Here is a 402,871-nt window from a genome sequence, read left to right as displayed (position 1 = left end):
AGCCCGGAGGAACGACGCACGACCCTACGGGTCGTAAAGACGCTAAAGCCCTACGGGCTTTTAAACAATTCCTCCGGAATTGTTTATGAATTCCTCCGGAATTCATGGGGCTGGTGGGTGGTTGGGCAGGCCCTGCGCTCCGCGCTGGGCCGTGTGGTGACGGGTCGTCGTGTGACGCCCCTTCCGGCTACGCCTACAGGATGAGCCCGCTACGCGGGCAGCTGGCTACAGGAGCTGGCGGGTTCGGGTGGGGGTGACCCAACGGGTCGGCGGGGCAGACCCTCTGACCGTGCATCACTACCTGACGTCGGGTAGAGACTGGGAATATCCACCACCCCCTCCAGGCTCGCTCTCCTCCGTCGTGCATCACGATGAGCCCTGGGTAGAGACTGGGATTTTGCGGCGTCACCGTATAAACCACATGCACCAAAAGGAAAGCACTTCGGGACGGCACTCTGGAGCCCGCTCCATTGCCGCCTCATTCAATCGATGAAGCTTCGGAATCCGCCGGTATAACCCGGCCCATAAAGCTGAAAGGTGGAAGGCGCACCCCCGTAGCGTCACGTGGAGGCGTCACGGTGTGACGCCTCCTGAACGCGAACGCCTCTGGCGATGAGCCCGGGTTCGGGCACCTCGGAGAGCAGTACAAGGCATCCACCCATCGGCAGGGGCTCCGGCGCGGCTCCCCCGCAGGCGCGAGGGCTCCAGGGCGCCCCTGGAGCCCCTGGGGCGCCCTGCTGCGTCGCGGTGGCCCACCGGCCGCCGCGATGCCCTCAGGAGCCAGCGCAGCGCCGCCCCGTCTTCCCCGAGACCGCCCCCACCACCAGCCACCCAACCCACCACCACAGCAGGGCAGACCAGGAGAACAAGGGGAAGTCTGAGCACTCACCACACGAAAACCGGTACCTGACCTGCACTTATGCAAGGGCTGACGATTTTCGGGTGTCGCCAATGTTGTCGCCATTGTTGTCGCGAATATTGTTGCCATTGTTGTCGCCATTGTTGTCGCCGTTATGCGTCCTGGTGCTCTGGGTCTTCCGGAGGGCCGGGAGCACCGGTGGCCGCGCCGCCTCTCCGCCCGGCCACCCATTGCCCGGCCCGGCGCCCCGCGTCGGGCCGCAGAAGAGGGCCAGCGCAGCGCCCCCCGCTTCCCCGCGACCGCCCCACCACCAGCCACCCAACCCACCACAGCAGGGCAGACCGGGAGAACAAGGGGAAGTCTGAGCACTCACCACACGAAATCTGGCGCCTGACCTGCGCTTATGCAGGGGTCGGGCGGAATCGTGCGCGCCTGTAAGTGGTGGGGTTACTGGAGGGGTAAGCGGACGGGTAAGTGGAGGGGTAAGTGCGCCCGCAGTAGGACGTCCCCGCCAGGCACCGGGCGCTGCGGCCGGGGCCCGGCCGCAGCTCGGAGCCGGCGCAGCTGCTCCGGGCCTGTACAGCGGCTGCGCACTGCCCGCGCTGTCGATGTGGTGACGGGGTGCCGCCCCGGACCCAGCGGGACCGGCCCGGCGCCCCGCGTCGGGCCGGAGAAGAAGGCCCAGCGCAGCGCCGCCGCCGCTTCCCCGCGACCGCCCCCACCACCAGCCACCACACCCACCACCACAGCAGGGCAGACCGGGAGAACAAGGGGAAGTCTGAGTACTCACCAGACGAAATCCGGTGCCTGACCTGCACTTATGCAAGGGTCGGGCGAAATCATGCGCGCCGGATAGCGGTACGGATAGCGGTACGGATGGCGCGCCCCTGCCAGGGCCTGCCCGTCGGGCCGGCGCGGCTGCTCCCTCCGGGCCCGTGCGGCGGCTCCGGGGAGTGCTCGCGGTGTCGTGTGGCAGGGTGCCAGGGTCTGGGGCGGGTGGCTGGTGCCCGGTACCGGTGACGGAACACCCGCCCCAGACCCTGCTGGACCAGTGATCTTGGAACGTCCTGGGCCGCCACAGCTTCACCGCCTCCCAGCCGGTCGACGGCCTGCGCCCGCTGCGCGATCCGGAAGCCGTCGATCTCGACGACGATGACGACGGCCAAGACGAGTGAGTCCGGTATGGGGCGGCTTCGGCATCGTGAGGGCCATGGACGTCGTCGAGCTCACCGAGGACCGGAGGCCAGCGGGCTCGACGACGAGAAGGTGAAGCAGGGGCGGGTCAGACGGTCCAAGCGCCCTGTGCGGCAGCGATGCGGGCGTAGTCGGTGAAGTCGCGGGGCGGGCGCCCAGCACCTTTTCCACGTCGCCGGTGAGCGAGTTCAGGGCGCCGGAGCGGATGTCGGCGTACATGCCGATGGCCAGCTGCACCCATTCCTCGGGCACGCCGGAAGCGCGCTGCTCGGCGGCGTACGTCTCGGCGCTCAGCGGGGTGTAGCGAATGTCGTTGCCCGTGGCGCGGGCGATGTCGGACACGGCGTCGGCGAAGGACATCAGCCGCGGTCCGCTGAGCTCGTATGTCTGCCCGGCGTGTCCGTCCTGGGTCAGGGCGGTGACGGCGACGGCGGCAATGTCCTCGGCGTCGATGAACGCCTCCTTGCCCTCTCCGGCCGGCAGCCGCACGTCACCGGAGCGGACCGCGTCGAGCAAAGAAGTCCTCGCTGAAGTTCTGGAAGAACCAGCGCGGCCAGAGCACGGTCGCCTCCAAGCCGGCCTCGCTCAGTACCTGCTCGGCCGCCGGCACATGGTCGATGTCGAGGTTCGGGGTGTCGAGGTGGGGAAGGGAGACCAGCACCGCGCGCCGCGCGCCGCACCCCGGCCGCGGCAGCCTGGCGGGCGAGGGCGGCGATGCTCTCTGTCGCCTGCGCGCTGCCCAGGTCGGGGGCGACCAGGTACATCCCGGTGACGTCCCGCAGGGCGGGTGCCCAGGTGGCCTGGTCCGTCCATGCGCTTCTTCGCCCTGAGAGCTGACTCAGCAACAGGTCGCCGCTATTGCCGATTGATTCGGAGGCGGTTGGCCTGTCGTATTGCTTGTCGTCTCCATGGGGTGGCAGCCACGGCCAACCGGCCGATGATAAGAGCGAATATGGCGAAGCACCATGAGAGCGGATCGGTAGCGGCTGAGGTAGTCCAGTCCCAGGGGTCTGGACTCCACCAGATCAACGGAAAACTTGAGGCCAATGGGAGGACCCAGGCGAGCTGTGGTCCTCCTATAGAGGCGGACACGATCGCGAGCCCCCACCAGATCAGCAGAGAGCGAACGAAGATGAGTCCATTGGCCGGCCCCACCGCCATGGTTTCCGAGAAGAAAAAGATGGTGGAGGCGAGCACTGTGCACGCGCCGATGCAGGCGGCGCGGACACGGAGGTAGCGCGGCCCGGCTATCTCTTCGTGATCACGCATGGAGCTGGCGAGCATAGTGGCCAGGAATACGGCTGGAAGAAGGGGAAGTTGACGCCGGAAGGGGATGCCTGTTGTCGTCCCGTCGGAGCTGGGAGAGGAGATGGGCAACTCCACGCTGCCCAACACTGCCGACACGGCAGCTACAACCGTGACTCCAGCCATGACACGTCCCACGTGATGAACGCGCATGTATCGCAGCAGATCTGTCCAGCGCATCAGGCCGGGCATCCAGCCTTCTCGTACTCAGCGCGGAGGCGGGATGTCCATTGGGTTTGTAGAGCTTCTGACTGGCGCACTGCTTGCGCAGCGGCTTGCTGTGCACCTGAGACCCCCTCCATGCGGAGGCCGTCGTCAGCGGTTGCCGGATCTGTGCCCATGGACCGGTACTCCAGCCACAAGTGCAGCTGATCCCGTGCTTCCCATGCCTGCGCAGCATCCTGCGGCAACATGCAGGATCCGAGAGAATTCTCAAGCACCAGATTGGCCATGGCGAAGGCGGCGGGGCGGACATGCCCCTCTACGACGCTGAACCCGCTATCACCGAGCTTGGTGGGACGCAGGCCTTCTTGGTAGAAGACGTCTGGACTTTTCACCCACTGCTGCGGAACACCGTCCATCCCTTCGGCCATGAGGATCAGCTCGGGGAGGTACTTGCGGTGTTCCGGCCAGACGCACACTCGAGCAGCGGTACTCGTGGCCCGGTCGCAGAGAGGGTTCACTGCAGATGCTTGTCGGTCCTGCTGTACGTCACCGGCCGCCGGAAAAGCAATGAGGGTGACAAGGATGACCGTGGAGACCCCTGCAGCTACGCCTCGGGACCGCCAGGTAACTCGTCGACGCGGCATGCTTTTCCCCACAGCATTCACTGGGGCGACAACCGCTAGAACAGCGAGGGACCCGGCTAGTATCAATCGGACGGTGACTGGAAATGGGAGGACGTTGTGACCCGGGGTTCCAGACAGAACAAACATACCGTAGGACCGCCCTACCGATACCATAAAGACGAATCCGCCGAGCGCACATACCGCTGGCGAGAACGCCGATGAGGGCCATATGCGACCTACCAAGTGCCCCACGGCGGCAAAAAGGGTCAGGGTAGCTGCCCCGAGAAGCAGATAGGACGGCCAGAGAAATCCTGGCCCTGCACTCTTAAAAGATACAGCGGCTGCCGCCAGCCCTCCGATCGCGTAAGCAAGGAACCCGAGTGTAAGGGTGGCCGCCAGTCGTTGCGACTCGACCCAACAGCTATGCCGAGGGGAGGCCAGGAGACTCTCCCCCATTCCCGTGCGCGATGAGCGTCCGGCCTGCCAAGCCGAGACAGCTGCAAGCACCGGGCCGAGGAATAGAGTGACAACCTGGGTCGCGGCGCTCGCCTCGGGCCATACGCCAATCCAATACCGGGACCTCCCGAAAAGGACAGCAAGGTCTACAGCCAGCAATACAGGAAGGGCGATCAGCAGTGGAGAACGTCGCAACTCAATTCGATAGACCGTCAGCATGACACCCCCTGCACCGTCTCGTCCGAATTGAGTACTGTCATGTATCCGCGCTCCAGGGGGCTATCGCCGGGGGCATTGTCACGAGCTGCGCCGGCGAGGTTTGCAGGGGTGCCCCGATACACCAATTCCCCCTCGCGCAAAACGATTACCGTATCGCATGCCGCCCCGACGTCCTCCACCAAATGTGTGCTGAGCAGAACAGCGGTCCCGTCCTGGGCTAGGGAACGGATAAGCCTCCGGAAGTCGAGCCGCTGCGCGGGATCAAGTCCTACGGTAGGCTCGTCCAGTAGGACCAAAGGAGGAGAGCCGACAATAGCGGCGGCAATACCGGCGCGGCGGAGCATCCCACCGGACAGCGCTTTCATACGGTCCCGTGCTCGCTCGGACAACCCAACGGCAGCAATGGCCTGACGGGTGGCCGCCGAAGCTTTCCGGCTTGGCACCTCCCGCAACCAGGCACAATAGTGCACGAAGTCGGATACCGAGAAGGATGGGTAGTAGCCGAAATCTTGCGGCAGGTACCCAATACGGCGACGTGCAAGTCGAGCGGACCGCTCGGCGCTGATTTTTTGCCCAAAAAGCTCCAAGTCGCCGGCGCGAGGAGGACTGATAGTACTGAGCGTCCGCAGCAGGGTGGTTTTCCCTGCACCATTGGGGCCGAGCAGCCCAGTGACACCCGGTGCAATCTCCAGATTCAAGCCCTTAATAATCGTACGGCTTCCGTAACCCTGCATCACAGCGCTAAGTTGCGCTGTCGGGTGAGGCATTAGATTCTCCAAAACTTCGTGGGGCCGCCAATTAGTGGCCCCACGAAGAACTCAGTCGTTATGGAAGATCACCGGCGCATCAATTCACCGTGTCACCGTGGTTTTGTTTATGGAGAAAATGCACTCGTATTCGCTGAATTTCCCGGTGTATCCGTACGACAGCATATCGCCTTGGTTGTGGTTGGCCTCCGCGGCATTGCAGTCGTAATGGGCATTGAACCAGCCGCCATTGGTTACATTGCTGCAGTATCCGTGACCCGATGTGCTGTACCAGTAGCCGCGGCAACCGTACGTCCAGCTCGACTCGTACGAGGCGCTGGCGCTCGGGACTGCAATCCCAAGCGCAGTGAGTGACAGGGTGGCAATTGTGATAGCCTTCCCCGCCTTTCCAGCAAGCAGAGAACGAATGCTTGACTTCCGCTTCATGAGTACCCTCATTTCACGCCCCCCCCATGGGGCTCAGCGGTAAGATACACGTGGCGAGGGAACGTGCGGCCCCGACTGGAATAGGTGTCTCGTTACCTTCCACCGTGGGCTTGAAAGCACCGTTGGCATATGCCAATGGACGGATTCGCCCCCCGCACCTGATCAGCAGCGTCCACAGTCACGCACCCAAACCCGGCGGTCCCTGCCGAACTGCAGGCCCAGCCGACGGCGGTGCCGTCCGAAGCCGGCCGCCTGAGCGAGTTCGCCGGCGGCCGGGTCCTGGGAGCCGACGACGTCCAGGGCAGCCCCGAGGAGCAGCTGGCGTACGTCACCGAGCGTCTGGCCGAGATTGACGGTCTCGGCAGGCGGGCGGAGGACTTCGTTGTCCTGAACAAGGGCGCCCTGCTCGAAGTGGCGCAGCAGCGTGAGCTGCACAAGGTGGCTGGTCAGGAGAATTTCGCGCGGTGGGCGGGCGGGGTGCTCGACATCGAGGAGAAGTACGTCTTCGAGCTTCTTGCGGACGCGGCGCGTATTCGTGCTGTCGGTGCTCTTGGGCCTGACCTGTCCCAGCATCTGACGCGGGCCTCGGCGCGCAAGGTCGTCTCTGAGGTCATCGCGAAGCATGGTCTGGAGGTGGCCCGGGACGTCATGAGCGAGGGTCTTGCCCTGGCTGCTGAGCAGGGGAAGAAACGGCCGACCGCGGCTCTGCTGACGGAAGTGGCGCGGGTTCTGAACTCTCCGGCGATCCCTTCCCAGGAGAGGTCAGAAATTTCTGACCCCCCGGCCGTGCCAGCTTCTCCTGGCGTTCCCGAGGTGGTGGCGCTTCAGCGCGCGGCGACCGTAGTGCGGGATCGGGCCTATGCTCCGCTGGCCCCCACGTCGGTGGCGGCGGCGGTCACGGCTGACCCGGTGGCGGTGGAGGCGCTCCAGAAGGAAGTCACCCGTGTCTCGAAGCGGCTCGCCGCAGCTCAGCGTGCGGTAGATACCGAGCTGGCTGGCCAGGAGGCCGCTACGGACGGGGAGAGCTGACCGCTCTCCTGCGCAAAAACGCCCGGCGCCCCTTTACTGATCGTTTCAGAATGAGTTGAGCCGTGGGTCTTGCGCTCGACGATCTTGGTCGGCAAGGTGTCCGGCGTGCGTGCTGATCTTGTTCCTGACGACCTGTGGGAGCGGGTGGCCCCGTTGCTGCCGCCCGCCCCCGAACGGCGCCATCGCCACCCGGGGCGGCTGCGTGTTCCCGATCGAGTGGCGCTCGCCGGCGTCATGTACGTGCTGCGGACCGGTGTCGCGTGGCGTGACGTCCCCGCGGAGGCGGTGGGCTGTTCCGGGGTGACGGCCTGGCGCCGACTGCGGGACTGGACCGAGGCCGGCGTCTGGCTGCGCCTGCACACCGCCCTGTTGATCGAGCTTCGTCGCGCCAGCCTGCTGGACCTGGACGACTGCTCCGTGGACGGATCGCACGTCCGGGCGCTCAAAGGGGGGACCACGTCGGACCCTCGCCCGTCGATCGGGCCCGCTCTGGCTCGAAGCACCACCTGATCGTCGACCGTAACGGAACCCCGCTCGCCGTCACGCTCACCGGTGGCAACCGGCACGACGTCACCCAGCTCCTGCCCCTGCTCGACGCCGTTCCGTCGATCCGGGGTCTGCGGGGGCGTCCCCGCCGCAAGCCCCGGCGTCTGTATGCCGACCGGGGCTACGACTTCGACAAGTACCGCCGCCTGCTGTGGAAGCGCGGCATCAAGCCGATGATCGCCCGACGCGGCGTCGCTCACGGCTCCGGACTGGGCAAGGTGCGCTGGGTGGTCGAGCGCGCCTTCGCCTGGTTGCACCAGTTCAAACGGCTCCGAACCCGCTACGAGCGCCGCGCCGATCTCCACCAGGGCCTGCTCGAACTGGCCTGCAGCCTCATATGCCTGCGCCGCCTCCGAACTTCATTCTGAAAGATCAGTATGGGGCGACGCATCGAAGTTGGTGGCAGGGTAGCGAAGTCGGGTTCCTGCCCTTGCGAGCTGAACTCAGGTGAGGTCGAAGGTGACACTCGCGGAGCCGTCCCAGTCCGGTGCCTCCACGAGCGTGAGGGTTCCATCCTCGGCCTCGACGACTCGCACCGTGATCCCGCCGCAGTCCTCACCTGGAAACGCAATGGAGAAGTGGGGATCCATCTCCATGAGGAAGTCCCAGCCTTCGCGTTGGGTTGCGTCAAGGGCGTTGGCATGCCGACCGGTCGCCCGCCACTTGCCGACCGCGTCGAGAGTGGCAGTGATGTTGATGTCGTACATCTCAAGGCAAATCGACTGATTAACCCACCATTCGAGGCGGCCCTGACCCACGAATCGATCCATGAGCACACTATGCAACTGTGCAGGCCGACCGGGCGAGCCTGCACAGCTGCCGGCCGTCGTGGGGCAGGCCGCGACACAGAACTGCATGGGGCAGACCGGACGGGGCCTCGCCTCATCCGGCGGGCACCCCACACGCCTTCGCCGCCTTGCGACCTCATTCTGAAACCATCAGTTAGGCACCACCCAATAATACGTCTGTTCGAATTTTGGATGCGCACGCCACACCGGGCCGCCCCTGAAGCGCCCCGTCCCCGGAGCTCCGCTGCCGGGGACGAGCGGGTTCAGCTGTTCCAGGTCAGGCGTTGTGCAGGTACGCGGCTGCGGCGGTGACGAACCGGTCGTGAGCGGTCCGCGCGGACTCGCGGGCCGCGGTCAGGTCCTCGGTGCTCGTCGTGGCATCACGCATCCGGTACGCCGCGCTGACCAACTCGGTGGCCGCGGCCTGCACGTCGGTGTCGGGCATGAGGACCTGCACGGCGACGTGCGGCCGGGTGATCGCGGCACGGGTCACGTGGGAGGCGCGGCGCAGTTCCTGGACCTGCTCCGCGGGTGCGCCGTTGAGTACGGCTTCGCCGCGCATCCACATGGCGCGGCGGTGGTCGGACCCTGCTGCGGCGAGTTCGGTCACGGCGTCGAGCCGGTCTCGGCGTAACTGCGCGGTGGTGGCTGCCCGCTCGGCGCGGCCGGCGGTCTTCTGCTGGAACGCTCCGGCCACGATGGCACCGAGCAGCGTGCCGAGTACGGCGATTGCGGTGGCGAGCATGAGTCCCCCTGCGGTTGTCGTGGCGGTCAGTTGTGGTGGTCAGTGCTGGGAGAGCAGGCGTGCGGCGCGGTCGCGGCGCTGCTGCTCCTTGCCGGCGGCCCGGGCGGTGGCCGACTACCCGTTCTTCGCTGGGCTCAGGCGGCCCAGCCGATGGAGGAGACGTTGCTGTAGGCGTTGTACTCGGATCCGAGGTCTTGAATGATGTCGTCCCAGATGGCATCGAGCTCAGCCACGTCGTCGTCGATCCAGGCGTCGACCGCGCGGTCCCAGACGCCCCGCACGCTGATGCTGCGGCTGGACAGGTCCCGCTGGTGTTTGCCCTCCACGCGGGACTGGTCCACGGGGTTGATCTCGATTCGGGTTCCGCGACCGTTGTTGTTGAGGCGGTGCTTGAGGTCGGCTGCGACGTTGCGGCGGCGCAGGTCCCAGTACGCGGCGTCCAGGCGGGACCGGTTGGCCTTGTTCGGGGTGCGTTCCTCGGCGAGCCAGGCCATCAGGGTGCGGGGGGAGACATGGATGCCGGCGCGGTCCATCGCCTCGTATCCGGCGTCGGTCTTGGTGAGGTAGTTCAGCCGGGCGGCGAGGCCGCGGTCGCTGTCGACGGGTGAGGCGATGCCGGTCACCATCTGCTCGATGGCGATGCCGAGTGCGTCCGCGCCCCTCACGCCCCGGGCGTTGTACATGCCCAGGTCCATCCAGCGTCCGGCCATCAGCGGTCCACCGTGCCGACGGTGTACTCACCGGACGCCTTGGCGTCACTGTTCTTGATCTTCATCTGGGACACGCCCCGGCCCTCGGAGAACACCGTCCGCCAGTCACCCGTCAGGTGGAGTTCGTCGGTGCCCATCATCGCGACGACCTCCAGCCCGGCCTGACTGGCCTTGAACGCCTTGCCCCACAGGTTCGCGTAGGCCTGGGAGTGGATGATGTGCATCCAGTCCGGCCGGACCATCTCCCGGTTGTGGATCGACTCCCCCATGGTGCTGATGAACTTCGAGTACATCGCCTTGACGTACTCCAGCGTCAGCGCGTCGTTGTTCTCGATCGCCTCGTCGCGGGCGGCGGACAGCAGCTTGCGCAGCGCGTCCAGGAAGTTCTCCGTGGCGCCGGACGTCCACGACTCGTGGATCACCGGCGCCTCGGTCAGGGCGTACTTCGGGCCCGAAAGGCGCTGCAGGAGACGGAGGGTCGCGTTGGTGACCCAGAGGGCGCCGGGCTCGTCGCGGTCGCCGATCGGGTCAGGCAGGTGCGGGTGCGTCCACTCGCCCGGGGTGATCAGGTGCACCCCGGAGCGCTTCGGCTCGACACCGTCCGGGCCGGTGCTGTGCTCCAGCTTCCCGATCGGCAGCCAGCACTTCAGGGCCGACAGATAGGCCGCGTTGACGTCCAGGGCGGTGACCTTGATGTCGCCCAGGGCACGCAGGGAGTAGCCGGGGTGGTGGAAGCGGGGGCGGGCCTCCCAGATCTGGTCCGGGTCCTTCTTACTGGGCTTCTTCAGGATGTCGGGCAGGGCGGGGTAGGCGGTGTAGTCGTAACGGGCCGTGGCCCGGGTCTCGTTGAACAGGTGCATCACATCGGGGATCGCGCGCTTGACCAGGGCCTTCAGCGCCGCTTCCTCATCCCCTCCGGCACGCTCCGCCTCTTCCTGGACGGCGCGGCTGATGAGGAGGGTGGTGTCGGCCTGGGCCCGGGCAGCGCTGCGGGCACGGCGCTCCGGCCGACTGGGCACGGGCACCGGAGCCGGTGAGACGGGCACGGGTGTAGCGGCGGCCGGGGCGCCGGACGCGGCCTCGGCGACGGGCGAGGCCGGGGGCGAGGCGGGGCCGGCGGGCTGGCACATGGCTCCGGAGTGCAAGGGGCGGCCGTCGGTCGACTGGTAGGTCGTCTCGACACCGCAGCGGATACAGGGGCCGGGGTCGCCCTCGATGGCGCGCCCGTCCAGGCCGCGCAGCGTCTCCGGCGTGGCAGCGAACGCGGGAGGGACCGGGGCCGGATCCGCGGTGGGTTCCGGGGCTGCGGCGGGTACAGGGGTGGCCGGGTAGATCTCGGCGAGGCCCTTGAGCAGTTGCAGGTACGGCAGCCGTCCGGGCGGGGTCGGCTCCGAGTGGCCCGTCTCCCAGTTGGCGACCGTGGAGCGCCCGACATTGCAGGTGTCGGCTACCTGGGCGCGGGAGAGCTTCGCCGCCTCCCGCAGGCGCTGGCGTTCCGCCGGGGGCGGGATCGCCGCGTTCAGACGTGCTTCCTCCAGCAGCGCTTCCACGCTGTTCACTTCACTCATGCCACGACCCTAGCGCAATTGGACGACTCTTAGCCTCAGATTGGGCATTGATTGCACGTGAGTTAGACGGATGCGTTACGGTCACCATCAGTACAACGAAACGTCCCGTGCTTCGGATGTCAGTGATCGTGGGGAGTGGTGGATATGCAGGGCGCCGTCGCGCTTCGGCCGCATCAGGTCGAGGCCGTGGATTCGATCGTCGAGGGCCTGTCCCTCCCGTCGGACGGCTCCGTGCCCGCATCGGGGCAGCGCGGGCAGGTCCACATGTCGACCGGATCGGGCAAGACGATCACAGCGGCGGTGGCCGCGCTGCGGATGGCCCCGCGTGGCCTGGTCGGCGTGATGGTCCCGACCCTCGACCTCCTGACGCAGAGCGTGGAGGCATGGAGGGCGGTGGGGCACACGGCCCCGGCCGTCGCGGTGTGCAGTCTCGGCACCGATCCGCTGCTGGACGCGCTCGACGTGCGGTGCACGACCAACCCCACCCAACTCGCCCTGTGGACCGGAGCGCAGGCCGGGCCGATGCTCGTGTTCGCGACGTACGCGAGCCTGTCCCCGCAGGGCCTCATCGACGACCAGGACGAGGAGGACGACGGCGCGGCCCCCGGGGTGCTGGAGCAGGCGCTGCGCGGCTCGTACGGACAGCGCATGCGCCCCTTCGACCTTCTGGTCGTCGACGAGGCACACCGCACCTCTGGCGACCTCGGGAAAGCATGGGCGGCCGTGCACGACCAGCACCGGATCCCGGCGGAGCGGCGCCTGTACATGACGGCCACCCCCCGGTTGTGGGAAGCGACGCCCGGCAGTGCTGGCGCGGACGAGACCGGCGGTCGCCTGGTCGCATCGATGGACGACGAGACGCTGTACGGCCCCGTACTCACCGAGTTCGGGCTGATGGAAAGCATCGAGCGCGGAATTCTGGCCCGGTTCGAGATCGACGTCCTGGAGATCCGCGACCCTCACGCCCCCGGGCCGGACGCCTCACCGGAGGAACGGCGGGGCCGGCGCCTCGCCGCGCTGCAAGAGGCGCTGCTCAAGCACGCCGACACCACCGGGGTGCGCTCGTTCATGACGTTCCACGCCCGGACCCTGGACGCGATGTCTTTTGCCCGCGCGCTGCCGGAGACGGCGGCGGAGCTCCACGCGACCGACCCCGTCGCCTACCCGGGGCGGGTCGGGGCGGAGTGGCTGTGCGGTGAACACCCGGCCGCGCACCGCAGGACGGTCCTGGACCGGTTCGCGGACGGCATCGACGCGGACGGATGGGTCACCGACCTCGGAGTCCTCTCCAGCTGCCGGGTCCTCGGTGAGGGCGTCGACATCCGGGGCAGGCGCGGCGTCGGCGCGGTCGTCTTCGCCGACACCCGCAGCTCCCCCGTCGAGATCGTCCAGATCACCGGACGCGGCCTGCGCCAGGACCCCGGGGAAGGCAAGGTGGCGCGGCTGATCGTGCCCGTCTTCCTGGAGCCGGGCGAGGATCCCTCGGACATGATGGCGTCCTCCAGCTACCGGCCTCTGGTGGCGGTCCTCCAAGGGCTGCGGGCGCATGACGAACGGGTCATCCAGCGCATGGCACTGAGCACCACAACCGCCCGGGGACAGGCGACGTCCGTGGTCGCGCTCGATCCGGTCCAGGAGGGCACCGACCACGACGACGTCCAGGAGGACGACGCCGACGACATTGAGGCCGCGGCCAGCACCGAGGACGGCACGGACGAGAAGACGCCAGAGGCCGCCGCAGCGGACGGTACGGACGACGAGGAGAGCGAGGAGGAACAGGCGGGCGCCGGGGTGCCGCTGCTGCGGTTCTCCCTGCCCCGCGATCCGGGGGCGGTCGCGCTGTTCCTGCGGACCCGGGTCCTGCAGCCCGACTCCGAGGTCTGGCTCAGCGGGTACAACGCGCTGCGGCACTGGGTGCGCGAGCACAGTGACGCGCAGGTGCCGCTGGACGCGTCCGTGGAGCTGGGCGAGGACGGGGGCACGTATGCGCTGGGCACCTGGGTCAGTGAGCAGCGCCGGTCGTTCCGGCTCGGCACGCTGAAGGCGTGGCGGGCCGGTCTCCTGAACGAGGTGGGCATGGTGTGGTCGGTCGCGGACGCCGGATTCTGGAAGAACCTCACCGCGGCCCGTACCTACCATTCCGTGCACGGCACCCTCGCCGCCCCGAAGGACGCCGTCGTCCAGGGAGTGGCGGTCGGCCAATGGCTCGCCAACCTCCGCAAGGCCGGCGGGCTCGGCAAAGACGCCGACCGGGCCGCGCCGCGGCGGGCGGCACTGGAAGGCATCGACCCGGACTGGAACCCGCAGTGGTCCGCAGACTGGCAGCGCCACTACGCCGCCGCCCGCACCCTCCTGTCCGAGGAACACGGGCCGGCCGAGGTCCTGCCGGGCGTCCTCGTGCACGGGTGCGACGTCGGCGCGTGGCTCAACCGGCAACGCGAACACGAGGTGTGGCAGCGCCTGCTGCCCGAGCAGCAGCAGCGCCTGGCAGCCCTCGGGCTCACGTCCCTGCCCGCAGCACCGGCCGCCGAGGCGAAAACGTCGAGCGTCGGAGCGTTCGAACGAGGCGTCCTCGCACTGGAGCAGTACAAGAACCGCACCGGAACGCTGACCGTGCCCAGGGCCCACATCGAAAACGTGGTGGTCGACGGCGAGGAACACCCCGTCAAACTGGGGGTATTCCTGACGAACAGCAAGACCCGCAGGGCCAAGCTCCCCGCCGCCAAGCTCGCCGTCCTCGCCGACCTCGGACTGGAGTGGGCGTAGGGCGCGCGCCGCCCCTAACCAGCCCGCTCCGGCCCTCGTCACCCAGACGTGCCCGACACCTGACCCCGTGGGAGGCACGCCCTCCGAACGCCCCGGCATACCCCCAGAGGCGCGGGGCATTCGACGTTGCCGGGCAGGTTTCTGGCTATCTCCACGCGTTCCGGTTGGACAGCACCCGGCGGACCGTCGGTAGGGGTGACGTAGAGCCGTCATACGCGCCGGTATAGGCCGATTCTGTGACGGCTGTACGTCACGCTGCCCGCTGCGCTCGACGCGTCTCCCGGAGTCTCCAGGCTCTTGAGCGACACCGCCCGGAGCAGTACAGGGCGTCCCGGCGCCGGTGCCCGCCGGTGAACGTGAGCTGACCACAGACCGGGCAGGCCAGCAGCCGGATCACCCCCGTGTCACCGCTCCACTCCGCCTCACCGAGCATCAGTCCGCAGGCAAGGATCCGTGCAGCGACCTGCCGGTCCCGGTACACCTGAGCCCGACAGGCGTCGTCGCAGTACCGGCGGAGGGGCGACGCGCCCTCAGGGCGTGTCTTCAAAGGGTCATATCCACATCAGGAGTGACGCGATGGTGAGGGCGGGCCTTGACCCCGGATTTTGAACACGTCTATGCGGCTTGGGCCAGGGTAGTTGCTGCTGGTTGGAGGGCGTTCTCGTAGGCGATCGGAGATCGCTGACCGAGGCGGGAGTGCCGGCGTCGGGTGTTGTATCGGGTCAGCCAGCGGAAGGCGTCGAGCCTGGCCTCGCGCTCGCTCGACCAGCCCTTGCGGCCCTTGAGCGTTTCCCTTTTGAAGGCGGCGTTGAAGGACTCGGCTGCGGCGTTGTCCGCGCTGGACCCGACCGCGCCCATGCTCTGCCGGACCCCTGCTGAACTGCAGATTTCAGCGAAGGCCCTACTCGTATATTGCGAGCCGTGATCGGTGTGCATCACCGCTCCGGCCAGGCTCCCGCGGGTCCGCTGGGCTGCCGCCAGGGCGTCGATGACGAGCTCGGTTCGCATGTGGTCGGCGATCGCCCACCCGGCCAGACGACGTGAGGCGAGGTCGATGACGGTCGCGAGGTAGAGCGGCTTCGCGCCGCTGACCGGCATGTATGTGATGTCGCCGACGTACTTCGTGTTCACCGCGGCCGCGGTGAAATCACGACCGATCAGATCCGGCGCTTTCGGCGCGGCCTGGTCCGCGACGGTGGTCCGGTGACGGCGGCGCAAACGGACACCCTCGACTCCGATGGCCCGCATGATCCTTGCGACCCGTTTGTGGTTGATGCGTTCGCCCTCGTCACGGAGTTCGGCGGTGATCCTGGGGGCTCCGTAGGTGCCGTCGGAGTCCTGATGGACCTTGCGTATCCGGGCCGCGAGCCCGGTCTCGGCGACCTGCCGGGCCACCCATGCTGCCGCGGTGCGGCGCCAGTAGTAGAAGCTCGAGCGGGAGAGGCCGAGGATGTCGCAGAGCCGCTTCACGCCGAAACGGCGCTGGTGGTCATCAACGAACTGGCAGCGGTTCACCAGCGCGTCTCCGTCGCGAAATATCGGGCCGCCTTACGGAGAATGTCGCGTTCTTCCTCCAGCTCGCGAATCCTCTTCCGTGCCGCGACCAGCTCCGCCGCCTGAACGTCGTCACCGCCGGCCCGGACAGCTGCCGGCGGTGCGGAGTGGGCACCGGGGCGCCGCCCATCCGCAGCCCGGATCCAGTTCCGCAGCGTCTCGGTGTTCACCCCGAGACCACCGGCCACCGACTTGACCGTCGCTCCCGGCCTCGACCGGTACAACGCGACCGCGTCCGCCTTGAACTCGGCGGGATAGTGCTTCATCCCCACGGGGACTCCGTTCTCCTGGACCATCAAGATCCAAGTCTCTCCGGTGTCCAAAACCCGGGGTCAAGGCCCCAATCTGAGCTGAACCGGATTTCGTAGCGGCCCTGAAGCCGGGCACGATCGCCTCGGCAGATGGGAAGCACAGGTCTGATGCCTGCACCCCGGAAGTATCCTGACGAGCTCCGCGAGCGAGCCGTCCGTGAAGTACAGAACTCGGGCCGTCCGGTCGCCCAGGTGGCCCGGGATCTCGGTATCCACAGGGAAGCATTGCGGCTGTGGGTCCGCCAGGCCGAGGCCGACCTCGGCAGTCGGCCCGATCTGCTCACCTCCGCCGAGCGAGCGGAGCTCGTACAACTCCGCAAGGAGGCAGCTGAGTTGCGGAGGGCGAACGAGATCCTGAAGGCAGCCAGCGTGTTTTTCGCAAAGGAGCTCGACCAGCCCCGCACGAGGCCGACGCGGTGATCAACCACCTCCGCGATGACTTCGGGGTCGAGCCCGTGTGCCGGGAACTGAACCTGTCGGTCTCCGCCTGCAACGCCCGCCGCAAGCGTCCGAAGTCCGCACGCCGGCTCCGCGACGAACACCTCGTCGCGGACATCCGCCGCATCCACACCGGATCCGGCGAGACCTACAGAGCCCGGCGCATCCACCGACAGCTGCGGCGGGAAGGCGTCACGGCAGCCCGCTGTACCGTCGAGCGGCTGATGCGCGAGGACGGCCTGGAAGGAGTCATCCGCGGGCGGCGACGACGCACGACGATCCCCGAACCGTCCGCCCCAAGGCCACCCGGCCTGGTCAACCGGCACTTCCGTGCCCACCGTCCGAATCAGCTGTGGGTCGCGGACCTGACCTACATCCGTACCTGGTCGGGCTGGGTCTACGTCGCTTTCGTCCTGGACGTGTACTCGCGGGTGACCGTCGGATGGCAGCTCGCCACCCATATGCGCACCGATCTCCCGCTCGAAGCCCTGGAGATGGCCTTGAGCCTTTTCCAACCTGACGGTGCTGGGCGCGTGTTGGACGGATCCACGAAACGACGAAGCTCCTGGTAGACGGGCTCACGACCGAGACCCGCCGTCCGCCAGGAACTTCGTGTGCTTGTCCACCCGTCGTCGATCGACCTGTCCAGTCGCACTCTGCGGCACCCGACCGGACGACTCGCCGTGCGGCGAGGGGAGATCGGGACCCGGTGACGGCGTCTGACTGCCGGTCGTCAGGCTCTCCTCGCTCTGGCCCATCTGCGTTGCGGTGACACATACGCCCAGCTCGCTGCCGGGTTCGGCATCGGCATCGCGACCGCGTACCGCTACATACGCGAGGCCGTCGAGGTTCTGGCCGCTCTCGCGCCCACCCTGACCCAGGCAATGCGCGTCGCGCGGACCAAGCATTCGTGATCCTGGACGGCACCCTGCTGCCGATCGACCGGATCGCTGCAGACACCCCGTACTACTCGGGCAAACACAAGCGCCACGGCATGAACATCCAGGTCCTCACCGACCCGTCCGGCCGCCTGCTGTGGGCCTCACCCGCGCTTCCCGGATCCACCCACGACCTGACCGCCGCCCGCCCCCACGGCATCGTCGACGCACTCACCGACGCCAGCCTCAAGTGCTGGGCCGACAAGGCATACCAGGGCGCCGGCAGCTCCATCCGAGTGCCCTTCCGGGGCCGTCGCCTCAAGCGGTGGCAGCGCCGCCACAACAGCACGCACGCCAAGATCCGCTGCCTCGGCGAGCAGGCCATGGCCGCCCTGAAGGGCTGGCGCCTCCTACGGAAGCTCCGCTGCAGCACCAACCGCATTACAGCGATCGTCCAGGCCATCCTCGTCCTTCACCACGCTTCGGCGTGAGGTTGAAAAAGGCTCCTTGGCTCCCGGAACGGCCAATATCTATCCATGGACGAGTACGCGTTTCCCGCGTGCCATTCCGTCTCAGCGAAACTGGCCGCGGGTTCACCGGCCGCTGAGGGTGGCAGGGGCGTGCACCGACCAGCCCCAGGCCCAACCCGTCGGCCGGTCTCGTGCATGGCAGGATGCCTGATCACGGACGAGCACACGGAGATCCCATGAACGATCACGGCACCCCTGCTTCGGCAGATGGCTTCAGGGTCGTCGCGGTGGATGCCGACTGGCCGGAATCACGGCAGTACACGGGTAGCGGCTACAACCGAATCACCGGCGACATCCATGTGTATCTATGGTTCGGCTCTCCGTACTTCGACCCCCAGGTCGAGCACGTCACTGTCTTCAGCGCCTCCTCCGGCAATGCAAAGGTTAGCGAGGCCCTGGAGGACGCTTTGGAGGACTACTGCCACCCCGGTGAGGGACCTCCGTCCAGCCTGCCGGCCTCCGAACCCGTCACCATCACCGCAGACGGGAAACCCGTGACGTTCGAACTCTGGCGCAACAGCAGCAACCCTTACTGGGTCGCCCGGGGCTGTGTCGAGAGCACCGAAGTGGTCCTGTCCGGCTCCGGGATCGAATCCAGCGAGCTGCGCCTGGTCTGCGTGAACGACCTGGCCGCATACTCGGCCCCGATCGCGTTCCTCCCCGGGCGAGAAGCGATCTCCGCTGCCATGGGAAGCGGTCTCCAGGCGGCGGGGCCCAGCCGACAATTGCAGGTCGAGGAAGCGGACACAGTGCTGCGCGCCCTGCGCGACATCGCCGCCCGGGGCGCCGCTCTCGGGGGACCGAGCCGGGAATTGCACGGCGAGGAGGCGGACACGGTGATGCGCGCGCTGGGCTACCTCGCCCAGGATGTCGGTCCTGCAGGAGAGTGGGGAGCGGAGAACTGACCAGCTCCTGCCGTTGCCCGCCGCCCTGGCCCACCCCGAAGGCCGTTGGAACCTCGTCGCCCGCGCTTCGCTGACCACTGTTGGGCTGCCGGTCCTGGAGTACCTGGAACTCCTCGCGCAGCTCCGCCCCGGCCTGGCGCTCCTCCTCCTCGACCAGGGCCCCGATCCTCCGGGCCGCCCAGCACTGCGGCGAGCACTGCCTCGGCCTTCGCCCACGCCCATCGGGGCGGCCTCGAAGCAGCCCGCCCCCGTTATCCCCGGGGTGGCCGTACCCCGGGGATGGCGAGGTACGGCCACCCCAAGACGAACGGGCTTGGGTCCGGAGCCGCGCGGGTACGTCAGATCTGTCAGATCTGTCAGATCTGAACGACGGCCTCGACGCGCATCCAGCCCCGGCGGTCGGCTGCCGCGTCGGTGGTGACCAGAACGTAGCCGTACTCGTTGTAGCTGGCGCCCTCGCAGGTCGAGGCGCCGACTATGTCACCAGCGTGCTTGGTCTTGACGACCACGCTGTACGGGTTCGGGTCCTCGTACACACCGGCGGTCGGCCACAGGACCTTGTACTGACATCCGAACGAGGCGGAAGCGCCGGCCGCGGGGCCGACGACGAGAACACCGGCGCAGCCGAGCGCGGCGGCCAGGACGATGGTGGTGAGACGGTTCATACGCATGAGCGGCCCTTCAGGATCCGATGATCTGTCAGCGCACAGAATCGCAGAACCGTCGCGGGACTGTCGCTCGCCCCCACACGTCTTCACCGGTTGCGCACCGGCCACTGGGCTGACTTGCTCCGCTCGACGCCGCCCGAGGCCTGGTCCGGGGGCACTGCCCTCGCCGGCTCAGCCCGGCATCGCGGCGACGACGGACCGGGCCCACAAGAGCCACCCCCGCGTCCTCTCCGGGCCGCCCAGCACCGTGGTGAGCGAGGCCCTGGTGAGCATCGCGGACCGGGACTGGGTGCGGCGTGGCGGCCGGTCGCCCGGGGCTGCTGAGCTGGCCGTACATATCGCGGACGTGCGGCAGCGTGAACGGGCCGGCCTGGTGCGACTGGAGAGGTTCGTCCGGGAGATCGTCTGCCGCGCACCTATCCGCACACCACGGTGCGGCGCCGGGCGCTGGAGGCGCTGGGTGAGGCCGGCGGTCTGTGCGCCGCGCGCACGAGGAACAGCGGGGACGTCATCGTCTGCACGCTCGATGCCGATCACTACGACCCGGACGACAAGCCGCCGTTCAAGGACGGAAAGCCCGGCGGCTGACACAAGGCGGATGCGTCGATCTGGAACGACTTGGGCGCGGCCTGCATTCCGCACGCGGCCCTCTGAAACACCACACGAATTCAGCGCTCGGGGAGGCAAGGAAATGTCAGCGATTCGACTCAGGGAACACCAGGTAGATCAGCGGTCCGCGTTTCGGAAATGGGTGGGATTCCCTGCAAGGTCATCTGTGCCCCCTCAGGGTGCCCGGGGCACGATCGTGTCAGCGACCGGATCGGGCAACAAGCTCGCCGCGCTCCGCTCATACCGGCGGGCCATGGGGCACCTCGCGCCGCGTCAGGACGCGGTGTGGGGTGAGGGCGAGGCGATGGTGCCAGCTTTCGTCCACTCGGTGAACCGGCGGTGAGCCGTTGCCCCCGACGGGCCGAACGATGCCGAGGGCACCTGCTGCCACGTGCATCCCGACGTCGCCACGAACACGATCGCGGCCAGCACCTCCCGGTCGCCGTGCCGGCGCCGACCGCCGCCCTGTGGCCGCGACGGCGCCTCCGGCACCACCCGCTGAAACATCTCCCACAGTTCCTCCGGCACCAGCCGCTCAACGGCCCGGGTCCGGCGCTCCCGAGGCCGGATCGGTGGCCACTGTGACAGGGGAGGGTCCTCCAGCACCTGGTCTGCGGCGCTGGAGGGCTCCGTTCCGTCCCCGTACCGCTAGGCGACCGATGCTGTGGTAGCCGAGCGCGCCTTGATGGTCAGGGCGGCCAGGGTCATCATTACCGCGCCGAAGAGTGCGGCGCAGGCGTACATCGTGAAGCTGATGTCGGCGTTTCCCGCCTCGAGCAGCGCGCCGCCGATCCACGGTCCGAAGATGGCGCCGAAGCGGCCCATGCCGGAGACCCAGCCGAGGGCGGTGGGGCGGTCCTCGTCGTTGGTGTGGGTGCCGACGGTCGCGTAGACCATCGTCTGGCCGGAGAAGAGCAGCAGACCGGCGAAGAAGACCACCGCGTACAGGAGGCCGACCGACATCTGGACGCCCATGAGGTAGACGAAGACAGCGGTCAGGGTGAACCAGGCGATGACGACCTTGCGCGGGCCGATCCGGTCGGCGGTGCGGCCGGCGATGAGCATGCCGCAGATGCCGCCGACGTTCAGGAACGTCGAGAAGAGCAGCGAGTGCCCGGTGTCGTAGCCGAGATCGATCATGATCTTGGGCAGCCACTGGCCGACTCCGTAGACCAGCAGCAGACCTGCGAACGACGTCAGCCAGAAGCACAGGGTGGTGGACCACTGACCGCCGCGGAAGAGGTTCTTCAGGGCGTCCAGCTTGTCGGTACTGTTCGCCTTCGGCTCGGGCAGCTCGGTGCCGAAGTCGGCGGCGAGCAGCTCGGCGTCGGCTCGGCGGCCGCGGGTGAGCAGGTTGGTGGGCGACTCGGGCAGCAATTTGAAGGCGAGCGGCAGCAGGATCAGGGCGGGTATCGCGGAGACGATGAACGCCGAGCGCCAGCCGTGGTCGTCGACCAGCCAGAGCGCGATCAACGGGGCCAGGGCGCCGCCGGCCTGGTGCGCGGTCATGATGATGCCGGTGGCCAGCGCCCGGCGGCCGCGCGAGGTGAACTCCATACCGTACGAGATGGCGATCGGCAGCAGGGCGCCGAGGCCGAACCCGCACACGAAGCGGAGGAAGCCGAACTGGCCCGCGGACTGCGACCATCCGGTGCCCAGGGTGGCGACGGTGAAGATCGTGACGCTGGTGAAGACGGTGATGCGGCGACCGATCCAGTTCGACGCCATGCCCGACAGGATCGTTCCGAGCAGCATGCCGAAGTTGGCGTAACTGCCGATCGTGCCTGCGGTGTCGGGGGTGAGTCCGAGGCTGTGGCTGCCGAGCATCTTCGGGAGCACGGAGCCGTAGATGAACGTGTCGATGCCGTCGATGAGGACGAGTCCCCAGCACAGGGCGATGACGGCGTTGCGGCTTCGGCGGGCCGTCGGCCCGGTCGCCCGGTCGTGCGGGGAGGTGGCGGAGGAGGACATCTTTGTTTCCTCTCGTGCGGGATGTCAGGGTCGGGCCCTGGTCCCTGGCTGCAAGGGCGGTGGGGCCTGTGCGGCTCGCGCGGCCGGAGGTGGGGCGGACGAAAGCGCGCTCCCCGGGCTGGTGACCGTGCGGGGAGCTTCGAGCTCGCTGTGGCGTAGACGTTAGAAAGTCGCACACATTTCGTCAACACTTCTGTTAACAATCCATGCAACGATTTGGCCCCGAGGGTGACTGCTCGCCCTCGGGGCCGAAGTCTCCGGTCAGGCTTGGACGGAGGGCGTGCCGTGCGTGTGGAACGACTGGATGGTCTTCAGCCCCCATGCTTGTCCCTTGGCGCGCTCGGCCTCGGTCCAGGTGATCAGGGGCCAGTCGGGGGCGAGCACGAGGCGGGTGAGCGGGTTGCACAGTTCGATGCGGTTGCCGCCGGGCTCGTAGACGTACAGGAAGAACGTCTGCTGGATGGCGTGCTTGTGCGGGCCCGTCTCGATGAACACGCCGGTGTCGATGGCGAGATCGGCAGCGCGCAAAATGTCCTCGCGGGTGTCGGCGGCGAAGGCGATGTGGTGCAGCCGGCCCTCGCTGCCGGTCCAGTCCTCGGTGTAGACGACGTCGTAGGACTTGTTCGTGTACGTCAGCCAGCGCGCCGCGATCTTGCCGGTTTCGAGCCTGATCTGCTCGGTCGGGCGGGCGCCGAGCACCTGCTGCTGGAACTCGGCGTTGGCGAGGACGTCGGCGGCGAGGAAATTGACGTGGTCGAGGCGGCGGACGCCGACGCCGCGGTTGGGCTTGGCCTGCGGCTGGTTCTTGAGGGCCGGTTTCAGGTGGTCGGGCGCCTGGTAGTGCTCGCTCTCCCAGTACAGGGCGTGCTCGTGGCCGTCGGGGTCGGTGGTGACGTAGAGCTTGCCGATCCCGGGTTCGTCCTCGGCCCAGTGGCCGGTGCCGCCCGCGTCTTCGATCGCTTTCACCCGGCGCTGGAGCGCCTCCTCGCTGGAGGTGCGCAGAGCGAGCCGGCCTAGGCCCGGTTGCTCGCGGGCGGTGAGGACGAGGCTGTGGTGTTCGTAGTCGTCGAACGTCCGCAGGTAGACGGTGTCGCCGTCCTGCCCGGCCACCGACAGCCCCAGGAAGTCGGTGAAGAAGGCGAGGGAGGCGTCGAGGTTCGGGGTGAACAGCTGGGCGTGGCCGACGTGGGCGATGTCGCCGAGTGGCGGAGTCATGATCGACCTCCAGTGGGGGGTACGGGGAAGACGGTGCCGTCGAAGATCTTGCGGGCTGTGCGGACCACGGCCGTGCGACGGGCCCGGAACCCGCCGTCTGAGGTGTGGTCGATGCTGCTCTCGATGTCTGTGAATCCGCTGGGGTGCTCGATGCGGAGGCGGTCGCCCTGTTCCGGGAGGACTGCGATGTCGTGCGCGACGCTTCCCTCGATTCGTAGCCCTGCGGCCACACTCGCGGCACCGAGGACGCCGATCGAGGTGTGGCAGCGGACCGGAATGAAGGTGCGGGTGGTGACCGCACCGCCGTGGCGGGGCGGCGCGAGGAGGGTGAGCTTGGGCACGGTGGTGCCCGATACGTCGCCGAGACCCATCAGCTGCCCCGCCGCAAGGCGGATGTCGTGGAGCCGGGCGGCTAGTTCCTGGTCCGCCTCCAGGTCCTTCGGCTCCTCGTACCCGGTTGCCTTCAGGGCCCCGGCAGGGATCAGTACAGTCGGCATGCCGTTGTCGACGAGGGTGGCCCCGACACCCGCGACTGTGTCGCGCGGGTTTCCCGTGGGCAGCAGCCTGCTCTTGCCCGGAGGGAATTCGATGACCACGGCGGCCGCGGTCCCGGGCACGCCCGAGATCTTCGTGACGCCGGTGTAGTCGACGCGACCGCCCGGCGTCGGGAACGTGGCCGTGGCGAAGTCGCCGGAGTTCACCATGCGGATGCGTACCGAGGTCTCGTCGTCGCCGGCGGCGACCAGGCCGCGCTCGACCGCGAACGGGCCGACCCCGGCGAGCAGGTTGCCGCAGTTCTGACGGTCCGTCACCTCCGGCCTGTCGACGGCGACCTGGAGAAAGAGGTAGTCGACGTCGACCTCGGGGTGGGTGGACGGGGAGACCACGGCGACCTTGCTCGTCAGTGGATGCGCCCCGCCGAGCCCGTCGATCTGGCGCGGGTCGGGGCTGCCCATGACGCGCAGCAGCAGGTCGTCGCGGACGGCGGGGCCGGCGGGCAGGCTCTCGGCGAGGAAGTAGGCGCCCTTGGACGTGCCGCCGCGCATCAGCATGCAGCGGACCTCCGCGGGCCCGGTCATGACTCGCCCTCCGCGTGCCCCGTGCACTCCTCGTGCGTCCGGTACTCGACTCCAAGCCGCTGGAGCGTCTCCCTCAGCCCGTAACGGTCCAGGCCGAGTTGGCCCCCCAGGAAGGCGGAACGGGCCGCGGCCTCCTTCCGCTCGCGGGCTTCGGACGCCTCGGCCGTCCGCCGGGCCCGCTCGCGCGGGACGACCACCACGCCGTCGTCGTCGGCGACGATCACATCACCGGGCCGGACCACCTGCCCGCCGATCACGACGGGTACGTTGACGCTGCCGCCGGTCGCCTTGACCGTGCCCTGAGGGCTGACTGCGGCGGACCAGGCGGGGAATCCCATTGCGCGCAGTTCGGCGGTGTCCCGGATGCCGGTGTTCATGACGACGCCGCGCACGCCGCGCCGTGCGAGTGCCGTGGCGAACAATTCGCCGAACAGACCGTCCGCGCAGGGCGAGGTGGTGGTGACGACGAGGACGTCACCCTCCCCGCACTGCTCGACTGCCGCGTGGATCATCAGGTTGTCGCCGGGCCAGCACAGCACCGTGACGGCGGTGCCCGCTACGCGTATGTCCTGCTGGATCGGGCGCAGATGCGTGCCGAGGAAGCCGGTGCGGCCCATCGCCTCGCCGACTGTGGCGGTGCCGTAGCCGGCGAGTGCCTCGACATCCTTCGCCTCGGCCTTGGGTGGACGGGTGACGATGACGCCGGGCATCAGGCGAGCTCCTTCGCGATCTGCGGGTAGGGCCGCATGTACGCCTCGGCCATGGTCCGGTGGGCAAGGCCCAGATTGGGGCCCGCGTTCCGCCTGAGCTGCACGCCGCGGCGCACGGCGAGATCGGTGTAGTACTCCCACAGATGCTGCTGGGCGCCCAGGCACTCCATCGCCCTGCGCTTGGCGTCCCAGACCTCGGTGATGTCGAGGAGGACCTCGGGCTTGAACCCGCTCATCTCGGGCTGGTGCGGCTCGAAGTAGAAGACGGGCGGGGCGCCGATGATCTCTCCGGTCCCCGGGTAGCCGATGGCCTGTGCGAGGACGCGGGCCTCCAGCGCCATGCGGTTGGCGGCCGGGTGGTCGCCGTTGTACGGGTCCTCGACCGGGTGCGTCAGGACGACGTCCGGCTGGGTCTGGCGGAAGACGGTTACCAACTGGTCGGTCAGCTCGGCGGTGGCCACCAGCGGGTAGTCGCCGGCGTCGAAGAAGCGGACCTCCGCGCCGAGTTCGGCGGCCGCGCGTTCCGCCTCGTCGCGGCGTAGCGCCTTGATCTCGTCGAGTTTCCTGCCCTCGCGCCAGGCCTTCGCGGACTCGCCGCGCTCGCCGAACGTGAGGCAGGCGATCGTGACCTTCTCGCCCCGGGAGGCGGCGAGGGCGATGGCTCCGCCGGCCCGCCACACGAAGTCACCGGCGTGCGCGGTGACGACGAGGGTCGATCGTGGCGAGGTGACGGCGGGTGCGCCGTTGCCGTGGGTCATGCTGCATCTCCTTGGTGACAGGTGTGCCCCGCCCCAGGAGCGCCTTCAGTCGGCGCGCAGGGCGTCGATCACGCTGCTGAGGTGGGCGCGAACGGCCTCTTCGGCCGCTTGCGGGTCCCTGGCCCTGATCGCTTCGATCATGGCCAGGTGCTCACTCAGGGACTGCTGCGGGCGGCCTCGACGCAGCGCCAACTGGAAGCGGTGGCGTACCAGTTGGGCGTTGAGACGTTCCAGGAGACCGACGGCCGTGCGCTGGCCGGAGATGTCCCGGATCCGGGCGTGCAGGTCGTGATTGAGCTCGGAGTAGGAGAGCGGATCGCCGTCGGCGACCGCTTTCGACAAAGCCCTGCCGAGGTCGGCCAGCTCGTCGAGCTGTGCGTCGGTCGCGGCCTCGGCGGCCTTGACAGCGCACAGCCCTTCGAGAGCCATCCGGCACTCCGTGATCTCCACGGCCTCCTCGACCGTGACCACCCGCACCCGTGACCCGCGATTGCGGATCCGCTCGACCAGCCCCTCGGAGGCGAGGTCGAGCAGTGCCGCCCGGATGCTCGCGCGGGTGACGTCGTACTGCTCGGCGAGTTCGTTCTCCACCAGGCGCTGCGCCGGTGCCATGTCGCCCTGCAGGATCGCCCGCCGCAACCGCTCCAACGCGTACTGCTTGGCCTGCTCTCCGGAACCTGTACGGGCTTCCTTCGGCATCTGCCCTCCCTGAGTGAGTGCCTGTCGACGCTAACTCTAGGCGAACATTATTGTCAACGATTTTGTTCTCACTTCGTTGTTCGTCACTCAAGACAGCCGCCGTGCCGGGCATCAGTTGCGGCCTCCGCCGCGTCGCTGCGTCCTCGCACAGCGGCAGGGTCGCCGCGATGTGCGGATCTTCGCGGCGCGCGGCGCGAGGACCACGAGCCGCAGTTCCCTCAGGTCGAGGTCGGCGAGGCACAGCAGAGCGAGTACCGGCACGACAGCCCGCTCGTTCCTGCGCACATGGGTCCGGTGGCGGTGCCGGTGGTGGTGCCGCCTGACCCTGCTTCCTGCGACCGGTCCGACACCGTCGATGGCCTCATCGACCAGCCGATTCGCCGGCTTGGCACCGTCACCGAGCCTCCCGGCCGATGGACCGGACTGCCCCGAGCCCGCGACACGGGGAGAAACGGTGGCCCGCACATCGACAGGCCACGGAGCCGACCGCGGAGGGTCACCACCGTGGGCGGGCGCGGTTTGCCGAGTACGGCCCGCCCGACCCCCTGCCACCCTCCGTCTTGCTGTACCCAGAGGCTGCGGACGGGTCGGGCGCGATCCGCCGGCGCCGGAAGTTCTTCGACCTGGAGAAGTGCCATGTCCGACCCCAAGCCGCAGAGCCGGTCATCGGCTTCACGGTGCCTGGCCGGTCTGCCCGTGGCGGCCGAAGAAGGGCTATCCGTGGCGGCCGGGGGTGAGCGGATCTCCGGCCGAGTGGACAACCTGGGCTATCCAGGCCATGGCCTCGGGCACGTCGTAGTTGCCGGCGTGCGGCTGGTTCCAGGCGAGCTGGTAATCGAGGTTGTCGACCTGCTTGTCCGCGGCGAGTGCCCGGTCGAGGTTGACCGAAACGGTGAACGCGGTGTCCCGGTCTCGGGTGCCGTGGCGGACGTACCAGTTGGGGGCGGTGTCTGCGGTGGTGCCGATGAAGTCCATCGGGTTGATCAGGTGGACCTGGTCGTCGACCGTGGTGGTCCTTTTCGCCGTGTACTGGTCCCAGGTCAGGCCGGTGTCGTCGAGGCCGCTGCCGTCGCCGGCGACGTCGTTGTGGTTCCAGCTGTGCTCGGTGTAGTTCATGTACTTCTGGGTCGGAGGGCCGAACAGGTCGGTCTCGGTGCCGCTGGTGGTGTTTCCGTTGACGCCCACGGCGTCGAAGGCGGGGCTCGTCTTGAGCGTGGCCTGGGTGGCGACGAAGACGAGGTACTTCACCATGTCGACGGAGCGCACCTTGCGGGTGGTGGTGTCGACGTCGATCCAGTCGTTGACGTACGACTTGGTGGTGGGCGGCGCCCCGGGGCCGCCGGAGGTGATCTCGAAGGTGCCGCCCAGCGGCGGGATGGTGTGGGCGGGGTCGGCCTTCAGATAGGTCTCCGCGGAGCGGATGACCTCATTCCTGATGGTGTCGAGCATGGTGGCCGCGGTAAGCGGTGTGCCGTCGGGGTTGCGCAGCCCGAGGCTTCTTTCGTAGGCCGCGAACTGTGCCGCGATCGCAGAGGCGTCCTCGGGCGAGGGGTTCGAGCCGGTGCGATTGCGGGTGTCGAGGATGTTGTACAGCCACTCGTACGCCTTGTCGGCGTTGCCGAGGTCGGTGATCGGGCAGTACGCGTTGACGGCGAAGACGTCGTCGCGCACGGTGCTGCGCCCCTTGGCGTCGATGCCAGCGGCGCCGATCGCGGCGAGGTACGGGGTGTACTCGGCACTGTTGCCGGAGGCGCCCAGGATCGACACCAATGCACCGCCGCCGCTGGTGCCGTTGATGACGATCCGCTCCGCACTGCCGGCCATGGCGGCGTCGTTGAGGCGCAGGTAGCGCACAGCGGCCTTCGCGTCGACCACCGCGGCGGGGGCTTTGCCGGGGGCCGCGCCGTCGGCGCCGACCAGGCCGCGGCTGCGGTTGGCGATGTCGACGAAAACGTACCCGGCCTTCAGGGCCGCGCCGACATTGCTGGTCGCACTGTTGTATGAGGTGCCGGCAGTGACACTCGCCCGTAGGTAACTGGCCCTCCAGCCGCTGTTGTTCACCGCGAAGTAGACAGGCGTCCGCTGGTCGCCGAACGCACTCTCGGGGACGAACACGTTCATGCTCTGGTAGCCGCAGGCGGTGTCGGGGACCGTGGTGCCGCCGCCGGGACCGCCGGGCTGCTGGGCCGCCGCAACCGGCTTGGCGACGTAGCAGATCTCCTTGTACCACCGCACGCTCATCGGACGGCCGTCGATGGTGACGGTGATCGTCGTGTACGCGGCGGAGTCGAAGTCCAGCGCCGCGTCCTGGGGATCGGCGGCCTGGAGGCGGTGCCCGGAGGGGGCCGCGCCCGTGGCGGCCACAGCGGCGGAGGCCGGCACCGCAACCGTGGCAAGAACGAGGGAACTCGCGAGCGCCACGCCTCTCATGAAGCGGTTGCGGATCGCGCGGCGTTCCACCCCCGTACCCGCCGGGTGAGTAAGTGCATCACGTCCGTATGACACAGAAAGCCTCTTCATGAGTCTCCCTCATCGAGCACCGAGTGCTTCGCTCAAGGCCCCGGGATCGAGGCGTGACGCACGCTATAGGATTGTTAACAATACGCACAACAATTTCGCAGACATTCTTTTTGCTGTCGCGAGGCTCAGGAGCCGGGTGGCGAGGTCTCCGGCTTCGGCCCTGTCACCGGCACGCTGGTGGGCATTCCCAGGATCCGCTCCCTGCCCACGTGGACGACGCCCCTGAGCGTGGCATCTACACCAAGGACGCCGATGGAGACCGCGAACCGCACGTGCTCGATCGCTGTGCGACGGCCGACGAGGCGAGCGTCGACGCCGGGCTTCAGCCAGGGCGCCCAGTCGGCGAGATGGCCGCCGAGGATGGCCTCACCTGCGTCGGTCACGCTGGCGACGGCCAGCGGGGCGGCGCCCAGGGCGTGTCCGGCGGAGTCCAGGACAGCGCAGGTCCGTTCGTCGCCGGCTCGCAGTCGTCGGGTCGGTTCGGCTCGCGCGGAGGCGGGCCCCCGTCCTCCCGACCCTTCGGGGATCTCCGCGGCCTGGGTCAGGGTCCGGAGGTTGACGTAGGTGTTCAGGCAGCCCCGTGATCCGCATCGGCAGAGCGGGCCGTCGAGCGACACCCGTACATGCCCGACCTCCCCGGCCATGCCGTGACTGCCATGGTGAACACGCCCGCCGATGAGCAGGCAGCCGCCTACTCCGGCGTGGGCAGTCACATGGACGACGGTGTCGGGGTGCGTGACACCCGCGGCGGCGAGGGCGTGGTGCTCCGCCGGCGCCGCCATATCGGCCTCGTTGACCAGCCCGATCGGACAGTCGACGTGCGGCGGATGCGCGGCGACCAGGCCCGCCAGGCCGGTCGCACGCCAGCCCAGGCCGATCGCGTGACCGGCCTTGCCATCGATCGCCGCCCCGGGAGCTTGACGGCCGGGTGGTGCGGGGTGGTGGCAGAACGATGAAGGAGGCATGGGCAAGTCGTGCAAGTCCTGATCGCAGGCCCAGCATTGGCCGCCGGGCGGGGCCGGCCGCCGGGAGGATGGGCGGATGAGGATCTACGGGAGTGAGCCGGGCGAGTCCGACATCGAGGTGCCGGGGCACCGGTACGCGGCGCTGATCGGCGGACCGCTGGACGGACAGCTGATCGACGTCACCGGCTGGTCCAGGCAGCAGCTGGTGGACGGCACGGCGCTCATCACCGAGCGCGGGGCGTTCGGGCCGGGCGGGCGGGCCCTGTACGAAGGGCGGCCCGGCGACCTGGACCGGCTGCACTGGATCGGCGACAGCGCCTGACCCACTGTGGCGCAGCGAGGGGCAAGCCTCGCAAGCCCGGCCGCGATCACCTCGGTCCTTTGCCGAGAGGGCGGTTGCCTCGTGTGCGCGCCCTTCGCGCCCCATCCTTCGGTGGGTCGCGGGCCCGTGAGGGGAGGCCCGTTCCGCCCGCCTCCCGTGTCATCGGGACAGTGAGCAGCGGCCGTCTCTGGGCCCAGGTGTCCAGGAGGCCTCGCGTGGGGTCGCTTGCACGAACCCGATGTGTGAGCAGGAGCCGGCGGGAGGTCTGGCCGGGGGCGGTCACGGCTTCCGCCTCAGCAGGGCGGCGACGAGACCGGGGAGCGCCCGGAGGACCGCGACGGCGTCGCCGCGGCGGGCGCGGCAGATGGCGACGATGCAGACCAGCGTGGCGCAGAGCAGGGCGACGACGAGCGCGACCGGTACGGCGGTGGCGAGCAGGGCGAGGTAGTCCACGGGCATCTCCTTGGTTGAGGGCGTGCGGGGGTAGGGCGGTGGCCGTGCGGGAGAAAAAAGGTCCCCTACCCGGCCAGCGGGCCGGAGGAAAAGTCCCCCCGCCCCGGACAGTCCGGGGTGAGAGAGGAGAGGCGTTCAGACCGACAGGCGGCCCAGTCGGGGTTCAAAGAAATCGGATGCGCGGGCTCCCGAAACCATGGTGCGGCTGGCCGGCCACCGCGAGAACGCGCTGATGTCGGCCGCGGGTGCACCGATCGCGGCGGTGACGGCCGTCAGCCGAACGTCCCGCCCACCAATGGCCTTCCCCGGGTGAGCGGTTATCGGCGGGCGGCCACAAGCACCGCGACGAGGAGGGCGGCCATGCCGACGAGGAAGCCGGCCGTGCTCAGGCCGGCCGTCAACGGGCCCATGGCACCGGGACGGACCCACACCAGGACAGCGACCCCGGCACACAGCGCGACACCCACCACGGCGGCGAGGACGGACAGGGTGGCCACCACCCACGGGGCCGTAGCCGGGGCGGGTGTGCCGGCTGGCGGCGGGTTCTGCGGAACGGTGGTCATGCGTCCGGGGTGTCCCCTTCGTGGCCTTCCGCCCGCGCGATGTATGCGTCCTTCCCCCGGCCCGTCCCGGACGTCCCTTACCGGCTGGCCCGACCTGAACCCTGGAGGTATCCCCACACCCGTTCCGGAGGCTGCCGCCATGGGCGCAGCCGACCCGCCCCGGCAGAGTGTGAGGGCATGAAGGCAACACAGAAGACCTCGCGGGCCCGCCTTGCCACCGCCGCTCTCCTCACTGCCGCCGTTGCGTCCACGGCACTCGCGCCTGGTGCTGCGGCCGCTCCCCACCCGGCGTCTGCGGACACCGCGGCCTCCGCGGACGGCTGGCTCACCTCCCGGCAGCTCCAGCGCGAAACGGCCCGCGTCCTTGCAGAGGGTGGGTTCGTCGGCATCACAGTGCGGGTGCGTGACGGCGCCCGCACAGTACACGCCCGAGCGGGCGAGGCCGAGCTGCACGCCGGCCGCCCTGTGCCGCGCGGGGCGGAGTTCAGGATCGGCAGCGTCACCAAGACGTTCGTGGCCACCGTGGTGCTGCAACTCGTCGCCGAGGGCCGCCTGTCCCTGGACGACACCGTCGAGCGCTGGCTGCCGGGTGTGGTGAGCGGCGACGGCAACAACGGCAGCCTCATCACCGTCAGGAACCTACTGCAGCACACCAGCGGCATCCACAACTACGGCCCCGAAGAAGACACCGGGAACACCGCAGCCGATTTCGAGCGGACAAGATTTGACCACTGGGACCCCGGGCAGCTGGTCGCCGGCGCGGTGCGCCACAGGCCGGACTTCCCACCCGCACCGGCCGATGCCCCCAAGCCCGACTGGAACTACTCCAACACCGGCTATGTCCTCGCCGGGATGATCATCGAGAAGGCCACCGGGCGGCCCTGGGCCGAGGAGGTACGCGACCGCATCATCCGGCCGCTCGGCCTGACCGGCACCTACGCCCCCGGCGACGACCCGTACCTGAAGCCGCCGCATGCCCATACCTACCACCTGTTCCCCGGCTCGGTCACCTGGACCGACACCACGGCCAGGAACACTTCCCAAGCGGACGCGGCCGCTGCCCTCGTCGGCACCGAACGCGACGTGGACCGCTTCTTCACCGCCCTGCTCGGCGGGCGCCTGCTGCCTCCCGCCCAGCTCGCGGAGATGCGCAGGACCGTGTCCGTCAGCGAGAACTTCCACGTGGGGTTCCCCGGCCTGCGGTACGGCCTGGGACTGATGCAGCAGCCGCTGACCTGCGGCGGCGATACCTGGGGCCACGGAGGGGACCTGGAGGGATTCACGGTGCGCACCGGCTTCACCGCAGACGGGCGCCGCTCAGTCGTCGTCGTCGCCAACGGTACCGGCGGCGAGCAGCTGCTCGCCGCCGAGCGGGCCGTCCGCGGGCTTGTGGACCGCACCCTGTGCGCCGGTGCCGAATGACGCGGCCCCAGGCACTCGGTGCCCTGCCACGCCGGCCCAGCCTGCGGGCCCGTTCTACAGCTCCATGCACCTGGCCGGGGTCGCCGTCGGCACCATCGTCTCGATCGGCACCGCCCCGCTGGCCTCGGCCCTGATCGAGCGCGTCGTGGACGGCCGTCGGCTCACACGCCGCTGGACCCTCGCCGCAGCCCTCGGCCTGTTCGGCACCGCCCTGCTGTGCGTCGCCGAGGCCGCCCTCACCACCGACGGCACGGGCCGCACCTCCATGGCCGGCACGCTGCTCGGCATCGGCCTCGGCCTCGTCGCCGCCGCGACGTACGCCCTCTACTCCTGGGCCGCGCACCGGCTCATCACCCGCCAGATCCCCTCCCGGGTGGCGATGGGCGCCGTCTTCGGACTCGGTGGACTGTTCCTCCTGCCCGTCCTCCTCGCCACGGGTGCCCCGCTCGTCGCCTCCTGGCCCAACGCCGCCGTCGGCACCTACATGGCGCTCGTCCCCATGTTCGCCGGCTACGTCCTCTTCGGCTGGGGCCTCGCCCACGTACCCGCCAGCACCGCCACCACCCTGTCCCTGCTCGAACCGGCCGTCGCGGCCGTCCTCGCCGTCCTGGTCGTCGGCGAACGCCTCCTCGCCACCGGCTGGATGGGCATTGCCCTCGTCATCGCCTGCCTCGCCGTCCTCACAACCCCCACTCCTACCCACCGCCGCCCGCGCGAACAGCTGCGGAACCCTGAGCACCACGACAGCGAGACCGGAGCGGCCAGCATTGCGCCACGCTGATTGAGCACGCGGTCAGTCCCACCTGCCACCCTGACCCCCTGCAGCACCCACCGCGTCAGCTACCACCGCCTACCCCCATTGCCGCGGAATGCGTGGGCAGAGCACGGTTGGTACCGGCTCCGGACGTCCGAAAACGTGGTAGCCCACACGGTGACCCCCCGCGCTTCCGATTGACGTCCGGCTCGGCGCGGGCCGGGCCCTCCGAGGCCTCACCTCGCCAACCGGTGCTTCAGCCCCGGGCCGGCTGCCGTCTACGTGCGGTGCCGCGGACGGCCCGAGGCCTTCTTCGCGGGGGTCTTCGCCACAGAGGTCTTCTTGGCGGGGCCGGTCCTTCTCTCCGGAGTCGGGGATTCCGTCGCCGCCTTCCTGCCACGGCTCGCCCTCTTCGCGGGAGCCGTGCGACGGGGCCTGTCCGGCTCGGTGGACGCGTGCTCCGGAGCTCGGCGCCGACGGCGGGCGGCCGGGCGCTCGGATTCCTCCCCCGCGTCGTCCTGCTCCCCTTCGTCCCGCGTGCTCCCGTCGACCGCGCCACCGGCGCCCTCGCCGGCCTCCTGCACCGCGTCCGCAGCGCTCCGGCCCACGTCTTCGACGGCGTCGCCCGCTCCGGCGCCGATGCCTTCCACCGCCCTGCCCGCGCCCCCGCCCACGGACTCGACCGCGGTCCCCGCTCCCCGGCCGACCTCGCTCACGGCCGCGCCGGCGCCCTTGCCCAGTTCTCCCGCGGCCCGGCCGGTGCCGGCCCCGACGTCCTCGACCGCCGCACCCACGCCGCGGGTCAGCTGCTCGAGGATCTGGGGGTTGCGATCCACCGTGGCCAGCAGCCGGGTGACGACGGCGGCGATGTGGTGGAGCCGGACCTTGAGCTGCGCCTGGACGTCCACACCCTCGATGCCCAGCTGGACCCGCCCGAGCCGCACGTCCGCCCCGACGTTCAGCTTGAGGAGGTCCAGCACCTCGGCCTGCAGGGAGACGTGGGCCTCGAGGTCGTCCACCTCCAGGTCCAGCTTGTCCACATGGAGGGCAGGGACGTCCAGGAAGACATCTGACGGCCCCTCATCAGGACCGTCGTCCTCCGGGACCACGATCTCGGCGTCCGGGTCCCGGCCCTCTCGGCCGGCCTTGTCGGAGCTGGGCATGCTGGCGCACATCCTCGATAGGTTCCCCGAGCAGGATCCTCTCGTCCAAGTGTCGGCCGGGCGAAACCATGACGCAATCGCCGGTGCCCCGCGCCGGACGGCCCGCGCGGTCCGCCCCCACCGGCCCGGTACGAGGGGTGGGGGGAGGACCGCGCGGGGATCACGGCCGGGTCCCTAGTCGTAACTGAGGTCCGACGCGGAGTAGCGGCAGTACGTGCCGTCCGGACCGCTGCCCGTCTCCGTCGGCTTGTCGCCGTCGCCGTCGTCGTTTCCGGTGTAGCGGATGCACGGCTTGATCTTCTTGCTGCTGCCGCCGTGGATGCGCACCGAACGCGGTGCGGCCGTGTCCCCGTAGTTGGTGTTGATACCGACCAGGGACTTGCCCGGCGCCGTGATGTCGACGTCGTTCACGATGATGTCGCGCTTGTACTGCTTGGAGCAGTTGGCGCAGGACCGGACGAGCTTGCCGAAGTCCGCGACCTGGAACGGGGGTGGTTGCACGACCGGTCGGGCCGGTACGCACAGTATCTGCAGTGCAGGACCGCGACCGCGGCCGTGCCGTGCCCGCCGGGGCTCAGGCCCCGCTCGCGCAGCTGCCTGCGGGTGACCAGCCCTTCGGGACGATCGTGCCGGTCGAACTCCTCGATCGTCGCGGAGCTGCGCGGCGCCCTTCCGCGCGATGCCGGGCACGCGTGGTGGACTCCGTCGCCCTTGAGGCGACAGTCGCGCAGGATCTTCCAGGTCTTCATTCGGGCGAAGGCGTGCTCGACACGGGCACGGACCTGCCTGTGGGACTTGTTGTGCACTTCCTTCCAAGCGGGCAGGTGTCATCGGCCGCGTGCGGACTGGCGGGCGGGGGGGTGGCCTGTTGGCGGTGAGCGGGATGGCCGCCTCCGCCGGAGCCGGGGCCCGGCCAGTCGTCGGCGCGGCCGCGGCGGTGGAGCGGGCGGCGGTCGCGGAAGGGTGTGGTCGTGCGGGGAGCGGGGGTCCGGGCGGGGTGGTGAGGGTGTGGAGGGTGGCGGCGACGAGGCGGCCGGCCATGTCGGAGGCCGGACCGGTACGCCCAGGTGCGCCGGAGGTGGCGAGGCACTCCAGGTGTGCGGCCAGGGACTCGGCGGCGTTGGTGAGGGTCTGCATGCGGGCGGCCGGGAGCGGCTGCTCGGACGTTCACGAACAGGCCGGCCTCCCTCTCCAGAGGGCGTTCTTCACGAGGGTGACGGCTTGCTGGTTCCCGGCCGGGGCGACACCGAGCTGTTCCCGGGCGGTGAGTGACCCGGTCGGTCAGGTCGGGAACCCGCGTCGGCCCGCCGCTCAGGAGCGGCAGGTTGCCTTCATCTGCGCGGCCGCGTGATGGGCCTTGCCCCAGCCGCTGGACCAGTCGTCACCCCGGTCGAGGAGCTTCACGCCGATGGTGGAGCCCTTCACCGGGAACGTACCGGCGCTGACCCACTGACCGCGCAGACCGGCCTGGTTGACGGTGAAACTGCTGTACTTCGTCGTCCGGTCGTTGGCGTCGACCAGCACGTGATACGTGGAGGGGTGCCCTCCCACGTACAGGGTCGTGTTGCTGTGCGGGATGAACACGGAGATCTGGCAGGTACGCGCTCCGGTGCCAGGCCGCCACCACCACATCACCCTGTTCTTGCCGTCCGTGGCCGTGGAACCGGACATGGGGACCGCAGCGTAACTGCCGTTGCACCCGTCACCCGTCCAGGCTCCAGTCGTCCGCGTGTACCAGCCCGCTGTGCCATCACTGAAGTAGTTGACCTGCTTGTAGCCGCCACCGGACGGGACGGGACAGCCGTGGCCCACGACCCCCGTGTACACGACGGTGGAGGCTGCCTGCGCCTGCGGTGCCTGGGACGAGGTGCCGGATTTCGGGGCGGGAGCCGGCTTGTCTGCGGTGGAGGCGGGAGCGGTACCCGTCCCCGGCTCGCCGGCCCCGCCCTTCGCCTCCTTCTCCGGGGTGTCCCCTCCCGCCGGGGAGCCGGACACCTCCGCGCCGCTGCCCGCGCCGCCGGCCTTGGGCCTCCCGTCCTGCCGGGCATCGGGTGGGGCCGCCGTGAAGGATCCGGGCGCGTCCGTGCCACCACCGCCGAGCACCGTGCCGGGTGCCTCGCTCGCACCGGGCCGGCCACCGTCCCCGTCGTCACCGACGGCGATCAGGAAGGGGATACTGACGAGCAGGACACCGGCGATCGCCGCGGCCGCCAGGAGCGCCTTGCCGGGGCGGCCCACTTCCCTGGGAGCGGGTGCGCCGGTGTCCGCGGCTGTTGCTGTGGGGCCGGGTTCCGCCCCGTCACCCTCGGCGCCGACGGCCGCCGTGGCCGGCCGCTCAACGTTCTTGGAGACCAGGGACGTTCCGACGGACGCGGCCCCGGCAGCAACTCCGGCCCCTCCGGCATCCCCGGCCCCTTCGGACTGCCCTGATTCCACAGGCTCCCCGGCCTTCGCGGTGCCCTCGGCAGCCACCGTGCCCACCCCGGGCTTCTTCGGCTGCCCAAACTCTTCGGTGCTGCCGGTACCGGCAGCCGGGACCTCGGTTCCGGCCGCCTCGCCCCTCGGTTCCGGAGAGGAGGCGGGTAGGGATCCGGCCGCAGGATCCCGCTCGCCGGACTCCGGGACAGGAACTTGTTCCGGATGGCCGGCGCCACACCCCTGCACGGCCCGGTCCTTCTGCTCGGCCGCCGCCTCTTCGTGCTGGGGCATGGTGATGGGCTCCTCTGCGTGACAACTGACGGGGACGGCATCGCGCGGCCGGCAGAGCCACGGAGCGCGGTCCGCGACAGTCCCCGCCCCCCTGAACCTCGCAGCGGGCGCAGCCGAAAACAGCACGCCGGCGGTCTCCCGCCGTCCGCACCCATACCCCCCACGGGCACGGGGGGTGATGCCTTCGAGGCCTGCGGCCGGCGGACACGAGGCAAACCGTATCGTGTGCCTGTTCAAGGGTGATCGATCGGCCTCCCGAAGGCACAACGAGAATGAACAGACCCTGCGGGAGACACGCCTGACGGTGCCTCTGGTAAGAGGCCGCCGGTCAGCCCGGCCGGCATCCTGTTCCTTCCCGAGGGCAGACCAAGGACACGGCCCGAGGAGCAGGGCGCGTACGCACAACGGCCCACCACCCCGCCGCCCGACACCATGCGCGAGGCGGCCCAAGACGCGCGCCCTGTGAGTGGCGCTCCGGGGCGGAGGAGGGAAGCACGTGCGTATTGCATGGACCCCGTCAGGAGCTGTCTTTCAACCTCCCCTCGGCACAGCACCATCACCCTTGTGCGGAGGAACGAACGGCCGGCAGCGGTCATGTCCCTTGTTGTGGTGGGTGATCACTCAGTTGTGCCGGGCGGGAGGTCTGTTGGGCCGCCAGAAGGGTTCCTGATTTTGTTCACGGCTTGTGGTTCTGGCTCAACTTCTGTGATGTGAGCGGTCACGCCGGTCGCTGGACGAAGCCGTGTCCGGCGTTTCCCAGGTCAGGCCGGTGGAGCAGGCTCCTGGAAGAGACACTCGCTCTCCGCACCACAGAAGTTGAGCCGGAACCCGGCTTGTGAAGTCAGTCATTCACCGGTTTGGAAGGCGCCCGGTCGGCGCCGAGGTCGATGTTCACGAGAAACGGTTCTGGCTCAGATTCCGTGATCTGGTTACCGAGCGTTCGGGTGCCCATGAAGTTGAGCTCGGAGCGAGTGGGCTATTTGGTCTGCCCGGTCAGCCGTTACCCGCTCCTGTTCCGGTCGCCGAAGCAGCTCGAAAATGCCCGGTCCACGATGCTCTGGTTGTAGATCTGCCATGCGCGGAACGATATGGAAGTGCACGTGCGCGAAGCCTTCGGCTTCGGCAAATTGGATGACGTAGGTCTTGGCGCAACCAGTCAGGCTCTGGAGAGCCTGGGAAAGCTTGACCTGCCACATTCCAAGGGCAGATGCCTCAGCGTCGGTGAGGTCATGAACCGCGGCAACGTGGCGCCGAGGCAGCAGCACCAGCCAGCCGGGCACTGCGGTGTTGAAGGCGTGGGCCACCCGCCAGTGCTGGTCATGTACCACGCACTCGCGTGGTGGGAGGTTGTCGAAATCTGCTTCTGGCTCGGTCGATGACGAGGAGCAGCGTTTCTCTGGCAGTTCGGGAGGCGTTTCCCGCGTCGAATATCGATGGCTTCGGACAGCAGCTCGGTGTCGACCGGCAAGCCGCCGTCTGCCGCCCCTCCGAGGCCCGGGACAAAAGCGCTGGCTACGGGCGCAGGTGGCGGCCGTCGTCTCGCCGTTGCCGAGTGCCGGTGGGTGCCTCCCGTTCTCGGCGACGTCGAGATCCGGGCTCAGCGAGCGCCTCCCGAGGCCGTCGACAACTGCTGTCGTGTGACGTCGACAAAGCCACTGCTTCCTTGCTGCATGTGTAGCAGTCGGGAGTCGTCATGAACTGAGATCGTAGAACTGCCCCTCTGCGAAACACCTGTCGGCCTCAGTCACCAGTCACGGCGAGCGCCGCTACGACAAGGTCCTCCACCCGCTGGACCTCCGCCGGCAGGGCTGATCACCGCCTTTCATGCGTGCTTCGCGCCGGCCGCCCGCTCCGGCCCCTCACCGCTCGCCCGGGGGCACGCTCATCGCCAGGAGCGCGGTGTCGTCGTCGAGTCCCTCGCCGAACGAGTCCAGCAGTGCGGTGAGCGCCCTGACGGCACAGGGTGCCGAGGTGGGTGCGAGGGACCGCAAGAAGTCCAGGAGTGCTTCGTCGCCGTAGCGTTCACCCCGGTTCCGGGTACGGGCCTCGGTCAGTCCGTCGGTGTAGAGCAGCAGGGTGTCACCGGGACGCAGGTTCAGGGTGGCGGTGGTGAACTGCGCGTCCGGTACGACCCCGACCAGCTGGCCGCCCGGGGTGGGCAGGTAGTCGGCGCTGCCGTCGGCCCGGAGCAGCGCGGCGGGAGGGTGGCCGCCGCCGGCCAGGACGACATGGAATCCGACGTCGTTCTCCTCGGGTGTGAGCAGGCCGAAGATCACGGTGCAGAAGAGCGGTTCGTCCTCCTGGACCTGGTGGTTGAGCGCGGTGTTGAGGTTGGCCAGAACCTTGACCGGTACGGAATCGGAGACCGCCGCGGCTCGCAGGGTGTACCGCGCCAACGACGTCACCACGGCCGCGTCCGCGCCCTTGCCGCGCACGTCCCCCATGAAGAACCCCCAGCCTCCGGCGGTGAGCGGGAACAGATCGTAGAAGTCCCCGCCCACCTCGTCGGAGGATGCGAAGTGGTAGTGCGCGGCGGCCTCCATGCCCGGGACCGGTTCGATGGCCGGCGGGATCAGGGTGCGCTGCAGGGTGGTGGCGAGGCGTTGCAGGCGTTCGCGGTCGTGCTCGGCATCCTGCCGGGCCCGCAGGAGTTCGCGCTCGTAGGTACGCCTGTCCCGGGCGTCGAGGAGGGTGGTGCGGATCAGCAGCGGTTCGCCGTCTTCGTCCTGCTTGACGGTGGAGGTGACCAGGACGGGCAGTTGGGTGCCGTCCGCGGCCTTGAGTTCCAGGGCGACGCCGTTGACCTCGCCCTGCATCCGCAGCAGTGGTGCGAGGTGCGTCTCGTTGTACAGCCTGCCGCCGATGGTCAGCAGGTCGGAGAAGTGCCTGTGGCCCACCAGGTCCTCACGACGGTGGCCGAGCCATTTCAGGAGCGTTCCGTTGACCTTGGCGATCCGCCCGTCCATCAGTGTGGAGAGGTAGCCGCACGGCGCGTTCTCGTACAGGTCCTCCGCACTGTCCTCCAGCAGAGCGGAGAACACCGGGGAATCCTGGTCACGGTCCTCCGTCGGCCACGATCCGTCGGTCCCGTCGCCGGCCGGGTGCACGGTCACGGCCCCTGCACGAAGGCGATGATCGCCTCGGCAGTCTCCTCGGGGGCGCTCAGCTGGGGGCAGTGGCCCGTCGAGTCCAGAGTGACCAGCTCGCTGCCGGGGATCTGCGCGTGGACGAAGGCGCCCACCTCACGTGGGGCGATCGTGTCGCGCGCGCTCTCAGCGATGAGCGTCGGAACGGTCACCTTGGGGAGATCCGCCCGGTTGTCGGACAGGAAGGTGGCTCTCGCGAAGACCCGGGCGATCTCGGGGTCCGTTCGGCAGAAGCTGTTGGTCAGCTCCTCCCCCAGTTCGGGGCGCTCCGGGTTTCCCATGATCACCGGTGCCATGGTCGCCGACCAGCCCAAATAGTTGCTGTCCAGTGACTCGAGCAGTTCGTCGATGTCCTGCTCGCTGAATCCGCCCCGGTAGTTGCCGTCGTCGATGTACGACGGCGAGGGGGTGAGGAGGACCAGTTTCTCGAAGAGGGCGGGCTCCTGCACGGCGGCGAGCACACCGATCATGGAGCTGACCGAATGTCCGACGAAGGTCACGGGCCCGAGGCCGAGCTCCTGGCAGATGCCGATAACGTCCTGCGCATAGCCGTCCAGGGTGGAGTACCGCTCGGGGCTCCAGGCCGACGTATCGGAACGCCCCGCCCCCACATGATCGAACAGGATCACCTGGAAGCGCTCCTCCAGCGCGGGTGCGACGAGACGCCAGAGATTCTGATCGCAGCCGAAACCGTGGGCGAGCATCACCACCGGGCCGCTCTCCCGGCCTGTCACCCGTACCCGGTTTCTCTTGCGCACGTCCACATGGACATCCTGACACCCTTTGCACCTCACGGCCTGGCCTGCCGGGCGGCCGCCGCCCACCAGCGCGGATCTTCGGCACACCGGACGGCCGCGGAGTGTTCTGGTTCGCGGGCGACCTGCGGTTCGGAGGGCTGATGTCCGTCCCGGGCGGAGACCCCCTCTGGTGGGCTCACCCCGTACCGACCCCACCGACGCTCGCATCCACCGGCCGCAGGCAGGAAACTCTTGAAGAAGCCGTTATCCGCCAAGCCGTCGGCTTCGCTTTCGAGGAATGGCTGCAGGAGGTGAAAAGCCTCCACGTACGTCGGCTCCATCCGCAGCACCGGCCAGGACCGGCAGCGGAAGCCTGTCAGTGTGGAGAGCAGAGGCATCCAGTCCATGCGCCGCATGCTGTCTGAACCATCGCTGCGACACCAGTGGCCCTCGTCGGGCCGGGCGGGCCCTTTACGAGGGGCAGTCCGGCGACACGGACCTGCTGCGCTGGTCCGCGACACCTCTGACACCACATCGCGGAGCAACGCCGGTTCTGCCGACGCAAGGGCGGGCGGCTGCCGCCGCAATCACCGGAGCGGCCCTGGACGAACGGTCGCCTTGGCCTGCGTCGGAATTTCTGGGGGCGCCGGTGTCCGCATATGCGGTCATGCAGCGGTATCGAGGCGAGGCTCTCGCCCGTGGCGAGGTCCGTGCCGGCTCCCCGGCTGGACCGACGCTCAGCGCCGAGTACTTCCGGACAGGCAAGCCTCTGCCCGTCACGCAACTGCATGCTCTGGAAAACCCTTCCCACCGAACGAGCCGTACCGGCCGCGCCTCAGGGCTGAACCCCTGCACCGGGAACCTGTGTCTGCGCATCGCATGATGGAGGACGGCACCCCTGGCGAGTGCTGTCCTCCACAGTGCGATGTCTTTCCCCAGGGCCGTTGCCGCGATCCCGATCGGTGGTGGTCGCCTTCGATCGCAGCCGGTCTGGACCTGCTGGCACGGGAGAGTCATTCGCGCCGCTGGCCTGGCGTGCTGGGCAGGCGGCCGGGCAACTCACCACGGCCGCCTGCTCATAGCGGGGGATTCACCGGGGCTGAACCTGGCGGGCCCGCCGTCGGCCGGCCCGCCAGGCAGTCGATGGTGACGTCCTGGGCATCGCGGGTGAGCACCGTTCTGGCCGGTGATCAGCAGGCGTCGTATTTCCAGGCGTCGCCCTCCCATGTCCAGGGCTGTGCCTTCTTGTCGAACTTCGGCAAGCCGGTCACCTTGTACGAGACCCGAGCCGTTTCCCCCGACACGTTCGCGCCGATGTCCTCCGCCTCATGGTCCGGGCCGTAATCCTTCGCGGCCTGGCCGATCACGGCGCGGTACGCCTCAGGCGTGATCTCGGCCCGGCAGCGCTCGGACAGGATGCCGTAGGCGGTATCGGCGTCGCCTTCGAAGTACGCCTTGGTGTAAGCCGTCACAGCCTCGCTCAGTACAGCGGCATCATCGCGGGGCGGCTCGGCACTCCCCTCGGCGGAAGGGCTGCCGGCCGACGAGGAAGGCTTGTCCTCGGCGGTGTCGCCGTCGCGCGAGGCGCAGGCGGTAAGTGTGGCGAGCAGCAGAGCAGCAGTCGTGAGCGTGACGGTGACGCGGGTGTACATGAATCCCCCGGGACGGTGCGGTCAGTGGGGGCATGCTGACACACGGGGCGGCAAGGTCCGCCCGTACGGGGCCTCGCTGACGTCGGCGGTGAAGGCCGCCGTGCGGGTCAGGGTGAGGGGTGGCGGGGGTGGGAATGGCGACGGCTATTCGGGCTGTGTGACGGTCAGCCCCCATCGGATGCTTTCGTCCGATGCGTCGATCCCCACGGTGAAGGATCCTGCCTTCACGACGCCGGCGTCCATGGTCACCGAGCCCACTCCCACACTGCCGGAGGGGCAGTCCACCGTGAAGGCCGCCACGTGCGACTGCTGCCGCATCGTCACCTGCACGCTGCCGCCCCCCTCACAGGCCACCGTGAGAATGGTGGGCAACTTCTCCCACGCACCCCCTGAAGCAACACCACCGTCTCCGGTCATCTCCCCCACCCACACCAGGCCCTCCGGCCCCGGGTGAGGCAGCAGGGCCCCGGTTGCTGCCGCAGCAGGCGCAGCCCCCATCCCTGCCAGTCCACACACCGTCATCATCGCGATGGCAACAGCCCTTTGCACACGCGTCATATCTGCTCCTTGGTCAATGGTCACCGGGACCGGCAGTATCGCGCGGAGGGGAACCTGCGCACACGAGTATGCGTACTCATGACAACCGCTGCTACAGGCGGCAGCTGCGCCCAGGGGCGCCCCTTCGCAGGAGATGAACTCCGGAACCGACACGCGGCACCACATTCTCGGACCACGGTGCGGGAATCGATCCTGGTGCTCCGGACGACGCGCATGGGGACTGACCCGCCCGGCTGCTACGGGCCAACCTGGTTGTGACATGCGCCAGCCTCGGTCGTAGTGCGTCCCGTCCCGTAACGGGGGCCTGTCCCACACGCTCCGTACCGGCACGGGCTGAGACCGGGGCTGGTTCGTCCGGGCAAAGCAAGAGGCTTTCGCTCTCACACGCCGGCGCCGGACGGTCACTGCCGAGGTACCCGGGTTCCTTCTGCCCTCGCTTCTTGGACACAAGGCCGAGTGCCTGTCACCGGAGGGTGAGTCCCCTGTCGAGCTTCGGTGCGGCGTTCTCGTCGCCCCCCTTTCGGTCACCTGCCAGTGGTGCGGCTCGTCACGCCGGCGGGGCAAGTCGGCTGGGAGAGCACCGTCTTCGTAATCTTCTTCGCAAGGTCGGTGTCCCCACATCGAGATCATCACGGCATGGGGTGAGTCACCACCCCGCGTGGATGGCATGGCAGGATCGCGGTCATGTCCCTCAGCGTTCCCCGTCTACGGATCGGTTCGACCGAGATCATCGCCCTCGCCGACGGCGAGGGCCCGTTCTTCTCCCCGCGCGCCGAGGCCTTCCCCGATGCCACGGCCGCACAGTGGGCCGGAGCCGACCGCTACGACCCGGGCGCAGTCGACGCCGAGGGCCGCTGGCGGCTCCAGTTCCGCGCGTACGCGATCCGCGGCGACAAGGGTCTCACCGTCGTGGACGCCGGAATCGGTCCGGCGGACAGCCCGGCCGGCTCGTGGGCGCCCGTGCCCGGTGCGCTCCCCGAGTCGCTCGCCGCCGCAGGCATCGACCCGGCCGAAGTCGACACCGTGGTGCTCACACATCTGCACACCGACCACGTCGGGTGGGCGGTCGTGACCGAGCCGGTCGTCCCGTCAGCGGGCGGCGCGGTGGACGGCAACGCTTCGACCGCCGGCCGCCGCCCCTATTTTCCGAATGCCGAATACCTGCTCCAGCAGGCCGAGTTCGACGCCATCGACACGCTCAACCCGCAGCTTCGTGAGACCCTCACCGACCCGCTCGCGGCCGCCGGCCGGCTCCGGCTCCTCGACGGGGACACACCGCTGCGCGCCGGGCGCGCGGTCGCCACGCCCGGTCACACGCCCGGGCACCAGAGCGTGCTGGTCGCCGACGGGCGCGAGCTGGCGCTCGTCACCGGCGACCTCCTGGTGCACGCACTCCAGTTGCTCCACCCCGAGCTCGCCTACGCGCACGAGGCCAGCCCTGAGGCGGCCAGGCACTCGAGGGAGCGCATGCTCGGCCGCGGAACCGCCACCAGGCTGCACCTGGCGACGCCGCATCTGACGGAGCCGTTCCTCTCTGTGTGATCGCGGCGGTCCGGGGCCTGTCAGGCCGCGAGGGCATGCAGACGCTCCTATTGCTCGGGCCGTCTCGTCGTCGACGGGACTGAAGACCATGAGGCGGCAGCCGCTTCCGGACTGGAACTGCATCCGGTCCGCGTGCAGGCGCAGCACGCCGGCCTCAAGATTGCGGAAGATCCTGACGTCCCTGACCTTGTCGGTGACGTTGCGCCGACCCCATATCCCGGCCTGGACTCCTGTCGCTGACCCAGGTGCAAACCAGCGCTCCGGACTCCGCGACTGCGGCTTTCTGCGGCTGGCGGGGCACGGTCCTGGCATTGTCGAGGTACCCGTACACCGTCGAGCGCGGCACGCCGAGCAGGTCGGCGATCTGCGGACGTTCTTCTCGCGTCCGGGCCGAGGCGCCGTTGCCTGCCGGGGGTGTTCAGTTCGTCCGGGTGAAGGTGAAGGCGCGGGGTGCGGTTCCGTCGGGTGCGGCCATTTCCACGTGCATGCTCCCGTTGTCGGGGCGGGTCATGGTGCGGCTCGGGGTCTGTGTGCAGAAGCCTTCGGGTTCGGACGCGGTGACGGTCTCCGGGCCGAAGGCCAGTGTGTCGCCGGCTGAAGCGAGGACGGAGAAGCCCTCGCAGTGGTGGGCGTCTCCGTCCCACGTGAACTCGGCGCGTGCCGTGCCGGGTCCACCTTGGCGGATGGTCATGCGGACCGAGGAGGTGGGGTCGTTCCCGTCCTGGGCCCACCAGGTGCCCACGTAGGAAGCGGGCACGGCGCTTTGGGTGGAGGCTGCACGGTGCAGGGGGACGGTGATTCCGTCGGACTTCCAGGTCAGGCCTGCGTCACCGTCGCGCCGCAGGGCGATGTCGCCGGCCGGTGTGCAGAGATGGGTGGGGGTACCGGACGTCGGTCTGGGTGTGATGAGAAGGAGTGCGCCGGTGGAACGGAGGGTTCCCTCGGCCTGGCACAGGGAGGTCCGCGACAGGGTGATGACGTCGGCGATCTTCGTGCCTACGGTTCCCTTGCGGACCACGATCCTGCGAAGTGAGGGAGCGTGTTCGCCGGGCTCGGTGAATTCGCCTTCCCAGGTGCCGAAGTAATGGTCGGGAACGGTGGAGGTGCTGCGGGTCCGGACAGGTGAAGGCAAGGAGGAAGGGCCTGCCGAGGGGGTCGGTGAGGGCGTCGCGGTAGCGGTGGGCGAAGGGTTCGGGGCCGGCGACGAGCGGGGTGCCGCAGCTGCAGGGTCGGGGCTCTTCTCCTGGACGGCCTGGGGGGACTCGTGGTTGCGCATGCCGAGGGTGGTGACGACGGCTCCCGAGACCACCGCGGTGAGCGCGACAGCGGCTGCCGTCGCGAGGAGGGCGGTCCGCCACCGCGGTGACCGGTCCCTGGCGTGCGGCCCGCGGAGAGTCTCGGGCGAAACGGTCGGGGGCAGAGCCATCGCGGGGCTGGAGCTTGCCCCGACCCCGTACAGGGCCGTGCCGACGCCCGCGGTCCGGGCGCTGAGGATCCGGGCGGCGGTGTGCTGTTCGGCCAGCGCTGCGCGCGAGACGAGCAGAATCGCGGCAGTGCCGCGTGACGCCGCGGCGTACCGGGCCGGCAGAGCGGAGTCGTCACCACGGCCTCGACTGCCAGGGGTCTGTTGGGTATCCGTGGGATCGGATGCCGGCAGAAGGGCGGCTGCCTCGTCCCGTACGCGGGTCACCGCGTCGTGGACCAGGCGGACCTGGACCAGCCGGTCCTCCGCCTCGCGAAGGTCACCCGCCGCCTGGATGCTCTGCGCAGCGGTCAGTGGCACCGGACCTGTCACGGTGGACGAGCCGGAAGGTGTGACCTGCATCTGAAGACCGGCGATGACGCCGAGAAGGATGTGGATGAGCCGCTCGGCATCCTGCGCACTCGCCGTGGCCTGGCCCACGGCCTGCTCCGGAGTCACCCCCTGACCGGCAGGGTCCCGCTCCGCGGGGGCGGCGGGCTGCTGTGCGGCCACGGCCTCGGCGTGCAGGCGTCGTGCCCTTTCCAGGAGTTCGGTGCGGGAGCGCTCGTCTCTGACCGTGTCGAGCACCAGGCTCTCGAGCAGGTGCAGGTGGACCGTCTTCGTACCCGATCGGTACTCGCCCCAGAGGGTCTTGCCGCCCGCGTAGCGGTCGGCGAGCTCGCGGACCGTGAGGTTCTTCGTCAGATTCCGCAGGAACAGGGCCAGCGCGTTGGCCTGCTCAGACTGCCCCTTGGGCCCGCCCTGCGGACGCCCGGCCTTCACCACTGTGGATCCCCCGTTAGTTGTCCGCGTTGTCCACCGCTTCCACAGCGCCCCATCTGCGCTTACGCATAACGGCAGTTGAGGACAATCAGACCAGGTCACACCGTGAGAGCTCCAGCACTTCCCGGCCAAACCCTGGAGCATCCCGTGACCCGTACGTTCGTGGGGGGCCGCGCCCGGTCCCGCACCGGCAGAACACCGACCGTTTTGCGGCGCGTGGGTGTTGTGCTGGCCGGTGCGCTGACCGCCGGCATCCTCTCCTCGTTCCCCGCCCTGGCCGAAGAAGGCGCTGCGGCAGCCGGTGCCCCGGTCGCGCTGGGCTCGGTAGCCGCGACCGGCGACGACCAGCTCTTCGCTCTCGCCGCGGACCACTCCGCCGTCTACCGGTACAACGGGCAGGGCACCGACTGGACCAAGGTCGGCGGACCCGCCGAGACCCTCCACGCGGGAGGCGCCGGACTCTTCGCCACCGCCCGGGACTCCGGCAAGGTCTTCAAGTACGACGGCTCCCCCGAAGCCTGGTCCCGGATCGGCGAGCCCGGTGCGGACTTCGCCGTCACCGACGACCGCCTCTACGCGCTGAACCCCGACCGCACCGCCGTCTACGAATGGTCCGGCCAGGGCACGCAGTGGGCGAAGGTCGGGGGGCCGGCCAAGGATCTCGACGCGGGCGGCGCCGGGCTCTTCGCGACCGCCCCCGACGACAAGATCTTCAAGTACGACGGCACCCCCGAAGCCTGGTCCCGGATCGGCGAGCCCGGTGCGGACTTCGCCGTCACCGGGAACCGCCTCTACGGCATTGCCGCCGACCGCACGGCCGTCTTCGAGTGGTCCGGGCAGGGCACTGACTGGAGCCGGGTCGGCGGACCCGCCCAGGACCTGTACGCCGGTGGCGCCGGGCTCTTCGCGACCGACCGGACAACCGGGCAGCTCAACAGGTACGACGGGCAGCCCGGCTCCTGGACCAAGACCGGCGAACCTGGTGCCGGGTTCACGGTCAGCGACACCCGCCTCTACGGCCTCTCCCCCAACCGGACCACAGTCCTCCGATGGACGGGCACCGGCACCGACTGGACTCCCCTCGGCGCACCCGCGACCGCCCCGCCCCCGGCACCCCCGGTACAGGAGACTCCCCCGCCCGCGCCGGCTCAGCCGCAGGAGAGCGCACCGGTCGCACCCGAGGCCCAGGAATCCGTCCCCGCACCGCCCCCGGCAGAAGCACCGCCGGACGCGGACGTCCCGGCCCCGGCCGTCCCCGGTACCGAGGGCGAACCACCGCCCCGGGACGAAGCCGGGCAGCGGGAGACGGTTCCGGCTCCGGTCCAGCCCGCGGGAGCGTCCGACACCCTGAACGAGCACACCGCCCGTATCGCCGTCACCGCCCAGGACGACCTCTACACCCTGACAGCGGACAACAGCAGCCTCTGGAAGCGCGGCAGCGACGGCTGGACGTCACTCAGCGGCCCCGCGAACGCGGTCTACGCCGGCCGCGCCGGCGTCTTCATGACCGGGCCCGACAGCAAAGAGATCCGCAAGTACAACGCGGACAACCCCGGCTGGGATCCGGTCGGCGGCTCCGCCGGGCAGTTCGCCGTCACCGGCAAGCACCTCTACCGGCTGGCCACGGACGGCATCGGGGAATGGCACGGCGACACGTGGACCAAGATCGGCGGACCCGCCAAAACCATCTACGCCGGGCGTGCGGGCTTGCCCGCCACCAACCCCGACACCGGCGACCTCTACAAGTACAACGGCAAGCCCGACAAATGGACCCGGGTCGGGGGGCCGGGCGCCCAGTTCGCCGTCGGCCACGACCACGTCTACGGCATCACCCCCGACCACAAGGCCGTCTACGAATGGTCGGGCGAAGGCACCGAGTGGACCCGGATCGGCGGGGCCGCGAAGGACATCTACGCCGGAGGAGCCGGCCTCTTCGCCACCAACCCCGACACCGGGAACATCCACAAATACAACGGGACACCCGACAACTGGACCCAGATCGGCGGGCCCGGCGCGACCTTCGCCGTCAGCGACACCCAGCTCTACGGCCTCTCCCCCGACCTCACCACCACCTACCGCTGGAACAACACCACCAACACCACTGCGGACGCCGGCACCGGTGGTGACTGGACCCGCCTCGGCGGAGCCGCCGACATCGCACAACAACAAAGGGACGAACAACTCCTCGCCGAACAATGCGGCCAGGAATGCGTCGAGGAATACCGCGAAGCGAAGAAGCTCCTCGAGACCAGCATCACCGACTGGCTCAAGGACAACGGGCTCGACATCCTGCTCGACACCTTCGGCATCGACGACATCGTCAAGTGCTCCCAGGGCGACCTGCTCAAGTGCCTCTGGGCAGTGACCGACGCCGGAAGCACCCTGCTCGGAGTCGGCGCCGTCAACAAGACAGGCAAGCTCGCCGGCGCCATCAAGAAGACCGCCAAGGAACTACCCCCGTTCCTGAAGAAGGCAGACGCAGCCAAGCAGAAGTACCGCGACCTCCGCACACTCATCGACACCGCACGCAAGATTAGGGACGACCTACCTGCCCAAGAACGGCCAGAGCAGCAGACGGTTTGCACAACCAATGGCACACCCACCGCAGCAGCGAGATCAGCCTCGTCACCCATCAGTAATGCACACAGCCGTACACCCACGAACTTCACTCCAGTTGTCACACTGGAAAAGACAACGTCCTCTTCGGCAACTTGCGGAGAAGTATTTTTCCGCACGATGAACGAGAGGCACTTCCTCGAACTAAGCACCACCCGTAACATCTCAGCCAGTGCAGAGACATGCATCTCACCCAAGCAGAGTTTCTCAGAGAATTATGATGGGAGGCTGGTGAAGTTCATCGTCAAGCCCGGCACAAGGGCCGCACTGGAGGAAATTGGCGTCCGAGATGTGTCTGCAGCGACGACGCGCATGTATCCAGACATGCCACTAATCTCCAAGCGCTGGGCGCGGAACTTCGCTTTCTTTAAGGGAGAGGAAGCAAATCTGGTCACCGTCTGTCTCGGGAAGGGGAAAGCCCTGGGTATCTTCAACACCAACATCCTGCACTTCGAGGAGATCAAGAGATGACACCCGAGCAAGAGGATCTGATCCTGTCGCTGGTGACGTACCCGGGAAGAGACCCTGAAGGAACTCCCGAGCAGGTGCTCCGTCACTTCAATGCCAAGGACGGTCACACATTGGGTCTGGATCTGCTGCGCGACGCTCTCCATCAGCGGGACAGCGTAGCCGTCGAAATGGCTCTTATCGTGGGCTTTACATTCGGTATCACATCGGACTACCTCGAGGAGCTCGTGGAACTATGTTCGGCGGACTGGCACCACAAGCACGAGGATGTCGTGTCAGCCATAGGAAAGCTGCACACACCTGACGCAGTCGATGCCCTGTATCAGGCAACTCAGTGGGTTCCGGGATACCTGGAATTCGATGACAGCCGGGCTCTCGCAACGAAAGCCGTCTGGGCCCTGGGTAAAACACCGGGCCCCGAGGCGCAGCAGGCACTCGTCCGACTCCTCACGTCCGGTGACGAGATCGTGAGGAGTGCAGCCATGGAACAGATCGCCCGCCGCAAAGAGTGAAGGAGGCCCCGGCCCGAGGCATCGGTGGCACCGAGGTCTCGGGCAGGCGGCCACAGGAATCCCCGCGTGTCCCCGGCCGAACTGCTGCGTGTCGCAGCCAAGAAGCCTCTGGGAGAGTGACCTCCTGTCCGGCGGCCCTACCCGGCCGCCGGACAGCTCACGCAAAGAGGTATCGCGCGGCAGCTGCGCGTGCATGCGGCCGCGCTGAACATCGAAATCGTCGGCGGACCCTCCGTTACGCGCAGCGCCCGTTCGCTGCCCGCCCCCGCGAACACAAGCGCCGAGTCCGTGTCCGGGTGATCCGACAGCCCGCGCAGAAACTCCAGCGCCGGCCCCGCAAGGCGCTGTGCCTCGTCCAGTACCAGCAAGCGTGGCTTGTCGTAGCGCATTGACCAGCGCCCGGTCGGCCTCCCCCGCCCCGCGCGGTAGACGCCGGCCCAGTTCAAGAGCGTCCGTCCGCGAGCACCCGGCGCAGTTCGGGGACCGTCGGGTGCACACCGACATGGACCCGGCGGACCCTGGCCGGGTGCGGCAGCTGGGACAGGGCGTATTGCAACGCGACGGTCTTGCCCTGCCGCGTCCGTCGTAGACCACCGGCTCGGAGGCGTGAAGCAGGCGGACCGGCACCGAGTAGCGGTTTCGTCCGGACACAGATCCGGCTGTAGCGGTCGACCCGCGGGGTGGAGAGCCGGCCTGTCTCGAACGGCTCCTTTGGCAGGGGAACCAGCAGCGGCTGCTCGGCCGCGAAGTACTCACCGATGGTGCGGGGACGGGACCGGATGCGGCGGGCGTCGTCCTCCTGGTCCCAGCGGTCGATCATCGCGTTGAGCTCGGCGAGCGTGTCGACTTCGGGAACCGGGACGAGGTGGTTGCGGCGGAACCAGCCGATCTGGCCTCGACTCCGCCCTTCTCACGGGCGCCGCGGATTCCGGGCCGGCAGTAGAAGGATTCCAGGCCGTAGTGCGAACGGAAGGCAGTCCAGCGTTCGGCTTCCACCCGGCGCCGTGAAAGGCCCAGGACCTGGGCGGCGGCGGCCCTAAGGTTGTCGTAGCGGACTTTCGGCGGTCGGCACCGCGCCCAGCACGTTGAGAGCGTGGACGTGACCCTCGAAAAACGCCTCCTGGCCCGCCGAGGCGAAGATGCGGTGGACGGCCTTGCCCGAGTACGACAGCTGGAACGCGAACAGGTGGCAGGTCACCAGTTCACCGGCCAGCTTCACCGTGACGTCCCCGAAGTCGGCCCCGGCCTCGGTGCCGGGCTTGTGGGTCTGCGGGACGAACGCGTCCACGACCCCCTTGCCAGCCTGTCCGCCTCCGGGCCGGCCAGATTCCCCGGCCCGATGCCTGGAACGGGTACGCGGCCTCCGTCGGCGCTCATGCGGGAGTCCGGGCGCCGGAGAGCGGCGGCCCGATGACCGTCGGCCTCGCTCCACGCCCGGACCGCCACGACTGATCAGCCTTTCGGCCGGGCCCTACCGGGCGCGGCGGGCACGGACTCCGTTGGCCTCGAAGTCGTACACGTACTGATTGATCCGCAGACCGTCGACGGCGCCGGCCCACAGGTAGTCACGGCCCTTGCTCACCGAGACGCTGTAGATGGTCGGCTCGTCACCCTCCACGAACGACTCCTTGAGCTCCGTGAAGCTGCACGGGGTGGCCTGGGTGCAGGTCGTCTCGCCGCCCGTCAGGAACCAGGAACCGGTCTTGGTGGCGTCGAGGTAAGCACTCCAGCGGTTCAGCGAACTGGCCGGGACCTGGGCCGGCTGCCACACCGCGGTGGAGTAACTGTCGGTCGGGTCCGCCCTCACGTCGGGGTCGATCTCGAACCGGATGCCCGGCAGGTTGCTCGTACCGCCGTAGTCGACGTTCTCGGCGGTCTGAAAGACATGGAAGCCGGCCTTTCCAGCTGCAGCAGGCGATCGCCCCGGAAATCGATCTCGTTGCCGAAGTCGACCTTCTCCGCGGGGCTGCTCTGCGAGGTGGACTTGTCCGCCACCTGGATACCGAGGCTGCCCTTGCCGTAGGGCGGGCTGGCGGCACTGTTTCCCTGAACCTGGTACGAGCCGAACGGGCCGTCCCTCAGCGCGGCGACGGGAGAGCCGATGGTGTTGGCGGCGATCACGCCCCAGTGTTCCGACTCCCCCACCCGGGTGGCCGCGGTGGCGGACACCGCTCCCGGGGCGGTGGAGGCGGCTAGCGCGGCCAGCGCCGTGACGGCAAGTGTCTTCCAACGGCTTGCGCCGAAACGAACCTTCACTCTTGTTTCCTTTCAGGAAATCGAGAGCCGGCATGCGTCTGTACCGGCCCACGACAACTACGTCCCATCTGCGGACGGCCTGTCCGATCTCTGCCGAATCCGGGATTCTCGTGATCAACCTCGCATATAGCCATTGACCTCGTATACCGGATGGGTCCGTCCGCAGCGAGGCCGTACCACTCTTCCCCGGTCCACTCGGCAGCGGTCACTTCGACCTGGCACCGCTCGGTAGGACTGAGAGGCTCCCAGCACCACGGAGTTCTTCCGGATGACCAAGGGAGATGCGGGTTGGTCGGACATGTTCCAGGGGTCGGTACTGCAGTGAAGCCGGGCAAGGGTGCACAGGTGCAGCCGGTCCGCCCGCTGGCACCGACACAGCCGAACTGGTCAGCCTCCCCAGCCACGGCCTTGGCCGGAGGACATCCTGCTGGACGACCTCCCGTTCGGGTGAGGGCCGCGCATCCGCCTCAGCTGGCGAGTAGCCGGGAGCGGGCGGCGGGGCCTGGCAGGGTGATCCTGTCCGGCCCCGCTGTCGTCAGGTCAGCCGACGTCGAGCGCCTCCTGTGCGAAGCCGGCCGGGGCCGGACGGTGCTGGGGCGGCGGTGCGCCGTCCGGCTGTGCGGCCTTCCAGCGCTTGATCAGCTCGTCCTTCCATCCCTTGGGCGGGGGCCACGGCACACTCCATTCGGCGAGCTGGGCACGCGTCCACGCCCCTTTGGGTGTCTTGGCGGCTTCGATCACTTCAGGTGACGGCAGTACAGGCATGTGGGGTCAACGAACGGCTGGGCCGCGATGTCACCCGTCGGCGGTCAGGGCGTGTCACCGGACCAGTCCCAGTCGCCAACCGCTCCTGGGAGAGCACGAGCAGACGGAAGGTATCCGACTCCCTTACTGGCATTCGACCCGGTGGAGGACTTCGACAGCGCAAGGCCCGGACCAGGTGTCCGGGCCTGCGTCGTGCCCGGGATCCTTTCTCCCGGGCGCTGTTGTTCGAGCCCCGGCTCAATATGGGACGCGAGCGGCGCACCCGTACCCCCGCACGAGTCACCCGTGCGCCGAAGCCTTCCCCGCCCGGGCCGCCCCTGCCATCCTGGAACCGGCCCCGCCGCACCCCGACGGCAGGGCCGCCACGGGGAGGCAACCGATGACGTGCGGACGCTGCGGCGCTTCAGCCACCCAGGGATCCGACGGGGCCTGGACCTGCTCCAACCAGTGCGGCTGGTCCTCCGCCGCACCCGCGCCCGCCATCACCCCGGAGATCACCGCGACCAGGTGCCGCGGCTGCGAAGCCGAAGTCCACGGACTCGACGGCCGGTACGCGTGCGGATTGTGCGGCTGGTCGAACCACTGGGACGAAGGACACCACCCCCTCCCCGCGGCCGGCACACCACCGTGGGGCCCGAACACCCGCTGAACACGACGACGCGAGTGACAGTGACTCCGATGCGAAACGCCCCGCCCTCCGGCAGCTCCAGTGCCGGGGAACGGAGCGTTTTCGTCTCTCAGGCGGCCAAGCCGATGGAGGAGACGTCGCTGTAGGAGTCGCAGTCGGATCCGAGGTCTTGGATGATCTCGTCCCAGATGGCGTCGAGCTCCGCCACGTCGTCGTCGATCCAGGCATCGACCGCACGGTCCCGGACACCCCGGACGTTGATGCTGCGGGAGGAGAGGTCGCGCTGGCGGGGGGCGGCGACGCGGGACTGGTCGACGGCGCGGCCCCGGGAGTACTGGAGAGGGCGCTGCGCGGCTCGTACGGACAGCGGATGCGCCCCTTCGGCCTCCTGGTCGTCGACGAGGCACACCGCACGTCCGGTGACCTCGGGAAGGCATGGGCGGGGCGTGCATGACCAGGCGCGGATCCCTGCGGAGCGGCGCCTGTACATGACGGCCACCCCGCGCCTGTGGGAAGCGACGCCCGGCAGTGGCGGCGCGGACGAGACCGGCGGTCGGCTGGTCGCGTCGATGGACGACGAGACGCTGTACGGCCCCGTGCTGTTCGAGTTCGGGCTGATGGAAAGTGTCGAGCGCGGGGTGCTCGCACGGTTCGAGATCGATGTGCTGGAGATCCGGGACCCGCAGGCTCCCGGGCCGGCCGCGTCGCCGGAGGAGAGGCGGGGCCGGCACGGCGGGCACCGCGGGCACCGCCGGCGGCTCGCCGCGCTCCAGGAAGCGCTGCTCAAGCACGCCGACACCACGGGGGTGCGGTCGTTCATGACATTCCACGCCCGGACGCTGGACGCCATGAGCTTTGCCCGCGCACTGCCGGAGACGGCGGCCGAGCTCCACGCGAGCGACCCCGTCGCCTATCCGGGGCGGGTCGGGGCGGAGTGGCTGTGCGGCGAACACCCCGCCGCGCACCGGCGGGTCGTGCTCGACCGGTTCGCAAACGGCATCGACGCGGACGGATGGGTCACCGACCTCGGAGTCCTCTCCAGCTGCCGGGTCCTCGGTGAGGGCGTCGACATCCGGGGCAGGCGCGGCGTCGGCGCGGTCGTCTTCGCCGACACCCGCAGCTCTGGTCGACGGCGAGGAACACCCCGTCAAACTGGGGGTATTCATCACGAACAGCAAGACCCGCAGGGCCAAGCTCACCACCGCCAAACTCACCGCGCTCGCCGCCCTCGGACTGGAGTGGGCGTAGGGCGCGCGCCGCCCCTAACCAGCCCGATCCGGCCCTCGTCACCGACAGGTGGCCGCCGGGTACCCCTGTGGAGGCGCGCCTTCCGAACGTCCCGCATACCCCGGAGGTGCGGGGTGTTCGATGTTTCCGGGGTCATCGGTACCCGCCGGGCGACGCCCGCTGACCGGGGCGTGGGTCCGCTGCAGCTTCGGCCGCCAGGCCGTCGTCGTCGACGGCGGCGTACTCGTGCTCCGGCTCCGGCTCCGGCTCCGGCTCCGGCTCCGGCTCCGGCTCCGGCTCCGACGAGCAGGCGGCGATCCGGATGGCCGGCGCACGGCGGTCCGTCTGCGCCGCCGACGACCTGCCGACCGCCGCAGGGCTTACGCCGAGCCGCCCTCGTTGCGCTGGGCAACTGCGACACGGCCACAGCCCGCGCGCTGGTCGCCGCCCTGCGCAAGGCGGCGGCCAGTGACACCACTTGTCCCGGCTCACTCGGCGGCACGGTCCGCTTTGGCCAGGGCGGAGGCCTTCATGGCGCGGTACTCCTCGATCTCTCGCCGCCATTGCTCGCGGCTCTTCGCCTCCGCCTTCACCTGGGCCTCGGTCACCGCCCCTGCCAGGTCCGTGTCACGCTGGCACGCCAGGTCGTCGCGGGCGAGCGCCAGCTCGTCGCGGCCGACGGACCGCTGCGCGACCGGGTCCCGGTCGGTCTTCTCCAGCCGCCGTCCTGTCTCGGACCGCGGTTCCGAAAGCTTCCGGTACTCGTGTCCCTGCTCCGCCATGCAGTCCGCCCACGCCAGCTCCGCGTCCCGGAAGCCGGGCGCGTCCCGTACGGCGGTGGCGATGAGGTTGGTGAGGCTCTCCATGAGGTAGCGCAGCTCCGTCCAGCGCTCCCCGTAGAGCGTGCTGCTCGCGACCTCGACACAGGACCGGGGGTCGTATCCGATCTCCGCGCCGTCCGGGAGGGTGAGCGTGCGGTGGTTCTCCTCCTCCCCCAGCAGCGCCTCCTCCCACGCCGCATGCCCGGCCTTCGGCAGGGAGGAGACGTACGAGGCGTTCGGGTCCTGCGGCCGGCCGGCCAGCTGCTCGGCGGTGATGCCGTAGCCGTCGTCCTCGGCCCAGTCGGCATCCAGCAGTCCGTAGGGGTTCTCCGCGGCGAGCCTGCGCGGGTCGGAAACGGGGGCTGTGCGGTAGACGTGGCCTCGTTCACGCATGCAGGAGCGGATCTCCTCCTCCTCCATCCGGCGCAGCGCGTCGGCCTGGCCCGCGGAGAAGTGGACGGCCCCCGACAACGGCCGGGGAAGCTCGTCGCCGGCAGGGCCCTCGTGGCCGGACGCGGTGCATCCGGCCACGAGGAAGCATGCCGCGGCGGCAGGCCACAGCAGACGCCGCATCAGATCAGCACACCCACTTGTTCGAGGCGATGCCGTACGTGAACCTGCCGTCGTCGAAGTAGGTCTTCAGCGTGGCGATGCTGGAACCACGCTTGAGGAGGTAGGTCCGGCCTTCGTAGTCCTTCAGCGTGTAGAGCCGGACGTCGCAGGAGTTGCCGTTGTTGTAGACCGAGGCGGCGTTGTTGAACTTGTCGTACTGGCGCAGGTCCGTGTTGTTGCCCCACACCTGGCCCGGGGTCCCCACGTAGGAGGTATTGAGCCAGGCGCACAGCGCCCCGGAATCGCAGTCCGACTTGGCTGCCTGCGCCGGTGAGGCCGTCGCGGCCACCCCCAGGCCGGCCAGCAGTACAGCCCCCGACGCGATGGCCGCCTTGGCCCGCACGCCCTTGGATTTCCTCATGCGCTTTCCCCCTTCAGAGTTCTCACGATCGTCCACGGACGCGTTCGAAGGGACCTTCAGGTCCCCCGTGCACCCGTGTTCGGCGTGAGCCACTATTGCCCTCAGCCGACCCGGTCGGCCACGCTGTTGCGGCTGACCGCAAAAGCAGAGCTGAACGCGGCGAGCGAGATGCTCCGCGTCCGCTTCGGCGAGGACGGTCCCGGCGCTTCGCTCGCCACGGTCACTCACCGGCGAGCCGGGCAACGGCCCCGGGTACGAACGGTTTACCGACGAGCGGGAGCAGGGGGCGGGGAATGGCGGTGTGCTCTTCGCCCTCCTGGGTGATGTGGGAAACGAAGACGGTGACGTTGTCCGCGTACGGGTCGTTCCGCTCGTGTACGCGCCGGACGGCGTCGCCGACGAGGCGCTCGGCGGCCGTGCGCGGGGCACCGGTCAAGTATCCGGAGAGGTCGTGGTCGGCGTCCTCGTGCGGCTCGTAGGCGCCGTCGGAGGCGAGCATCGCCCATCCGGGCCGTACCGGTCCGCGAGAGAACTCGCCAGCCGGGTGGCCTCGGACGCGTTCGTTCCCCTCGTCGCTTCGGGCTCCCCCGAGGCAGGCGGTGATCAGGGTGCGGTCCCGGTCGTAGGCGCGGCGTGTGTTTCCTGCATCTGGTCACCGGTGTACCAGGAGGCGTGGCTGTGGGTCAGGGCGATGGCCAGGCTGCCCTGGTGGCGGCTGGGAGCACCCGGAGCGGGCTGTCCGCACCACTGACAGATCGGGTTACGCGACTGTGGGGCATCCGGATCGGTCCTCTGCCGGCCACTCCTCGCGCCACGGGCCCTTCGTTCGCGGCGACCCCCAGTGCGCGTGTCTCCGTACGGACACTCAGCCGGTCCGGGTCAGCCCCCGGTCGGCGGACGTCCTGTTGAGTCCGGTGCCGCCCGCGGCGCCGGGTGGGCCGGAGACGAGGATGGAGCGCTGCACCTTGACGAGGGCGGCCGACGGCTCCAGGCCGAGGTCGCTCACCAGCGTGGTGCGCAGCCGCTGGTAGGCGTTGAGCGCCTCACCGCGGCGCCCGGAGCGGTGCAGCGCCAGCATGAACTGTCCGCACAGGCTTTCGTGGGTGGGGTAGCGGCTGACGAGCACGGTCAGCTCGGCGAGCAGTTCACGGTGCCTTCCGAGCCGGAGGTCGGCGTCGATGCACTGGTCCAGCGCGCACAGCCGGCTCTCCTCCAACCGTTTGACCTGGGGCTCCAGATGAGGTCCGGTCTGGACGTCGGCAAGGGCCTGTCCCCTCCACAGGGCCAGTGCCTCGTTCAGCCGTTCGGCTGCCTGCGGGTAGTCCTCGGCGTCCATGGCCCGGTACCCGGCGCTCGCGAGCCGCTCGAACTCCCTTACGTCGCTGCGCCCTTCGCCGCTGCTGAGCAGGTAGCCGCCGGGCACCGTCATCAGCACATCCTTGGCGGAGCGGGGCCCCATGTCGTCGGACTGCCTCAGTGCCGTGCCGATCAGTTCACGCAGTTGCAGGATGTAGGTCTGCAGCGTGGGGCGCGCGCTGCGCGGGGGTTCGGTGCCCCAGAGCTCCTCGATCACCGTGGTGACCGGGACGACCTGGTCGGCGTTGAGGGCAAGCAGGGCGAGCACCTGTCGTGGCTTGGGAGCGGTGGGCGTGACCGAGAAACCCTGCTCCCGTACCGCCAGTGCACCGAGTACATCGATGTCCACGCTGTTTCCCATCCTCTGTGGAGCGTTTGTCCGGCACACGGCCAGGACGGCGCGTACCTGAGGTCTCGCAGCACCGGCAGGGCCCGTTCACCCCCACGGGTTGTGCAGGTCGGGCCCCCCGGTGGAAGGCCGCAGGACGCCGTCCGTCCCCCTGGTGGCCGTCAGCGGCTGCTCCGCCTGAACGACGGCCGTCACTATCGAGGGGGCCACGCTCGTCATGGCGACTGCGAGAGGGATGGCGAATGCGACACGAATCGACCAGTTCCTGCTCATATATACTGTCTCTCCCACTTCCGAAGTCCGGCCTGTCGGCGGCTGCTTGAGGATGGCTATAGCTTGGCAAGCCGTGACATCGGGTCACGATCGATGAACCGGCAGGGACAATAGGGAGACGATAGAAGCGTCGGCGGGCCTGCACGTGGGCGGACGGGAACTCCCTCAACGCCCTGCCGAGCCGGTCGGCTTCCCAGGTCCTGCCTCCTTGAGGGGTCATACGTCCCCCGTCGGCGGAAGGGGACCTCGCCGATGGGGTCGACGGTTCGAGTGGCCGTCAAACCGGTGCGGGGATCAGCGTGTTGACAAACGCACGCGGATCTGACGCGGGCCGCATCGAGGTCGGCGGTGTCCCATCGGGTGGTGTGGCCGGTCGAGCTCGTCCGGTTCCGGTGGTGAGAGGGCTGCCGGTGTGGGGCGGGCTCGCGGTGCAGAGTTCCGCGATGAGCCTTCGCAGAGGCGGCGACGGTCGAAGACCTGCCATCCGTGGTGGAGTTCGGCCAGGACCGCGGCGGTGAGCCGGTCGAGGGCGATGGGGTCGGGGCAGACCGGGGACGGGGCAGACCGGGGTCGGCGTCGGCCCGGCGTTTGATCTCCCGGTTCAGCGGCTCCGAAGGGTTCGCTGGCCAGATCTTCTTCCCGTGCGCCGGCCGGGAAGTCCGCGAACGCCGTGCTGTCCCCGGTCGCCTCCGGCAGCGTCGCCTCGACCTGCGGGAATTGCCGTCCGGGCATGTCCGCCACGACGTCCGGCCGGGTTCGGACCTGCTCAGCAGTGGTCTGCGCGAAGATGGTGCGGATGGTCGCCGCGGCCACCGCCGCCGGCCCCTTCCCGATCACCGGAAAGGCATCGCGGACGAAGCAGGCGCGGCATCGCTGCCCGGCCTGCCGGAGGAACACGGTGCGGACCGCGGCCACCGCACCGCTGTGCGAAATGAGAGATCACCAGCTGGACGTGGTCCGGGCCGCGGGCCCGCAGGAACCTGCAGAAAAACGGCTCCGGTTCGCTGTCGCCGCCCGTCACACGAGGATCTCGCGGTGTCCGCCGGCCGAGAAGCCGGACGCGATGACTACCGGCTGCGAGACGATCCGGCGGTTCACCCTGGCCTTGCAGTACGTGGTGTCCGGGAAGACGCAGGGGGAACACCGTGCAGCGGCTACCCGGACCGGACTCGCACCGGCGGGCGGCAACGCGCTTATGGTCAAGGCCACTTACAACATCAAGTCCTCCAGACTGCCGAGCGCGCGAAAGATCGGGCTAGAGTTCTTCGAGCCACACACGTTCCTGGGGGGAAACCACGTGGAGCAGAACGTGTCCGGGGACGACAGCGAGATCTGCCTACCCAGAGTTGGGTTCAGCATCCTCGGTCCCCTTCAGGCGAGCGTCGACTCCACGCCGCTGAAACTCGGCGGCGCGCGCCAGCGGATCGTGCTCGCCACCCTCCTGCTCAACGCCGGCCAGGTGGTGAGCACCGACCGGCTCATCCGTGCCGTGTACGAGCAGACTCCGCCGGCGACGGCACGCGCTCAGCTCCACATCAGCGTCTCGGGCCTGCGGCGCCTGTTCGGGGCCCACGGCGTCGACGACGTCATCAGCACGCACCCCCACGGCTACATGGTCCGCGCGGACGAGGAGAGCCTCGACGCCCTGCGCTTCGACTCGCTCGTCGCGCAGGCGCGCAAGCTGCATGACGGGGGGCAGCGGGAGGAGGCGGCGGCCATGTACCGTCAGGCGCTCGTGCTGTGGCGCGGCTCCCCCCTCGAAGGCATACCCGGCGAGGTGGTGGCGTCCGGCGCCGGCCGGCTCACCGAGCAGCGCATCACCGCCACCGAGGAGAACATCCGGCTCGGACTCGCCCTCGGCCGGCACAGCGTGCTCGTCGGTGAACTCTTCGAGCTCATCGCGAAGTTCCCGCTGCGCGAGCGACTGCGCGGCCAGCTCATGCTGGCTCTCTACCGCTCCGGGCGCCAGGCGGAGGCGCTCAACGTGTACCGCGAGACCCGAAGACTCATGCTCGACGAACTGGGCGTGTTACCCGACGTCCGGTTGAGACAGCTCGAGCACTCCATTCTGGTCTCGGACCCCCGGCTCGACCTCCCGGAGAACCGCGCCGTGCCCCCTGCGTCCAGCGGCGCACCGGAGATGCTGCCCGCCGCCGTCGCGGACTTCACGGGGCGCGAGAGCCTGGTCGCCGACGTCCGCAAACTGCTGGTGGCCTCCCACGGCAGGTCCCCGTTGGCGGTGCCCATCGTCACGTTCGTGGGAAAACCGGGAGTCGGCAAAACCGCCACGGCCATCCACGTGGGCCACGAGGTCGCCGCGGACTTCCCCGACGGCCGGCTCTTCGCGGAACTGCACGGCGGGGTCTCCGCACCGGTATCGCCCGCCCAGGCGCTCGAACGTTTCCTGCGTGCCCTCGGCGTCAAGGGCACGGTGATTCCCGAAGACGTGGAGGAGCGGGCGGAGATGTACCGCGCGCTCCTGGCGAAGCGACGCGTGCTGATCATCCTGGACAACGTCGCCGAGGAGAGCCAGATCAGACTGCTTCTGCCGGGCAGGCCCACCTCCGCCGTCATCATCACCAGCCGGCGCCACATCGGCAGCCTCGCGGGCGCGGTTCGGGTGGACATCACCACCTTCACGCCGGAGGAGTCCGCCGATCTCCTCGGCCACATGGCGGGGGCGCAGCGCGCCGCGGACGAGCAGGGGGCCACGAAGGCCCTCGCCGCACTGTGCGGACACCTCCCGCTGGCGCTGCGTATCGCCGGGGCCCGCCTCGCCGCCCGGCCCCACTGGGAGATCGCCGAGCTGGTGGAACGTCTGGAGGACGAGACCCGCAGGCTGGACGAGCTCAAGTACGCCGACGTCGGTATCAGGGCCGGACTCTCCCTCACGTACGACAGCTTGGGCGAGGGCACCCGCCGTCTGTTCCGGCGTCTGGCCATCCTGGAGGAGGGGCCGTTCTCCCTCTGGGCCGCCATGGCGCTCCTGGATCTTCCCGAGACGACGGTGCGCGATCTGGTCCACGAGCTCACGGACGCGCAGCTGCTTGACACGGTGGGCGCCGCGACCGGTGCCCACCGGCAGTACCGACTCCACAGTCTGATCCGGCTCTTCGCCCGGGAGCGGCTGGTCGCCGAGGAGAGTACGGAAGCCCGTGAGGCCGCTGTCTGCCGGGTGCTCGGCTGTTTCCTCTTCCTGTTGAAGAACGCGCGGGACCGTGAGTACGGCCAGGACGTACTGATAAGGAGTCATGACGTCTCCCTGTACCCGCTGCCGGGCGCCTTGGTGGACCGAATCCTCTCCGAGCCCCTCCAGTGGTTCTCCAGGGAGCGCTCCTCGCTGCTCGCCTGTGTCCGGCGGGCCGCCATGATGGGGCTCACCGAGCATTGCTGGGGGCTCGCCGTCACTGCGGTGACGTTCATGGAGACTCAGGTGTGCCTCGATGACTGGCGTGACACACACGAGGTGGCACTCGCCGCGAGCCGTAGGGCGGGCGACCGGGTCGGTGAGGCGGCGACGCTCCACTCGCTGGGTTCGCTCGCCGTGACCAATCAGGACTTCGCCTCTGCCGAGAGCCACTTGCTGCGGTCTGCCGCGATCTTCGAGGAGATCGGCGACAGGCTCGGTGGCGCCCTGGCCACCCGTGGGCTGGGATACCTGGCCCGGATCCATGGCCGGCACGACGAGGCCACCGCTCACTACGAGGCGGCGCTCAAGGTCTTCAGGGAGGGCGGGGGATCCGTCGCTGTGGCCTATGTTCTGCACAACCTCGCGCAGCTGCGGCTGGACAGCGGTGACGACGCTGCGGCCGGCCCGCTCCTGAGTGAGGCGCTGCGGCTGAGCCGGGAGGGCAACGGCCGACGTGTCGAGGCCCAGGTGCTGCACCGGTTGGGGCAGAGGCATCTGGACCGCGGTGACTACGAGGCCGCTCTGCACGCGTTCGAGCAGGTGCTGGGTATCGTCCTCCTCATCGGTGACCACACCGGTGAGGCGTACGCACTCCACGGGATCGGCTCCGCCCTGCTGATGCACGGGGAGACGAAGGGGGCCACCAAGGCCCTGCGCCGCGCCCTCGCGCGCGCGGAGGCGAACGACGAGCGGCTGATCACGGGTCGTACCTTGGTGACCCTCGGGGAGCTGGCGCTCGCCGCGCGGGATGCCGGGGAAGCGGTCATCCACCTGCGACGGGCGCTGCCTTTGTTCCGGTTGATGGATGCTCCTGCCGAGGAGGCCGAGGCACTGATCGTCCTGCATGCCGCCCTGCGGGCAGCCGGGGACTCCGAGGCCGCCGAGCATTCCCTGGCCGAGGCGCGGGAACTCGTGTCCGCGATGCCCCCGCAGGCCGCCGGACCGATCCTCGTCCGTCTCGGGGCGATGACGGGGCCCTGCGGTCTAGGTGAAGGTCACGAAGTAGTGGTGGAGCGAGAAGTTTAGGCTCACCCGGCACTCCGCCTGCTCGCCGGAGATGCGGAACGTGGTGACGATTTCCGGACAGGTGGGGGTCACGCCGAGTCCGGAGAAGTACCGGTCGACGTCGAACACGACTTGATAGAGCCCTTGGCTTTCGCCGGGGCCGTCCCAGTCGTCGATCCGGCCGCGCTCGTCCGTCTTGCGTTCGGCGAGCAGGACCCATTCCTCGTCGACGAGCGTCTCCAGTCTCACGCACAGGCCGACGGCACTGCGCCCGTGGACGCTTTCGAGTGCTTCTACGGTCAAGTTCACCATGATTCATCAACGCCTCTGTTAGAACACCGGCGGGGCCGCGATCCGCCGTGACCTGGGTCAGAGGATCAACACCGTCAATTTCCTGTCTTTAAAACGCTACGTTGCGTTCACTCGTCCGACAACCACCTTCATGCCCAACTGTCTTAATTTTCAAGGGAATCCTGGAGATCGTCGCGATGGCCTTGAATTCGGTGCACCGAATCTCCTCCCGGCCGTTGCGACTCGTGGGAGTAAAGGCGATGGACACATGGGGCGCAAGTGGGTCGAGTTCCGGCGCCGCCGTGGCCGGTTCCGGAATTCTACTGGGACCGGAAATTCCGCTCGAATGTCCGGACGGCATGTACCGCAGTCCACCGGCGGGAAAACCGCAACGGTTCGACATGTCCTGAACGACTGCCTGTGCCGACGATCTCCTTGGCTCCACGCCGGGAACCCGCCACTCACCCGGTGACCTGGCCGGCCTGGTCTGAGCTGCCCAGCGATGCGATGAGGGCTGACGGGTCGGCCGTCGCCCGCGCCAGGATCCGGGCGAAGTCGGATGCCCAGGTCTCGATCGTGGAGGGCTCGAAGAGGTCGGTCGAGTACTCGAACGTGAGCGTCGTCCGCTCCGGACCGGGGTGTACGACCACGTACAGCTCGTTGCGGGCGGACGCGTGTACGGAGACACCGCTGATCGTCGCCGTCAGGCGGTACAGGTTAAGGGCGGGCGGCTGGGCGGTGACCACGGTGAACAGCATGGTGGGGAAGAGTTCGGCGGCCAGGCGGGCGTCCAGCAGCCCTGCCACCTCGCTCAGCGGCAGGTCCTGGTGGTCGAGCGCCGCGAAGAGTGTGGAACCCAACTGGTCCACCAGATCTGCGAATGTGGCGGCGTCGCCGACACGGGCACGCAGGAGGACGGTGTCGCCGATGAAGCCGACGGCCCCCTCGCGGCCCGCTCGGGCGCGGTTGGCGCTGGATGCCGGAAGGACCACGTCGTCGGGGCAGTCGCACCGGCGCGCGACCCAGGCGGCGAAGGCGGCTGCCCAGATGGTGTACGGGGTGGTGCCCAGGCCGGCCGCCGCCTCGGCGACCTGCGCGGCCGTGCGGGGGTCGAGGGTGTGGGTGTGCAGGGCGCCGTGCCCCGACAGGGTGGGAGGGCGGGGGTGGTCGTAGGGCAGGTTCAACCTCAGCGGGGCGCCGTCGAGTTCACGGCTCCAGTACTCCTGCAGGTGGCGGCGCCGCTGCGCGGGGAGGTCGTGTTCGGCGCGCGCCAGGTCCGTGAACTGTGCCGAGGGCGGTGGGAGTTCCGCATGGGTGCCACGGCAGGCGGCGTTGTACAGCTCCTGCAGTTCCTGCCACAGCACGTTCATCGACCAGCCGTCGCATATTCCGTGGTGCAGCACGGCCAGCAGGATCCAGCGGTCCGCGGCGACCCGGGCCGTGCGGAAGCGGAACAGCGGGGCGTGGTCCATGGCGAAGGGCCGGGACGCCTCGCCCCGGCACCAGCGTGCGAGGCCGTCCTCGTTTGTGGCGTACGCGGTCAGATCGGCGACCGGCACCTCTACGGGCACCTCGGCCAGCACCTCGATGAGGTGGTCCCCGTCCCGTTGGACGCACCGGCTGCGCAGCGCGTCGTGCCGGGCGACCAGAGCTTCCAGTGCCCGCGTCAGGTGGTTGGTGTCCAGCTCGCCTCGCAGGTCGACGCGGTGCGTCACGTTGTAGACGCAGGGGTCGCCGCGTTCGTGGTGGCGCCGCCACAGCCGGCGCAGGCTCGAGGTCATCGGGGTGACGGCGACGACCGCTGCCGGGGCTGTGCCGTTGTCCGCCGTGTCGCTGTTCTCGGCCCGCGCCGCCAGTGCCCTGATCGTCGGGTTGCGGAAGAAGTCCGCCATCGACAGCCGCACGTCCAGCTCGTCGGCCATGCGGTGCAGCAGGCGGATCGCGCTGAGTGAGTGGCCGCCCAGCTGGAAGAAGGAACGGTCCACGGGCAGCGACCGGGTGCCCAGTTCCGTGCACCACAGCTCGTGCAGGGACTTCTCCACAACGGTGGTGGGCTCGGCGCCCGCCGTGTGCGGGGTGTCGGCCGCGCGGGGCTCCGGGAGGCGGCTTCGGTCGAGTTTGCCGGATGTGCTGACCGGCAGCCGCTCCAGCGCGACCCAGCGGCCGGGGACGAGGTGGTCGGGCAGTTCGTCGGCCAGCGCGGCCCTCAGCTGCGCCAGGCTGGTGCTGTCGCCGTTCCCGGCGCGCCGCGGGACGACGTAGGCGACGAGTTCCATGTCGCCGTGCGTGTCCCGTCGCGGCACCACGGCCGCGTCGCGGACCCCGGGCAGTGCGCTCAGCACCCCCTGTACCTCACGGGGTTCGACCCGGTGTCCGCGGATCTTGACCTGGTCGTCGACGCGGCCCCGGTACTCCAGCGTGCCGTCCGGGCGCCAGCGGGCCAGGTCACCCGTGCGGTAGCGCACCGTTCCGGCTCCGTGGTCGACGAAGCGGGCCGCCGTCTCCTGGGGGAGGCCGTGGTAGCCGTGTGCGAGGGGTGTGCCGCCCACGTGGATCTCGCCGATCGCACCCACCGGCACCTCACGCCCGTCCGGAGCCAGGAGCTGGATGTGCGCCCCGGGCACCGGTGTCCCGATCGGCGGCCACTGTTCCTGGGCGGGCACGACCCGGTGCGAGGTGACGATGATCGACGTTTCGGTGGGGCCGTACTGGTTGTACAAGGAGCACTGCGGGTGGGCGGCCAGGAAGCGGCGCAGCGCCGGAGTGAGCTGCAGCGCCTCTCCGCAGTGCAACACCTCGCGCAGGGCGGGCAGTTCGGGCCCGGTGTCCATCAGGTAGCGCAGCGGGGTGCAGGGCATGAAGAGCCGCTGCACCGCGTGGCGGCGCGCGGTCCGGGTGAGCGCCTGCGGGTCGTGGCGCACCTCGTCGTCGATGAGGACGAGGGCAGCCCCGCAGGCGAGGGTCGTGAAGATCTCCTGGACGCTGATGTCGAAGGCGGGCGAGGTCCACTGCAGGGTGCGCAGCGGTAGGTGCCGCGCCAGCTGGCTGCGGATGAGGGCGGCCGGGCCGCGATGCGGGACGATCACGCCCTTGGGCCGGCCGGTGGAGCCGGAGGTATAGATGCAGTACGCGGGGTCCTCGGCCCGTACCTCGCCGGCCGGCGAGGTGTCCGGAAGGGGCGCGGACGTGTCGAGGTTCTCCATGAGCAGGGTGGTCGGGGTGGCCAGCGTCGGGTGCCGTTCGAGCGTGGCCGCGCCGGTGAGCAGGAGGACCGGGAGGCTGTCGTCGAGGAGTCCGTTCAGCCGGGGTGTCGGCGCGGACGGGTCCAGCGGAACGTAGGCGGCTCCGCTCTTGAGGACGGCGAGCAGCGCGGTGATCAGCTCGGGGCCGCGCGGCAGCAGGATCGCCACGCGCTCGCCCCGGCCCGCGCCCCGCTGCCGGAGCTGGTGGGCGAGGCGATGGGCGCGGGCGTCCAGCTCCCCGTACGGGAGGGTCAGTTCGTCGTGGATGAGCGCGGGGGCTTGCGGTGTGCGCCGGGCCTGCTCCTCGAAGAGGCCGTGCAGGGTGTCCGGGCCGGTGGGCGCCTCTTCGTGGAAGCCGCCCCACCGTGCGAGCACGGAGCGATCGGCGGCTGTGGGGGTGGCCAGTTCGGCGACCGGGACGCCGGGGGCGTCCAGGGCCCGGCGCAGCAGCTGCTCCACGTACTGGACGAACCGGTGCACGGTGGCCTGGTCGAAGAGCGCGGTGTCGTACTCGACCATGAACCGCAGGCCTTCGCGGTGGTGTGTCAGGTAGATGCTGAGGTCGAAAGGGGCTCGTTCGCTCGGTACGTCCAGGAGCGTGGCGGTCAGGCTGGGCGGGTCGAAGTCGGCCTCGCCCTCGCGTTCGTACTCGACCATGACCTGGAACAGGGGGTTGCGGCCCGGGTCGCGGCGCGGGGCCAGCGCTTCGACCAGGGTGTCGAAGGGCAGGTCGCGGTGTTCGTACGCCGCCGTGCTGGTGTCGCGGACGCGGTGGAGAAGGGTCGCGAAGTCCGGGTCGCCGCTCAGGTCCAGGCGGAGCGGAACCGTGTCGAGGAAGAGCCCGATGGTGTGCTCGGCGTCCTCGGGCCGGGCGGCGACGGCGGTGCCGAGCACGAAGTGGCACTGGCCTGCGAAGCGGCCCAGTACGGCGCCGATCGCACCGGTCAGCGCCATGAACACGGTGGCCCGGTGGGTGGCGGCCGTCTGGCGTATGCGTTCCATGAGTTCGGCGTCCAGCGCGTGGGACAGGCTCGCTCCCTCACCGGTGCGTACCGGCGGGCGTGGCCGGTCGGTGGGCAGTTCCAGATCCGGTGTGCCGGTGAGTTCGCGCCGCCAGAAGTCGAGGCTCGCGGCGGTCGCCGCCGGGTCGGAGGTGAGGGGGATGGTGTTGCGCAGTTCGGGGAGTCGGGGTTGGCCGTCGGGCCGGGCGCGGTAGTACGCGGCGAGGTCGCGGGCGAGTACCTGGGTGGAGGACGAGTCGAAGGTGATGTGGTGGGCGAGCAGGAACAGCAGGTGCCGCTCGGGGGCCAGGCGCAGCAGCCTGGCCGATAGGAGGGGGCCCTCGCTCAGGTCGAGGACGCGTCGTCCTTCGGTGGCCGACACTGCCCGGAGTGCCTCGTTCTCGCCCGTCCCGGAGTGGTCCTCGACGGGGCAGTCGAGTGTCATGCGGGGCAGCACCTGCCGGTAGGGGACGCCGTCCGCCTCACGGAAGACGGTCCGCAGCGCGGGGTGGCGGTCGGCGACCTGTTGCAGAGCCAGGCCCAGTGCCTCGGTGTTCAGCGGCCCGTCCAGGCGGATCGCTTTGGGCTCGTGGTACATGCGGGTGCCGGGGTGCAGCTGTTCCAGGAACCAGATGCGGCGCTGGGCCGGGGTGAGCGGTCCGCGCTCGCCCAGGTCGTCCTGCGCCTGGCGTTCGGGGGGCAGGTGCTGTCGTCGGCGCAGACGGTCGATCAGTGGCAGGGCGGCCAGGACCTGCTGTGCGGGCACGCCGAAGTCGACGAAGCAGGCGATCTCGTCCGCACCCGCCGCCACCAGGCGGGCCACCGTCTCGGCGGCCGTCGACTCGTCGCCGATCAGGGCACGCGAGGCGCAGTAGCGCTCGTAGGCGCGGCCGAGCAGGTACTCCACGTCCTGCTCGGGGGTGTTCGCGAGGTCCACGTCGAGGCCGAGGCTGTTGGTCACCTGGTTGAACAGGGACAGCGAGGAGCGCAGGTAGGACACGAAGGGGCGGTAGGCCTCGGCCCGTGCCTGGGCTGCGTCCGGGCCCAGGTAGGTGTGGGCCAGCACGACGACGCGGCCTGCGGCCGGGTCGAGGCCGTGCTCGGCGCGGGTGCGGCGGTACAGGGCGATGTTCTCTGCCAGCTGTTCCACCGTCTGCGCCATCAGGTTGGTGACGATGCCCAGGTCGTGGGCGGCGGCCCGCCGGTAGCTGTCGGGGTTTGATACCACCGCGGCGTACAGGGGTGGTTGTTCCTGGAGGGGTTTGGGGTGCAGCGTGACGTCGACGGGCTTGCCGTCGCCGCCGGTCAGGGTGAGCGGCTGGCCGGACCACAGCCGGCGTACGGTGTCCGCCTGTTCGTACATCAGCTCGCGGTGGCGCCCGAAGGCGTCCGGGGCGAGTGCGAAGTCGGTGGCGTGCCAGCCGCCGGCGAAGCACAGGCCCGCCCGGCCGCCGGAGATGTTGTCGACCACCGACCATTCCTCGGCGACCCGGACCGGGTGGTGCAGCGGCAGGACGACGGACCCGGCGTGCAGCCGGATGCGGCGGGTACGGGCCGCCAGGGCGGCGGCGAGGACGGAGGGGTTGGGGAAGAGTGCGCCGAAGGAGTTGAAGTGCCGCTCGGGGAGCCACAGGGCGTGGAAGTCGTGCTGGTCGGCGTACTCGGACGCCTGCATGATCAGGGCGTATTTGTCCTGGGCGGCGTCGTCGGGGTAGTCGCCGAAGAAGTAGAGGCTGAAGTCGACGGCGGCGGTGGCGGTGGCGGGTGGTGGTGCGGGGCCGGTGGACGGTGCGGGGGCCGGCTGCTGTGCGGGGCCGGGTGCCGGGGTGAGCGGCGCGGTGGCGGGGGTGGTCACCGTGGTGGAAGGGGGTGCTGTCCCGGCCGGCGTGGTGGCGGGGGCGGTTGCCGGCTTGGAGGGTGCTGCCTCGGTCTTCGGCGGGGCGGCGGGCATCGTGTGCGGCGGTGGGTCGGCGGGGGTCAGGGCGTCGATCTGCCGGTTGATGACGCCGGTCACCTGGTCGACCAGGTGCCGGGTGAGCTCCAGCTGCTGGGCGAACAGGTCGCGTACGGCCAGTGGCGTGTCCGGCGTAGCGAAGGCCGGTGCGGGGCCGGGTGTGGTCTGCGGCTCCGGCAGTGATGACGCTGCGAGGGAGGGTGCGCGGGGCGGTGCCGAGGCGGGGCGGGGGTGGGGGGTGGGAACGTCGAGGTGGGCAGGCTCGCCCTGCGGCACAGGTTCGCCGTGCGGCGCGGGTTGTGGTGCAGGCCCCGAAGCGGCGTGCGGCGGTCGTCCGGTCACCTGGGCGCCCATCTGGGCCAGGCGCTCGGCGAGCTTGCGCGGCGTGTCCGCCGCCTCGAAGAACTCCCGGACGGGAAGGCGCACGCCATAGCGGCGTTCCAGGTCCGCGGCCGCCCCCATCAGGGCGAGTGAGTCGGCGCCCTGCTCGAGGAAGGAGCGGTCCGGGCGGATGTCCGCGAGGCCGGCGCCCAGATTGTTTGCGGTCAGCTCCCTTATCTCGGTGAGCAGTTCGGCCTCGTCCAACGTGGTGTGGGGAGGGTCGGCAGGAGCCACGGAGGCGACGGGAGCCACGAGGGCTTCGGGGGCGACGGGGGTCTGGATCGCAGGCGGCTCCTGGGGGGAGTCGACCGGGCCGGTGGCGCGCTGCGGCCCTTGCTCGGGAGGCGCGATCGTGCGGCGTCGCAGCGGGTGCCCGGGCAGTGGAATCCTGCCTCCGCCGCGTGCGAGGACCTCCCAGTCCAGGTCCGCCCCGGCGCGGTACAGCTCGCCGAGCGAGTGCAGGACGCCGCGCTGTTGTCCGGTGGCGTCGTCGCCCGTGCCTTGGGCGCCCAGCCAGCGGCTTGCGGGGATGTGGTGCCGGCCCAGGCCTCTGAGCGTGTTTCCGGCGCCGATTTCGACGAAGCCGCCCCGGGCCAGGTCCGCCGCCGTGGCCATGGCCAGGTCGAAGCGGACCGGCTGCCGGGCCTGGGCGCACAGGTAGCGGGCATCGACGGTCCAGCCCGCGGGGCGCACCTCGCCGTCAAGGCCGCTGACGAAGGGCACACGCACAGGTGCGTAGGCGACCTCCTCGGCACAGGTGCGGAAGTCGGTCAGCGCGGTGTCGAGGGCGGCCGAGTGGAAGGCCCGGTCGACCGGGAGGGTGCGGTGGCCGATGCCGTCGCGGTCGAGCAGGTGCCCGGCCTCGGCGAGGGCTGCGGGCGTCCCCGACAGGACGTGCGAGCGGGGCCCGTTGACCGCTGCCACGTCGAGGCCCGCTGCCGCGGCGACGCGTTCGGCGGTCGCCCGGTCGGTGTGGACGGCGAGCATTCCGCCGGGCGGGCACGCGCGATGCATCAGGCGGCCGCGCCGGGCGGTGAGGCGCAGGCCGTCCTCGAGGGTGAACGCTCCGGCCGCGTACAGCGCCGCGTACTCGCCGGCACTGTGGCCGAGCAGCACGGCGGGCCGCACGCCGCAGGCCTGCCAGAGCGCGAGCAGCGCCGCCTGGTGGGCGAACAGGACGGGTTGGGCGACCTCGGTGGGCCAGACCCGGTCTGCGGCATCATCCGCATCACCGGCCTCACCGGCCTCACCGGCCTCACCGAGCAGCATCGGCATGAGGGTGCCGTCGAACTCCTGGGCGTAGATGTGCTCGCAGCGCTCCAGCACCGAACGGGCTTCGGTGAACCCGGCGTGGATTCCCCGGGCCATGCCGGCGCGAGTGCTGCCCTGGCCGGGGAAGGCGAAGGCCAGGGGCCCGGACGGTGCGGGGGCGGGCGGCTCCTGCTCCAGGGCCCGCGCGAGTTCCCCGGTGTCGGTGCCCACCACGGCAAGGCGGGCGGTGGGGTGGGGGCGGCCGCGCCCCAGCGTGGCCGCCACGTCGGCGGCGGCCGTGTCCGGTGAGGTCCGCAGGTGGGCGCGGATGTTCCCGGTCAGCTCCCGCAGGGCTTCGGTGTCGCGCGCCGCAAGGGGGACGAGCACGGGCCGGTCGGGTGCGGGCGGGGGGCGGCGTGCCGGGGCTTCCTCGAGGATGACGTGGGCGTTGGTGCCGCCCACGCCGAGCGCGCTGACTCCCGCCCGACGGGGCGTCCCGGCGGGCACGGACCATGGCTGCAGTTCGGTGCCCAGGCGCAGGGGTCCGCCGTTCAGGAGCAGTTGGGGGTTGGGCTCGTTCAGGTGCAGGGTCGGTACCAGGGTGCGGTGTCGCAGCATCAGGACCGTCTTGATCAGGCCTGCCATGCCGGCGCAGCTGTCGAGGTGTCCAACGGCGGGCTTCACCGAGCCCACCGTGCAGAACCCGGTCTGGGCGGTGTCCTGTGCGAGCGCTCGGCGCAGCGCCTCGAACTCGACGGGGTCTCCCAGCGGTGTGCCGGTGCCGTGCGCCTCCACATAGGTGAGGGTGTCGGCCGGGACAGCGGCCCGGCGCAGCGCCTCACGGACGACGGCCACCTGTCCGGCCACGCCGGGTGCGGTGAAGCCGGCCTTCTGTGCGCCGTCGTTGTTGACAGCCGAGCCGAGGATCACCGCGTGCACCGTGTCCCCGTCGGCCAGCGCCCGGTCCAGGCGCTTGAGGAGCACGGCCGCCACCCCGTTGCCGCCCACGGTGCCGTCGGCGTCCGCGTCGAAGGCGCGGCAGCGCCCGGAGGGGGACAGGACCGAGCCGGGGTGAGCGCGGTAGCCGGTCTCCTGGGGCAGGTGCACGGCGGCGGCACCGGCGAGGGCCATGTCGGCGTCACCGGTCAGCAGTGCCTGTGCGGCCAGGTGTACGGCGACCAGTGAGGTGGAGCAGGCCGTCTGTACGCCGATGGCGGGTCCGGTGAGGCCGAGCCGGTAGGCGACCCGGGAGGCGACGAAGTCCGGCTGTTGCCCGATCGTGCGCTGCATGCCGGTGACGGGGTCGGCGTCGTCGTGCTCGTGGTGCCGGCCGTAGGTGGGGGGTGCGTCCTGCTGGTGGTCGTAGAGGTGCATGCCGGTGCCGGCGAACACGCCGATTCTGGTGTTCTGCCGGGTGCCCGCGTAGCCGCCGTCCTCCAGCGCCCGGTGGCAGCACTCCAGGAAGAGGCGGTGTGCCGGGTGCGTGAGCCGGGCTTCCTTGGGGCTGAGTGCGAAGTGGTCGGAGTCGAAGTCCAGCGCCTTGTCGAGGACTCCGGCGACGGGGACGCGGTCGGGAGCCTTCGCCTGTTCGGGGGTGAGGCCCGCGGCTGCCAGTTGGTCCTGGTCGAAGACGGTGAGGCAGTCGACGCCGTCGCGCAGGTTGCGCCAGAATCCCTCGGGTGAGTCGGCCCCGGGAAAGCGCAGCGCCATGCCGATGACCGCGACCCGCCGGTCCGTGTCCTCGCCGCTGTTGCGGTCCGCCTGCGCCGGGAGTTCCCGGGCCGCGCAGAGGTGTGCGGTGAGCGCGGCTGCCGTGGGGTGTTCGAACAGGTCGGTCTGGGCCATCCCCCGGCCCAGGCGCTCTTCGAGGCGCCCTCGCAGGCGCACCAGTTGCACGGATGTCAGGCCGAGTTCGTAGAAGGGTGTGTGTGCCCCGGCGGGGCGGCCGAGGACGGTGGCCAGTTCCTCACGCACCGTGCGCCCGACGTCGTCGCCCGGTGTGTCGTCGCTGCTGGGAACGCCGCACTCGCCGGGGCCCGGGTGTGTTGCGAGGAACCGGTCGCGCAGTTCGCCGCGCCGTACTTTGCCGGCGGGCGTGCGGGGGAACTCGGCCCGCGCGACGGGCAGTACATGTGCGGCGGTCAGGCCCAGGCGTGTGAACAGCTCTGCCTGCACCTGCCGTGCGACGCGGGCGTCGTCCTTCGCGCCGTGGCCGACGAAGAACACGGCGAGCTGCTCCGTGCCCCGGTCGGCGTCGGGTATCCCGCAGGCGGCCACCTCACCCGCGTGCACCCCGGTCACCGCCGTCGCGACGGTCTCGACCTCGTGGGCGTAGACGTTGTGCCCGTTGAGGATGATGACGTCTTTGCGGCGGCCGGTGATGACGACCTGGTCCTGGGCGAGGAACGCCAGGTCGCCGGTGTCCAGCCAGTCGTGGCCCTGTGGGTAGGCGGCGGCATCGGCGTCCGGGTTGTCGATGTACCCCGGTGTCAGGCGGGCCGGCGCGTGTACCTGCAGCCGTCCGATCCTGCCGCCGGGCTGTGGTTGCCCGTGGCTGTCGACGATGCGCAGGGTCGTGCCGTGGGCGGGTGATCCGGCGGCGACGAAGGTGACGCACTGGTCGTCCGGGGTGTCGTCGTCGGCGCTCAGCAGTTCGCCGCCGAGACTGGTTTTGACGAGGCGGTGCACGGTTCCGGGCCGGTCGAGGCGGCCGTAGGTGATCGCGGTGACGGTCTCGGCCATGCCCCAGGCGGGGACGAGGTGGTCCTCGCGGACGCCGAAGGCCGAGGTGGCGTCGAGGAAGGCCCGAAGGGCCGGCAGGACGATCTGCTCACCGCCGCACACCAGCGAGGTCAGGGCGCTCAGGTCCCACTTCCTGTCGGGTTGTCCGGTCAGTGCGTCCGCGACCATTTGGTACGCGAAGGTGGGCGCCCAGCCGTGCTGGGCGCGGTGCTCGTGGAGCAGGTCGAGCCAGCGCAGCGGGTCGGTCAGCACCGTTCGGGTCGGTGCGTGCACATTCGTGCAGCCTGCGAAGACCGGGAGTACGTGGTAGAGCAGGAATGCCCCGCTGTGGTCCACCGGCAGCCAGTTGACGAAGGTGTCGCCGGTTCGTACCGGCAGGATCCGGCGGGCGCCGGCCGCGAAGTCGGCGAGTCCGGCGTGGGTGAGCCGCGCCGCCTTGGGCGGGCCCGTGCTGCCGGAGGAGAGCATGAGGAGCGCGGTGTCCGAGGCCTGGGGCACATGGTGCTCGTACGTCGGCGGGTGTTGTGCCCAGTGGGCTGCGATCGCCACCGGCCCGTCAGGTTCGGCGCGCGCGAGGGCGGCCGCACCGGGGGCGTCGGTGACGACGAGGGGATGGTTCAGTAACGCGCGGGTGTGCCGCAGCCGTTGCAGGGCCGCCGAGCCGGCGGTGGGCGGGTCGCAGACGGACACGGGCACGGCCCCGGCCAGGACACAGGCCCAGAAGGCCGGGAAGAACTCGGCGAGCGGGAGCCCGCACAGGACCACGGTGTCCCCCGGCCGCACCCCGTGTGTGTGCAGTCCGGTCACGAACCGTTGTGCGAGGTGCAGGAGTTGGGGGTAGGTGAGGGTGGCGGCCGAGTCCTGCGGCCCCACCGTGACCACTCCCGCCCCGTCTGCGGCGGCCGCGGCCCGCAGCAGGGCCTGGACCGCGTCGCGAGGGTCCTTCGCGGTGAGCTCCGGCTCAGGCCCTCGGCAGAGGGCCTGCCCCCGTACGCGTGCCATGTGTGTCCCCTTCTTCAGCGATCGGTGTGGCCTTGGAACCAGGACGGTCGGTGGTGCGGCCGGAGGCCACCGTGGCGGCGCACGGCGGCGTACAGCGAGAGGGCCAGCGCCCCGCTCAGGGCGGTGCCGTGGAATGCGGCGACGACGGTGAGGGCGGGAAAGCCCTCCAGTGCAGCCGCGGCGCCGAGCATTCCGAGGCTGAATCCGGCCGTTTCCGCGGAGGCCGACAGGCCGAACAGCCGGCTGCGCTCCGGCTCCGGCGCGGCCTGCAGGCGTGAGACGTACACGATCTCGGTGCAGCCGTCGGCGAGCCCCGCCGCGAGGGCCGCGCCGATCAGGGCGGGCAGGGGGAGCCCGGTGAAGGCGAGCACGAACGAGATCGACATGAGGCCGGTGCCGAGCGCGAATACCCGCGCGTCGTGCGCCTTCTCGCCGCGTAGACGCTTCAGCAGCTGGGGGGACAGGGCGGTGCCCACGGCCCAGGCGACCCAGAACTCGGTCATGAACAGTGCGGGATTGTCCGGGGACCTGAGGCCGGCCACCATCGGCAGGGCCACGTTGTGGGAGGAGGAGGCGAACGCGTCGGTGCCCCGCAGCAGCAGCATCCCGAGCAGCAGTCCCGGAATTCCTGCGAGCAGGCGTCCGGCGCGGACGCCCGGCGGCCGCTTCGGGACCGGCTGCGGCGGTGCCGGCTCAGCGGCTGCGCCGGTGTCGGTATCCGCATCGGCAGCGGTGGGCAGCCGCAGTGCCAGTACCGCCGCGGCCGACACCACGAAGCTGGCCCCGTTGACCGCGAACGCGAGGCCGTGTCCACCGAAGGCGATGATTCCCGCGGCCGAGGCGAAGCCCAGAACGGTGGCGAATGAACGTGCGGTCACCAGCAGCCCGTTGGTCCGCGTCCGTTCGTCATGGCCCACGATCACCGGCACGGCGCTGCGCAGCGCCACGGTGAACAAGGTGTTGCCCGCGCCGAGCACGACGACCGCGCCCAGGAGCAGGGCGAGCGAGGGGTCGCGGGCGCTGAGCGCGAGCACCGTCATCGCGGCAGCCTGCGCCGCATCGGCGCCGATCATCACCGTGCGACGGCCCAGGGCCGTGGTGATCGCGCCCGCACCCAGGCCGGCCAGTACGCCGGAGAACAGCCGGAGCGCCATCACCGCGCCGATGCCGAGGGCGGTGCCCGCGATCTGGTACGTGAACAGGCTCAGGGCGATCAGGTTGAGGAAGTTCCCGTAGGCGGACACGGAGTAGCCGGCCACCAGGGCCCGGACGCGCCATCCGGTCGGGGCCGGTCGGCCTCGCAGGGCCTGCTCCGCTGAAATCCCCATCACGCACCTGACGCCCGATCGCCCTCGAAGGGCTGAGCGGTTTCCGTGAGGGGGCAGGGCCTTTTCGCGGGACCTTTCGCGGGCCCTTTCGCGGGCCTCTTCGCGGGCAGCGGGCCAGGCACTGCCCTTGGCGGTCGCACCGGCCGGAAGGGCATGTCCGGCAGACGGCTCGCCGGGCCGGTGCGGCGGTGGCCGGGGTGGACGCGCACGGCACCTCGCACGTGTGCCCCGGGTGCGGGCACACGGCGGGGAACAGCCGCACGGACCGGGATGCCGTCTTGTGCCGTCGTCGATGTGGTCTCGCCGGGCGGGCCGGCCGCGTCGCCGGGGTCGGCGTGCGCGGTCGTGCCCGCTCGGCGTGGGTTCTCGTCAACGGACCCGGGCCACAAGGGACTCGACACCTCCCGGAGTTGGTGGATGCGACCCGTGACCGCCCTGTTCGCCGGGGCGGTCGGGAGCGCGATGCGGCTTGACGGGCCGGGCTTACGAGCTCAGTGCTCCAGGGCTGAGAAGCTGACCGGTCTTCATGCCTTCGGCCCCGGCGCGTTCGTGCTCGCGCAGCAGCGGCAGTACACGGGTGTAGAAGATCCGCATCTCCTGCTGGGTCGGCCAGCCGGAGAAGATGAACTCGCTGATCCCGGCTGCCTTGTACTCGTAGAGGTACGCCGCGACTTCCTCGTAGCTGCCCACCACGCACAGGGCCGGCCCGCCGCGGTATGCCACGGCACCGGAGTACAGCATGGGAGAAAGCCAGTCGGAGTCCGCGGACTCGGCCAGCCGGAAGGACGTGTTCACTGCCACGGAGTCGGAGGAGGCCACGGCATCCGCGATCCGCTTGCGGTGTTCTTCGTCGGGATCGCGCATCAGATCGGCGAGATCCGCCAGCGCTTCCGCACGGGTCTCCCTCGCCAGCACATGCATGCGGGTTCCCACGCGGCCGCCCTGCGTCAGGACGGGCTTCGCGGCCGCGGCCATTCCCTCGGGGGTGTCGCCGTACCGCAGCCAGCAGTCGCCGTGGTCCACGGCGGTCTGCTGTGCCACCTCCGATGCCCCGCTGATGTATATCTCGGGACGGCTTCCGCCCTTGTATCCCAGGCCGACCTGCGCGTCCTTGACTCGGTAGTGGTCGCCCTCGTAGGACAGCGGGGTCTCACCACGCCAGAGCCGGTGGAGGATGTCCAGGAATTCGTTGGAGCGTGCGTAGCGCTCGTCGTGGGCGAGGAAGTCTCCGTAGTACGCCTGCTCGACCGGGGAGGTTCCGGCGACCAGGTTGAGGGATATCCGCCCGTCCGACATCCACGAGACCGTGTTGACCACCTGGGCGAAGAGCGTCGGTGGGAGCAGTCCGGGACGGTAGGCGAGGAGGAACTTGACGCGTTTGGTCTCGCGGACCAGGGCGCCGAGCATCGGGAGCGGGTCGGGCATGTGGTTGCCGATGCCCATGAGGAGCGAGTCGACTCCCAGGCTGTCCGCTTCCTGCGCGAAGTCGACGATCCCGTCGAAGTCGAGCTGGCCGGTCTGGTATTTTCCCGACGCCTTCTGCTGCCCGCTGAGCGGCGAGTTCCAGTGCACTCTCAGCTCGTTCGCGTCTGACTGCGGTTGGTTGGGCAAGCCACTGACGACCACGTTCTCACCTTCCGGTCTTTCAAGACGTCTGTTGGTTTTGCTCCGTCAGGACCCGTGCGGTTCCGCCGAGTTCGACGCGCAGGTCCTTTCCCGCCGTGGCGGTGACGGTGGCGGGGCTGCCGAGGGCGTCGCCCATGTCTACGGCGATCCGGCCGACGCCCCGGCCGGCCAGGTGTGCGGCGAGAGCGGCAGTGCTGTTGGCGTTGGCGATGTCTTCCGCAATGCCGATCGAAGGGGCGAACATCCGGGCCGCGAGGGCGCCCTGGGGCGAGGGTTTCGAGTGGACGTACGCGCCGATCAGGCCGAACCGGTCGCAGGCCGCCCTGAGGCGGTCGAGGTCCGGGCGCAGGGCGGCGACCGCGGTCCGGGTGGGGACCGGCACCAGCATGCGTTCGCGGCCCACGCCGGCGATCCGGACGCCGCCTCGTGCGGCCTCGTCCGGTGTGAGGCCGAGGGCCGGAAGAACGAGGGCGCGTTCCTGTGCGGTGGGTTCGCGCAGGTCGACGGGTCCGGGGTCGAAGGCGGCGGTGATCAGTTCGCCGTCACGCTCGGCCCGCCCGGCGAACACGCGCCCCCCGGCACGGAGGGTGGCCCGGTAGGGCCCGGTACCGCCGTGCCGTGCCGCGAGGAAGGCGAGGGCGGCGACCGTGCCGTGACCGCAGGCGGGCAGTTCCCCTTCCGCGGTGAAGAAGCGCAGCTCGGTCGTGTCGCCGACGTGGCGTACGTACACGGCGTGCGAGGTGCCCCGTGCGACGGGGATCCGGCGCCGCTCGTCGTCGCCCGGCAGCGGGCCGTGGCCGTCGTCCTCCAGGACGACGGCCGTGGGGCTGCCGCCCGCGCCGCCCCGCAGGCAGGCGCGGACGACCGTCACGTCCGGCGTGCTCATGGGGCTGTCACTTCGCCTCCTCCAGGGTGGCGTACCCGGGGGTCGCCGCAGTCGCGGTCTCGTCGACGCCCTCCTGGAGCTGGAAGAGCGAGCCGAAGGGGCGCTCCGCGAGCGGGAGACGCCATGCCCCGGCTTCCACGCGTGCCGTGTCCGACACGCTGCCGCGCAGCAGCCGCACTCCGGGCTCGTTGTGGCCGGCGTGCGATCCGAAGTGGATCGGGTAGGCGTCGGCTGCCCGGTAGGCCGGCAGGAAGGCGCGGCGGTACCGGTCGGAGTTGTTCGAGGAGGAGTAGTGCAGGAGCAGGCAGTGGATGAAGACCACGCTGCCTGCGGGCGCCTCGATGGGCACGGCGAGCGCCGGGTCGGGGGCGCCGGCACCCGCTACCTTGCCGCGGAAGTAGCCGTCGACGTAGTGGTCGGCGAGGCCGCGCCGGTGAGAGCCGGGGATGACCTGGAGGGCGGAGTTCTCGGTGGTGGTGTCGTCGAGGTAGACGAGGGCCGTCACCAGGTCGGTGTTGGTGTGGGGGTAGTAGGAGAAGTCCTGGTGCCAGTCCACGACGCTGCCCACCTGCGGGGCCTTGAGGTGGAGCTTGCTGTAGTGGAACAGGATGTCGGGGCCGATGAGTGCCTCGACGTGGTCGAGCAGTCCGGGGTGGGCGGCGGCCCGCTCGAACGCGGAGTGCTGTTTGGTGGGCGACCAGATCCGGCGGGCCATGCCGTTGTCGCCCGGCTCCACTTCGGCGACGGAGCCGATGTCGGGGACGTCCAGGATCTGCGTGATGGCGGTGTTGAGCTCGGCGACTTCACTCGGATCGAAGAGACGCTCGGCGACCGCGAAGCCGTTCTCTTGGTACTCCTTGACGAGCGCGGCCGTGTCGGGTGCGGACATGCGCGGGGTTCCTCTCTGCTGGGCGGCGGGGGTGCGGTGGGGTGGGGTCCGTACGAGGGCCGCCGGGCGATGGCTGCCCGGCGGCCCTGCGGCGGCTCAGTCGGTGCCGCCGGGGTACGTGGGCCTGCCGCGTACCTCGAAGCCGTCGCGGACCCCGCGCTCGTACCGCGGCCGGATGTGGGCGCCTGCCTTGGACGGTTCGCCGGCCATGGCGGTGCGGGATGCCTCGCGGGTCACACGGTGGCCTCGACGCGCTTGGCGAAGGTGTCCTCGTAGATCTCCCGGAAGAACAGCGCGAGGATCTCCTGGACGTCGTCGATGTACTTGAAGACCTTCTGGAAGTCCTCCTCGCTGAAGATCAGCTGGTGGAGGATGTCCCACATCTCCTGGGAGTGGTCTTCGGTGGTGTCGACGTGGAGGTGGGCGGCCTGCCCCTTGACGTTCTCCTTGCCGAGACGGTTCTGGAGGTTCTCGACGATGGCCGGCTGGAGCTTGACCTGGGTGTACTCCACCAGGTAGTTGGAGACGACCGGGGCGAGGGCCGACTCGTGTTCCAGGGTGTAGTAGAAGAAGCCCTCGAGGAGGCGGGTGGAGAGGTAGGGCTCCGTGGCGAGGATCTCTTCCTCGGTGACGCCGGCGGCCGCGGCGTCGCTGATGTACAGCTTGTCGTGGAGCATCTCGTCGGCCTGGTACTGCGCGTAGTCGCGGGCGGCCCGGGGCGCGACCTGGGCGATCTTGTAGATGGCCTTGGTCTGGCTGACCCGGGAGAGGCGGATGCGCCACACGTGCTCGATGAGGGTGCGGCGGTAGTACGCCTGGTGGAGCTCGGGCTCGGTCAGGTGGGACGCGAAGGGGACGGTGTCCTTCCACTCCGCCATCTTCTTGTCCATGTAGCGGTCGAGCTCGGCCTTCTTCAGACGGCTCTGCTCCTCGTTGTAGAACGGCTTCGGGTGGTTGATCCCGGTGTTCTGCACGCGGTTCATCACGTTCTCCTTCACAAGAGGGTTCGCAGGCAAGGCGTTCTTCGCGGGGGTTTCGCAGGGGAGGGCGTTCACGGAAAGGTGTGCCGCCCGGCGCGGCGGTGGACGGGTCGCCGGTGATCTGCTCGGCGGCCCCGGGTTCGGGCGGGGTTCTCGCAGCCGGGCCGCGGGAGGGCGGCCCGGATCTTCGGTCTGCCGCGCGCGTGCGGGTCCGGTCCAGGACCGGGCCGGCGCGGCCAGCGGTCAGCGGTAGCGGACGTGGAAATGGTCCGTGGCGTGCCGGTCGAGGAAGTCGGTCTCGGCGTCGAGGTCGTCGGCCGCCACGTCCCACAGGGCGTCCATCAGGCAGATCCCCCGGTCGGAAGCTTCGAGTTGAGTTCCCTGCGCCACGTGGACGCGCAGGATGCGGGGCGGGCGGGTGGGCGGCTCGAAGCGGATCGCGTCGACGGTCCGCCCCTTCTCCCCGTACTTGCTGAGGAACACGGTCGCCCGGGTGGCCGCGCCGGTGCGCAGGGCCTCCACCTGGGAGGCGCGGGTGAGCCGGTCGTGGAAGGCGTCCCGCTCGCCGTCGGGCAGCAGCAGGGACTCGGTCCACAGGTCGAGGAGGGAGTGCCCGGTGACGGTCTGGACGCTGGCGTTGATGAGGCTGCCGCCCATCCGCGGGTTGATCTCGATGATCTCCCAGCGCTTCTTCGACTTCCAGTACTTGACCTCGATGTGGAAGGCGCCGGCGGTCAGTCCGTGCTCCGCCAGCGCGGTGAGGCAGCGGGTGACGTGGTCGGCTCCCTCCAGGACGAGGTCACGGTCCAGGCTGACGGGCGGGCTGACCGACATCCCCTCCAGGGTGGTCCGCTCCAGGCGTTCCACGCGGGCCTTCTCGTGGACGCACAGGTGGTGGATCCGGCCGTCGAGGACGAACGTCTCGAAGCTGAACTCCGGGCCCTCGACGTACTCCTCGACGAGGAAGTCGTACCGGTCCATGAAGATCGCCTTCATGGACCGGTCGGCGCGCATCTGCTCCTGGATCGCGGGCAGGTCGGCGAGGTCGTCGATGTTGTCCAGGACGAAGGTCGCGAAGGACGAGGCACCGCGCACCGGCTTGACGAACCAGCGTGTGGACGGGTCGAGTTCGGGTGTCACACCGGGGGTGATCCGGTGGACGCCGACCTCGCTCAGTCCCTCGGCGAAGAGGTAGCGGCGCAGTTCGTACTTGTCCAGGCACAGGCGCAACGCGGGTTCGGCGCAGTCCCGTGCGCCGAGCCGCTCGTTGAGCTCGGCCATCAGGAGCCGGTAGCCCTCGAAGGTGGCGAGGGCGGCCTCGACCCGGTAGCCCCGGTCGGCGAGTTCGCGGACGGCCTTGTCGACGTCACCGGAGCCCAGTTCGGATTCCTCGGTGACCACGCAGTCCGCCACGTGGCGGCGGCTCTCCTGCAGGACCCCCGGCTTGCGCGGCCGGGAGCTGAGGGCGACCAGGTGCAGGCCGAGCCCGGCGGTGGCCGCGGCGATCTCCTCGGTGTACGACTTGCCTTGGTGCATGAGGAGCAGGATTGCTCTCTTCATCTGTGCATCTCCTCCGGGTTCCGGGCCGCCCTCAGCGCTGCCGGACCGGCTGCCGGCCGGCGGTCTCGCGCTGGTGGGCGCGCAGGATGTCCACGAGCCGGCCGGCGCCGCCCTCACGGACCGGGTCGACGACAGGCAGTCCGGTTTCGGCCTCCAGCTTCTCGGCCTCGCGGCGGTACTCCTCCTCGGTGAAGCCGACGCTGTTGACGCTGACGGCGGCGACCTTGGCGGGCCGTTCGAAGACGGTGAGCTCTTCGTTCATGCGGATGAGCTCGGGGATGGGGATGATGGGCGTCTCCCAGACCTTGGTGCGCTCGGCGCCCAGGCGGTGACAGAAGACCAGGGCGTGCGGCAGGGAGCCGTGCAGGATGGCGAGGGCGACGCCGCTGAACCCGATGTGGTTGAGGGAGCCCTGGCCCTCGACGACGACCCATTCGTTGCCGGCGGCGGCCTCCATGACGACCTGTTCGACGGCGCCGCCCATGAAGTCGCCGGCCACGCCGTCGACCGCGATGCCGTGGCCGGAGATCAGCATGCCGCTCTGACCCGTGGCGGCGAAACCGGTGGGGATGCCGCTGCGGTTGGCCTCCTTCCAGATCTCCAGGGCGGCGGTCTTCTTGCCGATGTTGGAGTCGCTGCCGCAGGTGTGGACGACCCAGGTGTCCAGGTCCAGGACGCGGGCCCTGTTGAGCGGCACGGTCGGGGCGTCCTTGGTCTCCCAGACGGTGATGCCCTTGTCACGGACGGCACGGGCGATGTCCGGGTCGTCGGCGAGGCGGTAGTGGATCGAGTTGATCAGGTGGAGGCCGTTGTCGACGGCCGCGAGGATGTGCGGCTTCCACCCGGAGGGCAGCTCGACGGAATGCAGGCCCTTGCCGATGACCATGACCTCGGGGTGCAGGTGCAGAGCGTGCTCGACGCGGCCGACGATCGGGATCGCACCGCCGTAGCCGAGGACGTCCTGGACGGTCTGGCCGGCCTTGCGGCTGTCGATCACTGCGACGCAGCGGTCCCCGCGGTAGCGGATCAGCGAGGCGGCGATCTTGCTGGTGAAGAGTCCGAAGCACCCCTCGGCGAACAGCACGAAGTTCTTGTCGGCTAGCTTCGCGTGGCTCTGATCCACGTCTTCCTCCACGGATTCGACGGTTCGGTTGCCGATGGCATGAGATGGTTCGGGCGGTCTGGCGGTCTACGGGACGGGCTCGGTCGTCAGGCGGTACTGCGCCCGTGCCTGGCTCACGGCCTGTTCGATCTGTTCCTGGGTGCCGCCCCGGAAAAGGAAGCGGCCTCCTTGGAGCGTGGCGTACGAGCCGGGGCGGGAGACCAGGACCTCGCCCGCCCGGGGCACCAGTTCCCGGTACACGTAGGGGACTTCACCCAGCAGCGAGGTGGCTTCGGTGATCTTCTGGGGCAGCGGCCTGGGGCCTGGGATGATCAGCCAGCCGCCGCTCTGCTCCGGGTCGGGGAGCGGCGGGTCCACCGGGCGGCCGAGCAGCACGTCGGTCCACAGCCGGAAGAGATTCACGCCGTGGACGTCGTGGATGACGTAGGGCACGTCGGCGCCCGGCACCCGGGCGCCGACCTCCAGGAACACCAGCTCGTCGCCGGTGTCGAAGAGTTCGAGGTGGAAGGCGGAGCTCCGCAGGCCGAGCGCGGTCAGGCAGCGCACGGCGAAGTCCTCGCAGCGGCCGCGCACCGCGGGGTCCGTCTGGAAGACGGAGCCGAGCGGCTCACCCAGGAGCTCGAAGTCCAGGCAGGTGGAGACGTAGCGCGAGGTGCACAGGAACAGCGGTTTGCCGGCGGCGTCCAGGACGCCGTCGACGTGCAGGATCTCGCCCTGTACGAACTCCTCGATCTCGAGGTCGTGCAGGCTCTGTTCGGCGCACAGGGCCCGCAGTTCCCCGGCCGAGGCGATCTCGCGCACACCCTGGCTGGAGGCTCCTCGCACCGGTTTGACGATCACGGGGTAGCCGAACTCCTCGGCCGCCGCGAGGATCTGGTCCTCGGTGCGGCAGGAAGCCCAGCGCGGCACGCGAAGGCCTGCCCGCGACAGCGTCTCCTTCATGACGGTCTTGTCGCGGAACCGGGAGGTCTCCTCGGTGCTGGAGCCCGGGATGCCGTACCGCTCGCGCAGGGTCGCCGCGAGGTCGAGGAGCATTTCGGAGAAGCCGATGACGTGGTCGAAGGGGCCTTCGTCGCGAACGACGGCGTCGACGGTCCCCAGCACACCTTCCAGATCGCCGAAGTCCGCCACGACGTGGACCCGTTCGGCGTCGGCGGGCACGGCACTGCGGCCGCCCTCGTCGCAGATGTACGTGACGCGGTCGGTCTGAGGGCAGAAGACGATCTCGGGAGCGGCGAGGCGGTTCTCCCAGCGCCGCTCGTCCTCGTACAAGGGCCAGCGGTTCAAGAACAGGATTGCGCCGGACATGGATATCGTCCTCACGGTTCACAGGAGGCATGGAAGCGCCCGGCCGGTTGACGGCGGCGGCGGGCCTTTGGGAACCGAAGAATGAACCCGAACCTGAATCCCGGGAACGGCCCCCAACGTGTTGATCGCGCTGCCTCAGCCTCGCACGGGACCGGCCTGGTCAGAATAGGACCTACGTCCCAGCGCCCCGGCGCTGCGGGCACCCGGCCACGTGCTGTCCGGGCTGGTGCTCGAGCCTTCGCAGGGGCGGCCGTTGGAGCCTGCCGCCGGAGGACCGGGTGCTGCCCGACCGACCACCGGGTCGCCGATGACGCAGCCGCAAGCCAGGGAACCGTCCGGCGCCGAAGCCGCCGTCGGCCAGGACCACGGTGGTCGCGGACGGCGGCTGCCGGGACACCGGCCCTGCTGGTTCCACACCGCCGCGTTCCCGGCCGGGCCGGACTCTGGGCCGGGAAGGAGGAGCACACCCCCTCCCCGGGGGGCCCCCCCTTTGACGAGTGCGCTGCGTTGATGACGGCCCGCCCGCCGGCCCGGGTGATTCACCGAGCACCTCGGCGGCACAAAGAGGCCCGGACCCCCCCTTTTCCTGCCGTGAACGCCATGGGCAGATGGACCTATTGCCCGTGGCCCGCACGGGACACAGAATCCCTATCGCGCCCCCCGCCGCCGGAGGAGGGGCTGTCGTGCGCGCCAGGAGGGTTTCCCCGAACTGCCGCCCCGACATCGAGGCGCCGAGCGGTGGGATGTCGTGTACTCGCTCCGCGGATATCGCCCGTGCCGCGTGCGGCGTGGACACGCCCTGCAGCTGGGCTTCGAAACCGGACTGAATTTCGCAGGACAGGTGGTGTACTGCCATGACGGAAGCGACGCAGACGGTACGACGGGCGAGCTCCGAGGACTTCCGGGCTGCGATGGCCCGTTTCGCAGCCGGGGTCGTGGTCGTGACGACTCTGGGCGACGACGGGGTGCCGCGCGGCTTCACGGCCAGTTCGTTCTGTTCGGTGTCGCTGGGCCCGCCGCTGATCCTGGTCTGTCTGGCGAACTCAGCCGACTCCTACGCGGCGTTCACTTCCTGCGAGCACTTCGCGGTGAGCGTGCTGGGCACCGAACACAAGCCGCTGGCAGTGCAGTTCGCGACCAAAGGTGCCGACAAGTTCGCATCGGACGGCCTGTCCCGCACGCCCGGAGGGCTGCCGGCTGTCGCGGGCGCACTGGCCGAGCTGGACTGTGAGGTGCACGCCCGGTATCCGGCCGGGGACCACACGATCCTGATCGGCCGGGTGGCGGGTGCGCGCCTGGGTGGGGACGCGGGGGCCCCGATGGTCTATTACAAGCAGTCCTTCCGGTTCCTGGCCTGAGGGAAAGCCGGCCGGGATGCCCAGCAGCATCAGGCCCGGGCTGCTGCCCCGCCCCGTGCGGACCGCTCCGCACGATGCCGACGAACCAGCACGAGCAGCCCCTGCCGCGACCACGGCCGGCACGTCAGGCGCGTGCCCTGCGGCCTGCGCCGGCAGGGCGCTCTTCAGCCTTCCGGCACGCCCGGGTGCCAGCGCCCAGCCGGGAGGCGGTCCTCCCCTGCGGCAGCGAGGGTCTCCGCAGGGCGCGACGGCCCGTCCGGCCCCTTGCCGGCTCCACTCGCGCGGCCGGCCTTCCGGACCATTCCCCCGGTGGCCCGGGTGGATCGGGTGTGCCGGAAAATCCTCGGGCGCTGCCCGCCACGCCCCACCCACCGGCCACCGCCCCCTCCCCCACCCCGGCCAGGGTTATCTCCTGTCCGCCGGCGTGGCAGCACTCCCGGCGGCACGAGGGGGGTCCGGACCCCTTTATGCCGGAAATGCCATGGGCAGATGGACCTATTGCCCGCACGCATCACGGGACACAGAATTCATAGGGCGCCCCCACCGTCGGATGAGGGCTGCCGTGCACGCCAGGAGGCTTTCCCCGAACTGCCGCCCGGCATCGAATCGCCAAGCGGTGGGATGACATGTTCTCGCTCCGTGGATACCGCCGGCCCGGACGTCAAAGCGACATCGCTTGCAAAAGCATCAGACGGCGAATGATGGGAAACAGGAGATACGAGGATGCTGCTGAGGGTTGATCCGGTTGATTCTTTTTCCGGAACGTTCCGCGTCCCTTCTTCGAAACCGGAGACGCAACGGGCAATTCTGACCGGCACGTTGGCCGAGGGCACGTCACGAGTTTTCAATGATCTCCGTTGCGATGAGACGGAGACCATGAAGAACGCCTGCCGTGCCTTCGGTGCCAAGATAACCGAGCACGACGGGTACCTGGAGATCCAGGGCATCGGGCAGTCGTTCCCGCGCATCGGGCGGGTCATCCAGTCCCGCGGCTCGGGTCTGGTGTTCCGCGTCGTGACGGCGCTGGCTTCCGTACAGCCGTCGCCGGTCGTGGTGACGGGCGACGCGACCCTGCGCAACCGCGTGATGGAGCCTCTGCTGGAGGCGCTGCGCGAACTCGGCGCGGACATCGAGTCGATCGTCAGCGAGAACAAGGCCCCGGTCATCAACTGGGGACGCGGCCTGAAGGGCGGCACCTGCCGGCTCCCGGGCGACATCAGCTCGCAGTTCATCACTGCCATCCTGTTCGCCGCGCCGCTGGCCGAAGGCCCGGTGGAGATCGAGGTGACGGGCGAGGTCTATTCCCAGTCCTACATCCGGCAGACGCTGGCGAGCCTGACTGACGCGGGTATCAAGGTCTCCGCGTCGGACGACATGCGTCACTACCAGGTGGAGCCCTCCACCTACCAGGCCATGGACGTCACCGTGCGCGAGGACTACACCTCGGCGTCGTACCTGCTGGCCGCGGCCGCGCTCTTCCCGGGCCGGACCGTCCTGAGCAACGTGTACGGCGACAGCATGCAGGGCGAGTTCGCGATCGTCCCGATCCTGCGGCAGCTCGGGGTGAGCGTCACCTTCGACCAGGAGACCTCGTCACTGATCGTCGACAACCCGCCGGGCAGCCTGCGCGGCACCTTCGAGGTGGATGTGCGGGACTGCCCCAACATCGTGCCCACGCTCGCCGCCCTCGGGGCGTACGTGCAGGGCAGCCTGCGGGTGACCGGCGGACGCCTCACCCGCTTCCACAAGGCGTCACGCATCGAGGCCATGGCCGCCGAACTGACCCGCGCGGGCGTGGACATCGAGGTTCTGTACGACGACGGGATCTGCGACGGCTTCGAGGTCCGCGGAGCGGGGACGTATCCCGGCGGAGTGACGCTGTCCAGTTGGGGCGACCACCGCATCTTCATGTCGCTGTTCGTGGCAGGCCTGCGGATGCAGTCCGCCAACCGGTTCTCGGGCTTCGAGGACGTCCGGCTGTCCTTCCCCACCTTCCTGGAGGAGTTCGCCGAGGCAGGCGTACGAACCGAGGCCGTCGAAGAGGTGAAGGCGCCCGCTGAGGCCGTCGGCTGACCCTGGCAGCGACGGGGCGCGCGGGCTGGTTCCCAGGCCCGCGCGCCCCGTCGCGTCGCGGCGCGGGGCCCCGGGGCCCCTGATGAACGGCGCCCCCGCACGACCGTCCGCGTCCCCCATTCAGGAAGTTCCGTCGATGCCCCCTGCACCTGCCCCCCGGCTGCGCGCCGATGTCTCCGGGTTGCCTCGCTACGTCCCCGGCCGGAGTGCTCCCAGCGACCTGGTGGACAAGCTGTCATCGAACGAGAACCCCTATCCCCCGCTGCCGTCGGTCGTCGCCGCGATGCGCGAGGAGCTGGGGCGCGTCAACCGCTACCCCGATCCGACGAACAGTGAACTGGTCGCGGAACTGTCCGCAGTCCTCGCAGTGCCCCCGGAGCACCTCGTGCCCGGCACCGGATCCCTCGGGGTCACCCGGGACCTGTTGCGCGCCGCGGCCGGCGAAGGGGACGAGGTCCTCTTCGCCTGGCGCTCGTTCGATGCGTACCCGCAGCTCACCTGGGCCACCGGGGCAACTCCTGTGCAGATTCCGCTGCGTGAGGAGCGGCACGATCTGGAGGCCATGGCCGATGCGGTGACGGACCGCACCCGCCTGATCCTCGTGTGCAACCCCAACAACCCGACCGGCACGGCCGTGCACCGCGGTGAGCTCACGCGCTTCCTGGACCGGGTGCCCGGCCACGTGCTGGTGGTGCTCGACGAGGCGTACCGCGAGTTCGTCGACGACACCGATGTACCCGACGGCATCGGGTTCTACCGCGACCGTCCCAACGTCGCCGTTCTGCGCACCTTCTCCAAGGCGTACGGGCTGGCGCGACTGCGTGTCGGCTACGCGGTCGCGCATCCGCCGGTCGCGGCCGCGCTGCGGGCCTGCGCCGTGCCGTTCGGTGTCAGCGGGCTCGCCCAGGCCGCCGCGCGGGCGTCGCTGAACGCGGGACCCGAGCTGCTGGAGCGGGTACAGACCTTGGTGGCCGAGCGCGCCCGGGTCACCCGTGCGCTGCGGGCCGCGGGCTTGAGCGTTCCCGACAGCCAGGCCAACTTCGTCTGGCTGCGCCTCGGTTCGCACACGCGGGCGTTCGCCGGCATGTGCGAGGCGGCGGGAGTCATGGTGCGCCCCTTCGGCGACGAGGGGGTGCGGATCACCATCGGTACTCCCGAGGAGAACGACCATCTGCTGAAGATCGCGGGTGACTGGCGGGTGTGAGGCCCCCGTCGCGGACCCCGCGTCCCGGAAGGGGAGCGCAGAAGGCGGGTCGGACCGGGTCCGTCGGTCGGGGCCGGAGCGGGCAGTGGCCGCGGCGCGGTCGGGCCGAACTGCTCGTGCGGCGTCCGGAAGGGCGCCGGTGCACCGAAGTCCTCCATGCTCACCGCCTCGCCACGGCGGCCCACGAGGCGTACCGGCCGGGCGCGCTGCCCGCCTCGCCGGTTGACCGGCTTTACGGACGTGCCGAAGAGCCGCTTCGCATGTCCGTTGTCATCCCTCGCCCTCGCCCTGGTCCTGGTCCTGGTTCTCGTCCTCGCCCTGGTCCTGGTCCTGGTCCTGGTCCTCGCCCTGGTCCTGGTCCTGGTCCGGGTCCGGGTCCTGGTCCGGGTCCTCGCCCTGGTCCTGGTTCTCGTCCTCGCCCTGGTCCTGGTCCTGGTCCTGGTCCTCGCCCTGGTCCTGGTCCTCGCCTTGGTCCGGGTCCTCGCCTTGGTCCGGGTCCTGGAACCGCTTGAGACAGAGCATCGACACGACACGGGTCGCGAGTGCCCCCGCCCGCGTGGATGGCGCGGGCCTCCAGGGCGATCGGTGCTTCACCGCCGGTGGCGACGGGCGTCGCCCGCGGCCGGCCGCCGGACGCCTCGGCCAGGAGGTAGCCGCCGGACACCCCGTCGGCGGATGCCATGCCCCTGCCTTCGGCAGCGGTACAGGACGGCAGGTCCCCTGCCTCGTCAGGCACAACCCGGCGGGGGCAGGCAGGCGTGTTCGGGGATCGTGCACCGGGCGGCGGCGGTCTCGTCGGCGTCGGCAGCTCGGCCGGACCCTGTCATCCGTCGCTGTTCCCGCGCCGGCCCGCCCGGCGCGCTTCGGGCTTGTGCGGCAGCAGCTACGGGAAGTTCGGTCCGCCGTGCCGGATCGATGTGCGCACCGTTCCTTCCGCCGCCGTCGCGGGCGGCACCTGCGTTCGCGTACAGGGGGCACCAGAAGGAACGACAGGTATGCGTCGCGCTCATCGAGGGCACCTCTCCGGGCTGTTGAACAGCTCCGGGCGAGGCCGCCGGCACACCGCTCTCCCCTCGCCCGGACAGACACCGGCCGGCCGGCTCTTTCTACCGAGCCGATCCCAGCAGATCACCGGAAAGCACCTACAGGCATGACGTCAATCCGACCTTCCCTGTGTGCGCACACCACATCGTTCGCAGGCCGGTAGTGGCAACGCCGCGAAGAATCAATGACGTGATGGCAAAGCGGCACGCATCTGACCGGCGGCCGCACCCCCCGCTTGAGGCTCGCTCGAGGCGCGGCCTGAATCCGCTCAAGCCTGGCTGATGACCTGCACGACTGTGCGAGCAACGGGCCGACGTAAGGCATAGCTTGACCGCAGGAGGCCGGAAGCGAGGCTACCGCCCTGCCGGCGCCCGGAGCCGCCGCGCCCGGACTCCTGAAACTTCGGGTTCCGCGTGAATGAAGTCCTTTGGACGTTTTTTCTCATGCCCTTCGAGAGAAGCAAGGTGGAGGCAAAACGTGGAAGAAGCACCGGCCGTAAGACTCACCTACCGGGAGTTGGATGTACTCGGCCTGTTGGCCCAGGGGCTGAGCAACCGGCTCATCTCCCGGCGGCTCGACATATCCGAGAAGACCGTGAAGAACCATCTCAGCAGTATCTACTTCAAGATCGGCGCCACCCACCGCACTCAGGCCGCCCTCTACGCCCGGCACGTCGGCCTGAACGATTCCGGGGGAGCGGCTCCGTCGGCCGGCTCCGCCCTCACCGCACGCGAGCGGGGCGTACTCGGCCTGCTGGCCCAGGGGCTGAGCAACCGGCTCATCTCCCGGCGGCTCGACATATCCGAGAAGACCGTGAAGAACCATCTCAGCAGTATCTACTTCAAGATCGGCGCCACCCACCGCACTCAGGCCGCCCTCTACGCCCGGCACGTCGGCCTCGCTTCCTGAGTGGCCGACCCCTTCTCCGGGGCCTCGATCGCGATGCGTACGGCACGTGACTCCACGCCGCGAGGAGAGGGTGGTCTCCGTGTTCCCTGTCCGTGGGGAACCTCCGCAGCCACATCGCCGAGTGCGGACAGCGCCGGATCCGGCCCGCCCCCTGGCCCTCCCCGCCGAGACCCCCGTTCTCCCCCGTCACCGTCGGCCGGGTCTTCTGCGCGGCCCGCACCGGACCACGGCCCGAGCCCCGGCGTACGCGCCGGTCGGGGGGAGGGTACTGCCGCTCACCCTCACGCCTCCTCGACGAGGAACCTCCGCACCATGTCCCCCGCCTCGTCCCGGCACTCCTCGAAGTAGGCGTGCCGGGCGCCCGGGAAGAGGTGGGTGCGGGCACCGGGGATACGGGAGGCGAGCAGCGGGAGGTTGTCCGGCGGGGTCAGCCGGTCCTGGTCGCCGTGGAGGATCAGGGTGGGTGCCGCGATGCGCGGCAGTTCGTTCCAGGTGTCGTGCGCGTTGCTGGCGACGAGGTGGCCGCGGCGCGCGTGGGCGGGCATCCGCGGGTCGCCGAGGGTGCGGTAGGGGCCGGGGTGCGTGGCCCGCCAGAGGGGCGAGTACATCAGGTCGGCCAGCACCCGGCGTACAGCCTCCGTGTCCGGCTGTGCGAGGGACCGCCGTATTGATGCGTCGCGTTCCACGGCGTGCGGACCGCCCGGGGAGGTGCAGCCCAGGACCAGCCGGCGGATGCGCTCGGGGTGGCGGATCGCGAGCGACTGCGCGACCCGGCCGCCCATCGAGGTGCCGTACACGTCGGCGCGCGTGATACCGAGCGCGTCCAGGACCGCGACGACGTCGTCCGCGAACTGGCCGATGGAGTACGGCCCTTCGGGCTTGTCGCTGTCGCCCGTGCCGCGCAGGTCCAGGGTGACGGTGGAGCGCACGGTGTGGAAGTCCTCACGCACGCCGTCCCACCAGTGATGGTCGTTCGCCTGCCCGGCGAGCAGCACCAGCGGCGGCCCCTCCCCGTGGTGCTGGTACGCCAATGCGGTGCCGTCCTGGGCGCGGGCGAAGACCGGGGCCGTCCGGTCGTGTTTTGTCATCGATGTCCTTCGGGCGGGCACGCGGGGCGGCGGCGCGTGGGTCAGAGGTTCGGCTGGCGGGTTCGGGCCATCTCGATGTCCGGGACATGCTTTTCGGCCCAGACCCGTACGGCGCGGAGCGGGATGAGCAGGGAGCGGCCCAGTGGTGTCAGGGCGTACTCGACGCGGGGCGGGTTCTCCTCGTACTCGTGGCGGCTGATCAGACCGTCGGCTTCCAGCGAGCGCAGGGTCTCGGTCAGGGCCTTCGAGGTGATGCCCCGGATATGCCCCTTCAGTTCGCTGAAGCGGCGGGGTCCGCCGTCGAGGGCGTTGACGACGAACACGGTCCAGCGGGCGCCGATGCGGTGCAGCACCGTGCGGCTCGGGCAGGTCGCTGCCATCACGTTGTACGCCGTACCCATCGCTGCTCCCAGTTTCGTTGAAGATACCGGTATCAAATCCATACCGTTGTACCCGATCGTACGAGAGGGAGTGGGACGCATGGAACGGATCCTGGTGATCGGCGGTGCACGGGCGCTCGGCGCGGCCGTCGCGAGGCGTGCGGTGAAGGACGGGTACGACGTTGTCGTCGGTGCCCGCGATCTGGCTGCGGCCGAGGTGCTGGCGAGCGAGATCGGCGCCACAGCGGTGCGGGTCGACCTGCAGGACGAGTCGACGCTCGCGGCTGCGGCGGAACGGCTGAAGGACGGGATCGACCACATCGTGACGACCGCTTCGGCGCCGCACGATGTTCGCGCGACCGAGCTGGACCGGGACAAGCTGCTGGCTGCGTTCACGGCGAAGGTGGTCGGCCCGATGCTGGTGGCCAAGCACTTCGCGCCGGTGCTGCGGCCGACCGGGTCGATGGTGCTGTTCTCCGGTGTCGTCGGCTGGCGGCCCGGGCCGGGATCACTCGTCAAGGGGGTCACCAACGGTGCGGTCGAGTACGCCGCGCGCCACCTGGCGGCGGATCTGGCGCCGGTACGGGTCAATGCCGTCTCGCCCGGTGTCGTGGACTCGGGCGCATGGGACCGCCTCGGTGACAAGAAGGCCGCCCTGTTGAGCAAGAGCGCGGCCAGGACGTTCGTCGGACGCCACGGCGAGAGTGACGATGTCGTCGAGGCGGTGATGTGGCTTCTTCGTGCGGGTTTCATCTCCGGCGAGACGATCCACATCGAGGGCGGCGCCCGCCACACATCCGGCTGATGCCCCGCTGCCGGGCGCTTTCGGGCTCGCGAGGCTGAAGAAGCCCGGCAGCATCCGGAAGTCGCCCCTGTGCCGGCAGGCGGCAGTCCCGCAGAACGCTTTTCCGGTTCTTCACGCCGGACAGCACATGGCCGGGCCCGGGCCCGGCCATGGCCGGCCCCCCTTTTTTCTCGGCCCCGGAACACCCGGCGCCCTGGTTTCGTTCCTGGCCGGCACGCGGCTCTCGCACAGGCCTGGCCACCACTTCACACCAGTCACCCAGGGAGACAGACCATGTCCGAGCACATTCTCGTCGTCGGCCCAGGTCGCGATTTTCCCCCCCGCCTGCGCCGCGCCAGGCCCGGGACGCGGACCACGGTCATCTGCGACATCACCTACATCGGCCGGATCCGCGAGCCCGGTGGGAACGCTCGGGTCATCTGCCTGCGCAAGGAGGCTCCCGAGCAGGAATGGATCGACCTGGCCATGGCCGTGCACAAGGTCGATCCGTTCACCCGCATCGCCTCGTTCGGCGAGTCGGACCAGTTCCCCTACGCGGCGATCGCGGAAACCCTGGGACTGCCCGCACACAGCCCGCACACCGTGAACCTGGCCCACGACAAGGCCGCGATGCGCGCCTGGCTGCGTGAGAAGGGGATCGACGGCACAGCCTCGGCGCGGGTGAAGGACCTCGACGAGCTGCGCACCTTCGTACGCCGCCACGGTCTGCCGTGCATCGTGAAGCCGGTGACCAGTGCGGGCAGCGCGGGAGTCAGCAAGGTCACCTCCGAGAGCGAACTGGAGCGCGCCTTGGAGTGGGCCGGCGAAGGCGATCCGGGCCCGGCCGGCACGGGCGTGCTGGTCGAGGAGTTCTTCGACGGTCCGCAGTTCAGCGTCGAGGCGTTCTCCGAGTCCGGTGAGCACGAGGTGGTGGGTATCACCCGCAAGTACTCCGACCCGGTGAGGTTCGTCGAGCTCGGCCACGTATCACCCGCCGACCTCTCCGGCGAACAGAGCCGGGACATCAGGTCGTACGTGACGCGGATACTCGAGTCCATCGGTGTGTGCGACGGGCCCACGCACACCGAGGTCGTCCTCACCAGCCGGGGCCCGCGGCTGATCGAGACACACGTCCGCGTGGGCGGCGACAGCATCCCCGACCTGACCATGGACGCCACCGGTGTCGACATCAACGACTACGCGGCCCGCCAGGCACTGGGCGAGCAGGTCCTGCCGGATATCCGGGCAGCCCTCGACGCCGCGGACCGGCCGAAGCGTGCCTCGTCGATCTGGTTCGCCTCGGTCGACACGGCCGGCGTCCTCGAAGCGGTCATCGGAACGGACAAGGCGGTGGCCGTACCGGACGTGACCGAGGTGAAGGTGCTCGCCGAGCCGGGCACAGGGATCGGCGCACTCGCCGACTCCGACTCGCGACTGGCGTCCGCCCGGGCGCTGGGAGACACCGCCGATGCCGCACTGACGGCCGCGCGGGAGGCCGTCTCCCATCTGGAGTTCCAGATCAGGGCGCGTCCGCAGGGCAGTGGGGCGGTCTGATAACCGCGTGTGGGTTTCGGACGCCGTGCCGCCGCCCGAAGGCGGCTGAAGGCGGCTGAAGGCGGCATGTGCGAGCTCGCGGGGGTGTGTCGATCTGGAGCTGCCCCTTGATCGGCTCCCGTTGTGGCCCGTTCATGCGCCTCTCGCGGCGTCCGCGCCGGGTCCGCCCGGACATGCAGGTGGGCGGGACCCGGGGATCATGACTGGCCACTTGTCCCGGGATACCGCTGAAGGCCGAGACGGACCCTGCTGCCGGGACAGCGCCGCGCAGCATCTGGGCGTGCCGGTCCCGGCAAGGACCGCCATTCGCAGAAGAGTTACCCACCAAAGTTTCCACGGACTCTCCGGGAGCGGGAAGTTACTCGTCCGGCAGTTCGCACGGTCGCCCGGCAGGGACGCTGGTCACGCCGAATCGTTTTAGGTCCAGAAAACAGATTGGAATCCTGTCATGACGGCTGGCCCCCAGAGCGCCACGCTGCACAGCGGCTCCTCGTCACGCTCAGGATTCTGGTATTTCTGGGCTGCCTCGGGCACCAGCAGCTTAGGATCCGGCATTACCGCCGTCGCCCTGCCGCTGACCGCCCTCGTCGCGCTGGACGCATCAGCCTTCGATGTCGGTCTCATCACTGCTGCCAGCTATGCGGGTGCGGTCCTCATCGGGCTGCCGGCCGGCGTGATCGTGCAACGTTTCCCGATGCGGTGGCTGCAGGTAGCCATGGACCTGGCCCGAGCTGCTTTGATCGCTTCAGTCCCTGTCGCGGCATGGCTGGACGTGCTGACGCTCGCGCAGCTCGTCCTGGTCGGGCTCTTCATCAGTCTGGCCAATATCATCTTCGATGTCGCCAACACGGCCTACCTCCCTTCCATTGTCAGCAAGGAGGAGCTGACGGCCCGCAACAGTCTCGTTTCCGGAACCCTGGCGACAACCCAGCTGGCCGGCCCCTCACTCGGCGGTCTTCTGGTACAGACACTGGGTGCGGCCACCAGTCTCCTCGCCGACGCGGTCAGCTATCTACTGTCCGCAGCCCTGTTCTGGCGAATACCCGGCGGAGGATCCCGCCCTCCCGCGCGCAGTCACGAGCCCTTCACGAAGCAGATCAAGGAGGGCCTGAAGTTCGTGCTGCAGCACCCGGTGATACGTCCATGTGTGATGGCTTCCACTGCGTTCAACTTCTCCTCCGGCGTGGTACTGGCCCTTGCGCCCGTCTTCCTCGTCCGCACGGCCGGTCTGTCGGCGGGAACAGTAGGGCTCGTACTGGCCAGCGACGGCGTGGGAGCCCTGGCGGGTGCCGCGATCACCACTCGCCTCGCAGCCAGGATCGGTACAGCACGCACCGTGGTGGCGGCAACCACCGCAGGAGCTGCTGTCGCGCTGTGCATGCCTCTGGCCAACTCGAGTGGGACAGCTCTCTGCTTCAGCCTGGGCCAGGCCGGTTTCGCGGCCGGTATCACCATCCTCAGCATCCTCACCCGCACCCACCGCCAGACCGTCACCCCGCCGACTCTGCTGCCCCGCGTCGTAGCCTCGGTCCGCTTCTTCACCTGGGGGGCAATTCCGGTAGGCGCGCTGCTGGGCGGTGCCGCCGCCGACACCTTCGGGGCGCGGAGCGCCCTGTTCGCCGGCTGTGTCCTCGCCTTCCTGGCACCACTGGCTCTCTTCTTCAGCAAGGTGCGCGGCAGCAGGGACCTCGCCGGCTGACCGTCTTTCGGCGGTATCCGATCGGCAGCCGCCATGCGTGGGGACTCCGGACTGCCCAACGCGGTGGTCTGGGCGGCGCGGGGTGTCCGGCAGCTGTACCGCCCCGGCTTCCGTGCTCCTGGAACGGCCATGCCCTGGTACTCGTTCCCGCCCCGCTGCGTCGGTTCCCCATGGGATCACGTCACGGTAGTGGCGCGGCATCCACCGACGGAGCAACTGTTTCCGGTCACACCCCTGTTGATTGGCCGGTTCCGGTGCCATGCTGATCGCGCGTGCACCCGGACCGCCCCCGAGACCGGGATCCCGCAACGGCCCCGCCTTCCTGCTACGGCACAGGCGGGGCCTGCCGCCCCTCCCGGCCTCCCCACGGGAGGGTCGCCGCACGCCCTGGCCCTGTCGGAATCCGGCAGTCTGTGCGGCGGGAGGGCCGCACCGGCGGCTCACACCCCTACGGCAGCAACACCCGCACCGGGCGCCGGGCGGGCGCACGACGGGCATTTGGAGAAGTGAAGGAAGAGGGGGCTGGAATTGAGATGAGTGAATGCCAGGCCCTGGACAGTTGCGGCTGTTCGCTGTGGTCGAACGGCACGGCTCGCTCACCGGCGCCGCACACGCATTCGGGCTGAGCCCTGCCGCGGTGACCCGGCAGGTGGCACGTGCCGAGCGGGATCGGAAGGCCCTCAAGGTGTGTCCGGGAGCAGGGAAGTCCGCACGGGGAATTTGCCCGTAGCCGTGCGTGAGTAACATCGGGTTCTCACTTCACTTGCGCACCGGAAGACGAGGGCCTCATGTCCGAAGTTGCTTCAGCCTTCAAAGTCACCGCTGGATACACGCAGAGGGTCGCGGAAGACCTCGCGGTCAACAAGCAGGAGCAGGAGCGGGTGCGTGCCGATCTGACCCGGTTGCAGGGTGAGCTTCTCCAGCTCGAGGAGAGCGAGCAGGTCCTGGCGAAGATGCAGGATGTGCTCGTCGGCGCGGGCGAGTCGGACGCGGGGCGGGGCAAGGACGGGAAGAAGGCTTCGGTTCCTGCGGCCCGCCGCGGGAAGGGCGTGACAGGGCAGGAGAAGGCACCGCGTAGGGCCAAGTCTCCTGAGGCCCTGGCGGGGAAGGCGGCCCCGGTCAGGGGTGCTGCGGGCGAAGAGACCTGGGCTGTGCTGGCCGGTAGATATCTGGCCGGGCAGAGCGAGCCGAAGTCGGCCGCGGAGGTCTCCGCCGCACTGGCCGGGGCCCATCCGCAGCGCAAGGTCCAGGCGACTGTGGTGCGCAATGCCCTGGAGCAAGGGGTTGCACGTGGTCTGCTGGAGCGTTCCAAGCAGGGCCGCTCCGTCTACTACAGCCCCGTCACCGCCCCTTCCTGCGATGAGCCCGCCGTGTCTGTCCAGTAGGGCGGCAGCGGAGTCACGGGCCCGGACGCGGTGGACAGCCGGGTGGCCGTCGGTCCCGTCGCCGATGTCCTCCACCACGATGTCGTCGATGACGTACTCCTCGAACACTTCATCGGTCAGTTGGCCGGTGAGCCGTGCCTGTTCGATGCGCGCCCAGGAGCATTTGCGTCCATCGATACGCAACGGCGTTTCGCCTCGGCTCCCGCGGTCCCGTAACGTCGCATGTGATCTGGACCGTGCCGGTGATTCGGAATTGGTGGGCCTGGAACTCTGGTTGCACGGGTTCGTGGCCGCCTCTTCGCAGGCGGATCCGGCCTGATCCTGGTAGTTGCGGCGCACGGCGTACTCGGGTTCCGGCAGCCAGGTGACCAGGGTTCGGGCCGTACCTGTGGGGCCTGCGCGTTCGAGTGCTTCGCAGCCTCGTCGGGTGCCGGTCAGTTGCACGAGCTGGGCGTGCCGTTCTCTCGCTCCGACCCACCCGGACGCGGCCCTGGCCGCACTGGCCGATGCCGCCCCGTACACGGTGATCTGGCTGAACCAGGCTCAGTTCCCTACCTCGACCGGTTCGGCCGCTGTTGCGCGGCTTCCTTCGGCGGGGCACTTCGGTCGGTTCGGGAGGACGGACGAAGGCCTGGGACGGTTCCGGTTCGGGCGGGAGCCTGATGGAAGTGCCGCCGCCTTGTGGACGTGGGAGGACTCGGAGTGACTTTCCCGTGTTCACATCGCGGTCGGCGCTGAGGTGCTGCCTGGGCCGTGGTTCCGGGCGGAGAGGCCGGGTTGCGGAAGGCCTCAGACCGTGACGGAGAGCAGGTCCACCACGAAGACGAGGGTCGAGCCCGCCGGGATCAACGGCGAGGGTGACTGGTTGCCGTAGCCGAGGCGCGGGGGCACGATGATCTCGCGCCGGCCGCCGACCTTCATCCCTCTGACCCCGCGGTCCCAGCCCTTGATGACCTTCCCGCCGCCCACGGCGAACTTGAACGTCTGGCCCCGGTCCCAGGAGGTGTCGAATTCCCTTCCGGACTCGAAGGTGACCCCGACGTAGTGAACCTGGACAACCCTGCCCGGCTTCGCCTCGGGCCCGTCCCCGACGACGAGGTCGCGGGTTGTCAGCTCGGTGGGGGCGTCCCCCTCGGGAAGGTCGATCCCGGGCTTCGTCAGTTCACTCATTGCAGCCTCATTCGTTCGCCGCCACAAGCCCTCATACGGGCCGGCCAGGCGCATGGTCACTCCATGCGGTAGATCATCATGCCCCGTGGGCGCTGATCTCCTGGAGTGCGTCAGGCCCGACGGAGCACGGTGCCCGGCGTGACGGGGTGTGCTACGTCATCGGTACGCCGCGCCCGTACTCGATGAGGGCCAGGCCCTGCTCCCCGTGTCCGCGGGTACGGCCCCTGGGTGTCGCCCGGTGGCGTGCGGCCCGCTGCGCGGAAGGTCCTTCAGCCTGCGCTGAGAACGTTCGTGGCCCCGGTCCGAGAAGCGCCCGCGGCCGGACACGCCGCCCGGGCCGCACGGCCTCTCACCCCCGGCTCGTGCCCGGATTCCGACTGGCGCAAGGGGGCATCCACGACGGGGCGGAACCGCGCGGAGAGGGCGGGATTTCACGTTGCGGGGCGGTGATGCACGCTGACTGCGTAGCCGCAGCCTTCGTCATAGGGGTCGCCGTTCCAGGTGGCGTAGCGCTGCCGCAAGGTCAGTCCGGCCCGGGTGCACCAGTGGTCGAACTCTGTGAGGGTCACCGGTGGTTCCGGCAGCGGCAGATGTGCCGCGTCCAGTCCCATGCCGGTGACGAGGAGACCGCCGGGACGCAGTGCGGCGGCCAGTTGCCGGACGACGGCCGCTTCGGTGCCGGGGGCCAGCAGGGGGATGACGTTTCCGGCGGCGAGCGCCAGGTCGAAGCCGGGATGCAGGTTGAGGGCATCCAGGTGGGCCAGGTCACCGAGGAGCCACTCCTGCGTGGGGGCTTCTCGGCGGGCGACGGCGAGCATGGAGGAGTCGACGTCCACGCCGGTGCAGTGGTGGCCCAGCTCGGCGAGCCGGATCGCGATCCGGCCGGTGCCGCAGCCGGCGTCGAGTACCCGGGCGGCGGGTTTCAGCAATCCGGTACAGAAGGTGGCCTCGCCGTGGATGTCGTGGCCCGATTCGGCGAGTTGCGCGAAACGCTGAGCGTATTCTTCTCCGGCTTGTCCGCCGGTGAGTTCCGCCCAGCGGTCGTGTTGCTCGGTCATGTTCGGGGTGCCTTCCGGTCAGACCACTGCGTTCTTCGGGCAGAGGTCTGCCTCGTTCGGCAGCGGCCTCATGGCTGCAGACCCCTTTTCGTTGTCTTGCCCGTCTGGGGGCCCGGTGCTGTGTGGTGGGCACGTTTTCCCCGGTGGGGGGCACCGTGTCCAGGATAGGCGGCGGGCGGGTGAGGAGCGTAGGCGCGGGAGTCATGCAGGGGCGGCCCGGGGTCTTCGCCGGCGAGCAGCGGCACCGGCCCAGGGCTGACGCCCCCGCGGGCGCCGGGTTCAGGAACCTGCGCAGGGGTAGGGAATCCGAGGGGGTTCGGTCAGGATGGGTGCCCTCACGCTTGCCTACCGGTTCGCCCCGCGCCTGCGGCGCAACGGCCTGCGGGAACAGCGCGACGATCTGCTGCTTCCCGAGGCCGTGCCGGTCATCAACCCGGATGTGACCGCTGCGGAGGTGATCGCGGGCCTCAGGACGCTGCCGCGGTGGATGTACCTGCTGTTCATGGTCGCGGCTCCCGTGGCGGGCCTGGTTCGCGCTGCGTGGTCCGCGCGCCTTTCTCGACGAAGATCTGGTGGTCGAGGATCTGCCCTCGGCGCTGCGGGCGCAGATGACGGCCGACGGTCCTGTGGGGCACGCGATGACCGGCCGGCGCGACCAGCAACTGCTCGACGCGCTCGGCGAGATCCACACGGAGCGGGGCACGGAGCCGATCCGGGTGGCCCTCGTCTACGGAGCCGGCCACGTCCCGGCGCTGGTGTCGGGGCTGAGGATTCGTTACGGGTACCGGCCGCGTGAAGCGGAATGGCTGAGCGTCCTGGTCCCCGGCTGAACAGCCGGACAGAACCGGTCCCCCACAACACGGCAGGCGGCCGGAGTCACAGCGGGCGCGGAGCCCGTGCGGCGGCACGCCCGTACGGTCTCGCAGTGTCCGGGCGAGGCGGCCCCTCGGTCATGGCAAGGTCCGCTGCGATGCCGATCAGCCGTTCCCGCAGGGAGTTCCCCTGTTTAGCGGGCGGTGTCTGCAAGGCTGCTGTAGACACCTCTGTGCAGGGCCCCAAGAGGGCCGGGGCGGCGAACCGTCCGTACGGCCCGGCCGCCGGGACGGGGACGGGCCGGCGTCGTGGCCGCGGGTGTTTCCCCCTCCGGGCCGCCCGGCCTTCGCCCCTGTCACCGGATGCGGTACGAAGTGCGGTGTGAACGAACAGCCCGCCCCGCCCGCGACCGTCCGTGTGTTCATCGCCCTCGCCCCGCCCGACCACGCGAAGGAGGAACTCGCCCGGGAGCTGCGCCCCGCCTACGGCACGCACCCTCACATGCGGTGGAACCGTATCGAGGACTGGCACATCACCCTGGCGTTCCTCGGGGAGCTGCCGGCCGGGACCGTTCCGCTCCTGCGCGGGCCGCTCGCCGGTCTCGCGGCCGGCCGCCGGCCTTTGTGGCTGGCGCTGCGCGGTGGCGGGGACTTCGACGACCGGGTGCTGTGGACGGGGATCGACGGAGACCTCGACGAACTGCACCTGCTCGCCGCCGAGGTACGCAGCACGGTCAGGGACTGCGGTGTCGTGTTCGAGGAACGGCCCCTGCGCCCCCATCTGACCCTGGCCCGTGCCCGCCGGGGTGACCGGACCTCGGCGGCGGAGATCGCCGGGAGGATCGCCGGGTTCACCGGCCGCCGTTGGCCTGCCGAACGTCTGCACCTGGTCGGCAGCAACGCCGGCCGTAGCAGCGGGCCGATCCATTACCGCGACGTCGGGGCCTGGGCTCTGGGCGGGAGGAACCCCACCGGGTCCTGAACCGGTCCTGCGGGAGCCGGGGCCGGGAGGCCGGAGGCGGCGGCGGGCGGTCCCCCGGTCGCCGGGCGGGGTCCGGCCCGTAGGCGGCAGGCCGGCCGGTGGACTGTGTCCCGGAGGGCACACCCCGCCCGGAGCGCGCACGCCCCCGGGGCCCCCGGGGACCAAGAAGCAGCGGTCGAAGGCCGGTGCAGGGTGCTCCCGTCCCCGGGGGGTGGGCCGGGAGGAGTCCTGGTGCGGGGCGCCGGCTCCGGGGTGTGGTGGCGGTCCGCTTTGCGGGGGTGGTGCGGAGGGGCAGGGTCAGGGGGTGTCGCCGGACCAGTCCCAGCGTCCCGGGTCGCCGGGGCGCGGGTCGTACAGTGCGCGCCCTCCGGTGCCGAACTGCCCGAGCTCGGTCATCAGTGCGGCACCGGAGTCGATTTCCGCCTTCGGCCAGCCGGTGATGTCGAGCAGCAGGCCGTCCAGCGGTCCGCCGACCAGTTCGGCATAGGTCTGTCCCGGCCTCGGTCCTTGGCCGGGGGTGCCCGGGTCCTGGCCGTACACGCGGCCGCGCAGGAGCTGTTCGTCGTCGCTGTCCATACGTTCCAGCCTGTCAGCTGCCACCGACAGTACGGGCGCGGCGGGGCATGCCGGGGCGGCTCGGGACGGGGAGGGAGGGCCGGTGCCGCCCGGAGCGGGGTGGGAGGGCCCGGACACGGGAGTACCACGGGGCCGGAACCCGATCACGTCGCCCTGCAGGTCCTCACCGCGCAGGAGGGCGGCTCGGGACTGCCACGGGCCCAGTGGCGCGAGCTGGCCGCGGTGTTCGCCGGCGATCTGCAGCACGACGGCGTGCGGGTGGGACGGCGGGTGAGCCGGCCGGTCACCTGGCCGGTCACCTGGCGCACCGTCAGCGGCGGCGGGGGCGGCGCGTCCGGCGGCGGGGTGGTGCGCGAGGCGGCAGTGCGTCCGGCGGGGTGGTGCGCGAGGCGGCAGTGCGTCCGGCGGGGTGGTGCGCGAGGTGGCAGTGCGGGTGCGGACCCGTGCCGTAGGTGACGGGGCTTGCTCGGGGAGCAGTTCTCGGTGGAGTCGTCGACACCCGGCGATCACGACCAGGAACGGCGGGAAGAGCCAGGAACGTGACGGGGTGTCATTCTCACGTGTGTGGCGGCGGGCGTGCGCGGTCTCACACGCGTGTCCCGCCGCCCGCTGCCTGCTGCCTGGCTGCCCGCCGCCTGCCGCCTGGCTGCCCGCCGCCTACCGCCTGGCTGCCCGCCGCCTACCGCCTGGCTGCCCGCCGCCTGCCGCCTGGCTGCCCGCCGCCCGCTGCCCGCCACCTGCCGCCTGCTGCCTGCTGCCTGCTGCGGTGTCGCTGAAGCTGTTCGTCCCTGAAGCGCGGTCTCGCTGATTCCGCCCGGTGGTCTGCTCGGTCCCCCGGGTCGGCGTGTCCTTGGCAGGGTGTGCCTGCCTCGTTCGGAAAGTCACTGGCTTCGCGTTCGCTCGTGCGGTGGAATTCCCGACGTGACACTTCACGAGGATGAGATCCCGGTCGACGAGACACTGGTCCGGTCGCTGCTGACAGCGCAGTGCCCGCAGTGGGCTGCCCTGCCGTTGTCGCCCGCGGGCGCGGGCACGGACAACACCATGTACCGGCTGGGCGATGACCTGCTCGTGCGACTTCCACGGACTGCCAGCAAGGGGCAGTCCCTGCGCAAGGAGCAGGAATGGCTTCCCCGCCTGGCACCCTTCCTTGTCTGTCCGATTCCCGAGCCCGTCCACGCCGGGACGCCCACCAGCGTCTTCCCTCTGGTCTGGTCGGTCTACCGCTGGATCGACGGTGCCGAGGCCGGCCCGGACACCGTCCGGGACTGGGCCGCTTTCGGGGCCGATCTCGCGGCGGTCGTGCGGCAGCTCCACGGCGTCGGCCTCATGGGAGCGGCTCGCGCGGACGGCCTCAGCTGGTATCGCGGAGGCAGCCTGGGGCCGTGCGACCAGTGGATCAGCGGGTGTTTCGACGACTGCCGAACCACTGTGGGTCCTGAACTCGACATCGACGCTCTGGAACAGTTGTGGCGAGCCGCGCTCGCACTGCCCGAGCCCTGCGGACCTCACGTGTGGCTCCACGGCGACCTCAAGCCGACCAACCTCTTGGTCCGGGAAGGAGAACTCCACGCAGTCATCGACTTCGGAGGACTCTCGGTCGGCTTTCCCGACGCCGAGCACTCCACGGTCTGGGACCTGCCGCCACAGGCACGCCAGGCCTACTGGGACACATTGGGCCTGGACGATGCGACCTGGGCCCGTGCCCGCGCCTGGGCGATCGCGGTGGGCGTCAGTGGAATCTCCTACTACTGGAACACCTTCCCCTCCTTCGTCGCCGAGTGCCGGGCACGGCTTGGGGCGATCCTCACCGATGCCGCTGCGCGTTGAGTGTTCTCCCCGGTCCGGGAGGAGGAGTCATACGGCGCAGGTCCGTCGAAGGGCGACGGAACCCGCGTGACAGCTCCCTTCCGATGAGACAGGGCAGCAAGCCCTCGCAGTGGTAGGCAGAGGGCTCCGCGACCGCCCCCGAGATCTGTGCCGGGAGCCACCGGACATCAACGAGGACGGGGGCCGCAAGGGTCGGGCCGGGCGGGGACGAGGTTGCGGAGTGCCGGCTGAGCGGAGGGGTCCCGTGCCGTGCGCAGACCGGGTATGGGGGCCCGCAGGGCTGTGTGCGCCGGGTGCCTGTGCCCGGCGCACGGGTAGGGGCGGGCCGTGGCTGTCCACGGCCCCGGGGTGGCGCCCCGGCCGCTGCGGCACCGCGGGGCGGCCCGCTTGACGTACGGGCCGACCGGCCGCTCGTCGAACTCCGGGTGCGGGGTGACAGGGGGCGGGGCGGCGGAAGGCAGGATGGGCTGAACTGCGTTCTGTCCGGGGTGAGTTGTCGTGGTGTCAGCAGCGCCCTGCGCGGTTGCGGTCGGGGAGGTCGGGTGTGGCGGCGCGGCGGCGGCTGCCGGGGAGGGGCGGGCCGCGTCGCGTACTCGATGTGATGTGCCCGGCTCCCGTCCCCGGGTTGTGGTGGTCCCGGGGGCGGGGGCCGGGCGCGCTGCGGGTTTCCGTGCCGCCTGCGGCTCAGCGTGCCTGCCCCGCCGGCGCCGGCGGCAGGATCCGCGGCGTGACTATGTGGACGGGCGGCGGCGCGGGAACACGTGACCGGCCGGGTGCAGGGGCCGGATCAGCGGATCTCGGTGACCCGGCGTTCCTTCAGGGCGGCGCAGTTGGAGTTCTCCACGGACACGTACACGTTGGCGATGTTGCCGCCCCAGCTCACGCAGTGGCCCTTGCCGTAGACGTAGGCCGGCCCGGCGTAGGAGGTGTAGTTCCCGTAGTCGTCGGCCCATTCGTCGGTGTCGGGGACGTAGATGTACACGGACATGCTCTTGGCCGTGCCCGGGTTGGTGCGGATCGTGGCGACACAGTTCTTGCCGTTGGAGGAGTTGTACGTCAGGTAGACGGTGCCGAGCGAGCCGACGGGCACCGAGTTCACGGTCTTGTAGGCGCTGCCGCAGACGCCCTGCGGGGTGACGTTGGGTGCGGCGGAGGCGGTCGTGCTGAGCGCGGCCGTGGCACCCACGGCCAGCGCGGCGACCGCACCGGCACTGGCGATAGTACGTGTGATCCTCATATTTCCCCCTTGTGTCCCTGGGAGCGGTTTGCTCCTACTTGATGTGACCCTCGAACGGTGCGGAAGGTTGTGCCGGGTTCAGGCCGGGACGGGAACAGGGCGGGCGGGGTGGGGTGGTCGGGGCGGCTGGGGGTGAGTGTGGGAACGGGGGTGGGCTGTGGGGTCCGTCTGTGCGGGCCGTGCCGGTGTGCGGGGGGCTCAAGCCGGTGTCGAGGAGGGGGCCCTAGGGTCGCCGGCATGCGGATCTTCGTTACCGGCGGTGCAGGATTTATCGGGTCCCAGTACGTCAGGGCGCTGCTGTCCGGCGAGCTTCCCGGGGCGGACGGCGCCCGGGTGACTGTCCTGGACAGGCTCGGCCACGGCAGCAACATGGACAATCTCGCGCCGGTCGCGGAGCATCCCGGTTTCCGGTTCGTCCACGGTGACATCTGTGACGCGGAGCTGGTCGGGCAGACCCTGCCCGGGCACGACGTGATCGTGCACTTCGCGGCCGAGTCGCACGTCGACCGGTCCATCGACGACGCACGCCCGTTCGTGACGACGAACGTGCTCGGCACACAGGTCCTGCTGGACGCGGCCCGGCGGCACGGGACCGGGCGGTTCGTGCACGTGTCGACGGACGAGGTCTACGGTTCGATCCCGGACGGGTCGTGGACCGAGGCGCAGCCGCTGGCACCGAATTCGCCGTACGCGGCGTCGAAGGCGGGTTCCGATCTGCTGGTGCTGTCCGCGCACCGTACCCATGGTCTGGATGTCGTGATCACCCGGTGCTCGAACAATTACGGCCCTTATCAGAATCCGGAGAAGGTCATCCCGTTGTTCGTGACGAACCTTCTGCGGGGGCGGCGGGTCCCGTTGTACGGGCAGGGCGGCAATGTCCGTGAATGGCTTCATGTCGCGGACCACTGCCTGGCTGTTCAGCTGGTCCTGCGGGGCGGCCGGCCCGGTCATGTCTACAACGTCGGCGGCGGCACGGAGCTGACGAACAGGGAGCTGACCGGGCGTCTGCTGGAGAGCTGCGGGGCGGGGTGGGACAGGGTCGAGCGGGTCGCCGACCGGCTCGGCCACGACCAGCGGTACTCCCTGGACATGAGCAAGATACGGGACGAGCTGGGTTTCGCCCCGCGGCAGTCGTTCGAGACGGGCCTCAAGGCCACGGTCGAGTGGTACAGGGAAAACACCTCCTGGTGGAACGGGTAGGAATCCCGGGGTACTTCGGTGTCCCCGGCGCCGGACTGTTCCCCGGGCGGCCGGGCATTCCGGGGATTCCGGGGATTCTGCCGGGAGGGTTTTCTGTCGCACGGAAGATTTTCTTCACACATTCAAAAAGGGTGTTCTCCGGGGTGCTGCCCTGGTGTGTTCTCCGGATTGTCCGGTGCGGTCCTGCGGCCGTTCCGGGCCCCGGCCTCGCAGAAATGAACAAGGGTGATAGATATGGCCGACCGGAAGTTACCGGCGACCGGCAGGAAAGTGCGGCCGGTGCGCTGTGCCGGGGGCCTGCCCGGGAAGGACGGCTCCGGGGCCGCCGAAGGCGGTGCGGCCGCCGCCCCCGGGGATCCGGTCTCCCTGCCCCGTGGCGCCTGCACGGGCAGCGTGACCGTCACCTCTGTGCTGACTGACACCGGGCGGCCCCCGCACCTTCGCCCTCACCCGCACCTGCACCCCGTTCCGGTCCGGGTCATGGTCCCGGTCCGCTCCCCCATCCGAACAAGGAGTTCCCTGCGATGACCGATCAGATGACACTGGCACCCCCCGTCAGGGCGCGCCGGGCCGGACTCGTCCTGGCGGTGTGCTGCCTGGGGCAGCTGATCGTGATCCTCGACGCCTCGATCGTGAACGTCGCGATCCCCTCGATCCAGAACGCCCTGGACTTCACACCGGGCAGCCTGACCTGGGTGTACAACGGGTACCTGATCCCGTTCGCGGGGTTCCTGCTGCTCTCCGGGCGAATGGTCGACCTGTTCGGCGGGCGGCGTCTGCTCCTGGTGGGGACGGGCGTGTTCACGGTGTTCAGCTTCGTCGGCGGTATCGCGCCGAACGCGGCGACCCTGGTCCTGGGCCGTGCCGGGCAGGGCTTCGGCGGTGCGATCATCGCGTCCGCGACGCTGGCCGTGCTGAGCTCCACGTTCACCGAGCCCGTCGAGCGGGCCAAGGCGTTCGCCCTGTGGGGTGCGGCGTCCGGGAGCGGCGGGGCGATCGGTGTCCTGAGCGGCGGGGCGATCGTGGAGTGGATGTCGTGGCGGTGGGTGTTCCTGGTGAACCTGCCGCTGGGCCTGCTGATCGCGGGCATGACACTCATGTCGGTCACCACCGCCTCCGGCGGTGCCCTGCGCAAGAAGGCCAAGCTGGACGTGCTGGGGTCCCTGTCGGTCACCCTGGGGATCGCCGCGCTCGTCTACGGGCTCGCCGAGGGACAGCACTACGGATGGGGATCGGCGCGTATCGTCACCTCGCTGACGACCGGTGTGGTCCTGCTCGCGGTGTTCGTGCTGGACCAGGCGAAACTGGCCGAGCAGCCGCTGATGGAACTGAGCCTGTTCCGTAACCGGTCGGTGTGGGCGGCCAACCTCACGATGCTGGCCTTCGGGGCGGCACTGCCCACGATGTTCTACTTCCTGACCCTGCTCTACCAGACGGTCCTCCACTACAGTGCCATCCGCACCGGGCTGGCGTTCCTGCCGCTCACGGTGTTCGCGTTCATCGGCGCGGCCGCGTCCTCGGGTGTGGCACCGCGGACCGGTCCCCGGCCGATGATGCTGGTCGGTCTCCTGCCGATGATCGCCGGGCTGGTGTGGCAGTCCGCCGCCGACGAGAACGCCTCCTACCTCACCGATCTGCTGGGCCCGACCCTGCTGTTCGGCCTGGGCCTGGGCATCGTGGTCACCTCGGTCGCGGGCGCGGCGACGGCGGGGGTACCGGAGGACAAGCACGGCCTGGCCTCGGGTGTGCTGAACACCTCGCAGTCGCTGGGCGGAGCGGCCGGCCTCGCGATCATGGTCGCCCTGGCACAGACCCGTACCGCGGACGTCGCCGGTGACGGTCCCCCCGACGCCCACGCGTTCGTGTCCGGTTACGGAGTCGCGTTCCTCGCGACCGGGGTCCTGCTCGCCCTCAGCCTCGCGGCCGCGGCAGCGGTCCCCCGCGGGACCCGGTAACCGGCAGAGCCGGCAGGTCCCCGGGTACGCCGGTCCGGCGGGTCGGTCCGGCCGGTGGTCCACCGGCTGACAGCTCCGGCAGGTCCGGCAGGTCCAGCAGGTCCGGCAGGTCCGGCAGGTCCGGCAGGTCCCCGGGTACGCCGGTCCGGCAGGTCGGTCCGGCCGGTGGTCCACCGGCTGACAGCTCCAGCAGGTCCGGCAGCTCCAGCAGGTCCAGCAGGTCTTGGCATGCAGGTTGCAGGCGGCGAGAAGCCCGCCCGGTCCCCCGGGCGGGCTTCTCGCTGTCACCGGCCGGCCCGCAGACACAGAGACGGGCGGGAACGGTCCGGGAGCGGCGGCGGGCCGGACGGGGACCGGCCAGGAGACCGGACCGGGAAGCGGACCAGGGGCAGTTGGGGCTGCGGCCAGGGACCGGGCACGCAAACGGGCGGGGCGGACGGGCCCGGAAGAGGCTGTGGGCTGGCGTCGGGGCCGGGAGACGGGATGCGGACAGTGCGGACAGTGCGGACAGTGCAGGCTGGCGGGGCTGGCGGGGCGGGCGGGGCGGAACAGTTCGGTGCGGGCGGGTCTTCCCCGAAGGGCGCCGTACGTACGGGGCCGTGACGGGCCGCCCCCGGCACGGTGTGCGGTCGCGGAGACCCGCACCACACAAACGCAGAACCTGACGGCCCACATGGACCGGCGGAGAATCCTCGCCGCACAAAACCGTCAGGCCCGGGCGCCGCGCAGCACGTTCACCAGGCGGCAGCCGCGACCGGTCGTGCACCAGCCGTCCTGGACACCGCACACGGACCTGGTCCCCTCCTCGCCACCCGGCGGCAGCCCCGGACCCCGGCGACGCCCGCACCCTACGCCCCGCCCGGCAGCCAGACTGCGACCGCGACAGCAAAGACGCATCCGGCAAACAAGCCCTCCTGGAAGGGGTGATGATCCCGCCCCGGAAACGGCGTACCCGGTGGCGTGACAGTTCCAGGCCGTCCGGTACGCCCTCACGCCGTCCGGAAGCCGGCTGCAGGAACAGCAGTCCTGCCGCCTTGCCCTGCGAGGTTGCCGCCGGGATCCGGCCGCCCGCCAAAGCGGCGATCCTCCGGGCCGGCTCACAGCGGATGAACCGTGCGGGCACGGCCGAGCGGTCACCGACGGGGCGGCGCAGCCGGCACCCTGCCCGCCATCGCCTCCCCCGGTCTTGGACCGTCACCTTCCATCCCCGCCTGTCCGACCCGGCCCTCGCCCCTCCCCAGTACCAGTACCGGCACCGAGGCCGGTGCCGGTGAAGTCAGGTACGCGGGTTCGCCCACGCCCCCCGGGGGGTGCCGCCCCAGGTACGCGGGTTCGCCCACGCCCCGGGGGTGCCGCCCGTGCGGCTACCGGTCATAGCCGGGTCAGGCTCCCGGGAACACATTGCTGCGACGGTGACGGCGCCACCGTACGGACGGGCTCGGCCGGTTCACCACAAGCCGGGAGCCGGACACAGACCTGTACAGGTACAGGGCCACGACACGTACGACGGCCGGCGGGCGGGTGGGGCAGCGCCTGCGCCGCACCGAGGGACATGAGGACGAAGGAGCACCGGCCGTACGCGCACAGCCAAGGCAGAGGCAGAGCGCGGGAACAGCGTGTGGGCACGTGCCGGCAGGTGCGGGAGCGGAACGGGGAACGGGGGACGGGGGACGGGGGACGGGGGACGGAAACAGCAGGAGGTGCCGGGCAGGTGCTGGTGCCGGGCGGGAATGAGGCGGGTAGCTGGTGCCGGGCGGGAACTGGCGCCGCGTGTGCCGGACAGGTACAGAACGGGGCGGGAGCCGCCCGCGCCACGCGGGTACGGGAACCGGGTGCCAGGCAAATACGGGAACGGGAACGGCCTGCGCCGCACGGGAAGGGGGGCGGGGTGCCGTGCAGGAACGGGGGGCGGGGTGCCGTGCAGGAACGGGGGGCGGGGTGCCGTGCAGGAACGGGGCGGGGCGGGTGGCGGGCTCGCGCCGCGGGGCGGGGCGGGCCGTGAGGGGGCGGGGTGGCGCCCACCCGGCCTCGATCGGCGCTATAGGCGGCGTCCTTAGCCTCCGGAACATGCGAGGCATCATCTTGGCCGGCGGGACCGGCTCCCGGCTGTGGCCGGTCACCCAAGTCATGTCGAAACAGCTCATGCCTGTGTTCGACAAGCCGATGATCTACTACCCTCTGTCCACCCTGGTGCTGGCGGGCGTGCGGGACATCCTCGTCATCACCATGCCCTCCGAGCGGGACTCCTTCGAGCGGCTGCTGGGCGACGGGTCACAGCTGGGCCTGCAGATCCAGTACGCGACGCAGCCCAGCCCCGGAGGCATCGCGCAGGCGTTCCTGATCGGGGCGGACTTCATCGGGGACGAACCGGTCGCGCTCATCCTCGGCGACAACATCTTCCACGGCGTCGGCCTCGGGGACCAGCTGAAGGCGCACTCCCGTCCCCGGGGCGGGCACATCTTCGCCTACCCGGTGGCGAACCCGAGCGCGTTCGGTGTCCTGGACTTCGACCGCGAGGGACGCGTCCTGTCCATCGAGGAGAAACCCGCACACCCCAAATCGAGGTACGTGGTACCCGGGCTCTACTTCTACGACAACCGTGTCGTCGAGATCGCCGGGTCCCTGCGGCCCAGCGCGCGCGGCGAACTGGAGATCACCGAGGTCAACCAGGCCTACCTGCGCCGCGGTGAACTCTCCGTGACCGTCCTGGACCGCGGTACCGCGTGGCTGGACACCGGGACGTTCGCCTCGATGGTGCAGGCCTCGGAATTCGTCCGGGTCATCGAGGAACGCCAGGGACTGAAGATCGGCTGCGTCGAGGAAGCGGCCTGGCGCAACGGGCTCATCGGCGACGACCGGCTGCGTGAACTCGCCCGGCCGCTCATGCCCAGCGGCTACGGAACCTACCTCACCGGGCTCCTGGACGCCGCCGCCGAAGACATCCAGCAGCCCCACCCCGCCCCGCACGACACCCGGCCCACCACCCCCGCCGCAGACACCCTCCCCGCCCCCGCGCAGGAGACCCTGCCCGCCACCCCCACCGGACAGAACCGGCAGCCCGCCCCCGCCGGGGAAACCCTCCCCGCCCCCGCCGGGCAGAACCGGCAGCCCCTGCCCGCCGGACAGACCCGGCCGGGAGCCGCGGCCGAAGAGGCCTGGCAGCCGGTCCCGGTCGGCGCCGGCGCCACCAGGTGAGAAGGAGACCCTGATGGAGATCGAAGAGCTCGGCATCGAGGGCGTCCACCTCGTCAGGCCACAGGTCCACGAAGACCCGCGCGGCGCGTTCCTGGAACTGTTCGCCGCCCACCGCCTGGCCGCCCGGACCGGCCGCCCCATGAACGTGGCACAGGTCAACTGCTCCGTATCCCGGCGCGGCACGATCCGCGGGATCCACCTCACCGCGGCCCCGCCCGGCGAAGCGAAGTACGTCACCTGCGTGAGCGGCACGGTCATCGACGTCGTCGTCGACGTCCGCGTCGGCTCACCCACCTACGGCCGGTCCCTCGCCGTCGAGCTGGACGACCGCCGGCGCCACGCCCTGTACATCGCCGAAGGCCTCGGCCACGGCTTCGCCGCCGTCAGCGACACCGCCGTCGTCACCTACCTGTGCGACAACACCTACACCCCCGGCACAGCGATCTCGATCAACCCCCTGGACCCGCAGCTCGCCCTGCCCTGGCCCCCCATCAACAACATCATCCTGTCCGACAAGGACAGGAACGCACCGACACTCGCCCAGACCGAAGCCCTGGGCGTCCTGCCCCGCTACGACGACCTGCGCACCCGGACACCGGCCCGGCCGCACGGGTGACCCGGCGTCACCCACCGGCGCACACACCGACACCAGGAACAGGAACAGGAACACTCATGAACAGGCACATCGCCTTCCTGAACATCCCCGCGGCCGGTCACGTCACCCCGACCCTGGGCGTCGTCGAAGAACTCGTCAAACGCGGACACAAGGTCAGCTACCTCGCCGCGGACGCCGTCGCCGAACGCATCGCCGCCACCGGCGCCGACATCATCCCCTACACCTCCACCCTCGACCCCCGCACGATCGCACCGACCGGCGCACAGGACTGGCTGGCCCGCGTCCTGCTCGGCGCGGTCCGTGAAGCGGCCGCCACCGCACCCTCACTCGAAGCCCACTTCGGCGACGACCTCCCCGACTGCCTCGTCTACGACATCTCCATGCAGTTCCTGGGCCGCGTCATGTCCCGCAAACTCGGCATCCCCGGCATCCAGCTCTACCCCGTCCTGGCCTCCCACCAGTACTTCACCGAAGCCCAGGACGCAGCCCAGGGACTGTTCGGCGACCTCACCCGCGAACTCCGCGCGTTCGCCGACTCCCACGGCCTGCACGACGTCCCCCTGGACGACCTCATGTCCGACGCACCCCGCAACATCTCCTTCATGCCACGCGAGTTCCAGTCCGACGCCGACACCTTCCCCGAAGACCAGTACACGTTCGTCGGGATCCCCATGCGCGAAAGCGACCTCCAGGGCACCTGGCGGCCCGCCAACGACAACCCCGTCGTCCTGATCTCCCTGGGCACAACCTTCAACACCCAGCCCGAATTCTTCGCGATGTGCGCCCGCGCCTTCGAAGGACTGCCCTGGCACGTCGTCATCGCCGCCGGCCCCGGCGTCGACCTCGAAGCCGTCGGCGAACTCCCCCCCAACGCCGAGATCCACCCCTGGCTCACCCTCCAGGCCGTCCTCGAACACGCCGGAGCGTTCGTCTGCCACGGCGGCGCCGGCAGCACCATGAACGCCCTCTACGCAGGAGTACCCCTCGTGTCCGTCCCACACAACGGTGACGAGGAAATGATCGCCGCGCGGACCGGCGAGCTGAACCTCGGACGTGTCCTGACCCCGTCAGAAGTCACCGCACAGTCCCTACGCGAAGCGGTCCTGGACGTCGCCGCCGACCCAGTCATCCAGACCAACGTACGCGACATGCGCCGATACATGCAGAAAGCCGGTGGCGCACCACGCGCAGCCGACACGATCCTCAACCACCTCACCACCACAACCCCGTGACCACCACCGGATGACACCACAACCCCGCGACCACCACCGCCGAGTACCCGCCACCCACCCCGCGACGAGCACCGCCGAGTACCCGCCACAACCCAGTAACCAGCACAGCCAAGTCGCCGCCACCACGTGACCAGCACACCCGGCCGACCGCCACCACCCCGGTGACCGCCACCACCCGGCAGCCAGCACAGCCACGTGGCAGCCACCACCACGTGACCACCACACCCGAATGACCGTCACCACCCGGTGACGGGCACCACCAAAATGACCGACCCGGCCCCGCAGGAGACAGAAATGAACTCACACGACCTCACCACCAAGCTCGTCCCCCACGACCTGTACCTGGAGATCCAGCAGTTCTACGCACTCCAGCTCAAGATCCTCGACCGCGGCGACGGCGCGCAGTGGGCCCGTACCTTCACCCCCGACGGTGTGTTCCAGGCCGCCGACATGCCCGACCCCCTGGTCGGCCGCGACGTCCTGACCAACGCGATCACACACCAGAGCGTCATGCACGAAGGACTCATCCTGCGCCACTGGGTCGGACAGCTCACCGTCGAACAGCTCGACGACAACACCGTCCGCGCCCAGAGCTACGTCATGGTCTACGTCGTCCCCAACCGGACCCTCCTCGACGGAGACGTCCACTTCCGCCACCACACCCTCTGCGACGACGAACTCGTCCGCACCGACGGAACCTGGCTCGTACGCAACCGGTTCGTGACCACCGACGGCGCCTACAAGTAAACCCCGCACACCCGGCACACACCCACGCAGCACAAGGACCCGCACAACACCCGGAACCGCAACACCCACAACACCCGCAGGACCGGAACCACACGGAACCCACAGCACCCGGACCGCACAACGCAGAACCGGCACGACGCGGAACCGCAGGACCGGGACGGCAGGACCGGGACGGCAGGACCGGGACGGCAGGACCGGGACGGCAGGACCGGGACGGCACAACGCAGGACCGGGACGGCACAACGCAGGACCGGGACGGCACAACGCAGGACCGGTGAAAACACCGCCCAAACGACCGCACCGGTACGGGTCCGTGCCCGCACACTCCCGTACCGGTGCGCCCAGGGTGCCGGTGAAGTCCGGGTGCCGGCGCGGGCTGCGGTGCCCGTGCCCCCGGGTACCGGTGAAGACCGGGTACCGGTGAAGACCGGGTACCGGTGCCCCCGGGTACCGGTGAAGACCGGGTACCGGTGAAGACACCAGCACAGGTGCTGGCGCGGGCTGCGGTACCGGTGAACACACCAGAACCGGGGTACGGGCACCAGCACCGGCACCGTCCGGGCCGCAGAGCACGGACCGGGCAGCGCCCAGGGGCGGGTTGTCACCGACGGCATCACCCGGCCTTCCGACGGTACCTGGCATCCGGTCCCCTCGTCCGCCGATCCGCTGCCCACAGGCGGATACACCGGCACCCGTGTGACCGGACACCTCTACCGGCACCGCACCGCCGGCACCGCATGGGTACCCGTGCCCGTACTCCCACCACCGGCCCGCGTCACCCACGCACAAACCCCACCCCCGCCCACCACCGACACCCCTGCCCGCCCCACCACCCACACCCTGCCCACCGGGCGCCCCCACCCACCGAGGGAACCACACACATGATCCCCCTCTTCAAAGTAGCCATGTCCCACCAGGCATCCGCACTCGTCGGCCAGGTCCTGGACAGCGGCTACATCGGCCAGGGCACCAAAGTCGACGAACTCGAACACGCCCTCGCCCAACGCCTGGACAACCCCCGCGTCCTGACCGTCAGCAGCGCCACCGCCGGACTCCACCTCGCCCTCCACCTCGTCGCAACCGAAACCCCCCACGACGGCGAAGTCCTCGCCACCGCCCTGACCTGCACCGCCACGAACTGGCCCATCCTCGCCAACAACATGCGCATCCGCTGGGTCGACACCGACCCCGACACCCTCAACCTCGACCTCGACGACCTCGCCCGGAAAATCACCCCCACCACCCGCGCGATCGTCCTCGTCCACTGGGGCGGCTACCCCGTCGACCTCGACCACCTCAACCGCATCCTCGACCAGGCCGAACACGACCACGGCAACCGCCCCCGCGTCATCGAAGACTGCGCCGACGCCTGGGGCGCCACCTACAAAAACACCCCCCTCGGCGGCCACGGCAACATCGCCGTCTACAGCTTCCAGGCCGTCAAACACCTCACCACCGGCGACGGCGGCCTCCTCGTCCTGCCCGACGACGACCTCCTCGAACGCGCCCGCCGCCTCCGCTGGTACGGCATCGACCGCGACAGCGGACCCAACCGCTTCAAAAACGACATCCCCGAATACGGCTACAAAGCCAACATGAACGACATCAACGCCACCATCGGCCTCGCCAACCTCACCCTCGCCGACACCAACCTCGAAAAACACCGCGCAAACGCCGCCTACTACGACACCGAACTCGCCCACACCCCCGGACTCCAACTCACCCAACGCAAACCCGACCGCAACCCCTCCTTCCTCTACTACACCCTCAAAGTCGAAAACCGCACCGCCTTCACCCACCACCTCAACCAAAACGGCATCACCACCAGCGAAATCCACCACCGCAACGACCACTACACCACCACCCACCCCTACACCACCCCCCTCCCCCAACTCGACACCCTCACCCACCAACACATCTCCATCCCCGTCGGCTGGTGGCTCACCCCCACCCACCTCAAACACATCACCCACACCATCAAAACCGGCTGGTAACACAAACAAAAAGAAAAGACACAACCCACCACCACAACCCAACAGCCAAAGCCCCACCAACAAGCAACCCACAAAACAAACACACCATCAGAACCAACAAATCACCCAGCCAAGCAAACACACCATCAAACTCAAAGACCTGAGAGAACAACCCGAATCCAGGCTCAGATTCAGGATCAGATTCAGGTTCGGTGAGAATGCCTCGCCCGAACCAGGCATCTCAGCCTGAACCAGATACCTTCAATGCTCCTCAGGACGAACGGCAGACCAAGGACCTAACACACACCACAAGCCCACACCCACCGACCAGCACCGGCTGCCCCATGAAGGTCCGCAGCGCACGTAGATCCCCTTTCCCCGGACCCCAGCTCCTCCACCCGCCCCACGCCCAACGCGCGAATGAGCTCGCCCCCCCAGGTCCGCCGCGCAGATGAAGAACTCCTGCTCCGCAGCGCCCGCCCGCTCCAGGCCGCGGGCGTAGTAGTGACGTTCCGCCTCGTCGCACAGGCCCGTGAGGCGAAGGCCCAGGCCCGGTGCGCCGAGGAGACCGGCAAAGCGTGCGATGCCCATCGCCCCGCCCATCGCCAGGACACAGACCCCTTCGGCCGCCAGGTCCCGGCCGCGGCTCGCGGCCAGAGCCCGACTGCTGCGGCGTCGCTCGGCCCTTCGAGCAGGACGGCCGAACGGGCCGACAATCGCGCGGCCAGCTCATGCGCGGGGTCACCGGGGCCACCGGCCGCCCACGCGGACACCGCTACCCGGAACGATCTCATGTCAGCCATGGGACGAATCTCCGCCCATGGCCACCACCGCACCAAACCAACTCGTCGGCCGACGATCAGCTCCGGCACTCCCTGGTCCGGGTGATGAGGAAATCACGAACGCCCTGCCCAAAACGGGGACCGCCTTGCAGCGGTCCTGTGCGTCATTTCGTGACTGTTCGGCCTCTCCGGCTCCAGCGAGTTGCCCGGGGCGATCCGTCCGCAGCCGGAGGGAACCGACCTGCCGTTCCACGCGGAGTGCGGCGGCCGGGGACCCGAACCCCACGTCCACGCGGAAGAATTCGGCGTACCGGGACACCGGGGACAGGGGCTGATGCGGCAGCTCCACCGACCGGAGGCCGGCCGGCCCACCGACCAGTGCCACCGCAACCTGGTGAAAGAGGGAGATCCCGAGCTCCATGACCTGCGGGAAGTACGGGGACTCGCGCGGGTCCTTGCGATAGGTCAGCGCGACCACCTCACGGCGTCCCCACGGATCCGGTTCGACATCGTTGCTCAGCGCCGCGCTGTGCACGAACACGAACCCGTGACGCGCACCCCAGCGCCTGGGCCACCGTGGACGACGCCTGGATGGCCGGTGCCAGCCGGCCGAGGATACCGATGTCCTGGCCCTGGGCCAGGCGGAGGCCGAGATCAGGGCACCGAAGGCAACGGGCGGCCTCGTCAAGCATCAGGTCGTGGCTGGTGATCGGGACGAATCCCTCCTCGGACGTGAGCGCCTCCGGAGAGATCGCGAACCTCCGTACGTACCCGTCCCAGTCACCACCGAGCTCCTCGACGAGGTGCGTGAACCCTCGCAGACCGGCCCCTCGGATCATCGCACCCATCGGGCGATGCCAATGCCGCGACCGGGATGGTCCACCCGGGCTGCGGCTCCCGCGCGACTCCAGCGCGCGACTTCAGCGCGCGGCTTCAGCACGCGGCTTCAGCACGCGGCTTCAGCACGCGGCTTCAGCACGCGGCTTCAGCACGCGGCTTCAGCACGCGGCTTCAGCGACCTGAACGCCCGTCACGTCACCGGCGGGCCTGTCGGCGGTGGGTGCGGTGCCCGGAAGGTGAACGCGCCGGGCCCTTCGCCGGTATCGCGGATCAGGGCGATGCGGTCCATCGCCTCGGCGACGCTCGGGCGGTGCCCGGCCGGGACCCACCACAGCGCGTGGTGGAAGTCGGCAAGTCGCTCGAACCACTCCCGGCGGCGCGTCAGCACCTTGAGGTGCTCGCTGCGGTAGGTGTAGTCCCGCAGTGCTTCGACCGATTCCCAGACCGAGCAGTTGATCAGGAGCATCTCGTCGTCGTGCTCGGGGCGCAGGTTCGTCGAGTCGGCTCCGCCGTCGTCGACCATGCGCCAGACGAAGCCGGGCGCCTGATCGGCGACGGCGTTGATCTCCGGGAGTTGCGCGACGAAGTCGGCGAGTTGGGGGCTGTCGAGCGGGGCGAGGATCCGCCCGACGTTGACCTGGGCAAGGTGGAAGGCGTTCACGGGGCCAGCATGCCCGGGTGAACGTTCTAAAGTCAACGAATGCTGTTTTTAGAATTCCCCGGTGACCCTCAGGGCCACACAACACCCCTGCGGAAGCGGATCCATCGCCGCGCGCCACCCCTGACCCTCCGGCAGCCCGGCGAGCAGACCCTCGATGCCGGCCAGGTTCATCCCGCAGACCAGAGCGGGGAACTGATCCGCCAGCACATGGAACGGGCAGTTGTTCAGCCGCAGGGTCTCGCCGTCCCAGAACGGCTCGTAGCCGCGCGACCGCAGCACCTCGGCCGGATCGGCCTCACTGTCCGATTCGCCACCCTCGGCCTCCCCGGCAGCCCTTGCCGCCGCCTGCAGCTCCGCGTCGAGCCCGGCGCGCTCCACCACCTCGGCAAGCAGGCGGCTCGCCGTGTCGTACGAACGGGGCGGCACGGACACCGCACGCTCGCCCCCGGCGCGCCGGTACATCTTCGCGGGCCGCCCGGCCCCCGGACCGCTGCGTCCCGAGAGCCGCCGGAAGCACACTTCGAGCAGCCCCGCCTCAACCAGCTTGTCCAGGTGGAACGCCGCGAGCGAACGGGAGATCCCGGCCGCTTCGGCCGCCGCGTCCCTCCCCACCTCGCCCGGCGTCCCGCTGACATGCCGATACAGTCCACGCCGCACCGGATCACCCAGTACGACCAACGCCTCCAGGGCGGCATCCTCACTGCTCACGGCCCGATTCTATAACCAACGTTCATTGATACCGGCGGAGCGATCATCCATCGACGCCGACGGCGTCGGCCACCCCTCACCCCCAGCCGCACAACGACTGCCGGAACAGACCCGCGCAAAGACCTACGCACTTCCACCACAGCCACGACCGCGGACCAGAAGCAGGAAGACCTCGACGAGGGTGGCGTCCGGCACGACCAGAACACCCCGCGCCATGCACTCGTTCCAGCAGTGCCTCACGCCCGACCCCACCCCGGGCCACCGCCCGGGGTGAGAACCGTCAGCAGTGGTGCGAATCCACCAGTTCCTGCTCACTTCACGGTCGTGACATCACCGCTGTGCGGGAATGACCTGCCGCATCGGCCGGGCGGGCGGTGGACACCCCGCGGCACCAACCCGCAGCGCCGGCTGCACATCGCCGAGGCGCCCAAGATCCTCTTGTCTTATTCGCCGCACGACCCGGCCGACGACTACTCGTGGGCGACGAACGTGCACAGGCAGACCCGCGGGACGGCCGTCCTGCTGCCGTCCGAGGTTGTGGGCCACAGCGTCAACGGTTGCAGCGACGTGCCGGTCACCGGCGACCGTCCGCCCGCCCGGCAGGCCGTCCCGACAGCGGCCCACTGCCAGGACGTTCCAGGCCTCCAGGTCGTCGGCTGTGAAGCCGCGACAAGCCGACGCCGCCGCCTCCCCCGGGCAGCTGGGCGGGTTGCCACGTCCCAGGAGGCGCGCGGGCCGACGGTGAGCAGGTATCGGCCACCTTCCAGGACCTGGGTGACGACTGAGGTCAGGCTCAGGCGGCCGCCGTGCTGGGGACACTCGCGGAGATCACGGACGACTGTCCTCGGGCCACACTGCACCATGGCTTCGGCCCTGTGCCTCAGCGAAGGACTCGGCCTGTGGACAAAGGCGGCGCGGCACCTCGTGGGGCTGGGCAGGATCGCCCTGCTGACGGGCGACGACGAGCAGGCCGCTGAACTCCACGAGCGGGCCCGCGACCTGACTGCCGGACACGGCTACCGTCCGGGCCAGGAGCTCGCCGACATCGGGCTCGGCCTGCCGGCGAGGAGGCAGGGCCGGCGACGACGCCGAGACGTATCTGAACGCCTGGCTGGAGTGGAACCTGCGGTTGGACAGCGCTCACGGAACGGCTCTGATCCTGGCCGAGCTGGGCTTCATCGCCGAGCTGCATGGTGATGCGCCGACCGCGCTCACCACACACCGCCGGGGCCTTGCGGCGGCCCGGCGTACCGATCTCGCGCGGTGGCACTGGCCCTGGAGGGGCCGGCGGGTGCCCGTGCGCCGGCCGGCCGCTACCGGAGCGCGGATCGGCTCCTCGCCGCGGCCACCGGTGCCCGAGACCGGTACGGTGCCCCGCTGCCCCAGGCCGAGCGTGCGGACGTCGACCGGATCTCGGCGGTGACCGGCAAGGCCCGCGCGGAACGGATCTTCCGGTCACTGCCGCGAACAGCGGTGAATGATCCGGAAGTCACCTCGGTCGTCCCGGCAGGGCACGAGTCCGCGTGTCCCCGCACCGGTGGGCGACGCGCTGGGAGTGACGCGCCGGCGGAGGCCGGTGAACGACCAGCAGCCGCTCGTACGGGCGGCGTCTGCTGGTCGTCCCCGTTCGCTCCGGCGTCTGGAAACCTCTGAGCCCGTCAACGCCATGAGCCGTCCGTGGCAGCGGTCCCGTCCGCGTATACGCCGCGCTGCCGCGCGCCGGCCAGTTCCGAAGGGCGGCAGCGGGCACGGTCCCCGGAGCGGCGCACCGCCGGAATCCGGCTGCGCCGCGCGCCTGGCTGTTCTCCGTATCCGGCCGGGAGAACACGGCCCGGCCGTCCAGCCTTCGCGGCAGCGCCGGAACGTTCGTTACTTGCTCACGGCGAAGCGCATCAGGGCACGCTCGTCGCCCTGCTTGATCTTGCCTGTCTCGTTGATCACCTGAAGCTTCCAGCCCGCACCGTCCCGAATCGCCTTGGCCACGGCGCAGCCGTTGTCGTCGGTCAGCAGGCTCGGCCAGATGTCGGCGACCTGCTGGGTGGTGCCCCCGGTCGCGTCGTAGACCTTGAAGCTGATGTTCCGCGCGTTCTGGAAGGAGCTCCGCTTCTTGTACGCGGCAGCGATGAACACGATGGCGGTGATGTTGGACGGTACGCGGGCGAACTCGACCGTCACCGTCTCGTCGTCGCCGTCGCCGCGCCCGGTCTGGTTGTCCCCGCTGTGCTGCAAGGAACCGTTGCCCAGCGGGTCCAGGGAGTCGAGTCCGGCCAGTCGTACGGGCTCCGCGCCCTGCATCGCGACAGCGATCAGGTCGAGGTCGGTGCCGGCCTTCTGCCGCAGCTTGCCCAGCAGTCCTCCGCTGCTCCCCACGGTCGGGTCCCAGGACACCCCGATGGACAGGTGGGTCACCCCACCGAGGTCGGCGGGACCGTCTTCCTTCTTCAACGTGATCATGCGTGATCCTCTTGGTCGCGAGATTGCTACACCTGAAGTGTGCCTGGTCCCCCAGGTACCGAGCCCTCCCGGGGCGGATACGCGCGGCCTGCGGTAACGACCTCGGGGAATATTGAGGTCGGGTCGTGTTGGTCTGGCGGTTCGGCTGGTCGATGATTCAGCAGGCTGTGGCGCGAACGGGCACGAGTTCGGTGCTCCTGAGGCGACGGGGTCGTACGTCGGGCCGCGAGGTCGGAGACCACGCCGGCGATGGCGAGGTGGGTCTGCTCGTAGTCCTCGCGGCGTCCGGTGTAGCGCTGAAGCGGATGCCACTGCTTGTACTCGGCGTTGGTGTGTTCGACCACGATGCGGGCCGATGACTGACGCCTGCGCGCCTCGCGCCAGGCACGCTGTCGCCGTCGGGAGCGTCCTGGGCCGGCTTCTTCGGCGGGGGCTGCCCCTGGGACGGGAACTCCTTGGCCAGACCCTGGTAGCCGGAGTCGGCCTCGGCGTGCACAACGGGGTGGAGGAGGAACTGTTCGGCGATGCCCTCGGTACGCACAGCGGTTCGGTCGTGCATGCGGCCCGGGCGGACAACGCCGGAGAACAGGGTGCGGCCCTGGTGGTCGCTGAATGTGGTGGTCTTGATCGTGTTCTGCTTCTTCTTGCCCGGGACGAAGGCTTTGCGTCCGGAGCGACCCGCGCGCGGGCGTCGGACCTGGACTTCCGTGCCGTCGAGCCGGATGTCGACGCCTTCGGCATCTGCGTAGGCGAACAGGTCGTCCAGGGTGCGGACGGGCAGACCGGGGCGGTCGGGGATGGCGAAGCCCCGCGCGGCGAGCAAGGAGTCTGACCTCGCGGATCGCGGCGGAGACGATGGAACGATGGAACGGTCCACCCCATTCATCACCGTTTACTCACAGAACGTAATAGCGTTTTACGTCACCGTCACCCTCCGCATCAGGGTCGCGAAATGGGCGCCGTCGGGTACGGGCACGGCGCAAGCCGCCGATCGCCCCTCACGCACCAGGGCGCCCGGGTATCGGTGCCGTATTCATGGAGGACCGCGACCAAGCGGCGGACTCGAATTCCGCGGCGGGCAACACGCGTACACATACCTGACAAGAACCTGCCACACGTGAACCGGAATGCTCGCCCGTCACCCTCTCGTTCGAACTGACATGACTGTAGGAGTGGTGCTCCAGACGTCGGTCCAGACGCCCAGCCCCGAAAAACAGATCGACGACACGGTGCGACTTGCCAGGGAAGCGGCGGCTGTCGGACTGCGTTCCGCGTGGTTCGGACAGTCCTTCGGCGCAGACTCACCCCAACTCGCGGCGCTCGTCGGGCGTGAAGTCCCCGAGCTACAGGTGGGCACGTCCGCGATCCCCGTCTTCGGCCGCCACCCGTTGATCGTCTCCAGCCAGGCCCAGACCGCGCAGGCGGCGACGCACGGCCGGTACCACCTCGGACTCGCTCTCGGGACGAAGCACCTGACCGAGGACGGCTTCGGCATCCCCTTCGAACGGCCGATCGCTCGCCTGCGGGAATTCCTCACCGCCCTGCGCCAGCTGACCGAGACCGGCACCGCCGACTTCCACGGTGAGCTGCTCACCGCCACCACACCGCTCCCGGCACGCGTCCCGGGAGCCGAAGGCGGTGTGCCGACACTGGTCGCCGCGATGGGGCCTCAGGCACTACGAGTCAGTGGCGAGTTGGCGGACGGAATCCTTCCCTACCTCGCCGGGCCTCGTGCCCTTGCCGACCACATCGTGCCGGCGGTGACCGCCGCGGCGGAGGCGGCGGGCAGGCCAGCGCCCAGAATCGTGGCCCTGGTGCACGGCGTCGTGACCGACGACGTCGCCTCCGCGCGCGCCGTCGCGACCGAACAGCTCACGGCCTACGAGAAGATCCCCTCCTACGCACGGGTCGTGGAACTCTCCGGCGGCGCACGGGCGGGCGACGTGGCCGTGATAGGCGACGAACGCACGGTCGCCGCCGAGGTGCGGCGTTATCGGGATGCCGGAGCCACGGAAGTGGTGTTCTCAGGAACGGCCATCGCCGGCGACGCCGACCGACGCCGTACGTGGGAACTCCTCGGCGATCTCGCGGGCTGAGGAGCGGGCCTTCGACAGGACGCCGCCGGTCCGCTCAGTTCCGCACGTCGCGCGGGTTCCCGAAGCCGCGCGACACCCACCGGTCGAGACGGATACGAACTCCGGGAATCGATGCCACATGGCGCCGACACGCCCCGCGACACCCCACGGCAGTCGATCGAGAAAGCGCTTTCCCGTCTGTCGAAGATGCGGTGAGATGGTGCCATGAAGCATCCCGTCCCCAATCACCTGGACCACTGCTACCGCGGCGAGCACCCGGTGCGCACCCTCGGTCACCTCTTCCGCCCCGACCGTGGCGCGCTGTTGCTCGCCGCCTGCATCTTCGTCGTGAAGCACAGCCCCATCTGGCTGATGCCCCTGATCACGGCGACGGTGCTGGACGTCGTCATCCAGCACGGCCCGCAGGCCGAGTTGTGGCAGGCGACCGGCATCCTGCTCTTCATCCTCGTGATCAACTATCCGCTGCACCAGTGGTACGTACGCCTGCTGGGCGGCAGCATCCGCCGCATGGGCACGGCTCTTCGCTCGGCCCTGTGCCGCCGGCTGCAGCACCTGTCCATCGGCTACCACGCTCGCGTCAACTCCAGTGTCCTGCAGACCAAGGTCGTCCGGGACGTGGAGTCGGTGGAGCAGATGGTGCAGCAGAGCTCCGACATGGGGCTGGGTGCGCTGGTGACCCTGACGGGTGGCCTCGTCGTCATCGGATTCCGCACTCCTGAGTTCCTGCCGGTGTTCCTGATAGTCGTCCCGGCGGCCGGGTTCCTGGTGATGCGCCTGCGGCATCGGCTGCGCACCCACAACGAGCACTTCCGGCGCGAGATGGAGAACTTCTCCTCGCACGTGGGCGAGATGACCACGCTCATCCCCATCACCCGTGCCCACGGTCTGGAACGCGCCGCACTGGGCCGCGTCGACGGCTCCCTGCGCCAGGTCTTCGCGGCAGGCCTCCGGCTCGATGTCATGAACGGCCGCTTCAACTCCGCGGCCTGGGTGATGCTCAACATCCTCGGAGTCCTCTGCCTGACAGGCTCGGGCCTCGTCGCGTATCACGGGCTGCTGCCGGTGACGCCCGGCGACGTCGTCATGCTCAGCACCTTCTTCACCGTGCTGACCAGCTCGGTGACGACACTGCTCGGACTGGCTCCTGTCATCAGCAAGGGGCTGGAGTCGGTGCGCTCCGTCGGCGAGGTGCTCCAGGCTCCTGACCTGGAGAGCAACGAGGGCAAGGCTCCGGTGGAGCGCGTGACCGGCCGCATCGACTTCCAGCAGGTCGGATTCGCGTACGACGAGGCGGCCCCGGCTGTCGACGCGTTCACCCTCACTGCGCGTCCCGGCGAGACGATCGCCCTGGTCGGCGCGTCCGGCGCGGGCAAGTCGACGGTGCTGAACCTGCTGATCGGCTTCATCCGGCCGACGACGGGCAGCATCCTCCTCGACGGTGTCGACATGGCAACGCTCGACCTGCGGAGCTACCGCCGGTTCCTGTCCGTGGTGCCGCAGGAATCGATCCTGTTCGAAGGCAGCATCCGCGACAACGTGACCTACGGCCTCAACGACATCGACGAGGAGAGACTGCGACGTGCCCTGCGGGATGCGAACGCTCTCGAATTCGTGGAGGGGCTGCCTGACGGTCTGGACACGGTGGTCGGCGAGCGGGGGGCGCGCCTGTCCGGCGGCCAGAAGCAGCGTCTGGCCATCGCCCGCGCCCTGATCCGCGACCCGCGCATCCTGGTTCTCGACGAGGCGACATCGGCGCTGGACAACCGTTCCGAGGCACTCGTCCAGGAAGCGCTGGCCCGTCTCGTGCACGGACGCACCGTGTTCGTGGTGGCGCACCGCCTCTCCACGATCCAGGGCGCCGACCGCATCGTCGTGATGGAGGGCGGCAGGATCACGGAGGCGGGGACGCACACGGAGCTCCTCTCCAGAGGCGGTACGTACGCGGAACTGCAGCCGGCCGTGCACAGCTAGGTGCTGCCGGCCGGGAATTCGCCGCCGCCGTGTCGGATACGGCCCTGCGGCAGGGGCGGGTACTCCCCCGGCCCTGCCGCAGGGCGCCGTGTATGCCGCCGGGCCGACTCGATGCGAGGAGTCGGCACAGCACCGGCCACGTCTCCTCGGCGGCCACGCTACCGACTGCCGGTGCGACCGCGGGGTACCGGCAGCCGCACCACGCCCGCACCCTCGCGACCTGGCCGGCCACTCCGCCGCGCCGGACCGACCCGGACCCGGGAGAACGGTCGATGTACGGGGACACATAGGCGTTTCGGTCTGCGGGGGCCCTCGTGGGTGACGGTGGAGCCGCTTCCGTACTCGCCGTGGCGCCGGTACACACGTGGCTTCGTCCGGGACGGCCTGCCCGGCCGGGCCGTGCGGGCCGCTCCGAGGAGAATCTCCATGAACTGGACACTCGAAGTCATCCCGGTCCCGGTCCCGGTCACCGACATGGACCGGGCGAAGGCGTTCTACGCCGAGAAGGCCGACTTCACCCTGGACCTCGATGACGAGATCGCCCCCGGAATGCGAATCATCCAGATGACCCCGCCGGGCTCCCGGTGTTCGATCGCGATGCTCCGGGGAACGCCCGCGGCACCCTGGGATGAAGACGATGGCCCCCGAGACGCTTCAGGGCCTGCAGGTCTGTGTCACGGACATCGAGGCGGCCAGGGAGGAACTCGTCGGCCGCGGCGCGGAGGTCTCCCCTGTCCGCCACGTGGGAGCGAACGGCTGGGAGGACGGTAAGGGCGAGGCGTGGAACTCGTTCATGTCGTTCAGCGATCCGGACGGCAACGGCCGGGTCGTCCAGGAAGCTCCCGGCGAACTGTCGGCACGCTGACGAACGAGCGAGTGCCTGTGTCGGGACCGGCGGCGGGTCCGCATCCCCGGCGCCGCACAGGCGGCCGGGCATGCCGTCGGCTCACGGAGCAGGGGGTAGGCACTCGCCCGAAGTTGCGACTGGGCCCCGGAGGACCATCGGACGGGCGGTAGCGCGGCCGACTAGGGTTCAGGCATGCGTACGAAGAGGATCATCGCGGCGATAGGCGGCCTGGGCCTGGTGCTCACGGCCTGTGGGTCCGATTCGGACGACGGCGCGCAGGACTACTCCTTCCCGGAACTGCCCCAGGCCGTCGCCCATCCGGTCCAGCAGCCGTCCGACCTGCCGATGCCATGGGCGCAGCCCGGGGACGACTTCCCCGAGGTCGTTGCCTCCGGCTTGCGCGGGAAGACGATCGACATGGCCAACACCGACGGGGAGACCACCGCCCGGTGTCCTGCCGACCTCGTGCTGAAGGACGGCGCCGAGGCCGTGTGCGTGAGCACGTTCGAGGGCCTGGAGGTCGAGTGGGACGTCATCGTGGGACCGGCGTCGGACACCCGCGGAAACCGGGTCCAGTGGAGCGCTGAACCCCGCAGGGGCATCCTCACTCGCGACGGTGCCGCCAACCAGGTCTACAACAACTTCGGCGGGCCCGACCTCGTACGCTGCAGCGACATCCCGAAGGCCGTCCTCGTCCCCATGCTCGGCATCTCCGGCCACAGCTGCCAGACCGTGGTGGACGGGAAGGCAGGGAAGCCCATGCCGATCGAAGTGGGCCTGGTCCACCCGACGTTGCGATGCGGGCACCGGACCCTCGAGGCCTGCGTGGGGTGAACGTCGGCCCGCCCGCCGCTCCGTTCCTGCGGCCGAGGATCCGCTCGGCAGGTTCACGGCCGCACCGGCCCCCGTCGTACCGCCCGTTCACCTCGGCTCCCGCACCGGCCGCCGGAACAGATAGACCGCCGCGGTCAGGACCAGGACAGCCATGCAGGCGATGAAGACCAGTCCCGCGTCCTCCAGACCGATCCGTCCGGACAGTACCCCGACACCGATCACCGGCACCGAGATTCCCGCGTAGGCCACCACGAACAGTGTCGAGATCACCGAGGCCCGCCGGTCCGCCGGGCTCGCCCCGGCCACTGCGGACAGCGCCCCGCGAAACGCCAGCCCCTGACCGCTCCCGCCGACCAACGCGCTCAGCACCACCAGCAGGAGCAGGTCCCACCACAGCGCACCCGCGAGCAGCGCCAGCCCGCCGAACAGCCCGGCGCAGCCCCAGAGCAACGACCGGCCGACGCCGATCCGGCCGGCCAGCAGCTGTCCGGCGGTCGAGGCGAAGAACGCCAGCGCGACAACCGCCCCGCTCACAGCGTGGTTGTCCACGTCCAGGAACTCGGCGAGGAACGCGGGGCTGACCGAGGTGAAGACGCCGAACAGCGCGAAGCCCACGAACGAGGCGATCGCCGCGGGCCCGAACACCGCACGTACCTGTGCGGGCACACCTGGCCGCCGGGGCCGTACGGTACGCAGCGGGCGCCGCTCCTTCACCGTCTCCGCAAGGCCCAGGAGGACGACGGCCGATGCGCCCAGCAGCGCGAGGTGCACGAGGAACGGCAGGTGGAGAGGCCAGGGCGCGTACTGCGCGAGCAACCCGGCGAGCAGGGGCCCGCAGCCGAGCCCGCCCATGTTGGCGGCCGTCGCCACGAACGTGGCCCTGGAGGTGCCGCCGCGCGGTGCCGACTCCATCACGTACGCCGTGGCGGCCCCCGTGAACAGGCCGGCGGAAAGGCCCGACAGCAGCCGCCCCGCGAACAGCCAGGGCAGGCCGGTGGCGCACAGGAAGCAGACGGCACTCGCGGCGGCGAATCCCAGGCCCCACAGCAGCACGGGCCGCCTGCCGACGGCGTCGGAGACGTTGCCCGTCAAGAGGAGCACGCCGATGACCCCGAAGGCGTACACGGCGTACACGACGGTCACCGTCAGCTCGGAGAATCCGAACTTCTCCTGGTAGAGGCCGTAGAGAGGGGTGGGCAGCGTGGTGCCTGCCATGCACACCAGGAACACCGCACCGCTGAGGAAGCACTGGCGCCACCCTTGACGATCACCGTCCATGGGCCGACGCTAACCTTCGGGCGCCGCCGGGACCGGTTCGGCGTGCCCGGCGTGCCGCCGCCGTACGGGGTTGTCCGTGCGGAACCGCGGGCGGCTCCGGGCCGGCCGGTTCGCCACAGGGCGCCGCCTTCGAGGGGAGCGCGCTCACCGGGCGTCGAGGCGCCCTGCGATGATCGTCCCGAACCGCGACTCGTTCTAGTCGCCCCAAGGGCCGGGCCGGCCGTGTGTGTTCCGCGAACGCGCCGGCGCAGAACCGGCTCTCACCTGTGAGGAGCCTCCGTGACGTATGACGTCGGTGCCCTGCGCGCCCTGTTTCCCGCCCTGCGAGCCGGTACCGCGCACTTCGACGGTCCCGGGGGGACGCAGACTCCGACCCCCGTGATCGAGGCCTTCGCCGACGCGCTGAGCCGGCCCCTGTCGATCCGTGGGACGGGTCTGCCCGGCGAGGTCAACGCCGAGGCGCTCGTCGGCGGCTTCCGGCAGGCCATGGCGGATCTGCTGGGCGCGCAGCCCTCGGGCATCGTGCACGGGCGCAGCGCGACGCAGCTCACGTACGACTTCGCCCGCCTGCTGGCGAAGTCGTGGGAACCCGGCGACGAGGTCGTCGTCAGCCGGCTGGACCACGATTCCAACATCCGCCCCTGGCTGCAGGCCGCACGGTCGGCCGGTGCCGTGATCCGGTGGGCCGACTTCGACCCGCTGACCGGCGAACTGCCGCCGTCCGCCGTAGGTGACCTGCTGAACGGGCGGACCCGGCTGGTCGCCGTCACGGCGGCGTCCAACCTGATCGGTACACGCCCCGACATCGCCGCGATCTCCCGTCTCGTCCACGAGGCCGGCGCGCTGCTGTACGTCGACGGTGTGCACTACACGGCGCACAGCTTCGTGGACGTGGCCGAGCTCGGCGCGGACTTCTTCGTCTGTTCGCCCTACAAGTTCTTCGGCCCTCACCACGGTGTCCTGGCCGCCGCGCCGGACCTGCTGGAAAGCCTGTACCCCGACAAGCTGCTGCCGTCCACGGACACGGTTCCCGAGCGCTTCGAGCTGGGAACGCTGCCGTACGAGTCGCTGGCCGCCACCTGTGCCGCCGTCGACTTCCTCGCCGGTCTCGCAGGCGGTTCGTCAGGCGGACGGCGCGCACGCCTGCGGTCCTCGCTCGCCGCGATCGAGGAACACGAAACCGCGGTGAGCGCTCCCTTGGAGCAGGCACTCGCGTCGATGCCCGGTGTCACGGTCCACTCGCGGGCGGCCGACCGCACGCCCACGCTGCTCCTGACCTTCGACGGGCTCGACGCGGCGGACGCCTACCGCTGTCTGGCGGGACTGGGGGTGCACGCGCCGGCCGGGTCCTTCTACGCGATCGAGGCCTCACGCCACCTCGGACTGGGTGACGTCGGCGGACTGCGTGTGGGGCTGTCGCCCTACACCGACGGGAGCGACGTCGAGCGGCTGTTGGAGGGTCTCGCCGCGTTCCTTCGCCGCTCCCCCACTCCGTAGGGCAGGAACTCACGCGCCCGGCGATATCCGGTTGTACGAGCGTCCGTGATCCGCTTGGGTTGCGGCTCGTGACCGCCTTCGAAGATCTGGTGCGCCCGGACCGCTATCCGCGCTCGTCCCGCTACGACCCGGCATGGCTGCTCGGGCTGGACATGGGGCCGCACCCCCTGTGGCTGCTGGAGAACCTTGCCGAGGACCTTGATCTGCGCCCGGGTATGCGGGTTCTCGATCTCGGTTCCGGCAAGGGGGCGACGTCGGTCTTCCTGGCCCGTGAGTACGGCGTCCAGGTGGTGGCGGCGGACTGGTGGATCGGCGCGGACGAGGCTGCGGCCGTCTTCGCCGCGGCCGGTGTCGGCGACCGGGTGGAGGCCGTGCACACGGAGGCGCATGTGCTGCCTTTCGATCAGGAGAGCTTCGACGCCGTGGTGAGTATCGATGCCTTCGAGTACTTCGGCACGGCGGACGGCTATCTGCCCTACCTCGCCGGGTTCCTGCGTCCGGGTGGACAGTTGGGCATGGCGACGCCCGCGATGACCCGTGAGGTCCGTGAGTCGGGCGTGATACCCCGTCATGTGAAGGACGTGGTCGGATGGGAGGCGATCGCCTGGCACACGGCCGAATGGTGGCGCTTCCAGTGGGAGATCACCGAGCTCGTGACGGTCACGTCCGCGCGGCTGCAGCCGGATGCCTGGTGGGACTGGCTGCTGTGGGCCCGGGCGTGCGCCGAGTTCCGGCCGGACGGCCGGGCTGCGCACCAGCCCGTGATCGACATGCTCACCACGGACGGCGGGGAGTTCCTCAGCTTCGCCCTGGTGACCGCGCGCAAGGGGGGCGCGGGCTGATCCCGTGCCCGTGCTAGCGGTGGGACGGACACGGGCACACCGCACATGGCCTGGTGAGGGGCCTTGCGGGTCGTCGACGCGTGCCGACGGGACATGGTGCGGGATGTGGTGCCCGATATGTGGCAGCGTAGGAGCGCACGTTCCTGATCACGCCGTGCGGTACACCGTCCCGGGTGGGTCAGGGGCAGTCCGACGAAGAGGAGAGAACATGTCCGAGCCGCCGCTCCCCGACGCCGCGGTCGCCATGCTGAGGAAGCCGAATCCGGCTGTCATCGCCACGTTGCGTGCCGACGGGCAGCCGGTGTCCACGGCGACCTGGTACCTCTGGGACGACGGCCGGGTGCTGGTCAACATGGACGAGGGCCGCAGGCGTCTCGACCATGTACGCAACGACCCACGGGTCACGCTGACCGTGATCGACGAGGCCGACTGGTACACCCATGTGACCCTCATCGGGCGCATCGTCGAGCTGCGCGACGACACCGGCCTGGCCGACATCGACCGGCTGTCCCGGCACTACCTCGGCCGGCCGTACTCCCAGCGTGACCGTGACCGGGTGAGCGCCTGGATCGAGATCGACCGTTGGCACGGGTGGGGCGGCTTCCGCGACAGCAGCCAGGCGGGCGGCTGAGCCTGCTCCTTGGTGTCGGTCCCGCTTGTGCGCCGCTGCGGCCGACCGCACGGCAAGGCCCCACGCCGCGCCGGAGCGTGTACGGGGGCGGCGTGGACCGCCCCCGTACACGGGAGGCGGCCTTGCTCAGCCGAAGAGGCGTGCTCTCAGTTCGGCTGCCGAGGTGCCGGGCAGTTCGGGGAGCAGGGTGAGGGCTGCGGCGATGAGTTCCTGGCTCGCCTTCGGGTCGTCGCGGACCGCGTCGAAGGCCGCCGCCGCGGTCATCGGGGCGAGTCTGAACCGCCAGGCCGGGTGGGCGTGCGTCGAGGCGTAATGGTCGGTCAAGGCCTCGATGGGTGTCAGTTCGCCACCCGCCCGCCGCAGGAGCGGCGCCAGGCCGTACCGGCCGATCATGTCGCAGATCTCGTGGTCGTAAGCCCTGTTGCGGTGGTGGCCGTCACGGACCTCGTAGATCACCGCGTACACCAGTAGGCGCTCACGGTCCGTCGAGGGGATCGGCAGACTGACATGCCGCCAGAACTCCTCGACGGCTGCGGGACTGATCACGGGGCGGTGGCGGGCCTCTGCGGCGCAGGTGGCGACCGTCAGCCGGACGGCGCCGAGGGCGACGGTCTCCTCCGCGTACCGGCGCACGTACCGGAGCCCTTCGGTGAGGTCCGGTTCCGCCTCCTGAGCTGCTCGCCGTACGAATGCGGCTGTCGGCCCGTCGGTCCACACGAACGTCCAGCCATGGGTGGAGGCGGAGTACTCGGCCTCGATCCGCACGGGCAGGGAGGCGGCGAGCCTGCGGAGCCGGTCGGCGCGGCTAGCGCTCATGGGACCGGAGAGAGTCGGCCGTGGTCCGCGAGGCGTGCTGCGGGTACCCGGCGGCGGCGATGCCGTCCCGGAACCCGTTCAGGGTCACGCCGAAGTTCATGGGAGATGTCTGGTCGAATCCGCGGATGTGCATTCCGTCCGCCGAGAGGCCGACGGAATACTGGTCCCCTCCCCCGTTGTCCGTCCAGGCCAGTTCCTGTGTCCCGGACCGGTGCGCGTCGAAGCCGTGGCGGTGGTACGGGAAGTCCGGCTCGAGAATCGCCTCCACCGTCGTCGGCGCCCGGCAACGGTCCCGGAGGACGGGAATGTCGGGCAGCCGGCGAGCAGCGTCACGAACTTGCATGTGTCCATCCCACCAGACTCCTCCGACATCCCCGCGCCACGGCCGCCCTGTCTGTCTCAGACCCCGACGTACTCCCGCAGATGGTGTGCGGTCAGGGTGTCCCCTCCGGCGACCAGATCCGCGGGCGTCCCCTCGAAGACCACACGGCCGCCGTCGTGTCCGGCCCCCGGGCCGAGGTCGACGAGCCAGTCCGCGTGGGCCATCACGGCTTGGTGGTGCTCGATCACGATCACGGTGTTGCCGGCGTCCACCAACCGGTCGAGGAGGGCGAGTAGCTGGTCCACATCGGCCATGTGCAGACCCGTGGTCGGCTCGTCGAGCACATACGTCGCGGCCCTCTCCGCCATGTGGATGGCGAGCTTGAGGCGCTGCCGCTCGCCGCCGGAGAGGGTGTTGAGGGGCTGCCCGAGCCGGAGGTAGCCGAGGCCGACGTCATGCAGTCGCCCGAGGATGGTGTGCGCCTGGCCGGAGGGGAAGAAATCGTGGGCCTCCGCCACCGACATCCCCAGCACCTCGCTGATGTTCCTGCCGTTCAGGGTGTAGGTGAGCACCTCGGGTGTGAACCGCTTGCCCCCGCACTCCTCGCACACGGATGCCACGCCCGCCATCATGGCCAGGTCGGTGTAGACGAGCCCGAGGCCGTTGCATTTGGGGCAGGCGCCCTCCGAGTTGGCGCTGAAGAGTGCTGCCTTGACACCGTTGGCCTTGGCGAACGCCGTACGGATGGGATTGAGCAGGCCGGTGTACGTCGCCGGGTTCGAGCGCCGGGAACCGCGGATGGGCGTCTGGTCGGCGACCACGACACCGTCGCGTGCGGGCAGGCTGCCATGGATGAGAGAACTCTTGCCCGACCCGGCGACGCCGGTCACCACGGTCAGGACGCCGAGCGGGATCTCGACGCTGATGTCCTTGAGATTGTGCAGGTCGGCCCCCTTGATGGACAGGTGCCCGCGCGGCTCGCGCACCTTCTCCCGCAGCCGTGCCCGGTGTTCGAGATGCCGTCCGGTGAGAGTGCCGGAGGCGCGGAGTCCGGGCACGTCACCGCTGAAGCAGATCCGGCCGCCGTCCGTGCCCGCGCCCGGGCCGAGGTCGACGACATGGTCCGCGATGGCGATGACTTCGGGCTTGTGCTCGACGACGAGCACGGTGTTCCCCTTGTCGCGCAGCAGCAGCAACAGGTCGTTCATCCGCTGGATGTCGTGGGGGTGGAGCCCGATGGTCGGCTCGTCGAAGACATAGGTGACGTCCGTCAGGCTGGAACCGAGGTGGCGCACCATCTTCACGCGTTGCGCCTCGCCGCCGGAGAGTGTGCCGGCGGGCCGGTCCAGGCTGAGGTAGCCGAGGCCGATCTCGACGAGTGAGTCCAGCAGGTCCCGAAGCCCTGCCAGGAGAGGTGCAACGCCGGGGTCGTGGATCCCGCGCACGAACGTGGCGAGATCGCTGATCTGCATCGCGGAGCACTCCGCGATGTTCACCCCGTCAATCTTCGAGGCGAGTGCGGCGGCAGTGAGCCGGGTTCCCTCGCAGTCGGGGCACTCACGGAAGACGACGGCCCGGTCGACGAAGGCCCGGATGTGGGACTGCATGGCGTCGCGGTCCTTGGTCAGCATGGTCCGCTGGACCTTCAGGACGAGGCCCTCGTAGGTGAAGTTGTTGCTGTCCACCTTCACCTTGACCTGCGGCTTGTGGAGGAAATCGGCCCACTCCCGGTCGGTGAAGTCCTTGAGCTTCTTGTCCGGGTCGTAGAAGCCGGAACGCGCCATGATCTGCCAGTACCAGGAGTCCACCGCGAAGTTGGGGACGGTGATGGCGCCCTCGTTCAGCGACTTCTCGCGGTCGACCAGCTGGTCGAGGTCGATGTCCGACACCTGGCCGGCACCTTCGCACCGCGGGCACATGCCTTCCGGAAGGTTGAAGCTGAAGGCTCCGGACGTGCCGATGTGCGGTGTGCCGAGGCGTGAGAAGACGATCCGGAGCATGGTGTACGCGTCGGTGGCTGTGCCGACGGTGGAGCGGGAGTTGGCGCCCATCCGCTCCTGGTCCACGACGATCGCGGCGCTCAGATTGTGCAGCGCGTCCATGTCGGGCCGGCCCAGGCTCGGCATGAACGACTGGACGAACGCGGTGTACGTCTCGTTGATCAGCCGCTGGGACTCGGCCGCGATGGTGCCGAAGACGAGCGAGGACTTCCCTGATCCGGAAACACCGGTGAACACCGTGAGCCGGCGCTTGGGGATGTCCAGCGACACGTCGGCGAGGTTGTTCTCACGTGCACCACGGACCTGGATGACGTGGTGACCGTCGGCCGGCGTCGTTGCTGGAGTCGTCGCTGAAGTCATGGTGTCGACCGTAATGGAGGGCACTGACATTGATGCTGCTACTCGGGTCCCGGTGGTCGTGGCCCGGGCACTGACTGACGTCCTGCTGGGCTGTCTTCGCGTTGTTCTGTCCGGCCGCCGGGACCTGTTCCCATGGCTCCGGCCGGGCGGAACATGACCTGGTAGGAGCTTGGGAAGAAGCCCCTTCAATGTCCTGTCTGCGCCACCCGGCCGGCGCCCACCTTCGGCTGGGAAGGCATCAGCATGACATCAGAGGTTGCGGCGGACACCATGGACCAGGAGGTGTCCGGCGGGGTCGACTCCCACACCGACACCATCCACGTCGCGGTCATCAGCGACAACGGAGGCCACCTCGCCGACGCGGAGTTCGCCACCACGGCTGCCGGATACGCGGCGGCCCTGGCCTTTCTGACCGCCCACGGACAGGTGACCGCGATCGGGGTCGAAGGCACCTCGTCCTACGGGGCCGGCTTCATCCGCACCGCCCGCTCCCACGAGCACCAGGTTATCGAGGTCAACCGGCCCGACCGGGCCGAACGCCGCCGCACTGGCAAGTCCGACCCCATCGACGCCTACGCCGCCGGGCGTGCTGCTCTGTCCGGGAGGGCCTCCAGCGCGCCCAAGGACGACACCGTCACCGCAATACGCGCCCTGCACAACACCGCCCGCCCCGCCATCAAGGCCCGCACTGCCGCCCTCAACCAGATCGGCAACGTCCTGGTCACCGCCCCGGACACCATCCGTGCAAAGTACGGGACCTCAAGGGCTCCAAGCGCACGGAAGCCCTCGCCCGGCATCAGCCGGCCGGCGACGCCCTCCACGTCGCGGTCCTCACCGCACCGAAGAGCCTCACCCGCCGCGTCAAGGAACTCACCGCCGAACACGAGGCGCTCACCCGGGCCCTGGACGCCGAGGCCACCGCACAGAACCCCGGCCTGCGGGCGGCCTACGGTGTCGGACCCGACACCGCCGCCCAACTGCTGATCACCGCCGGAGGCAACCGCGAACGGATGCGGACCGAGGCGTCCTTCGCAGCTCGGTGCGGAGTCTCACCGGTCCCCGCCTCCAGCGGCCGGACCAACCGCCACCGCCTCTCCCGCGAGGGCGACCGGGCCGCCAACGCAGCCCCTTACCGCATCGCCCTGGTCCGCATGTCCAGCGACCCCCGCACCCTCGAACACGTCGCACGACACACCGCCGCCGGACGGACCAGGAAGGAGATCATCCGACTCCTGAAACGAGCCATCGCCCGGGAGGTCTTCCGCTGCCTCACCACCACGATCACCCTTCCAGACATCGGCGATCCACGGCCCCTGCGACAGGCCAAGAACATCACCCACACCGCCGCCGCCCAGCACTTCGGCATCTGGCCAACCGCCATCTCCCGACTCGAACGAGGCCTCAGCCGCAACGACGACCTCAGCCACGCCTACCGCGACTGGCTCCACGCCGCTTGACAGCAACAGGAGCATCAACGGCCGGTCGTTCGTCCGCGGAATGCCCGCTCCCCGACGCCGGCCGGAGCGGGGCGCCTGCGGCACGGTCCGTCGTCACGGCAGGAGTTCGGCCCGCCGGTACTGGTGAGGACGCCCGTCGGCCCACTCCACCATGGTCGGATCGGCCAGGAGGTCCGCGGTTCGGTCGAGCCCGGCGCGGCCGACGAGGTCCAGGACTTCGTCGTCTGATTGCGCGAGCCCCATGATGCGCCCACGCACGGTGACGCGCCTGCCCCCGGAGGCGGAGATCCGGTGCACGACGATCGGCGGGTTTCCGGCCATGCCTCCAGCGTGCGCCTCCATGTACGCCCTTGGCTACCGGCGCCGCTCCCCCCGGCAAACCCGCGTCCCGGCCCGTTGACACCGGTGAGACTCCGTTGCTTGGCTGGGAGCAAACGCTTTCCAGGGCGGACTTTGGAGCGTGCAGAGCTCTCGCGTCGTTCCGTACTCTCCGTAATCCCGGCGGCGGCGCTGCTGACCGTCGCCCAGGCCCTACGGGTCCGGGCGGCGGGCCGGGACGGGCCGGCGGCGGTCGCGGACCACACCACCCTGCTCCGTAACACCGTCACGATGTTCGCGGGCACCGCCGAGACCAATGCCCGGCCGGAGACCGGCCCCCGGATCGCCTCCGTGCTGAAGACGGCGCGCGCCCGGCTCGCCGCGATGGACGGCGTCGGACAGGGTGAGCTGTTCGAGGGTGTCCCGCTCGGCACCAGCGACGTCAATCTGAGCCCGTCTTTCCAGTACCTGTACGAGATCGCCCTCGCCACCCGCCTCCCCGGGACGGGTGGCCCGCCGCACGAGGACGAGGTGGTCCGGCGACGGGTCGTCGACGGCCTCGTCCGTCTCCACGACACGTACTTCGGCGACCCGTCGCAGGGGTACCACGGAAACTGGTTCCACTGGGAGATCGGCATCCCCGCGTATGTGACCAGGACGTTCGTACTCCTGGGGGACGTGCTCGCGGCGTACCGCCCCGCCCTGGCGGCGGCCTACGTGGATTCCATGGACGCGTACCTCCGCGACGGCGAGGACGGCGACGTGGATCTCGACTCGCGTTTCCACACCGGCGCCAATCTCGCCGACATCACGACGAACCGGATGCTCCTGGGTGCCGTTCTCGGCGACGACGCCCGCGTCCGGAGGCCGTCGCCGACCAGCTGACCGTCCTGGCGACGATCGACCCCCACGTACTGCGGCACGGCGTCACCGACGGCTTCTACGCGGACAGTTCCTTCGTCCGGCACGCCTGCGTCGCCTACACCGGCTCCTACGGCAAGGGCCTGCTCACCCGTGCCGTCCAGACCCTGAAGATCCTCGACGGCACCGGTTACGTGCCCGCCGACAGCTGTGGCGCGGCGAAGTTTCACTCAGGACAAGGTCGTTGGCCTGCGAGGAGGCGGGACAGCCCGCAGCAGTTCCCACAGGGGGCGGGAGCCGGATGCCCACACGGCGAGGGTGTGCCGGTCGACGACGTGGAGACGCTGCTGCTTGGCGAAGGCCACAGCGGGCTTGGTGACCCGGCCGTTCGTGACGATGACCGCGATGTCGGCGCCGTGGACCTGGCGGGCGGTGCCGTTGAGGACCTGGAGGTCCGGCGTGCCCACCGCGGAGCCGGCGAGGCCGTTGCGCCGGTGTTTGCACTGGATCACCCAGCGCCGCCCGTAGGGGTCGGTTGCCTTCACGTCCGCGCCCAGGTCACCGCCGCCGCCCACCCGGACGGCGTCCCGGCAGCCGTCACGGCCCATCAGGTCCCGCACCGCGTCCTCGAACCGGGTGTGGTGCAGGGCGTCCAGCTCGGACAGTCCGTAGCGCAGGCCCTGCGTACGGACCGCTTCCCACCGCGCCTGCTGCTGCTTGTGGTGGAGCCAGACGCCGCCGGCCAGCGCCGCAAGTACGACGATGACGATCAGGATCCACCAGTGGGCCAGCAGCCATTCGACAACGGCCACCACCAGGAAGGCGGCGAGGACCGCGGCCACCAGGAAGCCGATCAGCCGGTCGTCCGCACCCCGGCGGCGCTTGCCCGGCCTGCGTGGCCGCCTCCGTACCGGCGGACGCCGGCTCGCCGCTGGCCGGCCCCTGCGTGGGCGGGGGCTCATCGGCCGGCCTGCGTGACACCGCTCGCGAGCTCGCCCAGGAAGTCCATGATTCCTCGGCCCAAGGGCGTCGGCGCGATGAGCACCCCCAGGGCCAGCACGATGACGACGGTGAACTTCTCATCCATACGGCTCCGGGCCTCCGTACGCCGCCGCAACCGTATGACGACGATGACCGCGAGCAGCACAGCCACATTGATCGTCAGCAACCGCCGGACCTCCCCCGGAACCGTGGCGTTCCCCCGCGGGGCGGCAGCGCCTGCCCCAGCCCTCTTGTGTAGCCGGGCCACAGCGAGGTTGGAGGCAGGTTGCCGACGAATGGCACAAAGCCATCGGACCTGGCCGAATACCGGGCGCCAGCACGGGCCGCGTGGCGGGCCCGTGCTGAGACGGTCGTCGACGCGATGACCCGCCACGCGATCCCCGAACCCGACGGACGGCCGTCACGGGCCCCGATCCTGTCCTCCCCCGAGTAGATCGCCGCGCTCATCTGCCGGCGCGAGGGCGGCCTGACCGAGTCGCGCAAGCCGACATCCTGGCCCAAGCCTTCGACGTCTGCCCGTTCGGCGTGCCCAACATCGCGGCCACCGAGACCCTGACCGGCGACGTGCTTGGCAGCGGCCGGGCCTCACCCCAGCGCCCCACCTCCGCCAGCCAGATGCCGGCGGGAGGCCGAGTTCGAGCACCGGAGGCCGTACGCCGACCCCGCCGCCCTCGTCCCGACCGGCATCGCGACCGCCGTCGTGCAGGGGCAGGCGGACGACGTGGTGCCGCCCGCGATCGCCGGGTCGTACGTGGACGCCGCGGCCAGGGCGGGTGAGGTCGTCTGCCTGACACTGCGCGCCGGGGGCGGTCACTTCTCCCTCGTCGACCCGGTGTCGGACACGTGCGCGGCGGCGGTCGAGGAGATCGAGTAGCTCGCCTGCTGAAGGGCGGGGTGTCGGACGGCCTCCGCCGTCCGAGGGTCCCCGTGCGGGCACCGGTGATTTCACTGATTCCCTACGCCGCGACCGCCGGTTGAATCGCTGTGAGCCGATGGCGGTGGAACGCTCTCCGGCCGTCGGGCACGAGTACCACCCCGCGTACGTGCCGCAACGGAGCGCCTGGCCGGTCGGAAGGCGCAGTTCAGAGGGGAACCCCGGATATGTCTCGCATCAGCCGCCGCCTGCGTGTGCCAGGCGCCGTGTTCGTCAGCACCCTGGTCGTGGGCGCCATCGGCTCGGCCGCGACGCCCGCCTCCGCCGCCACGCAGGTCCACCGTGAGGACTTCTCGAACGGTCTCGGCGCCTACACCGCCTCCGGTTCCGTCAGCACCTCCACCGGCGCCGCCCGGTTGAGCGGGTCGCTCCGTACCGATCCGGTGCTGACGTCCGCTCCCCTCACCTTGTCCGGGTACCGCGACGTGTCTGTCTCGTACTCCCGTGCCGCGTCCGGGCTCGACCTCGGCGAGTCGTTCACCGCGGCCTACTCCGTGGACGGCGGTGCCTACACGCCCCTGGAATCGGCGCGCACCGCCACGGGCGGCGTGTCGTTCCGCCTGCCGGCGTCGGTCGACAACCGCACCCTGCGGCTGCGGTTCTCCCTGGACGCCAACAGCGCCCTGGAGACCCTGACCGTCGACGACGTGCTCGTGCAGGCCACGGGCGGCGGAGGTCCGACCGACCCGCCGCCCGGGTCGCTGCCTCCGGTGGCGGACGTCACCGCGCCGGGGCCGTACGCGGTGACCGTCGACAGCACCGCGGGTCCCGACGACGACGGGTGGCTGGTGTACCCGGCGAACGCCGGCCAGGACGGCGTGGACCACCCGATCCTCGTCTGGGGCCCGGGGGCGGGGTCCGACCCCGCCGCCTACGAGGACATGCTGCGCCAATGGGCCTCGCACGGCTTCGTCGTCTACAGCGAGGTCTCCTCCAGCAGCGGCGCCTACATGGTCGACGCCCTCGACTGGCTGGAGGACCAGAACGCGAGCCCGAACAGCCCGCTTCACCAGGCCCTCGACATCTCCGAAGTCGCCTTCGGCGGCCACTCCCGCGGGTCGATCGGCACGTTCGACGTGGCGGACGAACAGCGGCTGGAGACCACCGTCCACGTGGCCGGCGGTTCCTTCGACGGCACGGGCCCGGACAGCCTGCGGAATCCGGCCCTCTACGTCGGCGGAGACGAGGACTTCGCCACGGCGAACATGGAGCGCGACTACACCAACACCGAAGTGCCCGTCTGGTTCAACATCCTCGACGGCACCGACCACCTCCTGGCCACCCGCAACGGCCAGCACATCATCACCGCCTGGCTGCGGTGGCACCTGGCCGACGAGGAGTTCCGCCGCACGGAGGACTTCCTGAGCGCCGGCTGCACCTTCTGCGGCCTCGGCGACGTCCAGCACAAGAACTGGTGACGCGCCCTTGAACGGGGCCCGCACCCGGCCCCCGGACGAGCCCGATGTGCACGCGGGGAGCATGGCCTTCGGGTTCCTCCCGGGTAGTCCCTGAGACGGACCCCGGCGGACCAGTCCTGTGGCTGACGACCGGGGCCGCCCCGCCGCCTACCGCGGTCAACGTGACCCAAACGACCCAGTTTGCCAGCCGACCCTGCGCAGGACCCGCGGCCCCGAGGCCTCCGCCGTGCTGAGCGCACTGCGCGAGGACCTTCTCACCGACGCGTTCGCCAACCGCCCCTGCCGGGTATGCGGACGGACGGGCCGGTGGCCCGCAGGCTGCCGGAGGGAATACGGGCGTACGCGGGCTGGTCGCCGCGCGGTGCAGGACGTCGAGCACGTCGAGGATGCGCCTGGTGCCGCGTACGAGGCGGAACATCCGGTTGGACCCCCGGACCACCTCCGAGGCCTGGATAGAGTCGGAGTGATGACTGGGAACCGAGGCCGTTGGCCGAAGATCGATGAGGAACGCGGCGTCGAGGACGTGACGCTTCTGATCTTGGAGTGGCTGGGCGGGCAGGGTGTGAATGCCATGATCAGGATGGACGCCGAGAGACTTGGCTGACAACGCGCCGGCGTGGACGTTCACTGCCAGCGGCGGCCCGTTGGCGCATGGGATGCGAGCCGATGGGAGGACTGTTCAGCAGTGCATGTCCGTTACTCCGGCCCGCCTGCGCGACTCCGGTCTGTCGGTTCCGTTCTGATCTTCGACCGCCTCTGCTGAAACCTCACCTTTGGAACTCAGTTGGAGCGATCTGATTGCTGGAGGGCTGGTCAGGGCAGGAGCGGTCGGGTTGCGGTCCAGGTCACGAGTCGTTCCCGCACCAGCCCGGGTGCCGGGTAGCCGACCAGGCTTTCCAGATGGGCCGTCAGGTTCTTGTGTCGCCGCAGCTCTCGGATCTGCCCGGTGGGAAGGTCGCGCCAGCCCTCGGCGAGAGCAGCGGCCTGCGGGGGCGTGAAGGACAGTGCGTCGAGCGTGTCGGACGCCAGCGCCTCGGGACTCCAGTCGGGGTCCGTGTCGTCGGGGCCCAGCCGGTCGATCACCCACATCCGGAGCATGAAGTCCTGCTGAGCCACGCGCGCAGGGTGTCCCTCGGCGTGTTCGAGCATGCGTCGGTTCGCGAGCAGCGACAGCTTCGCCCACTGGCGACGGGCTTCCTGGGGATGGCTGGAGTTGTAGGCCTGTGCCTGCGCGGCGACGCGTGCTGTCTCAAGTTGCTGGCCACGGGCGTCATGGATGAACCTCTGGAGCTGGCCGAGCGTCCACGCGCTCAGATCGTGGCCTGGTTCTTCTCGATGTGCGTCGCTACTCAACGTCCCCGCTCCTGGTCGTAGGCATGCCGAGGATGATGGTGGCCTTCTGGGACTGCCTGTCGATCTGGGCGAGCTTATCCTCGGCTCCGGCGAGGCTGACCTTGAGGCCTTCGACCTCGCCGAGCCAGCCTTCTCGCTCGGCCTCGGCGATGCGGGCGAGGAGGTTGTCGCGGATCTCCTCCAATCGGCCGCGCTGGGCCGGGTCCGGTCGGAGGAGCGAGCAACGTACGCAAGCGTGTTCATGGACACTGAACCGTTCCGGGTTCGGTAGAGACTCCATTCCGTGAAGGGATTGAGTCATGGCACGTCCTTCCTCCTATCCCGTTGAGCTGCGCAAACGAGCGGTCCGTATGGTCGCCGAGGTCCGTGGTGACTATCCGAACGAGTCGGCCGCGCTGCGGGCGGTCGCCCACAAGCTGGGCATCGGTTCGGCCGAGCCCCTGCGGAACGCAGCAGGCGCAGCACCGTCCCGGGGACGCGGGGCCCGGAGGCGGCCACGACGACGTCGTATGGGTGAAGCGCGAGGAGGTCGACTCCGGGAAGCGTCCGGGGACGACCACGGAGGAGTCCGCGCAGATCAAGGCGATGAAGAAGGAGATCGCCGAGCTGAAGCGGGCGAACGACATCTTGAAGGCGGCGGCCTTAGATTCGACCGGCCACACACACGCTCGTAGCGTTCATCGACGAGCACCGGGCCCGCTTCGGCAGTGTCGAGCCGATCTGCCGCGTGCTCACCGAGCACGATTGCAAGATCGCCCCATCCACCTATTACGCCCGCCGCAAGCGCCTCCAGGCCCCGTCCGCCCGCACTGTCCGCGACGCCGAGCTGAAGCCACTCATCCAGCAGATCTTCGACGTCAACTACCGTGTCTACGGGGACAGGAAGTTCTGGCGCGAGCTGCACCGCCAAGGCCACGTCGTGGCCCGGTGCGCCGTCGAACGGCTCATGCGAGAGCTCGGCGTCACCGGTGCCGTCCGCGGAAAGAAGACCGCGCCCAGGTGGCCGACTTGATCGGCGCCAGGGTGGAGGAGGTGGCCTTCACAGCCTCCGGTTCCGAGGCCGACCTGCCGGCGCTGCGCGGCGTGGTGCCGGCCTCTGGCCGCCCACGAGCACACGTGATCACGCAGGCCACCGAGCACCCCGCCGTGCTGGAGACATGCCGCACGCTGGAGCGGCTGCACGGCGCGAAGGTGACGCTCCTGCCTGTCGACCGGCAGGGGCTCCCCAAGCCGACCGCGTTGGCCGCCGCCTTCACCGATGACACGGTCCTGATATCGGTGATGGCATCGAACAACGAGACCGGGGCCCTTCAGCCGGTCGCGGAACTCGCCACACTGGCCCACGGGCACGGGGCCCTCTTCCGCTGTGACGCAGCCCAAGCGGCCTGGGCGGGCGGTTCATCCGGCGCGGCGACTGCCTGATCCTCGGGCACGCCGCCGCCGCCGACGACCCCGAGGTGAGGCCGGACGGTGCGGACGACGGGTGGGGCAACCGTGCGCATCCGGCCTTCTCCGCCGGTCCGCATCCCTGCCATCGCATGTGGGGGCCGACGGCAGCGTCGACCTCCGGCGACACTTCGCGCACCCGGTGCCCATGCAGGTCATCTGCGAGCTGCTCGGGGTTCCGTCCGAGGAGCGTCCTCGGCTGCAGGAGCTGATGGACAACATCTTCCGCTCCGATCTGCGGCCCTAGGAGGTCCGGGCCAGCCAGATCGAGCAGTACGAGCTGGCGCGGGTGGTCGAGGGCCGGAGGCGGGAGTCGGGCGACGACCTCACCAGCGCGTTGGTCGCGGCCCGTGCCGCTGCCCCGGACGCGCTAGGCGAGGAGGAGCTGGTCTGGACCCTGCTGCTCATGCTCTCGGCGGGGCAGGAGACCACCCTGAGCCTGATCACCAACGCGGTACGCGCGCTGCTGACCCATCCCGACCAACAGGAACTCGCCGTACGGGGTGACGCGAAGACCTGGGCGAGCGCGATGGAGGAGACGCTGCGCCGGGATGCCCGATCGGCAACTTCCCCTCCCGCTATCCGCTGGAGGACGTCGAGATCGCCGGGGTGCCGATCCCGAAGGGCGAGGCGGTCATGGCCCCGTTCAGCGCAATGGGCCGTGACGCGGGACAGTACGGGGAGGATGCCGACCGGTTCGACATCGCCCGGGGGCAGGGCAGGCACCTGGCGTTCGGCAACGGCCCGCACTTCTGCCTCGGCGCACCTCTGGCGGGCTGGAGGCTGCGCCGGCCCTGCCTGCGGTGTTCGAGCGGTTCCCGGGGCTGTCGCCGGCCGTCGATCCGGACGATCTCGTCGCGGTGCCGTCCCTGTTCTCGAACAGTTCCTCGGCGCTGCCGGTGCGGCTCGGGAGCTGAACCGGAGTGCGGTCCGGCGGACATGGGGTTCCGCCGGGCCGCACGTGCGGGGCTGTTCGTCGATCGGTCGTTCGCGTGCCACCGGAGGTGCCGGGGACGGCCGGAAGGAGCCCGTCCCTTCCCGGCACCCTGTTCGACACCGGGTGCGGCGGAAGGGTTGTACGGCGGAGGGACCCGGAACTCACGGTCCCGGTTCTCCGCAGCGCCTCAGTGCGCGATGCTGTCGATCAGCTCGCGCGCTCCCTGGCGGAGCAGGGTCACGGCCACCGAGGTGCCGAGGGTGGCCGGGTCGAGCGGGCCCGCCCACTCGTGGGCGTTGAGCACGGTCTTGCCGTCGGGGCTGAACACGCAGGCGCGCAGGGAGAGATCGCCGTTGCGGTGGGTCGTGGCGAAGCCGGCGATCGGGGAGTTGCAGTGCCCCTGGAGGACGTGGAGGAGCATGCGCTCCGCCGTCGTCTCCCGGTAGGTGTCGGGGTGGTTGAGGGCACTGACGGCGTCGATGGTCGCGGTGTCGTCCTCGCGGCACTGCAGGGCGAGGACCCCCGCGCCGATCGGGGGGCACATGGTCTCCGGCGACAGGACGTCGCTGATGACGTCGGCGCGCCCGATGCGGTGGAGGCCCGAGACGGCCAGGAGCAGGGCGTCGGCCTCGCCGGCTGCGAGTTTGGCGAGGCGCCGGTTGGCGTTGCCCCGGAAGGGTACGCAGTCCAGATGCGGGTGGGAAGCCGCGAGTTGGGCCACGCGGCGCACGGAGGAGGTGCCGATCCTCGTGCCGTCCGGGAGCTGGTCGAGGGTGAGTCCGCCCGGGTGGACGAGGGCGTCGCGGATGTCGTCCCGTTCGAGGAAGGCGGCGAAGGTCGTGCCTGCGGGCAGCGGGCGGTCGGCGGGGATGTCCTTGACGCAGTGCACGGCGAGGTCCGCCTCGCCCGCGAGCAGAGCGGCGTCGACCTCCTTGGTGAAGGCCCCTTTCCCGTCCACCTGTGCGAGGTCGCCCATCCACTTGTCGCCCGTCGTCCTGACGGGGACGACCTCGGTGACGGTGGCGGGGTGGAGGGACGCCAGTTCGGCCCGGACGCGTTCCACCTGGGCGAGGGCCATGGGTGAGTCGCGGGAAACGATGCGGATCAGCTCAGGGGCGGACATGAGTCCACGATAGACCGCCGGGCTCGAGCCGCGATCGTCCGGCGCAGGAAACGGCCGTATCGGTGGCATCCGGAGGCTGACTTCTGCCCGGGGACGTCGATTTCCGGCCGCATTGGTACGACACCCTGTGCGCGGCCCCGATCCATGGACGTTACGCGACGGCGGCTCGACAAAGGTCCTCCCACCAGGGCGACTTGACGCCTTGCCACCCGGAGTGGCCCGGGTCCGGCCGGCCTGGTCCAAGGAATATTCGAGGTGCGATTGCCGGGCACCCGACCGTGTCTGGCCGATTCACCGCCGTACGCCCCCGTCTCACTCCTCCGAGGGCTGTCAGCCCCACGGCGAGATCCCTAGCATGACCCCTCACGGATACGAACTACTTCTCCTGGAACTGGCGAGGGGCTGGATGAGTAACGGGGACACCTCCATTCCGAAGAACATCGATGTGAACGTGCCGAGCGTCGCGCGGATGTACGACTACTACCTGGGGGGCAAGGACAACTACCCCGCGGACCGGGTCGCGTGCGAGCAGCTGCTGGAGCATGTCCCGAGCACCAAGGTCCTTGCGGTGAACAACCGTCGTTTCCTGCGGAGGGTCGTGCACCACCTGGCGTCCGAGTACGGGATCCGCCAGTTCATCGACCACGGATCCGGCCTGCCGACCCAGGACAACGTCCATGAGGTCGCCCAGCTCGTAGATCCGGCCGCCCGGGTCGTCTACATAGACAACGACCCCATCGTCCTCGCTCATGGCAAGGCGATACTCGAGGAGAACGACAGGACCGCGGTCATCCAGGCCGACATGCGTGACACCGAAGGCATCCTCGGACACCCCGAGGTGTCCAGGCTGATCGACTTCGACGAGCCGGTGGCCGCGCTGTTCGTGTCCGTATTGCACTGCATCCCCGACGAGGACGATCCCGCGGGCCTGGTGCGCAGGGTCGCGGACCGCCTCGCCCCGGGCAGCTTCCTGGTGGTGTGTCAGCTGGTCAGTGAGGACGCCGCGACCCGCGACTTCGTCACGGACTTCATGGCGAAGAGCACCGGCAACCGGTGGGGCCGGGTGCGCCGCCAGGAGGACGTGGGCGTCTTCCTGGAGGGCCTGGAGGTGCTGGAGCCAGGCCTGGTGGAGGTGTCGACCTGGCGGCCCGACTCGGATCTGGCACCGAAGCAGGCGACCCAGGAATGGATCGAGTACGGCGGTGTCGGTCGCAAGTGGTGATCTGACCGGCGCACCGGTCCCCGCCCCGGTCAGGAGTAGCGTTCGAGCGCCTGTCTCAGCAGGTGTCTGCTCTCCACCGGGCTCGGGGACTGGGCGCTGAGCGAGTCCAGGATCCACCGGTACTCGTCCGTACTCTCCTGCTTGTTCACGGACGTGGCATTGGTCAGGTGCTCGATGTAGGCCACGTCGGGAAGCCCCGCCATCGCGAACCGCAGGTACGTGATGCCGTTACCCGGGGACGTGTGGGCGGTCACGTCGAAGGGCGCGACCTGGACGATCACGTGGGGCAGTTCGGTCATGGCCAGCAGGTGGGTGAGCTGCTCACGCATCACCCGCGCACCGCCGGTCGGCCGCATCAGCACTGCCTCGTCCAGGAGCACCCAGAGCTTGGGGGCGTCCGGGCGGCGCAGCAACTCCTGCCTTCTGAGCCGTAGTTCGACCCGTCGCCGGGTGGTCGCCTCCGGCTCCAGGTGGTGTCCTGAGCGTACGACCGCGTAGGCGTAGTCGGCCGTCTGGAGCAGCCCGGGGATGTAGTGCCCCTCGTAGGTCCGGATGGACGCAGCGGCCTCTTCCAGGCCCACGAGGGGCTCGAACCAGTCGGGCAGCACATCCGCGTAGTTCCGCCACCAGCCGCGCTCTCCGGCCCTGCGCACCAGGTCGACGAACTCGGCCGTCCTGTCCGGGTCGGTGACGCCGTAGAGCTTGAGCAGATCGGCGGCGTCGCGCTCCTTGCACGGCGAGTGGCCGGTCTCCATCCGGCTGATCTTCGCGGTGGAGCAGCGGATCCGGGCGGCGGCGTCGTCGGGCGTGATGCCGGCCTCGCCGCGCATCCGCCGGAGCTGCGCGCCCAGGACCAGGCGCAGGGCCGTGGGACTTGATCCTGCGGCCGGGGCGAGCGTCGGCTTCCGTAACGGCTGAAGCGGTTCGATGCCGGGCATGCGGGCTCCTGATGGCGGGCGTGAGGACGCCAGTGTGCCATCAGGAGCCCGGACGGGGGGCGGACCGGTGCGGGGAGCCCGGTGCTTTCAGCCGACCATTCCGTCGAAGTCGCCGTCCCTGACTCCCGCGAGGAAGGCGCGCACCTCACTCTCGGTGTACACGAGCGCAGGTCCGTCGGGGTGCCTGGAGTTGCGTACGGCCACGTCCCCGCCGGGGAGCAGCGCCATCTCGACGCAGTTTCCGCTGGGGTTGCTGTGATGGCTCTTCGTCCACGTCACGCCGGTGAGGGAGCCGGCCGGGACGCCGTTGTCGATGTGCTGCATGCGGTCCATTCCTTTACGGCAGTAGTTCCTGGCAGGTCGCCAGGGCCCGCACCGGGTGAACAGATGTCTCCTGCGCACACCCGGGGGTGCAACTCCGGGTGCAATTGCACGGAAGCGCGGACGGCGAGGATACTAGTGGCCGTCCGGCCCCCACGGCACCACGAACCGGCCTTCACCGGAGGGTGATCAGCGCTCATGCACGCGGAGAACGCACCCCGTCACGGAGCGGCGGCCCACCCTCCTCATCTGGCTGAAAACTGCGGATCCCCGCACGAGGACTGGGCGCGGGATCTCGGCGTCGGCGCGCCCGGGTTCACGACGCACAGCCTGGCCGCCGACGCCGAGAGCCTTCAGCAGGCGCGGGCGTTCGTCCGCGACTCACTGGAGCGGTGGGGCCTGCGGTCCTGTGCCGACGAAGTCGGGCTGGTGGCGGGCGAGCTGGTGAGCAACGCGGTCTGTCACGCGCTGCCGCTCAGCGCACAGCCCGCGGGCCGGGCCACGGCTTGGCTGGGCCTGGCCCGGCAGGACAGCACGCTGGTCTGCGCGGTGAACGATCCCAGTCCCGATGTTCCCGTTCTGCGCCAGGCCGACGAGTCCCTGGAGCGCGGCCGAGGGCTTCGCATCATCAACGCGCTGAGCAGTTCCTGGGGTTGGTCCCTGCCTACGGCGTCCGGCAAGACGGTCTGGGCCAGGATTCCCTCGCCTGAGTCGTCGTCCGGACGCGGGTTCGCCGCCCCGATACGAGCTCGCCGCCCGGATGCGGGCTTCGTCGCCCACTCGCGGGTTCGTCATCCGCTCGCGGGGAAGCCCCCCGAGCGCGGAGAAGGCCCCCGAGCGCGGCCCTACAGTCCGACCAGCGCCGTCCACGCCTCCGCGAGCAGCGTGTGCCCGAGCGGTGTCGGGTGGACGCCGTCGTCCGCGATGCGCTCGGCCCCGCCTGCCGTACGGGCTGCCTGGTTGAGCAGGCCGTCCGCGGCAAGAAGTGCCGCGTCGAACTCCTCCGCCAGCCGACGGACCGCGCGGATCCGGGGATCGAGGTCCTCGCGCCACGCCCACTGCTCGTCCGTCACCGGGACGAGGAAGGGCTCGATCAGGATCAGCTGTGTGTCCCGTCCGACCCTGATCTGCGTGAGGACGGCCCGGTAGTCGTCCTCGTACGACTGCAGCGAGGTGATGTCACCGGAGTCGTACCGGCGCCAGGTGTCGTTCACGCCGATCATGACGGACACCACGTCCGGCGCAAGGTCCACGGCGTCCTCGCGCCACCGGACGCGCAGGTCGGCCGCACGGTTTCCGCTGATCCCCCGGTTGAGGAACGTGATGCCGTTGTCGCCCCGCGCGGTACGGACGCGCTCGGCCGCCATCCGCGCGTAGCCGTTGCCCAGAGGGTTGCCCGGGTCCGACAACCGGCCCGCGTCGGTGATGCTGTCCCCTTGGAACAGGACGGTCGCTGAGCCGTGCAGGCTGATGGTCACGCGATGCTCCGAACGATGAAGAGGGCAACAGTACCGAGGCCGTGCCCCGCTCACCCGGCGGGGCATCTGCAACCTAGCAAGGGCTTGCCCGCGGGCAGAAGACCGGTTCCGCCCACCGAGACCGGCACTCCATGGGTCCACGACGGTGCGCACGGTGCGAGTTCCCTTTCCGTAGGGCTGCGCCGGGATCGGACGGGCCAGGCGCAGCCCTACGGAAGAGAACTACCGGAAGGACGCCGGAGCGCGCACCGAGCTGAAGTCGAGTGCGCGGTCCACCTCTCGCAGAGTCTGCTCGGCCACCCGGCGCACCTCTGCCGGGACATCGCCCTGTTCCTCCACGAGGCCGGCGTAGATCGGTGCGTCGGATCTGTCTGCGAAACTCACGTCGAACTGCCCATCGATCGGTTTATGCCCGCCACTCAGCGGAAACGGGAGCCGAGTGTACGCGGTCCCCGTGGACCGGCGCGGGGCGGACCCGGGATCGGACCGCGGCCGCCGAAATCCTGTTGTCCGTGACCTGCACGACTGCCAGGCTGAGGGCACCGAAGGGGTGTAGCTCAGACGCCAGAGCGCCGGTCTCCAAAACCGGATGCCGCAGGTTCGACTCCTGTCTCCCCTGCCCGGCGATTCCCCTCACCCGGCGGGTGAGGGGAATCGGGTGCGCTATTCGATGACGAGCTCGACCTCGATGTTGCCGCGCGTGGCCTTGGAGTAGGGGCAGTAGGCGTGCGTCGCCTCGACCAGCTTGCGGCCGGTCTCCCCCTCCAGCGCCTCCGGCAGCTCGACGCGCATCACGACGGCGAGGCCGAAGCCCGTGTCGTCCTTGCCGATCGAGACCTCGGCCGTCACGGAGACGTCCTTGGTGTCGACCTTCATCTCACGGGCGACCGAGCTCATCGCGCTGGCGAAACAGGCAGCGTATCCGGCGGCGAACAGCTGTTCCGGGTTGGTGCCCTCGCCGTTGCCCCCGAGGGCCGGCGGCAGGGCGAGCGCGAGGTCGATCCGGCCGTCCGAACTCACTGCCCGGCCTTCGCGGCCGTTCGCGGTGGCGGCAGCGGTGTACAGCGCGTCCATGGAGTGACCTTCTCTCGTACGACGGTGACCGCGGGCCGGCCACCTCCAAAAGAATTGCACATAACTTAATTGCGCACAACCCAATGGCGGGCGGCAGGCTACCCTGGATCCATGACGTCACCGCCGACCCCCGATCCCGAGCTGACCGATCTGCCGGACACCGAGCTGCTCCGGCTGGACCATCAGGTCTGCTTCTCCCTGCAGGCGGCCTCACGCGCCTTCGGCGGCATCTACCGGGACGCGCTCAGGGATCTCGGCCTCACCTATCCCCAGTACCTCGCGATGATGGTCCTGTGGGAACACGGCCCGCTTCCCGTCAAGGTGATCGGCGAGCGGCTGCACCTCGACTCCGGGACGCTCTCCCCGCTGCTCAAACGGCTCGAAACGGCCGGACTCGTCCGCCGTGAGCGGAACGCCGAGGACGAGCGGTCGGTCACGGTCCACCTCACCGGGGCCGGGGCCGGGCTGCGTGAGCGCGCGCTGCCCGTTCCGCGCACGATCCTCGGAGCTACGGGAATGTCGGTCCAGGAGGTCCTCGCGCTGCAGGAGACCCTCGGCCGGCTCACCGAGTCCCTGAGCCGGGCCGGCTGAACCGGCCGATGAGATCCTGTCCACGCGGGCATCCGGACCGTAGGGGCCCTGGCGCGGCAGCACTCGCAGGAGTGTTCGCTTCGAAATAGGATGCAGGAACTATCGCACCGCGGAGCGGCCCATGAACCGGCGTCGAACTCCCCGATCAGCGAGCGCCGAGGACCTGCTCAGCACCCTGCAGCACCTGACCGCCCGGGCCCGGCAGGAGGTGGAGCTGCACCAGGCGCGGGTGGAGCTGGCCCAGGCGCTCCAGCGGAACATGCTCCCCGTCGCGCTGCCCTCCTTCCCGGGGCTGGAGACCGCGGCGCGCTACGCCCCCGCCCGCCACGGGCTGGACATCGGCGGCGACTGGTACGACGTGTTCCTGCTCTCCGACGGCTCGCTCGGCCTGGCGATAGGCGACGTCCAGGGCCATGACGTGGAGGCCGCCGCCTTCATGGGACAGATACGGATCGCCATGCGGGCCATCGCGAGCACGGCGGCGGATCCGGGTGAGGTCATGGGCCGCACGAACGACCTGATCCTCTCGATGGGCTCCAGCCTCTTCGCCACCTGCACGTTCTTCCGGCTGGATCCGGTGACCCGCGATCTGCAGAGTGCCCGCGCCGGTCATGTCGCGAGCGTCTGGGCCACCGCCGACGGGCGTTCGGGCATCACATCGGACGCCGGCGGCCTCCCCCTGGGCATCGAGGCCGACCAGCACTACCCGGTCACCCGGCGCACGCTGGATGCCGAGGGCGCGTTCGTGCTCCTCACCGACGGAGTCATCGAGGGCCCCTCGCTGTCGATCGGCGACGGGCTGGAGCGGATCAGGCGTCTGGTGGACGCGCACTGTGGCGACACCGCCGCGGAGCTAGCGGAGGCGGTACTCCGGGCCGCGGTGCTCACCGGCCACGAGGACGACGCGGCGGTTCTCGTCCTGCGGCACGGCTCCGTCCCCACCGGACCGAGGTGAGGACCCGCCGCGCGTGTCACGGCCGCCTGCCGCCACGCGCGGTGTCTGATGAGATGCGTGATCCGAAGTGAGGCATCCAGACGCCGGGCCGTGGCCGTACTGAAGATGCTGGGCGTCGCCGCTGCCTACTACGCGTCCGGACGGATCGGTCTTCTCAGACAGGTGAGCGTGGAGGGGTCCGTCGTCAGCCCGCTCTGGCCGCCCACGGGCATCGCCCTGGCGGCACTGCTGTGTCTCGGGCTCCGAATCTGGCCGGGAATCGCCCTCGGAGTCCTGCTCACGGTGACCTCCCTCAGCCACGGCCTGGCCCTTTCCGGCCTCGGTATGGCGGCGGGAAGCACACTGGCCCCGGTCTGCTCCTACCTCGCCCTGCGCGCGGTGGGCTTCCGCGAGGAGCTGGACCGACTGCGCGACGGTGTCGTACTGGTCTTCCTGGGGGCCATGGGAGGCATGCTGATCAGCGCGACCTCCGGTGCGGGCGTGCTGTTGCTGACCGGTGATCTCCCCGGGTCGAGTTTCTGGTCGGTCTGGTCCGCCTGGTGGGCGGGGGACGCCATGGGAGTCCTCATGGTCACTCCCCTGCTGCTCGTCCTGCGCAACGCACGGGTGCCCCGGTTGAACGACCCGTGGATGGAGGCGACGGGCCTGGCCGTCGTCGCCGTGGGGATCACGATCGTCGCGACCCGCAGTTCGCTGTCCATGATCTACCTCCTGTTCCCCGTGATCATCTGGGCCGCCCTCCGCTTCCAGCTGGCCGGCAGCGCCCCCTGCGCGCTCCTGATGTCCGTCATGGCGATCGTCGCCGGAACCGACCAGGTGGGCCCGTTCGCCAACCACACCGTGCTCGAGGTCATGCTCAACCTCAGCATCCTCAACGGGTGCGTGGCACTCACCGCGCTCCTGTTGGCTGCAATCGTCACCGAGCACAACAACATCCGGTACGAGACGGAGCTGGCGTGCGAGGAGCTCGCCACCCTGGTGGAGGAGCTCGCACCGCAGCAGGCGAGGAAGGACCGGGCCGCCGAGCTCCGGAACGGGCAGGGTTCGGCCTGACTTCCCCCTGCCTTCGGCCTCAGCCGGCCCCCTGACTGTCGGAGCCGTCGCCGGTACGGGGAAAGTGCTGCTCCAGGAAGGCGTTGCGGAAGGTGCCGGTGGGGTCGAGGCGGGCGGCCAGCCGCTCGAAATCTGCGTAGTGGGGGTACAGGCCCCGCAGCGTAGCGGGCGGGGTGGTGAACAGCTTGCCCCAGTGCGGCCGGGCACCGAACGGCGCCAGGGCTTCCTCGATGGCCCCGAGGACGGGAGTGACGGCGGCGGTGTCGGGCACCCAGGTGAAGTGGAAGGCCACGGCGTCCATACCCTGTGCCGGGCTGAGCCACAGGTCGTCGGCGGCCACCGTCCGGATCTCGCCGATCTGCAGCAGCGGTGCGATGCGCTCCCGGATCCGGTCGAGGGCCTCGTAGGCGGCCACGGCGTCACGCCGGGCGACGAAGTACTCCGACTGCAGCTCGTCGCCGTTGCTCGGGGTGAATTCGAGCCGGAAGTGCGGAAGCCGGGCGTGCCAGGGGCCGGGGACGCCCTGCTGTTCCGTGGTGTGCCCGGCGGGCATCCCGGGAACGGGATGCCTCTGCCTGTCCGCCGGTGTCGCACCGAGCCACTCGGACGGCGCGGTGCGCGGCCCCTCCTCGCCGACCCGGTGCTTGAGCCACACCTGGTCGATCGGGCCGCCGCGCCAGTCGGTGAAGACGCTGACGCTGTAGGCCTCGGACATCACCTCGTCGAAGTGCCCGAGCAGCTGTTCCTCGGGCAGCCCTTCGTACACCCACTGCTGCACCTCGAAGGCGGGCACGAGGTCCAGGGTCAGACGGGTCACCACTCCCAGCGCGCCCAGGGAGACCACGGCCCCCGGGAAGTCGGCGTCACCGCGCTCCTGCGTCGCCTGCGTGCCGTCCGCGGTGACGAACTCCAGCGCCCGGACGGCACCGGCCAGCGAGCGGTTGCCGATGCCCGACCCGTGCGTGCCGGTGGCGCAGGCACCGGCGAGCGAGATGTGGGGCAGTGAGCCCAGGTTGTGCAGAGCCAGTCCGTCGCGGTGCAGGATGCCCGTGAGTTCCCCGAAGCGCAGCCCGGCGCTCACCGTCGCCGTCCTGGCCTGCGGATCGATCTCGACGGAGCGGGGCAGACCGGCGACCGATATCAGGTCACCGTGGGTGTCGGCCACGGTGTTGAAGGAATGGCCGGTGCCCAGCGCCCGTACCGCGGTTCCGGCGGCCACGACGGCCTGGAGCTCGGCCACCGAGGCGGGTGTGTGGAGCCTTCGGGCGCCGAACGTGATGTTTCCCGCCCAGTTGGTCTGCCGTGCGGACGGGGCCTGCGCCGAATGATCGATCATGCCTCAGGAGCTTACGCTCCGCGCGCACGCTCGCGGCGGGGCTGTGCGCCTCGTCTCAGGGCTTGCGCCCCACGCCGCTGACCGCGTGGCTCGGTGGGAGGTCGCCGCTCCGGCCGGGGTCGGGGCGCCAGTCGGAGATCCTGACCACGCCGGGCTCGACCACGTCCAGCCCCTCGAAGAAGTCGGCGATCCGCGCAGGGCTCCGCAGATGATAGGGGCTCGCCGAATTGGCGTTGTACGCCTCGATGGCCCTGGTCATGGTCTCACTGGTGTCGGTGCCGTCGGCGAGGGCCAGGTAGCTGCCCGGGGGGAGCGCGGCCAGCAGTTCGCGGACGAGGCCCCACGGGTTCTCCTCGTCGGGGAGCTGGCCCATGATGCCCAGCATGGTCAGGCCGACGGGCCGGGTGAGATCGATGGTACGGCCGGCCTCCTGGAGGATGCGGCCGGTGCCCCGCACGTCCGCGTCGACGTACGCGCACGCGCCTTCGGGTGTGCTGGTCAGCAGGGCGCGGGCGTGGGTCAGCACGAGCGGGTCGTTGTCGACGTACACGATCCGGGACTCGGGGGCCATCCACTGGGCCACCTCGTGCGTGTTGTTCGCGGTGGGCAGGCCCGTCCCGATGTCGAGGAACTGCCGGACCCCCGCCTCGCCGGTCAGGAAGCGGACGGCACGGGCGAGAAAGGCACGCTGATCACGTGCGATTCCCGCGATGTCGGGAAACGCCTGCAGGATCATCTCGCCCGCCGCAGCGTCGGCCGGGTAGTTGTCCTTGCCTCCGAGGAGGTAGTTCCAGACGCGGGCCGAATGCGGCCGGTCGGTGTGCAGCCGGTCGTCCGGCGACTGTCGAGGATCACTCATGGCAAACCTCACCGCTCCGCCTCCCCCGCGCCGGACGACGGTGCGGGGCCGGCCGGAGGTCAGTACGGAAGGGTCCGTCCGGACGGTGTGCGCAGGTCCAGCGGGGGCGGCCCCGTGGGGGGCTGCGGACGGCGGACGATCTGGATGCGGCCCACGGCCACCACCTCCCTGGTCATCCGGTATCTGCCCATCCACGCCTCCTTCACACCTCCGGCTCCCTACGGACCTGCCGCGCGGCCGTGCGCGGATGCGGTCCGGGCCATGTGCGGTGACCCTTGACGGGCGAAGGACGCCGAGTGAAGGAGGAGAGCCATGTCCGCGTTGGACAAGATCAAGAAGATGCTCAAGGGCCACGAGGACCAGGCCTCGAAGGGCATCGACAGGGCCGGTGACATGATCGACGAACGGACTCGGGGCAAGTACAGCAAGCACGTCGACACCGGCCAGGAGAAGCTGCGGCAGCAGTTCGGCAAGGACCGGGGACCGGACAGTCCTCCTCGTCCCTGACCCGGGAGTCGCTGCGGCCGTCGGGTAGAAGCTTCCGCACGTGCCGGACCCCGTGGGCGGGCCTGGTGCCGACCCCGGGGTCCGGCATGCGGTGCACCCGGATCCGGGAGGGGTTCCCGACCAGGTGGCCGGATTCCTGTTATCGTCCCCGCCGCACAGCGTCTCCCGAGTGTGGGAAGTGACGGAACAGGATCCCGGAAGAGTGAGCACTGTATGGGCGAGGCACGCGAGTCGGCGTTGATCAAGGCGGCTCAGAAGGGGGACCAGCAGGCCCAGGACCGGCTCGTCGCGTCGTATCTGCCCCTGGTCTACAACATCGTCGGCCGTGCTCTGAACGGTCATGCCGATGTCGACGACGTGGTGCAGGAGAGCGTGCTGCGCATGCTCCGCGGCCTGCCGTCCCTGCGCACCCCGGGAAGTTTCCGCTCCTGGTTCGTGGCCATCACCATGAACGAGATACGCGGGCACCGGCGCGGGCGCGGGACGGGAGCGATATCCGCCGACCCGATGGAGGGCGTGTACGACGTCGTCGATCCCGCGGCGGACTTCGTCGAGCTGACGATCGTCCGCCTCGCCCTGACGGGGCAGCGCCGCGAGGCCGCCGAGGCCACGCGGTGGCTTGACGAGGACGATCGTGCGCTGCTGGCCCTGTGGTGGCTGGAGACGGCCGGTGAACTTTCCCGGGCGGAGGTCGCCGGGGCGCTCGAACTCTCCCCGCAGCACACCGCGGTCCGTGTGCAGCGGATGAAGGCGCAGTTGGCGGCGGCCAGAGTGGTGGTGCGTGCGCTGGCGGCCCACCCGCGCTGCATCCTGCTGGAGGACCTCATCGCGCAGTGGGACGGTGTGCCGTCCGCTCTCTGGCGCAAGCGTCTGGCGCGTCACGCGCGGGACTGCACGGTCTGCTCGGGACACGGGTCCGGTCTGGTCCCGGCCGAGGGCCTGCTGGTGGGGCTGGCGCTGGTTCCCCTGGTGGCGTCCGCCGCCGGTCCGGCGGACTTCGTCCCGGCGGGCACCGCACGCGGCGAGGTCACCCGGCTGTCGGGGCGACCGGGACGTGCCGAGCGTCGCCGGAGCGAGGTCAGGCGGCGGCGCCGCACCACCGTGGCGGCCGGACTGGTGGCGGTCGCGGCGCTGGGAAGCGGTGGCGCGGCGGTACACCTTTACACGGATGACGGGGCCGACGGGCCCGTCAGCGGCGCAACGGCGGTCGCGCCTCTGACGGGCCCGTCGGCCCCGGAGACCACGTCGGCACCTCCGAGCGCTTCGACGTCGCCCTCTCCTTCGTCCTCGTCGGGCTCCCCGACGCCTTCGCCGTCGAAGACCGAGGCCGGGAAGAAGGCCTCCCCCACCCCCAAGGCTGTGCCCGGCCCTCGTAGGACGACCTCGAAGCCGTCCGCCGCGCCCGCACCCGAGCCCGCGCGGCCCACCTCCGACTCGGTGGCGGAGGAGGTCATGAACCTGGTCAACGCCGAGCGTGCGAAGGAGGGCTGCGGAGCGGTGAGTACCGACGACCAGCTGGCGACGGCGGCGTCACGTCATTCCGCGGACATGGTGGAGCGGGACTACTTCTCGCACACCTCGCCGGACGGTACGGATCCCGGCGCGCGCATCACTTCGGCCGGGTACCGCTGGAGCACGTACGGCGAGAACATCGCCAAGGGGCAGCCGACGGCCGCCGCGGTGATGGAGGCGTGGATGAACAGTCCCGGTCACAAGGCGAACATCCTCAACTGCGCGTTCGAGGAGATCGGCGTCGGCCGGGTGGATTCCTCGGGCGGCCCGGTGTGGACGCAGAACTTCGGCACCGCGCTGTGACATCGGCGGCCCGGCACACCGTCACACTGCGGAAACGATCAGGTAGCACTCGCTCCACGTACGGGATCTAGGCTGGGGTCACGCCCAGGCCGAAGGCGCCCGCCGGCGATGTGACGCTTTCCCCGCGCGGACAGGAGCCAGGTGTTCACACCCGCTTTTCCCTCTCGCCTTCCTCCCCTCCCTCCGTGGCTCGGTCATGTGCTGCGGGCCCAGCGCGGACCGGTTCCGTGGAACGCGGTGCTGCGTGGAGCCCTGGCCTCGGTGCCGTTGCTTCTTGCGGTGCTCGCCGACCGGCCGACGGCGGGGGTGCCGGCTGCGCTGGGCGCGATGCTGGCCGGGATCAACGACCGGCCCGGCAGCAGGCGCGCCGCGGTCACCCGGCTGGGAGTTCCGGCACTGGCCGGTGCGGCGGGGCTGCTGCTCGGCACGATGATCGCGGCCGCCGCGGGCGGCGGCCGGTCCGTGTTCCTGCTGCCGCTGGTGTTCGGGCTCCTGGGGCTGGTCGCCGGGGCGTTCAGTTCGACCGGTCCGGTGGCCTCCGCGTGCGGGACGCAGGTACTGGTCGCGGCGGTGATCGGGGCCGGCATGCCGTTGCCGGAGCCCGGGCCCGTGCGTGCGCTGCTGTTCCTGGCCGGTGCGGGCTGGCTCCTGTTGCTGCGTCTGGCGCTCCCGTCACCTGGCCGGCCGGGCAACGGACCGTACCGGCTGGACGGGGAACGGGAGGCGGTCGCCGCCGTCTACGAGGCCGTGTCCCGGCTCCTGCGGGCGACGGGCGGTCCGCAGGCCCTGGCCGGGCGCGCCGCGCTGAGCGCCGCACTCGACCAGGCTCAGGACGCCCTGGGCGGGCCTCGGTTTCGCCGGCATGCGAGTTCGGCCGCCGAACGCCGGCTGCACGTCCAGTACGCGGCGGCCTTTCCGCTGGCCGAGGCCGCGACCGCACTGGCCTGGGCCGGTGTGCCGTTGCCCGGCCGTCTCGTGGAAGGTCCCCGCAGGCTTGCGGACGCCGTACGCACGGGCAGGTCCTGCGGGCCGCTGCCCGCTCCGGCGCGGACGGATGCCGGGCTGCGTGCCCTGGACGACGCCCTGCTGCGGGCCGCGGCGGTCTTCGACCGGCCCGAAGGCGCGCCGTCGGAAACGGCGAAGGGGCGCCCTGACGGTTCGGTCCCGAGACGGGCGTGGAGCCCCGCGGGACGCGAGTACGGCCTGCGGGTGGCTGTGTGCTGCGCGACGAGTACGGTCGTGGCGCAGTGGCTGCATCACGACCACTGGTACTGGCTGCCCGCCACGACCGTCTTCCTCGTCAAGCCCGATCTTGGCCCGCTGGTCTCGCGGGTGCTGTGCCGGGCCGTGGGTACCGTCGCGGGCGCGGCGGTCTTCGGCCTGCTGATGGTGGTGCTGTCCGGGCTGTTGTCCGGCCCGCTCCCGCTCGTCGGCGCGGTCGCCCTCTGCGGTGCGCTCCTGCCGGTCGCCACCCGCCACTTCGCGGTGCAGACGGCGGTCGTCACCGTACTCGTGCTGTCCCTCGTCCTGTTGGGCGGTGAGCCTCCTGCCGCCTGGGGGCGGGTCGTGGAGTCGCTGCTGGCCTGTGTGACGGTGCTGCTCGTCGGTCATCTTCCGCTGCCCGGCCGACGGGGGCACGGCGTGCGGGCCGCGTTGGACACGGCGGTGGGTGCGGCGCACCGCTACCTCGGGCATGTCCTGGAAGAGCCTGAGGACCACGCCGGACGGGGTGCGCTGCGGCGTGACGCCTACAGGTCGCTGGCCGCGGCACGTACGGCCATCGACCTGTCGGCGGCCGAACTCCCGCCGGTGGCCCGTCACTCCGCCGGGTCGGACGGGGTCGCGGGTGCAGTGGAGCGGCTCATCGACACCACGACGGCCTGTGCCGTGCATCTGGGGCACCGGACCGACGAACTGCCGTCGTCGCACGCCGAGCAGCTCGCCGCGCATCTCTCCGAGCTCGACCGGGCCTGGGGGGCGGGGCCGCGCCGGGAGTTGTCGGTCCTGTGACCTCCGCCCGGTGACGGTGCCACACGGGCGACGGTACGGCGGAGGGTGCAGTCCTTTCCCGGCGGCCGGTCCGGCGCACCCCGTCCCTTGCGTCTCCCGCCGGAACTGCGGGGCTCCTAGGATGCGACCATGATCGCCGAACTGCAGTGCATGGTGCTGGACTGTCCCGATCCGGCGCGGCTGGCGGGGTTCTACGCGGCCGTCCTCGGCGGGAGGGTCGATCAACCGGACGGCCGGTGGACCCTGGACGAGAACTGGGCGACCCTGCACACTCCGGCCGGTCTCGTGCTCGGGTTCCAGCGGGTCGAGCACTACAGGCCCCCGCGGTGGCCCGACCCCGCCCATCCGCAACAGGTTCATGCGGACTTCGGCGTTCCCGATCTGGACAGTGCCGAGGAACAGGTGCTGGCGCTCGGGGCGACCTTGCTGGACGACTCCACGCGGGGCTGGCGGGTGTTCGCGGACCCGGCGGGGCATCCGTTCTGCCTGGTGCTCCACTGACCCGGGCCCCGGGTGTCCGGACACCGCTCCGGACTCCCGGGGCCGAGGGTCACCGGCTGATCAGCGCGAGGGCCGTGAAGGTGCCGCTCAGCGCGCCGACTGCGAGCGCGGACACCGCCACGCAGCGGGCTCTCAGCCGGTCGTACCGTGCGGTGTACTCGCCCCGGAGTTCGACGGCCCGCTCGGCGATCCTGGTGAGGGAGTCGCGGCAGACGGCCACCCGGTCCGTGACGTAGACGCGTTCGACGTCCTCACGCTGGGCGGTCGTGAGCCAGGGCAACTGTTCGGTGAAGCGGACCGCCTGGCGTCGGGCCTCCTCCACTTCGGCGTTCCAGAGCAGATAGCCCTCCACCTGTGCCAGACCTCGGGCCGCGCTCTCCTTGTCGGATTCCACCCGGTCCTCCTCTCGACGCACGTCGTCCCGGGCCTGTCTCATACCTGCTTGTCCCCGGGCGCCACGGTGATCGAGTCGGCCGGACGGTTCGTCTCCTCCTCGAGTGCGCGGACGGCGGGGTAGTGCAGGTCGAACGCCGGGGATTCGGAGCGGATGCGCGGCAGCGTGAGGAAGTTGTGGCGCGGGGGCGGGCAGGACGTTGCCCATTCGAGGGAACGGCCGTAGCCCCAGGGGTCGTCGACCTCGATCGGCTTGCCGTACTTCGCGGTCTTCCACACGTTGTAGAGGAAGGGAAGCATCGACAGGCCAAGCAGGAACGAGGCGACGCTGGAGACCGTGTTGAGCGCGGTGAAGCCGTCGGCGGCGAGGTAGTCCGCGTAGCGGCGCGGCATGCCCTCGGCTCCGAGCCAGTGCTGCACCAGGAAGGTGCCGTGGAAGCCGATGAACAGCGTCCAGAAGGTCATCTTGCCGAGCCGCTCGTCCAGCATCTTGCCGGTGAACTTCGGCCACCAGAAGTGGAATCCGGCGAACATCGCGAAGACCACGGTACCGAATACCACATAGTGGAAATGTGCCACGACGAAGTACGAGTCGGAAACCTCGAAGTCCAGGGGCGGCGAGGCCAGGATCACGCCGGTCAGACCACCGAAGAGGAACGTGACGAGGAAGCCGACCGACCAGAGCATCGGTGTCTCGAAGGACAGGGAACCCTTCCACATCGTGCCGATCCAGTTGAAGAACTTCACTCCGGTCGGTACCGCGATCAGGAAGGTCATGAACGAGAAGAACGGCAACAGCACACCGCCGGTCACGTACATGTGGTGCGCCCACACCGTGACCGAAAGGCCGGCGATGGCGATCGTCGCGGCGACGAGACCGACATAGCCGAAGATCGGTTTACGACTGAATACCGGAATGATCTCGGAAACGATTCCGAAGAACGGCAGGGCGATGATGTACACCTCTGGGTGCCCGAAGAACCAGAAGAGGTGTTGCCACAGCAATGCGCCGCCATTTGAGGCGTCGAAGATGTGTGCGCCGAATTTCCGGTCGACTTCCAGCGCGAAGAGTGCCGCGGCCAGGACCGGGAAGGCCAGCAGGACCAGGACACCGGTCAGCAGGACGTTCCAGGTGAAGATCGGCATGCGGAACATCGTCATGCCGGGGGCGCGCATGCAGATGATCGTGGTGATGAAGTTGACCGAGCCGAGGATCGTGCCGAAGCCGGAGAAGGCCAGGCCCATGATCCACAGGTCGCCGCCGATCCCGGGCGAGCGCACCGTGTCGGTGAGCGGCGAGTAGGCGAACCATCCGAAGTCCGCGGCGCCCTGCGGGGTGAGGAAGCCGGCCACCGCGATGAGCGAACCGAAGAGATAGAGCCAGTAGGCGAACATGTTCAGCCGGGGGAACGCCACGTCGGGCGCGCCGATCTGCAGCGGCATGATCCAGTTCGCGAACCCGGCGAAGAGCGGTGTCGCGAACATCAGCAGCATGATCGTGCCGTGCATCGTGAACGCCTGGTTGAACTGCTCGTTCGAGATGATCTGGTTGCCCGGACGGGCCAGCTCGGCTCGCATCACGAGCGCCAGCACGCCACCGACGATGAAGAACAGGAACGAGGTGGCCAGGTACATCGTGCCGATGGTCTTGTGGTCGGTGGTGGTCAGCCATGTGACGACCACCCTCCCCGGCTGCCGCCGCCGGACGGGAAGTTCGTCCTGGTAGGCAGCATCGGCTTCCACCGATTCTGAGGCACCCCTCGTCGTCACTGCGGCACTCCTTCGGTCGACGGCCGATTGCGGACTCGGCGACCAGGATGGACTCCCCCGCAGGCCTACCGCGGGAGATCCCTGTGAGCACTGCACCAGTGGCTGGCAAAGGGCACTCCATTGGCCGATGGCGATGGTGCCCGTGTTGACGAAGGCCCTCAGGCTCCCGTCCAGGTGCCCATCGCCCGGCGAGAGGGGAAGTCGGCCACGTTCTTGTCGGGCGGCCGGTCGGCGTACTGGTGGATGCGCCAGGACGCCTCGATCCTCGGCCGCCCCTCCGTCACCTAGTCGGCGATCCAGAGCCCGGCGCCCGCGTACGAGGTCGTGTCGTGGTTCAGCCAGAAGGGAGCGGTTGCAGTGGAGGAGGACGCGATGGTGCGGCCGGAGGCGTTTCACCTCGCGGATGAACCGGTCCTTCTCCGCGTCGCTCGCGCGCGTTCCCCGACCGGGAACAGACCGCTGATGGCCTTCTCCGGGGTCCTGTCGATGAAATACGCGCCCTGCCAGTTGGCATGCTCTGGCCATAGGAAGTAATGGAAGCCGACCAGGCATCCGGCGTCCCTGGCCCGCTCGGCCTGGCCCTTGAGTTCCGGATTGACGCAGGAACGCCCTTCGGTGGATTTGATGAGGGCGAAGTCCACACCGTCCGGCCGAAGTCCGCCTGATGGGAACTGACATCCACGCCGTGCAGCACGGGCACCACCTCCGAGTGAGGCGCTGTGATTCCGTTGGTCTCCCTCTCCAGATGCCCGCCCGGACAGATCCCACCCGTCGGGGCTACCGAAGAACCGATTCAGCAGGAGCGGAATAGTGTCCGCGCGGTCGGAGTTGGTGCCCGACAGAACCCTTTCACCCCCTCGCACTCGGTATCGGAAGGTCGGATCCATGAAGATCGGCATCATCGGAGCGGGCAACATCGGCGGCAACCTCACCCGCCGCCTCACCGCGCTGGGGCACGACGTCTCCGTCGCCAATTCCCGCGGACCCCACACGCTCGAAGCGCTCGTCAAGGAGACCGGGGCCACCGCCGTCACGGCGGCGGAGGCGGCCCGCGACGCCCGGATCGTCGTGGTGACCGTGCCCCTCAAGGCCGTCCCGGACCTGCCCTCGGGGATCCTCGACGGGGCGGCGGAGAACGTCGCGGTCATCGATACCGGGAACTACTACCCGCAGCAGCGCGACGGGCGGATCGCCGCAATCGAGGACGGGCTGACGGAGAGCCGCTGGACCGGGCAGCAGCTCGGTCACCCGGTGGTCAAGGCGTTCAACGGGACGTACGCCCAGGACATTCTCGACAACGGTCTCCCCCAGGGCAGCCCCGGCCGGCAGGCCCTCCCGGTCGCCGGCGACGACCCGGCCGCCAAGCAGGCGGTACGGGAGCTCATCGACGAGCTGGGCTTCGACACGGTCGACGCGGGCGGACTGGACGAGTCCTGGCGTCAGCAGCCCGGCACACCTGTCTACGGGAACCGGGGCGACGCGGAGACCATCAGGAAGGCACTGGCCGACGCCTCACCCGAACGTACCGCGGAGTGGCGCGCCTGACCTGGCCCGGACGGGGATCCGCCGGCGAACGCCGTTCCGCGCCCCGGTCCCGCCCGGCGGGAGCGGGGCACGTCCGACCCGGGCGGGGCAGCCGTCAGACGGGCTGGCCGATCGGCCGGATGATGACGTTGTTGACATCGACGCCCTCGGGCTGCCCGACGGCCCACACGATGGAGCCGGCGATCTGATCTGCCGTCAGTAGCCGGCCTTCGGGCAGGGAACCGAGGCCGTCCCAGAAGGGCGTCTCGACCCGTCCGGGCGCGATCAGGGTCACTCCCACGCCGTCACCCGTCACCATGCGCCGGGTGTTCTCGGCCAGGCCGGTGACCGCCCATTTGGTAGCCCCGTAGATGTTGCCCGGGGTGTGGACGAACCCGGCGACGCTGCCGATCAGGACGACGCGCCCGCCCGTCTCCTTCAGCGCGGGGAGCGCCGCCCTGATCAGCAGGGCCGGGCCGAGCACGTTGGTCAGCACCATCTCCCGCCAGCCGTCGGGGTCACCGTCCGCGAGGGTGTCGTGGGTGGCGGACCCCGCGTTGGCGACGACCACGTCAAGCCTCCCGAAGTGCTCGACGGTGGCGTCGACGGCCGACTGCACCGCTGCGTGGTCGGCAGCGTCCCCTACGAGCGTCAACAGACCCTCGGGGTTGCCCAGCTCCTCGGCGAACGATCGCAGCCGGTCCTCACCGCGCCCGGTGACGGTCACCCGGTGGCCGAGGCCCAGCAGTTGACGGGCCGTAGCGGCACCGATTCCGCTTCCACCGCCGGTGATCAGTGTGACCGGAGATGCGCTCATGATCCGTCCCCCTGCTGTCCGTTTCGCCGCGTGACCGCGGCGATGCCGGGGATTCCATCATTTCGAGCACGCTCGAAGTCAAGTGCCTTACCTCCCGCCGCCTTCGGAAGTCAGCCGTCGAGCTCCTCCGGCTCGGGAGAGAGGCCGTCCATGAAGGAGCTGACGGAGAACACCGCCCGGCCCGGGCCCGCCGGGCCGTATCCGGTGTGCCGGTAGCAGTCCGGCATCGGGGGCAGCCCTACGTCGGAGACGCGCCGCCCGTCGAGGTGGAGGCCGAGGAGCCCGCCGGATCCTGCCGCCACGCGGTACGGCGAGGCGGGGTTGACCCGTACGGACACGACGGTGCGGCGCAGGTCGTAGGGGCCACCGGTGAGCACGATCTCCTCCGGCGGGCGGAGCAGGGCGGCGGCACCGAGCTCGGGCAGGGTGCTGTGGTCGAAGGAGAAGATGAAGTACGACTTCGGCTTGATCTCGCGGTGCTCGTTGTCGCTGAGGGCGGATTCGTCGAAGGCCATGCCTCCACGCAGCAGGTCCTCCTTGAGGACGGCCTCGCGCGGCACAGGGGGAAACGTCTCCATGAGCCGTTCGATCAGTCGCGTGCGGTCGCCCGTGCCGGCGGGATCGGTGCGGGTACGGCCGGTTTCGGTGGGGCTTGGCATGTGCGGGCTCCTCGGTCCGGTGTCCCGGACGCTGTTGCGTGTACGCCACACTGTCAAACGAACCAGCACCGCCAACCGTTCGCACATGATCCGTCCGGCTTCCGTGGAGTGGCGGACCGGTCAAGGACAAGGAGTACCGTTTATGCCCCGCATCATGTCCGTGTCGGACAGCATCCTGGTCGAGGCAACTCCCTCGGCCGTGTACGCGCAGCTCAGCGACCCCACCGCGATGGGGCGCTGGAGCCCGGAGAACCGGGGTGCGCGGGTGCTCGGTGAGCCCCGGTCCACCCACGTGGGCATGGTCTTCGAGGGACGCAACAGGCGTGGCTCCTTCCGCTGGACGACGAGGTGCACGGTGACCGCCGCCGATCCGGGTGAGCGGTTCGCGTTCCGGGTGCACGCGATCGGGGCGAAGCGGCCGCGGCTGCCCGGGGCCATCGCTCTGTGGGAGTACCGCTTCGAAGCGGTCGACGGTTTCACCCGGGTCACGGAGACCTGGACGGACAACCGGCGGGCGTGGCCCGATTTCGTCGCCAACGCGTTCGACCGTGTCGCCACACGGGGGCACACCTTCGCGGAGTTCCAACGTGGCAACATCCGTACGACGTTGGAGCGGCTCAAGGTCGCGCTGGAGCAGGACGGGACGTCCGCCGCGCCGGGTGGGGGCACCGGGACCGGGCGTCACGGCTGAGGCGTGGGACAAGGGCCCGGGCCGGAGGCGTGGTCGACGCCTTCATCCCGCCCAGTGCGTCGGCCGGGTGAGGGACAGGGGCAGGCATGTGGCGGCGTTGCCCTTCGCCGCGTTCAGCTGGGCCTGGGTGAGGAAGAGCGCACCGGTCAGGTCGGCGTCCGACAGTTCGGCGTCCCGGAAGTCGGCACCGATGACATCGGCCCCGCGCAGATCCGCGGCGCGCAGGTCGGCCGCGATGAGACAGGCCCCTCGCAGGTCGGCGCCCCGCAGGTCGGCGCCCTTGAGACGGGCTCCGATGAGATCGCTTCCCCGGTGGCCGCGCTTCCTGCCCCGGGGAGCAGTCGCGCGTACGAGCTCGCTCGTCCTGCCCAGCAGGACGGCGACCCGGTCGCGGTGCTCGGAGACGTCCAGCTCGGCAAGGTCCTCGGCGGTGCCGCCGGTGAGGTGTTCGGTGGTGTCCCGTGCGCTGCGGAGCTCGGCGCGCAGGGGCTCCGCGGCGGGCATGGCGAGGGCTTCGGTGAGGTACCGGAGGAGTTCGTGGAGCCGCCGCATCACCGGGAAGACCTGGAACATCTGCTGGGCGGTACCGGGGGCGCGCCGCCAGTCCATACCGCCGTAGGTCTCCTGGGAGACCTTCTGGCCGGCGCCGAAGCAGTCGTACACCGTGCATCCGGAGAAGCCTTCCGGCCGCAGCCGGGTGTGGATGCCGCAGCGGAAGTCGTCCAGCAGGTTGCGACAGGGTTCGCCCGCGTCCTTGTCGATCGCGAAGTCTGCCGACGCGGTCAGGGTCAACGCGACGCAGCACAGCCCGAAACAGTTCGCGCAGTCGGCCCGCAGGCCGTCCTGCTCCGTCGTGGGCGCGGTGGTCGGATCGTTGTCGGACACGTGCCTGATTCCTCCGGTGGGTACGGGGCAAACCGGTGTGTGCGGGGCGGATTCAAGCCTATCGGGGCTGCCGGACCCGGCCGGACACCCTTTGTCGGTGGGGCGGCGCACACTGGGCCCACCAGCACAGCACCGCCGGCGGAGGGGACAGTCCATGGGGGCTTCGCAGGAGACCGGGTTCGAGCCTGCCACCGGTGACGGCCCACCGGATCCCGGACCGCCGGAGGTACGGGCCGGGGCGGTGCGGACGGCGTTCGAGGGCCTGCTGCAGATCCGCCGGCTCACGAACACGGGTCACGCGGATCCCGAGGGCGTCCCGGCCCGGTGGGAGCTGCACCGGCCGGTGCGGGCCGTGGCCCTGGCCCTGGAGGCCGCCGGGATACCCGCGTCGGCGGTGGGCGCCTCCGGGGGGACGGCTGCCACGGGGTACCGGGTGCGTGAGGGCGAGCGCTTCGGCACCGTGCGGGTGGAGTGGGACGGCCCGCCGGGCAGCGGTGCGGCCCATGACGAGGAGGGTGCGCTGACCGGATGCGTCGCGGTGCTGCGGCGCCTGGGCTGGACGGCACTGCTGTACCGAGGGCCTCGGCGCCGGCGGTTCCTCGAGGTCGAGCCGCCCTCCGGTGCCGGGCGCGCCGAGCCCGGCTGAGACATTCCGCGCCTGCTGAAGGGGCGTTGTCAGACCCGTGGGGGATGCTTGACGGTCCGACACCTCTGACCAGGAGATGCTGAGATGCGCAATCACGAAGTCGCCGCGGCCCAGGCCTATGTCCGGTTACTGGAGGCCACCCGCGCCGTGCTCGCGGACCCGGCCGACGCTCCGCTGTACATGCCGCTGCTCGCCTCACCGATCGAGGAGGCGGACGAGGCCCTGCGCAGCGCGGGCCTCAGTGGCAACGAGGACCGGCTCTTCGCCCTCGTGCGGGCATTGCGGCCGAGTCTGTCCGGTTCCGGTCGCTGACCGTTCCGGTGCGCGGTGGGTGCCGCTCCCCCAGGACGGGAGCCCGGCACCCGTCGCCGCCGGACCGTCGGCTACCGATCGGCGTACATGAGCGAGCCGGGTGTCGTGAGGAGTTCGCCCGTCTCCAGCCAGGTCTTCAGGCCGGAGAGGATCATCGGCCAGCCGCCGTACAGCTCGTCGTTGGCGCCCTCGCGCAGTTCGTCGTGGGTGACTGTGAGCCGGCAGGAGTCGCCGACCTGCTCGATCTCCCACGTGATGCGGGTGGGTCCCTCGTTCTTCACCTCATCACTCCAGAGTGCCACCATGCTCTGGACCAGCTTGTGTGGCGGAACGACCTCCAGGTTCTGCCCCTCCCCCAGCGGGCCGGGGGCACCCGGTGCGCCCATCTCGAAGCGTGAGCCGGGGGTCCAGTCGGAGGTCACGCGGGCGCCGAAGTTGTACTTGCTCCGGATCTCGGGGTCGGTGATCGCCTCCCAGAGGCGCTCGGGGGTGGTGCGGATGTAGATCTCGAAGACCTTCTCCATGGGATTCTCCAGTCGGCTCTTGAGGCCGCTGAGCCCTGCTGCCCAGGGCTCCGCATACTTGCTCACCCACCGGTCGTGGACGAGCCGGATGGGCACCGGGTTCAGGAAGTGGAGCTTCTCCCGGCCTCGCCGTCGGGTGACGACCAGTCCCGCCGCCTCCAGCAGCTTGAGGTGCTTCATCACCGCGAACCGCGTGATGTCGAAGCGGGCTTCCAGCGCACTCAGTGTCTGCCCGTCCTCACGGAACAGCTCGTCGAGAAGAGCGCGTCGCGTCGGATCTGCCAGGGCCTTGAACACCGCGTCCATGGAACCAAAATATGTGACCTTTTGGTCACCTGTCAAAAGTGGCCGGAATAGTAAGCGCTTGCGGTGAATTGATTCAAATCCAGAAGAAACTTGACTAGCTGCTTGACTAGCAGCACCGGCCAAACCTAGCGTACGTTCCGGATGAAACGATTCACATCCCCGATCCTGACCGGTCGCCGGATGACTCTGCTTACGAGGTGTTCATGTCTGATGTGTCGGCCGTCAAGGCAGCTCTGAAGTCTCAGGTCATCGAGACGCCGTCCTGGGGTTACGGAAACTCCGGGACCCGTTTCAAGGTGTTCGCCCAGCCCGGAGTCCCGCGTGACCCGTTCGAGAAGCTGGCGGACGCGGCTCAGGTGCACGCGTACACAGGGGTCGCTCCCAAGGTGTCGCTGCACATCCCGTGGGACCGGGTCGAGGACTATCCGGCGCTCACCCGGCACGCGGAGGATCTCGGACTGCGGATCGGTGCGATCAACTCCAACGTCTTCCAGGACGACGACTTCAAGCTCGGCTCGGTGACCCACCCGGACCCGAAGGTCCGCCGCAAGGCCACCGACCATCTGCTCGAATGTGTCGACATCATGGACGCCACCGGCTCGCCCGACCTCAAGCTGTGGTTCTCGGACGGCACCAACTACCCCGGCCAGGACGACATCTCGGGCCGTCAGGACCGACTGGCGGAGGCCCTCGCCGAGGTCTACGCACGGCTCGGCGACGACCAGCGGATGCTGCTCGAGTACAAGCTCTTCGAGCCGGCCTTCTACACCACCGACGTCCCGGACTGGGGCACCTCGTACGCCCACTGCCTCAAGCTCGGCCCGAAGGCGCAGGTCGTGGTCGACACCGGCCACCACGCGCCAGGCACCAACATCGAGTTCATCGTGGCGTTCCTGCTGCGTGAGGGAAAGCTCGGGGCATTCGACTTCAACTCCCGCTTCTACGCGGACGACGACCTGATGGCGGGTGCCGCCGACCCGTTCCAGCTCTTCCGGATCATGCACGAAGTGGTCAAGAACGGCGGTCTGGAGACGGAGACCAACGTCAACTTCATGCTCGACCAGTGCCACAACATCGAGGCCAAGATCCCGGCCGTCATCCGCTCGGTGACCAACGTCCAGGAAGCGACCGCGAAGGCGCTGCTGATCAACTCCGAGGCCCTGGCCGCGGCGCAGCGTTCCGGTGACGTCCTGGCCTCCAACGGCGTACTCATGGACGCGTTCAACACGGACGTACGCCCGCTGCTCGCCGAGGTCCGCGAGGAACTCGGCCTGGCCCGTGACCCGTTCGCCGCCTATCTCGCCTCCGGCAACCAGGAGCGCATCGCCGCCGACCGGGTCGGCGGCGAGCAGGCCGGCTGGGGCGCCTGAGCCCCGCTCCTCACGTCCCGCACCCGCCCGCCCTCCCACCTCGAAGGAACCCTCATGACGTCCGCGACGCACGCCGAAGTCGCCGCGCTCCTGGAGCGCGCCCACCGGATCGGATCCGACCCGCGCAACACCAACTACGCCGGTGGCAACACCTCCGCCAAGGCGACGGAGACCGATCCGGTCACCGGCGGAGAGGCCGAGCTGCTCTGGGTCAAGGGCTCGGGCGGCGACCTCGGCACGCTGACCGAGGCCGGTCTCGCCGTGCTCCGGCTGGACCGGGTACGGGCGCTCAAGGACGTGTATCCGGGGGTGGAGCGCGAGGACGAGATGGTGTCGGCCTTCGACTTCTGCCTGCACGGCAAGGGGGGCGCCGCACCGTCGATCGACACCGCGATGCACGCCCTCGTCGAGGCCGCCCACGTCGACCATCTGCATCCGGACTCCGGCATCGCGCTGGCGTGCGCGGCCGACGGGGAGAAGCTCACCGCCGAGTGCTTCGGCGACAGGGTGGCCTGGGTGGGCTGGCGCCGGCCCGGCTTCCAGCTCGGTCTGGACATCGCGGCCGTCAAGGAGGCCAACCCGCAGGCGGTCGGTGTGGTCCTGGGCGGTCACGGCATCACGGCCTGGGGCGACACCTCCGAGGAGTGCGAGCGCAACGCCCTCTGGATGATCCGTACGGCGGAGACGTTCCTGGAGGAGCGCGGCAGGCCCGAGCCGTTCGGCGCGGTGCTGCCCGGACGGGAGGCCCTTGACGCGGAGGCGCGCCGTGAGCGGGCCGCGGCCCTCGCACCGGTGATCCGGGGTCTGGCGTCCACGGACCGTCCGCAGGTGGGCCACTTCACCGACACGGCACCGGTGCTCGACTTCCTCTCCCGCGCCGAGCACCCGCGGCTGGCCGCCCTCGGCACGTCCTGTCCGGACCACTTCCTGCGGACGAAGGTCAGCCCGCTGGTCCTGGATCTTCCCGCCGGCGCGCCGCTGGACGAGGCGGTGGCACGTCTCGGGGAGCTTCACGCGGAGTACCGTGAGGCGTACCGCGCGTACTACGGGCGTCATGCCACCCCCGACTCGCCCGCGATGCGCGGTGCGGACCCGGCGATCGTGCTGGTGCCCGGGGTCGGGATGTTCTCGTTCGGCAAGGACAAGCAGACCGCCCGGGTCGCCGGGGAGTTCTACCTCAACGCGATCAACGTGATGCGGGGCGCCGAGGCCGTCTCCTCGTACGCCCCGATCGAGGAGTCCGAGAAGTTCCGCATCGAGTACTGGGAGCTGGAGGAGGCGAAGCTCCGCCGGATGCCGAAGCCCAAGGCGCTGGCCACCCGGGTCGCGCTGGTCACCGGCGCCGGGTCCGGGATCGGCAGGGCCATCGCGCAGCGGCTCGTCGCGGAGGGCGCCTGTGTCGTCGTCGCGGATCTCCACGCGGAGAACGCCGCCACGGTGGCGGAGGAGCTCGGCGGACCGGACCGGGCCGTCGCGGTGACGGTCGACGTGACCTCCGAGGAGCAGATCACCGAGGCGTTCAGGGCAGCGGTGCTGGCCTTCGGCGGTGTGGACCTGGTCGTGAACAACGCGGGCATCTCCGTCTCCAAGCCTCTGCTGGAGACCACGTCCCGGGACTGGGACCTCCAGCACGACATCATGGCGCGCGGTTCGTTCCTGGTGTCCCGGGAGGCGGCGCGGGTGATGCGGGCGCAGAACCTCGGGGGCGACATCGTCTACATCGTGTCCAAGAACGCGGTGTTCGCGGGGCCGAACAACATCGCGTACTCGGCGACGAAGGCCGACCAGGCGCACCAGGTGCGGCTGCTGGCGGCGGAGCTGGGCGAGCACGGCATCCGGGTCAACGGCATCAACCCGGACGGTGTGGTGCGCGGGTCCGGCATCTTCGCCGCTGGGTGGGGTGCCCAGCGCGCGGCGACGTACGGCATCGAGGAGGAGAAGCTCGGGGAGTTCTACGCCCAGCGCACGATCCTCAAGCGCGAGGTGCTTCCCGAGCACGTCGCCAACGCCGTCTTCGCTCTGACCGGTGGGAACCTCACACACACCACCGGTCTTCACATTCCCGTCGACGCCGGTGTGGCGGCGGCCTTCCTGCGCTGACCACGTGCGGCCGGCCGCGCCCCGGGGGACGGTTCCCGGGGTGCGGCCCCGCCCGGATCGGATGAGATTTCCATGTCTGCGACTTCACGACACGACCCGGTGTTCGCCGCGGTGGACCTCGGTGCCACCAGCGGCCGGGTGATCACCGGCAGGGTCGGCCCCGACGAGCTGGTGCTGACCGAGGCGCACCGCTTCGCCAACACTCCGGTCCGGCTGCCCGACGGGCTCCGCTGGGATGTGCTCTCCCTCTACCAGGGGATGCTGGAGGGTCTGCGCGCGGCGGCGCGCGGCGGTCCCGTCACCTCGGTGGGCATCGACACCTGGGCCGTGGACTACGGCCTGCTGGACTCCGACGGGGCGCTGCTGGGTATCCCGTTCCACTACCGGGACGGCCGCAACACCGCTGCCGCCCAGGCGGTGCTGGCCGGGTGCGATGCCCGGGAGCTGTATGCCGTCAGCGGTCTGCAGCACCTGCCGTTCAACACCGTGTTCCAGCTCGCCGCCCATCGTTCGACGGCGCAGTGGGGATCGGCGCGGACGCTGCTGCTGATGCCTGATCTGCTGGTGTACTGGCTGACGGGCACGGTGGGTGCGGAGGTGACCAACGCGTCGACGACCGGCCTGTTCGACGCGCGGAGCGGCACCTGGTCCGATGCGCTGATCGGGCGGCTGGGCCTGGAACGCTCGCTGTTCCCTCCGCTGCGCGAGCCGGGCGACCGGGCGGGCTCGCTCCTGCCGCATGTCAGCGAGTTCACCGGTCTTCCTACGGACACGCCGGTGACGGCGGTCGCCTCGCACGACACGGCGTCGGCCGTGGCCGCCGTACCCGCCACCGAGCCGGGCTTCGCGTACATCTCGTGCGGCACCTGGTCGCTGGCCGGTCTCGAACTCGACGCGCCCGTACTGTCCGAGGAGTCCCGGGCCGCCAACTTCACCAATGAGCGCGGGGTGGACGGCACCGTCCGCTATCTCCGCAACATCATGGGCATGTGGCTGCTGGAGGAGTGCCGTCGCACCTGGGAGCGCGAGGGTGCGTCGCCGGGTCTGGGCGCACTCCTCGCGGACGCGGCGCGTGCCCGGCCGTTCGCCGCGGTGATCGACCCCGACGATCCGGTGTTCCTGGCGCCGGGTGGCATGCCGTCGAGGATCGACGAGGTGCTCGCCCGGACCGGGCAGGCCCCGCCGGAGGGGCCGGGCGGCTACGTACGATGTGTGCTGGAGAGCCTCGCGCTGGCTCATCGCAGGACACTTCGCCGGGCTGCCGCGCTGGCGGGCCGCGAGCTGACCAGGATCCATCTGGTCGGCGGTGGTTCGCGCAACGAGCTGCTGTGCCAGTGGACCGCCGACGCGACGGGGCTGCCGGTCACCGCCGGGCCCGCGGAGGCCACGGCGCTCGGCAACGTGCTGCTCCAGGCACGGGCCCATGGGCTGGTGGGCGGACTGGCCGACATGCGGCGGCTGGTCGCGCGCACCCAGGAGCTGCGCCACTACAGCCCGCAGGGGGCACTGGGAGCCTGGGACCGGGCCGCGGACCGGCTGGAGGCGGCGCGGGTGTGAGGTCGCCGCGCTTCGGCGGTGACGTGCGGCCCCGGCCAGGAACCGGCCCCTCCCTGGACCGCTCGGCAGGATCCTCGGAGCGGGGCCGGGCGCCGCGTCAGTGTGAGGACAGGCCGAGTTCCTGGTCGCCGAGGGGTTCGAAGTGCCTGGCGACGTCGGCGTCGGTGACGTCGCCAGGCGCCGCGGGGTTCCACCGGGGGTTCCGGTCCTTGTCGATGATCTGGGCGCGTACGCCCTCCACCAGGTCGTGCCCGGTGAAGGCCCGGCAGGAGACCCGGAACTCCTGGTCGAGCGCTTCTTCCAGGCTGCCGAGGCTCTTCGCCCGGCGGACGGCGGCCAGCGTGACCTTGAGCGCGGTGGGCGACTTGGCGAGGAGTGCCGCGGCGGTCTCCTTCGCCGCGGGGACGCCGCTGTTCACGAGCCGTTCGATGATCTCTTCCACGGTCTCCGCGGCGTAGCACTCGTCGATCCACGGGCGTTGCCCGGCCAGTTCCCCGTCCGGGGCCACGGCGGTGTGGCGGAGCACGGTGTCCGTCACTTCGGCGGGGGTGGCGCTGCGCGAGAGCGCGGTGGTGAGGTCCGTCAGGCGGTGCGACGGCACGAAGTGGTCGGCCAGCCCGCACAGGAGGGCGTCGGCGGCGTTCACCGCCTGCCCGGTCAGGGCGAGGTGCGTGCCGAGCTCTCCCGGCGCCGCGGCGAGCAGCCGGGTGCCGCCCACGTCGGGGACGAATCCGATGCCGGTCTCGGGCATGGCGACGCGGGAGCGTTCGGTGACGATCCGGACGTCGCCGTGGGCCGAAACCCCCACACCGCCGCCCATCACGATGCCGTCCATGAGGGCCACGTACGGTTTCGGGAAACGGGCGATCCTGGCGTTGAGGCGGTACTCGTCGCGCCAGAAGTCCACGGAGGCGCGACGGCCGGCGCGGGCGTCCTCGTAGATCGACCGGATGTCGCCGCCCGCGCACAGACCGCGTTCGCCGGCGCCGCTGATCACGACCGCGGTGACCGCGTCGTCGGCGTCACCCAGGGTGAGTGCCTCGTCGATCCTCCGGACCATCGAGTGGGTCAGGGCATTCAGGGCCCGGGGGCGGTTGAGCGTGATGTGCAGGGTGTGGCCCTCGGTGTGCAGCAGGACGGGTTCGTCGTCGTACATGTGTGCGCTCCGCTCAGCCGTGGGAGATCTCTGCGGGCCATTCTGCGACGGCGGCCGTGGTGCGCCGGAGCCGGGGCTCCTGTGGAACCGCTGTGGCACTCCCGCACCGCGGGCTCGACAATTGAGATCCACGGGCTGCGATGTCCAGCTGCCCTGCCGGACGACCTCCGGAGCAGGAATGACCGACTCTTCATGGCGAGCCGACCCCGCAGACCCGACGCGGACCCGGTCCGAACACGGCCACAGCGGCGAGACCGGGACGGCGGAGCGCCTTGCCATGAACCGGACCGGCTGTTTCGAGTGGGACCTGGACGCCCGGAGCCTGGACATCGACGACGCCGGGCTGATGGTCTTCGGAGTGGATCCGGCACAGTTCGACGCACGCCCGTCCACGGTGCTGAAGCAGTTGGATCCCACGGAGCGTGCCCGTCTGGAGGTGACCATCAACGAGGCCATCCGCGGCGGGAGCAATTCCTACAGCGTCCACTTCCAGGTTCCCCTGCCGGACGGTTCTCACCAGTGGACCCATGTGCAGGCGCGGATCCTGAGGTCGAAGGAGGGCCGGGCACACCGTGTCATCGGTGTGGTGCGGGACGCGACGGCGGAAGTCACCCATTCGGCCTTCGTGCTGGATCTGGAAAAGCGCCGCCAGCGCCAGACCAATATCGTTGAACTCACAACGAGTGCGTTGTCGCGGGCGGTGACGGTGGACGACGTGACCGCCGCACTCACCGGGCCGGGCGGTCTGGCCGGCATCGGCGCGGACGGTCTGGCCCTCGGTCTGGTGGAGAACTCCGCGCTCAACATCATCGCGCTGAGCGGGGACTCCGTGGAGGTCCTCGACGGCCTGGGTTCCGGCGCCCTCGACGCGGGCCTTCCGCTCGGGGACACGATCCTGAGCGGACACCCCCGGTTCATCACGTCGCTCGCTTCACTGGTCCGGCGCTATCCGGTGCTGGAGCCGCACATGGGCCGGCTGAAGTTCCGCGCGGCCGCCTATCTACCGCTCGTGGCCCAGGCGCGCTCCCTGGGCGGGCTGGCCCTGTTCTACCGGGAACGCACGGTGTTCAGCGCGGACGAGCGGATCCTCTGCCTGGGGCTGGCCGCCATCGTGGCGCAGTCGCTGCAGCGCGCGATGCTGTTCGACGAGGAACGCGAATTCGCCACCGGCCTCCAGTCGGCCATGCTGCCGCGGCGCATCCAGGAGATCGAGGGCGGCGAGATCGCGGTGCGCTACCACGCGGCGTGGAGCGGCCGTGAGGTGGGCGGTGACTGGTACGACGTGATCCCCCTCCCCAAGAACTTCTTCGGCATCGTGGTGGGTGATGTGCAGGGCCACGACACACACGCTGCCGCGATCATGGGCCAGTTGCGGATCGCGCTGCGTGCGTACGCCGCCGAGGGCCACTCGCCGTCCACGGTGCTGGCGCGCGCCTCCCGGTTCCTCGCCGAGCTGGACACGGACCGCTTCGCCACGTGTACGTATGCACAGGTGGACCTCGCCACGGGCACCGTGCGGGTGGTGCGCGCCGGGCACTTCGGACCGCTGATCCGGCACACCGACGGACGGGTCGGCACCCCTCAGGTACGTGGCGGGCTCCCGCTCGGCATCTCCACGGCCTTCAGGGACGAGGAGTTCCCCGAGACCCGTCTCGACCTGGTGCCGGGCGAGACGCTGGTCCTGTACACCGACGGGCTGGTGGAGGAGCCCGGTGCCGATGTCGACACGGGGGTCGCGGCGCTGATCCACGAGGTGAGCGACGGACCGGCGGGTGCCGAGGAGCTGGCCGACCATCTGTCGGACCGGTTGTGGGAGCGCTGGGGGTCGGGCGACGACGTGGCCCTGCTCGTCCTGCGGCGCAGTCCGGACCTCGGATCGCCGAGCGCTCCGCGGCTCCACCAGTACATCCATCAGGCCGACCCGGAGGGGCTTTCGGACGCCCGCGCCATCGTGCGCCAGGCCCTGTCGGACTGGGACATGGCCGATCTGGCGGACGATGCGGAGCTGGTCACCGGGGAGTTGCTGGTCAATGTGCTGCTGCACACGGAGGGCGGTGCCGTACTCACGCTGGAGGTGCTGCCGGAGCCCGTCCGGCGGATCAGGCTGTCGGTCCAGGACCGGTCCAGCGTCTGGCCGCGGCGCCGCACCCCGGGCGAGACGTCCACCTCCGGGCGCGGGCTGTTGCTGCTCGACGCCGTCGCCACGTGCTGGGGTATCGAACCCCGCGGGGAGGGCAAGGCGGTCTGGTGCGAGATGGGCCCGAACCCCCCGCGGGCGAGCTCCGGGGAACATGACGGGGGCGTACCGTATCGGAGTTGATGCGGTACGCCCCCGCCCGGGCCGGCGGGACCCGCCCGCCTGCCGGACTGCCTGGATGCGTCAGTGCTGCGCGGTGCGGCGCTTCCGGACGGACCACAGGATGCCGCCGCCGGCGAGCAGAACCGCGACCGCGGCGCCACCGATGACGGGCGTGGCGGAGGAGGAACCGGTCTCGGCCAGGTCCGGAGCGCTGGGGCTCGGCTCGGCCGGGGCCGGCGCCGTCTCCGTGGCGGTCTCGCTCGGCTCGGGGGTCTCCGAGGCCGGCGGCTCCGTGCGCGGAGTCTCCGACGGCGTGGGCTCGCCGGGCGGGGTGCTGTCCTCGCACACCGGGGCCTGCTTCGTCTCGTTGCGCGAGAACTTGTCGTCGTCGCCCGCCTTGACGACGAGGCGGATCGTCAGCTCCTTGTCGTGCTCAGGAAGCTGGAGGGGGGTCGCCGTGCGGTACTCCCGGCCGAACTTCGTCGTGGGGAGCAGGACGTCGCCGCCCTCGACGGAGACGGTCACTTCGTTCTCGGCACTACCGGAGTAGGCCGTCAGGTCGAGGGTGACTTCGGAGCAGGTCACGGCCCAGGTGGGAGTGTGAGCAGCGGCCTGGCCTGCGGAGATGACTCCGCCGGCCAGGCCGACAACCGCGGCGGCCGCGAATGCTCCCGCGCCACGCCACGATCTCCTGGGTATGGTCATGGATTCTTCCTTCGTACGAGTGCCCGCCGGGATGACGGTGGGCCGCACAGTACTGCCCACCCTTCCCTGGCGCGCACCCGGCCCTTGCGCCTCCGGAAGCCCAACTACCCCCAGAAGGCCGCCGTTTATGACATCACGGACAGACCAGTTCCGGACGAACCCACTCCGGATGGCTCGGCGGGGGGGCCGGGCGGTGTACCTGTCGGCGACGGCCACACGAACGGAAACGAAAGCCCGAACTCGCACCGCCTCTTTACGGATGGTCTGTGATGGTTGATCAGGGTCCGGTCTCGGCCACTCTCAGGGCTCGGCACCCGGGGCGGGGCGGGAAGATGGCCGGAAGGCGCCGGAGTGCAGCGCTCCCTGTTGGGCCGACGGCCTGTTCTCAGAGGGCCTTGTGCATGATGTGCAGTCCGACGTAGCCCTCGGTGGGGTGGTTGAAGCCCTCCGGAAGGGTCCCGATCACTTCGAAGCCGAGGGACCGGTACAGCCGCACGGCGTGGGTGTTCGTCTCCACCACGGCGTTGAACTGCATAGCGCGGTAGCCCGCCGCCCGCGCCCACTCCACGGTGTACTCGCAGAGCGCCCGGCCCACGCCCCGGCCCGAATGCCTGGGGTCGACCATGTAGCTGGCGCTGGCGATGTGGGAGCCGTTGCCCATGTGGTTCCTGTTCATCTTGGCCGTACCCAGCACCGTCCCGGCATCGTCGACCGCGACGACCGCGCGGCTCGGCGCCGGCACGAGCCACCAGCCCTGGGCCTCCTCCTCACCCAGCTCCAGCGGGTAGGTGAAGGTCTCGCCCGCGGTGACGATGTCCTGGAAGAACGGCCATATGGCGGGCCAGTCCTCCGGAGTGGCTTCCCTGATCAGCATGGGGGCAACGATGCCCCCGACCTCACACGTTGGCAACGCATTAACGATCACGACTCCGTCGCCCGCCCAGTCCGATGCGGTCGAGCAGCCACCACCCGGTCGCGGGCCGTGCGCCGCCGGAACCTGCTGTCGGGGCGGCCGCCCGGGGCTGCTCGGTCACCGGCCCGGGGCCTGGGTGGTGTGCGGGGTGTGGGGCGGGGCGGGTCTCGCGGGCCCGGTCGAGCTCCGCCCCGAGATTCACCCGGCACCAGAGGATCTCGTCCGGATCGTCCGCAAGCATCAGCTGCCCCATGGCCTCACGCCCGGAGACGGAACCCGGGCGTCCGAAAGCGGGGTCCGGGCGCATCCGGGCGAGGTAGGCGCGCTCGTAAGGGTCGTCCACCACCTCCGCGAGCTGGACCGGGTCCAGGGCAGAGGCCTGCACAGCCGCGCGGACCCATGGATCCTCGGTGCGGCTCAGCAGCCTGTCGGTCCTGCGGGAGCGCCAATTGCGCGCACGGCGGTCGCTCCCGGCCTCCAGCATGGCGCGCATCCCGGCCGGGCTCCTGCCGGTGAGCAGCTCCGGCTCCCTGGCGGCGAAGGCGACGAGCTCGTCCACGAGATAGAGCCAGACGACCGCCCGGTACCGGTTCAGGTAGAACGCGACCGGTGAGACGCAGCCGATCCGGGCGAGGCCGGTGAAGCGGCCGGGACTGATGCCGAGCAGCTCGGCGCCTTGCGCCGTCCCTGCCGTGCGCACCTTGGCCCGAAGTGTCTCGGGGAATCCATCGGTGGTGCGCAGCCGGTCGATCTCCTCCCGGCGGATCCGCGGCCTCCCGCCAGGAGGGTCTTCGACACTGATGAGCCCCAGATGAACGGCGAGATCGAACTCTCCGCGCTTCAGTGCCAGTTCCTGAGCGGCACGCCCGGCACTCACCGGGCCATCCGCGGTCACCACCACTCCCTCGGCGGTCACCGTGGTCCCGCTGTCGCTGCCCGCCGCCCGCGCTCCCGTGCCCGAGGCTCGTGCCCGCGCGATCGTCCTTCGTGTGCGGGCGTCCGCCCCTCGCGTGCGGGTCTCCGCCGTTAGCGTGCGGGTGTCTTCCGTAACGGTCATGACCGTCCTCCCCCGTGAGGCCCCCGGGGCCCTGTACGGTCCCCGAGTGGTCGAATACTCTCCGTGACCACGGTAACCGGCGGAGGATCTTTTCGTGCGACCTGTGGACAACTCCACAGACCCGACGAAAGGTGCAGGTCAGAGGGGTTTGATGCTGTCAACTCCCTGACGTACCGCCACACCGAGGTGTTCTCCCACGCGGTTCACGAGCAGGGTCATCTCGTAGGCGACCTGGCCCACATCGGCCTCGGCGGCACTCAGTACGCACAGGCAGCTGCCGTCCCCGGCCGCCGTCACGAAAAGCATCGCCTCGTCGAATTCGACCATCGTCTGGCGGGCTCTTCCCGCCCCGAAGTGCCGCCCCGACCCCCGGGCGAGGCTCTGCAGTCCGGACGAGACCGCGGCCAGGTGCTCCGCGTCCTCGCGGGCCAGGTCCGTGCTGGCTCCGGTCACCAGTCCGTCGTTCGACAGGACCAGTGCGTGCCGTATGTGCTCCACCCGGCTGGTGAGATCGTCAAGGAGCCAGTCAAGTCCCCGGTCCAACGCCATGTGCTCGGTCCTCCCCGTTCATCCGTTCCCCACGTCGTGCGCAAGCCTTGCGTACGGCTCCGTTCCGGGCAAGCGTTCCCCTGTCCACGGGGCGTCGCTTCACGCCAAGGCCCTCTTGTCGGCCGAAGATGGGCGCATGGCACACCACATGACTGAGGACGAATGGCGGGCTTTCCTCTCGGAGGGCACCCGCACCGGCAAGGTGGCGACCGTGCGGGAGGACGGCAGCCCGCACATCGCTCCCGTCTGGTTCCTGCTCGACGGTGACGATCTGGTCTTCAACACCGGGAAGGAGAGCGTGAAGGGCCGCAATCTCGCGCGGGACGGCCGGGTGTCGGTGTGTGTCGACGACGACCGGCCACCGTTCGCGTTCGCGGTGGTCCGGGGACGCGCGGAGCTGAGCGAGGACCTCGGCGCGCTGCGGGAGTGGGCGACCCGTATCGCCTCCCGGTACATGGGCCCGGAGGCGGCCGAGGAGTTCGGGGCACGCAACGGCGTGGCCGGCGAACTGCTCGTGCGCGTACGCATGGACAAGGTGCTCGCCATGGCCCAGGTCGCCGATTAGCACCTGCCCGGCCGGTCATGACCGATCACCCCGCCGGTGCTACCGTTTCGTCCCGCCGGTGCCGGAGCCCACACGGACGTCATCAGCTCTGATGCCGTCCGTGTGTGTGCCGGACGCGGTGGGGTCCTGATCGTGCCCGGGGACACCGTCCACACAAGTCCGCGGAACGTGTACGGGTGCCTCGTCCCCCGCCTCACCGGGGGCCGTCACCGGGGGACCCGCCTCACTGCGGGTCCGCCTGTCCGACGGTGTCGAGGAGCCGGGCCGTGTGCATCCGCCCGGCGTACTCGACCATCCGGATGAGGACTTCCTTCCCGGAGGCGCGGTCACGCGCGTCGCACAGGACGACCGGCGTGCCCCGGTCGAGGTCGAGGGCACGCGAGACGTCCTCCTCGCCGTACGAGCGCGCCCCCGGGAAGCGGTTGACGGCGACGACGAACGGGATCCGGCGGTGCTCGAAGTAGTCGACGGCCGGGAAGCAGTCCTCAAGTCGCCGGGTGTCGGCCAGGACGACCGCTCCGAGCGCACCCCGGGACAGCTCGTCCCACAGGAACCAGAAGCGGTCCTGCCCGGGAGTGCCGAACAGGTACAGCGACAGGCCCGACCGGATGGTGATGCGCCCGAAGTCCATGGCGACGGTCGTGGTGGTCTTCTGGTCCACCCCTCCTGTGTCATCGACGGACTGACCGGCTTCGCTGAGGAGTTCCTCGGTCCGCAACGGCCGGATTTCGCTGACCGCCCCGACCAGGGTCGTCTTACCGACCCCGAAACCACCGGCGACCAGAATCTTCAGTGCGAGGGCCGTGGAGTCCTCGGTCTGTTCACCGTCTGTGCTGTCCACATGCTCGGAGGACATCGATCACTTCTCTCGCGAGTGCCGTAAGGAAGGGCGACAGCATGGCAAGGAGCGGCTGCCGCCGAAGGGTGTGAACGGTTTTTGACCGATATGACCGGACGGGGCCGTTCACTGCTCATGTCCGGTCACTCAGGTCGGTATTCGGCCCGAAACTTGATGTCGTCTTCGACGCGGTATTCGACGCCGTACCTGCCGCAAACAAGGGGCGGCTGCCGTGCGCGCGGCCCTCGCGTCGTGCGGGCCTGCGGGCGCGCGCCTCACAGCGCCCGCAGGCCGTCGATCACTTCGCGCAGGATCCGCTCGTCGGGCAGTTGTGCGGGGGGTACGGGCCGGCTGACCCGTACGAAGCCCGCGTCGAGCAGGTCGCCGAGCAGTACCCGCACCACGCCGACCGGCAGGTCCGCCTCGGCGGAGAGTTCCGCGACCGACTGGGTCTCCTCCCGGCAGAGCGCGATCAGTGCCCGGTGCTCGGGTCCGAGCAGGGCGTCCCCGGTACCGTCCGGCGTGCCGTCGTCGACCACGACGAGTGCGATCAGGTCGAAGCGCACCCCGCTGGGTCCCGCCTTGGTCCGGCCGCCCGTCACCGCGTAGGGGCGGACCAGCGGGCCCGCCTCGGCGTCGTACCAGTGGCTGCCCGGCGGCGCGCCGTCCTCGCTCATGCGCATGGTGCCGTCCTCAGCCCGTCGCCGGTGGTCCGGCGAGCCTCACCGGGGTGGCGAGGTGCTCGCCCACCCGCTTCACCAGGCGCGCCATCTCGTAGGCCACCAGGCCGATGTCGGCGAACGCCGCGCTGAGGACGGCGAGACAGGATCCGTCACCGGCGGCCGCGACGAACAGGAAGCCCTCGTCCATCTCGACCATCGTCTGGCGCACGCCACCGACCCCGAAGTGCCGGCCGGCTCCCTTGGCGAGGCTGTGGAAGCCCGACGCCACGGCCGCGAGGTGTTCGCCGTCCTCGCGGCTCAGGGCGCTGGACGCACCGACGGCGAGTCCGTCGGTGGACAGCACGACTGCGTGCCGGACCTCTGCGACCCGGGCGACCAGGTCGTCCAGCAACCAGTCGAGTTCCCCGGAGCGGCGCGATGCCGTTGCCGCCCTCTCGTTCGCGATCATGTCCGGTCTCCTTCGGTGTACGGACGGGTGGCAAAGGGGCGTGCGGGGCGGTCCTGGGCGGTACCGGAGCCGCGGACCCATCCGTTGCGATAGGCGGTCATACGGTCGCGGGCCTGCTCGGGGGTGCGTTCGACCGACGACTCGGGTCCGTGACCGTCCGGCTCGTGCTGTTCGGGGCGCGGCTGCTCGCGCAATTGGGGTACGAGACTGGCCTGCCGCACACGACGGGGCAGTTCCCCGTCCTCGTCCCCCGCGGGCGCACGGCGGTGCAGGGTCGTGACGGGGGCAGGGACGGGGCCGTCGCCCGCTGCGGGCCGAGGCCCGGCGGGTGTACGCCGCTCGATGGCGGGCACCGCAGCGGGCGCCGGCACGGCCGCCGGGGCGGGGTACCCGTTCGCGGCGGATTTCCCGGTGGGGCGCGGGGGTCCGGGGTGCGGGCCCGGTGCCGGAGCGCGACCGTCGTTGTCCCGGGACACGGTGGTCGTCTCCGCGCCGGCTGCCGGATCGGCGGACGGACCGGCCGGCAGGCCGCTCTGGAGCAGCGCGGTCGGCAGCAGCACCACTGCGGTCGTGCCACCGTACGCGGAGGTGCGCAGCTGGACCTTGATGTGGTGGCGGGCGGAAAGCCTGCTGACCACGAAGAGGCCGAGCCGGTCGCTGTCGAAGAGGTCGAGGGTTTCCCACTGTTCGATGCGCCGGTTGGCCTCGCCGAGCAGTTCCCTGCCCATGCCGAGCCCGCGGTCCTCGATCTCCAGGGCGTACCCGTTGCCCACCGGTTCGCCGCTGATCCGCACCTTGGTGTGCGGCGGCGAGAACTGGGCTGCGTTCTCGACGAGTTCGGCCAGCAGGTGGGTGAGGTCGGCGACCGCCGCGCCCTTCACCCCCGCGTCGGGCAGCGACCGCACCTCCACGCGTGCGTAGTCCTCGATCTCGGAGACTGCGGCCCGCACGACGTTGGTCAGCGGTACGGGCATCCGCCAGGCCCGCCCCGGGGCGGATCCGGAGAGGATGATCAGGCTTTCGGCATGGCGCCTCATGCGGGTCGTGAGGTGGTCGAGCCGGAACAGGTCACCCAGCTCGTTGGGGTCGTCGGCGCGGCGCTCCATCCCGTCGAGGAGTGCCAGCTGGCGGTGGACGAGGACCTGGCTGCGGCGGGCCAGGTTGACGAAGACTCCGGAGATGCCGCCGGCGAGTTCGGCGCGTTCGACGGCGGCGACGAGGGCGGCGCGGTGCACCGTGTCGAGGGCCTCGCCCACCTGGCCGATCTCGTCGTGGGAGGGCCGGCCGGGCGGTGCCTCCGTGCCTATGTCCAGTTCCTCACCGGCGCGCAGCCGTTGCATGGCCCTGGGCAGTTCGCGCCGGGCGATGTCGAGTGCGCTGTTACGCAGGCTGACGAGTTCGACGACGAGCGCCCGGCCGATGCGTACGGAGATCGCCAGGGAGGCGGCGACGGCGAAGAACCCGAAGAGGACGGCCGCTCCTGCGGGGCTGAACAGTGCGCGCGCCAGCGGGTCCGCCCGGTCGGCGGCGGACTCGCCGGCGCCGGACTCGATCGCCCGCAGTTCTTCGCGCACGGTCGCGGCGTCATGTTCCCAGGTGGTGGGGATCGTCCGGGCCGCGCGGCGTCCGGGTGGCGCGGAGAGTACCTTGTCCTCGGCCGCGAGGATCCTCCGGTAGGCGCCCCGGTCGGTGAGGGTCCGCCAGGCCGCCCGTCCGGTGGGCGGCAGATCGGCTCCGGCCGTGCCGGCCAGGATCCGGCGGGTCTCCACCGCGCCGGTGAACATGCGCAGTTGTCCGCCGTCGAGTGTGCCGGTGAGTGCGGCGTGGGCGAGCAGTGCGTCCTCGCGGGCCAGCATCTCGCCGCTGCGGTCCAGTTCGAGCCGTACGCGGGCCTCGGAGCCGAGTTCGGCGTCCTGGATGCCGGTCAGTGCTCCGGTGACGCCGGAGGCGGCGGTGACGGCCTCGGTGTACCGCGCGAACACGGTCTCGGCCCGGAAGGCCTCGGATCCGTCCCCGGGCGGGTCCAGGAGTCCGGTGCGCAGGGCGGGCAGGTGCTGCACCCGGTCCAGGAACGTCCTGAGCCGGGCCGCGACCCCGGCAGGCAGTGTGCCCACGTCGGCGACCGTGTGCCGGTCGCCCAGCGTCAGTCCGCCGAGCGCGGACTCCGTCCGCTTCGCCCGCTGCTCCAGGGCGAGGGCGTGCCCGGTGCCGGGGGCGGCCAACTGGCGGAGCGCGGCCGTGCGTTCGCCTCGCAGGGCGGCGACGGCGACGGCGACCGGTTCTCGGACCGTGTTGTCCACCCGCCGCAGTTCACGCAGCCGTGCCACGTCCTGGGCCGTGGTGACCGTGGCGAATCCCCAGAGGCCGAGCAGCGAGACGACGGGCACCATCAGCAGAGAGATGATCTTCGCGCGTACGGTCCGGGGGCGCAGGGACCGTCGTCGGGTCGCCACTTCGGCGGGGGACGGCGGCCCGGTGCGGTGCTCGGTGCGCTCGTCGGCGGGCGGGCCGGCGTGCGCGCGTCGTCCGCGCGGCGCCGGCACGGTCCGGTCGGTGTGCGCACCGGTGTCCGGGGTCGTCGTGCGGGGTCTGCGCATGGCCTCCTCGTTCCAGGTGTGGAGCTCGTGCCCCGGGTGCTGTGCTGTGCCGGTGGGTGTCAGGGCGCCGCGGTCACCCGTTCCGCAGGGACTTCGTCCGGGTGTTCGCGGGCCGCCGGTGAGAGGGCGACGAACGCCGAGGTGAGGAAGAGGTACGACCCGAGTCCGACGGCGAGGGGGAAGATGAACTGCATCACCGTGGCCCCGGGGAGCGCGGTGCCCGACGGTTCGACCCGGACCGCGACCGCAAGCATCCCCGTGTAGTGCATGCTGCTCACCGCCGCGCCCATGACGAGCGACGCGAGGGCGACGGCTCCCGGTGACCTGATGTTGAGGGCCGCCCAGAGTGCCGCGGTCGCGGCGACGACCGCGATGACCACGGAGACGGTCACCAGCAGCGGGTCGTAGGTGACGGTGCCGTGCAGGCGCAGGGCAGCCATGCCGAGGTAGTGCATGCTGGCGACGCCGATCCCGGTGGTGAGGCCTCCGACGAGGAGGGTGCGCGTGCGGTCACGGCCGTATCCGACGGTGAAGACCCCCGCCCCGACCACCGCCATGGCGACCAGCAGGCTGAGGAGGGTGAGCGGCACGTCGTAGCGGATGTCGGTGCCGGTGACGCCGAAGCCGAGCATGGCGACGAAGTGCATCGTCCAGATGCCGGTGCCGATGGCGGAAGCGGCGGTGAGCAGCCAGTTGCGGCGCGAGCGGCCACTGGTGCCGAGCGCGCGCACGGTGCAGCGCAGTCCGAGTGCGGCGCCGATCGATGCCATCGCGTACGACAGCACGGGTGTCAGCCAGCCGAAGGTGGCGTGGTCCAGGTGTCCCATGGATCGGGGACGCTAGCCCGGCCGCGGGCGCGCGCCGGGGGCACATGTCGAAACTGCTGAAATATGACAGAGAGATGTTCCCGAACGATCAGGCAGCGTTCGAACGTGAGCATCGTTTCGTGTCGTTTCGCTCGGGTGCCGACTGAGCGATCATGTCCGTATGGCCGACGACCACACACATGTCCAGGACTTCTTCTCCGTGCGGGCGGCGGACTGGGACACCCGGTTTCCCGACGACGGACCGGCCTACGCCGCGGCGGTCGGCGAGCTCGGTCTTCGTCCCGGCGACACCGTGCTCGACGCGGGCTGTGGGACGGGGCGGGCACTGCCCGCGCTGCGGGCGGCGGTGGGGCCCGGTGGCTCGGTGATCGGGGCCGATCTGACGCCCGCCATGCTGGACGCGGCGGCGCGGGCGGGCCGGGGCGGGAGCGGCGCGCTGCTCGTGGCCGATGTCGCCCGGCTGCCACTGCGCCCGGGCGTTCTCGACGCGGTGTTCGCGGCAGGGCTGATCTCGCATCTCGCCCACCCGGAGCGGGATCTCCGCGGGCTGGCACGGTCGGTGCGCGCGGGTGGCCGGCTGGCGCTGTTCCACCCGATCGGGCGTGCCGCACTGGCCGCCCGGCACGGCCGCGGTCCCTCGGAGGACGATCTGCGGGCGGAGCCCCGGCTCGTACCGCTGCTGGCCCGTACCGGGTGGGAGGTGGAGTCGTACACCGACGAGGACGACCGTTTCCTGGTCCTGGCCGTGCGCGCGCCCTGAACGGCCAGGAACCCATGGGGCGTGCGAGCCGTACGCAGGGCACGCGCGTCAAGACGCTTCGCACGCTCTGAACGCCGGGCGCGCGTTGAGCCCTCCTCGTCACGCCGGGCGCGCGGCAACGGCCCGTACCAGCGCGTCCGGCCTGTCTAACATGACGTTGTGTCCGGCGTCTGGGACGGTCTCCACCATTACGCCGGCGGCCGTCAGCGCCTCCCTGCCGGGGAGTTCGCCGCTCAGCGACCCCTGCAGGAACACCCGCTCGGCTGTCGAATCCATCAGCATCCGGCGCGTGGTCGGGTCGGTGCCGCGTACCAGGCCGGTCGCCGAGCGGTGCAGTGCCGGCGGGTCGGCGAGCCGCATGGTCGCGGCCCAGACCCGCCGACCGTGGCCAGTACACGGGAGAAGCCGCCGCCGTGGACGGGCCGGCCCGGGATCACCGACGAGAACCGGTGGTTCGTGCTCCTGGCGTTCCTGCGGCATCTGCCGGATCCGTCGGCCCAGGCGGAGGTGCTCCCGCGGCGGCCGGCATTCCTGGAGGAGCCCGCGAGCTTCTTCTACGCCGGGAACCGGCCGCTGCGGGCCGAGGAACTGGACGACCCGTTCCGCCGGGGCATCCTCACGATCGCCCGGGTGACCAGTGAGGCGGAGCTGCGGTGGCTCAGGGCAACCCTGGGCTCACTCGGCCGGCACGTCCGAGGCCGGCACGTCCGACGGGCGGCCGTGCGGGACCGGGCAGCCGCGGAGGCCCGGAGTGGGGAACGTCCCGAGCCGCGCCACTTCGTAGCCGTTCGGGTAGCCCTTGATCTCGGGGTTCTGCCGGGCGTAGTGGGCGGTGGAGCGCGGCGGCAGGAGCCGCACGGCACGGGCCCTCAGGCGGAGTGCTCCGTGGGTCAGTGCCCGGGCAACGAGGCTGGGACGCCCGTAGCGGAACGCCCGCAGCAGGGAGTCGTCGAGCAGTGCGAGCGCGGCCGTGCGTACGACGGGGGCGAGCGGCGCCGGATACCAGGAGCCCATGAGCGCCAGCGTCGCGTCGGAGACCGCGCGTGCGCCCTCGTCCCAGCCGAAGTTCTCGTCCTCGTAGCTGTCGAGGGTGCGCTCGAAGTCCTCGTACGTCCGCGGCACGTCCTTGATGCCCAGGTGTGTGCCGAGGGTGCGGGGTAGTAGGCGGCGAAGGCGCGCAGTTCGTGGTCGGACAGGCGGCGCCAGCCGTAGGTGTCGAGCCAGCGCTTGGGCGTGACGACGAAGGTGCACAGGACGTAGCGCATGTCGTCGTCGCTGATGTCGTAGCTGCGGTGCATCCGGTTGATCCGCCGGACCGCCGTGCGTCCCGCCTCGCTGCCGAAACCGTGCTCGACGACGGTGTCGAGGAGGAGTGCGGTGTCGTCGTAACGCTTCTGGGAACGCTCCGTCAGCTCACCGGTCTCCGCGAGGAGTCGGCCGATGCTCGGGACGGCATAGGTGCGGTACAGGGCGAGTTCGAGGGCGCGGGTGATGTCCCAGGGGAATTCGTACGTCACGGTCAGCCGGTAGATCTCCAGGAAGTCCCGCTCGGGGTCGAGCCGCTGGATCTCCTTGAGCCGTTCGAACCGCTTCACCCTGGTCGTCCCTTCGTCGGCCGGAGGTACGAGCCTACGTGGCCGGGCCGTGCGGGCACCACGGTGCGAGACAGATACCGGCACACCGGAGCGGTGGGACGAGGCCTCCCGTCGCGGGGGGCGATATCCCTTGTCAGGGCCTCGACGGCAAGGTTACCGAGTAGTTAAGGTGCGCCGACGGAAGAAGCCACGATGGACCGGACGACATGGGACGAGGAGGGTGCTGTGGCCGGGACGGACGACACGGTCGCCGACGAGGACGCGCTGTTTGTGCTGACCGCGGTGCTGCTGACCCCCGCGCAGTTCCCGAGCGTGCTCGGCGACGACTACGTGGCCGCGTGCGGTGCGCTCGGCCTCGAGCCCTACGCGGAGGGGTACGGTCTCGTGCTCGGCCAGGACGGCGGCGGCGCCCGCTGGACGGTCGTCGTCGAGGATGTCTCCCTGGTGGCGGTCGCCATCGCCTCCTGGGACTGCGGCATGGAGTACGACCTCTCCCCCGACGACCGCTCGGTGGTGTGCGCGCTGCCGGGCTGGCCGCTGGCCCTGGCGGTCGCGGCACCCGGCGTACCCGCGCCGCACGACCCGGAGCCGGATCCGGCTGCCGAGGGGACGGACCCGGCTCCCTTGGCGCCACCGGACACCGCGGCCTGGGGGGCGGCCCAGCGGCGCCTCGGCGCGGACGAGATAGCCCTGCAGTGGGCCGCCTGGCGTGAGCAGATCGACGACGAGACCGCGTTCGGCCGGGCGGACGGGAAGACACCGGACGCCGCGAAGGCGCCGGAGGACGAAAAGGCTGCCGGGGACGCGTCGGAAGCCTCGGAGGCGTCGGAGGACTCCGAGGACGACAGCTCCGGGCGGCATCCCGGGGTGCGCAGGGTGCTCGCGGAGGCCCGTGCGTACGTGTCCGCCCCGCCCCCGCCCGGGCGGATACGCTCCGCGTTCGCCCCAGGCGGGGCCCGTACGCTGCGCGTCGACGGGCCCGGATGGTCCCTGGTCGCCAGGACCGACGACATCGCGTTCGTCCTGCTGGACGAGGAACCCGGCGAGGTCCTCCCCGTCGGTCGGGGACCCGAACTGCCGGGGCTGCTGGAGTCGCTGGACGAGCTGGCGGTCAGGCCGGCCTGATCCACCGGCGCGCGCGAAAGCGTCCCGGGCGTCACAGGCGTCCCGGGCGTCACGTGGTGGGCGCGGCAGCTCACCATCCGCGGGGCCGGTTACGTCTCGCCCTGCGCCCCCGCAGGGTCGTGCGGCAGGTCGCCTTGCACCGCCCGCAAGCCCTCCAGCGGCGTGCAGAACGGTCCGGACCGCGCCGGGCCGTTCAAGGGTTCGGTCGCTAGACCCGATCCAGCGGGCGGTGCGGCTCGGCGGGCAGGTCCGCCTTGACCGGGTCGCCCGGCCGCACGACTCCGCCGACTACGACGACGCCCATGATTCCGGCCTTGCGGACGACGGCGCCGGTCTCGTCCCGGCCGACGACCTGCTTGAGCAGGCCGTCCTGGAAGATGTCGATCTGCAGACACGGGTTGCGCAGTCCGGTCACCTCGACGACGGCCTCGGCACCGAGGTGCAGCAGGGTGCCCGCCGGGAGGGCCAGGAGGTCGATCCCGGCGGTGGTGACGTTCTCCCCGAGGTCGCCCGGGGCGACCTCGAATCCCGCGTCCCGCAGCTCGGCGAAGAGCTCCTGGTGGATCAGGTGGACCTGACGCAGATTGGGCTGCGTCGGGTCCTGGGCGACCCTGGACCGGTGCTTGACCGTGACCCCGGCGTGGACGTCTCCCTCCACGCCGAGTCCGGCCAGGAGCGTGATGCTGTCCCTGTTCGGCTTGGTGAACGCGTACACGTCGCTGCTGCTCACCGCCGCGACTGTGCTGTTCAGCGCCCTATCTCCTTACGGCTGATCCTGCGGAGCCTGCGTCGCTGAGAGGGGTCGAGCATCAGGTAGCCCACCGCGGGCACTCCGATGAGGACCAGCAGCGACCACCAGAATCCGATGAACGGAATCAGGATGACTGCCGCGACGACGCCCCCGATGGCGATCTTTGCACCGTTCGACATGATCCGTGCCTCCTCCGCGGCCGGAGCCGCTCCTGGTGTGTGAACGCCTGTGCCCGCCCATCGGTTCCTCGGATCCGCTCCCGGATGTCTACCGCAGCGGTTCGCCGACCTCGTGCATGTGCGCCAGGGCCTGCCGGTAGGACTCGATGAGGCCGGTCTCCGCGTACGGCATCCCGATCTCCGCGCAGTGCGCCTTGACCAGGGGCTGCGCCAGGCGCAGGTGGGGGCGGGGCATGCTCGGGAAGAGGTGGTGCTCGATCTGGTAGTTGAGGCCGCCGAGGAACCAGTCGGTGAGGAAGGCGCCGCGGACGTTGCGCGAGGTGAGGACCTGGCGCTGCAGGTGGCCCCAGCGGTCGCCGTCCGGGTCGGGCATCTCCATGCCCTTGTGGTTGGGCGCGAACGCCATGCCCAGGTGGAGGCCGAAGATCGCGTGGTGCACGAGGGCGAAGACGACGGCCTTGCCGGGCGACAGGACGGTGAGGAGCAGTGTCGCGTACAGGGCCAGGTGTGCGACCAGCAGGAAGCCGGCGAGGACTCGTTCGCGTACGGGCTGGCGCCGCAGGAACTGGAAGCCGTAGATCTTGAGGGCGATGCCTTCGAGGAGCAGCATCGGGAAGAAGAGGCGCGCCTGGTTGCGGGTGAGCCAGCGGGCGAAGCCCTCACGCTGGGCGGCCTGCTTCTGGGTCCACACCAGGGCGCCGACACCGACGTCGGGGTCCTTGTCTATGTGGTTGGGGTTGGCGTGGTGGCGGACGTGCTTGTCGTTCCACCAGGCCTCGTTCATCCCGAGGAGCAGGTTGGCGTGCACGAATCCGATGAAGCGGCCGGCCTTGCGGTCGCCGGATATCTGGGCGTGGCCGGCGTCGTGCCCGACGAAGGCGGTGCGGGTCCACACGATGGCCAGCGGCAGGGTGAGGAAGAGGTTCCACCAGGTGTCACCGAGGAGCACCATGCCGGTGATCACCGCTCCGAGGGCCAGCATGTTGACGGCGATGCCCGCCGCGTACCAGCCGATGCGGCGCTCCAGCAGCCCCTGGCCCTTGACGGCCTTGAGGAGTGGTGCGAAATCACTGCCGGAGCCCTGCTGACCTGCTGGACCCTCCGATCCGTCGCGGGTGTTCTGCGCAACGGTGGCTACAGCCTGGGGCATGACGTCTCCGGTTTCTGGGCATCTGCACTGACCTCGTCAAACGTACGGATGGCGGGCCTGTGGCAGCCATGGCGCCATCACCCCGGCTGTACGGGGGGTAAGCCCCCGTGCCCGGTGGTGGTGCAGGCCGCACCCAAGCTTCAGAAGGCAGAAACACGTGAGGTGGGTCACTGTGCGTTTCTCCCGGAACGGGCCGTGGGTGAGGTACCCTCGGCGACCCCGGGCCCACTAGTCAAATTTGAGGAATCTGACATCGCTGTGCACAGGCTCCCTGCGGCCACACTCAACGAAATCTCCGAACTGTCCCGCTGCTCCGCAGTCTTCCTCCCCGCGGATCCGGCCCGTACCGGCCTGATCGCGTTCTGGAACCCGGACGGTAGCACCCCGCCCGGAGATACCGGGAGTTCGGCCGAGCTGACCGTCGTCGGAAGCGACCTCCGCCCCTGCGTGGTACCGGCGTTGCTCCTGCCCGTTCGGGACGCGCTGCCGGTTCTCACGCGTGCGCGCGTGGGCGCGAATGCGTCTCCCGCGACGGCGTTCTGGGGTGCCGCCGGGGTGCTCGCCCTGCAACTGGTCGCGCGCGGGCTGCTGCTGCCGGGGCTGAGCGCCGCCGATCACGACGCCTGGCGCGTCGGTCCCCTCACGGCGGACGACCTGGAGCGGATCCGGGTACTGGCGGCGTCCATGCCGCCCACCGCCCACGCGGTGCCGCTCGACGCCGCCGCCGATCCGGTCGTGCTGGCCGAGCCGGAGCCCCTGCTGCGGTCGTTCCTGGACGCGGTGGCCGACGGACTGCCGCGCTCACCCGCCGCCGAGTACGCCGCGGGCGGACCCGCGTTCGCCGCCCCCGCGGTGCGGCACCTGCCCGCGCTCCGGCCGTGGGCGGCAGATGTGGCAGCCGGGCACGACGCCGGCGTGCGGCTCTCGCTGCGTGTCGAGGTGTCGGGACTGGACCGGGCGGATGACGACGGTACGGGCGGTGGCCCGGCGTTCCGCGCCGTCCTGCAGATCCACAGCGTCCAGGACCCTTCGCTGGTCGCCGACGCCGCGGACGTCTGGGCGGACCGGGCCCCCGCCGCCGCGCTGTTCGGGCCGCGTGCCCGGATGGACGCCCTGCTGGCGCTGCGCCGCGCCGCCCGCGCCTGGCCACCGCTGACGCCGCTGCTTTCGGCCGCGGTGCCGGACGCCGTCGAACCGGCCGACGAGGAGATCGCCGAACTGCTGGGCCCCGCCGCCCGCGCCCTCGCCGCGACGGGTGTGCAGGTGCACTGGCCGAAGGAACTCGCCAGGAGGCTCACCGCGCGTGCGGTGATCGGCCCGGCCGACGAGGAGGACGGCCCCTCGGGTTCGCGGCGGACGCCGGAGATGCCGTCCCTGATGTCGGCCGACGCGCTGCTCGCGTTCGACTGGCGGTTCGCGCTGGGCGACGACAGGTTGAGCCGGGCGAAGCTCGACCGTCTCGCCGAGGCGGGCAGGCCGCTCGTCAGGCTGCGCGACCAGTGGGTCCTCGTCGATCCGGAGGAGACCAGGCGCGCCCGCGAGATCAGGGACCGCAAGGTCACCCCCATCGACGCCCTGAGCGCCGTGCTGACCGGGACCACCGACATCGACGGGCGTCGGGTGGAGGTGACCGCGACGGGCTGGCTGGAGCAGCTGCGTGAGCAGCTCGCCGATCCGGAGTCGTCACAACGGCAGACGGTCGGCCCGCCGCCCTCGCTCGCCGCGACCCTGCGCGACTACCAGCTGCGCGGCCTGAACTGGCTGCACACGATGACGTCGCTCGGCCTCGGCGGCTGCCTCGCCGACGACATGGGGCTCGGCAAGACCATCACGCTGATCGCGCTGCATCTGCACCGGCAGGGCATCGAGTCGGCCGCGGGCCCCACGCTCGTGGTGTGCCCGACCTCCCTGATGGGCAACTGGCAGCGGGAGATCGAGAAGTTCGCCCCGGGCACGCCGGTGCGCCGCTTCCACGGCGCCGCGCGTTCCCTGGAGGGCCTGGCGGACGGCGAGTTCGTCCTGACCACGTACGGCACGATGCGTCTCGACGCGGCGCGCCTCGCGGGGGCGTCCTGGGGCATGGTCGTCACGGACGAGGCGCAACACGTCAAGAATCCGCACTCGGCGACCGCGAAGCAGCTGCGGACCATCGGTGCCCGGGCCCGTGTCGCGCTCACCGGTACGCCCGTGGAGAACAACCTCTCCGAGCTGTGGGCGATTCTCGACTGGACGACACCCGGCCTCCTGGGCCGGCTGGGTACGTTCCGCACCCGGTACGCGAGCGCGGTGGAGGGCGGCAACGACCCCGCCGCGGCCGAGCGGCTGGGCGCGCTGGTCCGCCCGTTCCTCCTGCGCCGTCGCAAGTCCGACCCGGGTATCGCTCCGGAGCTGCCGCCGAAGACGGAGACGGACCGCACGGTGTCGCTCACCGCCGAACAGACGGGTCTCTACGAGGCGGTGGTGCGGGAGACCCTCGCCGAGATCGCGGGCGCCGACGGCTTCACGCGCCGCGGGCTGGTGGTGAAGCTGCTGACGGCGCTCAAGCAGATCTGCAACCACCCGGCGCAGTACCTCAAGGAGGAACAGCCCCGGATCGCGGACCGGTCCGGGAAGGTGGAGCTGCTGGACGAGCTGCTCGACACGATTCTGGCCGAGGGCGCGAGCGTGCTGGTCTTCACCCAGTACGTGCGGATGGCGCGGCTGCTGGAGCGGCATCTGGCGACGCGCGGGGTGCGGACCCAGTTCCTGCACGGCGGGACACCCGTGGCCGAGCGGGAGGCCATGGTGAACCGTTTCCAGGCGGGCGAGGCGCCGGTGTTCCTGCTGTCGCTCAAGGCGGCGGGGACGGGGCTCAACCTCACCCGTGCCGGTCACGTCGTGCACTTCGACCGCTGGTGGAACCCGGCCGTGGAGGCACAGGCCACCGACCGTGCGTACCGGATCGGGCAGACGCAGCCGGTGCAGGTGCACCGGCTGATCGCCGAGGGCACCGTCGAGGACCGGATCGCCGACATGCTGGTCCGCAAACAGGGGCTCGCTGACGCCGTGCTCGGCGGGGGCGAGACGGCGCTGACGGAACTGACCGATGCGGAACTGACCGACCTGGTCGAGCTTCGAGGGGGCGCACGATGAACGAGGGTCACGAGCCGGAGCGTACGTTTGCCGCACTGCCGCCCGCACCGGGTCGCGGCTTCGCCTCCTCCTGGTGGGGGCAGGCCTGGCTGAAGGCGCTGGAGGACACCGCCCTGGACGGTCAGCAGCTGAAGAAGGGCCGGATGCTGGCCCGGGCGGGCAGGGTCGGTGCCGTCTCCGTACGGCCCGGCAGGATCACCGCGGTGGTGCAGGACCGCGACTCGACCGCGTACCGCAGTGATGTGCTGCTCCAGCGGCTGGACGAGGAGGACTGGGACCGCTTCCTGGACATGGCCTCCGAACGGGCCGGGCACATCGCCGCGTTGCTGGACCGTGAGATGCCGCCGCACCTGGTGGAGGACGCGGCGGCGGCCGGGGTCGATCTGCTGCCCGGGATCGGTGATCTGGAACCGGAGTGCAGCTGCGAGGCATGGGACCACTGCCCGCACACGGGGGCGCTGTGCTACCAGGTGGCGCGGCTGCTGGACCAGGACCCGTTCGTCCTGCTGCTGTTGCGCGGCAGGGACGAACGGCGGCTGCTCGACGAGCTCCAGGTGCGCAGCGCGGCGCGCGGGGCACGTGGCCCTGACGCGCGGGAGGCGGAGCCGGCCAGTGCTCCGCCCGGCGTCCGGGCCGACGAGGCGTTCGCGGCGCGGGACATCCTGCCGCCGCTGCCCCCGCCGCCGCCGTTGCCCGCGGAGCCGGGACTTCCGCCGTCGCTGGACACGGAGACGGACCCGGGGGCGGGTGTCGACCCCGCGGCGCTGGAGGTCCTGGCTGCCGACGCCGCCGCGCGGGCCTTCGCGATGCTGGCGGACTGCGTCGCCGAAGGGCACGAACACCAGCTGCCCGCACCGGAGCTGACTCCGGAGCAGGACGTCGTGCGGCTGGCTGCCACCACCCGTCCGGAGGCGTGGATCACCGCGCGGCTCGCCATGGCTTCGGGGCGGCAGCCTGCCGCGCTCGACGCCGCGGTACAGGCCTGGCGCTACGGCGGGACCGCCGGCCTCGCGGTGTACGACGAGGAGTGGCTGCCCGGCCCGGAGGAGCTCGCACGGGCGCGGGCGCAGCTCACCGCGGCCTGGGAGGCGGGCGAGCGCCCGCAGCTGCGCGCCGAGCGGAACCGCTGGACGGTGGTGGGTTCCGACGCCCAGCTGCGGTACGGACCGGACGGACGCTGGTGGCCGTATCGCAAGGAGCGCAGCCGGTGGGTTCCGGCAGGGCCCGCGGACGACGATCCGGCGGGTGCGCTGGCAGGCACGCTTCCGGAGGCCTGAGATCCGGACGGGCGGGCTGGGGCGCCGCCCCGTTCGTCACCTGCTGCCCCCACGTTCAACTCGATGTCACCAGGTGTTGAGGGTGGGGGCAGAGCCTTGCGCTCGTTCACCGAGTCCGTGCCACCAGGAGGCCCCATGTCCGCGCGCGTTGTCCGTCGTTCCCTTGCCGTCGGGCTGCCGCTCGCCCTGCTCTCCACGGTCTGTGTGGCAGGCACCGCGGCGTCCCAGGACCGCCACGGTCCGGCCGACCGTCCGGAGCGCACGGCACGGGTCACCGGCAGCGCGGTGCTCGGCGATGTCCCGCTGGCCGGATTCAGCAACAGCCTGCTGCCGGGTTCGGTCTCCGACGACCGGGGCGTGATGCTGGGCGGCATCGGAAGCGACATCTACCCGGCGGGCCGCAAGGGCGAGTTCTGGACGGTGACGGACCGCGGCCCCAACGGCCAGATCAAGGTCGACGGCAAGAAGCGCCGTACCTTCGCGGTGCCTGGCTTCGACCCCGCGATCGTGAAGATCCGCGTCGCCGGCGAGCGCGTCGAGGTGCTGGACTCCCTGCCGCTGACGACGCGTTCCGGCGCCGCGGTGACGGGTCTGTCGAACCAGGCGGGCCGCGACGAGGCCCCGTACTCCTATGACGCGGGGACCCCGCTCGCGTACAACCCGAACGGGCTGGACACCGAGGGCATCGTCCGTGCGCCGGACGGGTCGTTCTGGCTGGTCGACGAGTACGGTCCGTCGCTCGTCCACGTGTCCTCGCGCGGCCGGGTCCTGACGCGGTACGTCCCCGAGGGCCTGGAGCTGAAAGGCGCCGACTACCGGGTCGTCGAGGCGCTGCCGGGCGTGCTGCTGCACCGCAAGGTCAACCGCGGCTTCGAGGGGCTGGCGCTGCTGCCGGGCGGCGATCTGGTCCTCGCGGTGCAGAGCCCGCTGTCGCTGCCGGACGAGGACGCGGGCGAGGAGTCGCGCAACGTCCGCTTCCTGCGCTTCTCGACGAAGAAGCAGCAGGTGACCGCCGAGTACGCGTACCGTTTCGACCCGGTGGAGGTCGTCGACCCCGGTGAGGACGACACGTCCGAGCTGAAGATCTCCTCGGTCGTCGCGCTCGGCCGCGACAGCCTGCTGGTGGAGGAGCGCACCGACAAGTCGGCCCGGCTGCACCGGGTGACGCTCCCCCGCGGCGCCGGCATCCTGGGATCGGTGTGGGACGACCCGGCCACCTCGCCCGCGTACGAGGAGCTGACGGACCCCTCCGCGTCCGGGGTCCGGGTGCTGCGCAAGAGCCTGGTCGTCGACCTCGGCACGATCGAGGGCGTTCCCGGCAAGATCGAGGGCGTGGCGGTGACGGGCCGGGACACCCTGGCGCTCATCAACGACAACGACTTCGGGATGACGGACGGCGCCGAGGCCTTCGACGCGAACGGCCGTCTGGTGGACAGCGGCATCGAGACGTCGGTGACCCTGCTGAAGCTGCCGCGCCCGCTGGTCGGCCGGACCCGGTGAACGACACGGGGTCGCCGGGCACGTCTCGCGTGCCGTGCCCGGCGATCGCGTGTGCCGCGGCTCCGGCACGCCACGCCACGCCACGCCTTCACCATGCGTGGCGCACCCCGTAGGGTGAGGCGTTACCCGGCCGCGCGGGGCGACGCGGCCCGGTGTGCTGACGTCGCCCGTACGAGGGGGAGTCGATGCGGCGCAGAAGGATCCTGCAGGGCGCGGCGGCCACCGCCGCCGTGGCCCTTCTCCCGGCCTCGGCCCGCGCGGTGGCCTCCTCCACGGCCGGCACGGACTATCCGTCGGCCCAATGGACTCCCGCGTCCCCGTCCAACTACACGATGTCGAGCCGCCCTTCGTCGTTTCCGGTCGACTTCGTGATCGTCCACGTCGCCCAGCAGACGTTCACCGAAACGGTCGACATCTTCCGGAATCCGGCCAAGCAGGTCTCCGCCCACTACGTGGTGCGCTCGGGGGACGGCTTCGTGGCCCAGTGCGTGCGCGAGGAGCACATCGCCTGGCATGCGGGGAACTGGGACTACAACACCCGCAGCATCGGCATCGAGCACGAGGGCTGGGTGGACGAGCCCGCGTACTTCACCCACACGATGTACGAGCGGTCGGCCCGGCTCACCGCGGACATCTGCGACCGCTACGGCCTGCCCAAGGACCGCGCCCACATCATCGGACACCACGAGGTCCCGGGGAGTGACCACACGGATCCCGGGGTGAACTGGGACTGGGTGCGCTACATCCGCCTCGTCAACCTGCTCTGATCTTCCCGCTCCCGGGCGCGGGAAGACCCACTACGGCGTCGTCAGCCGGCCGGACCCGCGTCCCCGCCCCGGCCGTCGCGTACCGGGGCCGCTTCGCCCGTGGCGCCTTCCGGTACGTCCTCCCCGTCCACGGCCGGCGGCACCGCTCCGCCGCGCAGTCGTTCCAGGTCTCCCGCGCGTACCTGGATGACCAGCAGGGCGATCAGCGCGGCGATGACGGCCATGACGGCGGCGACGACGAACGCGCTGGACACTCCCGAGGTGAGCACCTGGTCGCCCCAGGGGGCGGGGAGTTCGCCGGTCCTGCGGAACTCCAGCTGCTGGGCGGGGGTCGCCTCGGCCAGGAAGCGGGGCACCTGTTCGGTGGCCTCGTTGCGGCTGGCCGTACCGAAGACCGTGACCAGGATGGACAGGCCCAGCGATCCGCCCACCTGCTGGGTGGCGTTGAGGACCCCGGACGCGGCTCCCGCCTCCCGGGGGACCACTCCGGAGACCGCCATCAGCGTCACCGACACGAACTGCATGCCCATGCCGAAGCCGAAGACCAGTGTGGGGCCCAGGATGCTCCCCAGGTAGGTGCTGTGGATGTCGGTCAGCGTGAGCCAGCCGAGCCCCAGCGCCGCCAGGACCGCGCCCACCACCATGAAGGGTTTCGGGCCCCACCTGGGCAGCAGTTTCGAGGCGATTCCCGCGCTGACCGCGATGACCGCGCTCACGGGGAGGAAGGCGAGCCCGGCCCGCAGCGGGCTGAAGTCCAGGACGTTCTGCACGAAGAGCGTCAGGAAGAAGAACATGCCGAACATGGCCGCCGCCAGGCTCAGCATGATTCCGTAAGTGCCTGCGCGATTGCGGTCGCGGAACATCTTCAAGGGGGTGATGGGCTGCTTCGACCGGCTCTCGACGGCGAGGAACAATCCCAGGAACACGATGGCCGCGAGGAAGGATCCGATGGTCAGGCTGTCGCTCCAGCCGTCCTCCGAAGCACGGATGAAGCCGTAGACGAGGAGCACCATGCCGATGGTGGAGGTGAGCGCGCCGAGGATGTCGAAGTGGCCCGGATGGCGTTCGGACTCCTTGATGTACCGGGGTGTCGCGACGGCGATCAGCAGTCCGATGGGCACGTTGACGAAGAAGACCCATCGCCAGTCGAGCCACTCCACCAGGACGCCGCCCGCGAGCAGTCCGATCGCGCTGCCGCCGGCGGAGACGGCGGCGAACACGCCGAACGCCCTGTTCCGTTCCGGGCCTTCGCGGAAGGTCGTGGTGATGAGCGAGAGCGCGGTCGGGGAGGCGATCGCACCGCCGACGCCCTGCAGGGCGCGCGCAGCGAGCAACTGCCAGGATTCCTGGGAGAGTCCGCCCAGGAGCGAGGCGAACACGAAGAGCAGGACGCCGAAGATGAAGACTCTGCGGCGCCCGAGGATGTCGCCCAGCCGGCCGCCGAGCAGGAGCAGTCCACCGAAGGTCAGCGTGTAGGCGTTGATCACCCAGGACAGGCTCTCGGTCGAGAAGCCCAGCGTGGTCTGGATGTCCGGAAGCGCGATGTTCACGATGGTGATGTCGAGGACCACCATCAGCTGGCAGGAGGCAATGACGAGAAGAGCGATTCCCTTGCCGTGGCCCCGCTCCGGAGATTCGGCAAGGGTCGAGGTTTTCGCCGGTGATTCCGTCATCGAGTTACCGCGATTCGGGCCGTCCGAGCCTTGAGTGAACGGGAGCGTTCACCCATCGACCGTAGGCCGAACGGGCGTTCCTCGCCAATCGGACCCGGACCGCCCCGCTCACCGCCGACGGGGCGGCGCGGACCCCGCCGGACGGCGGGATCCGCGCGCGGAGTCCTGCCGGACAGGGGGATCCGCGCGCGGAGTCCTGCCGGACAGGGGGATCCGGCGGGACAGGTGCGTCAGACGAAGTTCACGTCACTGCACAGGAAGTACGTCTGGTCCATGTGCGAGGCCTGCCAGATGGTGTACACCACGTGACGGCCGCTGAGGCCGGAGGTGCTCACCGGGATCTCGTAGTTCTGGCTGGGGCCGTAGCTGCCGGTCTCCGCGACCAGCTGGAGGTCTCCCCACGTCAGCGGCTCGGTGGCGGGGTCAAAGCCCTCTTGGGTGACGTAGACCTGGAAGTAGTCGGCGCCGTGACTGGCCTGGTCGTACAGCTTGACGGTGAAGTCGCCGCCAATGTCCGTGGTCTTCCAGGCACCCACGGTGTCCAGGGAGTTGTAGCGGCCGCCTTCGGTCCGGCCGCCGCTGCACAGCTGGCCGTCCGGCACGGCTGCCGGGAAGTCGCCGCCGGAGCCGTTGCGGTACAGCCCGTTCCAGTTCCACATGGCGTTGGGGTCGGCCTGCCATGCCTGCCAGCACATGGGGTCCTCCTGTGCCATGGCCGGGTTCTGGAAGTCGCTGCCCCAGCGCAGCCAGCAGCCGTAGTTGCGGGAGGCCGGGTCGATGACGGAGCCATGGGCGCTCGCGGTGCCTGTCCATGGCAGCAGACAGAGCAGGGCGGCGACGAGCACACCGCCCACACGCGGCATCACACGACGTAACTTGATGTGATCATGACAATTCATGCGATGATCTCCACCTTCGGAAGTGGGGGGACCGAATGGCGTGGGAGCGCTCCCGCGCCACAGGGCCTGTGCCCCGCGCCACCCGCCTCAAAACATGGCCGGCGGCTTCGGACCGCGGGCCCGCACCCGGCTCCCGCGGCTCACCCCATCGGCCCGTCGGCAGGACGGACCCACGGGACGCGTGCACAGTCGTAGACATGACGGGAACTCGTGACGAGGGTGAACGCGACGAAGGGCACGAGCGCCCGCCCGGCGTCGGCGACACGACGGTCGAGGCGCTCGGCGCGCTGACCGAGGCGCTGGAGTCGGTGGAGCGGGCGAGGGGGCGCCTCTACGACTTCCATCAGCTGACGGGCGGCGCGGACCTCACCCTCGACCGGGCCGTGGAACTGCTCCGTACGGCCGGTCACGCGAGCCATGCCGACCTGGTGGAGCGCGAGATCCTGGGCCGCAACGTCATCCCGGGCTGCTGGACCTACCAGATCGTCGAGGCGTACGACGCGACCTACTACCGGCCGTTCGTCGAGGTCGAGGCACGGGTGCGGCGGGAGCTCGTGGCGGGGCGGCAGCACCTGTACGAGGCCGAGATGAAGGAGGCCCGACGCACGCATGGGCACCCCGACCACACGGCCAGGCCCTGACCGTGGAGGCGTCCGGCGCACTGCGGCGGATCGCGTTCCTCCTGGAGCGGTCCCAGGCGGCCACGTACCGGGTGAAGGCCTTCCGCACGGCCGCCGCCTCGGTCGACGCCATGCGCGAGGGTGAGCTCGCGGACCGGGTGGCGCGGGGTTCCCTGGAGTCGGTGCGGGGCATCGGCCCCCGGACGGCGGAGGTGGTCCGGGAGTCACTGACCGGTGTGACACCCGGGTACCTGGAGCGGCTGGAGGCGGAGGCCTCGGAACCGCTCGCCCAGGGGGGCGAGTCGTTGCTGGCGGCCCTGCGCGGCGACTGCCATACGCACTCCGACTGGTCGGACGGGGGGAGCCCGATCGAGGAGATGGGCAGGACGGCGGCGGAACTGGGTCACGAGTGGACCGTCCTCACCGACCACTCCCCCAGGCTGACCGTGGCCAACGGGCTGTCACCGGAGCGCCTGCGCCGTCAGCTGGATGTGGTGGCGGAGCTGAACGAGCGGTGGGCGCCCTTCCGCCTCCTCACCGGAATCGAGTGCGACATCCTGCCGGACGGTTCCCTCGACCAGGAACCCGAGCTGCTGGAACGCCTCGACGTGGTGGTCGTCTCCGTCCATTCGAAGCTGCGCATGGACGCGGCGGCGATGACGAAGCGGCTGCTCACGGCCGTACGGGATCCGCACGCGGATGTGCTCGGCCACTGCACGGGGCGCCTCCTGGGCGGAAAGTCCCGCCCGGAGTCGGAATTCGATGCCGCCGAGGTCTTCGCTGCGTGCGCGGAGGCGGGGACCGCGGTCGAGATCAACTGCCGGCCCGAACGGCTCGATCCGCCGCGCCGCCTGCTCAGCCGGGCGGCCGCCGCCGGCGTCCTCTTCTCCGTCGATACGGACGCCCATGCGCCGGGCCAGCTGGACTGGCAGATCTACGGCTGCGCGCGGGCGGCGGAGTGCGGCGTCCCGGCCGATCGCGTGATCACCTCATGGACGGCGGAACAGCTGCTGGAATGGACCCGTGGGAAGACGGCCGGCTGACCGTGCCGTCATTCCGCCGTGGCGGTGGCGGGGCCAGCGGCGAGTGCGGCGACACGGACCGCAATCAGGGCCACGTCGTCCGTACCGGCCTCCGCGAGTCCGTCGAGCAGTTCGTCGCAGAAGGTCCCCAGGGGCTCGCGCGCCAGTGCTGCCGCATGCTGGCGCAGCCGGGCCAGGCCACGGTCCAGCGATTCGTCACGGCGCTCGACGAGCCCGTCCGTGTAGAGCAGGACGGTCGAGTTCGGGGGGAGCACTTCCGTGTCGTCGGGGCGGTGTTCGTCCGGGTCGACGCCCAGCATCATGCTCCTGCCGCCCTCGAGGAAGCGGGTCTGGCCGTCCCAGGTCACCAGGAGCGGTGCGGGGTGGCCGGCCACGGCGTAATGCAGTTGCCAGGGCTCGTCGGGGGCCTGTTTCTCGACGAGGGCGTAGATGCACGTCAGCGTCTGGTGGGGGTAGAGGATGTGGGTGGCCGCGTCCAGTCGCGCAAGGATCTTGCCGGGCGGCTCCTTGCGGTCGCAGGCGATGCCCCGCAGCATGTTGCGCATCTGGCTCATGGTCACCGCGGAGCGCAGGTCGTGGCCCGCCACATCTCCGATGATCAGCGCGGTGGCGCCTTCGGGCAGCAGGAACGCGTCGTACCAGTCCCCGCCGACCTGGGCCGTCGCAACGGCCGACCGGTATCGGGCGGCGAGCTCCACGGGGCCGTGGGTCGGCAGATCGGGCAGGAGCGAACGCTGCAGGCGTTCGGCTGTGTGCTGGGCCTCGAAGTGCAGACGCGAGTTGTCGACGGCCAGGGCGACCCGGTGGGCGAGGTCCTCGACGAGGGAGAGCACGTCCTCGTCGAGCCGGGCCTCCCTCGTGGTCCGTACGAGCGTGAGGACGCCCAGCACCTGACGGCGCGCCCGCAGCGGAGCGATGACTGCGGTGTCGGCCGTCATGTGGTCGAAGAGTTCGAGTTCGCGCGCGTGCAGCGGGTCGGCGGCACGGTGCGGCGGGAGGAACTCCGTCAGGAGTATCGGGCCGGCGCCCTGCAGGGCACGTGCGGTGGCTGCGGCAGAGCCCTCGGTCGGCGGGAGAAATCCCTCGTACAGACCTGGCGAGAGGCGGTCTGCGTCGCGGTGCTCGACGACGATCCTGCGCAGTCGGCCCCGCCGGTCCGCCAGGTCGACAGCGCACCAGTCGGCAAGCCCGGGTAGGAGTGTGCGGCACAGCCGGCGCAGGCCGGTCTCCTCGTCCAGGGTGCTGGCCAGCGCCTCCGCCGCGTTGATCAGCAGCGTCAGCCGGTCCAGCGCGTGCTGGACCTTCCGGTCCACTTCGTACGCGTCGTCACCGTTCGCCGGATCACCGTCGGGGCGACCCCGGTCAGCGCGCATGCCTGCTCCTTCGAGCGGGGCGGATGTTCCCGCCCTTTTCTCGATTGTCTGTCTGGCCGACGGGCCCGGCACGCGCCGGAAGGCTGCCCCGGGGCCTCCGGCGTACAGTCGATCACGATGCCTGTGTGGTTTCCGTGGATGACGGGGCAGGAGGTGCCCATGTCCGATCAACTCACTGGACCTTCTCTTCCGCAAACGCGTGGCCCGGTGTCGACGGGTGTGGTCGGCTTTCTGCGCGGCAACGCGCCTCTGCCGGATCCCGGCGCCGCCGGGGACACCGATCCGTACGGGGACGATCTGCATCTGGCCCTGTACGTCTGTTACGAAATGCACTACCGGGGTTTTGCCGGCGTACGTCCGGAACTGGAGTGGGATCCGGGTCTGCTCACCGTTCGCGCCGAGCTGGAGGAACGTTTCCTCACCGCACTGCGGCGCGACGCCACGGGATCGGCGGATCTGGACGGCGTGCTGGCCGGCCTGCTGGTGGAGCCGGTCCACGGGACCGGGCTCTCGTGGTTCCTGCAGGACCGGGGCGAACTGCGGCACCTGCGCGCCTACGCGGTGCAGCGCTCCCTCTACCACCTCAAGGAGGCCGATCCGCACGCCTGGGTGCTGCCGCGGCTGAGCGGTCGGGCCAAGGCGGGCATGGCGGCGATCGAGTACGACGAATTCGGGGGTGGGCGTGCGGATCGCGTCCACGCCCGGCTCTTCGCCGACCTGATGACCGATCTGGGGCTCGACAGCACCTACGGCCGCTATCTGGACGACGGCTGCGCCGAGATGCTGGCTCTGGTGAACCTGATGTCGCTCCTCGGCCTGCACCGGCGGCTGCGCGGGGCACTGGTGGGGCATTTCGCCGCTGTCGAGATCACCTCCTCACCTGCTTCCCGCCGCCTGGCCCGTGCCATGAAACGGACGGGGGCGGGGCCTGCGGCGGAGTTCTTCTACGCGGAGCACGTCGAGGCCGACGCGGTGCACGAGCAGGTGGTGCGTCGTGACGTCATCGGCGGGCTGCTCGATGACGAACCGGAGCTCGCGGCCGACATCGCCTTCGGGATCACCGCGACCTCCTGTCTGGAGGACCGGCTCGGGGAACGGCTGATGGCCGGCTGGCGGACCTGAGCCGGCCACTCGTACCGCCCTGTTCCCACGGGTGCGCGGTGTCGCGGAGCCGGTGCCATCGAATCGGAGGCGCTGGCTCGGGGGCACCGGCGCGGGGGCACCAAGTCGATTCATGGATTCGAGGAGCACCGGATGTCCGCAGAACTGACCGAGGAACCGGCCCGCCCGGACCGGCTGCTGACGCTCCCCGGCGTGTACGCGCCGCAGCACGACACACGTCTCCTCATCGCGGCCCTGGACCGGGAGGAGATCGGCTCCGGCACGGACGTCCTGGACCTCGGTACGGGCAGCGGGGCGCTCGCCCTGCACGTGGCGCGGCTGGGGGCGCGGGTGACGGCCGTGGACATCGCGCGGCGGGCCGTGCTGACCGCGCGGCTGAACGCGCTGCTGCATCGGCGGCGCGTCACCGTGCAGCGCAGCGACCTCCTGGCCGCGCTGCCCGGCAGGTCCTACGACCTGGTGATCTGCAATCCGCCGTACGTGCCGTCCCCCGTCGGCCGGCTGCCGGGACGTGGTCCCGCGCGGGCCTGGGACGCCGGGTGCGACGGGCGGGCGGTCCTCGACCGTGTCTGCGGCGCGGCTCCGGCCGCACTGCGTCCCGGAGGCCTCCTGCTGATGGTCCACTCCGGCTTGTGCGAGAGCGACGTGACCCTGCGCCGTCTGTCGGACGCCGGTCTGCACGCGCGGGTGAGCGACCGCGCGCGCGTCCCCCTCGGGCCCGTGCTGCGGTCCAGACTCCGGTGGCTGAGGGAGTCGGGCCTGGTGGACCGGAGCGAAACGACGGAGGAGCTGGTGGTCATCCGTGCCGAACGTCCCTGAACGTCCTCGCAGGATCTCTGTCGACGGCGAAGGCCCTCTGCTGATCGAAGGGCCGGTGGAAGTCACCTGCCCCGACGGTACGGTGGCCGTGTCGAACCGGTTCGTCGTGGCCGTCTGCACCTGCCGCCGGAGCCGGATGTACCCGTGGTGCGACACCAGCCACCGGCGTCGCACGGACGGCGAGAAGGGCAGCGGCCCCAGCCGGAACCGGACGTCCGACGGACCGGACCGACCTCTGGGCTGAGGAGCCGTTGCCTGCACCGGAGTGACCGGAGCGCTCGCCCCACCCGGCTGCGGAGACCCCCCTCAGGCCTCCGCGCGCGGACCGTTCCGCGTGGCGCCGCGCAGTCGCCGGAGCACCGTCTGGATGCGGGGGTGGCGTTCGTGTACGACCGCCGAGCGGCGGTCGAGCTCTTCACCGAGGCGTTCCGTGCGCTTGTCGATGTCGAGTTCGTCGAGGATGCGGTCGATCTCGGCGAGGAGGGCACCGTGCAGCTGCCACTGCCGGGGATGCTCCTGGACGTTCGCGAGCAGCAGGTCGGCCACCCGGTCGCGTGTCGCGCGACTGCGGCCGAGTGCCTCGGCGAGGCGTTCCTCGGCCTCCTCCCCGCTGGCGGCGATCGGTGTCGTGATCATCACCGCGAACCCCTCGATCGCGTCCGACATCTGTCCGAAGAGTTCCCGCAGGAGTACGGCCACGTCCTCCGGGAAGAGCGCCTCCTCGGTACGTGCCTTGGCCAGGTCGGTCAGGGTACGTGTCAGTACGCGCAGCACCACGGCGCAGATCTCCAGCGTGTCGAGTCCTGTACGCAGGACCACGCGGTACAGCAGCCCCTGGCGGACCCGGGGGTTGAGCATCAGGCTCTCCTCGGCCTGCCGCAGCGAGGCGTCCACCTCCACGATGTCGTGGTCCAGCCGACGGGCCTCGTGCAGGCGCGCGGCCGCCTTCGGAACGGGGTGGTTGCCGCCGATCTCCTCACCGAGGGTGCGGAACATGCTGCCCATCCGCTCCCCCATGCCGCTGATGGAGGCGCCCGCCGACTCGACCCAGACCGGCGGCGCGAACAGGAGGTTGAACAGGAGCCCGACCCCCGCCCCGACAAGGGTCTCGAACACCCGCTCCCAGGCCGTGTCGGCGACCTGCGAGACACCGAGCACCAGCATCGCGCTGATGGCCACCTCGACCACGAACTCGTTGACTCTGACGCAGCGCCCGATCAGCAGCGAAGTGAAGATCGTCAGACCCAGGCTCCACCAGCTCAGCCCCACCAGGGAGCTGAACCCACTGGCGATGAGTACGCCGACGATGACCGAGTTCACCCGTCGGATCCCCGTGGTGAGCGTGGCGTAGAGCGTCACCTGCACCACGAGGAGAGCCGTGAGGGGGGCGGTCAGGGGTGCCGGATGTGGCTCGGGCAGCGCCCATTGGGCCACGACGAAGGCGATGACGGCCGCAGCGGTGGACCGCAGGACCTGCGTCGCGGCGGGCTCGGTGGTGCGCTGCACGAGCTTGATGACGGGCGCGGGCGCCGATACTCCAGGCATTCCTTGACGGTGCCCCGTTCCGGGGCGTCGCAGCGGTCGGGAGGGCAGGCACGCTCCGTACGGACGCATCCCGGGTGCCCGTGCGTACCCGCGGTGCGGGCCCGGCGGTGTGGGGGGATGGTGGAGGTATGGCTGTCTCACACATTCCCCCGAGTTCGCCCGCCCGCCCGCTCACGCCCCCCGGCGAGACGCCTCCGGGCGAAGGGTGCATCAGCGAGGCGCACGTCGAACGTCCGGACGGCGGCATCTGGGAGCATCCCGCTTTCTGGGCCGCGACCGTGCTGTTCGGTGCGCTCGTCGTCGCCGGCTACTTCATCGCCCGCATCTTCGGCTTCACGTGAGGTTGCGCGTCGAACCGCACGTGGTGGGGGCCGCGCATGAGTGGCCGAGAGACGCTGGACACGCTGCTGGAGCTGCACGGGACCACCTACGCGGCCGAGGCGGGCATCCGGCTGCGCGACACCCCTCAGCCGCTGTACCAGCTCCTGGTGCTGAGCGACCTGCTGAGCGCGCGTATCCGCGCCTCGGTCGCCGTGGCTGCCGCCCGGGCGCTGTTCGCGCACGGGATGCGCACCCCGCGCCGGATGGCGGACGCGACGTGGCAGCGGCGTGTGGACGCGCTGGGCGAGGGCGGGTACCGCCGGTACGACGAACGCACCGCGACCCAGCTGGGTGACGGCGCCGTTCTCCTGCTCGACGGACACGGCGGGGATGTGCGGCGCCTTCGCGGGGACGCCGGGGGTGACACCGGAGCGTTGCGCCAGGCGCTGCAGCGCTTTCCCGGGGTGGGTCCCACAGGTGCGGACATCTTTCTGCGCGAGGTGCAGACGGTGTGGCCCGAGACGGCCCCTTACTTCGACGCGAAGGCCTTGCAGGGTGCGGAGCGGCTGGGTCTGCCCACTTCGTCGGCGGGGCTGACACGGCTGACGAAGGGCCGGGATCCCGCGGTCCTCGCCGCGGCTCTGGTGCGGGCCGCACTGGACAGGGACGTCGCGGCCTCGGTCGCCGCGTCCTGAGGTCTTCCGGGCATCAGCGCGGGGGGCGTGGCGTGCCCGGCTTGACGGAGCGGCCCTCCACGAGTGCCCGGCGGATCCGGGCGGCACTGGCCCTCGCGTGCGCGGTGGTCGCCGTACGGTCGGCTACCGCGGTGACGAAGCGGTGTGTGGGGCGCAGACACTGTCCGCACGGGGTGTCGGTCGTGACCAGGTAGCCGTCCTCGCACTGCGGGTCCGCGCACCGGCCCGGGCTCACCAGCGCCTCGGCGATCTCCTGCGGGGCCCAGCGGCGCCGGCCGTCCTCGTCCTTCTCGTGGAGGGCGTGGGCCCAGCGGACGTTCCACCGCCGTTCCACCCGGTCCAGGAGCTGGTCGGGGGTGCGGCGGGCCAGCTCCTGGTGGACCAGGTCGTACACGGACGGGGGGGTGCGGTGGGCGAGCGCCTGGAGCAGCGGCTGCGGAAATGCCTGCAGGACGTAGCCGACGGGGGTGGTGGCGCTTCGCTCCTTCCACTTCCGGCAGCTGCAGGGGCCCTCCGCGGGCAGACGGTTGCCGCATCGGCCGCACTGTCCGCGGCATTCCGCGCAGAGTCCCCCGTCGAGGCCGTCCAGCTGGGGTGCGGGAGCCCGGCCGCATTCACGGCAGCAGGCGGCGCAGGGGCCGCAGAGGCGCTCGTTGCCGAGGTGCGTCGACCACTGCCGCTGCTGGCAGCGGCAGCAGAGGGCGCTGTTGCAGTGTTCGTGGTGGGCGGCGCCCGGCTGCCGTCCGGGTTGCGGAAATGACATTGCTGCGTTCTCCAGGTGCGTGGCGAGGAGCGATCAGGTCCTGGCCGGGTCGACCGAGCGTGCGCGAGGGCCCGACAGCGACCGTACCGCCCTGTGCGGGTCCCGCGCGGCGCTCTGCCGCGATCGAGTCGATTGTCTCGCACCCGGAGCGTGCGTGGCGTGCGTGGGTCAGGGGTGCAGGCCGCTGACCACGTTCGCGGTGGCGGTGATCCCTTCGTGGATGGTGGGCGCCATGCTCGTACCGGCCATGAGGAAACCGAGCAGCGCGCAGACGATCGCGTGCGAGACCTTGAGTCCGCCGTTGCGCAGGAAGATCACCGCGAGGATCAGCAGGAAGAGCACCAGTGAGATCGAAATGGCCATGGCCAACCTCCTCCGCCGCGCCGGAATTGCGGCATTCGGCCGCCAGTGTGGCGCAGCGGGGAGGCCGTCCGGCGGACTGGCATGTCCGCCGAACGGGTGTTGACGCACAGTGCCCCTAGGTCGACGGGAGGGAAGAGACCAGAAAAAGGGCGTTATGCCCGATTTGGGCGTCTGTACCCTCCCCTCGACGGGCGCTAGTCGCGGTGGCGGAGGAAGGATTCGAGTCCGGCCAGGTCGTCGGTGTTGAGGTGGTCCACGTTTGCCGCGAGCAGCTCGGTCCACACCGCGTCGCGGGCGGGCCCGGCCGTGTCGGGGGTGGCCCAGAAGCGGACGCGCTGCTCCTTGGCGTGGGCGGCTGCGACGAGGTCCCGCAGCCTGTCCCGTTCGGCGGCGGGGAAGGGGCCGATGCCCTGCCAGCTGAAGCTCTGGGTCCAGTTGGCGCTGATGAGCGGGATGAAGGAGGCGGGCGCCGCCGTGCCGAGGTCGTCGAGCCGGCCGTCGTAGAAGGCGTACCGCGTGGGCTGCGCCTCCATCGGGACGCGGGCGGCCCGGTCTCCCGAGATGACGGGGGTGACGGCTCCGGTGCGGACCCGGCCGTGGCTGTAGCGGGTCAGGATGTGGCGGTGGCGCCGCAGTACCTCGTCGAGTGCCAGGTAGGCCGCGGCGCCGTCGGTCTTGATGTCGATCAGCAGTTGCAGTGGCGTGCGGTGTCCGGCGTGGACCGTGCCGTGGTTCGCCCTGACCCGGGCGAGCAGCGGGTCCAGGTAGAGCGAGGTGAGGGTGCGGGCCGGGTCGAGGCCGCTCTCCTCGTGGGCGACGAGCAGTTCGCCGTCGACGAGGAAGATGTCCGCCTCGACACTGGTGAACCCGTGCGCGAGAGCGTCGTGCAGGGGGTGCGGGTGCAGGTAGTCGTTATGCGCGTGTGCGTGGGTCAGCGGGCGCGGGCCCCGCGGCCGGGCGGGCGCCGCCGCGGCCGTCTGGGCGGGAATGAAGGCGCCTGCGGCTGCGGTGGCGAGTGCGGTGCTGACGACTCTGCGGCGGGTCAGGTGTGCCATGGGGTCTCCCTGAAGCGATGAGCGGGCAGAGCGGGCGGGGGGACGCGACGAGTATGGAGCCCGGGCCGGGCCGAAGGGCAGGTACCTGCCAAGAGTTGGAAGGGTCGTCGTCCGCCGGTCGGCTGCGCTGCGCCTGCTGTTACCCGCGTGCCCGGCGTAGGCACACCGGAGCGGGGGCACGTGGGCACGTGCCCCCGCTCCGGGTTCCGCCCTACGGGGCCGCCAGCTCCACGAGTTCGGCGACGGCCTCACGGTGACGTCCCGCAGTGCCGTACGCGATCGAGTCGGCCTTGGCCCGCTTCAGGTACAGGTGCACGGGGTGCTCCCAGGTCATGCCGATCCCGCCGTGCAGCTGGACGCACTCCTCCGCCGCGTGGACGGCGACCCTGGAGCAGTACGCCTGGGCGACCGCCACCGCGAGCGGTGCGTCGGGGCTGCCGGTCGCCAGGGCGTCCGCCGCGTTCCGGGCGGCGGCGCGGGCGGAGACGACCTCCAGCCAGAGCTGGGCCATCCGGTGCTTGAGCGACTGGAACGATCCCACCGGCCGGTTGAACTGGTGGCGTTCGCGGGTGTGCCGGACGGTCTCGCTCAGACACCACTCGGCGAGCCCGAGCTGTTCGGAGGCGAGGAGTCCGGCACCGCTCAGCAGCCCCTTGGCCACGGCCCGCGTCGCGGGCCCCGGCGCCGCGAGAAGCGTTCCGGCCGCCCCGGTGAGGGTGACGGCGGCGAGGGGGCGGGTCAGGTCGAGCGCGACGAGCGGCTCGACGGCGACACCGCCGGTGCCGGTCGCGACCGCGTAGAGACCGTCGGCGGTCGGCACCAGGAGCACGTCGGCCGCGGCTGCCTCGGCGACACCGGTCACGGTCCGGTCGAGGGTGCCCGTCATGGCCGCCGCGGCGTCGGCGGCGGGTGTGGCGAACGGCAGGGCGAGGACGGCGACCTTGCGGCCCGCAGCCAGGTCGCCGAGGAGTTCACCGACCGGGCCGTCCTGCGTGTCGAGCGCGAGGAGGGTCTCGGTCGCGACGACCGCGCTGGTCAGATACGGGGCGGGGGCGACGCTGCGGCCGAGCTCCTCCAGGACCACGGCGGCTTCTCGGTGGGTGGCGCCCTGTCCGCCCAGATTCTCGGGCACCAGCAGCCCCGCCGCGCCGATCCCGGCGGCCAGCGATTCCCAGAGCCGCAGGTCGTACGGCGTGTCGGACTCGATCCCGGCGATCACCGTCGGCGCGTCGGCCCGGTCGTCGAGCAGGGAGCGCACGGCGGACCGCAGGTCCTCCTCGGTCTCCGAGTAGAGCAGGTCGGGCGCCTGCGCGGGTTCGTTCTGTGCGTTCATCGGGCGAGATCCTTCCAGGCGACGTCCTTGTCGTTACGCGGTTCGACGGGCAGGCCGAGAACGCGCTCGGCGACGATGTTGAGCAGGACCTCGCTCGTACCGCCCTCGATGGAATTTCCCTTGGAACGCAGATAGCGGTATCCGGCGTCGCGTCCGGTGAAGTCGACGATCTCGGGGCGGCGCATGGTCCAGTCGCTGTACAACAGACCTTCGTCACCGAGGAGTTCGACCTCCAGCCCGCTGATCTCCTGGTTGAGGCGGGCGAAGGCGAGCTTCATGCCGGAGCCCTCGGGGCCGGGCTGTCCGGCGACGAGCTGCTGGCGCAGCCGCTCACCGGTGAGCCGGGCGACCTCGGCCTCGACCCAGAGGGTGACCAGCCGCTGATGGAGGTCGTGGGTCCGCAGCTCGGGGCGTTCGCGCCAGGTCTCGGCGACGGTCCCGATCATGCCGCCCTCGCGCGGGATCCGGGCTCCGCCGATGGAGACGCGCTCGTTCATCAGAGTGGTCTGGGCGACCTTCCAGCCGTCACCGACGGGTCCGAGCCGCCGGCTGTCGGGGATGCGTACGCCGGTGAGGAAGACCTCGTTGAACTCGGCCTCGCCGGTGATCTGGCGCAGCGGCCGCACCTCGACACCGGGGTCGGTCATGTCGCAGATGAAGTAGCTGATGCCCCGGTGCTTGGGGACGTCGGGGTCGGTGCGGGCGATGAGGATCGCCCAGCGGGCCACATGGGCGCTGGAGGTCCAGACCTTCTGTCCGTCGACCACCCAGTCCTCGCCGTCACGGACGGCGCGCGTACCGAGTGCGGCCAGGTCGGATCCGGCGCCCGGTTCGCTGAAGAGCTGGCACCACACCTCCTCGCCGACCCACAGGGGGCGCAGGAAGCGCTGCTTCTGCTCGTCGGTTCCGTAGCCGAGGATCGTCGGCGCGGCCATGCCGAGACCGATGCCGATGCGGCGCGGGTCGTTGTCGGGGGCCTGTGCGGCGGCGAGTTCGGTGTCGACGACGGGCTGCAGGGAGCGCGGTGCGTCGAGTCCGCCGAGCCCGAGCGGGTAGTGCACCCAGGCAAGGCCGGCGTCGAAGCGGGCCTTGAGGAAGTCGGTGCGGTCCGTGGTGGCCGGAGGGTGCGCGGCCAGGAGTTCCCGGGTGCGCCGGCGGATCTCCGCCGCGTCGATGGCGGTGCTCATCGGGTGCCTCCTGCCGGAAGGACGACGATACGGCCGGTGCTCGTGCCGTCGGCGACCCGCTGGACGCCGCGTGCGGCGTCGGCCATCGGGAGCCGCTCGCTGACCAGGGGCTTGACGACCCCTTGCGCGGCGAGCTTGCTGAGCTCGTCGTGGCAGGCACGGACGGCGGCCGGGTCCTTGGTGTTGTACAGGCCCCAGTGGAGGCCGACGATCGAGTAGTTCTTCACCAGGGCGTGGTTGAGGCCCGGGGTGGGGATGGTTCCGCTCGCGAAGCCGACGACGACGACGCGGCCCTCGAAGGCGATGCACTTCACGGACTTGGCGTAGGCGTCCCCGCCGACGGGGTCGTACACGACGTCCGCGCCGCGCCCGCCGGTGGCCTCCTTCACGGCCGCCACGATGTCCTCGCCGCGGCGGTCGATGACGAGGTCGCAGCCCAGTTCGCGGGCGATCGCGGCCTTCTCCGGTCCGCCGACGACTCCGATGACGGTGGCGCCGGCCGCCTTGCCGAGCTGGACCGCCGCGCTGCCGACCCCGCCCGCGGCCGCGTGCACCAGCAGGGTCTCGCCCGCCTGCAGGTGGGCGCGGCGGTGGAGGCCGAACCATCCGGTCTGGTAGCCGATGTGCAGTGCGGCCGCCTCGGCGTCGTCCAGTACGTCGGGGACGGGCAGCAGCGTGGCCTCGTCCGCCACGACGTATTCGGCGAAGCCGCCGTCGGGCAGGGCGGGGGTGGCGAGAACCCGGCGCCCGTCCTCCGTCTCACCGCAGATCTCGACTCCGGGCGTGAACGGCAGCGGGGGCCTGACCTGGTACTGCCCGCGGCAGAGCAGCGCGTCGGGGAAGTTGATGTTCGCCGCGAGTACCTTCAGCAGCACCTGCCCGTCGCCGGGCGTGGGCCGGGCCGTCTCTTCGAGCTCCATCACCTCGCTCGGTTCGCCGTTCCGGTGCACTCGCCATGCCTGCATGAGGGGCCTCCACAACACTGTCGGCATTACCACTGCTCCGGGGCATACTAAGCGGTCGCTTGCTCGCCTGGGAACACTTCGGGCCATGCCGTTCGAGGCCGGTACGGGAACGCTCCGGACGCCACGGCCGCGGCCGTCCCGGAAATGCCCGGGCGCGACAGCCGCGAGTACTCCCGGTGCCGCAGCCCGCCTGGTTCAGGAGCGCTTCGGTTTGGCCCTGACGTGCATCCGCTCACCCTGAGGGCCGAAGAGGCTCAGGAATTCGACCGGCCCGTCGCCCGCGGGCCCGAACCAGTGCGGCAGCCGGGTGTCGAACTCGGCCGCCTCGCCGGGGCCCAGCACCAGGTCGTGCTCGGCGAGCAGGAGCCGCAGCCGGCCGGAGAGCACGTACAGCCATTCGTACCCCTCGTGGGTGCGCTGCTCGGGCGACTCGCAGGAGCCCGCCTCCTGGACGAACTTGTACGCCTGGAGCCCGCCCGGCCTGCCGGTGAGCGGCAGCGCGGTCCGCCCGCCCACCACGATCGGCTTCGCCCTGACCCGCGGGTCCCCGACGGGCGGCGCGCCGACCAGGTCGTCGAGCGGCACCTCGTGGGCCCGCGCGATCGGGAGCAGCAGCTCCAGACTGGGACGCCTGCCACCGGATTCCAGCCGGGAGAGGGTCGACACGGAGATCCCCGTCGCCTCGGAGAGCGCGGCGAGCGTCACCCCCCGGTCCTTGCGCAGCCGGCGCAGCCGTGGGCCGACTCCGGTGAGTACGGCGTCGAGCTCGGGGTCTTCCTGGGTCTGTTCCTTCATGCCTCCATTCATGCCGATGATTGCGGATTCGGCAAACAGCCTTGTCAAGCATGGACGGTGACCGTTCCGCGGAAGGTGCGGCGGTACGGGCGGCGGCCGGTCACCACCGTCCGACGGCGGCAGCTGGTCGTCACCCCTGACGGGCGCCCTCAGCGGGCGAAGACCTCGAAGACGACGGCCGGCCGGCCGCCGAACCGTTCGGAGGCCGCGCCGGTGGTGCCGGCCAGGAAGGTACGGCAGTACGCCTCCGGGTCCTCGTCCGTCAGCGCTTCGATATAGGTGCGGTGGGCCAGCAGCGACTGGACCGAACGCTCGAATCCCGGTGTCGCGTCGACGGCGTGTGTGGGCCTGTCGGTGCCCGCGACGGCCACCCAGCGCACCCCGTCCCACGGGTCCAGCCCCTGCTCGGCCAGTTCCGGGAAGATCCAGCGGTTGCCCGCGTCACCCGCGGCGTCCAGCGTGGCCCGGCCGACCGCACGGTGGTCGGGCGTGTTCCAGGCGATACCGCCCCAGGTGTCGCGGTGGTTGAGGGTGATGAGCAGTTCCGGCCGGTGGCGGCGGACGGCCGCCGTGATGTCGCGGCGCAGGGCCGTCCCGTACTCGATCACGCCGTCGCGGTGGTCGAGGAACTCCACGGTGCGGACGCCGACGGCCTCGGCGCTCGCCCGCTGTTCCCGCTCCCTCAGCGGGGCGCATTCGTCTGGGGCGATAGTGTCGATCCCGGCTTCGCCGCGGGTCGCCAGGAGGTATCCGACTTCGCGTCCCGCGTCGGTCCAGCCGGCGACGGCCGCGGCACATCCGTACTCCAGGTCGTCGGGGTGGGCGACGACTGCCAGCGCCCGCTGCCAGTCCGAGGGCATGGCTTCCAGCTGCTCCGTCATGACCGGCAGGCTATCCGGGGCACGGTCCGGGCCGCGTGCATTGCGGGGGCGTAACGGGGCAGGGGAAGCCGGAGTTGCTCCGGTCGGCCCTGACGCGAGCCGGAGCCGCGCGGAATACCCCTGCGGGTATTCTGACCTGTGGGGTGCCCGGGACTCCGTCCCTCCCCCGCTCCGGCGACGAAAGGAACCGCTCGTGACCAGCTCCTCCTCCCTCTCCCCCGCCCAGGCCGCGGCCCGTCTGGAGGAGTTCACCGTCATCGACGTGCGTGCTCCCGGCGAGTACGCGGCCGGGCATGTGCCCGGCGCGCTGAACGTCCCGCTCGACCGGCTCCCCGAAGCGGTGCCGGCCCTGAAGTCGGCCTCGGCCCGCGGCTCCCTGCTCGTGGTCTGCGCCTCCGGGGTGCGCTCCACCCGGGCCTGCGAGATCCTCGCCGATGCCGACATCGACGCCGCCACCCTGACCGGCGGGACCTCCGCCTGGGAGGGCGACGGACACGGCCTGGACCGTCCGGAGGGCGCCCGGGCCACGTGGCCCATGGAGCGCCAGGTGCGGCTCGCCGCGGGCTCCCTGGTCGTGGCGGGCCTGCTGGCCGGCAGGCGCCTCCCCGCCGCGCGCTGGCTGTCCGCGGGTATCGGCGCCGGTCTCGTGTACTCCGCGGTGAGCAACACCTGCGGCATGGCGGCGGCCCTGTCGAAGCTCCCGTACAACAGCGCGCCGCGCTCGGGGGCGGACCTGGACGCCACGCTTGAGGCCCTGCAGCGCTGACCCGCCCCGGGCGGGCAGCCGACTACCGGTCGCTCTCCCCCCGGACGAGCGCGAGCAGGTGGTCCAGCACCCGGGGGCCGCTCGCGCGCAGCCCGTCGTGCTCGTACTCGCTGGTCACCCATGTGCGCAGGCCGCGGATCGAGGCGGCGGTGCTCAGCGCGTGCCCGGCGTCCACGTACATGTCGTCGTGGTAGACGGCCGCCGCCACGGGCACCTCGTTGGCGGCGAGCCGGGCGGTGTCGTACAGGACCGGCCAGTCGGTGCGGGCGGCGAGCAGCTCGGCCGTCTCGCGCAGCGGGCGCAGCGCGGGGTCGATCTCGAAGTGCCAGGGGTGGATGCTCTCGCCGGTGAAGATCAGCGGCCCGTCGCCCGCCAGTGCGGCAATGGCGTCGAACTGCGGGAACTCGGCGCGGACGCGTTCGGCGGACCAGCCGGTGGGCTGCGTGCCCCGGCCGTAGATCGCCTCGTGCATGAGGGCGTACAGCGGGTGGCCGGCGAACGAGGTGGCCGTGCGCATGGCCTCCTGGAAGGTGTCGGAGAGTTCGGTCCCGTGCGGGCCGTCCACGAAGGCGTTCTCCAGGAGGTGGTGCAGCTGGTGGCTGCCGTTGCCGCCGCCTAGCAGGATGCCCAGGGACTGGAACCCCTCGGGCGTCAGCCGGTGGCCGCCGCTCTCCGGGCGGTGCTCGGCGAGGTACGCGGCGATCGCGCGTGCCCGGTCGACGTCCTGCGGGTAGCGGGCGTAGTGGGCGGCGACCTTCTGTTCGATCCGCGGGTACGCGGCCCGGTAGACGTCGTCGGCGTGCGCGTCGAGGGAGGGCAGTCCGCCGGTGATCAGGACGGCTTCGAGCCCTTCCGGGGCGGACGACAGGTAGCGGACCGCGCAGAAACCGCCGAAGGACTGTCCCAGGACGGTCCAGGGTGCCCCGCCGGTGAGCTGCGGGCGGATCAGCTCACAGTCGCGGACGATGCTGTCGGACCGGAAATGGGCCAGGTAGTCGGCCTGTTCACGCGGGCCGCCGCGCAGTGGCAGGGTCTGACGGTTCGCCGGGGTGGACAGACCGGTGCCGCGCTGGTCCAGGAGCAGTACGCGGAACTCCCGCACCGCCCGCCCCAGCCAGGCCTCCGTGCCGACGAAGCGACGGGCGCCGAAGCCGGGGCCGCCCTCCAGATAGACCAGCCACGGCAGGTGCTGGCCGGCGTTCGCGCTCGCCACGGCTTCCCGGCCGAAGATCTCGATCTTCTCGCCGCCCGGGTCGTCGTGATCGAGCGGAACCGTGAACCGGTGATCGGTGAGGACGAGGCCGGGGTGGCGATAGCTGTTCAAGAGTGCTCCTGTATCCGGTGTTTCCCGGACAGTTCAGCACATGCCCCTGCCCCCGGCGGTTCCGGCCCGGGCACCCCGCGCCGCGACGGACTCACGGCGCGCGCCCGGGCGGTCCCGGGAAGTCCGGCGGGCGCCGTTCTCGTGTCCGGCGGCTGCGGGCCGCACGGCCGGGTGGCTACGGACGCGCTGCGAACGGCTGGTGACCGTGGCACGGTGGGCGGCGGAGCCGGGCGGGGCGCCCGTCCACGGGCACCCCGAGGCACCGGGCGGGCCAGTGGCGCGGCTGCCCCCTGACAACCACTCCAGATTGCCAGCGTTTGCCATTAGTCCGCGCATGCAATTATTGTCGACGCCAGTAACCATCGTACGCAGCCCGGCACGGCCCGACACCAGGAAGGACCCCCATGTCCTCGGTCCCCAATGTCACGCTCAACAACGGCATCACCATTCCGCAGCTCGGCTTCGGCGTCTTCCAGGTCCCCGACGACGAGACCACCGCGGCGGTGTCCTCCGCCCTGGACGCGGGCTACCGCTCCATCGACACGGCCGCCGTGTACGGCAACGAGGCGGGCGTGGGCCGCGCGCTCGCGGACTCCGGCCTCCCGCGCGAGGAGCTGTTCGTCACCACCAAGCTGTGGAACGCCGACCAGGGCTACGACTCCACCCTCGCGGCCTTCGACACCGGCCTCGCCAAGCTCGGCCTCGATTTCGTGGACCTCTACCTGATCCACTGGCCCACCCCCGCACGTGACCTCTACCTCGACACGTGGCGCGCGCTGGAGAAGCTGGTGGCCGACGGCCGGATCCGGGCGGCCGGAGTCTCCAACTTCCGGCCCGCCCATCTGCGCCGGCTCATGGACGGGAGCTCCCTCGTCCCGGCGGTCAACCAGATCGAGTTGCACCCCGGCCTCCAGCAGAACGAGCTGCGGGCCCTGCACGCCGAGCACGGCATCGCCACGGAGGCCTGGAGCCCTCTGGCCCAGGGTGCGCTGCTGGACGACGAGGTCCTGGTCGCCCTCGCGGAGCGCCACGGGAAGTCGCCCGCCCAGGTCGTCCTGCGCTGGCACCTCCAGCTCGGCAACGTCGTGATCCCCAAGTCGGTCACGCCCGCGCGCATCCGGCAGAACATCGACGTCTTCGACTTCGAGCTCCCGGACGCCGACATGGACGCGATCGCGGGCCTCGACCGCGGCATGCGCACGGGCCCGGACCCCGACACCCTCAACTGAGGCCCGCCGCCCGGTCCGCCGCGGCACCGGTATCCCGCGAACTGCTCATGACCGCCACGATCCGCGCCCCCACACATGCCCCGGCGATCCGACAGAGCCCCGTGAACTCCGCGGCGCTTGCCGGCCAGACGTATGACCAGGCATACGACCAGAGGCCCTGACCTGGGAGAACGGCGTCTACGCGGCGGCCCACTCATGAGGCCTCCCGCCGAGCCACCGGACCCAGGCCGGGTCGTCGAGCAGTTGGTCGCCGTCGTCGAGTCCGGCACGGCGGAGGAACTCGACGACGTCACGATCGCCGTACGCGATGCCGAGAAGGGACGTGCCGGCGGAGCCACGTACCGAGACTCGGCGGCCACCGTCGGCTCCGAGGCGGTGGACGGTCACGGGCGGGGTCATGACTCCACAGTGCCTCCGCCCGGGGCACCGTGCCAGAGCAGCCACCGCCCTTCGCCGGTCACCGGCCGGCCTCGCGAAGCGTTCGCACGTCCGGGCCGCCTCTCCGTGGACGGCAACGGCTAGCGCCCCCGCCGGTAGCTGCTGCCGTCCTTGGGGCGTACGAGCAGGCCGGCGACCACCAGACAGCGGCGCAGTGCCGAGCAGTCCCCTCGTGCACGGTGAGGAGGGCTTCGTTCACCTCGCGCTCGGTGTAGACGCGGTCGCGCTCGAACAGCGTCTGCGCGAGGTGCTCCAGCAACTGCTCGCGGCGGGCCACCTTCCGGGGGATCGCCGTCAGGCGCCCGCGCGAGAAGAGTGCGGTCACCTGGTGCGAGCTGCGGGTATCGGTGTCGGACATCCCGGCAGCCTCGCAGGTGCCGGACGGACCGGCAACGCGATTATTCCCGCCCCTCCCCATCGGATTCTCGCACCGACCGTCGTACGGTATGACCATTCATCTCTGCGACACGAGGCGGTCCCGCATGTCCCTGTTCGATCTGCCCCTCGATCAACTGCGCGCCCACAGCAGCCGGTCGGTGGAGCCCGAGGACTTCGACGCGTTCTGGTCGGCCACGCTCGACGAGGCCGGAACCCATGACCTGGACGCCCGTTTCGAGCGGTGCACCGACACCGGTCTGTCCACGGTGGACGTGTACGACGTGACGTTCTCCGGCTTCGGCGGCCATCCGGTCAAGGGCTGGCTCGTCCTGCCCGCGGGCACCACGGAACCGTTGCCGGTGGTCGTGGAGTTCCTCGGATACGGCGGCGGGCGCGGCCTGCCGCACTCGTATCTGCTCTGGGCGTCCGCCGGTCTGGCCCACTTCGTCATGGACACCCGTGGCCAGGGCAGTGGGTGGGCGCCGGGCGACACGGCGGATCCGGTGGGCAGCGGTCCGTCGTTCAACGGATTCATGACGCGCGGCATCGAGGACCCGGACACGTACTACTACCGGCGGTTGATCACGGACGGGGTGCGCGCGGTGGAGGCGGCACGCTCGCACCCGCTGACCGATGCGAGCCGTACCGCCGCGATCGGTGCCAGCCAGGGCGGCGGCCTCGCGCTCGCGGTCGGCGGGCTGATACCCGACCTGGCGGCCGTGGCACCCGACGTGCCGTTCCTCTGCGACTTCCCCCGGGCGATCCGCGTCACCGACCGGAACCCGTACCGCGAGATCGCCAACTACCTCAAGACGCACCGGGGCCGCGCCGAGCAGGTCGCCGAGACGCTGGCGTACTTCGACGGCGTGCACTTCGCGGCGCGCGGGCGGGCACCCGCGCTGTTCTCGGTGGCGCTGGAGGATCTGACCTGCCCGCCGTCCACGGTCTTCGCCGCGTTCAACGCGTACGCACACCCGGACAAGGAGATCGAGGTGTACGACTTCAACGACCACGAGGGCGGCGGCCCGTTCCAGGAGGCGGTGAAGCTCGCCCGGCTGCCGCGACTGCTGAAGGCCTGACCTCCGGGAACGGCCCGGACCCCTTGACCCGGCTCACGCAGGGAGCCTAGGTTTCCCGGAGAAAGAAAGCGCTTGCTGTCCGGTAGGCGGCCATCTCTCCATATCAGGGGGTGTTTGTCACGCCCAGCCATGGTTCCCACCGAGGGCCGGTACGGGTCGCGATCGTCGGCACGGGTGCGATCGCGCGAGGCAGTCATCTGTCCGCGCTGACCGCGCTCGCCGCCGAGCAGCCGCTGGAGATCGTCGCGGCGGTCGATGTCGACGTGGACACGGTCGAGACGTTCTGCGCGGATGCGGGCATCGCCCGCGCGTACACGGACCTCGACCGGATGCTCGCGGAGCAGCGGCCCGACCTGGTCGTCATCGGCACGCCGCCCCGGTTCCACCGCGACCAGACCGTGGCCGCGCTGCGCGCCGGGGCGTGGGTGTGGTGCGAGAAGCCGCCCTGCCCGTCGCTGGAGGACTTCGACGCGATCGAGGCCGCCGAGGGGGCCGGGGAGGGCGGCCCGTACGCGGCGATCGTCTTCCAGCACCGCTTCGGCTCGGGCTCCCGGCATGTCCGGGAGCTGCTGGCCGGGCAGGCGATGGGCCGGGCGCTGGTGGCCCACTGCCAGACCACCTGGTACCGGGACACGGCGTACTACTCCGTTCCCTGGCGGGGTAGTTGGGGCAGCGAGGGGGGCGGCCCGTCGATGGGGCACGGCATCCATCAGATGGACCTGCTGCTGGATCTGCTCGGCCCGTGGACGGAGATCCGCGCGATGGCGGGGCGGCTGGTGCACGACGTCGAGACGGAGGACGTCTCCACCGCGCTCGTCCGTTTCGAGAACGGCGCGATGGCGACCGTCGTGAACAGCGTCCTCAGCCCGGACGAGGTCAGCCGGATCCGGATCGACTGTGAGCACGCGACGATCGAGCTGACCCATCTGTACGGGCATCGCAACGCCGACTGGCGAATCACTCCGGCGCCTGGCGTCACTTCCGAACAGGCTGCCGCCTGGAGCGACTTCGGGCCCGATGTGCCCAGCTCGCACGAGGCGCAGCTGCGCGGGCTGCTGGACGATCTGAGGGCCGGACGCCGGCCGCGCAGCAGCGGCGCCGACGGCCGCAAGAGCCTCGAACTGGTGGCCGCTCTCTACAAGGCGGCCTTCACCGGGGCGACCGTGCGGGCGGGCGAGATCCGCCCCGGGGATCCTTACTACTCCGCGCTGCACGGGGATGCTCCCGGCTGGGCGCCGGAGCCCCTGGCGAAGGCTGTGGAGGCCACGGCATGACCTGTTCCCTGGAGCTGACCCATCGGCACGGCCACCACATAGCGGTGACCGTCGCGGGCAGTGGCGTCGAGCTGCTGCGGTACGTGTACCGGGCCGAGGACCCCTGGGAGGCGCCGAAGCCGTACATCCACCCCTTGCGCACGCTGTCCGGCCGGGTGGTGACCGACTACCGCCCCAACGACCACCGCTGGCACAAGGGTCTGCAGATGACCGCCTCGCACCTGTCGGGCCAGAATCTGTGGGGCGGCAACAGCTATGTGCACGGCGAGGGGTATCTGGCCCTGCCGGAGCGTGTCGGTTCCATGGCGCACGCCGGGTTCGACGAGGTGTCGGTGCGCGCGGACCGGGTCCGGCTGGCCGAGCGGCTGACCTGGCATCCGCACAGCGGTGAGCTCTGGGCGGACGAGACGCGCGGCGTCGAGGTGCACGACATCGACACGGGGAGCGGGAGCTGGGCGCTGACCTGGTCGTCCGCGATCACCAACCGGCGCGAGGAGCCGCTGCGCTTCGGCAGCCCGACGACGCACGGCCGGGAGGGCGCGGGGTACACGGGCCTGTTCTGGCGTGGTCCGCGCGCCTTCCGTGACGGACGGATCCTGTCCCCGGGCGGTGAGGGCCCGGGGCTGATGGGGCAGCAGGCGCCCTGGCTGGCGTACAGCGGGGAGCACGACGGGGCCGACGGGCACGCCACGCTCGTCTTCGTCCACTCCCCCGGGAACGACCACACCGGCGCGGGCGGCGCGCACCCGGCGCACTGGTTCGTCCGCAGCTCCCCCTTCGCGGCCGTCGCCCCGTCGTTCGCCTTCCACGAGGAGCTGGTCCTGGCCCCCGGCGCGACCCTGACCCGCCGCTACCGGGTGCTGGTCGCGGACGGCGCCTGGGACCGCGAGCGGATCGCCTCACGGGTCGCCGGGCTTCCCTGGTAGGGGGCCCCTCGCGCACCGCGGGCCCCGGCAGGGCCCGCGGTGCGCGCACGGCAGTCCGGGCTACTTCGCCCCGGACGCGGTGAGGACGAAGACGGGGATCTCACGGTCGGTCTTGGTCTGGTAGTCCGCGTAGTCGGGGAACGCCTCGACGGCGCGGTCCCACCACGCGGCCTTCTCCTCGCCGGTGACCTCGCGGGCGGTCATGTCCTGGCGCACGGTGCCGTCGCGCAGTTCCACGTGGGGGTCGGCCTGCACGTTGTAGTACCAGACGGGGTGCTTGGGGGCGCCGCCGAGGGAGGCGACCACGGCGTACTCGCCGTCGTGCTCGACCCGCATGAGGGGGGTCTTGCGGAGCTTGCCGCTCTTGGCGCCGCGCGTCGTCAGGAGGACGACGGGCATTCCGCGCATCGTGGTCCCCTCGGTGCCTCCGGAGCTCTCGATGAGCTCGACCTGCTCACGGACCCAGGTCGTCGGGCTCGGCTCGTACTCGCCCTCGATCGGCATTCCACTGTCCTCTCGTCGGAGTCCTGCGTCGTGGGTCCATCATGACGCCCTCGGGGGCCGGGGGTGTGCAGGAACACCGTCGGGCCGGCGGCCCGCGGCTCGTGCGTGTGATGCTCTCCGGCCGCCCCGTCTCACCATCCGGGAGGCGATGAGCCGCTCGGGGCGGTCCCTGCTCACAGAAACCGGACCTCTTCAGGTAATTACGTCCCAATATTTCCGGAATATGCACTCGCCCCGCTCCAGGGACACTCCGGCGCAGGGCATACCGTGGGGGCAGCGGAGTAAGCCAAGCCTTACTCCGCTGCACTCTGCCCGTGCTCGTCCGCCCAAAGGAACAACCTCCATGACACGCCCCGTCCGCGTCGCCATCGTCGGAGCCGGTCCCGCCGGAATCTACGCAGCGGACGCGCTGCTCAAATCCGAGGTCGCACAGGACCCGGGTGTATCGATCGACCTGTTCGAGCGCATGCCCGCGCCCTTCGGCCTGATCCGGTACGGGGTGGCCCCGGACCACCCGCGCATCAAGGGCATCGTCAAGGCGCTGCACCAGGTCCTGGACAAGCCGCAGCTGCGGCTGTTCGGCAACGTCGACTACCCGAACGACATCGGCCTGGACGACCTGCGGTCCTTCTACGACGCCGTGATCTTCTCCACCGGCGCCGACGCCGACCGCGCCCTCGACATACCGGGCATCGAGCTCGACGGTTCCTACGGCGCGGCCGACTTCGTCGCCTGGTACGACGGCCACCCCGAGGTGCCGCGCACCTGGCCCCTGGAGGCCGAGAAGGTCGCCGTGCTCGGCGTGGGCAACGTGGCCCTGGACGTGGCGCGCATCCTGGCCAAGACGGCGGACGAGCTGCTCCCGACCGAGATCCCGGCGAACGTGTACGACGGCATCAAGGCGAACAAGGCGCTCGAGGTGCACGTCTTCGGGCGGCGCGGTCCGGCCCAGGCCAAGTTCAGCCCGATGGAGCTGCGCGAGCTCGACCACTCGCCGAACATCGAGGTCATCGTCAACCCCGAGGACATCGACTACGACGACGGCTCGATCGCGACCCGGCGGGAGAACAAGCAGGCCAACATGGTCGCCTCCACGCTGGAGAACTGGGCGATCCGGGACGTGGGCGAGCGCCCGCACAAGCTCTTCCTGCACTTCTTCGAGTCCCCGGTCGAGGTCGTCGGCGAGGACGGCCGCGTCGCCGGTCTGCGCACCGAGCGGACCGAGCTGGACGGCACGGGCAACGTCAAGGGCACGGGCCGTTTCACGGACTGGGACGTGCAGAGCGTCTACCGGGCGGTCGGCTACTACTCGGAGGAGCTTCCGAAGCTCCCCTTCGACGTGGCCTCCGGCACGGTCCCGCACGCCGCCGGCCGTGTCCTGACCGGTGGGGAGCCGATGGAGTCGGTGTACGTCACCGGCTGGATCAAGCGCGGTCCGATCGGCCTGATCGGCCACACCAAGGGTGACGCCAACGAGACGGTGGCCTGCCTGCTGGAGGACCATGCCGCAGGACGGCTGCCCGAGCCCGCGCAGCCCGGTCCGGATGCCGTCGTCGACTTCCTGGAGCAGCGCGGAGTCCGGTACACCACCCGTGAGGGCTGGCACCGCCTGGACGCCCACGAGCAGGCGCTCGGGGCGGAGCAGGGCCGGGAGCGGATCAAGGTCGTCGACCGTGCGGCCATGCTGGAGGCGTCCGGCGCCTGACCGCAGGCCGTGAGCGCCCCCGGAGCCCTTTCCGACCGACGAGGGTTCCGGGGGCGTCGCGCTGTCCTGGCCCTTCCCCCGGTCAGTTCCTGTCCCGCCCGCTCCGCCCCGTACCTCCGGGACCGCCACCGGCACCCCCGGTTCCGGCCGCCGGTCGGGGCGGGCGTCCTGGAGCCCCCGCCCGGCTCCTCGGGTCGTGCGGCAGCGGCTGCCCGGGGGCGGGGTGGGCGGGGACAGGACCTGGCAGCGGGAGGACCTCTTGGAACGGCACGGACGCGTTCTCGCGTTACTCGATTCCGCCGGCACGTTCTTCGGGCCGGAGCGGCTCGCCTTCCCCGGCGCCGGCGAAGTGACTGGGAACGTGCGACCTCCCTCGATCCCGGCGCACGGGGACCGGACGGGGCGTGGTGGCGTGACCGGGGCCGGATCCGGGGGTATCTGGCGGACCGGCGCGGTGCGTGGGAGGCCGACGACGAGAAGTCGGGGCAGGGGCACCGCCGCCGCCGCTCGCGACTACGCGGCGTACCTCGACGGTGGACTGGCCGCGCACCTCCGCGTCTGTCTGTTCCGGCTCGACGAGCGGCGCCCTCCGACGCCGACGGACCGACTGCCGGAGCTGTAGCCGGCCGGGGCGGCGGGTTCTGCGGGTATGCCCGGAGCCTTAGACTCGGCCAATGGCGAAGTATTTCGATGTACACCCCGAAAATCCTCAGCGCCGCACCATCAGCAATGTGGCCGACAGCATCAGGTCCGGTGCGCTGGTCGCGTACCCGACGGACTCCTGCTACGCGTTGGGCTGCCAGTTGGGCAGCCGCGACGGCATCGGGCGGATCCGGTCGATCCGGAATCTCGACGACCGCCACCACTTCACCCTGGTGTGCCAGAACTTCGCACAGCTGGGACAGTTCGTGCAGGTCGACAACGACGTGTTCCGCAGCATCAAGGCGGCGACGCCCGGTAGTTACACCTTCATCCTCCCGGCCACGCGGGAGGTGCCGCGGCAGTTGCAGCACCCGAAGAAGAAGACCGTCGGTGTCCGGATCCCCGATCATGCCGTCACCCAGGCGCTTCTCGCCGAGCTCGGCGAGCCGTTGCTGTCCAGCACGCTGCTCCTGCCCGACGAGGCGGAGCCGATGACGCAGGGCTGGGAGATCAAGGAGCGCCTCGACCACGTGGTGGACGTCGTGCTGGACTCGGGCGACTGCGGCACCGAGCCGACCACGGTCATCGACTTCTCCAGCGGCGAGCTGGAGATCGTGCGCCACGGGGCGGGGGACGTCTCCCGGTTCGAGTAGTACGCGGCACGCTCGCTCGGTACGCGGCGTGCCCACTCCGCGTTTCGAAGGGTCGCGCCGAGATGCCTCATGCCTCGGAGGCTGGTTCGGTGGAGGGGTCCGCTCCGTACGGCTCCGAGGAGTGATCATGAGCGAGTCAGAGGACGTCCACGGTCGCGCACGGCAGATGCGCGCCGAGGCGAAGGATCTCGAGAAGGCTGCCGAACGGGCCACCGATCCTGAGGAACGCCGCCGCCTGAAGGACCGGGCTCACCGGCTGGAATCGGAGAGTGTGCAGGTCAGTGGTATGGCGAGCGGGGACATCTACCCCATGGAGTAGCGGGCCGGACGCCGGCCGAGGCGGTCCGTGCGGGGGGCTGCGCCCCTTCGGGTCAGCTCGCCGCCTCCCTCAGGCCACAGCAGCCTCGTCCGGTGCCCGTCGCAGGCCGGCGATCCGGGCGAGCCGTTGCATGGAGTCCACCAGTGCCTCCCGGTCGTACGTGCTCGTGGTGACCAGCACCTCGTCCGCTCCGGTCTCCTTGACGACCCTGTCGAGTTCGTCGGCCACCCTGTCCTCGGTGCCCGCGAGGTGGCCGCGCAGTCCGCGCTCGAACAGCTCCCGCTCCTTGGCTGTCATGGCCAGGTCCTCGATCCGCTCGGCCGGTGCCAGCGGCGGGAAGCTGCCGTGGCTGCGCGCGTGCGCCATGGACCAGGCTTCGGGGACCAGGAGCCGTCGGGCGGCCTCCTCGGTGTCCGCGACCGCGACCGTGCCCGCCACGATCACGTACGGCTCCCGGGCCCAGACCGAGGGCCGGAATCCGCCGCGGTAGCCCTCGACGGCACGGACCAGCTTTTCGCGCCCGCGTAGATCACCGACGACCAGCGGCAGTCCGGCCGCCGCCGCGATGACGGCACCTTCACCGGTCGCGAGGACGTACGGCGGTATGGGCAGCCCCTCCGCGGGCCTCGCGTGCACCTGGGGATGGGCCTGCTGGGTGCCGTCGAGCCAGCCGAGGAGTTCAGAGAGCTGCGCGGCGAAGGCGTCGGCGTCCTCCCTGTCGCGGCCCAGCGCCCTGCGGATCCCGTCGGTGAAGCCGACCGAGCGTCCCAGCCCCATGTCGATCCGGCCGGGGAACAGGGAGGCGAGCACACCGAACTGTTCGGCGACGACGAACGGCTGGTGATTGGGGAGCATCACCCCGCCCGTCCCGACGCGGATCGTGGAGGTCGCCGCGGCGACGGCCGCCGCGAGGACGGTCGGCGCCGATCCCGCGACACCGGGCACGCTGTGGTGCTCGGACACCCAGAAGCGGTGATAACCGAGCGCCTCGGCCGTACCGGCCAGCCCGACGGTGTCCCGCAGCGCCTGCGGACCGTCGTGTCCCTCCCTGGTGCGGGAGCGGTCGAGGAAGGAGAACCGGGTCGATGCGATGGCAGAGCTCACGCCTGTTCAACGTCCCGGGGCCGCTGTGATTCCCGGGACCGCCGTGCGTTCCGGTGAACGGTGCGGGCGGCGGGCTGCGGGCCCGGCGCGGGTACGCCGGGCCGGGCACGCGCCCGCCCCCCCGTACCCGGCGCTCCCCCGCTCGCCCCCGGTTCGGCCTCAGGCCGCGTGCTGGTGCGACGAGTACGTCAGGTAGCCCGCATCACCGCCCTGGTAGTAGGTGGCCTCGTCGGCGGGCGCTATCGGAAGGGACCTGCGCAGTCGCTCGACCAGGTCGGGGTTGGCGATGAAAGCGCGGCCGAAGCTGATCAGGTCGGCACCCAGCCCGAGCCAGTGGTCGGCGTCGTCCCGGCCGGTCTGCTTCGGGCCCATCGGCTGTACGGGGTTCATGACGAGGGTTCCCGGCCATGCCCGGCGCAGGGCGACCAGGGTCTCCTCGTCCACGGTCGCTTCGAGGTGCACGTACGCCACTTCGAGGCGGGCCAACTCGGTGAGCAGCTCGGTGTAGAGCTCGCGGACGTCCGTCTCCCGGACCCCCCAGAACGTGGCGGCCGGCGAGAGCCGGATGCCGGTCCTGGCCCCGCCGACGGCTTCGACCGTCGCGGCGACCGCCTCGACGGCGAACCGGATCCGGTTCGCGACCGGGCCGCCGTAACGGTCCGTGCGCAGGTTGGCGTTGGAGGCGAGGAACTGCGCGATCAGATAGCCGTTGGCACCGTGCAGTTCCACCCCGTCGAAGCCCGCGTCGACGGCTCGGCGGGCGGCCCGGGCGTACGACTGTGCGTGCTCGGCCACTTCGGCGGTCTCCAGGGCGCGCGGTACGGGGGCGGGCTGCGGTCCCGTGGGGGTGAACACGTCGCCGACGGCGGCCACGGCCGAGGGGCCGATCGGCTGCACGCCGGTGGTGTCGGGGTGCGACACCCGGCCGCCGTGCATGATCTGGGCGAAGATCCGGCCGCCGTTGGCGTGGACGGCCGCGGTCACGGGCTGCCACGAGGCGACCTGCTCGTCGGTGTGCAGGCCCGGTGTGCCGGGGCTGGACTGTCCGATCAGGCTCGGCTGCACCCCCTCGCTGACGATCAGTCCGGCCGTGGCCCGCTGGGCGTAGTAGGCCGCCATCGAGGGCGTCGCCAGACCGTCGGCGGCGGCCCGGATCCGGCTCATCGGGGCCATGACCACCCGGTTGGGCAGGGTCAGGCCGCCGAGCCGGTGGCTGGTGAAGAGGCTTGTCACGTAAGGACTCCTTCGCGGATCACCGTGCCCGGATCCGGGCACAGCAGTACGCTAAAACCTCACACTGATGTCAGAGGCAAGCCCTGTGGCGCAGGACACACCCAGGAGGATTCCGTGCGGATCGGGGAGCTCGCGTCACGGGCCGGAGTCAGCATCCGCTCCGTGCGCTACTACGAGGAGCAGGGTCTGCTCAGCAGCACCCGCAGTCCCAGCGGGCAGCGACACTACACGGGCGAGTCGGTCGAGCGGGTCGCACTCATCCAACGGCTGTACGCCGCAGGCCTGTCCAGCCGCACCGTCTGGGAACTGCTGCCCTGCGTCGACAAGCCCAGCGAGGAGAACTCCGACGCGGCGTTGGAGCGGATGGCGCAGGAGCGCGACCGGCTCTCCCGGCACATCGCCGACCTCGTGGAGACCAGGGAGGCGCTCGACCGCCTGGTGGCCACGGCTCGCGCGCATCGCGAGAGGTTGACGGCCGTGACCGGCTGACGGCCCGTACGACAGCATGCCCCGGCCGTCGGACGGGGTGTGCCGATCACGGTCGGGTGGGCTGGATCCGCTGCGAGAGGTTGCCGGGATCCGCCGTGCGGGCGTCCAGATCCAGGTCGACACCGCGCAGCACGCTGTGGCGCCGGTAGGAATGGTGCACATCTCTGACTTCCATCGTGCTGCTCCGTCGGGAACGGGTCGTTACGGAGGGTCGTGAGCCGCGGGTCATGCTCCGTGGGTCGAGGGTCGTGGGCCGTTCGGGGCTCACTCCGGCGCGTGGGCCCCGGCCAAGGCGTCCACCGCCTCTTCCCACAGGGCCGGCAGCCGATCCGCGAGGGGAAGGGCTCGGTCGGTGAGGAACGAGACCTCGGCCCAGGTCCCGAAGAACGACAGGCCGACCGCGAAGAAGTGACCGGGGAGGAGCAGGGGAAGCAGGGCTGAGCCCGTCACCTGGGTGGCACCCAGGCTGCCCTCCTCGGCCAGTGGCATGGACGTGGCCATGATGTTGGTGACGCGCGGCGAGATCACCCTGCGCATGTACCACTCGGTCGGAGCGTCGGGCATGAATCGGACCATGTCCTGGATCGCCTGCCGCCACCGCTCGCTCCGCAGCTTCACGGTCGCCGCCCTGACCCGTTCCAGGCGCCGCAGGGGTGAGCCGTCGCCCGGGGTGTCCCCGGGGCCGACGGGATGCACGGGCAGTTCCATGGGCATGGCGAAGCAGCGGTTGCCCCACGTCTGTTCCTCGTCGTGGCGGCGTCCGTCGACGGGAAGCAGCGCCGACACCCGCGGCAGCGGAATGCCGGACTCGGCCGACCAGGCCGCCAACATCCCCGAGAGCGCGGCGAGATGGACGTCGTGGGCCGATCCGCCGTGCGCCGTACCGACCCGCCGGAGGGTCGCCAGTGGTACGCGGCCCCGCAGCAGTTGTCGGTCGCCGACCGGCACGAAGGGCGCGGCCGACGCGCGGGCGCGGACGGCGAACGCGTCGTACCCGAACCTCACCGCCAGGCCGAGCGCCCTGCCCACCCTCCCCGGAAGTTCGGCACGTCGGCCCGCCCGGGGCACGGGACGGGCGGACGGCTCCCCTCCGCCGAGCAGGGAACGGAAGGCGAGCGCCGCGGCGGAACCGTCCTGGCAGGCGTGGTCGAACCGGTAGCACACGGCGTACGCGTCGGGGGTGTGGCCGTGGACGAGCCAGATCCCCCAGCGTGTGCCCGGCGTGAACGGCGCGTTGAGGGCCGTGTCCATGGCGGACTCCCATCCGCCCGGGCCGTCCGCGACCGTTTCGTGGACATGGCGGTCGATGGAGTGGTCCGCGTCGGGTCGCCACGTGGAGCGTCGCGTCCTGCCGTCCACCCGGCTGGCGAACATGGGTAGTCGGTCCATGCGCATACCGACGTACGCGCGGAAGTCCGCGAACTCCGGTGGCCGGCCGCTCAGATACGCGACACCCCCGGTGTCCCAGCGGACGTCGGGATGCGTCCGTTCCAGGCTGAGGAACGCGCGGTCGATGGAGTGAGTGCGGTGGCATGCACTCGGAACGGACGGGACGGACACGGTCATTGAGGGCTCCAGTTCGCACCGGCGGACGGCCGGGAGGACCTGCCGGGGCCGGCCCGGCCGGGAAGCCGGCCCGTCAGCGCGTCCCGTCCACCGCGACGGCTCGTATCGCCTCGGTTTATACCGGGGTACAAAATCCCCGGAACCCCACCCGGCGCGCACCGGACACCGGGCCCGTCGCTTCGCGCGGACGGTCGTGCCATGTCCCGCCTGCCGGTCGCGGCACCGTGCCGCCGGAACCGGTTCCCGTACGCCGTCCGCAAGATCACCCGGAATGATGACGGGCACGGGCGACGGGAAGCGGTCGGGGCCTCCCCTCGTGCCCGCGCCCCCGAACTGTGGCTCCGGCCAGGGCACCACATGTGCCGCCCGTCCCTCCCGCCCCGGGCCCGGGGGCCGTTACTCCTTTCAGGTGAGCCGGCTGGACGATCACTCCACCGTTCCCTCACTATCGGTCACTGTTCCTCATGCACCGGTAGCCGCCGGTGCCGGATCGCACCGGCGGAGCGACGGGCCGTGCCCCGCTCCCACCGGTGACGGCAGCAGGCCGCCCCGGATCAGCGTGTGCGGTCGCATCCCTCTCGAAGCCCTTGGAGTCATGGTCGTGCACGTCGCCCTCACCGGCGCCACCGGGTTTCTCGGCCTCCGTCTCCTGCGTCATCTGCTCTGCTCCCAGGGGTCGTTGACGGTCCTGGCCCATGCGCGGTCCGGTGACGCCCTGACGCGCATCACCCGGTTCCTGGAGCTGTCCGGGGCTCCGGACACGCTGCTCGCGGAGCTGCCCGGCAGGCTACGGATCGTGGAGACCGATCTGGAACGACCACGGCTGGGACTGTCCCCGTCCGGTTTCCAGGAGCTGGCCGACGGTCTCGACGCGATCTGGCACAGCGCGGGCAGCATCAATCTGGAGGACGGCCTCGCACCGCTGCGCCGGGTCAACGTCGACGGCACACGGCACGTGCTCGAACTGGCCGCCGCCGGAGGCAGGAAGCCCGTGGTCCACCACGTGAGCACCGCCTTCGTGGCCGGGGCACGGCGCGAAGGGGTGGCGTACGAGGACGAGCTGGACGACTCGCACGGCTTCGAGAACGCCTACGAGCGCTCCAAGTACGAGGCGGAGGTGCTGATCCACGCCTGGTCGCGGGCGCACGGCCGTCCTGTCGTCGTGCTGCGTCCGAGCATCCTGGTCACGGACCTGCCGCCGCACCCCGATCTGCCCCCGCACCCCCTCCAGGTCGTCGAGAAGATCCTGCGGGACTCGCTGATCACGGTCGACGGCACCGGACTCCCGGCCCCGCGCCGTCCGGTGATGCGGCTGGTCGGGCATCCGCACGGCCACCTCAACCTGCTGCCGGTGGAGGACGCGGCCGCCGTCATGGTGCGGCTGGCCGATCGGCCGCCCTCCGGAGGGATCGACACGTACAACGTCGTCCACTGCCACGACGTCCCGGTCTCGACCGTCGTGGCGCTCCTGGAACGCCTCGCTCCCCTGACTTTCGACGTGGTGGCCGGCAAGCCCGACGACGCGTCCCCGCTGGAGTCCCTGCTGGACTTCTACCCGGGCTTCACGGCCTATCTGAGTCACCGTCGCCGCTTCGACGACACCCGTGTCAGGACCCTGTTCGGGTCGTCGGCGGCCGAGCGCCGGGTGGACCTGGACTACCTGTGGTCCGGGCTGGGCCCGAGGCAGCCGGCGGCGGGCCGACCGGCACGCACGGGCGCCGTCCCGTCCCGCACCCCGCCGGCCATCGCACACCCGTGACCATGTCCGCGCCCCGGTAAGCCTGTCCCGTCCCGCAGACGCCCTTCTCCGCTGGAGTCCGCTCTTGTCCGTCCTCACCGGTTCCGACCCCGGCGTAAGCCACCCGCCGGTCTTCTCCCCCGACGGGATCACCGCCTGTGCCCGGCGCATCCGGGAACAGGTGCACATCGTCACCGGGCCGACCGGCCGTGACCTGGGTCTGGCCGTCGGTACCCCGCCCACCGGCGCGACGCCGCTCGGGACGCTGCCCCCGCTGTATCCCGAGTGGCTCGGCGGACGCGCGTTCTGCGAGGCGCACGGCGTCCGCTTCCCTTACGTGGCGGGCGAGATGGCGAACGGCATCTCCACCACCCGGATGGTGACCGCGATGGCACGGGCGGAGATGCTCGGGTTCTTCGGCGCGGGCGGCCTCGGGTACGACGACGTCGAGCGGGCCGTGCGCGTGCTGGCCGGGGAACTGGCCGACCGCCCGAACTGGGGGGTCAACCTCATCCATTCACCGGCCGAACCCGCGCTGGAGTTCCGGGTCGCCGAGCTGCTGCTGCGGCACGCCGTCCCGAGGATCTCGGTCTCGGCGTTCATGGAGCTGACCCCGGCCGTCGTCCTGTGCGCGGCCCGGGGGCTGCACCGGGACGTCGGCGGACGGATCGTCCGGGGCACCCGGCTGCTCGCCAAGGTCTCCCGCCCGGAGGTGGCCGAGAGGTTCCTGTCGCCCGCGCCTTCGGACCTGCTGCGCCGACTCGTCGAACAGGGCGCGCTGACGGCACAGGAGGCCGACCTGGCCGCGCGGGTCCCGGTGGCCGAGGACATCACCGTGGAGGCCGACAGCGGCGGACACACCGACAACCGCCCGCTCGCCGCGCTGCTGCCCCGGATCGTCCTCCTGCGGGACGAACTCACCCGGAGGTTCGGCTACTCCCGGCCGGTCAGGATCGGCGCGGCGGGCGGTCTGGGCACGCCGAGCGCGGTGGCCGCCGCGTTCGCGCTCGGGGCGGCATACGTGGTCACGGGGTCGGTGAACCAGACCGCCACCGAGGCGGGCCTGTCCGACGAGGCCAAGGAAATGCTCTCCGACGCCGACATCGCCGATGTGACCATGGCTCCGGCGGCCGACATGTTCGAGCTGGGCGTCACCCTGCAGGTGCTCGCCCGGGGCACGATGTTCGCCCGGCGGGCCGCCCGGCTCCACGCCGCCTACCAGAGCCACTCCTCGCTGGAGGAGATCCCCGGGCCGTTGCGCGCCAGGATCGAACAGGACGTCCTGCGCGCCCCGTTCGACGACATCTGGCAGCGCACCCGGGAGTTCTGGCAGCAGCGGGACCCGTCGGAGATCGTGCGCGCGGAGGCCGACCCCAGACACCGTATGGCGCTGGTCTTCCGCTGGTACCTCGGGAACTCCAGCCGGTGGGCGATCACCGGGGAGTCGGCCCGGCGCACGGACTTCCAGATCTGGTGCGGCCCGGCGATGGGCGCGTTCAACCGGTGGACGGCTGGCACCTTCCTCGCCGGGGCGGCGAACCGGTCGGTCGTGCAGATCGCGCTCAACCTCCTCGAAGGCGCCGCCGTGCTGACCCGCGCCCATCAGCTGCGCACCTACGGCGTTCCCCTGCCGGCTTCCGCCTTCGCCTACGCGCCGCGCAGGCTCGCATGACCGGGACCGGCGCCCAGGAGGCGTCGGCAGCAGCCGTTCGACCACAAGGAGAGCCCGTGTCCGGTACCCGCCCTCAGGTGCCCGTCGCCGTGGTCGGAGTCGGCGCGCTGGTGCCCGGCGCGACGGACGCCGCAGGCTACTGGCGGACGGTGATCGGCGGCCGGGACCTGATCACCGAGGTCCCCGCGTCCCGCTGGCTCGTCGAGGACCACTACGATCCCGACCCGGCCGCCCCCGACAAGACGTACGCCCGCAAGGGGGCGTTCCTGCCGGAGGTCGACTTCGACCCGCTGGCCTACGGTCTGCCGCCCACCAGCCTTCCGGCCACGGACACCGCCCAGCTGCTCGCGCTGATGGTCGCGGACCAGGTCCTCGCGGACGCCGGCGGCCTGTCGCGTGTGGACCGGGACCGGGTCGGTGTCGTCCTCGGGGCCGCCGCCCTGGAACTGCTGTCCCACATGAACGAGCGCAGCCGGCGGCCGGTGTGGCTCAAGGCGATGCGGGAGAGCGGACTCGCCGAGGCCGAGGCGCAGGCCGTGTGCGACCGGATCACGGACCACTACGCGCCGTGGCAGGAGTCGACCTTCCCCGGGCTGCTCGGCAATGTGATCGCGGGCCGGATCGCCAACCGTTTCGATCTGCACGGCACCAACCACACGACCGACGCGGCCTGTGCCAGCTCTCTGGCGGCGCTGTCGACGGCGGTCGGCGAACTGGCGCTCGGCCGGTCCGACCTGGTGATCAGCGGTGGCGTCGACACCGCGAACGACATCGGCATGTTCATGTGCTTCTCCAAGACGCCCGCGCTGTCCCCCAGCGGTGACTGCCGGCCGTTCTCCGAGGCGGCGGACGGCACCATGCTCGGCGAGGCCGTCGTCATGTACGCGCTCAAACGGCTGTCCGACGCGGAACGGGACGGCGACCGGATCCACGCGGTGATCCGCGGGATCGGCACCTCCTCGGACGGCAGGAGCACGGCGATCTACGCGCCCCTGCCCGACGGCCAGGCGCGGGCGCTGCGGCGTGCGTACGAGGAGGCGGGCTACGGTCCTGACACGGTCGAGCTGGTCGAGGCGCACGGTACGGGAACCAAGGCCGGGGACACCGCCGAACTGACCGCGCTGAGTGCGGTGTTCGGCGAGTCAGGGCGCACGGAACGGCAGTGGTGCGCGATCGGCTCGGTCAAGTCGCAGATCGGCCACACCAAATGCGCGGCGGGTGCGGCGGGACTGCTCAAGGCGGTCATGGCCCTGCACCACAAGGTGCTGCCGCCGACCATCAAGGTGGACCGGCCCACCCCGGCGACGACCGTCCCGGACAGCCCGTTCTACGTCAACACCGAGGCCCGTCCGTGGGTGCGGCCGTCCGGTCACCCCCGCAGGGCGTCGGTGTCGAGCTTCGGCTTCGGGGGCAGCAACTTCCACGTCACGCTGGAGGAGTACGTCCCGTCGGACTCACCCGGCCGTGCGGCCTGGCGGCACCGTTCCGCTCCGACCGAACTCGTCCTGTTCGGCGCCGCTTCGGCGTCCGCCCTGTCGGGGGCGGCGATCGACGACCGGCCGCTTGCCGAGATCGCGCGGGAGAGCCACCGTACGTTCTCGCCCACCGACCGGGTGCGGCTGGCGGTCGTCGCCACCGGCACCGAGGATCTGCGGGAGAAGTTCGCACAGGCGACCGCGCTGATCCGGGAGCGGCCGGACACGGCGTTCTCCACACCGTCCGGTGTCCAGTACGCCACCGCGGCCACCTCACCCGGCCGGATCGGCTTCCTCTTCCCGGGCCAGGGGGCGCAGTACGTCGGCATGGGCGCCGATCTGGCCATGCTGTCCCCGGCCGCCCAGGACACCTGGGACCGGCTGGGCGGTGCCGGGTTCGACGGCCGCCCCCTGCACCGGGTGGTGTTTCCACCGCCGGCCTTCACCGACGAGGAGCGCGCGGCCCAGGGCGCACAACTGACCGCCACGGAGTGGGCGCAGCCCGCCCTCGCCGTGCACAGTCTCGCCCTGCTGGAAGTGCTGCGGGGGCTCGGGCTGCGGCCGGACTGCGTGGCGGGCCACAGCTTCGGCGAGCTGGTGGCCCTGCACTGCGCCGGGTCTCTGGACGCCGAGTCCCTGGTCGGTCTGGCCCGCAGGCGCGGTGAGCTGATGCGGGACGCGGCCGTCGCGCCGGGCGCGATGCTGGCGGTCGGCGCGGACCGTGACCGGGTGGCGGCCGTCCTGGCCGCCGGCGGGTTCACCGACGTCTGGCCGGCAAACCACAACTCGCCCCAGCAGGTGGTGCTTTCCGGGACCACGGAGGCGATCGAGGCCGTGGAGAGGACATGCGCCGCCGAGGGCGTCCCCACCCGGCGGCTGAACGCGTCGGCCGCCTTCCACAGTCCGCTGGTCGCCTCGGCCGGTGAACCGCTCTCCGCGTTCCTGCGGGACCTCGCGATCGCGGGGCCGGGGATCGAGGTCTACGGCAACGCGGACGCGGCACCGTATCCGTCGGAGCCCGACGAGGTGCGCGAAAGGATCGCCGGCCACCTGGCCTCGCCGGTGCTCTTCCACGACCAGATCGAGGCGATGTACGCGGCGGGGGTGCGGACCTTCGTCGAGGTCGGCGCGGGCGCCACGCTGAGCGGCCTGGTCGGTCAGATCCTCGGCGACCGCGAGCACGCGGCCGTCCCCCTGGACCGGCCCGGCCGGTCCGGAGTCAGCAGCCTTCACACCGCGCTCGGCCGCCTGGCCGTACGCGGTGTCCCGCTCGATCACGACCACCTCTGGGCGCCCTACACGCCGCCCGGAACAGCAGCGAAGGAGCGCAAGCCCAGGATGACCGTGAAGATCAGCGGTGCCAACTACGGTCAGCCCTACCCGCCGGCAGGCGGGGCCGCCGCGCTGCCCGCACCGAATCCGCCGGCTCCCGAGCCTGTGCCGACACCGGCACCCGCACCCGCACCCGTGTCCGAACTCCCGTCGGGTTCCGACTGGTACGCCATGGTCGAGAGTGTGCAGCGGCAGACGGCGGAGGCCCACGCTGCCTGTCAGCGCATGCTGATCGACAGTCATATGGCGTTCCTGAGGATGACGGAGGCGACGTTCGCCGCGATGCTGGGATCGCCCGGCATTCCTGGCGCGCTCGGTGCGGCCGTCTCCGGACCGCCGCTCACGGCAGCTGCGCCTCAGCCTCAGCGGGTGCCATCCGCACGGACACAAACGCCCGCCCCGCAGCCGGTGACAGTCCTGCCCGCCGCACCGGCCACCGTCATGGCACCCCCGCCGGTCCTCGCCCCCGTACCGCTCCGCACCGTGCCGGACACCCCGGGCGTCGCGCCTGTGGTGACGGTCGCCGAGCCCGCGGACCGGTCACCGCGGGAGATTCCCCCACCCGAGCTCGAGGAGCTACTGCTCTCGGTGGTGGCTCGGCTCACCGGTTACCCCGTGGCCATGCTCGACGCGAACATGGAGCTGGAGGCGGATCTGGGAATCGACTCGATCAAGCGCGTCGAGATCCTGTCCGCCGTACGCCGGCAGGTGGGTGACGCTCCGACGGGGGACATCGCCCGCCTCGGCAAGCTCCGCACCCTGCGCGAGATCGTCGACGCGCTCACCCCGGGTTCCGGCACGGGCACTGGTACGGGCACGGGCACCGGCTCTCCTTCCCCGGAGGCCGCCGTCCCGGAGATCCCGGCCATGCGGGACGCACCTCCGCCGCGCGCCGGACTGACCAGGCTCGTGCCGCGTTCGGTGGAAGCACCCGCGTCCGGCCTGGCGATGGCGGCCCTGGGCGACGGACCGCTCGCGGTGGTGGGGGACGACTCCGAAATCGCCGTCCTCGTCGCGCGGAGGCTGGCCGCTCACGGCATCGACGCCACCGCCGCCGCCGACGTCGCCGAGGACGTGCACGGTGTGGTGCACCTCGGCGGCCTGACCGCGGCCGGCTCGCCCGACGAGGCCCGCGAGGTCCACCGGTCCGCGTTCCGTACGGCACGGGCGTTCGCCGCCCGGACGGCCGCAGGGGGCGGGCTGTTCGTCACCGTGCAGGACACCGGCGGTGACTTCGGGCTCGACGGCCGCCGTCCGGACCGTGCGTGGCTCGGCGGGATCGCCGGTCTGACCCGGACCGCGGCCAAGGAGTGGCCGGAGGCTTCGGTCAAGGCGATCGACTGCGAGACCGGCGAGCGTGACGCCGATGCGGTCGCGGAGGCGATCGTGCGCGAACTACTGCAAGGCGGACCGGAGTTGGAGGTGGGGCTTAGCGCGGACGGCACCCGTACGACGCCCCGGGTGGTGCCTGCCCCTCCGAGGCCCGGGACCCTGCGGATCACGGCCGAGTCGGTGATCGTGGCCACCGGAGGGGCGCGGGGTGTGACGGCCGCCGCGCTGCTCGACCTGGCCGGGCGCCACCGGCCGCGGATCGTCCTGCTCGGCCGGACCGGCGCCGTCGCGGAACCGCCCGGCCTGGAGTCGGCCACCGACGAGCCCGCACTCACCCGCCTGCTCGCCGAGCGCGCGGCCGGTGACGTGGGTGGCGCGTCGCCGGCCGCCGTGTCCGCACGGGCCCGGGAGATCCTGGCGGCGCGTGAGGTGCGGGCGACGCTGGCACGGCTGGAGGCCGCGGGCTCCGCCGCGCGGTACGTCCCCGTCGATGTGCGGGACGGCGACGCGCTCGCCGCCGCGCTGCGCGACGTACGGAAGGACTGGGGTCCGATCACCGGCCTCGTGCACGGCGCCGGGGTGCTGGCCGACAGGCGGATCTGCGACAAGACCGACGACCAGTTCGATCTGGTGATGTCCACCAAGGTCGACGGCCTGCGCGCGCTGCTGGCCGCGACGGCCGACGATCCGCTCGACGTGATCTGCCTGTTCTCCTCGGTGGCCGCCGTGTTCGGCAACGCGGGACAGGGTGACTACGCGATGGCCAACGAGCTGCTCAACCAGGTGGCGTCGGCCGAGCAGTCCCGCCGTCCCGGCTGCCTGGTGCGGTCCGTGGCCTGGGGTCCGTGGCACGGCGGAATGGTCACCCCGGCCCTGGCCGGGCACTTCGGCCGGTCCGGGGTCGCCCTCATCCCCCTGGAGGAGGGGGCCGCCGCCTTCACTGCCGAGCTGGACGGTGCGGCCGGCGAGCCGCGCGTCGTCATCGCGGCCGGCGACGGTGCCGCTGCCCTGGCTCCGGCCGGTGAGCCGGGTCCTGCCCAGGTGCGGATCGGGCGGAGGACCCATCCGCAGCTGTCCGATCACGAGCCGGCCGGGGTTCCCGTGCTGCCCGTGGCGATGGTCCTGAACTGGTTCGCCGGGGCGGCCGTGGCCTGGCGGCCGGGCGCCACCGGCGTGGTCCTGCGCGATCTCCGGGTGTTCAGGAAGCTCGTCCTGCCTCGGCTCGCCCACGAGGGCCACCGGCTGACCGTGCACGGCAGCCGTGGCACGGTCGGGGATTCCTCGGACCTGGACGTGGAGCTGCGGGCCGAGGACGGCGTCGCGCACTTCCGGGCCGTGCTGGCCTTCGAGTCCGCCGTCGGTTCCGGGGAACCGGATCCGGCCGCCTGGGACACCCCGGCCGGACTGACGCGGCCGGCCCGCGAGGAGGCGTACGACGGACGGGTCCTCTTCCACGGCCCCCTGTTCCGGGCGGTCCGCACCGTGCACGGGGTCTCCCGGCACGGGGCCGAGGCGACCGTCGCGGGCCTGCGCGAGCTGGACTGGCCGGGCGACCACTGGCCGCTCGACCCGGCCGCCGTGGACGGCGCGCTCCAACTCGCCCTGATCTGGGCGGAGCACGTACTCGGTGACGCGACGCTGCCGATGGCGGTCGCTGAGTGCAGGGTTCACCGGCGCGGGCCGGTGACCGGCACGCTTCGGTGCGTGGTGCGGGCACGGAAGGCGCACGAAACGGGGGCGCGGTGCGATGCCGCGCTGATCGACCCCGACGGGTCCGTACGCGTGGAACTGCGTGGCGTGGAACTCGTCCGCCGTCCCTCCTGAACCCGGGCGGACCGCCCCCGACCCGAGCAGCGGCCGACGGCCATCCGTACCGCACGCGAAGTGAGATCTGTATGGGATTCGAACCGATCGCCGTCGTCGGCCGGGGCTGTGTACTGCCCGACGCGCTCGACCCGGACACGTTCTGGGACAACATCGCCGCAGGCCGGCGAAGCCTCTCGGCGGTTCCCGACGACCGGTGGAGGCTGCCGCGCCAGTGGGCCATGGGCTCGGTGGACGACCATCTGGACCGTACGTGGACCGATGTCGGAGGCTACGTACGGGGGTTCGATTCCACCTTCGATCCGGGCGGCTTCCTGATCGGCCCGGAACAGATCCTCGGGCTGGACCCGCTCTTCCGGTGGGTCCTGCACGGCGCCCGTCAGGCGCTCACGGAGGCCGGGCGCGAAGGGCCGCTGCCGCGCGCGGGCCTCGTACTGGGCAATCTGTCCTACCCCACGGAAACGGGCTCGGCGTACGCCGAACACGTATGGCTGTCCGCGCAGCGGCCGTCCGTGCGCGATGCCCTGCTGACGGACGGGCGCCGGGCCCGGCCCGACGCGCGCAACCGCTTCTCGTCGGGGCTACCCGCCCAACTGGCGGCCCGGGCGCTCGGGCTCGGCGCGGGTGGGTGGGCGCTCGACGCCGCCTGTGCCTCGTCGCTGTACGCGATCAAGCTGGCGTGCGACCGGCTGCACGACGGCACGGCGGACCTGATGGTGGCGGGAGCGGTCAACCGGGTCGACAACCTCTATCTGCATGTGGGGTTCTGCGGACTGGGGGCGGTGAGCAGGACGGGCCGCAGCCGGCCGTTCCATCAGGACGCCGACGGGCTGATGCACGGTGAGGGCGCGGGGTTCGTCGCGTTGACGCGGTTGTCCGACGCGCTCGCCTCCGGCCTGCCCGTGCTCGGCGTGATCCGGGGTGTCGGGCTGTCCAACGACGGGCGTGGCCATGGGCTGCTCAGTCCGGCGGAGAAGGGCCAGGTGCGGGCGATGCGCCTGGCGTACGCGTCGGCGGGCATCGCGCCGGAGACCGTCTCGCTCGTGGAATGCCATGCGACGGGGACCCCGGTCGGGGATGCGGTGGAGGCGCGCGGAATGGCCCGGATCTATGCCGGCGGCGAGGATGTGCCGATCGGTTCGGCGAAGTCCAACGTGGGCCACCTGCTGGCCTCGGCGGGGGTCGCCGGGCTGCTGAAGCTGCTCGGCGCGATGCGTACGGGGATCCGTCCGGCGACGCTCGGCGCCGAGCGTCCGCTGGCCGAGCTGCGCGGCACTCCGCTGCGCGTGCTGACCGAACCGGAGCCGTGGCCGGGGCGGCGCAGGGCGGCCCTGAGTGCCTTCGGTTTCGGCGGGACCAACGCCCATCTGATCGTGGACTGCTGGGACCGCGACCAGGCGTTCGCCGTGCCCGCACCGTCGCGTCCGCGCGCGGACGCCCGGATCCCGGACCTGCCCGCGCCGCCCCCGGCCCCGGAGCCTTCCGGCCGCCCCGTCCCCGACGTGCCGGGGCGTCGGACGCCGGTGGCGATCGTCGCCCTCGGTGCCCGGGGCGGTGACGGAGCCGATACGGAGGACTTCCGCCGCGCGGTGCTCGGCGGCGAGCGGCGCGGTCCCGTCACCGGGATCGCCGTGGAGCTGGCTGATCTGTGCTTCCCGCCACTGTCCCTGGAGCACACCGTGCCCCATCAGCTGCTGGTCCTCGAAGCCGCCCGTGAGGCGGTACGGGGGGTGTCCCTGCCCCGCGAGCGGACCATGGTGGTCATCGGGACGGGGGTGGATCCCGAGGTGGCGCGGGCCGGAGCCCGGTGGCGGGTTCCGTACTGGTTGCAGCGGGCCGGGGAGGCCGACGACGCGGATTCGCTCGACCGCGCCCGGGACGCCTTCGTGTCCCCCATGACGGCGGAACGGGTGGTGGGCAGCCTGCCCAATCTCGTGGCGAGCCGGATCAGCACCCAACTCGACCTGGCGGGGCCCGGTTTCGCGGTGTCGGCGGAAGAGGCTTCCGGCCCGGTGGCGCTGGGTCTGGCCGCTCGGGCCATCAGAGCGGGGGAGGTCGATGCCGCGCTCGTCGGCGCCACGGACCTGTCGTGCGGGCTGGTCGCGCGGACCGCCCTGCGCGAACTGGGCCACGCGTCAGAGCCGGGTGACGCCGCCGTGGTCCTGGTCCTCAAACCGCTCGACGCCGCCCGCAGGGACGGCGACACGGTGGTCGCCCTGCTCGACGAGGACCCGACCGGCGTACCCGACCTGGTCGTCGGCGACGGGCCCGACGCCGTATTCGACCCGGCGTCACTCTTCGGGCGTGCCCACGCGGCCCAGGGGCTGCTGTCCGTAGCGGTCGCGGCGGTCGCGCTTCGGCACCGCGTGGTGCCGTGCGCGGACAGGCCCGCGGACCCCGGTGCGTTCCCGCGGACCGCCGCGGCTGTCGTGTCCCCGTTGGAAGGTGCCCCCGCCACGGTCCGGCTGCGGGCCGGTGACCCCCTGCCGTGGCTGCGAGGGCAGGCGCCTCGCCTGCACGTGTTCTCCGGGGGCGACCGCCGGGAGGTGCTTGCCGCGCTCGCGTCCGGGAGGGAGTCCTCGGACGGCCCGGCCAGGCTGGCGCTCGTGGTGGAGGGCGAAGGCGGGCTTGCGGTCCGTGCGGAGGCCGCGCGTCGCTGGCTGACGGAGGGCGGGATCAGGCCGGCCGACGTGTTCTACCGGGACGGGCCGGTGACGGGGTGTACCGCCTTCGTGTACACCAACGGCTCGGCCTCCTACCGGGGCATGGGCCATGAGCTGATGCTCGCGCTGCCGTCGCTCGGCGAGGCGGTCAGGGCCGACCACGGGCCCGTCGCCGCCTGGGCGCGCCCCTGTTCGGCGCCGACGGTGCTGGACCAGATCTGGGGTGCCGCCGGGCTCGCCGCCGTACACACCGAGCTCACCCGGAACATGCTCGGCCTGCGGCCGGACGCCGCCATCGGCTACTCCTCCGGCGAGTCGGCCGCCCTGGTGGCCCTGCGGGCATGGCCGGACGCCGCGGGGCTGTACGGCGCGGCCAGGGACAGCGGTCTGTTCACGACGGAGCTCACGGGCGAGCTCCGGACGGTCCGGCGCGCCTGGGAACGCCTGGGCGTACGGGGTTCCCGCTGGTCGAGCTATCTGGTGAACGCGCCCCTCGACAGGGTCCGTACGGAACTCTCGGTCGAGGTCGCCGTGCACCTGATGGCGGTGAACGCGCCGGGCCTCTGTGTCATCGGCGGCGAGTCGCGGGCGTGTGCCGCCGTCGTGGCCCGGCTCGGTGACGTCCAGGCCATCGCGATCGACTACGACATGGCCGCCCATGTACCGGAGTTGGCCGATGTCCGGGACCGGTGGCGGGAGGTGCACCACCGTCCCACCGTCGATGTGCCGGGCGTGCGGTTCTACAGCGGGGCCACCGGGCGGTCGTACCGCCCGACGCCCGAGCGTGCGGCCGAGGCACTCACGGCCCAGGGGCTGGGCACGATCGACTTCGCTGCCACGGTCGAACAGGCGTGGGCCGACGGGGTCCGGGTCTTCGTCGAGCACGGGCCGCGCGGGCTGTGCACCGGCTGGGTCAAGCGCGTGCTCGGCGACCGCGACCATGTGGCCGTCGCCCTCGACGCCCCGCAGGGCACGGCCCTGCGACAGCTGTGCCTCGCCGTGGCCGAGCTGGTCGTCGCCGGGGTGCCCGTGCGGGCCGAGGAGCTCTTCCGGAGCCTCGGGGCGGCTGCCGTGGACCGCACCGGGCGGGGGCCCACCGTCACGGTGTCCGTTCCGGCCACACCCCGTCTGCCGTCCCTCCAGGCGCCTGCCGTGATCATGCGCAGGGCTCCCGAACTGACGCCGCTGCAGGAGTGGGAGGCCGGCCTGTGCGCGGCCCCGGCGGCCGCCGAGGTCGTGGAACCGCGGGCGGAGCGGCAGCCGGAGCCGACGGACGTACGGGCTCTGGTCGTCCGGCAGACTCGCCGGGTGACCGCGCTCCATCAGGAGATCACGGCCCTGCACACCGAGACCCATCTGCGCTTCCTGCACACCTCGGCCCAGGCGGTGGCCGCACTGACGCGCACCGGGGCGGGTGGCGGGACGCGCACGGGCGGGGTTGGCGGGACGCCTCCGCTCCCCGTACGGCTGCCCGGAGCCGCAACACCTCCGCCGCACGCCGAACCCGGTGCCGCGCCCTCGCCGTCAGGCCCTCGCCAAGGTCCGCTGCCCGGACCGAAGTTCGACCGTGCCCAGCTCGAACACCTCGCCTCAGGCCGGATCTCCGCGCTGTTCGGCCCCCGGTTCGCCGCGCAGGACGCCTACGCGGTGCAGACCCGGATGCCCGAACCTCCCATGCTGCTCGCCGACCGCGTCGCCGGCATCGACGCGGAACCGGCGGCGCTCGCCGGACCCGGACAGGTGCGCACCTCCGGGACGATCTGGACCGAGACCGATGTCCGCCTCGACAGCTGGTATCTGGACCCCGCCGGCCGGATGCCGGCCGGTCTGATGATCGAGGCGGGCCAGGCCGACCTGCTGCTGATCAGCTGGCTCGGTGTCGACCTGCTCAACCGGGGCGAACGCGCCTACCGTCTGCTCGGCTGCGAGCTGACGTACCACGGCAGCCCGCCCGAGGCGGGCGACACGCTGTGCTACGAGATCCATATCGACGGCCATGCCGAACACGACGGCGTCCGGCTGTTCTTCTTCCACTACGACTGCTCCGTGAACGGCGAGCTCCGCCTGAGTGTCCGCAACGGCCAGGCCGGGTTCTTCACCCGTGCGGAACTCGCCGACAGCGCCGGGGTGCGGTGGGATCCCGCCGACTGCCCGCCGGGCGAGGGCTTTCCGCTCGATCCGCCCGCTGTGCGCTGCGAGCTGACCGGCTTCACGGCGGAGCGGGTGCGCGCGCTGTCGGAGGGGCGGCCCGCGGACTGTTTCGGGCCGGGCTGGGAGGCGACCGCCGCCCATGTCCGCTCCCCCGGCATCGACACCGGCCGGCTGCGGCTGTTGCACGAGGTGACGGAGTTCGATCCGGCCGGGGGTCCGTGGGGCCGGGGCTACCTGCGCGCCGAGACGCCTGTGTCGCCGGACGACTGGTTCTTCGCCGGGCACTTCAGGAACGACCCGTGCATGCCGGGCACCCTGATGCTCCAGGGCGGCTTCCAGGCGATGGCCTTCTATCTGGCGGCCATGGGTTTCACCGTCGGCAGGGACGGGTGGCGCTTCGAGCCCGTGGACGGCTCCTCCTGTTCGGCGGGGTGCCGTGGTCAGGCCACCCCGGAGAGCCGCCGGGTCGTGTACGAGGTGTTCGTGCGGGGCGTCTCGTCCGGGCCGCTGCCGACGCTGTACGCCGATGTCCTGGGCACGGTGGACGGGGTCAAGGCCTTCCACGGCCGGGACGTGGCGCTGCGCCTGGTGCCCGACTGGCCGCTTTCGCACTGGCGGCGGCTGGGCCCGCCCGCCGTCCGGGACAGCGGTGTTCCGGTGCCGCTCGCGGCCCTCGGCGGGCTCGACGGCCATACGGAGGACCGCCCGGTCGCCTCGGTGGGCGGATTCCCCTTCGGTTACGCCTCGTTGCTCGCGTGCGCGTGGGGCAGGCCGAGCGAGGCGTTCGGCGCCGCGTACACGCCGTTCGACGGCACGCGCAAGGTCGCCCGTCTGCCCGGCCCGCCGTACCACTTCATGAGCCGTATCGCGGAGGTGGACGGCCCGCAGGGCGGTATGCGGGAGGGCAGCGCCGTCGTCGCGGAGTACGACGTACCGGACGCGGCCTGGTACTTCGAGCAGAACGACGGCCGGACGATGCCGTTCGCCGTCCTCCTGGAGATCGCGCTGCAGCCGTGCGGCTGGCTGGCCTCCTACGTGGGCAGCGCGCTGACCACCGGCACCGACCTGCTGTTCCGCAATCTCGACGGATCGGGGACCGTCACCGGCGAGGTCACTCCCGCGACCGGGTCCGTACGCACGGACGCCAGGCTGACGCGTGTCTCCCGCAGCGGCGACATGATCATCGAGTCGTTCGACGTCACCTGTACGGCCGACGGGGAACCGCTCTTCGAACTCTCCACGGTCTTCGGGTACTTCCCGCCCTCGGCCTTCGACCACCAGGCCGGTCTGCCCGTGTCGGCGGAGGACCGGGCCCGCCTCGACGAGCCCTGCGACCGCATCGTGGACCTGACCTCCCGGCCCGACCGCTACTGCGCCGGTCCGGCGCGCCTGCCCGGTCCGATGCTGCTGATGCTCGACCGGATCACGGGGTACTGGCCGGACGGGGGGTGTGCGGGGCTCGGCCGGCTGCGGTCGGAGAAGGACGTGGACGCGGGCGAGTGGTTCTTCGCCGCACACTTCTTCCAGGACCCGGTGCAGCCGGGCTCGTTGGGCATCGAGGCGATGTGCCAGCTGCTGCGGTACCACCTGATCGAACGCGGTATGACGGCCGGTGTCCCGGACCCCCGCTTCGAACCGGTGCTGCCCGGCCGGGAGATGACCTGGACGTACCGCGGTCAGATCACCCCGGCCAACCGGCTGATCAGGGTGGAGATGGAGGTCCTGGAGGCCGGGCACGACGCACGGGGTCCGTACGCGACGGCGGAGGCGTCGCTGTGGGGCGACGACACGTGCATCTACCGCGTGCGCGGGCTGGGCATGCGCGTGGTGCCGGGGGGCGGTCCCGTGACAGCGCCGGGAGATCCGTCCGGGCAGGGGGACGGTCCCACGGACGGGCCGGGAGTTCCGTCAGGACCCGCCACGAGTGATCCGACCGGACCCGCCACGGGTGATCCGACCGGCCCGGGTACCGAGGAGCTGCTGGATCCGGGGGTCGACACGTGGGTGGCGGATCACTGTCCGACCTGGACGGTTCCGGTGCTGCCGATGATGTCCGTCCTGGACCGGCTGGCCGGGGCCGCGGCGGACCGCACCGGTCGGCGGGTCGTCGCCGTACGGGATGTGCGGCTCCGTCGCTGGATCCCGGTGTCGGGGCCGGTCCGGCTGCGGACCGAGGCCGTTCCCGGTCCGGGCGGGGCCGGCGACGGGCTCGGCGGTGTCGAGGTGCGGCTGCTGGTGTGGCGGGAGGCGGGGACGGCGGCCCTGTCGAGATTCGAGGAGGCCGCGACCGCGACGGTGTGGGTGGGCGACCGGGCCGCCGCCGGCCGGCCCGATCCGTTCGCGCCGCTGCCCGACGCGGAGGTGCGGCCCGACCCGTACGCCTCCGCCGAGCTGTTCCACGGCCCGGCCTTCCGGTATCTGACCTCCTGGTCGACCGGGGCGACCGGTTCGTCCGGGGTGCTCGACGCGGGGCGCGGAACCGTGCCGCCGGGACATCTGAACCAGGGGCTGCTCGACGCCGTCGTCCAGGTGATCCCGCACCAGGGCCTGCGGCGGTGGGCACCGGACATCGGCGGTGACGAGGTCGGATTCCCGCACCGGGTCGTCTCCCTGGACGTGTACGAGGTGCTGCCCCGGGCCGGTCTCGCGTCGGTTGAGGCCCGCTTCGCCGGATTCGACTGCGGCGACAGGTCGTTGCCGGTGTCCGACGTCCAGCTCCTCGTCGAGGGGCGGGTCGTCGCCGCACTGCGGCTGGTCAGTGTGCTGCTGCCGGTGACGGCCCTCGCCTCGGGCTCATCGGCCGATCGCCGGGAGTTCGCCGGGCGGCGCCCGGTGGATGGGCTCGGTCTGTCCCGGCAGCGGGACGGGGTGACCGTGCTGACCGCCGAGGACGTGGAGGGCCTCGACTGGCTGCGCGGCACGGTGGCCGAGGTGTGGGGCCTGCCGTCGGGGGCGCGGGGGCGGGACCATCTGGAACTGATCGCGGTCAAGGAGCACGTGGGCCGGCCGGCCGGGGTCCATCCGTCCGCCGTGGAGGTGGCCGCCGATCTCCGGTCCGCGCGCGTCGCGGGTGCTGCGGGGCCGGCGCACCGGGTCGAGGTGACGCGCGTACGGGACACGGTCACGGTCCGGTCGGCGGCGGCTCCGTGACCTCGCCGCCCGTCCCTCTGCCGTCCGAGGCCGTTGTCGGTGGCGCCTGGCAGACTCGGGTTCATGTTCACGGGGATCGATGACGTCGACTGGGCGTCCATGGGCCATGCGTACGGCGACGCGTCCGATGTGCCTGATCTGCTGCGGGGATTGGCGTCCTCCGACCCGGCCGAGCGGGAGATCGCGCTCGACGGGATGCAGGGTGCCGTGCACCACCAGGGGGACGTGTACGACAGCACGGTCGCGTGTGTCCCGTTCCTGTTCGAGCTCGTCGGGACGGCCGGTCTGGCGGGGCGCGGGGAGCTGGTCGACCTGCTGTGCAGCATCGAGGGTGACGGCCGTGACCCGGAGGAGATGGACGTCTGGTCCGACGACGAGGAGGAGTACGCGCTCTGGGCCGAAACGCTGGCCCGGGCGGAGTCGGAGGTGCGGTCGCGCAGCGGGTTGCTGCTGGACCTCCTCGACGGCGACGGCGCCGACGAGGGTCTGCGGTGTGCGTTGCCGGGCGCGCTGGTGCAGGTGCACGACGAACCGGAGACGGTCCTCGGGGTGCTGTGCCGCCGGCTCTCGGTGGAGAGGGATCCGGGTGTGCTGCGTGCCCTGGCGACGGCCCTGGGTGAACTGGGCGTACGCAGGGCCGAGTTCGCCGAGCGGTCGGGTGAGACCCTGGCCGGGCTGCTCACCCGGGACGGTCGGGCCGATGCCGGGCTGCGGCTGTCCGCCCTCGTGCAGCTGGCGCGCTGTGCGCCGGGCCGGCTTCCGGAGTGGGTCGTGGAGATCGCCACGGGTGTGATGCGGGAGGCGCGGGAGGACGGCCAGGAGCGCGAGGCAGCGGACACCGGCCTGCGGACACCGACGATGATCTCCTACCTGCGCCGTCTGAAGGCGTCGCAGCGGGTTGCGGCGAAGGCTCCCTGGGCGACGGAACTGCTCGGGGATCTGCACCGCGCCCTGGACGACCGGGTCACCGAACGCTTCGCGCTGCTGGAGGACCAGCTGCGCAGCCCTGACTGGGGCCAGCGGCGCGAGGCGATCGACATGAGCGGCCTGCTGCTGACGGGATGGCGGGGCCCGCACGAGGAGTCCGTACGCCTCCTGGGTGAGCAGCTTCGCGAGGGCGACCACCGCATCGTCCGGTGGGCGGCATCGGAGCTCGGCCACCTGTACGCCATCGGCGGCCCGGCAGCCGGTGCGCTGGCCGAACGGGTGGCGGCCGGGCCGGACTTCCTCCCCCAGGCGCGGTGGGCCGAGACGTCGTACGGGGCAGTGCTCGGTGCGCTCGCGGCGCAGGGTGACGCACGGGCGGTGCCCGGCCTCGCCGCGGTGCTGCGGTTCGGGCAGGTGCCGGAGGACCTGGGCGACTGGATCGACCGTATGGACCAGGATGCCGCCGCGGCGCTGGCGCCGATGGTGGACGAACGGTTGTGGGAGATCGATCCCGAGGACCGGCCCTACCGCGTCGAGCACCTGCTGAAGGCCGCGGCAGCCCTCGGATCGCCCGGGGCGACGGTCACGGCCCTCCGGATCCTGCGGGCTCCCGCGGACCGGCCGGTGCCGGTGCGGGGCGTCGCGATACGGACGCTCGCGCGGCTCGGTCCGACTGCCCGGGAGGCGCTCCCGGAGCTGCGGTCGCTCGCCCGGGACTGCGCGCCGCATCTCCGCGCCGACACGGCGGCGGCGCTGTGGTCGGTCGGGGGCGAGGCGGAAGGCGCCGTTCTCGTTCTGCCCCTGCTGACGGCGGCGCTCAGGGCGGAGCACTGGTCGCAGCGGCACGACGCGCTGCGCGTGATCGCCGGGATGGGGACCGCGGCGGCCTCGTTGCTGCCGGAGATGCGCATACTCGCGGGGTCGCCGGAGGAGAACGGCGGCTGGGTCGCGGGCGCCCTGGCGGTGGCTGTGTGGGAGGCGGGCCGGTGCGCGGAGGAGGCGCTGCCCTTGCTGCTGCACGCGTGGTCGGCACACCCTGACAACCGTCCGGCTGTGGCCGGTGTGTGGGCGCGGATGGGTCCCGCGGCAGCCCCGGTGGTGCCGCTGCTCCGTGAGGAGCTCGCCGCCGCACGCCGCCACAACAACTCGGGCGGCAGGGGCAGGATGCGCTACCGCTGCGCCGACGACGAACAGTTGCTGCGGCACGCCCGCACCGTGCTCGGAGCGTGCGGCGAGGGGCTTAGGTCCGGGACGCTCCCGGATCGGGCCTGATCAGGGAGCGGGGTCGGTCGCGTGCGGCTGCCCAGGAGGATTTGGGGCACCCTGGGTCTCAGGAACGGGCCATCAGGGCGGCGAGGCCGGCGCGGGTGGCGACGTCGGTCTTGCGGTACACGCGGGACAGGTGCGTCTCGACGGTGCGTGGGCTGAGGTAGAGCCTGGTGGCGATCGCCTGGTTGGTGAGGCCTTCGGCGACCAGTTCGGCGACCTCGCGTTCGCGGGCCGTCAGGGAGGCCAGTCGCTGCGGGGTTCCGGATGACGTGGCGGGTACGGCGGGCCGTGTCATCTCCGCCAGGCCGACCAGCAGTCCCGCACCGCCGGTGGTGGCCAGCCGGTGGCCCTTGTCCCACATGGCGGTCCCGCGCGCGCCGAACCCGGCAGCCGTCATGGCCGGGGCGGCGAGCAGGAGTGACCTGGCCTCCCAGAACACCGCGTCGGACCGGGCGCATTCCGTTGCCGCCTCGGACAGCAGCGTCGCCGCCGTGGCGGGGTCGCCGCCGTGCAGGGCGAGCTGTGCCGCGCTGCGCAGGGCGGAGGCGCGCTGTACGGGAAGGCCGAGCCGATCCGCTTCCTCGCGGGCCCGCTCGGCCCAGGCCGACGCCGAGTCGATGTCTCCTGTGGCCACGGCCGCGGTGACGAGGAGTTCCGACAGGAGGGGGCGCATCGAGGGCTGCAGGCCGCGCAGGTCGTCGCCGCCCGCCCGGAGCAGGGCGTCCCGGGCGCGGTGCGGGTCGCCGCCCGTGAGCGCCGCGTAGCCGAGCATGCTCCAGGCCATGGATGCCCGCCAGTTGTCGCTGGGCCCCATGGAGGCCACGGCTTCCTCGGCGGCCGCCAGTGCCTCCGGGGCTCCGGGCGAGGAGGCCGCGACGAGCACCTGTGCCTTGTTGGCCAGGACGAATGCGAGCAGTTCGCCGCTTCCGATGCCCCGGGCGATGTCCTCCGCCTCGTACGCCAGTTGTCGGGCCGACGGCAGGCGGCAGGTCTGGATCCGTATGTGGGCCTTGCACAGCAGCAGGAGCGGCAGGAGGTAGACCTGCCCGCTGCGGCGGGCGATCCGCAGGCCCCGGTCGGCGTGGCGTTCGGCGTCGGTGAAGCGGCCCAGGAACGCTTCCGCCCATCCCAGTCTGCCCAGTGGTTCGCACAGTGCTGTGAGGTCGTCGTCGGGCAGACCGTCCACCAGTCCGGCCGCCTGTCCGGCGTACGCGGTCGCCGTGGCCACGCCGCCCTCGTAGGCCTCGCCGAAGGCGGCGACAGCGAGTGCTCCCGCCTCGCCGAGTTCGTCCCCGAGGGAGCGGGCTTCCGCGAGTGTGCGTGCGACCTCGCCCCGCATCTGCGGGTAGGGCGTGTTGTGCGGTGCGGACGAGCTCAGTTCGAGCCCGATCGCCACCCTGTCGGACGGCAACGGCTGCGGCTGCCTGCCCAGCTCGCGGCGCAGGAGCGCGAGCGCCTCGGGGTACCTTCCGAGGTGTCGCTCCATCAGTGCGCAGAGCACCACCGCCGATGTCCTGACGGGCCCGTCCGGGCCCGCCGTGCTGATGACCCTGTGCAGCAGGTCCCGGCTCTCCCGCAGGCCGCCGGCGACACCGAGCGCGCGGGCGCGGCGCAGCATCAGCTCGCTTCTCTCCGCGGCGTGTTCGACCGTGTCCGGTAACAGCCGGAGTGCGACCTGGAGCCAGTGTGCGCAGCTCGACGGAGCCGTGGACGCGGTCTGCTCGGCGGCCTGCTTCAGCAGGGCGACCGCCCGCGGGTCCCAGGCGGTCACCGACCGTTCGATGTGCTGGGCCTGTTCGACGGCCGGCGCGCCTGCGCGGGCCAGCTCGGCGGCGGCGGCGCGATGGATCTCGACGCGCCGCCGGGCGGTGGTGGACTCGTGGACCAGCGTCCGGAGCACCGGGTGGCGCAGTGCCGGTCTGCCGCCCGTTCCCGGTCGCACGAGGTCGCGCCGGACCAGGGTGTCGAGATCGTCGTCGAGCTCGGCCTCGGGACGGCCGGTCGCCCTGGCGATCACCGGGGGCTCGGCGTGATCGCCGAGCACGGCGATCGCCTCCAGGATCCGGCGCTGTGGTGGGGTCAGTGGGGTCAGCTCGTTCAGCAGGAGTGATCCGAGTCCGCTCGGCAGCTCGCCGAGGCCGGCCGCGGTGGGGACCGGGGAGGGGTTCGGGTCGCGCGCGACGCCCTCGCGGTGCGCGTGCACGAGCGACAGGAAGTACAGAGGGTTGCCCTCGCCGGCGGCGTAGAGCTGCGCGGCCCGGCCGCGCGGCAGGTCGGGGGCGAGCCCTTCGACGCATTCCTGTTCCGCGAGCGGCGCCAGACCGATCCGGATCACGGCTTCGGTGTCGACTCCGCGGGTGAGTGCGGCGGTGAGCGGCGGCGGGGTCTGCCGGTCGCGGCGTGCGAGGACGAGGGCGACCGGGCCGGGTACGGGGTGCCGGACGAGGTGGTCCAGGAGTTCCAGTGATGCCGGGTCGGCCCAGTGCGTGTCGTCGAGCGCGATGACCAGGCCGCTTTCCTGGCCGAGCTGTGCCAACAGCCGTGCCACCGCCCGGTGGAGACCGAAGCGGTCGGCGGTGGGCGTTCCCGGCGCGGGAGTCGGTCCGGCACCCCGGCCGCCGAGCACCGGCGCGACCGCGTCGAACAGCGCCGGTGCCACCCCGGGCGGGCGGTCGTCCAGATCGGCGAACGCGTCGGCGAACGGCTGGAACGGGAGGTGCCGCTCGTACTCCGTGGCCCGGCCGCGCAGCACCGTCACCCCGCGCCGCCGGGCGCGCAGGCAGAACTCCCCCATCAGCCGGCTCTTGCCGATCCCTGCCGCGCCGGTGATGTCGACGAAGGGCGGGCCCCCTTGGCCCATCCGGTCGATCACCGTGTCGAGCAGCCCCAGCTCCGCCGTGCGGCCGACGAGCGGGCTCACGCTGTCGCGGCGCGTGGGAGCGTCGTACGACGCTCCCACCTGTGTGATCTCTCTGCCGAACTCCACGGCATTGTCTACCACGTTGAGCGGCAGAGTGTTCGAGAGTCACCCATACCTCGCGCCCGGCGCATCCGCAGCAGGCGGCGTGGTCACACGGTTGCGCCCCGCCTCCTCAGCCGAACAGGGCGAGGGCGATGGCGACCGTGACGCCCACCAGGAGTCCGAGCACGAGGGCGGCCATCTCGGCGGCGATGAAGACCAGGACGTAGTCACCGTTGTGGCTCCAGGTGCCGTGCCGCGCGCTGGAGCGGAACGACAGTGAAAGGGCGAGGAACGGTCCGAACATGAGCCCGGTGACGGTGACAAGCGTACCCAGCGCGTCGCCCGACAGTTCGTGGGCCCGTCCCCTCGCGATCCGCACGTCCACGGTGCTGCCGGGCGCGTGCGTCTTGGCAGCCTTTCCCAGCGTGATCTCACGCCGGGGCTCATGTGCCGCACGCGGTGTGTACGTGCCTGTGCAGGCGGTGCCGTCCTGATATCCCTGCCAGTCGGTGGCCTCGTAGCAATGGCTGATGGTCATGACGCCGTCGACGGGGCCCAGGCCCAGGACTGCCGCCAGATGGGGTCCTGGGAGCAGCCAGATCAACCACCCGGCGACAGCGAGGCAGGCCACCGCTCCCGCTGTGCCCACTCTCCGCTCCCACGTCCCCGCTGTTCGCGCCACACGCCTGCCCTCCCTGAAGTCGGCCGTCACACGGACCGCCTGCGACGTGTGCGGCTCGCCGGACCTGCCACGACTCTCCCAGCCCGGTACGGTGCCGCGCGTCCGTGGTTTCCCGGACGGGCCTACGTACTTCCGGGGCTTGGGCGGCCGGCCCTTACGTAGCGAAGTACGTAGTTCCACCGACGCCCTGGGCGGCGGATCCTGCGAGCATCGGCTTCCGTACCGCAGCAACGGCCACGTACGCGCCGCTGCGGGTATTCGGATGGTTCACCTGTCGAACAAGAGGTGCTCTCGTGTCACACCGCGTCCGCGTTTCCCACATCCTCGGAGTGGTCCTGGCGTTGTCCCTGGCCGCCTGCGGATCCACGGCGGACAAGGACCCGGACCCGGCCGTCCCGGGCTCGACGTCCGCCGGAAGTGCGGCCGGCGGGGATGCGGCCGACGAGGGCGCTTCGGGGGACTGCCCCGACAAGCACGCGGCGACCGTGGACGACGACAAGTTCGGGGGGACCGCGGACATCGACCTGTGCGCGCGTCCCGAAGTGCACCCGACAGCCGTCAGCGCGGCCTGGGCCGACGTCTACGACCGCCCCGCCGGTGCACACCTCAACATCATGCCGGTCTCCTGCACGGGCGAGTCCGAGGACAGCTGCAAGGTGGTGGAGGGCGCCGCCGACACGGATCTGTGCAACCAGGCAAAGCCCAATTGCCACCCGCAGCGTGGCGAAGAGATACCCGTGCTGTGTTCTGTCGTGGACAAGCTGAATTCCGACAGGCTGTACTACGGCGTGCTCCTGGAGAGCAAGCGCCTGCTGGCCATGGGGACGGACCACGACCGCAGTTACACCAAGGACTTCACCGACAAGGGAGACATCCCCGTCGGCTATGTGGAGGCCGAGCATGTCCAGAAGGCGCCGAGCGGACTGCCCGTCTGCGACGGCGGCCTGCTGCACGGTTCGGGAGCACGCCTGCTCGGGCAGTTGCAGGGTCTGCCCATCCGATGACCGCCCGCCCCATCCACCGTGCCCCATCCGGAGCACGGTGGATGCGGGTGCGCAGTCGCTCCCCTACGGGGCGGGAGTTGCTACGCGTAGATGTAGAGCGCCCACCGCACGCCCTTGAGGACGCACGCGTGCTCGCCCACGTGCTGTTCCCCGGCCGCGTAGCACTCCTCGCTGGTGTCGTAGTAGCCGATGAGGACGGGCCCGGCGGAGGCCGCTGCCACCGGGGCGGCGACGGCGGGGACGGTGGCGCCGGCGAGCAGCGCCGCTCCCAGCGCGAAAGCGGTGGCCCAGGTCCTGGTGCGCATGGTATGGGGTCCTCTCAGTAGTCCGGGGCGGCCGGGGCGGCCCGTGCCGCATGACCGAAACGCGACAGGCGCTTCCCCGCGCGTCCCGGAAGTATGGCCGATATCCGACGGTACGAGCCTTCTGAGCCGGAACGTCCACGACCTCCGGAACCCGTCCGCGCCCTCCGGAACCGTCCGCCGTCGATGGGTGTCGGGTGCCCGGCGAGGGACACCACCCCTCCCGGCGCCCGCTCAGCGCACGCCGTTCTCCGCGGCGCGGCCGAGCAGTTGGGCCACCAGGGGCGGCTGTGCCCCCATGGCCAGGAAGGCCACCGTGCGGTAACCGCGCCGCACGACCTCGAACCGGTGGAAGGACATGAACAGCGACTGGCCTGACAGCGTGTTCAGTGCCGCCACCTGTTCCCACGCCACGGCCCGAGGCCGCCCGACGATGTCGGTGAGCACCAGGCCGCCCGGGTAGAGATAGCACCTGCGCAGCCCCCACCTGGCCGACAAGCGCCCCCATGCCCACCTGAGACCGACCATGACGATCACCACGGAAGTGGCCACCACCCCCTTGACGAACGCCCCCGAGGGCCTGTCGACGGCCAGCGCCACGATCAACGCCAGGCTCAGCCCGATGATCAGGCGCCGTGCGACCTGGGCGAGTGCGCCTGCCACTCCCGCGACGGGGTAGTCGCCGTACGCCTCGCCGAATCCGACTCCGAACCTGTTCGTTCCTGCCCTCATACCGGATCTTCCCCCTCGCTCGTCATCGCGGTCTCCTTGTCGGTGCACACGGCCGCGCGGCTCACTGCCGCGTCCGCGCGACGAGTTCGGCGAGCAGCCGGGTCCGGGGGACCATCTGCGTGATGTCGACGTACTCGGAGTCCGCGTGCGCGCCTCCGCCCACAGCCCCCAGTCCGTCGAGCGTCGGACAGCCCACCGCCGCCGTGTAGTTGGCGTCGGAGGCACCGCCCACGGCCGCCCCCCGCAGTGGTGGCCGCCCCTGTTCGGCGGTGATCCGGGACGCGAGGGCGAACAGGGCGGCGGAGGACTCCGGTCCCATGGGCGGCCGTCGGCTCCCGCCCAGCACCTCCAGCCGGGTTCCGGGCGTCCTGGCGGTCAGCCCGCGTAGCGCTGTGTCGATCCGGTCCTGCGCCACCGTTGTGGGTGACCTGACATCGAGCGACAGCCGCGCCAGAGCGGGAACGGTGTTGCGCGCGCTTCCGGCCGTCAGCAGGGTGGGGGTGACGGTCGCGGGTCCCAGCTCACCATCCACGCCGGAGGTCGCGGACGCCGCCCCGAGGCCGGTTGCGGACAGCACCTGGTGCGCCACCTCGACGAGGGCGTTGACCCCCTTCTCCGGTTCCTGACCCGCGTGCGCGGCCCGGCCGTGCACCAGCACCTCGTACCGCGAGGTGCCTTTGCGCGCGGTCTTGAGCGCTCCCCGCTCATCGGCGGACGCCTCCAGTACGAAGGTGGCCGCGCACCCCCGTGCGGACTCCTCGATCAGTTGCCGGGAGGTGACGGACCCGACCTCCTCGTCCCCGTTGACCAGCACGCAGATCCCTTCGGGGGACGGCAGGGAGGCCAGCGCGTGGAACATCTGCACCAGGCCCGCCTTCATGTCGAGGACTCCGGGACCGCGCGCCTTCCCGTCCGCCACCGACCAGGGGTGGCTCCGGAGCGATCCCATGGGCCACACGGTGTCGTGATGCCCCATCAGCAGGACCCGCGGGGTTCCGAAGGACCAGCGCAGGTGGGTCACGCCCTCGATCACGATCAGCTCCGGCGCGACCCCCAGCGCCCTCTCTCCCAGGGCGCCGACCACCAGGGCGCTGCGCGCCACCGCCGGCAGGCTGGCCGAGAAGGACTCGCAGCTCACGAGCCTCTCCAGATCTGCCAGCATCACCGGAAGTGCGATGTCCGCCTCGCCGGTCACCACGCCGGCCCCGTCTCCACTACCCGTCGTAAGAACACACGTCCCCCTCGCATCTCATGGGCCATCGGTGGAGCGGCGGATCCCGTCGCGTCCGGGTCGTCGCCGCGTGAATGACGCTAGGACAGGGCCTGGCATTCCACCAGCGACGGAATCGCATGGAAGTCATGCACTGGAGGAATGTCATGGTGGAGTATGGCCGGGCCGACGAGGGCAACGGACAGGATGGGGAACGGTGTTCGAGAACGAGGACCTGCGGCTGCTCGTGACCGTGGCGGAGTGCGGTTCGTTCACGCAGGCGGCGGCCAGGCTCAACTACACGCAGTCCGCGGTCTCCCGGCGGATCGGCTCCCTGGAACAGCAGGCGGGCGGCGCCCTGTTCGACCGGCTCCCCCGGGGCGTACGCCTCAATCCCGCCGGCCGTACGCTCCACCGGCACGCCCTGGACGTGCTGGAGAGGATGGCGCGCGCGGAGCGGGAACTGGCCGTGCTGCACGCGGGGCTGGGCGGGCTGCTGCACGTGGGGGCGTTCGCGACCGCCAACATGTCTCTGATGCCCACCGCCCTGCGGGCGCTCCGGGACGCCAGGCCGGAGGTGGAGGTCGTCGCGGCCGAAGGTCCCACCGGTGCGCTGATGGAACGGCTCGCGGACGGGGCGCTGGACCTCGCCGTCGTCAGTGACTACCCGTCCGGTCTGCCTCAGGCCGAGGGGGTCACGACGACGGAGCTGTGCGAGGACGAGTTGTGTGTCGCCCTCCCGAGAGGGCACAGGCTGGCCGGCGTCGGCCGCTTCGACCTGTGTGAACTGCGCGACGAGGCCTGGCTCCAGAGCGCGTACGGCGACCGCCCGACGCTGCTCGCCGACGCCTGTGCCCGGGCGGGCTTCAGCCCCAGGAAGATCGTCAGGATCGCGGAGTGGGCGGGCAAGTTCGGCTACGTGGCCGCGGGGCTGGGGGTCGCGCTCGTTCCCTCGCTGGCCGCGCGGGCGGTCCCCGAGACGCTCACCCTGTGCCGCCTCACCGACCCGGAGCTGCGCCGCACCCTGCATGTGGCCCTGCCCGCCACTCCGCTTCCGGCCGCCCTGGAACTACGGGGCCTTCTGCGTGAGGCCGTCCGCGAACGATGAGACCGGCGACGCGTCCGCGCGGTCCGCCGGTCATGTAACGGGCAGCCGGACGTGGCGGGACGGGCCAGGTGGAGCCGCTCCCCTGCCGGTCGGTGAGACTTCCGCCGGTGCTCGCCCACCATGAGCTGCTCAGGGGCCGCTGCCCCCGACCGACGCCGACCTGGAGGAGATCGTGGACGTGCTGTTCCGCCCTCCGGTCGCGTGGCCCCTGTGGGGCCGCACCCGTGAGGTCCGGCTCGGCAGCCGACCAGGTCGCCGATGGGGAGGACGGGCTGTGGAGCAGCGGCGAGAGTGCCGGCGGCGATCGCGGGCCGCGTCGAAAGGATGTAGGTCATGGTCCCGTCCTTGCCTTCCGACTGCCCGGGAGGGCAGGCGTTCTCGTCCCCGCACAGCGGCTGGGAGCAACCCACGGGCCGACCGCCACTCTCACATCATCATGTTCAAACGAACGCATCCATGTTAGAAATGAGTCATGGGTGTCGCCAATCGTCTGGACCTGACCCTGCGCTTGGTGCAGGGCTCCGACCGGGTTTCCGTGTCGGAGCTCTCCCATCGCCTGGGGGTCTCCGAGATGACCGTGCGCAGGGACCTGGACGCGCTCGAGCGTCAGGGGCTGGTGCGCAGGGTGCATGGCGGCGCTGTCGCCACGCGGTCCCGCCAGGAGGACGCGGGCTTCTCGGCGCGCGAGCCCTGGCAGGCCGCGACGAAGGACCGGCTCGGTGCGGCGGTGGCCGAGATGGTGGAGCCGGGATCGCGCGTCCTGCTGGATGCGGGCACGACAACCGTGCACGTCGCGGAGCACCTTGCCGAACGGGCCCCTCTGACGGTGGCGGTCCTCAGCCTGCAGGCTGCGGTGCGCCTGGCGGACCGGCCGGGGATCGACCTCCTGGTCGTCGGCGGCCGGTCCCGTCCCGGCGAGCGGTCCCTGGTCGGCCCACTGGCCCTGCGTACGCTCGAATCCCTGGCGTTCGACTGCTTCGTCCTGTCCATCGGCGGTGTGCATGCCGAGCACGGGTGGACGGAGTTCTCGCTGGACGACGCCGCCGTCAAGCAGGCCGCCCTGGCAGGAGCCGCCCGGACGATCGCCGTCGCGGACGCGACCAAGCTCGGGGTACGGGCGTTCAGCCAGGTCGCCCCCCTGGATGCGGTGGACGACTTCGTCACCGACGCGGCCGCCGAGGATCCCGCCACCCATCCCAACGGCCCCCTGACCCTGACAGCCCTGCGCGATGCGGGCGTCCACACCGTCCTGGCCTGAGCCGGGACCACCGCGAGGAGCGCATGTCATGACCGCTGTCCCCCACTCCCTGATGATTCTGGTCGCCGGTCCGTACCGCTCGGGTACCGGCGACGATCCGGCCGCGATCGAGGCCAACGTGCGGGCGATGGACCGGGCCGCGCTGACGCTCTTCCGCGCCGGTCATCTGGCGGTGACCGGTGAGGCCCTGGCCCTCCCGCTGGTGCAGGCCGCAGGCAGCAGCGGTCCGGGCGACGCCGTCTTCGACGAGATCTTCCACCCCGTGGCAGAGCGCCTTCTGGTGCGCTGCGACGCGGTACTGCGCATAGGGGGCCCGTCGGAGGGCGCAGACCGGATGGTCGCGGTGGCCGGGGCCCATGGCCTGGACGTCTACACCGGCATCGACGACGTCCCGGCCGCCCGGTGACGGCCGGCCTGGACACCCCGGACCGGCGCGGCCGTACCGGCCTGGACCTGCACGGCCGGGACCTGACCGGCAACCCGCGGGTGCGCGTGCAGGACGTCGAGGTGCTGTCCTGCGACTGGTACGTCCTGCGCAGGACGACCTTCGACTACCGGCACAGCGACGGGCACTGGAGCAGGGAACAGCGCGAGACCTACGACCGGGGCGACGGCGCGACGGTCCTGCTCTACAACCCCGAACGCCGCACCGTGCTGCTGACCCGTCAGTTCCGGCTGCCCGCCTACGTCAACGGGCACCACGACGGGATGCTGGTCGAGACCGCCGCGGGACTCCTGGACGGCGAGGCCCCGGAGGAGGCGATCCGCAGGGAGGCCGCCGAGGAGACCGGTCACGCCATCGGCACCCCCGAGCCGGTCTTCGAGGTCTACATGAGCCCGGGGTCCGTCACCGAACGCCTGCACTTCTTCGCCGCCCCGTACGATCCGGTGGCCCCTGAGGCGGACGGGTACGGGATCGCCGCCGAGGGCGAGGACATCACGACCCTGGAACTCCCCTTCGACGAGGCGCTCGCCATGGTCCGCAGCGGAGAGATCGCCGACGCCAAGACCATCATGCTGCTCCAGTGGGCGGCCCTGGACGGACCGTACCGGCATCCCGGAGCGGGCCGTTGACCGGCAGGTCCCGTCGGGCCGACGACCGGTGACGCGATACGGAGCCGGACCGGCCCTAATCCGGTGGCCCTGCCGGGCGAACTCCGCCTAGGCTCCGACCGTGATCGAAGACGCCGGGATCGAAGACGCCGGGATCGTGGGCGACGAGCATGACGCCGAGGCTGACAGGGAGGTTTCCTGGCGTGCCAGGTCCGTCGGTCTCGCCGCCGTCGACATCGACGACGCCGAACTCCTGCACGCCTGGCGGTCCGACCCGGTGGTCACCTATGAGGTCGGCATCTGGCCGCGCTCCCTCACCGCGATGCGCGAGCGCATCGAGCGCGACGGCGACAACGACGACCGCGACGACTTTCTCGTCCTGCTGCCGGACGGCACCCCGGTCGGTCACATTGCTCTGAGTGACCAGAACATCGTCAACGGCACGGCTCAGATCGAGCTGATGCTGGCGCCGGAGGCCCGCGGGCTCGGCCACGGCACCGCCGCCGTGGACGCCCTGGTCGATCTGGCGTTCGGTGAACTCCCCCTGCACCGCCTCACGGCAGAGACCCATACCGACAACGCCCCTGCCCTCGCGGTTCTCGCCAAGGCCGGCTTCGTGCACGAAGGGGTCAGTCGTTCCGCCTGCCTCCATCGAGGCCGCCGCCTCGACCTCGCCGTGCTCTCACTGCTCCGCCCCGAGTGGGAGGCCCTGGACCGCCCCCGCGCCTGGGATGCCTGACCGGAGCCTCGTCCCCCTCCTGGGGAACTGGCAGGAGAGGTTGAGGATGCCGAGGAGGCCTACACCTGGTCGTGCCCGGAGTTCAGCAACGACTGCCACGTCCGGGACGTGCTGGCGAGAACGGTGCCGCCGCTGTCCACGGCAGCGGTCCGGCCGCAGCTCGACGCCCTGGACGAGCGCTTCCGGCAGGCGACCATCCCCTGGCCCGGCCACGAGGAAGGCGGCGGGCCGTGGTGGCACCGTCGGGTGCCGCGGACCTTGGTGCCCGATGTCGGGGAGCCCGTTTCGGACGAGTGGCCGCTGGGCTGGGACATGATGCCCTTCCCCAAGCCTCCGACGGTCCGCGTCGAGTGGCCCGACGGTTCCTGACGTGGACGGGGGCGCCGGGAGGCCCGGTTGCGGTTCGGTGTTCCCGGCCCCTTCCGCGACGGCGGCACCGACGGCCGCGCGACCGGTCGGCTCAGCGGAAGGCGGCGACGTTCTCCGACGCCCATGTACGGAACGTCCGGGCCCGGGTGCCGGTCACTTCGGTGACGGTGTCGCGCACGGAGAGCAGTTCGTCGTTGACGTCGCCGCCGGTCAGGTCGAGCACCGCGTCCGCGGCTTCGTCACCCAGGAAGGCGGCCATATTCCGGTGGGCCTCCTGTCGGCCGATCTCCGCGAACGGCACGTCCCGCCCCAGAGCCGCCGCGATGGCCCCGATCTGCTGCCGGGCGGTGATCCGTTCCGGCCCGGTCAGTGGGTAGGTTCGCCCCCGGTGGCCGGACTCGGTCAGCGTCACCCGGGCCACCGACGCGATGTCCGCCGGATGGATCGTGGGGAGACCCGAGTCCGCGTAGGGGGCTCGAACCGTTTCGCACGCTCGGATCGTGTCCGCCCACCACAGGGCGTTCGAGGCGAACTGTGTAGGCCGCAGGACCGTCCACGCCATCCCGCTGTCCTTGAGCAGCCGCTCGACGGCCAGGTTCTCGCCGGCCGGTCCGAGGTGCGGATGGGTCTGGACGGTGATGGACGACACGAGCACCACGTGTTCCACTCCCGCGCACCGGGCAGCTTCGAGGATCTCCGCGTCCGCCCCCACGCGCGACACCAGGAACAGCGAACGCGCGCCCTCCAGCGCGGGTTTCAGCGTGGCCGGCCGGGCGAGGTCGCCGTCCACCACTTCGACGCCTTCGGGCCATGCGGCCCGTGCGGCGTCACGGGTGAGCGCCCGCACCGGCTGGGCGCCGTACGTCCGGAGCTCTCGCACGAGGGCACGTCCGATGTTCCCGGTGGCACCGGTCACGAAGATCATGAGGTTTCTCCTGTCAGCGGTCGATGAGCGACGCGACAGGACAGTAGGACCTCGACCGAACTTCAGGTCAATGACTGCTCGTTGTCCTCATCGGTACGGAATTCCGCGACCCACTGCGACGTGGCCCTGAGCCCGCCGAAGGTGTAGAAGTGCAGCTTCAGGACGCCGTGGCGGTGTACGTCGTAGCCGGCGGCGAGGGCGCGGATGAAACGGTCGGGGCCTGCGGTGCCCATCAGATTGGTGATCGAGAATCCGTACTTCCTCGCGACGGACGCGCTCGCGCCGACGCCGAAGCGTGCGGCGTACGTCATCAGCCGTCTGATGCCCGCAGGACCAGGGACCCCGATGCGCACCGGTGTGTCGATGCCCCGCTTCCGTACGGCCTCGGCCCAGGTGAGGACCGGGGCCGCGTCGAAGCCGAACTGGGTGATGACGTCACCCGTCAGTCCGTGCCGGGCCAGGGCGGCGGACTTGTCCTCGATCGCCGACCAGAGCACCGGTTCGGCGATGGCGGGATGACCCTCGGGGTAGCCGCTGATGCCGACGTGCCGCACGCCGTGTTCCTGGAGGAGTCCGGACCGGATGAGCGCGAGGGCGTCGTCGTAAGGGCCGTGCGGCGTGACGGGGTCGCCGCCGACGACGAAGACGTCACCCGCCGTGCCGTCGGAGCTGAGGGCGGCGAGCAGTTCCTCCAGCTCCGAACGCGAGCGCAGTCGGCGCGCGGATATGTGCGGTACGGGGGTGAACCCGCTCTGCTGGACGGCGCGGGCGGCGGCCAGCCGCATGTCCGGGTCCTCGTTTCCGAGGAAGGTGACGTTGATCCGGGTGCCGGCCGGAATGTACATGCGGGCTTCTTCGAGCCTGGGGACGTCCTTGGCCGTCATCTCCAGGGAGAAATCCTCCAGCAGACGGGTGACGGCCGAGGCAGAGGCCGTGGAGAGGCTGTCCATGGTGCTCCTTGTTCGCGTGGTTCTCCCTGAGCACAGGGTGCCGGTGGGGCGCGACCAGTGTCGAGGCGGGGTCGCCTCCCCTTCCGACGTCGGCATCCGGGGCGAACGCCTCGATCGGGACGCGTCAGACCCGGGTCACTCCTCGTCATCGCCCTCGTCGTCGTCCGGCTCGGGCAGTTGTGCCCCCGGTATGCCCAGGGCGACGGAGAGCAGCGCGGAAAGCTCACTCGCGAACAGGGCCGACCCGGTGAGTGCCTTCCGGATCAGCTCCTCGTCGCCCTTCAGCCCGGCGGCCGTCGACCATGCCAGCGCGCCCGTCACGGCGGGCTCGACCGGAAACTGCTCCAGCGGTATCCCGTAGCTCTCCGCCATCGTGCGGTTGAGGAGGCCTTCCCATGTCCCACCGCCCGGTGTGACGGCCTCGACGAACCCGATGTCGCTGTCCAGGAAGGTCACCATGACCGCCGGGGCACCGGTCCTCCGCACAAGGTCGCCGAGGCTCCGCGGCCGGGCCTCTGCGAAGTCGGACACCTGCCAGCCGTCCGCCAAGGCCTCCGCCTCGTCCACGTCGTCGAAACCGACCGCGTCCATGAGGCCGCGCAGCCCGGTTGCGGACCGGGACGTCAATGAACCGCCTGAATCTCCCATGCCCACAAGCTGACGGGCACCTCTGACAGACCCTCCTCAGCAGCTCCGATGCGGCCGGTGACGAGCATGTGGGCCGTCGGCCGTCCGTGCCGGACCCTGCCGGGGTACGTGCCAACAGGGTCTGGGTCGTACCCGTACCCGTACCCGTACCCGTACCCGTACCCGTACCCGTACCCGCCTTCAGGATGAACCGCATGTCCCTTCTCCCTCCCTCCTCCCTCCTTCGCTTCCCGACGAAACCCACGAGTGCCGTCCCGGCCGCCCGCCACGCGCTCGCCGACCTCGATCCGACGCCCTTCGCGTTCACCCGGCGGTGCTGGGTCGCCGCGGCGCCGGACTCCGTCTACCGCCTCATCAGCGACGTGTCCCTGACCGGGACATGGAGCCCCAGTGCGAGCGGCGTCCGTTACGCGCCGGAGGACGGCCCGTGGGCCGGCGCCCGGTTCAGCGGCCGGAACCAGCGGGACGGGCGCGCATGGGTCACTCAATCCGAGGTGGTGCGGACCGATCCGGGTGTCGCGTTCGTCTTCGTGGTCGGCGGGGCCGGGGACGGCATCGTGCGGTGGGACTGGCACTTCCACGGACAGGGCCGGGGCCGGGGCAGCGTGGTCCAGCAGTCCTGGCAGCTGTTGCGCACCGATCCGGTCCTGGGTGACACCCGCGAGGACGTCGAGGCGTTGCGCGACCACACGGCCGAAAGCGCGGAGTCCACGCTGCTCGCCCTGGCGGAGCGGGCCGCCGGCCACCGTGCGGACTGATCTCCCCCGGCACGGGCGGCGCCATGGAGACCGGCCACGGAACCGGTTCCGGCACCTTCGGGACAACGTTCGCAACACCTTACTGAAACACTCTGCAAATTCTTGCCGAGATCGTCACCGGCTGCTTAACTCACCTGCAATCAAAGGTGGTTGCCAGCCCTCCTCGGATGTCCGCGCGAGGGCCGGACACCATCCCCCTCGGGTGCGAGAGGAACAGCGATGAGCAGCGAATACGACGTCCTCGTCCTAGGAGGGTCGGGCGTCGACACGATCGTGTACGTCCCCGAGCTCCCGCTCCCGTACGCGGACAGCTACATGATCCGGCCGGGCATCGAGACCCGGGCCGGGCAGACCGGCGACTTCGTGGCGCTGGGCCTGAGCTCGCTGGGGCTGCGCACGCATCACCTCGACATGATCGGGGACGACCCGTCCGGCGATCTCATCCGGGCCTTCCACCGCGACCGGGGCATCGGCTTCACCGAAGTACCCCTGCCCGGCGGGACGAAGCGGGCCGTCAATCTCGTCGGCCCGGACGGGCGGCGGCTCTCCCTCTACGACGACAGCCGCTCCCAGGAGTCCGACCGCCTCCCCGAGGAGCTGGTCCGCTCCCTGGCCTCAGCGAGTCGCCATGCGCACGTCTCCATCACGTACCCGTGCGCCTTCACCCTCCCCCAGCTGCGTGAAGCGGGCCTCAGCATCTCGACCGACCTCCACAACTGGGACGGCGAGAACCCGTATCACGAGCCGTTCGCCTACGGCGCGGACATCGTCTTCGTGTCCACCGCCGCGCTGGTCGACAAGGAGAAGACCATGCACCGGATCCTGGAGCGGGGGCGGGCCGAGGCCGTGATCGCCACCGCGGGGGCCGAGGGCGCGTATCTGCTGACCGCCGACGGGCTGGTCCACGTCCCGGTGGTCGAGCCGCGCAAGCCGGTGGTCGACTCCAACGGGGCGGGCGACGCCTTCGCCTCCGGCTTCCTCTTCGGCCGGCTGACGGGCGAGGACCTGGTCCGGAGCGCCCTCTACGGCTCGGTGGCCGGCGCCTACGCCTGCACCGTCCCGGCCACCGGGAGCGACGCCATCGACCGCGCCGGGCTCCTCGCGGAGATCGCGGAGCTGACGGGGGAACCGGTGTCCGCGGGCGGCGGAGCCGAGGGCGGACGATGACGTCCGCACCGTCCACGGCCTCCTTCGACGTCGTCGTCCTGGGCGGAGGTGTCGCCGGCTGTGTGCTGGCGTCCCGGCTCAGCGAGGACGCCGGGCTCTCCGTCTGCCTCGTCGAGGCGGGCCCCGACTACGGCCCGCGGCCCGACGACTGGCCCCAAAAGGTACTGAACGCCCGCGCGCTCCCACGTGACGACGTGTGGGAGAGGCACGCTCCCGTGCACCGGATCCGTGGCCGTGTCCTCGGCGGTTCGTCCTGCGTCAACGGCTGCTGGAACACCTGGGGTTCGGCTGCGGACCACGACGAGTGGTCCCGGGCGGGCGGTCCCCGCTGGACCGCCGCCGCCATGGAGCCGTACCGCGAAAGGGCGGTGCGCCGGATGGGGCTGCGTCAGGTGCCGGACGGCGAGCTGTCGGCGTGGAGTCGCGCGGCTCTGGACGCCGCACGCGAACTCGGTTACGGGGAAGTCGACATGGCGCGCCCCGGCGCCCCCGGATACGGCTCCCCGCTGATCAACGCCGTGGACGGCCGGCGCTGGAACGCCGCCTTCGCCTACCTCGACGCCGAGACCCGGCGCCGTCCCAACCTCTCCGTCCTGGACCAGGTCACCGCCGACCGGCTGATCGTCCGCGGGGGACGGGTGGACGGCGTCGTCGTCCATGGCAGTGGCGGTGGCGGACGGCACACGGTCAGCGGTGGTCTGTACGTGGTGGCCTGCGGCACCTTCGGGTCGCCCGAGCTGCTGATGCGCAGCGGGATCGGCCCCGCCGGCCATCTGCGCGAGTCCGGGATCACCCCCGCCGTGGACCTCCCCGGTGTGGGTGCCAACCTCATCGATCAGCCTGGCGTCTTCCTGCCCCTGGTACCGACGCCGGAGCTGAACGCGGCCCTGGCGGCGAAGGACGAGCGGGGTGAGCTCTATGTCAGCCGCGTGCTCGTCCGGACGGCCAGCGGCCGCTGTCCGGAAGGTTCGTGGGACGTGCACGTCCTTCCCTCCGCGGGTGCGCCGCTCTTCGGGTCGCTGCCGTCCGGACAGTACGAGGCCGGGGTGTCGGCCTTCCTCATGAAGCCGGTCTCCCGCGGCGTCGTGCGGCTGCGGTCGGCCGATCACACCGCGCCCCTCCACATCGATCCGGGATTCCTGTCGGACGCCGACGGCCATGATGTGGCCGTACTGCGTTCGGGGCTGGAGACCGCCCGCGAGCTGGCCGGGTCGACGGCGTTCAAGGGTCTCGCCGCGCTTCCCCCGGGGACACCCGCGCACGAGCTGCCCGAGGCCGATCTCGGTGCCCGTCTGGGCACGTACTGGCATCCCGTCGGGACGTGCGCGATGGGGCCGGAGAGCGATCCCGCGGCGGTGGTGGACGGTGAGGGCCGTGTGCGCGGCGTGCCCAACCTGCGGGTGGCGGACGCCTCCGTACTGCCGACGGTGCCGGCGGCCAACACCCAACTCCCGGTCCTGGCCCTCGCCGAGATGCTGGCGGAAGCCATCACCACGGCGCCGGCCTCATGACCGGCGTCGTCCACGGCGCCGGTCCCGTGACGGGCCCCGCCCCCGAGGAAGGACGAGCATGACGGAAAGCGCGCACGTCACCGGCGGCCGAGTGCTGTACGGGTGCATGGGGCTCGGCGGGGGCTGGGACACCACCCCCTACGGACCGCAGGACATCGCCCAGGCGGAGGCCGTGGTCGAAACGGCCCTGGACGCGGGGATCACCTCGTTCGACCACGCGGACATCTACCGGTACGGCAAGTCGGAGGCCGTCTTCGGCGAGGTGCTGTCCCGGGCGTCGGGTCTGCGCGACCGGATCACACTGCAGACCAAGTGCGGTATCCGCCTCCCCGAGGGTGACAGGCCGGGTCTGTACGACCTGCGTGGGCCGACCATCGTCCGCCGCGTGGAGGAGAGTCTCGCGCGGCTGCGCACCGATGTCCTCGACGTGCTGCTGCTGCACCGGCCCGATCCGCTCGCCGACCCCGCAGAGATCGCCGGTGCCCTCGCTACCCTGCACCGTCAGGGGCTGGTCCGCCGGTTCGGGGTGTCGAACATGAGCGCGACCCAAATCGCACATCTCCAGTCCTACCTCGACGTGCCTCTGACCGTCGATCAGCTGGAGATGAGTCTGCACCGCCGCGACTGGGTCGAGGAGGGCGTGCTCGTGAACACGCCGGCGGCGGCAGGGGTCGGCTTCCCCGCGGGGACGACGGAGTACTGCGTGGCGCAGGGCATCGAGCTCCAGGCCTGGGGGGCGCTCGCCGGAGGCCGCTTCGCCGACCCGGAGGCGACACCGGCCGGCCGGCTCGTGAGCCGGCTGGCGGAACGCGCGGGCACCACCCCGGAGACCGTCCTGCTGTGGTGGCTCCAGAAGCATCCCGCCGGAATCGTCCCGGTGATCGGAACCACGCGCCCCGAACGCATCCGGGCCTGCCGCGACGCGGTGACGCGGGCACCCGGGCTCAGCCACGAGGAGTGGTACGAGCTGTGGACCGCCGCGCGGGGAACCCCCCTGCCGTGACGGCGTTCCCGGTACGCTCCGGTGCCCCCTCGAACCGCGGTTCGAGGGGGCACCGGAGCGTGAGGAGCTCCTTCTCACCCCGTCCGGGCGGACGTGGCCGCGTGGTCGTCCTCGTACCACCGCACCGTGTCGGCGAGGCCCTGGCCGAAGTCGGTGCGGGGCCGGTATCCGAGTTCCCGTCGGATCCGGGTGTCGTCGACGGCGTACCGCAGGTCGTGTCCCTTGCGGTCCGTCACATGGGTGACGCGTTCGGCTCCCGCTCCGCACAACGCCAGTACGTGGTGGGTCAGCCGGAGGTTGGTGAGCTCCGTTCCGCCCCCGATGTTGTACACCCGGCCGGCGCGGCCGCCGGTCCGGACGAGCTCGATCGCGTACACGTGGTCGTCGACGTGGAGCCAGTCGCGGATCTGGGAGCCGTCGCCGTACAGCGGTACGTCGTCCCCGGCCAGCAGGGCCGTCACGAAGCGCGGGATCAGTTTCTCGGGGTGCTGGCGGGGGCCGAAGTTGTTGGAGCACCGGGTGACCCGCACGTCCAGCCCGTGGGTCCGGTGGTAGGACAGGCCCATGAGGTCGGCGGCCGCCTTGGAGGCCGCGTACGGCGAGGTGGGCCGCAGTTGGTCCTCCTCCGTCGCGGCGCCCGTGGGGATCGAGCCGTAGACCTCGTCGGTGGAGATCTGGACGAACGTGGTCACCTCGTGCCGCAGGGCGGCGTCGAGCAGGATCTGGGTGCCCAGCACGTTCGTGCGCACGAAGGGGGAGCCGTCCTCGATGGAACGGTCGACGTGCGACTCGGCCGCGAAGTGCACGATCTCGTGGTGCCCGCGCACCACTTGGCCGACCATGCGCGGGTCGTCGACGCTGCCGCGTACGAAGCGGAACCGCGGATCATCGCGCAGCGGTTCCAGATGGGTGAGGTTGCCCGCGTAGGTGAGCGTGTCCAGCACGGTCACGGACACGTCCGGCGGCCCTTCGGGGCCGAGCATGTGCAGGACGTACGCCGAGCCGATGAATCCGGCGCCGCCGGTGACGAGTATGCGTCGCGTCATGGGTTGAGGTACACCTTGCTGTGGTCGCCGAGTAAGAGTCGGTGGGCGTAGGGGAATCGGGGTGCCGACACGACGGCGCCGCGGCCGATGAAGGACCCCTCGATGCGGCCGGCGCGCTCCACGTCCGCCCCGTCCAGCAGGACCGAGGCCTCGATGGAGCTGTCGCGCACGCGGCAGCCCGCGCCGATCGACGTGTACGGGCCGATGACGGCGTTGCTGATGACGCTGCCGGGGCCGATGATCACGGGCCCGACGATCCGTGATCCGCGGACGACCGCGCCTTCGCCGAGGCTGACCCGTCCGACGACCGTGCTGTCCTGGTCGATCTTGCCGTCGATGCGCCCGGTCAGCCCGTCCAGGACATGGCGGTTCATCTCCAGCATGTCGTCGACACTTCCGGTGTCACGCCAGACGGAGGCCGTGTTCTCGGCCCGCACGTCGTGTCCGTGGTCGATCAGCCACTGGATGGCGTCCGTGATCTCCAGTTCACCGCGGGGTGACGGCCGGATCGCCCGCACCGCCTCGTGCAGTGTCGGGGTGAATGCGTACACGCCGATGAGCGCCAGGTCTCCCCGCGGGCACGGGGGTTTCTCCTCGACGCGGGTGACGAGGCCGGCGTCGTTCACTTCGGCCACGCCGAAGGCGCTGGGGTCGGGGACGGGGGTGAGGAGCAGGCGTGCCGCGGCGGGCTGCGCGGCGGCGCGGGTGACGAAGCCGTCGACACCGTCCTGGAGGTAGTTGTCCCCGAGGTACACGAGGAAGTCGTCGTCGGCGAGGAAGTCGCGTGCCACGGCCACCGCGTGGGCGAGGCCGAGCGGCCGCACCTGGCGTATGTAGGTGAGGTGGAGCCCGAAGGACGCGCCGTCGCCGGCCTCCCGGCGGATGTCGTGCTCGTGGTCGCCCACGACGAGGCCCACCTCGTGGATGCCGGCTGCCGCGATGGCTTCGAGTCCGTAGAACAGCACCGGTTTGTTGGCGATCGGGAGGAGTTGCTTGGTCCCGGAGTGGGTGAACGGGCGCAGCCGGCTGCCGGTTCCTCCGGCCAGGACCAGGGCTTTCACATCGTCTGCCGTCGGTCGAGCGCGGTCAGGGGGTGTCTGTGCACAGTCCCTCCTCGTGATCGACGCATATGTCTGCGGTCGTAGCGCCGACTCAAGCAGAGCCGCGCAATACATAGCAAGACGATTCTGAACGTTTCTGCAATCCCTTGCTTGAGCCTGGTCGGAGTGCTTCACTCGGACGTCGGATCGGTCAACTGGCCGGATATCCGCTCCAGTTCGTCCACTCCAGGGAGCGCACCGGTGACAGGTCACCAGCAGCAACAGCTGGCCAGGGAGGCACGGCACCTGGCACCCGGCGCCTCGGAGGAAGCGGCGCTCGGCGCACGCGTCTTCACCGAAGGCCGCGGCGCGTTCCTCACTGACCTGGACGGCAACCAGTACCTGGACTTCGCCGCGGGCACGCTCACCCAGTCCCTCGGCCACGGCCATCCCGAGGTCGTGGCCGCGCTGACGCGCCAGGCGAACCTGCTGTGGAACGTGCACGACAGCTCCACACCCGAACGGGCCGAGTTCTTAGAACTGTTAGCCCGTCTGCTGCCCGAACACCTCACCACCTACGCGTTGTTCTCGACGGGTGCGGAGGTCGTGGAGGCCGCGCTCCGCGTCGTCCAGGCGACCGCCGAACCGGGCCGCAACCGCGTCGGCGCCCTCCGCCACGGCTTCCACGGCAAGACCATGGGCGCCCGCATGCTGGTCCACTGGGACATCGGCAACCAGGCCTTCGCCGGCAACAGCGTCCTCGGTTACTCGCCGTACTGCTACCGCTGCCCGTTGGAGCTGGAGTACCCCTCCTGCGACGTCCGCTGCGCCACCCTGGTCACCCGGCACATCGCGGAGAAGCCGAACGTCTCCGCCCTCGTCTTCGAGCCCGTCCTCGGTGCGGCGGGGGTCATCGTGCCACCGCCCGGATACTGGGAGCGGGTGTCGGAGGCCTGCCGGGACAACGGGGTGCTCCTCGTCGCCGACGAGGTGCTGACCGGTGGCGGGCGCACCGGTTCGTTCCTGGCCTCCGATCTGTTCGGCATCGAGCCCGATCTCGTCGCGATGTCCAAGGGCATGGCCAACGGGTTCCCCTTCGCCGTGCTGGCGGGCCGGGACGAGCTGCTCCGTTCGCCCGCCGCCTCCCCCGCCGGGGCGTACGCGTCCACCTATGCCGGGAATCCCCTGGGGATCGCCGCGGCACGGGCCACGCTCGAAGTGGTCGAGCGCGACCGTCTGATCGAGCGGGTACGCACCCTCGGCGAGCGGCTGAGCGAGCAACTCGCCGCACTGCACGCCCGGTTCGACGTGCTCGGGCAGGTCCGGGGGGTGGGGCTGCTGCACGGACTGGAGTTCGTCCGGGACCGCGCCTCGCGCACACCCGCTCCCGACATCGCCCAGGCGGTGTACACCGCCGCTCTCGACCTGGGACTCCGCACCTCGGTCGGCGGTCACATCATCCGGCTGGCGCCCCCGTTCACGATGGAAGAGGCGCACCTGGACGAGGGTGTGCGCCTGCTCGGACGCGCCATCGAGCAGGCGACCGAGTGATCGTCGCCGAGAATCTCACCAAGGACTTCCGGCTGGTCGAGCGGCGGCCGGGGCTCCTCGGCAGCCTGTCCACCCTGTTCACGCGCGACTACCGCACCGTGCACGCCGTGGACGGCATCTCGTTCCACATCCGCGCGGGCTCCAAGACGGCGTACATCGGCGCCAACGGGGCCGGCAAGTCGACCACGATCAAGATGCTCACCGGCATCATGACCCCCACCTCCGGCCGGTGCCTGGTGAACGGCATCGAACCGTACCGGCAACGCCGGCTCAACGCCCTGTCCATCGGTGTGGTGTTCGGCCAGCGGAGCCAGCTGTGGTGGGACCTCTCCGTGCCGGACTCCTTCGAGATCCTGCGCAGGATCTACGAGATCCCGGACGCGGTCTACCGGCGCAATCTGGCCCTCTACCGCGATCTCCTCGACATCGACGCCCTGGGGACGACGCCCGTACGCCAGCTGAGCCTCGGCCAGCGGATGCGTGCGGAGATCGCGGCCAGCCTGCTGCACGATCCGAAGGTGGTCTTCTGGGACGAGCCCACCATCGGCCTGGACATGGTCCTGAAGGAAGCCGTCCGCACCCTGATCAACCGGGCCAGCGCGGAGCTCGGCACGACCGTGATGCTCACCAGCCACGATCTGTCGGACATTGCCGCCATCTGCGACGACGCCCTGGTCGTGGACGGCGGCCGGGTCGTGTACGAGGGGACGCTCCACGAGCTCCTGCGGCGGGCGGACCGCCGCTCGGTCGTCTTCGACCACCGCGGCGGCCCGGCCGTGGAGGCCACCGCGCTCCGCATCGAGGCGGGTCTGCCGGGGGCGACGGTCGACGCCACACCGGACGGCCGCATCCGCGTCGACTACCCGGCGGACGCGTTCAGTTCGCGGCACGTGCTCGCCTTCCTCCTGGACCACTTCGACGTGGTCGACTGCTACGCCCCCGAACCCGATCTGGAGACCGTGATCCGCCAGACGTACCGGAGCGGCGCCGTCCCGGCCGCCCCGGACGGCGGTGCCGCGTGAGACTCCCGCTCCGCACCGGAAACTATCTGCCCTTCGCCACCAGCGGGCTGCAGTCCCTGCTCCAGTACCGCTCCTCGTTCCTGATCACCGGGGTAGCCGCCGCGGCGGGTGCGGCGGTGACGGTGTTCCTGTGGCGGGCGGTGTACGCGGGCTCCTCCGGCCCCGGTCCCGGCGGCTTCACCACCGAGAGCATCACCACCTATCTGGTGGTCGCCCAGGTCCTGGGCGTGGTGCACGCCAACCGCGTCGACGAGGAGGTCTCGGCGGAGGTCTACCGCGGTGACATCGCGGTCATGCTCGTGCGTCCCGTGAGCTATCCGCTGGTCCGCTTCGCCTCCTGTCTCCCCGTCATCGGTGCCAACGCGGTGCTGGTCGGCGTGCCCCTGCTGGTTCTCTTCGCCGCGTCAGTGCCCCTGGTGACCCCCACGCCGGTGGACGCGGTGCTGTTCCTCGGCTCCACGGTGCTCTCGGCCGTCATCGCCTACTGCGTGAACCTCCTGACGGGCATGGCCGGATTCCTCACCACGAACACCTGGGGGGTGCGCATGGTCAAGCAGAGCGTCGTCGCGTTCTTCGCGGGACAGATGGTGCCCCTGGCCCTGATGCCAGGACCCCTGCACACCCTGGCCATGGTGCTGCCCTTCCGGGCCATGGTGGACGGCCCGCTCACCCTTCTCCTGGGCCGGTACGAGGGGGTGGGCGGCGCCGCCGCCGTCCTCGGGCACCAGCTCGGCTGGTCGGTGGGGCTGGTCCTGCTGTGCGCCGCGCTGTGGCGGTCGGCGGCCTCCCGGCTGGAGGTGCTCGGCGGATGACCCGGACCGCGCGGAGATATCTGCGGCTCTCCTTCTTCCTCGGCGGTGTCGGTCTGCACCGGCTCGCCTCGTACCGGCTCGACTTCGTCCTGGGTTCGGGGGCCTTCCTGATCCGGGTGGGGCTCCAGACCGTCGCGGTGACCCTCGTCTTCACCCATGTCCCCGTCGTCGCCGGCTGGTCCTACCACGAGGTGCTCTTCCTGCTGGGCTGCTCGCTGCTGCCGCGCGGCATCGACCACCTCTTCACCGACCAGCTGTGGGAGCTCTCCCGCAAGCTGGTGCAGCGGGGAGAGTTCTACCGCCATCTCATCCGCCCGGTGGACCCCCTCTTCTCACTCCTGTCGGAACGGTTCTTCCACCCCGACGGGCTGGGCGAGGTGGCCGTCGGCATCGTCCTGGTCCTGTGGGCCGGATCGGAACTGGGTCTCGGCCCCACTCCGCTGCAGTGGGCACTCGTCCCCCTGATGATCCTGTGCGGCGCCCTCATCCACACGGCGATCAAGCTGTTCTTCGCCTCGCTGTCCTTCTGGACCATGACGAGCATGCCTGCGATGCAGACGGTCACCCAGGTCTCCGAGTTCGCCGGCTATCCGCTCGACCTGTACCACCCGTCGCTGCGCGCGCTGCTCACCTGGGTCCTGCCGTTCGCCTTCACGTCCTACGCGCCCGCCGTCTATCTGCTCGACGGCGACACGGGCCTGATCCGGTGGCTTCCCGTGGTGACCGGCCTGGCCGTGATCGCCGCACTGGCCCTCTGGCGGCGCGGCCTTTCCAGATACGAGATGACCGGGAGTTGACGAACCGCGTGACCAGCGACACCCAGCTCCGCGAACTGCTGCACGGCGCCGCATGGATGCCGGAGGACGGACGCCGGGCCGACGGGTACGAGCGGATCGACGAGGCCGCACTGGGCCCCGGAACCACCGCCCTCATCGTGTCCCCCGTCGGGGGGCCCGCGCACGGCCGGCCCCTCTTCGTCCCCGTACACACCGACGCGGCCGGCCGTCTGGACGAGGCACAGGGCACCAGCGCCTTCGACCTCGCCTGCGTCCGGCGCATGGCGACAGGCGGGCGGATCCCGACGGCGCGCGGCGGACACCTGGAGTTCCGCGGCGGCGGCACCGCGGCCCGGTCCGTCCGGCAGCTGCCCTTCGAGCAGGGCTGGTCGTCGAATTCGCTGTCGCTCGTCGACATCGACGGCCGCCCGCATCTCCACAAGACGTACCGCACGCTGGGACCCGGCGTACGCGAGCCCGAGCTGCTGCGCCTGATGGACGGCAGCGGTCGCACACCGCGCTGGTTCGGCGACTACAGCTACCTCCCTCCGGGCCGGGACGAGCGGTTCGCGCTGGGGGTGGTCTACACGTACGCGCCCGGCACCGGCATCGACACACCGCTGCGCGAGAACCTCCGCTCGCTCTGGCCGAAGCTGCTGCGCGCAGGGGCGGACGGCTTCGCCGACACCCTCGTCCACCACCACCTGAGCCCCCTCGAATCCCCGCTGGAGGCCGCCGGCCGCTTCCTCCGTGCGTTCCACGAGGATCTGCGGGTGCGGCTCGGCGCGGGTACGGTCCCGCCCGACTTCCCCGTCCTGCGCAGTCTCCGGGCCGCCGAGCACCGGGCCGCGGCGCTCGCGGAGCGGGCCGGGACCGAGGCCGGTCTCCCCTCCGCCGCGGTCGCCGGGGCCTTCCGGTCGATCGCCGTGGAGACCGGCCTGCTGCGGACCGAGTTCACCGCCTCGGACGTGCGGTGGTCCGCCGGGCCGTGCCACGGGGACCTCCATCTGTCGCATCTGCTCTGGGACCCGCCACGCCTCATCGACATCTCGACACCCAGCACCGGTCCGGACGACGCGGGCTGGTCCGAGCAGTCCCCGCTGGAGGACGTCGTCGCGCTGCACCGGGCCCTGGAGTACTTCAGCGCCGACGAGGCCGCCTTCGAGAGCGCTCGGCTCCTGGGAATCGACGCGACGGAGACGATGTACGGCGCACTGGACGGCGCGCCCGGCCTGCCGCCGAGGGAACGCGCCCTGCTCCTGCTGGTGTTCGAGGCGGCGGACCTCTGGCGGCGGCGCGTCATGGAGCTGCTGCTCGCCCCCACCGTGTCCGACAGCCCCGCCGACGCACCGCTGCGCCGGCTGCTGTACCTGCGCCGGCTGCTGCACGAGCTGGACTACAACTTCGCCCACGCCCGGCCGTACCACGCCGCGATCGATCTTCGCCACGCGATCGCGCTCGGCCTGCCCTCCCCATCAGCCCGCCCTCTCACCACGAGGAACTGACGTGAGTGACGTGACCGCCGAGCCCATGCACATCATCGAGACGTACTTCGAGTGCTGCGGGTTCGATCACACCTTCCTCCAGGGCGGCACCTCGGTGTACCTCTGGAACCTCTCCCGCGCGTTCGCCCGCCGCGGACACCGGGTGTCCGTCGTGACCCCCGCGCACGGACGCCTCGACGACCTGCGCAGCCGCCATGTGGTCGAGGACCTCGACTACGACGACCGGTACACGCTCCCCCTCGTCCTCGACCCCGACGTCTGGCAGGGCTTCCCGGCCGAGGTACCCCTGGAGCTGCGCACCACGGCGCACCGTATCCGGCTCGAGGACGTCGACCTCTACTTCCTGTCCAACGAGTACCTGGACCGGCTGCCCGACACGTTCTACCCGCCGTACTCGGCGAAGGGCAACGACCTCACGTTCTTCAAGCCCCTGGTCTTCCAGGTCGACAGCGTGCGCTTCCTGCAGAACTGGTTCGCCGACGAGCGGGCGGTCGTCCACGCCCACGAGCCCTTCTACCACTACCTGTTGCCGCCCGCGCTGAGCGGCGACCCGCGCAAGAGCGTGGTCAGCACCGTGCAGAGCAACATGCCGATCACGAAGAAGGTGTACGGCCCCGAGGTCCGCCGGCTCCTCTCGCTGCTGAGTGCCCCGCCGCTGCCGGACGAGGCCGGGCCGCTGCCGGCGGGTGAGCGCGAGGCGCAGCGGCAGTACCAGGAGCGGACCCATCTCCACTACGAGTACCCGTCCGGCCATCTCACCGTGTACGACCTGATCGCCGACCACTCCGACCGCATCGACTTCCTCTCCCCCGGCCAGCGGGACTTCTACAGCACCTTCCGGGACACGCCGTTCGAGGACCTGTTCGCGGCGCTGCCCGTCTCCGACACGGTCCGGCGCAACGCGCACAAGCAGTTCGTCGGCGGCTGCGCGATCTCGGACACCTGGCTCGCGTCGGACCCCGGCGCCGTGGACCGGGCGGAGGTCCTCTCCGGCCTGGGGCTGGACCCGGCGCTGCCCACCTTCTTCCACAACGCCAGGTACGCGGTCCACCACAAGGGCCAGGTGGAGCTTGTCAGGGCGATCGACCAGGTCCTCTCCGACGGCCTCGACGCCAACTTCGTGCTGCGCTGCATCTCGGGCACCGGCATCGACGACCCGTACTTCCACGACGTCGCCAAGCGCCATCAGGGACACGTGCACCTGGAGTGGGAGCGCGTCGACGAGAGCCGGGTCTTCGCCTACGCGGCGTCCGCCGACTTCTGCGTGTTCCCGTCCAAGTTCGAGATGGACACCTTCCTGATCGCCCAGGGCGAGGCCATGTCCTGCGGGGCCGTGCCCGTCGCCACGGCGCAGTGGGGCATGGCGCACTTCCTGCACGACGCTCCGCCGGACACCGCGACGGGCTTCTCCGTCAACCGTTCGTTCGCCGAGGACGACGCGCTCCTGGTCGCGGCGCTGGCCGACCGCTTCCGTCAGGCGGTGCGTCTCTTCCGGGAGCGGCCCGAGGAGTACCGCGCCCTGTCCGCCCGTGCGCGGGAGGTGGCGGCGGGCTTCACCTGGGAGCAGTGTGCCGATCAGCATCTGGAGGTGTTCTCGGAGCTCTGGCGGGGGTTGTCGCCCGAGCTCGCTCCCGACGACGCCCTGCGTCACGGCTGGTTCGGCCTCGTGCCGTCCCGGGTGTGGTCCGAGCGGCCCGAGGAGGTGCTCGCCGCCGCCGTGGCGGCCGGCGACCTGCCCGCCGCCGAACGCCTGGGCCCGGTCACGGAGGAGACGGCCCGGCAGCTGTTCGACGCCGCGTGGGAGCGCGCCGACTTCGCGGTGTGCGAGGAGGTGGTACGGCGGTGGCCCGCCTCGGTGCCGGCGGACCGGACCGTCCTGCTGCGGGAACGGTGCGCGCCGCTGGCCGACGGCCTCGTGTACCGGCTCGCCCACGCGGAACGGGTGGAGCTGGTCGTGCCGGCTCCCCGGGCCCCGGAGGGCCGTGCCCGGGCGGAGGTCACCGCGTGGACCCGCACGGGAACGGGGGAGTTCACGGGCCCGCGGCCTCCGGCGGACTCCGCCGCCCGGCTGCTCCTGACCCTGTCGAACGGCCGGATCGCCTGGGACGTGGTGTCCGGTGGCTGACTACGACTCCGTACGCACCGTCCTGCTGGCCGGCGGGCGCGGTGAGCGCATGGGACGGCTGGGTACCGGCCGTCTGAAGCCGCTCGTGCCCTACGGCGGCGCGTGCCGGCTCATCGACTTCAGCCTCGCCAACGCGCGTGACTCCGGTGTCGGCGAGGTGCTGCTCCTGTCGCAGTACGAGGAGCGGCAGCTCATGGACGACCTGCACTCCGCCTGGAACGGCACCTCGCCCGGCTTCCGGGTCCACTTCGGGCCGTACGACCCGGCCTACCGCGCGGCGGGCGAGACCCTGCCGCAGCAGCTTCCCGAACGCACCTGGTCCCTGGAGCGCGGGACGGCGGACGCGCTGATCCGTAAGGGCGACCACATCTTCGGTCCCCGGACGAAGCACGTGATGGTGCTGCACGCCGACCATGTCTACCGCTTCGACTACGGGCCGCTGATCCGGCAGCACATCGCCGGGCGGGCCGCGCTCACCATCGCGTACCAGCGGATCGATCCGCGCTGGGTCCACCTGTTCGGCGTGGTCGACTTCGACTCGGACGGTTTCCTCACCTCCTTCGTCGAGAAGCCCGAACACCCCACCAGCGACCTGGTTTTCGCCGCGTTCTGCGTCTTCGACGCGGAGGTGCTGCAGCGGTATCTCCAGGATCTGGACGGCACGGCCTGGCAGCACGACATCAGCCGTGACGTGATCCCGGCGATGCTCGCGGCGGGCGAACGCATCCGCGGGCACCGTGTCGAGGGCCACTGGGAGGACATCGGGACGGTGGAGCGCTACCACCGCGCGCATCTCGCGATGACACGGCCCGGTGCCGCCCTGCCGGTGAGCGCTCTGCCCTGGACCGTCTCGCCGTATCTGGCGCGCACGTGGGTGGAGGAGGCCCCGGGCGTCCAGCGTTCCGTCGTGCCCTTCGACCTGGTCAGTGACGGCCGGGTCGAGGACAGCGTCCTGTTCCCCGGGGTGCGGATCGGCGCCGGCGCACGGGTGCGGCGCAGCGTGGTACTGCCGGGTGCCGTCGTGCCCGACGGGGCCGACATCGACTCCGCGGTCGTCCTGGAGGACGGCTTCGTCCAGCTCGTCGAGCCGACGCCGAACGTCGCACGCTGAGGGAGCGCACGCATGCACATCATCAACTTCGCCTACGAGTGCGGCGGATTCGACACCCGGCTGATGCGCGGGGGCCTGTCGCCGCTCGTGTGGAACCTCTCCCGCGAGTACGCGGCCCGCGGGCACCGGGTCTCGATCGTCACGCCCGCGCACGGTCATCTCGACCGGCTGCGCGCGACGCACACGATCGAGGACCTCGACTACCGGCGGGACCACACGGTGCCGCTGGTGCTCGATCCCAAGACCTGGCCGGGGCGGCCTGCCGAGGTGCCGCTGACGCTCACGACGTGCGCCCACCGGCTGCGGCTGGACGGCGTGGACGTGTACTTCCTCTCGGACGCGCAGCTGGACCTGCTGCCGGACCGGCTGTATCCGCCGCCCGGTTCGGAGGGCCGAGACCTGGCGTTCTTCAAGCCGCTCGTCTTCCAGGTGGCCGGGCTCCGCTTTCTCCAGGAGTGGTTCGGCGGGGAACCCGCTGTCGTCCACGGCTTCGAACCCGCGTACCACTACCTCGTCCCGCTCGTGCTGCGTGGCGACCCCCGATGGCGCTGCGTCAGCACGGTGGCGGCAAACGCGCCGATCACCCAGAAGATCTACCGGCCCCAACTCGAAGCACTGCTGAGGGAGTTCGGCGACGACACGACCGTGGTCCGCGGTCCCGGAGCGGGAGCCGGCCTGGAGTCCTGGGAGGACGTGCCGCCCCCTGAGGACTCCCCCGCCGCGGCAATGGTCCGGGCTCTCGCCGCGACGCGGCTGCACACCGAGTACGGACCGGACCATGTGGGTGTCTTCCCCCTGCTCCTCGCCCACGCGGATCTCGTGGACTTCGTCTCACCGGGGCAGCGCGACCACTACAGCACCTTCGCCGACACGCCCATGGAGCGGTACGTGGCGTCGCTGCCGGTCTCCGGGCTGCTGCGCGAGCACGCGGGCAAGCTGTTCGACGGTGGCTGCGGGGTGTCGGACCGCTGGCTCGCCAAGGACCCGTCGGCGGTCGACCGCGCCGCCGTCCTGCGGTCGATGGGTCTCGACCCGGCCCGGCCGGTCTTCTACCACGCGGCGCGCTACGCGGTGCATCACAAGGGACAGTTGGAGCTGGTGCAGGCCATGGAGGAGGTCCTGGCCTCCGGGGCCGACATCAGCTTCGTCCTGCGCTGTGCCACGGGTGCGGGCGGTGCGGCCGAGGTGCCCCCCGCCAACGCGTACTTCCGACGGGTGGCCGACGCCTACCCGGACCGAGTGCGTCTGGACTGGCGGCTCGTCGACGAGGACACCCTGTTCTCGGAGGCCGCCTGTGCCGACTTCTGCGTCTATCCGTCGAAGTTCGAACTCGACGGATTCCTCATCGCGCAGGCCGAGGCGATGGCCTGCGGTGCCGTGCCGATCGCCACCGCCCAGCGGACCACTGCCCACTTCGGCCATGCCCTGCCGCCCCAGGACCCGGGGGCGACGGGCTTCGCGGTGCGCGGCTCGTTCCGTGACGACGACCGGGAGCTTGCGCACCTGCTCGCGGACCGTATCCGGGAGGCGGCCCTGATGTTCCGGGAGGCGCCGGACGACTACGCGCGCCTGTCGGCCTCCGCCGTGCGGACGGCTCGCCGCTTCACCTGGAGCGACAGTGCCAGGCGGCGGCTGTCCGTCTTCCAGGAGCTGCTCGACGACCTGCCCCGGAGCCTGCCCGCGAAGGACGCGGTGCGGTACGGCTGGTTCGGGCTCCTCGACGAACAGGCGTGGTCCGAGCACCGCGAGGGGATAGCGCGGAGCGCCGAGCGCCTCGGTGACGCCGCTGCTTACGGCCGGTGCGCCGAGCTGGACGGGGCCGCGTACGAGCGGCTGTTCGCGGCGGCGTTCCGGCGGGCGGACTTCGTGCGCTGCGCCGCTCTGGCCGGGGCGGCGGACCGTGAGGACCTGATGGCCCCGGTCCGTACCCGCTGCCGGGTCGCTCCCGCGCCCGTGGGCGCGGCGCACCGGGTGGAGTACGTCCATCCCGAGGTGGTCGCGGTCGACGTCGTGGTCGAGGCCGAGGGGCTGTCCGCTCCGGGAGACACGGAGCGTGCCGAGTCGGCGGCGGAGGCCGCCCTCTCGGACGAGCCGGTGCCGAGCGGGACGACGGGGCTCGCGGCCCTGCGGCGCGATGACGACGGCGTGTTCCGGGGTGAGTCCCGCACGGGTTCTCTGCGGGGCGGGCTGGTCCTGCGGCTCACCCTCGCCGACGGCCGGGTCACCTGGGACAACGCCTCGGTGCCCGAAAGGCCTCCGTACCGGGTGGTGGCCACGGATCTCGACGGGACGCTGCTGCGCGGCGATCTGACCGTCTCGGACCGGACCCTGCGTGCTCTGGAGCTGGTGGCCGCCTCCGGTGCACGCCATCTGGTCGTCACCGGCCGGCCGGCGGCCGCGTGCAGCCACCTGCTGGAGTCCATCGGGTACACGGGGATCGCCGTCTGCGGGCAGGGCGGTCAGCTCTACGACACGGGCGAGGGCCGTCTGCTCTCCTCGGTGACGCTGGACAGGGATCTGGCACGGTCCGTCGTCGAGCGCCTGGAGGCCGTCGTCGGTGGACTCGAACTGGGTGTCGTCACCTCGCCGCCCGAGAGCCGTTTCAAAGTCACGCCCGGATTCGGGGAACGCGTCCGCCACGGCTGGGACGTCACGTCCGACCGGACCCTGCTGTGGGACACGCCCGTCGACAAGCTCGTGCTGCACGGGGACGACGACCTCGCCGAGACCGCTCGGCGGCTGTGCGGCGACGAGGTGACGGTGGTGCACTCCGTCCAGGGCATGGTCGAAGTGCTGCCGCGCGGGATCACCAAGGGCACGGGCGTTGCCCGTGCCCTTGACCTGCTCGGCCGCACGGGCGCCGACACGGTGGCGTTCGGCGACATGCCCAACGACATCCCGCTCCTCGCGCTCGCCGGTCACGGAGTGGCGGTCGCGAACGCACACCCCTCGCTCCTGGCCGTCGCGGACGAGATCGCCCCTGCCAACGACGCGGACGGAGTGGCCTCGGTGATCGAGCGTCTGTTCGGCGCGGCCGTGCTGCCGATGGGGGGCACCCTGTGAGTGACACGGTGACACGTCTGGCCGGGGCGCTCGGGGTGGCGACCGGGTACCGCACCGACCGGGGGCGGGAGATGACCGTCTCCCGGGACACCCTCGTCGCGGTGCTCGCGTCCTGCGGCATCGACGCCTCGACCCCGGCCGCCGCCGAGGCCGCACTCGCCGCGCACCGCGCGGAGCGGGCCCGGCGTCTCGTACCGCCGTGCGTCGTGGTGCGGGGGCCCCGCGGTGCCCGCCCGGCCCTGCCGGCGGGTGCCCGTACGGAGGTGGTCTGCGCCGACGGCCGCGTACGGTCGCTGGACGAGCCGCTGCCCGTGGGGCGTCACACCCTGTACGTCGAGCGGGCGGGCCTGCGCGACAGTGCGGTCCTGCTGGTGGCCCCGGAGCGCCTGAAGACGCCGGAGCACTCCTGGGGCTTCCTCGTCCAGCTGTACTTCCTGCTCTCCCGCAGGTCCTGGGGCATGGGTGATCTCGGCGATCTCGGCGATCTCGCCTCCTGGGCGGGCCGGGACCTGGGGGCGGACTTCGTCCAGCTCGGTCCGCTGCACGCGATGGAGCCCGGCGCGCTGCCGGACCCGTCGCCGTACCGGCCCAGCAGCCGCCGCTTCCCGGACCCGATGCACGTACGGGTGGAGGCCGTCGTGGAATTCGCCCACCTGGCCGACGGGTCGCTTCGGCGGGTCGGGGAGCTCGCCTCCCGTGCCGCGGCCCTCAACTCCGCCGTCCTGGACGGGGACGCCCTCATCCGGCGTGAGGAGGTGCGGGAGCTGAAGCACCGTGCCCTGCGCGAGGTGTTCGAGGTGCCCCGCAGCCCGGCGCGGGAGGCGGCGTTCGCCGCGTTCCTGGCGCGGGAGGGCGACGAGCTCACCGACTTCGCCACCTGGTGCGCCCTGGCCGATGTACGGGGCCCGGCCTGGCGTTCCTGGCCTGCCGGGCTGCGCGATCCCCGGTCGGCCGCGGTGGCCGAGGCACGCCGGGAGCTGGCCGGCTCCGTCGCGTTCCACACCTGGCTGGCCTGGATCACCGACGAGCAGCTGGGCGGTGCCCAGCGCGCGGCGCGTGAGGCGGGCATGTCGGTGGGGCTCGTCCACGACCTCGCCGTGGGCGTGGCCCCGGAGGGGGCCGATGCCTGGGCCCTCCGGCACTGCCTCGCCGAAGGCATGTCGGTGGGGGCGCCGCCGGACGACTTCAACCCGCTGGGGCAGGACTGGGGGCAGCCCCCGTGGCGGCCCGACGCGCTGGCCGCGGAGGGCTACCTGCCGTTCGCCCGGCTGCTGCGGGCGGGGATGCGGCACGCGGGTGCCCTGCGCGTCGACCACGTGATGGGTCTGTTCCGCCTCTGGTGGGTCCCCGAGGGGCGTCCGCCGGCGGAGGGTACGTATGTCCGCTACGACGGCGAGGCGATGCTGGCGGTGCTGACCGCGGAGGCCGAGGCCGCCGAGGCGTTCGTCATCGGGGAGGACCTGGGGACGGTCGAGCCGGGCGTACGCGAGGAGTTGGCCGCCCGCGGAATCGTGGGGACCGCGGTGCAGCGCTTCGAGTACGAGGGCGGCTCCGAGGGCCGGCTCGGTCCCCTGCCACCGGAGCGGTGGCGGGAGAACTGCATGGCGACGCTGACCACGCACGATCTGCCGAGCACCGCGGCCTGGCTGAGCGGGGAGCACGTCGAGCTGCGTGCCTCGCTGGGTCTGCTCACCCGCCCCGAGGAACAGGAGAAGGCCGAGGCCGCCGAGGAACGCGACGGCTGGATCGCCGAGTTGGAGCGACTGGGGCTGCTGCCCGATCCCGCCGGGGAGGTCGCGGCGCTCCACACGTACCTCTGTCTCACCCCGGCCCGGATGATCGGCGTCTGGCTCCCGGACACGGTGGGCGACCGCCGTCCTCAGAATCTGCCCGGCACCGCAGGCGTGCACCCCAACTGGTGCCTGCCCATGTCCGACGAGCACGGCCGGCCCGTCCCCCTGGATGACCTGTCCGCCGTACCGCTCGTCCATCACCTGGCCCGGAGCTTCGGGGAACGGCCGGAAGCACACCGAGTGACTATCGAGGAGAGACATGGCAAGCCGGGTTCTTGCTGACGATTCACGGGTTTCGGGCGTACGGGAGGACGCCGAGGGGTTCAGCCTGCTCGCGCCGGACGGCACCGGATACCGGGTGGACCTCGTGCCCGGGGTCCTGTCCCCCGGCAATCCCGCGCTCGCACGCGCGGTGGAGGGACGGCGGGTCGTCGCGTTCATGGGTCCGTCGGTCGACCGCCTCTACGGGGCGGCGCTGCGCGCCTACCTGGACGCGACGCTGGCCCCTGGGTCCTGGACGGTCCACACCATCGACACGGGTGAGAAGAACAAGACACTGGCCACGGCGGAGAGGGTGTGTTCGCTGGCCAAGGCCGCCGGGCTGGACCGCCACGGGGTGATGCTGGCCCTGGGCGGCGGCATCGTCTCGGACATCGTGGGCTTCGCCGCCTCCATGTACTCGCGCGGCATCCGGTACATCCGCGTCAACACGACCCTCGTCGGTCAGGTCGATGTGGGTGTCGGTGTGAAGACGGGCGTCAACGCCCTCCGTACGAAGAACATGTTCGGCGCTTACCACCCGGCGCACGCCTCGCTGAGCGACCCCGCGTTCCTCACCACGCTGCCGGTGCGTGAGATCCGGTGCGGTCTCGCGGAGATCGTGAAGATGGCCGTGATCCTGGACGAGGAGCTGTTCGACACCCTGGAGCGGTACCCGGGCGCGTTCCGGGGGGCGGGCGGGCCCACGCCCCGGGAGGTGGAGGCGTACATCCTCCGTACCTCGATGCGGCTGATGATGGAGGAGCTCTGCCCGAACCTGCGGGAGCATCAGCTCGCCCGCCTGGTGGACTTCGGCCACACGTTCAGTCCGGTCGTCGAGACGGCGGGCGACCACCGTCTGGAGCACGGCGAGGCGGTCTCCGTCGACATGGCGCTGTCCGCGTGCGTCGCCCTGCGGCTGGGCCTGGTCGACGAGGAGACGTGCGACCGGATCATCGGGCTGCTGGCACGCATCGGGCTGCCCGTCTTCGACGCGCGCACGTGCACACCGGAGCTGATGACCCGCGCACTGGAGGAGTCGTGGGAGCGGCGGGGCCGCAGGCTGCATCTCGTGGTCCCCACCGGCGTCGGCAAGGCGACGTTCGTCGACGACCTCGGGAACATCCCCCGCGAGGTGCTCCAGCACGCGCTCGACGATCTCGCCGTGCGGTCCCGCCACGCCGGGGAGGGGGTCCGGCCGTGAGCGGGCGACGGGTCAACCTGCGCGACCTCATGTCCGAGAAGCTCCACGACCACGGCGGGGAGGGGACGATCCTCGCCCACCGGGTGTTCGCCAGGGGCGGTGGGACGGGCGCGGACTTCATCGACCTGGCCGTACTTCCCCCGGGTACGTCCATCGGCCGCCACCGGCACGGCCGCGACCGTGAGACGTACATCGTCCTCAGCGGCAGCGGTCTCATGTACCGCGACGGCGAGGTGTTCCGCGTAGGCGCGGGGGACATCGTGGTGAACGAACCGTTCGGCGAGCACGGTCTGAGCAACGACTCCGACACGGAACTCGCCCTGCTCGTCTTCGAGGAGGCCGATCATGACGAACCTGTCCGATGAGATGACGGTCATGGACGTCGGCGGGACGACGCTGCGTGCCGGCACGTACGGCGCCGGCCGTCTGTCGCGTGTACGGCGGATGCGGGTGGACGGCATGGCCGCGCACCCTGGGGCTTCCGTCGCCACGCTGCAACGGCACGTGATCGAGCAGATCGTGCGGGAGGCGGGGCGCCAGGGCGACGGCCGTCCCGCCCCGGGCGCCGCGCTGGGCATCGCCTTCGCGGGCCCGGTCGGCCGGGACGGGACCGTGCTGGGTGCGCCGACGGTGTGGGGCGAGGGCGGGGAAGCGGTGCCGCTCCAGGAGATCCTGAGCGCCCGGCTGTCCGTGCCCGTCGTCGTCGTCAACGACCTGACGGCGGCGGCCTGGCGGTACGGGACCCAGGAGTCGGCCCCCTTCTGTCTGCTGACCATCAGCTCCGGGATCGGGAACAAGGTGTTCCGCGACGGCGACGTGCTCCTCGACGCCGAGGGGCACGGTGGTGAGCTCGGCCACTGGAGGTGCGACCTCTCGCCCGACGCCCCGCTGTGCGACTGCGGTGGGCGCGGCCATCTGGGGGCGATCGCTTCGGGACGCGGGGTGCTCGCCGCGGTGCGGCGGGCGGCCGGAGCCGATCCGGCGGCCTTCGCCGGATCGGCTCCGGCCCGCCTGGGAACGACCGATCCGGAGATCCTGACCAACCCGGAGATCGCTGCCGCCGTCCGCGGCGGCGACCCGTTCGTGACGTCCGTCCTGCGCTCCACGCTCGTCCATCTGGCCTCCGCCGTGGGGGCCGTGTTCACCTCGATCGGGGTCCGCCGCTACATCCTCATGGGCGGTTTCGCCCTGGCTGTCGGCGAGCGCTACCGGGAACTGCTCGTGGAGGAACTCGTGCGGCAGGGCTGCTTCGGACTGACGGCCGAAGCCGTGGACGCCATGGTCGTCCTGGGTGCGGAGGACGACGACCACGGTCTCGTCGGCATGGGGCGGCTCGTCACCCGACGGCTCGGGGAAGGCGTACACACGAAGAGGATGATCGTCCGATGACCGAACTTCCGGCCCGTACCGGCTCCGGCCTCCCCCTGCGTGTTCTGGTGGTCGGCAGCGGGTTCGTCGGCACGGAGATCGCCCGGCTGCTGACCGCCGGTGGGCACCGGGTGACGCTCACCTCCCGCGGCCGGCCGGCGGCCGACCCTGCCGCGTACGGTGCGCGATGGACAGCACTGGACGCCACCGATCCAGCGGCGTGCGCCCGTGTGGTGTCGGCGGTCGACCCCCGGGCGGTCGTCCTGGTCCATGGTCCCTCCGACGTCACCTGGTGCGAGGCGCATCCCGAAGAGGCCGCGGCCACCCATGTGAGGGTGACGGAGAACGTCGCGACCCTGCCGGGCCTGGACCGCATCGTCATGATCTCGACGGACAACGTGTTCGACGGCTCGTCACCGCACAACGTCGAGACCACGCCCGTCTCGCCCGCGAACGCCTACGGGGCGGCCAAGCTGATGGCCGAGCAGACGCTGCTGTCCCGGGCGGTCTCCCCCGCCACGGTGCTGCGCGTCAGCCTCGTCTACGGTCACGAACCGGCCGGGAGCGAGAAGTGGCTGAACTTCTTCTCGTCCTGCGCCCATCGCCTCTCACGGGGCGAGACGGTGGAGGCACCGGCCGACCAGTGGACGACACCCGTGCTCGTGGACGACGTGGCCGCGGTGACGTCGGTACTCCTCCGGCAGCCCGGCGCGCTGCCCCCGCTCCTGCACCTCGGCGGCCCCGGCCGGATCTCCCGCGCGGACTGGGCACGGGTGATCGCCGGAGCCCTGGGCGTACCGACGGATCTGGTGAAGGCCGTTCCCCGCGCCTCGGGCCGCTACGCGTCGAGGCCGGAGAACACCTGCCTCTCCAGTGCGCTGCTCCCGTCGGTACCGGGGATGGACCGCACCCCTTTGTGGGACGTGACCACCTCGGCCGCCGCTCTGGCCCCCGTGTTCCTGCGCGCGGGGAGGTAGCCCCGGAAGGACAGCCGGGGAGCGCGGGGCCATCCCATGACCTCTCGGGCCGCGTCGAGGAAGGCCAGCCGGTTGTCCTCCAGGTGGTCGCGCACGCTCTCACCTTCGGGCAGGCCTTCCCACACGGTCCGGTTGAGGTCGAGGACGTAGGCGCGTGCCGCGTCGTGCACGGTCAGGGGGAACTGGATGCCGATCAGCCGTTCCGCGACCCGGAGTCTGTTCATCGAGTCCCGTGTCGTGAGGAACCACGGGGTCGTGTCGTCCCACTCGTTCGGCCGGCTGAAGGCCGCGCGCTCGGCCTCGGCCCCCACCTCGACGAACCGCTCCAGCAGCTTGAGCCGCTCCGCCCGCCGGGCCTCCGACAGCTCGGTCTGCTGCCGTCGGTGCTCCGTCCGCTCGGCGGACCTTTGCGTGGCGAACTGGACGAGGAAGGACAGTGCGCCGCCGAGCGCGACGCCGCCCAACGATATGAGTGACACCCAGACTTGACCGGACATGACAGCCTTCGTTCCACACTGTCGGTCTTCGGTCGCCGCCTTTCGTCACCGGCCGGGCGGCGGGAGTGCCACGCTCTCAGCTCTCGTCCTTCGGCTCCTCGGCGTTGCGCCAGATCGTGAGGTCGAGGGTGATGTACTTGCTGGCGTCGTTCTCGCCCGACTTGCCGCGGTAGGTCGCCACGGCGATGTGTCCGCCGTCGCTCAGCACGCAGATCTCGGACCCCTTCGTGAGCTGGTCGAAGGCGATGTCCTCGGTGTAGCGCGTCTCCGCGCGGCAGGTCTCCAGCGAGCCCTTCTGGGAGTTGTTCAACAGGACCAGCTTGCCGTTGTCGGTGCCGAGCTTCTCGTCGCCGAACAGGGAGTCGTGGTAGTAGAAGAGGTCCCCGTGGTTGTAGGACACGCCGCTGTCGCCGCCGTCGGCCGGACGGGGCGGGTTGTCGGCGAGCATGATCTGATAGTTCGCCGTCACGTCGATGCCCTGGTACGAGGCCGGCTCGGGGTCGGTCCGCTTCTGTTCCTTGTCCTGCGACGCGCTGTCCGCCGCACCGGCGGTTTCGCGGGTGTTGGCGTCGTTGGCGTCGTCGCCCTTGCCGGAGCCGTCCGGCAGGAGGGAGCCGATGACCACGAGGCCGACGACCGCGGCCGCGACGGCACCGACGACGATCAGTCCCGTCCGCTTCTTCGGCTTCGGCGGAGCGGGCGCGAAGCCGGCCTGGTGGTGGGTCGGCTGGGTGGGGTAGCCGGGTACGAACCCGGGAGGCGTCCGGTATCCGGGAGATGACACGGGATATCCGGGTGCGGGACCGTACCCGGGCGGCACCGCGCCCTGGACACCCGGCGCACCCTGGACACCCGGCGCGGCCTGCCCGGCCTGCATGCCCGGCGCGGCCTGCGTCGGTGCGGAGGCCATGCCCGCGCCGTGCGGCGCGTACGGGTTCGCGGCCTGCACCGAGGGCTGCTGCGGGGAGACCTCGGTCGGCGTCGGCGCGGCCGTGGGCTTCGGCGGCGGCGTCTTCGCCGGTTCGGGAAGCTGCAGCCGCTCGGTGATCGAGCCGGCGACCGCCTGCGGCAGCCAGTCCTCGCCCTGGCGCAGCGGGGCGGGCGAGATCTCGTGGCACGCCTCGATGATCTCGGGCAGGGACGGCCGGCCGGCCGGGGTACGGCTGAGGCAGCGCGTCACGAGCGGACGCAGCTCCTCGGGCAGGCCGGTGAGGTCGGGATCCTCGTGCACGATGCGGTAGAGAACCGCGTGTGACGGTCCGTCACCGAAGGCGGGGGTGCCGAGGGCCGCGTAGGCCACCATCTGGCCGAGGGCGAAGATGTCGGTCGCCGGAGTGACCGTACCGGCCGCCGCCTGTTCGGGCGCCATGAAGGCCGGGGTGCCGACGCTGACGCCGTTGCCGGTCAGGGCGGTGGCGTCGGCCGCGCGGGCGATTCCGAAGTCGATCACGCGGGGCCCGTCGGCGGCCAGGAGGACGTTGGCGGGTTTCAGGTCACGGTGCACGATCCCCGCACCGTGGATGACGTGAAGGGCCTCGGCACACCCGACGGTCAGCAGCAGCACACTGCGCAGGGGGAGGCGGCCGTGCTGGGCCACGGCGTGGGCGAGCGAGGGGCCCGGCACGTAGGACGTGGCCAGCCAGGGCTGCGCGCCGTCGGTGTCGAAGTCGATGACGGGCGCCGTGTACAGGCCCTGCACCCGCTGCGCGGCCCGCACCTCCTGCTCGAAGCGCCGCCGGAATTCGGGGTCCTCGCTGAACTCGGGCCGGATGACCTTGAGTGCGATCGGCCGGCCGCCCGGCGTGTACGAGAGGTACACCTTTCCCATGCCGCCCGTGCCCAGCACCGCCACCAGGCGGTATCCGCCCACCGTGGCGGGGTCGCCCGGCTTGAGCGGCTGGAAGAGACCGCCTGGAAGTGCACTGCTCATGTGGAACCATCCCCCTGTCAACGGCAGTTCCGATCACTGCCGGTCCCGAAGTCAACCGAGAGCGTACCGAACCTCCCTCCCGCTTCGGGCCACGCCGCTGCGCCTGCCGGGACCGGCGGGTGGAGACAGCGGCGTCCGGCCGGTTGCGTCCCCGCCCCGTTCCTGTCACGGCCGGACGAGGACGCTGTGCGGACTCCCCGTCCGGACGGGGACGCTGTGCGGACTCCCCCGGCGGGCTTCCTCCCGTCGGTGGCCGGAACTTCTCTCTTGACCCGGTCTTCTCCTGTCAGGACCATGTGCGCGTCGCACAGCTCCACCCCCCACCCCACCGGACTCAGGAGACTGCCAGCATGCGACTCGTCAACGCACGGAAGCCCCGGCCGACGAAAGTCAGACGCACGGCCACTCTCGCCGTCCTGCTCGCCCTCGGTCTCGCCGCCCCGGTCACCGCTGTGACCGGCGCCGACGCCTCGTCCCGGAACGCGGCCGTCGCCGCGGACGAGCGGACCCGGCAGTACGAGATCACCGGGCACCACACCCCCGCCGGCCGCACCGCGATCGCGCGGACCGGTGTCTCCATCGACGAGGTGCACGACCACGGCGTCGTGATCACCGCGGACGCCGCCCAGGCCCGAAAGCTCCGGGCGGGCGGCCATGTGCTGGAGGTACTGCCCGCTCCGGGCGCCGAACCGCAGGCGCAGGGACCCGTCGGCACGCTGGACTTCCCGTCGGCGGACTCCAAGTACCACAACTACGCCGAGATGAACGCGGAGATCGACGCACGCATCGCGGCCCACCCCTCGATCATGAACAAGCGCGTGATCGGGAAGACCTACCAGGGCCGGGACATCGTCGCGATCAAGGTGAGCGACAACGTCGGCACCGACGAGGCCGAACCGGAGGTTCTCTTCACCGCGCACCAGCACGCCCGCGAACACCTGACCGTCGAGATGGCGCTCTACCTGCTCCGCGAGCTCGGCGAGGACTACGGCACCGACTCCAGGATCACGCAGGCGGTCGACGGCCGCGAGCTGTGGATCGTGCCGGACATGAATCCCGACGGCGGTGAGTACGACATCGCGTCGGGCTCGTACCGCAGTTGGCGCAAGAACCGGCAGCCGATCTCCGGTTCCAGCTACGTGGGCACGGACCTCAACCGCAACTGGGCGTACAACTGGGGCTGCTGCGGCGGTTCCTCGTCCAGCCCTTCGTCGGAGACCTACCGTGGCACCGCCGCCGAGTCCGCACCCGAGACGAAGGTCGTGGCGGACTTCGTCCGCAGCCGGGTGGTCGGCGGGAGGCAGCAGATCAGGGCGGGCATCGACTTCCACACGTACAGCGAGCTGGTGCTGTGGCCGTTCGGCTACACATACAGCGACACCACGACCGGAATGACGGCCGACGACCGCAACGCGTTCGCCGCCGTGGGCCAGAAGATGGGCGCGAGCAACGGCTACACCGCCGAGCAGTCCAGCGACCTCTACATCACCGACGGCTCGATCGACGACTGGCTGTGGGGCTCGCAGAAGATCTTCGGCTACACCTTCGAGATGTACCCCGGCTCGTCCTCGGGCGGCGGCTTCTATCCGCCCGACGAGGTCATCGAGCGGGAGACCTCGCGCAACCGGGACGCGGTGCTCCAACTGGTGGAGAACGCGGACTGCATGTACAGGTCGATCGGGAAGCAGGCGCAGTACTGCGCCTGACGTCCGATCACACGGCGCCCCGGAGACGTGTCCCCGGGGCGCCGGCTCCGTCTCCGCCCCGACGTCCCGCGGCCCGGCCTCTCCGAGGGGCGCGGCCGGGTACGTCTTCCCACGTGGACAGCGGTACGGTCGTGCTGTGGGGTACGACCCGCACGAGATCCTGGGTCAGGGTCAACTGCTGTGCACGCCGGGTGAGTGGGAGACTGTGATGGCTGTCGACGACGTCGAGTTCCGCAAGAAGATCCGATCGGACATTCCGCATTCCGCGCGGGTGTGGAACGCGTGGCTGGGCGGGAAGGACAACTATCCGGTCGACCGGGAGCTGGCCGAAGCGGTCACCGCCGCCTATCCGCAGATGGCCGACATCGCGCAGGCCTCACGCGCCTTCCAGGCCCGTGCCGTCCGTCATCTGGCGGGCCTGGGTGTGCGTCAGTTCCTGGACGTGGGCACCGGTCTGCCGGTGGAGAACAGCACCCACGAGGTCGCGCAGGCCGTCGCCCCGCAGTCCCGGATCGTCTACGTGGACAACGACCCCATCGTCCTGGTCCACGCCGCGGCTCTGCTGACCAGCGCGCCGGAGGGCCGGACCGCCTATGTGGACGCCGACCTGTCCGTGACGGACACGGTGGTGGACGAGGCGGCCAGGACACTGGATCTCTCGGAGCCGGTGGCCGTCCTTCTGATGTCGACCCTGGGACACCTCACCCCGGCCGAAGGGATCGAGGTGGTCCAGCGGTACATGTCCCGGATGCCCTCGGGCAGCTATCTGGTGCTCTGCGACACGGTGAAGACGCCCCAGACCCTGGCGGCGCAGGAGGCCTACGACTCCGGCGACAACCCGCCGTACCTGGTGCGGGAACCGGAGGAGATCACCGGATGCGCGGAGGGACTGGAGCTGCTCGAACCGGGCTTCGTGTCCATCTCCTCCTGGCGCCCTACGGAGGAGGACCCCACACCCGTCGACCAGTGGGGGCTCATGGCCCGGAAGCCGTGACCATCACCGCCCTGTACGGCGCCCGCGCCGTACAGGGCAGGGGTCCTGCTCTGCTCCGGGCCGACGAACGGCCATGCGCAGACCGAGCGCAAGGCGCGGGTCAGCGCCGAGGCGTGGAGACGGTCGAGGTGCCGGGCGCGCCGTACGTGCGTTTCGGCGGCGTTCAGTGCGCCGCCGCAAGAAGGTGCCTCGCGTGCCGCCTCCGAGCGGACGATCGCGCGGACCAGACCGGTGTTGACGCGGTTGATCTCCTCCCGCACCCGTGTAAGGTCCGGGCGGCGTGTCGGCGCGCCGGCGGGGTCCGCGTCCCAGCGGCTGTGCAGGGCGCGCTGCACCTGCTTGTTCGCTTCGATCTGATCGCGGGGGATCCGTACCGTCACACCGGGATCGGCCCCGGCCTCGCGTGCCGGGCGGGCCACCGTGTCGAGGACCTGCCGCTCACGGACCGGGTCGTCGACGGGGCTGTCCGTCCCCCGCTTGGCAGCGGCGACGAGGGCGGCCGTGGCGAGACGCCGGGCCGAGAGATCGGCGAGCGGGTGGAGCCGGACGTACCCGCCGTGGCTCGTATCCGCGCCGGGAACAGCAGGGGCCGGGGCGGTCGCGCCGGCGAGGACGGCGGCCGTGACCACCGCGACGGTCACCAGGCGCGCTGCGTACGCGGTCGGCTGCATGGGCCGAGCGTACGGCTCCGTACCACCGGCGCCCGTCACCCCTGGACGGTGTCGCCCCGGGACATCTCATGCGGCCGCGGGGGCCCGGCACGCGCCGGGCCCCCGTACACGGCCACCCGTACGGGGAATTCAGAAGTGGGACTCGCCCCGGCAGTGCCGGGCATGCGCGAGCAGCAACTCCACCTGGCCGCCGACCTCCGTGGCGTCGCGCACCGGGGTCGGGAAGAGGAGGCGGGCGTCGCGGTGACCCTGGGCGTACTCGTAGCGGAAGGTGAAGCCGTACCGGTCCATGGCGTACGGGCGGACGGCGACGACCCCCCGGCGGACCTCGGGGGCGGCGAGGCGGGCGAGCCGGGTGACCACGTCACGGTGGTCGTCGTCCAGGTGGCCGAGCATGGCCGCCTCATGGACCGCGAGGGCGTCCGGATCCGACCGGAACACCTCGTCCGGGCCCACGTGTTCGACGCGCCCGTGCCACTGGACGCCGGCGCGCGCCGGGTCCAGGCCGAGGATCAGTACGTCCCCGTCCCGCCGTCCCGAATGGGCCAGCCGGCCGGACAGCGTGACCCGGGCGCGGATCCGGTCGCGTGCCTGGACGGGCGCGACATCGGTGAACTCGACGAGCGCGCCCAGGGCGCCGTGCGGGGCGCACACCATCTCCGCCGCGAGCGGTGTGTCGTCGGGCACCCGGAGCGTGAGCCGCCCGCTGTCGACCGTGTGCATGGCGATGAGGTCGTACGACGCGCCGGCGGTGGTCAGACTGAGCGAGCCCGCAGCGGCGACGACGGACCGGATCCGCTCCGCGTGGGAGAGCTCGGCGGTACGGGCAGAGGCGACTACCATCTCATCTCCTAAGGTTAGGCTTACCTAAGTTAGCATCACTTGGCAGGTGCTGTCCTCCGCCCCGCCGAGAAATCGGAAGCCCGGCGGCGGATGCATCAGGAAGTCGCGGTGCGAGATGTTCCAGGCGTAGGCGCCGGCCAGGGCGAAGACCACCCGGTCCCCCGCCCGGAGCCCGGCCGCCTCCAGCCCCCGGGCGAGTACGTCCTTGGGGGTGCAGAGCTGACCGGTGACCGTCACCCGGTCGCCCGCCGCCGCCGGACGGGGCCATGGGTGCGGCCACGGCTCGACCGGCACCACCTCCGCCGGCTGGTCGTGCCCCTTCGCCGCGGGTGTCCGCAGGTGATGGGTACCTCCACGGACCACGGCCACGTCCTCGCCGTGGCTGCGCTTCACGTCCAGCACCTCGGTCACGTACCAGCCGCAGTAGGCGGTCAGGGCGCGGCCGGGTTCGACGCGCAGGCGCACCCCGGGGTGACGGCGGGCCAGGGCGTCCAGGCCCGCCCCGTAGGCGGCCCAGTCGAAGCGGTCGCCGGGGCTCGTGTAGTCCACGGCCATGCCGCCGCCCACACCGACCTCGGGAAGCGGCGTCCGGTGACGGTGCGACAGTCCCGCGGCGGCGTCCACGACCGCCTCGGCCACGCCGAGCAGGGCCCCGGCGGGCAGGCCGCTGGCCAGGTGGGCGTGCACACCGACGGGTTCGAGCCCGGGGCAGTCGTCCCCGGTGAGCAGGCGGAGCGCTTCGGACGCGTCCTCCGTCCCCATGCCGAAGGGCGTGGGGCCGCCCATGGTGAGGGCGCTGCCCGTCAGCGTCCCTTCCGGAACGGCCGGGTTGATACGGAGCAGGACCCGGGTGGGCGGGCTGCCGGGGACGTGGGTGCGGGAGGCCAGTGCCCGGAGCATCCGCACCTCGTGAAGGCTCTCGGCGTGCACGCGGTCCACCCCGGCGGCCAGTGCGGCGGCGAGCTCGTCAGGGGTCTTGCCGGGGCCGGAGAAGGCGAGGGGCCGCCCCGGCACGGCGGCCCGGACATGGGCGAGCTCGCCGCCGGAGGACACCTCGAACCCGTCGGTCCACGGGGCGAGGGCGGCGAGGATCTCGGCCGCGGGATTGGCCTTCGCCGCGTAGTACAGCTCCACCGTCCGCGGAAGGGCGGCACGCACGGCCGCCGCGTGTTGCTGAAGGCCACTCAGGTCGTGTACGTAGCAGGGAAGTTCGCCGGACGGGAGGGCCTGTGCCTCGGCCCGTACGGCGGGGGTGAGCAGGGAGGGGTACACCGGTGATCCGTTCGTCGGTGGCGGGCGCGGGGTTCAGGGGGCGTACGGACGGCCGGCGATGGGGGGCACGGTCAGCGGGGAGGGCAGGTGGACGTACCCGGCGTCGCGGTCCGCCGAGCGGCGCCAGCGGGTGAGCAGATTGGCCTTGGCGGGGAGCGGTGCGCCTGCCAGCAGGGCTCGCAGTTGCGGCGGCCGGCCGAGGGTGTCGGCGCTCCGCTCCACGGTGGCACGTACCTGCCGCCAGAGGGCGGGTTCGGTCTCGGGGTGGAGGTCGGCGACGGCGGCCAGCACTTCGGCGAGGTGGTTGACGAACAGGCAGTAGACGACCCGGTCCCAGCCGCGCCGCCGGTCGTACGTGAGGGGTTCGGCGACCTCGCGGGGAAGCCCGCGCAGCGCGGCGCCGTGGTGGTCGGGCAGGAGTTTGGTGCCTTCGAGGTCCCGGAAGAGGGCCCGTTGCGGGGAGCCGTCGCGGCCGACGCAGACGACGACGTTCTGGAGGTGTGGTTCGAGGACCACGCCGTGGCGGAAGAACGCGGTCAGGACGGGTGGGACGAGCAGGGTGGTGTAGCGCCGGAACCACTCGGCGGCTCCGTCCGGTCCGGCGCCCGCGAGGAGCGCGGAGACCCGGCCGGGGCCCAGCGGGTACTCGTCGGCGACGGCCGCGGCCAGCAGCGGGGTGGTGCCAGCGGGGGTATGCCCGGCGAGGCCCTCCCGGACGATCACACCGAAGCCTTCGAGCAGGGTGCGGTCGGGGCGGCCGTCCGCGCCGGGGAGGGCGAGCGAGCGGTAGGCGGGCTCGCGGAGCACGCCGGCGGCCGGGTGGCGCCGGGCGAGGTCGGCGAGGACGGGGGCGAGCAGCCGGGTCAGGGCGACGGCGCCGGTGAGCTCGTACGAGGCGTTCTTCCGCAGGCAGTTGGTGATGCGCACGTCCAGGCTGAACTTCAGGAAGGCGTGCCCGTCGTGGACCGTGCGTACGGAGGCGGTGGGGGTGACCGGGGCCCCGGCCGGACCGAGGTCGAGCACGTCCCGGCGGGCGACGGCGGCCCGCAGGGCGGGGTGGCCGCCGAGCAGTCGGAACTGCCAGGGATGTGCGGGCAGCAGCCGGTATCCGGGCGGTGCCTCACCGGTCCGGTCGAGGGCAGCCGCTCCCCCGGGCTCGGCGGTCTCCTCGGCGACGAACCTCTCCCGGACGGCGAGCAGGTGCAGCGGGAAGCGTGCGCCTTCCTCCGGGGCGTACGCGGTCCAGGCGTCGGGGTCGGCGCCGTGCGCCTTGGGCGTGGGGTGGAAGCGGTGGCCGAGGATCAGGGACTGCTCGGAGGCGAGGTAGACGGCCGTCGGATCCCCGGGGCGGGCCGCAGGGTCGTCGGTGGCCACCGCAAGGGCGGTGACAGTGGCCCGGTGGGCGAGGGCGCTGGCGACGGCACGGTGCCCGGCTGCCACCTGGGCCAGGAACTCGTCGTTCTCCGTGCCGGTGCGCAGGGAGAGTTCGGCATCCACCAGCTCGGCCAGCCGCTGCCATCCGATCGTCGTCCAGGCGCCGTCCGGCAGGCCCTCGCGGACGCTGACGGGGCCGGTGAAGCGGTGGGCGCCCAGGAGGGCGGCGCGGCGTACGCCGACCCGCAGGAGCGTGTCGGTGTGCGGCAGGCGCAGGATCAGCCGGCCGTCGGTGAGGGTGCGGTCCTCCGGCGCGGTCGCCTCACGCAGCAGGCAGTTGAGGAGGGTGTGGCCGACCGCCTCGTCGGCGGTGGGCGGGCGTACCGGGGTGCGGGCCGGGGTGCGGGGTGTGGTGGTGCTGGGCATCGGGGTTCATGCCTTCCGCAAAAGATAGTTGGGGCCGGTGGTGTAGTGCTTGTTGATGTCGGCTGCGCCGGACCGGGCCTTGGTGAGCAGGGTGCCGGCCGTCACCATGGCCTTCACGGGCAGCTCGGGGGCGTCGAGGACGCGGGCGCGCAGCACGGCCGCGGCGTCGGGCCGGGTGACGGCGGTCCGGTCTATCGCCTCCGCGAGCCGGTCGCGTACCAGCCCGAGCAGCCGGTCGAGGGGCGCGGTGCCGTGTGCGGCGAGACCGAAGGCCAGGGAGCCCGCGCACAGGTGGACGGTGATGGCGGTGAACAGGTCGGCGACGGCCCCGTCCCCCGTGACGCATATCCGCCGGTCGGCGAAGCCGAGGGTGTCGGCGGTCGGCTCGGCGCACCCCCAGGCCTCGGCCAGCCGCCGGGTGTGGACGCGCGGCCCGTCGTTGTCCTTCAGGAGCAGCCGGGGCCCGTCCGTGCCGCCGCCGAGGACGAGGGAGATGTTCTGCTGGTGGGACTCCAGGGCGATGCCGTGGCCGAAGAGGGTCGTCTGCCAGTCCAGCAGCAGGGTCAGCACCGCGTCGGCGAGGGCGACCTGGTCGCCGCCGTGGAAACGGTCGGCGAGGTGGCCGATGACGGGGCGGCCGTCCGGGGCCGGTGCCAGCAGTGCGGCGAGCGGGAGGACGGTGGCGTCGTCGAGCCCTGGTGGCTGGGTGCGGCGGAGTACGGCGAGGAGTTCGTGTCCGGCGTGGGCGTAGCAGGTCTCGTCGGCGAGGAGGACGCGCCCGGCGAAGCGGGGTTCCCGGTGCAGGACACCTTCCAGGAGGCGCTGCCCGGCGGCGCCGTCACGGAGTGAACCGGGGGTGACGGTGCGCCGGTTGAGCAGGCCCAGGGTGGCGGTGGCGAGCGGGAGTTTGAGGTGGGTGCCGGGCCGGTCGGCGAGCGCGACGGTCCGCATGGACAGGGTCGGGACGACGTGGAGCAGGGGCCGCTCGGCGAGGACCGCGTGCCGGGCGAGGCCGGTCTCGGCCAGGGCGTCGTGGAGGCGGCCGGCCGCGGTGAGGGGGTGGACGGGCAGCAGGACGTGTCCCTCGTGGTGGCTGCGCGGCAGTCCCAGCTCGGCGGGGGTGGGCCAGCCGTCGTCCAGTCGTACGCCTGCGGCTTCCGGGCCGGAGCCGGTGGACGGGGTCACGCCGGAGCAGGGGTGCGAGACCGCGCCGGAGCCGGTCGCGGGTGCCGGGGTGATGTGCCCGGCGGGCAGGGAAAGCCAGCGGAGTGCGAAGCGGGGGTGGAACTCGGGTGCGTACGCCCGAAGTTCCCGCTCCCCCAGCCCCTTCCGGCCTCGGGGGACGGGGTGCACGGGGTGGTCGGTCCGGGCCGCGAGGGTGTCGTGGGCGAGGGATCCGGTGTGGCCGTGCCAGTGTGCCGGGCACGGCCCGTGGCTGTCCGTCAGACGGGCGAGGACCGTGTCGCGGGTCGCGGCGTGCAGGTGGCGGGCCGCAAGGTCGCTGCGGCACTCCTCGGCGAAGGCCGTGTAGCCGGGCGCGTCCTCCGGGGCGGCGAGCCGGGCGAGGGCGGCGAGCACGGCGTCGCAGGTGGTCAGGTCGGTGGCGTCGGGTTCCTGGCGCAGGAGGGGCAGCCGCGCGGCCCAGGTGCTCTGGAAGCCGTCCTCGCGTACGGGGAGGAGGAGTGCCTGGCCGGGGCCGGTGCCGAGCCGCAGCCAGGGGCCGTCGGCGCGGTGCAGGAGGGTGGCCCCGGTGCGCAGCCCGGCCACGTCCTCCCGCAGCAGGGCGCCGAGTACGCGCAGGAGTTGGTGGTCCGCGGCCGGGGGTTCGGTGGTTCCGGGGCCGGTGACGCGAGGCCGGGCGGCGGTCACGGGGTGATCTCCCACCGCTGGGCGGCGAGGAACGCGTCGGCGGCACGGTCCACGGTGTCCTGGTCGGGGCCGATGGTCCGGAGGATGCCGAGGTAGTCACGGTTGGTGCGGTGCAGCGGGTGACGCTCACCGGTCGGGCGCAGGGGGCGGTAGGTGAGGCGTACGTCCCCCTCCGTGCGGTCCGCCGCGCCGGGTGCGGAGGTGAGCACCCCGGCGCGGTCGGCGCACGGGGAGTCGATCCGGGCGGCACGGTCCGTGCGCGCGCCGAGGCTCTCGGGGAGGGGTTCACCCAGATGGGTGGCGAGTATGTGGTCGAAGAGCGGGATGTCGAGGAGGTCGGCGAGGAGGAGGTCGCAGTGGTCGCCGATGGCGCGGTAGTTCACCTCGATGATGCGCGCGCGGCCTTCGTGGACGACGAACTCGGTGTGGCAGGCCCCGAATCCCACGCCGAGCAGCGCGAGCCGGTCGAGCACCTGCGCGCGTACGGCGGCGGCGGGCTCGGGGACGTATGTCAGCCGTTCCTCCATGAAGTACGGCGGGGGCGAGAGGCGGGTGTGGAATCCGCCGAGGACGTGCAGACGCCGGCCGTCGCCCAGGGTCTCCAGGGTGTACAGCTCGCCGGGCAGGAACTCCTCGACGACCAGGGCGGCGTCCGGTCGGCGTGCGCGGATCTCCGCGCACAGGCGCAGGAGTGCGGCGGGGTCGTCGGCCCGTACGACGTCCTCGCTGGCGACGCCCTCGCGGGGTTTCACCACGCAGGGGTAGGGCACTCCCCCGGCCTCCACGCACGCGTCCGGCGACCGGCCGGGCAGGACCTCGACGGCACGGACGGGGTCGGCTGCCGTGGCCGCGAGGTGACGGCGCATCAGGGCCTTGTCCTTGGTGCGCAGGGCGGCCCGCCAGCTCTTGCCGGGCAGGCCGAAGAACTCGGCGACGAGGGCGCCCTGGGTCTGGAGGTGGTCACTGTTGGTGAAGACGGCGGCGGGCCGCCCGCGACGCGAGATGTGGGTGATCACGGCGTGGTGGTCGCGGACGTCGCAGGCGGTGACCTCCACGTCCGGCCCGAGGGAGCCGGGTGGTCCGTACGTCTCCGGCTGGTCGGTGAGCAGGGTCACCGACAGGCCGAGCCGCCCGGCGGCCGGGAGGAAGCCGCTGACGACCGAATCGGTCGGATTGAGGGCGAGCAGGTACGTCTGCATGGGAGGTCACTTCCGGCGAGCTGGTACGACGAGAATCGAATGGGAGCTTAGGTTAGGCAAACCTATTTCCACCAACTGATCGACATGGGCGGGGAATTCACCGGAACACCGCCGACTGGTAGTAAGGTGAGCCTCCCCTAAGCGGCTTGATCCGCCGGCTGCCGCCTTGGCCGCGGATCGCGCCCCTTCGTGTGCACGTCCTTCTAGGAGCCCTTCGTGATCCTCGCCCCGGCACCGGCATCCCTCCGGCCCGCCGAGAGCTCCGCCGCCCTCCTCGCGTCCACCTACCGCCGCCTCACCAGGCTCTGTCCGGGCCTGGACGCGGAGGTCGCCGAGCCGGGCGCACCGGCCGGGCAGAGCTGGGTCGACGTCGCCGAACTGGCGCTCCGGCCCGGTTCGCTGGACGCCTTCCTCGACGCGGAGGCCGCCCGGATCACGGAGCGCTACGACCACCGGGCCCGCCCGGACGTGGTCGCATCCCGGCTGCTGCACGACTGTCTCTGGTCGATGTGCCTGCTGATCGCCGGGCCCTGGTACCTGGACCGCCGGGTGCCGCTGGCCCGTCCGGAGGACGTACGGATCGGCCGGTGCGAGGACCGGTACCAGGTGGTGCCGGGTACGTTCGCCTGCCTGCCCGGTGATCCGGCGGAGAGACTTCCCGGGGTGCGTACGGTGCCGGGCGAGGCCGCGCTGGGCGACGTGCTGCGCACGGCCGTCGCCGATCTGGTGCGCCCGCTGTGCGCGGCGCTGGGGCCCCGGGTGCGGCGCGGGCCACGGGCGCTGTGGGGCATGGTCGAGGACGACCTCGTCTCGGGCATCTGGTACGTGGGCCGCATGCTGGGCGAGGAGGAGCAGGCGGTCGCCGCGGCCGGACGGCTGCTGCCGGGGCCCGTCCGCCCGTTCCCGTCCGGCGCGGGATTCCGGTGGCTGACGGACGCGGACGGCACGTCGCACCCCACGCGGGACCGGGCCGGGTGCTGCCTCTACTACACGATCCGCCCGGCGGAGGCCTGCGGCACCTGCCGCCGCACCTCGGACGCCGAACGCCTGCGCCGCATCGAGGCCGAGCGGGCCCCGGCCGCCGGGTGACGACGCCCCGGAGCGCGGAAGGCCGGCCCGGGAGGGATTCCCGGGCCGGCCTTCGGTGCTGACGACGCGGATGTCAGCCGATCTCGATGAGCAGATCGCCGGCCTCGACCTGCTGGATCTTCCCGATCGCCAGTCGCTCGACCGTGCCCGCGCGCTGGGCGGTGATGGAGGCCTCCATCTTCATCGCCTCGATGGTGGCCACCGTCTGACCCGCCGACACCGAGTCGCCCTGCGCCACCTGCAAGGTCACGACACCCGCGAACGGTGCGGGGACGTGCCCGTCGTTGCCCCGCTCGGCCTTCTCCGCGGCCTTGACCTCGGTGGCGACCGACGTGTCCCGCACCGACACGGGGCGCAGCTGGCCGTTGAGCGTGGCCATCACCGTACGGAAGCCACGCTCGTCGGCCTCCGAGATCGCCTCCAGCTCGATCAGGAGCGTGACACCGGCCCCCAGGGTGACGGTGTGCTCGGTGTCCGGTTCCAGACCGTAGAAGAAGTCCTGCGTGGGCAGTACGGACGTGTCCCCGTAGGCCTCGCGATGGGCGTCGAACTCCTTGGTCGGGCCGGGGAACAGCAACCGGTTCAGCGTCGCCTTCCGGTCCCGGCCCAGCCCCTCCCGGTCCTCCTCCGACAGGGTCGCGGCCTCGGCCTGTGCGGGACGGCCCTGGAGCGCGCGCGTACGGAACGGCTCGGGCCAGCCACCGGGCGGGTCGCCCAGCTCACCGCGCAGGAATCCGACCACCGAGTCCGGTACGTCGAACTTGCCGGGGTCCGACTCGAAGTCGGCCGCGTCGACCCCGGCGCCGACCAGGTGCAGGGCGAGGTCTCCCACCACCTTCGAGGAGGGGGTCACCTTGACCAGCCGGCCCAGCATGCGGTCGGCCGCCGCGTAGCAGTCCTCGATCAGCTCGAAGCGGTCGCCGAGACCGAGCGCGATGGCCTGCTGACGCAGGTTCGACAGCTGACCGCCGGGGATCTCGTGGTGGTAGACGCGCCCGGTGGGCGAGGCCAGCCCCGACTCGAAGGGCGCGTAGACCTTGCGCACCGCTTCCCAGTACGGCTCGAGTCCGCCGACCGCGTCGAGCGAGAGCCCGGTCGCGCGTTCGGTGTGGTCGGTGGCCGCGACGAGCGCCGAAAGGGACGGCTGGCTGGTGGTGCCCGCCATCGAGGCGACGGCGGCGTCGACCGCGTCGACGCCCGCGTCGATCGCGGCGATCAGCGTGGCGAGCTGGCCGCCCGCCGTGTCGTGGGTGTGCAGGTGCACCGGGAGGTCGAAGCGCTCGCGCAGTGCGGTGACCAGGGTGCGGGCGGCGGGCGGGCGCAGCAGGCCGGCCATGTCCTTGATAGCCAGGACGTGTGCGCCGGCCTCGACGATCTGCTCCGCGAGACGCAGGTAGTAGTCGAGCGTGTAGAGCTGTTCGGACGGGTCCGAAAGGTCCGAGGTGTAGCAGAGGGCGACCTCGGCGAGCGCGGTGCCGGTGTTGCGTACGGCGTCGATGGCGGGACGCATCTGCGAGACGTCGTTGAGCGCGTCGAAGATCCGGAAGATGTCCATGCCGGTCGCCGCCGCCTCGGCGACGAAGGCCTCGGTCACCTCGACGGGGTAGGGCGTGTAGCCGACGGTGTTGCGGCCGCGCAGCAGCATCTGTGTACAGATGTCGGGCACCGCCTCCCGCAGGGCCGCGAGCCGCTCCCAGGGGTCCTCGGCGAGGAAGCGCAGGGCCACGTCGTAGGTGGCACCGCCCCAGCACTCCAGGCTGAGCAGCTCCGGTGCGGTGCGGGCGACGTGCGGGGCGACGGCCAGCAGGTCGCGCGTCCTCACCCGGGTGGCCAGCAGGGACTGGTGTGCGTCACGGAAGGTCGTGTCCGTCACGGCGACGGCCCGCTGCGCACGCAGCTCCGCCGCGAACGCCTCCGGTCCGAGTGCCGCGAGGCGCCGGCGTGAGCCTTCGACGGCCGGTGCTCCCGGAGGGAGGTGAGGGAGCTTGGCGACCGGGTCGATGACCTGGGGGCGCGGGCCGTGGGGACGGTTGACGGTCGTCTCGGCGAGATAGGCGAGCATACGGCTTCCGCGGTCCGCGGAGGGGCGGGCCCGGATCAGCTCCGGGTGCTCGGCGATGAAGCTCGTCGTGATGCGACCCTCGCGGAAGCCGGGGTGGTCGAGCACGGCACCCAGGAAGGGCAGGTTGGTGGCCACTCCGCGGATGCGGAACTCGGCGATCGCCCGCCGTGCGCGACGGGCGGCGTTGGCGAAGTCGTGACCGTGGCAGGTCAGCTTGACCAGCATCGAGTCGAAGTGGGCGGACACCTCGGCACCGGTGTGGACGGTGCCGCCGTCGAGCCGTACGCCGGGGCCGCCCGGGGAGCGGTAGGCGGAGATGGTGCCGGTGTCGGGGCGGAAACCGTTGGCGGGGTCCTCGGTGGTGATGCGGCACTGCATGGCCGTGCCGTTGAGGACGATGTCGTCCTGCGTCAGACGCAGTTCCGGCAGGGACTTCCCCGCGGCGATCCGGAGCTGACCGATCACCAGGTCCCGCCCGGTGACCTGCTCGGTGACCGTGTGTTCCACCTGGATGCGCGGGTTCATCTCGATGAAGACATGGTTGCCGCGCTCGTCGACCAGGAATTCCACGGTGCCCGCGTTGACGTACCCGATGTGCTCGGCGAACGCGACGGCGTCGGCGCAGATGCGTGCGCGCAGCTCGGGGTCGAGGTTCGGCGCGGGCGCGATCTCGACCACCTTCTGGTGGCGTCGCTGCAACGAGCAGTCCCGCTCGTACAGGTGGACGACGTTGCCCTGCGTGTCGGCGAGGATCTGCACCTCGATGTGGCGCGGGTTGAGGACCGCCTGCTCCAGGAAGACGGTGGCGTCGCCGAACGCCGACTCCGCCTCGCGCATCGCCGCGTCGATCGACTCCCGCAGGTCGGCGGGCTCGGCGACGCGCCGCATGCCGCGCCCGCCGCCGCCGGCGACGGCCTTCACGAACACCGGGAACCCGATGGAATCCGCTGCGGCGACCAGCGTGTCGACGTCGTCGGACGGTTCCGAGGACTTCAGGACGGGAACCCCGGCCTCGCGGGCGGCCGCGACGGCCCGGGACTTGTTGCCGGTGAGGTGCAGTACGGAAGCGGGGGGCCCGACGAAGGTGATTCCGGCCTCGGCGCACGCGGCGGCGAGGCCCGGGTTCTCGGACAGGAAGCCGTATCCGGGGTAGACGGCGTCGGCGCCCGCCTTCAGCGCGGCCTTGATCACCTCGTCGACCGAGAGGTAGGCGCGTACCGGATGGCCCTTCTCGCCGATCTGGTAGGCCTCGTCGGCCTTGGCGCGGTGCAGCGAGTTGCGGTCCTCGTAGGGGAACACGGCCACGGTGGAGATGCCGAGCTCGAACGCCGCGCGGAACGCGCGGATGGCGATCTCGCCCCGGTTGGCGACCAATACCTTGCGGAACATCAATGTCCCCTGTCGTGTTGCGGGCACGCGGCCCCAGGTGGCGATGTCATTCCGGCTGCCGGGATCGGCATCCGCTGTCCCCGTGGACGGTACCGATCACCAGGGGTGGCGTCGATCTCCCACCGACGGGAGATAGCTCACGCCGGTGGGGTGCCTCACGCCGGTGTGAGCGGGGTCGACACCGGTCCGGTGCCGCGGCCGGACCTTCGCGCGCGGGGCGCGCGAACGCCGACACGCCGTCAGGGACGCACCGTCCCCGGGCGTGTCCGCTCAGCGGGGTGCGTCGCCCGCCGGGGAGGGCCGTACGGCCGGGGCGCAGTCCGGGCACAGCCCGCGGTAGGTGACCTCGGCCTCGGACACGGTGAAGCCGAAACGCTCCCCGGCCGGGAGGCCGGCCAACGGGTCGCCGGTCGGGTGGACATCGCGGATCGCGCCGCAGCCGGAGCACACCAGATGCTGGTGCGGGCTGTGCGCGTTGGGGTCGAAGCGCTTGGCTCGGCCGTCGGTGGAGACCTCCATGACCTCACCCAGGGAGACCAGCTCACCCAGGGCGTTGTACACGGTGGCGCGCGAGATCTCGGGCAGTCTCCGGACCGCGAGGGCGTGCACCTCCTCGGCCGTGAGGTGTACGTGGTCGCCGTCGAGGACCTCCGCGACGACACGCCGCTGCGAGGTCATCCGCCAGCCACGGGCCCGCAATCGCTCCAGCAGGTCACTCATGTTCGGTTCACCTCTTCAGGTTCGGCGGGATGTCCGAAGTTCACCGGGTGAGCGTCCGGGATCCGATTGAATACGAGTTTGGCGCGCTTGTTGACCTGGACTCCATCCATCGTAGGATCGGTTCCGGCAATAGCCAAGGGACAGGAAGCCTCTTCAGTACGGCAGGAGACCGAGACGTGACGGCACCACCACCGAGGACCCGTGCGGTGCCGGTCGGCGAATGGCAGCCGTCCGCGTCGTGTCGCTCCCGCCTCGGCCGGGCACCCACGTCGCCCCGGCACGGTCCGGGGGCGCGCGGTGCCGTTGCCGGCATCGACCGGCCGGGCGGGTGACCGGGCCCCCTCGCCGACCGCGTCCGGCGACTTCGCCTCCCGGCCGGCGAGGCCGAGGTCACCCGCTCCTGTTCCACGACCGCACGACCGCCCGCAGTTCCTGAGCAAGTGATCCGCCCAGCCCGGAAGGATTCCCATGTCCGAGAACCATGATGCAATCGTCGTAGACGCGAAGACGGAGGGCGGAGGTGGCTGCCCCGTCGCGCACGGACGCGCCCCTCACCCGACGCAGGGCGGCGGAAACCGCCAGTGGTGGCCGGAGCGGCTCAACCTGAAGATCCTCGCGAAGAACCCCGCAGTGGCCAACCCCCTCGGCGCGGACTTCGACTACGCCGAGGCGTTCAGGACGCTCGACCTCGCGGCCGTGAAGCAGGACATCGCCGAGGTGCTGACGACCTCTCAGGACTGGTGGCCGGCCGACTTCGGCCACTACGGCCCGTTCATGATCCGGATGGCGTGGCACAGCGCGGGCACCTACCGGATCAGCGACGGCCGCGGCGGTGCCGGGGCCGGGCAGCAGCGCTTCGCCCCCCTCAACAGCTGGCCGGACAACGGGAACCTCGACAAGGCCCGGCGCCTGCTGTGGCCGGTCAAGAAGAAGTACGGCCAGAGCCTCTCGTGGGCCGACCTCATGATCCTCACGGGCAACGTCGCCCTGGAGTCGATGGGCTTCGAGACCTTCGGCTTCGGCGGCGGCCGTCCCGACGTGTGGGAGCCCGACGAGGACGTCTACTGGGGACCCGAGACCACCTGGCTCGGCGACGAGCGCTACACCGGTGACCGGGAGCTGGAGAGCCCCCTCGGCGCGGTCCAGATGGGCCTCATCTACGTCAACCCGGAGGGCCCCAACGGCAACCCGGACCCGCTCGCCGCGGCCCGTGACATCCGTGAGACGTTCCGGCGGATGGCGATGAACGACGAGGAGACGGTCGCCCTGATCGCGGGCGGTCACACCTTCGGCAAGACCCACGGCGCGGGCCCCGCGGACAGCGTGGGCCCCGACCCCGAGGCCGCCCCGATCGAGGAGCAGGGCCTCGGCTGGAAGAACAGCCACGGCACGGGCAAGGGTGGCGACACGATCACCAGCGGCCTTGAGGGCATCTGGACGAACACCCCGATCACCTGGGACAACACCTTCTTCGAGATCCTGTTCGGCCACGACTGGGAGCTGTTCGAGAGCCCCGCGGGCGCGAACCAGTGGCGGCCGAAGGACGGCGCCGGGGCGGGGACCGTGCCCGACGCCCACGACGCGTCGAAGAGCCACGCCCCGACGATGCTCACCACCGACCTCTCGCTCCGGTTCGACCCCGCGTACGAGCAGATCTCACGGCGCTTCCTGGCGAACCCGGCCGAGTTCGCGGACGCCTTCGCCCGCGCGTGGTTCAAACTGACCCACCGTGACATGGGTCCGGTCGTGCGCTACCTCGGCCCCGAGGTCCCGGCCGAGACCCTGGTGTGGCAGGACCCCCTCCCCGCCGTGACCCACACGCTCGTCGACGCCGAGGACATCGCCTCCCTCAAGAGCCAGGTCCTCGCCTCGGACCTGTCCGTGTCGGAGCTGGTGTCCACCGCGTGGGCGTCGGCCTCGTCCTTCCGCGGCAGCGACAAGCGTGGCGGTGCGAACGGCGCCCGTATCCGTCTCGAGCCGCAGAGCGGCTGGGAGATCAACAGCCCCGACCGGCTGGCGTCGGTGCTGCGCACCCTGGAAGGCATCCAGGAGTCGTTCAACTCCGCCGGGACCGACGGCAAGCAGATCTCGCTCGCCGACCTGATCGTGCTGGCCGGCGCCGCGGCCGTCCAGCAGGCGGCGAAGGACGCCGGTTTCGACGTGGAGGTCCCGTTCACGCCGGGCCGGGTGGACGCGTCGCAGGAACAGACCGACGTGGAGTCCTTCGCCGCGCTGGAGCCGGCCGCCGACGGGTTCCGCAACTACCTCGGTAAGGGCAACCGGCTGCCGGCCGAGTTCCTGCTGACGGACCGGGCGAACCTGCTGACCCTGAGTGCCCCCGAGATGACGGTGCTCGTCGGCGGTCTCCGCGTCCTGGGCGCGAACCACCAGCAGTCGTCGCTCGGCGTCCTCACCACGACCCCCGGGTCCCTGACCAACGACTTCTTCGTCAACCTGCTCGACCTGGGCACGACGTGGACGGCGACGTCCGGGGACGCGAGCACGTTCGAGGGCCGCGACTCGGCCACGGGCGAGGTCAGGTGGACCGGCAGCCGGGTCGACCTGGTCTTCGGGTCGAACTCCGAGCTGCGTGCGCTCGCCGAGGTCTACGCGAGCGACGACGCGAAGGAGAAGTTCGTGAAGGACTTCGTCGCGGCGTGGGACAAGGTGATGAACCTCGACCGGTTCGACCTCGTCTGATCCCGGCGTCCGGGCCGGCCCGCACAGGCCGGCCCGGACGGCTCGGGCTCTCGGCCGTACGGCGTGATTGACGGAAGCGTTTGGGCGATGTGACGATACGCCGATGCCTGGCCTACACGCACGGATGGCTGTTCGCGGCGGTGACTTCACCGCTGCCGTGGTCGCCCGCTGCGTGGCGGAGGTGCCCTTCTACGGGGAGCTGCCGCGCCGGACGCTCGACGGTGAGGTGGCACGGTCGATCACCGCCGTGCACGATCTGATGCTGCGTGCGCTGCGTGAGGACGGTGTGATGGGCCCGGGTGACCTGACCCGGCTCATCGAGTGGTCGGGGCGCCGGGCCGAGGAACGCGTGCCCCTGGAAGCCGTGATCGCCGCCTACCTCATCGGGGCGGAGGTGTGGTGGCAGGTGCTGTCCGAGACGGCGGAGCCGGGGGAACTGTCCGGCGCGGGAGCCAAGTTGCTGGCCTGCCTGCACGCGGCGATGCCCGCGGTCGTGCTCGCCCACCGCAATGCCCAGGAGGACATCCACAGCGAGGACAAGCGGGTACGCCGGGCGCTGCTGACGGCTTTGCTGACCGGCCGGCCGTACGAGGAGCTGGCCGGGGCGGCTGGGGTCGCGGTGGGTGGTGAACACGAGATCGTCGCCCTGGCCTTCGAGTCGAATCCGCCGGCCAGGCTGGTGCAGTCCTCGCTCGAGGCCCACGCGGGCGTCCCGGTGCTGATGGATCACGTCGCCGGTATCGCGCTGCTGCCGGGCACCTGCGACCTGTCCGGCCTGCCGGATTCGCTCGGCAAGGACGTCGGGCAGCGTGTGTTCGCGGCCGCCGCCCAGGCCGCCGGACCGACGGCCGTTCCCGCGGCGGCCGCGGAGGCGGGGCGTGTACTCGAACTCGTACAGCGGCTGGGCCGCCCGCCCGGGTTGTACCGGCTCGACGACGTGCTCCTGGAGTTCCAGCTCGCGCGTCCGGGTGAGGCGCTGCTGCGGCTGGCGGCCAAGCTCGATCCGCTGGAGGAGCATCCGTATCTGCTGGAGACCCTGCGGGTGTTCGTCGACCACGGACACAACCGCCGCCGGACCGCGTCGGAGCTGTGCGTCCACCGCAACACGCTGGACTACAGGCTGCACCGGGTGAGCACGCTGACCGGGCTCGACCTCGCGGTCCCCGCCGAGGCGCGGCTGCTCCAGGCGGCGCTCGTCGCCAGGGACCTCGCCTGACGACGGCCCCGCTGCTGCGGGGCCCGGCAGCACGGCCCCGCAGCGTGCCGGGACGGCACTACAGCCAGGCCCGCAGCTCCTCCTGCCGGGGCGCGAGGACCGTATCCGTGTCCGGATGGTCGAAGACCATGACCGGCCGGCGTGTGTCCCAGGCGGTCCAGCCGGGGTCTCCCGAGGTGGCGAAGTCCACCCAGGCCCGGTGCATGACGTCGGCCAACGGCTGCGGTGCGTCCGGCCCGGTCAGTGATTCACCGTGGCGGAGGTTGTCGAAGACGAATCCGATCTCCAGGGCGTGGCACGCGCCCAGTCCCAGGACCGGCGAGCCCCACGCGAACTCATAGAGATACGTACGGGCCGGCCGGGAGTCGGCGAGCCGGTTGAGGGGCCCTCGCAGCAGCAGGTCGGTGGCCATCTCACCGAGGATCACCCCGGGCGAGGCGTCCGGCCGGGCGGCTCGGTAGAGCCGGGCCACCCGGCCGGGGATCCGGAACTTCAGCAGGGCGAGCCGCAGTGTGAGGCCGCTGACCCGGTCCAGCGCTCCGCTCGGCACGAACCACAGCCGGTACTCCTCCCGGTTGCAGCCCAGCAGCAGGTCGACCGTGGGGGGCGCCGGATCGGCCGGCACCACGTCGTCGTCGACGACGATGTGGAAGCCGGGCCCGCCGCTGATCGGGTCGGCCCCGCCGACCACCTCGTCCTGGGCGTCCAGCAGCCGTTCGCGGTCAACGGCGGCGAACTCCTCCGCCGTGGCGGGCACACTCAGTGCCTTCGCCATCGCCCGCACGGTCTTCGCGCCCCGGGCGCGCGTCACGGTCTGCGGCGGGCCGCTCTGCAGGATCGCCCGGTGGAACAGGCCTTCCGCACGGGGGCTCGTCAGCAGGGCGGCGATGCTGATGGCCCCGGCGGACTCGCCGCACACGGTGACGCACCCGGGGTCTCCGCCGAATCCCGCGATGTTGTCCTTCACCCAGGTCAGGGCCGCGATCTGGTCCAGCAGGCCCCGGTTGTCCGGTGCGTCGGGGAACACACCGAACCCCTCGACCCCGAGCCGGTAGTTGACCGAGACGAGGACCACGCCGTCGCGGGCGAAGGCCCGGCCGTCGTACAGGGGCATGGCCGCCGAGCCGTTCCGCAGGGATCCCCCGTGGATCCACACCATCACCGGCAGCGGTCCGCGATCGGCCTCCGGGGTCCAGATGTTGAGGTTGAGGCACTCGTCCCCCGGGATGTCCACCTCGGGGATCAGCCGGTCGAGCGGCGGCCGGTAGGGGCGTTGCGGGGCGGTGGGTCCGAACTCCCGCGCGTCCTTCACCCCTTCCCAGGGCTCGACGGGTGCGGGGGCGCGGAACCGGTGGACGCCGAAGGGCGCGGCAGCGTACGGGATCCCCAGGTACGCGGCGATTCCGTCCCGGACGCTGCCTCGTACCTTGCCCTGGCGGGTCGTCGCGATGATGTCCATGTCGGTCCTTTCACGAGAAGTGCCCGCCTCCCCTGTCGCGGAGGGGGCGACAGGGGAGGCGGTGAAGTGGCCCCGAAGGGGTTACGGGGTGGTGGCCGGGACGCTCAGGGCCAGGCTGTTCCGGCGGACGTCGGACCAGGTGGTGGTGTCGGTGCAGATGCCGCAGCCGGGGCCGAAGAACTGGGCACGGGCCGTCTGGTCGCCCATGAGGTGGGCACGGAACCACGCGGTGGTCGGTGCGGCGAACGGACCGGGGTCGCCGACGACCGTGAAGTGGTCGGCCCCGCGCAGCTCGCCGTAGAGCGCCGGGATGTGGTCGGCGGCGTTGTAGAAGGCCTTGACGAGGAAGGGGAAGACGATGCTGTCGTTCTGGCCGGCCAGCAGCAGCGCCGGGACGTGCACCGCGTTGATGTCGGCAAGCGGTCCGGGCTGGATCGGCAGGATGGTGTCGATGCGGGGGTCCGCGCCGACGACGATGGCCGCCGCGCCGCCCTGCGAGTGGCCCGACGCGCCGATGTGCTCCAGGTCGACGCGGTCACGGAAGATGCTGTCCGGGTCGGCGTTCCTGCCGGTGAGCATGTCGATGCCCGCTCGCATGGAGATGCCGAGGTTGGACTGCGGGGTGTTCGCCGCGGCGACGATGAAGCCCTGGCTCGCCCAGTGGAGCAGCAGGTCCCGGTAGACGAGGGGAATGCCGTTGGTGCCGTTGCCCCACACGATCACGGGGTGGCGGCGGTCGCTGTTCGCGATGTCGCGGGGGTAGTAGAGGGTGGTGATCACCCCGACCTCGACCGCGGTGGCGTACGGGCCGGGGGCCGCGAAGTCAGCGGTGGCCGGGGCCGCGGGGGTGCCGGTGGCGACGGCGGCGGCATCCGTGGGGGTGGATGCCGACGCCGTGGCCGCGCCGGCCGACGCGGTCAGGGCCAGAGCGAGGGCGGCCAACGGGACGAACAGTTTCCTTCTCCACAGCACGGCGACTCCTGACGTCAAGGTGAACTGAGTGATTCATCCGGATCACATCGGTGTTTGATCGCACATCCTGTGGGAGTAATCGGCGGCCGTCTCTGCGCAATCGCGGCAATCACCGACGAAGGAGTTCGTGCAACTTACCGAGAGTCGGGGGGCCGGCGGTGGTGCCATGCTCGGTCGGGTCAGGGCACGTCAGGGGGCAGGGGTGGGCTTCTCGTGGCTGTCCGGGGCCGGTCGTCCCTCCGCGGCCAGTTCCCGCTTGAGGATCTTGCCGGTGGACGTCAGCGGCAGGCTGTCGCGGAACTCCACGCTGCGGGGGTACTTGTAGGCGGCCATGCGTTCGCGGCACCAGGCGATCAGTTCGTCCTCGCCCAGGTCCGTACCGGGCACGGGGATGACGAACGCCTTGACGTCCTCCCCGTGCGTGGCGTGCGGGACGCCCACCACGGCGGCCATGCTCACGGCCGGATGCGTGATCAGGACCTCTTCGATCTCGCGCGGGTAGACGTTGAAGCCGCCTCGGATGATCAGGTCCTTGACCCGGTCCACGACGTAGTAGTAGCCGTCCTCGTCGCGCCGGGCGATGTCGCCGGTACGGAACCAGCCGTCGCGTACGACCGAGGCCGTGTCGTGGGGCCGCCGGTAGTAGCCCTTCATGACGTTGTGACCGCGGATGGCGATCTCACCCCGCCCGTCGCCCGCTACGGTCTCCCAGGTGTCGTCGATGAGCTTCATCTGCACGCCCCACACCGGCCGGCCGATGGAACCGGGCCTCGGCGGCAGGCCGGGCGGGTTGAAGCAGGCGACGGGCGAGGTCTCGGACAGGCCGTACCCCTCCTGTACGCCCACGCCGAAGACCTTCCCGAACTGCTGCAGCACCTCGACGGGGAGGGCGGCCCCGCCGGAGACCGCGGTACGCAGCCGGTCGGGCGGTGTCTGTTCGCCGAGTGCGCTCAGCAGCGCCCAGTACATCGTCGGCACCCCCGCGAAGAACGTCACCCCTTCGCTGCGCATCAGCCGGAGTGCCTGCTCGGCTTCGAAGCGGGGCTGCAGGACGAGGGTGGCGCCCCGGAGCAGGCCCATGTTCATCACCGCGCTCTGACCGAAGGCGTGGAAGAGCGGCAGCGCGGCCAGCATCACCTCGTCGTCCGCGCGCGTGAACAGCCGGTCGGCGATCAACGCGTTCATCACCATGTTGCGGTGGGTGAGCTCGGCCCCCTTGGGCCGGCCCGTCGTGCCGCTGGTGTAGAGGATCACGGCGGTGTCCTCCGCGTCCGTGGCCACCCCCTCGGCCGGCTCGGCGGGGGCGGGGCCGTCGCTCCCGTCCCCGGACAGCAGGAGGAAGTGCTCGCAGGCCGGCACCTGGTCGAAGCCCTCCTTCCCCACCTCGGCCAGTGGCAGCTCGGGGGTGCCCTCGAAGCAGAGGAAGGCCTTCGCACGGGAGTCCATGAGGTGGTACGCCACCTCCTGCGGGCGCAGCAGCACGTTCAGCGGCACCACGACCGCTCCGACGCGGAGTATGCCGAAGTAGGCGGCCGGGAAGTCCGGCACGTTCGGACAGGTCAGCGCCACCTTGTCGCCCCGGCCGACACCGTTGCGCCGCAGCCTGTCGGCGACGGCCTCGGACCGTGCCAGCAGTTCGGCGTAGGTCAGCCGGGTGTCACCGAGGACCAGTGCGGTACGGTCCGGGTGCTCCTGGGCGCTGTGCTCAAGCAGGGACGACAGATTCAGCATCAGTTCTCCTCAGCGGCTCGTGAGGAAAATGCTGCGGCACAACGTGGACGGCGCGCAGTGGGCGGATGACCTCGGATGCGCCATTCTCGTTGTGCGACCGCACAGTGACGGCCCGGGGGATGAACCGTATGCTGGCCGGCATGTCCGAGCAGCACGCCGATGGCGGCCTGATCGTTCCCCCGCTGCTGTCGGTGTGCGCGGCGGAACTGCTGGGGCGGGTCGACGCACTCGCCGACGACCTGTTCCGCGCGATCACCACGGACATCGCGCCGTACGCGCGGTTGAGCGACGAGATCCGGGCCGACGTGCGCGATTTCAACGAGCGCAATCTGCGCGAGCAGCTGACCTGTATGGCGCACCGCCGGCCGGTGCGCACGGACATCACCCGGCAGAGTGTGCGCCGTCGGGCCACGCAGGGCGTCCCTCTGGACGCGGTCCTGCACGCCTTCCGGATCGGCTACCGCCTGATGGCGGACACCCTCATCGACCGTGCCAAGAAGCAGCCCGGCACCACGATGGACGACATCGCGCAGGCCTCCATGTCCGTCTGGTCCCTCCTGGACGCGGCGTCGCAGACGGTGAACGACGTATACCGGGACACGCTGGTCGGTCTGGCCCGCGCCGACGAGCTGCAGCGGCTGCTGCTCCTGGACGCGCTGCTGACCGGGAAGACAGCCGACTGGGCGATGCTCGGCGGTACCGCCGCCTCCCTCGGTCTGCCCGAGCAGGGACCGTACGTCTGTGTCGTCGCCGAGCAGAGCGATGTCACCGCGATGGAACAGGCGCTGCTGCGCAGCGGACTGCGCTCCGCCTGGCGCCCGCGTCCCGACGGTCTCGCCGGCATCATCGCCCTGCCCGAGCCCGCTCTCGTCCCCGGCTCCGCGCACCTGCCGGGACCCGCCATGGTCCTGGACGTCGTCGGCGGTGCGGTCACCGGGCGGGCTGGGCTCAGCCCCGCGTACATCCGGCTGCGCGAGAGCGCCGACGCCCTGCGCCTGGCGACGCTGGCCAGGGCCTCGTTGCCGGCCGGTACGCGCGGGGCGGTCACGATCGATCATGATCCGGCCGCGGCCCTGGTCGCGGCCGGACCGGACCTGGCGCTGCGGATGGCCCTCACCCTGCTCGGTCCGGTCCTGGCCGCGCCGGACCGCAAGGACCTGATGGAGACGCTCACGGCATGGCTGGACTCGGACACCGGGTCCACGACCGAGATCGCCGAGAGCCTGTACTGCCACCGCAACACCGTCCGCAACAGGCTCGACCGCGTCTCCCGCCTCACCGACCGTTCCCTGCTCCGGCCCGCGGACGTCGCCGCCCTGTACGCCGGGGTGCGGGCTCTTGAGCTCCAGCCGGGGTGACGGCGCCTCCCGCACACCCCGTGCCGCCCGGTCAGCCGTCCACGGCCGTGGTCGTGAAGCGGTCGCCGCAGACGTGGAGTTGAGGAGTACGCAGGGTGAGTGCCTCGGTGGAGCCGGGCGGATAGACCCTGAGGTAGTCGGGCCGGTCCCAGCAACCGGGGCCGTCTGTGCCCTGGTTCAGCGTGTGGAGGGAGACGTCCGCCGTTCCACCGGGAGCGATCAGCGCCTGCTCCCGCGTGCCGCCCTCGCGCCCGGCCGGGTCGCCGATCACGCTGCCGTCGCGCTTGATCAGTGAGACGCCGGGGAAGCCGTGCAGGGTACAGGGCTCCTCGGACGTGTTCTCGAACGTGAGCCGGTAGTGGATCTGCCCCGCGCCCGCGTCGCCACGGCCCAGGCTCATGGACAGGCCGTCGGCCGTGCAGCGCCGGGAAGTCTGACCGGTGGCCGCGGGTTCCGAGCCCGCGGGTTCGCCGGGGGCGATTGCGGGTGCGGAGGACGGCACACCCGAGGGGCTCGCCGTACCCGGTGCGGTGCTGCCGGGCACGGAACGCGTCGCCCCGGCCGGTCCGGCCGCGTCCGAGGAGTCGCCGCAGCCGGCGGCGGTGAGGGCGAGCGACGCCATGGCGACCGGGACGAGGAGATGCCGGCGGATCGTCCACGTCCCACGGCGCCTCCTCCGGCTCCGCGGCCGGAGCGTGCGCTCGGACGGTGATGGGGTGGTGCGCGAGAGTGAGTCCATATCCCTCGCCTGCTCGGTTCGGGGCCTTCCGAACCCGCCGGCGCCCGATCCGAGGCTCGAATTCTTTTCCAAGCCGTCGCCCTGCCGGGCGGAACCTCGGTCCGGAGCCCGGCCCGGCAGGGTCTGACAGGGTCCGGCAGAGGGTCAGAAGACGGTGATGCCGCCCGCGAGTCCGGTATAGGCGACCGACCGGCCGACGTACACACGGACCTTGCCCGTGGGGGTCACCCAGCGGTTCCTTCGGGCCGGCACCCGCGACGGGGGGAACCTGCGGGAAAGGGCCAGGCGTCCTGGCCGGACAGGGCGAGGTCGAAGGTGTGGTCACCGGGTCCGACCGTCAGGGGTGCGCGCCCGGTGGTCGACTCCGCCTTTCGCCACGGGAACCTCCGTCGCGGTGCAGACCGCCAGGTAGTCGACCTCGCCGAGCCTGGACCGCTCCAACTACCGCGCCACACCGGCCAGATGGAGTTCGGCCCCCGACCATCCACAGGATGCCAGGTCCGCGGGCAGCAGATCGCGGACCGTCAGCCGCACCCACACATCGATCATTCTCGTCGCCTCCGGTCGGCAAGCCTCCGTGCCGGACGCGCGGGGCGCAACGCCTTTTCGCCCCGGCGCACGGCGGAACGCGGCGGTCAGCCGGAGGCCGGCCCGTCCGCCCGGGTGAGGTGCTTCCGCAGGAACGTCTGCACCAGGGCCCTGTTGTGGGCGGCCTGTTCGTTGTCGTTGGCGCCCGCGTGGCCACCGCCGGTGTTCTCGTGGAGCAGTACCTGGTGGCCGAGTTCACGCAGCCGTGCGGCGGCCTTGCGGGCGTGGCCGGGGTGGACGCGGTCGTCGCGGGTGGAGGTCGTCAGCAGCACCGGCGGGTAGTCCTGGTCCGCGGTGAGCTGGTGGTAGGGCGAGAGCGCGCGCAGATGGGGACGGTCGGCCTCGTCGTCCGGATTGCCGTACTCGGCGATCCAGGACGCGCCGGCGAGGAGCTTGTGGAAGCGGAGCATGTCCAGCAGCGGTACCTCGGCGACGATCGCACCGAACAGCTGCGGGTATCGGGTGATCATCGCGCCCATGAGCAGGCCGCCGTTGCTGCCGCCCGTGGCGCCGAGCATGGCAGGGGTCGTGATGCCGCGGGCGACGAGGTCCGTGGCGACAGCCGCGAAGTCCTCGAAGGCTCGCGGCCGGTCGGCGCGGAGCGCGGCCTGGTGCCAGCCCGGTCCGTATTCGCTGCCACCACGGATGTTGGCGATCACGTAGGTGCCTCCGCGCTCCAGCCACCCACGGCCCGTCACCGCGCCGTAGTAGGGGGTGAGTGGGACCTCGAAGCCGCCGTAGCCGTAGAGCAGGGCGAGGCCGGGTCCGGTGGCGGTCCGGTCGGGTCCGATCACGAAGTACGGCACGCGCGTGCCGTCCTGGGAGGCCGCGAAGAACTGCCGCACCTCCAGCCCGGACGCGTCGAAGCGGGCCGGGGCCTGCTTGATGATCTCCGAGTCGGCGCCGACGTGCCCGTGGTGGAGGGTGGACGGCTGCAGGAACCCCGACACGTCCAGGAAGTACTCGTCGGAGACGTCCGGGTCCGTGTCCACGACGGTGGCGGCGGACAGCGCCGGGACGTCCGTGAGCGAGGTACGCGTCCACGGGCCGTCGGGGGTGGGGGTGAGCACCTCGATGCGGGTGCTGACGTCGTGCATCGTCTCCAGGATCAGGTGGTGCCGGGTCCAGGAGTGCCCGGCCAGCGACGTCCGTTCGTCCGGGGTGAACAGCACCCGTGCGGTGCGGTCGCCCGCGAGGAAGGCGTCGAAGCCGAACGCCAGCAGGGAGCCCTTCCGCTGTCCGAGCCAGTCGGACTTCAGGGTGACGAGCAGGTGCTCGCGGTGGACCTCGGCGTCGGCGTCGTCGGGTACGTCGATCCTGACGAGTGAGTCGTCGGGGGCCAGGAGGTAGGTCTCGCCGCGGTAGAAGTCCATCGACCGGGCGACGAAGTCCCGTTCGAAGCCGGGTGTGCTGTCGTGCCACCCTCCGGCCGACACGTCCTCCGTCCCTGTTTCGAAGACCAGGGCGGCCTGCTCCAGCGGTGTGCCGCGTCGCCATCTGCGCACCGTGCGGGGGTAGCCGGAGTCGGTCAGCGAGCCGGAGCCGGAGTCGGTGCCGACGAAGACGGTGTCGTCGTCGATCCACCCGATCGTCGTCTTCGCCTCCCCCACCTGGAAACCGTCCTCGACGAAGGCCCGCGTGGCCAGGTCGAACTCCCGCACCACGACGGCGTCACCGCCGTCGCGCGACAGGTGCACCAGTGCCCGGTCGTGATCCGGCGGGCGCACCCGCGCACCCGCCCACACCCACTTCTCGTCCTCCGCGGCGACGAGCGCGTCGACATCGAGGAGGACGTCCCACTCGGGAGCGTCCTTGCGGTACTGCTCCGTCGTCGTACGCCGCCAGACGCCGCGCACGTGTTCGGCGTCCTGCCAGAAGTTGTAGAGGAACGCGCCGCGACGGACGGTGCAGGGGATGCGGTCCGACGCGTCCAGCACCTCCCGCAGGCTCTTCTTCAGGGAGGCGAAGCCGGCGCCGGCGGTCAGCGCCTCCGCCGTCTCCGCGTTCCGCTCGGCCACCCACGCGAGCGCGGCCTCGCTCTCGACGTCTTCGAGCCACAGGTACGGGTCGCGATCAGTCACGAGCTCAATTGTGCAGGTCCGGAGCCCGTGGCGGGACCACGTCCGCGGAGACCGTCCGCGGATGCCGTCCGCGGATGCCGTCCGCGGATGCCGGCGCCGGCGGGCCGGACCGGCGCGGGCCCGTGGTGACGGATCCCGTGCCGGCCCCTTCCCGCCGCTCCGTGATGGCCTGTGGCCAGGCCCGGCCGCCCGTCTCCGCGCTAGGCGCCGACGTCCCGGCTGCGCATGTCGTCGAGCGTCTCCCGGCGTACGAGCAGCCGGGCCCGGCCTTCGTGCACTCCCACCACCGGCGGTGCGGCGCGGCTACGCCCCACCCAGGCGGGTGGGGCGTAGCCGGTCGGGCTGTCAGGAGGCCGTACGCCGGGCACACCGTCGCGGCACCCGGCGTGGCCCGGCAGGGCATGACCTCAGATGGTGGCCGTGTCGATCACGAACCGGTAGCGCACATCGCTGTTCAGCACGCGCTCGTACGCCTCGTTGATCTCGGAAGCGCCGATCAGCTCGATCTCCGCGCCGAAGCCGTGCTCGGCGCAGAAGTCCAGCATGTCCTGGGTCTCCTGGATGCCTCCGATACCGGAGCCCGAGAGGGACTTGCGGCCGCCGATCAGCGAGAAGAGGTTGACGGAGATCGGCTCCTCCGGGGCGCCGACGTTCACCAGCGCACCGTCCGTCTTCAGGAGGGCGAGGTAGGCCCCGAAGTCCAGCGGCGCGGACACCGTGGACAGGATGATGTCGAACGTGCCGGCCAGCTCCTCGAAGGTCTTCGGGTCGCTGGTGGCGTAGTAGTGGTCGGCGCCGAGCTTCAGCCCGTCCTCCTGCTTGCGCAGGGACTGCGAGAGCACGGTCACCTCCGCGCCGAGCGCGTGCGCGATCTTGACGCCCACGTGCCCGAGGCCGCCCATACCGAGGACGGCGACCTTCTTGCCTGGTCCGGCGTTCCAGTGCTTCAGCGGGGAGTACGTGGTGATGCCGGCGCAGAGCAGCGGTGCGGCCTCGTCCAGCGACAGGCCGTCGGGGATGCGGACGGTGTAGTTCTCGTCCACGACGATGTGCGTGGAGTAGCCGCCATAGGTGGGGTCACCGTTCTTGTCCAGGGCGTTGTACGTGCCGGTGTTGCCCTTGGCGCAGTACTGCTCGAGGCCGGCCTTGCAGTTGTCGCACTCGCGGCAGGAGTCGACCATGCAACCGACGCCCACGCGGTCGCCCACGGCGAACCTGGTGACGCCGGGACCGGTCTCGGTGACGATGCCCGCGATCTCGTGGCCGGGCACCATCGGGAATATGCCCTGGCCCCAGCCGTCGCGGGCCTGGTGGATGTCGGAGTGGCAGATGCCGGCGAACTTGATGTCGATCAGGACGTCGAACTCGCCGACCGCACGACGCTCGACGGTGGTGCGCTCCAGCGGAGCATTGGCGGCGGGTGCGGCGTACGCGGCGACAGTGGTCATGCGGGAGTTCTCCTAAGGAGTGGTCCGTGCCCGGCAGCCTTCGTCCGGGCACGTCGTCCAGCCTGCCCCAGCTCACGTACCTCACCAAGACCACAGTTCCGCCTACGTCCAGTGGTCCTACTACTGGCGGGGTCAGGATGCTGTGCGTACGACGGTGGATACTGGGTTCATGGACGAGCAGCCTGTATTCGAGCATCGGCCCGCCGGCGGCGGCTCCGCCCCGGGTGACGGCACGGGGCAGGCCCTCGCACGCGCCGAGCTCAGCGAATTCCTGCGCACCCGGCGTGCCCGGCTGAAGCCGGAGGAGGTGGGGCTGCCCGATTTCGGGCGGCACCGGCGGGTTCCGGGGCTGCGCCGCGAGGAGCTGGCGCAGCTGGCCGGAGTGTCCGTGGCGTACTACACACGTCTTGAGCAGGGCAACGGACGGAACGTGTCCGCGGAGGTACTGGACGCGATCGCGCGTGCGCTGCGGCTGACGGACGCCGAGCAGGCGCATCTCACCCACCTCGCGAAGCCCAAGCAGCACCGGAAGAAGCCGTCGGCGCGGCAGCAGCGGGTGCGCGGGACGCTGTGCCGGCTGCTCGACACCATGGAGGGTGTCCCGGCGTACGTCATCGGGCGGCGTTCGGAGGTCCTGGCCTGGAACCGGATGGCCGCGGCGGTCTTCGGCGACTGGTCGGAACTGCCGCCGCAGGAGCGGAACTGGGCGCGGATGGTGTTCCTGAAGCCCGAGTACCGCGAGCTGTTCGTGGAGTGGGACCAGAAGGCGACGGACATCGTCAGCTACCTGCGGATGGACGCGGGCTGCCATCCCGACGACCCGCGACTCTCCGCTCTCGTCGGCGAGCTCTCCGTGAAGAGCCAGGAGTTCCGACGGCTGTGGGCCACCCATGACGTCAAGGAGAAGAGTCACGGCGTCAAGCGGCTGCACCACCCGCTGGTGGGTGAGCTGTCGCTCTCCTTCGAGACGTTCGCCCTTCCCGACGACGCCGAGCAGTCGGTGGTCGTGTATCACGCGGAGCCCGGTTCGGCTTCGGCGCAGGCACTGCGGCTGCTCGCCAGCTGGGGTACGGACGCGACGCGGGCGGGCGCGTCCGTACCCGGGGAGCAGTAGCACCGGCTCACGGCACCGACGGTGCCGGGGCCATGGCCGGGAGGGGCCTGCCTGCTTCGCGCCGAGGTAGTAGCTGACCTGCGGCGGCTGGTTGTACCCGGTGTTCTGGAGGGCTGCGCCGAGCCGGTAGACATCGTGCTGGGGGTGGATCCGTTGACGTACGCGGTGGCGGACAGCAGCCGGCCCTCACGGTTGCCCCAGGTGTCTGCGCAGTCGGCGACGGACCCGCGGGCGGGTTCGAAGGGCACGGAGTCCATGACCCTGCCGGTCCGGCCGTCGAAGACCGACAGGAACCGGGGACCGCTGAGCACGGCGCAGTGCTCGGCGAGGTGTGAGGCGGTCGCGCTGCCGATGACCGTGCCCGCGGAGTCCTTCGACCCGTCCGACGTACGCACGGACATCTCGGCCGCTGTCCGCGGGCAGGGCGGCCCTCTCCTCGGCAGCACGGCCGACTACTGGAGGGCGCCGCCGGTCGTGGCGAGCGCGGCGGCGAGGAGCACGGCGGCGAGCCTGCCGGAGTGACGGGGTCCGCGGGGGATCGGAACATCTGGCGACCTCTTGTCGGGTGGGAGAGGATCTGACGTACCCGAGGTCGCCGCCGGCCGGGAGGTTGCCGGGACGGGGAGGTTGCCGGGACGGGGAGGTTGCCGGCCGTTGTCCGCGCACGGGAGGCTGCCGTCGACCTCGCAGCCCTCATCCGCCCTTGTGCAAGCGGTCCTCGATCAGTGCGGCCTCTCCCGCGCTCAGCGCGTCACCGGTGATCGTGACCCCGAGCGCCGTGGCCAGGGTCCGCCAGTGGATGTCGATCGTGGCCTCGACCAGGGTCGCGAACTCGTCGAGGGTGAGCCTGGCCCTGCGCCAGGCGACCAGCGCGGTGGCCGAGCCGATCAGCGATGCGGGCCACCAGAACAGACCGGCGAGGAGGTACGGGACCGCCCAGCCCGCCAGGACGCATGCCTCGTCGAAGCGAGCGCGGGCGTGCCGGACGGGGGAGTGTGCCTCTTCGGGGACGAGCAGCCAGATCCGGGGCCAGACGAGCGACGCGCTGAACCGGTACTGCCCGTGGACCCTGGCCTCGACCAGCCGGAGGCGGTCGCTCATCCAGGTCGGCCGCTGCGGCAGGTACGCCCGTACGGGTTCGGTTCCGCGCCGGCTCGCCGCGGCCGTTGCCCGGTGATGCCTGGACCACCGGCCTCGGCGCGACTGCGCCGACGGCGGCAGGAGGTGCCGTTCGCGCAGCCAGAAGCGCTGGACCAGGTGTCCGGTTCCGCGGGCGGCGACGCCCGCGAGTCCGGCCGCGGCGACGAAGAGGGCCGACTCCACCACCCAGCGCACGGGGTGGCCCCGCAGCCGGGCCCAGGTCCGTTCGGCTGCGGCGACCAGGGCGTCGGAGTCCAGCGCCCGGCCGTGGCCGAGTGCCACCGCGCAGCCGACGATCCCGACAAGCAGCAGGCCGGGAAGCAGCACCTCGGTGAACCACCGGGTGGCGATGCGTTTGCCCACCTCGGTGAGAAGGCCGAACATCAGCGGGCCGGGGTCATCGGGATGTCGAGCGCGGCGCAGACGGGCGGATGCCCCTGCTCGTCACGGCTCGCCCTGCGGTCGCACCTGGCCTCCGGACAGCGATAGGCCCCGGCGCCGAGCGGCTTGAGCGGGGACGGGCCGGGGAGCCCGGCCATGCCGGCACCGGCGGGCTCCGACCAGGAGCGCCACCTGCCGGGCCCGTCCGTGCCCCGCCACTTCCGGTATGCGGTCAGCGCGGATCCGCCTGCGCGGACCCTGGCGACATCGCGTTCGAGCCGGGCGCTCGCACCGGCCTCCGCGGCTTCCTCGCTGATCGCGGGCAGCTGCGCGCACCATGCCGCGAACGCCTCGTCCTCGGTCGGTTCCGACCCTTCCATCAAGCCCTCGAATCTGTGCTCACCCACACCGGACCGGTCCTTCATCTTGCCTTACCGGACGGCGCGGCGCGCGCGTAACATGAACGGGATGAGCTTCCAACGGGGTGCAGTGGAACGGGAGTTACGCAACCGGATCGATCGGTACATGGCAGGCGGTAGACCGGAGGCCGTGTTCGATCCCGAGGCGATCGCACTCACCTACCGACTGGCCGCGCATACCTCGGCCGGGTCGGCCGAATTCGGTGAGGTGGTTCAGCTCCTCGGACTGGTCCACCTGTGCGGCAACGGCATTCTGCGGCCGGGGGCGGAGCTGCCCGTCCTGCCGGAGACGGCCAGAATGCTGGTGCCCGTCTTCCGCTCCGCGCCGCACACCCTTCCGGTGCTCCTGCTGGTGACCGTCGAGCTGATCGCCGAACTGCCGCCCTACCGCAAGCCGGAGCAGTTGGCGGCGAAGGCGATCAACCTGATGGACCACGGAATCGCCGAAAGTGATGTGCCGTCGGTGGCCGGTGCGATCAACCTCTTCCTGGACGCCGTGGCCGCCTCGCCCCCCGACCATCCCGATCGCGACGCCATGCTGACGGGTGCCTGTTCGGGCTGGCTCACGGTGTACCGGCTGACAGGCGATCCGTCCGCCGTCGATCATGCCGTGCGTCTGGGCGAGGAGTCGTTCGCGGGGCCGCTGCGGCCGACCCGGGCCGAGCCGGCTACCAACCTCGGTATCGCGCTGCGTCTGCGTTTCGATCACGCCGGCGACCCGGCCGACCTGGAGCGGGCGATCGACCTGCTGGAGGAGGGGCTTTCGTACACCCCGCCGGACCATGTCGACCTCCCGGTCCGGCTCAACAACCTCGGCATCGCGCTGGGGACGCGGTTCGACCACTCCGGTTACCGCCGGGATCTCGACCTGGCGATCACCACTCTCCGGCAGGCGGGCGACGCCCTCGGTCCGCATCGGCGGGAGCGGCCGGGGTTCCTGGGTGACCTCGCCTACTTCCACTGGGTTCGCTTCGAACGGACCGGTGACCGTACGGATCTGGAGGCGGCGGCCGGGCTGTTCGCCGTGGCCGTCACGTCACGCGACGAGGCGCTGAGGCAACGGGCACAGGCCTACCTGCGGGCGGCCCGCGACGAACTGGCGAAACTGCCGCATCAGGAGGGCGGCCGGCAGAAGGGCTGGTGGAGGCGTAAGTGACCGGGCACGATCAAGCACGGTGGATCGGTCGCGCGGAGCAGGCGTACGAGGAAGCGCTGAGCTCGGGCGATCCGCGCGATCTGACCCACGCGCTCTCCGTTCTGCGTCAGGCGCTCGCTGCGACGCCGTTGGAACATCCGGACGGTGTGTGGTGCCGCTTGTCCCTGGCGACGGTGGAGACGTACCTCTTCAAGACGACCGCGGACCTTGCCGTGCTCAACGACGCGATCGTCCGGTTGGACGAGCTGACGCGGGTACTGCCCCGGGGTGACGTGGACCGCAGGGCCGCTCTGGTCAACCTCGCCTCCGCGCTGGCGGACCGGTACGGCTTCCGCACCGAGCCCGCCGATCTCCTGCGTGCGGTCGACGCGATCAAGGAGGCGCTGGTCACCCGGCCCCATGACGCGTTGCTGCTCACCAACTTGTGCATCCTGCTCCACGACCACTACCGGCGCACCTCGGACCCGGCCGACCTCGACGAGGCCATCGACACGGGTGAGCGCGCGGTCGACTTCGCTCCACCCGGGGCCGGGTACCGCCATGCGGCCCTGGGTAACCTCGGTACGGCGCGGCTGAGCCGCTACCGGCTCCGGGCGGACGCCGACGACATCGAGGATCTCGAAGCCGCCATCGCGCTGTTGCGGCAGGCGCTCGAACCCTTGCCCCCTGACACGCTCGACCATGTCGTGCTCCTCGCCAAACTGGCCGAGGCCTGGCGTGATCGCTTCACTGCCCGGGGGGATCCGGCCGACCTCGACCGGGCGATCCACTCCTATCGGCTGGTCACCCGGCGCCAGTTGGCGCATCGTTCGGCGGACGCCCTCACCGGTCTGGGGAACTGTCTCGGCATCAGGGCGCGGACCACCGGTTCCGCGCAGGATCTTGACGAGGCGATTGCGACGTGGCGGACCGCGGCCGCGGCACCCGGCCAGGCGCGGATGCGCTTCATCGCCGCCGCCCTCGCCGCGACGAATCTGAGTGAGCACGGCCGGTCGGCCGAGGCGGTGGAGGACTACGCGACGGCGGTCGGGCTGTTGCCGTTGCTCGCCTGGCGCGGCCTCGACCGCCCCACCCGTGAGGACCTGCTCGCGCAGTCGGCGGGCCTCGGGCCGGAGGCCGCCGCGGCCGCCATCGCGGCAGGGGAACCCGAGCGTGCGGTGGAGCTGCTGGAACAGGGGCGTTCGGTCCTCTGGGGGCAACTGCTGGACACCCGGACCGATCTCACCGCACTGCGCGACGCGCATCCCGACACCGCCGCCCGGCTCGGCCTGCTGGCGGCCCGCCTCGACACACCGAGCGACGACCCGGACGACCGCCGGCGCGTGGCCGACGCCTGGGACGTCCTCCTCGACCACATCCGGACCCTCGACGGTTTCGGTCTCTTCCTTCTCCCGACACCGTTCGGGCAGTTGTCACTGGCGGCGGCGCGCGGCCCCGTCGTGATCGTGAACGTCAGCCGGTTCCGATGTGACGCCCTCGTGGTCGGCGTCGACGGAGTCAGGGTGATCCCCTTGCCCGCCTTGACCTCCGAGGACGTGACCCGCCGTGCGTCCCAGTGTCTGGCGGCGGCCGAGCGGCTGACCCGAGAGGGCCACCGGGCCGCACGGCAGACGATATTCGCCTGCCTGGAGTGGCTGTGGGACGTCTGTGCGAGCGAGGTGCTCGACGCACTCGGACACACGTCGGCACCGCCCCTCCCCGAGGGCGGTCACCCGCGGATCTGGTGGTCGGCGACGGGGATGCTCACCTACCTGCCGCTGCACGCCGCCGGCTATCACGACCCTGACGACGAACGGCCCGGAGACACCGTGCTGGACCGGGTCGTGTCCTCGTACACGCCGAACCTGCGCGCCCTGGCCCACGCCCTGCGCCCCGACCCGGCGACACCCGGCACCGAAGGGCTGCTCGTCACCGCGGTCCCGACCGCACCGCCGTACGCCCCGGCCACGGGTCCGCTGCCCACCGCCGCCGCCGAGGCCGACCTGATCGAGGCCCACTTCACCGGCCCGTGCACCACGCTGATCGGTGCGGAGGCCACCCGGTCGTCGGTCGTCCGGGCCATGCTCACCCACCCGTACGTCCACTTCGCCTGCCACGGCGGGCAGGACCTGTCCGACCCGAGCGGCAACGCCCTCTATCTGTACGACGGCCCGCTGCGCCTCACCGACCTGATCACCCTCGATCTCGAAACGGCGAGGCTCGCGGTGCTCTCGGCCTGCGAGACCGCTCTCGGTGGCTACGTACTGCCCGACGAGGCGGTCCATCTCGGCGCCGCCTTCCATGTGATCGGGTACCGCCAGGTCGTCGCGACCCTCTGGTCGGTGAACGACCGCACGGCCCCGGCGGTCGCTCTCGCGGTCTGCGAGAACCCGCGGAACGCCGCCGAAGCCGTCCATCGCACCACTCGTCACCTGCGAGATCAGCACCTGGACGATCCGATGGCCTGGGTGCCCTTCCTGCATATCGGCGCCTGAGGACTGTCGGTGCCGCCCCGCGGTCCGCGCTCCTAGGAGGTTCCGCCCGGCCGGGGCAGTTGGGCGTGCCGTACCGCGCCGGACGACAGGGTGACGGCCACACCGAGGACGGCGACGGTGCCGCAGCCGACAAACACCGGGGCGGCGCCCCAGGCTCCGATCGCCGCGCCCACCAGCGGATAGCTGAGGGGCGCGAGCCCGACCATGGTGAGCATGACCACGGAGGTCACCCGGCCGAGGTAGGCGGGGTCCGCCGCCGTCTGCAGAAGGGTGTTGTTCAGGCTGCCGAAGAGGCCCGCGCTCAGTCCGATGACCACGGCCAGCACCACGGCGGTCCCCAGAGTGGGAACGAGCGCGACGGTGGCCGCTCCCGCGCAGCAGACGAGCAGCGACCCCGACAGCATGAGTCCTGCACGCGGCAGCCAGCCCGCGACGGTGAGCAGCACGGCACTCACCGCCGCTCCCGCGCCGAAGCCGCTGACGATGAAGCCGTAGCCCGAAGGCCCCCAGCCGCGTTCCGCGTTGAGCAGCACCATGCCGACGTTGAGGGTGCCGATGAGGCCGAGCTCGCATACGGCGCCCGCGGCTACGAGCGGGCCGATGAGCCGGTGGCGGCGGATGTAGCGCAGGCCGTCGAGGAGGTCCTCGCGTGCTGTGCCGGGTTCCGGTTGCTTCCCGGCGCGCGCCCCGGGATCGGCGCGTTCCCCGGGATCGGCGTCTTCCGCGAGGGGGCGCAGCCGTATCGTCAGCAGAAGGGGCAGGGACACCGCGAAGAGGAGGCCCGCGACGGCGAAGGTGGCCGCCTCGCCGCCGAGTCCCATGGCCAGGCCCCCGATGGGCGGCCCCGCGATCTGGCTGAGGCGCATGGACAGGGAGCGCATCCCGGTGACGCGGGCCAGTTGGCCGGGCCCGGTGATCCGTGGCGGGAGGGCTCCGATCGCGGGTACGAAGAGTGCGTCCACGACGCCGAAGACGAGCGCCACCGCGACCAGGAGCCAGAGGGCCGGAGCGGTCACTGCGACGGCGGCGGCCACCGAGAGGATGAGGACGCAGCGCAGTGCGTCGCTGCCGAGGATCACCCGGCGGGGGTCGACCCGGTCGGCCAGCACGCCGCCACCGAGCATGAGTATCGCCCGGGGCAGCGCGCCGGCGGCCAGGACCAGGCCGACCTCGGTGGGTCCTGCGGCCTGCTGGGCGGACCAGGCGAGCGCGACGAAGTACACACTGTCGCCCACGAGGGACGCGGTGTAGGCGGTGAGCCAGCGCACCACGTTGCCGTCGCGGTAGGCCGGTGTGGTGGCGCTTTCGGGCACGTCTGTCTCTGCGGTGGTCATGGCAGGGCTCCGGCTGCTCGGGGGTGGGGGACGGCGTCAGGTACGGAAGGGGAAGCCGTAGACGTGCACGGCCACGTGCTCACGGGCCTCGGTGCCGCCGGCCTCCGCGGAGGCCCGTCCGCGCTCCCGCCAGCGCCGGGAGAGCGCCGCGAACTCCTCGCTCATCTCCGTGAGTTCGGCGGCGGTCAGGTCGACCAACCACTCGGCGCTGAAGGCCGCGTCGGTCCACTCCTTGCCCCAGGCGGCCTTCTCGTCCAGATAGGTGCGGTACTGCGCGATGCGGGTGTCGAAGATGCTGCGGGCCACCGCGCCGACAGCCGCGGCCCCCTCGGGCGTGTCGGCGAAGTCCGAGTCGCGGAAGCCCCAGCCCTCCTCGGACGCCACCTGCCACCACCGCTCCCTGCCGTCGGTGCCCTGCCCGGCCGCCCCGGCCACGAAGCCGTGCTCGGCCAGCTTGCGCAGGTGGTAGCTGACCAGCGACGGCGCCTGGTCGACCTGCTCGGCGAGCTGGGAGGCGGTCGCCGACCCGGCGGCGTACAGCAGTCGGTAGAGCTGCATCCGCAGAGGGTTGGTGAATGCCTTCAGCCGGGACAGGTCGGTGATCTGATCGGGCTCGCACTTCGGTCGCATGGCACTCACCGTAGATGCGAAAATAAAGTTGCGCAATATTCCTTTCGGAAAACTGTCGGTCCGTCACGGACTCGTGCGGGGGCAGGACCTCGCTGAGCCGGCCGGAACCCGACACGGGACGTGCCTGGACGGCCCAGGGTGCCGCGGCGGCCGGTCACGTCGTGGAGACTTGAGAGGCTGGACGGCGGCAGGTCCCTGCTGGGAGCCACGCAGCCGAGACACGCGGAGCGGGGCCCGAGTGCCCTGTCCCGCTGAATCACCGGAACACTGCCGACGAGGAGGACCCGATCAGCACCCCCGGGATGGACCCGCTGGACCCCGCCGGCGTCGTGAACGCGAGGGAGACCCTCTTCGAACTGCTGGGCCGCGCAGGAGTCTTCCGTGACGAGGCCGAAACGCTGATCTCGCTCGTCGAGGCGGGCGCGCTCGCGGATGCGCACAGCGAGGTCGCGAAGTCCGGGGAATTCCCGGACGAGGAGGAGCCGTATGCCGTGGGCCGGTACGACGGCGCCCGGGCCGTCGGCGACGAGCTCGCCCGTATCGCCGGGCGAGCCCTTGAGCGTGCCGTCGCGCCGACGGCATCCGGCTCCGCAGGGGACGCGGCACGAGGCCGTCACCCCGTCGGGCGGGTGGACGTGGAGCGTGCGAAGGTCGCCGTGACGCCGTTGTCCCTCACCTTCGCCGATGCCTCGGACCTCGACCCCGAGGTGTCGGACGAGGTCCTCGCCGCCGTGCTCGGCACGATGAGCGTCGTGGGACGTGTCGGGTACGCGGGCCGCCTGGAGCGGTTCACCGAGTCCCACCGGGAGCGATTGGACCGCCTGTACGCGCGGTACGGACCCCGGAGCCGCATCGCCGTCCACGGCCGCTACTCCCTCCTCCACTCCCCCACGAGCATCGCCGTGCTCGAACGCCTCACCGCCGCACCGTCGGCGCTCCGGACGGAGTGGGAGCACGCGGAGCTGCCACCGGCATGGCTGGACGGACTCGCGACGGCCTGGGGCGCGTCGCAGTCCCCGCCACCGGGGTGACACGCCCGACCGGCCCTGAGCTCCGGGCCCGGCCCGGACGCCTCTGACGTCTCCGGCAGCCGTGCGCGGCCTGTTCGGCAGCAGGGGCGGGCACCCCGGAGTTCGTGCGCCGCGATGTCCGCCCGCCCCTCGGCCACACGGTTCAGGTCGCCTCGGCCTGCTCCTCGGCGCCGGCCAGGAAGCCGCCCGACTGGTGCTGCCACAGCTTCGCGTACGCACCTTCGGTCGCGAGCAGCTGCTCGTGCGTGCCCTGCTCGATGATCCGCCCGCGGTCCAGGACCACGAGCCGGTCCATGCCGGCGACCGTGCTGAGCCGGTGCGCCACCACCAGGGCCGTCCGCCCCTCCATGAGGTTCCACAGCGCCTTCTGGACGAGGACTTCGCTCTCCGAGTCCAGGGCGCTCGTCGCCTCGTCGAGCAGCAGGATCGGTGCGTCGCGCAGAATCGCCCGGGCGAGGGCGACCCGCTGCCGCTGTCCACCGGACAGCTTGACGCCCCGCTCGCCCACCATGGTGTCGAAACCGTCCGGCAGCGCGTCGACGAACTCCGTGACATGGGCCGCCTCCGCCGCACGCCGGATCTCGGCTTCGGTGGCGTCCGGCCGGGCGAACAAGATGTTGTCCCGCAACGTGCGGTGGAACATCGCCGGGTCCTGCGGCACATAGGCGATCTGGCTGCGCAGATCGGCCTGGCGCAGCTTGCTGATGTCCTGCCCGCCGATCAGGATCCTGCCGTCGTCGATGTCCGTCATCCGCAGCAGCAGTCGGCTGAGCGTGGTCTTGCCGCCACCGGACCGCCCGACGAGCCCGATCCTCGCGCCACTGTTCACCTCGAGATCAAGACGATCGAAGAGCGGCCTCCCGCCCGCGTGGGCGAAGGTCACCTGCTCGAAGCGGACATCGGCGGCCTCGGACCGCAGCGGCTCCGGTGACGGCGGGTCGAGGACGATGGGCTGCGACAGCAGCAGTTCGGTGAACTGCCCGGCCTCCGTCATCGAGCTCTCCAGGCGACGGTAGATCTGGTTGAACTCGAACATGATCCGCGTCGCGTTCGAGTAGTACGTGAACGCGACCACGACCGCCTCCACGCCGTGTCCGCCCCCGCCGAGGGTGACCGCGAGCAGCAGGCCCATGGCGTTGGTCAGCACGGACATCGGAGCGACCAGCGTGTCGATGCGCAGGTTGCCGTAGTCCCAGGACCGCAGGGTGAGCCGGCGCGATTCCGCGACACGGGAACGGTGCTCGGCGGCCTCGCGTTCCTCGGCGCCGAACGCCCGGACGGTGTCCATGTTCATCAGGCTGTCGGCGACGTGACCGGACACCTGGGCGATCGCCTCCTCGCGCTGGTCGACGAGTCTCTGGCGGCGACGGATGAGGGGCATGACGCACAGCGCGGTCAGGGCGATCATCGCCAGGAGGCCTACGACGAGCAGCGGTTCGTAGCTCCAGAGCACGACCGACCCGAAGATCAGCGGTACGAAGCTGCCCACGACCGAGAACGTCAGTGTGTCGATGAACTCCTCGAAGCGGGAGGCGAAGCTCAGCACCCGCTTGGTCAGCGAGCCGGCGAAGTTGTCGTGGAAGAACGTGGCGTCCTTCGCGAACAGCTCGTCCATGCCGACCACGTACAGGTGCTCGATGCCCCGGGCGTCCAGGCGGTTCAGGAAGTGCAGGCCGATGCGCCAGAACGCCTCGGCGAGCAGCAGGACCCCGGCGAAGCCGAGCACGTAGGGCATCAGCGAACCGAGGGTGGTGTCACCGCCGTCGGCGAGGTGCCCCACGAGTTTCGCGACGATCAGCGGGGCGATGTAGTTGATGCCGATGTTGCCCAGCGCCGGCGACAGCATCGCGGGTGCCGTCAGCCATTTCTGCCGGGTCAACTCCCTTCCGTAGTAACGCAGCGCCAGGAGCACCGAACCCTTGCCCGGCGATTCCTTGTGTGCTTCGGTCAGTCCCATTCCCACCCTGTACGTCGTGCGGCGGGCCCGCTCCACGCGTCGTCGGAGAGGCGTCGGTGGTGCGGTACCGGCCGCGGGGCGATCCGTTTCGGCCGCATGTCCTCGGTCGGATCGCGTTCCGACGGACAGGGCATGACGGCGGAGCCCCACACAACTCGCGGTGATGTGTCCGCGCGAGTCCGGGGCCCGGGAACCGAAGTCTCCCGCGACGGCGTCGGGGCGGTCCACGCGTTTTTCTCGGCCACCGGCAGCACCGCAAACGCGTCAGCCCTGCCCCCGGCCGATCGGAGGGTGCGGGGCTCACTACGAGCACGAGTACTCGCACATATGTGCATGGCGATGGCGCCACCGGGCCGGAAATGCGCTCTGCCGACAGTCGGATCGTCGGACCAGCGGCCTCTAGACGTCCCGCACCGCAAGGGATACGTCCACGCGGGCGTCGGTACCACCGGGCGCGGTCCGGCCCCGCCGCCCCGAGCGGGAGGCCCCGGACGCGAGAAGCGCAACCAGAACCGCATCTCCCCCATCCAGGCAATCCCCCGACAGGAGTACCCACACCCACAGGAGTGATTCGAACGCAGCGTCACGTCACACAAGGGCCATTCCGACGGCATCGCAGAGGAGATACAACATCACGTTCGAGATTTCGCCCTCGCGGACCCGTGACGGGCACGCCGAACCCCCGTTATCCGAGCACCTGTCCGCCTCGTCGCTTCACGGGAGCCGTCATGCATCGCAACCCCTTCCCCACCGACCTTCATCCTGCGTTCGAAATCAACCCCCAGGCTTCCGCCCCGGGAGAGCGCGGCACCGAGCGCCACCCGGCAGCCGGGGCATCGTCGCGCCGAGGTCCGAGGTACCCGGCATGAGTGCGGCCACAGCGATGCCCGGCGACCTCGCGCGCTGGGTCACGAAAACGGTGGGCCCCGTCTCCGAAGTACGGAACGCCTCGCGGGAACGGGCGGGATCCCAGGTCTGGGAAATCACCGTTCGCACGAACGTCCGATATTTCGTGAAGGTCGCCCCCGAACCGGCGTTCTACACGAGGGAGACGTTCGCCTACCGGCACGCGGTGCCGGTGCTCGGAGGCGGACGGGCCGCAGCCCTGGTCGACAGCTCGCCCCGTCGACTGGCCATGGTCCTCACCGCCGCCGACGGGGCGCCCCTCGACCGGCGATCGCTGTCACACGGTGTGCGCCGCGAGGCACACCGTCAGGCCGGAACGCTGCTGCGCCGGTTCCACGACGCGATGACGACGACCGCGGAGTTCCGCGCACAGGCCCGAGATGTGGGCGGCGAGGCGGCTGCCGGGGCGGAGAGAGCGCTGCGGCAGGCGGGCGATCATGTCACCGCCGACGAGGCACGGTTGCTGCGCCGGCTCGCATCGAGACTGCCGGACCTGGCGGACAGGCTCCCGGTGGGGCTGCGGCACGGGGATTTCCGGGAACGCAACCTCCTGTGGGACGGGCGACGGCTGTCGCTGATCGGCTTCGAGCACAGTGCGCCGTCACCACTCGCCGCGGACTTCGTGCGTCTCGGCGGTGGCCTGTGGCCGGAGCACCACGATCTGCGCGGCGCGTTCTTCGGCGGGTACGGACGCCGGCTGTCCGAGGCCGAGGAGCATGCCCTGGTCTGCTTCGCGGCGGCGGATGCCGCCGGCTGCCTGGCCCGTGGGGCACTGGACAGGGACCGTCCGGTGACCGGGCGGGGCCGGCGCACGGTGGACCGGCTGATGAAGGGGGCGTACGCGTGACGCGGGAGCACTACGGGCTGAACGCCGACGCGGTACAGGTGTTGCTCCGCCGCGACGGGCGGGCACTGTACGTACGAAAGGTGGCCGGAGCGGCGCACGGCGCCGGTGAACCGACCGTGGTGGGTGGGCATCTGGAGGGGGGCGAGCCCTTCGACCGTGCCGCGCGTCGCTCGGCACGTGAGGAGACGGGGGGCCATGTCGAGGCGCGCCATCAGGAGTTCCGCGCGCCGGCGCACTACAGGAGCCCGCGAGGCGGCGGGCGCGTCGGAGCGGTGTTCGTCGCGCAGCGCCGGCCGGGCGAGCCGTACGACGCCGGGCCCGACCAGCACGACGGACTCCTCCGGGTACCGAGGCAACGCCCTCCGGGCAACTGCCACCCGTACAGCTTCGCGATCTTCCGCATGCTCACCGAAGGCCCGTCGTACCTGGCACCGAACTGGATGAACTCCGCCCGAGGAGGCAGCGAGTGAGGAAGTACCTACGACGGGTCCGGATGGTGGACCCGACGATCTCCGAGGCGGAGCAGGAGCTGTTCGGCGGTCCCCTGCGCTACGACATGGGCTTCACCGAACACGAGCACGCCCCTCTGGAACTGACGATGCTCTCGGCTATCCGGGCCATGCCCAGGCTGGTGGGCAGCACGCTGCGCCGGGCGTGGGCGGCCGACCGTCCGGCGCTGCTCGTCGTCGGCGTCAGCGAGGTCGGTCAGGGCATCGCGGCTGCCGCTGGCCTGCTGGCCGTCAACTCCGTGATGCACGCCCTGCTCGGCAGCGGGGACCCCGTCGACCGGCTGCGTGCCGCACTGCCCGCGCTGATCGTGGGCGCCGTGGTCGCGGTGGTGAACGCGGGTCTGGCAGGCCTCTCCACTTCGCGGGCGGGTCGGCTGGAGCCGCTGGTCGAGCGGATCGCGACGACCGAGTACCTGGCCGCGGCCACGGCGGTCGAGCTGGAGGCGATCGAGGAGCCGGAGTTCCGCCGTCTCATCGACGTGGCCCAGTTCGGGGCGGCGTCCGCACGCCGCATGATCAGTGCCTGTGTGGCCGCGCTGAACGGCGCGATCTCCCTGATCGCGACAGCGGGCATCCTGACCGTCCTGCATCCGGCGCTGCTGCCGATGCTGCTGCTGATCGCGGCCCCTCGGGGCTGGGGGGCGATGCGGGTGGCGCAGCAGCGGTACGTGTCGGTGATGACGTGGGTCGAGCATGTGCGTGCCAGCCGTCTGATCAGCAATCTGCTGACGGAACGCACGGCGGCCCAGGAGGTACGGATCCACGGGGTCGGGGCGTTCCTGCTGGAGAAGTACCGCGGCATGGCGGAGAGCGCGGAGGCCGAGCAGAAGCGGCTCGCGAACGGCAAGGCACTGACCGAGCTGGTGGCCGCCGCGCTGTCCGGACTGGCGATGGCGGGGACGTACGGGGTGATGCTCTGGCTGATCGTGGCCGGCCACATGAGTCTGGCCGTGGCCGGTACGGCGGTGATCGCCGTACGGTCCGGATCGGCGGGTCTGGGCGCTCTGGTCATGAACGTCAACCAGTTGCACGAGGAGAGCCTCTATGTGCGCGACCATGACCGGTTCCTCGCCGAGGCCGGGCGCAGGGCGATCCCCGAGGGCGGGCGGCACCTGCCCGAGCGGGTGGGCCGGGTCCACCTCGACGGCGTCACCTACTCCTACCCGGAACGCAACGCTCCGGCGCTGGACGGCGTCTCGATGACTCTTCCGATGGGCTCGGTGACCGCCGTCGTGGGCGAGAACGGCTCGGGCAAGAGCACCCTCATGAAGGTCCTGGCCGGGCTGCTGCTGCCGCAGAGCGGCACGGTGCGCTGGGGCGACGCGGAGCTGTCCGCTCTGAACCGCTCGCAGGTGTTCGACCGCGTGGCCCTGCTGACCCAGGACTTCCAGCGCTGGCCGGTGACCGCCGCCCTCAACATCCGCATCGGCCGCCCCGGCCGGCCCGCGGGGCACGAGGATCTACAGCCTTCCGTGGACTACGCCGGCGCGGGCCCGGTCATCGCGAAGCTCCCCCAGGGGCTGGGCAGTCTGCTGGCCCGCGTGTTCCGCGGAGCGTCCGAACTCTCCGGTGGTGAGTGGCAGAAGATCGGGCTGGCCCGCACCCACTGGCGTACGGAAACCAGTTCCGCGGACAGTGTGCTGATCGTGGACGAGCCCACCTCGGCCCTCGACCCGGAGGCCGAGATCGCCGCCTTCGACTCCATCCGCAGGCTCGCCGGCCCGCACCGGGCCGTCGTCCTCGTCACCCACCGCATGTCCGGTGTCCGGCACGCCGACACCATCTACGTCCTGAACCGGGGCCGCCTCACCGAACACGGCAGCCACGACGAGCTCATGGCCGCGCAGGGCCGCTACGCCACCATGTTCGCCACGCAGGCCGCCCAGTACGCGCCGGAACACCGTGCGGTCCTACCGCACCCCAGCGCACCCCCGGTCCAGGAGCGCTCATGACCACATGGCGCGCCACACGGCCGTCCGGGTCGCCCTGGTCACCGGCGCGCACGGTTTCCGGTGTGCGGTTGGACCGGCCGGGCGACGTCGCCACCGTGCTGCGCGTCCTGTACCTGGTCTTCGACGAGGGCCGCTCCAAAGACGTCGGCCTCGCCGCCGAGGCCATCCGGCTCAACACCCGGCTGCGTGACTGACGGATCGTGCGCGGTGCCGCTTGGCCGCTCGCCATGCCCCCATGACACACCACCGGGCAGACGGCCCGCACCCGGTTTCCGGCGGCCGGGGCCGTGTGCGGTGATTCAGGCGGTCGGGGTACGGAAGTAGTGGCCCTTGTCGAGATCGTCGAGGAGTCCCGCCTGCGTCGGCTGCCATCCCGTCAGTTCACCGGTCAGGGTGCCGGAGGCCGGCTGGTCGGCGGCCAGCACCATGGCCAGCCAGCCGAAGTGCTCGCCCGCGTCCTCCGGCGGGACGGAGGCCATCGGCACCTGCAGGTGGCGGCCGATGACCTCGGCGATGTCGCGCAGACGCACGCCCTCGTCGGCCACGGCGTGCAGCGTCGACCCCGCCGGGGCCTTCTCCAGCGCGAGGCGGAACATGTGCGCGGAATCCAGGCGGTGGACCGCCGGCCAGCGATTGGTCCCGTCGCCGTAGTAGCCCGCCACGCCCTTGTCGCGAGCGGTCCGGACGAGGGTCGCGACGAAGCCCCTGTCCCCTTCCCCGTGGTTGGTACGCGGCAGGCGCACGACGGACGCGCGGACGCCGCGGGAGGCGAGGGAGAGCGCCCACTCGGCCGTCGCCATCCGTGTCGTCGGACCGGCGAGCACCGGGTCGTCGGCGGCGCCCGGCGGGATGACGTGCCCGTCGCGTTCGGTCGCCACGCGGCCAGGCACGACGGGCGTGCCGGAGGCGATGACGAACGGCTTGCCCGAGCCGGTCAGCGGCTCGCCCATCGCCTCGACGGCACGCCGGTCCGCATCGGCGGCACCCTTGAAATCACCTCCCTCGAACGCGACTTCGTGGTTGAAGGCCAGGTGGATCACGCCGTCCGCCGCGGCGGACGCGCCGCGCAGGATGTCGAGGTCGTCGAGGCTTCCGCGGATCACCTCGACTCCCGCCGCGCTCAGCGCGTCGGCGGAGGAGCCCGAACGGGCGAGCCCGAGGACCCGGTGCCCTGCGTCGATGAGATCGGGGACGACGGCGGAGCCGATCCAGCCGGACGCGCCGGTGACGAAAACACGCATGTGCCATGACCTCCTTGTATCGCCGGGCGTTACGACAACCCGAGCAATGACAGTGACTGACATCAGCGTAACAGGTGATGACAGGGACTGCCATCACGTAGGATCTGTGTCATGGGACGCTGGGAGCCGAACGCGCGCGGACGACTGGAGCAAGCGGCGCTGGAGCTGTACGGCGAGCACGGGTTCGACGAGACCACCGTGAAGGAGATCGCCCAGCGGGCGGGGCTCACCGAGCGGACCTTCTTCCGCCACTTCACCGACAAACGCGAGGTGCTGTTCGCCTCGAACCCGCTGCAGGAAGCCCTCGTCGCCGCCCTCGACGCCGCCCCGGACACCGTGTCCCCGATCGACGCGACAGCCGCAGCCCTTCAGGCCGCGGCCCGGCTGCTCCAGGAGCGCCGGGAGCTCGCCCGCCGGCGTCAGGCCATCATCGACGCCCACCCCGAGCTTCAGGAGCGCGAGCTGATCAAGCTCACCTCGCTCGCCTCGGCGCTCACCGACGCGCTGCGCCGACGCGGCGTCGCAGTGTCGGCCGCGAGCCTCGCCGCCGAAACGGGGATAGCCGTCTTCAAGGTCGCGTTCGCACGCTGGCTCGGCGAATCGGACCAGCAGGACTTCCCGCAACTGGTCCAGGACACGCTCGACGAGCTCAAGGCGATGACCGCGGGCACGTAGCCGTGAAGGCGCGCACGTAGCCGTGGGCGCCTTCACGGCAAGCGACGCCGGGCGTGCGGCCCGCCCCGGAGGCCTGTACCCACCCCCTGTACGCGCCCCTTTCGCGCAACCCGCCCCGCGCACCTGCCCACTTCGGCGAGGGCGGGGCGGGCAGGCGGGCGGGCAATCCGCCGTCGCCCCGGCAACACCCGCATGCCGCCGGGTCGCACCCAGGGGCGGGCGGGCGGCTCAGACGACCTTGAGCAGCAGACCGGTGAGTTCCGACGGCACGGTGATCATGCAGTCGTGACCGCTCCGCAACTCCCACACCTGCGCCGGGTCGCCGTTGGGCTGCGTCGCGGGGACGGCTCGCCGGGTGAGTCCCTCCGGCTCACTGCCGACGCAGTGGATGTGCGTCCGGGGTATCGCCGCCGTGGCCGGGTTGTCCAGTCGGGCGGGCTGCTGGAAGCAGGCCACCGACTCGTCGGACACCATCGTGCGCAGCCATGCGATGTCTGCCGGATCGGTGACCCCGAACAGGCCCACAGGCGCCGGCATTTCAGGCATCGGGGGAATACGCCAGGGGGAATCGGAACCCGCTGCAAGATCGATCAGGAATTGCGTCACGGGCATGACGTCGACCGCGGTCTCACCGTCGGTCGGGACCATCGCGTCGACATAGACCAGGTGGGAAATCCGTTCCGGGACCTGATTGGCCGCCGATGAAATGACCATCCCGGCATAACTGTGCCCGACGAGCACCACGTCGGTGAGGTCTTCCGCCGCGAGGAGACCGGCGATATCCTCGACGTGCGTACCGAGTCCCACGCCCGGGCCGAGCAGATGCGCCTTCTCTCCATGGGCGGTCAGCGACGGCGCGAACACCCGGTGTCCGGCCTCCGCCAGCAACGGGACCACCCGGCCCCAGGCCCGCCCGTCGTGCCAGGCGCCGTGGACAAGCACATAAGTCCTCGTGTTGCCTGCAGTCATCACATGGTTCCTTTCACACGGATATTCGTCATCGAAGGCAGTCGCGAGCAGAAGGAATTCTCAGCGCGGTTTCGGTACAGATATCTACGGGAGCCGGACGCGAACTGATCGACGAGCAGCTCCGGTTGCTCCCCGTCCACCGCTGTATTCGCAATTCCCCAGGCCCGTCGACTGCATGCGATAAACGCTACCGAGCCGATAGGCACCTTCTGGTAACCTTCGGGCTCATGAGCAACTCGGCGGGAGACGTCTTCCTCGCCGACTGCCCCGCTCGGCTGGCGATCGAGATCATCACCGACAAGTGGGCCGTCGTCGTGATATTCGCGCTCAGCCGCAAACCGTGCAGACACGGCGAACTCGTCGACCTCGTCGGCGGCGTGTCGCGCAAGGTGCTGACCCAGACACTGCGCCGGCTCCAGGGCTACGGCCTGGTCGACCGCCGGGCGTTCGCGGAAGCGCCCCCGCGGGTCGAGTACAGCCTGACCGACCTCGGCCTGACACTCGTCGAACCCATCGCCGTCCTCACACAGTGGGCGAGGTCCCACGGCGAGGCCATCGTCAGCTTCCAGGAAGCGGCGGACGAGGGCCCGGCCGCACGCTGACCCCCGGCCGGACGCTTCACCGCACGGTTGCCTCCAACATACGGGCGGCACAGGCGTACGCTTCGCTCAGTACGAATGGGGGCGGGACGCATGACAGCCGAGGCGGCGCACAGGTGGGGGACGACCCTCGATTCCGTGGTGGTGTACGAGCAGGGCGCGGTGTGCCGCCGCCTGGCCCGGGGCAGCGTCCCGCCGGACGGAAGGGTGCGGGTGACGGGGTTGCCCCGCACCCTGGACCCGGGATCACTGCGGGCCCGCGTGCTGGGTGCCCCCGGCGTGCGTGTCGCCGAGGCCCGGGTGGAGGTCGAGGCCGAGCCGTTCGGCGCCGAGGCACCCGACTCGTTGCGGCGCAGCGTCGAGCAACTGCGCGACGAGCAGGCGGCGACGCGGCGACGCCGGGACCATCTGCTGAGCCTGATCGGGGAGATCAGGACTCTGCACCCGGTCCCGCCGGCCCGCAAGCGGGATGATCCGCACCGTCGCACCCCGGTCGATGCCTGGCTGGAGTTGGCCGGCTTCGTGGACGAGCGGCTGACGGGACTGCACACCCGTCTCGTCGACGTGGAGGAAGCGCTGCGGCATGTCGGACACGAGCTGGCCATCGCCGAGGACAGACTCGCCCGCGCCTCCACCGACACACCGTCTGCGCACGTGGAGACCACGGTCTCGGCCTTCCTGTTCCTCGACGCCTCCGGCACCGGCGAGGCGGAGGTCCAGGTCGAGCTGGAGTACGGAGTGCCGGGTGCCGTCTGGGTGCCGGCCTACCGTCTCGCCTACCGACAGGGGGACAGCAGCGGCCGTCTGGTGCTGCGTGCGTCGGTCGCCCAGCGCACCGGCGAGGACTGGACCGGTGTGTCCGTCGCCCTGGCCACGGCCGACCTGCGGCGCGGCACCGACCTGCCGAAGCTGCGCTCGGTCCGGATCGGACGCCGCCAGCCCGCCGCCGCGCCCTCCGGCTGGCGCGAGCCCCCGCCCGGTCTCGCCGGTCTGTTCACCGGATACGACGCGGCGGGACCTCCCCCTCCCGTGACCACCGCGCACGGCGCTGTCTCGGGCGGGCACGTGCCACCACCCGCCCCGCAGGCCTACGGCGGGGCACCTCCTCCGCCGAACCCGCAGGCCTACGGCGGGGCACCCCCGCCGCCGAACCCGCAGGCCTACGGCGGGGCACCCCCGCCGCCGATGTCGGTCGGCGGACCGATGCTCGCCAGCGGCGGCAGCGGGATACCCGCACCCGCACAACCGGTCCGCGCGCGTAGGAGTGCCAAGCCGTCTTCCGGTGACGGTGACCGGCCTTCCCCGCCCCCTGCCTCCGCCTTCGCCGCAGCTCCCGGAGGAGCCGCGCCTGTTCCACCGCCATCGCCCGCACCGGCGACCGGTCCGCCGCAGCCGAGCGGGGCGGAACTGGACTACGCGGCCCTCGTGCTGTCCGGCCCCGACGAGCACGGCGGTCGCAGGGGCAGGCTGTTCCCCGGCTCTCCCGTCGACCTGGTGGCGACCGAGTACCGCCGCCGCGCAGAAAGGGTGGCCGCGCTCCCGTTGCCGGGGCACGCCGTGCGGCCCCGCGAGTCGGCGGGCTCCTTCGACCACCGCTTCGATGCCGCGGCCCGCGCCGACATCCCGTCGGACGGCACCTGGCACACCGTCACCATCGGTGAGATTCCCCTCGGTCTGCACATCGAGTACCTCTGCATGCCGTCCGTGGAGCAGACCGTGTACGCCACGTCGGTGCTCTCCAACGCCACCGACCAGGCTCTGCTCGCCGGTCCGGTGGAGGTCACCGTCGACGACGACTTCCTCCTGACCGCCGCGCTGCCCACGCTGGCCCCCGGCCGCATCTGCCGGGTCGGGCTCGGACCGGCCGAGGGCATCCAGGTCACCCGCCGTACGAACGTGCACGAGTCCACCTCGGGTCTGCGCAACACGACCACCGTGCTCGACCACCGCGTCCACGTGGAGCTGGCCAACCGCCTGGCGAGGCCCGTCACCCTCGAAGTCCGCGAGCGGGTGCCCGTCACCTCCGAACCGGATGTCCGGATCGAGGAACGGGCCGACTGGACGGCCCCCGAGGACGGCCAGGGGCCCGATCACCATGCCCCGGGCACCCGCGTCTGGCGGGTGGACCTGCCCGCCGGCGGCACCGCCGTGCTCGACGGCGGCTACGAGATCCGCATCCCGGCCGGCAAGGCCCTCGTCGGTGGCAACCGCAGGAGCTGACACACACCATGACCACGGCCCCGAAGCCGATCGCCCTCCCCGTCACCGCCGTGACCTGCCTGGAGGATCGCGCCCACGTCGAGCGTGCCGTCGTGCTCGACCTGGAGGCAGGAGTCCAGCGGCTGCGTCTCGGCCCGGTGAGTGCGCTGGCCGTCGACCGCACCCTCCATGCCGAACTGACGGCCGATCACCCGGCGTCCGTACTCGACGTGCGGCTGGTCCGCAGGTGGACGCCGCGCGGGCCGCTGCCGAGCCCTGATGAGTACTCCGCCCTGCGCCGGCACATACACGCGCTCGAAGGGGAACAGTTCACCCTCGCCCAGCTCCGTGACCGGCTGCAGGCCCGCCGGGACCTCCTCGGCCGCCTCGCCGCCGATCTGCTGCGGGAGATCGGTGAGGGCGCGGGACACGGGGAGGCCGACGGACCGCGCTGGGCCCGCGAGTTGGACCGGGTGGACGAGGAACGCGACACGTGCGGCGAGCAACTGCGCACCGCGGAAGCCCGGTTGGCTGCCCTCACGGACGAACTCGGGGAGGCCGAGCGGGCCGTGTACGCGTCCGAGGAGGAGCCTGCCGAGCTCGTCGGCCATATCGAGCTGACGGTGGAGTCGGCGGTGGCCGGACCGGTCGGGCTGCGGCTGAGCCATCTCATCCCGTGTTCGCTGTGGAGGCCCGCCTACCGGGCCGTGCTCGACGGGGACTCCCTGACTCTGGAGACCGACGCGATGGTCTGGCAGCGCACCGGCGAGGACTGGTCGGACGTACGGCTGACGCTGTCGACGGCCCGCTCGGCGCTCGCGACCGACCCGCCGCGCCTGGGCGAGGACCGGCTCACGCTCACGGACCGCTCCGTCGCGGAGCGCCGCACGGTCGACGTCGAGCTGCGCGAGGAGGAGATCGGGACGCTCGGACCGGCCCCGGTGCTCGGGCTGCCGGGGGTGGACGACGGTGGCGAGGCACGGGTGTTGCGGGCCCCGGCGCCGGTCTCGGTGCCGAGTGACGGTTCCGCGCACCGTGTGCCGCTGTCCGCCTTCACCACGGCCGCGCGCAGTGAGTACGCCTGCGCGCCCGAGCTGTCCCCGCTGGTCACCCGGGTGGTGCGGTTCGACAACACGGCGGGCCACGCCCTCCTCGCCGGACCCGTGGACCTGGTCCGAGGCAGCGGGTTCAGCGGTCGCGGCACGCTGGACTTCGCCGCTCCCGGCGCCCCGGTCGATCTCGCCTTCGGCAGCTGCGACGACCACCGGGTGGTCCGGCATGCCGAGGAGTCGCGGGACACCACCGGAATCACCCAACGGACCGTCATCACCCGCACGGTCCGACTGCACCTGTCCCGCTTCAGCGCCCCCGCGGAGCAGGGCAACCGCGTGGTCACGCTCCGGGAGCGGCTGCCGGTCTCCGAAGTCTCGGCGGTGGAGATACGCCTGCGCGAGGAATCCTGCTCCCCGGTGCCGGACGTGGTCGACGCCGAGGGCATCGCCCGCTGGGACGTGAGTCTCCCGCCCGGTGGCCGTCGTACGGTCACCCTGGTCTACGAGATGTCGGCGAACGCGAAGGTCACCGGGCTCTGAGCCCCACGGCGTGACCCTGTCCCCCACGGCATGACCGCGTCCCGCACGGCATCGTGCGGGACGCCGATACGAACCTCCAGGCCCGGACCGTCACCTCGCGAGGCAGGTCCCGGCTCGCCTCCGAGGTGGTTCCGAGCACCCCTCCGTTCACCACCCGCCCAGAATCCGAGAAGACCGTCTCACTACTTCCAGGACCCGTACTCCTCGCTCGATCCGAGCCGACGGGTCGGGGCGATCGTCGCGGAGCCGTTGCGCTCCCTCGGCCTCGACACCCGTGCCACGGCGGGGCCGAAGGCGGCCGAGGCGCTGGAGCGCGTGGGTCTCCAGGCGGACGCCGTCGACCGCTGCCCCCACGAGTTCTCCGGCGGCCGGCGTCAGCGCATCGCCATCGCCCGCGCCACGGTCTGCGATCCATGCGTGCTGCTGGCCGACGAGCCGGTCAGCGCACTGGACGTCACCACCCGGGTGAGGGTCGTCGATCTGCTGGCAGAGCTGAAGCAGGAACGGGGGCTGACCTGGTGATGGTCTCCCACGGCCTCTCGGTCGTGGCCTCGTTGTGCGAGCGCACCGCCGTGCTGGAGCGCGGCCTCGTCGTCGAGCAGGGGCTCACCGCCCAGGTGCTGGGCGATCCGGCACACGCGTACACCCGCCGGCTGATCGACAGCGTGCCGCGCCTGCCCGTCTGAACGCGGCTGCGGGGGGCCGCGAAGGCAACGTCCTCCTCGGGTGTGGACGACGTGGGAGGGAGCTCCCGTGAAGTGCCGCCACAGCGGACGGCGTTCGTGTGCCGACTCGCCCGGCAGGTCACGGAACAGGACTGAACCGGCAGCCCGGGACCTCGCCGACCGGCGCGTCCCGGGCGCCACGCGGCCGGCCGAGCAGCCGGTAGCCGTCCGGTCGATCCCGGCACCCCGGACGTCCCGGTACGGTTCAAGGTGCCGGAAGGCGTCCGTCCGGCCGGCCACCAACATCGCGGTCGGTAGCCTCCGACGATGGCCGCGACCTTCGACGAAGCCGTCCGCGCCGACTGCCGGCCCCTCACATCTGGTACGCAGGAGCCGTGTTCGCCGACGGAGCCCCGCAGGCCAGCCCGATGCGGGTGGACCTGGAGGGCGAGTTCGGAGCTGTCGTTCAACACCTCGGTGGGCCGGGTGAAGCAGGAGAACCTGCGCCGCGATCCGCGCGTCCGACTCTCGCACGCGGACGCCGCCGACCCCTTCGACCGCGTGCAGATCAGTGGGGAGGTGGCCCGCTTCAGCGAGGACGGGGAGGCGCACGACCGGGTGGACCGACTGGCCCGGAAGTACCTGGGCGCCGAGCGGTTCGAGTGGACCATGCCGGAGGAGCAGCGGGTCGCGGTGATCACGCGCCCGGTCAAGGTGCGGCACATCGTCGGGGTGGAGCGATTCCGTCCCGTGGCCCCACCCCTGCTCCCTGACCCGGCCGCGCCGGGGGCGGGGGCGGGGGCGGCGGAGTGATCGCTGAGCGGATCCTGTTTGACCTTGACACGGTGGCAGGGCCTTCACTGCTTGTCGAGGAGGTGGTCTCGATGACGATCACAACACAGGACGTGGATACGGGACGGGTGTTCCAGGCGTTGGGGGACGGCCGTTCGTCCGTGCGGCTGCGGGCTGCTCTGGCAGTCGGTACGACGCCTGACCCGCGCTACGTCGACAAGCTCGTCGAGCGCTGCGCGCATGAGCCCGAGTTCTTCGTCCGCGACATGCTGACCTGGGCACTCACCCGCCACCCGGTGTCCCTGACACTCCCCCGACTGCTCCGCGAGGTCCGTTCGGAGCGTGCGCAGGCCCGGAGTCAGGCGCTGCACACACTGTCCAAGATCGGTGACAGGCAGGCGTGGCCCGCGATCACACGGGCGCTGCTGTCCGACGCCGACGACGAGGTGGCACGGAGCGCCTGGCGGGCCGCGGTCGTGCTCGTACCGGAAGGCGAGGAGTCCGGGCTGGCCGCGGTGCTGGCGACGCAGCTCGGGCGGGGCGAGCGGGCGACGCAGACAGGTCTCAGCCGGGTACTGGTCGCGCTGGGGGACGTCATCGTGCCGGCTCTGCGTGCTGCTACCACGGCCCCCGACCCGCGCGTGCGCGCGCACGCGCTCGCCACGGAGCGGCTGCTGCGCGACCCGGACACCGGATTCGAGTTCGCGATCGATGAGGCCAGGCGCATCGTGGCCCTCGGCGGGTCCGGCCAGATGGGACAATAGGGCGTGCTGATCGGTGAGGTGGCGCGACGGTCCGGGGTCAGTGCCCGCATGCTCAGGCACTACGAGTCGCTCGGCCTGGTGCGTCCTTCGGGCCGTACGGGCTCCGGCTACAGGGAGTACTCCGGGGAGGACATCCGGCGGATCTTCCATATCGAGAGCCTGCGGTCACTGGGGCTGTCGCTGCGCGAGATCGGGCGCGCGCTCGGGGATCCCGGTTTCACGCCTTCGGCTCTCGTCGGTGACCTCGTCCGTCAGACGCGCGAACGCATCGCGGCGGAGACGGAACTGCTCACACGGCTGCGCCGGATCGACGCTGCGGATCCTGCCGGATGGGGGGACGTCCTGCAGGTCGTCGCGCTCCTCCAGGCTCTGGGGTCGAAGAGTGCCGCCGCGCGCCAGCGCGCGGCCCTCTCCTCGGTCGACGAGGTTCCGGTACCGGTGGAGGCCCTGGTCGAGGCGGCACTGAGCGAGACGGTGCCCAACGTCGCCGGGGCCCTTCGATGGGCGCTGGCGCGAGCGGGCGACGGCGGCTCGGCACTGCTGGCGGAAGGCCTGGGCTCACCCGTGGCCGCGGTGCGGGAACGTGCTGTGCGGTGCCTCGCGGAGATGCCCGGTCAGGAGGCATCCGCGCACCTGCGGGACGCTCTCACGAACCCCGATGTCGTGGTCCGTGGGTACGCGGCTCTGGCTCTCGGGTCACAGGGAGTGGTCGAGGCGGTGCCGACGCTCATCGACATGGTCGTGGCGGGCAGGAACGACACCGACGCCGCCGACGCGCTGAGCGTGCTGGCGGGCAACGGCCCGACGGCGGACCGGATCGCGACCGGGCTCGTCGCCCGCCTGGTCCACGACACCGCCGAAGCGCCCGCACGCGGACGGCTGACCCAGGCACTCGCGGGCATCCCGGGGGCGACCGCCTCACGTGCACTCGTCGAGCTGTCGCACGACGGGGATCCGGCCGTCGCGCTGACCGCGACGTACCTTCTTCGGCTACGCGGCACCCCGGTGACGGACGAGGTGTGAGGTACACGGGCGCGGCCGGGAAGTCCTGATGATCCGCGCCGAGTTCGGCTGCGGGCACAGGGCCAGCGGCCCGTCGGACCCTCACCGTCATGCCGGTCGACGGCGGTGCGACACTGGCCGCCATGAGCAGATACACCGAGGTCATCGTGTTGGCGCGGGGCGCGGAAGAGGTGATGGAGCCTCTCACCCGACCCGACGGGAACCGCGAGTGGCACCAGTGCTTCACGCGCGTGGACGACGGCGCGTTCGACGGATCCGGAATGCCGACGGAGGAGTGCTACACCTGGGTCATCCAGTTCATCCGCCACAACTGGACGGGGCTGATGGCACATCTGGAATCTCTGCCGTGGCCCGACCCGTGGTCGGTACAGGTTCTGGTGCGCGACGAGGACAACGACTGCTTCGGGATGTGGATGCTCTACGACGGCCGCCTGAAGGAGGTGCCGATCCCCCGAACCAGGCGGGAACCCTTCTCGAACACCATCGTCGGGGTGCTCTCCCGCACGGACCGTCCCGGCGGCTGACTCCGCACGAAACGGACCCTTCCGGCCGCCGAGTCCGCACGAAGGCGAGGTGTCCACACTGCCCCGACCGTGACAGTTCCTTGTCCCGGCAGGCCGGTTGACTATCCTTGTGACATGACTGCCCAGCTCCCGGAGCCCTCTCCGCACCCTGTCCCCCCAGGCGAGCTCCGCGCCTCCCATGACGACCGGGAAGCGGTGGTGGAGCAGCTGCGTGATGCGGCGGCCGAGGGGCGGCTGGACCTGGAGGAGCTGGATTCGCGCCTGGAACAGGCTCTGTTGTCCAAGACCTATGCCGAGCTGGCCGTCCTCACCGCCGACTTGCCCAAGCCGCATTCCCCTGGTGACCAGCCCCCTCTCGTGCTCAAGGGCGGCATGCACGGCGCGTCCCGAGGACCGGGGCGCTGGGAGGTTCCCGGTCACGTGGTGGCCCACGGAGGCATGGCGGGCGTGAAGATCGACTTCACCCGGACCGAGTGCCGCCTGCCCGAGGTCGCCGTGGAGGCGTACGGGGAGATGGCCGGTGTCACGATCGTCATCCCCGACACCTGGGCCGCGGACACCAACGGTATGGATCCCGGTATCGGTGGCCTGACGGACAAGACGACTCCCGACCGGCTTCCCGGAAATCCGCTGATCCGGCTCACCGGGACCGGAGGCATGGCGGGAGTTGTCATCCGCCACCCCAATCGCTGGGAACGGCGCAAGCTGCGCACCAACCCGGCACTCCGGTGAACCGTCGCGCCGAGAGCGGACCAGGGGTGTGAGTCACCCCGGTCCGGGCGGGTGTTCCCGCAGCACCGGGCCGTGATCAGGCCCGGGCCCGGCGGGTCGACCGCCCTGAACTGCTGCGGGAACCGCCCCCACCACCTCCTACGGGCGAGATCGGGAAGGTGGTCCGAAGCCGTCTAGGCCGCCGGCAGGTGTTCGCGCGCCCAAGTGGCGAACGTGGTCACCGGAATCCCGAGCGCCAGGGCGAATTCGGGGCGGGCCGGCTGGACAACGGCGTTGCTCCACACATGTCCGGCGCCCCACGTCGGCATGCCCGCCGCGAGTGCTTCCTCAAGGCTCATCGACGGTGCCGACACCGGAACACCCCACGCGGTGGACAGCGTCCGCGCGATCTCGTTCATCGTGAGCAGTTCACCGGCCAGCTCCAGTTCCACCTCGTGGAAGCGGTCGGGCTCCTGGATGGCATGGGCGGCAGCCGCGCCGATGTCCTCGCAGGCCACCAACGCCAGTGTCGTGTCCGGCCGCAAGACCGTCAGCAGGCCGCCTTCCGGCCCGTTGGGCGCCAGTTGGGGCAGGTTCTCCATGAAGAACGCGGGCTTGACCACGGTCCAACGCGCGAAGCCTGCCCCGCGCACCTTCTCCAGGATCGCCTGCTTGGTGTCGAAATAGCCCGCCATGGCGGCCCAGCGGCCTTCTTCCCAGCCCGGAGCCTGCGTGTGCCGGCCCACCCCGCTGGTCGAGGACTGCACGAACTGGGGCACACCCGCAGCCCTCGCCGCCTCGATCAGGTTGGACGCCTGCGCCAGTTCCCCGTCGAAGTCGATACCGGCATCGGACATCGGCGGCATCTGCACCGAGAACACGGCACGGACGCCCGCGCAGGCCGGATCCAGTGAGGCCCGGTCGGAAAGATCTCCGACGACCAGTTCGACACCCAGCGCCTCGACGGCTTTCGCACGCCGGGAGTGCGGGTCGCGCACCAGCGCGCGTACCGGCGTGCCGGTGGCCAGCAGTGCTCGGGCGGCAGCCCCGCCCTGGCGTCCGGTGGCGCCGGTGACCAGTACAGGGATGGATCGTGAGGCCATGGCCGTATCTCCTCGCACATCAGGAACACAAAACGGCGGGGCCCGCCGTTTACCTTGGCTACGATATGGCGGGACCCGCCACTTAGCAAGACGATATGGCGGGGCCCACCACTTACAAGACGGAGAGAACGTGACCGGTCAGCGCTCGGACGCCCGCCGCAACTACAGCCGCATCCTCGCCGTGGCCGAGGCAGAGGTCGCCTTGCACGGCGCAGCCGCCTCCCTCGAACAGGTCGCCCGTACCGCGGGGGTCGGCTCCGCCACCGTGCGCCGGCATTTCCCCACGCGTCAGGCCCTGCTCGAAGCGGTCTTCCAGGAGCGCGTCCAGGCCCTCTGCGAGCGTGCGCAGGAGCTGAGCAGGACCGACGACAGCCGAGCCGCCCTGCTGGACTGGCTCCACGACCTCGTGGCGTACTCCGTCTCCGCCCGTGGTCTCGCCGACGTCCTCACCTACGAACCCCCCACCGACGCCCCCACGCAGCACTCGTGCGGCACAGCGCTCGAGGACGCCGCCGCCCCGCTGCTCCGGCACGCCCACCGCGACAAGGCGGTCAAGCCGGGCGTCACCTTCCACGACCTGATCACCCTCGCCGTCGGCATCGCCCTGGCCACCGAGCACCACGCCACACCGGCGGTCCAGGCCGACCGTCTCTTCGACCTCACCGTCGAAGGACTCAGCCCTCGCACGTGATCGAGCGGCCGGTGTTCCGTGGCCGCCCGGCCGGTCCCGTGGCCGCCCGGCCGGTGAGTCGGAGTTCTGCCAGGCGAGGAACCCCGGCCCGTCCGGCGTCAGGACGGGCACCCACGCCTCGTCGGTCTCGGCGAGGGGGACTCGTCGAGGGCGAGAGGGGCGGGCCACGTGTCGTCCCGGTTCGCCGAGCCGTAGACGTGAAGAGCGGCGGCCTCCTGCCGTAGCCGGTCGAGCAGGTCCTGCGGCCAGTCGGACCGTCTCGACCCGCCGCCCTCGAGGTCGCCGACGAACAGCTTGTTCAGGCCGTCGTCCAGACGGGTGCCGTACAGGGGAAGCGGATCACCCTCCTGCTCGTACGGGATGCAGCCGGTTCCTCCGCCCTGGTCCGGTAGGCAACACCTGTCGGCGCGGCCACCACGACGAACACCCAACCGGAGCCGGTCTCGGCCAGGTCGAGGAAGACATGTCTCCGCCCGTCCGTCACGTCCTTCTCTCCCGTCACGCCTTTCACATCAGCCATGGGGACGTGAGGCCGCCCGAAACCGCTTGAGGAGCGGAACCCCGCAAGGCCGCCCGTTCCTCACCCGGCCGCCCGCCGGGCCGAACCGGTGCCCTGGGGTCCGGCGGAACGTGTGGTGAGGTCCTCGTCCGTGATGGTGCGGACAACCCGGCAAGGCGTTCCGACCGCGACGGTCATCGGGGGGATGCTTCGGCTGACGACGCTGCCGGCACCGATGACCGACCCGTATCCGATGCGGACGCCGGGCAGGACCACCGCGTTGCTGCCGATCCAGACCTTGTCCTCTATCACGATGGGTTCCGAGAATCGCCCGAAGTCGGCGCGTCGCGCGGGATGCACCGGGTGTCCCGTCGTGGTCAGTGTGACGCTGGGGGCGATCATGACATCGTCGCCTATGCGGATGTCCACGTCGTCGACGAACGTCAGGTTCACGTTCCCGAAGAAGTCGTCGCCGATGTGGACGTTGCTGCCGAACGCGGCGTGGAACGGCGGCAGCAGCACCGTGCGTTCACCGACCGATCCGAAGATCGCGACGAGCAGCGATCGGCGCTCCTCCGTCTCGCTCGGCGGTGTCCGGTTGTACGCGAAGACCTCGTCCGCCCGACGCCGGGGGGCCAGAAAGGCCGCCTCCGACTCGGTGTAGACGAGCCCTTCGGCGATTCGGGCCAGGACGTCTTCCTCGTGACTACCCGTCATCGCGGGACACCTCCTTCGTCGGATACCCCTGGGCGCGTGCCTGGGGTGCGCCCGGTCGGCCGGGCGCGCCCCAGAGCCTATGTCCACCGCGAAATCACCGTTGAGCCCTTTTCCGGACCAGGACCCGGACCAGGACCCGGACTCATGGATTCCAGGTGTCCCGGGAACGCGGGCCCCTTCCGCGTTCCGCGCCGAGTCAGGAATCCCGTACCGCTGCGGGCGCCCGCGTACAACGACTCTGACGGTCCGTCACTTGCGCCAGAACAGGTGGTGCGTCACCCCGCTCGGGCTGGGAACGACGTCCAGGTGGAACCGGTCGAGCAGTTCGTCGGGCGACTCCCAGAGTTTCACTCCGGACCCGAGCTTCGTCGGCGAGACCGCAACGTGCAGGGTGTCGACGAGGTCGGCGTCGAGGAACTCCCGGATGGTGGTTGCCCCGCCACCGAGCCGCACGTCCTTGCCCTGTGCCGCCTCCCGGGCCTGTTCGAGGACTGCGGCAGGGTCGCCATCGACGAAGTGGAACGTGGTGTCGGAAAGCGTGAAGGAAGGACGCTTGTGGTGGGTCAGGACGAATACCGGGGTACGGAAGGGTGGCTCGTCGCCCCACCAGCCCTGCCACTCGTGGTCGTGCCAGGGCCCGCGCTGGGGCCCGAACTTGTTGCGGCCCATGATCTCGGCACCGATGTTCCGGGAGTAGTCCCGCGTGAGGTAGTCGTCCAGGCCCCGGCTCCCCCCGGGGTCGGTGCGCATGGGCCAGCTCGCCGTGGCACCGGCCCAGGAGAACAGCTTCCCGGGATCGACATGCCCGAACGGCCGCTCCAGGGTCTGGTCCTCACCGGCACCGATCCCGTCGCTCGAGACGTTGAAGTTCTGGACTCTCAGCAACTGAGCCACGCGTTCCTCCTGTGATGGCGCGATATCGGTAGTAAGACCATCCTGGCCGGGAAAACTCATCGCCGCGTCCATAACCGGCCGGAAACCGGCCAGCTCTGCAGCCCCGGCCGAAGACATGGGTGAGGTCCACGAGGCCGGGTGTGTCGTGGACCTCACCCCGGCCGAGATCCGCCGTCTACTGGCAACTACCCACCCACGTCCTGCTCGACAGGGCAACCATGCAATGAACTGGTCGAGATGGCGCCGACGACACCAAGCCCGATCCCGCCGCTGCCACTACACACGGCGTGGTCACTCCTTCGCGGGCCAGGCCGGGCGAATCCGCCCCGCACCCAGCATCATCCAGCTACAATCCCCACGCTCAAGCCGTTGACCAGGACATACACCGAAGTCCGGCTGGAGTACTAAGCGCGATCAGCTTTGAGGACAATCGTCAGGCAGTTCATTCCGAAAGTGGTTTACCGGCATGGACGAAGCCGCGTATGTGTGACTCGGATGCCACCTTCTCATCGGCGTTTCATGCGTACCGTTTCTGACAGTGTGTTGCGTTGTACGCCTGATGTGGCACGGGAACGTCCCAAGGGGAGCGCTTGAACACGGTGAAGCGGAGCCGTGCGGCGAAGACAGCCGCTGGAGTCTCGGTCGCGGTACTGCTACTGATGACAGGATGCGACGTGCCGGGGGTCTACCGGCCAGCCCGCCCTGCCACCGGTGGTCCATACACCTTCTACGTGAGCCCCGACGGTGACGACAAGAGCGATGGCCTGTCCCCGGAGAAACCCTGGCGGACCCTCGACCACGTGAGCAACGTGCGCTTCCGGCCCGGCGACCGGCTGCGGCTCAAGGGCCGTGAGCGGTTCCGTGGCAGTGTCACCCTGGACGAGGACGAGGCGGGCAGCCGGACGAAGCCCGTCGTGATCGAGTCGTACGGCACCGGCCGGGCCATGATCGCGCCACGGGGCACGTCCGGCATCACCGTGCGGGACACCTCCGGCGTCGAGATCAGGAACGTCTCGCTGGTCGGCGACCGGAAGGCGCTGAGGGAAGGGGTCGGGATCGCCTTCCGCAACAGCCTGGACAACCGTCGCCTCGACCACGTCCGGATCACGAACGTGGAGGCGAGCGGCTTCCAGAACGGGATCAGTCTCGGCGCGGAGAAGGGCGCCGGGGCGGGCTTCGGCGACGTGCGGATCACCAACGTCTCCGTGCACCACAATCTCGAGGGCGGACTCGTCTTTTACGGACCCGAGTTCGATGCCGACCGCCCGGGCTACGCGCACGCGGGGCTACGGATCGAGCGGGTCAAGGCGTACGCGAACAGCGGTGACCCGGAGAACGACGAGCGCAACACCGGCAGCGGCATCACGCTCGGCAGCGTCCGGGACGCGAAGGTCATGCGCTCGGTGGCCCACGACAACGGTGCGAGGTCCTCCGCCGCCGCGGACGAGGGCCCTGAGGGCATCTGGGTGTACGACTCCACCCAGGTGGTCCTGGAGAACAACACGGCGTACCGCAATCGCACCGGCTCCCGGGTCGACGGTGGCGGATTCGGCCTCGACAACAACGTGTCCTCCTCCGTCATGCAGTACAACCTCGCGTACGACAACGACGGTCCGGGGTTCCTCATCTACTCCGGCCAAGCGACCGGAGCCCACAAGAACAACATCGTCCGCTTCAACATGAGCTGGGACGACGCGCGGAAGCTGCCCGAGTACGGGGGCATCGTCGCGTACGGCTCCCGCCTGAAGAATCTGGACATCTACCACAACACGGTCGTGATGCGGACGGAAGAGCTGACCTCGGTCGATTCCTCAGGGATCCGGCCCCCGGCGTTGCGGCTGCACGACGGCATGCGGGGCGTCCGCGTCTACAACAACATCCTCGCCACCGACGGCGGCCCCCTGGTCGAGGCCCAGTCGTCGTACGGCCCCAGCACGCTCAAGCTTCGGGGCAACGTCTACTACAGCCAGGGCGGTTGGTCCCTGGGATGGGGCAGCCGGCGCTTCACGGCGCTGGACGACTGGCGCGCCGTCTCCCGTCAGGAAATGCTCGGGGGCGAGCCGACCGGCCTCAGTGAGGACCCGTGCCTGCCCGGTCTGATCGCCCCCACCACCGACAGGGCCGGTGCCCAGAACCTGGCGCCGCATTGCCAGGGCGACGGTCCTATGGGCCTTGGCCCGCAGACGATGGGCGTCGACGTGGGCCCCGTCGACTACTTCGGCAGCCGCGTCCCTAAGGCGCTGAAGGCCGGCGCCGCGCAGACGCGCCCTGCAGACTGAACCGGGCGCCGAGAGCACAGGACGCTGACGGAGCTCAGGGCGCACCGCGCTCCAAGCGCTTGCCCGCCGATGGGCACGGCCGTAGGGCGCGCGAGAGGTGATCCCGGCAGCCGTCGACGAGAGGCTTCGCCCTGCGGACCCGGCTGAGGTACGGGACGTGGAACGGCTCCGCCCTTCGCTTACGGTCGAGGACCGTGGGCGAAGGGCGGAGCCGTTCCACGTGGGCAGGACTACGACCTGCCGGTCGGCAGTGCCGTGGACATGGCCAGGGCACGGATCGGCTCGGCGGCCGGGGACGCGATCTTGGCCCGCAGAGGATTCCTGGTCCGGGCGTCCGACGGGCGGTCCGAGTGCGCGGGGCGGCCCAGCGCCTTGACGGTCCATCCGGCGGCCCGCCACTCGTCGTGCGGGAGCGCGTTCCGCCCGTCGATGAGGACCGGCTCGCGGACCACGCGGGCGAGCTTGACCGGGTCCACCTCCCCGTACTCGCCCCACTCGGTGAGGTGGAGGGCGATCTCGGCGCCTTGGCAGGCCTCCAGCAGGTCCGAGCCGCAGCGCAGCTCCGGGTGGGCGCGCCGCGCGTTCGCGGCGCCCTCCGGGTCGTGCACCCGGACGTCGGCTCCCTGCCGGTGCAGTGCCGCCGCTACGGCCAGGGCCGGCGAGTCGCGCACGTCGTCGCTGTTCGGCTTGAACGTGGCGCCCAGGACGGCCACCCGGCGGCCGGTCAGGTCACCGCCGAGCAGCTGCCGGGCGAGTGCGACGGTCCGAGTCCGCTGGTGCTGGTTGATCTCGTCGACCTCGTCGAGGAACTTCACCGCCGGGCCGACGCCGAGCTCCTGTGCGCGAGCGGCGAACGCCCGGATGTCCTTGGGCAGGCAGCCGCCGCCGAAGCCGAGACCGGCGTTCAGGAACCGCCGGCCGATCCGTGTGTCGTGGCCGAGGGCGTCGGCGAGGGTGGCCACGTCCGCGCCGGCGGCGTCGCAGACTTCGGCCATCGCGTTGATGAAGGAGATCTTCGTGGCCAGGAAGGAGTTGGCCGCGACCTTCACCAGCTCGGCCGTGTTCGGATCGGTGCTGATGTAGGGGACTCCCGCTTCCAGCATCACGGCGTACACCCGGCGCAGTGTCTCGTCGGCCTCCCGGCCGGTCACGCCCGCGACGAGCCGGTCGGGGCGCAGGGTGTCCTCGACCGCGAAGCCCTCGCGGAGGAATTCGGGGTTCCAGGCCACTTCCGCCTGTACTCCCTCCGGCGCGAGTCGCGCGATGCGGGCGGTCAGGCGCGCGGTCGTGCCCACCGGGACGGTGGACTTGCCGACGACCAGACACGACGCGGGCAGGTGCGGGACGAGCCCGTCGACGACGGCGTCCACGTACCGCAGGTCGGCGGCCTGGGAGCCGGGCTGCTGGGGGGTGCCCACGCAGACGAAGTGGACCTCGCCGTGCGCCGCGGCCTCGCGCAGGCTGGTGGTGAAGCGCAGGCGCCCGGAGGCGAGTGCCGAGGTCAGTACGTCGTCGAGACCTGGCTCGTAGAAAGGTGGCCGACCTTCGGAGAGGGCCTTGATCTTCTCCGTGTCGACGTCGACGCCGAGGACTTCGTGTCCGATGTCGGCCATGCACGCGGCGTGCACGGCTCCCAGGTATCCCGTACCGATGACGGTCAACCGCATGTGCTGTTCTCCTGTCGGGGGAGGGAGGCGAGGAGACGGGTCCTGCGGGACCGGCGTCTCAGGAGGTGTAGCCGCGCGGGTTTTGCTGCTGGAAGTTCCACGCGTCGCGGCACATCGAGGCCAGGTCTCGCCGGGCGTTCCAGCCCCAGGCCGCGGAGACCTTCGCCGGATCGGCGACGAGTTCCGCGACGTCGCCGGGCCGGCGCTCGGTGACGCGGTACGGAATCGGCCTGCCCGAGGCCTCCTCGAAGGCGCGCACGAGCTCCAGGACGGACGCGCCCCGTCCGGTACCGAGGTTGAGGACCCGCATGCCGGGCTCGTCGTCGATGTGGTCGAGGGCGACGCGGTGCCCCTCGGCCACGTCGACGACGTGGATGTAGTCCCGTACCCCGGTGCCGTCGGGCGTGGGGTAGTCGGCGCCGAAGACGCTGAGCTCGGCACGGCGGCCCACGGCGATCTGGCTGAGGAACGGCATGATGTTGTTCGGTACGCCGCGCGGGTCCTCACCGAGCAGCCCGGTGGGGTGGGCGCCGGCCGGGTTGAAGTAGCGCAGCGCCAGTACACGCAGTTCGGGCACGTGCCGGCACAGGTCCGCGAGAATCTGCTCGCAGGTCCACTTGGTGGTGGCGTACGGGTTGGTCGGCGCGACCGGGGAGTTCTCGGTCAGGGGGGCGGTCGTCGCGTCCCCGTAGACCGAGCAGGACGACGAGAACACCAGCCGGTGGACCCCGTGGTCGTGCATCGCCGCGACGAGGGCCGTGGTGCCGCCGACGTTGATGTCGTAGTACGTGAGGGGGATCCGCACCGATTCGCCGACGGCCTTCTTCGCGGCGAAGTGGATCACCGCGTCGATCGGGTGGCTCGTGAAGACGGCGTCCAGCGACCGCCGGTCACGCACGTCTCCGACATGGGCTGCGGCGATCGGGCGGCCCGCGATCTTCGCGACGCGTTCGAGGGGCTCGGGGCAGCTGTTGGAGTGGTCGTCGAGCACGACCACCTCGTGGCCGGCGCGGAGGAGCTCGACACAGGTGTGGCTGCCGATGAATCCGGCGCCGCCGGTGACCAGGACCGTCTGGGGCACGGGAACCTTCTTTCTCTCACGGCCGTACGGCCGTCACCAGGCGTAGAAGCCGGTGAGGTAGGTGGGGAAGACGGCGACGGCGAGTGCCAGCGGAAGCAGGGACAGCAGGCCGGCGACGAGCGGGACCGCGGCTGTGCGCAGGGCGCGGAAGGCGGGGGTCCCGGTCGCGCGTGCCGTCTCCCTGACGTGCAGGCCGCCGACCGCGAGCGTCACGGCGGCGTACGAGGCGGAACCGACGATGCAGAGGAAGACGTAGCCGACGGCGGGGCCGGTGAACTGGCCGACCAGGGACGATCCGGACAGGAACGTCGTGATCAGCAGGTACGGGGCGACGGTCCGCAGCGGGAGCCGCTCCAGGCCGTCGCGCTTCTTCGGGGTGACTTTGAAGGTGATCTGACGGGGACGCAGCTTCTGCGTCGCCGCGGCCAGCACGCCCCAGGCGACGTACGGCCAGCGGGAGAGTCCGAAGAGCCAGATCTCCCAGCTGAAAACCGGGGAGTCCTTGGGGCGCAGCAGACCGCGGCGGCGGCAGAGGAGCGTCAGCAGGATCAGCCAGACGGACATGCTCCAGAAGTGCGCCAGGAACCCGAAGTAGTTGACGTCGATCCAGGGGGCGCCGGTGATCGCGGCGATCGGCGGCAGCAGGATGCCCATGACGGTGGCTGCCGCGAGGAGCGGGTAGTACATCAGCGCCGCCCCGAACCGGATCCTCAGCTTGAGAGGCATCCGGCTCAGGTGGCGCGGCAGCATTCCCAGCAGCATCACGGCCAGGCTGCGGGACCACTGGAACTCCTGGGTGATCATCGCGCCGAAGGTGAGGGGGCCTTCGCCATGCGCGTCCGCGTCGATCGCGAACGCACCCTGCCAGCCCGCCGAGCTGAGCAGGAAGGTGGTTGAGAAGTCCTCGGCGAGCTCGGGGCCGAGACCACCGATGTCCCGCAGTGCCTGGGTGCGGACGGCGTAGTGCGAGCCGATGCACACCGGGGCGAGACCTGCGGAGTGGCCCAGCTGCACGGGCCCGTGGAACATCGCCTCGCGCTGCAGCCGGCCCCGGGCCGCCCAGGACTCGTCGGCGTTGGAGTCGCAGACGCTGGGCGCCGCGACGTAGCCGATCGCGGGGTCGGCGAAGGGACTGACGACCTCGGCGAGGTACCGGGGGCCCGGGACGTGGTCGCAGTCGAGCTGGGCGACCACGTCGTAGTGGGCATAGCCCCAGTGGTCGTAGAAGAAGGCGAGGTTGCCCTCCTTGCACCGGGTGCGGCGAGGCCAGTAGGCCCTGTGGTAATCGGGACGGCCGCGCCGGCAGGAGACGCCGACGCCGTGGACCTGGCACCAGTCGATGATCTCCTCGGTGGGGTCCTCGTCGCACAGCCACACGTCGTAGGCGTACGGGAAGTGCTGGCCGAGCATCGCCTCCAGGGTGGTGCGGGCGATGTCCCAGCTCTCGGACGGGGCGCGGGTGACGACGAAGGCGGTACGAAGCTCCGGCAACTCGACGGCCGGGTCGAAGCGCCGCATGCGGAGCAGCGCGATGAGGAAGTGCACCGGCAGATAGGTCAGATACAGCAGGAGAGCACTGTTGACGATCAGCCCCGTCCAGCCGATGTGGTGGGACGGCTGGAGCCACCAGACCCAGAACCAGACCAGGCAGGCCGCCCAGCCCAGGGACAGCAGCACGACGAGGGCGCGGTCGGAGCGTGAGAAGGCCCGCACGAAGCTGGAGGGGAGGGTGGTGAGCCGACGCGCCGGCCGGGCGAGCACCGGGCCGTCCGGTCCGATGGAGGCCACCTTGCCTTTCGACAGGGCTCGGATCTTCTTCCCCAGCGCATCCCATTCCTCGGGTGATCCGAGGGGCGGGGACGGCGCCGGGGGATCCTGGACGGTGCCGGTCCCGAGGGCGGGACCTTACTCCAACGAGGTCATGGCGGCAGGTTCTCCAGGTGGTGCGACAGCGGACCGTGGGGTTGTGGGGGAAGGACCGGTGGGCGTGGCGCGGCCGGAGCGCCGTGCGGCGGTGTCGCGGGGATCAGCCTCCCGAGACGGACGGCTCGGGCGTGGTGGTGGCGCCCATGTCGAGGGACGCGGCCGCCGGACCGGGGACCGTCTGCGACGGGGTGGCCTCGACCGTCACCACGGCCGGCGGGACGGTCTCGCTCTGGCCGCCGCGGATCGCCGCGGCCGACACGGCGAGCTGGTCGGGCCGGGAGGCGAAGTACGTCACGGTCCGGCGCAGGCCTTCGGTGATATCGATCTCCGGCTCCCACCCCAGTACCTCGCGGGCGAGGGTGATGACGGGACGGCGGCGAACCGGGTCGTCGACCGGCAGCGGGTGGTACTTCACCTCGGACTGCGAACCGGTCATCGTCAGCACGATCTCGGCGAGCTCCGAGACGGTGCACTCGACCGGGTTGCCGAGGTTGAACGGGCCCATCTCGGAGGAGCCGAGGAGTGCGACGAGACCGCGGACCAGGTCGTCCACGTAGCAGAAACTGCGCGTCTGCTTGCCGTCGCCGTAGATGGTGAGAGGTTCACCGGTCAGGGCCTGGGTGATGAAGCTGGACACCACACGGCCGTCGTGCGGGCGCATCCGCGGTCCGTAGGTGTTGAAGATCCGGGCGATGCCGACGTCGAGGCCGTGCGTGCGGCGGTACGCGGCGGAGAGAGCCTCGGCGTACCGTTTCGCCTCATCGTAGACGCTACGCGGACCGATGGAGTTGACGTTCCCCCAATACGTCTCCTCCTGCGGGTGGACCAGGGGATCTCCGTAAACCTCACTCGTCGACGCGAGGATGAAGCGGGCGTCATGACGGTGAGCCAGACGCAGCGCGTTCTCGGTGCCGCGGCTGCCGACCGCGAGGGTCTCCAGCGGCTGCCGCAGGTAATCGGGCGGGGAGGCGGGCGACGCCAGATGGGCGACGGCGTCCACGTGACCGGAGACCTCCACGGACACGCTCACATCGGCGTGCTGGAACTCGAACGCCGGATCGGACAGGAGGTGTGTGATGTTCGCAGAGTCGCCCGTCGAGAAATTGTCCAGGCACACTACCGAGTCACCGCGCCGCAAAAGCGTCTCGCACAGATGTGACCCAAGGAAGCCACCGCCACCGGTTACGGCAACACGCATTGTTTTCTCCAGGAAAGGGGAGCGAATTGGCCTTGTCCCGCTCGCACAGGCAGGCGCGGGGCAGATGGCCGTAAGCGGACAAGTAAGGCGCTGGGAATGCGTAGGGCGAGAGTATGGGTATATGTAGTTGTTTCCGCGGAGGCGATTCGGCAGCTGGGCCGTTCGGGGGTGCTACGCGAGAGGGCACACAGAGGTACGACCCGGTTCGGGGTTGAGCCCACTTTCGAACGGCGTAACCGCCGGGGTCACACGCATGTGTGAGGTCGGGTCGGGTCGCGTACACCTGCCGGTATGGCTGACCGGTGGTCTGGTAATCGCCCACGCGCCATACGCAAAGACCCCGTTCGATGTCGGCCCGGACGGGGTTCGTCTGGTGGGCGGGCAGGGGTCGTGGTGCCGCTGGGGCGTACGCAGAAAATCGAGCTGAAACAGGGACGCCGCCGCTCGCGACCGACACAATGACCTGTGCCCAGCCAGGCAGGAAGGCCCGTTGTGCTCCAGTTCAGCGACACCAGTATGCGCAGATCCGTATCGACCCGACCCGAGTGCACCTTGCGCCTGGTTTCGACGTGCACCGGCTCACCATCATGGCCGGCCTGCTGCCCTCCGGGCTGGAACACAACTTGCTGTGCGAGGTAGAAGCGGAAGTCTCCGTCGCCCCTCCCGACTCGCGGTGGATCGCCACCGCCAAGTCCACCCGCATCGGGCTGACCACCCACAACCACACCAGCCTCCGTCTCGCTTTCCCTCTCACCAACCAGCAACTGCTGGATCTCGAGGAACATCGGGCCGGGCAGGACCTGCTCCTGGAACTGCACATCAGCGGATTCGTCCAGTTCGACCATTCCTCCGCCGAAAGCCGCGAGCAGATTCGAGTCCCGGCCAGCGTGTGGCAGGACGAACTGGAGCGTCTCGGTGCCGCTTTCGGCTTCGCGCTCTCCATCCCTCTCCCGACCCCCAGCGGGGCGCGTCGCGATGCTGCAACGTATCTGCAGAACGCCCGTCGACTGCTGCACGACGGCGAGTTCGACAAGGCGATCGGCAGCGCCCGCCAGGCCATGGAGCGCATCCTGGTCGTGGCCGACCGGCCCCGGATCAGCAAGAACGAGGACCTCCACCAGCGCAGCCGGACGCAGCGGTGGCGTGCGATCTACAAGGCGGCGTTCGATCAGGCGTCGGGTGCCGAGCATGCTGACGAGGTGACCAGAGACTTCTCATACAGCCGCAGGGAGGCAGAAGCATTGATCGGCATTGCTGCCAGTCTCCTGCGTACCGTGCCCGCCTCCAGCATGTAGCGATCTCTCGGACGAGGTGCAGTGGGGCGCGGCCGACATGGCGGCTTTGGGTACGGCAGCGTCCAGCCCTCCCGGGTACGCCTGCGAGTCCCGGACCGTCATCGGCCCGGGACTCGCGGGCTGTTCGGGGTACGGCGAGGCTACAGGTCGAACTCGAGGTGCTCGATGTCCGTGAACCGGACCTCGTCCAGGCTTCCGGCGCGGCGGCAAGGTCCGAGACCGTGGTGAGGGCTGGGCTACGGAGTGCCGGCCGCGCTCTTCCTGCCCGGGGTCGCCTACCTCGGGATCACCAACGGCCACCAGTTCATCGCCAACGACTTCTTCGCCTTCATGTACTGCCTGGCCGGCACCGGCTTCGCGGCCGTGCCGCTGCTCGCGTGGCGCCGGGGCGGCGGCCGGTACGCCGACCCGGGCTTCGTACGCTCCGCGTGGTTCCCGTGGCTGTTCACGACCATGCGGGGCGTCGCCTACAGCTCCCCCCGCAGCGACGCGAACGTCTTCATGCTGATCTTCGGCTGGGGCTCGTTCATCTTCGCCGGAATGGCCACCGTCGCCTCCGACGTACCGGTCCGCCGGGCCGTGCCCGCCAGCTCGTAGACCACGATCCCGCGCCGGTAGTCCATGCGGGCCGCGAGATCCGGGGCGACCACGAGCGTCGTCGGACCGGCATCCTCATGTCGGTGACGGTGTCCAGCAGGAGGTCCGCGCCCGCCGTGATGCGGGCCTGGTTGACGACCGCCCGGTTCTCCCGGACCGGGATCGCCTCCGGCTGGGGGCCGAGCGCGCACCGCTCGGCCATGGTCCTGAGGTCGCGCGGGTGGTCCTCACCCAGGGGCGTCGTACTGCCCGCCAAGGACAGGTAGAGGTCCGCGAGTTCGTCGTCGAGGTCCCGCCCGAGGTGCAGGACGGTCACCCGGTCGCCCGCCGAGGCGATCAGCTCGTCCTGTGCCGCGAGCATCTCCTCGTAAGTGTGCTGGTACCGGCCGTACGTGGGGAGGCTGAGCAGGTCCAGCACCCCGTTCCCCAGCGGCGTCAGTACGTTCCCGCGCGACTTCTCGTCGACGAGCGCCTTCGCCACGCACCGCGCCCAGAACTCTTCGGTGTCCGGCACGTTCGCCGGGAAGTCGATGAAGTACGCGTTGTGCCGGACGTGGTCGCCCACCATCTCGCTCACGGTGTGCAGGGTCCGCCTGGCGGTGTGCCGGACCGCGGCCTCGGACAGCTCCGACAGCCGGTCCAGCAACTCCGCCGAGAGCTTGAAGCCCACCGATGTCAGCGCCACGTCGAACTGCCGCGCGGCGACGGCTCCTTCCCCGGCGGAGCCCACGAGGGAGGGGAGTCGGTGGGTGTGCCGGATGACCAGCGATTCGAGCCCGTGCGCCATGCGGGGATGATCGCAGAGGTGTGCGAGCCGACGCACAGGAGTTCCCTGAAGGGGTTCGTGACGGAGTACGTGAAGGCGTGCCGCGGACCGGCGGGCGGGCCTGTTCGGCACGCGTCCCAGGTGGCTTTCGGGGTGCGCCGTTGACGCATTCACTCGTACGAACGGCTTTGGCTACTTCCCCCGGGAGGAATGCGCGGACGGGACCAAGATCGTGTGTGCGTGCTCGGCCGAGCACGCACACGACCTCACTTCAGGAGACCACTTTCATGGCCCAGATCCCGAACGGCGCGTACTCCATCGCCAAGCGGAACGAGCAGAACCTGACCCTCCACGACGCCAAGGCCCCCGCGGTGATCCTGCCGCCCACCGGTCAGCCCGGTGAGCAGGAATGGCACGTGGAGACGCTGCCCAACGGCAACGTGACCATCAAGAACCTGCGCCACGACACGTACCTCAGCTACGACGGGCTCCCGGAGGTCAACAACATGCTCCGCGGCTCCTCCCAGGCCACCGAGTGGCGGCTCCAGCAGGCGGCCGAGCCGTTCGCGTTCCACATCGTCGTCCCGGGCGGCCCGGTCGACGCAACCGAGCTGGCGGCAGACCTCAGCCTCCTGCGGATCTTCCCGCCGATGACGGCACTGCGTCCGCTGGAGCCCAACGACCTCGGGCAGGCGTGGCGCTTCGGGTTCCACGAGTAGTTCGGGCGCCGCGGCCGTCCGCCCCGCCGGGCGGACGGCCGTAACCGTCCCGACGCTGCCGGAGCCTGTGGCCACGGATGCCGTACCGGCCGGTGGTGTGTAATGGCGCCCTCAGGGACACCGCATCGGGGGAAGTCGGGGGTGCCTGATGGAAAGTCCGAAGCCGACCGATCCGCGGCAGGTGGGGTGTTACCGGATCGTGGGGTTGCTGGGTGCCGGCGGGATGGGCCGTGTCTTTCTCGGACGCTCGCCCAGCGGGCGGTTGGTGGCGGTGAAGTGGTACGGCCGGAGCCGGCCGACGGTCCCGGGTTCCGCCGCAGGTTCGTCCGGGAGGTGGCCGCGGCCCGTAAGGTCACCGGCTTCTTCACCGCCGCACTGGCCGACGCCGATCCCGACGGTTCACCACCGTGGCCGGCCATGGCCCACGTGCCCGGGACGGCCCTGGACGAGGCGCTCGCGGTGCACGGACCGTGGCAGGTGGACTCGGGTGTGTGGCGCTGGTGTCCACCACATTCCGGCTCTCGGGCCCGAAGTCCACGCCCGCGTCCTGAAGCCCCGCACGGTCAGGTGCGGCCCGTGCCGTAGAAGCGGACGTAGTCGACGGTCATCGTCGCGGGCGACGGCGTGGAAGAGTCGGGAGAGCCGGGCCAGTCGCCCCCCACGGCAACGTTGAGCAGCAGGTGCATGTCCTGCTCGAAGACCCAGTCGCTTGGCGCCGGGAGCTTCGACGGAGTCAGGGTGAAGTACGGCTCTCCGTCGACGGACCACGTGATACGACGCGGCTCCTTGTCAACGGAGTAGGTGTGGAACGCCCGCGACGCGTCGGCCGGAAGGGTGGCGGAGCCCGAGATCCCGTCCTCGTTGAAGTAGGTCGGCCCGTGCGCGGTGCCGTAGACCGTACGGGGTTCTCCGCCGACCACCTCGCAGATGTCGATCTCCCCCTGTCCCGGCCATTCGACGCCGTTGTCGCCCAGCATCCAGATCGCCGGGAGCAGCCCCGTGCCGGTGGGCATCTTCGCGCGGACCTCCACGCGTCCGCGGGTGAGCGCGACCTTTCCCTCGGTGGTCAGGCGGGCCGAGATCCAGGTGCAGAACTCCTGTGTGTGGCAAGGCAACTCGGACCCGGCAGGGGCCGGTCGCGCCGAGATCACCAGGTGCCCCGTGCCGTCGAGGGCCGAGTTGGCCAAGTCGTCCGTGTAGTACTGGAGTTCGTTGTTGCCCCACCCTTCGGCGTCACGGTTGCCGATTTCGGTGTTCCAGGACTCCTCCGAAGGGCGGGTGGCCGCCGCCCCGTCGAACTCGGCCTGCCAGAAGGGGCTTTCCTGAGCCGCAGGAGAGCGGGTGTCGGCCGGAGGGGACCAGCATCCGCACAGCAGGCCACTGAGCACCGGCACGAGTGCCCAGGCACGCCGGTCGATCACGCGCGCTGCTCCTGAAGGTTCGTGCGGAAGCGACACGCATGTCTGTCCCCCGACTCGTGATCGTTGAGTCCAGGTGGACCGACGGCGGTACGCATGGCACAAACCTTACGAAGCGCCGGCTCACGGGGCCACGGCGGGTACGCGAGCGCTCCGGCGCGCCAGGGAATCGGCCGTAGCGTCAGGGCAGGCACGGGCTTGAGCACCGCAGGCACGGGCTCGATCACCAGCACCGTGCCCGCCTCGCCTACGGGTCCCCTGCCGCGCCGGTGGACACGACATCACGTCACTCTCCAGTCCCGCGAACCACCGGAATCAGGTTACGCAATTCCGATAATCGCTTGAGGAGTGACGGAAGGCGAAAGCCTGGGATATCAGCGGAAAGAACGACCGATCCAGGCAATTGGCCCGGTCACAGAATTTCGATCGCGTTCACCTTCGGCGGGTTGTTCGGATACGTGACCACTCGGTGCCGCGGGATTGTCACTACCGAACCATTGGCATCGTGCAGTTTCACGTCGTTGTTCCCCGTGGAGATCTTGTCGATCCACCACCCGCCGAAGTCCGTCCTCCCGGCGTTCGCGTAGCAGTCATTGCTCGTGATGCCGGTGCTGTGGTGCGACTGGATTCGCAGGAATTCGCCCTGCTCGGCACAGTTGACTTCGTTGATGGCAAAAGCAGTTCCGGTCGGCATGACCATGGAGAAGGTGACGGCTGTGGCGAGCGTCGTGACCATGGCGCGCGCGAGCCTTTTCGTGTTCGAGAGCATGCTTCTTCCTCGGGTTGGTGTCGTACGGATATCCCGCACCGCAATCATGGTGCCCCGCGACGTGATTCACGCATATGCCACGCCTTGTCGGGAAGGAACATTTCGGCGGCAATGGCAGGGCCTGCGATCGGTCCGGCCCGAAGGCCGGTGGCCCCACTTCGCGGAGCAATAGATTGAATTGCGGAGGACTGCGACGGGTGAATGTGCCGGAAGTGCTCTACGTTGGCTCACGTGAGTGTGCGGGGGCGGAGTTACCGATACGTCGGACCGGTCGGGCTGAAGGCTGCGGTCCGGCCTGGCAGCGGCGGGTGCCGGATCAGCTCGGCGGCCGACTTCGGCGAGTGGATCACTGAGCGATCGGCGGCGGAGGTGGCCGAGCCGTTCACCTTCGTGGTCGGCACGGACGGGCTGCTCCGGCTGGCGCCGCGGCGTAGTGAGCACGTGGCCTGTGCCGGCGGGGACATGGTTCTGAGCGCCGGCGAGATCGGTTTCGGACGTGACGCGGGCCGATGGGCCGTGGATGACGTCAGCAACCATTCGACCGGCTACTGCCCGGACATCAGCTCCTGGTCGGCGGTCGCTCGCGCTCTGGACGGCGTCGAGCTCGGGCATCCGCCCGGCTTCACCCATGAGGTGGTGTTCCGGCGGTGTCCCGGCTGCCAGGAACACAACATCGTCCGCGAGGACGACTTCGTCTGCGTCTTCTGCGGCGGCGATCTTCCCGCGGCGTGGAACGTGGATCCCACCGCATGAGGGTGAGGGCTTGGAGCGCCCTTCATGAGGGGTTCCTCGCACACCCGCGGTGGCGACCCTGAGCCGGCGAAGGCCGGTGTGGGGAGGGGGTGCGCCGGCAATCCCGGGCGATGAGCCTGGTTCCCGACCCACCGGCAGGCCCCGCCGCACCCGCAGACCTTGTCGCGGAGCTGAATTCGGTCCGGGTCAGCGGTCTGTTGCGGCTGCGCAGGCTGTCGCCGCCCGCGTTGCACTCGTCGGCCGTCACCTGTGGGTCGCCGATGCCGGCGAGGTGCCTCCGGAGGCGGTGGAGAAGCTGCTGGGCGCGGCCGTCGGGGTGATGTGCGGGGAAGTACTGTGCCATGCATCGGAGTTGACCTTCGGCGTGGGGCGCGGCTCCAAGGACGCGCACGCTCAGGATCGGCGGCGGGAGGCCGCCAAGTGCTTCGGGTCGGGACCCAGCATTTCCGTAAGCACCAGGAGTGACCGGTGATCGAGCAGACGGCCGAGGCCGTCCTCAGCCTGTGCCGTGCCCGCCCGGCCTCCCCCCGCAGGGGCCGGAGGTGCAGCTGTCCCGCGAGCAGCCGGCGGGCGGACGGCCGATGTCTCCGCAGACCGTGCCGGTATGCGCCCATCACGGGCACTGAGGGCGGCTGCAGGACGGGCCCTCTCAGACATCGGACCAGCACGTCGATTCCCGACGTGTCGTCACCCCATCGCGCACGCCTGGGAGGATGAGGAGTCAACATCACGACTGCCTCACCTCCTGGAGTACGCCCATGACCCGTCGCCACCTCGTGCCCTCCGCCGGTCCCAGGCACCGGGTGGGGCGCCGCGCGGCGGGGGCGCCGGTACGGAGTCGCCGTCGTGTTCGCGCGGCAGGCACGGCTTCCGCGGCTGACCGAGCCGGACGTGCCGGACACGCTGCCGGACGTGCCGGACGTACCGGACGTGCCAAACGTGCCAAACGTGCCGGACACGCTGCCGGACGTGCCGGACACGCTGCCGGGTCCGGCCTCCGACCGCCTGCGCAGAAGGGCTCCGCACCGGAACCGCCGGCGCGGGCCGCCGGTTGAACCGGCGATGCGCGGGCGGATCACGGACACGGTCATCCAACCCTCTGTCCTGTTCTGACCTGTCCCACCGTTCAGTTGCCGCCGTGCAGTCGCCGAACCCTTTGCCCCTGCCCATCCCCCACGCCCTCGGAGACCCCGCCATGCCACGCGTCCTCCTCGTCGAAGACGACCCCTCCGTGCGCGAGGGCGTCGAGCTCGGGCTGCGCCGCCGTGGGCACGACGTCCTCGCCACCGCGACCGGCGAGGCCGGTCTGGAGGCACTGCGTGCCTTCCGCCCCGATCTCCTGCTGCTCGACCTGATGCTGCCCGCCATGAGCGGCGTCGAGGTGTGTTGCCGGGTACGCGAGACCAGCCAGTTGCCGATCATCATGCTGACCGCACGCGGCGACGACCTGGACATCGTCGTCGGCCTGGACGCGGGTGCGGACGACTACATCGTCAAACCCGCCCGTACCGAGGTCATCGAGGCCCGAATACGTGCCGTCCTGCGCAGCCTCGAAGGTCCGGTGGACGCGCGTCCCGCCGTCGAGCACCATGGTGAGCTCGACATCGACCGTGCTGGTCACACCGTCCTCAGATCGGGCGCCCCGGTCGCCCTCGCGCCCTCCGAACTGAAGCTGTTGCTGCACCTGTCGGCGGTGCCGGAACAGGTCTTCAGCAGGCAGCGGCTCCTGGAAGCGGTCTGGGCACACAGCTACCACAGTGACGTCCGTCTGGTGGACGCCTGTGTGCGCCGGCTGCGTACCAAGATCGAGGATCCGTCCGGTGATCCCAGATACATCCAGACCCTGCGTGGCTTCGGCTACCGCTTCGGTCCGCTGTGAGGTTCGCCGGGAGGTTCGCCACGAGGTGCGCCGGGAGGATGTCCTCCGCGAAGCCGGAACCGGTCGGAAGGTCCGCCACCAGGTCCGCCATGAGGATGTCCGGAGTGACCGCCGCGTTCGGGCTCCGGACCCGGCTGGTGATCGCGTTCCTGCTGGTGGCCTCGGTCAGCGCCGTCACGACCGCCGCGTTGACCTATCGGGAGGCGCGCAGCGCGGTCCTCGTGCGGGCGCAGGACACGGCCGTAGCCTCCTTCCGGGAGGAGGTCGAGCAGTTCGCCCCCGGCCTGCCCCTGGACCCTGATTCGCTGCGGTGGTACCTCTACGACATCGCGGCGCGCGCCAAACCCCATCCGTGGATCGTCTTCGCCGAGTACGGCTCGTTGCGCGCCTCCTCGGGTGACCGGCCCGTCTCCGGTGTTCTGACCGCGGAGCTGCGCCGCACCGCGCACACCTTGCCGCACGGCAGTTTCGAGCGGGTCGTCAAGGACGGGAAGGCGTATCTGACGATCGGGATGCCGGTGATGACTCGCGTCGTCGCGGGCGGCGACGCGGTGCCCAGTGGCCTGGTCCTCTTCGCCGTGATGCCCATGACGAACGAGGAGGTGGACATCGAGGCGCTGGTGACCGCTGCGCGCGACGGGGCGCTGCCAGGGCTGGCCGTGGCCCTGGTGCCCGCACTGCTCGCGGCGCGCAGCGTGCTGCGTCCCGTCCGTGAACTGCGGCGTGCCGCACGGTCCATGGGCGGTGGGCAGCTCGACACGCGTATCCCCGTACACGGCCGGGACGAAATGGCCGACCTGGCCAGGACGTTCAACGAGTCGGCAGCCCGTCTGGAGCGCTCCGTGCAGGAGTTGCGGGATGCCGGGGCGCGGGCCAGGCGCTTCGCCTCGGACGTCTCGCACGAGTTGCGCACCCCGCTCGCCGGCATGCTCGCCGTCACGGACGTGGTGGACGAGGATGCCGGGGCGCTCGCCCCGGACACCGCTCGGGCGGTGCGCCTGATCAGTGCCGAGACCGGCAAACTGGCCGTGCTGGTGGAGGATCTGATGGAGATATCCCGTTTCGACGCCCGCGCGGCGGAGCTCAACACCGACGAGGTGGACGCCGCGGAGGCGGTACGCAGCACCCTGTCCGGCAGGCAGTGGGCCGGCCGGGTCCGGGCGGAGCTGCCCGACGGCTTCCGTATCCGCCTCGACCCGCGCCGCTTCGACGTCATCGTGGCCAATCTGGTGGGCAACGCCCTTCGCCACGGTGCGGAACCGGTCACCGTACGCCTGTCGGCACGCGGGGATGTGCTGGTCACCGAGGTGCACGACAGCGGCCCCGGGATCGCACCGGATGCGCTGCCGCACATCTTCGACCGCTTCTACAAGGCGGACTCCGCGCGTTCCCGCTCGTCGGGCAGCGGTCTCGGGCTTGCGATCACCGCGGAGAACGTCCAGCTGCACGGCGGCACGATCCGCGCGGAGAACGCGCCCGACGGCGGCGCGTTGTTCGCCGTCGAGCTGCCCTTCGACGGGCCCGCGCCCGGGAGCGGCGCACCGCAGGGTCCGCCGACCGCGCATCGTGGCGGGGAACCGGGCGACCGGGGCGGAACGGAGGCCACCGCGTGAGGATTCCGGTGCTCCGTGCGGGTCGGGCGGGCCGGCTCGCGACACTGCTGGTGCTGGCCGGGGGCCCGCTCGTGGGCTGTGGTATCCAGGAGACGGACGTGGTCGAGGCCGGCAGACCGGCTGTCGCCGATCTGCTCCCTCCGCGTGAGGGACGGGTGCTGGTGTTCCTCTTCTCGCCCGACGAGGAACTGCTGCCCGTGCCACGGAACGTCGACTCACCGTGGCTGAACGGCGTGGCGGGCTCCGACGGACCGGATGACTCGACGTCGGGCCCGGACGGGTCACCGGGACATGACGGCCCCGGCGGTTCGCCCGCGGTGGGTGAGGAGATGGGCGAGGCCCTCTCGCCGCTCGCGGCCGTCACCGCCCTGCTCACCGGACCGGACGAGGCCGAACGGCGGGCCGGCTTCCGCAATGCTCCCTCGCTGCCGCGTGCGGCATCCGCCGTGGACCGGGTCGTGACCCATGGCCCGACCGTCGAGGTCGAACTGCGCCTGCGGGTGGCACGGCTGACCGCCCCCGCTCGTGACCAGCTCGTCTGCACGGCCGCGTTCGCGGCGCACAAGCAGGGGGCCGTGTCCGTGATCCTGGTCGGGCAGGACGAACGCCTCGGCCCGGCGGACTGCCCCGTTCGACCGGTCCAGGTGCCGGCACGCTGAACCGTGGCGGAGGGTGTGCGAAACGCTCGACGCGACCGATCAGCGGATCCCGGCAGAATCGAAGCTCCCCGCGGACCCGATGCTTCCCTGCGGACTCGATGCTTCCCGGTGGCCTCACGCAGGAAGGCGGCCCGCCGGAACATCCGTTCCGGCGGGCCGCGCTCCTCGACTCACCTTGGGCCGTGTCCCGCCCGGAGGTGGCTCACCCGATCGCGTGCCCCCTGGCTTCCGGCCCCGTGCGGTGTCACCTGCCGAAGAAGGCGTCGTGGATCGTGACCGTCGACCGGTTGTCGTCCCTGTCGGTGACGACGGCCTTCAGCGAGATCGACCTGCCCTTCTCCGGGGCGCGTACCGTGATCTTGTCCGACCTGACCGGGACGGGCAGCCACTTCGTGTCGTCGTACGACACCAGGACCTGCAGCGTCTTCAGGCCGTCACCGGCAGCCGCGCCCTGTACCTCGACGGGGAAGGTCTGGTTGCCGCCGGCCGGAACGGTGGAGTCCAACGCGAGCTGCGGCAGGAAGCGGACCGTGGAGACCGGGAGCATGGCCGCACTCTCCGTACGGGCCGATCGGAAGGTCCACGAGGCGTCGATCCGGGTGCCGGTGCGGTTGATCGCCGGGTTCCGGTTGATCGTGGTCGCCACCGTGTACGCGGCGGAGTCCGACGGCAGCGTGAAGGGCTCCTGGTCGATGGCGGCGTCCTTCTGCGTGTACAGCTCGCCGTTGCGGTGGACGGTCGTGCTCGCACTCATGTACTCGGCGAACCCGGAATGGCCTGACCCGTCACTGACCAGCGGGAACGCGCCGTAGATGTCGTCGCCGTCGCGTACGATCCCGTCGTCCGCCTTCAACCGCGGGCCTGCAACACCGACGTTGAAGGTCTCGGTGTACGTCGCCCCCGCCGTGAACCGCTGCGGTCCGTCGAGCTCGTACGCCGAGTCGAAGTTCCGGTAGCCCGTCGGGTCCGCCTCACCCAGGACTCCCGCGACGATGTTCCAGGCGGCCCCGTCGGCCGTGGACAGGTACACATTCCGCGTTTCCGGTGCCGACCGCACCAGGTAGGGGGCGTCTACGCCGCCTCCCCAGTCCAGCATGCCGTGCGCCGCGAGGGCGCCGTCCAGACCGGGTACGGACGACCCGATCCTTGCCTTCACCAGGGCCATGTCCTTGGCCGTGTAGGTCTTGCTGTAGCCGGTGGCCAGCTCCTGGACCGGGCCGCCGGTGAGGACGTTGTATTCGGTGGTGCCCCGCTCCCAGTGCGCGGACCACTGCTGGGCGAGGACGCCCTCGTCCATCTTGGGACCCTGGTACGCGGTGCGCAGGTTGTCGAAGCTGCTGAACTCGCCCCCTTCGATGATGTAGGTCTCGGGTGTGTTCAGGGTGGACATCATTCCGGCGCGCGTGGGGCGCGCGGCGGCGTCCGGCACCTTGAAGTCCACCGGCCGGGTGGTCTGTGCGTCGAGGGTGACCGTGGTGGGACCGGTCACCGAGAGCTGCGGATTGTTGATCAGGTCGACGCCCTCCCTGGGGGCGGTGGGGTCGACCAGCATGTCGGCGGCGAGGCTGTAGGTGCCGCGCGGCAGCCGGACCGTGGTGGAGCCCGACGACAGATCCGGGAAGAACCGCAGGCCCGCGGCGGACTCGCGGTAACCCTTCAGGTCTGCCTGCCAGTTGGTACTGGCAGCACCGTCCCGCCCGATGGTCTTGAAAGTGACGTCGTACGACTCGCTCTCACGGTCCACCGAGGTCGTGGTGCGCACGGTCCGGCCGTCTCCGGACGCGACGACCGTGGCCGAGTACGAGCCGTCGACCGTGCCGCCGAGCCGGGTGTCGGCCGTCAGGTCCACGGCGGCGTCGCCGCCCGCCGGGACGGTGATCCGCTGCGCCCCGAGGGTGAAGAACCCGGCTGGGGCGGGCTGTCCGTCGCCGCCGGTGGGCGCCGTCAGCGACAGGTCGAGCGTCACGTCGGCGGTGCCGGTGTTCCGGTACGTCACCTGCTTGGTGACGGGTGCGTCGTCGGTGTGGGGCCACTGCTGGGTGCCCAGGCTGACCGAGCCCGGTTCGGAGACGAGCGTCTGGTCGATCGCCCTGTCGACGGTGAGCCGGCCCGCGCCCTGCTGGAAGACCGAGTGGGAGCCGTCCGTGGCCGAGCCCGTCAGGACGGCCTTGATCTGTGCGCCCGTCCAGGTGGGGTTCTTCTGCTTGAGGATCGCCGCGGCGCCGGCGACGTGCGGGGTCGCCATCGACGTGCCGCTCTGGCTGATGTATCCGGGAGGGTTCTGCCCCGGGGTGCCGACGGCGGCGGCTGCCGTGATCTCGACGCCCGGCGCGGTGATGTCGGGCTTGACGGCGCCGTCCCCGGTGCGGGGACCGACGCTGGAGAAGTCGGCGATCTGTTCGTCGTCGTCGACGGCGCCGACCGTCAGGGCCGCGTCCGCGCTGCCCGGCGACGCGACCGTACCCCGCCCCGGCCCGCTGTTGCCCGCGGCTATCGCGAACAGGATGCCCTTCTCCGCGGAGATCTTGTTGACCTGGGCCTCCAGTGGGTCGATCCCCAGGGTGTCGGGACTGCCCAGGCTCATGTTGATGACGTCGGCACCCTGGGCGACGGCCCAGTCGACCCCGGCGAGGATGCCGGAGTCGTCACCGACGCCCCGGTCGTCCAGCACCTTGGCGTTGATCAACCGGGCGCCGGGCGCCACGCCCTTGAACCGGGTGTCCTTCGCCCCGGAACCGGCCGCGATGGAGGCCACGTGCGTGCCGTGGCCGACACGGTCCAGGGCGTCCGGGGAGCCGCTGAAGTTCCGCGCCGCCACCACACGGCCCGTCAGGTCCGGGTGGGTGGCGTCGATCCCGGTGTCCACGACGGCGATCTTCACACCGGTACCGTCGTACGAGCGGGCCCAGGCCGCCGGGGCGCCGATCTGTCCGGTACTGCGGTCGAGCGACGCCTTCCGTACGCCGTCCAGCCAGATCCTCGCGATACCGGAGGTCCTGGCCGCCGAACCGTCGTCCCGCTGACGGGTCACGGCGTCCCACAGCGAACCCTTGCTGTCGGTGGCTCCGGCGTCGGTGACGGCATCGGCATGGAGGGCCGAAAGGGTCCGGCGGACGGTGGTGCCGTCGGAGGACCGCACCTCTGCGCGAGCTGACTCGGCCGCCGATCCCCGGTAACCGACGATCACCTTCAGGCCCGCCCGGTTGGCCTTGCGGCTCGCAGGTTCGGCGAGTCCGGTGACGTCGAACAGCCGCTCGTCCAGGGTGCCGTCGGCGATCAGTCGCCGGGCGTCGCGCGGCATCACATAGGTACGGCCGTCCTGCGTCCGGGTGAAGAAGGGGATGTCCTCCCGGCCCTTCGCCCGCTGGATACCGCCGACCCGGCCACGGGAGTCCACCTGCACCCGGTCACCGGTGATCAAGGTGACGGTGTGCACGGTCCTGCCGGCCGTCCCCAAGCCCTTGGCGCCGACCGGGGCTGTCGTGTCCGGGCCGCTGGTCTTCGCCGTTGCCGGGCCGGTCATGCCCGCGGTCAGGACGACGGCGGCCGCAGCGACGGCGTACGCCTTCTTTGATCGTTTACGCAAGATTGTCCCTGCTCAGGAGTGAATCGGGCGGGCGAAGGCCCAGCCCGCACGGGGTGTGTTCGGATTCGTTCGACCCCGGGGCCCTGAAGTATTCCGGGGTCGCTCGGACGCACTCAATGATCGTTGTGTAACAGCCGCTCGGGATGATCCGGCTTACCCGGGAGGGCATCCGGCCCCCGATTCCCCGCACATGCGGAAGCATGGGCGCACCGCCGGCGGGCGACCGGCATTCACGACCTGGGGCGTCGCTGCCTGATGCCGGCTCGCGGAGGAACACGCCGTACCGGCTCTCGCTCAAGGCGTGTCACCGCACCGGAAGGTGAACCGTTGATTTCCCGCGGCTGAATCTTCTCGGCTGCGGCGGGGTCGGGTCGGCAACAGCGCAACCCCGTGCGGCGGTGGACAGCTCCTCTTGGCTGAAGCACCTCCCTCAGCCGAAGCATGCCGGTCCCCCGAGGAGTCACTCCCTGATGCCGAGCACCACGTCCGTCCCGATACCCGAGGTCACGACGAGCGGCAGATCCGCACCGTCCGAAGGCCACGCCCTGCGGCTCGACATCCAGGGGCTGCGCGCGGTGGCCGTCGGGCTGGTGGTCCTCTCCCACTCCGGCGTACCCCTGGTCGGCGGCGGATACATCGGGGTCGACGTCTTCTTCGTGATTTCCGGCTTCCTGATCACGTCGCTGCTGCTGCGCGAGCTCGCCACCACCGGCCGGGTGTCGGTCCGTTCGTTCTACGCCCGCCGGGCACTGCGGCTGCTTCCCGCGTCGTCCCTGGTCATCGCCGTCACACTGGGCGGGGCATGGCTGTTCCTGTCGAAGGCGCGGCTCGCCGAGTACGCGGGGGACGCCCTCGCCGGCGCGCTGTACGCGGTCAATTTCCGGCTGGCGGCGGCCGGTACGGACTATCTCGCCCAGAACAGCCCGCCGTCGCCGTTCCAGCACTTCTGGTCACTCGCCGTGGAGGAGCAGTTCTACCTGGTGTGGCCGCTGCTCCTGCTGCTCGCCTGGCGGGCCACCCGCGGCCGGCGCCGGCCGATCGCGGTGCTGCTCGGGGTGCTGTGCCTGGGATCGTTCGCGGCGGGCGTCATCGAGACGAACTCCTCGGCCCCCTGGGCGTACTTCGGCTCCCTCACCCGGGCCTGGGAGCTGGGTGCCGGCGCGCTCCTGGCGCTGGGCGCCGGCCGGCTGCGACGGCTGCCGGCCGCAATCGCGGCCCCGCTGACCTGGGTCGGCCTCGCCGGCGTCACGCTGGCAGCGGTCTGGTTCGACGTCGAGACGCCCTTCCCCGGCCACCACGCCCTGCTGCCGGTCGCGGGCGCCGCCCTCATCCTGGCCGGCGGCTGCGTGCCCACCCCGCAGGGCGCGGCGTGGCTGTTGGGGCGGCGGCCGCTCGTCTGGCTCGGCGGTCTGTCGTACGGCTGGTACCTGTGGCACTGGCCGCTGCTGGTCATAGCCCCTGCGGCGCTGGGCATCGTCGACGGCACCGCCGGCGTACCGCTCGCGCTCGGGCTGTCCGTGGCAGCGCTGGGCCTGGCGTGGCTGACCCTGCGCCTCGCCGAGAACCCGGTCCGCTTCCACCGGGCCTTCCGCAAGCGCCCGCACCGCGCCCTGGTTCTCGGGGCCGCGCTGTCGTCCGGCGTCTCGGCGCTGTCCCTGACGGCGACGGCGGTGCCGCCGACGATCGAGGTGGGCGGGCCCGCGCCGGCGCTGGCGCCTGCTCTCTCCGACGCACCGGCCCCGCAGGCGCGTCTCACCGAACTCCTGGCGTCGTCCCCCACGTCCCTGCCGAGCAACCTCGCCCCGCCCCTGCTGAAGGTGAGGTCCTCCCGCTCCGCGGTCTACCGGGACAACTGCCACGTCAACTACGCCGCCACCACCACCGGGCCCTGCGTCTACGGCGACCGGACGTCCTCGCGTACGGTCGTCCTGCTCGGCGACTCGCACGCGGCCCAGTGGTTCCCGGCCCTGGAACGGCTCGCGACCACACACGGCTGGAAACTGGTCTCGCTGACGAAGGCCTCCTGCAAGGTCGCCGCCGTGACCATCGTCAGCGGCCACGAGCCGTACACCGCCTGCGACACCTGGCGCACCGCAGCGATGGCGAGGATCGAGACCCTGCACCCCGACCTGGTCGTCGTCTCCTCCTCGGACGCCGGAGACCCGTTCCGCCCCACCGCCGACCCCCTCGGCCAGTGGACCACCGGCTTCGAGCACACCTTCCGCGAGCTGGCCGACCCCGGCACCCGGGTCGCCGCCCTGCTCGACACCCCGTGGCCCAAGGGCGACCCGGTCGACTGCGCCGCCGAGAACTCCCTGCAACTGCGCGCCTGCGCGAACCACTTGCCGGACGCGACGCGCGACGCGACCCGCGGTGCCGCCCTCCGCGCCGCCGCGTCCACAACGGCCACCACGGTCATCGACCCCACCCCGTGGCTCTGCGCCCCCGGCACCGGCATCTGCCCCGTGGTCGTCGCCGACACGGCCGTCTACCGGGACGAGAGCCACCTCTCGGAGGCGTACGCGGAGGCGCTCGTCCCGGTTCTGGCTCCATCGCTGGACCGCCTGGTGGGTGCGCCGTGAACACACCGGGTGAACGAGGCGCCGGTGACCGGGCGAGCGGGGTGATGGCGATTCCTCGATGTCTCCGGGCGCCGTACCAGTCCGAGTGGTCGATGACGTCGCCGTTGGAGCAGTTGTCGGCGTGGTCACCCACCCACGTCGGACCGATCAGGTTCGAACTCCTTTGCTCGGTGGCAGACTTGAGGTGTGTGCGGTACGCGACGCCGACCGCGTCGTCCCAGGGAAGGCGGCTTTACATGATCACTGTTCGTCGTGCGCTTGCCCGTCTCCGAAAGGCCTTCGCCGCGCATCCGCCCGTCCCCGTTCCGCCACGGGACCCGTCCCGGCCACGGCACAACGTCTTCGAAGCCGCCGCGACCTATGTGACCGCGAGCGCCGAGGACGACGCGGACCGCCTCGACGAAGCGGCCGGCTGGGTCGCACCCGACGCCCTGGCCTTCGGGATCAACGAGCTCGCCTGCCGAGCGGTGATCGCTCTGGCCAGGGAGCGAGACGAGTCCGTCGAAGTCGTGGCACGCGGCCTGCTCGGCCTGCCCCGAGCCGAACACTCCCGGCCGGTGTAGGACTCCCCACGAAATGATCTCCGAGGTGGCCGGATCACTCCGAGACCGGTGATGCGCAGGTGCTGGGTCGCTCGGCCGAAGCCACGGGAAGTCGACGACAAGCTGTGGCCGGCGCACTCCGCGCCGAGAGGAACGACCACACCACTGCAGTGGCCGTGCGCCCGGGCCGGGCTGTGCCCTGAAGGGTCTGTACCGGCCAGCCCCGAACTGTGTGATCGGAGCCGGTGGAAGGTAATTGCGTCGACAGCGCCCCTCGGTACCCGGCAAAGTGGCGGCCCGTGACGAGCAGTGAGCTGTGGACCCGTGCGACCGCCGACCGCTATGACGCCGAGGAGACCGAGATGTCCTCGGCCGCCGTTCTCGGACCGACCCTCGCCTTCCTCGCCGAGCTCGCCGGAGACGGCCGGGCACTGGAGTTCGCCATCGGGACCGGACGAGTGGGCGTCCCGCTCCGGGAACGCGGCGTGCCGGTGGTGGGCATCGAACTGTCCGAGCACATGGCAGCGGTGCTGCGGCGCAAGACCGACGAGGACACGCTCCCGGTCGTCATCGGGGACATGGCCACCACCGTCGTTCCCGGCGAGTTCACCCTGGTCTATCTCGTCTACAACACCATCACGAACCTGCTCACGCAGGACGAGCAGGTCGAGTGCTTCCGCAACGCCGCACGTCATCTGAAGCCCGGCGGCCGATTCGTCATCGAGCTGGGCGTGCCGCCGCTGCGGCTCCTGCCGCCCGGCCAGGTCGCGGTGCCGTTCGACGTCTCGGAGCAGCATCTCGGCTTCGACACCTTCGACCTCGTCGAGCAGATTCTCGTCTCGCACCACTTCACCCGCGACGGCGACGACGGCCGCTACCGCCGAGGCAACTCCCGGCACCGCTACGCCTGGCCGGCAGAGCTCGACCTGATGGCACGGATCGCCGGGCTCGAGAGGGAACGTCGCGTCTCGGACTGGGACGGGACGCCGTTCACCCAGGACTCCGCAAAGCACATCTCCGTGTGGCGCAAGCCGACCTGAGGTTCGGCCACCGGGCCGTCAACGCAAGCCGTGCCTGTCGTGAAACTCCTACCGGGAGTTCAGGCGTCGCCGGCAGCTCGGTGCGCATCCGAGGGTGAGGAAGGCTTCGTGGATGTCATCGCGAATCTCCCAGCGGATCCGCAGGCACCGGGACCAGTGCAGGTGGGCGAATGCTCACCCCACGAACCGGCGTTGGGCACCGAGTCCTGAACCACGCTCGGTGTCCCGGCGGGGGATCAGCGCTATACGCAGAGATACTTCGGACGCGGCGGCGGTACTTGTCGTGGTCCGTGGCCGCGGTCGCCCAGCACCACATCCGGGAGTGCCGGAGCCGGCCGCGTCGGCACCGGGCGCCGCTGGCGGGGAGTGCCGGCCTGGCAGGTCGACGAGGTTCACACGCCCGCTACTCGACGACCTTCCAGCCCTCGACCGCGAGCAGGACGAACATCAGGTCAACCGGCCTCCCACAGGGTGCAGTTGACGCGGATGGCCCGAATCCGACTCAGCCGCGCTGGAGCCGGTCCGGGTCCAGGCGGTCCGCCGGACCGGCGGCGGTGAAGGCAGCTTCCAGCTCCTTGCGGCCCTGCGTGAAGTGCGTCCGGCTGTCGTGGTGAGCGGGGACCACGCGGCGGGCGCCGAGGATCTCGGTGGCCTGGGCGGTCTGCGCACTGTCCAGGACGACCAGGCCGCCCTCGAAAACGACAGGGAGGCGGGGGGGGGCCGGCAAACAGGACGGCGGTGTCCACCGGCCCGAACCGCTCGGCGATCTGCCTGACCGCGTCGAGCGACGCGTTGTCGCCGCTGACGTAGACGGTCGACGAGCCGTCTCCGGTCAGGACGAAGCCGACGACCTGGCCCGTGACCGGCTCGACCTCCTCGGCAGCGATGCCGGCCGAGACGACCTGGAAGGCGGGGTGGACCAGGAAGCCGACGAGCAGACCCGGCAGGACGACGGTTCCCGCTGCGAAGCGGACCTGCCGCTCCATGCCCCACCTGGCGCGGGTGGCCCCCCGGGGGCGGTGCAGGTCGTGGCCGTCGGCCGCCCAGGCACCGGTGCCGCCGGAGAGGGTGGCGGCACCGATCCCGCTCCCGGCGAGAATCCGGCAGGCGTTCCGGGAGCGGGCACCGGAGGCGCACACGACCAGGACATCACCGCGGTCAACCGCGTGGCGGATGTCGGGCAGGGCCTGCTGGATCCGGTCGAGGGGGATGTTGAGGGCGCCGGGGAGGTGACCGCCGGCGTACTCGCCCGGGGTACGGACGTCGATGACGGTCAGTTCGTGCAGGCGGGTACGGGCCTGATCGATGTGGAGGTGATGATCGCGGTCGTGGCAGATGCCATCCTTGCTTGTCGACGGTGCCCCGGCCAAGGGGAGTATATTACCCCTGGGGGTATTTATGAGGAGTGATGATGGAGCTTGAACTGGCAGGAGCGGAACTGAAGTCGGTCCTGAACCGGTTGCGCCGGGCTCAGGGGCAGATCTCCGGAGTGATCCGGATGATCGAGGAAGGCCGGGACTGCGAGGAGGTCGTCACACAGCTGGCGGCCGCGTCGCGGGCGCTCGACCGGGCCGGCTTCGCGATCATCGCGACCGGCCTCCAGCAGTGCCTGACGGAGATGGCGGACGGGCAGCGCTCCGGCGAGGACCCGAACGAGATGCGTGCCCGGCTGGAGAAGCTGTTCCTCTCCCTGGCCTGACCTCTCGGGGGCCTTCGTGATCAGACGATCACGTCGACGAGCATGAGGGCCGCCACCGCCAGCAGAGCGAAGGCGAAGGCCTTCTGCAGGGTCACGCCCGTGATCTTCGTGGCGAGGCGTTTGCCGTCCCAGGCGCCGAGAATTGCGGCTCCCGCGAACGGTGCGATCACCTCCCATCGTAGGTCACCACCGGTTCCCGATCGTGCGGTGAGCGCGGCCAGGGAGTTGACGGTGATGACCAGCAGGCTGGTGCCCACGGCCTGCTTCATGCGCAGACCGAGCACGCTCACCAGGGCGGGAACGGCGAGGAATCCGCCGCCCACACCGAGGAATCCGGTCACGGCCCCCAGCCCGGCACCCGCTCCGACCGCCTTGGCGGGCCGTGGCCGTTCCGGCGGTCCGGCGTTCGAGGGCCGCAGCATCCGCAGGGCCGCCAGCGCGGCGACGGCGGCGAATGCCGTGGTGAGAGCCACTTCCGGCAGACGGCCTGCGAGAGCTCCGGCGAGGAACGCCGGAACGACACCGGCCGCGGCGAACAACAGCCCCGTTCGCCAGGCGACGTTCCCGTCCCTGGCATGGGCGTAGAGGGCGCCGGCCGAGGTCGCGGTGACGATGATCAGGCCGGCGGTGACGGCCGCCGCCGGTGAGAAGTCGAGCAGGTAGATCAGCGCGGGTACGGCGAGGACGCTGCCACCTCCGCCGAGGGCCCCGAGTGCAAGACCGATGAAGGTCCCGGCAACGAGGGCGAGAACGAGGGTCGTCACGCTATCGAGCCGCTGTTCCCGCGTTCGTCGAGGACCGGGTACCCGGCGGCGGCCCACGCGTTCATGCCGCCTTGGACGTCCACCGCGTCCGTTCCCCGCTCCGCGAGGAGCTTCACCGCCTGCCGGGACCTGTGCCCGCTGCGGCAGATCACCACGACGGGGCTGCCGTGCACCTCTTGCGGCAGCGCGGCGCCCGCGACCAGCCCGGTCAGCGGTGCGTGCACCGCACCGGGGGCGTGGCCGATCCTCCACTCGGGTTTCTCGCGCACGTCCAGCAGAACGGCCTCGGGCCGGTCGCCGCCGGTGCGTGTACGCGCCTCGTCGACGGACAGGCGCTGCTCGCTCCTACGGAAGAGGAACATCATCGACGTCACCTTTCTCGTTCGGGTGGGATCACCACCGGTTCGACCCGGCAATCTCTTGAATTCAGGCGGTGACGACGGCCAGCCCGGCCTCCGCGGCGGCATCGAAGCCGTCATCCACGGCGACGGCACGCCGCCCTGCGGCATCCAGCAGCGAGGCGGCGATTCCGGCGCGCATTCCGCCGGCACAGTGCACCCAGACCGTGCCGTCGGGCACCTCGCCGACGCGCCGGTGCAGCTGATGTACGGGGATGTGGACCGAACCCGCGATCCAGCCGGCCGCGCGCTCCGAGTCACGGCGCACATCCAGCACGACGATCCGGTCCGTGTCCTGCCCGGCCAGTCCCGCAAAGGTGGAGCGGGGGAACGAAGCCGCGCTCTCCCCGTCACGCAACCAGTCACCGGGTCCACCGGTCGCGGCGGCGACCGGGCGGTCGATGCCGACCCGGACCAGCTCGCGCTGGGCGGCGGCAAGCTGTTCCGCGGACTCGGCGAGCAGGGTGACCGGCCTGCCCCAGGGGATCATCCAGGCCAGGTAGGTCGCGAGCTTTCCATCGGCCTCGAAGTTGAACGAACCCGCCACGTGCCCTTCGGCGAAAGCCATCCGGCTGCGCAGGTCCACCACCCACTCCCCCGCCGCGAGCCGGGCGCCGATCTCGTCCGGATCGGCGGGAGCGGGCGGAGTCAGGTCCACCGGCGCGGGGCCGGCCGTGTTGATCGGGCCCATGTACGCGTAGTAGGCGGGCACGTCCTCCAGACCCGCGAGCAGGTCGGCGACGAAGGTGTCCGCATCGACGGTGAGGGCCGCGTTGGTGATCCTCTCCTTGCCGATCGTGGTCGCGTCTCCGTCGGCCTGCGCGGAGGAACAGAAACTGCCGAACCCATGAGTGGGCAGCACCGGCGTCTCGTCCGGCAGGGAGTCCGCGAGACGACGGGCCGAGGCGTGCTGTGCGCGCGCCAGCTGTTCGGTCAGGCGCGGCTCGACGAGATCCGGGCGGCCGACCGTGCCTATCAGCAGGGAACCACCGGTGAAGGCGGCCACCGGGCTGCCCGCCTCGCTGAGCACGTAGGTGGTGTGGTGCGGCGTGTGCCCCGGGGTGGCCACCGCCACCAGAGTCAGTCCCGTGTCGATGTCGACGGTGTCGCCGTCGGCGACCGCGGTCCGGGCGAACGAGACGCGCGCACCGGCCGGGACCAGGTAGGCGGCTCCGGTGATCCGCGCCAGTTCCAGGCCGCCGGTGACGTAGTCGTTGTGGATGTGGGTCTCCATCACATGGGTTATCCGCACACCGCGCAGGGTGGCGGCCGCCAGGACCCGGTAGACGTCGCGGGGCGGGTCCACCACTACCGCGATCCTCTCGCCACCCGCCAGGTAACTGCGGTTGCCGAGCCCTTCCTGCGTGATGGTGTCGATGAAGAACACCTGGACTCCCTTCCTCGTAGATTACCCCCGGGGGTATGTCACTCACATTAACACCATTACCCCCGGGGGTATATTCCGTGTGGCACCCCGCGCATGCGAACCGAGCTCCCGGGCATCGCCGGACGCAAGGAGTACGAGACGGAATTCCGCGCCCGGCGACTGCCGACGAGAGCGGCGCGGAGCGTTCGGAAGATCGCCGCAGGCCGTCGTCCCGGTCCCTCGCAGATCACCGCTTCGGCATCCCGACCGGACGGACGTCCGGCCACGCTCGGTCACCACAGGGAGCCGCACCTGCTCCTCGACGTCCGCACCGCTCCCGACGTCCGGCAGACCGGGCACACCGTCAGCAGACGCCGGCTTGCAGACGCCGCCGCGAGGTCCGTCAGCGCTGTCACTGTGTGGCGGCTGCCGGGGCCGCAGGCCTGCCGTCGGCACCAGCAACCGCCGCTCCCCCGGCCGACTGTTCGGCGCACCGGCCTGGGTGTCGAACCCCAGGACGATCCGGGGTGAGCATCGCGTCCGGCTCGCCGCCCTCGGCTCCTCCGGGCTGTTCACGCGCGACGTGTCACGCACCCGACGGGCGCCGCAGCGCCTGCGGGCTACAGACCGGGCCGCGTACGTCACACCGCCCTTCAGGGTCAGGGCTGGGAGGTGGCGACCTTGATGCCGAATCCGATCAGGACGAAACCTGTGATGCGGTCCAGGGTGCGTCGCACGGCCTGCATCTCGAAGAACGTACGGGCCTTGGCCGGCACCGGCACGTAGCTGCCGAGGCAGACGAGAGTGAGGGCCGCGTGGATGAGGACCAGCAGGGACATCCCCAGGTGCGGCGAGAAGCCGGACGGCGCGAGCGTGGGCAGCAGGCCCGTGCAGAAGACGGTGATCTTCGGGTTGCAGACGTTGCCGACCAACCCGGTACGCCACGGATTGCCGACGGGAGTGCTCGCTGCCTGACTCACCGGGCGGCTTCGCCGGCTCTGCAGCAACGTCTGGACACCCAGGAAGCCGGGACAGAGGGCACCGGCGAGCTTGACGACCGCGTACGCCGTGGCGGACGCCGCCAGGACGGCGGCCAGACCCACCGCGGTGAGGACGCCCCGTATGAGCAGTCCCGCCGTGATGCCCCCGACCGTGCGGAGGCCGTCCTGCCAGCCTGACGCCATGGCCCGCTTGGTCACCACCGCCATGTCCGGGCCGGGAACCATGATCAGGACAGCGAGTACGCCGGTAGCCGCGCGGAGCTGAACGAGTACGGGCTCAGTCTCGCACCCACGCCGCGGAACCCCGCCACGGGTCAGGTGCCGGCGGCAGCGACTGCCTGGACCTCGACCGCTGCGCCGTAATGCAGGCTCGACACCCCGGCGACCGCACGGGAGGGACGGTGCGCGCCGATCCACTCGGCGTACAGGGCGTCGAACTCCGGCCAGTCGGCCATGTTGCTGACGTAGACCGTGACGGCGAGCAGACGGTCACGGGAGGTCCCGGCTGCGACGAGGCAGTTGTCGAGGTTGTCGAGGGTCTGGCGTGCCTGTACTGCGAACGGCGCGTCCGTGATCGCCACACCCTCGGGGGTGACCGGGAGCTGACCCGACACGTACACCACCCCGGCGTGGGTGGCGGTGTGCGCGTAGTGGCCGCGTGGCGGAACGAGGTCGGCGCTGTCTCGGAGCTGGATGCCGGTGGGCAAGGCGGAACTCCCTGGTGTGGTAGGGGTCATGACAGGTCGGCAGAAGTGCCGTCGAAGATCCCCGACATCCGCTCGGCGGACTTGAGTCCGGAGCCGGTCAGTACCACGACCGTGGTCTGCCCGGGCCTGATGGTCCCGTCGGCGATGAAGTGCTCCAGGGCCGCGGCGGCGACGGCGCTCGTCGGCTCGGCGTACAACCCCTGTGCGACCAGGCGGCGCTGGGCTTCGGCGATCTCACGTTCCGGCACGGCGTAGCCGGCGCCGCCGGAACGGGTGATGGCGGCGACCGTCTCCGGCAGGCGTACGGGGCGCGCGATCGAGGCGCCTTCGGCGATGGTCGGCAGCCGTTCGCCCCGCGACTCCGGGTCGATCCCGTTGAGGGTGTCGACGATGGTGGCCCAGTGTTCCGGCTGTCCGACGAGCAACCGTGGCCGGTGGCCGATCTGGCCGGCGGCCAGCAGTTCGGTGAAGGCCAGGTCGCAGCCCAGGATGACGCTGCCGGCTCCCGCTACGAGCACCACGTTGTCCGGCGCCCGGAAACCGAGCATCTCCCAGAGTTCGTAGGCCAGTGTCTTGGTGCCTTGCAGGAACATCGGGTGCCAGTTGTGGCTGGCGTAGGGGATCTCCGCGGACTGGCGGACCGCTTCGGCGGCGACCTCGTCCCGGGTTCCGGGCACCCTCTCGATCTCGGCGCCGAAGGCCCTGGCCTGGAGGACCTTCGCCTCCGATGTGGCAGCGGGGACGATGATCTTCGCCGGGATCCTGGCAGCCGCCGCGTAGGCGGCCACCGCCGAGCCTCCGTTGCCCGAGCTGTCCTCCAGGAGGCGTTCGGCGCCGGTGTCCCGCAGATGGGAGACCATCACGCTCACGCCGCGGTCCTTGAAACTCGACGTCGGGTTGAACCATTCGAGCTTGAAGTGCACGGAGTGGCCCGACCACTCGGATTCGATCAAGGGGGTCCACCCTTCGCCGAGACTCACCCGCGCTCCGGGGGTGATCGGCAGGGCTGCCTGATAGCGCCACAGGGACCGTTCCCCGGTGACGATCTGGTCAGCGGTGATACCGGGAAGTGGGGTGACCATCAGGGGTGACCGGTCGTCGCCGCGCCACCGCGGATCGGTGAGTTCGTAGCGCGTGCCGGAGCGGTCGATGAGCTCAGGTGTAGTGGTGCGGCCCTCGGCTGCCGCCGAGAAGGACGGTGTGGTGGGCAAGGTGAAGGCTCCTTCGGACGTGGGCTCGACGGCGCCGGTGAGAACGACCGTGGTACCGGGGGACATTGCCGTGTGCCGTCAGGTACTCGGCCGTGTCCGGGCCATGGGTGACCACGACGCCGATACCGTGGGGGAGATCCTGTGGAGTCGCGGCGAAGATCCCGGGGAGTCGCGGCGATCCCGGTCCGGTCCTCGTCCGTCGGTGGTGACGTCGAGTCCTTGCCGATGATGCCGGTGATTCCGTCCGTGATCTCGGCACGTCCCTGGGCCGGGAACCATGGCGCGGCGGGCGCGCGGATCCCCAGCGTGCCCGCCAGGGGCTGTACACCTTGTCGACGGTGCCCCCGCCGCGACGGTGTGCAGGGGTGCTCTAGTCACGTCCATGGCCGGCCTTGAGGGTCTTGTAGACGGCGGCGCGCGAGACGCCGAGCCGGGTGCTGATCCTGCGGACGGCTCCGCGCGCCTGCAGCAGCCCGCGCTCGTCGATCCGGCGCAGGACCTCGGCGCGTTCGGCCGTGGTCAGGTCGGTCAGCTCTTTGCCGCGGGACCGGGCCTCGTACAGCAGGATCTCGTCGAGCGCCGCGTCGAAGCTTGACGGGAACTCGGTCGTCGGGACGGTTTCCGGCCCGGACCCGCCCAGCATCATGTCGAGTTGGTCCCGCAGAGTGTGCAGGGCGGTGGTGTCCACGTTGATGCAGAGGCAGCCGATGACGCGTCCGCCGCTGTCCCGCAAGGGGATTGTCGAGCTCCTGATCATCCGGCCGTCCGGGGTGCGGTTGCGGTAGTTGATGTCCGGCCGTGCCGCGTCACCGGCGGCGAGCATGCGCCGGCCGATCTCGCTCATCGGGTCTCCGGCACGTCGTCCCGTGACCGACCCCCCGACCGCCACGACCGAGCTCTCGGGGTTGCGGTAGTCGTGCACCAGTACTTCACAGTGATCGCCGACCGTGGCGGCGATGCCGTCGACGCCGGCGGCGACGGCCGCGAGGATCGCGTCAGCCTCGGTCCCGTTCGGCTCTGATCCCTCCACGGGCTCCCCCTTCAGCTCCACCCTGGTCGACATTCGGTCAAGCAAGTATAGACAGAATGAAACCCTGGATTCTTCTTCCCGGAGTCGTCGAGCACGCGTCCGACGGCCACGGCGACAGCTCTACGGGGCCCGCTCCGCGCGGGCGTGCCGCTCGGCCGGGGCGGGCCGGTGCACTACACCAACAGGCATACGCGGGATCCCGGAACAGGGGGCGTACGAACGTACATTCCTCAGCGAACGGTGATGTCCTCACCCACGACGAGCAAGGACACCAGAAGTTCGGCACGCTGTTCAAAGCCGGGGCGGTCCGCACCCCGGACGGCTGAACGGTTTACGCCCACGGCCCTCCCTGGCCCGGGGCGGATGGTGCCGCGGCCCGGCCCGCCTGCGTCGGTTCCCAGGCTGCCGCGCACAGGGACTCGGCCACGGCGGCCGTGTAACGGGCGGCGGTGAGCCAGTAGGTGGCGAACCCGTCGGTGTCGGCGGGGAGGAGCCGGCCGAAGAGGTCGCGATCGCGTTGGGCCGCCGCGGTGCACAGGGCGGTGAGGAGTCCGGCGGCCGTGGGGAGGCCCGCCCGGCGGAGGCGGCGGGTCTCGGCGGTGACGTCGCCGAGCATGCCGAGGGCGGCGCGGCCCGCCGGGACCGTCTGTTCGACCCGGCGCTCCAGGAGGTACAGGGGCGAGTGCTCGCCGGACCCTCCGGGCTGTGGCGGGGCGAGGTGCGCGGGGGCGGCCGGGTCCGGGAGGTCGGCGCGGCGCAGACGGTCGAGGCCGAGGTCGATCGTTCCCTCGCCGGTGGGGTGCGAGCAGGCGAGGAGGGTGAGCCGGGGGTGGAGGGCGGGCACCAGGCGGCCGATGATCCTCAGCCGTGTCCCCGGCGCCGTGGCCAGCAGCATCAGGTTGTCGCGGTGGGCCAGCGCGGGGTCGTCGTCGGCGACGGTGAGCCGGACGCGAATGCCACCCTCGCACAGCGCGAGCAGGCAGGTGCCGCCCGGCTCCCGTACGGCGCCGAGGAGTTCGACGTCCAGGAAGAGCAGGTCGCGGCCTCCGCCGTCCGGGTCCGCGTAGCGGGAGGTGGACCGCAGGGCGCGGGCTGCCTGTTCGGACGGCGGCGGCTCCCACAGAGCGGCGAGCGGCGGCTCCGTCCAGGCCGCACCCCGGGCGGTGACTGCCTTGACGCCCTTCCCGGCGCCCAGTCTGCCGTCCGGCGAGACCGTCGCCCCCGAGACCGCCAGGCCGGCCCGGCCCAGCTCCCGGTGGGTGAGCGCACTGTCCCCCAGGCGCACGGCCCGGTCGGCCACGCCCAGGGCGCGCCCGACGCCGCCGGGTGCCACGTCGCCGACCGTGCAGAGGCGGCCGTCGGTTCCGGCGACCCAGGTGCGGACGCCGCCGTGCCCCGAGTCGGTGACCACGGGCTCGGTGAACAGGCCGTACAGCCGCAGTGAGCCGTCCGGGCTGTACGGGCGGCGCGCGCTGCCTCTGACCGCGGCCAGCTCCGCCCCGGACGTCGTCCCCACCCGGTGTGCTGTGCCCAGGAGTTCGGCCAGGGCGGTGACGAGGTCGGCGGTGCGGTAGGAGGGGTCTCCGACGCGGGCCGCGCGCACGAGCGTGACGACGGACAGCGCGGCGCCCGCGGCGCGCGGCAGGTGCCGGAGCCGGGCGGTGTGCGCGGCACGGAGGAGGGCCGACTGGGTGACGGCGCCGGCCCCGTCGACGCCGGCTTCCAGCACGGCTGCGCCCGCCGACCACAGGGCCTCGGCCGCAGCGCGCTGGGCCGGGCTCGCCACCTCGGACAAGGAGTCGGAGCCGGGGGCGGGGTCCGTCGCGGAGGCGGGTTCGGGGACCGCCTGGGTGGGACGGGCGGCGAGCTCCGGGTCCGCCGTGGGGGCGGCGCAGGCGGCGGCCGCGCGGTGGACGCATGCCGGGGCGAGGAGGCAACCACAGGTGATGGCGTCCGCCGTCGCCACCACGCCGTCCGGGGCGTGCAGGCGCAACTCGGTCTCGTCGTCGACCGCGATCGTCACCGTGTCCCCGTCGCGGTGTGTCGGGCGGGCGCCGAGCTTGGTGACTGCCGCGTCCAGCCGCTTGCGCAGCCGGGGCGAGAGGTCCTCCACCAGCGTGGCCGTGACCTCCGGCGCGACGGGTGGCAACCGGTCGGCGTTCATGCGGTCTTCTCCCCTATCCAGCGGGCCAGTTCGAGTGGGCTGAGGGCCGCCACGGGCATGCCGGCGGCCACGAGCTGCCCGGCGACGCCCGTCGAGTAGCGGGGCCGCCCGGCGTCGTCGAGGCTCGCGCACCCGAGGACGTGGCAGCCGGTGGTCACCAGGGCCCGCACCTCGGCCAGCAGTCCGCCGAGCGGCGCGCCCTCCTCGAAGTCGCTGATGACGACGACGAGGGTGCGGGTGGGCACGGCGATCAGGCTGCGGGCGTGCCGCAGCCCGGCGGCGATGTGCGTGCCCCCGCCCACGCTCACCTCCAGCAGGAGGGAGAGGGGATCGTGCACATGGCCGGTGAGGTCGACGACCTCCGTGGAGAAGGCCAGGAAATGGGTGCTCAGGGTCGGCACCCCGGCGAGCACCGAGGCGGTCAGCGCGGACCAGATCGTGGACGCCTCCATGGATCCGGAGACATCGGTGACCAGGATCAGGCGCCAGTCGGCCGACCGGCGGCCGCGACTGCGGAACACCGGCTTCTCGGGGATCACCTGGACCGTTCCGTCGGCCGTCCGGCGGGCGGTGGCGAGGTTGGCGCGCAGCGTGCGCGGCAGGTCGAGCCGGCCGCCGGGGCGGCGGGTGGGCCTGGCCAGCATCGTGCCGGTGAGGGCGGGTCGCAGTCGTGTGGCGAGCTGCCGGGTCAGTTCGTCGACCAGGCGGCGGACCAGCGGCCGGAGCGCCGCGAGGCGCGCTTCGGGGAGGCCGCCGGCGTAGCGCAGGACCGTCCGGAGCAGTTCCACGGAAGGGGTGGCAGCCGCCGGGTCGAATTCGGCGAGGACGTCCTGCCGACCTGTCACGGCCGCGGCGGCGAGGACCTCCTCACGTACGCCGGGGCCGAACAGCGCGGCCAGTTCCTCGGACCACTCGCGGACGCCGGGGAACGACGGTTCCCGGCCGCCACCGTGACCGTGGGCGGGCAGGCCGCTGCGGGAACCCTCGCCGTGTCCCGCACCGTAGAGCTCGTCCAGAGCGGTCGCCAGGCGGGCGGCGCCGGACGGCAGTCGGTCGGGACGCCTGCCGAGCACGAGCCGCCACCGGTCGGCGGGCGCGAGGGTCCGCGCGGGGGTGGCCTCGGTGGAGGGTGCGGTGGCGGTGACGGTGGCGGGTGTGACGGTGGGGCGTGTCGCGACGGGGTGGCCGGCCGGCGGTGGGACCCGGTCGTCGTGCGCGGGCGGCGGGACGGGCAGGCCGAGGCCGGTCAGGAGCTCGCGGGCCGCGAGGTCGGCGGCCGTACGGCGGGCCAGCTCGGCCGGATCGTCCGCGTCGAGGGTGTCCACCCGTTCGCCCAGCCGCTCCTCGACGGTGTCCAGCAGCCGGTCCCGAGCGGCCGGGCTCAAGGTGTCGAAGCCACCGCGCAGGGCAGGCAGCCGGGCAAGGAACGCGGTGTCGTCCAGCTCGACGACCCGGTTCAGCAACGGATCCAGCGCGCCGACGCCGACGGTCAGGAGCGGGCCCGCCACCGTCAGGACGCCGGTGAGGCGGGCCGTGAGAGCGGCCCGGGAGGTACTGTCCACGGCTCCGTCCACCCAGGAGGCGACGCGGCCCCCGAAGGTCTCGGCCTCCTCGTGGCCCGTGAGCACCCTGACTGCTCCGGCGGCCGCGGCGATCAACGGGGTGCCGTCGGCAGCCAGCCGGGCCAGAGCGTCGGTGAGCCGGATGCCGCCCAACCGGTCTGCCCGCTGGGTCAGTTCGAGCAGAGCCCGGGCGTCCTCGGGCTCCTCGGAACCGGTCAGGCCGTCGACCTGGCGGACCGCGGCCGAGGTCAGCAGTTCGGCGGCGCGCGCGGTGCGGGCGGCACGGGCGGAAGCGACGGGGGTGGCGTCCGGCGCCGAGGAGTCGTCGGGCGCGGCCAGGCCCGGCAGGTGGCCGGCGTCGATGCGATCCAACAGGTCGAGCCCGGAAAGGAGTTCGGGAAGGGTGCCGCTCGCGGGGAGTACGGCGGCCAGTTCCGTGAGCCGTTCGTCGGCCAGGGCGGCGAGCCCGCACTCGGCAGCCTCCGTGAGGCCTCGGACGACCTGGGCGGCCGTCGGGCCGCCCTCCGCGCCCTCGGCCGCGTGCCGTTGCCGCAGTACGCCCTCGGCCGCCTGGGCCGGGGTGACGCCGCGGGCCCCGGCCGCGGTGAGCATCGCGGCCGTCGCCGGGGTCCACCGCACCTGCCAGCGCGTCGTGAGCCCTTCCGTGCCCGCCGCGCCGGTCACCCCCTGTTCCTGCGCGTAAGGGATGCCGCACACCGTCAGCCTGCGCAGCAGCAGTTCGCGGCGCCGGTCCAGGGTGGAGCGCGCCGGGTCGAGCCGGAGGTCGCGCGGTGTCTTCTCGTGCGCGTCCTCCGGGCCGGGAAGGGAGAGCGCCGCGGTATCTGCCTCGACGGCGGGGCCCAGTCCGCTGCGCGGAGCGGCGGGCGCGGGCCGCCCGGTGCGGGCTCCGACGAGTACGTGTTCGAGGGCCCGGGCGACGGCGCGGCCCGTGCCGTAGGTCTCGCCGCGCCCCAGCACCGTCTGCACGGCTTCCAGGAGTTCACCGCGGCCGGGGGCGGGCAGGTCGCGCAGGCGGGCCAGGTCACCGGCCACCCGGACGACCTCCCGGCCGTCCGCCGGGCCGTAGGGGTGTCCCTGTTCGCGCAGGGCGACGCAGACGCGGACCACGGTACGGATCAGCGCCTCGTGCAGTTCGGCCGGGTCCCCGGCGGCGTCCAGGACGGTGTGCTGCCACTCCGGGTCCCGGATACCGGCCGGGTAGCCGGACCGCGAGTCGAGCAGCGGGTAGGTGTACGGGACCAGGGAGACCGTGCACGCCGCAGTCCCGGAAGCGCTGTTCACATGGTCGTACGCGCCCGGCTCCGGCACGGCGGTGGACGCGGACGGCTCCGGCGCCGAGACGGCATCGTCCGGCGCTTCCGATGCGGGGCGCCCGGCGGCCCTCGCGGCGGACGGCAGCAGAGCCGGGGTGTGGAAGGCGCCCACCACCACGGCGGGCCGCCGCCCGCTCGCCAGGGCCTCGGCGACATGTCCACGCATACACGCCTCGCGCACCAGGTCCGTGCCCTGCACACCGCCTCGCGCTTCGGCCTCGTGGCGCAGCGCCCAGCCGGTGAGCAGGGCCGCACGGCGGAGCGCCTCGGGTGTCGAACCGGGAGCGAGGGCCTCCACCAGTCTGTCCCACAGGTCGTCGCCGTCCCGGCCGGTGAGCCGGGACCGGAGCGCGGCGGACAGGCCGTGCCCCTCCCCCGGTACGGGCGCGGAGCCGGCGCCCGGGACGGGGGCGGGGGTCTCCGGACCGCCCCCCGCCCACGCCCGGTCGGCCAGCGGCAGATCGCAGGCCACAGCCGGAACCCCGTTTCTTGCCGCCCAGCGCAGAGCGACCAGTTCGGGCGAGAAGTCCGCGAACGGGTAGAAGGCCGGACTCCGTTCGCGTTCCGAGCTGGGCCCTGGCCCGTCGGCGGGCACGGCGGCCAGCGCAACCGGGGCCTCGGTCTCCTCGTGGGCGAGCCAGCCCAGCCAGGGCTGGAACTCGGCGGGCAGTTCGACGAGGAGGACGTCGGGGGCCGCCGCGTCCAGTAGTGCCGGGAGGGCGGCCGCCAGCGAGGGCGCGTGGTGGCGCACCCCGATCAGGAACGGCAGCCCGGGGCCCGCCGCCGCGAGGGCAGCCACTGCGGCTTCCGGGGTGGCCGGTCCGGCCGCCGGGCCCTGTGCCGGAGCAGCGGCCGGCACATCGGCGTTGGACACCTCGGCGGTGGACCGCGTCTCAGGGATGGACCGAATCTCAGGGGCGGACCGCGTCTCAGGGGCGGACCGCGTCTCGGCGGTGGACCGCGTCTCAGCGGTGGTCGACTCGGTCATCCGTCAGCTCTCCAGTACCGCGCGCAGGTCCCACAGGGCACGCCAGGTGGCCGATCCCTGCTCCGCACGCCTGCGCACCGGCCCGTCCCAGTACCCCAGCAGCCGTGCCGCGTCGGCGGGGTCGTCCTTCCGGACGACGCCGAGCAGATGGCCGGGCAGGAGGGAGAGCACGTCCCGGTCGCCGGGGAAGTAGGCGGCGGCCAGGCCCATGGAGCCCGCGACGGAGACCGCCTCCGCCGTGCTCATCACCGTGGAGGGGCGCTCGACCTCCCAGCCCTCCACCGAGCGACCCTCGCGCAGGTCCCGGAAGGTGGTGACAAGGGCTTCGAGGACCGCGTCGTCCACCTGGTAGGCGGCGCCCACGCGTTCGACGGCGGCCCGCGACTGGCGCCGGACGAGCGCGGTCTCGGCGTCCACGTCCCCGATGGGTCCCACGGTCTCGAAGTTGAAGCGCCGCTTCAGCGCGGCGGACATCTCCGAGACGCCCTTGTCCCGCAGGTTGGCGGTGGCGATGAGGGTGAATCCCGGGGCCGCGTGCATCTGGGCGCCCTCGCCGCCCGCGAGTTCGGGGACCGCGATGCGCCGCTCGGAGAGCAGGGACACCAGGGCGTCCTGGACCTCCGGCAGGCAGCGGGTGACCTCCTCGACGCGGGCGACGGCACCCCGGGTCATGGCGGCGAGTACCGGGGAGGGCACCAGCGCCTGCTCGGTGGGGCCCTGGGCGAGCAGCAGCGCGTAGTTCCAGCCGTACTTGAGCTGGTCCTCGGTGGTGCCCGCGGTGCCCTGCACGGTGAGCGCGCTTGTCCCGCAGACGGCCGCCGAGAGCAGCTCGGAGAGCATGGACTTGGCGGTGCCCGGTTCGCCCACGAGGAGGAGTCCGCGCTCTCCGGCCAGGGTGACCACGCAGCGTTCGACCAGGGCACGTTCGCCGACGAACTTCTGCTCGATCACCAGGCGGGGCGGCACCCCGGCTCCGGGACGGGCCCCCTTCGGCAGGGCCAGTGCCTCGCCCGCGCTGCCCATCACGAAGGTGACGACGGCGCGCGGGGTGAGCAGCCAGCCGGGCGGGCGGGGCCCGGAGTCGTGGGCGGCGAGGAAGGCCAGCTCGGTGGCGTACCGGTCCTCGGGCGGCGTGATCTGGCGGTGCGCCGGGCCGGGTGCCGTCGCCTGGTCAGGGACGCCGCCGGTGGTGGTGCTGTCCATGGTGGTGGTGTCGTTCGTCATCGGCGGCGGCCCTTCCGGGGTGCGCGGGTGTCCAGTTCTTCGAAGGCGGGTGCGTCGCCTTCGCGGACCCGTGCCCAGGCGGCTGCGAACAGGTCGGGCACGGGGAGGTGGGGCATGGTCCGGGTGGACCCGGCCACGGGGTACAGGCGTTCCTTCCAGGTCTCCAGCGGCAGCCCGGGGGCGCCGCGTTCGAGCCAGCCGCAGGGGAGGAACAGGGTGCGGCCCGCGCGGGAGCGCTTCGCCTCCACGACGAGGTCGGTGGCGGCGAGTTCCGCCCGGGCCTTCTTGACCCGTGCCGGCTTCCACTCGGTCCAGCGGACGCAGTTGCGGTCCGTCGGGTCGGGCAGGGCGAGCAGCATCAGGTAGAGCGCGGCGGCGTCCGCGCTGAGGCCGAGGACGTCGGCGGCCTCGGCGACCAGGTCCGGCACCGCACGCGTCGGGTCCTGGGCCGGGTGGTACGGGAGGCCGTGGGGGGCGCCCGCCGAGGCCAACGCGTCGATCTCCTTGTCCAGAAGGGCGCGCAGGGCGAGCAGATCGCCGGTGCCGTAAGGCCCGACGGTGCCTTCGACGAGGCCGAACGCCGGGTCGTCGGGGCCCGCCAGGCCGGCCGGGCGAATCAGCAGCTTCTCGTTGTTGGCGTAGCCGGGGGCGAGGAGCAGCGCCGTGCCGGCCCGGACCAGACCGTCGGCGTCGGCGCCGCCGGACTCGGGGAGCCCGTGGGCGGCGCGGACCGCGGGGCCGATCGAGCCACCCGACTCGGTCCAGTCCAGACCGAGGTCCAGCACCAGGTCCGGATCGGCGAGGCGGCCACGCAGGGCCGCGAGCCCGACGGGCAGGTGCGCCCGCAGGGGGTGCCCGTACGGCAGCGTGTAGGCGAGGGTGTGCAGGGTGGTCACGGCCGAGGAGACCGCGCCGCGTGCGCTGACACGGCGCAGACTCGGGCGGCCGGTGCCGTCCGGCACATCGGTGCCGTGGGCGAGCCAGGTCCGGGAGCCCGCGTTGAGGATCAGGTCGACGGCCCCCGCACTGGTGCCTGACAGGTCGAGATCCAGTTCCTCGGGGACGCGGACGAGGGAGGCCAGGCGCTTCTGCCAGACCTCTGCGGCTGCCCCGATGTCGGGGCCCGTGGACCACAGCTCGGCCGGGTCCGCAGGCAGCAGTGCCCGGAGCAGGGCTTGCAGGTCGTCGCGGGGCAGGGTGTCCAGCCCGGCCTGGGCCGCCTCGAAGGCACGTGTCTTCACCCCGAGGAGCGCGAGCGTCTCGGCGCCGGAGTCCTCGACGGCGGCCGACAGCAGGGCGACGGACTGGAGGGGACCGATTCCGGTGGCCGTGTGGAACGCCTCGGTGGCCTCCGGACGCCAGGGTGCCGGGCCCTTTTCCCGTACCAGGGCGGTGAGCCGGGTGAGCCGGTCACGGGCGATGCCCTGCCGGTAGACGTGCTCGTGCTCCAGGGTGAAGCCGGGGACGGGGCCGAAGGCGCCGGTCGGGTCGTGGTCCAGAGCGAGCCAGCATTCCGCGTCGTTCCGGTCGTTCCGGCCGCGGTTGGCGAGGATCACGACGGTGCGGGCGCCCCTGCGCAGCACCTGGCCGAGGCGGTGCACGACCTCGGGGCGTCCCGCCCCTGTCGTACCTCCAGGGATCGGCTCGACGAGGTCCACCTGCCGGACCGTGCCCGCGGGGTCGGCCAGCGGGCCTGCGGCGAGGGTTTCCAGGAACACGAGCAGACCGGTTCGGTGCTCGGGCGAGGTGGTCGCCGAGGCAGCCCGGTAGGCCAGTTCGGGCAGGTGGTCGAGGAGGGGGGCCCAGGTCCGGGAGTCGCAGGGCACGGTGTACTCGTCGCGCTGCCAGCCGTCTACGGAGGGGAACGGGGCCTTGGACGGTATGGGTGGGCCGAACGCCGGCTCGCCGCCGAAGACATGGTTGACGGCGAGGAGCTGCCTGATCACGGTCCACCGTCTCCCGCCTCCCCACCAGCCGCCGCGCATCTGCTCGGAGTTCAGAGCGGAGGCGATCTGCAGGGTCATGTCGTCGCCGTGCTCGGGCTCGTGATCGAAGAACATGCCCTGGGTGCGCGCGGTTTTCCGGGGGGTGGCCGACTGCACGGGCTCGGGCGGTTCCAGGTACCGGGTGGCTGCCACGGCCCGGTCCACCGCGTTCCGCACGAGCGCGGTGACGCCCGCGAGGAGCCGTGCGTCGGACACCTCGGGCAGCACCCGGGCTGCGGCCTCCTGGCTCAGCTCCCGCGACGAGGGCCCGGTGTACTCCTCGACGGCCCGGAACGCCTCCAGGTGCCGGGCGATCGCGGTGGCGACCTCCTTGAAGAGCTCCTCCGCCCGGGAGTCCGTCAGGTTCCGCAGGGCGTCGGAGCCCCGCTCGTCCCTCGGGCGCAGGGCGTGCCAGTAGGCGACGGGAGGCAGGTAGGGGGTGCCCTCCGCGTCGTTCCCACGGGAGGAGTCGGTGGTGACGGACCACAACTCGCCACCGGTGCCGTCCGTGTCCGCCGGGTGTGCTTCGACGGAGCGGTGGCGCAGGGCGACGACCGGCCGTGACCCGCCGGGGAGGGCGAGGGCGCCGAGCGGGACCAGGGAGCCGCCGCCGGGCAGCGGGTGCGGCAGGGTGACCGTGTGGCCGTCGGGGGTACCGGCGACGATCCGGTGCCCGTCGGCGGGGGCGGCCGTGCCGGGCTCGTCGACCGTGCGGCGGACCCAGCGGCCGAGGACCGTGCCGTCCGTACCGAACGGGGTGGTCTCCAGACCGGGCTGGAGAGGCAGCACCTGGCAGTGCTCGGCGAGCAGTCGGGTGCCGTCCCGCACTCCGGAGCGGAGGAAGGCGGGGAGGGACGCGCGGCCGTGCGTGCCGGCGGCCGGGTCGTACTCCAGCCACACCCGCTGCGTGCTCTGGTGGCCCTCCCGCCAGTGACCGGTGCCGTCGGAGATCACGGCGCGCTGAGGCGGGAGGGAGGTGTCGCCCGCGTGCAGGGCCTTGCCGCCGGTGGCGCGGCCGCCGCCGGGCAGCGGCAGGCAGACCTCGTCCGAGGGGCCGGAGCCGCCCCAGCGGGGGATCTGCTCGCCGCCGACGGTGAACACCTCGGCGGGGCGGTGCGACCAGTAGCCGCGCTGCTTGCCGTCCTCCCACCAGATGACCAGCAACTCTCCGTCGACGTAACGGAGGGCGAGCGTCCGCCAGTGGTCGACGGTGGCGGGCACCCGCAGGGTGTGCCGCAGCAGCACGCCTTCGGGGCCGACGACAACGGCCCGTTCGAGCGTGTTCAGGATCAGTGCGGGCCAGGCGCCGGTGACACCGACGTTCTCCGACCGGTGGCGGCGCTGACCCACGGCGGCGGCCTCTGCGGCCAGTTCGGCGTAGGTCTCGTCGAGCGCGGCCCAGCCCAGTTCGTCGAGGACGCCGGTACGCAGGGTGGAAGCGAGCAGCGGCACGACATCGTGGGCCTCAAGGAGTCGTACGGCCTCCGGGGCGACGTCCGCGACCACGGTGCGGAACGCCGAGAGCCTGTTGAGAGCGGTCTGGAGCCCGGGGAGCCCTCGCGCGGCCGTGTACTGCTCGGCGCAGACGGTCAGCCATTCCCGCAGGATCCCGGAGAGCACCGGGTGCGCCGCCAGCATCGCCAAGCCGGCGTCGCTCAGCCGCTGACCGTGTCCGTCGCCGAGTGCGCCGACGCTCCGGCACAGAAGGGCGCGGAAGACCGGCCGTTCGGCGGCGGCGGTGAGATCCCGCGCGCCGGGGGCGGTGTCGGTGAGCCACGGGCCGAGCGGGACACCGGAGGACCGCGCGGTACCCGTGTCCTGATCGTCCGGCTCGGCGACGGGGACACCGGAGGCCAGGCAGAGGTCGAGAAGGTCGAGGTCGGCCGTGCGCTGCCAGCGGCCCTGGAACAGCTCGACCGGGCGCCCGTCCACGCGCAGCCGGTCCGCCATCCGGTCGGCCAGGTCGAGGGTCTGCGGGCTGCGGCCCGGGGTGACCCCGTTGCGCCGGCGGTACGCCTCCCAGCGGGCGAGCCAGTCCGCCGGGGAGACGGACGGGTCCGAGGGGGCGGCGGAGCCGGAGGGAGCGTGGCCGGAGCTGTCCGGGATGGCGGTCAGCAGGTCCTCGGCGCCGGACTCGGCAAGCAACGCGAGCCAGCCGGGTTCGCCGTCCGTGTCCCGGCCGCTCTCGCTGAAGGTCTCCGGGAAGAAGCCGAGGAGCCGGGCCCGCACGGCCGTATCCCGTCGGGCGAGGGCGATGAGCGCGGAGCGGTAGGCCGTCCAGAACGAGGCTGGGGCGCGGACGACTCCCGGGGAGCCGATCAGATCGGCCACCAGCTCGCGTTCGGCGGCCTCGCGGTCCAGCCCGGCGGCCTTGACCAGCGCACGCACGTCCTGCGGCAGCGCCGCGTACGGCGGCATGCCGGCCGCGCAGCGCTCGACGAGCAGACGGCGGAACTGCGCCCACGCGTCCGCCGGTGCGAGCCGGGCCACCAGGTCCCGCACGTACTGCCGCAGCGCCTTGACGGTCAGGGCGCCGGCGAAGGCGAACTCCAGGAAGACGGCCCGCTGCCGGTCCTCGTCCACGACCAGCCCGTGCACCCGCTCGGCCTCGCGTGCCTTGCCGAAGAAGGAGGCGGCGTAGGTGGTGTTCTCGGCCTGGAGGAAAAGGCGTGCCACCTGCTCGTAGTAGGTGGGGAGGAAGTGGGGCACGGCCCGGCCGAGCCGCGTGCCGAGTGCGTCGAAGCCCTCCTTGGCCGCTCCGGCGCGGGTCCTGGCCTGCCGGCCCAGCCGCTCGATGTCCTTGACCAGGGCCAGGGCGTGGTGCCCGTTGGCCGGGTCGTTGACCAGCGCCCAGGCCGGGAAGCCCAGCGTCTCGCGGCGCACCTGGCCCACGACGGGGGCTTCGGCGGTCCGGGCCAGCCCGAGGAACTCCAGGGCCAGGTCCTCGGCTTCGCCGAGGGTGCCGGGCACGAGCCGGACCACGGGGCGGTCGCCGAGGGCGGTGTGCGTGTAGGTGCGGGCGGTCAGCGCGTCGGCGTCGTCCCGGTCGGTGGTGCCCGCCGGGAGGATCGTGCCCGCGTCCAGCAGGGCCGCCGCGCGAGCCTCGGCGGCGGAGGTGGAGTTGCTCTCACCCCGGGCCTGGGCGGGGAGGGACGCCGCGCCCTGCGCCGTCGTGTTCGCGTTGGTGTTCGTCGTCGTGGTGCTCATGCCGCCTGCTCCTCGTCCGCCACGTCGCGGCCGGCGTAGAGCGCCGCCGCCATGCGCATGCCCTCGGACCACGCGACGGGGCCGACCTCGGCGGCCGTCAGCGTGCGCCCCGCAGGGTCGGTCCAGCCCAGCGGGCCCGTCTCGGTGCCGTACTCGTCGTATCCGTCGTGCTCGCCGATCCAGATGCGCGCCTCGGCGGTGGCGCCGTCCTCGACGACCGGGCAGACCGCGTATCCGCCGCGCGACCGGTACCCGAGTTGGGTGACGCGGCCGTGCAGGAAACGCAGTTCCTTGAACACGCCGCCTGCGTAGGTGTCCACGGAGGTGGTGTCCGGGGCGAGGCCCGGCGGGCGCCGCCACACCTCGCGGAACAACTGCTCCACGTTCTGGCGCACTTCCAGTTCGACCGCGAACTCCCGCAGCTCGTCGAGGTCGTCGAGCAGGACGGGGTGGGGCACGCTGACGACGTCCGGGGTGATGCGCACCGTGTCGCCGTCCAGGTCGACGAGGCCGAGACCACGGTCGGGGTCGACATCGCGCAGGAACCCGGCAACCCCGCCGTCCACGCCGGTGACCACCACGTCCCGCAGGGCCGCCTGCCATGCCGGATCGGGCCAGACCCGGGCGAGCACGGCCGTGGGGACGGGCAACGAACGCACCATCCACTGCTCGACGTCGGTCAGGCACCGGTGTTCGTGCCGCTCCAGCCACTCGGTCAACTGCCGGAGTCCGACGACCGCCGGGTCGTCCTTCAATTTGGCCGGGACGGACTTCAGCCGCCGGCCCTTCCCGTTGCGGCAGACCACCTTGCCCGCCTCCAGAGCGACTTCGTAGTCGCCCGCCGAAACCCACCCCATGCGCTGTTCTCCCCGTTGTTCCGGACGGCCGCCGACCTGGCGGCACGCTGATGAAACCCGTCAACGGCAACGCACCGTGACGAGTGGGAGAGACTCTAGGCGCCCCCAGTGACAATCA

The 402,871-nt window shown here is 71.0% G+C and carries 328 protein-coding genes, 1 tRNA gene and 28 pseudogenes; 165 read left to right on the top strand and 192 right to left on the bottom strand.

Annotation, left to right across the window (positions count from 1 at the left end):
- Window positions 1–1,942: 1,942 nt before the first annotated feature.
- From OG524_RS36245 to OG524_RS36225, 5 genes are all read right to left on the bottom strand, one after another.
- A complete protein-coding gene (locus tag OG524_RS36245) occupies window positions 1,943–2,569 on the bottom strand; it encodes a hypothetical protein (RefSeq protein WP_405808407.1) in 627 nt (208 codons plus the stop codon).
- On the bottom strand, window positions 2,544–2,714 hold the full coding sequence (locus OG524_RS36240) for a hypothetical protein (RefSeq protein WP_405808409.1): 171 nt from the start codon (window positions 2,712–2,714) through the stop codon (window positions 2,544–2,546). Before OG524_RS36240 ends, OG524_RS36245 begins: the two co-directional genes overlap by 26 nt.
- Before the next feature lie 823 nt (window positions 2,715–3,537).
- The gene (locus OG524_RS36235; protein ID WP_405808411.1) at window positions 3,538–3,999 is read right to left on the bottom strand and encodes a hypothetical protein; all 462 of its coding nucleotides are present in this window, start codon (window positions 3,997–3,999) and stop codon (window positions 3,538–3,540) included.
- A gap of 815 nt (window positions 4,000–4,814) precedes the next feature.
- Complete coding sequence (locus tag OG524_RS36230; RefSeq protein ID WP_405808413.1) at window positions 4,815–5,519, bottom strand: ATP-binding cassette domain-containing protein; 705 nt, start codon at window positions 5,517–5,519, stop codon at window positions 4,815–4,817.
- A gap of 153 nt (window positions 5,520–5,672) precedes the next feature.
- Window positions 5,673–6,014 carry a hypothetical protein gene (locus OG524_RS36225; RefSeq protein WP_405808415.1) on the bottom strand — a complete coding sequence of 114 codons (342 nt, stop codon included), beginning with the start codon at window positions 6,012–6,014 and terminating at the stop codon, window positions 5,673–5,675.
- 231 nt (window positions 6,015–6,245) lie between these two features.
- On the opposite strand from OG524_RS36225, the gene OG524_RS36220 reads away from it, so the two are divergent.
- Window positions 6,246–7,043, top strand: a complete 798-nt coding sequence (locus OG524_RS36220) for a hypothetical protein (RefSeq protein ID WP_405808417.1) — start codon at window positions 6,246–6,248, stop codon at window positions 7,041–7,043.
- Window positions 7,044–7,148: 105 nt separating this feature from the next.
- Window positions 7,149–7,957, top strand: a protein-coding gene (locus OG524_RS36215) for an IS5 family transposase (RefSeq protein WP_405808419.1) whose coding sequence is annotated in 2 segments (ribosomal slippage) — window positions 7,149–7,488 and window positions 7,488–7,957 — 810 coding nt in all. Because the reading frame shifts where the segments join, the coding sequence is not laid out codon by codon here.
- 75 nt (window positions 7,958–8,032) lie between these two features.
- Here the strand turns inward: OG524_RS36215 and OG524_RS36210 are convergent.
- From OG524_RS36210 to OG524_RS36195, 4 genes are all read right to left on the bottom strand, one after another.
- Window positions 8,033–8,359, bottom strand: a complete 327-nt coding sequence (locus OG524_RS36210; RefSeq protein ID WP_405808421.1) for a hypothetical protein — start codon at window positions 8,357–8,359, stop codon at window positions 8,033–8,035.
- A 295-nt stretch (window positions 8,360–8,654) separates the two neighbouring features.
- Window positions 8,655–9,122: a hypothetical protein gene (locus OG524_RS36205; protein WP_405808423.1), complete on the bottom strand. Its 468-nt coding sequence runs from the start codon at window positions 9,120–9,122 to the stop codon at window positions 8,655–8,657.
- Between the two features lie 134 nt (window positions 9,123–9,256).
- Window positions 9,257–9,832 carry a transcriptional regulator gene (locus tag OG524_RS36200; protein ID WP_405808425.1) on the bottom strand — a complete coding sequence of 192 codons (576 nt, stop codon included), beginning with the start codon at window positions 9,830–9,832 and terminating at the stop codon, window positions 9,257–9,259.
- Entirely contained in the window at window positions 9,832–11,400 is a 1,569-nt protein-coding gene (locus tag OG524_RS36195) for a helix-turn-helix domain-containing protein (protein WP_405808427.1), read from the bottom strand. Before OG524_RS36195 ends, OG524_RS36200 begins: the two co-directional genes overlap by 1 nt.
- A gap of 144 nt (window positions 11,401–11,544) precedes the next feature.
- Here OG524_RS36195 and OG524_RS36190 point away from each other — a divergent pair, with 144 nt between their 5' ends.
- Window positions 11,545–14,166 (top strand): Helicase associated domain protein, encoded by a 2,622-nt coding sequence (locus tag OG524_RS36190; protein ID WP_405808429.1) that lies wholly within the window; start codon window positions 11,545–11,547, stop codon window positions 14,164–14,166.
- Between the two features lie 615 nt (window positions 14,167–14,781).
- On the opposite strand, the gene OG524_RS36185 is transcribed toward OG524_RS36190, so the two are convergent.
- A protein-coding gene (locus tag OG524_RS36185) for an IS3 family transposase (protein ID WP_405808431.1) occupies window positions 14,782–15,992 on the bottom strand; the annotation gives its coding sequence in 2 pieces (ribosomal slippage) (window positions 14,782–15,695 and window positions 15,695–15,992; 1,212 coding nt in all).
- 147 nt (window positions 15,993–16,139) lie between these two features.
- Between OG524_RS36185 and OG524_RS36180 the strand changes: the two genes are divergently transcribed.
- From OG524_RS36180 to OG524_RS36165, 4 genes and pseudogenes are all read left to right on the top strand, one after another.
- Window positions 16,140–16,451 (top strand): transposase, encoded by a 312-nt coding sequence (locus OG524_RS36180; RefSeq protein ID WP_405808433.1) that lies wholly within the window; start codon window positions 16,140–16,142, stop codon window positions 16,449–16,451.
- The gene (locus OG524_RS36175) at window positions 16,448–17,041 is read left to right on the top strand and encodes an IS3 family transposase (RefSeq protein WP_405808434.1); all 594 of its coding nucleotides are present in this window, start codon (window positions 16,448–16,450) and stop codon (window positions 17,039–17,041) included. The genes OG524_RS36180 and OG524_RS36175 overlap by 4 nt, the downstream gene beginning before the upstream one ends.
- Window positions 17,042–17,083: 42 nt before the next feature.
- Window positions 17,084–17,838: pseudogene (locus tag OG524_RS36170) on the top strand (transposase family protein).
- A gap of 215 nt (window positions 17,839–18,053) precedes the next feature.
- Complete coding sequence (locus tag OG524_RS36165; RefSeq protein WP_405808436.1) at window positions 18,054–18,782, top strand: hypothetical protein; 729 nt, start codon at window positions 18,054–18,056, stop codon at window positions 18,780–18,782.
- Between the two features lie 356 nt (window positions 18,783–19,138).
- Here OG524_RS36165 and OG524_RS36160 read toward each other — a convergent pair whose 3' ends face one another.
- Window positions 19,139–19,453, bottom strand: a complete 315-nt coding sequence (locus tag OG524_RS36160) for a glycosyltransferase (protein WP_405385794.1) — start codon at window positions 19,451–19,453, stop codon at window positions 19,139–19,141.
- A gap of 429 nt (window positions 19,454–19,882) precedes the next feature.
- Between OG524_RS36160 and OG524_RS36155 the strand changes: the two genes are divergently transcribed.
- Together OG524_RS36155 and OG524_RS36150 are read left to right on the top strand one after the other, a co-directional pair.
- Window positions 19,883–20,038, top strand: a complete 156-nt coding sequence (locus tag OG524_RS36155) for a hypothetical protein (protein WP_405385796.1) — start codon at window positions 19,883–19,885, stop codon at window positions 20,036–20,038.
- A 217-nt stretch (window positions 20,039–20,255) separates the two neighbouring features.
- Window positions 20,256–20,402 (top strand): hypothetical protein, encoded by a 147-nt coding sequence (locus OG524_RS36150; RefSeq protein ID WP_405812544.1) that lies wholly within the window; start codon window positions 20,256–20,258, stop codon window positions 20,400–20,402.
- Here OG524_RS36150 and OG524_RS36145 read toward each other — a convergent pair.
- The 9 genes and pseudogenes from OG524_RS36145 to OG524_RS36105 form a co-directional block, all read right to left on the bottom strand.
- A pseudogene (locus OG524_RS36145) lies at window positions 20,372–20,566 on the bottom strand (transposase); the annotation flags it as partial. The gene OG524_RS36150 and the pseudogene OG524_RS36145 sit on opposite strands and share 31 nt — an antisense overlap.
- 141 nt (window positions 20,567–20,707) lie before the next feature.
- On the bottom strand, window positions 20,708–22,030 hold the full coding sequence (locus OG524_RS36140) for an MFS transporter (RefSeq protein ID WP_405385797.1): 1,323 nt from the start codon (window positions 22,028–22,030) through the stop codon (window positions 20,708–20,710).
- A gap of 261 nt (window positions 22,031–22,291) precedes the next feature.
- Entirely contained in the window at window positions 22,292–23,245 is a 954-nt protein-coding gene (locus OG524_RS36135; RefSeq protein ID WP_405385798.1) for a VOC family protein, read from the bottom strand.
- Window positions 23,242–24,324 (bottom strand): 4-oxalomesaconate tautomerase, encoded by a 1,083-nt coding sequence (locus OG524_RS36130; RefSeq protein WP_405808438.1) that lies wholly within the window; start codon window positions 24,322–24,324, stop codon window positions 23,242–23,244. The genes OG524_RS36135 and OG524_RS36130 overlap by 4 nt, the downstream gene beginning before the upstream one ends.
- Window positions 24,321–25,034: a 4-carboxy-4-hydroxy-2-oxoadipate aldolase/oxaloacetate decarboxylase gene (locus OG524_RS36125; protein ID WP_405385802.1), complete on the bottom strand. Its 714-nt coding sequence runs from the start codon at window positions 25,032–25,034 to the stop codon at window positions 24,321–24,323. The genes OG524_RS36130 and OG524_RS36125 overlap by 4 nt, the downstream gene beginning before the upstream one ends.
- Window positions 25,034–25,792: a PIG-L deacetylase family protein gene (locus tag OG524_RS36120; RefSeq protein ID WP_405385804.1), complete on the bottom strand. Its 759-nt coding sequence runs from the start codon at window positions 25,790–25,792 to the stop codon at window positions 25,034–25,036. The genes OG524_RS36125 and OG524_RS36120 overlap by 1 nt, the downstream gene beginning before the upstream one ends.
- Before the next feature lie 45 nt (window positions 25,793–25,837).
- Window positions 25,838–26,491, bottom strand: a complete 654-nt coding sequence (locus OG524_RS36115) for a GntR family transcriptional regulator (protein ID WP_405385806.1) — start codon at window positions 26,489–26,491, stop codon at window positions 25,838–25,840.
- Window positions 26,492–27,205: 714 nt separating this feature from the next.
- Window positions 27,206–28,912: a subtype B tannase gene (locus OG524_RS36110; RefSeq protein ID WP_405808440.1), complete on the bottom strand. Its 1,707-nt coding sequence runs from the start codon at window positions 28,910–28,912 to the stop codon at window positions 27,206–27,208.
- A 224-nt stretch (window positions 28,913–29,136) separates the two neighbouring features.
- Window positions 29,137–29,976 carry an ROK family protein gene (locus tag OG524_RS36105; protein WP_405385810.1) on the bottom strand — a complete coding sequence of 280 codons (840 nt, stop codon included), beginning with the start codon at window positions 29,974–29,976 and terminating at the stop codon, window positions 29,137–29,139.
- 76 nt (window positions 29,977–30,052) lie between these two features.
- On the opposite strand from OG524_RS36105, the gene OG524_RS36100 reads away from it, so the two are divergent.
- Window positions 30,053–30,298 (top strand): hypothetical protein, encoded by a 246-nt coding sequence (locus OG524_RS36100; protein WP_405385812.1) that lies wholly within the window; start codon window positions 30,053–30,055, stop codon window positions 30,296–30,298.
- Between the two features lie 279 nt (window positions 30,299–30,577).
- Here the strand turns inward: OG524_RS36100 and OG524_RS36095 are convergent, their stop codons facing one another.
- Together OG524_RS36095 and OG524_RS36090 are read right to left on the bottom strand one after the other, a co-directional pair.
- A complete protein-coding gene (locus OG524_RS36095; protein ID WP_405808442.1) occupies window positions 30,578–30,751 on the bottom strand; it encodes a hypothetical protein in 174 nt (57 codons plus the stop codon).
- 317 nt (window positions 30,752–31,068) lie between these two features.
- Window positions 31,069–31,314 (bottom strand): hypothetical protein, encoded by a 246-nt coding sequence (locus OG524_RS36090; protein ID WP_405385815.1) that lies wholly within the window; start codon window positions 31,312–31,314, stop codon window positions 31,069–31,071.
- 177 nt (window positions 31,315–31,491) lie between these two features.
- On the opposite strand from OG524_RS36090, the gene OG524_RS36085 reads away from it, so the two are divergent.
- Entirely contained in the window at window positions 31,492–32,736 is a 1,245-nt protein-coding gene (locus tag OG524_RS36085; RefSeq protein WP_405808444.1) for a serine hydrolase domain-containing protein, read from the top strand.
- Window positions 32,737–32,800: 64 nt separating this feature from the next.
- Entirely contained in the window at window positions 32,801–33,517 is a 717-nt protein-coding gene (locus tag OG524_RS36080) for a DMT family transporter (RefSeq protein WP_405808446.1), read from the top strand.
- A 251-nt stretch (window positions 33,518–33,768) separates the two neighbouring features.
- Here OG524_RS36080 and OG524_RS36075 read toward each other — a convergent pair whose 3' ends face one another.
- The 9 genes and pseudogenes from OG524_RS36075 to OG524_RS36035 all read right to left on the bottom strand — a co-directional run bounded on the left by OG524_RS36075 (window position 33,769) and on the right by OG524_RS36035 (window position 43,455).
- Complete coding sequence (locus tag OG524_RS36075) at window positions 33,769–34,653, bottom strand: hypothetical protein (protein ID WP_405385821.1); 885 nt, start codon at window positions 34,651–34,653, stop codon at window positions 33,769–33,771.
- 174 nt (window positions 34,654–34,827) lie between these two features.
- Window positions 34,828–35,139 (bottom strand): annotated as a pseudogene (locus OG524_RS36070) (pectate lyase); the annotation flags it as partial.
- A 203-nt stretch (window positions 35,140–35,342) separates the two neighbouring features.
- Window positions 35,343–35,477: pseudogene (locus OG524_RS36065) on the bottom strand (IS5/IS1182 family transposase); the annotation flags it as partial.
- A gap of 487 nt (window positions 35,478–35,964) precedes the next feature.
- The gene (locus OG524_RS36060; RefSeq protein ID WP_405385822.1) at window positions 35,965–37,362 is read right to left on the bottom strand and encodes a hypothetical protein; all 1,398 of its coding nucleotides are present in this window, start codon (window positions 37,360–37,362) and stop codon (window positions 35,965–35,967) included.
- A 929-nt stretch (window positions 37,363–38,291) separates the two neighbouring features.
- On the bottom strand, window positions 38,292–38,642 hold the full coding sequence (locus OG524_RS36055; RefSeq protein ID WP_405812543.1) for an HIT family protein: 351 nt from the start codon (window positions 38,640–38,642) through the stop codon (window positions 38,292–38,294).
- A 579-nt stretch (window positions 38,643–39,221) separates the two neighbouring features.
- Window positions 39,222–40,469 carry a PP2C family protein-serine/threonine phosphatase gene (locus OG524_RS36050; RefSeq protein ID WP_405392998.1) on the bottom strand — a complete coding sequence of 416 codons (1,248 nt, stop codon included), beginning with the start codon at window positions 40,467–40,469 and terminating at the stop codon, window positions 39,222–39,224.
- A 2-nt stretch (window positions 40,470–40,471) separates the two neighbouring features.
- Window positions 40,472–41,272, bottom strand: a complete 801-nt coding sequence (locus OG524_RS36045) for an alpha/beta fold hydrolase (protein WP_405385826.1) — start codon at window positions 41,270–41,272, stop codon at window positions 40,472–40,474.
- A 1,163-nt stretch (window positions 41,273–42,435) separates the two neighbouring features.
- Window positions 42,436–42,897, bottom strand: a complete 462-nt coding sequence (locus OG524_RS36040; RefSeq protein WP_405808451.1) for a hypothetical protein — start codon at window positions 42,895–42,897, stop codon at window positions 42,436–42,438.
- Window positions 42,898–43,041: 144 nt separating this feature from the next.
- Window positions 43,042–43,455, bottom strand: a complete 414-nt coding sequence (locus OG524_RS36035) for a hypothetical protein (RefSeq protein ID WP_405385829.1) — start codon at window positions 43,453–43,455, stop codon at window positions 43,042–43,044.
- 684 nt (window positions 43,456–44,139) lie between these two features.
- Here OG524_RS36035 and OG524_RS36030 point away from each other — a divergent pair.
- On the top strand, window positions 44,140–44,997 hold the full coding sequence (locus tag OG524_RS36030; RefSeq protein WP_405385831.1) for an MBL fold metallo-hydrolase: 858 nt from the start codon (window positions 44,140–44,142) through the stop codon (window positions 44,995–44,997).
- Window positions 44,998–45,415: 418 nt separating this feature from the next.
- On the opposite strand, the gene OG524_RS36025 is transcribed toward OG524_RS36030, so the two are convergent.
- Window positions 45,416–47,242, bottom strand: coding sequence for a hypothetical protein (locus tag OG524_RS36025; protein ID WP_405808454.1), 1,827 nt, complete (start codon window positions 47,240–47,242; stop codon window positions 45,416–45,418).
- 216 nt (window positions 47,243–47,458) lie between these two features.
- On the opposite strand from OG524_RS36025, the gene OG524_RS36020 reads away from it, so the two are divergent.
- Both OG524_RS36020 and OG524_RS36015 read left to right on the top strand, forming a co-directional pair.
- On the top strand, window positions 47,459–50,329 hold the full coding sequence (locus tag OG524_RS36020) for a tectonin domain-containing protein (protein ID WP_405808455.1): 2,871 nt from the start codon (window positions 47,459–47,461) through the stop codon (window positions 50,327–50,329).
- Window positions 50,326–50,838, top strand: a complete 513-nt coding sequence (locus OG524_RS36015) for a HEAT repeat domain-containing protein (protein ID WP_405808456.1) — start codon at window positions 50,326–50,328, stop codon at window positions 50,836–50,838. The genes OG524_RS36020 and OG524_RS36015 overlap by 4 nt, the downstream gene beginning before the upstream one ends.
- 442 nt (window positions 50,839–51,280) lie before the next feature.
- Here OG524_RS36015 and OG524_RS36010 read toward each other — a convergent pair whose 3' ends face one another.
- The 6 genes from OG524_RS36010 to OG524_RS35985 all read right to left on the bottom strand — a co-directional run bounded on the left by OG524_RS36010 (window position 51,281) and on the right by OG524_RS35985 (window position 54,977).
- Window positions 51,281–51,658: a hypothetical protein gene (locus OG524_RS36010; protein ID WP_405808458.1), complete on the bottom strand. Its 378-nt coding sequence runs from the start codon at window positions 51,656–51,658 to the stop codon at window positions 51,281–51,283.
- 216 nt (window positions 51,659–51,874) lie between these two features.
- A complete protein-coding gene (locus tag OG524_RS36005) occupies window positions 51,875–52,126 on the bottom strand; it encodes a hypothetical protein (protein ID WP_405385839.1) in 252 nt (83 codons plus the stop codon).
- Between the two features lie 183 nt (window positions 52,127–52,309).
- Window positions 52,310–52,645: a hypothetical protein gene (locus OG524_RS36000; protein WP_405808460.1), complete on the bottom strand. Its 336-nt coding sequence runs from the start codon at window positions 52,643–52,645 to the stop codon at window positions 52,310–52,312.
- Window positions 52,642–53,094 (bottom strand): hypothetical protein, encoded by a 453-nt coding sequence (locus OG524_RS35995; protein WP_405385843.1) that lies wholly within the window; start codon window positions 53,092–53,094, stop codon window positions 52,642–52,644. Before OG524_RS35995 ends, OG524_RS36000 begins: the two co-directional genes overlap by 4 nt.
- A 540-nt stretch (window positions 53,095–53,634) precedes the next feature.
- Window positions 53,635–53,859 carry a hypothetical protein gene (locus OG524_RS35990; protein ID WP_405808462.1) on the bottom strand — a complete coding sequence of 75 codons (225 nt, stop codon included), beginning with the start codon at window positions 53,857–53,859 and terminating at the stop codon, window positions 53,635–53,637.
- A 737-nt stretch (window positions 53,860–54,596) separates the two neighbouring features.
- On the bottom strand, window positions 54,597–54,977 hold the full coding sequence (locus OG524_RS35985; RefSeq protein WP_405808464.1) for a hypothetical protein: 381 nt from the start codon (window positions 54,975–54,977) through the stop codon (window positions 54,597–54,599).
- A 566-nt stretch (window positions 54,978–55,543) separates the two neighbouring features.
- Here OG524_RS35985 and OG524_RS35980 point away from each other — a divergent pair.
- Complete coding sequence (locus tag OG524_RS35980) at window positions 55,544–55,735, top strand: hypothetical protein (RefSeq protein WP_405385852.1); 192 nt, start codon at window positions 55,544–55,546, stop codon at window positions 55,733–55,735.
- A gap of 467 nt (window positions 55,736–56,202) precedes the next feature.
- On the opposite strand, the gene OG524_RS35975 is transcribed toward OG524_RS35980, so the two are convergent.
- The 5 genes and pseudogenes from OG524_RS35975 to OG524_RS35955 all read right to left on the bottom strand — a co-directional run bounded on the left by OG524_RS35975 (window position 56,203) and on the right by OG524_RS35955 (window position 60,584).
- On the bottom strand, window positions 56,203–57,108 hold the full coding sequence (locus OG524_RS35975) for a hypothetical protein (RefSeq protein ID WP_405385854.1): 906 nt from the start codon (window positions 57,106–57,108) through the stop codon (window positions 56,203–56,205).
- A 4-nt stretch (window positions 57,109–57,112) separates the two neighbouring features.
- The gene (locus OG524_RS35970) at window positions 57,113–57,508 is read right to left on the bottom strand and encodes a peptidase inhibitor family I36 protein (protein WP_405385856.1); all 396 of its coding nucleotides are present in this window, start codon (window positions 57,506–57,508) and stop codon (window positions 57,113–57,115) included.
- Window positions 57,509–57,728: 220 nt separating this feature from the next.
- Entirely contained in the window at window positions 57,729–58,007 is a 279-nt protein-coding gene (locus OG524_RS35965) for a hypothetical protein (protein WP_405385858.1), read from the bottom strand.
- Between the two features lie 366 nt (window positions 58,008–58,373).
- Window positions 58,374–59,213 (bottom strand): BTAD domain-containing putative transcriptional regulator, encoded by an 840-nt coding sequence (locus OG524_RS35960; RefSeq protein WP_405808467.1) that lies wholly within the window; start codon window positions 59,211–59,213, stop codon window positions 58,374–58,376.
- A 567-nt stretch (window positions 59,214–59,780) separates the two neighbouring features.
- Window positions 59,781–60,584: pseudogene (locus OG524_RS35955) on the bottom strand (transposase).
- Here OG524_RS35955 and OG524_RS35950 point away from each other — a divergent pair.
- Complete coding sequence (locus OG524_RS35950) at window positions 60,550–63,921, top strand: BTAD domain-containing putative transcriptional regulator (protein ID WP_405808469.1); 3,372 nt, start codon at window positions 60,550–60,552, stop codon at window positions 63,919–63,921. The pseudogene OG524_RS35955 and the gene OG524_RS35950 sit on opposite strands and share 35 nt — an antisense overlap.
- On the opposite strand, the gene OG524_RS35945 is transcribed toward OG524_RS35950, so the two are convergent.
- The 3 genes from OG524_RS35945 to OG524_RS35935 form a co-directional block, all read right to left on the bottom strand.
- Window positions 63,880–64,203, bottom strand: coding sequence for a hydroxyisourate hydrolase (locus OG524_RS35945; RefSeq protein ID WP_405385864.1), 324 nt, complete (start codon window positions 64,201–64,203; stop codon window positions 63,880–63,882). The genes OG524_RS35950 and OG524_RS35945 overlap by 42 nt on opposite strands.
- A gap of 449 nt (window positions 64,204–64,652) precedes the next feature.
- Window positions 64,653–75,764: an amino acid adenylation domain-containing protein gene (locus OG524_RS35940; RefSeq protein ID WP_405808472.1), complete on the bottom strand. Its 11,112-nt coding sequence runs from the start codon at window positions 75,762–75,764 to the stop codon at window positions 64,653–64,655.
- Window positions 75,765–75,778: 14 nt separating this feature from the next.
- Window positions 75,779–77,092: an MFS transporter gene (locus OG524_RS35935; RefSeq protein ID WP_405385867.1), complete on the bottom strand. Its 1,314-nt coding sequence runs from the start codon at window positions 77,090–77,092 to the stop codon at window positions 75,779–75,781.
- Window positions 77,093–77,109: 17 nt separating this feature from the next.
- Here OG524_RS35935 and OG524_RS35930 point away from each other — a divergent pair, with 17 nt between their 5' ends.
- The gene (locus tag OG524_RS35930) at window positions 77,110–77,565 is read left to right on the top strand and encodes a zinc ribbon domain-containing protein (protein ID WP_405393402.1); all 456 of its coding nucleotides are present in this window, start codon (window positions 77,110–77,112) and stop codon (window positions 77,563–77,565) included.
- Window positions 77,566–77,575: 10 nt separating this feature from the next.
- Here the strand turns inward: OG524_RS35930 and OG524_RS35925 are convergent, their stop codons facing one another.
- The 8 genes from OG524_RS35925 to OG524_RS35890 form a co-directional block, all read right to left on the bottom strand.
- Window positions 77,576–78,664: an LLM class flavin-dependent oxidoreductase gene (locus OG524_RS35925; RefSeq protein WP_405385869.1), complete on the bottom strand. Its 1,089-nt coding sequence runs from the start codon at window positions 78,662–78,664 to the stop codon at window positions 77,576–77,578.
- Window positions 78,665–78,737: 73 nt separating this feature from the next.
- Window positions 78,738–79,604 carry a PhzF family phenazine biosynthesis protein gene (locus OG524_RS35920; RefSeq protein WP_405385871.1) on the bottom strand — a complete coding sequence of 289 codons (867 nt, stop codon included), beginning with the start codon at window positions 79,602–79,604 and terminating at the stop codon, window positions 78,738–78,740.
- Window positions 79,605–79,611: 7 nt separating this feature from the next.
- Window positions 79,612–80,493, bottom strand: a complete 882-nt coding sequence (locus OG524_RS35915; RefSeq protein ID WP_405385873.1) for a phytanoyl-CoA dioxygenase family protein — start codon at window positions 80,491–80,493, stop codon at window positions 79,612–79,614.
- A 96-nt stretch (window positions 80,494–80,589) separates the two neighbouring features.
- Window positions 80,590–80,730, bottom strand: coding sequence for a hypothetical protein (locus OG524_RS35910; RefSeq protein ID WP_405385875.1), 141 nt, complete (start codon window positions 80,728–80,730; stop codon window positions 80,590–80,592).
- Window positions 80,727–81,476 (bottom strand): iron-containing redox enzyme family protein, encoded by a 750-nt coding sequence (locus OG524_RS35905; protein ID WP_405385877.1) that lies wholly within the window; start codon window positions 81,474–81,476, stop codon window positions 80,727–80,729. The genes OG524_RS35910 and OG524_RS35905 overlap by 4 nt, the downstream gene beginning before the upstream one ends.
- 240 nt (window positions 81,477–81,716) lie before the next feature.
- Window positions 81,717–83,033 carry an acetyl-CoA carboxylase biotin carboxylase subunit family protein gene (locus tag OG524_RS35900; RefSeq protein ID WP_405808476.1) on the bottom strand — a complete coding sequence of 439 codons (1,317 nt, stop codon included), beginning with the start codon at window positions 83,031–83,033 and terminating at the stop codon, window positions 81,717–81,719.
- Between the two features lie 31 nt (window positions 83,034–83,064).
- Window positions 83,065–84,156, bottom strand: coding sequence for a DUF1611 domain-containing protein (locus tag OG524_RS35895; RefSeq protein WP_405385881.1), 1,092 nt, complete (start codon window positions 84,154–84,156; stop codon window positions 83,065–83,067).
- 66 nt (window positions 84,157–84,222) lie between these two features.
- The gene (locus OG524_RS35890; RefSeq protein ID WP_405808478.1) at window positions 84,223–85,464 is read right to left on the bottom strand and encodes an acetyl-CoA carboxylase biotin carboxylase subunit family protein; all 1,242 of its coding nucleotides are present in this window, start codon (window positions 85,462–85,464) and stop codon (window positions 84,223–84,225) included.
- Between the two features lie 854 nt (window positions 85,465–86,318).
- Between OG524_RS35890 and OG524_RS35885 the strand changes: the two genes are divergently transcribed.
- The 3 genes from OG524_RS35885 to hisC all read left to right on the top strand — a co-directional run bounded on the left by OG524_RS35885 (window position 86,319) and on the right by hisC (window position 90,099).
- Window positions 86,319–86,822, top strand: coding sequence for a flavin reductase family protein (locus OG524_RS35885; protein ID WP_405385884.1), 504 nt, complete (start codon window positions 86,319–86,321; stop codon window positions 86,820–86,822).
- A gap of 723 nt (window positions 86,823–87,545) precedes the next feature.
- Window positions 87,546–88,895 (top strand): 3-phosphoshikimate 1-carboxyvinyltransferase, encoded by a 1,350-nt coding sequence (aroA, locus tag OG524_RS35880; protein ID WP_405385886.1) that lies wholly within the window; start codon window positions 87,546–87,548, stop codon window positions 88,893–88,895.
- 136 nt (window positions 88,896–89,031) lie between these two features.
- Window positions 89,032–90,099 (top strand): histidinol-phosphate transaminase, encoded by a 1,068-nt coding sequence (gene hisC, locus OG524_RS35875; RefSeq protein WP_405808481.1) that lies wholly within the window; start codon window positions 89,032–89,034, stop codon window positions 90,097–90,099.
- A 270-nt stretch (window positions 90,100–90,369) separates the two neighbouring features.
- On the opposite strand, the gene OG524_RS35870 is transcribed toward hisC, so the two are convergent.
- Entirely contained in the window at window positions 90,370–90,621 is a 252-nt protein-coding gene (locus OG524_RS35870) for a hypothetical protein (protein WP_405808483.1), read from the bottom strand.
- Between the two features lie 999 nt (window positions 90,622–91,620).
- On the opposite strand from OG524_RS35870, the gene OG524_RS35865 reads away from it, so the two are divergent.
- Window positions 91,621–92,052: a LuxR C-terminal-related transcriptional regulator gene (locus OG524_RS35865; protein WP_405808485.1), complete on the top strand. Its 432-nt coding sequence runs from the start codon at window positions 91,621–91,623 to the stop codon at window positions 92,050–92,052.
- 281 nt (window positions 92,053–92,333) lie between these two features.
- On the opposite strand, the gene OG524_RS35860 is transcribed toward OG524_RS35865, so the two are convergent.
- Together OG524_RS35860 and OG524_RS35855 are read right to left on the bottom strand one after the other, a co-directional pair.
- Window positions 92,334–93,140, bottom strand: coding sequence for an alpha/beta fold hydrolase (locus OG524_RS35860; protein WP_405808487.1), 807 nt, complete (start codon window positions 93,138–93,140; stop codon window positions 92,334–92,336).
- A gap of 41 nt (window positions 93,141–93,181) precedes the next feature.
- Window positions 93,182–93,541, bottom strand: coding sequence for a winged helix-turn-helix transcriptional regulator (locus OG524_RS35855; RefSeq protein WP_405385896.1), 360 nt, complete (start codon window positions 93,539–93,541; stop codon window positions 93,182–93,184).
- Between the two features lie 79 nt (window positions 93,542–93,620).
- Here OG524_RS35855 and OG524_RS35850 point away from each other — a divergent pair, with 79 nt between their 5' ends.
- From OG524_RS35850 to OG524_RS35830, 5 genes are all read left to right on the top strand, one after another.
- Complete coding sequence (locus OG524_RS35850) at window positions 93,621–94,325, top strand: SDR family NAD(P)-dependent oxidoreductase (protein ID WP_405385898.1); 705 nt, start codon at window positions 93,621–93,623, stop codon at window positions 94,323–94,325.
- Between the two features lie 273 nt (window positions 94,326–94,598).
- On the top strand, window positions 94,599–95,858 hold the full coding sequence (locus OG524_RS35845) for an ATP-grasp domain-containing protein (RefSeq protein ID WP_405385900.1): 1,260 nt from the start codon (window positions 94,599–94,601) through the stop codon (window positions 95,856–95,858).
- Window positions 95,859–96,306: 448 nt separating this feature from the next.
- Window positions 96,307–97,557, top strand: a complete 1,251-nt coding sequence (locus tag OG524_RS35840; RefSeq protein ID WP_405385901.1) for an MFS transporter — start codon at window positions 96,307–96,309, stop codon at window positions 97,555–97,557.
- A 541-nt stretch (window positions 97,558–98,098) separates the two neighbouring features.
- Window positions 98,099–98,287, top strand: a complete 189-nt coding sequence (locus tag OG524_RS35835) for a LysR family transcriptional regulator (RefSeq protein WP_405385903.1) — start codon at window positions 98,099–98,101, stop codon at window positions 98,285–98,287.
- 58 nt (window positions 98,288–98,345) lie between these two features.
- Window positions 98,346–98,942 carry a hypothetical protein gene (locus tag OG524_RS35830; protein WP_405808491.1) on the top strand — a complete coding sequence of 199 codons (597 nt, stop codon included), beginning with the start codon at window positions 98,346–98,348 and terminating at the stop codon, window positions 98,940–98,942.
- Between the two features lie 789 nt (window positions 98,943–99,731).
- Here OG524_RS35830 and OG524_RS35825 read toward each other — a convergent pair.
- Both OG524_RS35825 and OG524_RS35820 read right to left on the bottom strand, forming a co-directional pair.
- Entirely contained in the window at window positions 99,732–100,112 is a 381-nt protein-coding gene (locus OG524_RS35825; RefSeq protein WP_405385906.1) for an FKBP-type peptidyl-prolyl cis-trans isomerase, read from the bottom strand.
- Window positions 100,113–100,543: 431 nt separating this feature from the next.
- Window positions 100,544–101,170 (bottom strand): class I SAM-dependent methyltransferase, encoded by a 627-nt coding sequence (locus OG524_RS35820; protein WP_405385908.1) that lies wholly within the window; start codon window positions 101,168–101,170, stop codon window positions 100,544–100,546.
- 572 nt (window positions 101,171–101,742) lie between these two features.
- Between OG524_RS35820 and OG524_RS35815 the strand changes: the two genes are divergently transcribed.
- Both OG524_RS35815 and thpR read left to right on the top strand, forming a co-directional pair.
- A complete protein-coding gene (locus OG524_RS35815) occupies window positions 101,743–102,000 on the top strand; it encodes a hypothetical protein (RefSeq protein WP_405385909.1) in 258 nt (85 codons plus the stop codon).
- Between the two features lie 364 nt (window positions 102,001–102,364).
- Window positions 102,365–102,964 (top strand): RNA 2',3'-cyclic phosphodiesterase, encoded by a 600-nt coding sequence (thpR, locus tag OG524_RS35810; RefSeq protein WP_405385910.1) that lies wholly within the window; start codon window positions 102,365–102,367, stop codon window positions 102,962–102,964.
- Between the two features lie 297 nt (window positions 102,965–103,261).
- Here thpR and OG524_RS35805 read toward each other — a convergent pair whose 3' ends face one another.
- Entirely contained in the window at window positions 103,262–103,540 is a 279-nt protein-coding gene (locus OG524_RS35805) for a hypothetical protein (RefSeq protein ID WP_405385912.1), read from the bottom strand.
- A 104-nt stretch (window positions 103,541–103,644) separates the two neighbouring features.
- Between OG524_RS35805 and OG524_RS35800 the strand changes: the two are divergent.
- Window positions 103,645–103,780 (top strand): annotated as a pseudogene (locus OG524_RS35800) (LLM class F420-dependent oxidoreductase); the annotation flags it as partial.
- A 681-nt stretch (window positions 103,781–104,461) separates the two neighbouring features.
- Window positions 104,462–105,370 carry an aminoglycoside phosphotransferase family protein gene (locus tag OG524_RS35795; RefSeq protein ID WP_405808494.1) on the top strand — a complete coding sequence of 303 codons (909 nt, stop codon included), beginning with the start codon at window positions 104,462–104,464 and terminating at the stop codon, window positions 105,368–105,370.
- Between the two features lie 787 nt (window positions 105,371–106,157).
- Here the strand turns inward: OG524_RS35795 and OG524_RS35790 are convergent.
- Entirely contained in the window at window positions 106,158–106,607 is a 450-nt protein-coding gene (locus tag OG524_RS35790; protein ID WP_405385915.1) for a spore-associated protein, read from the bottom strand.
- 237 nt (window positions 106,608–106,844) lie between these two features.
- Here OG524_RS35790 and rfbB (OG524_RS35785) point away from each other — a divergent pair, with 237 nt between their 5' ends.
- From rfbB (OG524_RS35785) to OG524_RS35755, 7 genes and pseudogenes are all read left to right on the top strand, one after another.
- Entirely contained in the window at window positions 106,845–107,807 is a 963-nt protein-coding gene (rfbB, locus tag OG524_RS35785; RefSeq protein WP_405385917.1) for a dTDP-glucose 4,6-dehydratase, read from the top strand.
- A 524-nt stretch (window positions 107,808–108,331) separates the two neighbouring features.
- Entirely contained in the window at window positions 108,332–109,762 is a 1,431-nt protein-coding gene (locus OG524_RS35780; protein ID WP_405808497.1) for an MFS transporter, read from the top strand.
- Between the two features lie 2,067 nt (window positions 109,763–111,829).
- A pseudogene (rfbA, locus tag OG524_RS35775) lies at window positions 111,830–112,684 on the top strand (glucose-1-phosphate thymidylyltransferase RfbA); the annotation flags it as partial.
- 286 nt (window positions 112,685–112,970) lie between these two features.
- Window positions 112,971–113,573, top strand: coding sequence for a dTDP-4-dehydrorhamnose 3,5-epimerase family protein (locus OG524_RS35770; RefSeq protein WP_405385920.1), 603 nt, complete (start codon window positions 112,971–112,973; stop codon window positions 113,571–113,573).
- 56 nt (window positions 113,574–113,629) lie between these two features.
- Window positions 113,630–114,805, top strand: a complete 1,176-nt coding sequence (locus OG524_RS35765; RefSeq protein WP_405385922.1) for a macrolide family glycosyltransferase — start codon at window positions 113,630–113,632, stop codon at window positions 114,803–114,805.
- 294 nt (window positions 114,806–115,099) lie between these two features.
- Window positions 115,100–115,552, top strand: coding sequence for a nuclear transport factor 2 family protein (locus OG524_RS35760; protein WP_405808500.1), 453 nt, complete (start codon window positions 115,100–115,102; stop codon window positions 115,550–115,552).
- Between the two features lie 881 nt (window positions 115,553–116,433).
- Window positions 116,434–117,546 carry a DegT/DnrJ/EryC1/StrS family aminotransferase gene (locus OG524_RS35755; RefSeq protein WP_405385926.1) on the top strand — a complete coding sequence of 371 codons (1,113 nt, stop codon included), beginning with the start codon at window positions 116,434–116,436 and terminating at the stop codon, window positions 117,544–117,546.
- Between the two features lie 301 nt (window positions 117,547–117,847).
- Here the strand turns inward: OG524_RS35755 and OG524_RS35750 are convergent.
- The 7 genes and pseudogenes from OG524_RS35750 to OG524_RS35720 all read right to left on the bottom strand — a co-directional run.
- Window positions 117,848–118,328, bottom strand: a pseudogene (locus OG524_RS35750) (TOPRIM nucleotidyl transferase/hydrolase domain-containing protein); the annotation flags it as partial.
- The gene (locus tag OG524_RS35745; protein ID WP_405812542.1) at window positions 118,321–118,785 is read right to left on the bottom strand and encodes an AraC family transcriptional regulator ligand-binding domain-containing protein; all 465 of its coding nucleotides are present in this window, start codon (window positions 118,783–118,785) and stop codon (window positions 118,321–118,323) included. The gene OG524_RS35745 and the pseudogene OG524_RS35750, both read right to left, overlap by 8 nt.
- A gap of 1 nt (window position 118,786) precedes the next feature.
- Complete coding sequence (locus OG524_RS35740; RefSeq protein WP_405812408.1) at window positions 118,787–119,155, bottom strand: AraC family transcriptional regulator ligand-binding domain-containing protein; 369 nt, start codon at window positions 119,153–119,155, stop codon at window positions 118,787–118,789.
- A 182-nt stretch (window positions 119,156–119,337) separates the two neighbouring features.
- Window positions 119,338–119,808: a DUF3291 domain-containing protein gene (locus tag OG524_RS35735; RefSeq protein ID WP_405812407.1), complete on the bottom strand. Its 471-nt coding sequence runs from the start codon at window positions 119,806–119,808 to the stop codon at window positions 119,338–119,340.
- A 48-nt stretch (window positions 119,809–119,856) separates the two neighbouring features.
- A complete protein-coding gene (locus OG524_RS35730; protein ID WP_405812406.1) occupies window positions 119,857–120,516 on the bottom strand; it encodes a helix-turn-helix transcriptional regulator in 660 nt (219 codons plus the stop codon).
- A 1,869-nt stretch (window positions 120,517–122,385) separates the two neighbouring features.
- Window positions 122,386–122,970 (bottom strand): TerD family protein, encoded by a 585-nt coding sequence (locus OG524_RS35725; RefSeq protein ID WP_405393000.1) that lies wholly within the window; start codon window positions 122,968–122,970, stop codon window positions 122,386–122,388.
- A gap of 157 nt (window positions 122,971–123,127) precedes the next feature.
- The gene (locus OG524_RS35720; RefSeq protein ID WP_405812541.1) at window positions 123,128–123,856 is read right to left on the bottom strand and encodes a transposase family protein; all 729 of its coding nucleotides are present in this window, start codon (window positions 123,854–123,856) and stop codon (window positions 123,128–123,130) included.
- A 274-nt stretch (window positions 123,857–124,130) separates the two neighbouring features.
- On the opposite strand from OG524_RS35720, the gene OG524_RS35715 reads away from it, so the two are divergent.
- The 4 genes and pseudogenes from OG524_RS35715 to OG524_RS35700 all read left to right on the top strand — a co-directional run bounded on the left by OG524_RS35715 (window position 124,131) and on the right by OG524_RS35700 (window position 128,718).
- Window positions 124,131–125,066 (top strand): LLM class F420-dependent oxidoreductase, encoded by a 936-nt coding sequence (locus tag OG524_RS35715; protein WP_405385935.1) that lies wholly within the window; start codon window positions 124,131–124,133, stop codon window positions 125,064–125,066.
- A gap of 204 nt (window positions 125,067–125,270) precedes the next feature.
- The gene (locus tag OG524_RS35710) at window positions 125,271–127,037 is read left to right on the top strand and encodes an ABC transporter ATP-binding protein (RefSeq protein WP_405385937.1); all 1,767 of its coding nucleotides are present in this window, start codon (window positions 125,271–125,273) and stop codon (window positions 127,035–127,037) included.
- A gap of 426 nt (window positions 127,038–127,463) precedes the next feature.
- Window positions 127,464–127,902, top strand: a pseudogene (locus OG524_RS35705) (VOC family protein).
- 174 nt (window positions 127,903–128,076) lie between these two features.
- Entirely contained in the window at window positions 128,077–128,718 is a 642-nt protein-coding gene (locus OG524_RS35700; protein ID WP_405385938.1) for a hypothetical protein, read from the top strand.
- An 87-nt stretch (window positions 128,719–128,805) separates the two neighbouring features.
- On the opposite strand, the gene OG524_RS35695 is transcribed toward OG524_RS35700, so the two are convergent.
- Window positions 128,806–129,996, bottom strand: a complete 1,191-nt coding sequence (locus OG524_RS35695; RefSeq protein WP_405812405.1) for an MFS transporter — start codon at window positions 129,994–129,996, stop codon at window positions 128,806–128,808.
- 279 nt (window positions 129,997–130,275) lie between these two features.
- Here OG524_RS35695 and OG524_RS35690 point away from each other — a divergent pair, with 279 nt between their 5' ends.
- From OG524_RS35690 to OG524_RS35680, 3 genes are all read left to right on the top strand, one after another.
- Window positions 130,276–131,493, top strand: a complete 1,218-nt coding sequence (locus OG524_RS35690; RefSeq protein ID WP_405385942.1) for a cysteine desulfurase-like protein — start codon at window positions 130,276–130,278, stop codon at window positions 131,491–131,493.
- Between the two features lie 68 nt (window positions 131,494–131,561).
- Complete coding sequence (locus OG524_RS35685; protein WP_405812404.1) at window positions 131,562–132,335, top strand: SAM-dependent methyltransferase; 774 nt, start codon at window positions 131,562–131,564, stop codon at window positions 132,333–132,335.
- 208 nt (window positions 132,336–132,543) lie between these two features.
- The gene (locus tag OG524_RS35680; RefSeq protein ID WP_405385946.1) at window positions 132,544–132,966 is read left to right on the top strand and encodes a PPOX class F420-dependent oxidoreductase; all 423 of its coding nucleotides are present in this window, start codon (window positions 132,544–132,546) and stop codon (window positions 132,964–132,966) included.
- A 126-nt stretch (window positions 132,967–133,092) separates the two neighbouring features.
- Here the strand turns inward: OG524_RS35680 and OG524_RS35675 are convergent, their stop codons facing one another.
- The 3 genes from OG524_RS35675 to OG524_RS35665 are packed head-to-tail and all read right to left on the bottom strand — an operon-like array spanning window position 133,093 to window position 136,464.
- The gene (locus OG524_RS35675; protein WP_405385948.1) at window positions 133,093–133,782 is read right to left on the bottom strand and encodes a hypothetical protein; all 690 of its coding nucleotides are present in this window, start codon (window positions 133,780–133,782) and stop codon (window positions 133,093–133,095) included.
- Window positions 133,772–134,125 carry a hypothetical protein gene (locus OG524_RS35670; RefSeq protein WP_405812403.1) on the bottom strand — a complete coding sequence of 118 codons (354 nt, stop codon included), beginning with the start codon at window positions 134,123–134,125 and terminating at the stop codon, window positions 133,772–133,774. The genes OG524_RS35675 and OG524_RS35670 overlap by 11 nt, the downstream gene beginning before the upstream one ends.
- 56 nt (window positions 134,126–134,181) lie before the next feature.
- On the bottom strand, window positions 134,182–136,464 hold the full coding sequence (locus OG524_RS35665) for an ATP-binding cassette domain-containing protein (protein ID WP_405812402.1): 2,283 nt from the start codon (window positions 136,462–136,464) through the stop codon (window positions 134,182–134,184).
- 243 nt (window positions 136,465–136,707) lie between these two features.
- Between OG524_RS35665 and OG524_RS35660 the strand changes: the two genes are divergently transcribed.
- Window positions 136,708–137,448, top strand: a complete 741-nt coding sequence (locus OG524_RS35660; RefSeq protein WP_405812401.1) for a transposase — start codon at window positions 136,708–136,710, stop codon at window positions 137,446–137,448.
- Entirely contained in the window at window positions 137,367–137,921 is a 555-nt protein-coding gene (locus OG524_RS35655; RefSeq protein ID WP_405812540.1) for a transposase, read from the top strand. The genes OG524_RS35660 and OG524_RS35655 overlap by 82 nt, the downstream gene beginning before the upstream one ends.
- A 93-nt stretch (window positions 137,922–138,014) precedes the next feature.
- On the opposite strand, the gene OG524_RS35650 is transcribed toward OG524_RS35655, so the two are convergent.
- Window positions 138,015–138,242, bottom strand: a complete 228-nt coding sequence (locus OG524_RS35650; protein WP_405385953.1) for a hypothetical protein — start codon at window positions 138,240–138,242, stop codon at window positions 138,015–138,017.
- Window positions 138,243–138,374: 132 nt separating this feature from the next.
- Here OG524_RS35650 and OG524_RS35645 point away from each other — a divergent pair.
- Window positions 138,375–139,309: pseudogene (locus tag OG524_RS35645) on the top strand (silent information regulator protein Sir2); the annotation flags it as partial.
- 21 nt (window positions 139,310–139,330) lie between these two features.
- Here OG524_RS35645 and OG524_RS35640 read toward each other — a convergent pair.
- Window positions 139,331–140,062 (bottom strand): restriction endonuclease, encoded by a 732-nt coding sequence (locus OG524_RS35640; RefSeq protein WP_405812400.1) that lies wholly within the window; start codon window positions 140,060–140,062, stop codon window positions 139,331–139,333.
- A complete protein-coding gene (locus OG524_RS35635; RefSeq protein WP_405385957.1) occupies window positions 140,059–140,268 on the bottom strand; it encodes a hypothetical protein in 210 nt (69 codons plus the stop codon). Before OG524_RS35635 ends, OG524_RS35640 begins: the two co-directional genes overlap by 4 nt.
- Before the next feature lie 534 nt (window positions 140,269–140,802).
- Between OG524_RS35635 and OG524_RS35630 the strand changes: the two genes are divergently transcribed.
- The 3 genes from OG524_RS35630 to OG524_RS35620 all read left to right on the top strand — a co-directional run bounded on the left by OG524_RS35630 (window position 140,803) and on the right by OG524_RS35620 (window position 143,058).
- Window positions 140,803–140,976, top strand: a complete 174-nt coding sequence (locus OG524_RS35630) for a hypothetical protein (RefSeq protein WP_405385959.1) — start codon at window positions 140,803–140,805, stop codon at window positions 140,974–140,976.
- A gap of 227 nt (window positions 140,977–141,203) precedes the next feature.
- A complete protein-coding gene (locus OG524_RS35625) occupies window positions 141,204–142,454 on the top strand; it encodes a hypothetical protein (RefSeq protein WP_405385960.1) in 1,251 nt (416 codons plus the stop codon).
- Window positions 142,455–142,920: 466 nt separating this feature from the next.
- Complete coding sequence (locus OG524_RS35620; protein WP_405812399.1) at window positions 142,921–143,058, top strand: hypothetical protein; 138 nt, start codon at window positions 142,921–142,923, stop codon at window positions 143,056–143,058.
- 209 nt (window positions 143,059–143,267) lie between these two features.
- Here the strand turns inward: OG524_RS35620 and OG524_RS35615 are convergent, their stop codons facing one another.
- Window positions 143,268–143,807, bottom strand: a complete 540-nt coding sequence (locus OG524_RS35615) for a hypothetical protein (RefSeq protein ID WP_405385963.1) — start codon at window positions 143,805–143,807, stop codon at window positions 143,268–143,270.
- Window positions 143,800–143,991 (bottom strand): hypothetical protein, encoded by a 192-nt coding sequence (locus tag OG524_RS35610; protein ID WP_405812398.1) that lies wholly within the window; start codon window positions 143,989–143,991, stop codon window positions 143,800–143,802. The genes OG524_RS35615 and OG524_RS35610 overlap by 8 nt, the downstream gene beginning before the upstream one ends.
- Before the next feature lie 543 nt (window positions 143,992–144,534).
- On the opposite strand from OG524_RS35610, the gene OG524_RS35605 reads away from it, so the two are divergent.
- The 4 genes and pseudogenes from OG524_RS35605 to OG524_RS35590 all read left to right on the top strand — a co-directional run.
- Entirely contained in the window at window positions 144,535–144,819 is a 285-nt protein-coding gene (locus tag OG524_RS35605) for an IS3 family transposase (protein WP_405812397.1), read from the top strand.
- Window positions 144,735–145,229 (top strand): aminotransferase class V-fold PLP-dependent enzyme, encoded by a 495-nt coding sequence (locus OG524_RS35600; RefSeq protein ID WP_405812396.1) that lies wholly within the window; start codon window positions 144,735–144,737, stop codon window positions 145,227–145,229. Before OG524_RS35605 ends, OG524_RS35600 begins: the two co-directional genes overlap by 85 nt.
- Window positions 145,193–145,339 (top strand): annotated as a pseudogene (locus tag OG524_RS35595) (cytochrome P450); the annotation flags it as partial. The gene OG524_RS35600 and the pseudogene OG524_RS35595, both read left to right, overlap by 37 nt.
- Window positions 145,336–146,170 (top strand): annotated as a pseudogene (locus OG524_RS35590) (cytochrome P450); the annotation flags it as partial. The pseudogenes OG524_RS35595 and OG524_RS35590, both read left to right, overlap by 4 nt.
- Before the next feature lie 207 nt (window positions 146,171–146,377).
- Here the strand turns inward: OG524_RS35590 and hemC are convergent.
- On the bottom strand, window positions 146,378–147,313 hold the full coding sequence (hemC, locus tag OG524_RS35585) for a hydroxymethylbilane synthase (protein ID WP_405385968.1): 936 nt from the start codon (window positions 147,311–147,313) through the stop codon (window positions 146,378–146,380).
- A 406-nt stretch (window positions 147,314–147,719) separates the two neighbouring features.
- Between hemC and OG524_RS35580 the strand changes: the two genes are divergently transcribed.
- Window positions 147,720–148,535, top strand: a complete 816-nt coding sequence (locus OG524_RS35580; RefSeq protein ID WP_405393001.1) for an SAM-dependent methyltransferase — start codon at window positions 147,720–147,722, stop codon at window positions 148,533–148,535.
- A gap of 29 nt (window positions 148,536–148,564) precedes the next feature.
- Here the strand turns inward: OG524_RS35580 and OG524_RS35575 are convergent, their stop codons facing one another.
- Complete coding sequence (locus OG524_RS35575) at window positions 148,565–149,473, bottom strand: helix-turn-helix domain-containing protein (protein WP_405812395.1); 909 nt, start codon at window positions 149,471–149,473, stop codon at window positions 148,565–148,567.
- An 87-nt stretch (window positions 149,474–149,560) separates the two neighbouring features.
- A complete protein-coding gene (locus OG524_RS35570) occupies window positions 149,561–149,797 on the bottom strand; it encodes a DUF397 domain-containing protein (RefSeq protein ID WP_384501158.1) in 237 nt (78 codons plus the stop codon).
- 195 nt (window positions 149,798–149,992) lie between these two features.
- Between OG524_RS35570 and OG524_RS35565 the strand changes: the two are divergent.
- Window positions 149,993–150,478: pseudogene (locus OG524_RS35565) on the top strand (ATP-binding protein); the annotation flags it as partial.
- A 161-nt stretch (window positions 150,479–150,639) separates the two neighbouring features.
- On the opposite strand, the gene OG524_RS35560 reads toward OG524_RS35565, so the two are convergent.
- On the bottom strand, window positions 150,640–151,272 hold the full coding sequence (locus OG524_RS35560; RefSeq protein WP_405385974.1) for an SGNH/GDSL hydrolase family protein: 633 nt from the start codon (window positions 151,270–151,272) through the stop codon (window positions 150,640–150,642).
- A 222-nt stretch (window positions 151,273–151,494) separates the two neighbouring features.
- Window positions 151,495–151,656, bottom strand: a complete 162-nt coding sequence (locus tag OG524_RS35555) for a hypothetical protein (RefSeq protein ID WP_384493291.1) — start codon at window positions 151,654–151,656, stop codon at window positions 151,495–151,497.
- A gap of 162 nt (window positions 151,657–151,818) precedes the next feature.
- On the opposite strand from OG524_RS35555, the gene OG524_RS35550 reads away from it, so the two are divergent.
- Window positions 151,819–151,891: transfer RNA gene (locus OG524_RS35550), tRNA-Trp, on the top strand.
- Window positions 151,892–151,935: 44 nt separating this feature from the next.
- On the opposite strand, the gene OG524_RS35545 is transcribed toward OG524_RS35550, so the two are convergent.
- Entirely contained in the window at window positions 151,936–152,346 is a 411-nt protein-coding gene (locus tag OG524_RS35545) for an organic hydroperoxide resistance protein (protein ID WP_405385976.1), read from the bottom strand.
- Window positions 152,347–152,457: 111 nt separating this feature from the next.
- Between OG524_RS35545 and OG524_RS35540 the strand changes: the two genes are divergently transcribed.
- The 3 genes from OG524_RS35540 to OG524_RS35530 all read left to right on the top strand — a co-directional run bounded on the left by OG524_RS35540 (window position 152,458) and on the right by OG524_RS35530 (window position 154,945).
- Window positions 152,458–152,937: a MarR family winged helix-turn-helix transcriptional regulator gene (locus tag OG524_RS35540; protein ID WP_405385979.1), complete on the top strand. Its 480-nt coding sequence runs from the start codon at window positions 152,458–152,460 to the stop codon at window positions 152,935–152,937.
- Between the two features lie 121 nt (window positions 152,938–153,058).
- Complete coding sequence (locus OG524_RS35535; RefSeq protein WP_405385981.1) at window positions 153,059–153,892, top strand: PP2C family protein-serine/threonine phosphatase; 834 nt, start codon at window positions 153,059–153,061, stop codon at window positions 153,890–153,892.
- A 57-nt stretch (window positions 153,893–153,949) separates the two neighbouring features.
- On the top strand, window positions 153,950–154,945 hold the full coding sequence (locus tag OG524_RS35530; protein ID WP_405385983.1) for an MASE1 domain-containing protein: 996 nt from the start codon (window positions 153,950–153,952) through the stop codon (window positions 154,943–154,945).
- A gap of 19 nt (window positions 154,946–154,964) precedes the next feature.
- On the opposite strand, the gene OG524_RS35525 is transcribed toward OG524_RS35530, so the two are convergent.
- Genes OG524_RS35525 through OG524_RS35515 form a run of 3 tightly spaced genes read right to left on the bottom strand, consistent with a single transcriptional unit; the run spans window position 154,965 to window position 157,331 of the window.
- A complete protein-coding gene (locus OG524_RS35525) occupies window positions 154,965–156,281 on the bottom strand; it encodes an FAD-binding protein (RefSeq protein WP_405385984.1) in 1,317 nt (438 codons plus the stop codon).
- Between the two features lie 55 nt (window positions 156,282–156,336).
- A complete protein-coding gene (locus OG524_RS35520; RefSeq protein WP_405812394.1) occupies window positions 156,337–157,140 on the bottom strand; it encodes an SAM-dependent methyltransferase in 804 nt (267 codons plus the stop codon).
- Window positions 157,141–157,199: 59 nt separating this feature from the next.
- The gene (locus OG524_RS35515) at window positions 157,200–157,331 is read right to left on the bottom strand and encodes a hypothetical protein (protein ID WP_380197689.1); all 132 of its coding nucleotides are present in this window, start codon (window positions 157,329–157,331) and stop codon (window positions 157,200–157,202) included.
- A 121-nt stretch (window positions 157,332–157,452) separates the two neighbouring features.
- Here OG524_RS35515 and OG524_RS35510 point away from each other — a divergent pair, with 121 nt between their 5' ends.
- The 4 genes from OG524_RS35510 (at window position 157,453) to OG524_RS35495 (ending at window position 161,973) form a co-directional block, all read left to right on the top strand.
- The gene (locus OG524_RS35510) at window positions 157,453–157,647 is read left to right on the top strand and encodes an antitoxin (protein WP_405385987.1); all 195 of its coding nucleotides are present in this window, start codon (window positions 157,453–157,455) and stop codon (window positions 157,645–157,647) included.
- Between the two features lie 213 nt (window positions 157,648–157,860).
- Window positions 157,861–159,462, top strand: a complete 1,602-nt coding sequence (locus OG524_RS35505; protein ID WP_405812393.1) for a sigma-70 family RNA polymerase sigma factor — start codon at window positions 157,861–157,863, stop codon at window positions 159,460–159,462.
- 237 nt (window positions 159,463–159,699) lie between these two features.
- Window positions 159,700–161,472, top strand: a complete 1,773-nt coding sequence (locus OG524_RS35500) for an FUSC family protein (RefSeq protein WP_405385991.1) — start codon at window positions 159,700–159,702, stop codon at window positions 161,470–161,472.
- 129 nt (window positions 161,473–161,601) lie between these two features.
- A complete protein-coding gene (locus OG524_RS35495) occupies window positions 161,602–161,973 on the top strand; it encodes a VOC family protein (RefSeq protein WP_405385993.1) in 372 nt (123 codons plus the stop codon).
- A 49-nt stretch (window positions 161,974–162,022) separates the two neighbouring features.
- Here OG524_RS35495 and OG524_RS35490 read toward each other — a convergent pair whose 3' ends face one another.
- The 3 genes and pseudogenes from OG524_RS35490 to OG524_RS35480 form a co-directional block, all read right to left on the bottom strand.
- The gene (locus tag OG524_RS35490; protein ID WP_405385994.1) at window positions 162,023–162,367 is read right to left on the bottom strand and encodes a hypothetical protein; all 345 of its coding nucleotides are present in this window, start codon (window positions 162,365–162,367) and stop codon (window positions 162,023–162,025) included.
- A gap of 38 nt (window positions 162,368–162,405) precedes the next feature.
- A complete protein-coding gene (gene ctaD / locus OG524_RS35485; protein ID WP_405385996.1) occupies window positions 162,406–164,136 on the bottom strand; it encodes a cytochrome c oxidase subunit I in 1,731 nt (576 codons plus the stop codon).
- A gap of 158 nt (window positions 164,137–164,294) precedes the next feature.
- Window positions 164,295–164,830: pseudogene (locus tag OG524_RS35480) on the bottom strand (GH25 family lysozyme).
- Window positions 164,831–164,967: 137 nt separating this feature from the next.
- Between OG524_RS35480 and OG524_RS35475 the strand changes: the two are divergent.
- Window positions 164,968–165,681 carry an NADPH-dependent F420 reductase gene (locus OG524_RS35475; RefSeq protein ID WP_405812539.1) on the top strand — a complete coding sequence of 238 codons (714 nt, stop codon included), beginning with the start codon at window positions 164,968–164,970 and terminating at the stop codon, window positions 165,679–165,681.
- 94 nt (window positions 165,682–165,775) lie between these two features.
- On the opposite strand, the gene OG524_RS35470 is transcribed toward OG524_RS35475, so the two are convergent.
- Window positions 165,776–166,477: an SDR family oxidoreductase gene (locus tag OG524_RS35470; protein WP_405385998.1), complete on the bottom strand. Its 702-nt coding sequence runs from the start codon at window positions 166,475–166,477 to the stop codon at window positions 165,776–165,778.
- Between the two features lie 203 nt (window positions 166,478–166,680).
- A pseudogene (locus tag OG524_RS35465) lies at window positions 166,681–167,136 on the bottom strand (radical SAM protein); the annotation flags it as partial.
- 142 nt (window positions 167,137–167,278) lie between these two features.
- On the opposite strand from OG524_RS35465, the gene OG524_RS35460 reads away from it, so the two are divergent.
- The gene (locus OG524_RS35460; RefSeq protein WP_405386000.1) at window positions 167,279–167,827 is read left to right on the top strand and encodes an SRPBCC family protein; all 549 of its coding nucleotides are present in this window, start codon (window positions 167,279–167,281) and stop codon (window positions 167,825–167,827) included.
- Between the two features lie 42 nt (window positions 167,828–167,869).
- On the opposite strand, the gene OG524_RS35455 is transcribed toward OG524_RS35460, so the two are convergent.
- Window positions 167,870–168,712, bottom strand: coding sequence for a pentapeptide repeat-containing protein (locus OG524_RS35455; protein ID WP_405386002.1), 843 nt, complete (start codon window positions 168,710–168,712; stop codon window positions 167,870–167,872).
- A gap of 154 nt (window positions 168,713–168,866) precedes the next feature.
- On the opposite strand from OG524_RS35455, the gene OG524_RS35450 reads away from it, so the two are divergent.
- Both OG524_RS35450 and OG524_RS35445 read left to right on the top strand, forming a co-directional pair.
- The gene (locus OG524_RS35450; protein ID WP_405812392.1) at window positions 168,867–169,358 is read left to right on the top strand and encodes a hypothetical protein; all 492 of its coding nucleotides are present in this window, start codon (window positions 168,867–168,869) and stop codon (window positions 169,356–169,358) included.
- 84 nt (window positions 169,359–169,442) lie between these two features.
- Window positions 169,443–169,670, top strand: coding sequence for a hypothetical protein (locus OG524_RS35445; protein ID WP_405386006.1), 228 nt, complete (start codon window positions 169,443–169,445; stop codon window positions 169,668–169,670).
- A 71-nt stretch (window positions 169,671–169,741) separates the two neighbouring features.
- Here the strand turns inward: OG524_RS35445 and OG524_RS35440 are convergent, their stop codons facing one another.
- A complete protein-coding gene (locus OG524_RS35440; protein WP_405386008.1) occupies window positions 169,742–170,500 on the bottom strand; it encodes an ArsR/SmtB family transcription factor in 759 nt (252 codons plus the stop codon).
- A 203-nt stretch (window positions 170,501–170,703) separates the two neighbouring features.
- Between OG524_RS35440 and rhaI the strand changes: the two genes are divergently transcribed.
- From rhaI to OG524_RS35425, 3 genes are all read left to right on the top strand, one after another.
- A complete protein-coding gene (gene rhaI / locus OG524_RS35435; RefSeq protein ID WP_405386010.1) occupies window positions 170,704–171,870 on the top strand; it encodes an L-rhamnose isomerase in 1,167 nt (388 codons plus the stop codon).
- 54 nt (window positions 171,871–171,924) lie between these two features.
- Window positions 171,925–173,970: a bifunctional aldolase/short-chain dehydrogenase gene (locus tag OG524_RS35430; protein ID WP_405386011.1), complete on the top strand. Its 2,046-nt coding sequence runs from the start codon at window positions 171,925–171,927 to the stop codon at window positions 173,968–173,970.
- Between the two features lie 72 nt (window positions 173,971–174,042).
- Window positions 174,043–175,527: a rhamnulokinase family protein gene (locus tag OG524_RS35425; RefSeq protein WP_405386012.1), complete on the top strand. Its 1,485-nt coding sequence runs from the start codon at window positions 174,043–174,045 to the stop codon at window positions 175,525–175,527.
- 97 nt (window positions 175,528–175,624) lie between these two features.
- Here the strand turns inward: OG524_RS35425 and OG524_RS35420 are convergent, their stop codons facing one another.
- Window positions 175,625–176,683, bottom strand: coding sequence for an enoyl-CoA hydratase/isomerase family protein (locus OG524_RS35420; protein WP_405812391.1), 1,059 nt, complete (start codon window positions 176,681–176,683; stop codon window positions 175,625–175,627).
- Window positions 176,684–176,861: 178 nt separating this feature from the next.
- Between OG524_RS35420 and OG524_RS35415 the strand changes: the two genes are divergently transcribed.
- The gene (locus tag OG524_RS35415; protein ID WP_405812390.1) at window positions 176,862–179,003 is read left to right on the top strand and encodes a SpoIIE family protein phosphatase; all 2,142 of its coding nucleotides are present in this window, start codon (window positions 176,862–176,864) and stop codon (window positions 179,001–179,003) included.
- 60 nt (window positions 179,004–179,063) lie between these two features.
- On the opposite strand, the gene OG524_RS35410 is transcribed toward OG524_RS35415, so the two are convergent.
- The 4 genes from OG524_RS35410 to OG524_RS35395 form a co-directional block, all read right to left on the bottom strand.
- The gene (locus tag OG524_RS35410) at window positions 179,064–179,687 is read right to left on the bottom strand and encodes an LAETG motif-containing sortase-dependent surface protein (RefSeq protein ID WP_405386017.1); all 624 of its coding nucleotides are present in this window, start codon (window positions 179,685–179,687) and stop codon (window positions 179,064–179,066) included.
- Between the two features lie 385 nt (window positions 179,688–180,072).
- Window positions 180,073–180,561, bottom strand: coding sequence for a GNAT family N-acetyltransferase (locus tag OG524_RS35405; protein ID WP_405812389.1), 489 nt, complete (start codon window positions 180,559–180,561; stop codon window positions 180,073–180,075).
- A gap of 40 nt (window positions 180,562–180,601) precedes the next feature.
- Complete coding sequence (locus OG524_RS35400) at window positions 180,602–181,657, bottom strand: DUF6397 family protein (RefSeq protein WP_405812388.1); 1,056 nt, start codon at window positions 181,655–181,657, stop codon at window positions 180,602–180,604.
- 138 nt (window positions 181,658–181,795) lie between these two features.
- Window positions 181,796–182,206, bottom strand: coding sequence for a roadblock/LC7 domain-containing protein (locus OG524_RS35395; protein ID WP_405386022.1), 411 nt, complete (start codon window positions 182,204–182,206; stop codon window positions 181,796–181,798).
- A 136-nt stretch (window positions 182,207–182,342) separates the two neighbouring features.
- On the opposite strand from OG524_RS35395, the gene OG524_RS35390 reads away from it, so the two are divergent.
- Complete coding sequence (locus OG524_RS35390; protein ID WP_405386024.1) at window positions 182,343–182,771, top strand: PPOX class F420-dependent oxidoreductase; 429 nt, start codon at window positions 182,343–182,345, stop codon at window positions 182,769–182,771.
- 223 nt (window positions 182,772–182,994) lie between these two features.
- Here the strand turns inward: OG524_RS35390 and OG524_RS35385 are convergent, their stop codons facing one another.
- The 5 genes from OG524_RS35385 to OG524_RS35365 form a co-directional block, all read right to left on the bottom strand.
- Window positions 182,995–183,627, bottom strand: coding sequence for a GTP-binding protein (locus OG524_RS35385; protein WP_405386026.1), 633 nt, complete (start codon window positions 183,625–183,627; stop codon window positions 182,995–182,997).
- Between the two features lie 257 nt (window positions 183,628–183,884).
- Window positions 183,885–184,286, bottom strand: a complete 402-nt coding sequence (locus OG524_RS35380; RefSeq protein WP_405393003.1) for a DUF742 domain-containing protein — start codon at window positions 184,284–184,286, stop codon at window positions 183,885–183,887.
- A gap of 16 nt (window positions 184,287–184,302) precedes the next feature.
- Entirely contained in the window at window positions 184,303–184,740 is a 438-nt protein-coding gene (locus OG524_RS35375; RefSeq protein ID WP_405386028.1) for a roadblock/LC7 domain-containing protein, read from the bottom strand.
- Window positions 184,737–187,337 (bottom strand): nitrate- and nitrite sensing domain-containing protein, encoded by a 2,601-nt coding sequence (locus OG524_RS35370; RefSeq protein WP_405812387.1) that lies wholly within the window; start codon window positions 187,335–187,337, stop codon window positions 184,737–184,739. Before OG524_RS35370 ends, OG524_RS35375 begins: the two co-directional genes overlap by 4 nt.
- A 59-nt stretch (window positions 187,338–187,396) precedes the next feature.
- Window positions 187,397–188,164 carry an MHYT domain-containing protein gene (locus OG524_RS35365; RefSeq protein ID WP_405812386.1) on the bottom strand — a complete coding sequence of 256 codons (768 nt, stop codon included), beginning with the start codon at window positions 188,162–188,164 and terminating at the stop codon, window positions 187,397–187,399.
- 160 nt (window positions 188,165–188,324) lie between these two features.
- Here OG524_RS35365 and OG524_RS35360 point away from each other — a divergent pair, with 160 nt between their 5' ends.
- Window positions 188,325–188,924, top strand: a complete 600-nt coding sequence (locus tag OG524_RS35360; protein WP_405386034.1) for a class I SAM-dependent methyltransferase — start codon at window positions 188,325–188,327, stop codon at window positions 188,922–188,924.
- Between the two features lie 99 nt (window positions 188,925–189,023).
- On the opposite strand, the pseudogene OG524_RS35355 reads toward OG524_RS35360, so the two are convergent.
- Window positions 189,024–189,343: pseudogene (locus tag OG524_RS35355) on the bottom strand (alpha/beta hydrolase); the annotation flags it as partial.
- 13 nt (window positions 189,344–189,356) lie between these two features.
- Here OG524_RS35355 and OG524_RS35350 point away from each other — a divergent pair.
- Window positions 189,357–189,605 (top strand): annotated as a pseudogene (locus OG524_RS35350) (PadR family transcriptional regulator); the annotation flags it as partial.
- On the opposite strand, the gene OG524_RS35345 reads toward OG524_RS35350, so the two are convergent.
- Window positions 189,600–190,175, bottom strand: a complete 576-nt coding sequence (locus OG524_RS35345) for an oxygenase MpaB family protein (RefSeq protein ID WP_405812385.1) — start codon at window positions 190,173–190,175, stop codon at window positions 189,600–189,602. The pseudogene OG524_RS35350 and the gene OG524_RS35345 sit on opposite strands and share 6 nt — an antisense overlap.
- Before the next feature lie 569 nt (window positions 190,176–190,744).
- Between OG524_RS35345 and OG524_RS35340 the strand changes: the two genes are divergently transcribed.
- On the top strand, window positions 190,745–191,644 hold the full coding sequence (locus tag OG524_RS35340; protein WP_405812538.1) for a hypothetical protein: 900 nt from the start codon (window positions 190,745–190,747) through the stop codon (window positions 191,642–191,644).
- Window positions 191,645–191,852: 208 nt separating this feature from the next.
- On the opposite strand, the gene OG524_RS35335 is transcribed toward OG524_RS35340, so the two are convergent.
- From OG524_RS35335 to OG524_RS35325, 3 genes are all read right to left on the bottom strand, one after another.
- A complete protein-coding gene (locus OG524_RS35335; RefSeq protein WP_405393005.1) occupies window positions 191,853–192,395 on the bottom strand; it encodes an MOSC domain-containing protein in 543 nt (180 codons plus the stop codon).
- Window positions 192,392–192,574 (bottom strand): hypothetical protein, encoded by a 183-nt coding sequence (locus OG524_RS35330; RefSeq protein ID WP_362552887.1) that lies wholly within the window; start codon window positions 192,572–192,574, stop codon window positions 192,392–192,394. Before OG524_RS35330 ends, OG524_RS35335 begins: the two co-directional genes overlap by 4 nt.
- Before the next feature lie 88 nt (window positions 192,575–192,662).
- On the bottom strand, window positions 192,663–193,724 hold the full coding sequence (locus tag OG524_RS35325; RefSeq protein WP_405386037.1) for a fatty acid desaturase family protein: 1,062 nt from the start codon (window positions 193,722–193,724) through the stop codon (window positions 192,663–192,665).
- 258 nt (window positions 193,725–193,982) lie between these two features.
- On the opposite strand from OG524_RS35325, the gene OG524_RS35320 reads away from it, so the two are divergent.
- From OG524_RS35320 to OG524_RS35305, 4 genes are all read left to right on the top strand, one after another.
- Window positions 193,983–196,856 (top strand): DEAD/DEAH box helicase, encoded by a 2,874-nt coding sequence (locus OG524_RS35320; protein WP_405812384.1) that lies wholly within the window; start codon window positions 193,983–193,985, stop codon window positions 196,854–196,856.
- The gene (locus tag OG524_RS35315; protein WP_405812383.1) at window positions 196,853–198,133 is read left to right on the top strand and encodes an SWF or SNF family helicase; all 1,281 of its coding nucleotides are present in this window, start codon (window positions 196,853–196,855) and stop codon (window positions 198,131–198,133) included. The genes OG524_RS35320 and OG524_RS35315 overlap by 4 nt, the downstream gene beginning before the upstream one ends.
- Before the next feature lie 135 nt (window positions 198,134–198,268).
- Window positions 198,269–199,633, top strand: a complete 1,365-nt coding sequence (locus tag OG524_RS35310) for an esterase-like activity of phytase family protein (protein ID WP_405386042.1) — start codon at window positions 198,269–198,271, stop codon at window positions 199,631–199,633.
- Between the two features lie 185 nt (window positions 199,634–199,818).
- On the top strand, window positions 199,819–200,400 hold the full coding sequence (locus OG524_RS35305) for an N-acetylmuramoyl-L-alanine amidase (protein ID WP_405386044.1): 582 nt from the start codon (window positions 199,819–199,821) through the stop codon (window positions 200,398–200,400).
- A gap of 41 nt (window positions 200,401–200,441) precedes the next feature.
- Here the strand turns inward: OG524_RS35305 and OG524_RS35300 are convergent, their stop codons facing one another.
- Window positions 200,442–202,073, bottom strand: a complete 1,632-nt coding sequence (locus OG524_RS35300) for an MFS transporter (protein WP_405386046.1) — start codon at window positions 202,071–202,073, stop codon at window positions 200,442–200,444.
- Between the two features lie 230 nt (window positions 202,074–202,303).
- Entirely contained in the window at window positions 202,304–202,972 is a 669-nt protein-coding gene (locus OG524_RS35295; RefSeq protein WP_405386048.1) for a lytic polysaccharide monooxygenase, read from the bottom strand.
- Between the two features lie 197 nt (window positions 202,973–203,169).
- Between OG524_RS35295 and OG524_RS35290 the strand changes: the two genes are divergently transcribed.
- Both OG524_RS35290 and OG524_RS35285 read left to right on the top strand, forming a co-directional pair.
- Window positions 203,170–203,613, top strand: coding sequence for a hypothetical protein (locus OG524_RS35290; protein WP_405812382.1), 444 nt, complete (start codon window positions 203,170–203,172; stop codon window positions 203,611–203,613).
- Between the two features lie 2 nt (window positions 203,614–203,615).
- Window positions 203,616–204,635 carry a PHP domain-containing protein gene (locus tag OG524_RS35285; protein ID WP_405386052.1) on the top strand — a complete coding sequence of 340 codons (1,020 nt, stop codon included), beginning with the start codon at window positions 203,616–203,618 and terminating at the stop codon, window positions 204,633–204,635.
- An 8-nt stretch (window positions 204,636–204,643) separates the two neighbouring features.
- Here OG524_RS35285 and OG524_RS35280 read toward each other — a convergent pair whose 3' ends face one another.
- The gene (locus OG524_RS35280) at window positions 204,644–206,008 is read right to left on the bottom strand and encodes a PP2C family protein-serine/threonine phosphatase (RefSeq protein ID WP_405386053.1); all 1,365 of its coding nucleotides are present in this window, start codon (window positions 206,006–206,008) and stop codon (window positions 204,644–204,646) included.
- A 159-nt stretch (window positions 206,009–206,167) separates the two neighbouring features.
- Between OG524_RS35280 and OG524_RS35275 the strand changes: the two genes are divergently transcribed.
- The 3 genes from OG524_RS35275 (at window position 206,168) to OG524_RS35265 (ending at window position 208,193) form a co-directional block, all read left to right on the top strand.
- Window positions 206,168–207,130, top strand: coding sequence for an iron-containing redox enzyme family protein (locus OG524_RS35275; RefSeq protein WP_405386054.1), 963 nt, complete (start codon window positions 206,168–206,170; stop codon window positions 207,128–207,130).
- 132 nt (window positions 207,131–207,262) lie between these two features.
- The gene (locus OG524_RS35270; RefSeq protein ID WP_405812381.1) at window positions 207,263–207,949 is read left to right on the top strand and encodes a HemK2/MTQ2 family protein methyltransferase; all 687 of its coding nucleotides are present in this window, start codon (window positions 207,263–207,265) and stop codon (window positions 207,947–207,949) included.
- A complete protein-coding gene (locus OG524_RS35265) occupies window positions 207,933–208,193 on the top strand; it encodes a CDGSH iron-sulfur domain-containing protein (protein ID WP_405812380.1) in 261 nt (86 codons plus the stop codon). Before OG524_RS35270 ends, OG524_RS35265 begins: the two co-directional genes overlap by 17 nt.
- Window positions 208,194–208,255: 62 nt before the next feature.
- Here OG524_RS35265 and OG524_RS35260 read toward each other — a convergent pair whose 3' ends face one another.
- A complete protein-coding gene (locus tag OG524_RS35260) occupies window positions 208,256–209,494 on the bottom strand; it encodes an FUSC family protein (RefSeq protein WP_405386057.1) in 1,239 nt (412 codons plus the stop codon).
- Between the two features lie 128 nt (window positions 209,495–209,622).
- On the opposite strand from OG524_RS35260, the gene OG524_RS35255 reads away from it, so the two are divergent.
- Entirely contained in the window at window positions 209,623–209,835 is a 213-nt protein-coding gene (locus tag OG524_RS35255) for a DUF6480 family protein (protein ID WP_405386059.1), read from the top strand.
- A gap of 36 nt (window positions 209,836–209,871) precedes the next feature.
- Complete coding sequence (locus OG524_RS35250; RefSeq protein ID WP_405386061.1) at window positions 209,872–210,510, top strand: endonuclease; 639 nt, start codon at window positions 209,872–209,874, stop codon at window positions 210,508–210,510.
- Window positions 210,511–210,523: 13 nt separating this feature from the next.
- On the opposite strand, the gene OG524_RS35245 is transcribed toward OG524_RS35250, so the two are convergent.
- The 8 genes from OG524_RS35245 to OG524_RS35210 all read right to left on the bottom strand — a co-directional run bounded on the left by OG524_RS35245 (window position 210,524) and on the right by OG524_RS35210 (window position 217,852).
- Window positions 210,524–211,273, bottom strand: a complete 750-nt coding sequence (locus OG524_RS35245) for a hypothetical protein (RefSeq protein ID WP_405386063.1) — start codon at window positions 211,271–211,273, stop codon at window positions 210,524–210,526.
- 168 nt (window positions 211,274–211,441) lie between these two features.
- Window positions 211,442–211,636 carry a hypothetical protein gene (locus OG524_RS35240; protein ID WP_405386064.1) on the bottom strand — a complete coding sequence of 65 codons (195 nt, stop codon included), beginning with the start codon at window positions 211,634–211,636 and terminating at the stop codon, window positions 211,442–211,444.
- A 194-nt stretch (window positions 211,637–211,830) separates the two neighbouring features.
- On the bottom strand, window positions 211,831–212,691 hold the full coding sequence (locus tag OG524_RS35235; protein ID WP_405386066.1) for a phosphatidylinositol-specific phospholipase C/glycerophosphodiester phosphodiesterase family protein: 861 nt from the start codon (window positions 212,689–212,691) through the stop codon (window positions 211,831–211,833).
- 211 nt (window positions 212,692–212,902) lie between these two features.
- Window positions 212,903–214,024: an acyl-CoA dehydrogenase family protein gene (locus OG524_RS35230; RefSeq protein ID WP_405812379.1), complete on the bottom strand. Its 1,122-nt coding sequence runs from the start codon at window positions 214,022–214,024 to the stop codon at window positions 212,903–212,905.
- On the bottom strand, window positions 214,021–215,211 hold the full coding sequence (locus OG524_RS35225) for an acyl-CoA dehydrogenase family protein (protein ID WP_405812378.1): 1,191 nt from the start codon (window positions 215,209–215,211) through the stop codon (window positions 214,021–214,023). The genes OG524_RS35230 and OG524_RS35225 overlap by 4 nt, the downstream gene beginning before the upstream one ends.
- Complete coding sequence (locus OG524_RS35220; RefSeq protein WP_405386072.1) at window positions 215,208–216,176, bottom strand: NADPH:quinone oxidoreductase family protein; 969 nt, start codon at window positions 216,174–216,176, stop codon at window positions 215,208–215,210. The genes OG524_RS35225 and OG524_RS35220 overlap by 4 nt, the downstream gene beginning before the upstream one ends.
- 195 nt (window positions 216,177–216,371) lie before the next feature.
- Window positions 216,372–216,971 (bottom strand): helix-turn-helix domain-containing protein, encoded by a 600-nt coding sequence (locus tag OG524_RS35215; RefSeq protein ID WP_405812377.1) that lies wholly within the window; start codon window positions 216,969–216,971, stop codon window positions 216,372–216,374.
- Between the two features lie 149 nt (window positions 216,972–217,120).
- Entirely contained in the window at window positions 217,121–217,852 is a 732-nt protein-coding gene (locus OG524_RS35210; protein WP_405386075.1) for a PIG-L deacetylase family protein, read from the bottom strand.
- Between the two features lie 193 nt (window positions 217,853–218,045).
- On the opposite strand from OG524_RS35210, the gene OG524_RS35205 reads away from it, so the two are divergent.
- The gene (locus OG524_RS35205) at window positions 218,046–218,618 is read left to right on the top strand and encodes a rhodanese-like domain-containing protein (protein WP_405812376.1); all 573 of its coding nucleotides are present in this window, start codon (window positions 218,046–218,048) and stop codon (window positions 218,616–218,618) included.
- A gap of 22 nt (window positions 218,619–218,640) precedes the next feature.
- Here OG524_RS35205 and OG524_RS35200 read toward each other — a convergent pair whose 3' ends face one another.
- Complete coding sequence (locus tag OG524_RS35200) at window positions 218,641–219,942, bottom strand: alpha/beta fold hydrolase (RefSeq protein ID WP_405812375.1); 1,302 nt, start codon at window positions 219,940–219,942, stop codon at window positions 218,641–218,643.
- A gap of 404 nt (window positions 219,943–220,346) precedes the next feature.
- Between OG524_RS35200 and OG524_RS35195 the strand changes: the two genes are divergently transcribed.
- On the top strand, window positions 220,347–221,171 hold the full coding sequence (locus OG524_RS35195; protein WP_405386081.1) for an aldo/keto reductase: 825 nt from the start codon (window positions 220,347–220,349) through the stop codon (window positions 221,169–221,171).
- 177 nt (window positions 221,172–221,348) lie between these two features.
- On the opposite strand, the gene OG524_RS35190 is transcribed toward OG524_RS35195, so the two are convergent.
- Entirely contained in the window at window positions 221,349–221,570 is a 222-nt protein-coding gene (locus tag OG524_RS35190; RefSeq protein ID WP_405386082.1) for a hypothetical protein, read from the bottom strand.
- Window positions 221,571–221,689: 119 nt separating this feature from the next.
- Window positions 221,690–221,967 (bottom strand): annotated as a pseudogene (locus tag OG524_RS35185) (DUF2087 domain-containing protein).
- Window positions 221,968–222,091: 124 nt separating this feature from the next.
- Here OG524_RS35185 and OG524_RS35180 point away from each other — a divergent pair.
- The 3 genes from OG524_RS35180 (at window position 222,092) to OG524_RS35170 (ending at window position 225,266) form a co-directional block, all read left to right on the top strand.
- Complete coding sequence (locus OG524_RS35180) at window positions 222,092–223,066, top strand: acetylxylan esterase (protein ID WP_405386086.1); 975 nt, start codon at window positions 222,092–222,094, stop codon at window positions 223,064–223,066.
- A 110-nt stretch (window positions 223,067–223,176) separates the two neighbouring features.
- Window positions 223,177–224,340, top strand: coding sequence for a Gfo/Idh/MocA family protein (locus OG524_RS35175; RefSeq protein WP_405812374.1), 1,164 nt, complete (start codon window positions 223,177–223,179; stop codon window positions 224,338–224,340).
- Window positions 224,337–225,266, top strand: coding sequence for a PmoA family protein (locus OG524_RS35170; protein WP_405812373.1), 930 nt, complete (start codon window positions 224,337–224,339; stop codon window positions 225,264–225,266). The genes OG524_RS35175 and OG524_RS35170 overlap by 4 nt, the downstream gene beginning before the upstream one ends.
- Before the next feature lie 60 nt (window positions 225,267–225,326).
- Here the strand turns inward: OG524_RS35170 and OG524_RS35165 are convergent, their stop codons facing one another.
- Window positions 225,327–225,770 (bottom strand): nitroreductase family deazaflavin-dependent oxidoreductase, encoded by a 444-nt coding sequence (locus OG524_RS35165; RefSeq protein WP_405386091.1) that lies wholly within the window; start codon window positions 225,768–225,770, stop codon window positions 225,327–225,329.
- 343 nt (window positions 225,771–226,113) lie between these two features.
- Here OG524_RS35165 and OG524_RS35160 point away from each other — a divergent pair, with 343 nt between their 5' ends.
- The 3 genes from OG524_RS35160 to OG524_RS35150 all read left to right on the top strand — a co-directional run bounded on the left by OG524_RS35160 (window position 226,114) and on the right by OG524_RS35150 (window position 229,089).
- Window positions 226,114–227,475 carry an FAD-dependent oxidoreductase gene (locus tag OG524_RS35160; protein WP_405386093.1) on the top strand — a complete coding sequence of 454 codons (1,362 nt, stop codon included), beginning with the start codon at window positions 226,114–226,116 and terminating at the stop codon, window positions 227,473–227,475.
- 674 nt (window positions 227,476–228,149) lie between these two features.
- A complete protein-coding gene (locus OG524_RS35155) occupies window positions 228,150–228,770 on the top strand; it encodes an L-threonylcarbamoyladenylate synthase (RefSeq protein WP_405386095.1) in 621 nt (206 codons plus the stop codon).
- Between the two features lie 127 nt (window positions 228,771–228,897).
- Window positions 228,898–229,089 carry a DUF6381 family protein gene (locus OG524_RS35150; protein WP_405386097.1) on the top strand — a complete coding sequence of 64 codons (192 nt, stop codon included), beginning with the start codon at window positions 228,898–228,900 and terminating at the stop codon, window positions 229,087–229,089.
- A gap of 69 nt (window positions 229,090–229,158) precedes the next feature.
- On the opposite strand, the gene OG524_RS35145 is transcribed toward OG524_RS35150, so the two are convergent.
- A complete protein-coding gene (locus OG524_RS35145) occupies window positions 229,159–230,193 on the bottom strand; it encodes an MsnO8 family LLM class oxidoreductase (protein WP_405386099.1) in 1,035 nt (344 codons plus the stop codon).
- Window positions 230,194–230,352: 159 nt separating this feature from the next.
- Window positions 230,353–231,426, bottom strand: coding sequence for an alkene reductase (locus OG524_RS35140; RefSeq protein ID WP_405386100.1), 1,074 nt, complete (start codon window positions 231,424–231,426; stop codon window positions 230,353–230,355).
- Between the two features lie 114 nt (window positions 231,427–231,540).
- On the opposite strand from OG524_RS35140, the gene OG524_RS35135 reads away from it, so the two are divergent.
- Complete coding sequence (locus OG524_RS35135) at window positions 231,541–231,915, top strand: MerR family transcriptional regulator (protein WP_405812372.1); 375 nt, start codon at window positions 231,541–231,543, stop codon at window positions 231,913–231,915.
- 46 nt (window positions 231,916–231,961) lie between these two features.
- On the opposite strand, the gene OG524_RS35130 is transcribed toward OG524_RS35135, so the two are convergent.
- Both OG524_RS35130 and OG524_RS35125 read right to left on the bottom strand, forming a co-directional pair.
- Window positions 231,962–232,090, bottom strand: coding sequence for a hypothetical protein (locus tag OG524_RS35130; protein ID WP_405386104.1), 129 nt, complete (start codon window positions 232,088–232,090; stop codon window positions 231,962–231,964).
- An 89-nt stretch (window positions 232,091–232,179) separates the two neighbouring features.
- On the bottom strand, window positions 232,180–233,481 hold the full coding sequence (locus tag OG524_RS35125) for a wax ester/triacylglycerol synthase domain-containing protein (protein WP_405812371.1): 1,302 nt from the start codon (window positions 233,479–233,481) through the stop codon (window positions 232,180–232,182).
- Window positions 233,482–234,076: 595 nt separating this feature from the next.
- Here OG524_RS35125 and OG524_RS35120 point away from each other — a divergent pair.
- From OG524_RS35120 to OG524_RS35100, 5 genes and pseudogenes are all read left to right on the top strand, one after another.
- Window positions 234,077–235,240, top strand: a complete 1,164-nt coding sequence (locus OG524_RS35120) for an SDR family oxidoreductase (protein WP_405386107.1) — start codon at window positions 234,077–234,079, stop codon at window positions 235,238–235,240.
- Window positions 235,241–235,304: 64 nt separating this feature from the next.
- The gene (locus OG524_RS35115; RefSeq protein WP_405812370.1) at window positions 235,305–236,891 is read left to right on the top strand and encodes a PfaD family polyunsaturated fatty acid/polyketide biosynthesis protein; all 1,587 of its coding nucleotides are present in this window, start codon (window positions 235,305–235,307) and stop codon (window positions 236,889–236,891) included.
- A 56-nt stretch (window positions 236,892–236,947) separates the two neighbouring features.
- Entirely contained in the window at window positions 236,948–242,854 is a 5,907-nt protein-coding gene (locus OG524_RS35110; RefSeq protein ID WP_405812369.1) for an SDR family oxidoreductase, read from the top strand.
- Window positions 242,855–242,925: 71 nt separating this feature from the next.
- Window positions 242,926–249,516: pseudogene (locus tag OG524_RS35105) on the top strand (beta-ketoacyl synthase N-terminal-like domain-containing protein); the annotation flags it as partial.
- A 1,365-nt stretch (window positions 249,517–250,881) separates the two neighbouring features.
- Window positions 250,882–253,017 carry a PBS lyase gene (locus tag OG524_RS35100; protein WP_405812368.1) on the top strand — a complete coding sequence of 712 codons (2,136 nt, stop codon included), beginning with the start codon at window positions 250,882–250,884 and terminating at the stop codon, window positions 253,015–253,017.
- A 58-nt stretch (window positions 253,018–253,075) separates the two neighbouring features.
- Here OG524_RS35100 and OG524_RS35095 read toward each other — a convergent pair whose 3' ends face one another.
- Window positions 253,076–255,973, bottom strand: a complete 2,898-nt coding sequence (locus tag OG524_RS35095) for an AAA family ATPase (RefSeq protein ID WP_405393007.1) — start codon at window positions 255,971–255,973, stop codon at window positions 253,076–253,078.
- A 133-nt stretch (window positions 255,974–256,106) separates the two neighbouring features.
- On the bottom strand, window positions 256,107–256,625 hold the full coding sequence (locus tag OG524_RS35090; protein ID WP_405386114.1) for a hypothetical protein: 519 nt from the start codon (window positions 256,623–256,625) through the stop codon (window positions 256,107–256,109).
- Window positions 256,626–256,951: 326 nt separating this feature from the next.
- On the opposite strand from OG524_RS35090, the gene OG524_RS35085 reads away from it, so the two are divergent.
- Complete coding sequence (locus OG524_RS35085; RefSeq protein WP_405386116.1) at window positions 256,952–257,662, top strand: hypothetical protein; 711 nt, start codon at window positions 256,952–256,954, stop codon at window positions 257,660–257,662.
- An 80-nt stretch (window positions 257,663–257,742) separates the two neighbouring features.
- Here the strand turns inward: OG524_RS35085 and OG524_RS35080 are convergent, their stop codons facing one another.
- The 3 genes from OG524_RS35080 to OG524_RS35070 form a co-directional block, all read right to left on the bottom strand.
- On the bottom strand, window positions 257,743–257,967 hold the full coding sequence (locus OG524_RS35080) for a hypothetical protein (RefSeq protein WP_405386118.1): 225 nt from the start codon (window positions 257,965–257,967) through the stop codon (window positions 257,743–257,745).
- A 231-nt stretch (window positions 257,968–258,198) separates the two neighbouring features.
- Entirely contained in the window at window positions 258,199–258,696 is a 498-nt protein-coding gene (locus tag OG524_RS35075; protein ID WP_405812367.1) for a hypothetical protein, read from the bottom strand.
- A 61-nt stretch (window positions 258,697–258,757) separates the two neighbouring features.
- Complete coding sequence (locus OG524_RS35070) at window positions 258,758–259,858, bottom strand: M20 family metallopeptidase (protein ID WP_405812537.1); 1,101 nt, start codon at window positions 259,856–259,858, stop codon at window positions 258,758–258,760.
- A 265-nt stretch (window positions 259,859–260,123) separates the two neighbouring features.
- On the opposite strand from OG524_RS35070, the gene OG524_RS35065 reads away from it, so the two are divergent.
- The 6 genes from OG524_RS35065 to OG524_RS35040 all read left to right on the top strand — a co-directional run bounded on the left by OG524_RS35065 (window position 260,124) and on the right by OG524_RS35040 (window position 264,433).
- A complete protein-coding gene (locus OG524_RS35065) occupies window positions 260,124–261,014 on the top strand; it encodes a LysR family transcriptional regulator (protein WP_405812366.1) in 891 nt (296 codons plus the stop codon).
- Window positions 261,015–261,486: 472 nt separating this feature from the next.
- Window positions 261,487–262,272, top strand: coding sequence for a DeoR/GlpR family DNA-binding transcription regulator (locus OG524_RS35060; protein WP_405386124.1), 786 nt, complete (start codon window positions 261,487–261,489; stop codon window positions 262,270–262,272).
- 28 nt (window positions 262,273–262,300) lie between these two features.
- Window positions 262,301–262,678 (top strand): DUF4406 domain-containing protein, encoded by a 378-nt coding sequence (locus tag OG524_RS35055; RefSeq protein WP_405386125.1) that lies wholly within the window; start codon window positions 262,301–262,303, stop codon window positions 262,676–262,678.
- The gene (locus OG524_RS35050) at window positions 262,675–263,346 is read left to right on the top strand and encodes an NUDIX domain-containing protein (RefSeq protein WP_405386127.1); all 672 of its coding nucleotides are present in this window, start codon (window positions 262,675–262,677) and stop codon (window positions 263,344–263,346) included. The genes OG524_RS35055 and OG524_RS35050 overlap by 4 nt, the downstream gene beginning before the upstream one ends.
- A gap of 100 nt (window positions 263,347–263,446) precedes the next feature.
- A complete protein-coding gene (locus OG524_RS35045; RefSeq protein WP_405386129.1) occupies window positions 263,447–264,064 on the top strand; it encodes a GNAT family N-acetyltransferase in 618 nt (205 codons plus the stop codon).
- Window positions 264,065–264,172: 108 nt separating this feature from the next.
- Entirely contained in the window at window positions 264,173–264,433 is a 261-nt protein-coding gene (locus OG524_RS35040) for a hypothetical protein (protein WP_405386130.1), read from the top strand.
- A 91-nt stretch (window positions 264,434–264,524) separates the two neighbouring features.
- Here the strand turns inward: OG524_RS35040 and OG524_RS35035 are convergent, their stop codons facing one another.
- From OG524_RS35035 to OG524_RS35025, 3 genes are all read right to left on the bottom strand, one after another.
- On the bottom strand, window positions 264,525–265,358 hold the full coding sequence (locus OG524_RS35035; protein WP_405386132.1) for an NAD(P)H-binding protein: 834 nt from the start codon (window positions 265,356–265,358) through the stop codon (window positions 264,525–264,527).
- 62 nt (window positions 265,359–265,420) lie between these two features.
- On the bottom strand, window positions 265,421–266,308 hold the full coding sequence (locus OG524_RS35030; RefSeq protein ID WP_405386134.1) for a methylenetetrahydrofolate reductase: 888 nt from the start codon (window positions 266,306–266,308) through the stop codon (window positions 265,421–265,423).
- 135 nt (window positions 266,309–266,443) lie between these two features.
- Entirely contained in the window at window positions 266,444–266,956 is a 513-nt protein-coding gene (locus tag OG524_RS35025) for a hypothetical protein (protein ID WP_405812365.1), read from the bottom strand.
- 194 nt (window positions 266,957–267,150) lie between these two features.
- Here OG524_RS35025 and OG524_RS35020 point away from each other — a divergent pair, with 194 nt between their 5' ends.
- The 4 genes from OG524_RS35020 to OG524_RS35005 all read left to right on the top strand — a co-directional run bounded on the left by OG524_RS35020 (window position 267,151) and on the right by OG524_RS35005 (window position 271,395).
- Complete coding sequence (locus OG524_RS35020; RefSeq protein ID WP_405812364.1) at window positions 267,151–267,714, top strand: SRPBCC family protein; 564 nt, start codon at window positions 267,151–267,153, stop codon at window positions 267,712–267,714.
- Window positions 267,715–267,933: 219 nt separating this feature from the next.
- The gene (locus OG524_RS35015; RefSeq protein ID WP_405812363.1) at window positions 267,934–268,881 is read left to right on the top strand and encodes an adenosine kinase; all 948 of its coding nucleotides are present in this window, start codon (window positions 267,934–267,936) and stop codon (window positions 268,879–268,881) included.
- Window positions 268,878–270,392: a GMC family oxidoreductase gene (locus OG524_RS35010; RefSeq protein ID WP_405386141.1), complete on the top strand. Its 1,515-nt coding sequence runs from the start codon at window positions 268,878–268,880 to the stop codon at window positions 270,390–270,392. Before OG524_RS35015 ends, OG524_RS35010 begins: the two co-directional genes overlap by 4 nt.
- A gap of 58 nt (window positions 270,393–270,450) precedes the next feature.
- Window positions 270,451–271,395 (top strand): aldo/keto reductase family oxidoreductase, encoded by a 945-nt coding sequence (locus tag OG524_RS35005; protein ID WP_405812362.1) that lies wholly within the window; start codon window positions 270,451–270,453, stop codon window positions 271,393–271,395.
- Between the two features lie 74 nt (window positions 271,396–271,469).
- On the opposite strand, the gene rfbB (OG524_RS35000) is transcribed toward OG524_RS35005, so the two are convergent.
- Window positions 271,470–272,441, bottom strand: a complete 972-nt coding sequence (gene rfbB, locus OG524_RS35000) for a dTDP-glucose 4,6-dehydratase (RefSeq protein ID WP_405386144.1) — start codon at window positions 272,439–272,441, stop codon at window positions 271,470–271,472.
- Window positions 272,438–273,502, bottom strand: a complete 1,065-nt coding sequence (locus OG524_RS34995) for a glucose-1-phosphate thymidylyltransferase (protein ID WP_405386146.1) — start codon at window positions 273,500–273,502, stop codon at window positions 272,438–272,440. Before OG524_RS34995 ends, rfbB (OG524_RS35000) begins: the two co-directional genes overlap by 4 nt.
- A gap of 240 nt (window positions 273,503–273,742) precedes the next feature.
- Here OG524_RS34995 and OG524_RS34990 point away from each other — a divergent pair, with 240 nt between their 5' ends.
- The 13 genes from OG524_RS34990 to OG524_RS34930 are packed head-to-tail and all read left to right on the top strand — an operon-like array spanning window position 273,743 to window position 291,046.
- Window positions 273,743–275,032: an aspartate aminotransferase family protein gene (locus tag OG524_RS34990; protein WP_405386147.1), complete on the top strand. Its 1,290-nt coding sequence runs from the start codon at window positions 273,743–273,745 to the stop codon at window positions 275,030–275,032.
- Window positions 275,029–276,054 carry an ATP-binding cassette domain-containing protein gene (locus tag OG524_RS34985; RefSeq protein ID WP_405386149.1) on the top strand — a complete coding sequence of 342 codons (1,026 nt, stop codon included), beginning with the start codon at window positions 275,029–275,031 and terminating at the stop codon, window positions 276,052–276,054. Before OG524_RS34990 ends, OG524_RS34985 begins: the two co-directional genes overlap by 4 nt.
- On the top strand, window positions 276,051–276,866 hold the full coding sequence (locus OG524_RS34980; RefSeq protein WP_405386151.1) for an ABC transporter permease: 816 nt from the start codon (window positions 276,051–276,053) through the stop codon (window positions 276,864–276,866). The genes OG524_RS34985 and OG524_RS34980 overlap by 4 nt, the downstream gene beginning before the upstream one ends.
- Window positions 276,863–277,663 carry an ABC transporter permease gene (locus tag OG524_RS34975; RefSeq protein WP_405386153.1) on the top strand — a complete coding sequence of 267 codons (801 nt, stop codon included), beginning with the start codon at window positions 276,863–276,865 and terminating at the stop codon, window positions 277,661–277,663. The genes OG524_RS34980 and OG524_RS34975 overlap by 4 nt, the downstream gene beginning before the upstream one ends.
- Before the next feature lie 8 nt (window positions 277,664–277,671).
- Window positions 277,672–279,147, top strand: coding sequence for a hypothetical protein (locus tag OG524_RS34970; RefSeq protein WP_405812361.1), 1,476 nt, complete (start codon window positions 277,672–277,674; stop codon window positions 279,145–279,147).
- Between the two features lies 1 nt (window position 279,148).
- Window positions 279,149–281,272 carry a glycosyltransferase gene (locus OG524_RS34965; RefSeq protein ID WP_405812360.1) on the top strand — a complete coding sequence of 708 codons (2,124 nt, stop codon included), beginning with the start codon at window positions 279,149–279,151 and terminating at the stop codon, window positions 281,270–281,272.
- Complete coding sequence (locus tag OG524_RS34960; RefSeq protein ID WP_405386159.1) at window positions 281,265–282,383, top strand: sugar phosphate nucleotidyltransferase; 1,119 nt, start codon at window positions 281,265–281,267, stop codon at window positions 282,381–282,383. Before OG524_RS34965 ends, OG524_RS34960 begins: the two co-directional genes overlap by 8 nt.
- A gap of 12 nt (window positions 282,384–282,395) precedes the next feature.
- Entirely contained in the window at window positions 282,396–285,446 is a 3,051-nt protein-coding gene (locus OG524_RS34955) for an HAD hydrolase family protein (RefSeq protein WP_405812359.1), read from the top strand.
- Entirely contained in the window at window positions 285,443–287,521 is a 2,079-nt protein-coding gene (malQ, locus tag OG524_RS34950) for a 4-alpha-glucanotransferase (RefSeq protein ID WP_405812358.1), read from the top strand. Before OG524_RS34955 ends, malQ begins: the two co-directional genes overlap by 4 nt.
- Window positions 287,499–288,701, top strand: coding sequence for a sedoheptulose 7-phosphate cyclase (locus OG524_RS34945; protein ID WP_405812357.1), 1,203 nt, complete (start codon window positions 287,499–287,501; stop codon window positions 288,699–288,701). The genes malQ and OG524_RS34945 overlap by 23 nt, the downstream gene beginning before the upstream one ends.
- Window positions 288,698–289,066 carry a cupin domain-containing protein gene (locus tag OG524_RS34940; protein ID WP_405386166.1) on the top strand — a complete coding sequence of 123 codons (369 nt, stop codon included), beginning with the start codon at window positions 288,698–288,700 and terminating at the stop codon, window positions 289,064–289,066. Before OG524_RS34945 ends, OG524_RS34940 begins: the two co-directional genes overlap by 4 nt.
- Window positions 289,047–290,090, top strand: a complete 1,044-nt coding sequence (locus tag OG524_RS34935) for an ROK family protein (RefSeq protein ID WP_405386168.1) — start codon at window positions 289,047–289,049, stop codon at window positions 290,088–290,090. Before OG524_RS34940 ends, OG524_RS34935 begins: the two co-directional genes overlap by 20 nt.
- Complete coding sequence (locus tag OG524_RS34930; RefSeq protein ID WP_405386170.1) at window positions 290,087–291,046, top strand: SDR family oxidoreductase; 960 nt, start codon at window positions 290,087–290,089, stop codon at window positions 291,044–291,046. Before OG524_RS34935 ends, OG524_RS34930 begins: the two co-directional genes overlap by 4 nt.
- 32 nt (window positions 291,047–291,078) lie before the next feature.
- On the opposite strand, the pseudogene OG524_RS34925 reads toward OG524_RS34930, so the two are convergent.
- Together OG524_RS34925 and OG524_RS34920 are read right to left on the bottom strand one after the other, a co-directional pair.
- Window positions 291,079–291,543: pseudogene (locus OG524_RS34925) on the bottom strand (hypothetical protein); the annotation flags it as partial.
- 76 nt (window positions 291,544–291,619) lie between these two features.
- Entirely contained in the window at window positions 291,620–293,473 is a 1,854-nt protein-coding gene (locus tag OG524_RS34920) for a serine/threonine protein kinase (protein WP_405386172.1), read from the bottom strand.
- A 350-nt stretch (window positions 293,474–293,823) separates the two neighbouring features.
- On the opposite strand from OG524_RS34920, the gene OG524_RS34915 reads away from it, so the two are divergent.
- Both OG524_RS34915 and OG524_RS34910 read left to right on the top strand, forming a co-directional pair.
- Entirely contained in the window at window positions 293,824–295,179 is a 1,356-nt protein-coding gene (locus OG524_RS34915; RefSeq protein ID WP_405386174.1) for a M14 family metallopeptidase, read from the top strand.
- Between the two features lie 208 nt (window positions 295,180–295,387).
- Window positions 295,388–296,173: an SAM-dependent methyltransferase gene (locus tag OG524_RS34910; RefSeq protein ID WP_405386176.1), complete on the top strand. Its 786-nt coding sequence runs from the start codon at window positions 295,388–295,390 to the stop codon at window positions 296,171–296,173.
- 224 nt (window positions 296,174–296,397) lie between these two features.
- Here OG524_RS34910 and aroQ read toward each other — a convergent pair.
- The 6 genes and pseudogenes from aroQ to OG524_RS34880 all read right to left on the bottom strand — a co-directional run.
- Window positions 296,398–296,844: pseudogene (aroQ, locus tag OG524_RS34905) on the bottom strand (gamma subclass chorismate mutase AroQ); the annotation flags it as partial.
- 129 nt (window positions 296,845–296,973) lie between these two features.
- Entirely contained in the window at window positions 296,974–297,687 is a 714-nt protein-coding gene (locus tag OG524_RS34900; RefSeq protein WP_405386178.1) for a DUF2470 domain-containing protein, read from the bottom strand.
- 24 nt (window positions 297,688–297,711) lie between these two features.
- Window positions 297,712–298,959 (bottom strand): type III PLP-dependent enzyme, encoded by a 1,248-nt coding sequence (locus OG524_RS34895; protein WP_405812356.1) that lies wholly within the window; start codon window positions 298,957–298,959, stop codon window positions 297,712–297,714.
- Between the two features lie 33 nt (window positions 298,960–298,992).
- A complete protein-coding gene (locus OG524_RS34890; RefSeq protein ID WP_405812355.1) occupies window positions 298,993–300,759 on the bottom strand; it encodes an IucA/IucC family protein in 1,767 nt (588 codons plus the stop codon).
- 6 nt (window positions 300,760–300,765) lie between these two features.
- Window positions 300,766–302,628 (bottom strand): IucA/IucC family protein, encoded by a 1,863-nt coding sequence (locus OG524_RS34885; RefSeq protein WP_405812354.1) that lies wholly within the window; start codon window positions 302,626–302,628, stop codon window positions 300,766–300,768.
- Window positions 302,625–303,827 (bottom strand): acetyl-CoA carboxylase biotin carboxylase subunit family protein, encoded by a 1,203-nt coding sequence (locus OG524_RS34880; RefSeq protein WP_405812353.1) that lies wholly within the window; start codon window positions 303,825–303,827, stop codon window positions 302,625–302,627. The genes OG524_RS34885 and OG524_RS34880 overlap by 4 nt, the downstream gene beginning before the upstream one ends.
- A 216-nt stretch (window positions 303,828–304,043) precedes the next feature.
- Here OG524_RS34880 and OG524_RS34875 point away from each other — a divergent pair, with 216 nt between their 5' ends.
- Window positions 304,044–304,916 (top strand): (2Fe-2S)-binding protein, encoded by an 873-nt coding sequence (locus tag OG524_RS34875; protein ID WP_405386187.1) that lies wholly within the window; start codon window positions 304,044–304,046, stop codon window positions 304,914–304,916.
- A gap of 73 nt (window positions 304,917–304,989) precedes the next feature.
- Here OG524_RS34875 and OG524_RS34870 read toward each other — a convergent pair whose 3' ends face one another.
- Both OG524_RS34870 and OG524_RS34865 read right to left on the bottom strand, forming a co-directional pair.
- Window positions 304,990–308,367: a pyruvate carboxylase gene (locus OG524_RS34870; RefSeq protein WP_405812352.1), complete on the bottom strand. Its 3,378-nt coding sequence runs from the start codon at window positions 308,365–308,367 to the stop codon at window positions 304,990–304,992.
- Window positions 308,368–308,637: 270 nt separating this feature from the next.
- Entirely contained in the window at window positions 308,638–309,087 is a 450-nt protein-coding gene (locus OG524_RS34865) for a Fur family transcriptional regulator (RefSeq protein ID WP_405812351.1), read from the bottom strand.
- 468 nt (window positions 309,088–309,555) lie between these two features.
- Between OG524_RS34865 and katG the strand changes: the two genes are divergently transcribed.
- Together katG and OG524_RS34855 are read left to right on the top strand one after the other, a co-directional pair.
- Window positions 309,556–311,787, top strand: coding sequence for a catalase/peroxidase HPI (gene katG / locus OG524_RS34860; RefSeq protein WP_405386193.1), 2,232 nt, complete (start codon window positions 309,556–309,558; stop codon window positions 311,785–311,787).
- A gap of 103 nt (window positions 311,788–311,890) precedes the next feature.
- Entirely contained in the window at window positions 311,891–313,003 is a 1,113-nt protein-coding gene (locus OG524_RS34855) for a PucR family transcriptional regulator (RefSeq protein ID WP_405812350.1), read from the top strand.
- Window positions 313,004–313,061: 58 nt separating this feature from the next.
- Here the strand turns inward: OG524_RS34855 and OG524_RS34850 are convergent, their stop codons facing one another.
- The 3 genes from OG524_RS34850 to OG524_RS34840 form a co-directional block, all read right to left on the bottom strand.
- The gene (locus OG524_RS34850; protein ID WP_405386197.1) at window positions 313,062–314,462 is read right to left on the bottom strand and encodes a carboxylesterase/lipase family protein; all 1,401 of its coding nucleotides are present in this window, start codon (window positions 314,460–314,462) and stop codon (window positions 313,062–313,064) included.
- A gap of 81 nt (window positions 314,463–314,543) precedes the next feature.
- A complete protein-coding gene (locus OG524_RS34845; RefSeq protein ID WP_405812349.1) occupies window positions 314,544–315,434 on the bottom strand; it encodes an alpha/beta hydrolase family protein in 891 nt (296 codons plus the stop codon).
- A 189-nt stretch (window positions 315,435–315,623) separates the two neighbouring features.
- A complete protein-coding gene (locus OG524_RS34840) occupies window positions 315,624–317,165 on the bottom strand; it encodes a long-chain-fatty-acid--CoA ligase (protein WP_405386200.1) in 1,542 nt (513 codons plus the stop codon).
- A 140-nt stretch (window positions 317,166–317,305) separates the two neighbouring features.
- On the opposite strand from OG524_RS34840, the gene OG524_RS34835 reads away from it, so the two are divergent.
- Window positions 317,306–318,523 carry a PucR family transcriptional regulator gene (locus tag OG524_RS34835; protein WP_405812348.1) on the top strand — a complete coding sequence of 406 codons (1,218 nt, stop codon included), beginning with the start codon at window positions 317,306–317,308 and terminating at the stop codon, window positions 318,521–318,523.
- 31 nt (window positions 318,524–318,554) lie between these two features.
- Here the strand turns inward: OG524_RS34835 and OG524_RS34830 are convergent, their stop codons facing one another.
- From OG524_RS34830 to OG524_RS34815, 4 genes and pseudogenes are all read right to left on the bottom strand, one after another.
- Window positions 318,555–319,145 carry a DUF4232 domain-containing protein gene (locus tag OG524_RS34830; RefSeq protein WP_405812347.1) on the bottom strand — a complete coding sequence of 197 codons (591 nt, stop codon included), beginning with the start codon at window positions 319,143–319,145 and terminating at the stop codon, window positions 318,555–318,557.
- A gap of 462 nt (window positions 319,146–319,607) precedes the next feature.
- Window positions 319,608–319,811: pseudogene (locus OG524_RS34825) on the bottom strand (GNAT family N-acetyltransferase); the annotation flags it as partial.
- An 86-nt stretch (window positions 319,812–319,897) separates the two neighbouring features.
- Entirely contained in the window at window positions 319,898–321,931 is a 2,034-nt protein-coding gene (locus OG524_RS34820; RefSeq protein ID WP_405812346.1) for a prolyl oligopeptidase family protein, read from the bottom strand.
- 407 nt (window positions 321,932–322,338) lie between these two features.
- Entirely contained in the window at window positions 322,339–323,379 is a 1,041-nt protein-coding gene (locus OG524_RS34815; RefSeq protein WP_405386208.1) for an NAD(P)-dependent alcohol dehydrogenase, read from the bottom strand.
- Window positions 323,380–323,548: 169 nt separating this feature from the next.
- Here OG524_RS34815 and OG524_RS34810 point away from each other — a divergent pair, with 169 nt between their 5' ends.
- Window positions 323,549–324,493: a helix-turn-helix domain-containing protein gene (locus OG524_RS34810; RefSeq protein WP_405812345.1), complete on the top strand. Its 945-nt coding sequence runs from the start codon at window positions 323,549–323,551 to the stop codon at window positions 324,491–324,493.
- Window positions 324,494–324,541: 48 nt separating this feature from the next.
- Here OG524_RS34810 and OG524_RS34805 read toward each other — a convergent pair.
- From OG524_RS34805 to OG524_RS34790, 4 genes and pseudogenes are all read right to left on the bottom strand, one after another.
- A pseudogene (locus OG524_RS34805) lies at window positions 324,542–324,643 on the bottom strand (hypothetical protein); the annotation flags it as partial.
- 51 nt (window positions 324,644–324,694) lie between these two features.
- Window positions 324,695–324,894: pseudogene (locus OG524_RS34800) on the bottom strand (rhamnogalacturonan lyase); the annotation flags it as partial.
- Between the two features lie 292 nt (window positions 324,895–325,186).
- The gene (locus OG524_RS34795) at window positions 325,187–326,017 is read right to left on the bottom strand and encodes a hypothetical protein (RefSeq protein ID WP_405812344.1); all 831 of its coding nucleotides are present in this window, start codon (window positions 326,015–326,017) and stop codon (window positions 325,187–325,189) included.
- Window positions 326,017–326,421: a hypothetical protein gene (locus tag OG524_RS34790; protein ID WP_405386214.1), complete on the bottom strand. Its 405-nt coding sequence runs from the start codon at window positions 326,419–326,421 to the stop codon at window positions 326,017–326,019. Before OG524_RS34790 ends, OG524_RS34795 begins: the two co-directional genes overlap by 1 nt.
- A gap of 142 nt (window positions 326,422–326,563) precedes the next feature.
- On the opposite strand from OG524_RS34790, the gene OG524_RS34785 reads away from it, so the two are divergent.
- Window positions 326,564–327,589, top strand: a complete 1,026-nt coding sequence (locus OG524_RS34785; RefSeq protein WP_405812343.1) for a hypothetical protein — start codon at window positions 326,564–326,566, stop codon at window positions 327,587–327,589.
- On the top strand, window positions 327,586–330,063 hold the full coding sequence (locus tag OG524_RS34780) for a CHAT domain-containing protein (protein ID WP_405812342.1): 2,478 nt from the start codon (window positions 327,586–327,588) through the stop codon (window positions 330,061–330,063). The genes OG524_RS34785 and OG524_RS34780 overlap by 4 nt, the downstream gene beginning before the upstream one ends.
- Window positions 330,064–330,095: 32 nt before the next feature.
- Here OG524_RS34780 and OG524_RS34775 read toward each other — a convergent pair whose 3' ends face one another.
- Together OG524_RS34775 and OG524_RS34770 are read right to left on the bottom strand one after the other, a co-directional pair.
- On the bottom strand, window positions 330,096–331,397 hold the full coding sequence (locus tag OG524_RS34775; RefSeq protein ID WP_405812341.1) for an MFS transporter: 1,302 nt from the start codon (window positions 331,395–331,397) through the stop codon (window positions 330,096–330,098).
- A gap of 36 nt (window positions 331,398–331,433) precedes the next feature.
- The gene (locus tag OG524_RS34770; RefSeq protein WP_405386221.1) at window positions 331,434–332,027 is read right to left on the bottom strand and encodes an ArsR/SmtB family transcription factor; all 594 of its coding nucleotides are present in this window, start codon (window positions 332,025–332,027) and stop codon (window positions 331,434–331,436) included.
- Between the two features lie 302 nt (window positions 332,028–332,329).
- On the opposite strand from OG524_RS34770, the gene OG524_RS34765 reads away from it, so the two are divergent.
- Window positions 332,330–333,058, top strand: a complete 729-nt coding sequence (locus tag OG524_RS34765) for a hypothetical protein (protein ID WP_405386223.1) — start codon at window positions 332,330–332,332, stop codon at window positions 333,056–333,058.
- Between the two features lie 142 nt (window positions 333,059–333,200).
- On the opposite strand, the gene OG524_RS34760 is transcribed toward OG524_RS34765, so the two are convergent.
- Window positions 333,201–335,015, bottom strand: coding sequence for an ABC transporter ATP-binding protein (locus OG524_RS34760; RefSeq protein WP_405386225.1), 1,815 nt, complete (start codon window positions 335,013–335,015; stop codon window positions 333,201–333,203).
- A gap of 865 nt (window positions 335,016–335,880) precedes the next feature.
- Here OG524_RS34760 and OG524_RS34755 point away from each other — a divergent pair.
- The 4 genes and pseudogenes from OG524_RS34755 to OG524_RS34740 all read left to right on the top strand — a co-directional run.
- Window positions 335,881–336,768 carry a phosphotransferase gene (locus tag OG524_RS34755; RefSeq protein WP_405812340.1) on the top strand — a complete coding sequence of 296 codons (888 nt, stop codon included), beginning with the start codon at window positions 335,881–335,883 and terminating at the stop codon, window positions 336,766–336,768.
- Window positions 336,765–337,238 carry an NUDIX domain-containing protein gene (locus OG524_RS34750; protein WP_405812339.1) on the top strand — a complete coding sequence of 158 codons (474 nt, stop codon included), beginning with the start codon at window positions 336,765–336,767 and terminating at the stop codon, window positions 337,236–337,238. The genes OG524_RS34755 and OG524_RS34750 overlap by 4 nt, the downstream gene beginning before the upstream one ends.
- 23 nt (window positions 337,239–337,261) lie before the next feature.
- Complete coding sequence (locus OG524_RS34745; protein WP_405812536.1) at window positions 337,262–339,229, top strand: ABC transporter ATP-binding protein; 1,968 nt, start codon at window positions 337,262–337,264, stop codon at window positions 339,227–339,229.
- Window positions 339,230–339,276: 47 nt separating this feature from the next.
- A pseudogene (locus OG524_RS34740) lies at window positions 339,277–339,414 on the top strand (RNA polymerase subunit sigma-24); the annotation flags it as partial.
- A 114-nt stretch (window positions 339,415–339,528) separates the two neighbouring features.
- On the opposite strand, the gene OG524_RS34735 reads toward OG524_RS34740, so the two are convergent.
- Window positions 339,529–340,470, bottom strand: a complete 942-nt coding sequence (locus OG524_RS34735; RefSeq protein ID WP_405812338.1) for an SDR family oxidoreductase — start codon at window positions 340,468–340,470, stop codon at window positions 339,529–339,531.
- A 111-nt stretch (window positions 340,471–340,581) separates the two neighbouring features.
- On the opposite strand from OG524_RS34735, the gene OG524_RS34730 reads away from it, so the two are divergent.
- The gene (locus OG524_RS34730) at window positions 340,582–341,145 is read left to right on the top strand and encodes a TetR family transcriptional regulator (RefSeq protein WP_405386243.1); all 564 of its coding nucleotides are present in this window, start codon (window positions 340,582–340,584) and stop codon (window positions 341,143–341,145) included.
- Between the two features lie 228 nt (window positions 341,146–341,373).
- Here the strand turns inward: OG524_RS34730 and OG524_RS34725 are convergent, their stop codons facing one another.
- Window positions 341,374–342,114: an alpha/beta hydrolase gene (locus tag OG524_RS34725; RefSeq protein WP_405386244.1), complete on the bottom strand. Its 741-nt coding sequence runs from the start codon at window positions 342,112–342,114 to the stop codon at window positions 341,374–341,376.
- 227 nt (window positions 342,115–342,341) lie between these two features.
- Between OG524_RS34725 and OG524_RS34720 the strand changes: the two genes are divergently transcribed.
- The 10 genes from OG524_RS34720 (at window position 342,342) to OG524_RS34675 (ending at window position 351,004) form a co-directional block, all read left to right on the top strand.
- The gene (locus OG524_RS34720) at window positions 342,342–342,716 is read left to right on the top strand and encodes a winged helix-turn-helix transcriptional regulator (protein ID WP_405386246.1); all 375 of its coding nucleotides are present in this window, start codon (window positions 342,342–342,344) and stop codon (window positions 342,714–342,716) included.
- A 90-nt stretch (window positions 342,717–342,806) separates the two neighbouring features.
- On the top strand, window positions 342,807–344,933 hold the full coding sequence (locus OG524_RS34715) for a DUF4139 domain-containing protein (RefSeq protein WP_405812337.1): 2,127 nt from the start codon (window positions 342,807–342,809) through the stop codon (window positions 344,931–344,933).
- Between the two features lie 8 nt (window positions 344,934–344,941).
- A complete protein-coding gene (locus OG524_RS34710; RefSeq protein WP_405386249.1) occupies window positions 344,942–346,504 on the top strand; it encodes a mucoidy inhibitor MuiA family protein in 1,563 nt (520 codons plus the stop codon).
- A gap of 30 nt (window positions 346,505–346,534) precedes the next feature.
- Window positions 346,535–347,026: an ATP-binding cassette domain-containing protein gene (locus tag OG524_RS34705; protein ID WP_405812336.1), complete on the top strand. Its 492-nt coding sequence runs from the start codon at window positions 346,535–346,537 to the stop codon at window positions 347,024–347,026.
- Window positions 347,023–347,190, top strand: coding sequence for a hypothetical protein (locus OG524_RS34700; protein ID WP_405386252.1), 168 nt, complete (start codon window positions 347,023–347,025; stop codon window positions 347,188–347,190). Before OG524_RS34705 ends, OG524_RS34700 begins: the two co-directional genes overlap by 4 nt.
- Window positions 347,191–347,496: 306 nt before the next feature.
- The gene (locus tag OG524_RS34695; RefSeq protein ID WP_405812335.1) at window positions 347,497–347,982 is read left to right on the top strand and encodes a PPOX class F420-dependent oxidoreductase; all 486 of its coding nucleotides are present in this window, start codon (window positions 347,497–347,499) and stop codon (window positions 347,980–347,982) included.
- Window positions 347,983–348,053: 71 nt separating this feature from the next.
- Window positions 348,054–348,725, top strand: a complete 672-nt coding sequence (locus OG524_RS34690) for a HEAT repeat domain-containing protein (protein WP_405386255.1) — start codon at window positions 348,054–348,056, stop codon at window positions 348,723–348,725.
- Window positions 348,726–348,728: 3 nt separating this feature from the next.
- Window positions 348,729–349,748, top strand: coding sequence for a MerR family transcriptional regulator (locus tag OG524_RS34685; RefSeq protein ID WP_405386257.1), 1,020 nt, complete (start codon window positions 348,729–348,731; stop codon window positions 349,746–349,748).
- 122 nt (window positions 349,749–349,870) lie between these two features.
- The gene (locus tag OG524_RS34680; protein ID WP_405386259.1) at window positions 349,871–350,272 is read left to right on the top strand and encodes a hypothetical protein; all 402 of its coding nucleotides are present in this window, start codon (window positions 349,871–349,873) and stop codon (window positions 350,270–350,272) included.
- Between the two features lie 114 nt (window positions 350,273–350,386).
- A complete protein-coding gene (locus OG524_RS34675) occupies window positions 350,387–351,004 on the top strand; it encodes a DUF1707 domain-containing protein (RefSeq protein ID WP_405386261.1) in 618 nt (205 codons plus the stop codon).
- A 173-nt stretch (window positions 351,005–351,177) separates the two neighbouring features.
- On the opposite strand, the gene OG524_RS34670 is transcribed toward OG524_RS34675, so the two are convergent.
- Window positions 351,178–352,086, bottom strand: coding sequence for an NmrA family NAD(P)-binding protein (locus OG524_RS34670; protein ID WP_405812334.1), 909 nt, complete (start codon window positions 352,084–352,086; stop codon window positions 351,178–351,180).
- A gap of 130 nt (window positions 352,087–352,216) precedes the next feature.
- Here OG524_RS34670 and OG524_RS34665 point away from each other — a divergent pair, with 130 nt between their 5' ends.
- The gene (locus tag OG524_RS34665) at window positions 352,217–352,777 is read left to right on the top strand and encodes a TetR/AcrR family transcriptional regulator (RefSeq protein WP_405386265.1); all 561 of its coding nucleotides are present in this window, start codon (window positions 352,217–352,219) and stop codon (window positions 352,775–352,777) included.
- Between the two features lie 98 nt (window positions 352,778–352,875).
- On the opposite strand, the gene OG524_RS34660 is transcribed toward OG524_RS34665, so the two are convergent.
- The 4 genes from OG524_RS34660 to OG524_RS34645 form a co-directional block, all read right to left on the bottom strand.
- Entirely contained in the window at window positions 352,876–353,106 is a 231-nt protein-coding gene (locus OG524_RS34660) for a hypothetical protein (protein WP_405812535.1), read from the bottom strand.
- On the bottom strand, window positions 353,076–353,279 hold the full coding sequence (locus OG524_RS34655) for a hypothetical protein (RefSeq protein ID WP_405812554.1): 204 nt from the start codon (window positions 353,277–353,279) through the stop codon (window positions 353,076–353,078). The genes OG524_RS34660 and OG524_RS34655 overlap by 31 nt, the downstream gene beginning before the upstream one ends.
- A gap of 78 nt (window positions 353,280–353,357) precedes the next feature.
- On the bottom strand, window positions 353,358–353,993 hold the full coding sequence (locus OG524_RS34650) for a sugar O-acetyltransferase (protein WP_405386269.1): 636 nt from the start codon (window positions 353,991–353,993) through the stop codon (window positions 353,358–353,360).
- 249 nt (window positions 353,994–354,242) lie between these two features.
- A complete protein-coding gene (locus tag OG524_RS34645; protein ID WP_405386271.1) occupies window positions 354,243–354,887 on the bottom strand; it encodes a dihydrofolate reductase family protein in 645 nt (214 codons plus the stop codon).
- 731 nt (window positions 354,888–355,618) lie between these two features.
- Between OG524_RS34645 and OG524_RS34640 the strand changes: the two genes are divergently transcribed.
- Window positions 355,619–357,166 carry a right-handed parallel beta-helix repeat-containing protein gene (locus OG524_RS34640; RefSeq protein ID WP_405812333.1) on the top strand — a complete coding sequence of 516 codons (1,548 nt, stop codon included), beginning with the start codon at window positions 355,619–355,621 and terminating at the stop codon, window positions 357,164–357,166.
- Between the two features lie 230 nt (window positions 357,167–357,396).
- On the opposite strand, the gene OG524_RS34635 is transcribed toward OG524_RS34640, so the two are convergent.
- The 4 genes from OG524_RS34635 to OG524_RS34620 form a co-directional block, all read right to left on the bottom strand.
- Complete coding sequence (locus OG524_RS34635) at window positions 357,397–358,833, bottom strand: UDP-glucose dehydrogenase family protein (RefSeq protein ID WP_405812332.1); 1,437 nt, start codon at window positions 358,831–358,833, stop codon at window positions 357,397–357,399.
- A gap of 58 nt (window positions 358,834–358,891) precedes the next feature.
- Window positions 358,892–359,914 carry a UDP-glucose 4-epimerase GalE gene (gene galE / locus OG524_RS34630; protein WP_405386275.1) on the bottom strand — a complete coding sequence of 341 codons (1,023 nt, stop codon included), beginning with the start codon at window positions 359,912–359,914 and terminating at the stop codon, window positions 358,892–358,894.
- Window positions 359,915–359,947: 33 nt separating this feature from the next.
- Window positions 359,948–361,702 (bottom strand): glycosyltransferase family 2 protein, encoded by a 1,755-nt coding sequence (locus tag OG524_RS34625; protein ID WP_405812331.1) that lies wholly within the window; start codon window positions 361,700–361,702, stop codon window positions 359,948–359,950.
- 238 nt (window positions 361,703–361,940) lie between these two features.
- Window positions 361,941–363,038 carry a UDP-glucuronic acid decarboxylase family protein gene (locus OG524_RS34620; RefSeq protein WP_405386278.1) on the bottom strand — a complete coding sequence of 366 codons (1,098 nt, stop codon included), beginning with the start codon at window positions 363,036–363,038 and terminating at the stop codon, window positions 361,941–361,943.
- A 587-nt stretch (window positions 363,039–363,625) separates the two neighbouring features.
- On the opposite strand from OG524_RS34620, the gene OG524_RS34615 reads away from it, so the two are divergent.
- Window positions 363,626–364,333: a hypothetical protein gene (locus OG524_RS34615; RefSeq protein ID WP_405386279.1), complete on the top strand. Its 708-nt coding sequence runs from the start codon at window positions 363,626–363,628 to the stop codon at window positions 364,331–364,333.
- A 140-nt stretch (window positions 364,334–364,473) separates the two neighbouring features.
- On the opposite strand, the pseudogene OG524_RS34610 reads toward OG524_RS34615, so the two are convergent.
- Window positions 364,474–364,539 (bottom strand): annotated as a pseudogene (locus tag OG524_RS34610) (XRE family transcriptional regulator); the annotation flags it as partial.
- 37 nt (window positions 364,540–364,576) lie between these two features.
- On the opposite strand from OG524_RS34610, the gene OG524_RS34605 reads away from it, so the two are divergent.
- Window positions 364,577–364,930, top strand: coding sequence for a hypothetical protein (locus tag OG524_RS34605; RefSeq protein WP_405812330.1), 354 nt, complete (start codon window positions 364,577–364,579; stop codon window positions 364,928–364,930).
- Window positions 364,931–365,006: 76 nt separating this feature from the next.
- Here the strand turns inward: OG524_RS34605 and OG524_RS34600 are convergent.
- Window positions 365,007–365,717 (bottom strand): annotated as a pseudogene (locus OG524_RS34600) (hypothetical protein); the annotation flags it as partial.
- A gap of 266 nt (window positions 365,718–365,983) precedes the next feature.
- Here OG524_RS34600 and OG524_RS34595 point away from each other — a divergent pair.
- A complete protein-coding gene (locus tag OG524_RS34595) occupies window positions 365,984–366,415 on the top strand; it encodes a hypothetical protein (protein ID WP_405386284.1) in 432 nt (143 codons plus the stop codon).
- A 563-nt stretch (window positions 366,416–366,978) separates the two neighbouring features.
- On the opposite strand, the gene OG524_RS34590 is transcribed toward OG524_RS34595, so the two are convergent.
- Entirely contained in the window at window positions 366,979–367,836 is an 858-nt protein-coding gene (locus OG524_RS34590) for a family 16 glycosylhydrolase (RefSeq protein WP_405812329.1), read from the bottom strand.
- Window positions 367,837–368,245: 409 nt separating this feature from the next.
- Window positions 368,246–368,602: a beta/gamma crystallin domain-containing protein gene (locus OG524_RS34585; protein ID WP_405386287.1), complete on the bottom strand. Its 357-nt coding sequence runs from the start codon at window positions 368,600–368,602 to the stop codon at window positions 368,246–368,248.
- A 231-nt stretch (window positions 368,603–368,833) separates the two neighbouring features.
- Between OG524_RS34585 and OG524_RS34580 the strand changes: the two genes are divergently transcribed.
- The 5 genes from OG524_RS34580 to OG524_RS34560 all read left to right on the top strand — a co-directional run bounded on the left by OG524_RS34580 (window position 368,834) and on the right by OG524_RS34560 (window position 373,506).
- Entirely contained in the window at window positions 368,834–369,355 is a 522-nt protein-coding gene (locus tag OG524_RS34580; protein WP_405386289.1) for a hypothetical protein, read from the top strand.
- An 846-nt stretch (window positions 369,356–370,201) separates the two neighbouring features.
- On the top strand, window positions 370,202–370,468 hold the full coding sequence (locus OG524_RS34575) for a hypothetical protein (protein ID WP_405812328.1): 267 nt from the start codon (window positions 370,202–370,204) through the stop codon (window positions 370,466–370,468).
- A gap of 82 nt (window positions 370,469–370,550) precedes the next feature.
- Entirely contained in the window at window positions 370,551–371,234 is a 684-nt protein-coding gene (locus OG524_RS34570; RefSeq protein ID WP_405386293.1) for a response regulator, read from the top strand.
- Window positions 371,235–371,329: 95 nt separating this feature from the next.
- Window positions 371,330–372,847 carry an ATP-binding protein gene (locus OG524_RS34565; protein WP_405812327.1) on the top strand — a complete coding sequence of 506 codons (1,518 nt, stop codon included), beginning with the start codon at window positions 371,330–371,332 and terminating at the stop codon, window positions 372,845–372,847.
- A complete protein-coding gene (locus tag OG524_RS34560) occupies window positions 372,844–373,506 on the top strand; it encodes a hypothetical protein (protein WP_405386294.1) in 663 nt (220 codons plus the stop codon). Before OG524_RS34565 ends, OG524_RS34560 begins: the two co-directional genes overlap by 4 nt.
- A gap of 244 nt (window positions 373,507–373,750) precedes the next feature.
- Here OG524_RS34560 and OG524_RS34555 read toward each other — a convergent pair whose 3' ends face one another.
- A complete protein-coding gene (locus OG524_RS34555) occupies window positions 373,751–377,092 on the bottom strand; it encodes a S8 family peptidase (RefSeq protein ID WP_405386296.1) in 3,342 nt (1,113 codons plus the stop codon).
- Between the two features lie 470 nt (window positions 377,093–377,562).
- Here OG524_RS34555 and OG524_RS34550 point away from each other — a divergent pair, with 470 nt between their 5' ends.
- From OG524_RS34550 to OG524_RS34540, 3 genes are all read left to right on the top strand, one after another.
- Complete coding sequence (locus OG524_RS34550; protein ID WP_405812326.1) at window positions 377,563–379,674, top strand: acyltransferase family protein; 2,112 nt, start codon at window positions 377,563–377,565, stop codon at window positions 379,672–379,674.
- A 236-nt stretch (window positions 379,675–379,910) separates the two neighbouring features.
- Window positions 379,911–380,237 (top strand): hypothetical protein, encoded by a 327-nt coding sequence (locus tag OG524_RS34545; RefSeq protein WP_405386300.1) that lies wholly within the window; start codon window positions 379,911–379,913, stop codon window positions 380,235–380,237.
- 278 nt (window positions 380,238–380,515) lie between these two features.
- Entirely contained in the window at window positions 380,516–381,256 is a 741-nt protein-coding gene (locus OG524_RS34540; protein WP_405386302.1) for a class I SAM-dependent DNA methyltransferase, read from the top strand.
- Window positions 381,257–381,758: 502 nt separating this feature from the next.
- On the opposite strand, the gene OG524_RS34535 is transcribed toward OG524_RS34540, so the two are convergent.
- Both OG524_RS34535 and OG524_RS34530 read right to left on the bottom strand, forming a co-directional pair.
- Window positions 381,759–381,983, bottom strand: coding sequence for a hypothetical protein (locus tag OG524_RS34535; RefSeq protein WP_405812553.1), 225 nt, complete (start codon window positions 381,981–381,983; stop codon window positions 381,759–381,761).
- A gap of 154 nt (window positions 381,984–382,137) precedes the next feature.
- Window positions 382,138–382,593 (bottom strand): annotated as a pseudogene (locus OG524_RS34530) (rhodanese-like domain-containing protein); the annotation flags it as partial.
- A gap of 74 nt (window positions 382,594–382,667) precedes the next feature.
- Between OG524_RS34530 and OG524_RS34525 the strand changes: the two are divergent.
- A complete protein-coding gene (locus OG524_RS34525; protein ID WP_384493298.1) occupies window positions 382,668–382,955 on the top strand; it encodes a metal-sensitive transcriptional regulator in 288 nt (95 codons plus the stop codon).
- Window positions 382,956–382,975: 20 nt separating this feature from the next.
- Here OG524_RS34525 and OG524_RS34520 read toward each other — a convergent pair whose 3' ends face one another.
- From OG524_RS34520 to OG524_RS34465, 12 genes are all read right to left on the bottom strand, one after another.
- Window positions 382,976–383,719, bottom strand: coding sequence for a sulfite exporter TauE/SafE family protein (locus OG524_RS34520; RefSeq protein WP_405812325.1), 744 nt, complete (start codon window positions 383,717–383,719; stop codon window positions 382,976–382,978).
- Window positions 383,716–384,081 carry a rhodanese-like domain-containing protein gene (locus OG524_RS34515; protein WP_405393011.1) on the bottom strand — a complete coding sequence of 122 codons (366 nt, stop codon included), beginning with the start codon at window positions 384,079–384,081 and terminating at the stop codon, window positions 383,716–383,718. Before OG524_RS34515 ends, OG524_RS34520 begins: the two co-directional genes overlap by 4 nt.
- Window positions 384,082–384,145: 64 nt before the next feature.
- Window positions 384,146–385,504 (bottom strand): rhodanese-like domain-containing protein, encoded by a 1,359-nt coding sequence (locus OG524_RS34510; protein WP_405812324.1) that lies wholly within the window; start codon window positions 385,502–385,504, stop codon window positions 384,146–384,148.
- Window positions 385,505–386,142: 638 nt separating this feature from the next.
- Window positions 386,143–386,709, bottom strand: coding sequence for a LysE family translocator (locus OG524_RS34505; RefSeq protein WP_405386310.1), 567 nt, complete (start codon window positions 386,707–386,709; stop codon window positions 386,143–386,145).
- A gap of 89 nt (window positions 386,710–386,798) precedes the next feature.
- Complete coding sequence (locus OG524_RS34500) at window positions 386,799–387,191, bottom strand: RidA family protein (protein WP_405812323.1); 393 nt, start codon at window positions 387,189–387,191, stop codon at window positions 386,799–386,801.
- Between the two features lie 26 nt (window positions 387,192–387,217).
- Entirely contained in the window at window positions 387,218–388,402 is a 1,185-nt protein-coding gene (locus OG524_RS34495; RefSeq protein WP_405386314.1) for a pyridoxal-phosphate dependent enzyme, read from the bottom strand.
- A gap of 370 nt (window positions 388,403–388,772) precedes the next feature.
- Window positions 388,773–389,432, bottom strand: coding sequence for a transcriptional regulator (locus tag OG524_RS34490; protein WP_405386316.1), 660 nt, complete (start codon window positions 389,430–389,432; stop codon window positions 388,773–388,775).
- 331 nt (window positions 389,433–389,763) lie between these two features.
- A complete protein-coding gene (locus OG524_RS34485; RefSeq protein WP_405812322.1) occupies window positions 389,764–391,596 on the bottom strand; it encodes a hypothetical protein in 1,833 nt (610 codons plus the stop codon).
- Entirely contained in the window at window positions 391,593–395,480 is a 3,888-nt protein-coding gene (locus OG524_RS34480; RefSeq protein WP_405812321.1) for a vWA domain-containing protein, read from the bottom strand. Before OG524_RS34480 ends, OG524_RS34485 begins: the two co-directional genes overlap by 4 nt.
- A gap of 3 nt (window positions 395,481–395,483) precedes the next feature.
- Entirely contained in the window at window positions 395,484–396,704 is a 1,221-nt protein-coding gene (locus tag OG524_RS34475) for an AAA family ATPase (RefSeq protein WP_405386322.1), read from the bottom strand.
- Complete coding sequence (locus OG524_RS34470; protein WP_405812320.1) at window positions 396,701–401,896, bottom strand: hypothetical protein; 5,196 nt, start codon at window positions 401,894–401,896, stop codon at window positions 396,701–396,703. Before OG524_RS34470 ends, OG524_RS34475 begins: the two co-directional genes overlap by 4 nt.
- Window positions 401,893–402,753: a DUF4132 domain-containing protein gene (locus OG524_RS34465; protein WP_405386326.1), complete on the bottom strand. Its 861-nt coding sequence runs from the start codon at window positions 402,751–402,753 to the stop codon at window positions 401,893–401,895. The genes OG524_RS34470 and OG524_RS34465 overlap by 4 nt, the downstream gene beginning before the upstream one ends.
- Window positions 402,754–402,871 lie beyond the last annotated feature (118 nt).

It is taken from the genome of Streptomyces sp. NBC_01520, from assembly GCF_045040375.1.
Classification (GTDB): Bacteria; Actinomycetota; Actinomycetes; order Streptomycetales; family Streptomycetaceae; genus Streptomyces.
The sequence above is the reverse complement of the archived record's forward strand: the minus strand, read 5'-3'. Positions and strand labels throughout refer to the sequence as shown.

Excerpts from the sequence above, each read along its gene's own strand:
- OG524_RS35770 (WP_405385920.1), top strand. The coding sequence starts at position 112,971 with ATGGAGATCGAAGAGCTCGGCATCGAGGGCGTCCACCTCGTCAGGCCA.
- OG524_RS35855 (WP_405385896.1), bottom strand. The coding sequence starts at position 93,541 with ATGGGTACGGCGTACAACGTGATGGCAGCGACCTGCCCGAGCCGCACG.
- OG524_RS35695 (WP_405812405.1), bottom strand. The coding sequence starts at position 129,996 with ATGGACGGTGATCGTCAAGGGTGGCGCCAGTGCTTCCTCAGCGGTGCG.
- OG524_RS34890 (WP_405812355.1), bottom strand. The coding sequence starts at position 300,759 with ATGCCCAGCACCACCACACCCCGCACCCCGGCCCGCACCCCGGTACGC.
- OG524_RS35470 (WP_405385998.1), bottom strand. The coding sequence starts at position 166,477 with ATGAGCGCATCTCCGGTCACACTGATCACCGGCGGTGGAAGCGGAATC.
- OG524_RS35430 (WP_405386011.1), top strand. The coding sequence starts at position 171,925 with ATGACGTCCGCGACGCACGCCGAAGTCGCCGCGCTCCTGGAGCGCGCC.
- OG524_RS35035 (WP_405386132.1), bottom strand. The coding sequence starts at position 265,358 with ATGATCTTCGTGACCGGTGCCACCGGGAACATCGGACGTGCCCTCGTG.
- OG524_RS36100 (WP_405385812.1), top strand. The coding sequence starts at position 30,053 with ATGAGGATCTACGGGAGTGAGCCGGGCGAGTCCGACATCGAGGTGCCG.
- OG524_RS35425 (WP_405386012.1), top strand. The coding sequence starts at position 174,043 with ATGTCTGCGACTTCACGACACGACCCGGTGTTCGCCGCGGTGGACCTC.
- OG524_RS34465 (WP_405386326.1), bottom strand. The coding sequence starts at position 402,753 with ATGGGGTGGGTTTCGGCGGGCGACTACGAAGTCGCTCTGGAGGCGGGC.
- OG524_RS35400 (WP_405812388.1), bottom strand. The coding sequence starts at position 181,657 with ATGACCGTTACGGAAGACACCCGCACGCTAACGGCGGAGACCCGCACG.
- OG524_RS35390 (WP_405386024.1), top strand. The coding sequence starts at position 182,343 with ATGGCACACCACATGACTGAGGACGAATGGCGGGCTTTCCTCTCGGAG.
- OG524_RS35835 (WP_405385903.1), top strand. The coding sequence starts at position 98,099 with ATGCCAGGCCCTGGACAGTTGCGGCTGTTCGCTGTGGTCGAACGGCAC.
- OG524_RS36190 (WP_405808429.1), top strand. The coding sequence starts at position 11,545 with ATGCAGGGCGCCGTCGCGCTTCGGCCGCATCAGGTCGAGGCCGTGGAT.
- OG524_RS34570 (WP_405386293.1), top strand. The coding sequence starts at position 370,551 with ATGCCACGCGTCCTCCTCGTCGAAGACGACCCCTCCGTGCGCGAGGGC.
- OG524_RS34760 (WP_405386225.1), bottom strand. The coding sequence starts at position 335,015 with ATGGGACTGACCGAAGCACACAAGGAATCGCCGGGCAAGGGTTCGGTG.
- OG524_RS35985 (WP_405808464.1), bottom strand. The coding sequence starts at position 54,977 with ATGTACAGGCGCCGCTCCGCAGGGATCCGCGCCTGGTCATGCACGCCC.
- OG524_RS35030 (WP_405386134.1), bottom strand. The coding sequence starts at position 266,308 with ATGGACAGCCTCTCCACGGCCTCTGCCTCGGCCGTCACCCGTCTGCTG.
- OG524_RS35195 (WP_405386081.1), top strand. The coding sequence starts at position 220,347 with ATGTCCTCGGTCCCCAATGTCACGCTCAACAACGGCATCACCATTCCG.
- OG524_RS35515 (WP_380197689.1), bottom strand. The coding sequence starts at position 157,331 with ATGGGCAGATACCGGATGACCAGGGAGGTGGTGGCCGTGGGCCGCATC.
- OG524_RS36030 (WP_405385831.1), top strand. The coding sequence starts at position 44,140 with ATGTCCCTCAGCGTTCCCCGTCTACGGATCGGTTCGACCGAGATCATC.
- OG524_RS34880 (WP_405812353.1), bottom strand. The coding sequence starts at position 303,827 with ATGCAGACGTACCTGCTCGCCCTCAATCCGACCGATTCGGTCGTCAGC.
- OG524_RS35740 (WP_405812408.1), bottom strand. The coding sequence starts at position 119,155 with ATGGGTGCGATGATCCGAGGGGCCGGTCTGCGAGGGTTCACGCACCTC.
- OG524_RS35905 (WP_405385877.1), bottom strand. The coding sequence starts at position 81,476 with ATGAACCGCGTGCAGAACACCGGGATCAACCACCCGAAGCCGTTCTAC.
- OG524_RS35270 (WP_405812381.1), top strand. The coding sequence starts at position 207,263 with ATGTCCGCAGAACTGACCGAGGAACCGGCCCGCCCGGACCGGCTGCTG.
- OG524_RS35295 (WP_405386048.1), bottom strand. The coding sequence starts at position 202,972 with ATGAATTGTCATGATCACATCAAGTTACGTCGTGTGATGCCGCGTGTG.
- OG524_RS35250 (WP_405386061.1), top strand. The coding sequence starts at position 209,872 with ATGAGTGGCCGAGAGACGCTGGACACGCTGCTGGAGCTGCACGGGACC.
- OG524_RS34595 (WP_405386284.1), top strand. The coding sequence starts at position 365,984 with ATGGCCCAGATCCCGAACGGCGCGTACTCCATCGCCAAGCGGAACGAG.
- OG524_RS36085 (WP_405808444.1), top strand. The coding sequence starts at position 31,492 with ATGAAGGCAACACAGAAGACCTCGCGGGCCCGCCTTGCCACCGCCGCT.
- OG524_RS34620 (WP_405386278.1), bottom strand. The coding sequence starts at position 363,038 with ATGCGTGTTGCCGTAACCGGTGGCGGTGGCTTCCTTGGGTCACATCTG.
- OG524_RS36080 (WP_405808446.1), top strand. The coding sequence starts at position 32,801 with ATGCACCTGGCCGGGGTCGCCGTCGGCACCATCGTCTCGATCGGCACC.
- OG524_RS35975 (WP_405385854.1), bottom strand. The coding sequence starts at position 57,108 with ATGCGGCGTCTGCTGTGGCCTGCCGCCGCGGCATGCTTCCTCGTGGCC.
- OG524_RS34545 (WP_405386300.1), top strand. The coding sequence starts at position 379,911 with ATGATCACTGTTCGTCGTGCGCTTGCCCGTCTCCGAAAGGCCTTCGCC.
- OG524_RS35440 (WP_405386008.1), bottom strand. The coding sequence starts at position 170,500 with ATGGACGCGGTGTTCAAGGCCCTGGCAGATCCGACGCGACGCGCTCTT.
- OG524_RS35325 (WP_405386037.1), bottom strand. The coding sequence starts at position 193,724 with ATGCCCCAGGCTGTAGCCACCGTTGCGCAGAACACCCGCGACGGATCG.
- OG524_RS35665 (WP_405812402.1), bottom strand. The coding sequence starts at position 136,464 with ATGACTTCAGCGACGACTCCAGCAACGACGCCGGCCGACGGTCACCAC.
- OG524_RS35890 (WP_405808478.1), bottom strand. The coding sequence starts at position 85,464 with ATGTCCGGCGCAATCCTGTTCTTGAACCGCTGGCCCTTGTACGAGGAC.
- OG524_RS34680 (WP_405386259.1), top strand. The coding sequence starts at position 349,871 with ATGAGCAGATACACCGAGGTCATCGTGTTGGCGCGGGGCGCGGAAGAG.
- OG524_RS34730 (WP_405386243.1), top strand. The coding sequence starts at position 340,582 with ATGGGACGCTGGGAGCCGAACGCGCGCGGACGACTGGAGCAAGCGGCG.
- OG524_RS34565 (WP_405812327.1), top strand. The coding sequence starts at position 371,330 with ATGTCCGGAGTGACCGCCGCGTTCGGGCTCCGGACCCGGCTGGTGATC.
- OG524_RS35305 (WP_405386044.1), top strand. The coding sequence starts at position 199,819 with ATGCGGCGCAGAAGGATCCTGCAGGGCGCGGCGGCCACCGCCGCCGTG.
- OG524_RS34670 (WP_405812334.1), bottom strand. The coding sequence starts at position 352,086 with ATGGCCTCACGATCCATCCCTGTACTGGTCACCGGCGCCACCGGACGC.
- OG524_RS34650 (WP_405386269.1), bottom strand. The coding sequence starts at position 353,993 with ATGACGGGTAGTCACGAGGAAGACGTCCTGGCCCGAATCGCCGAAGGG.
- OG524_RS35820 (WP_405385908.1), bottom strand. The coding sequence starts at position 101,170 with ATGACCGAGCAACACGACCGCTGGGCGGAACTCACCGGCGGACAAGCC.
- OG524_RS35870 (WP_405808483.1), bottom strand. The coding sequence starts at position 90,621 with ATGCTCTGTCTCAAGCGGTTCCAGGACCCGGACCAAGGCGAGGACCCG.
- OG524_RS35860 (WP_405808487.1), bottom strand. The coding sequence starts at position 93,140 with ATGACAAAACACGACCGGACGGCCCCGGTCTTCGCCCGCGCCCAGGAC.
- OG524_RS35415 (WP_405812390.1), top strand. The coding sequence starts at position 176,862 with ATGACCGACTCTTCATGGCGAGCCGACCCCGCAGACCCGACGCGGACC.
- OG524_RS35015 (WP_405812363.1), top strand. The coding sequence starts at position 267,934 with ATGAGCAGCGAATACGACGTCCTCGTCCTAGGAGGGTCGGGCGTCGAC.
- OG524_RS35170 (WP_405812373.1), top strand. The coding sequence starts at position 224,337 with ATGACCTGTTCCCTGGAGCTGACCCATCGGCACGGCCACCACATAGCG.
- OG524_RS36010 (WP_405808458.1), bottom strand. The coding sequence starts at position 51,658 with ATGATCGACCGCTGGGACCAGGAGGACGACGCCCGCCGCATCCGGTCC.
- OG524_RS34675 (WP_405386261.1), top strand. The coding sequence starts at position 350,387 with ATGACTGCCCAGCTCCCGGAGCCCTCTCCGCACCCTGTCCCCCCAGGC.
- OG524_RS34795 (WP_405812344.1), bottom strand. The coding sequence starts at position 326,017 with ATGTTCGGCCTTCTCACCGAGGTGGGCAAACGCATCGCCACCCGGTGG.
- OG524_RS36035 (WP_405385829.1), bottom strand. The coding sequence starts at position 43,455 with ATGACGCGTGTGCAAAGGGCTGTTGCCATCGCGATGATGACGGTGTGT.
- OG524_RS34525 (WP_384493298.1), top strand. The coding sequence starts at position 382,668 with ATGGAGCTTGAACTGGCAGGAGCGGAACTGAAGTCGGTCCTGAACCGG.
- OG524_RS36180 (WP_405808433.1), top strand. The coding sequence starts at position 16,140 with ATGCCTGCACCCCGGAAGTATCCTGACGAGCTCCGCGAGCGAGCCGTC.
- OG524_RS34735 (WP_405812338.1), bottom strand. The coding sequence starts at position 340,470 with ATGCGTGTTTTCGTCACCGGCGCGTCCGGCTGGATCGGCTCCGCCGTC.
- OG524_RS35375 (WP_405386028.1), bottom strand. The coding sequence starts at position 184,740 with ATGATCGCGAACGAGAGGGCGGCAACGGCATCGCGCCGCTCCGGGGAA.
- OG524_RS35805 (WP_405385912.1), bottom strand. The coding sequence starts at position 103,540 with ATGGACAGCGACGACGAACAGCTCCTGCGCGGCCGCGTGTACGGCCAG.
- OG524_RS34975 (WP_405386153.1), top strand. The coding sequence starts at position 276,863 with ATGACCCGGACCGCGCGGAGATATCTGCGGCTCTCCTTCTTCCTCGGC.
- OG524_RS36205 (WP_405808423.1), bottom strand. The coding sequence starts at position 9,122 with ATGCTCGCCACCGCAATCGCCGTACTCGGCACGCTGCTCGGTGCCATC.
- OG524_RS34830 (WP_405812347.1), bottom strand. The coding sequence starts at position 319,145 with ATGGCGTCGCTCGCCCTCACCGCCGCCGGCTGCGGCGACTCCTCGGAC.
- OG524_RS35385 (WP_405386026.1), bottom strand. The coding sequence starts at position 183,627 with ATGTCCTCCGAGCATGTGGACAGCACAGACGGTGAACAGACCGAGGAC.
- OG524_RS35505 (WP_405812393.1), top strand. The coding sequence starts at position 157,861 with ATGGGCGAGGCACGCGAGTCGGCGTTGATCAAGGCGGCTCAGAAGGGG.
- OG524_RS34615 (WP_405386279.1), top strand. The coding sequence starts at position 363,626 with ATGGCCGGCCTGCTGCCCTCCGGGCTGGAACACAACTTGCTGTGCGAG.
- OG524_RS35935 (WP_405385867.1), bottom strand. The coding sequence starts at position 77,092 with ATGGGGATTTCAGCGGAGCAGGCCCTGCGAGGCCGACCGGCCCCGACC.
- OG524_RS34910 (WP_405386176.1), top strand. The coding sequence starts at position 295,388 with ATGGCTGTCGACGACGTCGAGTTCCGCAAGAAGATCCGATCGGACATT.
- OG524_RS34775 (WP_405812341.1), bottom strand. The coding sequence starts at position 331,397 with ATGACCACCGCAGAGACAGACGTGCCCGAAAGCGCCACCACACCGGCC.
- OG524_RS35825 (WP_405385906.1), bottom strand. The coding sequence starts at position 100,112 with ATGAGTGAACTGACGAAGCCCGGGATCGACCTTCCCGAGGGGGACGCC.
- OG524_RS34550 (WP_405812326.1), top strand. The coding sequence starts at position 377,563 with ATGCCGAGCACCACGTCCGTCCCGATACCCGAGGTCACGACGAGCGGC.
- hisC (WP_405808481.1), top strand. The coding sequence starts at position 89,032 with ATGCCCCCTGCACCTGCCCCCCGGCTGCGCGCCGATGTCTCCGGGTTG.
- OG524_RS34695 (WP_405812335.1), top strand. The coding sequence starts at position 347,497 with ATGGCCGCGACCTTCGACGAAGCCGTCCGCGCCGACTGCCGGCCCCTC.
- OG524_RS35570 (WP_384501158.1), bottom strand. The coding sequence starts at position 149,797 with ATGCAGCACATCGACAACGGCGTCCCGGCCGGCTCCCTCACCGGCGTG.
- OG524_RS35970 (WP_405385856.1), bottom strand. The coding sequence starts at position 57,508 with ATGAGGAAATCCAAGGGCGTGCGGGCCAAGGCGGCCATCGCGTCGGGG.
- OG524_RS35510 (WP_405385987.1), top strand. The coding sequence starts at position 157,453 with ATGTCCGCGTTGGACAAGATCAAGAAGATGCTCAAGGGCCACGAGGAC.
- OG524_RS35540 (WP_405385979.1), top strand. The coding sequence starts at position 152,458 with ATGACGTCACCGCCGACCCCCGATCCCGAGCTGACCGATCTGCCGGAC.
- OG524_RS36120 (WP_405385804.1), bottom strand. The coding sequence starts at position 25,792 with ATGACCCACGGCAACGGCGCACCCGCCGTCACCTCGCCACGATCGACC.
- rfbB (WP_405386144.1), bottom strand. The coding sequence starts at position 272,441 with ATGACGCGACGCATACTCGTCACCGGCGGCGCCGGATTCATCGGCTCG.
- OG524_RS35790 (WP_405385915.1), bottom strand. The coding sequence starts at position 106,607 with ATGAGGATCACACGTACTATCGCCAGTGCCGGTGCGGTCGCCGCGCTG.
- OG524_RS35580 (WP_405393001.1), top strand. The coding sequence starts at position 147,720 with ATGAGTAACGGGGACACCTCCATTCCGAAGAACATCGATGTGAACGTG.
- OG524_RS35915 (WP_405385873.1), bottom strand. The coding sequence starts at position 80,493 with ATGTCCGCACCCGACACGGCCGCGCTCGTCAAGGAGTACCAAGAGAAC.
- OG524_RS35850 (WP_405385898.1), top strand. The coding sequence starts at position 93,621 with ATGGAACGGATCCTGGTGATCGGCGGTGCACGGGCGCTCGGCGCGGCC.
- OG524_RS34900 (WP_405386178.1), bottom strand. The coding sequence starts at position 297,687 with ATGGTAGTCGCCTCTGCCCGTACCGCCGAGCTCTCCCACGCGGAGCGG.
- OG524_RS34915 (WP_405386174.1), top strand. The coding sequence starts at position 293,824 with ATGCGACTCGTCAACGCACGGAAGCCCCGGCCGACGAAAGTCAGACGC.
- OG524_RS36195 (WP_405808427.1), bottom strand. The coding sequence starts at position 11,400 with ATGAGTGAAGTGAACAGCGTGGAAGCGCTGCTGGAGGAAGCACGTCTG.
- OG524_RS36060 (WP_405385822.1), bottom strand. The coding sequence starts at position 37,362 with ATGCCCCAGCACGAAGAGGCGGCGGCCGAGCAGAAGGACCGGGCCGTG.
- OG524_RS35155 (WP_405386095.1), top strand. The coding sequence starts at position 228,150 with ATGGCGAAGTATTTCGATGTACACCCCGAAAATCCTCAGCGCCGCACC.
- OG524_RS35535 (WP_405385981.1), top strand. The coding sequence starts at position 153,059 with ATGAACCGGCGTCGAACTCCCCGATCAGCGAGCGCCGAGGACCTGCTC.
- OG524_RS35830 (WP_405808491.1), top strand. The coding sequence starts at position 98,346 with ATGTCCGAAGTTGCTTCAGCCTTCAAAGTCACCGCTGGATACACGCAG.
- OG524_RS35190 (WP_405386082.1), bottom strand. The coding sequence starts at position 221,570 with ATGACCCCGCCCGTGACCGTCCACCGCCTCGGAGCCGACGGTGGCCGC.
- OG524_RS34470 (WP_405812320.1), bottom strand. The coding sequence starts at position 401,896 with ATGAGCACCACGACGACGAACACCAACGCGAACACGACGGCGCAGGGC.
- OG524_RS35240 (WP_405386064.1), bottom strand. The coding sequence starts at position 211,636 with ATGGCCATTTCGATCTCACTGGTGCTCTTCCTGCTGATCCTCGCGGTG.
- OG524_RS35755 (WP_405385926.1), top strand. The coding sequence starts at position 116,434 with ATGATCCCCCTCTTCAAAGTAGCCATGTCCCACCAGGCATCCGCACTC.
- OG524_RS35920 (WP_405385871.1), bottom strand. The coding sequence starts at position 79,604 with ATGAGCACGCCGGACGTGACGGTCGTCCGCGCCTGCCTGCGGGGCGGC.
- OG524_RS34935 (WP_405386168.1), top strand. The coding sequence starts at position 289,047 with ATGACGAACCTGTCCGATGAGATGACGGTCATGGACGTCGGCGGGACG.
- OG524_RS34815 (WP_405386208.1), bottom strand. The coding sequence starts at position 323,379 with ATGACCACTGTCGCCGCGTACGCCGCACCCGCCGCCAATGCTCCGCTG.
- OG524_RS35520 (WP_405812394.1), bottom strand. The coding sequence starts at position 157,140 with ATGAGTGATCCTCGACAGTCGCCGGACGACCGGCTGCACACCGACCGG.
- OG524_RS34810 (WP_405812345.1), top strand. The coding sequence starts at position 323,549 with ATGGACGAGCAGCCTGTATTCGAGCATCGGCCCGCCGGCGGCGGCTCC.
- OG524_RS35255 (WP_405386059.1), top strand. The coding sequence starts at position 209,623 with ATGGCTGTCTCACACATTCCCCCGAGTTCGCCCGCCCGCCCGCTCACG.
- OG524_RS36040 (WP_405808451.1), bottom strand. The coding sequence starts at position 42,897 with ATGTACACCCGCGTCACCGTCACGCTCACGACTGCTGCTCTGCTGCTC.
- OG524_RS36130 (WP_405808438.1), bottom strand. The coding sequence starts at position 24,324 with ATGACCGGGCCCGCGGAGGTCCGCTGCATGCTGATGCGCGGCGGCACG.
- OG524_RS34920 (WP_405386172.1), bottom strand. The coding sequence starts at position 293,473 with ATGAGCAGTGCACTTCCAGGCGGTCTCTTCCAGCCGCTCAAGCCGGGC.
- OG524_RS35010 (WP_405386141.1), top strand. The coding sequence starts at position 268,878 with ATGACGTCCGCACCGTCCACGGCCTCCTTCGACGTCGTCGTCCTGGGC.
- OG524_RS35275 (WP_405386054.1), top strand. The coding sequence starts at position 206,168 with ATGTCCGATCAACTCACTGGACCTTCTCTTCCGCAAACGCGTGGCCCG.
- OG524_RS36210 (WP_405808421.1), bottom strand. The coding sequence starts at position 8,359 with ATGGATCGATTCGTGGGTCAGGGCCGCCTCGAATGGTGGGTTAATCAG.
- OG524_RS34765 (WP_405386223.1), top strand. The coding sequence starts at position 332,330 with ATGGACCCGCTGGACCCCGCCGGCGTCGTGAACGCGAGGGAGACCCTC.
- OG524_RS34480 (WP_405812321.1), bottom strand. The coding sequence starts at position 395,480 with ATGACCGAGTCGACCACCGCTGAGACGCGGTCCACCGCCGAGACGCGG.
- OG524_RS35720 (WP_405812541.1), bottom strand. The coding sequence starts at position 123,856 with ATGAATGGGGTGGACCGTTCCATCGTTCCATCGTCTCCGCCGCGATCC.
- OG524_RS36225 (WP_405808415.1), bottom strand. The coding sequence starts at position 6,014 with ATGAAGCGGAAGTCAAGCATTCGTTCTCTGCTTGCTGGAAAGGCGGGG.
- OG524_RS35450 (WP_405812392.1), top strand. The coding sequence starts at position 168,867 with ATGGGGGCTTCGCAGGAGACCGGGTTCGAGCCTGCCACCGGTGACGGC.
- OG524_RS34515 (WP_405393011.1), bottom strand. The coding sequence starts at position 384,081 with ATGTTCCTCTTCCGTAGGAGCGAGCAGCGCCTGTCCGTCGACGAGGCG.
- OG524_RS35950 (WP_405808469.1), top strand. The coding sequence starts at position 60,550 with ATGACTACCGGCTGCGAGACGATCCGGCGGTTCACCCTGGCCTTGCAG.
- OG524_RS35670 (WP_405812403.1), bottom strand. The coding sequence starts at position 134,125 with ATGCAAGTTCGTGACGCTGCTCGCCGGCTGCCCGACATTCCCGTCCTC.
- OG524_RS35680 (WP_405385946.1), top strand. The coding sequence starts at position 132,544 with ATGTCCGAGCCGCCGCTCCCCGACGCCGCGGTCGCCATGCTGAGGAAG.
- OG524_RS36200 (WP_405808425.1), bottom strand. The coding sequence starts at position 9,832 with ATGGCCGGACGCTGGATGGACCTGGGCATGTACAACGCCCGGGGCGTG.
- OG524_RS35210 (WP_405386075.1), bottom strand. The coding sequence starts at position 217,852 with ATGACGGAGCAGCTGGAAGCCATGCCCTCGGACTGGCAGCGGGCGCTG.
- OG524_RS35215 (WP_405812377.1), bottom strand. The coding sequence starts at position 216,971 with ATGAAGGAACAGACCCAGGAAGACCCCGAGCTCGACGCCGTACTCACC.
- OG524_RS35545 (WP_405385976.1), bottom strand. The coding sequence starts at position 152,346 with ATGGACGCGCTGTACACCGCTGCCGCCACCGCGAACGGCCGCGAAGGC.
- OG524_RS35780 (WP_405808497.1), top strand. The coding sequence starts at position 108,332 with ATGACCGATCAGATGACACTGGCACCCCCCGTCAGGGCGCGCCGGGCC.
- OG524_RS35005 (WP_405812362.1), top strand. The coding sequence starts at position 270,451 with ATGACGGAAAGCGCGCACGTCACCGGCGGCCGAGTGCTGTACGGGTGC.
- OG524_RS35395 (WP_405386022.1), bottom strand. The coding sequence starts at position 182,206 with ATGGCGTTGGACCGGGGACTTGACTGGCTCCTTGACGATCTCACCAGC.
- OG524_RS35885 (WP_405385884.1), top strand. The coding sequence starts at position 86,319 with ATGACGGAAGCGACGCAGACGGTACGACGGGCGAGCTCCGAGGACTTC.
- OG524_RS36135 (WP_405385798.1), bottom strand. The coding sequence starts at position 23,245 with ATGACTCCGCCACTCGGCGACATCGCCCACGTCGGCCACGCCCAGCTG.
- OG524_RS35290 (WP_405812382.1), top strand. The coding sequence starts at position 203,170 with ATGACGGGAACTCGTGACGAGGGTGAACGCGACGAAGGGCACGAGCGC.
- OG524_RS35235 (WP_405386066.1), bottom strand. The coding sequence starts at position 212,691 with ATGGCACACCTGACCCGCCGCAGAGTCGTCAGCACCGCACTCGCCACC.
- OG524_RS35055 (WP_405386125.1), top strand. The coding sequence starts at position 262,301 with ATGACCGCTGTCCCCCACTCCCTGATGATTCTGGTCGCCGGTCCGTAC.
- OG524_RS35660 (WP_405812401.1), top strand. The coding sequence starts at position 136,708 with ATGACATCAGAGGTTGCGGCGGACACCATGGACCAGGAGGTGTCCGGC.
- OG524_RS36165 (WP_405808436.1), top strand. The coding sequence starts at position 18,054 with ATGAACGATCACGGCACCCCTGCTTCGGCAGATGGCTTCAGGGTCGTC.
- OG524_RS34635 (WP_405812332.1), bottom strand. The coding sequence starts at position 358,833 with ATGCGGTTGACCGTCATCGGTACGGGATACCTGGGAGCCGTGCACGCC.
- OG524_RS34505 (WP_405386310.1), bottom strand. The coding sequence starts at position 386,709 with ATGGTTCCCGGCCCGGACATGGCGGTGGTGACCAAGCGGGCCATGGCG.
- OG524_RS36105 (WP_405385810.1), bottom strand. The coding sequence starts at position 29,976 with ATGCCTCCTTCATCGTTCTGCCACCACCCCGCACCACCCGGCCGTCAA.
- OG524_RS35070 (WP_405812537.1), bottom strand. The coding sequence starts at position 259,858 with ATGCTGGCAGATCTGGAGAGGCTCGTGAGCTGCGAGTCCTTCTCGGCC.
- OG524_RS35280 (WP_405386053.1), bottom strand. The coding sequence starts at position 206,008 with ATGCGCGCTGACCGGGGTCGCCCCGACGGTGATCCGGCGAACGGTGAC.
- OG524_RS35160 (WP_405386093.1), top strand. The coding sequence starts at position 226,114 with ATGACACGCCCCGTCCGCGTCGCCATCGTCGGAGCCGGTCCCGCCGGA.
- OG524_RS35365 (WP_405812386.1), bottom strand. The coding sequence starts at position 188,164 with ATGGGACACCTGGACCACGCCACCTTCGGCTGGCTGACACCCGTGCTG.
- rhaI (WP_405386010.1), top strand. The coding sequence starts at position 170,704 with ATGTCTGATGTGTCGGCCGTCAAGGCAGCTCTGAAGTCTCAGGTCATC.
- OG524_RS35765 (WP_405385922.1), top strand. The coding sequence starts at position 113,630 with ATGAACAGGCACATCGCCTTCCTGAACATCCCCGCGGCCGGTCACGTC.
- OG524_RS35990 (WP_405808462.1), bottom strand. The coding sequence starts at position 53,859 with ATGCCTGTACTGCCGTCACCTGAAGTGATCGAAGCCGCCAAGACACCC.
- OG524_RS35025 (WP_405812365.1), bottom strand. The coding sequence starts at position 266,956 with ATGGGAGATTCAGGCGGTTCATTGACGTCCCGGTCCGCAACCGGGCTG.
- OG524_RS35220 (WP_405386072.1), bottom strand. The coding sequence starts at position 216,176 with ATGCAGGCATGGCGAGTGCACCGGAACGGCGAACCGAGCGAGGTGATG.
- OG524_RS35420 (WP_405812391.1), bottom strand. The coding sequence starts at position 176,683 with ATGTACGACGACGAACCCGTCCTGCTGCACACCGAGGGCCACACCCTG.
- OG524_RS36115 (WP_405385806.1), bottom strand. The coding sequence starts at position 26,491 with ATGCCGAAGGAAGCCCGTACAGGTTCCGGAGAGCAGGCCAAGCAGTAC.
- OG524_RS35020 (WP_405812364.1), top strand. The coding sequence starts at position 267,151 with ATGTCCCTTCTCCCTCCCTCCTCCCTCCTTCGCTTCCCGACGAAACCC.
- OG524_RS35640 (WP_405812400.1), bottom strand. The coding sequence starts at position 140,062 with ATGAGCCCCCGCCCACGCAGGGGCCGGCCAGCGGCGAGCCGGCGTCCG.
- OG524_RS35100 (WP_405812368.1), top strand. The coding sequence starts at position 250,882 with ATGTTCACGGGGATCGATGACGTCGACTGGGCGTCCATGGGCCATGCG.
- OG524_RS35315 (WP_405812383.1), top strand. The coding sequence starts at position 196,853 with ATGAACGAGGGTCACGAGCCGGAGCGTACGTTTGCCGCACTGCCGCCC.
- OG524_RS35120 (WP_405386107.1), top strand. The coding sequence starts at position 234,077 with ATGGTCGTGCACGTCGCCCTCACCGGCGCCACCGGGTTTCTCGGCCTC.
- OG524_RS34840 (WP_405386200.1), bottom strand. The coding sequence starts at position 317,165 with ATGCTGAATCTGTCGTCCCTGCTTGAGCACAGCGCCCAGGAGCACCCG.
- OG524_RS35060 (WP_405386124.1), top strand. The coding sequence starts at position 261,487 with ATGGGTGTCGCCAATCGTCTGGACCTGACCCTGCGCTTGGTGCAGGGC.
- OG524_RS36140 (WP_405385797.1), bottom strand. The coding sequence starts at position 22,030 with ATGTCCTCCTCCGCCACCTCCCCGCACGACCGGGCGACCGGGCCGACG.
- OG524_RS35725 (WP_405393000.1), bottom strand. The coding sequence starts at position 122,970 with ATGATCACGTTGAAGAAGGAAGACGGTCCCGCCGACCTCGGTGGGGTG.
- OG524_RS36125 (WP_405385802.1), bottom strand. The coding sequence starts at position 25,034 with ATGCCCGGCGTCATCGTCACCCGTCCACCCAAGGCCGAGGCGAAGGAT.
- OG524_RS35300 (WP_405386046.1), bottom strand. The coding sequence starts at position 202,073 with ATGACGGAATCACCGGCGAAAACCTCGACCCTTGCCGAATCTCCGGAG.
- OG524_RS35900 (WP_405808476.1), bottom strand. The coding sequence starts at position 83,033 with ATGAAGAGAGCAATCCTGCTCCTCATGCACCAAGGCAAGTCGTACACC.
- OG524_RS35180 (WP_405386086.1), top strand. The coding sequence starts at position 222,092 with ATGTCCCTGTTCGATCTGCCCCTCGATCAACTGCGCGCCCACAGCAGC.
- OG524_RS34835 (WP_405812348.1), top strand. The coding sequence starts at position 317,306 with ATGTCCGAGCAGCACGCCGATGGCGGCCTGATCGTTCCCCCGCTGCTG.
- OG524_RS35150 (WP_405386097.1), top strand. The coding sequence starts at position 228,898 with ATGAGCGAGTCAGAGGACGTCCACGGTCGCGCACGGCAGATGCGCGCC.
- OG524_RS35330 (WP_362552887.1), bottom strand. The coding sequence starts at position 192,574 with ATGTCGAACGGTGCAAAGATCGCCATCGGGGGCGTCGTCGCGGCAGTC.
- OG524_RS34955 (WP_405812359.1), top strand. The coding sequence starts at position 282,396 with ATGCACATCATCAACTTCGCCTACGAGTGCGGCGGATTCGACACCCGG.
- OG524_RS34945 (WP_405812357.1), top strand. The coding sequence starts at position 287,499 with ATGGCAAGCCGGGTTCTTGCTGACGATTCACGGGTTTCGGGCGTACGG.
- OG524_RS35410 (WP_405386017.1), bottom strand. The coding sequence starts at position 179,687 with ATGACCATACCCAGGAGATCGTGGCGTGGCGCGGGAGCATTCGCGGCC.
- OG524_RS35940 (WP_405808472.1), bottom strand. The coding sequence starts at position 75,764 with ATGGCACGCGTACGGGGGCAGGCCCTCTGCCGAGGGCCTGAGCCGGAG.
- OG524_RS35370 (WP_405812387.1), bottom strand. The coding sequence starts at position 187,337 with ATGCGCAGACCCCGCACGACGACCCCGGACACCGGTGCGCACACCGAC.
- OG524_RS34855 (WP_405812350.1), top strand. The coding sequence starts at position 311,891 with ATGCCTGGCCTACACGCACGGATGGCTGTTCGCGGCGGTGACTTCACC.
- OG524_RS36160 (WP_405385794.1), bottom strand. The coding sequence starts at position 19,453 with ATGCGTATGAACCGTCTCACCACCATCGTCCTGGCCGCCGCGCTCGGC.
- OG524_RS35760 (WP_405808500.1), top strand. The coding sequence starts at position 115,100 with ATGAACTCACACGACCTCACCACCAAGCTCGTCCCCCACGACCTGTAC.
- OG524_RS35225 (WP_405812378.1), bottom strand. The coding sequence starts at position 215,211 with ATGAGCACCGCCATCGACGCGGCGGAGATCCGCCGGCGCACCCGGGAA.
- OG524_RS35075 (WP_405812367.1), bottom strand. The coding sequence starts at position 258,696 with ATGAGGGCAGGAACGAACAGGTTCGGAGTCGGATTCGGCGAGGCGTAC.
- OG524_RS35445 (WP_405386006.1), top strand. The coding sequence starts at position 169,443 with ATGCGCAATCACGAAGTCGCCGCGGCCCAGGCCTATGTCCGGTTACTG.
- OG524_RS35125 (WP_405812371.1), bottom strand. The coding sequence starts at position 233,481 with ATGACCGTGTCCGTCCCGTCCGTTCCGAGTGCATGCCACCGCACTCAC.
- OG524_RS34770 (WP_405386221.1), bottom strand. The coding sequence starts at position 332,027 with ATGCGACCGAAGTGCGAGCCCGATCAGATCACCGACCTGTCCCGGCTG.
- OG524_RS35845 (WP_405385900.1), top strand. The coding sequence starts at position 94,599 with ATGTCCGAGCACATTCTCGTCGTCGGCCCAGGTCGCGATTTTCCCCCC.
- OG524_RS35245 (WP_405386063.1), bottom strand. The coding sequence starts at position 211,273 with ATGTCATTTCCGCAACCCGGACGGCAGCCGGGCGCCGCCCACCACGAA.
- OG524_RS34585 (WP_405386287.1), bottom strand. The coding sequence starts at position 368,602 with ATGCTCTCGAACACGAAAAGGCTCGCGCGCGCCATGGTCACGACGCTC.
- OG524_RS35310 (WP_405386042.1), top strand. The coding sequence starts at position 198,269 with ATGTCCGCGCGCGTTGTCCGTCGTTCCCTTGCCGTCGGGCTGCCGCTC.
- OG524_RS35130 (WP_405386104.1), bottom strand. The coding sequence starts at position 232,090 with ATGGAAGTCAGAGATGTGCACCATTCCTACCGGCGCCACAGCGTGCTG.
- OG524_RS35710 (WP_405385937.1), top strand. The coding sequence starts at position 125,271 with ATGAAGCATCCCGTCCCCAATCACCTGGACCACTGCTACCGCGGCGAG.
- OG524_RS35260 (WP_405386057.1), bottom strand. The coding sequence starts at position 209,494 with ATGCCTGGAGTATCGGCGCCCGCGCCCGTCATCAAGCTCGTGCAGCGC.
- OG524_RS35460 (WP_405386000.1), top strand. The coding sequence starts at position 167,279 with ATGCCCCGCATCATGTCCGTGTCGGACAGCATCCTGGTCGAGGCAACT.
- rfbB (WP_405385917.1), top strand. The coding sequence starts at position 106,845 with ATGCGGATCTTCGTTACCGGCGGTGCAGGATTTATCGGGTCCCAGTAC.
- OG524_RS35620 (WP_405812399.1), top strand. The coding sequence starts at position 142,921 with ATGACTGGGAACCGAGGCCGTTGGCCGAAGATCGATGAGGAACGCGGC.
- OG524_RS35405 (WP_405812389.1), bottom strand. The coding sequence starts at position 180,561 with ATGCTGATCAGGGAAGCCACTCCGGAGGACTGGCCCGCCATATGGCCG.
- OG524_RS35525 (WP_405385984.1), bottom strand. The coding sequence starts at position 156,281 with ATGATCGATCATTCGGCGCAGGCCCCGTCCGCACGGCAGACCAACTGG.
- OG524_RS35965 (WP_405385858.1), bottom strand. The coding sequence starts at position 58,007 with ATGCTCGCCTCCGACGGCGCCTACGAGCCGCACGAGGACGCCGACCAC.
- OG524_RS34850 (WP_405386197.1), bottom strand. The coding sequence starts at position 314,462 with ATGGACATCATCGCGACGACCCGCCAGGGCAAGGTACGAGGCAGCGTC.
- OG524_RS35080 (WP_405386118.1), bottom strand. The coding sequence starts at position 257,967 with ATGCGCACCAGGACCTGGGCCACCGCTTTCGCGCTGGGAGCGGCGCTG.
- OG524_RS34705 (WP_405812336.1), top strand. The coding sequence starts at position 346,535 with ATGACCGCGTCCCGCACGGCATCGTGCGGGACGCCGATACGAACCTCC.
- OG524_RS36015 (WP_405808456.1), top strand. The coding sequence starts at position 50,326 with ATGACACCCGAGCAAGAGGATCTGATCCTGTCGCTGGTGACGTACCCG.
- aroA (WP_405385886.1), top strand. The coding sequence starts at position 87,546 with ATGCTGCTGAGGGTTGATCCGGTTGATTCTTTTTCCGGAACGTTCCGC.
- OG524_RS34485 (WP_405812322.1), bottom strand. The coding sequence starts at position 391,596 with ATGAACGCCGACCGGTTGCCACCCGTCGCGCCGGAGGTCACGGCCACG.
- hemC (WP_405385968.1), bottom strand. The coding sequence starts at position 147,313 with ATGTCCGCCCCTGAGCTGATCCGCATCGTTTCCCGCGACTCACCCATG.
- katG (WP_405386193.1), top strand. The coding sequence starts at position 309,556 with ATGTCCGAGAACCATGATGCAATCGTCGTAGACGCGAAGACGGAGGGC.
- OG524_RS34690 (WP_405386255.1), top strand. The coding sequence starts at position 348,054 with ATGACGATCACAACACAGGACGTGGATACGGGACGGGTGTTCCAGGCG.
- OG524_RS34475 (WP_405386322.1), bottom strand. The coding sequence starts at position 396,704 with ATGACGAACGACACCACCACCATGGACAGCACCACCACCGGCGGCGTC.
- OG524_RS34720 (WP_405386246.1), top strand. The coding sequence starts at position 342,342 with ATGAGCAACTCGGCGGGAGACGTCTTCCTCGCCGACTGCCCCGCTCGG.
- OG524_RS35575 (WP_405812395.1), bottom strand. The coding sequence starts at position 149,473 with ATGCCCGGCATCGAACCGCTTCAGCCGTTACGGAAGCCGACGCTCGCC.
- OG524_RS36090 (WP_405385815.1), bottom strand. The coding sequence starts at position 31,314 with ATGACCACCGTTCCGCAGAACCCGCCGCCAGCCGGCACACCCGCCCCG.
- OG524_RS35360 (WP_405386034.1), top strand. The coding sequence starts at position 188,325 with ATGGCCGACGACCACACACATGTCCAGGACTTCTTCTCCGTGCGGGCG.
- OG524_RS34870 (WP_405812352.1), bottom strand. The coding sequence starts at position 308,367 with ATGTTCCGCAAGGTATTGGTCGCCAACCGGGGCGAGATCGCCATCCGC.
- OG524_RS34710 (WP_405386249.1), top strand. The coding sequence starts at position 344,942 with ATGACCACGGCCCCGAAGCCGATCGCCCTCCCCGTCACCGCCGTGACC.
- OG524_RS35495 (WP_405385993.1), top strand. The coding sequence starts at position 161,602 with ATGATCGCCGAACTGCAGTGCATGGTGCTGGACTGTCCCGATCCGGCG.
- OG524_RS34715 (WP_405812337.1), top strand. The coding sequence starts at position 342,807 with ATGACAGCCGAGGCGGCGCACAGGTGGGGGACGACCCTCGATTCCGTG.
- OG524_RS34930 (WP_405386170.1), top strand. The coding sequence starts at position 290,087 with ATGACCGAACTTCCGGCCCGTACCGGCTCCGGCCTCCCCCTGCGTGTT.
- OG524_RS35165 (WP_405386091.1), bottom strand. The coding sequence starts at position 225,770 with ATGCCGATCGAGGGCGAGTACGAGCCGAGCCCGACGACCTGGGTCCGT.
- OG524_RS35625 (WP_405385960.1), top strand. The coding sequence starts at position 141,204 with ATGTCTCGCATCAGCCGCCGCCTGCGTGTGCCAGGCGCCGTGTTCGTC.
- OG524_RS35650 (WP_405385953.1), bottom strand. The coding sequence starts at position 138,242 with ATGGCCGGAAACCCGCCGATCGTCGTGCACCGGATCTCCGCCTCCGGG.
- OG524_RS35840 (WP_405385901.1), top strand. The coding sequence starts at position 96,307 with ATGACGGCTGGCCCCCAGAGCGCCACGCTGCACAGCGGCTCCTCGTCA.
- OG524_RS36075 (WP_405385821.1), bottom strand. The coding sequence starts at position 34,653 with ATGCCCAGCTCCGACAAGGCCGGCCGAGAGGGCCGGGACCCGGACGCC.
- OG524_RS34745 (WP_405812536.1), top strand. The coding sequence starts at position 337,262 with ATGGTGGACCCGACGATCTCCGAGGCGGAGCAGGAGCTGTTCGGCGGT.
- OG524_RS34725 (WP_405386244.1), bottom strand. The coding sequence starts at position 342,114 with ATGACTGCAGGCAACACGAGGACTTATGTGCTTGTCCACGGCGCCTGG.
- OG524_RS35230 (WP_405812379.1), bottom strand. The coding sequence starts at position 214,024 with ATGAACGCACAGAACGAACCCGCGCAGGCGCCCGACCTGCTCTACTCG.
- OG524_RS35715 (WP_405385935.1), top strand. The coding sequence starts at position 124,131 with ATGACTGTAGGAGTGGTGCTCCAGACGTCGGTCCAGACGCCCAGCCCC.
- OG524_RS35675 (WP_405385948.1), bottom strand. The coding sequence starts at position 133,782 with ATGAGCGCTAGCCGCGCCGACCGGCTCCGCAGGCTCGCCGCCTCCCTG.
- OG524_RS35380 (WP_405393003.1), bottom strand. The coding sequence starts at position 184,286 with ATGAGCGAGGACGGCGCGCCGCCGGGCAGCCACTGGTACGACGCCGAG.
- OG524_RS35700 (WP_405385938.1), top strand. The coding sequence starts at position 128,077 with ATGCGTACGAAGAGGATCATCGCGGCGATAGGCGGCCTGGGCCTGGTG.
- OG524_RS34755 (WP_405812340.1), top strand. The coding sequence starts at position 335,881 with ATGAGTGCGGCCACAGCGATGCCCGGCGACCTCGCGCGCTGGGTCACG.
- OG524_RS34865 (WP_405812351.1), bottom strand. The coding sequence starts at position 309,087 with ATGAGTGACCTGCTGGAGCGATTGCGGGCCCGTGGCTGGCGGATGACC.